This window comes from Paenibacillus sp. J22R67 (genome assembly GCF_059692175.1).
The window spans coordinates 516,741-978,113 of sequence record NZ_JCAUAX010000001.1 but is presented as its reverse complement, the minus strand read 5'-3'; the positions used below and the strand labels follow the sequence as shown (position 1 = coordinate 978,113).

At 46.1% G+C, this 461,373-nt stretch carries 413 protein-coding genes, 1 tRNA gene, 3 pseudogenes, 1 riboswitch and 2 other annotated features (2 of these 420 running past the window's edge); of the genes and pseudogenes, 336 read left to right on the top strand and 81 right to left on the bottom strand.

What is annotated here, in order from left to right:
• Together AC58VC_RS04530 and AC58VC_RS04525 are read right to left on the bottom strand one after the other, a co-directional pair.
• Nucleotides 1–262, bottom strand: the start of a protein-coding gene (locus tag AC58VC_RS04530) for a hypothetical protein (protein ID WP_497367620.1). The gene continues 1,679 nt to the left of window position 1, outside the view; 262 of the gene's 1,941 nt are visible here — the first part of the coding sequence; its start codon is at nucleotides 260–262; the stop codon falls past the left edge of the window.
• Between the two features lie 21 nt (nucleotides 263–283).
• Nucleotides 284–967 (bottom strand): hypothetical protein, encoded by a 684-nt coding sequence (locus AC58VC_RS04525; RefSeq protein ID WP_497367619.1) that lies wholly within the window; start codon nucleotides 965–967, stop codon nucleotides 284–286.
• Between the two features lie 349 nt (nucleotides 968–1,316).
• On the opposite strand from AC58VC_RS04525, the gene AC58VC_RS04520 reads away from it, so the two are divergent.
• Nucleotides 1,317–4,016, top strand: coding sequence for a family 78 glycoside hydrolase catalytic domain (locus AC58VC_RS04520; RefSeq protein WP_497367618.1), 2,700 nt, complete (start codon nucleotides 1,317–1,319; stop codon nucleotides 4,014–4,016).
• 37 nt (nucleotides 4,017–4,053) lie between these two features.
• A complete protein-coding gene (locus AC58VC_RS04515) occupies nucleotides 4,054–5,343 on the top strand; it encodes a Gfo/Idh/MocA family protein (RefSeq protein ID WP_497367617.1) in 1,290 nt (429 codons plus the stop codon).
• Between the two features lie 168 nt (nucleotides 5,344–5,511).
• Here AC58VC_RS04515 and AC58VC_RS04510 read toward each other — a convergent pair whose 3' ends face one another.
• Nucleotides 5,512–6,381, bottom strand: a complete 870-nt coding sequence (locus AC58VC_RS04510) for a helix-turn-helix transcriptional regulator (RefSeq protein ID WP_497367616.1) — start codon at nucleotides 6,379–6,381, stop codon at nucleotides 5,512–5,514.
• Nucleotides 6,382–6,497: 116 nt separating this feature from the next.
• Between AC58VC_RS04510 and AC58VC_RS04505 the strand changes: the two genes are divergently transcribed.
• The 11 genes from AC58VC_RS04505 (at nucleotide 6,498) to AC58VC_RS04455 (ending at nucleotide 18,850) form a co-directional block, all read left to right on the top strand.
• Nucleotides 6,498–7,604 carry a glycoside hydrolase family 172 protein gene (locus AC58VC_RS04505; protein WP_497367615.1) on the top strand — a complete coding sequence of 369 codons (1,107 nt, stop codon included), beginning with the start codon at nucleotides 6,498–6,500 and terminating at the stop codon, nucleotides 7,602–7,604.
• 285 nt (nucleotides 7,605–7,889) lie between these two features.
• Complete coding sequence (locus AC58VC_RS04500) at nucleotides 7,890–9,482, top strand: ATP-binding protein (RefSeq protein ID WP_497367614.1); 1,593 nt, start codon at nucleotides 7,890–7,892, stop codon at nucleotides 9,480–9,482.
• 192 nt (nucleotides 9,483–9,674) lie between these two features.
• Nucleotides 9,675–11,981: a helix-turn-helix domain-containing protein gene (locus AC58VC_RS04495; protein ID WP_497367613.1), complete on the top strand. Its 2,307-nt coding sequence runs from the start codon at nucleotides 9,675–9,677 to the stop codon at nucleotides 11,979–11,981.
• A 63-nt stretch (nucleotides 11,982–12,044) separates the two neighbouring features.
• Nucleotides 12,045–12,176, top strand: a complete 132-nt coding sequence (locus tag AC58VC_RS04490; RefSeq protein ID WP_497367612.1) for a hypothetical protein — start codon at nucleotides 12,045–12,047, stop codon at nucleotides 12,174–12,176.
• Between the two features lie 438 nt (nucleotides 12,177–12,614).
• Nucleotides 12,615–13,511 carry an ABC transporter permease gene (locus AC58VC_RS04485; RefSeq protein ID WP_497367611.1) on the top strand — a complete coding sequence of 299 codons (897 nt, stop codon included), beginning with the start codon at nucleotides 12,615–12,617 and terminating at the stop codon, nucleotides 13,509–13,511.
• An 18-nt stretch (nucleotides 13,512–13,529) separates the two neighbouring features.
• Nucleotides 13,530–14,426 carry a carbohydrate ABC transporter permease gene (locus AC58VC_RS04480; protein WP_497367610.1) on the top strand — a complete coding sequence of 299 codons (897 nt, stop codon included), beginning with the start codon at nucleotides 13,530–13,532 and terminating at the stop codon, nucleotides 14,424–14,426.
• A 117-nt stretch (nucleotides 14,427–14,543) separates the two neighbouring features.
• Entirely contained in the window at nucleotides 14,544–16,226 is a 1,683-nt protein-coding gene (locus tag AC58VC_RS04475; RefSeq protein ID WP_497367609.1) for an extracellular solute-binding protein, read from the top strand.
• A 90-nt stretch (nucleotides 16,227–16,316) separates the two neighbouring features.
• Entirely contained in the window at nucleotides 16,317–17,207 is an 891-nt protein-coding gene (locus AC58VC_RS04470; protein WP_497367608.1) for an SGNH/GDSL hydrolase family protein, read from the top strand.
• 108 nt (nucleotides 17,208–17,315) lie between these two features.
• Nucleotides 17,316–17,729, top strand: a complete 414-nt coding sequence (locus AC58VC_RS04465; protein WP_497367607.1) for a DoxX family protein — start codon at nucleotides 17,316–17,318, stop codon at nucleotides 17,727–17,729.
• 75 nt (nucleotides 17,730–17,804) lie between these two features.
• Nucleotides 17,805–18,503 carry a pirin family protein gene (locus AC58VC_RS04460; protein WP_497367606.1) on the top strand — a complete coding sequence of 233 codons (699 nt, stop codon included), beginning with the start codon at nucleotides 17,805–17,807 and terminating at the stop codon, nucleotides 18,501–18,503.
• A 20-nt stretch (nucleotides 18,504–18,523) separates the two neighbouring features.
• Complete coding sequence (locus AC58VC_RS04455) at nucleotides 18,524–18,850, top strand: hypothetical protein (protein ID WP_497367605.1); 327 nt, start codon at nucleotides 18,524–18,526, stop codon at nucleotides 18,848–18,850.
• Nucleotides 18,851–18,940: 90 nt separating this feature from the next.
• Here the strand turns inward: AC58VC_RS04455 and AC58VC_RS04450 are convergent, their stop codons facing one another.
• From AC58VC_RS04450 to AC58VC_RS04440, 3 genes are all read right to left on the bottom strand, one after another.
• A complete protein-coding gene (locus tag AC58VC_RS04450) occupies nucleotides 18,941–20,182 on the bottom strand; it encodes an MFS transporter (RefSeq protein ID WP_497367604.1) in 1,242 nt (413 codons plus the stop codon).
• Between the two features lie 152 nt (nucleotides 20,183–20,334).
• Complete coding sequence (locus AC58VC_RS04445; RefSeq protein WP_497367603.1) at nucleotides 20,335–20,808, bottom strand: MarR family transcriptional regulator; 474 nt, start codon at nucleotides 20,806–20,808, stop codon at nucleotides 20,335–20,337.
• A 27-nt stretch (nucleotides 20,809–20,835) separates the two neighbouring features.
• Nucleotides 20,836–21,735, bottom strand: a complete 900-nt coding sequence (locus tag AC58VC_RS04440; protein ID WP_497367602.1) for a helix-turn-helix domain-containing protein — start codon at nucleotides 21,733–21,735, stop codon at nucleotides 20,836–20,838.
• Nucleotides 21,736–21,856: 121 nt separating this feature from the next.
• Between AC58VC_RS04440 and AC58VC_RS04435 the strand changes: the two genes are divergently transcribed.
• The 14 genes and pseudogenes from AC58VC_RS04435 (at nucleotide 21,857) to AC58VC_RS04370 (ending at nucleotide 36,842) form a co-directional block, all read left to right on the top strand.
• A complete protein-coding gene (locus AC58VC_RS04435; RefSeq protein WP_497367601.1) occupies nucleotides 21,857–24,379 on the top strand; it encodes a glycoside hydrolase family 2 TIM barrel-domain containing protein in 2,523 nt (840 codons plus the stop codon).
• Nucleotides 24,380–24,391: 12 nt separating this feature from the next.
• The gene (locus AC58VC_RS04430; protein WP_497367600.1) at nucleotides 24,392–25,543 is read left to right on the top strand and encodes a glycoside hydrolase family 88 protein; all 1,152 of its coding nucleotides are present in this window, start codon (nucleotides 24,392–24,394) and stop codon (nucleotides 25,541–25,543) included.
• A gap of 183 nt (nucleotides 25,544–25,726) precedes the next feature.
• Nucleotides 25,727–26,896, top strand: a complete 1,170-nt coding sequence (locus AC58VC_RS04425; RefSeq protein WP_497367599.1) for a YbfB/YjiJ family MFS transporter — start codon at nucleotides 25,727–25,729, stop codon at nucleotides 26,894–26,896.
• Between the two features lie 184 nt (nucleotides 26,897–27,080).
• Nucleotides 27,081–27,824: an SDR family NAD(P)-dependent oxidoreductase gene (locus AC58VC_RS04420; RefSeq protein ID WP_497367598.1), complete on the top strand. Its 744-nt coding sequence runs from the start codon at nucleotides 27,081–27,083 to the stop codon at nucleotides 27,822–27,824.
• Nucleotides 27,825–27,883: 59 nt separating this feature from the next.
• Entirely contained in the window at nucleotides 27,884–28,201 is a 318-nt protein-coding gene (locus AC58VC_RS04415; protein ID WP_497367597.1) for an NIPSNAP family protein, read from the top strand.
• A gap of 196 nt (nucleotides 28,202–28,397) precedes the next feature.
• Nucleotides 28,398–28,556: pseudogene (locus AC58VC_RS04410) on the top strand (Ger(x)C family spore germination C-terminal domain-containing protein); the annotation flags it as partial.
• A gap of 262 nt (nucleotides 28,557–28,818) precedes the next feature.
• On the top strand, nucleotides 28,819–29,109 hold the full coding sequence (locus AC58VC_RS04405; protein ID WP_161407345.1) for a hypothetical protein: 291 nt from the start codon (nucleotides 28,819–28,821) through the stop codon (nucleotides 29,107–29,109).
• A 49-nt stretch (nucleotides 29,110–29,158) separates the two neighbouring features.
• Nucleotides 29,159–30,901 carry an AAA family ATPase gene (locus AC58VC_RS04400; RefSeq protein ID WP_497367596.1) on the top strand — a complete coding sequence of 581 codons (1,743 nt, stop codon included), beginning with the start codon at nucleotides 29,159–29,161 and terminating at the stop codon, nucleotides 30,899–30,901.
• Nucleotides 30,902–31,657: 756 nt separating this feature from the next.
• Entirely contained in the window at nucleotides 31,658–32,617 is a 960-nt protein-coding gene (locus tag AC58VC_RS04395; RefSeq protein ID WP_497367595.1) for an acetylxylan esterase, read from the top strand.
• A gap of 29 nt (nucleotides 32,618–32,646) precedes the next feature.
• Nucleotides 32,647–33,507 carry a sugar phosphate isomerase/epimerase family protein gene (locus AC58VC_RS04390; RefSeq protein ID WP_497367594.1) on the top strand — a complete coding sequence of 287 codons (861 nt, stop codon included), beginning with the start codon at nucleotides 32,647–32,649 and terminating at the stop codon, nucleotides 33,505–33,507.
• Nucleotides 33,488–33,961, top strand: a complete 474-nt coding sequence (locus AC58VC_RS04385; RefSeq protein WP_497367593.1) for an SRPBCC family protein — start codon at nucleotides 33,488–33,490, stop codon at nucleotides 33,959–33,961. Before AC58VC_RS04390 ends, AC58VC_RS04385 begins: the two co-directional genes overlap by 20 nt.
• Before the next feature lie 190 nt (nucleotides 33,962–34,151).
• A complete protein-coding gene (locus AC58VC_RS04380) occupies nucleotides 34,152–34,853 on the top strand; it encodes a hypothetical protein (protein ID WP_497367592.1) in 702 nt (233 codons plus the stop codon).
• 16 nt (nucleotides 34,854–34,869) lie between these two features.
• Nucleotides 34,870–35,703 (top strand): hypothetical protein, encoded by an 834-nt coding sequence (locus AC58VC_RS04375; protein WP_497367591.1) that lies wholly within the window; start codon nucleotides 34,870–34,872, stop codon nucleotides 35,701–35,703.
• A 20-nt stretch (nucleotides 35,704–35,723) separates the two neighbouring features.
• Nucleotides 35,724–36,842, top strand: a complete 1,119-nt coding sequence (locus AC58VC_RS04370; protein ID WP_497367590.1) for a PepSY-associated TM helix domain-containing protein — start codon at nucleotides 35,724–35,726, stop codon at nucleotides 36,840–36,842.
• 58 nt (nucleotides 36,843–36,900) lie between these two features.
• Here AC58VC_RS04370 and AC58VC_RS04365 read toward each other — a convergent pair whose 3' ends face one another.
• Nucleotides 36,901–37,821, bottom strand: a complete 921-nt coding sequence (locus AC58VC_RS04365; RefSeq protein ID WP_497367589.1) for a helix-turn-helix domain-containing protein — start codon at nucleotides 37,819–37,821, stop codon at nucleotides 36,901–36,903.
• Nucleotides 37,822–37,968: 147 nt separating this feature from the next.
• Between AC58VC_RS04365 and AC58VC_RS04360 the strand changes: the two genes are divergently transcribed.
• The 36 genes from AC58VC_RS04360 to AC58VC_RS04185 all read left to right on the top strand — a co-directional run bounded on the left by AC58VC_RS04360 (nucleotide 37,969) and on the right by AC58VC_RS04185 (nucleotide 111,751).
• Nucleotides 37,969–39,102 (top strand): glycosyltransferase WbsX family protein, encoded by a 1,134-nt coding sequence (locus AC58VC_RS04360; protein WP_497367588.1) that lies wholly within the window; start codon nucleotides 37,969–37,971, stop codon nucleotides 39,100–39,102.
• A gap of 81 nt (nucleotides 39,103–39,183) precedes the next feature.
• Nucleotides 39,184–40,407 (top strand): MFS transporter, encoded by a 1,224-nt coding sequence (locus AC58VC_RS04355; RefSeq protein ID WP_497367906.1) that lies wholly within the window; start codon nucleotides 39,184–39,186, stop codon nucleotides 40,405–40,407.
• Nucleotides 40,408–41,021: 614 nt separating this feature from the next.
• Nucleotides 41,022–46,340, top strand: a complete 5,319-nt coding sequence (locus AC58VC_RS04350) for a GH116 family glycosyl-hydrolase (protein WP_497367587.1) — start codon at nucleotides 41,022–41,024, stop codon at nucleotides 46,338–46,340.
• Nucleotides 46,341–46,530: 190 nt separating this feature from the next.
• Nucleotides 46,531–48,060 (top strand): sugar ABC transporter ATP-binding protein, encoded by a 1,530-nt coding sequence (locus tag AC58VC_RS04345; RefSeq protein ID WP_497367586.1) that lies wholly within the window; start codon nucleotides 46,531–46,533, stop codon nucleotides 48,058–48,060.
• Complete coding sequence (locus AC58VC_RS04340; protein ID WP_497367585.1) at nucleotides 48,035–49,057, top strand: ABC transporter permease; 1,023 nt, start codon at nucleotides 48,035–48,037, stop codon at nucleotides 49,055–49,057. Before AC58VC_RS04345 ends, AC58VC_RS04340 begins: the two co-directional genes overlap by 26 nt.
• Before the next feature lie 32 nt (nucleotides 49,058–49,089).
• The gene (locus AC58VC_RS04335; protein ID WP_497367584.1) at nucleotides 49,090–50,142 is read left to right on the top strand and encodes a substrate-binding domain-containing protein; all 1,053 of its coding nucleotides are present in this window, start codon (nucleotides 49,090–49,092) and stop codon (nucleotides 50,140–50,142) included.
• 53 nt (nucleotides 50,143–50,195) lie between these two features.
• Nucleotides 50,196–52,037 (top strand): sensor histidine kinase, encoded by a 1,842-nt coding sequence (locus AC58VC_RS04330; RefSeq protein ID WP_497367583.1) that lies wholly within the window; start codon nucleotides 50,196–50,198, stop codon nucleotides 52,035–52,037.
• On the top strand, nucleotides 52,034–53,257 hold the full coding sequence (locus AC58VC_RS04325; protein WP_497367582.1) for a response regulator: 1,224 nt from the start codon (nucleotides 52,034–52,036) through the stop codon (nucleotides 53,255–53,257). The genes AC58VC_RS04330 and AC58VC_RS04325 overlap by 4 nt, the downstream gene beginning before the upstream one ends.
• A complete protein-coding gene (locus AC58VC_RS04320) occupies nucleotides 53,244–54,179 on the top strand; it encodes a substrate-binding domain-containing protein (protein WP_497367581.1) in 936 nt (311 codons plus the stop codon). The genes AC58VC_RS04325 and AC58VC_RS04320 overlap by 14 nt, the downstream gene beginning before the upstream one ends.
• Nucleotides 54,180–54,444: 265 nt before the next feature.
• Nucleotides 54,445–56,061 (top strand): response regulator, encoded by a 1,617-nt coding sequence (locus AC58VC_RS04315; protein WP_497367580.1) that lies wholly within the window; start codon nucleotides 54,445–54,447, stop codon nucleotides 56,059–56,061.
• Between the two features lie 2 nt (nucleotides 56,062–56,063).
• Nucleotides 56,064–57,860 (top strand): cache domain-containing sensor histidine kinase, encoded by a 1,797-nt coding sequence (locus tag AC58VC_RS04310; protein WP_497367579.1) that lies wholly within the window; start codon nucleotides 56,064–56,066, stop codon nucleotides 57,858–57,860.
• The gene (locus AC58VC_RS04305; RefSeq protein ID WP_497367578.1) at nucleotides 57,850–58,839 is read left to right on the top strand and encodes a substrate-binding domain-containing protein; all 990 of its coding nucleotides are present in this window, start codon (nucleotides 57,850–57,852) and stop codon (nucleotides 58,837–58,839) included. Before AC58VC_RS04310 ends, AC58VC_RS04305 begins: the two co-directional genes overlap by 11 nt.
• A 26-nt stretch (nucleotides 58,840–58,865) precedes the next feature.
• Entirely contained in the window at nucleotides 58,866–60,140 is a 1,275-nt protein-coding gene (locus tag AC58VC_RS04300; RefSeq protein ID WP_497367577.1) for an extracellular solute-binding protein, read from the top strand.
• Between the two features lie 222 nt (nucleotides 60,141–60,362).
• Nucleotides 60,363–61,754, top strand: a complete 1,392-nt coding sequence (locus AC58VC_RS04295) for an ABC transporter substrate-binding protein (protein ID WP_497367576.1) — start codon at nucleotides 60,363–60,365, stop codon at nucleotides 61,752–61,754.
• Between the two features lie 81 nt (nucleotides 61,755–61,835).
• The gene (locus AC58VC_RS04290; RefSeq protein WP_497367575.1) at nucleotides 61,836–62,789 is read left to right on the top strand and encodes a carbohydrate ABC transporter permease; all 954 of its coding nucleotides are present in this window, start codon (nucleotides 61,836–61,838) and stop codon (nucleotides 62,787–62,789) included.
• 13 nt (nucleotides 62,790–62,802) lie between these two features.
• The gene (locus tag AC58VC_RS04285; protein WP_497367574.1) at nucleotides 62,803–63,651 is read left to right on the top strand and encodes a carbohydrate ABC transporter permease; all 849 of its coding nucleotides are present in this window, start codon (nucleotides 62,803–62,805) and stop codon (nucleotides 63,649–63,651) included.
• Between the two features lie 32 nt (nucleotides 63,652–63,683).
• Entirely contained in the window at nucleotides 63,684–68,843 is a 5,160-nt protein-coding gene (locus AC58VC_RS04280; RefSeq protein WP_497367573.1) for a discoidin domain-containing protein, read from the top strand.
• 83 nt (nucleotides 68,844–68,926) lie between these two features.
• A complete protein-coding gene (locus tag AC58VC_RS04275; RefSeq protein ID WP_497367572.1) occupies nucleotides 68,927–73,600 on the top strand; it encodes a family 20 glycosylhydrolase in 4,674 nt (1,557 codons plus the stop codon).
• 86 nt (nucleotides 73,601–73,686) lie between these two features.
• Nucleotides 73,687–76,947 (top strand): family 20 glycosylhydrolase, encoded by a 3,261-nt coding sequence (locus tag AC58VC_RS04270; RefSeq protein ID WP_497367571.1) that lies wholly within the window; start codon nucleotides 73,687–73,689, stop codon nucleotides 76,945–76,947.
• Nucleotides 76,948–77,060: 113 nt separating this feature from the next.
• Nucleotides 77,061–80,240 (top strand): beta-N-acetylglucosaminidase domain-containing protein, encoded by a 3,180-nt coding sequence (locus AC58VC_RS04265; RefSeq protein WP_497367570.1) that lies wholly within the window; start codon nucleotides 77,061–77,063, stop codon nucleotides 80,238–80,240.
• 402 nt (nucleotides 80,241–80,642) lie between these two features.
• Nucleotides 80,643–84,158, top strand: a complete 3,516-nt coding sequence (locus AC58VC_RS04260) for a LamG-like jellyroll fold domain-containing protein (RefSeq protein ID WP_497367569.1) — start codon at nucleotides 80,643–80,645, stop codon at nucleotides 84,156–84,158.
• Between the two features lie 270 nt (nucleotides 84,159–84,428).
• Nucleotides 84,429–89,465 (top strand): Ig-like domain-containing protein, encoded by a 5,037-nt coding sequence (locus tag AC58VC_RS04255; protein WP_497367568.1) that lies wholly within the window; start codon nucleotides 84,429–84,431, stop codon nucleotides 89,463–89,465.
• A gap of 100 nt (nucleotides 89,466–89,565) precedes the next feature.
• Nucleotides 89,566–93,381: a polysaccharide lyase family 8 super-sandwich domain-containing protein gene (locus AC58VC_RS04250; protein WP_497367567.1), complete on the top strand. Its 3,816-nt coding sequence runs from the start codon at nucleotides 89,566–89,568 to the stop codon at nucleotides 93,379–93,381.
• A 20-nt stretch (nucleotides 93,382–93,401) separates the two neighbouring features.
• Nucleotides 93,402–94,424: an S-layer homology domain-containing protein gene (locus AC58VC_RS04245; RefSeq protein ID WP_497367566.1), complete on the top strand. Its 1,023-nt coding sequence runs from the start codon at nucleotides 93,402–93,404 to the stop codon at nucleotides 94,422–94,424.
• A gap of 474 nt (nucleotides 94,425–94,898) precedes the next feature.
• Entirely contained in the window at nucleotides 94,899–95,846 is a 948-nt protein-coding gene (locus AC58VC_RS04240; protein ID WP_497367565.1) for a carbohydrate ABC transporter permease, read from the top strand.
• Between the two features lie 67 nt (nucleotides 95,847–95,913).
• Complete coding sequence (locus tag AC58VC_RS04235) at nucleotides 95,914–96,705, top strand: carbohydrate ABC transporter permease (RefSeq protein WP_497367905.1); 792 nt, start codon at nucleotides 95,914–95,916, stop codon at nucleotides 96,703–96,705.
• 123 nt (nucleotides 96,706–96,828) lie between these two features.
• Nucleotides 96,829–98,202: an ABC transporter substrate-binding protein gene (locus AC58VC_RS04230; RefSeq protein WP_497367564.1), complete on the top strand. Its 1,374-nt coding sequence runs from the start codon at nucleotides 96,829–96,831 to the stop codon at nucleotides 98,200–98,202.
• 96 nt (nucleotides 98,203–98,298) lie between these two features.
• Nucleotides 98,299–100,083: a sensor histidine kinase gene (locus AC58VC_RS04225; protein ID WP_497367563.1), complete on the top strand. Its 1,785-nt coding sequence runs from the start codon at nucleotides 98,299–98,301 to the stop codon at nucleotides 100,081–100,083.
• Nucleotides 100,077–101,648, top strand: coding sequence for a response regulator (locus AC58VC_RS04220; RefSeq protein WP_497367562.1), 1,572 nt, complete (start codon nucleotides 100,077–100,079; stop codon nucleotides 101,646–101,648). Before AC58VC_RS04225 ends, AC58VC_RS04220 begins: the two co-directional genes overlap by 7 nt.
• A gap of 145 nt (nucleotides 101,649–101,793) precedes the next feature.
• Nucleotides 101,794–104,016 carry a helix-turn-helix domain-containing protein gene (locus AC58VC_RS04215; protein ID WP_497367561.1) on the top strand — a complete coding sequence of 741 codons (2,223 nt, stop codon included), beginning with the start codon at nucleotides 101,794–101,796 and terminating at the stop codon, nucleotides 104,014–104,016.
• Nucleotides 104,017–104,245: 229 nt separating this feature from the next.
• Nucleotides 104,246–105,172, top strand: coding sequence for an ABC transporter permease (locus tag AC58VC_RS04210; protein ID WP_497367904.1), 927 nt, complete (start codon nucleotides 104,246–104,248; stop codon nucleotides 105,170–105,172).
• Between the two features lie 37 nt (nucleotides 105,173–105,209).
• Nucleotides 105,210–106,109 carry a carbohydrate ABC transporter permease gene (locus tag AC58VC_RS04205; RefSeq protein WP_497367560.1) on the top strand — a complete coding sequence of 300 codons (900 nt, stop codon included), beginning with the start codon at nucleotides 105,210–105,212 and terminating at the stop codon, nucleotides 106,107–106,109.
• A 37-nt stretch (nucleotides 106,110–106,146) separates the two neighbouring features.
• The gene (locus AC58VC_RS04200) at nucleotides 106,147–107,841 is read left to right on the top strand and encodes an ABC transporter substrate-binding protein (RefSeq protein ID WP_497367559.1); all 1,695 of its coding nucleotides are present in this window, start codon (nucleotides 106,147–106,149) and stop codon (nucleotides 107,839–107,841) included.
• A 28-nt stretch (nucleotides 107,842–107,869) separates the two neighbouring features.
• Nucleotides 107,870–109,606 (top strand): DUF4091 domain-containing protein, encoded by a 1,737-nt coding sequence (locus tag AC58VC_RS04195; protein ID WP_497367558.1) that lies wholly within the window; start codon nucleotides 107,870–107,872, stop codon nucleotides 109,604–109,606.
• Nucleotides 109,603–110,874 (top strand): alpha-L-fucosidase, encoded by a 1,272-nt coding sequence (locus AC58VC_RS04190; RefSeq protein ID WP_497367557.1) that lies wholly within the window; start codon nucleotides 109,603–109,605, stop codon nucleotides 110,872–110,874. Before AC58VC_RS04195 ends, AC58VC_RS04190 begins: the two co-directional genes overlap by 4 nt.
• Before the next feature lie 4 nt (nucleotides 110,875–110,878).
• A complete protein-coding gene (locus AC58VC_RS04185) occupies nucleotides 110,879–111,751 on the top strand; it encodes a sugar phosphate isomerase/epimerase family protein (RefSeq protein WP_497367556.1) in 873 nt (290 codons plus the stop codon).
• Nucleotides 111,752–112,223: 472 nt separating this feature from the next.
• Here the strand turns inward: AC58VC_RS04185 and AC58VC_RS04180 are convergent.
• Both AC58VC_RS04180 and AC58VC_RS04175 read right to left on the bottom strand, forming a co-directional pair.
• Nucleotides 112,224–112,757 (bottom strand): annotated as a pseudogene (locus AC58VC_RS04180) (sulfatase family protein); the annotation flags it as partial.
• A 143-nt stretch (nucleotides 112,758–112,900) separates the two neighbouring features.
• On the bottom strand, nucleotides 112,901–113,704 hold the full coding sequence (locus AC58VC_RS04175; RefSeq protein ID WP_497367555.1) for an AraC family transcriptional regulator: 804 nt from the start codon (nucleotides 113,702–113,704) through the stop codon (nucleotides 112,901–112,903).
• Between the two features lie 174 nt (nucleotides 113,705–113,878).
• Here AC58VC_RS04175 and AC58VC_RS04170 point away from each other — a divergent pair, with 174 nt between their 5' ends.
• Nucleotides 113,879–114,703, top strand: coding sequence for a phytanoyl-CoA dioxygenase family protein (locus tag AC58VC_RS04170; RefSeq protein ID WP_497367554.1), 825 nt, complete (start codon nucleotides 113,879–113,881; stop codon nucleotides 114,701–114,703).
• Nucleotides 114,704–114,785: 82 nt separating this feature from the next.
• Here AC58VC_RS04170 and AC58VC_RS04165 read toward each other — a convergent pair whose 3' ends face one another.
• Entirely contained in the window at nucleotides 114,786–115,628 is an 843-nt protein-coding gene (locus tag AC58VC_RS04165) for a GNAT family N-acetyltransferase (protein WP_497367553.1), read from the bottom strand.
• 133 nt (nucleotides 115,629–115,761) lie between these two features.
• Between AC58VC_RS04165 and AC58VC_RS04160 the strand changes: the two genes are divergently transcribed.
• Both AC58VC_RS04160 and AC58VC_RS04155 read left to right on the top strand, forming a co-directional pair.
• Nucleotides 115,762–115,983: a hypothetical protein gene (locus AC58VC_RS04160; protein ID WP_497367552.1), complete on the top strand. Its 222-nt coding sequence runs from the start codon at nucleotides 115,762–115,764 to the stop codon at nucleotides 115,981–115,983.
• Between the two features lie 82 nt (nucleotides 115,984–116,065).
• Nucleotides 116,066–117,205, top strand: a complete 1,140-nt coding sequence (locus AC58VC_RS04155; RefSeq protein ID WP_497367551.1) for a stalk domain-containing protein — start codon at nucleotides 116,066–116,068, stop codon at nucleotides 117,203–117,205.
• 65 nt (nucleotides 117,206–117,270) lie between these two features.
• Here the strand turns inward: AC58VC_RS04155 and AC58VC_RS04150 are convergent, their stop codons facing one another.
• Nucleotides 117,271–117,726 carry a DinB family protein gene (locus AC58VC_RS04150; RefSeq protein WP_497367550.1) on the bottom strand — a complete coding sequence of 152 codons (456 nt, stop codon included), beginning with the start codon at nucleotides 117,724–117,726 and terminating at the stop codon, nucleotides 117,271–117,273.
• Nucleotides 117,727–117,806: 80 nt separating this feature from the next.
• Complete coding sequence (locus AC58VC_RS04145; RefSeq protein WP_497367549.1) at nucleotides 117,807–118,685, bottom strand: helix-turn-helix domain-containing protein; 879 nt, start codon at nucleotides 118,683–118,685, stop codon at nucleotides 117,807–117,809.
• A gap of 129 nt (nucleotides 118,686–118,814) precedes the next feature.
• On the opposite strand from AC58VC_RS04145, the gene AC58VC_RS04140 reads away from it, so the two are divergent.
• The 8 genes from AC58VC_RS04140 to AC58VC_RS04105 all read left to right on the top strand — a co-directional run bounded on the left by AC58VC_RS04140 (nucleotide 118,815) and on the right by AC58VC_RS04105 (nucleotide 129,058).
• Complete coding sequence (locus AC58VC_RS04140; protein WP_497367548.1) at nucleotides 118,815–119,792, top strand: Gfo/Idh/MocA family protein; 978 nt, start codon at nucleotides 118,815–118,817, stop codon at nucleotides 119,790–119,792.
• A gap of 31 nt (nucleotides 119,793–119,823) precedes the next feature.
• Nucleotides 119,824–120,810, top strand: a complete 987-nt coding sequence (locus AC58VC_RS04135; RefSeq protein ID WP_497367547.1) for a Gfo/Idh/MocA family protein — start codon at nucleotides 119,824–119,826, stop codon at nucleotides 120,808–120,810.
• 286 nt (nucleotides 120,811–121,096) lie between these two features.
• The gene (locus tag AC58VC_RS04130; protein WP_497367546.1) at nucleotides 121,097–122,116 is read left to right on the top strand and encodes an S-layer homology domain-containing protein; all 1,020 of its coding nucleotides are present in this window, start codon (nucleotides 121,097–121,099) and stop codon (nucleotides 122,114–122,116) included.
• 149 nt (nucleotides 122,117–122,265) lie between these two features.
• Nucleotides 122,266–124,044 (top strand): sensor histidine kinase, encoded by a 1,779-nt coding sequence (locus AC58VC_RS04125; RefSeq protein WP_497367545.1) that lies wholly within the window; start codon nucleotides 122,266–122,268, stop codon nucleotides 124,042–124,044.
• Between the two features lie 116 nt (nucleotides 124,045–124,160).
• On the top strand, nucleotides 124,161–125,480 hold the full coding sequence (locus AC58VC_RS04120; protein ID WP_497367544.1) for an ABC transporter substrate-binding protein: 1,320 nt from the start codon (nucleotides 124,161–124,163) through the stop codon (nucleotides 125,478–125,480).
• 67 nt (nucleotides 125,481–125,547) lie between these two features.
• Nucleotides 125,548–126,429, top strand: coding sequence for a carbohydrate ABC transporter permease (locus AC58VC_RS04115; RefSeq protein ID WP_497367543.1), 882 nt, complete (start codon nucleotides 125,548–125,550; stop codon nucleotides 126,427–126,429).
• Nucleotide 126,430: 1 nt separating this feature from the next.
• Complete coding sequence (locus AC58VC_RS04110; protein ID WP_497367542.1) at nucleotides 126,431–127,327, top strand: carbohydrate ABC transporter permease; 897 nt, start codon at nucleotides 126,431–126,433, stop codon at nucleotides 127,325–127,327.
• Nucleotides 127,328–127,357: 30 nt separating this feature from the next.
• Nucleotides 127,358–129,058, top strand: a complete 1,701-nt coding sequence (locus tag AC58VC_RS04105; protein ID WP_497367541.1) for a response regulator transcription factor — start codon at nucleotides 127,358–127,360, stop codon at nucleotides 129,056–129,058.
• A gap of 32 nt (nucleotides 129,059–129,090) precedes the next feature.
• Here AC58VC_RS04105 and AC58VC_RS04100 read toward each other — a convergent pair whose 3' ends face one another.
• Entirely contained in the window at nucleotides 129,091–129,222 is a 132-nt protein-coding gene (locus AC58VC_RS04100; RefSeq protein ID WP_497367540.1) for a hypothetical protein, read from the bottom strand.
• A gap of 341 nt (nucleotides 129,223–129,563) precedes the next feature.
• On the opposite strand from AC58VC_RS04100, the gene AC58VC_RS04095 reads away from it, so the two are divergent.
• From AC58VC_RS04095 to ppdK, 5 genes are all read left to right on the top strand, one after another.
• Complete coding sequence (locus tag AC58VC_RS04095) at nucleotides 129,564–134,321, top strand: DUF4073 domain-containing protein (RefSeq protein WP_497367539.1); 4,758 nt, start codon at nucleotides 129,564–129,566, stop codon at nucleotides 134,319–134,321.
• A 228-nt stretch (nucleotides 134,322–134,549) separates the two neighbouring features.
• A complete protein-coding gene (locus AC58VC_RS04090) occupies nucleotides 134,550–138,998 on the top strand; it encodes an endo-alpha-N-acetylgalactosaminidase family protein (protein ID WP_497367538.1) in 4,449 nt (1,482 codons plus the stop codon).
• Nucleotides 138,999–139,014: 16 nt separating this feature from the next.
• The gene (locus AC58VC_RS04085; RefSeq protein ID WP_497367537.1) at nucleotides 139,015–139,197 is read left to right on the top strand and encodes a hypothetical protein; all 183 of its coding nucleotides are present in this window, start codon (nucleotides 139,015–139,017) and stop codon (nucleotides 139,195–139,197) included.
• A 1,142-nt stretch (nucleotides 139,198–140,339) separates the two neighbouring features.
• Nucleotides 140,340–141,395, top strand: coding sequence for a type I glyceraldehyde-3-phosphate dehydrogenase (gene gap, locus AC58VC_RS04080; protein WP_497367536.1), 1,056 nt, complete (start codon nucleotides 140,340–140,342; stop codon nucleotides 141,393–141,395).
• 160 nt (nucleotides 141,396–141,555) lie between these two features.
• Nucleotides 141,556–144,240 carry a pyruvate, phosphate dikinase gene (gene ppdK, locus AC58VC_RS04075; protein WP_497367535.1) on the top strand — a complete coding sequence of 895 codons (2,685 nt, stop codon included), beginning with the start codon at nucleotides 141,556–141,558 and terminating at the stop codon, nucleotides 144,238–144,240.
• 83 nt (nucleotides 144,241–144,323) lie between these two features.
• Here the strand turns inward: ppdK and AC58VC_RS04070 are convergent, their stop codons facing one another.
• On the bottom strand, nucleotides 144,324–144,758 hold the full coding sequence (locus AC58VC_RS04070; protein WP_497367534.1) for a hypothetical protein: 435 nt from the start codon (nucleotides 144,756–144,758) through the stop codon (nucleotides 144,324–144,326).
• A 200-nt stretch (nucleotides 144,759–144,958) separates the two neighbouring features.
• Between AC58VC_RS04070 and rfbG the strand changes: the two genes are divergently transcribed.
• Genes rfbG through AC58VC_RS04045 form a run of 5 tightly spaced genes read left to right on the top strand, consistent with a single transcriptional unit; the run spans nucleotide 144,959 to nucleotide 149,454 of the window.
• The gene (gene rfbG / locus AC58VC_RS04065) at nucleotides 144,959–146,074 is read left to right on the top strand and encodes a CDP-glucose 4,6-dehydratase (protein WP_497367533.1); all 1,116 of its coding nucleotides are present in this window, start codon (nucleotides 144,959–144,961) and stop codon (nucleotides 146,072–146,074) included.
• Entirely contained in the window at nucleotides 146,064–146,609 is a 546-nt protein-coding gene (rfbC, locus tag AC58VC_RS04060; RefSeq protein WP_497367532.1) for a dTDP-4-dehydrorhamnose 3,5-epimerase, read from the top strand. Before rfbG ends, rfbC begins: the two co-directional genes overlap by 11 nt.
• A gap of 1 nt (nucleotide 146,610) precedes the next feature.
• Nucleotides 146,611–147,621 (top strand): glycosyltransferase family 2 protein, encoded by a 1,011-nt coding sequence (locus AC58VC_RS04055; RefSeq protein WP_497367531.1) that lies wholly within the window; start codon nucleotides 146,611–146,613, stop codon nucleotides 147,619–147,621.
• A gap of 7 nt (nucleotides 147,622–147,628) precedes the next feature.
• A complete protein-coding gene (locus tag AC58VC_RS04050) occupies nucleotides 147,629–148,333 on the top strand; it encodes a GNAT family N-acetyltransferase (protein WP_497367530.1) in 705 nt (234 codons plus the stop codon).
• Nucleotides 148,324–149,454: a DegT/DnrJ/EryC1/StrS family aminotransferase gene (locus AC58VC_RS04045; RefSeq protein ID WP_497367529.1), complete on the top strand. Its 1,131-nt coding sequence runs from the start codon at nucleotides 148,324–148,326 to the stop codon at nucleotides 149,452–149,454. Before AC58VC_RS04050 ends, AC58VC_RS04045 begins: the two co-directional genes overlap by 10 nt.
• A 191-nt stretch (nucleotides 149,455–149,645) precedes the next feature.
• Here AC58VC_RS04045 and AC58VC_RS04040 read toward each other — a convergent pair whose 3' ends face one another.
• The gene (locus AC58VC_RS04040; protein WP_497367528.1) at nucleotides 149,646–150,638 is read right to left on the bottom strand and encodes a glycosyltransferase family 2 protein; all 993 of its coding nucleotides are present in this window, start codon (nucleotides 150,636–150,638) and stop codon (nucleotides 149,646–149,648) included.
• 44 nt (nucleotides 150,639–150,682) lie between these two features.
• Nucleotides 150,683–151,453: a glucose-1-phosphate cytidylyltransferase gene (rfbF, locus tag AC58VC_RS04035; RefSeq protein WP_497367527.1), complete on the bottom strand. Its 771-nt coding sequence runs from the start codon at nucleotides 151,451–151,453 to the stop codon at nucleotides 150,683–150,685.
• Between the two features lie 229 nt (nucleotides 151,454–151,682).
• Here rfbF and AC58VC_RS04030 point away from each other — a divergent pair, with 229 nt between their 5' ends.
• Complete coding sequence (locus tag AC58VC_RS04030) at nucleotides 151,683–151,901, top strand: hypothetical protein (protein ID WP_161408274.1); 219 nt, start codon at nucleotides 151,683–151,685, stop codon at nucleotides 151,899–151,901.
• A gap of 70 nt (nucleotides 151,902–151,971) precedes the next feature.
• Here the strand turns inward: AC58VC_RS04030 and pdxR are convergent, their stop codons facing one another.
• Nucleotides 151,972–153,411 (bottom strand): MocR-like pyridoxine biosynthesis transcription factor PdxR, encoded by a 1,440-nt coding sequence (gene pdxR, locus AC58VC_RS04025; RefSeq protein WP_497367526.1) that lies wholly within the window; start codon nucleotides 153,409–153,411, stop codon nucleotides 151,972–151,974.
• 234 nt (nucleotides 153,412–153,645) lie between these two features.
• Here pdxR and AC58VC_RS04020 point away from each other — a divergent pair, with 234 nt between their 5' ends.
• The 4 genes from AC58VC_RS04020 (at nucleotide 153,646) to AC58VC_RS04005 (ending at nucleotide 157,791) form a co-directional block, all read left to right on the top strand.
• Nucleotides 153,646–154,302: a GntR family transcriptional regulator gene (locus tag AC58VC_RS04020; protein WP_497367903.1), complete on the top strand. Its 657-nt coding sequence runs from the start codon at nucleotides 153,646–153,648 to the stop codon at nucleotides 154,300–154,302.
• Nucleotides 154,303–154,326: 24 nt separating this feature from the next.
• Nucleotides 154,327–155,409, top strand: coding sequence for a mannonate dehydratase (uxuA, locus tag AC58VC_RS04015; protein ID WP_497367525.1), 1,083 nt, complete (start codon nucleotides 154,327–154,329; stop codon nucleotides 155,407–155,409).
• Nucleotides 155,410–155,411: 2 nt separating this feature from the next.
• Nucleotides 155,412–156,266: an SDR family oxidoreductase gene (locus AC58VC_RS04010; protein ID WP_497367524.1), complete on the top strand. Its 855-nt coding sequence runs from the start codon at nucleotides 155,412–155,414 to the stop codon at nucleotides 156,264–156,266.
• A gap of 619 nt (nucleotides 156,267–156,885) precedes the next feature.
• Nucleotides 156,886–157,791 (top strand): S-layer homology domain-containing protein, encoded by a 906-nt coding sequence (locus tag AC58VC_RS04005; protein ID WP_497367523.1) that lies wholly within the window; start codon nucleotides 156,886–156,888, stop codon nucleotides 157,789–157,791.
• Between the two features lie 41 nt (nucleotides 157,792–157,832).
• Here AC58VC_RS04005 and AC58VC_RS04000 read toward each other — a convergent pair whose 3' ends face one another.
• Nucleotides 157,833–158,684, bottom strand: a complete 852-nt coding sequence (locus AC58VC_RS04000) for an AraC family transcriptional regulator (protein ID WP_497367522.1) — start codon at nucleotides 158,682–158,684, stop codon at nucleotides 157,833–157,835.
• Nucleotides 158,685–158,801: 117 nt separating this feature from the next.
• Here AC58VC_RS04000 and AC58VC_RS03995 point away from each other — a divergent pair, with 117 nt between their 5' ends.
• Entirely contained in the window at nucleotides 158,802–159,581 is a 780-nt protein-coding gene (locus tag AC58VC_RS03995; RefSeq protein ID WP_497367521.1) for a phytanoyl-CoA dioxygenase family protein, read from the top strand.
• A 103-nt stretch (nucleotides 159,582–159,684) separates the two neighbouring features.
• Here AC58VC_RS03995 and AC58VC_RS03990 read toward each other — a convergent pair whose 3' ends face one another.
• Nucleotides 159,685–159,843, bottom strand: coding sequence for an asparagine synthase (locus tag AC58VC_RS03990; protein ID WP_145655641.1), 159 nt, complete (start codon nucleotides 159,841–159,843; stop codon nucleotides 159,685–159,687).
• A gap of 210 nt (nucleotides 159,844–160,053) precedes the next feature.
• Here AC58VC_RS03990 and AC58VC_RS03985 point away from each other — a divergent pair, with 210 nt between their 5' ends.
• Together AC58VC_RS03985 and AC58VC_RS03980 are read left to right on the top strand one after the other, a co-directional pair.
• Nucleotides 160,054–161,547 (top strand): alpha-N-arabinofuranosidase, encoded by a 1,494-nt coding sequence (locus AC58VC_RS03985; protein WP_497367520.1) that lies wholly within the window; start codon nucleotides 160,054–160,056, stop codon nucleotides 161,545–161,547.
• A gap of 6 nt (nucleotides 161,548–161,553) precedes the next feature.
• The gene (locus AC58VC_RS03980) at nucleotides 161,554–161,832 is read left to right on the top strand and encodes a hypothetical protein (protein WP_497367519.1); all 279 of its coding nucleotides are present in this window, start codon (nucleotides 161,554–161,556) and stop codon (nucleotides 161,830–161,832) included.
• Nucleotides 161,833–162,071: 239 nt separating this feature from the next.
• Here the strand turns inward: AC58VC_RS03980 and AC58VC_RS03975 are convergent, their stop codons facing one another.
• On the bottom strand, nucleotides 162,072–162,230 hold the full coding sequence (locus AC58VC_RS03975) for a hypothetical protein (RefSeq protein WP_164819394.1): 159 nt from the start codon (nucleotides 162,228–162,230) through the stop codon (nucleotides 162,072–162,074).
• Nucleotides 162,231–162,254: 24 nt separating this feature from the next.
• Entirely contained in the window at nucleotides 162,255–162,578 is a 324-nt protein-coding gene (locus tag AC58VC_RS03970) for a winged helix-turn-helix transcriptional regulator (RefSeq protein WP_477499255.1), read from the bottom strand.
• A gap of 172 nt (nucleotides 162,579–162,750) precedes the next feature.
• Between AC58VC_RS03970 and AC58VC_RS03965 the strand changes: the two genes are divergently transcribed.
• On the top strand, nucleotides 162,751–163,971 hold the full coding sequence (locus AC58VC_RS03965) for an MFS transporter (protein ID WP_497367518.1): 1,221 nt from the start codon (nucleotides 162,751–162,753) through the stop codon (nucleotides 163,969–163,971).
• A 67-nt stretch (nucleotides 163,972–164,038) separates the two neighbouring features.
• Entirely contained in the window at nucleotides 164,039–164,392 is a 354-nt protein-coding gene (locus tag AC58VC_RS03960) for a group I truncated hemoglobin (RefSeq protein ID WP_497367902.1), read from the top strand.
• Nucleotides 164,393–164,850: 458 nt separating this feature from the next.
• On the opposite strand, the gene AC58VC_RS03955 is transcribed toward AC58VC_RS03960, so the two are convergent.
• A complete protein-coding gene (locus tag AC58VC_RS03955) occupies nucleotides 164,851–167,229 on the bottom strand; it encodes an immune inhibitor A domain-containing protein (RefSeq protein WP_497367517.1) in 2,379 nt (792 codons plus the stop codon).
• A 381-nt stretch (nucleotides 167,230–167,610) separates the two neighbouring features.
• Between AC58VC_RS03955 and AC58VC_RS03950 the strand changes: the two genes are divergently transcribed.
• Genes AC58VC_RS03950 through AC58VC_RS03940 form a run of 3 tightly spaced genes read left to right on the top strand, consistent with a single transcriptional unit; the run spans nucleotide 167,611 to nucleotide 171,134 of the window.
• Nucleotides 167,611–168,723 carry a low temperature requirement protein A gene (locus AC58VC_RS03950; protein WP_497367516.1) on the top strand — a complete coding sequence of 371 codons (1,113 nt, stop codon included), beginning with the start codon at nucleotides 167,611–167,613 and terminating at the stop codon, nucleotides 168,721–168,723.
• Between the two features lie 39 nt (nucleotides 168,724–168,762).
• Nucleotides 168,763–169,680: a nucleoside hydrolase gene (locus tag AC58VC_RS03945; RefSeq protein ID WP_497367515.1), complete on the top strand. Its 918-nt coding sequence runs from the start codon at nucleotides 168,763–168,765 to the stop codon at nucleotides 169,678–169,680.
• A gap of 38 nt (nucleotides 169,681–169,718) precedes the next feature.
• Complete coding sequence (locus tag AC58VC_RS03940; protein ID WP_497367514.1) at nucleotides 169,719–171,134, top strand: sedoheptulokinase; 1,416 nt, start codon at nucleotides 169,719–169,721, stop codon at nucleotides 171,132–171,134.
• A 31-nt stretch (nucleotides 171,135–171,165) separates the two neighbouring features.
• Here the strand turns inward: AC58VC_RS03940 and AC58VC_RS03935 are convergent, their stop codons facing one another.
• Genes AC58VC_RS03935 through AC58VC_RS03925 form a run of 3 tightly spaced genes read right to left on the bottom strand, consistent with a single transcriptional unit; the run spans nucleotide 171,166 to nucleotide 174,918 of the window.
• A complete protein-coding gene (locus AC58VC_RS03935) occupies nucleotides 171,166–172,266 on the bottom strand; it encodes a GerAB/ArcD/ProY family transporter (protein ID WP_497367513.1) in 1,101 nt (366 codons plus the stop codon).
• 33 nt (nucleotides 172,267–172,299) lie between these two features.
• Nucleotides 172,300–173,421 (bottom strand): Ger(x)C family spore germination protein, encoded by a 1,122-nt coding sequence (locus AC58VC_RS03930; protein WP_497367512.1) that lies wholly within the window; start codon nucleotides 173,419–173,421, stop codon nucleotides 172,300–172,302.
• The gene (locus AC58VC_RS03925) at nucleotides 173,422–174,918 is read right to left on the bottom strand and encodes a spore germination protein (RefSeq protein WP_497367901.1); all 1,497 of its coding nucleotides are present in this window, start codon (nucleotides 174,916–174,918) and stop codon (nucleotides 173,422–173,424) included.
• Between the two features lie 181 nt (nucleotides 174,919–175,099).
• Between AC58VC_RS03925 and AC58VC_RS03920 the strand changes: the two genes are divergently transcribed.
• From AC58VC_RS03920 to AC58VC_RS03910, 3 genes are all read left to right on the top strand, one after another.
• A complete protein-coding gene (locus tag AC58VC_RS03920; protein WP_497367511.1) occupies nucleotides 175,100–175,831 on the top strand; it encodes a phytanoyl-CoA dioxygenase family protein in 732 nt (243 codons plus the stop codon).
• Nucleotides 175,832–175,861: 30 nt separating this feature from the next.
• Entirely contained in the window at nucleotides 175,862–176,716 is an 855-nt protein-coding gene (locus AC58VC_RS03915) for a helix-turn-helix domain-containing protein (protein WP_497367510.1), read from the top strand.
• Between the two features lie 113 nt (nucleotides 176,717–176,829).
• Nucleotides 176,830–177,462 carry an SGNH/GDSL hydrolase family protein gene (locus tag AC58VC_RS03910; RefSeq protein WP_497367509.1) on the top strand — a complete coding sequence of 211 codons (633 nt, stop codon included), beginning with the start codon at nucleotides 176,830–176,832 and terminating at the stop codon, nucleotides 177,460–177,462.
• An 8-nt stretch (nucleotides 177,463–177,470) separates the two neighbouring features.
• Here the strand turns inward: AC58VC_RS03910 and AC58VC_RS03905 are convergent, their stop codons facing one another.
• Both AC58VC_RS03905 and AC58VC_RS03900 read right to left on the bottom strand, forming a co-directional pair.
• A complete protein-coding gene (locus tag AC58VC_RS03905; protein ID WP_497367508.1) occupies nucleotides 177,471–178,301 on the bottom strand; it encodes an AraC family transcriptional regulator in 831 nt (276 codons plus the stop codon).
• 89 nt (nucleotides 178,302–178,390) lie between these two features.
• Nucleotides 178,391–179,155 (bottom strand): phytanoyl-CoA dioxygenase family protein, encoded by a 765-nt coding sequence (locus AC58VC_RS03900; RefSeq protein WP_497367507.1) that lies wholly within the window; start codon nucleotides 179,153–179,155, stop codon nucleotides 178,391–178,393.
• 239 nt (nucleotides 179,156–179,394) lie between these two features.
• Between AC58VC_RS03900 and AC58VC_RS03895 the strand changes: the two genes are divergently transcribed.
• The 4 genes from AC58VC_RS03895 (at nucleotide 179,395) to AC58VC_RS03880 (ending at nucleotide 185,833) form a co-directional block, all read left to right on the top strand.
• Nucleotides 179,395–181,119 carry a putative bifunctional diguanylate cyclase/phosphodiesterase gene (locus tag AC58VC_RS03895; RefSeq protein ID WP_497367506.1) on the top strand — a complete coding sequence of 575 codons (1,725 nt, stop codon included), beginning with the start codon at nucleotides 179,395–179,397 and terminating at the stop codon, nucleotides 181,117–181,119.
• A 799-nt stretch (nucleotides 181,120–181,918) separates the two neighbouring features.
• Nucleotides 181,919–184,213, top strand: coding sequence for a chondroitinase-B domain-containing protein (locus AC58VC_RS03890; RefSeq protein WP_497367505.1), 2,295 nt, complete (start codon nucleotides 181,919–181,921; stop codon nucleotides 184,211–184,213).
• A 118-nt stretch (nucleotides 184,214–184,331) separates the two neighbouring features.
• Nucleotides 184,332–184,754, top strand: a complete 423-nt coding sequence (locus tag AC58VC_RS03885) for a VOC family protein (RefSeq protein ID WP_497367504.1) — start codon at nucleotides 184,332–184,334, stop codon at nucleotides 184,752–184,754.
• A gap of 110 nt (nucleotides 184,755–184,864) precedes the next feature.
• Complete coding sequence (locus AC58VC_RS03880; protein ID WP_497367503.1) at nucleotides 184,865–185,833, top strand: quinone oxidoreductase family protein; 969 nt, start codon at nucleotides 184,865–184,867, stop codon at nucleotides 185,831–185,833.
• 82 nt (nucleotides 185,834–185,915) lie between these two features.
• Here the strand turns inward: AC58VC_RS03880 and AC58VC_RS03875 are convergent, their stop codons facing one another.
• Nucleotides 185,916–186,683 (bottom strand): DeoR/GlpR family DNA-binding transcription regulator, encoded by a 768-nt coding sequence (locus AC58VC_RS03875; RefSeq protein WP_497367502.1) that lies wholly within the window; start codon nucleotides 186,681–186,683, stop codon nucleotides 185,916–185,918.
• A 220-nt stretch (nucleotides 186,684–186,903) separates the two neighbouring features.
• Between AC58VC_RS03875 and AC58VC_RS03870 the strand changes: the two genes are divergently transcribed.
• The 6 genes from AC58VC_RS03870 to AC58VC_RS03845 all read left to right on the top strand — a co-directional run bounded on the left by AC58VC_RS03870 (nucleotide 186,904) and on the right by AC58VC_RS03845 (nucleotide 194,055).
• Complete coding sequence (locus AC58VC_RS03870) at nucleotides 186,904–188,112, top strand: MFS transporter (RefSeq protein ID WP_497367501.1); 1,209 nt, start codon at nucleotides 186,904–186,906, stop codon at nucleotides 188,110–188,112.
• A 162-nt stretch (nucleotides 188,113–188,274) separates the two neighbouring features.
• Entirely contained in the window at nucleotides 188,275–189,333 is a 1,059-nt protein-coding gene (locus tag AC58VC_RS03865; RefSeq protein WP_497367900.1) for a Gfo/Idh/MocA family protein, read from the top strand.
• Between the two features lie 30 nt (nucleotides 189,334–189,363).
• Nucleotides 189,364–190,224 (top strand): sugar phosphate isomerase/epimerase family protein, encoded by an 861-nt coding sequence (locus tag AC58VC_RS03860; protein WP_497367500.1) that lies wholly within the window; start codon nucleotides 189,364–189,366, stop codon nucleotides 190,222–190,224.
• A gap of 28 nt (nucleotides 190,225–190,252) precedes the next feature.
• Complete coding sequence (locus AC58VC_RS03855; protein ID WP_497367899.1) at nucleotides 190,253–191,134, top strand: sugar phosphate isomerase/epimerase family protein; 882 nt, start codon at nucleotides 190,253–190,255, stop codon at nucleotides 191,132–191,134.
• Nucleotides 191,135–191,306: 172 nt separating this feature from the next.
• Nucleotides 191,307–192,362 carry a glycoside hydrolase family 88/105 protein gene (locus tag AC58VC_RS03850; protein WP_497367499.1) on the top strand — a complete coding sequence of 352 codons (1,056 nt, stop codon included), beginning with the start codon at nucleotides 191,307–191,309 and terminating at the stop codon, nucleotides 192,360–192,362.
• Nucleotides 192,355–194,055 (top strand): DUF8769 domain-containing protein, encoded by a 1,701-nt coding sequence (locus tag AC58VC_RS03845; protein WP_497367498.1) that lies wholly within the window; start codon nucleotides 192,355–192,357, stop codon nucleotides 194,053–194,055. The genes AC58VC_RS03850 and AC58VC_RS03845 overlap by 8 nt, the downstream gene beginning before the upstream one ends.
• Before the next feature lie 67 nt (nucleotides 194,056–194,122).
• Here AC58VC_RS03845 and AC58VC_RS03840 read toward each other — a convergent pair whose 3' ends face one another.
• The 4 genes from AC58VC_RS03840 to AC58VC_RS03825 form a co-directional block, all read right to left on the bottom strand.
• Complete coding sequence (locus AC58VC_RS03840; RefSeq protein WP_497367497.1) at nucleotides 194,123–195,031, bottom strand: helix-turn-helix domain-containing protein; 909 nt, start codon at nucleotides 195,029–195,031, stop codon at nucleotides 194,123–194,125.
• 496 nt (nucleotides 195,032–195,527) lie between these two features.
• Nucleotides 195,528–195,746: a hypothetical protein gene (locus AC58VC_RS03835; RefSeq protein ID WP_497367496.1), complete on the bottom strand. Its 219-nt coding sequence runs from the start codon at nucleotides 195,744–195,746 to the stop codon at nucleotides 195,528–195,530.
• On the bottom strand, nucleotides 195,712–196,146 hold the full coding sequence (locus AC58VC_RS03830; RefSeq protein WP_497367495.1) for a DoxX family protein: 435 nt from the start codon (nucleotides 196,144–196,146) through the stop codon (nucleotides 195,712–195,714). The genes AC58VC_RS03835 and AC58VC_RS03830 overlap by 35 nt, the downstream gene beginning before the upstream one ends.
• Nucleotides 196,147–196,159: 13 nt before the next feature.
• Nucleotides 196,160–196,750: a TetR/AcrR family transcriptional regulator gene (locus tag AC58VC_RS03825; protein ID WP_497367494.1), complete on the bottom strand. Its 591-nt coding sequence runs from the start codon at nucleotides 196,748–196,750 to the stop codon at nucleotides 196,160–196,162.
• 182 nt (nucleotides 196,751–196,932) lie between these two features.
• Here AC58VC_RS03825 and AC58VC_RS03820 point away from each other — a divergent pair, with 182 nt between their 5' ends.
• Together AC58VC_RS03820 and AC58VC_RS03815 are read left to right on the top strand one after the other, a co-directional pair.
• Nucleotides 196,933–197,121: a hypothetical protein gene (locus tag AC58VC_RS03820; RefSeq protein WP_497367493.1), complete on the top strand. Its 189-nt coding sequence runs from the start codon at nucleotides 196,933–196,935 to the stop codon at nucleotides 197,119–197,121.
• A gap of 61 nt (nucleotides 197,122–197,182) precedes the next feature.
• On the top strand, nucleotides 197,183–197,392 hold the full coding sequence (locus tag AC58VC_RS03815) for a YodN-related protein (RefSeq protein ID WP_477503025.1): 210 nt from the start codon (nucleotides 197,183–197,185) through the stop codon (nucleotides 197,390–197,392).
• Between the two features lie 71 nt (nucleotides 197,393–197,463).
• Here AC58VC_RS03815 and AC58VC_RS03810 read toward each other — a convergent pair whose 3' ends face one another.
• Complete coding sequence (locus AC58VC_RS03810; RefSeq protein WP_497367492.1) at nucleotides 197,464–198,051, bottom strand: 50S ribosomal protein L25; 588 nt, start codon at nucleotides 198,049–198,051, stop codon at nucleotides 197,464–197,466.
• A 168-nt stretch (nucleotides 198,052–198,219) separates the two neighbouring features.
• Here AC58VC_RS03810 and AC58VC_RS03805 point away from each other — a divergent pair, with 168 nt between their 5' ends.
• Nucleotides 198,220–198,510 carry a hypothetical protein gene (locus tag AC58VC_RS03805; RefSeq protein ID WP_497367491.1) on the top strand — a complete coding sequence of 97 codons (291 nt, stop codon included), beginning with the start codon at nucleotides 198,220–198,222 and terminating at the stop codon, nucleotides 198,508–198,510.
• A gap of 49 nt (nucleotides 198,511–198,559) precedes the next feature.
• Here the strand turns inward: AC58VC_RS03805 and AC58VC_RS03800 are convergent, their stop codons facing one another.
• A complete protein-coding gene (locus tag AC58VC_RS03800) occupies nucleotides 198,560–199,414 on the bottom strand; it encodes a helix-turn-helix domain-containing protein (RefSeq protein WP_497367490.1) in 855 nt (284 codons plus the stop codon).
• Between the two features lie 132 nt (nucleotides 199,415–199,546).
• Between AC58VC_RS03800 and lacZ the strand changes: the two genes are divergently transcribed.
• Nucleotides 199,547–202,690, top strand: a complete 3,144-nt coding sequence (gene lacZ / locus AC58VC_RS03795; protein ID WP_497367489.1) for a beta-galactosidase, LacZ type — start codon at nucleotides 199,547–199,549, stop codon at nucleotides 202,688–202,690.
• A gap of 361 nt (nucleotides 202,691–203,051) precedes the next feature.
• Here lacZ and AC58VC_RS03790 read toward each other — a convergent pair whose 3' ends face one another.
• The 3 genes from AC58VC_RS03790 to AC58VC_RS03780 are packed head-to-tail and all read right to left on the bottom strand — an operon-like array spanning nucleotide 203,052 to nucleotide 205,668.
• Nucleotides 203,052–204,578, bottom strand: a complete 1,527-nt coding sequence (locus AC58VC_RS03790) for an MDR family MFS transporter (protein WP_497367488.1) — start codon at nucleotides 204,576–204,578, stop codon at nucleotides 203,052–203,054.
• A gap of 26 nt (nucleotides 204,579–204,604) precedes the next feature.
• Nucleotides 204,605–205,321 (bottom strand): pentapeptide repeat-containing protein, encoded by a 717-nt coding sequence (locus AC58VC_RS03785; protein ID WP_497367487.1) that lies wholly within the window; start codon nucleotides 205,319–205,321, stop codon nucleotides 204,605–204,607.
• Between the two features lie 17 nt (nucleotides 205,322–205,338).
• Entirely contained in the window at nucleotides 205,339–205,668 is a 330-nt protein-coding gene (locus AC58VC_RS03780; protein ID WP_497367898.1) for a PadR family transcriptional regulator, read from the bottom strand.
• 188 nt (nucleotides 205,669–205,856) lie between these two features.
• Here AC58VC_RS03780 and AC58VC_RS03775 point away from each other — a divergent pair, with 188 nt between their 5' ends.
• Nucleotides 205,857–206,735 (top strand): NAD(P)-dependent oxidoreductase, encoded by an 879-nt coding sequence (locus tag AC58VC_RS03775; RefSeq protein ID WP_497367897.1) that lies wholly within the window; start codon nucleotides 205,857–205,859, stop codon nucleotides 206,733–206,735.
• A 34-nt stretch (nucleotides 206,736–206,769) separates the two neighbouring features.
• On the top strand, nucleotides 206,770–207,906 hold the full coding sequence (locus AC58VC_RS03770) for a glycerate kinase (RefSeq protein ID WP_497367486.1): 1,137 nt from the start codon (nucleotides 206,770–206,772) through the stop codon (nucleotides 207,904–207,906).
• A 236-nt stretch (nucleotides 207,907–208,142) separates the two neighbouring features.
• Here AC58VC_RS03770 and AC58VC_RS03765 read toward each other — a convergent pair whose 3' ends face one another.
• The 3 genes from AC58VC_RS03765 to AC58VC_RS03755 all read right to left on the bottom strand — a co-directional run bounded on the left by AC58VC_RS03765 (nucleotide 208,143) and on the right by AC58VC_RS03755 (nucleotide 209,765).
• Nucleotides 208,143–208,607: a DUF8821 family protein gene (locus AC58VC_RS03765; RefSeq protein WP_497367485.1), complete on the bottom strand. Its 465-nt coding sequence runs from the start codon at nucleotides 208,605–208,607 to the stop codon at nucleotides 208,143–208,145.
• A 55-nt stretch (nucleotides 208,608–208,662) separates the two neighbouring features.
• Nucleotides 208,663–209,085: a DoxX family protein gene (locus AC58VC_RS03760; protein ID WP_497367484.1), complete on the bottom strand. Its 423-nt coding sequence runs from the start codon at nucleotides 209,083–209,085 to the stop codon at nucleotides 208,663–208,665.
• 533 nt (nucleotides 209,086–209,618) lie between these two features.
• Nucleotides 209,619–209,765, bottom strand: coding sequence for a hypothetical protein (locus AC58VC_RS03755; RefSeq protein WP_497367483.1), 147 nt, complete (start codon nucleotides 209,763–209,765; stop codon nucleotides 209,619–209,621).
• Between the two features lie 507 nt (nucleotides 209,766–210,272).
• Here AC58VC_RS03755 and AC58VC_RS03750 point away from each other — a divergent pair.
• From AC58VC_RS03750 to AC58VC_RS03730, 5 genes are all read left to right on the top strand, one after another.
• Complete coding sequence (locus tag AC58VC_RS03750) at nucleotides 210,273–213,401, top strand: rhamnogalacturonan lyase family protein (protein WP_497367482.1); 3,129 nt, start codon at nucleotides 210,273–210,275, stop codon at nucleotides 213,399–213,401.
• Nucleotides 213,402–213,492: 91 nt separating this feature from the next.
• Nucleotides 213,493–214,533, top strand: a complete 1,041-nt coding sequence (locus AC58VC_RS03745; protein WP_497367481.1) for an S-layer homology domain-containing protein — start codon at nucleotides 213,493–213,495, stop codon at nucleotides 214,531–214,533.
• A 25-nt stretch (nucleotides 214,534–214,558) separates the two neighbouring features.
• Nucleotides 214,559–218,263 carry a rhamnogalacturonan lyase family protein gene (locus AC58VC_RS03740; RefSeq protein WP_497367480.1) on the top strand — a complete coding sequence of 1,235 codons (3,705 nt, stop codon included), beginning with the start codon at nucleotides 214,559–214,561 and terminating at the stop codon, nucleotides 218,261–218,263.
• A 185-nt stretch (nucleotides 218,264–218,448) separates the two neighbouring features.
• Entirely contained in the window at nucleotides 218,449–219,900 is a 1,452-nt protein-coding gene (katA, locus tag AC58VC_RS03735; RefSeq protein ID WP_497367479.1) for a catalase KatA, read from the top strand.
• A 105-nt stretch (nucleotides 219,901–220,005) separates the two neighbouring features.
• Nucleotides 220,006–220,497 (top strand): hypothetical protein, encoded by a 492-nt coding sequence (locus tag AC58VC_RS03730; RefSeq protein ID WP_497367478.1) that lies wholly within the window; start codon nucleotides 220,006–220,008, stop codon nucleotides 220,495–220,497.
• Between the two features lie 9 nt (nucleotides 220,498–220,506).
• On the opposite strand, the gene AC58VC_RS03725 is transcribed toward AC58VC_RS03730, so the two are convergent.
• Together AC58VC_RS03725 and AC58VC_RS03720 are read right to left on the bottom strand one after the other, a co-directional pair.
• Nucleotides 220,507–220,722, bottom strand: coding sequence for a hypothetical protein (locus AC58VC_RS03725; protein WP_497367477.1), 216 nt, complete (start codon nucleotides 220,720–220,722; stop codon nucleotides 220,507–220,509).
• Between the two features lie 12 nt (nucleotides 220,723–220,734).
• Nucleotides 220,735–221,946 carry a threonine synthase gene (locus AC58VC_RS03720; protein ID WP_497367476.1) on the bottom strand — a complete coding sequence of 404 codons (1,212 nt, stop codon included), beginning with the start codon at nucleotides 221,944–221,946 and terminating at the stop codon, nucleotides 220,735–220,737.
• 242 nt (nucleotides 221,947–222,188) lie between these two features.
• Here AC58VC_RS03720 and AC58VC_RS03715 point away from each other — a divergent pair, with 242 nt between their 5' ends.
• Entirely contained in the window at nucleotides 222,189–223,127 is a 939-nt protein-coding gene (locus AC58VC_RS03715) for a DMT family transporter (RefSeq protein ID WP_497367475.1), read from the top strand.
• 46 nt (nucleotides 223,128–223,173) lie between these two features.
• On the opposite strand, the gene AC58VC_RS03710 is transcribed toward AC58VC_RS03715, so the two are convergent.
• Nucleotides 223,174–223,542 carry a hypothetical protein gene (locus tag AC58VC_RS03710; RefSeq protein WP_497367474.1) on the bottom strand — a complete coding sequence of 123 codons (369 nt, stop codon included), beginning with the start codon at nucleotides 223,540–223,542 and terminating at the stop codon, nucleotides 223,174–223,176.
• 240 nt (nucleotides 223,543–223,782) lie between these two features.
• Between AC58VC_RS03710 and AC58VC_RS03705 the strand changes: the two genes are divergently transcribed.
• From AC58VC_RS03705 to AC58VC_RS03625, 17 genes are all read left to right on the top strand, one after another.
• A complete protein-coding gene (locus AC58VC_RS03705; protein WP_497367473.1) occupies nucleotides 223,783–224,427 on the top strand; it encodes a chromate transporter in 645 nt (214 codons plus the stop codon).
• A gap of 16 nt (nucleotides 224,428–224,443) precedes the next feature.
• Nucleotides 224,444–224,986: a chromate transporter gene (locus AC58VC_RS03700; protein WP_497367472.1), complete on the top strand. Its 543-nt coding sequence runs from the start codon at nucleotides 224,444–224,446 to the stop codon at nucleotides 224,984–224,986.
• A gap of 239 nt (nucleotides 224,987–225,225) precedes the next feature.
• Complete coding sequence (locus AC58VC_RS03695) at nucleotides 225,226–225,840, top strand: helix-turn-helix transcriptional regulator (protein ID WP_497367471.1); 615 nt, start codon at nucleotides 225,226–225,228, stop codon at nucleotides 225,838–225,840.
• A gap of 27 nt (nucleotides 225,841–225,867) precedes the next feature.
• On the top strand, nucleotides 225,868–226,659 hold the full coding sequence (locus tag AC58VC_RS03690; RefSeq protein ID WP_497367896.1) for a pyruvate, water dikinase regulatory protein: 792 nt from the start codon (nucleotides 225,868–225,870) through the stop codon (nucleotides 226,657–226,659).
• 48 nt (nucleotides 226,660–226,707) lie between these two features.
• Complete coding sequence (glpX, locus tag AC58VC_RS03685) at nucleotides 226,708–227,670, top strand: class II fructose-bisphosphatase (protein ID WP_497367470.1); 963 nt, start codon at nucleotides 226,708–226,710, stop codon at nucleotides 227,668–227,670.
• Nucleotides 227,671–227,806: 136 nt separating this feature from the next.
• Nucleotides 227,807–228,490 carry a hypothetical protein gene (locus tag AC58VC_RS03680; RefSeq protein WP_497367469.1) on the top strand — a complete coding sequence of 228 codons (684 nt, stop codon included), beginning with the start codon at nucleotides 227,807–227,809 and terminating at the stop codon, nucleotides 228,488–228,490.
• 755 nt (nucleotides 228,491–229,245) lie between these two features.
• On the top strand, nucleotides 229,246–230,328 hold the full coding sequence (locus AC58VC_RS03675; RefSeq protein WP_497367468.1) for a Gfo/Idh/MocA family protein: 1,083 nt from the start codon (nucleotides 229,246–229,248) through the stop codon (nucleotides 230,326–230,328).
• Nucleotides 230,329–230,364: 36 nt separating this feature from the next.
• A complete protein-coding gene (locus AC58VC_RS03670) occupies nucleotides 230,365–231,450 on the top strand; it encodes a Gfo/Idh/MocA family protein (RefSeq protein ID WP_497367467.1) in 1,086 nt (361 codons plus the stop codon).
• A gap of 114 nt (nucleotides 231,451–231,564) precedes the next feature.
• The gene (locus AC58VC_RS03665) at nucleotides 231,565–232,347 is read left to right on the top strand and encodes an SDR family NAD(P)-dependent oxidoreductase (protein WP_497367466.1); all 783 of its coding nucleotides are present in this window, start codon (nucleotides 231,565–231,567) and stop codon (nucleotides 232,345–232,347) included.
• A 101-nt stretch (nucleotides 232,348–232,448) separates the two neighbouring features.
• On the top strand, nucleotides 232,449–233,354 hold the full coding sequence (locus AC58VC_RS03660; protein WP_497367465.1) for an LLM class flavin-dependent oxidoreductase: 906 nt from the start codon (nucleotides 232,449–232,451) through the stop codon (nucleotides 233,352–233,354).
• 534 nt (nucleotides 233,355–233,888) lie between these two features.
• On the top strand, nucleotides 233,889–235,232 hold the full coding sequence (locus tag AC58VC_RS03655; protein ID WP_497367464.1) for an ABC transporter substrate-binding protein: 1,344 nt from the start codon (nucleotides 233,889–233,891) through the stop codon (nucleotides 235,230–235,232).
• A gap of 123 nt (nucleotides 235,233–235,355) precedes the next feature.
• Nucleotides 235,356–236,375: a LacI family DNA-binding transcriptional regulator gene (locus AC58VC_RS03650; protein ID WP_497367463.1), complete on the top strand. Its 1,020-nt coding sequence runs from the start codon at nucleotides 235,356–235,358 to the stop codon at nucleotides 236,373–236,375.
• A gap of 16 nt (nucleotides 236,376–236,391) precedes the next feature.
• Nucleotides 236,392–237,513, top strand: coding sequence for a glycoside hydrolase family 88 protein (locus AC58VC_RS03645; RefSeq protein ID WP_497367462.1), 1,122 nt, complete (start codon nucleotides 236,392–236,394; stop codon nucleotides 237,511–237,513).
• A complete protein-coding gene (locus tag AC58VC_RS03640; protein ID WP_497367461.1) occupies nucleotides 237,506–238,657 on the top strand; it encodes a DUF2264 domain-containing protein in 1,152 nt (383 codons plus the stop codon). Before AC58VC_RS03645 ends, AC58VC_RS03640 begins: the two co-directional genes overlap by 8 nt.
• Before the next feature lie 140 nt (nucleotides 238,658–238,797).
• Nucleotides 238,798–240,465 (top strand): PucR family transcriptional regulator, encoded by a 1,668-nt coding sequence (locus AC58VC_RS03635; RefSeq protein ID WP_497367460.1) that lies wholly within the window; start codon nucleotides 238,798–238,800, stop codon nucleotides 240,463–240,465.
• Between the two features lie 123 nt (nucleotides 240,466–240,588).
• Complete coding sequence (gene ald / locus AC58VC_RS03630) at nucleotides 240,589–241,704, top strand: alanine dehydrogenase (protein ID WP_497367459.1); 1,116 nt, start codon at nucleotides 240,589–240,591, stop codon at nucleotides 241,702–241,704.
• 103 nt (nucleotides 241,705–241,807) lie between these two features.
• Nucleotides 241,808–242,650 carry a YitT family protein gene (locus AC58VC_RS03625; RefSeq protein WP_497367458.1) on the top strand — a complete coding sequence of 281 codons (843 nt, stop codon included), beginning with the start codon at nucleotides 241,808–241,810 and terminating at the stop codon, nucleotides 242,648–242,650.
• A gap of 221 nt (nucleotides 242,651–242,871) precedes the next feature.
• Here the strand turns inward: AC58VC_RS03625 and AC58VC_RS03620 are convergent, their stop codons facing one another.
• The 3 genes from AC58VC_RS03620 to AC58VC_RS03610 are packed head-to-tail and all read right to left on the bottom strand — an operon-like array spanning nucleotide 242,872 to nucleotide 245,447.
• Complete coding sequence (locus tag AC58VC_RS03620) at nucleotides 242,872–243,729, bottom strand: MetQ/NlpA family ABC transporter substrate-binding protein (RefSeq protein WP_497367457.1); 858 nt, start codon at nucleotides 243,727–243,729, stop codon at nucleotides 242,872–242,874.
• A gap of 30 nt (nucleotides 243,730–243,759) precedes the next feature.
• A complete protein-coding gene (locus tag AC58VC_RS03615; protein WP_497367456.1) occupies nucleotides 243,760–244,422 on the bottom strand; it encodes a methionine ABC transporter permease in 663 nt (220 codons plus the stop codon).
• Nucleotides 244,419–245,447, bottom strand: coding sequence for a methionine ABC transporter ATP-binding protein (locus tag AC58VC_RS03610; protein WP_497367895.1), 1,029 nt, complete (start codon nucleotides 245,445–245,447; stop codon nucleotides 244,419–244,421). Before AC58VC_RS03610 ends, AC58VC_RS03615 begins: the two co-directional genes overlap by 4 nt.
• A 234-nt stretch (nucleotides 245,448–245,681) precedes the next feature.
• Between AC58VC_RS03610 and AC58VC_RS03605 the strand changes: the two genes are divergently transcribed.
• Complete coding sequence (locus AC58VC_RS03605) at nucleotides 245,682–247,352, top strand: hypothetical protein (RefSeq protein WP_497367455.1); 1,671 nt, start codon at nucleotides 245,682–245,684, stop codon at nucleotides 247,350–247,352.
• A 23-nt stretch (nucleotides 247,353–247,375) separates the two neighbouring features.
• Complete coding sequence (locus AC58VC_RS03600) at nucleotides 247,376–248,335, top strand: acetylxylan esterase (protein ID WP_497367454.1); 960 nt, start codon at nucleotides 247,376–247,378, stop codon at nucleotides 248,333–248,335.
• A 53-nt stretch (nucleotides 248,336–248,388) separates the two neighbouring features.
• Here AC58VC_RS03600 and AC58VC_RS03595 read toward each other — a convergent pair whose 3' ends face one another.
• Nucleotides 248,389–248,592, bottom strand: a complete 204-nt coding sequence (locus tag AC58VC_RS03595) for a YrzA family protein (protein ID WP_161408336.1) — start codon at nucleotides 248,590–248,592, stop codon at nucleotides 248,389–248,391.
• Nucleotides 248,593–248,774: 182 nt separating this feature from the next.
• On the opposite strand from AC58VC_RS03595, the gene AC58VC_RS03590 reads away from it, so the two are divergent.
• From AC58VC_RS03590 to AC58VC_RS03535, 12 genes are all read left to right on the top strand, one after another.
• Nucleotides 248,775–250,526 (top strand): ABC transporter ATP-binding protein, encoded by a 1,752-nt coding sequence (locus tag AC58VC_RS03590; RefSeq protein WP_497367453.1) that lies wholly within the window; start codon nucleotides 248,775–248,777, stop codon nucleotides 250,524–250,526.
• The gene (locus AC58VC_RS03585) at nucleotides 250,513–252,315 is read left to right on the top strand and encodes an ABC transporter ATP-binding protein (RefSeq protein WP_497367452.1); all 1,803 of its coding nucleotides are present in this window, start codon (nucleotides 250,513–250,515) and stop codon (nucleotides 252,313–252,315) included. The genes AC58VC_RS03590 and AC58VC_RS03585 overlap by 14 nt, the downstream gene beginning before the upstream one ends.
• A gap of 289 nt (nucleotides 252,316–252,604) precedes the next feature.
• Complete coding sequence (locus AC58VC_RS03580; RefSeq protein ID WP_497367451.1) at nucleotides 252,605–254,275, top strand: pyridoxal phosphate-dependent decarboxylase family protein; 1,671 nt, start codon at nucleotides 252,605–252,607, stop codon at nucleotides 254,273–254,275.
• Between the two features lie 5 nt (nucleotides 254,276–254,280).
• Nucleotides 254,281–256,047 (top strand): methyl-accepting chemotaxis protein, encoded by a 1,767-nt coding sequence (locus AC58VC_RS03575; protein ID WP_497367450.1) that lies wholly within the window; start codon nucleotides 254,281–254,283, stop codon nucleotides 256,045–256,047.
• Nucleotides 256,048–256,268: 221 nt separating this feature from the next.
• Nucleotides 256,269–256,961: a response regulator transcription factor gene (locus AC58VC_RS03570; RefSeq protein WP_497367449.1), complete on the top strand. Its 693-nt coding sequence runs from the start codon at nucleotides 256,269–256,271 to the stop codon at nucleotides 256,959–256,961.
• Nucleotides 256,954–258,510: a sensor histidine kinase gene (locus AC58VC_RS03565; protein WP_497367448.1), complete on the top strand. Its 1,557-nt coding sequence runs from the start codon at nucleotides 256,954–256,956 to the stop codon at nucleotides 258,508–258,510. The genes AC58VC_RS03570 and AC58VC_RS03565 overlap by 8 nt, the downstream gene beginning before the upstream one ends.
• A 28-nt stretch (nucleotides 258,511–258,538) precedes the next feature.
• Nucleotides 258,539–258,910: a hypothetical protein gene (locus AC58VC_RS03560; RefSeq protein WP_497367447.1), complete on the top strand. Its 372-nt coding sequence runs from the start codon at nucleotides 258,539–258,541 to the stop codon at nucleotides 258,908–258,910.
• A gap of 102 nt (nucleotides 258,911–259,012) precedes the next feature.
• Nucleotides 259,013–262,045, top strand: a complete 3,033-nt coding sequence (locus AC58VC_RS03555; protein WP_497367446.1) for an efflux RND transporter permease subunit — start codon at nucleotides 259,013–259,015, stop codon at nucleotides 262,043–262,045.
• 126 nt (nucleotides 262,046–262,171) lie between these two features.
• Nucleotides 262,172–264,406, top strand: a complete 2,235-nt coding sequence (locus AC58VC_RS03550; protein WP_497367445.1) for a GDYXXLXY domain-containing protein — start codon at nucleotides 262,172–262,174, stop codon at nucleotides 264,404–264,406.
• A 59-nt stretch (nucleotides 264,407–264,465) separates the two neighbouring features.
• Entirely contained in the window at nucleotides 264,466–265,341 is an 876-nt protein-coding gene (locus tag AC58VC_RS03545; protein WP_497367444.1) for an EamA family transporter, read from the top strand.
• Between the two features lie 48 nt (nucleotides 265,342–265,389).
• Nucleotides 265,390–265,610: a binding site (T-box leader), on the top strand.
• Between the two features lie 54 nt (nucleotides 265,611–265,664).
• Nucleotides 265,665–267,551, top strand: coding sequence for an arginine--tRNA ligase (locus AC58VC_RS03540; protein ID WP_497367443.1), 1,887 nt, complete (start codon nucleotides 265,665–265,667; stop codon nucleotides 267,549–267,551).
• Between the two features lie 178 nt (nucleotides 267,552–267,729).
• Entirely contained in the window at nucleotides 267,730–268,362 is a 633-nt protein-coding gene (locus AC58VC_RS03535) for a hypothetical protein (RefSeq protein ID WP_497367442.1), read from the top strand.
• Nucleotides 268,363–268,641: 279 nt separating this feature from the next.
• Here AC58VC_RS03535 and AC58VC_RS03530 read toward each other — a convergent pair whose 3' ends face one another.
• From AC58VC_RS03530 to panD, 3 genes are all read right to left on the bottom strand, one after another.
• Nucleotides 268,642–269,853, bottom strand: a complete 1,212-nt coding sequence (locus tag AC58VC_RS03530) for a threonine synthase (RefSeq protein WP_497367441.1) — start codon at nucleotides 269,851–269,853, stop codon at nucleotides 268,642–268,644.
• A gap of 129 nt (nucleotides 269,854–269,982) precedes the next feature.
• On the bottom strand, nucleotides 269,983–270,717 hold the full coding sequence (locus AC58VC_RS03525) for a YheC/YheD family protein (RefSeq protein ID WP_497367440.1): 735 nt from the start codon (nucleotides 270,715–270,717) through the stop codon (nucleotides 269,983–269,985).
• Nucleotides 270,710–271,111, bottom strand: a complete 402-nt coding sequence (gene panD / locus AC58VC_RS03520) for an aspartate 1-decarboxylase (protein WP_497367439.1) — start codon at nucleotides 271,109–271,111, stop codon at nucleotides 270,710–270,712. The genes AC58VC_RS03525 and panD overlap by 8 nt, the downstream gene beginning before the upstream one ends.
• Before the next feature lie 258 nt (nucleotides 271,112–271,369).
• Between panD and AC58VC_RS03515 the strand changes: the two genes are divergently transcribed.
• Together AC58VC_RS03515 and AC58VC_RS03510 are read left to right on the top strand one after the other, a co-directional pair.
• On the top strand, nucleotides 271,370–271,999 hold the full coding sequence (locus AC58VC_RS03515; protein WP_497367438.1) for an ABC transporter ATP-binding protein: 630 nt from the start codon (nucleotides 271,370–271,372) through the stop codon (nucleotides 271,997–271,999).
• Nucleotide 272,000: 1 nt separating this feature from the next.
• Nucleotides 272,001–272,744, top strand: coding sequence for an ABC transporter permease (locus AC58VC_RS03510; RefSeq protein ID WP_497367437.1), 744 nt, complete (start codon nucleotides 272,001–272,003; stop codon nucleotides 272,742–272,744).
• Between the two features lie 80 nt (nucleotides 272,745–272,824).
• On the opposite strand, the gene AC58VC_RS03505 is transcribed toward AC58VC_RS03510, so the two are convergent.
• A complete protein-coding gene (locus tag AC58VC_RS03505; RefSeq protein ID WP_497367436.1) occupies nucleotides 272,825–273,589 on the bottom strand; it encodes a sulfite exporter TauE/SafE family protein in 765 nt (254 codons plus the stop codon).
• Between the two features lie 199 nt (nucleotides 273,590–273,788).
• On the opposite strand from AC58VC_RS03505, the gene AC58VC_RS03500 reads away from it, so the two are divergent.
• Nucleotides 273,789–275,120, top strand: a complete 1,332-nt coding sequence (locus AC58VC_RS03500; RefSeq protein WP_497367435.1) for an MFS transporter — start codon at nucleotides 273,789–273,791, stop codon at nucleotides 275,118–275,120.
• A 70-nt stretch (nucleotides 275,121–275,190) separates the two neighbouring features.
• On the opposite strand, the gene AC58VC_RS03495 is transcribed toward AC58VC_RS03500, so the two are convergent.
• Nucleotides 275,191–276,300 carry an MHYT domain-containing protein gene (locus AC58VC_RS03495; RefSeq protein ID WP_497367434.1) on the bottom strand — a complete coding sequence of 370 codons (1,110 nt, stop codon included), beginning with the start codon at nucleotides 276,298–276,300 and terminating at the stop codon, nucleotides 275,191–275,193.
• Nucleotides 276,301–276,447: 147 nt separating this feature from the next.
• Between AC58VC_RS03495 and AC58VC_RS03490 the strand changes: the two genes are divergently transcribed.
• From AC58VC_RS03490 to AC58VC_RS03455, 8 genes are all read left to right on the top strand, one after another.
• Nucleotides 276,448–277,101, top strand: coding sequence for an HAD family hydrolase (locus tag AC58VC_RS03490; protein WP_497367433.1), 654 nt, complete (start codon nucleotides 276,448–276,450; stop codon nucleotides 277,099–277,101).
• A gap of 34 nt (nucleotides 277,102–277,135) precedes the next feature.
• Nucleotides 277,136–277,567, top strand: coding sequence for a GNAT family N-acetyltransferase (locus AC58VC_RS03485; RefSeq protein ID WP_497367432.1), 432 nt, complete (start codon nucleotides 277,136–277,138; stop codon nucleotides 277,565–277,567).
• A gap of 501 nt (nucleotides 277,568–278,068) precedes the next feature.
• Nucleotides 278,069–278,902 (top strand): electron transfer flavoprotein subunit beta/FixA family protein, encoded by an 834-nt coding sequence (locus AC58VC_RS03480; protein WP_497367431.1) that lies wholly within the window; start codon nucleotides 278,069–278,071, stop codon nucleotides 278,900–278,902.
• 60 nt (nucleotides 278,903–278,962) lie between these two features.
• On the top strand, nucleotides 278,963–280,075 hold the full coding sequence (locus AC58VC_RS03475; RefSeq protein WP_497367430.1) for an electron transfer flavoprotein subunit alpha/FixB family protein: 1,113 nt from the start codon (nucleotides 278,963–278,965) through the stop codon (nucleotides 280,073–280,075).
• Entirely contained in the window at nucleotides 280,072–281,382 is a 1,311-nt protein-coding gene (locus tag AC58VC_RS03470; RefSeq protein WP_497367429.1) for an FAD-dependent oxidoreductase, read from the top strand. The genes AC58VC_RS03475 and AC58VC_RS03470 overlap by 4 nt, the downstream gene beginning before the upstream one ends.
• On the top strand, nucleotides 281,379–281,666 hold the full coding sequence (locus AC58VC_RS03465; RefSeq protein ID WP_477499023.1) for a ferredoxin family protein: 288 nt from the start codon (nucleotides 281,379–281,381) through the stop codon (nucleotides 281,664–281,666). Before AC58VC_RS03470 ends, AC58VC_RS03465 begins: the two co-directional genes overlap by 4 nt.
• Before the next feature lie 162 nt (nucleotides 281,667–281,828).
• Entirely contained in the window at nucleotides 281,829–284,024 is a 2,196-nt protein-coding gene (locus AC58VC_RS03460) for an alpha-galactosidase (RefSeq protein WP_497367428.1), read from the top strand.
• A 67-nt stretch (nucleotides 284,025–284,091) separates the two neighbouring features.
• The gene (locus AC58VC_RS03455; RefSeq protein ID WP_497367427.1) at nucleotides 284,092–284,604 is read left to right on the top strand and encodes a DinB family protein; all 513 of its coding nucleotides are present in this window, start codon (nucleotides 284,092–284,094) and stop codon (nucleotides 284,602–284,604) included.
• 43 nt (nucleotides 284,605–284,647) lie between these two features.
• Here the strand turns inward: AC58VC_RS03455 and AC58VC_RS03450 are convergent, their stop codons facing one another.
• Nucleotides 284,648–284,875, bottom strand: a complete 228-nt coding sequence (locus AC58VC_RS03450) for a hypothetical protein (RefSeq protein WP_029198041.1) — start codon at nucleotides 284,873–284,875, stop codon at nucleotides 284,648–284,650.
• Between the two features lie 250 nt (nucleotides 284,876–285,125).
• On the bottom strand, nucleotides 285,126–285,926 hold the full coding sequence (locus tag AC58VC_RS03445) for an AraC family transcriptional regulator (protein ID WP_497367426.1): 801 nt from the start codon (nucleotides 285,924–285,926) through the stop codon (nucleotides 285,126–285,128).
• Between the two features lie 135 nt (nucleotides 285,927–286,061).
• Here AC58VC_RS03445 and AC58VC_RS03440 point away from each other — a divergent pair, with 135 nt between their 5' ends.
• Together AC58VC_RS03440 and AC58VC_RS03435 are read left to right on the top strand one after the other, a co-directional pair.
• On the top strand, nucleotides 286,062–286,832 hold the full coding sequence (locus AC58VC_RS03440) for a sugar phosphate isomerase/epimerase family protein (protein WP_497367425.1): 771 nt from the start codon (nucleotides 286,062–286,064) through the stop codon (nucleotides 286,830–286,832).
• A gap of 35 nt (nucleotides 286,833–286,867) precedes the next feature.
• Nucleotides 286,868–287,887: a Gfo/Idh/MocA family protein gene (locus tag AC58VC_RS03435; protein ID WP_497367424.1), complete on the top strand. Its 1,020-nt coding sequence runs from the start codon at nucleotides 286,868–286,870 to the stop codon at nucleotides 287,885–287,887.
• A gap of 95 nt (nucleotides 287,888–287,982) precedes the next feature.
• On the opposite strand, the gene AC58VC_RS03430 is transcribed toward AC58VC_RS03435, so the two are convergent.
• A complete protein-coding gene (locus AC58VC_RS03430) occupies nucleotides 287,983–290,091 on the bottom strand; it encodes an LTA synthase family protein (protein WP_497367423.1) in 2,109 nt (702 codons plus the stop codon).
• A gap of 263 nt (nucleotides 290,092–290,354) precedes the next feature.
• Between AC58VC_RS03430 and AC58VC_RS03425 the strand changes: the two genes are divergently transcribed.
• A complete protein-coding gene (locus tag AC58VC_RS03425; RefSeq protein ID WP_235960079.1) occupies nucleotides 290,355–291,200 on the top strand; it encodes a YitT family protein in 846 nt (281 codons plus the stop codon).
• Here AC58VC_RS03425 and AC58VC_RS03420 read toward each other — a convergent pair.
• Together AC58VC_RS03420 and AC58VC_RS03415 are read right to left on the bottom strand one after the other, a co-directional pair.
• Nucleotides 291,197–291,901, bottom strand: coding sequence for a LuxR C-terminal-related transcriptional regulator (locus AC58VC_RS03420; protein WP_497367422.1), 705 nt, complete (start codon nucleotides 291,899–291,901; stop codon nucleotides 291,197–291,199). The genes AC58VC_RS03425 and AC58VC_RS03420 overlap by 4 nt on opposite strands.
• Nucleotides 291,902–291,913: 12 nt before the next feature.
• Nucleotides 291,914–293,371: a sensor histidine kinase gene (locus AC58VC_RS03415; protein ID WP_497367421.1), complete on the bottom strand. Its 1,458-nt coding sequence runs from the start codon at nucleotides 293,369–293,371 to the stop codon at nucleotides 291,914–291,916.
• A gap of 56 nt (nucleotides 293,372–293,427) precedes the next feature.
• On the opposite strand from AC58VC_RS03415, the gene AC58VC_RS03410 reads away from it, so the two are divergent.
• Together AC58VC_RS03410 and AC58VC_RS03405 are read left to right on the top strand one after the other, a co-directional pair.
• The gene (locus AC58VC_RS03410; RefSeq protein WP_497367420.1) at nucleotides 293,428–294,324 is read left to right on the top strand and encodes a CPBP family intramembrane glutamic endopeptidase; all 897 of its coding nucleotides are present in this window, start codon (nucleotides 293,428–293,430) and stop codon (nucleotides 294,322–294,324) included.
• Between the two features lie 23 nt (nucleotides 294,325–294,347).
• Nucleotides 294,348–295,328 (top strand): aldose 1-epimerase, encoded by a 981-nt coding sequence (locus AC58VC_RS03405; protein ID WP_497367419.1) that lies wholly within the window; start codon nucleotides 294,348–294,350, stop codon nucleotides 295,326–295,328.
• A gap of 55 nt (nucleotides 295,329–295,383) precedes the next feature.
• On the opposite strand, the gene AC58VC_RS03400 is transcribed toward AC58VC_RS03405, so the two are convergent.
• Nucleotides 295,384–295,767 carry a YmaF family protein gene (locus tag AC58VC_RS03400; RefSeq protein WP_497367418.1) on the bottom strand — a complete coding sequence of 128 codons (384 nt, stop codon included), beginning with the start codon at nucleotides 295,765–295,767 and terminating at the stop codon, nucleotides 295,384–295,386.
• Nucleotides 295,768–295,823: 56 nt separating this feature from the next.
• The gene (locus AC58VC_RS03395) at nucleotides 295,824–297,923 is read right to left on the bottom strand and encodes an LTA synthase family protein (RefSeq protein ID WP_497367417.1); all 2,100 of its coding nucleotides are present in this window, start codon (nucleotides 297,921–297,923) and stop codon (nucleotides 295,824–295,826) included.
• A 165-nt stretch (nucleotides 297,924–298,088) separates the two neighbouring features.
• Here AC58VC_RS03395 and AC58VC_RS03390 point away from each other — a divergent pair, with 165 nt between their 5' ends.
• Nucleotides 298,089–299,501: an MFS transporter gene (locus tag AC58VC_RS03390; protein WP_497367416.1), complete on the top strand. Its 1,413-nt coding sequence runs from the start codon at nucleotides 298,089–298,091 to the stop codon at nucleotides 299,499–299,501.
• Nucleotides 299,502–299,561: 60 nt separating this feature from the next.
• Here the strand turns inward: AC58VC_RS03390 and AC58VC_RS03385 are convergent, their stop codons facing one another.
• Nucleotides 299,562–300,188 (bottom strand): DsbA family oxidoreductase, encoded by a 627-nt coding sequence (locus AC58VC_RS03385; protein WP_497367415.1) that lies wholly within the window; start codon nucleotides 300,186–300,188, stop codon nucleotides 299,562–299,564.
• 65 nt (nucleotides 300,189–300,253) lie between these two features.
• Nucleotides 300,254–301,075 carry an AraC family transcriptional regulator gene (locus tag AC58VC_RS03380; RefSeq protein ID WP_497367414.1) on the bottom strand — a complete coding sequence of 274 codons (822 nt, stop codon included), beginning with the start codon at nucleotides 301,073–301,075 and terminating at the stop codon, nucleotides 300,254–300,256.
• Between the two features lie 124 nt (nucleotides 301,076–301,199).
• On the opposite strand from AC58VC_RS03380, the gene AC58VC_RS03375 reads away from it, so the two are divergent.
• The 10 genes from AC58VC_RS03375 to AC58VC_RS03330 all read left to right on the top strand — a co-directional run bounded on the left by AC58VC_RS03375 (nucleotide 301,200) and on the right by AC58VC_RS03330 (nucleotide 312,253).
• Nucleotides 301,200–303,227 (top strand): beta-galactosidase, encoded by a 2,028-nt coding sequence (locus AC58VC_RS03375; protein WP_497367413.1) that lies wholly within the window; start codon nucleotides 301,200–301,202, stop codon nucleotides 303,225–303,227.
• A 97-nt stretch (nucleotides 303,228–303,324) separates the two neighbouring features.
• The gene (locus tag AC58VC_RS03370) at nucleotides 303,325–304,131 is read left to right on the top strand and encodes a pyruvate, water dikinase regulatory protein (RefSeq protein WP_497367412.1); all 807 of its coding nucleotides are present in this window, start codon (nucleotides 303,325–303,327) and stop codon (nucleotides 304,129–304,131) included.
• A gap of 785 nt (nucleotides 304,132–304,916) precedes the next feature.
• The gene (locus AC58VC_RS03365; protein WP_497367411.1) at nucleotides 304,917–305,624 is read left to right on the top strand and encodes a transposase; all 708 of its coding nucleotides are present in this window, start codon (nucleotides 304,917–304,919) and stop codon (nucleotides 305,622–305,624) included.
• A gap of 91 nt (nucleotides 305,625–305,715) precedes the next feature.
• Complete coding sequence (yidD, locus tag AC58VC_RS03360; protein WP_497367410.1) at nucleotides 305,716–305,964, top strand: membrane protein insertion efficiency factor YidD; 249 nt, start codon at nucleotides 305,716–305,718, stop codon at nucleotides 305,962–305,964.
• Nucleotides 305,965–306,336: 372 nt separating this feature from the next.
• The gene (gene metG, locus AC58VC_RS03355; RefSeq protein WP_497367409.1) at nucleotides 306,337–308,334 is read left to right on the top strand and encodes a methionine--tRNA ligase; all 1,998 of its coding nucleotides are present in this window, start codon (nucleotides 306,337–306,339) and stop codon (nucleotides 308,332–308,334) included.
• A gap of 150 nt (nucleotides 308,335–308,484) precedes the next feature.
• Nucleotides 308,485–308,844, top strand: coding sequence for a hypothetical protein (locus AC58VC_RS03350; RefSeq protein ID WP_497367408.1), 360 nt, complete (start codon nucleotides 308,485–308,487; stop codon nucleotides 308,842–308,844).
• A gap of 182 nt (nucleotides 308,845–309,026) precedes the next feature.
• The gene (locus AC58VC_RS03345; RefSeq protein ID WP_497367407.1) at nucleotides 309,027–309,911 is read left to right on the top strand and encodes a metal ABC transporter solute-binding protein, Zn/Mn family; all 885 of its coding nucleotides are present in this window, start codon (nucleotides 309,027–309,029) and stop codon (nucleotides 309,909–309,911) included.
• Nucleotides 309,912–309,945: 34 nt separating this feature from the next.
• Entirely contained in the window at nucleotides 309,946–310,725 is a 780-nt protein-coding gene (locus tag AC58VC_RS03340; RefSeq protein ID WP_161408383.1) for a metal ABC transporter ATP-binding protein, read from the top strand.
• Between the two features lie 12 nt (nucleotides 310,726–310,737).
• Complete coding sequence (locus tag AC58VC_RS03335) at nucleotides 310,738–311,538, top strand: metal ABC transporter permease (RefSeq protein ID WP_315949128.1); 801 nt, start codon at nucleotides 310,738–310,740, stop codon at nucleotides 311,536–311,538.
• A gap of 1 nt (nucleotide 311,539) precedes the next feature.
• Complete coding sequence (locus AC58VC_RS03330) at nucleotides 311,540–312,253, top strand: cytochrome c biogenesis CcdA family protein (RefSeq protein ID WP_497367406.1); 714 nt, start codon at nucleotides 311,540–311,542, stop codon at nucleotides 312,251–312,253.
• Between the two features lie 18 nt (nucleotides 312,254–312,271).
• On the opposite strand, the gene splB is transcribed toward AC58VC_RS03330, so the two are convergent.
• Nucleotides 312,272–313,333, bottom strand: coding sequence for a spore photoproduct lyase (gene splB, locus AC58VC_RS03325; RefSeq protein ID WP_497367405.1), 1,062 nt, complete (start codon nucleotides 313,331–313,333; stop codon nucleotides 312,272–312,274).
• 163 nt (nucleotides 313,334–313,496) lie between these two features.
• Here splB and mntR point away from each other — a divergent pair, with 163 nt between their 5' ends.
• Both mntR and AC58VC_RS03315 read left to right on the top strand, forming a co-directional pair.
• Nucleotides 313,497–313,922 (top strand): transcriptional regulator MntR, encoded by a 426-nt coding sequence (gene mntR / locus AC58VC_RS03320; RefSeq protein WP_127449606.1) that lies wholly within the window; start codon nucleotides 313,497–313,499, stop codon nucleotides 313,920–313,922.
• Between the two features lie 112 nt (nucleotides 313,923–314,034).
• The gene (locus AC58VC_RS03315; RefSeq protein ID WP_497367404.1) at nucleotides 314,035–315,003 is read left to right on the top strand and encodes a patatin-like phospholipase family protein; all 969 of its coding nucleotides are present in this window, start codon (nucleotides 314,035–314,037) and stop codon (nucleotides 315,001–315,003) included.
• 9 nt (nucleotides 315,004–315,012) lie between these two features.
• Here AC58VC_RS03315 and AC58VC_RS03310 read toward each other — a convergent pair whose 3' ends face one another.
• Nucleotides 315,013–315,270 carry a hypothetical protein gene (locus AC58VC_RS03310; protein ID WP_497367403.1) on the bottom strand — a complete coding sequence of 86 codons (258 nt, stop codon included), beginning with the start codon at nucleotides 315,268–315,270 and terminating at the stop codon, nucleotides 315,013–315,015.
• The gene (locus tag AC58VC_RS03305; protein WP_497367402.1) at nucleotides 315,267–316,208 is read right to left on the bottom strand and encodes a DUF1385 domain-containing protein; all 942 of its coding nucleotides are present in this window, start codon (nucleotides 316,206–316,208) and stop codon (nucleotides 315,267–315,269) included. Before AC58VC_RS03305 ends, AC58VC_RS03310 begins: the two co-directional genes overlap by 4 nt.
• A 152-nt stretch (nucleotides 316,209–316,360) precedes the next feature.
• On the opposite strand from AC58VC_RS03305, the gene AC58VC_RS03300 reads away from it, so the two are divergent.
• The 5 genes from AC58VC_RS03300 (at nucleotide 316,361) to AC58VC_RS03280 (ending at nucleotide 320,428) form a co-directional block, all read left to right on the top strand.
• Entirely contained in the window at nucleotides 316,361–316,849 is a 489-nt protein-coding gene (locus AC58VC_RS03300) for a YqhR family membrane protein (protein WP_497367401.1), read from the top strand.
• Between the two features lie 75 nt (nucleotides 316,850–316,924).
• Nucleotides 316,925–317,359 carry a type II 3-dehydroquinate dehydratase gene (gene aroQ / locus AC58VC_RS03295; protein ID WP_161408390.1) on the top strand — a complete coding sequence of 145 codons (435 nt, stop codon included), beginning with the start codon at nucleotides 316,925–316,927 and terminating at the stop codon, nucleotides 317,357–317,359.
• A 23-nt stretch (nucleotides 317,360–317,382) separates the two neighbouring features.
• Entirely contained in the window at nucleotides 317,383–318,456 is a 1,074-nt protein-coding gene (locus AC58VC_RS03290; protein WP_497367400.1) for a M24 family metallopeptidase, read from the top strand.
• A gap of 15 nt (nucleotides 318,457–318,471) precedes the next feature.
• Complete coding sequence (gene efp / locus AC58VC_RS03285; protein WP_161408391.1) at nucleotides 318,472–319,029, top strand: elongation factor P; 558 nt, start codon at nucleotides 318,472–318,474, stop codon at nucleotides 319,027–319,029.
• Between the two features lie 142 nt (nucleotides 319,030–319,171).
• Nucleotides 319,172–320,428 carry an aspartate kinase gene (locus AC58VC_RS03280; protein ID WP_497367399.1) on the top strand — a complete coding sequence of 419 codons (1,257 nt, stop codon included), beginning with the start codon at nucleotides 319,172–319,174 and terminating at the stop codon, nucleotides 320,426–320,428.
• A gap of 8 nt (nucleotides 320,429–320,436) precedes the next feature.
• Here the strand turns inward: AC58VC_RS03280 and AC58VC_RS03275 are convergent, their stop codons facing one another.
• The 3 genes from AC58VC_RS03275 to comA are packed head-to-tail and all read right to left on the bottom strand — an operon-like array spanning nucleotide 320,437 to nucleotide 322,506.
• Nucleotides 320,437–320,901, bottom strand: coding sequence for a DUF441 domain-containing protein (locus AC58VC_RS03275; protein ID WP_497367398.1), 465 nt, complete (start codon nucleotides 320,899–320,901; stop codon nucleotides 320,437–320,439).
• A 57-nt stretch (nucleotides 320,902–320,958) separates the two neighbouring features.
• Nucleotides 320,959–321,699 (bottom strand): 2-phosphosulfolactate phosphatase, encoded by a 741-nt coding sequence (locus tag AC58VC_RS03270; protein WP_497367397.1) that lies wholly within the window; start codon nucleotides 321,697–321,699, stop codon nucleotides 320,959–320,961.
• 3 nt (nucleotides 321,700–321,702) lie between these two features.
• Nucleotides 321,703–322,506: a phosphosulfolactate synthase gene (gene comA, locus AC58VC_RS03265; RefSeq protein ID WP_497367396.1), complete on the bottom strand. Its 804-nt coding sequence runs from the start codon at nucleotides 322,504–322,506 to the stop codon at nucleotides 321,703–321,705.
• A gap of 349 nt (nucleotides 322,507–322,855) precedes the next feature.
• Here comA and AC58VC_RS03260 point away from each other — a divergent pair, with 349 nt between their 5' ends.
• The 27 genes from AC58VC_RS03260 (at nucleotide 322,856) to AC58VC_RS03130 (ending at nucleotide 344,751) form a co-directional block, all read left to right on the top strand.
• Entirely contained in the window at nucleotides 322,856–323,119 is a 264-nt protein-coding gene (locus AC58VC_RS03260) for a YqhV family protein (protein WP_161408395.1), read from the top strand.
• A gap of 72 nt (nucleotides 323,120–323,191) precedes the next feature.
• Nucleotides 323,192–324,175, top strand: a complete 984-nt coding sequence (gene spoIIIAA / locus AC58VC_RS03255) for a stage III sporulation protein AA (protein WP_497367395.1) — start codon at nucleotides 323,192–323,194, stop codon at nucleotides 324,173–324,175.
• Between the two features lie 6 nt (nucleotides 324,176–324,181).
• The gene (gene spoIIIAB / locus AC58VC_RS03250) at nucleotides 324,182–324,700 is read left to right on the top strand and encodes a stage III sporulation protein SpoIIIAB (protein ID WP_497367394.1); all 519 of its coding nucleotides are present in this window, start codon (nucleotides 324,182–324,184) and stop codon (nucleotides 324,698–324,700) included.
• Between the two features lie 60 nt (nucleotides 324,701–324,760).
• Nucleotides 324,761–324,964, top strand: coding sequence for a stage III sporulation protein AC (gene spoIIIAC / locus AC58VC_RS03245; protein ID WP_029197158.1), 204 nt, complete (start codon nucleotides 324,761–324,763; stop codon nucleotides 324,962–324,964).
• A 10-nt stretch (nucleotides 324,965–324,974) separates the two neighbouring features.
• Nucleotides 324,975–325,364 carry a stage III sporulation protein AD gene (gene spoIIIAD / locus AC58VC_RS03240; protein ID WP_127449633.1) on the top strand — a complete coding sequence of 130 codons (390 nt, stop codon included), beginning with the start codon at nucleotides 324,975–324,977 and terminating at the stop codon, nucleotides 325,362–325,364.
• Between the two features lie 24 nt (nucleotides 325,365–325,388).
• Nucleotides 325,389–326,588, top strand: a complete 1,200-nt coding sequence (gene spoIIIAE / locus AC58VC_RS03235; protein ID WP_497367393.1) for a stage III sporulation protein AE — start codon at nucleotides 325,389–325,391, stop codon at nucleotides 326,586–326,588.
• Between the two features lie 13 nt (nucleotides 326,589–326,601).
• The gene (spoIIIAF, locus tag AC58VC_RS03230; protein WP_497367392.1) at nucleotides 326,602–327,324 is read left to right on the top strand and encodes a stage III sporulation protein AF; all 723 of its coding nucleotides are present in this window, start codon (nucleotides 326,602–326,604) and stop codon (nucleotides 327,322–327,324) included.
• On the top strand, nucleotides 327,305–327,967 hold the full coding sequence (gene spoIIIAG / locus AC58VC_RS03225; RefSeq protein ID WP_497367391.1) for a stage III sporulation protein AG: 663 nt from the start codon (nucleotides 327,305–327,307) through the stop codon (nucleotides 327,965–327,967). Before spoIIIAF ends, spoIIIAG begins: the two co-directional genes overlap by 20 nt.
• A gap of 44 nt (nucleotides 327,968–328,011) precedes the next feature.
• A complete protein-coding gene (locus tag AC58VC_RS03220; RefSeq protein WP_497367390.1) occupies nucleotides 328,012–328,779 on the top strand; it encodes a SpoIIIAH-like family protein in 768 nt (255 codons plus the stop codon).
• A 156-nt stretch (nucleotides 328,780–328,935) separates the two neighbouring features.
• Nucleotides 328,936–329,433 (top strand): acetyl-CoA carboxylase biotin carboxyl carrier protein, encoded by a 498-nt coding sequence (accB, locus tag AC58VC_RS03215; protein ID WP_497367389.1) that lies wholly within the window; start codon nucleotides 328,936–328,938, stop codon nucleotides 329,431–329,433.
• A 40-nt stretch (nucleotides 329,434–329,473) separates the two neighbouring features.
• Nucleotides 329,474–330,832: an acetyl-CoA carboxylase biotin carboxylase subunit gene (accC, locus tag AC58VC_RS03210; RefSeq protein ID WP_497367388.1), complete on the top strand. Its 1,359-nt coding sequence runs from the start codon at nucleotides 329,474–329,476 to the stop codon at nucleotides 330,830–330,832.
• An 83-nt stretch (nucleotides 330,833–330,915) separates the two neighbouring features.
• Nucleotides 330,916–331,329 carry an Asp23/Gls24 family envelope stress response protein gene (locus tag AC58VC_RS03205; RefSeq protein WP_127449647.1) on the top strand — a complete coding sequence of 138 codons (414 nt, stop codon included), beginning with the start codon at nucleotides 330,916–330,918 and terminating at the stop codon, nucleotides 331,327–331,329.
• Nucleotides 331,330–331,417: 88 nt separating this feature from the next.
• Nucleotides 331,418–331,978 (top strand): alkaline shock response membrane anchor protein AmaP, encoded by a 561-nt coding sequence (amaP, locus tag AC58VC_RS03200; protein ID WP_497367387.1) that lies wholly within the window; start codon nucleotides 331,418–331,420, stop codon nucleotides 331,976–331,978.
• A 14-nt stretch (nucleotides 331,979–331,992) separates the two neighbouring features.
• Nucleotides 331,993–332,220: a DUF2273 domain-containing protein gene (locus AC58VC_RS03195; RefSeq protein ID WP_497367386.1), complete on the top strand. Its 228-nt coding sequence runs from the start codon at nucleotides 331,993–331,995 to the stop codon at nucleotides 332,218–332,220.
• 164 nt (nucleotides 332,221–332,384) lie between these two features.
• Complete coding sequence (gene nusB, locus AC58VC_RS03190) at nucleotides 332,385–332,843, top strand: transcription antitermination factor NusB (RefSeq protein WP_497367385.1); 459 nt, start codon at nucleotides 332,385–332,387, stop codon at nucleotides 332,841–332,843.
• Between the two features lie 49 nt (nucleotides 332,844–332,892).
• Nucleotides 332,893–333,759 carry a bifunctional methylenetetrahydrofolate dehydrogenase/methenyltetrahydrofolate cyclohydrolase FolD gene (folD, locus tag AC58VC_RS03185; RefSeq protein ID WP_497367384.1) on the top strand — a complete coding sequence of 289 codons (867 nt, stop codon included), beginning with the start codon at nucleotides 332,893–332,895 and terminating at the stop codon, nucleotides 333,757–333,759.
• 8 nt (nucleotides 333,760–333,767) lie between these two features.
• Nucleotides 333,768–335,138 (top strand): exodeoxyribonuclease VII large subunit, encoded by a 1,371-nt coding sequence (xseA, locus tag AC58VC_RS03180; protein WP_497367383.1) that lies wholly within the window; start codon nucleotides 333,768–333,770, stop codon nucleotides 335,136–335,138.
• Nucleotides 335,125–335,379 (top strand): exodeoxyribonuclease VII small subunit, encoded by a 255-nt coding sequence (gene xseB, locus AC58VC_RS03175; protein WP_497367382.1) that lies wholly within the window; start codon nucleotides 335,125–335,127, stop codon nucleotides 335,377–335,379. The genes xseA and xseB overlap by 14 nt, the downstream gene beginning before the upstream one ends.
• Nucleotides 335,380–335,389: 10 nt before the next feature.
• Nucleotides 335,390–336,286 carry a polyprenyl synthetase family protein gene (locus AC58VC_RS03170; protein ID WP_497367894.1) on the top strand — a complete coding sequence of 299 codons (897 nt, stop codon included), beginning with the start codon at nucleotides 335,390–335,392 and terminating at the stop codon, nucleotides 336,284–336,286.
• Between the two features lie 117 nt (nucleotides 336,287–336,403).
• A complete protein-coding gene (gene dxs / locus AC58VC_RS03165) occupies nucleotides 336,404–338,290 on the top strand; it encodes a 1-deoxy-D-xylulose-5-phosphate synthase (RefSeq protein WP_497367381.1) in 1,887 nt (628 codons plus the stop codon).
• 38 nt (nucleotides 338,291–338,328) lie between these two features.
• Nucleotides 338,329–339,162, top strand: coding sequence for a TlyA family RNA methyltransferase (locus AC58VC_RS03160; protein ID WP_497367380.1), 834 nt, complete (start codon nucleotides 338,329–338,331; stop codon nucleotides 339,160–339,162).
• A gap of 103 nt (nucleotides 339,163–339,265) precedes the next feature.
• Nucleotides 339,266–339,718 carry a hypothetical protein gene (locus tag AC58VC_RS03155; RefSeq protein ID WP_497367379.1) on the top strand — a complete coding sequence of 151 codons (453 nt, stop codon included), beginning with the start codon at nucleotides 339,266–339,268 and terminating at the stop codon, nucleotides 339,716–339,718.
• Between the two features lie 2 nt (nucleotides 339,719–339,720).
• Nucleotides 339,721–340,170, top strand: a complete 450-nt coding sequence (gene ahrC / locus AC58VC_RS03150; RefSeq protein ID WP_145655440.1) for a transcriptional regulator AhrC/ArgR — start codon at nucleotides 339,721–339,723, stop codon at nucleotides 340,168–340,170.
• 15 nt (nucleotides 340,171–340,185) lie between these two features.
• On the top strand, nucleotides 340,186–341,916 hold the full coding sequence (gene recN / locus AC58VC_RS03145; protein ID WP_497367378.1) for a DNA repair protein RecN: 1,731 nt from the start codon (nucleotides 340,186–340,188) through the stop codon (nucleotides 341,914–341,916).
• 118 nt (nucleotides 341,917–342,034) lie between these two features.
• On the top strand, nucleotides 342,035–343,375 hold the full coding sequence (gene spoIVB / locus AC58VC_RS03140) for a SpoIVB peptidase (RefSeq protein ID WP_186456210.1): 1,341 nt from the start codon (nucleotides 342,035–342,037) through the stop codon (nucleotides 343,373–343,375).
• A gap of 233 nt (nucleotides 343,376–343,608) precedes the next feature.
• Nucleotides 343,609–344,412, top strand: coding sequence for a sporulation transcription factor Spo0A (spo0A, locus tag AC58VC_RS03135; protein WP_497367377.1), 804 nt, complete (start codon nucleotides 343,609–343,611; stop codon nucleotides 344,410–344,412).
• Between the two features lie 45 nt (nucleotides 344,413–344,457).
• Nucleotides 344,458–344,751: a helix-turn-helix domain-containing protein gene (locus tag AC58VC_RS03130; protein ID WP_497367376.1), complete on the top strand. Its 294-nt coding sequence runs from the start codon at nucleotides 344,458–344,460 to the stop codon at nucleotides 344,749–344,751.
• A gap of 73 nt (nucleotides 344,752–344,824) precedes the next feature.
• Here the strand turns inward: AC58VC_RS03130 and AC58VC_RS03125 are convergent, their stop codons facing one another.
• Entirely contained in the window at nucleotides 344,825–344,917 is a 93-nt protein-coding gene (locus tag AC58VC_RS03125) for a YjcZ family sporulation protein (RefSeq protein WP_167053606.1), read from the bottom strand.
• 202 nt (nucleotides 344,918–345,119) lie between these two features.
• On the opposite strand from AC58VC_RS03125, the gene AC58VC_RS03120 reads away from it, so the two are divergent.
• The 4 genes from AC58VC_RS03120 to AC58VC_RS03105 all read left to right on the top strand — a co-directional run bounded on the left by AC58VC_RS03120 (nucleotide 345,120) and on the right by AC58VC_RS03105 (nucleotide 348,468).
• On the top strand, nucleotides 345,120–346,214 hold the full coding sequence (locus AC58VC_RS03120) for an MBL fold metallo-hydrolase (protein ID WP_497367375.1): 1,095 nt from the start codon (nucleotides 345,120–345,122) through the stop codon (nucleotides 346,212–346,214).
• Between the two features lie 91 nt (nucleotides 346,215–346,305).
• Nucleotides 346,306–346,731 (top strand): hypothetical protein, encoded by a 426-nt coding sequence (locus AC58VC_RS03115; RefSeq protein WP_497367374.1) that lies wholly within the window; start codon nucleotides 346,306–346,308, stop codon nucleotides 346,729–346,731.
• 119 nt (nucleotides 346,732–346,850) lie between these two features.
• Nucleotides 346,851–347,081 carry a hypothetical protein gene (locus AC58VC_RS03110; RefSeq protein WP_497367373.1) on the top strand — a complete coding sequence of 77 codons (231 nt, stop codon included), beginning with the start codon at nucleotides 346,851–346,853 and terminating at the stop codon, nucleotides 347,079–347,081.
• Nucleotides 347,074–348,468, top strand: coding sequence for a cobyrinic acid a,c-diamide synthase CobB (locus tag AC58VC_RS03105; protein ID WP_497367372.1), 1,395 nt, complete (start codon nucleotides 347,074–347,076; stop codon nucleotides 348,466–348,468). Before AC58VC_RS03110 ends, AC58VC_RS03105 begins: the two co-directional genes overlap by 8 nt.
• Before the next feature lie 54 nt (nucleotides 348,469–348,522).
• On the opposite strand, the gene AC58VC_RS03100 is transcribed toward AC58VC_RS03105, so the two are convergent.
• On the bottom strand, nucleotides 348,523–348,789 hold the full coding sequence (locus tag AC58VC_RS03100; RefSeq protein ID WP_145655423.1) for a hypothetical protein: 267 nt from the start codon (nucleotides 348,787–348,789) through the stop codon (nucleotides 348,523–348,525).
• 103 nt (nucleotides 348,790–348,892) lie between these two features.
• Between AC58VC_RS03100 and AC58VC_RS03095 the strand changes: the two genes are divergently transcribed.
• The gene (locus AC58VC_RS03095; RefSeq protein ID WP_497367371.1) at nucleotides 348,893–349,132 is read left to right on the top strand and encodes a hypothetical protein; all 240 of its coding nucleotides are present in this window, start codon (nucleotides 348,893–348,895) and stop codon (nucleotides 349,130–349,132) included.
• On the opposite strand, the gene brfA is transcribed toward AC58VC_RS03095, so the two are convergent.
• Nucleotides 349,099–349,332: a ribosome rescue factor BrfA gene (brfA, locus tag AC58VC_RS03090; protein WP_497367370.1), complete on the bottom strand. Its 234-nt coding sequence runs from the start codon at nucleotides 349,330–349,332 to the stop codon at nucleotides 349,099–349,101. The genes AC58VC_RS03095 and brfA overlap by 34 nt on opposite strands.
• A gap of 116 nt (nucleotides 349,333–349,448) precedes the next feature.
• Here brfA and AC58VC_RS03085 point away from each other — a divergent pair, with 116 nt between their 5' ends.
• Nucleotides 349,449–349,640: a hypothetical protein gene (locus tag AC58VC_RS03085; RefSeq protein ID WP_235960102.1), complete on the top strand. Its 192-nt coding sequence runs from the start codon at nucleotides 349,449–349,451 to the stop codon at nucleotides 349,638–349,640.
• Between the two features lie 66 nt (nucleotides 349,641–349,706).
• Here AC58VC_RS03085 and AC58VC_RS03080 read toward each other — a convergent pair whose 3' ends face one another.
• Nucleotides 349,707–349,892, bottom strand: a complete 186-nt coding sequence (locus tag AC58VC_RS03080; protein WP_161408422.1) for a hypothetical protein — start codon at nucleotides 349,890–349,892, stop codon at nucleotides 349,707–349,709.
• A 123-nt stretch (nucleotides 349,893–350,015) separates the two neighbouring features.
• Between AC58VC_RS03080 and steA the strand changes: the two genes are divergently transcribed.
• The 3 genes from steA to AC58VC_RS03065 are packed head-to-tail and all read left to right on the top strand — an operon-like array spanning nucleotide 350,016 to nucleotide 352,770.
• Entirely contained in the window at nucleotides 350,016–351,176 is a 1,161-nt protein-coding gene (steA, locus tag AC58VC_RS03075) for a putative cytokinetic ring protein SteA (RefSeq protein ID WP_497367369.1), read from the top strand.
• Nucleotides 351,173–351,904: a glycosyltransferase family 2 protein gene (locus tag AC58VC_RS03070; protein ID WP_497367368.1), complete on the top strand. Its 732-nt coding sequence runs from the start codon at nucleotides 351,173–351,175 to the stop codon at nucleotides 351,902–351,904. The genes steA and AC58VC_RS03070 overlap by 4 nt, the downstream gene beginning before the upstream one ends.
• The gene (locus AC58VC_RS03065; protein ID WP_497367367.1) at nucleotides 351,790–352,770 is read left to right on the top strand and encodes an MraY family glycosyltransferase; all 981 of its coding nucleotides are present in this window, start codon (nucleotides 351,790–351,792) and stop codon (nucleotides 352,768–352,770) included. Before AC58VC_RS03070 ends, AC58VC_RS03065 begins: the two co-directional genes overlap by 115 nt.
• Before the next feature lie 17 nt (nucleotides 352,771–352,787).
• Here AC58VC_RS03065 and AC58VC_RS03060 read toward each other — a convergent pair whose 3' ends face one another.
• On the bottom strand, nucleotides 352,788–353,045 hold the full coding sequence (locus AC58VC_RS03060; RefSeq protein WP_497367366.1) for a DUF2627 domain-containing protein: 258 nt from the start codon (nucleotides 353,043–353,045) through the stop codon (nucleotides 352,788–352,790).
• Nucleotides 353,046–353,213: 168 nt separating this feature from the next.
• Between AC58VC_RS03060 and lpdA the strand changes: the two genes are divergently transcribed.
• The 4 genes from lpdA (at nucleotide 353,214) to AC58VC_RS03040 (ending at nucleotide 358,167) form a co-directional block, all read left to right on the top strand.
• Entirely contained in the window at nucleotides 353,214–354,638 is a 1,425-nt protein-coding gene (gene lpdA / locus AC58VC_RS03055) for a dihydrolipoyl dehydrogenase (RefSeq protein ID WP_497367365.1), read from the top strand.
• A 108-nt stretch (nucleotides 354,639–354,746) separates the two neighbouring features.
• Complete coding sequence (locus AC58VC_RS03050; protein ID WP_497367364.1) at nucleotides 354,747–355,757, top strand: thiamine pyrophosphate-dependent dehydrogenase E1 component subunit alpha; 1,011 nt, start codon at nucleotides 354,747–354,749, stop codon at nucleotides 355,755–355,757.
• Between the two features lie 3 nt (nucleotides 355,758–355,760).
• The gene (locus AC58VC_RS03045; RefSeq protein WP_161408429.1) at nucleotides 355,761–356,741 is read left to right on the top strand and encodes an alpha-ketoacid dehydrogenase subunit beta; all 981 of its coding nucleotides are present in this window, start codon (nucleotides 355,761–355,763) and stop codon (nucleotides 356,739–356,741) included.
• Between the two features lie 67 nt (nucleotides 356,742–356,808).
• A complete protein-coding gene (locus AC58VC_RS03040; RefSeq protein WP_497367363.1) occupies nucleotides 356,809–358,167 on the top strand; it encodes a dihydrolipoamide acetyltransferase family protein in 1,359 nt (452 codons plus the stop codon).
• A 1-nt stretch (nucleotide 358,168) separates the two neighbouring features.
• Here the strand turns inward: AC58VC_RS03040 and prli42 are convergent, their stop codons facing one another.
• The gene (gene prli42 / locus AC58VC_RS03035) at nucleotides 358,169–358,273 is read right to left on the bottom strand and encodes a stressosome-associated protein Prli42 (protein ID WP_307719957.1); all 105 of its coding nucleotides are present in this window, start codon (nucleotides 358,271–358,273) and stop codon (nucleotides 358,169–358,171) included.
• Between the two features lie 73 nt (nucleotides 358,274–358,346).
• On the opposite strand from prli42, the gene AC58VC_RS03030 reads away from it, so the two are divergent.
• Both AC58VC_RS03030 and AC58VC_RS03025 read left to right on the top strand, forming a co-directional pair.
• Nucleotides 358,347–359,477, top strand: a complete 1,131-nt coding sequence (locus AC58VC_RS03030; protein ID WP_497367362.1) for a M20/M25/M40 family metallo-hydrolase — start codon at nucleotides 358,347–358,349, stop codon at nucleotides 359,475–359,477.
• Between the two features lie 127 nt (nucleotides 359,478–359,604).
• Entirely contained in the window at nucleotides 359,605–360,726 is a 1,122-nt protein-coding gene (locus AC58VC_RS03025; RefSeq protein ID WP_497367361.1) for a DUF3866 family protein, read from the top strand.
• A 34-nt stretch (nucleotides 360,727–360,760) separates the two neighbouring features.
• Here AC58VC_RS03025 and mciZ read toward each other — a convergent pair.
• Nucleotides 360,761–360,826, bottom strand: a pseudogene (gene mciZ / locus AC58VC_RS03020) (Z-ring formation inhibitor MciZ); the annotation flags it as partial.
• A 96-nt stretch (nucleotides 360,827–360,922) separates the two neighbouring features.
• On the opposite strand from mciZ, the gene AC58VC_RS03015 reads away from it, so the two are divergent.
• From AC58VC_RS03015 to AC58VC_RS02930, 18 genes are all read left to right on the top strand, one after another.
• The gene (locus tag AC58VC_RS03015; RefSeq protein WP_497367360.1) at nucleotides 360,923–361,477 is read left to right on the top strand and encodes an NUDIX hydrolase; all 555 of its coding nucleotides are present in this window, start codon (nucleotides 360,923–360,925) and stop codon (nucleotides 361,475–361,477) included.
• 1 nt (nucleotide 361,478) lies between these two features.
• On the top strand, nucleotides 361,479–362,657 hold the full coding sequence (locus tag AC58VC_RS03010) for an endonuclease Q family protein (RefSeq protein ID WP_497367359.1): 1,179 nt from the start codon (nucleotides 361,479–361,481) through the stop codon (nucleotides 362,655–362,657).
• A 63-nt stretch (nucleotides 362,658–362,720) separates the two neighbouring features.
• Nucleotides 362,721–363,362 carry a stage II sporulation protein M gene (gene spoIIM / locus AC58VC_RS03005; protein ID WP_497367358.1) on the top strand — a complete coding sequence of 214 codons (642 nt, stop codon included), beginning with the start codon at nucleotides 362,721–362,723 and terminating at the stop codon, nucleotides 363,360–363,362.
• A gap of 105 nt (nucleotides 363,363–363,467) precedes the next feature.
• The gene (fur, locus tag AC58VC_RS03000; protein ID WP_145655390.1) at nucleotides 363,468–363,953 is read left to right on the top strand and encodes a ferric iron uptake transcriptional regulator; all 486 of its coding nucleotides are present in this window, start codon (nucleotides 363,468–363,470) and stop codon (nucleotides 363,951–363,953) included.
• 181 nt (nucleotides 363,954–364,134) lie between these two features.
• Nucleotides 364,135–365,250, top strand: coding sequence for an alanine dehydrogenase (gene ald / locus AC58VC_RS02995; RefSeq protein ID WP_497367893.1), 1,116 nt, complete (start codon nucleotides 364,135–364,137; stop codon nucleotides 365,248–365,250).
• Nucleotides 365,251–365,309: 59 nt separating this feature from the next.
• The gene (locus AC58VC_RS02990) at nucleotides 365,310–365,549 is read left to right on the top strand and encodes a DUF4227 family protein (RefSeq protein WP_497367357.1); all 240 of its coding nucleotides are present in this window, start codon (nucleotides 365,310–365,312) and stop codon (nucleotides 365,547–365,549) included.
• Nucleotides 365,550–365,626: 77 nt separating this feature from the next.
• Nucleotides 365,627–366,523: a site-specific tyrosine recombinase XerD gene (xerD, locus tag AC58VC_RS02985; RefSeq protein WP_497367892.1), complete on the top strand. Its 897-nt coding sequence runs from the start codon at nucleotides 365,627–365,629 to the stop codon at nucleotides 366,521–366,523.
• 109 nt (nucleotides 366,524–366,632) lie between these two features.
• Nucleotides 366,633–367,805 (top strand): phosphopentomutase, encoded by a 1,173-nt coding sequence (gene deoB / locus AC58VC_RS02980; protein ID WP_497367356.1) that lies wholly within the window; start codon nucleotides 366,633–366,635, stop codon nucleotides 367,803–367,805.
• 39 nt (nucleotides 367,806–367,844) lie between these two features.
• Nucleotides 367,845–368,672, top strand: a complete 828-nt coding sequence (locus AC58VC_RS02975; protein ID WP_497367355.1) for a purine-nucleoside phosphorylase — start codon at nucleotides 367,845–367,847, stop codon at nucleotides 368,670–368,672.
• Nucleotides 368,673–368,710: 38 nt separating this feature from the next.
• Nucleotides 368,711–369,565, top strand: coding sequence for a purine-nucleoside phosphorylase (locus AC58VC_RS02970; RefSeq protein ID WP_497367354.1), 855 nt, complete (start codon nucleotides 368,711–368,713; stop codon nucleotides 369,563–369,565).
• Between the two features lie 147 nt (nucleotides 369,566–369,712).
• Nucleotides 369,713–370,150 (top strand): flagellar protein, encoded by a 438-nt coding sequence (locus tag AC58VC_RS02965; RefSeq protein ID WP_497367353.1) that lies wholly within the window; start codon nucleotides 369,713–369,715, stop codon nucleotides 370,148–370,150.
• A gap of 178 nt (nucleotides 370,151–370,328) precedes the next feature.
• Nucleotides 370,329–370,712 (top strand): cupredoxin domain-containing protein, encoded by a 384-nt coding sequence (locus AC58VC_RS02960; protein WP_145655378.1) that lies wholly within the window; start codon nucleotides 370,329–370,331, stop codon nucleotides 370,710–370,712.
• 71 nt (nucleotides 370,713–370,783) lie between these two features.
• Nucleotides 370,784–372,085, top strand: coding sequence for a pyrimidine-nucleoside phosphorylase (locus AC58VC_RS02955; RefSeq protein WP_497367352.1), 1,302 nt, complete (start codon nucleotides 370,784–370,786; stop codon nucleotides 372,083–372,085).
• Nucleotides 372,086–372,549: 464 nt separating this feature from the next.
• Nucleotides 372,550–373,728 carry a D-alanyl-D-alanine carboxypeptidase family protein gene (locus tag AC58VC_RS02950; protein WP_497367351.1) on the top strand — a complete coding sequence of 393 codons (1,179 nt, stop codon included), beginning with the start codon at nucleotides 372,550–372,552 and terminating at the stop codon, nucleotides 373,726–373,728.
• A gap of 169 nt (nucleotides 373,729–373,897) precedes the next feature.
• Nucleotides 373,898–374,251, top strand: coding sequence for an anti-sigma F factor antagonist (gene spoIIAA, locus AC58VC_RS02945; protein WP_127458238.1), 354 nt, complete (start codon nucleotides 373,898–373,900; stop codon nucleotides 374,249–374,251).
• Nucleotides 374,248–374,694, top strand: coding sequence for an anti-sigma F factor (spoIIAB, locus tag AC58VC_RS02940; RefSeq protein ID WP_497367350.1), 447 nt, complete (start codon nucleotides 374,248–374,250; stop codon nucleotides 374,692–374,694). The genes spoIIAA and spoIIAB overlap by 4 nt, the downstream gene beginning before the upstream one ends.
• A gap of 11 nt (nucleotides 374,695–374,705) precedes the next feature.
• On the top strand, nucleotides 374,706–375,461 hold the full coding sequence (sigF, locus tag AC58VC_RS02935; protein ID WP_029192952.1) for an RNA polymerase sporulation sigma factor SigF: 756 nt from the start codon (nucleotides 374,706–374,708) through the stop codon (nucleotides 375,459–375,461).
• A 162-nt stretch (nucleotides 375,462–375,623) separates the two neighbouring features.
• Entirely contained in the window at nucleotides 375,624–377,057 is a 1,434-nt protein-coding gene (locus AC58VC_RS02930) for a SulP family inorganic anion transporter (protein WP_497367891.1), read from the top strand.
• A gap of 96 nt (nucleotides 377,058–377,153) precedes the next feature.
• Here the strand turns inward: AC58VC_RS02930 and AC58VC_RS02925 are convergent, their stop codons facing one another.
• Complete coding sequence (locus tag AC58VC_RS02925; RefSeq protein WP_497367349.1) at nucleotides 377,154–377,363, bottom strand: DUF378 domain-containing protein; 210 nt, start codon at nucleotides 377,361–377,363, stop codon at nucleotides 377,154–377,156.
• Nucleotides 377,364–377,540: 177 nt separating this feature from the next.
• Between AC58VC_RS02925 and AC58VC_RS02920 the strand changes: the two genes are divergently transcribed.
• The 5 genes from AC58VC_RS02920 to AC58VC_RS02900 all read left to right on the top strand — a co-directional run bounded on the left by AC58VC_RS02920 (nucleotide 377,541) and on the right by AC58VC_RS02900 (nucleotide 382,535).
• Nucleotides 377,541–378,173 (top strand): stage V sporulation protein AA, encoded by a 633-nt coding sequence (locus AC58VC_RS02920; RefSeq protein WP_497367348.1) that lies wholly within the window; start codon nucleotides 377,541–377,543, stop codon nucleotides 378,171–378,173.
• Nucleotides 378,173–378,592: a stage V sporulation protein AB gene (locus AC58VC_RS02915; RefSeq protein ID WP_497367347.1), complete on the top strand. Its 420-nt coding sequence runs from the start codon at nucleotides 378,173–378,175 to the stop codon at nucleotides 378,590–378,592. The genes AC58VC_RS02920 and AC58VC_RS02915 overlap by 1 nt, the downstream gene beginning before the upstream one ends.
• A 21-nt stretch (nucleotides 378,593–378,613) precedes the next feature.
• The gene (locus AC58VC_RS02910) at nucleotides 378,614–380,233 is read left to right on the top strand and encodes a spore germination protein (RefSeq protein WP_497367346.1); all 1,620 of its coding nucleotides are present in this window, start codon (nucleotides 378,614–378,616) and stop codon (nucleotides 380,231–380,233) included.
• Between the two features lie 166 nt (nucleotides 380,234–380,399).
• A complete protein-coding gene (lysA, locus tag AC58VC_RS02905; protein WP_497367345.1) occupies nucleotides 380,400–381,731 on the top strand; it encodes a diaminopimelate decarboxylase in 1,332 nt (443 codons plus the stop codon).
• A 372-nt stretch (nucleotides 381,732–382,103) separates the two neighbouring features.
• Nucleotides 382,104–382,535 (top strand): peptidylprolyl isomerase, encoded by a 432-nt coding sequence (locus tag AC58VC_RS02900; protein WP_161408448.1) that lies wholly within the window; start codon nucleotides 382,104–382,106, stop codon nucleotides 382,533–382,535.
• Between the two features lie 218 nt (nucleotides 382,536–382,753).
• Here the strand turns inward: AC58VC_RS02900 and AC58VC_RS02895 are convergent, their stop codons facing one another.
• On the bottom strand, nucleotides 382,754–382,903 hold the full coding sequence (locus AC58VC_RS02895; RefSeq protein WP_497367344.1) for a hypothetical protein: 150 nt from the start codon (nucleotides 382,901–382,903) through the stop codon (nucleotides 382,754–382,756).
• 364 nt (nucleotides 382,904–383,267) lie between these two features.
• Nucleotides 383,268–383,390 (bottom strand): hypothetical protein, encoded by a 123-nt coding sequence (locus AC58VC_RS02890; RefSeq protein WP_497367343.1) that lies wholly within the window; start codon nucleotides 383,388–383,390, stop codon nucleotides 383,268–383,270.
• A gap of 572 nt (nucleotides 383,391–383,962) precedes the next feature.
• Nucleotides 383,963–384,144: riboswitch (FMN riboswitch) on the top strand.
• Nucleotides 384,145–384,378: 234 nt separating this feature from the next.
• Between AC58VC_RS02890 and ribD the strand changes: the two genes are divergently transcribed.
• The 9 genes from ribD (at nucleotide 384,379) to ytfJ (ending at nucleotide 391,408) form a co-directional block, all read left to right on the top strand.
• Nucleotides 384,379–385,488, top strand: a complete 1,110-nt coding sequence (gene ribD / locus AC58VC_RS02885) for a bifunctional diaminohydroxyphosphoribosylaminopyrimidine deaminase/5-amino-6-(5-phosphoribosylamino)uracil reductase RibD (RefSeq protein WP_497367342.1) — start codon at nucleotides 384,379–384,381, stop codon at nucleotides 385,486–385,488.
• Between the two features lie 16 nt (nucleotides 385,489–385,504).
• Nucleotides 385,505–386,176, top strand: a complete 672-nt coding sequence (gene ribE, locus AC58VC_RS02880) for a riboflavin synthase (protein WP_497367341.1) — start codon at nucleotides 385,505–385,507, stop codon at nucleotides 386,174–386,176.
• A 43-nt stretch (nucleotides 386,177–386,219) separates the two neighbouring features.
• Nucleotides 386,220–387,446: a bifunctional 3,4-dihydroxy-2-butanone-4-phosphate synthase/GTP cyclohydrolase II gene (locus tag AC58VC_RS02875; protein WP_497367340.1), complete on the top strand. Its 1,227-nt coding sequence runs from the start codon at nucleotides 386,220–386,222 to the stop codon at nucleotides 387,444–387,446.
• 47 nt (nucleotides 387,447–387,493) lie between these two features.
• A complete protein-coding gene (gene ribH / locus AC58VC_RS02870; RefSeq protein ID WP_161408453.1) occupies nucleotides 387,494–387,964 on the top strand; it encodes a 6,7-dimethyl-8-ribityllumazine synthase in 471 nt (156 codons plus the stop codon).
• Complete coding sequence (locus tag AC58VC_RS02865; protein ID WP_497367339.1) at nucleotides 387,964–388,602, top strand: site-2 protease family protein; 639 nt, start codon at nucleotides 387,964–387,966, stop codon at nucleotides 388,600–388,602. The genes ribH and AC58VC_RS02865 overlap by 1 nt, the downstream gene beginning before the upstream one ends.
• Before the next feature lie 15 nt (nucleotides 388,603–388,617).
• Complete coding sequence (locus tag AC58VC_RS02860) at nucleotides 388,618–389,409, top strand: segregation and condensation protein A (protein WP_497367338.1); 792 nt, start codon at nucleotides 388,618–388,620, stop codon at nucleotides 389,407–389,409.
• Nucleotides 389,393–389,995 (top strand): SMC-Scp complex subunit ScpB, encoded by a 603-nt coding sequence (gene scpB / locus AC58VC_RS02855; protein WP_145656000.1) that lies wholly within the window; start codon nucleotides 389,393–389,395, stop codon nucleotides 389,993–389,995. The genes AC58VC_RS02860 and scpB overlap by 17 nt, the downstream gene beginning before the upstream one ends.
• A 100-nt stretch (nucleotides 389,996–390,095) precedes the next feature.
• The gene (locus tag AC58VC_RS02850; RefSeq protein WP_497367337.1) at nucleotides 390,096–390,797 is read left to right on the top strand and encodes a DUF2953 domain-containing protein; all 702 of its coding nucleotides are present in this window, start codon (nucleotides 390,096–390,098) and stop codon (nucleotides 390,795–390,797) included.
• A gap of 116 nt (nucleotides 390,798–390,913) precedes the next feature.
• A complete protein-coding gene (gene ytfJ, locus AC58VC_RS02845) occupies nucleotides 390,914–391,408 on the top strand; it encodes a GerW family sporulation protein (RefSeq protein ID WP_497367336.1) in 495 nt (164 codons plus the stop codon).
• 53 nt (nucleotides 391,409–391,461) lie between these two features.
• Here ytfJ and AC58VC_RS02840 read toward each other — a convergent pair whose 3' ends face one another.
• The gene (locus tag AC58VC_RS02840; RefSeq protein ID WP_497367335.1) at nucleotides 391,462–392,757 is read right to left on the bottom strand and encodes an ArsB/NhaD family transporter; all 1,296 of its coding nucleotides are present in this window, start codon (nucleotides 392,755–392,757) and stop codon (nucleotides 391,462–391,464) included.
• 258 nt (nucleotides 392,758–393,015) lie between these two features.
• Here AC58VC_RS02840 and AC58VC_RS02835 point away from each other — a divergent pair, with 258 nt between their 5' ends.
• The 9 genes from AC58VC_RS02835 (at nucleotide 393,016) to AC58VC_RS02795 (ending at nucleotide 402,404) form a co-directional block, all read left to right on the top strand.
• A complete protein-coding gene (locus AC58VC_RS02835; protein WP_497367334.1) occupies nucleotides 393,016–394,209 on the top strand; it encodes a D-alanyl-D-alanine carboxypeptidase family protein in 1,194 nt (397 codons plus the stop codon).
• 24 nt (nucleotides 394,210–394,233) lie between these two features.
• Nucleotides 394,234–394,833, top strand: coding sequence for a nucleoside recognition domain-containing protein (locus tag AC58VC_RS02830; RefSeq protein ID WP_497367333.1), 600 nt, complete (start codon nucleotides 394,234–394,236; stop codon nucleotides 394,831–394,833).
• 6 nt (nucleotides 394,834–394,839) lie between these two features.
• Nucleotides 394,840–395,373, top strand: a complete 534-nt coding sequence (locus AC58VC_RS02825) for a spore maturation protein (RefSeq protein ID WP_497367332.1) — start codon at nucleotides 394,840–394,842, stop codon at nucleotides 395,371–395,373.
• 61 nt (nucleotides 395,374–395,434) lie between these two features.
• A complete protein-coding gene (locus AC58VC_RS02820; RefSeq protein WP_477499512.1) occupies nucleotides 395,435–396,181 on the top strand; it encodes a pseudouridine synthase in 747 nt (248 codons plus the stop codon).
• 86 nt (nucleotides 396,182–396,267) lie between these two features.
• Complete coding sequence (locus AC58VC_RS02815; protein ID WP_497367331.1) at nucleotides 396,268–396,801, top strand: redoxin domain-containing protein; 534 nt, start codon at nucleotides 396,268–396,270, stop codon at nucleotides 396,799–396,801.
• Between the two features lie 35 nt (nucleotides 396,802–396,836).
• Nucleotides 396,837–398,498, top strand: coding sequence for a cytochrome c biogenesis protein ResB (gene resB / locus AC58VC_RS02810; protein ID WP_497367330.1), 1,662 nt, complete (start codon nucleotides 396,837–396,839; stop codon nucleotides 398,496–398,498).
• Entirely contained in the window at nucleotides 398,495–399,754 is a 1,260-nt protein-coding gene (ccsA, locus tag AC58VC_RS02805; RefSeq protein WP_497367329.1) for a cytochrome c biogenesis protein CcsA, read from the top strand. The genes resB and ccsA overlap by 4 nt, the downstream gene beginning before the upstream one ends.
• 39 nt (nucleotides 399,755–399,793) lie before the next feature.
• The gene (locus AC58VC_RS02800) at nucleotides 399,794–400,507 is read left to right on the top strand and encodes a response regulator transcription factor (protein ID WP_127451191.1); all 714 of its coding nucleotides are present in this window, start codon (nucleotides 399,794–399,796) and stop codon (nucleotides 400,505–400,507) included.
• Between the two features lies 1 nt (nucleotide 400,508).
• A complete protein-coding gene (locus tag AC58VC_RS02795; RefSeq protein WP_497367328.1) occupies nucleotides 400,509–402,404 on the top strand; it encodes an ATP-binding protein in 1,896 nt (631 codons plus the stop codon).
• Nucleotides 402,405–402,529: 125 nt separating this feature from the next.
• Here the strand turns inward: AC58VC_RS02795 and serA are convergent, their stop codons facing one another.
• A complete protein-coding gene (gene serA, locus AC58VC_RS02790; protein WP_497367327.1) occupies nucleotides 402,530–404,110 on the bottom strand; it encodes a phosphoglycerate dehydrogenase in 1,581 nt (526 codons plus the stop codon).
• Between the two features lie 73 nt (nucleotides 404,111–404,183).
• Nucleotides 404,184–404,416 (bottom strand) — a binding site (T-box leader).
• 238 nt (nucleotides 404,417–404,654) lie between these two features.
• Here serA and AC58VC_RS02785 point away from each other — a divergent pair.
• A complete protein-coding gene (locus AC58VC_RS02785; RefSeq protein WP_497367326.1) occupies nucleotides 404,655–404,978 on the top strand; it encodes a rhodanese-like domain-containing protein in 324 nt (107 codons plus the stop codon).
• Between the two features lie 78 nt (nucleotides 404,979–405,056).
• On the opposite strand, the gene AC58VC_RS02780 is transcribed toward AC58VC_RS02785, so the two are convergent.
• Nucleotides 405,057–405,977 (bottom strand): hypothetical protein, encoded by a 921-nt coding sequence (locus tag AC58VC_RS02780; RefSeq protein ID WP_497367325.1) that lies wholly within the window; start codon nucleotides 405,975–405,977, stop codon nucleotides 405,057–405,059.
• Between the two features lie 89 nt (nucleotides 405,978–406,066).
• On the opposite strand from AC58VC_RS02780, the gene AC58VC_RS02775 reads away from it, so the two are divergent.
• Together AC58VC_RS02775 and AC58VC_RS02770 are read left to right on the top strand one after the other, a co-directional pair.
• Nucleotides 406,067–406,678: a CPBP family intramembrane glutamic endopeptidase gene (locus tag AC58VC_RS02775; protein ID WP_497367324.1), complete on the top strand. Its 612-nt coding sequence runs from the start codon at nucleotides 406,067–406,069 to the stop codon at nucleotides 406,676–406,678.
• Nucleotides 406,679–406,983: 305 nt separating this feature from the next.
• A complete protein-coding gene (locus AC58VC_RS02770) occupies nucleotides 406,984–408,642 on the top strand; it encodes a stalk domain-containing protein (RefSeq protein WP_497367323.1) in 1,659 nt (552 codons plus the stop codon).
• A 59-nt stretch (nucleotides 408,643–408,701) separates the two neighbouring features.
• Here the strand turns inward: AC58VC_RS02770 and AC58VC_RS02765 are convergent, their stop codons facing one another.
• Nucleotides 408,702–409,559: a polysaccharide deacetylase family protein gene (locus AC58VC_RS02765; RefSeq protein WP_497367322.1), complete on the bottom strand. Its 858-nt coding sequence runs from the start codon at nucleotides 409,557–409,559 to the stop codon at nucleotides 408,702–408,704.
• A 165-nt stretch (nucleotides 409,560–409,724) separates the two neighbouring features.
• On the opposite strand from AC58VC_RS02765, the gene AC58VC_RS02760 reads away from it, so the two are divergent.
• The 63 genes from AC58VC_RS02760 to AC58VC_RS02450 all read left to right on the top strand — a co-directional run.
• Nucleotides 409,725–410,057: a hypothetical protein gene (locus AC58VC_RS02760; RefSeq protein ID WP_497367321.1), complete on the top strand. Its 333-nt coding sequence runs from the start codon at nucleotides 409,725–409,727 to the stop codon at nucleotides 410,055–410,057.
• Between the two features lie 247 nt (nucleotides 410,058–410,304).
• Nucleotides 410,305–410,910, top strand: a complete 606-nt coding sequence (locus AC58VC_RS02755; RefSeq protein ID WP_127451207.1) for a genetic competence negative regulator — start codon at nucleotides 410,305–410,307, stop codon at nucleotides 410,908–410,910.
• A 131-nt stretch (nucleotides 410,911–411,041) separates the two neighbouring features.
• Entirely contained in the window at nucleotides 411,042–412,544 is a 1,503-nt protein-coding gene (locus tag AC58VC_RS02750) for a DnaB-like helicase C-terminal domain-containing protein (protein WP_497367320.1), read from the top strand.
• Between the two features lie 95 nt (nucleotides 412,545–412,639).
• Nucleotides 412,640–413,335, top strand: coding sequence for a glutamic-type intramembrane protease PrsW (gene prsW, locus AC58VC_RS02745; protein WP_497367319.1), 696 nt, complete (start codon nucleotides 412,640–412,642; stop codon nucleotides 413,333–413,335).
• 71 nt (nucleotides 413,336–413,406) lie between these two features.
• Complete coding sequence (locus AC58VC_RS02740; protein ID WP_186456150.1) at nucleotides 413,407–413,562, top strand: hypothetical protein; 156 nt, start codon at nucleotides 413,407–413,409, stop codon at nucleotides 413,560–413,562.
• A 108-nt stretch (nucleotides 413,563–413,670) separates the two neighbouring features.
• Nucleotides 413,671–415,044, top strand: a complete 1,374-nt coding sequence (gene ypeB / locus AC58VC_RS02735; protein WP_497367318.1) for a germination protein YpeB — start codon at nucleotides 413,671–413,673, stop codon at nucleotides 415,042–415,044.
• Between the two features lie 104 nt (nucleotides 415,045–415,148).
• Nucleotides 415,149–415,802 carry a flagellar brake protein gene (locus AC58VC_RS02730; RefSeq protein ID WP_497367317.1) on the top strand — a complete coding sequence of 218 codons (654 nt, stop codon included), beginning with the start codon at nucleotides 415,149–415,151 and terminating at the stop codon, nucleotides 415,800–415,802.
• Between the two features lie 68 nt (nucleotides 415,803–415,870).
• Entirely contained in the window at nucleotides 415,871–416,095 is a 225-nt protein-coding gene (locus AC58VC_RS02725) for a hypothetical protein (protein WP_497367316.1), read from the top strand.
• Nucleotides 416,096–416,234: 139 nt separating this feature from the next.
• A complete protein-coding gene (cmk, locus tag AC58VC_RS02720; protein WP_497367315.1) occupies nucleotides 416,235–416,918 on the top strand; it encodes a (d)CMP kinase in 684 nt (227 codons plus the stop codon).
• A 1-nt stretch (nucleotide 416,919) separates the two neighbouring features.
• Entirely contained in the window at nucleotides 416,920–417,501 is a 582-nt protein-coding gene (locus AC58VC_RS02715) for a lysophospholipid acyltransferase family protein (protein WP_497367314.1), read from the top strand.
• 151 nt (nucleotides 417,502–417,652) lie between these two features.
• A complete protein-coding gene (gene rpsA, locus AC58VC_RS02710) occupies nucleotides 417,653–418,963 on the top strand; it encodes a 30S ribosomal protein S1 (protein WP_497367313.1) in 1,311 nt (436 codons plus the stop codon).
• A 31-nt stretch (nucleotides 418,964–418,994) separates the two neighbouring features.
• Nucleotides 418,995–420,053, top strand: a complete 1,059-nt coding sequence (gene fni / locus AC58VC_RS02705) for a type 2 isopentenyl-diphosphate Delta-isomerase (RefSeq protein ID WP_497367312.1) — start codon at nucleotides 418,995–418,997, stop codon at nucleotides 420,051–420,053.
• A 128-nt stretch (nucleotides 420,054–420,181) separates the two neighbouring features.
• Nucleotides 420,182–420,808, top strand: coding sequence for a YphA family membrane protein (locus AC58VC_RS02700; RefSeq protein ID WP_497367311.1), 627 nt, complete (start codon nucleotides 420,182–420,184; stop codon nucleotides 420,806–420,808).
• Complete coding sequence (locus tag AC58VC_RS02695; protein ID WP_497367310.1) at nucleotides 420,808–421,713, top strand: YIEGIA family protein; 906 nt, start codon at nucleotides 420,808–420,810, stop codon at nucleotides 421,711–421,713. The genes AC58VC_RS02700 and AC58VC_RS02695 overlap by 1 nt, the downstream gene beginning before the upstream one ends.
• Nucleotides 421,714–421,719: 6 nt before the next feature.
• Entirely contained in the window at nucleotides 421,720–421,899 is a 180-nt protein-coding gene (locus tag AC58VC_RS02690) for a capping complex subunit for YIEGIA (protein WP_497367309.1), read from the top strand.
• 129 nt (nucleotides 421,900–422,028) lie between these two features.
• Nucleotides 422,029–423,354: a ribosome biogenesis GTPase Der gene (der, locus tag AC58VC_RS02685; RefSeq protein WP_497367308.1), complete on the top strand. Its 1,326-nt coding sequence runs from the start codon at nucleotides 422,029–422,031 to the stop codon at nucleotides 423,352–423,354.
• 14 nt (nucleotides 423,355–423,368) lie between these two features.
• Nucleotides 423,369–423,977, top strand: a complete 609-nt coding sequence (gene plsY, locus AC58VC_RS02680) for a glycerol-3-phosphate 1-O-acyltransferase PlsY (RefSeq protein ID WP_497367307.1) — start codon at nucleotides 423,369–423,371, stop codon at nucleotides 423,975–423,977.
• Between the two features lie 54 nt (nucleotides 423,978–424,031).
• On the top strand, nucleotides 424,032–425,075 hold the full coding sequence (locus tag AC58VC_RS02675; protein ID WP_497367306.1) for an NAD(P)H-dependent glycerol-3-phosphate dehydrogenase: 1,044 nt from the start codon (nucleotides 424,032–424,034) through the stop codon (nucleotides 425,073–425,075).
• Between the two features lie 93 nt (nucleotides 425,076–425,168).
• Nucleotides 425,169–425,435: a stage VI sporulation protein F gene (locus AC58VC_RS02670; RefSeq protein ID WP_497367890.1), complete on the top strand. Its 267-nt coding sequence runs from the start codon at nucleotides 425,169–425,171 to the stop codon at nucleotides 425,433–425,435.
• A 100-nt stretch (nucleotides 425,436–425,535) separates the two neighbouring features.
• The gene (locus tag AC58VC_RS02665) at nucleotides 425,536–425,715 is read left to right on the top strand and encodes a DUF2768 family protein (protein ID WP_497367305.1); all 180 of its coding nucleotides are present in this window, start codon (nucleotides 425,536–425,538) and stop codon (nucleotides 425,713–425,715) included.
• A gap of 18 nt (nucleotides 425,716–425,733) precedes the next feature.
• A complete protein-coding gene (locus AC58VC_RS02660; protein WP_497367304.1) occupies nucleotides 425,734–426,027 on the top strand; it encodes a 2Fe-2S iron-sulfur cluster-binding protein in 294 nt (97 codons plus the stop codon).
• Nucleotides 426,028–426,048: 21 nt separating this feature from the next.
• The gene (locus tag AC58VC_RS02655; protein ID WP_497367303.1) at nucleotides 426,049–426,633 is read left to right on the top strand and encodes a nucleotidyltransferase domain-containing protein; all 585 of its coding nucleotides are present in this window, start codon (nucleotides 426,049–426,051) and stop codon (nucleotides 426,631–426,633) included.
• Between the two features lie 35 nt (nucleotides 426,634–426,668).
• A complete protein-coding gene (locus AC58VC_RS02650) occupies nucleotides 426,669–427,022 on the top strand; it encodes a 2Fe-2S iron-sulfur cluster-binding protein (protein ID WP_497367302.1) in 354 nt (117 codons plus the stop codon).
• A gap of 25 nt (nucleotides 427,023–427,047) precedes the next feature.
• Complete coding sequence (locus AC58VC_RS02645) at nucleotides 427,048–427,797, top strand: YphF family lipoprotein (RefSeq protein ID WP_497367301.1); 750 nt, start codon at nucleotides 427,048–427,050, stop codon at nucleotides 427,795–427,797.
• A gap of 266 nt (nucleotides 427,798–428,063) precedes the next feature.
• Nucleotides 428,064–429,542 (top strand): stage IV sporulation protein A, encoded by a 1,479-nt coding sequence (gene spoIVA / locus AC58VC_RS02640; protein WP_145655311.1) that lies wholly within the window; start codon nucleotides 428,064–428,066, stop codon nucleotides 429,540–429,542.
• A 247-nt stretch (nucleotides 429,543–429,789) separates the two neighbouring features.
• Nucleotides 429,790–430,062, top strand: coding sequence for an HU family DNA-binding protein (locus AC58VC_RS02635; protein ID WP_145655310.1), 273 nt, complete (start codon nucleotides 429,790–429,792; stop codon nucleotides 430,060–430,062).
• 155 nt (nucleotides 430,063–430,217) lie between these two features.
• A tRNA-Pro gene (locus AC58VC_RS02630) sits at nucleotides 430,218–430,291 on the top strand.
• Between the two features lie 96 nt (nucleotides 430,292–430,387).
• Nucleotides 430,388–431,314, top strand: a complete 927-nt coding sequence (locus tag AC58VC_RS02625; protein WP_497367300.1) for a phosphatase PAP2 family protein — start codon at nucleotides 430,388–430,390, stop codon at nucleotides 431,312–431,314.
• A 76-nt stretch (nucleotides 431,315–431,390) separates the two neighbouring features.
• Nucleotides 431,391–431,639: a trp RNA-binding attenuation protein MtrB gene (mtrB, locus tag AC58VC_RS02620; protein WP_235960061.1), complete on the top strand. Its 249-nt coding sequence runs from the start codon at nucleotides 431,391–431,393 to the stop codon at nucleotides 431,637–431,639.
• A 126-nt stretch (nucleotides 431,640–431,765) separates the two neighbouring features.
• Nucleotides 431,766–432,299 carry a hypothetical protein gene (locus tag AC58VC_RS02615; protein ID WP_497367299.1) on the top strand — a complete coding sequence of 178 codons (534 nt, stop codon included), beginning with the start codon at nucleotides 431,766–431,768 and terminating at the stop codon, nucleotides 432,297–432,299.
• Nucleotides 432,300–432,396: 97 nt separating this feature from the next.
• The gene (locus AC58VC_RS02610; protein WP_497367298.1) at nucleotides 432,397–433,263 is read left to right on the top strand and encodes a heptaprenyl diphosphate synthase component 1; all 867 of its coding nucleotides are present in this window, start codon (nucleotides 432,397–432,399) and stop codon (nucleotides 433,261–433,263) included.
• Nucleotides 433,264–433,282: 19 nt separating this feature from the next.
• Nucleotides 433,283–434,032: a demethylmenaquinone methyltransferase gene (locus AC58VC_RS02605; protein WP_497367889.1), complete on the top strand. Its 750-nt coding sequence runs from the start codon at nucleotides 433,283–433,285 to the stop codon at nucleotides 434,030–434,032.
• Nucleotides 434,033–434,039: 7 nt separating this feature from the next.
• Nucleotides 434,040–434,915 carry a UbiA-like polyprenyltransferase gene (locus AC58VC_RS02600; RefSeq protein ID WP_497367297.1) on the top strand — a complete coding sequence of 292 codons (876 nt, stop codon included), beginning with the start codon at nucleotides 434,040–434,042 and terminating at the stop codon, nucleotides 434,913–434,915.
• Nucleotides 434,912–435,514, top strand: coding sequence for a UbiX family flavin prenyltransferase (locus tag AC58VC_RS02595; RefSeq protein WP_497367296.1), 603 nt, complete (start codon nucleotides 434,912–434,914; stop codon nucleotides 435,512–435,514). Before AC58VC_RS02600 ends, AC58VC_RS02595 begins: the two co-directional genes overlap by 4 nt.
• Nucleotides 435,507–436,370 carry a menaquinone biosynthetic enzyme MqnA/MqnD family protein gene (locus tag AC58VC_RS02590; protein ID WP_497367295.1) on the top strand — a complete coding sequence of 288 codons (864 nt, stop codon included), beginning with the start codon at nucleotides 435,507–435,509 and terminating at the stop codon, nucleotides 436,368–436,370. The genes AC58VC_RS02595 and AC58VC_RS02590 overlap by 8 nt, the downstream gene beginning before the upstream one ends.
• Nucleotides 436,367–437,344 carry a polyprenyl synthetase family protein gene (locus AC58VC_RS02585; RefSeq protein WP_497367294.1) on the top strand — a complete coding sequence of 326 codons (978 nt, stop codon included), beginning with the start codon at nucleotides 436,367–436,369 and terminating at the stop codon, nucleotides 437,342–437,344. The genes AC58VC_RS02590 and AC58VC_RS02585 overlap by 4 nt, the downstream gene beginning before the upstream one ends.
• Nucleotides 437,345–437,518: 174 nt before the next feature.
• A complete protein-coding gene (ndk, locus tag AC58VC_RS02580; protein WP_161408495.1) occupies nucleotides 437,519–437,962 on the top strand; it encodes a nucleoside-diphosphate kinase in 444 nt (147 codons plus the stop codon).
• Nucleotides 437,963–438,089: 127 nt separating this feature from the next.
• Nucleotides 438,090–438,875: a CheR family methyltransferase gene (locus AC58VC_RS02575; RefSeq protein ID WP_497367293.1), complete on the top strand. Its 786-nt coding sequence runs from the start codon at nucleotides 438,090–438,092 to the stop codon at nucleotides 438,873–438,875.
• 94 nt (nucleotides 438,876–438,969) lie between these two features.
• The gene (locus AC58VC_RS02570) at nucleotides 438,970–439,134 is read left to right on the top strand and encodes a hypothetical protein (protein WP_202556524.1); all 165 of its coding nucleotides are present in this window, start codon (nucleotides 438,970–438,972) and stop codon (nucleotides 439,132–439,134) included.
• A 239-nt stretch (nucleotides 439,135–439,373) separates the two neighbouring features.
• Nucleotides 439,374–440,537: a chorismate synthase gene (gene aroC / locus AC58VC_RS02565; protein WP_127451384.1), complete on the top strand. Its 1,164-nt coding sequence runs from the start codon at nucleotides 439,374–439,376 to the stop codon at nucleotides 440,535–440,537.
• A 1-nt stretch (nucleotide 440,538) separates the two neighbouring features.
• The gene (gene aroB / locus AC58VC_RS02560; RefSeq protein WP_497367292.1) at nucleotides 440,539–441,633 is read left to right on the top strand and encodes a 3-dehydroquinate synthase; all 1,095 of its coding nucleotides are present in this window, start codon (nucleotides 440,539–440,541) and stop codon (nucleotides 441,631–441,633) included.
• 3 nt (nucleotides 441,634–441,636) lie between these two features.
• Nucleotides 441,637–442,023 carry a chorismate mutase gene (gene aroH, locus AC58VC_RS02555; RefSeq protein ID WP_497367291.1) on the top strand — a complete coding sequence of 129 codons (387 nt, stop codon included), beginning with the start codon at nucleotides 441,637–441,639 and terminating at the stop codon, nucleotides 442,021–442,023.
• A 290-nt stretch (nucleotides 442,024–442,313) separates the two neighbouring features.
• Nucleotides 442,314–443,861 carry an anthranilate synthase component I gene (trpE, locus tag AC58VC_RS02550; protein WP_497367290.1) on the top strand — a complete coding sequence of 516 codons (1,548 nt, stop codon included), beginning with the start codon at nucleotides 442,314–442,316 and terminating at the stop codon, nucleotides 443,859–443,861.
• 27 nt (nucleotides 443,862–443,888) lie between these two features.
• Nucleotides 443,889–444,929, top strand: a complete 1,041-nt coding sequence (trpD, locus tag AC58VC_RS02545; RefSeq protein WP_497367289.1) for an anthranilate phosphoribosyltransferase — start codon at nucleotides 443,889–443,891, stop codon at nucleotides 444,927–444,929.
• On the top strand, nucleotides 444,919–445,725 hold the full coding sequence (gene trpC / locus AC58VC_RS02540) for an indole-3-glycerol phosphate synthase TrpC (protein ID WP_497367288.1): 807 nt from the start codon (nucleotides 444,919–444,921) through the stop codon (nucleotides 445,723–445,725). Before trpD ends, trpC begins: the two co-directional genes overlap by 11 nt.
• A gap of 15 nt (nucleotides 445,726–445,740) precedes the next feature.
• Nucleotides 445,741–446,439 carry a phosphoribosylanthranilate isomerase gene (locus tag AC58VC_RS02535; protein WP_497367287.1) on the top strand — a complete coding sequence of 233 codons (699 nt, stop codon included), beginning with the start codon at nucleotides 445,741–445,743 and terminating at the stop codon, nucleotides 446,437–446,439.
• Nucleotides 446,436–447,632: a tryptophan synthase subunit beta gene (trpB, locus tag AC58VC_RS02530; protein ID WP_497367286.1), complete on the top strand. Its 1,197-nt coding sequence runs from the start codon at nucleotides 446,436–446,438 to the stop codon at nucleotides 447,630–447,632. The genes AC58VC_RS02535 and trpB overlap by 4 nt, the downstream gene beginning before the upstream one ends.
• A gap of 3 nt (nucleotides 447,633–447,635) precedes the next feature.
• Entirely contained in the window at nucleotides 447,636–448,445 is an 810-nt protein-coding gene (gene trpA / locus AC58VC_RS02525) for a tryptophan synthase subunit alpha (protein WP_497367285.1), read from the top strand.
• 224 nt (nucleotides 448,446–448,669) lie between these two features.
• Complete coding sequence (gene hisC / locus AC58VC_RS02520; protein ID WP_497367284.1) at nucleotides 448,670–449,770, top strand: histidinol-phosphate transaminase; 1,101 nt, start codon at nucleotides 448,670–448,672, stop codon at nucleotides 449,768–449,770.
• 23 nt (nucleotides 449,771–449,793) lie between these two features.
• A complete protein-coding gene (locus tag AC58VC_RS02515; RefSeq protein WP_497367283.1) occupies nucleotides 449,794–450,882 on the top strand; it encodes a prephenate dehydrogenase in 1,089 nt (362 codons plus the stop codon).
• A gap of 170 nt (nucleotides 450,883–451,052) precedes the next feature.
• Nucleotides 451,053–451,922, top strand: coding sequence for a polysaccharide deacetylase family protein (locus tag AC58VC_RS02510; RefSeq protein WP_497367282.1), 870 nt, complete (start codon nucleotides 451,053–451,055; stop codon nucleotides 451,920–451,922).
• Nucleotides 451,923–452,346: 424 nt separating this feature from the next.
• Nucleotides 452,347–452,928 (top strand): RNA polymerase sigma factor, encoded by a 582-nt coding sequence (locus AC58VC_RS02505; RefSeq protein ID WP_145655289.1) that lies wholly within the window; start codon nucleotides 452,347–452,349, stop codon nucleotides 452,926–452,928.
• A gap of 7 nt (nucleotides 452,929–452,935) precedes the next feature.
• The gene (locus AC58VC_RS02500) at nucleotides 452,936–453,565 is read left to right on the top strand and encodes an anti-sigma factor family protein (protein WP_497367281.1); all 630 of its coding nucleotides are present in this window, start codon (nucleotides 452,936–452,938) and stop codon (nucleotides 453,563–453,565) included.
• Between the two features lie 50 nt (nucleotides 453,566–453,615).
• Entirely contained in the window at nucleotides 453,616–454,197 is a 582-nt protein-coding gene (locus AC58VC_RS02495; protein ID WP_497367280.1) for a histidine phosphatase family protein, read from the top strand.
• A gap of 139 nt (nucleotides 454,198–454,336) precedes the next feature.
• A complete protein-coding gene (locus tag AC58VC_RS02490; protein ID WP_497367888.1) occupies nucleotides 454,337–455,491 on the top strand; it encodes a hypothetical protein in 1,155 nt (384 codons plus the stop codon).
• Nucleotides 455,492–455,665: 174 nt separating this feature from the next.
• Nucleotides 455,666–455,854: an IDEAL domain-containing protein gene (locus AC58VC_RS02485; protein WP_127451411.1), complete on the top strand. Its 189-nt coding sequence runs from the start codon at nucleotides 455,666–455,668 to the stop codon at nucleotides 455,852–455,854.
• 149 nt (nucleotides 455,855–456,003) lie between these two features.
• Nucleotides 456,004–457,056 (top strand): LCP family protein, encoded by a 1,053-nt coding sequence (locus tag AC58VC_RS02480; protein WP_497367279.1) that lies wholly within the window; start codon nucleotides 456,004–456,006, stop codon nucleotides 457,054–457,056.
• A 72-nt stretch (nucleotides 457,057–457,128) separates the two neighbouring features.
• Nucleotides 457,129–457,560: a DUF2487 family protein gene (locus tag AC58VC_RS02475; protein ID WP_145655285.1), complete on the top strand. Its 432-nt coding sequence runs from the start codon at nucleotides 457,129–457,131 to the stop codon at nucleotides 457,558–457,560.
• A 281-nt stretch (nucleotides 457,561–457,841) separates the two neighbouring features.
• Entirely contained in the window at nucleotides 457,842–458,387 is a 546-nt protein-coding gene (locus AC58VC_RS02470; RefSeq protein ID WP_497367278.1) for a QcrA and Rieske domain-containing protein, read from the top strand.
• 17 nt (nucleotides 458,388–458,404) lie between these two features.
• Nucleotides 458,405–459,076 carry a menaquinol-cytochrome c reductase cytochrome b subunit gene (qcrB, locus tag AC58VC_RS02465; protein ID WP_497367277.1) on the top strand — a complete coding sequence of 224 codons (672 nt, stop codon included), beginning with the start codon at nucleotides 458,405–458,407 and terminating at the stop codon, nucleotides 459,074–459,076.
• A 20-nt stretch (nucleotides 459,077–459,096) separates the two neighbouring features.
• The gene (locus AC58VC_RS02460; protein WP_497367276.1) at nucleotides 459,097–459,987 is read left to right on the top strand and encodes a c-type cytochrome; all 891 of its coding nucleotides are present in this window, start codon (nucleotides 459,097–459,099) and stop codon (nucleotides 459,985–459,987) included.
• A 62-nt stretch (nucleotides 459,988–460,049) separates the two neighbouring features.
• The gene (locus AC58VC_RS02455; RefSeq protein WP_497367275.1) at nucleotides 460,050–460,712 is read left to right on the top strand and encodes a DUF1405 domain-containing protein; all 663 of its coding nucleotides are present in this window, start codon (nucleotides 460,050–460,052) and stop codon (nucleotides 460,710–460,712) included.
• Between the two features lie 66 nt (nucleotides 460,713–460,778).
• A protein-coding gene (locus AC58VC_RS02450) for a sporulation protein YpjB (RefSeq protein ID WP_497367274.1) crosses the window boundary here: on the top strand, nucleotides 460,779–461,373 show its 5' portion. Its footprint extends 296 nt past the window's final position; only the first 595 of its 891 coding nucleotides appear in the window; it begins with the start codon at nucleotides 460,779–460,781; its stop codon lies off the right edge, out of view.

Genomic DNA, 461,373 nt, shown 5'->3' with positions numbered 1-461,373 from the left:
TGGCTACATAAGCGTCACCTTTAAGGCCGCCTGTGTTCCCTTCCTCGAGCATAGGCTTGTACACAACATAACCTTGATCTTCTGCTTTTGTCCCGACCGAATCGTTCTCGAAATTGTCGTCAACGAGCACTTGCCATCCATCACTAGCTGGAGTTTCTGCAGCCAGCGCCCTTGTATCAGAAGGATAACCTCCATAAACCGCGCTGACTAACATAAAAGCGAGAACGAGGCGGCGTATAATCTGTCTAGACTTCTTATTCAAAATAACACCTCCGAAAGATCATTACTTATTTTTGCCGGATTGGTCGTGAGGCACGGTTACCGTTGCGGTAGCCACCGAGCGGTTTCCGGCTTTATCGGTTGCCGTGTAAGTGATCGTATACACCCGCTGAGAATGATCTTTTGATTTCTCCGCACGAAGCGCGAACGTCTTGTCCAATGTGCCGAACTGCGCATCTTGAATGTCATCTGGCTGGATAGGATCATTACAAGTAATGGAAGTAAGAACAATGCGGTCGATTTGCGAAAAAGGGTCAGATACATACACATCGGCCGTCACTGTGACCATTTTCTTATTTGGTGGCCAGATGGTGTCCGGGTTCAAAGTTACTTGAATAGAAGACAGGGAATTCACGGTAAATGAAGTCTGGGAGACGTTGATATCTGCTTCACCAGCAACAGAAACGGAATAGGTGCCAGCGACATTATTGTTGACTGTAAAATGAAATAGGTAATCTCCGTTTACGCTGCTTTTACCCTGGTCCAAATAGGCAAGACGATTGTGCGGATCACGGACCTGCACAGTTATGAGATGTTCTCCCGGCAAACCCGAATTGCCAGCAATAGTTACAATTCCGGTAGCCATGTCTAGCGATGCTGTTACCCCCGCAGGGGATGCTGATGCGATCCTCAGCGATATACTGAAGAACATCAGGAGCGACAGCAGGAATAATGTCCATTTTCTCAAGCTAATTCCTCCTATGGTTCGTTATGAAGAGCTGGATATGCCTAAGTCATTCCTCCCCTTTCCGTCTTTTCGTTCAAAAGTGAAATCGTTTTCAATAACGCTGGTGACAAATATAGCGTGAAATAGCTATGTAATTTAACTTTAATACATATTCATCCTGGCACATTAGGGCAATGAGTTCATTTTATAGGTTATTTATTTCAATTATTGATGAAATGAGGCAGGCGCGACCATCACATTTCAAGGTTAATGTCTTTGCCCTATAAACTGTTATCGAACCCCCCATATCTGAGCAGGCTTCTCCTTTTATAATACAAACTAGTACGATCTTAGCTTAAGGGGGATAACAGTGAGCCTAACCATTGTTGAATGTTTAACGGAATATGCGAATAACCCGCTTGGGATTGATGTTAGTCGGCCGCGTTTATTTTGGAGGCTGGAGTCGAGCGAGCGGTCTGCTGCTCAAGCTTTTTATCAGGTGATGGTTGCTTCGTCTCAAGAGCTGCTGGAGCAAGGTGTGGCTGATCGGTGGGACAGTGGCCGAGTGGCGTCCGATCAATCGATTCACATTGCATATGCGGGAGAGACTCTGCGTTCTGAGCAAACTTATTATTGGAGAGTACGGGTTTGGGATACTCATGGAGAAGCGTCTGCCTGGAGTCAAACGGCTTATTGGTCAATGGGGCTGCTGTCGCGTGCAGATTGGAAGGCCAAGTGGATCGGTCGCAAGTCGGAAAAAGGCATTGACATGCAACCTCCTCCTTATTTGCGTAAAAGTTTTCAGCTTACGAAGGATGTGAAACGGGCTTTTGTTTATGCGACTGCGCTTGGTTTGTATGATCTTCGGCTTAACGGCAGTAGAATTGGAGCTCTTTTTGCGCCGGGATGGACGGATTACGAGACACGTGTACAGGTGCAAGCATATGAGATTACGGACCAATTACATGTTGGCGAAAATGTTTTTGGAGCCATTCTAGGCGACGGCTGGTACGCAGGTACGGTTGGTTTTCTTGGGAAAAATGTGTATGGAGAAAGGCCGTTTTTACTGCTCCAGGCACGGGTTGAATACTTCGACGGCACGAGCGAATTGATCATTTCTGACTCATCTTGGCAGGCAGCTAAAGGTGCTATTCTTTATTCGGATCTGATAAAAGGTGAAGCGTATGATGCCCGGCTTGAGCCGACTGGCTGGGATCAATCTGGGTATCAAGCAGGAGTCACTTGGGAAGTTCCTGATGTTCGAACAGGGTACAATGGTTTGCTCGTGGGAACGGTAGAACCCCCGGTTCGCATCATGCAAGTACTGAGACCCGTCTCTTTCCGCCGCACGGAAGAAGGAACTTTCATTTATGATATGGGACAAAATATGGTGGGTTGGACAGAGCTAAAGGTTAGCGGGGCAGCAGGCCACCAAGTAACTGTTAGCCATGCCGAGATGTTGAACCCAGATGGCAGCTTATATTTGGATAACTTGCGGGTAGCCGTGCAGCAGGATCATTATGTGCTAAAAGGGACGGGCGAAGAAAAGTACGAACCGCATTTCACATTTCATGGGTTCCGTTACGTTGAATTGATTGGCTATCCTGGCGAACCTGACTTGGATACGATTGCAGGCAAAGTTGTGCACTCCGATATGGCGGAGACGGGGCGGCTGGAAACGAATGATTCGATGGTGAACCGTCTGCATGCCAACATTACATGGGGACAAAGGGGGAACTTCCTTTCCGTGCCGACGGATTGTCCGCAGCGCGACGAGCGGCTCGGTTGGACCGGTGATGCGCAAATTTTTGCCCGCACAGCAGCTTACAATATGAATGTGTCACGCTTTTTCTCCAAATATATGCAGGATATTCTCGACTGCCAGCAGCCATCGGGGGCTTTCACCGATGTGGCGCCTGACGCCGGCTGGATCCGGCACAAAATGTGGAATGCGAATCTGAACTGGTTCGCACCCGATAATGCGGGATGGGGTGATGCCGGGGTTATCATTCCATGGACTTTGTATGTGATGTATGGGGATACGCGCATATTGGAAACGAACTACAAAGCGATGGCTGATTGGGTGAACTACCTTCGGGCTAACAGTGAAGATTACGTGCGTCCCGATTATGCCAACTATGGCGATTGGTTATCGATTGATGCGGATACACCGAAGGAAGTGTTAGCAACGGCTTACTTTGCCTATAGCACACAGTTGTTGGCAAAAATCGCTGGTGTTCTGGGTCGCAAAGACGATCAGAACCAATATGAATCTTTGTTTGAGGCGATTGCTCAAGCATTTCGGGATGCATTTGTGGGCAGTGATGGCCGAATTCACGGGGAAACGCAGGCTGTGTACGTGCTTGGGCTGCAATTCAACCTGCTGACCGATGAGCAGAACAAGATGGCTGCCCAGCATCTGACGACAGATATCCACACACGCGGTGACCGTTTGTCAACGGGCTTTCTCGGAGTTGGATACCTGCTGCCTGCACTAACCGAGCATCGGAAATTGGATGTTGCTTATACGCTGCTTACTCAGGAGGAATTCCCTTCCTGGATGTATTCCATTAAGCATGGTGCAACGACCATTTGGGAACGGTGGGATGGCTGGACCGAACACAAGGGCTTCCAGACGCCTTCCATGAACTCCTTTAACCACTATTCCCTTGGCTCAGTTGGGGAGTGGATGTTCCGATATATGGCTGGCATCGAGGCTGATCCTGCTGCGCCAGGCTTTAAGCACACGATCATACGGCCAAGGCCTGGTGGAAGCTTAGACCGGGTCAAAGCAAGTTATGACTCTTTGTATGGAACGATTGAGGTGGCTTGGCATTTATCCGCGTCCAAAGCCTTCCAGATCGAAGTGACGATTCCCGCCAATTCGACAGCTACGATCTATATACCTGGCCAGGTGTACGCCATCGATGGCGTGAGAAGTACATCAGGAACTTGGGAGATCGAAGGCTGCGAGCCTCTTGGCCGTATGGAAGACGAAAGTTGTTTCAAACTTGGAGCGGGTCGTTACATTTTTGAAAGTGATTTGATGGCCGTTCAGGCTTCTGTTTAAGGTTGGTTTAACTATTCTTATAAAAAGGGTGAAGGGCATGACAACGAGGAAAAAGTACGTATTAGTTGGAGCCGGCGGGCGAGCACGGTTCTTTTATTCCGCGATTGCGGGAGACTTTCGGGAAACGACGGAGCTGCTGGCATTCTGTGACATCAACCAGACCCGTATGGATTATGCGAACCAGCAATTGCAGCAGAAATTTGATTACCCAGAGGTGCGAACCTATCAACCGGATGCTTTCGACCAGATGATCGAAAGAGAGAAACCGGATGCTGTCATCGTCACAAGTGTTGATCGAACCCACCATACCTATATCATTCGTGCGATGGAATTAGGCTGCGATGTGATAACAGAGAAGCCGATGACGATTGACGAGGACAAGTGCCGTCAAATTCTTGAAACGGTAGAGAAGACCGGACGTAACGTGCGTGTTACGTTCAATTATCGCTATGCGCCACATCATACGAAAGTGCGAGAACTGATCGAAGGAGGCGTAATTGGACAGGTTAACTCTGTCCATTTCGAGTGGCTGTTGAATACCAAACACGGCGCTGATTATTTCCGCAGATGGCATCGTAACAAGAATAACAGTGGAGGGCTGCTCGTACACAAATCGACGCATCACTTCGATCTTGTCAGCTTCTGGATCGGGTCCGAGCCGGATACCGTGTTTGCTCTTGGGGATCTGCTCTTTTATGGACGTGAAAACGCTGAAAAACGGGGTGTGACTCAGTTCTATGATAGAGCAACGGGCAATCCGCTTGCTGAGGATGACCCTTTTGCTCTCCACTTGGACCGCAATGGGCGGTTGAAGGCGATGTATTTAGATGCTGAGCACGAGGATGGTTACCATCGCGATCAAAATGTCTTCGGAGACGGCATCAGCATTGAGGATACGATGGGTGTCATGGTTCGCTATAAAAACAAAGCGATATTGACATACTCGTTAAATGCCTATTCGCCATGGGAAGGGTATCGGATCGCTTTTAATGGGACGAAAGGCCGTATTGAGATGACGATTATGGAACAATCCTATGTCAATTCAGGTGGAGACAAAGCACTTGAAGGAGCGATAAAAAATAAGGAAATACGCGTCTTCCCTATGTTTGACCGCCCCTATGAGGTGAACGTAGAAACGGGTGTTGGCGGGCACGGTGGAGGAGATCCTGTGCTGCTGAACGACATCTTTGGTGAACCGGCAGAGGATCGCTTTAAGAGGGCTGCGACTCATGTGGACGGTGCCCGCTCCATCCTGGTTGGCATTGCCGCGAATCGTGCGATACGGACAGGGCAACCCGTCAAAGTTGCTGATTTGTTAAAAGCATAAGCGAAAATAGTGGTAGGGATCGCCCCCCTGTAGGGGGGCGGCAGGCTGCGGTGGGTTGGGAACTACAGGCCACTATTTCAAGGGAAACTGCTCTAAAGCTGGATGAACGGGAACTATGGTCCGTTATATGCTAACCCATCATTTTCACGGAATAGCGGCCTGTAGTTCCTATCGGTTTACCCGAAAGTGCGAGGGGCTTTTACCCATAACGGTTTTAAACGCCCGGCTGAATGTATGGATATTAGCAAACCCCAACTGCTCAGCAATCTGACTCAAGGGAGTGTTAGAAAATTGAATCCTATTTTTGGCTCTTTCCATGCGAATGTGCTGATGGTACTGGATGGGAGTCATTTGAAACATCGTTTTGAATAGATGAATGAGATGAAATTTACTCACATGAAACTTCTCCGATAACTCCTCGAGTGTCACATTCTGATTAACATGGCGATCAATATAGGTGCGGATTTCGGATAGAAATTCGACCTGCCCCTCTTTGTTTGTTTTGCCGCCATAATATTGTTCGCGTAATAAAATAGCCAGCAGATCAAGCATGGCGCTTTTGACACGAAGCTCATAATAGGGAGGTTTGGTTTCATGCTCACGGATGAGATCGAGCAGCACCCGTTCCAAGTGGGTGGAATCCCGTGGCCGAAAATGATTCGGGATGAAATAAGGAGGTGACGAAAGCAAGTCCTTTCGCAACCATCCTTTTTCTTTCTCGTTCATCTGATCGATGGATTTAAACGAAACCGTAACCTCTTGGCTATCCGGCAGAGCGTTAAGGTCGAAATGGACATGAGGCTGCCGAATCGTTTGCTTCCCTAATGACTTTATAGCGTGTCTTTGGCCTGGCTTAAAAAAGAATACATCCCCTGGACGCCCTTCGTAAATTTGCTCTTCCACCCTCACTTCCAGATGACCTTCCATCAGAAACAGCAGCTCATAATCCCAAATCACACGTTCTTCAATAGTCCATGGAGTCTCGATAACACTGTCCATCGCGACACGGATATAAGGCGAAACTTGATCCAATTCCATCACAACACCTCAGCAATATATGGTAAGTAAATCGGCAATCTATGCTAAATAAATGTAGATAAAACGCTTTATAATGTAAATAGGTACAACAATATATGATACAAGAGGTGATGGACATGCTGCAACTGCATGGTTTGGGAAATGGCTTATCTACGGCTCCTCTCGTGACAAACGGGCGGACACGTTCCATTACAGCGGAGAATCCGACGGGAGAGAAAGGGCAAGGAGGCCAAGCTGCTAGCAACTTGGGAATGGCTAGAAAAGGTCGTCCTTGCATCGATTTAAAACAAGGTGAGACGGTTACGCTTGCACATATACAGGGTGCTGGTGTCCTTCAGCACTTTTGGATCACCGTTACCGATAAAACAGGTGCCAAAGGACATCATGCACAGTTTGTACTCCGTGACCTGGTGCTCAGAATGTATTGGGATGACGAAGAAACGCCATCCGTTGAAGTGCCTCTTGGCGATTTCTTCTGCAATGGCTTCGCCAGACGAACTAACGTCAATTCGCTGCCGATTTCCGTTAACCCTACAGGCGGGATGAATTGCTATTTCGCCATGCCGTTTCGGAACTCAGCGAAAATTACAATTGAAAATCAACACGCCTATGACATTGGCGGATTTTTCTATACATTTAACTACACGCTTGTTGATGAGCTGCCCGAAAATGCGGCTTATTTCCATGCGCAATGGCGGAGAGAGCGCCTGACCGAGATCGGCAAGGATTACACACTACTAGACAATGTCAAAGGTGCCGGTCAATTTGTAGGTACATACCTGGCGTGGGCAGCGCTTGAAAGGAACTGGTGGGGAGAAGGCGAGATGAAATTCTATATGGATGGCGATGACGAGTGGCCGACCATTTGCGGAACAGGGACCGAAGATTATGTGGGGGGCGCTTGGTGTTTCTCCAATTTGAAAACGAACGAGCCTGAGTCCTATTCAACGCCTTATTTGGGATATACGTACTACAAAGAAACGACCGACATTGATCCATGGTATGGACACCAGGTGCCTATGCATGGGATGTATCGCTGGCATTTGCCCGATCCCATCCGGTTTGAAAGCGATCTGAAAGTAACGATTCAGCAAATTGGCCATGATCATTCGCAATTATTTGAGAGATCCGATGATATTTCTTCGGTTGCTTACTGGTATCAGATGGAGCCTCATGCGGATTTCCCGGTTCTGCTTCCGGTAGAGCAGAGATGGCCAAGATAATTGCCATGTGCGTATTTCTATTCCGCGGTGCTTGAAAGCTAGTTTTTATGCAATTTAACCATATAGGGGTTGTCTCTAGAGGTCTTCATGGCCAAGGGGATAACCTCTTTTTTGCGCCTTTAAGCTTAATAGAAATTGCGTAATTGAGAGAGAAAGAGCACAATATAGTACATTGGTTTTATATTTATTGGGTAGAGGACTATGGTATAATTTACTAAAACAGGATTGAAATCAAGATCTGAGTCGATATCGTACCGAATGATGAGCAAAAATGAGGAGAATCATATGGAACTATGGATCGAAGAATCCCGCCAAAGGTGCTTGCAGCAAGGTTTGGACCCCACCAAAATACCTGTACCAGGTTTAAAGCTGACGGCCAAACAGCTGCAAGAAGAGAAGCATAAGTATCGGAAGATTCTAGTGGTAACTAATTATTTTGCAGAGAAATTATTAGCTTTCTTGTCAGGGACACCTCATCTCATCGTCGTAACGAATGATACAGGTTATATACTAGATAATTATGGCGATGAGACGATGAAATCGACAATCAATAGGTTGGGCATTCAAGAAGGCATCAAGTGTGATGAAGAATTTATGGGGACCAATGTGGTAGCGCTTGCTCTACTTGAGCAGAAACCGATTCAGATCGTCGGTAAGGAGCATTATCATATGATGCTGGAGGAGAGCGCCTGTTATTGTGTTCCCTTCCATTTCTCTAATTTCCACAACTTATCAGGTGCCATCTCAATCATGACGTCAGTCGAGCATCATCATCCTACTTATCTAGCTCTGCTTGCTAATATGGTAGATTCTATTGAGCGTGAGTTGTCTCTGCGCCTCGCTAATCATAATCAGAGCCTGATCCAGCAGCTTGTGGTGAACAATATGCGCAATGGGATCATTATGACGGATGAACGAGGGATCATAACCGAATTTAATGCCTATGCGGAGAAAATTACGGGAAGAAACAGGAAAAGTGTGACAGGCACACCGGTATTCCCGTTTGAACATTTTGGCAGCTATTTTTATCAAGCTCTGAAATATCGCAAACAAAGCGAAAATATCGAGCTTACCTTTCGCTATTCCTTGGATCAAGAAAATGTGTGTCTCTTTGATGTGCTGCCCATTCTCAACGAACATGGTGAACTGCTGGGTGCCTTCGCTCAGTTTCGCGATATTACAGATCGTGTGATCTTGGAGCGGCAGTGGATTAATTCGGAGAAGTTTTCGGCTATTGGCAAATTGGCGGCGGGGTTAGCACACGAGATCAGGAATCCGCTTACAGCCATCATTGGTTTTTTTCAGCTGAGCAAGCAATCTAACGATCCTACCAAATTATGGAGTTACGTTCATTTAATCGAAACAGAGCTTCAAAGTATGAAGCAGCTTGTATCCGATTTTGTCGTTATGGCCAAGCCAAGCACACCGGAACGAAAAGCCGTGAACATGCAAGAGTTTCTAAAGGATACCGTACGATTCATGGATAGTCAGGCTATTTTAAAAAACACCTCAATCACGGCGATAACGGATAACGCCTTAACAGTTGCGATGATTGACCCTTCTCAAATTAAACAGGTCCTCATTAATCTTCTCCAGAATGCGATCGAATCGATTGGGAAAAATGGGACCATTCAGCTCTGCGCAGAGCTCTCGCCTGATCATCATAGCTTTAAAATCAGCATTGAAGATAACGGCATCGGCATGACCAAGGAAGAATTGGATCAAATTCTGAACCCCTTTTTTACAACCAAAGAGAATGGAATAGGATTGGGCTTATCGATTTGTTATCGAATTATCGAAAATCATAAAGGTACAATAACAGCAACCTCTAGTAAAGGCTACGGGACGCGGTTCGAGGTTACGTTACCGTTAGATTGATTCGTTGATAAATGGGATAAACACTTGCTCACTTCAGTTGAAGTGAGTTTTTTGTTTCAGCGAAAATTACGTATATTTGCTCTAAAATGGAAATTTGTATGGTAGTCAGCCTAATTGTACCCTAGGCGATGATGCCCTAATTCTATATAATGAGTTGGGGAGTAAGCGCTATCATAGAAAGGGGGGTTACTAGTGCCCAAGTTCTCAGGCGTGTTTCGAAAGTTTCTTTTTTCGTACATCCTTATTTTAATCATTCCAAGCATTGCGGGGTATATGTCTTACCGTACCTCCATTGCTGTCACGCAGTCTATTTCGATTGAAAACAATGTGACGCAACTGCAGAAGAGTCAGGAAATTTTGGAGCGCAGAATGGCTGAGGTGGAGAGCTTCACCAGACAGCTGGCTTTGAATCAAGATTTAAGCGTACTTTTGAATGAAAGCGTAATAGATCAGAAAACCAATGTGTATGGGATTTGGAAAATATCCAAGGATATTATGGCTTATAGTCAGACTAATGACTTTTTGAAGCACTTTTTTATTTATTTCACCAAGGTTAACGTACTTGTGACGCCTGGGAATGCTTATTTTCGACCGGAGCATTATTATCAGACATCGCACTACAACAATCTTTCATTAGATGAATGGAAAAAAAACATTTTAGAAAAAACGCACAGCAGTGAAATCATGCCGCTGAGTCCTTTCATTACTGGTGGGGCACAAACTTCCGTTATTACGTTCATGCAATCGCTTCCATTGGACAGTTTTAATGACTCTTCACCAGCTACGGTTGTTACGATTATTGATGAAAAAACGATAAACAGCGTATTATCGGGTTTGCGAAATGAAACGGGCAGTTGGATGTACATTAGTGACGCACAAGGACATACCATTAGTTCTCAGGGAATTACCCAGTCGGAGATTGAGCAGCTTTCTGCGGATCCGCAGTTCAATAAAGAGTCGGTTAGCCAATTTTATAAAGATGATCTCGTGATCAAAATTCGTTCGAAATCAACAGGCTGGGTTTATAGTACGGGGATTCCAAGACATGTTTTAATGGAAAATGCGAATAAAATCAAATACATCACCTGGTCGGTGACGGGTGCTGCCCTGCTGATTGGTCTTCTTGTAGGCTACTTGCTTTCGTACCGTAATGCACTTCCAATCAATAGGCTGCTTCAGGTCATGAAAGAGCACTTTGGCAAGGAAGCGGCGCTAGCGCGCAATGAATATGATTTCATACAGGGCAACATTTCGAATATTCTGATGAACAGCAAGCACTTAGAATCCGAGCTCAAACGGCAGCTTCCATTGATTCGAGATGCTTTCTATAAGCGCTTAATTGCAGGCGAGTTTCAAACCAGGGAAGAGATCATGTCTGCGGCTGCTCAGGCGGATACCGGTGTCAGCTTCAATTCCGGATACACAGGTATTTTGCAAATCAATGGGTACTCCGATATGGAAAGCGTTGAAATTCTTAATGAACTAAGCGCAGCCAGGTTGATTCTGAAACAAATTTTGCTGGAAGATGAAAGTCGCGTGCTTGTTCATATGACCGATTTGGGTTCGGATCGATTGGTTCTCCTCTTTACATCTAGAGATCAAGAAGCTGTGGAGGAAGTTAGCAAAGATGATATCGAGCAGCTCTTGAACAGGCTAGTCGATCTTGCTTTTGGTGAATATCGCATTACGATAACGGCTGGGTTAAGCGACCCTTTTACCTCCGTTATGGAGGTTAGTCGATCGTATGAGCAAGCAAGGCAAGCATTAGAAAATGCTATCTATATGAACAAAAAAGGAATCGTATGGTTAGGCGATACACGAATTGAGAGCAATACGTACTATTATCCCATCGATTTGGAGCTGCGATTGATTAGCACAATTAGAGCAGGTGATGAAGAGGAAGCAGGGCGAATCGTCAAGTCGATGATCGAGCAAAACACGGAAAATCGCGAGCTTTCCATGGAGATGAAGCACCAGTTCATCGGGGAATTAAAAGGAACGCTGCTCAAGCTGCTTGACCAGAAGGCGATTATGGAATCCCACACGTTCGAGAAAATCAAAAATCGCATCATAGCCATTGTGACGAGTGAATCCATTGAACTTATTTCCCGAGAAATAAATGAGATTATTGCGGACATGTGCGGCCTTATCACGAGTAAAAAGAATGATGCGCACTCTCGAACGGTGAAACAAATTAATGAATTTATCGCAGCCAGGTATGCAGATCCAGATCTTAATTTATACCGAATTGCGGAACATGTCGAGCGGCCAGAGAAATACATCTCTCAGCTGTATAAAGAGGTGACGGGGACGAATTTATCCGACCATCTCGAGAAAGTACGAATGGATCACGCGGCGAGCCTTCTTAAAAGGAACCAGTACAACGTCGACGAAATTGCTTCGCATGTCGGCTATAACAGTTCACATTCTTTCCGTCGGGCATTCAAGCGAGTGATGGGCGTTTCGCCAAGCTCGTTCAGACAATCTGTCGAGGAATGAAGAAGTGGTTGTCCTATAAGTACATTAGTGCAGTCGAAGCTCCGCTTTTTACGAGCTTTAACGATGAGAAACATCGTTAAAGTGAGGTCAAGCGCCTGCCGAGACAGCTTTAAAGATGTAAAACATCGTTATAAGCTGCGAAGTGCAGTCGAAGCTCCGCTTTTTACGAGCTGTAACGATGAGAAACATCGTTAAAGTGAGGTCAAGCTCCTGCTGAGACAGCTATAACGATGTAAAACATCGTTATAAGCTGCGAAGTGCAGTCGAAGCTCTGCTTATACCAACTGTAGCGATGAGAAACATCGTTACAAGCCTTGAGGTCTGATGGCCTTCCCTTGCCCACATTTTGCTTAAGAAAGCAACAGTAGATACCAGAACTAAAGGAGCTAAGCGGTTACAAACCGCTTAGCTTCTTTTCATTCACACATACCCATTCCTTATGGGACTGCCTTTAATGCTCTGTACAGGCTAAAACCGACGAAATGGACGTTCGCTAAAGCAAATGGCCTGCTTTATTCGGGCTTTATGTTCGTAATTTGACTCAAATGTACCTATACGATAGCCGTAGCAGCCACCTATAATCAGCCATATAGAAAGCGCTATCACACTTTATCGGATTGTAGGAGGGAGCATGTGAAAAAGAGTCTTATCAAACATTGGCAGCTGTATCTGATCGTGATTCCACCATCTTTGTTTTTTCTTATTTTCAAATATTATCCAATGCTCAATGCCGTCCTTGCCTTTAAGGATTACAACGTGACCAAGGGGATTTGGGGAAGCCCATGGGTAGGCTTTAAGCATTTTGAGCTGTTTTTTGAGAATCCGCTCTTCTGGACTTTAATCAAAAACACGCTGCTCATTAGCGGCTATTTACTTCTCGCCGGCTTCCCAATTCCTATTTTATTAGCGCTGGCGCTTAATGAAATACGTAATGGCAAGTTTAAACGGTTTGTGCAATTAGTTTCATTTGCACCGTATTTTATTTCCACCGTTGTCATGGTTTCCATCATCATGCTGTTTCTAGCTCCTCGGCTAGGTTTCGTGAATGTGGCCATGAATTATCTGGGGATGGATGCCATCAATTTTCTCGGGCAACCGGGGATGTTTCGCTCGATCTACGTTTGGTCGGATATTTGGCAGACAGCCGGTTATTCCGCTGTTATCTTTCTGGCTGCGCTGGCTGGTGTCGATCCTTCGCTTTATGAAGCAGCCAAAGTAGACGGAGCATCACGGTTTCAGAAGATCCGCCATATTGATCTGCCGGGCATTCTGCCGACGATCACGATCATTTTTATATTGAATGTTGGCAGTGTTATGTCATTAGGATTCGAGAAAATTTATTTGCTGCAAAACCCGCTGAACAAAATAAATTCAGAAATCATTGCTACTTACGTGTATCAAATCGGTCTCTTAAACGCGAACTATAGCTTTGCGACGGCTGTCGGCTTATTTAATTCCTGTATCAACTTAATGCTGCTCGTAGTCGTTAATCGCATAGCGAAGCGGCTCTCGAATACGAGTATTTGGTGAGAATGGAGGAACCATGCAATGAATACCGTGAAAACAACGATCCGAGAGTCAGCGGGCGATAGGATATTTGTCATTAGTGTCTATGTGATCCTGAGTCTCCTCTTGGTGATCGTTTTGTATCCGCTGATTTATATTTTTAGCTCCTCATTCAGTTCACCAGCGGCCGTGACGTCGGGACGTGTGTGGTTATGGCCAGTGGAATTTTCTCTTAAAGGATACGCGCAGCTCGTGGATAATCCGAAAATCATTATGGGTTATGCGAATTCCTTGTTTTATACAGCAGTTGGCACGCTGATATCGGTAGCGCTTACGATCATGATTGCTTACCCGCTATCACGCAAAACATTCAAGGGACGAAACGTCCTCATGATGTTAGTCACATTCACGCTGTTATTTACCGGCGGACTAATTCCTACTTATTTAGTCGTGAAGCAGATGGGACTTATTGATACGAGATGGGCTTTATTAATTCCCAATGCGATCTGGGTCTGGCAGGTCATCATCGCTCGAACGTTCTTTCAAACCTCGATTCCCGATGAACTCATTGACTCAAGTGAGATTGACGGCTGTAGTGACCTCCGATTTATGTGGAGCGTCGTGATCCCGTTGTCCAAACCGATTATCGCTGTTTTATTCCTTATGTACGCAGTGGGCCAGTGGAATGCCTATTTTGATGCGCTTATTTATCTTAAAACCGCTCAGCTGTTCCCGCTTCAACTCATTTTGCGCAGCATTATTATTCTGAACAACAGTTCGAATGCGACGGATGCTTTGAAATTGGTTGAAAGACAGCAGCTAGCGGAGCTCCTCAAATATTCGCTGATTGTTGTTGCAACGATTCCGGTGCTTATCATTTACCCGTTTGTGCAGCGTTATTTTGTGCAAGGGATGTTAGTTGGATCTGTTAAAGGTTAGCAGAAAGAGGGATAAGGCGATGCTTTGAAGAATTGAAAGGGGTGATCGACGACAACTTACAGGCTAAGGATGAACCTATAAGTTAGCTTTTCAAATCAGTAAAGGGAGCGGATTTCATTGAAAAGAAGATCGGTCAGCGCATTGATTTTTATCATAATGTTCAGTATGGTTCTTGCCGCATGTACGAGTACACAAGAGGCATCGCCTTCCCCATCGTCGAAGCCTTCTACAGATACAGCCTCGCCGAGCGCCGCTCAAGCAAGCAAACCTGTACAAATTAGCGTTTTTGCTCAACAGGCGAACGATATTGATTTGAACACGAACCTGTTCACGAAGCATTTGGAAAGTAAATTTAATGCGAAGTTTAAGTTCGATGTTATTCCCTACGACGGTGCGAAAGAAAAGCGCCAAATCTCGTTAGCAAGCGGCGATTATCCAGAAGCGTATATGTTAACTGCTTATATCGATCAGTTCTCACAAGCGGATCTTTTGAAATTCGGTAAACAAGGTGTCTTGCTGCCGCTTAATGATTTAATTAACCAATATGCTCCAACAATTAAAGCGGCAATGGAGAAGGATGCAACGTTCAAAAGCTTTATTACAGCACCAGACGGCAAAATTTATGGTCTTGGCTCGTACACGCAATGCTTCCACTGCTCTTATCCGAACAAAATGTGGATCAACACAAGCTGGTTGAAGAAGTTGAACCTTGAGGTGCCGAAAACGACGGAGGATTTCAAAAAGGTACTCCAAGCCTTCAAAAAGAATGACCCGAATGGCAACGGCAAGGCCGATGAAGTTCCTCTTAGCGGTTCTACCGAAGATTTCGGCGTGCGTGTTATCCCATTCCTGATGAACGGTTTCATCTATGATGACGACCGCAATTATTTGAACTTAGTTAATGGGAAAGCGGATACAGTGGCTAATAAGCCGGAATGGAAAGAAGGCCTGACTTATATTAAATCCTTATACGACGAAGGTTTGATCGATCCCGGTGCGTTCACTCAAAATGCCGAGGCTTTCAAGAAAATCGGAGAGAACGGGTCCGGTCAAATTCTTGGTGCAGGCGCAGGCATGCATCCAGCTATCTTCGTTAATATTGATAAAGGCAATAAAAACTCAGCTGACTATAACCCAGTTCCGCCGCTTACAGGGCCACACGGTTCACTGTCCACGCATGATGGAGGCGGCTTGATTCCAGGTGCGAAATTCGTCATCACGAATAAAGCGAGCAAAGAAGCGCAGGTTGCATTAATCAAAATGGTCGATTACATGTTCACCATGGAAGGCCAAACGAATGCAGCATCCGGTATGGAAGGCATTGATTGGAGAAAGCCGAAGGAAGGCGAAGTAGCGCTGGGCAAAGGGGTTACGCCGCAAATCGCGACGATTCCTGCGGTTGACGGGCAGCCGCCTCGTAACGCGGGATGGAGCGGCATGGGGCATTTCTACCAACCGCAAGAATATCGCGACAGCATCGTACAAGGCACGGATGTTTACGATTCCGCCAATTACGAACGGAGATTGTATGATGCGACGCTGCTGTACCAGGGGCATGAACCGAAAGAACTGTTCCCGATGTGGGCGATCTGGATTGATCCCGCGCTGACGGACGAAGCGAGTATTCTTCAAACGAACATCAAGAACTATATCGAGCAAAGCGCGCTCCAGTTTATTACAGGGAACAAAGATTTGAACAAAGATTGGGACGCTTATGTGAAAGGTCTCGACAACCTGAAGCTCGGCAGATATCTTGAAATTCTCCAAAAAGCTTACGATACGGCAGCGATTAAAAAATAAGGTATGGCATGGGGCTGTCGTGATGGGTCAGGAATGACCTGCTCGATAGCCTCATTTTCCGCTTGTGATACGAACTCGGGGGTATCTTAGATGACTGAAGAAAAGAGAATCCTTTTCCTAGGGGACAGCATAACAGCTGAGGGAACGTTTATTGCCTATTTAGAAACATGCCTGCTTCGGCGCTTCCCAGATCAGCAGTTCACACTGATTAACCTTGGTGTGCCTAGTGAGACAGCTTCGGGTTTAACAGAGGAAGATCATCCATTTCCGCGGCCTTGTGTCCATGAACGGATCGAGCGTGCAGTAATGGCATGTCAACCCGATTGGGTCGTGTTAGGTTATGGGATGAACGATGGGATCTATTCGCCTTTTTCCAAAGAACGGTTTCGAGCTTATCAAAATGGGCTGCTTGAAGCTATCCGACTCGTCTGTTCAAGCGGTGCCAAGGCTATCGTTATGACGCCTCCGCCATTTGATTCATCAGCTATTAGGCCAGAAACTCTTCTGGCTGATGGTTATGATGTAAAAGCATACAGCTACTTGACGCCATATGAACATTACAATGATGTTCTTAGATCGTATGCATGTTGGCTGCTTTCACTGGACGGGAGCGCTGCGGAGGTTGTGAATATCTATGATCCGCTGCTGCAAGCGAGGGAACAGGCACGACATAACGATCCAGACTACCGATCTGGAGATGGGATTCATCCTCTCGCTGACGGCCATTGGTTAATCGCCGAAACGCTGCTCCGTCATTTGTTTCAGATGAGCTGTGAGGTCCGTCCACCGTTCGTCGATCAACCAGAGAGTTCGCCTTTCTTTCAGCTCGTTTTGCAGCGCCAGATAGTGTTAAGTGCAGCTTGGAAAGAACATATCGGTCATTCCAATCCGAATAAAGCGTTAGCGTTACCTCTGGAAGAAGCATTGCGAGAAAGTGAGCAGCTAGCGAAGCAAATAAAAAACCATTCTTCTATTCATTAGGGGGTGGTTTTATTTAGTTGCTTGACAAAAGTAAGCGCATGACGTTATTATACGAACATAAAGTTCAATACTTTAAAAAAGTTAGCTTTGGAAGGGGAAGTCAATAAAGTGAAGAGTTATCAACAAATGGGCGCATTGTTATTAAGAGTGGTGCTCGGAATCATCTTTTTGTCACATGGTGTTGCAAAGTTTCAAGGAGGAATCGGCAATATTGCAGGTTGGTTCGAAAGCATTGGCATTCCCGGATCCATGGCATATGTAGTGGCAACGATCGAATTGGTAGGTGGGATTGCCCTGATTCTAGGACTAGGTACACGTATTGTGTCCGCAATATTGGCAATTATCCTGCTCATAGCGACATTCAAAGTGAAGCTGGCTGTCGGTTTTCTTGGAAATGGCCAAATGGCAGGATATGAGCTTGATCTCGCTTTGATCGGTATGGCTGTATATCTGCTATTCAACGGAAGCCATAAGCTTGCGATAGACTCGCTTTTTAAAAAAGGTCAATCTACAGCGCTATAAGCGTTCAAGTATAAGGTATAGGCGTTTCTTTCTTGTAAATAATAGGTCGGTGGAGTTTGAAACGGAGGGGTTCCTATGATTCAGATTTATGCGGCAGAGAACCGTCACCAAGTCAATTTAGGATGGCTTCAAAGCCGATTAAGTTTCTCGTTCGGGGAATATTATGATCCGAATAATACCGACTTTGGGATAATGCGTGTTTGTAACGATGATGTGGTAGCGCCGGGTAGAGGATTTGGTGCTCATCCTCATAGCGATATGGAAATTGTGACGATTGTGCTTGAAGGAGCTGTTCAGCATTCGGATAATCTAGGCAATTCGGAGATAACTTCTGCGGGAGAAGTACAGCGGATGAGCGCTGGCACTGGGGTCGTACATGCTGAATTTAATGCTTCCAAAACAGAACCAACCCGATTTCTGCAGCTTTGGTTTGAGCCGCGTGAGCTGGGGCTGTTCCCAACGTATGAAACTCGTCCCTACGATTCTGAGCAATTGCGTAATGCTCTGTTACCCGTGGTGACACCAGAGGGATCTGAGCAAGCGGCTATGATCAATCAGGACGTGACGCTTTATTTGAGTCGAATTGATCAAGGGAAGTCGCTGCCTTTTGAGCAAGAAGAAGGGCGTCGAGTGTTTATGTTTGTCATTGAAGGGCAAGTTACCGTAAATGGGAAACAGCTCAAAGAAGGGGATACGGCTCGCATTGAGTCCGAATCTCATCTGATTGTTGAGGCAGAGAAAGACGCATTTATGATGCTGATTGACCTTCCATAACGGAACCAAGGAGGTATGTAATGAAAGAAGTACTCATTGTTAAACATGCCGTCGGAGGCCGTACATTTATTCACTCGGGAACAGAGGCACTAAGTTATGCTGTACATCCAGAAGGTGAGGGCTGGCGTATCACGATTTCCACGCCTAAGAACGCGGCTATCGAGGAACTGCTTAAGTGGAAACATGAGCTTAATGTTTTTCTCTTTCAGGAGTTTGATGATCAGCCAACTCGTAAGATTTGGTTCTACGTCAAAGAAGGTCCGGTTATGTACGAAGATCAATTACAGCAACTGTTGATCAAGGCTCAGTCCCGGATCGATTATGTGCCGGATGAATTTGACATGTGAAACCCATATATATAGAAGAAAGCTGTCACCTAGTAGAATTTTCTACGTATGTGACAGCTTTTTATTTTACCGCGGAGCAGGTTGTTTGGTCTATACGCTCCTCTTTTGCCTAGTCCCCTTATACAGAACTAGCGCTGCTGCAGTTATAAGGATCATACCCATAAAAGCCGGGGCGGCATGACCAAGCGATACATAGATTTGACCTCCAATGATGGGTCCAATCATTCTTGCTAAAGCCTGGATCGATTGGCTGCCTCCCTGAATCCTGCCTTGTTCACTAGCATCGACAGACTTGGAAAGCATACCATTGAATGAAGGCCCAAAGATCGAATCACCAAAACCAAATATAAACATGCCAGCGATAAAAAGAGGATAGAATGAGAGCAAAGCAGATAACGCAATAAGACTGTAGCCTATAATCTCCGAAACCATTCCCAGAATGGCTATCTGTGCATCACTAAGCTTCAGCAAAAGTTTGGGCATTATGAAACCTTGTGAAAGGATATCTTGGAAACCCATAATTGAGAACATAAGTCCGATTAGTGCAGGCTTCCAACTGAAAGTATCCATTGTAAATTGGGAGAAAACGGCCTGTAAAGATCCGTTGGGAATCCAAAGAAAGAAAGCTGAGATCAGCAGTCTTTGTAAGCTTTTCATAGAAAGTATGTTTGCAAGCTGTGTAAAAGGGTTCAGCCTTGCCAAGGGAATATCTTTCAGTCTATTAGTCTTGCTAAGGCTTTCAGGCATGTATAAGAATCCATAAAGAACATTCAATAAAGTGATTATAGCTCCAAAATACATCGGGGCAGAATAACTGAACTTGGCAAGTAATCCGCCTAGCGTTGGGCCAATGATAGTTCCTGCACCTACAACCGCACTCACCCAACCAAAGTATTTGGTTCTCTGTTCTGGAGGAATGATGTCTGCAAAATAAGCGAAGATCGTGCTTATGCTGCCGCCAGTTATCCCTTCAATGATGCGCCCAACAAATAGAATCCATAGAGCTCCTCCTATCCCAAAAATGAAGTAGCCGATTGCGGACCCCAAAAAGCATAGGAAGAGCAATGGACGACGGCCATATTTGTCGCTCAAAGCCCCAAGTACGGGGGCCGCAAAAAACACGCAGAGTGCATAAACAGAGGTTAGCAGAGTAACAACGATCGCTTGTTCACCTGGACTACTTATATATGGCTGGACTAAGAATGGGACGATAGGTGCTATGATACTGAAGCCTATTCCGCAAAGAAATACAGAGATAAGACCGAATACTAAAGCGTGTTTATCTACGGCTTGTTCGGTGTTCTGTTCATGGTGTGATCTTAAACTTGACAATTGCATTCTCCTCTTAGTAGTTGGTATTTTGCTTCCTCGGAAACAAAAATATCACGATATTCCTTCCTTGTCAACAAAAATAGGGCAACAAAAAGACAGCCTGCTCTCATAAGAGCCCGGCTGCCGGTGGTTTCCTTTTACATGATTCCAATCTATTCCGATTTCATATCTATCTCCTGCTTCTTTATTTCTGCATCCAAATGCCTGCTATACGTTTCCAAAAAACGAAGCATACCGTCAAATTGCTTCTCGGTTACCTGTTCGAATACAGCTTTATCCCGTTCTTGAAACTCTCTGTGCAGGTCCTCATGGATTTTGTCAATTACTTTCCCTTGCTCAGTAAGCCTAAAATAGATTTCTTTCTTGTTATCCGGCTTCTGGTAGCTTTTGATAAGGCCTTTATTAATGAGTTTCTTAGTTAGTTTGCTTATGGCACCGCTTGTCATGTAAAAAGACTCCGCCAGTTTCGTCACGTTGGAATCTACATTTCTTCCAATGTATTCGATGCAATGTACCTCAGACGACGTATACCCCTTAAGGCTGTCTTCCATTTTAAACTTATTAAGCCAAACCATCTTGTTGAAAACGTCCCTGAAACCACTTATGACCTGATCTTCTTTGTTCATGGCCTGTCCTCCTGTATGCCTGACTTATTAGGTGAGCTCCTCATAACGATGCATCCCTTTAAATGTGTATGGCGTGTAGCCGACGTGTTTTTTGAATAGTTGGCAAAAGTATGAAAAATTGCCGAGCCCAACGGCTTCCCCAATGTCTTGAACCGACATGTCGGTTGTTTTGAGCAGCCAACATGCCTGACGAATGCGTCTGGCGGTCAAATATTCGGTAATTGTACTGCCGATCGATTGCCTGAAGGTAGCAGACACATGGTTCGGAGTGAGATGAACCGCTTGGGCGAGGTCTTCCAGCTTGAACGGCTTACTATAATTCTCTTCAATCCAGGAAAGCATCCGCTCAGCCGTTGTTGAGCTTTTGCGCGGATGCACTTGCGTAAGGTCTGTCTGAGAGGTAACTGTCGTTTCAAAACCTGTGCGCACTTGGTGGAGAAAGGCAGTTAGGAAAAGCAGCTGCTCTTCAAGCAGCCTTTCTGTGCCTTGATTGATAGCAGCCTCAATCCTAGGTGCATAAAGACGGAATAATTGCTCGAGCTCCGTAAGATCTGATCGATGGAAAGATTGTGGAGATAACGGATCTTTCCACAGTTTATGTAAGAATTCTTGCAGCGACGGAAAGGCAGCGAGAGCAGCCTCCAGGACCGCGGGTTCGAGAACGAAAAGCGAGCGAACATAACTTTCCTGCGGAAGGTTATACATACGAAGACGATGCAGCTGAAAAGGTCGAAAGCAAAAAATCGCCCCCGGTGTCATTTCAATGATTTGTTGCTCAATTATGGCGATGCCTCTACCTTCATGGACGATGAGAAGTTCCATCCCCTGGTGGGCGTGGAAGATTTCCTCGAACTCTTGCGTTCTATTTTTGAAAAACGATAATTGCACAGGATGAACATTTAAATTCATATAGTTCATTAGCTTCATAACGAAAACTCCTCATCGTAATCTAACAACATTTTATCATAAGAGGGCTAAACATTATTCGCTTTTTTTTTGGTACGATGAGGGTAGGTTATTGAGCAGCTAGAGGAGGAACGACTGGTTCATGAAAAAGCGCAGGTTAAACGAAAATTGGGAGCATTATCGCGGATCCTTAGGCGGTGCTTGGGAGGTTTGGCGGGCAGATAAACTGCAAAACCACTATAACGTGCCGTGGGAAACGGTCACGCTTCCCCACACTTACAATGGGCTTGATGTCATGGACCCGGATAGCAAGTACTATCAAGGACAAGGCTGGTACCGAAGCCGGCTTGCGGTCGATAATCCGTATCCGAAGGGAAGAACACTGCTGCATTTTGAAGGTGCAGGACAGCGAACGGATGTGTATGTTTACACCGAGAAGGTAGATTCGCATCTTGGCGGTTACGATGAATTTACGGTTGACATCACGGAAGCCACTCAGCGGGCTAAGGGAATAGAGCGTTACGCCGGACAGGTTCCGGTTGCAATTGCCTGCGATAACAGCAGGGAGCTAGAGACCATTCCTTCTGATGCAAGCGATTTCAATCTGTATGGCGGAGTGTACCGCTATTTGAACCTTGTTTATGTACCGCAAATCTCATTGTCCAGTGTGCATGTGCAGACTGATTTGGATGAGGTGATGGCTGGAAAAGCGGAGAATGGGAAAGTCAAAGTGCGTGCTAAGCTATACAACCCGGAAGCGATTGCCGCAAATGTGACTTTGACAATCACAGTAAAGCAGCAGGATGGCGTGGTTATCGGCCAATCTGAAGTCACTTTACCTGCTTGGCAGGGGGAGAAAGAGCTTGCTGCTTTGGAAGTGCCTAGGCCACATCTATGGTCGGTGACAGAACCGAACTTATATGATTGCTCCGTGGCGCTGGTTTGTGAAGATGGCGAAACTGTGGTGACAGAGCGCTTTGGTTTTCGTCGTTTTGAATTTGTAAAGCAGGGACCATTTAAGCTCAATGGAGAACGTCTTCTGCTCCGCGGAACGCATCGCCATGAGGATCATGCAGGTGTAGGAGCAGCGATGAGCGAGGATTTGATTCGTGAAGAAATGCAGTTGATCAAAGACATGGGCGCTAATTTCATTCGCCTTGGCCACTATCAACAGTCACGAATCGTGCTTGACTTATGCGATGAGCTTGGGCTTCTCGTCTGGGAAGAAATTCCTTGGTGCCGTGGGGGCCTTGGCGGACCCGCTTATCGCGAGCAGTGTATCGACATGCTCACGGCGATGATTGAACAGCATTACAATCATCCCTCGGTCATCCTATGGGGATTAGGGAATGAGAACGACTGGGAATGCGATTTTGATTACTTCGATCAGCAGGAAATCCGTGCATTCATGAAAGAACTGCATGAGCTCTCTCATCAGCTGGACCCTAGCCGATTAACATCGATTCGCCGCTGTGAATTTTGCAAGGACATCATTGATGTGTATTCGCCTTCGATTTGGGCAGGTTGGTATCGCGGTGTCTATACAGACTATGAGTCGAGCAGTAAAGCTGCCTTCGAGAATGTGGATTCTTTCTTCCACATGGAATGGGGCGCAGATAATTTGCCGACGCGGCATGTCGAGGAAACCTATACGGGCTTCACATTTATGAAGCAAACCGAAGGTGCAACTGACGAGCGCGATGGGGACTACTTGTTGACTGGCGGCGAACCACGCGTGTCTCGTGACGGCGATTGGTCAGAGACCTATTTCTGTGAAATGATCGATTGGTACTTGAAATCGCAAGAGAATATGAGCTGGTTGACGGGAGCAGCGCAGTGGTCGTTTAAGGATTTCTCCACGCCAGTGCGGCCGGATTCGCCAATTCCTTATTTGAATATGAAAGGGATCGTCGAACGGGATCTGACGCCGAAAGAAGCTTATTATGTTTTCCAATCCTATTGGTCTGAGAAACCGATGGTGCGCTTATATGGTCATTCCATGCCGGTTCGCTGGGGGGCTCAAGGTGAGCGGAAGATGATCAAAATGTATTCTAATGCTGAGGAAGTGGAACTGTTCCTCAATGGCGAAAGCCTTGGCGTGAAGCGCCGCGACTCGCAAGATTTCCCGTGCGCAGGCTTGCGTTGGGAGACGGAACTGCGTGCAGGAGAGAACCATTTGCGCGCGGAAGCGGTTCGTAACGGTGTTGTTGTGAGCGACGAGCTGAGCTTCCGTTATCAAACAGAGTCTTGGGGAGAGCCGGTACAGCTGGAGCTGACGACAGAAACGTTGGAAGACGGGCGTGTATACGCAGAAGTACTCGCGTATGATGCGGCAGGTGTATTTTGTCCAGATGCGGCGGCTTTTGTGCGTTTTGGACTAGCTGGTGACGGGAAGCTGCTGGATAACCTCGGCACGATCCGCGGTTCGAGGCTTACACAACTTGCGTCAGGGCGGGCAGGTATTTATGTGGATCCGTTTGGCGGTTTTCCGGCTGGCATTACGGTGACGGATTTTGTGAGTGCAGGAGGCCCGGCATCATCTCTGGTGTCGAAGTCAGATAGCAGCCGTAATGAGCGTCAGTATACATCTGTCATCAGTGCAGCTTGTGAGGGAATGCCTACCGTTACTAAGGTAGTTGTAATAAAGGGTTCAAATCATGAATAGGAGGTCATTACGATGAGTGTGAATCAAACAGCAACATGGACTAGTGCTCAGAAATTTGAAGAAATCATGCCCCAGGTCTGGGAAGCGCTGCAGGTGAAAGTTGATCGGATGATCGAGCAGCTTGGAGAGAAGTCTCCTCATGTAGCCAAAGAAGATGGACTCTACGATGACATGCGAATTGATTGGTGGACATCAGGTTTCTGGCCGGGCATTCTTTGGATTCTTTATGATATGACAGGTAAAGAGCATTATAAGGAAGCCGCTTGGAAATGGGATGAAAAGCTGGAGCAAGCCAGCGTACGGACCAACAACTTTCATCACGATGTTGGTTTTCAATATTTGCCTACAGCCGTCATTAAGCATAAATTGACAGGTGACAGCGATGGATTGCGCCGCGGACTGCAGGCAGCTAATTTCTTAGCTGGCCGATTTAATCTGGCCGGCAGCTTCCTTCGTGCATGGAATCAGGAGAAAATTGGCTGGGCCATTGTCGACTCCACGATGAACCTGTCCATTCTGTTCTGGGCAGCGGAAATGACTGGCGATCCGCGCTTCGAGCAAATCGGCAGAGCACATGCGGATACCGTCGTTGACAAATTTGTCCGCGAAGACGGATCGGTGAATCATATCCTGAGCTTCGATCCGAAGACCGGCGAGCTCATTGAATCATTAGGCGGTCAGGGTGCTGGACCGCTGTCCGCTTGGAGCCGCGGAGCCGCATGGGCGCTGCATGGTCTGGCGAACGTCTACCGTTTCACGGGAGAAGTGCGTTACTTGCGTGCGGCGCAGCGTGTAGCGAACTATTTCCTGGCGTGCCTGCCGGAGGACAACGTGGCGCATTGGGATTTCCGTGCTGCGGAATCGCTGGAGGGTGAGCCTAGGGACACATCGGCGGCTACTTGCGCCGCATCCGGGTTGATTGAACTGGCGGAGTTCTTGCCGGCCATCGAAGGCAATGTATACCGCCGCGCCGCGGAGCGCATGCTGCTGTCGCTGACGCAGAAGTACGGTACGTGGGATCAGCCGGAGCATCAGGCTATTTTGCTGGAAGGCACCGGAAACAAACCGGCTGGGCAGAACGTGAACGTGTCGCTTATTTACGGCGACTACTATTATGTGGAGTCTATTGCTAAACTGCTGGGTTGGAAGCAGCGTATTTTCTAGGATGGCGCCATTCCCCCCCACAGACATGAATACAAGCACCGTCAGGGAAGTTCCCTGACGGTTTTTCTAATTTTAGCTATCTGAATTCACGATAAATAACATCATCATTCTGTATTATGCAGGAGGACAACAATCAAAGTATCATGAGTAGGCCGTCCAAAAATAATCAAGGGAGGAACGCGTATGAAAAGAAACACGGTTATTGTTCTGCTCGGAGGCATTGGGGCGTTGATGGTAGCTATGGGAATCGGAAGATTCGCTTTTACACCGATCCTGCCGATGATGATGGATAACCATCTCTTCTCTCCAGCCGGTGCGGGTTATCTGGCTTCAGGCAATTATTTGGGGTATTTGATCGGAGCGTTTATCCTGACCCTAGTTCAAGTGAATAACCGATCCAGACTCCTGCTTGCCGGGTTAATCGGCAGTATAGTAACGACCTGGGGGATGGGGGAGTTCCACAGTCTTGAGATCTGGCTCTTGCTTCGATTTTTGTCCGGCCTAGCCAGCGCGGTTGTGTTCGTGATCGCCTCCAGCATGGTCATGGAGCGTATAACTTCAAAGCAAGCTGGTATATTTTATGGCGGGGTAGGAGCGGGCATTCTTCTGACCGGATTTTCAGTTCCGCTACTGGCCAAGAGCGGGGATTGGATCGACGTATGGAAGGGATTGGGTCTGATCAGTCTGATCATTGGTCTGGCAGCCTGGTATTTGTTGCGGGACAAGCAGTCTGGTACGAATGCGGCAATACCGCCAAGTAACCAGCAAGCTTCGGGCGTTCGTCGTCGGATTTTGATCTGGTTGATGATTGCCTATGGGTTAGAAGGCTTGGGCTACATTGTTACCGGGACCTATCTTGTTGCGTACGCGAAGACGGTCTCAAACCTTCCGAATATCGCGTCGTTAAGTTGGATATTGGTTGGTATCGCCGCGGCTCCTTCGTGCATCGTATGGTCGATGCTTGCCTCTCGGTGGGGCAAAAAGTGGACGCTTACCGTCTCTATGCTTTTACAATCCATTAGCATCGCGATTCCAGTTCTTATTCATTCTTCAGCCGCCGTATTCGTAGGCGCCTTCCTGTTCGGGGCAACGTTTATGGGGATTACGATGCTGACCGTTTCTTTTGCCAAGGATTTGTATCCGCACAATAACCGAAAAACGATTGGTTTGCTGACCACCTTCTTTGGCTTGGGGCAAATCATTGGACCGCTTATTGCGGGTCATCTGATCTCGGGAAATGGCAGCTATCTCACAGCTTTAATTGGAGCTGCACTCATTGTTCTCTTGGGTGCGCTGAGCTTCCCGCTGGGCATTGGCCGTGCTGACCGAAAACAGCTGAAACCAGTTTCTTAAGTAGTGATCCCCTTGCATAAGGGACTCTCAATCTAGATATACGAAATCGAGATACTGAATATCTCGATTCTGTATTATACAGGATAACCAAGTTCGTATATGATGAATGAGTAGATCAGCAAATCACATTTTTTTAAACAAAAAACCTACCTTTTAATAGGTATACAAAAAGGAGATTATACAAATGAATTTTCAAAATAAAGTCGTAGTCATCACAGGTGGAAGCAGCGGTATTGGGAAAGCAGCAGCCATAGAGCTAGTTAAAAGAGGGGCTAAAGTAGTTATCAATGGCCGCCGCGAACATGAATTAGCAGAGGCTGCAAGAGAGATCGATCCAACAGGTGCACAGATCGGATATGTTGCAGGTGACATTTCAGATCCCCAAACGGCTCAACGTTTAATCAGCGAGACACTTTCACGCTTTGGACGCATCGACACATTAGTTAATAATGCAGGTATTTTTATTGCAAAGCCATTCACGGAGATTACTGAAGCCGAATTTGAATCGGTCCTATCGACCAATGTGAAAGGATTCTACCATGTTACCCAAAGGGCGGTGTCCGAGATGCTGAAAGCAGGTTCCGGTCACATCGTGAATATTACGGCAAGCGGAGCTGCTGACCAGCCCATTAAAGCCGTGCCATCTGTACTTACTGCGCTTGGCAAAGGAGGCCTGAACGCGGCAACAAAATCGCTGGCGATTGAGTATGCGGACAAGGGGATCCGCGTAAATGCTGTCGCACCAGGGGTTACGAAAACGCCGATGCATGCGGTTGAGACACATGAATATTTAGCTCAATTGCACCCAGTGGGCCGAATGGGCGAGGTTCAGGATATTGTTGACGCCATTCTATATCTGGAATCAGCACAATTCGTGACCGGTGAGATTCTTCATGTCGATGGCGGTCAAAATGCAGGTCAGTGGTAAGCTGTAAATAATCTTCTGAATCAGGACAAATACTGAAATTCAAAAGGAGGATGGCGTTTATGCTATACGAGCTGCGGATATACGATGTAACTCCCGGGCGCATGGAAGCCATATTGAATCGGTTTCGGGATGGTACGATAAGTATTTTTGCTAAACATAATATGAAGGTAACGAATTTCTGGGTAGACGCTGACGAGTCTAAGGAGCGGTTGTATTATGTCCTTGAACATTCGGACGCGGCAGCCCGTGAACGAAACTTCCAAGCCTTTTTGGAAGATCCAGAGTGGTTGGAACTAAAGGAAAGAACGGAACTAGACGGTCCATTACATGAGAAAATCGATGTCATTTATATGAAAAACGCATCATTTTTCGAGTGAAATTGTTCGGATTAATCCGAACCGTTGATGGCAGCCATACTGAATGACCTAATCCTTTATTTGGTTGACATGAAACGGAATATAAATACCTTTTTTCAGTATTCACAACAATGCATGGAAATCTGTATAAAATGACCACGCCGACGAATACTAAAAATAGGTTGCTTCACTTAGGGGATAGGTCCAAAGCGTTTATAGAACGGACGTCTTCGGTTTTGGAGAAGCTGTTCATCGGCAGCATTTTTACCAGTGGAAAAAGATAAAAGACTGGGTACAATTGTTCCCAGAGGCAAAAGTAACCGTAGAGGTTGCTCTTAAAATTGAACGCTTTAGCGCAGAAGGCAAAAGAACCTAGCTCATGAAGCAGGCGCTTTTGCTTTTTGTTGTTGTAAAAGCATAACCGCATTTGCTGTCATTCCCATGTCAAATTTCCAATTCTTGCATCCGTGTAACCATAAATGGGTAGCTCTTAACATTATGCTTGATTTTGAACCGCACTCGGTCTTAATATGAAATAAATAGAATATATTGGTTTTAATCTAGTTGCGAACTGAATCTCACATCATTTTCACCTGTCAGTATTCCTAGCATACGATGTAGGAAGGTGGTGGTGAAAAGTGATATTAACAGTTGCGGGCTGGATGATTTATACATTATGGGCCATATTTGGATTAATGATCATCCATTTTCTGATTTCCTTCTTCAAAATGTTCTGGGAAGGAGCTTTCGATGTTACATTCGTATTAGGTTACTTAAAAGATGTCCTCTATTATGTTTTACCTTTGAATGTGCTTGTAAATTTGGTTTCAATCGATCCCACAGGTTGGATTCTTGTGATCTTCTATTTCATCTGTGGGGTCGCTGTCATTCTCAAATATTTATTGGATATTAAAAGAATTTTCCAATAAATAACTAGCGGGCCTTCTTTAAGTTGGTCCCAGGAAAGGAAGTGATGCCATGAGGAGATATCAGTGGATTAGGTGGCGAAAATTCATCCTCTGGCTAGCAGCCCTCGTTATTATCGGTTTAATTTTGTTCGTAGGAGGGCCGACCTATTGGAATGCCGCGTTAACCATCGCCAGCTTGTTATTCCAGTTGTTATTCGCAGTACTATTCATGATCATCCAGTTCGTAGCACTCTTCTGGTTTCTTGCCAGGGGACGCACCTACTGGATACTGCCTGGCGAGACCGGCGCAACCTGGGACGATTATCGGGGGAATCCCGAAATTGTTGAGAATGCGAAGCGAATTGTGACCCTGCTCAAAGGGGTCAAGGAGTTCAAGGAGATGGGCGGGGAGGCAATCCGAGGATTGTTGCTGTGCGGACCTCCCGGCACTGGGAAATCTTACTTAGCTCAAGTTATTGCCAACGAAGCGCAAGTACCTTTCGCTTACGCTTCAGCTCCGAGCTTTCAGAACATGTTCTTCGGTGTAGGTAACCTGAAAGTCATGGGTATCTTCCGGAAGGCGCGGAAGCTCGCGAGAGTATACGGAGCCTGTATTATCTTCATTGACGAGATCGATGCGATCGGCATGAGTCGTCAAGGAGGCGCAGGCGCAGGGATGATGGGGATGATGGGCATGGGCGGAGGCTCCGGCCTGCTCAATGAGCTCCTCTTGCAGATGGACCCGCCGAATATCGACACATCCAAAATTGCCAAGATGCTTCGTTCGTTGGGGCTGCGCCGCAAAAAGGCGGAGCGTCCAGCGGTACTGACCGTCGCGGCAACGAATTTGCCTGATGTGCTTGACTCTGCTTTACTCCGTCCAGGTCGTTTCGACCGGCAGCTATGGGTGGATGTTCCCGACTATGACGGACGGGTAGACATCTTCCAGTACTATTTGAAAAAAGTGAAAAAGGACGCTACACTCACTCCAGAAGCGGCAGGACTCGATTCCATCGGGTACAGCCCGGCGCAAATCAAGCACATCGTTAACGAAGCCGTAGTCATCGCGCATCAGCGCGGTGCTCAACTGGCTAGTTACGAAGACTTCCGAGCTGCGATGGAGACCTATGAGTGGGGACTCAAACAACCGCTTCGCTCGATGAGAGACGATGAGAAGCGGAATGTGGCTTACCACGAGGCGGGCCATGCGGTGGCGCAGTTCCTGCTCAAGCCGCATGAACGCGTGTGGAAGGTGACGATTATTCGCCGGGGCGGTGCGCTCGGACTCGCAGCCACCAAACCGACGCATGAGCGTTATAACCGAAGCGACAGCGAGATTTTGGCGGAAATCCAAGTCTGTCTGGCCGCTCGTGCTGTGGAAGAGGAATTCCTGAACAAGAAATTAAACGGTGTAACCTCGGATCTCCAGCAGGCAACGTTGCTGGCAGGATCATACTTGGGCATGGTTGGGATGGGCGATGAACTGTTCAGTTTTCTCGCTATCGGCTCCCAGGCTGAAGGTTTGAAGGCACTACGGCCTAAGATTAATGAACTGCTGAAAGATCAGATGTTGGAAGTGAAGAAGCTCGTTCGGGAATATGACGGGTTCGTTCATACCATTGCAGAGGAGCTGCTGAAGCGTGGGGATCTGACCGGAGACGAGATTGAAGAAATCTTCGTGCAGCTGTATGGGCAGAGTCGGCCTGTGCTGCCTGAGGTGAAGCCGCCAGTGTTCGATGCGCCGAGCAAAGAAGCACCGGCAAAGCAACTTGATGTGATTGAGAACGAGGATGAATCCAAGGATTCCGAGTGAAAGTGCTGTCCCAGCGGAGGGTTGATGCCGCTGGGGCATTTTTTTGTTTGATATAGGTTGTGCCCATAATCGTACCGATATAGCTCCTTAAATTGCAGTTTCATTGGAATTCGTCCAACGAGGCTTGTAGTGACGGGGGAGGAGTTATAGAAGGGGCGTTTCTACCTCGAAACCTGTCGAGCACTGTTCTATGTTGCACAAAGTGCAACATAGAAAGGGCATAAACAGCACAAACCTTACTCTCATTGCATAAAGTACAATCATTTCACCTAGAGTGGCCTCTGGAGTTGTCCTTTCTAGCGAAATTGTTGCACAAAGTGCAGCATAGAGTGGACAAGGTGCGCGCAAGCAGCCTTTTTGTTGCACAAAGTGCAATATAGGATGGTCTAGGTGCGTGTAGTTTGTGGGGGGATTGGTGGGGCGCGTCAGTAGGGGATGCAAGTTTACGAGTTCGTATGTCCGTTTAATCCTCATTGGATGGTATCCAACGTAAAGGCGGTTAGTGGTGCTTTTACACACGTTTCATTGTAATTCATCCAACGATCTGTGCAATTTAGGTACGTCGTTGGTGTTTTCATTGATTTCGTCCAATGAGACTGCACGGCTCCAATCGCGGCAACCGATGTTCCCTTATTTGGCGCGGGTATCCTTTGTGCTCGTCTTAACACAATTATGCCTTATCCCACCTATATGCATTATAATTCAAGAGAGGTAACATAAAGAGGAAATCTGGCGATCTGGAGAGGATGTCACGATATGAATGCTTTCACGAAACGCAAAAGAGAACTGGAGCAATACGCTCCAGCACCAACACTGGATAGGAACAGCATCGATACCTTTTGGAACAACACGCTCGAAGCAGCAGCTCAGCAGCCGTTATCAGTCAGAAGGGAGCAGCAATCCCCGCTTTTTTCTTCGGTGCGGATGGATAAGCTGACTTATCTCGGCCATGACGGTACGCCAATTAACGCGTGGTTTCTCGTCCCTGATAAACCGAGCGGGAACCAGAAACCGCCTTGTGTCGTGATGTTCCCAGGTTATGGCGGAGACAGAGGCCTTCCAGAGCGTTATGCCGTTTGGCTGCTGCTCGGATATGCCGTTCTCGCCGTTGATGCCAGAGGACAAGCTGGGGAAACGGGCAATCTCCTTCAAGATGATGCCGGCTCTTCGAAGGGCTGGGTAACACAGAACCTGCTGAGCAAGGAACGCAGCTATTATTTGGCGCTTGCGCTGGATGTAGTTAGAGCTGTGAAAGCCGCCTGTCAGCAGCCTGAAATCGATGTTAGCCGAATAGCTGCCGTTGGCGCAAGCCAAGGCGGCGGGATGGCGCTGCTCGCTGGAGCGCTCAGCCCTCAAGTCACGGCTGTCGTTGCCGACATTCCGAATCTGTGCCATTTAGATTATGGCATACTTCATTCCACAGGTTCCCTCTCAGAGATAGCGACTTACTTGAAGCGCCATCCGGATAAGTTGGGAAAGGCTTTAGAATCATTGGCCTATTTTGACATTGTGAACCTCGCTCATCGTATTCAGGCGCCTGTGCTGATGTCGGTCGGTTGGAAGGACACTGTCTGTATGCCAGAAACGATATATGCCGCTTATAACCGGCTCAATTGCTCTAAGATCATCTACGATTATCCCTTCTCTGGGCATGAAACCAGTGAAGAGCACCACAGAAAGGTCATTCGTTTTTTGCAAGAAAGCTTTGGTGAGTGAAATCGAGTTTGTACGGGAGGCTGACAATGATGGCGGTTAAAGGAAATTTACGATTAGATGTTCAACAATCCTGGTGGGCGATGTCTGGACTGGGAGACGGTGAGACCGAATGGTCGATGGAACAGAAATTTGAAAAGCTGGCGGAAACCGGATTTACCGGTATTTTGGGAAGATTGCCGCAAGGGGAAGAAGCAGATAAATGGCATCGTTTGCTGCAGGAATACAGCTTTAGTTTTGGGGTGCAAATGGCTCCCTTCCCGCGTGCAGGAGACGATATCACCTCTTTCCTAATGGCGGCGAAGCAATTCGGAGCTCGGTATATCAACGCCCAAGTGCTAGATCAATATACAGTAAGTACGGAAGCTATTTCGGGGTTAAAAGGTCTAATCCAGCAAGCGGAGGAAGTAGGCGTCCCGTTTTTTGTTGAGACGCATCGAGGGCGTGTGACCCAAGATCTGCTCAGAACAGCAGAATATGTACAAGCCCTTCCGAAGCTACGGCTAACGAACGATTTATCTCACTACATCGTCGGGTCTGCCATCGGGGAAGAGGGTGCTGATGCCGTGACCGAAGAGTTATTCGCCAAACTGCTGCAGCGGACCTCCAGCATTCATGCGCGCGTATCGAACGGCAACCAAGTTCAGGTGGATATCGGGGAGCATGGCGAGCATCCAATGGTGAAACATTTTGCCAGGTGGTGGCGTGAAGGGATGAGCTGCTGGGCACAAACGGCTGGTGAAGGAGACTCTTTCCCATTTGTATGCGAGCTGGGACCGGCTTCTTATGCGGTGGTCAGACAGGATGGGAAGGAAATCTCCAATCGCTGGGAGCAAGCGCTTGTTTTCAAAAAAATCGCAGAGGAACTTTGGCATGCCGTCCATTCGCATTGAACTACTCATTAACTCGCCCGCGGAAGTGATCTTTGACTTGGCAAGAAGCATCGACATCCATGCAAAGTCCACCGCTCAAACCAAGGAAAGACCGATTGGTGGCCGGACAAGCGGCCTCATCGAATTGGGGGAGACCGTGACATGGGAAGCGATTCATTTTGGGATCAAGCAGAAGCTGACCGCGAAAATAACGGAGATGGAACGTCCTTATTATTTTGTGGATGAACAGGTTCGTGGAGCTTTCAAGAATTTCAAGCACTCCCACGAGTTTGTCCCTGCCGAAGGTGGAACGCGAATGATTGATCTCTTCGTGTATACTTCGCCTATGGGCGTTCTGGGGAAATTAGCAGATAAATGGTTTCTGGAAGCCTATATGCGTAACTTTTTGATGCAGAGGAATCTGTATATTAAGTTTGCGGCTGAAGAAGCAATGAGAAATAATACAAGCATTTGATGCCGATTGTGAGAAATAATAGGGAATCCCTAAGGCCACGTTAAGAGGCTGGGGATTCCCTTTTACTTTTTTTTGCAGATGACTTGACAGTTGTATTGAGAAACATTATCATTTGATTTATTAAGTGAAATTGAAAATCATTATCAATTAGTTTAAGCCATCAACCACATCACGGGGGTGTCCCATACATATGATCAACGAAAATGAAGTCGGAACGGGCATGGGAACCATGCAAGTTCTTACTGATTATCAACTAGAGCGTTGGATTCGAAGCCATACGCAAGTTATCAGTAAGAGCCAGCAGGATGAACCGGATTGGAAACAACTTACGCAGTATGCCGCTTATCATGCAATTAACGAATGGTATTCGCTCCCAATGAAATCTAGAACATTCATGACCTTAACGAATTTATTTGAACGTCGCTGGACGAATAAATTTCGCAAGTTTGATTCACTTGGATTCTATATAGATGTTAAGCGAAGCGTGCTTAAGCATCTATATAAAGCACTTACTGGGGAAAACTCTGTGGAATGTCCGCTTATGCTCTTTGAGAGCAGCAACGTGTGGGTTGAAGAGCTAAATTTGGGTTTGTCTATGATCATGCAAGTTATGGAGCCAACAAAGGATTCGTTCGTGATCCATAAATATATGATGGAAGAAAACGAGACAGCGGTGCAGATGTTTTTCCATATGACCGTCGTTTATTGCTATAAAGCATTCGGAAAAATGCCGGAACGTTTGCAGGTATGGAATATGATGAACGGTAAGAAGTACCGGGTAAACCTGGAGGATATGGATGTAAGCAGCTCCATGGACTATTTAAAGCTAGTTTCAGAAGTATATATGCAAAATGATAACTGCCCGTGCTGCTCAGGCCGGTTAGTCATGTAAAAGTAGGGGGAGCATCATGGAAAGTAATCGATTCTGGCAGTCTAGCAATGACTTACTGCCGCTGCGTTTCACAACATTAACAACTTCAAATGAGGGTGTTCTATACGCCGGAACGGATGGAAAAGGTGTATTTCAATTCACTCCTCTGCGCTCTTGGGAGAATGCTTCTCAAGGGTTACCTGATCATTTGCGTATTAACCGCTTGGACTGGGTGGATACGCAATTATATGCCTCAACCAATCTTGGCTTATACGTGTTAGAGGATGATGTTTGGAAGCAAACTTCTGTCAGCGATCCCTGCTACCGGGTAATTGGTTGGGGGGATCGTTTTGTGCTGACCTCCAAAGGACTTCTTTGCGGAAGCGATGGAGAGTGGCAGCCACTTGCCTATCGCGACAAGAAAACGTTCGATATGCTGGTAACTCCGCATTTTCTATTTCTTGGATATGAGGATGGCGTCGCGTTCTATGATTTATTGACAGGCGATTGGTGCGACCTTCCTCTCAATCAAGCGGTGACAAGTATGGCTGTCTTCAACCAAATGTTGATAGGCACAACCTCGCGCGGAGGTTTGGTGATGGGCAATAAGATGGGCGGTTTCCATCAAATACGGTTTGAAGGGATGCATTTGAACCGGTTAGTCTCTCATCAAGGAGACGTGTACGTATGTGCCAATACAGGGATCTATAAGTTGATAGACTTAAAAGGGCGCATCCTGCTGCATTCCTATAATGTGCAAGCTGAGGTGACCGATTTGCTTATTTGGAGGGATATCATGCTGATCTCCACACTGCAATCCGGGATTAAATATAAAAATGAGCATAAATCGTCATTTCAGACCATTTTATGATGAGATAGGGGAGTACAGTGATGCGCAAGGCGGTTTTATCGATTCATATGATTCTTAGTTTAGTATTGGGGCTTTTCATTGTTACAACGTGCACGACAGGCAGTCTGATCATGATTGAACCTGAGGTGGAAAGCTGGATGTATCCAATCGGCCAATCGCCTACACCAGGTGATGTCGGAGTCGCGGAGATTCAGAAGCACGCGGATGCCTTAAATCCAGCTTTCAAAACGGATTGGATTGACATGACGAAAAACGATGGCTTTTATCATGTTCATCTTTCCAAGGAAGGCAAGGACGGGCGCTTGATTTATGCGGATCCGGGTACAGGCGAAGCTTTCGGAAAAGTGTTGGAGGAGCGTAAGGAGCCTTTTGCAACGATCTATAATTTGCACCGTTATTTCTTGCTAACATCGGTCATCGGTAAAGCGAATGCGGCTTCTGTTGTAGGATATTTAGGAGTTGGACTGATTCTCATTTTGCTGACGGGCGCTTATCTATGGTGGCCGGGCATTCGTAGAATGGCCACTGGCTTTAAGATTATTAGAAATCGAAGCAAGCTGCTTCACAACATGAGCTTGCATAAGGTGATAGGAATTATTTCCATCCCAGTTCTGCTGTTTGCAGCGCTTACGGGTGTTGTCAACGCTTTTGAGAAATCCATTCCAGGCATAGTCGGATTCAAAGCGAAGGAAGAAATCCCAGCGGGCGCGTTGCAGTCCAAAAGCAAGGATGGGACTCCGCTTCCTGTCAGCCGTATTGTAGACTTGATTAACCAAGCCTACCCAAGCAGTAAGCTGATCAAAATTACGTTCCCTCAGAAACCCGGCCAATCCTATCAAGTCGGATTAAAAGAAGGCATTGGAGCTTCTAACGGTAGTAATAGTACGATCTATATGGATGCATCGAATGGTTCTGTTTTGTACAAAACGAACCCTCATTTGCTCATCAATATCTATAATACTTGGCGGAAAGGTCTTCATTTTGCTACTTTTGGTGGAGAAACGACGAAGCTGATTGCTTTTGTTTTTGGCATGATGCCCCTTTTCCTTATGATTACAGGCATCGTAATTTGGCGGCTTAAGTCACGCGGACGTAAACGCAACAAAAAGGAGCATCCGGCGGCTACGGCAGCGGCATAGCACATACATAAAATCCCCCTCTCAACGATCTAGTTGGCAGGGGGATTCCTCTTGTCTATTACTTATTAAGGAGCAGTTTACGATAGGCGCTTGGGGTAAGGCCGGTATGCCTTTTGAACAGCCGATTAAAATAATCGGGATTCTGGAAGCCTGAAGCATGCATCACTTCATAGATTTTGAGATGCGAAGACGCTAGAAGACGGCAGCTATACGTAATTCTTTGCTTTTGAACGAAACGCATGTAACTGGTACCAAGGTGTCGATGGCATATTCGCAGAATCTGGCGTTCGCTCAGGTGGAATTTCTCAGTTAACATCGGTAACGTATAATCATCGGGCAGCGCATGGGTAAGGAAGTCAAGGAGTTGTTCAACGTTGCGGCTTGAGCTTCTAGTTGGAGGAAGGGGCACTGATTGCGCCATGATTGGGACAAACCGCCATTCGGTGCTGCGAAATAACAATACGAGCAATTCGGCAACCAAGGCCATGGCCTGAGTTAAATAAGCAGTGTCTCGCTTGGCAAGAATGTCCTGCATGCTTTCACTGATCCTACGAATAGCGCCTAAGTGATCGGATGCCTTGGCCCAGCGCTGCTGCTGCGAATCTCTGCAATCGTTCTTGCCAATCAGCCAATCGATCAATTGCTTGATGGCTAGGTCGGGAAGGCAAACCTTCAGATGCTCAAGCCATTCCGAGCGAATGATGATATTGCGCACAATCAGTGGAGCAGCACTCTTGGCCGGGGAAGGACGAAAAACGTGAGAGACACCAATGGGCAAGGCGAAGACATCCCCCTCCTGGACGTGCATAGGCTCACCATCGATATATTGGATGCCTTTGCCATCAAGTACAACGACGATCTCTATAAAATCGTGAACATGCTCTAGCAGCCACTCCGTTTCTTTTACTTCATTCACATACAGAAAACCGTTGTCTTCGATGTATTCGGCAGCAGAATAGGAACCTAGCTTTCTTGGCATGGTAACTGCGCTCCCTCACTTCTTAGGACGATGTCCGAAATGGTGGTAAGTAGGTCTGATTTGTAAGTGGTTACATGGTTACTTCAATTATACAATATAGACAGGTTTTAAAACTATTGAACTTGTATAAGAGGTGAGATGGCGGAGATGGCAACCTACCAAGCTGCAGCCTATTATTTTCCCAATTACCATCGCGACAAACGAAATGATGCGTGGCACGGTGAAGGATGGACGGAGTGGGAGCTTGTAAAGCGTGCGGAGCCTAAATTCCACGGTCATCAGCAGCCCAAAGTGCCCTTATGGGGTTATGAGGATGAAGCGAATCCGGCTGTCATGGCTCGTAAAATAGCAGCGGCGGCCGATCATGGCTTAACGGCATTCATCTTTGACTGGTATTGGTATGAAGATGGTCCATTCTTACAGCGCGCACTGGATGAAGGGTTCCTGCATGCTCCGAATAACGATCGACTGAAATTTGCCATCATGTGGGCGAATCATGATTGGATCGACATTCATCCTGCTCAGCGCAGCAGACCTTTCAACACGCAAGCCGAAGGCCAGATCAGCGAGAAAGGCTTCGTGGAAGCTACGGATCATATGAGTCAGAACTACTTTTCACATCCATCCTATTGGCGTGTAAATGAAGGACTTTATGTCTCGTTCTACGAGATTCACAGCCTGATTCGCGGTTTAGGCGGAATTGAGGAAACGGCGCGAGTTCTAGAAGAGTTCCGTGAGAGAGTGCGAGCGGCCGGATTAGGGGAGCTACATTTAAATGTTGTCGTTTGGGGTCTGCAAATCCTTCCAACGGAGCAAAAGATAGCGAATATCGACGAGGTGCTGGAGCAGCTTGGTCTGGATAGTATTTCTTCGTATGTTTGGATTCATCATCAGCCGCTGGAACAGTTCCCGGAGACTGATTATGCGGCCATTCGAGAGAAGTCGCTGCTTGATTACGAGAAGTTCACGGCTGCTTATAAGCTGCCTTATTATCCGAATGTAACGATGGGCTGGGACTCCTCTCCGCGAACCGTGCAATCGGAAACTTTCGAAGATTTGGGGTATCCGTACATGGCCACTCTCGCAGGGAATACACCTCAGGAGTTTAAGCTTGCTTTGGAGGGTGTCAAAGAATTCCTGGATCGCGGCATGACGAAACCGCCAATTTTCACCATCAATGCGTGGAACGAATGGACGGAGGGCAGCTATTTGGAGCCGGATACGATCAACGGAATGGCCTATTTGGAAGCGATTCGACATGTATTCGGAAGCAAGCCATAAGAGGGAGAATGAGCCTCTACGAAAAAAACACTTGAACGCTAAGTGTACTTGTCGTACAGTTTTAATAACCTTAAGTCGGAGCTGGCCCTTCATCTTGGAGGGCTGGCTATTCATATTTCTAGAAGGAAGAAGGGGCTTACAACGAGACTCTACGCATTTATGTTGTTTTACGCAGTCATTTATATGGGGAATGCGGTTTACGGCACATTTTTACCTGTCTACCTGTATAACGTCAAATTCTCACAGGAACAAATCGGCATGCTGCTTAGCCTAGGTCCACTTATTGCCATGTTAGGTCAACCGATCTGGGGAGCGCTGGGTGATCGTGCCAAGACCAAAAATAGCGTGCTTGCTTTTCTTTTGATGGGGAGCGGTATTTCAATTATGTTCTTCCCGCTTTCACAGCAGTTCATTTATTTACTTGTATTAATTTGTGTGTTTATGTTTTTTCAAACGTCTATTTTTGCGTTAAGCGATGCGATTACATTGGAAGAATTGGATCGCCGCCCCAAATGGAATTTTGGCTGGATTCGTCTTGGAGGCACCATCGGTTTCGCCACGATGTCGCTTGTGTTCGGTATCGTCGCCAAATCGCACATTAATTCCATGTTTCCTGTTTATGCAGGAACGATGATTGCCGGTTTGCTATTACTCTGGTGCTTTCCGCCAGCGGCGAGCCGTCAGGCGAACGTAACCGGCAAACGATTCCGGGAGCTCTTCCGCAACGGGAAGCTGATGTTTTATTTGGGCATTAACTTTATTGTACAAGTTACACTTGGCTATTATTATGCTTTTTTCCCCATTTACTTCAAGGAAATGGGTGCCGATAGCTTGCTGCTTGGCTGGTCGATGGTCATTTCGTCGATGAGCGAGCTACCGTTCCTGCTGTTTTCCGGTTGGATCTTTAAGCGCATTTCGATTTCGATGCTTTTGATCATTGCCGCACTCGGCTCAGCCGTTCGGTGGTTCTTGTTTTCCATCATTGACCAGCCGTATTGGATTCTACCCGTGCAGATGCTGCATGGTATTATTTTTATCGTATTGTCTGTCACCCTGGCGACATTCATTAATCGTGAAGTGCCTGCAGAGTGGAAAGCCAGCGGTCAAACGCTGAACGGCTTACTCAGCCTTGGAGCAGCGCGCATTATTGGCAGCTTCTTTGGTGGAATCATGAGTGCCGCATACGGTATGAGACAAGTTTTTCTGTATAGCTCATGGGTGTCGATGGCTACTGTAGTTGTATTTGGACTCGTCATTTGGCTGCGCAGGAAACAGAATGTGTCGAGTACATCGCTAACGAAGTGAGTTTAAGGTTGGATGGAACAATGGGCCGCTGAACAGGTAGTTCCGACAAATAAGCAGAATTTATATGATTTTAGAGAAAGGACCGTCAGGATTTCCCTGACGGTTTTTCTTATTAAGGATTAAGAGGATGTTCCGAAAAAAGTGCCGACCGAAGGAAATGACTTTTTTGAAAATAAAGCATTTACAGAATTTAGGGCATTTGTTAAGATGAGTACGTTCACGTGCACGATAAATCTTATTGGGAGTTTTTTTATTAAATCCGTGCACGTGAACGGTGGTGGACTACGATTAGGAGTTAGCCGTTTGTTTTTTGATATTTCCTGTAATGAGTGTAGAAAATTGAAAGACAGTACGTGTTATTGTAAATACAATAACAACGGATCTTACTACAATAGATATATAGTCCTTATCAAGGAGGGGGGCGGAAACCGCGATATTTTAGTGCTTGAAGATTCTAGAAGTGTTCCAGAAGTCCGAAAGTAACAGATTGACCTCATCAATGGCTTTTAGCAGAGTGAACGGCATTGGAATAGGTTCTCAACCGAGATTGTCCAGAACGTAATGCAACCGCTTACTTTTTTTCTATTGTCATTAAATCTGTAGGAGGAATTCCTTTGAGGCTCAGAAAGAGGCTTGTTAGTTTTTGTTTATCTTGTTCTGTTTTATTATCTACGATGAGTGCCGTTGTCCTTCCCCAAGGGTTGGTTCAAGCTGCTGCTGCAGCTGACTCGCCAAGCGCAATTTTTAGTGATGACTTTAACGCAGGAACGTTGACGAATTGGAGTACGGTCAAAGGAACATGGACGAATGCGGGAACGGCGGCACAAGGAGTTTCTACAGGTGATGGATTGACCCTTAGACAGGGGAATACAGGAAGTGACTTCACTTATGAAGCGGATCTCAAGCTAGTGACAGCTAAATCGGCAGGACATTTATATTTTAGAAGCAACAGCTCAGGAACGAATACATATGCGGTAACACTCGATACAACGGGCACTACGAATGTGGTTAAATTATTAAAGTTCACGAATTCCGTGTATGCGCCCATACAGAGTGTCAATCAATCGTTGACCATGGGGCAGACCTATCATGTAAAAGTTGTAACTTCCGGCAGCAACATCAAAATATATGTAAACAATGCAGCAACACCGATTATTGATGTCAACGATACATCGTTCACATCCGGTCAATTCGGACTTGGTACATACGGGGGCACTGTTCAATTCGATAATGTAGTCGCTTTTGATAATACCCCTCCTGCAACGAGAGTGAATTTCAGCTTGAATGGCAATGACACGGCCGTGCGAAGCGTTTCGACAGTTGCAACAGCGATCGGTGTGGATACATCGACGTTGAACTATCAATGGTCGAAGAACAGCACGGCGCCTGATGGAGCGACCTGGACCTCCTTTACTAATGGCGAACTAATTTCTCAAAGCGGTGTTGACGGTGACTGGTATCTTTATATTCGATTCAAGGATACAACAGGCCAGGAACAAACGGTGAAATCCAATGTGTTTCATTTGGACAATTCAATTGTTACTGCCGGGGCCCAGGTCGGACAAAATGGTACCCACTGGGGTTTTGAAAGCGGAACACTTGAAGGTTGGAACGTGGCATCCAACCCATCGAATATCCCGATACTTGCAAGCAATGCGTTTTTTCATAACGCGAAAGACACCCCGTACAATAAAGAAGGCAAGTTTTTTCTTTCTACGCTTGAAGGCAGTGGTACTGCGTATGGCGACTCCTATAATGCGGTAGTTGTATCCCCGCAAGTTACGCTAACACGTCCGCAAGTTTCGATGCTTGTCGGTGGCGGGAACGGGGCTAACACTTACGTTGCAGCTTGTACCGTAGATGCGTCACAATCCAACAGTTGCCGTGAAGTTGGCAAGTTGACTGGCAGCAACGCTGAGATTATGCAACTGCGTACACTTGATTTGTCAGCGTATCTCGGTCAAAAGATTTTCTTCAAGATGGTCGATAGTGCCAATTCGAGCTGGGGGCACATTACGCTAGATGACGTATTTGTCAATATTCCGGCTGCGTCAAAAGAGTTGAAAGTTACACGAAACAGTTCCGCTGATTATGTGTTATCTTGGCAGCCGGTTACGGAATCCGGAATAACGGGTTACAACATATACCGATCTACCGATTCTGATGAAAATTTCATCAAGCTGAATAATACTTTGTTTACGGAAACTTCATTCGACGACACAACAGTGCCGACTGAGGCGACATATTACTACCGTGTTACGACCGTAGGAGCCGATGGTTCGGAGTCAAGCCCTGCCTCCGCAATCGCCTTTTACCGTCCTGCTCAAGATATTTACGCACGAGGAAATACGGTAACCTATTCCGGGACACAGCTTACAGCTATTGAATTCCCGGTTGGACCGATCGGTGCCGGCGGTATCCGGCACTTCGGTACGGGAGAGCGAAGCGAAGCATGGATTTTTAATAGTGACGATACGTTCCGCAGTCGCACAACAGGTATTGTTCCTAACAGTTTCTTTGCCGTACGTGCCCAGTCGCAGGGAGGCCAGCCAATCGTACGTGCTCTTCAAACGACAGCAGTTGGAACGTTTAATGCGATGAAATCGCTTACGTTCCAAGGCGAATATCCAATGGGGCGTTATAACTTCCAAGACGATCAGATGCCTATTGAAATCACGCAAGACGTGTTCAATCCGATGATTCCCGGAAATATGAAGGATTCGGCAATTCCAACGGCGATTTATACGATGACATTTAAGAATCCGTCTTCAAGTGAAGTGAACGTGTCTCTTCTGGCATCGCAGCAGAATGCCGTCGGCTTCGATGGCACAGGCTCGATCGCGGGGACGAACAAACGTGACTTCAGTGGCTATGGCAGCAATAGCAATACGCTACAAATCGGCAGCGATGCCTCACATCTACAAATGAATGGCAGTAAAGGAAGTATGACATTGTCTGTCCTGGGACCGCAAACCGGCGGAACGGCTTCCTGGAATACGCTTGAAGCGCTGCAAACTGCGTTTGCAAGCGGCAGTGTGACAGGTACTAACAATGCTTCCAGCCCGCAAGCTGGAACGACGGTGGACGGTGCTTTGACGTCCAGCTTAACGCTGGCGCCAGGTGAAACCAAACAGGTGAAGGTGCTTTTGAGCTGGTATTTCCCGCAGAACCCAACGCGAGGTTTCGGTGGGGAAGGCATGCAGTACACGAATTGGTGGAGTAATGCGTCTGATGTTGATCAGTACGTTACTGCCAATCTAACAAATCTGCAATCACAGACAGAACTTTACCATGATACGATGTACAGCTCGAATATTCCGCAATACGTACTTGATCGCCTTACTTCCGCAACGGCTTTGCTTCACACGCCGACGGTGTTCTGGGCCAAAAACGGCTTCTTCGGCGGATGGGAAGGCTACGGCTGCTGTACCAATATGCCTAACCACGTATGGCACTATGCACAGGCGCATGCGAGACTTTGGCCGCAGCTTGGGCAAATGTTCGACCAACAGTGGTTAGATGCGGAAAAACAGGATGGCCTGCTGCCGTATCGTTATAATAACGATACATTCGCTTTTGATGGCCAAACTGGCGTTATTCTTTCGGCTTACCGTGATTATCTGCAATCTCCAGATACAAGCTGGCTAAACACATACTGGCCCAAAATTAAGGGAGCCATGGAATACGTCATTACCCACCATGATCCTAACGGAAACGGAATCCTGAAAGGCGGAGCTTTGACTACGCTCGATGCCGGTTCGCCAGCAATGAACTCTTGGCTAGGCTCAATGTATTTGGCTGCGGTTAATGCTTCTGCGCATCTGGCAAAAGCCGCAGGTGACACAGCAGCAGCGGACAAATACGACGCTATCTATAGCCAAGGGAAGACGAATCAAGAAAATATGCTGTGGAATGGTCAGTATTATGTTGAAAAAGCTCAAAGTGGAGGAGGAGCCACCAACTTTATTGGCAATGGGTCGGAAATCGATATGCTCCTGGGCCAGTGGTGGTCCACGCAATTGGGGCTAGGCGACATATACGATTCGGAACATATGACACTAGCGCTCAAAAACCTTTTTAAAAATAATTACTATGATAATTTCATTGATTTTACCCATCAATATCGCACATACGTCGAACCGGGTGACGCAGGATTGGTGATGGCAACATGGCCAGGCAATGACAGACCTTCGAATAGCATCCATTACTTCGATGAAGTCATGTCAGGATTTGAGTATTCAGCAGCAGCGACTATGATTCAACGCGGATTGCTTGACGAAGGGCTTACGGTTGTGAACGCTGCATCCAATCGCTACGACGGCAGGCTCAGAAACCAACCGTACATGACTTTTGGCGGATGCGGAATCGGCGACGGCACCGGAAACCCTTTTGGCGATGACGAATGTGGTCAGTGGTATGGGCGTACGTTATCTTCCTGGTCTTTGCTGCTCGCTCTGCAAGGTTTCAATTATGATGCTCCGCATCAAGCTATCGGCTTCGCACCAACGTGGCAACCGAACGATCATAAATCGTTCTTCACAGCAGCAAACGGATACGGCACATTCAGTCAGAAGTTGGAAAATGGGGCACAGACGGATACGATCAACATTGCTTCTGGAACACTTGACCTGAAGACTATCTCAGTTGCCGTTCCTGCGGATACAGCAACTTCAGGTTGGTCAGTTCTCGTTAACGGTCAACACGTTGCAGATGCTTCTGTGACCTTGAGCGGGACTACAGCTACTGCGACCCTGCCTCAAACCGTGACCTTATCCGCAGGTGAAGAGATCACGCTGCAATCCGGTACTGGGGTAACAGGAGTCACGGTAACTGGAGAAAATGGCGCAACAACGATCACGACGGATGGTGGCACCTTGCAAATGCACGCTACAATCGAGCCGGCTGATGCGGCTGACAAGTCCGTTACTTGGGCAGTTTACGGGCTCAATAACGCACCGACAGACTTGGCTGTCATCAACGCAGACGGTGTACTGACTGCACAAAAGGATGGCACCGTTAAAGTGGTGGCAACGGCAAATGGCGGCTCCGGGGTGCATGGAGAAGCGATGATTGTCATAAGCGGACAGACGGCAATACCTGCGGGTCCAGGGGCAACTTTGACCGGCATGAATTCTGTGCAGGCAGGGCAATCTTTTACAGAGACTTATGGATTGAGGGGCTTGACGCAACATGTATTTGCCCAGGATCTGACAATAACCTATGATCCGGATAAACTGGAATTTGTGTCTGTAGAATCTTTGAAAGATGGATTCATGATTGTGAAACAAGCGGATAAATCGGGTCAAGTCCGAATCGTTGCGGCAAGTGTAGGGGAAACCGCTGCAAATGCGAACGGTGAGTTAATGGTCATTCACTGGAAAGCTAAACCGATGCTGCAGTCAACAACAGCGACTTTAACAATATCTAATGTAACTGTTGCTGACGGGCAGGGTGTGGAAACGAATTTGTCAGGTGACACTCGACTTGTACAAATTAATATGGCGGTTTCTGTAGACAAAACAGCACTTAGCGCTTTGATTGCAGATGCGCAAACGAAACATGATGCGGCTGTTGAAGGCACAAATGCCGGTCAATATCCAGTTGGATCCAAGGCAACGCTGCAGGCTGCAATCGATAGAGCCAATGCTGTAGTTAACGACTCTGAAGCTACACAAATACAAGTAGATCAAGCAACATCTGATTTAGACGCAGCACTTCAAGCATTCATCGCTTCCGCTATTCTGCCAATGCAGGGAGATCTGAATGGTGACAACAAAGTAAGTATCGGCGATTTGGCTATGGTAGCTGCTAACTATGGTAAATCGAAGGCTAGCAGTGAGGATTGGGATCAAATCAAAGCCGCAGACGTGAACTGTGATGACAGAATTGATCTTACTGACCTCGCAGCTATTGCTCTGAGAATTCTAGAGTAAGTATTCATTGAAACGCAGGACACGAGCTTAAATGAACGTTGTTTAAGTTCGTGTCACTCTCAAAATAATTGTGTGTAAAATTGTAAACTATTACAGTTTATTCTAAATACTTCATACCTCCCTGCATGGTATTTTTTTAATAGAGCATGAGCGAGGGGGGAGTAACATACGAAGAACAACCATTTTACAGATGAATCGAATTTCGAAAACGTTTGGCATGGTCAAAGCGCTTAAAGAGGTAGACATGGAGCTTCACCAAGGAGAAGTTATGGCTTTATTAGGCGAAAACGGTGCGGGGAAATCCACATTAATGAACATCTTATGCGGAGCAACATCCGCGTACGACGGTGAGATACGGATAGACGGCCAACCTGTTCAAATTAATTCGCCAACAGATGCCAGCAAGCATGGCGTTGTGAAAATTCACCAGGAACTACAACTAGTGCCGGAATTAACGGTAGCCGAGAACATCTTCTTGGGCAGAGAGCAGCGAAATCAATTCGGCTTCATTGACTACAATAGGATGAATGCAAAAGCGCAAACCTACATGAATATTCTAGATCTCACCGTTACGCCTCAGCAGCAGGTCAAACGACTACGAATTGGCGAACAGCAGCTTGTGGAAATTGCTAAAGCTTTATCGCTTGATGCAAAAATTCTCATCATGGACGAACCGACAACAGCGCTTAGCAAACATGAAACCGAGAAATTGTTTCAGGTTGTGAAGCAGCTTTCTGCCAAAGGGGTATCCATCATTTACATCACCCACCGAATGGAAGAAATTTTTGAGCTTTCCGATAGAGTGGTTGTGTTGAGAGATGGGAGTTTGGTAGGGGCGGTTGCTACTGACGAAACGAATCACAATGAGTTGGTGCGCATGATGGTAGGCAGATCGTTCGCTGAGCTTTTCCCGTGTAGAGATTTTCGTAAGGGGAAAGAAGTGCTCCGGGTAGAGAACCTATCCTTTCATCCACCTATTACAAATGGTAAAAGGAAGTTGAAAGAGGTATCCCTCACTTTACATCAAGGTGAAATATTAGGCATTTCCGGGTTGTTGGGAGCGGGTCGATCCGAACTGTTTGAATGCTTGTTCGGCCTGCATGTAAGAAGATGCACCGGCAAGGTGTACATCCATAATCAACAAGTGATGATTAAAAATCCAAGGGATGCCATTGATAAAGGCATGGCTTTCTTGACAGAAGATCGTAAAGGTCAGGGGCTGGTGCTAAGCCGATCGATTGGGGAAAATATGTCACTACCCTTACTCGATACATTTAGCCGGTGGACTTTTATGAAGACGAAGCAAGAAAAAGTCGTCTGGGACGAACAAATTCGTTCGTTAAGTATTAAAGCGCCCAGCTACGCGACACAGGCTAAACAGCTGAGCGGAGGAAATCAACAGAAAGTTATCATTGGTAAATGGCTGCTTTCGAAGCCGATTATCCTGCTCCTGGATGAACCTACCCGGGGAATAGATGTCAATGCAAAAGCAGAAATTTACGAAGTCATTCACCAATTAGCTCGCAGTGGATTGGGGATTCTCCTCATTTCCTCGGATATGCCGGAGATACTCGGTTTATCGGATCGTATTCTCACGATTTGCGAAGGTAGAATCACTGGCGAATTTATGCGGGCGGAGGCAACGGAAGAGAAGTTGCTGAAAGCGGCAACGGAAAGGGAGGTAACGTCTTCTCATGACAGCGCCCAAGACATTATTTAAATCACATGTATTCAGACAAGCTGAGCATTTGCAGAAAAATCAAATCTTCAGCTTTCTCATTCGATTTCAAAGCTTATTTGGACTCCTATTAGTACTTGGTGTAGCATCAATCATCTGCACGAGAGATGGAGAGAATTTATTTCTTGCGCCAACGAATCTGGCTAATGTTGTTCGCTCGATTTCTGAGAACGGCATTATGGCCATCGGTATGACGCTGGTCATTCTGATAGGCGGTATTGATCTATCCGTTGGCGCGATTCTTGGTTTAACCGCAACTGCCGCCGCTGATCTGATGATGCATCGCTCCATGGGCATGTTGGAGACGATCATCATTGTGCTGGCGCTGGGCGCAGCCTTTGGAGCTTTTAACGGTATGGTTTCTACAAAGCTAGGTATTCAAGCGTTCATTGTTACGCTAGCTTCAATGAGTATCGCGCGCGGTCTTGCACGATTCTGGTCAGGAGGCATCGGGATTCCGATTGCTTATGGTGATGGTGCAGAGTCTGCCCCTAGTACTTTCAACGTCCTTGGAGAAAGGATAGGAGGTATTCCGGTGCCCGCCATTTGTTTCCTTCTCTTGGGCATCATTTTCATCATCATGCTGAAATTTACGAAGTTCGGAAGGCATGTATACGCAATTGGCGGCAACGAAACGGCGGCACATCTATCCGGTATTAAAATAAACCGTATTAAAATCCTGATTTATGTTCTTGCAGGCATACTGTCTGCTGTTGCTGGAACGATTCATGCTGCACAAGTCAGTCAAGGCAGCCCCAATGACGGGATTGGTTATGAGCTCAATGCTATCGCTGCTGTCGCTATTGGCGGCACGAGTTTGGCCGGCGGGAAAGGAACCATTATTGGAACGATCATAGGCGCCTTGATCCTTGGAGTTCTCGATAACATGCTTGGATTAAAGAATGTGAACACGAATCTCCAACTCGTTGTGAAAGGACTTATTATCATTATTGCTGTGGTCCTACAGAAACAGAAATAATCTAACTACTATAAGAGGGAAGGTTATGTAAAATGAAAAAATTAGTTTTAGCTTCCGTTCTAACACTCATGATGACTTCGCTATTCACGGCATGCGGCAGCAGCACAACGACTTCGAGTACATCCAGTCCTACGGCTAAGGAAACAGCAGCAGCGTCTACAGCAGCTCCTAGCGCAGCACCCGTTGCATCAGAAGCGTCTAAACCGAAGAAATCCAGCTACTTAATTGGGATGTCTCAAGCGAACCTGGGAGAACCATGGCGTGTAACGATGAATGCTCAAATCGCTGAAGCAGCAAAGAAATATCCTGATTTCAAAGTTGTTTATGCCGATGCGGCGCAAGACAACTCCAAACAAATTGCCGATGTTGAAAATTTCATTCAACAGAAAGTTGATCTTTTGATCATCTCACCAAATGAAGCCAAGCCTTTAACAGCCGTTGTGAAAAAAGCCTACGATGCCGGTATTCCGGTTATCACACTCGACCGCAGGGTAGAAGGTGATTCCTTCACGCAGCATATCGGAGCTGATAACGTCATCATCGGCAAAGGGATTGGTGAATGGGTAGCCAAAACGTTAGGCGATAAAGGTGGTAACGTCGTTGAAATCAAAGGTCTTGAAGGCACGTCAGGGCAAAAGGAAAGACATGATGGCTTCATGGAAGGCATCAAGAGCAATCCCAATATTAAAATTATTGCCGCTCAAAATGCAGATTGGCTAAGAGATAAAGCGATCAGTGTCATGGAAGGCATTCTGCAAGCGAATAAGAAGATCGATGTTGTTTTTGGACATAATGATCCGATGGCTGAAGGCGCTTACACCGCGGCGAAGAATGCAGGAAGAGAGAAAGAAATGTTGTTCGTTGGCGCAGATGGTTTACCAACTCCGGACGGCAGTATCAAAAGTATTATGGCCGGCCGTTTAAATGCCACTTATGTTTATCCGACGGGCGGGCAAGAAGCCATTGATAATGCGCACAAACTGCTAACAGAAGGAGCTAAACTTGAAAAGCAAGTTATTTTGGGTACCCAAGAAATTAATAAAGATAATGCGGCCGAAATGCTCAAAAAGTACGGCGGGCAATAAATAATCTTATAGTTACGCATAAGATCCTAACAGCCTCGTGCTGTTAGGATAATGTGTTTTTATTTAAATCCGATACGGCTAAGAGAAGGCAGGTGCTCATATTGGGATTGTGGCGTAAAGCTTTTCAACAAAAAGGAATACGCTTCAAATTATTAGTTTATTTTCTTTCCCTCATTTTGCTGCCTATTCTTACAATCGGTTTGCTTAGTGACATTATATATACCAACTCGATTGAACGGGAAACGAATCTGCACGCGCAAGAAATTATCGAGCAAATTCAAAAAAATGTAGAGTTCTATATTAGTGATATGGACCACATTGAGCACTATATTTCACAAGATCCAAGTATGCTGGCTTTTTTTCAAATCGGCAATACACTTCAACCGAACCGTGTAAGTATTGAAACCGATGTACGCAGACTCCTAAGGACGTATACGGAGGTTCATCCGGAAATCGCCGGGGTTGTCGTCGTGAACAATAGCGACCTGTATATAAGCAATGAGCAATACCGCATCTCACGGGATCCGTTAACGCGAGAAGATTGGTACCAAAGGGCCGTAGCCTCCAAAGGCGAGCTGCTTCTTCTATCAAGGCCGATTGGAAGGAATCTGACTTCGGGTAATCAAGTAAACGCGGAAGAAGTCTTATCTGTCGTTAAAGCCATTCAAAATCCAACAACGCATGAGTTCGAAGGCGTAATTTCCATCGACTTCAAGCTCGATACGATTGAGAAAATGATTCAGAAAATCACGTTAGGCAAAACTGGCTTTGTTTATATGATGGATGCCGCAGGTGAAGTCGTCTATTCTCCTGATAATCCCGTTGTCTATCGGATTAATGCGCAGTGGTTGGAAGACAGTTCACACAGGCAATTCACGCAGACAATTAATCATAATCAGTACCAAATCATTTATACGAAATCAGATTTTACGAAGTGGAAAATAATTGGGGTGTTCTCATTCAAGGAAACATTTAAAGAAGCATCGAAAATTCGATTGTATACACTTATTATTGCGATCCTAACCGTCATTCTTGCAGTTATTTTGGCTTTCTTTTATACATCCTCTATCGCCAGTCCCTTAAATAAATTGAAAAATTTGATGAGAAAAGTACAGAATGGTGATTTGAATGTACACTTTGACAATCAGTATCATGACGAAATAGGGCAGGTAGGCAACGGTTTCAATAATATGCTGGAAGAGATTCGAAACTTAATCGAACTGGTCTATAAAGAACAGCAGGGAAAACGAGAATCAGAAATTAAGATTTTACAGGCACAAATTAAGCCGCATTTTCTATACAACACCTTAGATGCCATACAATGGATGGCGCATGAGCGGGGAGCCACGGATTTGGTCGAAATGATCGACGCGTTGACCAATTTCTTCCGAATTGGACTCAGTAAAGGCAAAGAAACGTTAACGGTGAGCGATGAAATTGCCCACGTGAGAAGCTACTTAATTATTCAGAAGATCAGATACGAGGAAAAGCTGGAGTTTGAAATTGAGTGTGAAGAGGGGCTCGATCATCTACTCGTTTTGAAATTAACACTGCAGCCTTTAGTAGAAAATGCAATTTATCATGGAATTAAGGCAAGGAGAGGCGTGGGCAAGGTGTCCGTTCAAGCCAAAGTTGTAGAGGGGATGCTTTATTGCAGTGTCTCAGACAATGGCATTGGCATCCAGCCAGAGAAACTTCAGGAGATTCGTCATATGCTTGAGAAATCAGGTAAAGATACGAGCGCACTGCAAGGATTTGGCATCTATAACGTAAGCGAACGCATCAAGCTTAATTATGGCAGTGAATATGGTCTGACTTTTCATAGTGAATATGGCGTAGGGACAACGGTTGAAGTGTGGCATCCACTTTTAGAAAAGTTGGTGGTTCTGAAGTGATAAACTTATTAATTGTTGATGATGAGCCAAAAATCAGACGGAAAATACGTCAATTACTCGATTGGGAGTCGCTTGGCATGGCCATTGTCGGGGAAGCCGAGGATGGCGAGCTGGCGCTGGAATTAGCTCAAACGCTTCGTCCTGATCTGTTATTGGTCGATATCTGCATCCCGATTATGAATGGATTGGAGCTTGTAGAGAAAGTAAACCAAATATTGCCACATAGTGTGGTGATATTAATTACCGGTCATGATGAGTTTACTTTTGCCCATCAAGCGGTGAAATTGAATGTATTTGATTATTTATTAAAGCCAGTCAAGCAAGATGAGCTGGAGGAGGTCGTTCTGCGAGCTAAAAAGCAGCTGGAACAGTTCAGCTTTCAGAATAAATACATGAATTGGGCAAATAACCATTTAACCAAAAATTTCACATCGATTCGAGATCGTTTCCTGAATGAATGGGTGAATGGACAGCTTTCTGAGATTGAAGTGGTGGAACAGCTTGATTTTTTCAACATAAAAGTTCCAGCTCAATTGGGCATGATGCTCATTAAAATAACGGATCGCATATCAATCGGCCAAGGGTTTAAAGAATGGGATCGTCAACTGCTCTTGTTCGCTGTTCAGAATGTAACAGAAGAGATTGTAGCAGGCAGCGGTCCATCGCTCTTATTTCGTGATGCGAAAGATCATATTGTAGCGCTAATCCATCTCCATGATGAATCGAATCTTGAAGCTCTAACAGAGCAGGTGACGATGAGTGTTGAGCAGTACTTGAAGTGTAACGTTCATATTATTGCTCAGCAAAGAGATCAATGGTGCGGTATACCAGACCTTTATGAGCTGCTTCTTCAGGGTATGATGGTTGAGGAGCATTGGTCGCCTATTGTGTTGTTAAGCAAGAGATATATCGAAACCCACTACCACCTGGAGACATTTTCTTTGCAAGATCTTGCGAAACAGTTTCAGATTAGTCCAGCCTATATAAGCCGTCTGCTTCGCCAGGAACTTGGCGCTACTTTTATAGATTACTTGACGAAAACAAGGATCAAGCGAGCTATTCTGTTGATGAACGATCCATCCTGCAAAATGTATGAAGTGGCCGAAAAGGTAGGCTATTCGTCACAGCACTATTTCAGCACAGCATTTAAGAAAATCGTCGGGATATCACCAACAGAATATCGGAGAAGCGGGGCGAATAAAATCGATGTTCTTATCTAGTTGGAAAAGATGGATCGTATCCTGTGTGTTACTGCTTGTAAGTACCTGTTGTGTAACAGGCTGCGTAAGGTCGGATGCCCAGACACCTAGATCAACCCAATTCTTGATTGGGATGTCGCAAGCAAATTTGGTTGAGCCTTGGCGAATTGAAATGAATAGGGAAATTAAGGCTGAAATTCAAAAGTATAAAGATGTGAAAGTCATTTTTGCAGATGCTGCCCAAAGCAGTGAAAAGCAAGTAAGCGACGTTGAACGGTTGCTGCGCCTTGGCATCGATTTATTAATCATTTCACCGAATGAGGTCGAATTACTCGCACCTGTTGTAAATAAAGTGTATAAAACAATACCTGTCATTGTATTGGACCGGGATGATCCGGATTTTAACCATACCCTCTATATTGGACCGGATAATGAGTTGATCGGGAAGCAAGCTGGACAGTTCGTTGTCGATTTATTAGCCGGCAAGGAAGGGAACGTTGTGCAGGTCGAGGGGCTTTCCGAATCTCCACCAGTCATTGGTAGGAGCAGAGGCTTTCTCCAAGTCATTTCGAAGCATCCCAACATTCATGTTGTGGATACGATTGTCGCAGACTGGCTGCGAGATAAAGCAGAGGATCAACTCAAGCAAAGATTCGTGACTTATCCACAAATTGATGTCATTTTCGCTCATAATGACGATATGGCATTAGGTGCTTATCTAGCGGCATCCAAACTAAGAATTAAAGATGTGAAATTTTTGGGGATTGATGGGCTTCCAGGCTCTGAGGGAGGGGTCCAATTGGTGAACGACGGGATCTTGGCAGGTACTTACACTTATCCGACCGGAGGAAAAGATGCGATTCAATATGCGATGAAAATTTTGAAGAAAGAAGATAATATTCCGAAACAGGTTACTCTCCAAAGCCGCATTATTACAAGGTAAAATTAGGATAAATGGGATTTCATTTCTTGTGTTCTCTTGCTTCCGCTTGGACATTCAACGATGAAACGTGCTTATTCGACAAAAGCATACAAATTAGACTCCTTCCCGATGTGAATAAAGACTTGTATAATATTAGGAAATGAAACATGGAAGCCTATTCCACGTATGAAGTGGTTTTTGAACGTTGCCATGCATCCAAGCTGTAACCGGATTCCTGACATTAGCGGAAATCCGTTTTTTTTATGTAGAAACAGGGGTGTACGCCATGTACAGAATCGTGATCGTTGATGATGAAATCGAAGTGAGAGAAGGCATCATAGAGAGCATCGAGTGGGAACGGCATGGATTTGAATGTATTGGGGATTACAGAAATGGCAGCGAAGCTTTGGAAGCAATTTCTGAGCTTAGGCCGGATCTAGTTTTGTCTGATATATGCATGCCCTTTATGGATGGGATTGAATTGACTAGACAAATCCAATTGAATTATCCGTACATTAAGGTCATTATCCTGACCGGTCATGATGAGTTTGATTATGCCCAGAAAGCACTGCGTTTGAAAGTGCACGATTTTATTGTAAAACCGATTACGGCGAATGAACTTCGCAATCTGCTCGACAAAGTGAAATTAGAAATGGACAAGGAAGCTGAAAATCGCGAGAACCTCTCGCTGCTGAAGATGCAGCTTCATCAAAGCTTGCCTTTATTAAGAGAGCGGTTCCTTGAGCAGTTAGTGGGCGGCACCTTGCGAGACTTCCGAATACAAGAGAGATTTGAATACTTCAGTCTTCCTTGGATTGCCCCGCCTTATCTGGTTGTAGCAATTGACATCGACGATTTCGACGACATAAAGAAAGAAAAATGGCAAAACGATCCGGAGCTTTTCCGATCCGCTGCCTTCAATATTGTACAAGAAGTAATGGAAGGAAAAGAAGCGATCGTTTTTCGAACGAGGGAAGAACGCATGATTGTCATCTTTTCCGGGGAAGCAGAAGAAGGGACCTATGAAGCTGCGCTGAGCGCATCTGAGGTGATCCGCTTTTGCATGGAGAAATATTTGAAATTCACCGTTACCGTGGGGGTCGGCACGTTGTGCAGAACCTTACACGAGCTCCCGCTTTCGTACAACGGGGCGATCTCCGCACTGGATTACCGTTTTTTGCATGGAAAAAATAAGGTTATCTCTATCCTTGATATGGAAGGCACCAATAAACCCGTTCAGCAGTTGGACATCGAATGGAATCGCAGATTTGCTACCCTCATCAAAACGGGAACACAAAGTGAAGCGCAAGTTCTCATCGCTCAACTGATAAGCAACTTAAAAGCTTCGCTCATGCCAATGGGAGCTTGTTATTTTCACATTCAGTCGATTATTATTGCCGTTATGAATACGATTCACGAATTCGCAGGCAATGACGCTGTTCATTTTAAGGGACATGAAATCGTTCTCAAAGATATCAATCGCTTTCAAACGTTGGATGAAATCGAGTTATGGCTCCTAGTGATTTGTAAAGAAGCGATATTATATATGTCAGAGCAAAGAAGCGACCTAACGAAGATGCAGGTGTTGAGTGTAATTGTTTACATTGAAAAGCATTATTCCAACGAGAACCTGACGGTTGATGAACTTTGCCGCCATGTACATTTGAGCAAGAGCTATTTCAGCGCCGTATTCAAGCAGAATAAAGAACAAACCATTATGGAATATGTCACACGGGTGCGGATTGATAAAGCAAAAGATTTATTGCAACAGACTCCTATGAAATCCTATGAAGTAGCGGCAAAGGTCGGTTATAGCGACCCTCAGTACTTTAGTGTGTTATTTAAAAAACATACAGGGACAACCCCTACGGAATACCGAGAAAAGTTATTGAGGGAGAAATAAGGATGAGAAGAGAATGGGATGTTGGATCATTTCTTTTCAAATTTCGGAGCATACAATCGAGTATTTCCGTCGTCTTCTCGTGCTTGATTTTATTTCTGATCGTGATCACAAGCTACATCTCTTATCATCTGTCGGCTCAAGCGGTGGAAATGAATTCAAAGCACTATATTTCCGAAATTGTCCAACAGGTTAATATCAATATTCAATCGTACATAACCAATATGGAAGACATCTCCATGCTTGCATCGACGAACAAGGACGTGAAATATTACATTACTGAGACGAGCTTTATCAGTGATGAAGAACGTAGACCGTATGAGAAACGAATATCCGATTTATTTCAATCCATCTTGATTACCCGTAAAGACATTGCTTCGATTATGGTTTTTGGCTACAATAATCGATTTGTTTCAGACCGTCGAATTACAAGCCTGAATATGAACGCCAACGTCCAGGAACAGCCATGGTACAAACATGCAAAGGCAGAAGGAGGCAAATCCGTTATTTCTGCTCCCCACATTCAGAACATTATCCAGAATGAGTACCGTTGGGTCGTTTCCTTAAGCAGGGAACTGAAAAGTGCAGACGGCATTACGGGAGAGGGTATTTTCCTGGTCGATTTGAATTTAAATGTCCTTGGCGAGATTTGCAATCATATTAATCTGGGAAAGAGAGGGTATGTATTCATCCTCGACAAAGATGGAAGCATCGTGTATCACCCGCAGCAGAAGCTGATTAACAGCAATTTAAAGGAAGAGATGATTGAAGAGGTCAAACAGTCGGGAAGCGGAAGCTTCACAACAGGGGATGGGAACAAAAAACGGATCTATACGATCCAAGAAACGCACTTTGGTTGGAAAATCGTCGGGGTTGCCTACGCCAATGAGCTCATTGCGAATCAGTATCAAATTAACATCTCGTATTTTTTATGGACGATTCTAGCCTTAGTCATCGCGTTGTACCTCTCCTTCTTTATTTCCCGCCATCTATCAAGACCCATCAAAATACTGCAAAGCAGCATGAAACAAGTGGAAAAAGGCGATTTCAGCATCCGATCGGACTTTCGCAGCGAGAATGAAATTGGACAATTGGGCCAAACCTTCAATATCATGGTCAGCCGAATCAAAGAGTTAATGAATCAAATTATTCAGAATGAGGAGAGCAAGCGAAAGAGTGAAATGAAGCTGCTTCAAGCGCAAATTAATCCTCATTTCTTGTATAATACGTTGGATTCCATCATCTGGATGGCGGAACGTAAAAAACATGATGAGGTCGTCCAGATGACCTCTTCGCTCGCCAAGCTGTTTCGCGCAATTATTAATAAAAATAATGAAACCGTTCCCGTTCGGGTGGAAATCGAGCACATCACCAACTATTTGCTCATTCAATCGATGAGATATAAGGATAAGCTGGATTTTCAAATTGATGTTGATCCTGGGATTCTAGAGGTCCATATTCCGAAGATTATTTTGCAGCCCATTGTTGAAAATGCGATTTATCATGGGATCAAAAACAGTTTGGAGCCTGGTTTAGTAAAAATAACGGGACAAGAAGACGGAGATAACATTGTGTTTGTCGTAGCGGATAACGGAGTTGGCATGGAACCGGAGAAGTTGGAGCACATTTTGAAAATGAAAGATGGCATCATCAAGGGCATTGGGGTCAGCAATGTGAATGAACGCATTAAGCTGTTCGGTAATGAATTTGGTCTTACTTTTAAAAGCGAAAAGTGGGAAGGTACGGAGGTTAGGATTGTACTCCCCAAAAGTGGACAGAAAGGAGTCATCGATGACCGTTAAAAAGCCGGTTTTCCTGGCTGTACTGTTCGTGATTGTGATTGGTTTTGTCCTAATAACCATCATGGAAATGCTGCGTATTACGAATCCTAGAAAGCTTGAAATCGCTGTTGTCTTAAAAACGAACAATATTCGCTCGGATTATTGGCAAATGGTTAGTACGGGCATAAAAGCGGCTGCTAAAGAGTTCGCTGTAAACATCGATATTACTGGACCCATATCAGAGACGGATACCGAAGGGCAAATTCGGAATGTGAATGAAGCACTTGTGAAGAAGCCTGACGCTATCATTCTTGCAGCCACCGATTACGAGAAGCTCGGGCCAACTGCCTTGAAAATAAAGGATTCTGGAACGAAACTCATTCTGATCGATTCACCGATTCAAACGCGTGCAGAAGCAAGTCTTATTGCAACCGACAATATCGAAGCGGGGAGAAAAGCCGGAATGATATTGGCGGGCGGACAGAATGGTAAATTATTTCGGGTGATGACACTTAGGGGCAATAAACAGACGATCGCCGAGAAGGAGCGTGAGAGCGGATTTAAGGAGGCTATAGCCGATTTTCCTGGCGTAGAATTCGCGGGGAGTTATGGATTTGACGGGACGGAGGATGCGGCCTATGAACAGGTAAAACATCTGTTGGCTATGTATCCGAACATTCAGGGTATTTCAGCATTAAATGAGACGGCTACGTTAGGGGCAGCCAGGGCAATCAAAGAGAAAAAAGGGGAGGATCAAATTAGAATTGTCGGATTTGATAGTTCTATTTATGAGATTAAGCTCTTGGAAGAAGGGGCTATTAAAGCCACAATCGTGCAAAAGCCATTTAATATGGGGTATTTATCCGTTGAAACAGCGGTGCAAGCTTTATCTGGTATTAAGGTGGACCCAAAAGTAAATATAGACGCCCATGTCATAACCAAGGAAAACATGTACACCCAAGAAAATCAGGAGCTTCTCTTTCCTTTGGTGGAAAAGTAGTGATATGACGGAAGGGGGATCAAAAAATGAGCGGAATAGATAAAAGAAAAGTGGGTTCGTCGCTTATGCTGCTGCAGCTTACGGGTATTTTACTCACCGGATGCATGAACGAGGAGGCTCACCATCCAGCTTCTGCCGATCCTGACGCGAAAGCGACGATTACATTTGTGGCAGCTGAATACAGCACATCTACGAAGCCATATTTTGAAAATCTAGTGAAAGAATTCGAAACGAAGTATCCGGCTATCAAGGTGGAATTGCAGGTCATTAACTGGGACATTCTGGATAGTGCTTACAATACCATGATCAGCCGCAATCAACCTCCGGATTTGCTGCTCACGAACATTTACGCCCATTTCGCAAAAGATGGATTGCTCAACCGCATGGAGGACCTTCTTTCCCCGGAATTGAAGAATAAGTTTTATCCATATCTAATGGAAAGCAGTAAGATGCATGACATACAGTATACGATACCTTACGTTACGACCATCCGCGAATTATATTATAACAAAGATATTTTCAATGAGGTTGGACTTACAGAACCGCCAAAAACATGGAGTGATTTAGAGGAGGATGCGCGCAAAATAAAAAACACCAATCAAGTGGATGGCTTCGGCGTCGATTTGACGGATAATGAGATTTGGGCGTATCTCTCTTATTTTTTCTATGGTGCCGGCGGTGGTTGGATGAAAGATGGCGAATGGGCGATTAATTCACCTGAGAATGTGGAGGGCATCACCTTTCTAAAAAAACTATATGAAGAAGGTCTAACGGATCCAGAACCAACGGTGACAACACGCGATGAAAAACAGCGAATTCTAGGAAACGGCAAGTTAGGTATGCTGATCTCAGGCAACTATTTTGAGGCCGTCGTCCCGCTTGAGTACCCAGGGCTGAAATGGGCGAAAGGGCCGATCCCGGTTAAAGAGGGGCAGACACCTCTCGTGCTGGGTGTGCAGGACGTTTGGATGTCTTTCAAAACGGATCATACGAACAGAGAGGCGTTGTCCAAATTTCTCGATTTTATTTATGAAGATGGACGTTACGAGGAATTCGTTCTTCGGGAAGGTTTTCTTCCAACCATTCGTACGGTAGGCAATAAATTGGCGGCTAATGATCCATCCATGAAGCAAAATCTGGACTCTATTAAAAATGCAAAGTTTTACCCGATCAATAATCCCGCATGGTCTGCTGTTCTGAACGCGACCAGAAATATGGGGCAAACGGTTTTGCTCGGCCAGATGTCGCCCAAACAAGCGCTTGACCGGCTGCAGCAAATCGCCATTGACAAAAGTCACTAAGCTAAATTTAGGCAAAGGCCAGGAATGGATTCCTGGCCTTGTTTGTTTTGACAATAACGCACCAAAAGACAATACTTTTTTAACTATTTACAGTCATTTAATCAATGGTTGAAAGCGGTGAAAATTACTATGATTAAGGTGTACAAAGGAGTTGGAAATTAGTAGAAGCGGATGCTTTCAATAAGGACGGTTGCACCGCAAAATTCTAGGGAGGTCTTGACGATGATGAAGCCAAAAAATGCAATGGCATGGGGTATGTTGGTATCGACTGTTGTACTTACGTTAACGGGCTGTGGAAGCAACAATGCGAGTACGACTACTGCGTCAGTAAAGCCTGCTGACAGTGTAAAACCGATGGAGAGCGCCAAACCGGCTGATAGCGCAAGTCCTGCGGGAACAAAACTTACGGGCGACTTTGAAATTCAATATTTTGTCGGCGGATATGGCGACGCATGGTGGAAACAGGCCATTGCTGAGTTCCAAAAGCAGAATCCGGATTTGAAGATTAAAGAATCCGCAGGAGCGAAAATTAACGATCAAATGAAACCGCGTTGGATTCAAGGGAATCCGCCTGATTTTGTTTACATCGATGGAGCTGGCTCCAATACAAGACAGATGGTAACCGATGATCAACTGATGGATATTACGGACTGGCTGAAGGAGGCCAAAAATGTAGATGGGAAGAAGATTCTTGATCTCTTGATCGCTCAGCCTGAAGAGTACAAACCGGGCAGAGAGTTCGCTGTCCCGCTCGTTTTCGGCTCTTGGGGAACGTTCTACGATAAAGCATTATTCAAAAGCAAAGGCTGGGAAGCGCCTGTAGACTTCCAAAGTTTCATGGATTTAGGCGAGAAAATTAAAGCCGATGGGAAAATGAGCGATTATATCCATACAGGGGTTTACCCGTACTACATCAACGGTGGATTGCTAGACCCAACGATTATTTCGATGAACAACTATGATACATCCATTTTCAAGAAAATTAATTCCCTCGAAAAGGGTGTTTGGAAGAGCGAACCTGTAATGAAATCTCTCGACAGAATTGTGCAAATGAGAGACAAAGGTCTCATCGACAAAGGATCACCTGCGCTGAATCACACGGATTCCCAAACGCAGTGGCTGCAGCACAAAGCCGCTCTCATACCGACAGGCATTTGGGTTGAAAGTGAAATGGCCAAAGATATTCCAGCTGGATTTGAATTTGGATTCTTGCCTTCCATCGGCCAAGACAAAGGTGGTAAGTTCGTAGCGAACCCTTACACATCCACAGTTGCCATCGCCAAGAAAGCGAAAAATCCAGAGGCAGCCAAAGCTTTCATGCAATTCATTTTCACCGAAAAAGAGAGTAAATTATGGGCAGAGCTTTCCAAAGCCCCTGCGAACATCAAGGCAGATCTCGAAGGAACCAACGCGCCAGCGCTTACGAAAGAAGCAGCCAAATTCTACAATTCACCAAACACCGTTGTTGCGCCTGAGGTTGTTATCCCTGAAGAACTTGTAACAGCAAGAAACAATGCAACGCTCGCTCTTACGAAAGGTGAAATTACACCGCAGCAGTGGTCAGACCGTATGGAAGAGGCTACGGATAAAATTCGCGCTAAAGAAAAAAAATAAGCCATAGCAAGTTGTGAGCGATAATAAGGGAATGCTTCGGATTCCCTTATTGTCATTCAGAAGCTTAGATTGGAGGAAAGCATGAAAGTGAGCAAGACAACCGCAACGGCCAACACAGAGCGGAAAACAAGTGAGAGAATCGGCACCGCAAAGATGAAGCGGAATATGTTCATTCTTTCCTTTATCCTTCCAACTTTGCTTCTATATCTTGTGTTTACCGTTTATCCGATGTTTAAAGGGATATATCTCAGCTTATTTGATTGGTCAGGAGGGTCCGAAACCTATAATTTTATCGGCCTTGGAAATTTCAAGGAGATGATGGATGACAGTGTGATTCTGAAGACAATTCGCAACGACTATATTCTGGTCATAGGGAAAGTCATTGGATTTATGGTATTGTCTATGGTATTCGCACTAGCGCTAACTCGGTTGGGCATCAGAGGTTCAGGTTTTTACCGTATTATTTTCTTTCTGCCTAATGTGCTTTCCGTTGTTGTCGTCGGGGTTCTCTGGCGCTATGTGTACAATCCGAACCTTGGATTTTTGAATTCTTTCATCTCCTTATTTTCCGATAAGAAGTTTGATTTCGCCTGGCTAGGCGATAAATGGTCGATATTCGCGCTGCTGCCGCCTTCGATCTGGGCAGGTATTGGCTTTACGATCATTTTGCTGGTCGCCGGAATTCTCAGTATTCCATCGTCATTATTTGAATCAGCTGACATTGACGGAGCATCACAGTGGGATCAATTTTGGTTGATTACCCTTCCTCTTTCGTGGGAACAAATCAAGACTTCCGTGGTATGGATTGTGATGACGACACTCAATGGGTCGTTCGTCATCGTAACGATTATGACCTTTGAGGGCGGAGTGGACAATGCCACACAGGTCATGGGCTCCTATTTGTACCTCAATGCATTCAAATTCGGCAAGTTCAGTTATGCGTCTGCGATTGGCGTCCTCATTCTGGTTCTCTCATTAATTACGACAGCAACCCTTCAGAGGCTGATGAAGAGAGAGACAATTGAATTAACGTAGAGGAGTTTTTCATATGAGTCAAGGTATAGTCAATCCTGTATTCCGGCTGTTTTTCAAATGCATTCTCATCGCTTGGGCGATATGCGTCCTTTATCCACTCATCTGGACAATCCTCAGCGCCTTGAAGGATAACCAGCAGTTCTTCTTGGGAAGACCTTGGGATCTGCCGAAGTTGCCTTTGCTCTGGTCCAATTTTTCGTACGTGTGGGGAAAATATAACTTTGGCCATAATTTTATGAATTCACTGGTAGTTACAGTAGTAAGCACGATATTTGGAGTGTTCTTATCGGCCACAACGGCCTACGTGATTGCGCGATTTACATTTAGAGGAAACGGCTTATTGTACTATTCGTATCTTTCCTACATGATGATTCCAACATTTCTTGGCATCATCCCCCTATTTTTTTTACTGAATGATCTTCATCTAACGAACAATTTAATTGGCCTTATTTTAGTCTACATGGTCACAGCCGTGCCGTTTGCCGTATTCGTCTTGGTCAGCTTTTTCAAATCACTGCCAAGTGAACTCGAAGAGGCCGCCTCCATGGATGGCGCTTCTCATTATGGCATTTTTTTTCGAATTATGCTTCCACTTGCCAAGCCGGGATTGATGTCTGTGGCAATCATTACCGTGCTGAATATTTGGAATGAATATGTATTTGCGCTTGTGCTGATCAATGACCCCACGAAATATACGATACCGGTAGCCATTGCAGTTATGCAGGGTGAAATGCAGTACAGAACGGAATGGGGACCACTCTTCGCTGCCCTGATTATATCTATGGGTCCGACGATTGTGTTTTATAGTATTTTCCAAAAACAAATTACAGGAGGGATAACGGCTGGTGCATTAAAAGGGTAAAATGGTTGATTTTGAAGAGGAGAGTGTAAGAGGTGAAGACGCTTAAACATGCTTTTGGTTTTGTTTTTTGCCTGGTGTTCGTCGTAGCGATCCTATGCTTAGGCGGGACAACGACACATGCAGCAGCGGTTGGCGACATCACGAATTTCGAGAAAACAGATGCGAAGACATTTACGATTACATCAGGCACCGATAAGGTAAAAGTAATTTTTAATCGCGACGATATGGTGCGGATCTGGCTTGGCGTAGGCGGTAATTTTCAAACGCTGGCTGGTAAAAGCTCCCCGACGCCTAAAGAGCCGATCGTCGTGAAGGAGGACTTCGGTTCGGTAGCTGTGAATTGGTCAGATGAGGGCAGCTACTACAAAATGGTAACAGGGAAGTTCGTTTTACGTGCATACAAAAGCCCGTTCAAATTCGCGATGTACAAGAGCGATAACGCAACGGTCGTATGGCAAGAGGAGTCACCATTAAACTATAGCTCTTCCTCGACAACTCAGAAGCTCGTTAGAGGAGCCGACGAATATTACTACGGCGGTGGCATGCAAAATGGATTTTTCTCTCACCGTGACAAAACGATTAAGATTTCCAAAAACTTTGGCGACTGGGGCAGCGGTACCGTCTCCAATCCATCTCCGTTCTATCTGAGCACGGCTGGATATGGCGTACTGCGGAACACGTTCCAAGACGGTACATACGATTTCGGCAGTCCTGCACAATTGACACACAACGAGAATCGTTTTGACGCGTATTACTTTTACGGCGATACGATGAAGGAAATTCTGAACGGCTACACCGATTTGACAGGCAAGCCTTCGCTAATTCCCAGATGGGGGATGAGCATGGGGGATGCGGATTGTTATAACACAAGCAACACTGGCGCTAACAAGCCGAATAAGTTGACGACGCCAGATGTTCTGAAAGTGGCTCAAGGCTTCCGGGATAATGATATGCCTGGCGGATGGCTGCTGCCGAATGATGGCTACGGCTGTGGTTATGTACAGCTGCCAAGTACCGTGGCACAGCTGCATGATTTAGGCTTTTACACCGGATTATGGACGCAGAACGGGCTTGCAAACATCGCGACCGAAGTAGGCGTGGCTGGTACTCGTCTGAATAAGCTGGATGTCGCTTGGGTCGGACCCGGCTATGATTTCGCTCTCGATGCAACAAAACAGGCTCATGATGGCGTTGAAAACAACTCGAACGATCGCGGGTTCGTATGGTCTGTCGGCGGATGGGCTGGAACGCAGCGCTACTCGACAGTTTGGTCGGGAGACCAATCTGGGAACTGGGAATATATCCGATTCCATATCCCTTCGATGATTGGCGCCGGTCTGTCAGGTATGACATACGCTACTGGTGACGTGGACGGGATCTTCGGTGGCAGCGCCCAGACGTATGTGCGCGATTTACAATGGAAAGCGTTTACACCGATTCTTATGAGTATGTCCGGTTGGGCATCCGTAGATAAGCAGCCATGGCGTTATGGTGAGCCTTATACAAGTTATAACCGGGATATTTTGAAGCTGAGACAGCGTTTGACGCCATATTTCTATACCTATTTGAATGAAGCTTACGAATCGGGAGCACCATTCACAAGAGGGATGGTTTACGAATTCCCGAACGATCCGAATACGAAGAACACGTTGACACAGTACCAATTCATGTCCGGGCAGTCCTTGCTTGTTGCTCCGGTTTACAAAGATACGTCAGTAAGAAACGGTATTTACTTGCCGAAAGGCAAATGGATCGACTACTGGACGGGTACAGAGCATTACGGCTCCAAAATGCTGGACGAATACAGCGCTCCGCTTAGCCGTGTGCCGCTTCTCGTCAAAGCTGGCGCCATTATTCCGATGTATCCGGAAACGCTTTATGACGGTCAAGTGCCGCCGAATCCGATTACGTATGATATCTATCCTTACCAAACATCCTCCTTCACGATGTACGAGGACGATGGGGTGTCAAGAGAGCACCGCAACGGCAAATTTGCGAAAACATTAATTACCTCTATGGCTCCAGAGACCGGAACAGGTGACTTGAAGATTCAAGTAGGAGCAAGCGTTGGCGATTACAATGGCAAGCTGGCAACGCGAACGAATCAATTCCAAATTCATATGCATGCGAAACCGGCAAGCGTTGCAGTTGGTGGCTCCGCTTATACGGAGTATGCAAGCCAAACAGAACTGGTGGCAGCGGCAAGCGGCTGGTACTTTGATAGCGCGGATAAAGGCGGAATCGTCTACGTGAAAACGCCGGATATGCCGTCTGACCAAGGTTTCGAAGTGAAAGTAGCCGGTTTTGCAGCGGATACGACGCCATTGATAGACGCAACCGTCATTTCTTTGCCAGAACCGGATAACGATCCAACCAAAATCGTGCAAGGGGACATCGTGGCAACGGCGACAAGTACGGATGCGACTTCTCCTTTAGCTAATGCGCTGGATGGCAGCACGGAGACTGTCTGGAGTACGAAGTTGGATGGCAGTACGCCTCTGCCACAGTCAATTACACTGAATTTGGGCACGAAGTTTTCCGTGAACAAACTGAAGTACTTGCCAAGACAATATTTAGGCACAGACGGCATTATTACAGCTTACAACATCTACGTGAGCACAGATGGAACCAATTTTACCAAGGTTACCAGTGGCACGTGGGCAGCAGATAAGCAGGAAAAAACAGTGACGTTCCCTACCGCAGAAGCGCAGTATGTGAAACTGGAAGCAACAGCTGGTGTGAATGGCTTTGCGGCTGCGGCTGAACTCAACGTGTACCGTGACGGTTCGGTGCCAACGCCTCTGGCGATTCCGAAAAATCAAATGACAGCTACGGCATTCAGCGCGCAACCGGGCAGCGAAGCTTCCAAAGCGATCGACGGGGATCCGAACTCTGTCTGGCACACGAAATGGGACGGTTCTGACAAATTGCCGCAATCGATTATTATTAATCTCGGCAAAATTCGCAATATTAGCCAATTCCGTTATGCACCGCGTACAGATGCCGGGAACGGTACGATTCAGACTTATAATTTATATGTTAGTACCGACGGCACGAACTATACGAAAATCAGTACAGGTACTTGGACCCGCAACAATATTAAAAAGTATGTCCAATTTACACCTGCTGACGCTCGCTATGTGAAGCTCGAGGCGGTAGTAGCAGTCGGCAATTTCGCATCTGCTTCCGAAATCGATGTATACGAAACGCCTCAAGCGCCTCCAGTCTTTGGCGATATTTTGAAAGGCAAGCCGGCATCGGCAGATAGCGTGGATCCGTCATTCCCTGCATCTAATGCCAACGATGGGGACTCAGCTACCATGTGGTCGGCAAATGATACAAATGCGGGTCATGTTTGGTCCGCCGATTTGGGTAAAATGCATGCGATTCAAGGATTAGAGATTTCATTTGGGCAGAGCGATAAAGTGTACAAATACAAGCTGGAAGTCCGCGAAGCGGGCAGCAGCAACTGGATTCAAGTATTAAACCGCATGAATAATACGGAGGCTGCTACAGTACTCAAAGATACTTTCGGCAGTCAAGGACGTTATGTCAGAATCACGATTACGGGACTTCCTGATGCCAATACGAAGGCTAGCATCGCAGATGTGAAGCTGATCGGCTTGCCAATTATCGGAACAGCCCCAGTTACGGGCGTAACGCTCGATCGTTCAGCGTTAACGATGAACGTGCTCGATGCGCCGGTTGCTTTGGAGGCTACTGTCATGCCGCTGAATGCAGCTAACACCTCCGTTGTTTGGAGCTCAAGTAATCCTGCTATTGTGATGGTGAACGAGAACGGCGTCGTATCTCCGAAGGGTGCAGGAACGGCTACCATTACGGCAACTACGGCGGACGGGGGCTTTAAAGCTGCTGTAGATGTCACGGTAACGGCACAATCCGGTTTGGTGAAAATCCCGCAAACACAAATGACGGCGATGGCTGCAAGCTTCCAGGCCGGTAACGAGCCGGGCTTGGCCATTGACGGAGATCCGAGCACTTGGTGGCACATCAAATGGTTCAATGTTGACCCGCTGCCGCAATCAATCGTTTTGAATTTAGGAGGAACGTACAAAATCAGCAAGCTGGAATACACGCCTCGTAAAGATGCCGGTAACGGCACAATAACTGGCTACAATGTATACGTCAGCCAAGACGGTGAGCAGTACACGAAAGTAGCGAGCGGAGCGTGGCAGCAAAACAACGTGATGAAAGAAGTGAATTTTGCTCCGGTACATGCTGCTTTCATCAAGCTCGAAGCGACAGCTGGTGCAGGTAACTTTGCTTCCGCATCAGAATTGAACGTGTATAAGTTGGATGTAGTGACTACCTTGCAAACTATCGTCTTTGACGCTGCAAGCTATGAACTGCAACAAGGGCAGTCCATACCTGTAAAGGTAACTGCACAGTATTCGGATGGAACGAATCAGGATGTGACATCGGCCTCTATATTTGAGATCGCAAATCCACTGTTTGCCACGGTTGTGAACGGTACAATCACGGGTGTTTCTCAAGGCGAAACCGTTGTTACGGCAACGTACGGAGGAAAGCAAACGACTGCAGCGGTTGTGGTGAAAGTAGTTGCGCCACAAAGCCCGTATACAACGTTAACGGGAAGCTCCAGCGTTGAAAGCGGACAGCCGATAACGATTACTTATGGGCTGAACAGCGTACTGCAGCAGGTGTATGCAGAAGATATTACGCTAAGCTATGATCCGAACGTAATGGCATTTGTGTCGGCGGATTCACTGCTTCCGAACCTCACCATTGTGACGACAGTGAACGATGTGCCAGGTAAACTTCGCCTGATTGCCGCCAGCCAAGGGGCTGGGCACGCTGTAACAGGAAATGCCCAGCTGTTCAAGCTGACATTTAACTCGAAAGCGCTGACTGTGGCTACGACATCCACGATTGAAGTAACGGATACCACGCTGGGGAATGAGCAAGGTAACGAGTTCAAAGCGTTAAATTCCTCCCTAAGCGTTCAAGTTACACCGGTTCCTGTTGGCACTCCTGGCGATTTGAACCATGATGGAAAAGTATCGATTGGCGATTTGGGCATGGTGGCCGCTAATTACGGTAAAAACTCCTCAAGTCCAGATTGGGCGAGCATTAAACACTTAGATTTCAACAACGACGGACAAATTGAGATCGCAGATCTGGCCTTCATTGCTTCGAAAATTATGGAATAAGGCAGAGAAGAGAGACCCTTTGACGATTCGTTCAAGGGTCTCCTCTGATTTATGGCTCAAAAAACATGCAAAGAGGTGTAAAGATGAGAAAGAAAGTAAGTACGGTTTGTCTGCTTGCTTTACTCGTGTTCTCGCTGCCGCTCCAACCCGCTCAAGCAGCCGCTGCGGAGCCTAACCAGAAGCCAATCGTGATCCCTAGCTTGCAAGAGTGGACGGGGGATACAGGGACATTTACAATGGGCGATCATGCAAGGATTGTCATTCCGCCATCCAGTTCTTTGCAAAGCACGGCTGCTGTATTTCAAGAAGATTTGAAGGAAATCACGGGTCGCAATGTTTCCATTGTGCAATCGAATTCACCAGCCAAAGGGGATTTCTTCCTAACGTTGAACGAGCAAAACGACGATGCGATAGGAACGGAAGGTTACTATTTTGAAGTTGGCGATACGGTTAATATACACGCCAATACGACTACCGGTGTATTCTACGGCACAAGATCAGCACTTCAAATCTTGCAGCAGGATACGGCGAAGTCGAGCATTGTCAAAGGTATCGCGAAAGATTATCCCAAGTACAAAGAGCGCGGTTTCATGCTCGATGTAGGGCGCAAGTTTTTTACAATGGATTATTTGAAGGATTATGTGAAGTTCATGTCCTGGTACAAAATGAACGATTTTCAAATACATTTAAACGATAATGAAATTTTTAAAGACAACAGCAGAACGCATTGGGATAAATATTCGGCTTTCCGACTGGAAAGCACCAAATATCCTGAACTGACAGCCAAAGACGGTCATTACACGAAACAGGAATTCCGAGAGCTGCAGGATCTAGCCAAGGACAGAGGAATGACGATTACTCCCGAGCTCGATACGCCCAGCCATGCACTTTCCTTCACCAAAGTTAGACCTGATTTGGTCAAAGACACTCTTCCTGTTGACCATCTGGATATTACACGTCCGGAGGCGGTTGAGTTTGTCAAAGACGTGTGGAGCGAATATTTGGACGGAAATTGGTTTGATGCCAAAGAGATTCACTTCGGAGGAGATGAATTTGATCGGAACGATAAAACAACTGTAGAGGCGTACCGCCAGTATTTAAACGAGATCAATGCTTTTTTCAAAAGCAAAGGCAAAACGGCAAGAATGTGGGGCAGTTTGACATTCTTCCCGGGTACGACACCGGTGGACAAAGATATTACATTAAATGGCTGGAACAACGGCTGGCAGAATCCGATTGATGCCATCAACGAAGGCCGTAAAATCATTAACACGACGGACGGCTTGCTCTATATCGTGCCAAAAGCGGGTTATTACTACGATTATTTGAACACGAAGTGGCTGTATGAAAACTGGGAGCCTACTTATTTCAGTGGTTCCATGCAATTAAATGCCAACAATCCCAACTTGCTTGGCGGTATGTTCGCGGTATGGAACGATATGCTTGGCAAAAAAGTGAGCGCAATGGATGTGCACGATCGCGTAAAAGATGCGCTGCCAACTATGGCCGAGAAAATGTGGAGAGGCCAGTCCAGTGATGCGACCTATGACAAATTTCGCCAGTCTAGCGGTGTGATCGGGGATGCGCCTAATACGAACTTGCTGCATAAAGTCTTAACGCAGTCAGAAGCGGTCCTCAGCTATCCGTTTGAAGAAGGTAGCGGCCAATCGGCTGGCGATATGTCCGGCAATGGCTATAACGGTACTTTAAACGGTGTTCAGTGGACGAATGGAGTGACAGGGCAAGCGGCGCTGTTCAGCAAGCCTAGTGATCACATCACGACTGGGTTGACGTCAAAGGGGTTTCCTTGGACGGTATCGGCTTGGGTGAATATGACGGACAGCACGCAGCCGGAAGCCATTCTGCTCGAATCCGCAGATGCTTCGATTAAATTAAAGCAGAAGGAAACGGGCAAAGTCGGCTTCTCCCGTGAGGGCTTTGATTTCAGCTTCAATACGGCGATTCCGACAGGACGATTTGTGCATGTTGCTTTGAAAGGAGATTTAAGCGGGACGTCGCTGTTTATTGACGGGGAGCTGAAAGATAAACTGACGGAGACGACGCTGCTTCCTGCGGCTGTCGTAGGTAGTGCGACGCAGGCTTTCCAAGGTGCGCTGGACGATCTGAAAATCGTAGATCGCGCGTTGACAGGGAAGGAAATCGCGGTTGCTGCCGGCTCGCCGCCATGGACAATTAACATTGCGGCACGCCAGCCGGCAGTGGCTTCATCAGAGGAAGTTAATTATTTAACGGCAAACCTGGCTTTTGATGAGGATGAGTCGAAAAATTCCCGCTGGGCGTCCAAATATACCGATAACGAATGGATTTATGTGGATCTTGGTAAAAACTACGACCTTAACAAGGTCATTCTGAAATGGGAACCCGCATACGCCAAAGGGTATAAAATTCAAGTTTCGAACGACGCGCAGACTTGGAAAGATGCCTATACCACGAACGCAGGCGTCGGCGGTACGGAAGTCATTAAATTCCCTACAGAAAATGCCCGTTATATGAAAATGCAAGGCGTAAAAAGGGCTGGTACGTATGGCTATTCCTTGTATGAGTTCGAAGTCTATCAGCCGAATCCGAACGATACACCGATAACTGTACCGGTTCCCATTCGCTACGAGCAAACATTTGAGACGAATCAACTGGGCGGATGGCAGCACGTGATTGGGGCAGGAACAGGCAGCATGACGATTGTTGGCGATTCGTCCCAAGCAAGTCAGTATGCGCTGCAGCTGACTGCTAACAATACGAGCAATGTCTTTATTGATAAGAATTCACCGGACATCAAAGACGGTGAAATTGAATTTCAAGTTACGCCGACAAACACGGGTAATATTCGCTCAGGCCTCATATTCCGTTACACGAACAATGATTCGTGGGCATCGGTCGGTTACGATAACGGCAGTTGGTATTGGGTGAACGCCCAAGACAGCTATGGGCTGCTGACGAACAATGCGGCAGCTAAGCTAAGTAAAGGTGTCACTTCAACGGTTAAAGTCAAATTCGAAGGATCGCTAGTGACCTTGTTCGTGAATGGCACACAATATTTCGAAGGGAGCTTAGCCTCAATTCCGAATGTGGAAGGCAAGATGGGGGCTAGAGTGTTTGGGCCTACAATCGCTCAGTACGACAACTTTAAATATCGCAATAATGTGGCGGATTCGGTAGTAGCTGTAACCAGCGTTCAGCTGGATAAGTCAGCGCTTACGCTGAAGGAAGGCGAGACAACTGAAATTGCGGCTACGGTGCTGCCGAATAATGCGACCAATAAGCTTGTAACTTGGTCGAGCAGCGACGAAACCGTTGCGACGGTAGCGGCGATTGGTGGGAAAATTGTAGTTACTGCGCTGAAGGCGGGAATCGCGAAAATCAAGGCAACAACGACGGATGGCGCTTTTACAGCGGAGAGTACGATTACCGTAGAGGCCTTGTCGGGTCCTGGATTACGTGTCTTGACTTACAACATTCATCATGGAGCAGGGAAAGATAACATTGTAAATTTACCTCGTATTGCGGACGTAATTAAGAGTTTGAATCCGGATATCGTTGCTTTGCAAGAGGTGGATAAAAATGTCCCAAGAAGCGGCAATGTCGATCAGGCTGAGAAATTAGCTGAGATGACGGGTATGCATGCAACTTTTGGTAAGGCAATCGATCTGTCTGGTGGCGAATACGGAGTGGCGCTCCTCTCCCGTTACCCGATTACCTCAACGGAGAAAACATTGCTGCCGAATGCAAGCGGAGGCGAGCAGCGTGTTGTGTTAACGGCGAAAATTACACCAACCAACGGATTGCCTGAGTTTACGTTCACCGGCACACATCTGGAGTGGAACCCGAAAAGCATTCAGGCCGATCAAGTGAATAAAATTTTTGAACTTTACGGTTCGACTTCTCCTTACATTTTGGCTGGTGATTTGAATGCAACTCCGGAGTCAGACACGATCAAATCTTTAACGAGCAAGTGGACAGACGCTACGGCGCGTATTACGGATTGGACCAATGAAGAGGACGGTAAGATTGACTATATTATGTACGGACAAAAAAACCAATGGCGTGTTGTTAACGCTCAGGCCATTCAGGATGATGTCGCTTCTGATCATAGACCCGTTCTATCTGTTCTGGAATGGCTTGATTCACCGGTTGGTCCGGCAGCTCCCGGAACTACGCTTAGCGGTACGAACTCCGTTGTTGCAGGCAGTGAGTTCAAGGTTCGTTTCGGACTGCAGAATGTCACGCAAAGCGTGTACGGTCAAGATATCAACCTGAGCTATGACACGAACGTCATGGAATTTGTTTCAGCCAAGCCTATGAAAGATGGCATTAGCATCGTTCAATCGAAGGATCACGCAGGGACGCTTCGCCTTATCATCGCAAGCCAAGGAGCCGGCAATGCCGTAACAGGTACGGCTGAAATTGCCGAAATCGTCTTCAAGGCCAAGAATGTGAAGCAACCAGCTTCGGGTACGATCTCGGTAACAGAAGCTACACTCGGCGATGACAAGGGCATTGAAACGAAAGCGGACGCATCGTCAATCAGCATCGCTGTAACGACCGTACCGACAGGTATTCCTGGCGATGTGAATAACGATGGCAAAGTGAGCATCGGCGATCTAGGCTTTGCAGCGGCGAACTATGGCAAGAACGCAGAAAGTTCAGATTGGCATCAAATCAAACGCGCAGATATAAACAATGACAACAAGATTGACATAAGCGATCTTGCAGCCATTGCGAGCAAAATTACGCAATAAAAAGTAAATAGGGGGGGATGTACGTGGGCATCCTCCCGTTTTTCAACAATTTTAAATAAGGGGGAAATCGAGTGAGGTATTCTTTTTTGAAAAGAAGATCAATTATAGCGTTAGTCATTATCTCTCTACTATTTTCAATGTTTCAAATATCTTCCGTATCTTACGCAGCAAATGCGGCTCCTAATGTGGTGCCAAGCTTACGGGAATGGACGGGAGGAACAGGTGCATTTCAATTAAAAGATACATCGAGAATCGTTGTAGATGCCTCATATAGCGCAGAATTAGCGAGTACGGCGGCAGCTTTTAAAGAAGATTTGACGATAGTTACCGGAAAAGCAGTGGGCATTGTAAATGCGAATACCGCAAATGCAGGCGACTTTTTCTTGTCATTGAAGACGGACGACACGGGGATCGGCAATGAAGGATATGTGCTGGAAGCGGCAGCCTTCGTATCTATTAAAGCGCATACGTCCGGCGGCGTATTTTACGGAACTCGGACTGTGCTGCAAATCTTGCAGCAGGACGCTGCGCGATCCTCTATGCCTCAAGGGATAGCCCGCGATTATCCGCAGTATCCGCAGCGTGGCATCATGCTTGATGTCGGCCGCAGATATTATTCGATGACGTATCTGGAAGACACAATCAAAAGACTTGCCTGGATGAAGATGAATACCTTTACCCTTCACTTCAGTGAGTGGAACGGATTTCGCTTGAAAAGTGAAACGTATCCAGGCCTAGCTTCTCCCAAATCGTACAGCAGAGCTGATATCCAAAGGTTGACCGAAATCGCTGACCGCTATCACGTTCTGATCATACCGGAATTAGAAATGCCCGGTCATGCAGCGATCCTAAATAAATTCAACCCGGCGTTGAAATTCAGCTGCTCCTCCATGGATAAAGATACGACGGGCTGGAGCATTCCTCAGTTTACAGTCGATTATACGAAAAGCGAAACTCGCGCATGGATTAAATCGTTGCTCGATGAGTTTGTTCCTTTGTTTAAAGGGCCGTTTTTCCATATCGGCTCGGATGAAATTCAAACCGAAGCGAAGATGAATGCTTGTCCCGAGCTTGTTGCTTACAAAACGAATAACGGCTTGCCGAAAATCGGAGACAGCTTTATTGAATTTATTAATGAAATGAGTCAACATGTGAAGCAGCTCGGCAAAACACCGATGAATTGGAATGGCTTTGAAGACTATCATCCTAGCATCAGCTTGAATAAGGATAACGTCATTACCGTTTGGAGTGATGAAGGCAGCTCCTCGAAGCAAGCGATTGATTTCGCCAAAGAAGGTTATAAGGTTTACGCTTCTCCCGGGAACGTGATGTATGTAACCGCAGGACGCTCTCTTTTGCCGAATACAACATCCATGTACGAGACTTGGAATCCTTCTGTACATCCGAATATCATAGGTTACTTTCTATCGATCTGGTCGGATTACTGGGATCAAGTAAAGACACCGGATGGCAGGATCGGGTATGAAAGCGGAAGCTCGTTTAAAGGTGTAGAGGTTGGAGAAGGAGACTACGTGATTCCAGAAAGCAATTTCGAAGATGCAGCTAGAAAACCGCGCCAGGTACTCGCCGAAAGATTATGGGGAGGCCCTCGTTCCGCCAAGGTTGCCGATTTCTTCAACCGAGTAAATCTGATCGGAGATGAGCCAGCGGTTAGCAGCCCGGCGCCAACGGATCCACTTGGAGTAACTTCAATCAAAAATAATGAGCAGGGTACGGGTATTAACCAATTCTCTTATTCGAAAATTGGATCGGGTAACGGAAGCAATGGCTGGGTCGTTTCATCAGACAGTTATTCTGGTTTGACCGATAGCAATTTCCAGATGAAATTCGTTGGAACTCAGATCAACATATTTGGGGCTAAAGATCCGGGGCACGGCATTGCCGCTGTATCCGTAGATGGGGGGAGTGAAGTCGATGCGGATCTATATGCAACTTCCCGGCAAAACGGTTTTAACTGGTATTATTCACCTGTCTTACCGTTTGGCGAGCATACGATTAAAGTAAGAGTTTCGGGAAGAAAAAACAGCTCTGCATCCAATTTTTTTCTCTCACTTGAACGTGCAGAAGTCAATACGCGTGCGATCATTGAGAATGGAGTTGTCGGTGTAGACAACAACCAATTTAATTATACGGGTACATGGAATGGTGGCAATGAAAGTGCAAGCGCAACGACGGATGATTCCTACCAGATGAAATTTAACGGTAAGCAAATAATCCTGATCGGAACTAAAGCGCCCGGAGAAGGCATTGCAGGCATTTCCATTGATGGAGGTACAGAACGGATGATAGATCTGTATGCTTCTTCAACACAAACCGGAGCTACCTTATTCGCTTCCCCAGTCCTATCTTCCGGTCAACATGTAATAAAGGTTAGGGTAACTGGGGCCAAAAATATATCATCAACAGGTACTGTCGTTACTATTGACCGTGCAGAAATCGTCCCTGTAGATCAAATTGCTGTCAACGGCGTGCAGATGAACATGACGCAATTACTATTACGTGCAGGGCAATCAGGCGAGATTGAAGCGGTCATATCGCCGGTCAATGCAACGAACAAAAACGTGACGTGGAAAAGCAGCGACGAAACAGTAGCGACAGTCGCAGAGGGCGGAAACAGCAAAGCTGTGGTGACGGGACTTAAAGCGGGAAGAGCGGAGATCACGGCAACTACGGCAGAGGGCAACTTCACGGCTGTTAGTGAGGTAACGGTAGAAGCAGTTATTCCGGCAGCGCCTGGAACGACCCTTAGCGGAGCGGACTCCGCTGCCGCAGGCAGCGAGTTCACGGTCCGTTTCGGACTGAAGAACGTGACGCAAAACGTCTATGCGCAGGACATCCAGCTGAACTATGATGCCAATGTCATGGAGTTTGTATCGGCGAAGTCAACACAAGAAGGTATTAGCATCGTTCAGTCCAAGGATCAAGCAGGAACGCTCCGCGTTATTCTGGCGAGTCAAGGGGCTGGCCATGCCATTACCGGTACGGCTGAATTCGCAGACATCGTCTTCAAGGCGAAGAACGTGCAGGATGCGGCAGCTGGAGTGATTACGATCGCGGACGCAACGTTAGGTGATGACCAAGGGAACGAAACGAAAGCGGACGTATCTTCGATCACCGTCCGAGTTACGCCGATACCAGTTGGAACTCCGGGAGATGTGAACGGGGATGGTAAAGTGAGTATCGGGGATCTAGGTTTTGCTGCAGCTAACTATGGTAAAAACTCCTCAAGTCTGGACTGGAACCTAGTTAAACTCGCAGATATAAACCATGATAACGTGATTGACATCAACGATCTTGCGGCAATCGCGAGCAAAATTATTCAATAAGTTCAGCACGGTGTGAGCTTAGGGAGCTTCTCTCTAAGCTCGCTCCAATGCTTGGTTTTGATTGTTGAAGGAAAACGCCAGGAATCCCAATTTTATTGAAAGGGTGGCTTCATATGAATGTTAAAAAAGTGATTTTCAATGCTGGCCTATGGAGAAAAACAACAACTTTGTTTCTAGCAGCTGCCATTGCCGTTCCTTTGCTCAACGTACCGCTATCGCAAGCGGCAGAGACTGAGCCTGTTAGCAGCATTCCTGCGATTTCCCCTATCCCGCAGTCCGTTACAGCGAGAGGGCAAGGTTTCGCTATCCCTGCGGAAGTAGGTCTCATCACAGGCACCGGCACCGATCCAGCAGCCGTTCAAGCTGTGGAACGTATTTTGCAAAATGCGGGGGTTCAGAACATCAAGCGAGCAAGTGATAGCAGCGCCGTTCCTGATGCTCAGGTAAACGTCTGGGTTGGCGGACCTTCAGAGAATACGGCTTCCGGCTCCGTTCTGCAAAGTTTGGGGACGACAGGACCTGAAGATTTACAAGATGACGGATACGTGCTGGCTTCAGGCATTGATCAAACGGGTCACAAAAACATCGTTCTTGCAGGTAAAAATCAAACTGGCACTTTCTACGCCGCCCAAACACTGCGGCAGGTCATTGCTTCGAAGGATTCCAGTTATTCGATCCCGGGACTTACAGTCAGAGATTGGCCGAAAATGAGTTGGCGCGGATCGATTGAAGGATTCTATGGCGATCCATGGTCGCATGAAGATCGTCTCAATCAGCTGGCCTTTTACGGGGAGCAGAAAATGAATATGTACATCTATGCTCCGAAAGATGATCCGTATCACCGCGATAAATGGCGCGATCCTTATCCAGCTGATAAAGTAGCTCAGATTGGCGAGTTAATCGACAAAGCGAAGCAGGAGCACGTGGAGTTCGTATTCGCCATTTCGCCGGGTAACTCCGTCTGCTTTTCGGACAACACGGATTTCCAGGCTTTGACGGCCAAAGCGCAAGTGATGTGGGAGAAAGGTGTGCGTTCTTATGCGTTGTTCCTCGATGATATTAATAAAACATTGACTTGCAATGCGGATAGAACCAAGTTTAACAGCGATGCCAATCCGCCAGCAGCTGCGCAAGCTTTTCTGCTCAATCGGTTCAAAACAGAATTTATCGATACTCATCCGGGGGCTCACCGCTTGATCACAGTTCCGACGGATTACGCCAATATTACGACAACGACGTATATCAACCGTTTTTCAGCGCTTGTTAATCCGAGTATCATCGTACAATGGACGGGGTCGGCGGTCGTGCCAGCAGGCATTTCCGCAGCAGATGCCGATAAAGCCAAAGCGATCTACAAACACGACCTGTTGATCTGGGATAACTACCCGGTTAATGATTATGCACGGGATAAAATTTACTTAGGTCCGCTGTATAATCGCGATGCCGGATTAGCCGACCATGGCATTATCGGCCTAACAGCGAATCCGATGAATGAAGCGGAAGCCTCCAAAATTGCGCTGTTCTCCATTGCGGATTATTTGTGGAACCCACAAGCATACAATCCTGATAACTCTTGGCAGCTCAGCATAAAGAGATTAGGCGGTTCGGCTGCAGAAGCGTTAAAAACGTTTGCCGAGAATCACTATTCGTCGCCTCTAAATGCGAAGGAATCGCTAACTTTGCATCCGCTAATCGATAATCTTTGGACGGCATTTACGGGTAGTGGAAATATAACGGAAACCGTGAATCAATTAGTTTCCGAATTCACGAAGCTGCAGCAAACTCCCGGAATTCTACGCAGCACATTAGGGAACGCGAACTTTATCTCCGAGACGAATCTTTATTTGAATAAGGACGAATTGTATGGAAAAGCAGGCGCAGAAGCTGCTCAAATGCTGCTTTCCCAGAAGCGTAACAATAAGCAGCAGGCGGCAGCGCACAGAACGGCTCTGAATACGCTCAGAACGCAGATCAATGCCATTACCTTGGTTAAGGCAAATCAAGTTTTTGAAGACTTTTTCGCACGCGCTATCCGGGAAAATGACAATTGGCTAGGCGTTGTTCCCGCAACTCCTTTCCCGATTACGACAATGGGGACGTACCAGACGAATACGCCTGACAAAATGCTAGACGGAAATCTCAATACTTATTTCTGGAGCAATAGTAATCCGGCTGTAGGCGACGTGTTAGGTGTGGACTTAAATGAAGTGCGTAAAGTGACCAACGTGCAGGTATCGATGGGCAAGTCCAGCAGTTTGTCCGACTATATTCATCACGGGATACTTGAATATTCCGCAGACGGTGCGAATTGGACGCAGCTTGCCACTTTGGAAGAGCAATCGGAGATCAACGTTCCGGTTGATAGTCAAAAGGCACGCTTCGTTCGCATCAGAGTAACAGACACGCAAAATTTCTGGGTCATTGTCAGAGAATTCAAAGTAACATCTGAGGCGATACCCAAGGATCCTGCTGTCGTATTGGGGGGGAAAGATACCGCTGAGCCAGGGGAAACGTTTACGCTTCAGCTCGGGCTGGATCATGTGACACAAAGCGTATATGCGCAGGACATCTCTATGGCATACGACCCGAACGTAATGGAATTCGTCTCAGCGGAAACCATTCAGGACGGAGTTCAGCTGCTGGGAACTGTGAAGAGTCCAACTGGTAAAGTTCGTATGATCACGGCAAGCGAAGGCGCCGCACATGGTATTACGGGCAGCGCGCAGCTGCTGAAACTCACTTTCAAAGCGAAACTTGTGACGCAAGCGACGGAAGGGTTGATCACAGTTTCTGAAACGACTTTGGCCGATAGCCAGGGAATGGAAACAAAACTGGCATCATCCGCGATAGGCATACAAATCACACTACCTCCTGTTGATAAGTCGGATTTGAACGATCTTGTTCGTGAAGCTCAGACGGCACACGATGCGGCTATAGAAGGCACGCAAATCGGTCAATATCCGAGTGGTGCGAAACAGCTGCTTCAAGCAGCAATTGATGCGGCTAAGCTTGTGGCGAACAATAGCAATGCGACACAAGAACAAGTAGCTGCAGCTGTCGCTGACTTGCAACAAGCTTTCGATGCCTTTAAAGCTTCCGTCATAACGCGAGACAACAGTGATATCAACAGCGATGGAAAAGTGAGCATAGGGGATCTTGCAATCGTGGCATCCTTTTACGGCACAACATCGAACAGTCCGAATTGGGCGCAAGCGAAGAAAGCCGACATCAATGGTGACAATGTAATTGACATCGACGACTTGGCTGCACTTGCGACGAAAATCATAGAGTAAGAGTAGATTAAAATCTTCACTGAAGGGGCACGAACTTAAAGGCTTATGATTAAGTTCGTGTCTTCTTCTGGTTCTATTTTCACAAAAAAAATATAAAAAATGATTCCTCATACTCACTCATTCAAGCATAAGAAGATGAATAAAAACACATTGTGGGAGCTTTTGTCGAAAGCCTTGTCATCATATGTTTTCTCTAATAAAATAGCATATTAACTAGTTGTTATTTTGTGTATTTACATTGTTTTCTTTTGTAAATTCTTATTGAAAGCCTTGTTAATTCTTGTTCTCTCGAATAAGATCACAGTATAAATAGTTGCTATTATGTGCATTTATATTGTTTTGGTTTCGTAAATGTGTTGGCAAGCAGCAAAAACAATTCTTTTATTTCGGGAGGATGTCCAAGTGAAAGTAACGATTAAGCAGGTTTTCATGTCCACTTTAACAGCTACGCTTTTAGCAACTTCTAGTTTGTCGGTTACGCTGCCCTTTATGGCGCAAACCGCCTATGCTGCAGTCGCTGCTTCGGACTTTGCGCTTCAATTGAAGTTTGAGGACAATGCTGTCGACAGCTCCACAAACGCAACCAATGTCACAGCAGCAGGGAATCCGACCTATGTGTCGGGACGTGAGGGGAGGGCACTCAATCTCAACTCAACGAATGCGAACAGGCAATATCTGAATTTGGGCAAGCTAGCCAATCTACAATTCGGCACGAGCACTAACTTCACATTGGCCTTCTGGGTGAAATCACCTGGTGTGTCAAGCGATCCGCCGGTTATTGCTAACAAAAACTGGGCAAGCGGGAGCAATGTAGGTTATGCCTTATCTTTACAGCCAAACAATAGTTTGAAATGGAACTATAACACACAGGGCAGCTCGCGCGCGGATGCTGAGATTCCGAATGTAGCTGACGGGAAATGGCATCATATCGTTGTCTCTCATGATCGAACGACAGGACGTGCAGATTTCTATAAAGACGGAATACCTGTAGCGATTTCGGTGAAAACCGGCACGTTATATCAAAGTATATCGAGCAGTATGAATATTGCCGGCAGAGCGGGGACGATTGATTCGGGACTGTCCACGATGATCGGCAACGACGGTACAGGAGCTTACGAGGTAAGTACGTTTGATATGCAAGTAGACGAAATGCAGGTTATTAAAAGAGCTGTAACTGCACAGGAAGTCGGGGAAATGTTTAACAGTGCACCTCCGGTAGAGGTGAATGAGAAATTTAATGGCTCGCTGAACTTAATTGGCGCTGAACATGCTGTACAGGGGAGTACTTTCCGAGTCAATTTGGATCTTCGTACGCCAACGATGAGCACGGCGGTGGATAAATCAGTTATTGAGCTCGCTTATGACAACAACTTGTTCGAGTTTGTAAGCGCAACGAACGCGATATCGGCAGATACATCCACCCCGGGTATCGTAAAGCTGGCCATTCCGGGAGGCATCGTATACGGCCAGACCAATCCGCTGGAATACAGCAAGTCGAGAATTTCTGAAGTGTTTTTCAAGACAAAAGCTGAATCTGGACAAGGACAAATTCAAGTAAGCAAAGCAGAGTTTTATGCCGGAGCTACCAAATTAGTCAATGAAACCTTTAATTCGCAACCAGAAACGGTTCAAATCCATCCGAAAGCGACAGAGGATTTGAATAAGGACGGCGTCGTTACTGTAGGTGACCTGGCACTTGTACAAGGCAACTCCGCAGAATTGCAAAACGCAATTGCCGCCAATGCGCAGTATGTTCCTTATAAAAGGGTTGTCGTTATCGGCATGGATGGCGGCGGTTTGTCCGTGATGCCAAACGCGCCTTATTGGGAGACACCTAGCTCCTTGAAGGAGCAGGTCGGTAATAGGCAGATCGCACCTAATCTGCGGAGTCTAATTGAAAAAGGCGCTGCCAGCTACACGGCCAAAACGACACTGCCATCAAGCTCATCCCCCAATTGGGGCGCTATGTTGAATGGCGTTGACTTCAGCAAACATCAAATCAACAATACTGAAAGCGGACTCTTCTATTATTCCGAAACATCTCCTTATCCATCCGTCTTCAAAAAGGTACGTGAAGCACTGCCGGGCAAGAAAATGGTTGCTTTCGCGCAGTGGAAAAACATTTTGGACGGACATATCGAGCCTTCTGTTGGTGTTGAAGTTGGTACAGGAAACGATGAAGCAGATGCAGCTGCTTTCGCACAATATGTGGCTAGTGGAAAAGCGCTCGATACGTCGCTTATGTTCATCCAATTTGACGATATGGATCATGCGGGACATGGAATTGGCTTCTACACCAAGCAATATTATGAGCAGTTGACGAAAACGGATCTGAATGTAGGAACAGTTGTAAACTCTCTGCGTGATAAAAACTTACTAGACGATACGTTGATTGTCATGCTTCCTGATCATGGTGGGGGTACAGAGAACGCCAATACGACGCTGGGAAGCGCGACTTCACACGGTCAAGATTCACCACTGGCGACAACGATTTTCTTTGCGGCAAACGGAAGAACGGTTGCAACCGATACAGGCAAGGAGAAAATCTTGCAAGGTGGAACGACCAAAGATCTGGCAGCCACGGTATTAAAGGCATTAGGCATTAACGGAACAATCGGAGATTCGCAAGGGATTAACGGTATGTTCGTGGCACAGAAAGATCAGAACAAAGCGGATGCGCCAAATCTACAGTTGATGAAAGTGGTAGCTCAAACAACGCAGCAGCTTAAGTATTATGAGCTCGCTATTAGTAATACGACGTCCGCTGCCAAAGCAATGGACATCGTTGTAGCGACGAACGGGCTGAACGTAACTGCGGTAGAATCCGTTCAAGAGGGCGTGAAGGTGCTCAGAAGTGAATCGGCTAACGGACGTACGAGAGTTGTGCTCAGCGTAGACAACGGCATTACACCGGATGCAGCTTTGCTGAAACTCCAAGCGACACAGCAAGATGAGTTTGCCTCTGCCTCGTTGGAAACAGCTGTAGTTGCCAATGCTCAAGGCCAGGAAGCACTGCCGAATTTGAAGAGTGCGGTGCGTGAGGATACAACGGTGCAAATTCCAGTCACGGGATTGCAGCTCGATAAATCATCTGTCACGGTCAAACAAGGGCTGACGACAGAGTTGACTGCTACTGTATTGCCAGTGAATGCGAGCAACAAGAACGTAACTTGGAGCAGCAGTGATGCTTCTGTAGCGAATGTAGAGAATTTAGCAGGCAAAGGGATTGTAACCGGCATAAAGCCAGGGACGGTTACGATTACAGCCACGAGCGTTGACGGCGGCCTTAAGGCGACAAGCCAAGTGACGGTAGAAGCAGGCGTGCCTTCAAGCGCGGAGACGACGCTGAGCAGTGTTTCTTCTGTCACTCCGGGAAGTGAATTCGTTGTTCATTTAGGGCTGAAGAATGTAACGAGTCAAGTTTATGCCGAGGATTTTGTGCTGAATTATGATGCGAGCCTAATGGACTTCGTGTCGGTCAAATCAGTGAAAGATAAAGTAAGCCTCGTTGAATCCAAGAATACGTCAGGTCATTTACGTCTTATTTTAGCTAGCCAAGGACCAGGGAACGCTATTACTGGCGATACACCATTGCTTGAATTAACGTTCCGAGCGAAGTCGATCTCGCAGTCGGCGTCAGCAGCGATCGCTGTGGCAAGCGCTACGTTGGCTGACGGCACAGGCGCAGAAGCAACTGCAGCAGTGTCGACGGTAGGGGTGAATATTACGGTTGGCACCTCAGGCGATATCAACCATGACGGTAAAGTAAGCATTGGTGACCTTGCTTTTGCAGCTGCACATTATGGTAAAACAACAACAAGTGCAGATTGGCAGGAAGTGAAGGCAGCCGATGTAAACGGCGATGGCAGCATTAATATTGATGACCTCGCAGCGATGGCGACAAAAATCTTAGAATAACTGAATAGTGTGGAGATCGGAGAAGATCGTTTCTCTGGTCTCCTTTTAACTCCAGTTCTGAAATGTGCTAAAGTGTATGGCGGGTGATACAAAATGTGTCATTTTTCTACACGAGTGTAAGGTTATCGAAAATTTTGTCGAATCTCTAATGGGAAACAAGTAAAGAATTTAAACGAAAAAGTAAAGATATTGCACATGATTTGGACAATACGTACTGTATCATATGGAGAAGACTATAGCTTCTCATACGATACAAAGGAGCCGTGAATCATGCACTTTATAAAAACGTTTAAACGCACTGTTTCTTTCGGTGTTGTTTCGCTTTTGGCTGTCAATGTGGTGAATTTACCTCTTGGCATCAACAGCCCTACAGCCTATGCGGCAGTTATTCCGTCGCCATCGGCAATACCCACGGTAGTGAGTACCTACGTGGTGGCTGACAAAGCGCAGATTGCAACGCTTGGCGAGCAAGTTCAGCTTAAGGTAATGGCACACATGAGCAATGGAACGGAAGTAGAGCTGAAGAAGAAGGCTGCCTCTAATTCAACAGATCCTGAGCTCAATAGTGTTCATTACACCTCAATCGTTCAAGGTGTAACGATCGATGATGCCACAGGCATTTTGACGTACGATGGCTCTGCGGGCAATGTGCCTGTGGATGTCAAAGCTGACATTAAGTACTTGGATGTGAAATATTTTGAGGGGTTTGAAAGCGGTAACATCGGCAGCTTTACCTATGATCCTAGTGCCACGACAACGACATCAACTGCGGTAGTGGCTAAAACAGGGGCTGGCATCCCAGCGCATAGCGGGACGTATAGTGCTAATCGCACAGGACCAACAACGAATACCGTAAGAGTTGACATGGGCGCACCCCTGAATGGCGTTGTGACGGCATGGTTTTATAATGGGTCCGCAGGGGCAACTTCCCCTTCTGATCAGTCTAGAAACAATATTTACGTAGGTACAAAAACCACATCAGGAGCCGTAAATGTCTCAGCAGGACTGCTCATGGGAGAACATTGGGATGGCGCCACAGGTTCGGGGACTAAATTTACTACGAGATTGATGAGCTCAGCTTTCTCCCCTTCATCTGTGAATCGTGGAATAACGCCAGCCTGGCATGAGTTCAAATGGGACCTCACTTCAGGGACTGATGCCAAAATGTACATAGATGGAACTCTGGTTGGTACGACAACAGCAGAAACGAAATACCAATACGTCGCTTTGCTCGGCAATTGGTTACCTAACAATGCCGTTACTTATTATGACGATATTAAAACGACACAGCTTGGGACGAGTCTCTCCACGACACTCACGATCCCTGTTACGACTGCTGATTTGGAAGGTTTAACAGTCGCAGGTCAAGGCGGGGTGGCAGCTATTACTGATGATGCAGGTTCTCTGCAAATGACAGCGGCTGTAAATCCTGCTGGCGCACCTTCCATGGTGACATGGAAAGTAGAAAATGCAGACGGTACACCAACGAACAACGCTGAGATAACAGCATCAGGCTTATTGTCTGCGAAGGGGAATGGAACCGTCAAAGTAACGGCTACTTCCACGGTTAAGCCGGAAATATCGGGCAGCGCATTAATAACGATCACTGGACAGACGATTAAAGCAGCAGCTATCACGATTCAAGCGCCAGCGGGAGCAACAAGTTTCACAACGCTTGATCCTGTAGCGCTTAGCGCTTCGGTTATACCGGTCGATGCGGCAGATCTATCCGTTAGTTGGGCTGTCCTGCAAGGTGCGGATGTCGCAACGATTTCGAACACGGGTGTTCTTACGCCAATCAAGGCCGGCACTGTGCAAGTTCAAGCAACAGCTAATGATCCAAGCGGTGTTAAAAGTAATGTTTTGCAGCTAACATTCGATGTCAAAATGACCTCTCTAACGGTAACAGGAGCAGGCGGAGCTACAGAGATCACTTCGCGTGCAGGACAGCTGCAGATGGGAGCGACCGCTCTGCCAGGAGGAGCGCCAACCACCAACGTAGCTTGGACGGTAGAGAATGGGACAGGAAGTGCTTCGATTAGCAGCACCGGTTTGTTGACAGCGCTTGACAATGGCTCCGTGACTGTCAAAGCAACAGCACAAGACGGCAGCGGTGTCGTCGGTCAAACGAATATTCAAATTTCGGGTCAAGGAAGCCATACCTTCTATGTCAGTTCCTCCATAGGCGATGACGCGAATGATGGATTAAGCGCAGCTGCGCCATGGAAAACATTGAATAAAGTCAGCGGCACGACATTTATTCCCGGTGACAAGATTTTGCTCAAAGCAGGTGATTCATGGAATGGTCAATTATGGCCGAAAGGTTCGGGAGCGGAAGGTAGTCCGATTATCATCGACCAATATGGCACAGGCAACAGACCTCTTATTAATGGGCAGGGGAATAATTTCGATCAAACGATTTACAACTCAACGACGACTTACAACTCAGGGGCTGTGTTTCTGAAAAATCAGGAATACTGGGAGCTTAACAATTTAGAAGTAACGAATGATGACAATTTTACGATCGAGAACAACGATTCAACTGCACTTAGAGCGGGCATTTTCTTCACCATCGATGCGAATGAAAGTGATCGGGTGTACAACCACATTTATATCCGAAACTGTTATGTACACGATATTGATGGCAACAACAACGCGGGTCCCAAAGAAAATGGGGGCATAATCGGTGTTGTCAAAGGATTAGCCCCAACAAGCCAAGTCACATCGGCTAGATTCAATGATGTGAAGGTTGAAAATAATACGATTCGCAAAGTCGATCGCGTTGCCATTCGTGTTGCGGCTCATACGAACTATGTCGGCGACGATTCCTTCTCAACGACAGCCACATTCAAATATGGCAATTGGAACACGGGTTTCTACATTGCACACAACACCATGGAAGATGTGGGCGGCGACGGCATTATTTTAAGGGATACGGATGGGGCAGTACTGGAATATAACTACTTAAACAAATTCGGTACACGTGTTGCGAGCAGTAATGCCATTGCAGGCATTTGGCTGGCAGTCGCCAAGAATACCCTCATTCAGTATAACGAGGTAACGGGAGGACCTGCTAATAATCAGGATGGATGCGCTTTTGACTTCGACGAATTCCTGATTAATACGGTTTACCAATACAATTATAGCCATGACAATCCAATGGGCTTCATGCTTCTGATGGGAACCAATGAGAACGATGTATTGCGCTACAACGTCAGTCAGAACGATGGCATTATTTTCAGACACTTTGCTTTTGACGAGAAGACAACAGGCTCCATCTACAACAATGTGTTTTATTATGATGCCAGTAAAAACCAAATTATGGGTTCAGGCAACACGGTAAAGGGTGGTTATAGCTTCTATAACAATATTTTCTATAACATGAATACGACGACACCTACAAACTGGCTGAACAATAGTTGGAGCAATGCTTTATTCAGCAACAATGTGTTCTATGAAGCGGGAGGCGTTCATCCTGCCAATGAGCCTAACGATGCTAACAAGGTGACAGCTGAACCTAAATTTGTGAATCCAGGCGGTGCAGGATCAGGTTTGGCAACGGCAAGTGCTTATGAACTGCAATCGGATTCGCCTGCTATTAATGCGGGAATTGCGATGAATAATAACGGCGGTAAAGATTATGAAGGCAATCCGTTATACAAAGGGTTCGCGGATATCGGAGCGTTCGAATACCAAGGGGATACAACGGGAGTGAATCATCGTCCATTGATTTCGAATGCGAAATACAACGTAAAAATAGACCGTCCTGTAACAGGTAGGCTCACTGCAAGTGACCCTGATGGCGATCAGCTTCAATTTTCAATCGTGAGTAACGGGTCTTTAGGTACTGTTCAACTGTTGGATAGCACGACAGGCGACTTCATTTACACACCTAATTCCGGTGCGACAGGGAACGATAGCTTTACGTTCAAGGCATCTGATGGTTTGCTCGATTCTAATGTAGGAACAGTTACGGTAGCCATTGCGCAGTCGAACCTGCTCCAAAACGGCGGATTCGAAGCCAGCACAACAGCGCCGCCGCCTGGCTGGACTTCCTTCTATGGTACGGGAGCCACAATCATTAGCGATCCGGCTCATGTACATTCCGGCAGCAATGCCGTGAAGTTTATGAGCAATAATTCAGGTGCTGAACAAGTGGTAAGCGGATTGACACCGAATACGAACTATGTAGCTAGAGGCTGGATTAAAGTGATGGATGCCGGAAATACGCAAAGCATCGGTGTCAAAAATTATGGCGGCAGCCAGATTTCCAAATCAATAAGCACACTGGACTATTCAGAAGGTAAAATCATTTTCAAAACAGGCGCTGCGAATACATCTGCCAACATTTATTCATGGAAAAATACAAATGCGAGCAACGATGGAAAAGTAGCGTATCTAGACGATTTCTCCCTCTCTTTATATGAGAGTCCTACTGCAGTTAGCTCAGACGTGAGCACCGTGCAAGACGCTGTCTATAACGGTAATTTGTCGGTCAGCCGTTATGATGGGGATGGACTCACGTATACAATTGTCGTGGGTGGTACGAAAGGGACAGCAGAGATTACGAATCCGGCAACTGGAGCATTCACGTATACACCGAACCCAGGCGCAACCGGAACAGATACGTTTACTTTCAGAGCAAATGATGGTATATCGGATTCAGATGAGGCTGTTATCACAATTCACATAGCGGCTTCTCCGATGCTTCTCTCGACAGAACTTACGGGGGGCAGCACCGTGCAATCCGGCGAGTCTTTCAAAGTTACCTACGGTTTAAAAAACATAGCACAAGCAGCATTGGCACAAGATGTGACTATTGATTATGATGCAAATGTATTGGAGTTCGTATCTGCAAAATCCGTGATTGGCGGCGTCACCATTATAGAGCCAATTACGCAATCAGCAGGTAAGCTGAGAATGATCATTGTAAGCGAGGGCACAGCTCATGCGGTTAGCGGTAATGCACAAGTTGTAGAGCTAACTTTCCGAGCAAAAGTTGTTACGCAAAATACAACAGGTACCATCACGGTGTCGAAGGCAGTTCTGGGTGATGCGCAGGGCGGAGAAGCGCAAGCAGCAGCTTCTAGCTACAGCGTAGCCATTATTGCACCGATTCCAGGCCTTCCAGGCGACCTCACGAACGACATGAAAGTGACGATCGGGGATCTGGCAATTGTGGCAGCGAACTATGGCAAAGATACAAACAGCCCTGATTGGCAGCAAGCGAAAAAAGCAGACGTTGTAGTCGATGGTAAAATCGATATTGACGACCTAGCATTTGTGGCATCAAAAATGATGGAGTAATAAATAACGGGGGAGTGAAGTATGCTCCCCTCTTTTTTAGCTTTTAGCCTAAGTAATGTCTAGCTTTATTAACCTAAGGTATCCGTTGAAGGAGGTACGAATGAAACCAAAGATAACATGTCAACTCATTCTTACGTTGCTCGTTCTCATGTATGTCATCCCATTTACGCCACATGCAGCAGCAGCATCCAATCCTACAGATGAATTCGACGCGTTACGTGCTAATATGTTTACTTATTTCACGGGAGGAAACGGCTATGATCCGAATGACCCGGATATCTCCGTGAACATCAAATTTAAGAGTGATGCCGTAAGCAATGAGAATTTGACCGGCTACTGGGACACGATGAATAAAGCAGCGAACAGAACCTACTTATGGACTGATTTGAAAAGTACGACGAAATCAAGCGAAGTTTCATCACACTATACGCGATTAAATCAAATGGCAATTGCTTATTCGACGATCGGTTCACCGCTCTATCACCTTCCAAGTCTCAAAAATGATATCATCAGCGGGTTGGACTGGGCTTATGCCAATCGCTATAAGGAATCCAAAAGTGAATATGACAATTGGTGGGACTGGGAAATTGGCACACCTCAGCTCGTCAATAGCACGCTTGTGCTGATGTATGAAGATTTGACACAAACTCAGATTGATAATTACATGCGGGCCATTGACCGATTTGTCCCTAATCCGAGCAAACGAACAGCTAGTTCAGTCGTCGAAACAGGCGCGAACTTACTGGACAAAGCATATGTGGTGTCTCTACGCGGCGTTATCGGCAAATCGAGCGCTAAAATTACGCAAGGCAGGGATTCAATGAGTCCCGCATTTCTATATGTAAAAAGCGGAGACGGTTTTTACGAGGATGGATCGTTTATTCAGCATACTTATGTTGCCTACACAGGCGGATATGGGGACGTGCTGCTCGGAAGAATGGCGGATCTGATGTACTTATTGAGCGGATCTTCCTGGCGTATCACAGATCCGAATGTAGCTAATGTGTACAAATGGGTCGAAGAATCTTATAAGCCGCTTATTTATATGGGAGCTAGCATGGATAACCTGAAAGGACGGGGAATCTCACGGCAAAACGGTAATGATCATACAACGGGTCGCTCCATTATCTTGAGTATGCTTCGTTTGGCAGAAGGAGCACCGCCTGAACAAGCGCTGAAAATCAAGCGGATGGTCAAGGAATGGATCTCAACCGATACTACCTTCGCGAATTATTACACGGGGGCAAGTATGTTTGACATGATTCTCGGCAAAAGGTTGATGAGTGATTCAGCGATCGCTCCTCAAGGCAAGCTGGTGGGTCAATTCCAATTCCCGGGAATGGACCGTGTTTCCCAGCTTCGCGAACATTTTGGATTGGGCATCAGCATGTTCTCGCCTCGTGTTTCCGCTTTTGAATATGGCAATGGTGAAAATATCAAGGGGTGGTTTACGGGCGTTGGCATGACGACTCTGTACAACAACGATTTGAAGCAGTACAGCGATAATTACTGGGCTACTATCAATATGTATCGTCTTCCTGGTACAACAACAGACGGTTATGGCAGTGGAACGCCTGTTGACTGGAAAAACTATGCGAACCCGAACACATGGGTAGGCGGTTCTTCGGTCGATCAACTCTACGGTTCATCCGGGATGCAGTTCTCGCTTTCTCAAAATACGGGAAGTCCTTTGCAAGGCAAAAAATCATGGTTTATGCTGGGTGATCAAATCGTTGCATTAGGTTCAGGAATAACAAGTACCGATACCGCACGCACGGTTGAAACCATCGTCGAGAACCGTAAGTTAAATGAAAGTGCCGATAATACGTTCATTGTAGACGGTGTCACCAAGCCAAGCGGACTCGGATGGTCGGAGTCAATGAATAACGCGCATTGGGCGCATCTGGCAGGGAATGTGCCAGGTTCCGATATCGGTTATTATTTTCCAGGAAGTGCATCCATAGCTGGACTACGTGAATCTAGATCAGGTACATGGAAGCAGATAAATACAGGAGGAAACACGGATCAAGTGACGAATTCTTATCTTAGCCTGGTTTTCAATCATGGCAAATCACCTGCAAATGCCTCTTACGCTTATGTTGTGCTGCCAAGCAAGGATGCGGCTGCAACGGCGATCTATGCGGCTAACCCAGATATTCAAATTCTGGAGAATTCTGCTGATGCCCATGCCGTGATGGACACGTCTCTGCATGCCGTTGGAGCTAATTTCTGGAGCGATGTAACGAAGACGGTTTATGCGAACGATGAACCACTTATCACAAGCGACAGAAAAGCGTCTGTTACAACGCTTGAAACAAATGGGGAAATCCACATCGGGATTTCTGATCCGACGAAAGCAAACACAGGAACGATTCAAGTGGAAATTAATCGCAGCGCAGCTGGAGTCGTTTCCCTCGATCCTGGTATCACGGTTACCCAATTCAGTCCAACGATCAAAATGGTCGTTCAAACCAACGGGGCTTTCGGTAAGACATTCGCAGCCAAGTTCAGTAGGAAGACGCCTTCCAGTACGGAAACGCCTGTTTTGGTAAGTGCAGAAGGCGGCGCTTCGCAAGTTGTGTTGTCTTGGACAGGCGTGCAAGGAGCAGCTGGATACCGAGTGAAGTATGGCACAGCTCCAGGTGTTTATACCCGAACGCTCGATGTCACTTCGGTAAGTTCCTCCAATCAAGTTGCCGTCACTGGCTTGGAAACGGGGAAGACCTACTATTTTGCCGTAGTGGCCTATCAGGCAGTGGGTGAAAGCAACCTTTCAAATGAGTTGTCCGCCACACCGGTTCCAATCCTTACGATTTTACCTGAAGCCGATGTTTATGTACGCGACGGCACTTATGCCAGTACGAACTATGGGACAGCAGATAGTCTGGTAACCAAGCAGGATGCTGCAGGATATGCCCGGCAATCGTACTTGCGATTCGATCTTGCCTCCATTTCTGACACAATTGCAAGCGCTAAGGTTACGCTCATTCCAGTTGGTGTCAGCATGTCCGGTACAACGAATCAGGCTCAGATTGTGACGGATAATAGCTGGGGAGAGACGACAGTTAACTGGAATAATAAGCCAGCCGGAGGGACGGCATTCGCGACTTGGGCACTTACAACGGCCTATACGCCTGCCCAATTTGATGTCACAGATCAAGTAAATGGCGCGCTGGCCGCTGACAAGAAAATGTCGCTGTTGATTGCGTCCACGTCGAATCAGGGAGCCAAAGGGGACGTAAGTTACGCTTCCAGAGAGCATGCCAATGCTTCTTATCGACCTGTTCTTGTGGTTACGTTAAGTACGCCACCTGCGTCGTTATCGACAGAACTAACAGGTGGCAGCACGGTGGCAACGGGAGAAACATTCAAGGTCACATTCGGATTGAAAAACCTGACATTAGCAGCATTTGCGCAAGATGTCACGCTGAATTACGACGCGAATGCGATTGAATTCGTGTCTGCTAGATCGGTGATGGATGGCGTCTCCATTCTGGAGCCGATTAGGCAATCAACGGGTAAGCTGCGGCTCATCATGGCTAGTCAAGGCGCAGCTCATGGAATTAGCAATGACGCGCAAGTTGTGGAACTGACTTTTAGAGCCAAAGTATTCACGGAAAATAAGACGGGGACAATGACGATTTCGAAGGCGGTACTGGGCGATGCAGAGGGGGGCGAAGCGGAAGCGGCAGCTTCTAGCTACAGCGTTGCGATTACGGCTCCGATCCCTGGCGTTCCTGGTGATCTTACGAACGATATGAAAGTAACGATCGGCGATTTGGCCATCGTAGCAGCCCATTACGGCAAAGATACAAGCAACCCGGATTGGGAGCAAGCTAAGCAAGCGGACGTTATCAGTGATGGACATATCGATATTGACGACCTTGCTTTTGTAGCGGCAAAAATAATCCAATAAAGCGTAAAGGATGGCTCATAATGAGACGTAAAATCATACTTGCCACATTAGTCTGCAATCTTGGTTGTTCCTTAGCCTTACTTGGTCCGGCCTATGCGGAGGACGCATCTCAATTTGTGATGAAGACTTCGGATCCCGAGTCTACAGGCGAATTTACCGTTACGTTGCAAGGGGAGAATATTCAGGATTTATACGCGTATGAAGCGAAATTCTCCTTTGATGCCAGCAAGCTCGAAGTCGTCAAAGCGGATACCAAGATAGAGGGTTTCTCCGTTTCGCCCATTGTGAAGAACAACGAAGTGACATTCGCGCACACCAAAGTGGGGAAAGTGGATGGCGAGAAGGGGAATGTAGACATCGGAACCATCACCTTTAAAGCTAAGAAGGTTGGGTCTTCCCAAATCACATGGACCTCTATGAAAATCGTGGATCACAATTTGAAAAATCAATCCATCGCTCTTAGTAAATCCGCCGATTTTACCAAAATCTTCAGCGATCTTACCGATCACTGGGCCAAGTCGGATATTATGCTGATGGTCAACAAACAGATTGTGGAAGGTATGGATGACGATCATTTTGCACCGGATACGAATGTAACCAGAGCGCAGTTCGCAACCTTAATTGCCAAAGCATTGAACCTAAAGGAAAGCGCGGGGCTTAATCCTTTTGCTGACGTCGCAGCAGGCTCCTGGTATGAGGACACCGTGAAGAAAGCCTATGCAGCAGGGTTGATCAACGGAGTTGCTGATGATGCTTTTGCCCCGGAGAAGAACATTACGCGCGAAGAAATGACCGCCATGCTCATGAGAGCGAAGGCTCAGGTGACTGGGACGAAAGTAGAAGATATGACGGCAAGTACCTCGATCCTATTCAGCGATGAGAACGCAGTCAGTGATTGGGCCAAACACGTCGTGGAACTTGCTGTGGACGCTGGCTTAATGAATGGCCGAACAGAGCAAGAATTTGCCCCGCAGGAACATGCCACTCGAGCAGAATCGGTGGTTGTGCTGAAAAGGCTTTTAGCTGGAATCAGCGCGAAATAAAGCATGATCTCGAAGAGATTGCTTTCTACCAGACCATTTAGGTCAGGTGGTTGGCAATCTTTTTCTTTGCATCTACCTTGGATGACGAAGTCGGTTATCCTTGGTAGGGAACTACACGACGTTATTTCAATAAAAACCGACATAATCCATGCTTAAGGGGATCTACGTTCCGCTATTTTGCTAATTTCTCCTGAAAAACGTGCTATTGTGGACAAATTAGAGCCTGTAGTTCCGCATAGAGTAGAAATCGCTTATTTTATCTCAAATAGAGGTCTGTAGTTCCCCTTAGTAAAGCCCATGTCGGAATTCCGCTGGGCTTTTGGAGTTTTCATAGGACGACGAAGTCGTTTATCCTTGTCTGGTACAAAAAGTAAAAATAATACACAAATCAGTAAAATATCAGATTCATAGGTGAAAATGAAAAGGCTTTATAGTAGATCTATACGATGACACTTATTTAGAGAGGTGAACGGCATGTTGATCAATAATTCAGAAAGGGTTGCTTTAACTTCGTCTGCATCATCGCCAAGAGCTTTCTGGAACCAATCAAGAAAAGAAGCACTCGCGGGATGGTTATTTCTATCGCCCGTCTATCTATGTATGCTAATTCTAGGTGTATTTCCAGTCTTATTCTCCTTATTTTTAAGTTTTTGCCAATGGAACTTAGTTGGGGGACTTTCAAGTATTAAGGTAATCGGACTCGATAATTTTAGGCTGCTATTCGAGGACGATAAGTTCTATATGGCCTTAAAAAACAACTTAACGTATACGGCAATAACAGTGCCCATTGGACTTGTACTGGCCTTGATACTATCGGTCCTCATACATGCGAGAGTGTTTGGGCAAAGCTACTTTAAGATCGCTTTTTTCATTCCGTATATCTCTTCCATAACGGCTCTTGGCGCGATTTGGAGCGCTTTGTATCATCCATCCCTAGGTCCGATTAATCAGTTCATGCTCCGCCTAGGGATCAACAATCCTCCAAAATGGTTAGCAGATACCCACTACTCGTTAACATCCATCATGATTATTGCGATATGGGCTGCACTGGGCTATCAAATCATTATTTTTATTGCTGGATTGACGAATATCCCGGATGAGCTTTATGAAGCGGCCAATATGGATGGCGCTTCTTCTTTCCAGCAATTCTTCCGGATTACTCTACCCTTGCTTGCACCGACAACGTCCTTCTTGTTTATTACGACGTTAATGTCATCCTTTAAAGTGTTTGATTTAATTGCTTTTCTTACGGGAGGGGGGCCAAATGATTCATCAACTGTGCTTGTCTACCGGATTTATGAGGAAGGTTTCCAGAACTTCAGGATGGGTTACGCTTCGGCAATTTCATGGGTCTTGTTCCTTGTCATTGGTGTCGTAACATTGATTGCTTATCGATTGCAGAAGCATTCCGCTTACGAATAGCAGAAAGGAGAGGGCTTGCTTGTTATTGAAAAAGATAGATATACCGAAGTGGATCACTACGCTATTGATGGGATTATTTTCGCTGCTATTCCTTCTGCCTTTGCTTTGGATGCTCTCGGCGGCTGCGAAGTATGAGAAGGATGTCATGGTATTCCCGATTCAGTGGATCCCAACCAAGTGGAACTTGATTAACAACTTCCAGGAAGTTTGGCTAAGCAGCGTCCCATTCCCTTTGTTTTATTATAATTCACTAAAGTTAGCGCTCACGATAACCCTTGCAACATTGCTCTTCTCTTCCATGGCGGCATTTGCCTTTACGAAGCTGCAATTTCGTGGGCGCAACACGGCATTTGGCATTTTGCTTTCTTTGATGATTATCCCTGCCGAATCTACGCTGGTGCCTCGTTATCTGCTGCTCAAGTGGCTTCACTTGTACAACACGCATGCGGGATTAATGCTCATGGGGATGTTCTCGACGATCTATTTTACCTTCTTGCTGCGGCAGTTCATGGTCTCCATTCATAGTGAATATCTGGAAGCGGCGAAAATAGATGGAGCCGGATATGTTAGAATGTATGTGCAAATTATCCTGCCGTTATCCAAGCCGATTCTGGCAACGGTAGCGATTATTAAATTTATTTGGGTCTGGAACGATTATCAGAATCCGCTGATTTTCCTTATATCGAAGCAATTGTATCCCATTCCGCTTGGGTTGCAGCTTTTTAAAAATGAATTTGCCGACAATTACGCCGTACTGATGATGGCCTCTGTTGCTGCAATTTTGCCACTATTAATTATCTTTATCATCCTGCAAAAGCAAGTGATCAAAGGCATCGCCCTTGGCGGAGTGAAAGGTTGATAGCGACAGATAAGATGGTAAAGATATCACACAAAGAGCGCAAAATATTATACCATTTTGGGGTAATAATCCGTGTAAAATACGGGATATCAACAATAAAATCGACCAATTGGGGGACGTCACATGACAAATAGAAAGGCTATTTTGCTGAGCAGCGCCTTATTAACGATGTCAATTTTGAGCGCATGCAGCACGGGTTCTGATAAAGGCAATGCAGAATCTTCCGCAGCTGCGACAAGCGCAGCACCTGCTGCAACACAAGCGGTTGCAAAGCCGGTGAATCTCAAATTTTACACATGGGATAATGAAACGAATCAGGTTGCACGCCAGAAGATGATCGATGCTTTTCAAGCCAAATATCCGAATATTAAGGTACAGAATATTTCTTTAGTTCCCGGAAATTCCGTGGAAAGCATGAAGAAAATGGATGTCTTAATGTCTTCCGGTGAAGAGGTCGACGTCCTTGAATATGGGAACATCGATGAAACGCTGGCCAGAGCGGCTGCAGGCGTCCTTGCTCCGCTAGATGAGTTGTACGCAACAGGAAATGTAAAGCCGGAAGAAGATTATTACATGAATCCGAAAGTGAATGGGAAATATTACGCGACGATGCTGACATCCAGTCCTTATTTTGTACTCATCAATGAGGAGGCGCTAAAGGAAGCCAATCTTCCGCTGCCGTCCTTCGATTGGACATGGGACGACTTTCGGGAGTATGCCAAAAAACTTTCGAAAGGCGAAGGGAACGATAAACGATACGGCGCTTATTTCCATACATGGGGCGAGTATACGAATCTAATTGCGTATTCCGATCTTAAAAGTCCTTATCTGACAAGTGACCTTAAGCCTGGCTTTAACGATCCTTCGTTTGCGTATTTCTTCAATCTGCGTCGCTCCATGGAGAAAGACGATAAATCCGTTAAACCTTTGGCCGATGTTGTTGGCGCGAAGCTAAGCTATATTACGGAATATTTGAACGGCAAAGCGGCTATGCTGGCAACGGCGCCATTCATGCTCGACAATGTGATGAACAAAGAGAAGTATCCGCACACATTCAAATCGGTTATTGCTCCGCTGCCTCGTGCATCCAAAAGCGGTGAACAAGGCATTACGAACATAGGTGGATCTTACGTTTCGGTTGCCTCCAACTCTAAGCATAAGCAAGAAGCTTACGATTTCATTCGTTATATGACGACGGAGCAAGAGGCAAGGCTTGAATTATCCGGGTATAAAAAGGCTGACCCCAAAGCGATTGTAGATCGCCTATATGGCAAAGCGGCGGATATTATCGATGTAACGTCGCTGCAAGCAACCATTTTTGATAAGAAAATAAAAACGAATTTTGATCCTGCCATCTCCGTTTCTTACGGTAACCAATTGAAGGGCATTCTGGAAAAAGGCTTTAGCAAATTTATGCTCGACAATACGACAGCTGAGGAAGCTCAGAAGTGGATGATGGATGAATCGGATAAAATCGTCAAACAAAATGCGAAATAGGGTCCTTATGGACACACTGGATAGAGGGCGTAACAACGTCCTCTATGTTTTTCGTTCATAGGATAACAGGCGTTATGCTATGATAGGGGGAGTTGAATGTTAAGCATCCAGAAGGCAGAAGGAGTTCCTATGAGAATAAACTCACTATTTCGATTTTCTTTTTATCGACGCATTCAAATCTCATTTCTCTGCTTTATTTTGCTGCCGACTGTCGTTGCTGCATTTCTTAATTATTCGATTACGCATCAAAATGTGAGGGAGAAAATCTTCCTCAGCAATCAAACTGTGCTTACCGTCATTGCCAAGGATATATCCAAAACGGTTGATGATATGACGTATGCTTCGAACTTTTTTGTTCAGGATGAAAATGTGAAAAAACAGCTGCGCAATTTTATGGCTATGAAGCGGATTGAAAGCTTCCATGATTTTGAGACCTATTTGCAAATCAAAGACTTTTTCAGTCTGGTTGATGTGAAAACGATGAATCCGGATATTCTCATGTACGTGTCCAATCAATCGGGATTTATCGTTCAGTCCAGCGAGATTCAAGGAGCAGATCCAGAGATGACGAGGCAGCAGTACGAAGCCGTCAAATGGCGTGTGGATCTGTCAAAGCCCAATATTTTGCAATGGCTTGGAACCGTGCCAACGCAGGGGGCAAACTCATTTACCACCAAGGCCTACTTGCTTGCAAGGGTAATCAAATCACCAAGTGATACACAGCAGCTGGGTACATTGTTTATTTCCATACCTGAGCGCTACTTTATGAAAGCGTTCACTCAGTTAAGTACTTCGAAGTTGGCTTTGTTTGATGCCGAGGGCAAAATGATTGCCGGGAATCCGGATGTTTCTTATGGCATGGACGCTACCGCAAAAAACAGCATTAGAAATGAAAGTTTAATCCAATATTCAGGCTGGAAGCTCATTAGTGAAACGCCGGACGAGCAAGCTACCGGTGAAATTACGAGAACATTTTTCATTACGCTGCTGCTGATCATTCCTTTTTTTCTAATCTTTTTCGTCGTCTCCATGTATGTAGCGAAGCGGCTTCATCGGCCCATACGGCAGCTTCAAGCTGGCGTTAAGCAATTTGGAAATGGCAATCGCCGGATTCGGTTTGAAGAAGATGGCAAGGATGAAATTTCGGATTTGGGCCGAACACTGAATATTATGCTGGAACAAATCAACCAGCTTATCGTGGAAAACGAGCAGGAGCAAGAGCATAAGCGTGAATTAGAGCTTCAAGCGCTTTATTCGCAGATTCGCCCTCATTTCCTGATGAATACGCTGAATTCAATTAAGTGCAATTTAGCTTTAGACAACGAGATGGTTCATAGTCAAAAGATTAATTCTTTAATGAGCTTATTAAGGGCATATATGAAGTTCAATGAACCCTCTAGCCTTGGGAATGAATGCAAATTGTTGTTTCATTATGTGGACATCATGCAGATGCGCAGTGATCTTGTGGTTCAGTTGGATATTGAGCTTCCTCCAGAGCTTGCTACCCTAGAATTCCCGAAGCTTCTGCTTCAACCTGTCGTGGAGAATGCTTTTGTACATGGCTTTAAGAAAGCCGTCGATCAGCCTCGAATCGTCATTCGCGCTGCGCAAAGTGATAATAGCATGGAAATTGTTATCTCCGATAACGGGTTGGGACTGAGTGCGGAGCAAATAGATCATCTCAATGCCGAGCTGCAAAGCTCGCACGATACAGAAGCCTGGCAATCGGATAAACGGGTGGGGCTGTGGAATGTTTATCAACGTCTGAAAATGACATATGGCAGAGGCTCATCCATGTCATGCACACAGAGTGAGCTCGGCGGCTTGACCGTTAGACTCGGATTTACAGAGAAATTAGATACAGGGGGATCTGCATGTTGAATGTCATGTTGGTAGATGATGATGTGCCGATGATCAAATATTTGACGAAACTGATACCTTGGGAATCGTTGGGGCTGAGGATTGCTGCGACGGCACATTCTGGAGAAAGTGCCTTGCAGACCTTCCAAGAAACGCAGCTCGATTTGGTCATTACGGATATTGGGATGCCGCAAATGGATGGTTTGGAACTGGTAGCTCAGCTGAAAGTACTAAAGCCTGAGCTTCAGGTTGTCTTTTTAACCTGTCATGAAGAATTTCATTATGCCAGAAAAGCTGTGCAATTAGATGCAGTCGACTATTTGATTAAGGATGAATTAACCTCTGAACAGCTGGGTGAGAGTCTACGCAAAGCCATTCAACTGCTAACGGAGGCCAAGAATCAAGTAGAGGACATCGTGTATAAACAAGATTTGATCAAAAATAAGGATTTACTCAAAATGACGTACTTTCAGCAGCTTCTAACAACATCATCTGCCACGGAGATGCTTAGTTATGGGAAGCGGTTAGGCATCAACTGGGGACATTCGCACTTTCTTATGGCGATAGGTTCCTTTCACAGGGCTTCCGTCTATAAGCAGTATAGATTTGAAGATATGAATTTGCTGTTGTATGCGGCGGGGAACATAGCTAATGACTTGTCCTTGCAGTCGCAGCAGCAGGTCACGTTATTTTCAGATTCTGACGGTGAATTGATATGTATTTATAATTATCAGCCGAACCTAAGCCTGAATACGACAACGCTGTTTAAGGATTATTTACTGTCTTTACGTGAACTGATTAAACAGTATTTGAAGATGGATGTGTTCCTTCATTATGGGATTCCTTTTAAAGGCGTGGAGGGAATAAGAGCTAATTATAAGACGATGAAGATGTGGCAGAAGTCATCTTTTTATGAAGACGATACGTTTGGGGCGATCAAATTGTTGGAAGTTCCCTTGTGGAATGTCAATCACTCGCTGGAGGAACAGTGGGATCGGATCACAGAAGCCGTCAAAGTCAAAGATGCCAATATCGATGGGATTACGAAATCCCTGTGTGCCTTAGAAGCTTTCGCTCGTGAAGAGCGAATTGAGTCGGGGATGTTCCTGGCAGCATGCTCGCATCGAATTCGTCTGATCGAACTGGAAGTTAAACATAAAAGCGAAGAAACGTTTCATAGCTGCTTGCTGAGGTGCAGGCGGTTAAAAGAGAGTCTTGAACTAATCAGCTGCAAATTAGAAGAGCTGCACACAGCATCCATCCATATGGCGATAGACAAAAAGCCGAAGCTGCAGCAAATCGACCGGTATATAACGGATCATTTGGCTGAAAATATTTCGATGGTGGATATTGCCGATTATTTATTTCTGAATCCGAGCTATTTTTCACGGTATTTCAAGCAAGAAACCGGCGTGAATTTCGTTGATTACTACCATCAATTCAAAATGAAAATTGCCTGCGGCTTGTTAAAAGAAAAACAATACAACATTGAGATGATTGCACTAAAGCTAGGTTATATGGAACGCACGTATTTTTCGAGGATTTTTAAAAAGTATGTAGGGGTCAGTCCTAAGCATTACAAATAAGGCCGATAGGTGTGACTTCGTGTGGACGATATCAGATGTAAGCGTGTACACTGGTAGGAAGACGCAAAAAAGGCAGAGCCATCCATGCGATCCATGCTCCGGTTTGCTCACCGTCGTTATTCCGTTTGAACAATGGAGGCTGAACATGAGGAAAACGTTATTTAATCGGCTGCTGCTTTCCTATATGCCGATCTTTATTATCGTGGTCACGTTTACGTTTTTCGTGTTTTTTCAGGTGCTGAGTGAACAAAGCCGCAAAGAAGCGCTAAATGCCAATAAAATGTTGTCTTTACAGGCGATGCGCCTGATCGACACTTCGCTGAAGGCGATTGACAACATGGTCATGATGGAAACGATCAATAATAAGGAATTGATCAATTTCTTTAATAATGAAGACAAAAGTAATGTTTTCATCCATATTAGCGCGGTCAAAAAAATGCAGGATATGATCTCCTCGTACCCCATGATTGATTCGATCTATTTGGTGCGGTTTGATGACAACTTTGTGCTCAGTAATGCAACAAGCGATCAGTTAAGCAGCTACAAGGACGAGCCGTTTATTCAGAGGGCTAAGGATCCGTTAGCAAGTAAAAAATGGTCAGGCGTAAGAAATTTTGAGCAATTTTCTGTAAAAGGGAGCAAACCTGTAGTCAGCTTGGTGCGGGGCGCACCCTTCATCACTGGCGAGAAAGGAATGATCGTCGTCAATGTGGCGACGGATTCTTTACGGACCAGCATCGCCGATCTGTACGATTCGAAGACAAGCTATATCGGCCTGCGGGACGCCGTGGGCAACGATTTGTTTCGTGATTCCAGTTCAAACGAACAGACAAGGATTTTCTCGAATTATGTATCGAGCTATACGGGATGGTCTTATCAAAGCGGGCTTGTTAACGGCAAGGTGTTTCATGTTATGTCCTCGCTATATAACGTTTGGTTTATTATCGGAATCGCGATGATTGTGGTTGGATTTGTGTGGCTGCTTTATGTGACCCGGCGCAATTCGAGGCCACTAGAGCAGATTGTGGCGCGAATTCGTGGTTACCGCCTCCCGTTGTCCAAGGAGGGGGGAGATGAGTTTTCGTTCATCGAATCGGCTTTGTCCAATATTATTGAGCAATCGAATCAGTATCAGCAAAAGCATGAAGAAGACAGGCATCTCCGAACGAGGTACTTATTCCATCAGCTCATCGAAGGCGACACGGGGCTAACGCATGATGAATGGGTGGAGGAAACAAGCAGTCTGGAGCTTCCCTACACTGCCGATCGACAAGTGGTACTGGTGATCGAAATGGATAAATACAGTGATTTCTGCTGTCAATATGCACGCAAAGATCAGAATCTTCTCAAATTTGCGCTGCGCAGCGTCATTCAGGAGCTCGCTCCGAAATACGAGCTCGTGCTTTGGGCAGAGTGGACTTCCGCTTATCAGCTTAGCGTCATGGTGTTCAGCGATAGCGAAGAGGAGGCCAGCAGTTCTTCGATACTACAGCTTTTTGATAACGTTCGTGTGTGGGCTCAGGAGAACCTGAAGTTTACGGTAACGATTGGAATTGGTGAGCAGGTTGTAGAGCTTTCCAGCGTTGCAAATTCGTATAAAGAAGCGCTAAGGGCGCTTACCTATAAAATTGTGCTTGGCGAAAACAGGCTAATCACAAGTGAGCATATCGCCAATCACGGTCAAGCCGAAGTTTTTTCACATCTCAATGCAATTCGCTCCATCCTTCAGTCGTTCAGACTTCTCGAAGATGAATGGAAGGCGAAGTATGACGAGCTTTTTGGCGAAATGAAGCTTGGTCTATTAACCAAAGATGAAATTACGAATCTGATGAACTATTTAATCTATTATTTGGGGCGGGAAATGGCAGGGATGACCAAAGAGTCTCAAGAAATATGGGTGCAGGAGGGTCTGCCGAGGCTTAGTAAAGTCATGGACGACTGCCATTCCCTCGAACAAATGCGGGAAGAATCTTTGAGCGTATTGAACAGTTTGTACACGGCTCTGCTGGAAGCGCAGGACAAGCGTCTGCATGCAGCTACGATTCGTGATATGCGGAAGTTCATTGAAGAAGAGTACGCCAATCCGAATATGTCGCTTGATTACCTCAGTTCAACCTTTAACATTAATAGTAAATATGTGAGCAAGCTGTTTAAAGAGGAAACGGGACAGAAGTTCGTCGACTTCCTGATTGATATCCGCATACAGGTGGCGCAGCGACTGCTCGCGGAATCGCAAGCACCGATGCAGGAGGTGGCTGAGCAGATCGGTTATACAAGCGCAATCTCTTTCAGCCGTGTGTTTAAAAAAGTGGTTGGCTGTTCACCCAGCGAATTCCGCGAAGATGCGGTGCGCAAACAGATTGGGTGAATTTGGTTAAACCGTAGAAAATAGTTTGTTTCGCTGATTTACCTAGTCCTTATAACCAGATAATCAAGCAGCAGCTCCGGAGAAACTCCGGGGCTACGCGCTTTTTCAGTAGATGCGAAAACGGTTAAGCGTACGATTCTTGTTTCTTGCAGCAGTCTGCGTTCGCCTTTACGATGAAGGTGTGAAAGCGCAAAGCTATCCAGACGAAAGGAGAAAGGAGAAGGAGCCTATGTTAAGCATGCAGAAGGAATTAGGAACGTCTATGAAAAAGATGAAGCGTCATTGGCAGTTATATCTAGTTGTCTGTTTACCGCTGCTGTATTTGGTCATATTCAAGTACATTCCTATGGCTGGTGTTGTTATCGCTTTCAAAGACTACAACGTCATCAAAGGCATATGGGGCAGCCCATGGGTGGGTCTGAAATACTTCGAACAGTTTTTCGAATCACCGAATTTCTGGCTTTATTTGAAGAACACGCTGGGCATCAGTATGTACGGTTTGCTTGTGGGCTTTCCAGCTCCGATCCTATTGGCGCTTGCTTTGAATGAGATTCGTAACGGCTTTTTCAAAAGCAGCGTGCAAATGATTACATACGCGCCTTACTTTATTTCGACGGTGATCATGGTGTCTATCCTCATTGTCACCTTGTCGCCAAACGTTGGAATTATCAGCAAGTTTCTACACACGCTTGGTGTGGATAATACCAACTTCATGGGAATTCCCAGCTTGTTCAAATCGATCTACGTTTGGTCGGATGTTTGGCAGCATACGGGTTACGGTGCCATCATCTACATTGCGGCTTTGTCAGGAGTTAACCCTGAACTTTATGAATCGGCCAAAGTGGACGGCGCGTCCCGCATGCAGAAAATTTTAAACATTGATATTCCGAGCTTGATTCCGGTTTCCGTCATCCTGCTTATTCTGAATTTAGGCAACATCATGAAACTTGGCTTCGAAAAAATATATTTGATGCAAAATCCGCTCAACGTCAGCACGTCAGAAGTTATTTCGACCTATGTGTACAAAGTGGGGCTGCTCAGTTCCAGCTTCAGCTTCTCGGCAGCGATTGGTTTCTTCAACTCGATTGTCAATCTGATTCTACTTGTTGGGGTCAATTACATAGCCAAAAAGTTGTCCAGTTCGAGTTTATGGTAACCGCTGGCGCTGTAGTCCGTAATAAGGAGGATCCTCTATGATAAAAACGTCAAGAATTCGCGAATCGCAGGGCGACCGATTGTTTCTGCTCGGTATTTATATCTTTCTGATCGCGGTGTTAATTGTCGTCCTGTTTCCGCTTATTTTCATCATCAGCTCATCGTTTAGCTCACCGCAAGCCGTCGTCTCCGGCAAAGTGTGGCTGCTTCCCGTTGATGTTACGCTGGAGGGCTACAAGGCGGTGTTCCGCAATCCGCAAATCGTAACCGGTTACATGAATTCGTTTTTTTACGCAGTAGTCGGCACCATCGTCAACGTTGCATTAACCGTCATGCTGGCCTATCCCATCGCCAAAAAAACGTTCTACGGCCGCAATGTCATCATGGTGCTGCTTGTGATCACGATGATGTTCGAGGGTGGACTTATCCCGTTCTATCTCGTGGTCAAAAACCTACATCTACTCGACACGCGCTGGGCGATGATTTTGCCGGGAGCTATGGCGGTATTTCAAGTAATTATTGCCCGCACCTTCTTTCAAACCTCAATACCTGATGAAATTGCAGAAGCGGCGGAACTCGACGGGTGCAGCGACATCCGATTCATTACGAGTATCGTACTTCCGCTCTCCAAGCCGATTCTGGCGGTGCTGACACTGATGTATGCTGTCGGCCATTGGAACGCTTACTTCGATGCTTTAATTTTCCTGAAATCACCGAATTTGTTCCCGCTGCAGATCGTTCTGCGCAACATTCTTATTCTCAATACGATAGATCCGACCATGGTGTCCAAAGTCGACCAGATGTTGGCCCAGCAAGGTCTGAAGGACCTGCTTAAATATTCGCTCATTGTTGTGGCAAGCGCGCCAGTCCTCATTATTTATCCGTTTGTGCAGAAGCATTTTGTTAAAGGTGTCATGATTGGCTCATTAAAAGGTTGAATTTACATTGTTTGTTAAAATGGGAGGAGTTGTCACTATGAGAAAATGGATAAAATCATACACTGGCGCCGTAGGAGCAGCACTTTGTTTCTCGCTCATCTTGAGCGCTTGCAGCACGGATTCCGGTACATCTGCGGAAAATTCCCCTTCAGGCAGCGCGCCAGCCGCAAGCGAAGAGTTCACACCAGTTGGACAATATCCGATTGTGAAGAAGCCGATGACGATCCGAATGTTCGCGCCGCAGCTGGCCAGTATCGAAAATATGGAGACCAACTCGTTTACCAAATATCTTCAGGACAAGACAAACCTTCAAATTAAATGGGATCTCGTACCTGACAAAGCGCTGAATGACCGTAAACAGCTGATGCTCGCGAGCGGCGACTACCCCGAAGTGATTTTGCAAGGCGCTTTAACCAAAGATGAGCAGATGAAGTACGGTAAACAAGGCGTGTTTATTCCGCTGAACGATTTGATAGATAAATATGCGCCTAACTTCAAGAAAGCCATGGCTGATCTGCCTTACTTGAAAAGTTCAATCACATCGCCGGACGGCAATATCTATGCCCTTCCGCAAGTGAACGAGTGCTACCATTGTAATTATGCTCAAAAGCTGTGGATTAATCAGGCTTGGCTGGATAAGCTTGGACTGAAAATGCCAACGACGACAGATGAGTTTTATGAAGTATTGAAGGCATTTAAGGAAAAAGATCCGAATGGCAATGGGAAAAAAGATGAAATACCACTGACGGGTTCGGATGACATGTGGGCAGGCAATATCGCCTCTTTCTTGATGAACGCTTTCATCATCGACGATCAGATCGATAAAGACAGCGGTACGTTCCTCCAGTTAAAGGACGGCAAGGTAGATTTGACTGCTAATAAACTGGAATGGAAGCAAGGTTTGTTGTACCTGAACAAGTTGTACAAGGAAGGACTGATCGATCCCGCATCTTTTACACAAAATTCCGATGCGATTCAGCAGTTGGGTAACCGCCAGGACGCAAATGCGATGGGCGGCATAACGACCGCATTGATCAGTTACGCGCACTCGCCGGACGAGAAGCATCCGCGTCACAAAGATTATGTTACCGTACCTCCGCTCAAAGGACCTAACGGTGTGCAGCAAGCCGGATATTTTGCGGGAGTGGGCAGCTCGCAAATGGCGATTACCAATAAAGCAACCAAAGAGCAGCAGATTGCAGCGATCCGCTTGGCAGACTATTTGTACACAGAAGAAGCGATTGTACTCGAAGAACGCGGCACGGAAAACGTTGGATGGCGCAAAGCGAAGGACGGCGAGCTTGATATGAACGGCAAGCCGGCGAAGTATGCAGTTATTCCTAAGGTTGACAACAAACCTACGCACAATGATGGTTGGGAACAAATCGGGCCGTCGCTCCGTACGTTCCAATATCGCGATTCATGGGCAGCTCTGCAAGATCCGCTTGCAGAAGGGGCGTATGAAGTACGTTTGAAGCGTGAATCAGCGAAATATGAACCCTTCCAGTCGAAAGTTATGTATCCACCCAGCGTATTCATCGCACTGGAAGATGCGGAGGTTGCAGCGCAATTGAAAACAACTATACGCGATTACATCAAGTCCAACATGGCACAGTTCATTACGGGCAGCAAAGACATCGAGAAGGAATGGGATAGCTATGTAAAAGGCTTTGATGGCCTGCAGATTGGTAAATATGTGGAAATTTATCAGAAGGCCGTTGCCAAAAAGTAATCTGGAAAGCTAGGAGGTGACGGATGAAATGAACTTCGGTTTGCAAAACATGTTCTACAAGTATGTATGGTCAGCCAATTGGTGGAAGCAGGGGCGTGAAGATACGCAGGTGAAGCACTTAGAGCTTGCTTGCTGCAAAAATGACAGTGCTGCCTTTCAGGTATTGATCAGTTCCGATCAAGAAGATTTGCTTGTTACACATAGTCGGGATGCGCTGTTAGGGAAAAGTGGACCGATTCCAATTGTCCGCATCGAGGGTGAGACGGATGCTCCTTATCAAGTTGACTTTCAGCTTATCGGGTTGATTGAGGGCGATAATCGCGCCATGATAGCTGATATCCTGCTGGATGAAACCTGTCAATTAGTTCGGAAGCGCCAAATTCAGCCGATCTGGGTGGAGCTTCATGCCGATGAATTGGCTGCTGCTGGTCAATATGAAGGAAAGGTAAAGTTCTACACACATAAGATGTTCGAAGATGAGGTTATGGAGAGCGAATTGACGTTTCGCCTGACGATCCGTGAAGAAGCGCTGCCGAGGCCTCAAGACTATTCTTTTTATTTGGACTTATGGCAGCATAACTGCAATATAGCCAGAAAATATGATGTCTCCTATTGGTCGGATGACCACTTCCAACACCTGGACTCATACCTTCATAGCTTGGCTCAGCTCGGGCAAAAGGCATTGACGCTCGTTGTTTCCGAGGAACCGTGGAGCGGTCAACGATCTTTTATCGATGCCGAGCCATCCGATTTGAATGAATACAGTATCATTCCGATTGTAAGGAGGAAAGAGGGGCGTTTTGACTATGATTTTGCCCACTTGGATCGATATGTTGAGCTAGGGACAAAGCATGGCATTTCCGCAGAATTGGAAGTGTTCGGTTTAATCAACATTTGGAAGCACGATGATGAGGGTTACGGCGGGGTTGTGGCGGATTACCCAGATGCCATCCGCGTTCGCTTTTTGGATGAAGCAACGGGCTGTTATGCCTTTATTCGGGATAAAAAGGATCTCAAAGATTATGTCGTGGCATTAGAGCAGCACTTTATCACAAGAGGGTGGATCGACCGTGTTCGTGTTGTTGCTGATGAACCTGAGGATATCGACTTATTTGAGGAAAGCTTAGTCTGCTTACGCGATATGGCGCCCTCGCTGAGGTATAAAGCGGCCATCAATCATACAGCATTTATTCGTAAAAACATCGAAGGAATTGTTGATTATGTGCCAGTTCTTGACTGCGCGGCCGAGGAAGTTGAACAGCTTGCGCAGCTTAGAAAGGACGCGAAGGGGACATTCGCGTACTATGTCTGCTGCTCGCCGGAGAAACCGAACACGTTCCTTAGTTCGCCTTCGATCGAGTCGCGAGTCATCCCTTGGCTCGTGGAAAAGCTGAAATTAGACGGCTTTCTGCGCTGGAATTATACCGTGTGGCCAGACAAACCGCTGGAGCAGCTATCCTATCGTCCGCTGATCTGGAAGGCAGGCGATACGAATTTCGTGTATCCGGGGAAAAGCGGCAAACCGCTGCTTTCACTGCGTTACAAATGGCTGCAGCGCGGCATTCGTGATTACGAATACATGCAGCTGCTGAAAAGGAATGGACAGGAAGCGGTTGTTGAAGAGATCCTTCAACACGTATTTCGATTCGAGCATCCGCGAGAACTTGCGTCCTCTTCTGGCAAAACGGCCAAGCAGTTATACAGTTTTAAGGTAGATGACTATGACCAATTATACCAATGGAATGAGAAAGGGCGGATGATATGAATACGGTACAGAAGTTAACCCCAACAGCCAGACAATTAGCTTATCAAAATTGGGAGTTTGGATTGTTTCTTCATTTTGGGCTGCGCACGTTCTACGAAGGTTACGTTGATTTCGATGAAAGGCGGATGGATCCAGCTGCTTTCAACCCCGTTCGTTTGGATTGTGAGCAGTGGATTCGAACGGCCAAAGAGGCTGGAATGAACTACGCAGTTCTAACGGCGAAGCATCATGATGGGTTTTCCAACTGGCCTTCCCGTTACAGTCAATTTAGTGTAGCAGCCTCCCCGTGGAAGGAAGGGAAAGGGGATGTCATTCGCGAATTTGTTGATGCATGCCGCAAATATGATGTGAAGCCGGGGCTGTATTATTCACCATATGACGGTTCAGCGGATTTCTACACCCAGGATTCGAAAGCCTATGATGATTATTTCGTCAATCAAATAACCGAACTGCTCAGCGACTATGGTGAAATTGACATCCTTTGGTTTGATGGTTGCGGCTCTGAAGGGCATTCGTATGATTGGAATCGCATTATTGGTGAAATTCGCCGGATGCAGCCTCAAATTTTAATTTTTAACATGGGTGATCCCGATTTTCGGTGGGTAGGAAACGAGGACGGCATTGCGCCTGTGCCCTGCTTCAATGTCGTTGACGCTACGGAGTTTTCCATCTTGACGGAGAAAAAAGAGCAGTTAGGCGATCGATTGTGGCTGCCTGCGGAGTGCGATGTCCAGATGCGGGGGAACTGGTTTTATAGTGACAGCGACGAACATACCCTGAAAAGTGTGGAAGAACTAATGGGCATTTATTTGCACTCGGTTGGCAGGGGCGCAAATTTACTTCTCAATATCGGGCCGGATCGAAGTGGCCTGCTTCCTGAGAAGGACGTGGATAGACTGCTTGATTTCGGTTCGGAAATTCGCAGACAGGTAGGAAGTCCATTCGCAACACTGGCGCAATGCGATAAACGGGGCCATACATGGGTTTACGAGACAGAGCAAGCGCACATGCTTGATCTTGTTGTCCTTGCAGAAGATTTGACTGACGGCGAACAGGTAAGAAGTTTTAGGATTAGTATCATCACTCAAAAATCGAGACGACCTGTCACCATTTATGAGGGACAACATATTGGTCACAAAGCCATTATTCGAGTCCCAGCCATAAAAGTCCGTGGCGTCATTGTTGAGATTACGGAGAGTGATCAGGATGCGAATCTTCTAGAACTAAGTTTTCATCATGTTGGTAATGGAAACGAATACGGGAGGTAAGAAGATGAAAGTCGGACTAAGTTCGTATAGTTTACTGCAGGCATTGAAATCAGGGAAAATGACAATTTTGGATGCTGTTGACTGGGTGAAAGAGAACGGCGGCGAGCATCTGGAGCTTGTTCCTTACGGCTACACGCTGGTGGATAATCTGGAACTCGCAGATCAGCTTAGGGATAAGGCGAAGGCGGTCGGCATCGACCTTTCCAACTATTCCATTCCCGCTAATTTCGTACAGGAAACGGAGTCGGAATTCGCAGCGGAAATGGATCGCGTCAAGCAGCACGTTGATCTTGTACATCGATTGGGTATTAAGCATATGCGACATGATGTCACCGCTTTCACTTTGCCTCCTGAGAAAATGACCATCCAATACTTTGAAGATAGCTTACCGCTGATTGTTCGCGGCAGCCAGATCATTGCTGACTATGCGGCAGAATATTGCATTACGACGACGATCGAAAATCACGGCTTTTCCGTGCAAGCAAGCGACCGTGTACAGCGAGTGCTGCTCGAAGTAAATCGACCTAATTTCAAAACAACATTGGATGTAGGCAATTTTATGTGTGTAGATGAAGCCCCGTTGGTCGGTGTGCGCAAGAATTTGCCGTATGCTTCCTTAATTCACTTTAAGGATTTTTACTTCAGACCGTATTTCCAAGACCCGGGAGAAGGCAATTGGTTCCGGACGTCCAATGGGAACTATTTAAGAGGCGCAATCGTTGGCCAAGGAGATATTGAAATCCGGGAAGTCGTCAAGCTGATCAAAAGCTCAGGTTATGATGGCTATGTCACGGTGGAATTCGAGGGAATGGAAGATTGCGAGTTGGGGTCAAGGCTCGGCATGAACAACTTGAGACGATTGTGGAACGAAAATTAAGATGAAACGACTGGCTGCCATCGCTTGATACGAGCGATTGGCAGCTTTATTTAACACGCCAGAATTTATATGTTTTTGGGGTAAGCAAAGCTTACCCATATTTATGTTTCTCTGGATGAGGAACACTGGTTAGGTTTAGCTTAGCGAAGTCTAAAAGACGCTTTCATTGGATGAAATCCAATGGGATGGCCGATATGACGGCTAGGATATCAATTTCATTGGACGAAATGCAATGTGATGATCGAAATTGGCGCTAAATGGGTTGCTTTTTAGGGGGTTCATTGGATTTCATCCAATGAGAGTAGGATATATAACTAAAAAGGGCACCTTCATTGGATTTTATCCAATGAAGGGCAAGGATGCTAGTTAAAAGCGAAGTAGAAGTAACAGAGCAGTATCAAGAGAAGCTGAGGTAGGAGTAGAGTTAGATCGGTAGTTAAAGAAGCGAATGTAGAAGTAACAAAGCAAGTTTATAATACACCGTGATTTTGTATCGCTCGCCGACATACGTTTTCTGATGAATGGTCGTTGGCTCATGGCGGAATTCACAGATGGCGTAATCGCGAGCCATGCTGGCCTTTCCAGTCCACACTCGGCTTTGATCAACCCCTGTCATATGGGGAGGAATTGGAATTTCCGCCATGGATAGGAAGGTGGGAGCTAAATCGACGAGCGATTGGATGGCAGGAGATGTTTGATACGCAGGCACATGTCCAGGATATCGAACGATAAATGGGAGCTTGATAAGATCCTCATAATGAAAGCCGCCTTTATACTGCAGGCCATGCTGTCCAAAGAAGTGACCATGATCGGTGGTAAACACCACGATGGTATTGTCGGCAAGGCCAAGCTCATCCAGCCGGTCTAAGATACGGCCAATGTATTTATCCATACAGCTAATCATGCCGTAGTAGGTTGCAACTAATTGCTTGCGCTCGCTTTCAGGCAGCTTCGTATGAGAATGATACCTCCTACTGAGGGAGACAGCTTTATCCGTGACAGAAATTGCTTTATCTCTCGGATAACCGGAGCTTTATTCATTTACCCGCTCGTTTACCAAATACTTTGGTATGTCACCTACCTCTTATAGGGGGAGGGGGAAGATGGTGGAACTGTCATCGTTTGAAATAAGCGATTTGGCAGCCTTTGTCAGGTTAGACGGCGAAAAGCACTAGGCGACAAACCGAACTTCCTTTTAAACAACTTGGAAAAGTGGAATTCATCATAAAATTGCAAATGGGCGGCAATTTCTTTGATGGATAAGCTCGTTGTCTCCAGCGATATTTTGGCTGATTCGAGCTTTAAATTCAACATATACTCGCTGGGAGATAGGCCTGTTATAGAACGAAAGCGAGAGAAAAAAGTAGTCCGAGACATGCCGCTTTGGGTAACAAGCTCATCAACCCGAATCACTTTGTCCAAATTTCGATGGATATAAATCATAATTTTATTGAGCTCTGTATGGCGGGTGGCAGGGGCTGCAGAGTGCTCTCTAGCGAAGAGTAGCATGACTTCCTGCAGGAGGATATTGGCTGAATGAGCATATCCAAAAGGCTCAGCAATCAATAGATCGATGATTCGTTCACACAGTTGAATAGCTTCAGCTATTTTCCCTGTCGAAACCACTTCGTTTACGGGCAGCAGCAGAGATTGCATGGCATCCAGAGAGCTGAAATCAAGAAAATAAAACTTCCAGTCATTGCCCTGACATCTGTAAGAGGTAGGTTTCCCATCCGGAACGATAAAATAAGTGCCTGCATGCAAGTCATAGTGCTGATCCCCTTGAGAAAGCAGCCCTTTGCCTTCATAGGTAATAAATAGGCCGGGAACTTCAAACCCATTCCCTTTGATATTCGTGTAGGTATCATTGGCTTGGACTTTCCAAATCGAAATAAAGGATGCGAGAGGGATAGGCGTATTTCCTACACCGTAAGGGATATTCATGAAGGACATGAAACAACGTCTCCTTGGAAATCGTTCTGATGTACATTTAAATGGGGAATAATAGCTGAATTTACTGATATATATGTACAATTATACATGGAATTAAACTTTCAATCCATGGATGGAAACAGGTGAATCCTCTACACTTAAATCAGAAACCACAAGTAGAGGAGTGTATGTGTAATGATGGTGAAGGTAGGAAATCGCGAATTAGAGATGGATGGCGAGCAATTAACGGAGCTTCGAAGCTCCAATGATATTTTGTATGATAAGCAGGCACTGCGTGAACGAATGGAGGAAGATGGCTATTTATTAATCCGTGGATTTCATGATAGAGATAAGGTGCTGGAAGCTCGGACGAGTATTTTGGAAAAAATGGCTCAAATGGGCAAGCTGGATCGCGACACGCAGCTAGAAGACGGCGTTATGGCTGACGGCAGCAAAACCATTTTTATGGGGGGAACGAATGAAGATCTGCCCGCTCTGTTGAATGTCTTGAATGGCGAACATATCATGCGCTTTTTCGATGAATTCATTGGGGAACAGTCGCTAACGTATCATTACAAATGGCTACGAGCCGTAGGTAAGGGGGATTTCACTGGAGCACACTACGATATTGTGTATATGGGCAGAGGAACTCAGAACGTCTACACCGTATGGTCGCCCCTTGGAGACGTATCGTACGAAATGGGTGGACTGGCTATTTGCTTAGGTTCACACCGTTTCGAGAAATTGAAGCAATCCTACGGCTCCAAAGATTCAGACCGCGATGGAATCGGACACTATACCGATGATCCGCTAGTCATCACGGAGAAGTTTGGCGGTAAGTGGGCAACAACCGAATTTCAGGCTGGGGATGTGTTGATATTCGGTATGTTCTTGATGCACTGTTCGCTTGAAAATACGACGAACCAGTATCGGATTAGTGTGGATGCGAGATATCAATCGGCCAGTGAGCAGGTTGATGAAAGATGGAGCGGCAAAAAACCGAAGGGCCATCATAAATAAGAAGCGAAGAGGCTGTCTCGAGGTCAGAAATGACTTAGGAGATAGCCTCTTATTTGATAGATTGACTTCGCAACTTATGGCGTCATTGGAATTGGATGACGATGGAATCCATAATCTCTTCGTATCCAATTTGTTTATAAACATAATTTGATGTTGGGTTGCTTTGATCTGCGTATAAGCTTGCTGTTTGATAGCCACGATCCAGCAACAGTTGCGTAAACGCAGCCACACAATCTAAGGCGTATCCTTTTTTTCTTTGATTGCTAGGTGTGTAGACATAGGTGATGGTAATATTGTGTTGAGTAGGACGAGTGGCATAGGCCATGGAAACCAATGCTCCATTCATTTCCCATGCAACTAAATTTCCTTTATTAATCAGAAAGGTGGCCTTGTTAGACGCTTCTTCTAAACTAAGGGGTTGTTTCGTTTCCAGGCAGAATTGATAGACCCACTCTTTTATTAGCGGATGGTCGCTATCTATCACTTGCCGAAGTTGTCCATTCGTATGCCGTGTATGTTTAACCTTCTCTAGCTTGTAAATGGTTTGTTCCATAAGGATCCTGGAAGGTGTCCCCTTTGCTTGTGATATATACATGGCAAGTTCGATGGTTACTTTCTTTTCGCCAATAAAACCTGGGATGGTTTGAACGGTATGCGCTAGCTTCCCTCCAAGATCGTGTATATCCTGTGAGGAAAGAGCATCGGGTTTTGATAAAATAATTTGTTTCGGATGTGTTTGAAACAAGACCAATGTGATGTCGTTATTTTTCCGTACAGCAGCCATCAAAAGGGGAGTTAGGTCTTGCTCACTCAAAGATTGCAGAACTCCCAATAATAAATTGTTGGCGGCTTCATCTTGTTCTAAGAAAGAGATCACGTCTTTTTTAAATGCGGTCAGGCTCTCATACTTGTCAATCCGTATCAATGGCACCATCCCCCTTCGAAATAAAAGCGATTACGAATAAAAGGTTAATACATCATAAGATCCTACATATACTCAAGTAATATTTTGTAAAAAGCTGGTCGCTATTGACCTATCCGAAGGTGAGGCTGTCCCCATGCAAAAGATGTTGGAGTCTGATGCGGATCTTTTTATCGCAGCTTTATCTCAATCGACGGTTTCCGTGCTGCAGACAGATGCTGATGGTGTTTACTGTGAAGTAGACCGCGGAATTATTGAAAAGTTTACTAATAAATCTGTCCGCTTAAGCACGATAATGGATGAAATTTGCTACTATTACCGAGATGATGGGACCATTTTCCGGGTGGAAACGACATAAATAGAGGGATAGCTTTCGAATACTTTAATGTTAGGCGAAAGAATCCATAATATCAATAGGTAAATGGGAGAGTGACCATAGATTGAGTAAATGGAAAGCGGGAACAGTCGGCTTCGTTTGTGGCGCCCTATTCTTCTCAGGGCTTACTTACGCGGCGACTGATGCGGTCGGAATAGACGTTTATTTTCGCAAATTACAGTATTATTTCGATGGTGAGAGCAAGCAGCCTCCGAAGGACTTACAGGGATTTATTTACAAAGATACAACCTATGTACCGCTAAGATTTCTGTCTGAATCACTAGGGAAACCGGTAGGCTGGGATGATGCAACAAGCTCTATCTATGTTGGGGACAAGCCCGTTCAGAATCCAGTACCAGAATCGGCAGCGTTGCAAGTGTTTCCAAAGGACAACCCATGGAATACCGATATTTCTAGCTACCCTGTCCATCAGAAATCGGCGCAGTTCATCTCCTCAATTGGCTTGAATACGAGTCTGCATGCTGATTTCGGCACGATGTGGGAAGGCGCCCCAATCGGTATTCCATACACGGTTGTAGGCGGGGATCAGCCGAAGGTAAATGTGACATTCACCGACTATGGTGATGAGAGCGATCCTGGTCCCTATCCGATTCCCCTGAATGCGCCAATTGAGGGCGGGCCTAACAGTGACGGCGACCGTCATGTCGTCGTTGTTGATAAAGATAATCAATACCTGTATGAATTGTACAATGCACACCCGACAGATGATGGTTGGAAAGCTTCGAACGGCGCCAAATGGGATTTGAAATCGAACGCCTTGCGGACAAAGTACTGGACATCTGCTGATGCAGCCGGTTTGCCGATTTTCCCAGGTCTTGTCCGTTATGACGAAGCATCTGCCGGGGAAATTAACCATGCCCTGCGGTTCACGGTCCGCCAAACACAAAAGGGATTCATCGCCCCAGCCACCCATTATGCTTCGAGCAGTACGGACGCCAATCTTCCTCCTATGGGGCTAAGACTGCGGTTGCGGGACGACTTTGACATTTCCGGCTACTCGCCAACGAATCAAGCTATCCTTCGTGCCATGAAGAAATATGGCATGATCGTTGCGGATAACGGCAGTGATCTCTATGTTAGCGGTGCGCCTGATCCGAAATGGGATGACGATGACTTACGTAAGCTGAGCAAGCTGAAAGGCAGCGACTTTGAGGTCGTGGATACTGGTCCGATTGAAAAATAGGGATGAATAGATAATAAAAAACAGCTGTTCAAAGTTACCTTTGAACGGCTGTTTTTTGTTCCTAATTATTTCAATACTTTCAACATAGCAGAGATAACACCCAAGTGATTGGCTTCATGCATGATATTGGTGTTGATTAGCTGTTCAATATTCGCAGCGTGCAGCATGTTCTCTTTGACTGGCACTTCCAGCTTCTCGTGCAAGGACTCGCGAATTTGAGCTGGTTGTTCCTTCAGTTGTGCGATGATTACATCCCACGCAGGCGATTCTTCTTGCCAATCCGCAGGTCTTGTCCCATTGCCGAAAAAGGATAAATAGTTCGCTGGAAGTAACGAAGGGTGTTCGGAAAGAGTGAATACGATGCGATTCGTCACCGAAAGAACGTGACCGATCTGCCAATGAATGCTGTTGTTAAACCCCTCTGGCACGACATTTCTTAGGTCTTCAGGACATCCTGCCACCAATTGCAGCAACCGATTGCGGTATTTGTCCAATGCTCCGAATAAAAAGGTATCTCTCATTATCATTAATCCTCCTGAAATTTCGAATGAAAAGCTATCGACTTCCATTGTACCATCTTGTTTCGTGTTCTACATAAAAATCAGCTATCCCGCAGCAGTTTTCTGACATATTCCTTCGGCGTGCAGCCATTGTAGCGTTTAAATAGCTCATAAAAATGGGCCATATTCTCGATCCCCACAGTCACGGCTATATCGGTGACAATGTCGGTTTTGGTAATGAGCAGCTGTTCGGCTTTGCGAATCCGCTGCCGGTTCACATAATCGGTGAACGAGACACCAACGCATTTTTTGAAAAATTTAGAGAAGTACGTATAGCTCATTCCAGCACTTCGGCTAACTTCTTCCATCTCGATTTTTTCTCCTAAATGGGCTTCTACGTAATCGAGAATAGGCCTCATGACAGCCGCATCCACGAAGCCGAAAGGCTGCAGCAGCTCGCGCCGGTCATGGCGCAGCAGCGTTAACAGCAAATGTTTGATGTGCATGCTCATGGCAATTTCATAGCCTTTGGTTTTGTCCATCATTTCGGCATGAATGTCGACGATGATTCGGCCGATTTCCTGTTTGGCGCGCTCATTTTCAAGGAACATATAGTTCAGATCTTCGAGCGGCCGCACCATTTCTGAGAAATGCCGATAATACATCATCATCGCAGGATCAAAATAAGGCTGAAGATCCACGTGGAGCACGATGTAGACAAGAGGTTCGTCTTCCGGCTTATAGCTGTGATGAAGCTGGGAAGAGCCGATCAGGACGACTTCTCCCGGCGAGAGGTGATAGAGATTGTCCGGTGTACGAATATCAAGTTTTCCTTCTTGCACGATAATGAGTTCAACCTCTTTATGGTAGTGCCATTGCTGCCCCGAATGACGACTCTTCGGACTTGTATTGGTGAACTGCCAGACCTTCATGCACAGGTGTTCATTCTGATAATGAATGGGTTCTTTGAACGTTTCCATATGTAACATCACCTAGTCCATCACGGCAAATTTGGATATAAACAAGACAAACCACGTCATTTTTGAATGGCTGTCGAATCGGTATGATTGCTTTAATTAGTATACAACATTTGAAAGGGCGAGTGAGAGATGAAAGTTGCAGTAGTCGGCTGTGGCGGTATGGGGCAGTGGCATGCGAAGAGTTATGCGAAGATGCCCGGCGTAGAACTGGTTGGCGTATGTGATATTAATGTGGAATATGCGGCGGAGGCTGCAAAAAAAGTAGGAACGACCGCGTTCGCGACGTTTGAGGAGATGCTTTCAGCTGTCGAATTTGATGTTGTCAGTATCGCAGTTCCTACCTACTTACATAAAGAGGTTGTTTTTCAAGCTGCAAAAGCAGGGAAACATGTCATCTGTGAGAAACCGGTGGCGCTGCATTTGGAAGATGCCAAAGAAATGATCGCTTGCTGTGAGGATAATGGGGTTCGCTTATTCATTGGACATGTCGTGCGCTTTTTCCCTGAATATGCGCAGATGAAGCAGCAGATTGATGCCGGTCAAATCGGCAGAGTCGGTGTTGCGAATGCACGGCGTGTGGGTGGTCATCCAGGAGAAGCTAGGCCCTGGTTTATGGACGCAGACAAAAGCGGAGGTGTGATCGTCGACTTGATGGTGCATGACATCGATTTCATGCGTTGGACACTTGGCGAGGTCAAGTCGGTTTACGCGATGAACAAATGTCAGGGTACGATGGATTATGCCCTCGTTACGCTAGTTTTTGAAAGCGGCGCAGTGGCTAATCTGGAAGCGTTCTGGGGCTATCCGGGATCCTTCCGCTATGCGGCAGAGTTTGCAGGCTCCGAGGGACTTGTTCGGACCGATAGTATGAATGCACAATCCTTACAAATACGCAAGGTTTCTCCTCCAGAGAGCGGGGGGAAAGCTGTTGAAATTCCGCAAAGCCCAAGCTTCTTTGATCCGTATTACATCGAGCTTGAACATTTTCTGACTTGCATCCGTGACGGCAGCGATCCAATCGTAACAGCGCATGATGCATGCGAAGCATTAAGAATCGCCAATGCAGCGCTTGAATCGATTCAGACTGGCAAAGCTGTACTGTTATAAAAGGAGTCAAACATTCCGGGAGGGACCTATCATGGATTCGTTGAAAATAGGCATGATTAGCTTCGCGCATGGTCATGCATTCAGTTATTTTAATAGTTTACTAGAGCTGCCTGATGTCAAAATCGTTGGGATTGCAGATGAAGTGAAAAGCCGGGTTGAAGGTATCGCGGAGCGCCACAAAGTAGCGTATTATGCCGATTACCGTGACTTGCTTGCACAGGATGTGGATGCCGTGATTATTTGCTCGGAGAATGTACATCACGCCAAGCTTGTCATCGACGCAGCCAATGCGAAAAAACATGTGCTTTGCGAGAAGCCGCTTGGCACAACAATGGTAGAGATGGAGCAAATGATTGCTGCCTGCAAGCTTAATGGCGTGCAGCTTATGACTGCTTTTCCTTGCCGCTATTTGGCGGCTGTGGTGCGGGCGAAGGAAGCCATCGAGCGTGGCGATATTGGTGACATCGTCGCAATTAAAGGGACGAATCACGGGGGTAATCCTGGCGGATGGTTCATCGACAAGAGCTTGTCCGGAGGCGGGGCAGTTCTCGACCACACCGTGCATGTGATGGACTTGATGAACTGGTTTTTACAGTCGGAAGTGAAGGAAGTGTACGCTTATGCGGCTACGCTTTTCAGAGAAGAACTTGAAGTGGAAGATGCTGGCATGCTGCACATCAAGTTCGACAACGGCGTATTCGCGGTTCTGGATACGAGTTGGTCGCGTCCCAAATCGTTCCCGACATGGGGAGATGTGACGATGGAGATTATCGGCACTCAGGGAGTCATTACAGTGGACGGGTTTGCGCAGAAGAATGACCTGTTCAGCAATGCAGCGGGTAAAGGACAATACACCTTCTGGGGAGACAATATGGACGCTTTTATGATCCGCGACTTCGTCAAGGCGCTGCGCCAAGGCGAGCAGGTACCGGTCACAGGTGAAGATGGTTTAAAAGCGGCGCAAGTAGCGCTTGCCGCCTATGAGTCTGCCAAACTTGGGCAGCCTGTAGGGGTGTAGGATGTAAGCCCGCTCATTTCGTCTCGTGGACGAAGTGAAGCGGGCTTTTTTGTGTAACGATCGGAAACACACTGCGCATGCAACCATAGCGGTCTGTAGTTCCCCAATATTCTTGTGGGAGGTCCCCCTTCGAGAGGCATAGGTACAAAAATAATCATGAATAGGACAAAAAACATCATGAGCCTGCCTTTCATGAATCGCTATAATTTACTTGAGAGCAATTTCTTATACCGATAATTGTAAGCGTTTGCAAAAACTGTCGAATGATAAGAGAGGATGAACTAAAATGAAAAATAACATGATTCTTAGTGCCGCCTTATGCACACTATGCAGCACATTAGTCTTTGCACCAGCAGTCTTTGCCGAGGACGTGTCCCAATTTACATTGTCGACGTCCGATACGGAATCAACGGGGGAATTTACCGTCACCTTGAAGGGGGAGCAGCTTGCCGATTTATATGCGTATGAGGCCAAATTCAGCATTGATGCAAGCAAGCTGGAAGTAGTCAAGGCGGAAACGAAAATAGAAGGGTTCTCCATCTCGCCAATTGTGAAAAACAATGAAGTAACCATAGCACACACAAAGGTGGGTAAGGTCAGTGGCGAAAAAGGAGATGTCGTTCTTGGTACCATCACGTTTAAAGCCAAAAAAGTAGGAACAACAAATGTGACGTGGACGTCCCTGAAAATGGTTGATCACAATTTGAAAAGCCAATCCTTATCTTTAAACCAATCTCAGGATTTCACCAAAATTTTCAGTGATCTAGTCGGGCACTGGGCCAAACCCGACATTATGGAGATGGTCAGCAAACAAATCGTGGAAGGCATGGATGACGATCATTTCGCACCAGATACGAGTGTGACAAGAGCGCAATTCGCGACACTCATTGCCAAAGTATTAAATCTGACAGATGATGCCGGTCAAATTCCGTTCGACGATGTTGCTTCAGGCTCCTGGTACGAGTCTACGGTGAAAAAGGCTTATGCTGCAGGGTTGGTTGACGGCATTTCGGTGCATGAATTTGCGCCTGAGAAAAACATTACGCGCGAGGAAATGACAGCGATGCTCATCAGAGCGAAAGCGATTGCAATTGGAACGAAAGTGGAGGATATGCAGGCGACTGGAGCGATTCCATTCGGTGATGAGGGTGCCGTCAGCGAATGGGCCAAGCCCTTCGTTCAGCTTGCTGTGGCTGCGGGCTTAATGAACGGAAGAACAGACCAAGATTTCGCCCCGCAGGAACATGCCAGCCGAGCAGAAGCCGTGGTCGTATTAAAGAGGCTTTTAAAAGAAGCTAGTCATTAAGCAGAACCGAATATAATCGGTAACTCAATCATGTCGAAATATAAGAATCTTTGTCGAATTCAAAAGGAAAAAAAGGACATTTCCTCAAAATGACCGAATGTAAGGTGAGAAAGTCATCTTTTGTATTTTGACATGGCGGGGTGCCCAGGATGAAGTTGTTAGCTAAACCGTGGACGTTTTCGGCGACGCTCCATGTCTTGTTAGTTGTAATGGTTGTGTTCCCTATCGTGATCATTTCGACCATGATTCTGCAAGTATACAAGCGCGATCTGCTGCAGCAAACGACAGAACGTTCGCTACAGACGCTGCATGCGGTCACCTATTCTGCCCAGCAGGAGATCAGCAAGATCGAGTACGTGACGGCAGCAGTCGGAGTCGATCGGGATATCTTATCGATTGCCACAGCGCTGCATCAAGCGGATGAAAGCAATCGCTATGCTTACATCAATGCGCTGGGGCTTGCGCTTAGCCGATACACCTACTCGATGTCGAGCCAGCTTCTTGCGATCCATTTTTTTTATAAAGACGGCGGCGTGTATTCGTTCCAGCAAAATCTGTCCACGGATGAGCAGGAGGTTCGTGCGATGGATTGGTATCGGAAGACGTTGCAGCAAACGGATAACGTCCAGTTCCTGGGCCTGCAGCGTATGATGCTGTTTGGCCAGACCGTACCGTTCGGATTGTCAGCAGCCATTGCACCGAGTGCTTTTCATACGTTAAGCGATGTTGAAATGGTTTGTTTTACATTGAACGAAGAGGCATTTGAACAAATTTTCCTTCAACAGCCGTATGATAAATCCGCTTTTGTCATTGTGACCGGAGAGGGTCAAGTCATTTCTTCCAGCAGCAACTGGGACGAAACGAGTGAGAGTCTTGCAAGGCTTGAGCAAATAAAATCAGGTGGCGAAGGCCATTTTATCGACAAAGCAAGTGAGACTGAGATGCTCGTCACGTATGCAGCCGTTGGCCAAACAGGGTGGAAGATCGTGCATGAAATTCCGTATAGTGAGCTTACCGCCAATTATAACCGAATTTATAAAATCGTCCTGTTAGCTACACTTGCTGTTGTTACGGTATTTTTGCTTATCTCCTTCTATTTGGTAAAAGGTCTGACGAGACCTATTCATGTGTTGGTGCGCAAAATGTCCCTGGTCATGGAGGGGGATCTGAATGCCAAAATCGGCACATCAGGAATTGCCGAAATGGCTACACTTGGCCGCACGTTCAACCATATGCTGGATCAAATTAAGCTATTGATTCGCCAGCGTGAGGAAGAGGAGCAGATGAAAAGGAAGGCGGAGTTCGCTGCTTTGCAATCGCAAATTAACCCGCATTTCCTGATTAATACGCTGAATGCGATTAAGTTGATGGCGCTCATCAGCAAGGTGGATAACATTCGAAACATGACCAATGCCTTGATGCGGCTCGTCTCTTCTTCTTTTAACAGGGGAGGCATTCTTACACGCTTTTCCGATGAAATCGAAAATTTAAAGCATTATTTGTACATCATGGAAATCCGTTATGGCCATAAATTTGAAGTAGAGTGGCAGATTGATCCGCAGGCGGAGTCGAAGTATTTGCTCAAGCTGCTGCTTCAGCCGGTTCTGGAGAACAGTATCGTACACGGGATGGCCGGTAAGGAATCGCAGGGTAGAATCGTGATAGCCGCCAATATTCATGAAGGCAGTTTATACATCGTGATAGCCGATAATGGCGAGGGGATGTCGGAGGAACAGCTGACACATTTCCGAGCGAAAAGCAGTCCGCATACGTTTACGGGGATGGGATTTGCCAATGTGCACCACCGCATTCAGCTGCATCACGGGGAGGATTACGGTTTGACACTAGCCGCCAATGAACCGGAAGGAACGAAAGTCACCATGAAAATCCCCCTCATTTTCAAAGATAAAGAAGAAAAATCATTCTGATGGTTCAAAAAAGATCAACTCTACAGCCGAAAAGATCATTTGGATGCGTTTACATCACGGGTATGATGGAAGTAGAACAAATGATTATACAATCAATCATTGGAGGGGTATCGAAGATGGGAACAAGAAAATTAGTAGGCACAGCATTAGTTAGTGGGATCATGCTGCTCAGCACCTTAACAGGTTGCGGCAAAGGCACGGCTACACAGCCGGCGGCATCCACCAAGCCTGTAGAATCCCAAGCGGCAGCAGCGCCGACACCGAAACCGGCCAATCCTGTTAAGCTGAAGTTGGCGATGTGGGATGCCAAAGGAGATTTGACATTTTGGCAGGAGAAAGTGAAAGAGTACACCAAACTAAAGCCGAACGTAACGGTTGAAGTGGAGAAAGTACCCGACAATGGCGGTCAGTACTTAAAAGTACGACTAGCTGCAAACGACTTGCCGGATCTCTTCTATTTGAAGCCAGCGCATATGCAAATTTACAAGCAGTCACTTCTGACGCTAGATGAATTAAATGGGGCTAAAAATAATAAATTCCCAGCCAAAATTGATGGAAAGATTCTGGGAGCGCCTCTCGTTTCATTCTCTGAATTCGTGTATTTCCATCCGAGTGTGTTCAAGGAACTGAACTTGGAGGTGCCGAAGACGCTGCCTGAGTTGATGTCAACGATGGAGAAAATTAAAACAAACGGCAAATACACGCCGATCGCCATAGGAGGCAAGGAAGACTGGACGTTCTATCCGTTTATGGAATTCGGCCCGCATATTTTGTCCGGCGATGAAAACTACTTGGCGACCTTGGCGAAAACGCCTGAGCCATTTGGAGACGGCAGTACGTTCGATAAAGTTGGAAAAGTCATTAAAGAAATGTCGAGCAAAAAATTAGCAGGACCGGATGCGCTCTCGATTTCCTTCGACCAATCCACGCAATTGTTTGAATCGAAGAAAGCGGCAATGATTGCTGCCGGTCAGTGGTACTACGGGGACTATGCGAATCGTGTAAAAACGGACGAAGACTTGGGTGTATTCCCGCTTCCTTTCCGAAGCTCCGAGAGCGAACCGCTAACGGCTATGACGCTGTCTGACATGAATATCGGCATTAACAAGAGCAGTAAAAACGTAGAAGAATCGAAAGCCTTCTTCGAGTGGATGTTCAGCAAAGACGTCTATCAAGGCTATATCAATAATGCCCAACAGTTCTCGACAATCAATGGCGTGAACTCGGAAATTCCTTTCTTCAATAAATGGACAGAAAAGTATCCGTTTAAACCGTTTGTTTACAATGCTACAGATGAAGCTTTTGCAAAAGTAAGCGGCGCAGCCCAATTTGATTTCAAAAAGGCGGCTCAAGAAATATACTCCGGTAAACCGATTGAAACAGTGGAAAAAGACTTAAACAACAAGTGGAAAAAAGCGGTTGAATCAAACAAATAAGTTTGGAAGAGAGGGCACTACCTAGGCGACTGGCATAGTGTCTTCTCTTATATACAGGAGTGATCATATGAATTATCGCATGCAGCAAAAAGTCGTTATTTTTTCGTTTCTATTCGTTCCGGTTTCTCTCTTGCTGTTGTTTCTAATTTATCCGACACTGCAGCTATTTCGCTACAGCTTCACAAGCTGGGATGGCTATAGCCCGAGCTTTAAGTACATTGGCTTTGACAATTATGTCCGGATGCTGTTTGATTTCCCAGAAGCTTGGCATGCAATCAAGAATAACAGCATTTATTTTCTGTTACACACAGTCGCAATCCCTCTAGAATTGATGACAGCAGTGTTACTAAATAGAGTGCTGCGTGGAAGTGGATTCTTTCGATTTTCCGTGCTAATGCCTTACATTATTAACGGCATTGCTGTCGCCTATATGTTTAGCTACATTTACAATCCAATTAATGGTCCGTTGAATGAGTTGTTGAAGGCAATCGGACTAGAGTCCTGGATTCAAAGCTGGCTGAGTGACACAAACGTCGTCAATTATTCCTTAGTGGTTGTCTCGCTTTGGCGTTACAGCGGTGTGCATGTGGTCTTGTTTCTTGCTGGGCTGCAATCGATCCCTAAGGATTTATATGAAGCGGCTGAAATTGATGGAGCTAACTTTTGGCAGCAGCAACAGTTTGTTACACTGCCGGGCATCCGGCGAGTCGTGGAAATCATTTTGTTCATGAATGTATCCGGAGCTCTCCTGCAATATGACATACCGCTTGTCATGACTAACGGTGGCCCAGGCAGCGCAAGCTCAACATTCGGTTTATATTCGCTTCAAACAGCGTTTACGTATAACAATTACGGTTTGGCCTCATCGATGGCAGTTATGCTTTTGATATTAATTATTATTTTTTCAGCGCTGCAGGCTTGGATCGTGAAAGACAGGAGTGAAGCTTGACATGGAACGTACACAGTTATTGAAGCAAACCTACAAGCCGGAAGCGCCGAGCCGGACTCGTTCGATGAGCTCACAGCGCTTAGCAGGCCATATCGTTTACTATGTACTATTTACATTAATGGCGGCGATCGTCTTCGTGCCCATTCTGCTGGTCGTGTTTGGCTCCTTTAAGACGAATTTAGAGCTTGCTGAAACGTCACCTTTTTCACTACCGAGGAGTTTTTTGCATATCGACAACTATGTTAGCGCGTTGAAAGAAGGCAACATGGTACGCGGGCTGGGCAACTCGGTGCTGCTCGTAGTGTGCAGCATGCTCGGAAATATGCTGCTCGGCACGATGACGGCCTATGTCCTTAATCGCTTTCAGTTCCGCATGAAAAAAGTGATTCTCATTATGTTTATGGCAGCGATGATTATTCCGGCTTACACGACGGAAATTGCCCGGTTTCAGCTCATTCATGCTCTTGGTGTCTATAATACACTAGGCGCGCCACTGCTGATTTATATCGGAACAGATATTATGCAGATCTACATTTACATGCAGTTTCTCGAAAAGATTTCGGTACAGCTCGACGAGAGCGCGATGCTAGATGGAGCCTCTTACGTGCGAATCTTCCGCTCCATTATTTTCCCGTTATTGCTGCCAGCAACGGCTACTCTAGCTATACTAAAAAGTGTTACAATAATGAACGATATCTTCGTCCAGCAGCTGTACATGCCAAGTGCGAAGCTCGCCACGCTGGCGACTTCATTGACGGCTTTTGTCAGTACACGCAGCTCTGATTTATCTCAGCTTTGCGCAGGGATTATCATTGTTTTGCTGCCGAGTGCCATTTTCTATATCGTGTTTCAGCGTTATATTTTCAAAGGTCTCATGGATGGGGCTGTTAAAGGATAAGGTAGATGCAGTCAACTTGGCCATTGGAGGATGAATCGGTTGCTTAAAATGATGATTGTTGACGATGAACCGCTTGTTCGCCTTGCACTTCAACATATGATTGATTGGCCAAGTATGGGAATTGCGGTCGAAGTCGAAGCCGCTGATGGAGCGGAAGCGCTTGAGATTCTGAAGCAGCGTGACGATATCGATCTCATGCTCCTTGATATCGAGATGCCGAGGCTCAGCGGAATTGAGCTGCTGAGGGCCTATCCGGCCGTTATGGAAAAGCGGAGACCCGTCACGATCATGCTAAGCGCTTATAGCGATTATAGCTATGTAAGGGAAGCTTTTGTGCTCGGTGCCATCGATTTCATCGTCAAGGCGGATATGGATGAGGAGCATCTTGTGCCTGTCGTTTTGAAGGCGATCAGTGAGCTTCATAAACAGGCGCCTCCGTTAAATCCACTGCCAACTAGTGAGGCCCAAGACGACATTGACGCGAAAAGTGAGATTCTTCGCCAGCTCATCACGTTCGATCCGAATCAGCAGGAGGATACTGCAGCCATTGCGGCGACAGGTATTCACAAGTGGCTCGGGGAATCCAATCAGTTGGTTGCTGTCATGACGATTTCACAAGGTTCGCTGGTCAGCAGGCTGGATCGCAGCTTGAACGATGCGAAAACGCAGCGGTTTATCACGCAATCGGTGCAAACGGTGCTAGGCGCCATGTCGATTCGGCATTTTATTTATCGTAAAAGCCAAACGGAATACGTGCTGTTTTGTACGCTTGCTCAGTATCGAAGTGAAAGTGTGATTCGTGAAAAAGTGCAATCTGCCTTTGCTATGATGCAAACCCGGCTTATTCAGTATGTGAATGTGTCGATATCTATCGGGGTGAGTGAGCTGGCTAGCGGAACGAAGCATTGGTACCGGCTGCATCAGCAGGCAGCGCACTTGGCAGCGATGAGTTTTTTTGCAGGATGGAACAAAGTGTTTTATCCCGAAAGCTGTATGGATCAGGGAAGAGCTGGATCTGGGTCTGGACTTGGAGCGAATGCGGGTCAGGACCATGTTCGCAAGCTGCAGCTGACGCTGAAAGCAAACGGTGCCGGGATCGCTCAGCTGCTGGAGCAGGAAAACCCGGAGCTGTGGAATAGGGAGTTCGAGCAAATGCAGCTGCTGCTCGGGCAAACGTGGGGGTGGAAACCTCAGGATGTTCAAGCTGCGCTTGAGAATTTGCTCTGGGAACTCGGTGGCTTATTGTATCGCAAAGGCATAAGTTGGGATGAGCTGGAGGAAGAGCTTCAGCATCCTTTTGAATACCTGAAAAGTTTGGAAACACTGGAAGAAACGAAGAACTGGCTGAATCGTATCTGCAGCAAATTGCACGGGCAGCTTCATGGGATGGCTAAAGCGGATGTCAACTATAGCAGTGTTGTCGCTACAGCCAAACAATTCCTTGATCTTCATTACATGGAAGACGTAAACCTGGCGTTAATCAGTGAGATGGTTGGCGTTAGCGAAAGCTATTTAAGCAAGCAGTTTACGAAGGAAGTTGGCAGTAACTTTATCCAGTACTTAACGAATTTGCGCATCGAAGAATCCAAACGACTAATGAAGAAGAAAGGCTTTAAAATAACTGACATTGCCGAGACTGTCGGTTATTTAAATGTCGAGCACTTCAGTCGGATGTTTAAGAAAACGACGGGGTACAGCCCCAAGCTGTATCGAGAGAGTTTGCTGAAGTGAAGTGGGGGGCGAAATTGGGGATCGCCAGGGCGTTATTTTGGAAATCCGTTATCGTATAACTCCCCGCCGGCACAGATCTCACTGCTGTAATGATGTTTTTCATCGCTAACGAACGTTGAACGTACCAATTGCGCGCTGTAACGATGAAAAACATCACTATTCATCGTATAACTCCCTTGCCGGCACAGATCTCACTGCTGTAATGATGTTTTTCATCGCTAACGAACGTTGAACGTACCAATTGCGCGCTGTAACGATGAAAAACATCACTATTCATCGTATAACTCCCTTGCCGGCACAGATCTCACTGCAGTAATGATGTTTTTCATCGCTAACGAATGTTGAACGTACCAATTAGGCGCTGTAACGATGAAAAACATCACTATTGATCTTGCCACCCTCTCCCGAGCTAATTCGCTACGTCTTGTTAGATACAAAATGTATCGGACGAGAAAATGCCACACATAGTATAAAAACAGAAAGGGTGATAGATTTGCGCAGATTAATGAAGACACATTTCAAAAAGAAAGTCTTATTAAGTGTCATGGTGGCAGCTTGCCTTTCTTCCGGCTTTACAGGCATTACTACCGTATTCCCGTTAAGTACGGTTCATGCGGCAACAGAAGTTACTTACACAGGATCCGCTCCGGCTCCGTCTCATAACCTGGCCATATGGTACCGGCAGCCAGCGACGGATTGGCAAACACAAGCGCTACCAATTGGAAACGGTTACATGGGTGGGATGGTTTTTGGCGGTGTCGATCAGGAACATATTCAGTTTAATGAAAAGACATTATGGACCGGGGGCCCACGTTCTAAGGCTGGCGGTGGAAGGGATGGCAATCGGGACGGTGCTGCTGATCATTTAGAGGACGTTCGTCAGAAGTTGGCGAGCGGGGATGTATCTGGAGCTACAGCAATTGCTGAACAATATTTAACAGGAACCTTAAACGATTATCCTCAGTTTGGAAATTATCAAACTTTCGGCGATATTTATTTTGATTTTGCGCTGCCAGACGCTGTAACGGTGACCGACTATCGGCGCGAGCTTGATTTGGAGGACGGCATTGCGCGTGTGACATATAAGCAGAACGGGATTGAATATACGCGCGAGTATTTTATGAGTTATCCCGATAACGTGATGGTTATGCGGCTTACGAGCAGTCAACCCAATCAATTGAACTTTGATGTCAAGGTCACAACGCCGCAAACGTCGCCATCTATCGTGGCCAATGGCCATACACTGACTCTTAGTGGTAAACTGGCCGATAATGGGATGGCATATGAATCGCAGTTTCGTGTTCAAACAGAGGATGGAACCGTAACAACAGGCAGCGGCAAGCTGACCGTTGCAGGTGCAAGCTCAGTGACCGTCCTTATGTCGGCATCGACGGATTATGCCAATCGTTATCCCGATTATATGGGAACAGATCCTCACATCACCGTAAACAACACTTTGACGGCTGCCACTTCCCAAACATATGAGACGCTGCGGACGCGGCATCTGGCGGATTACCAGTCGCTGTTTAAGCGGGTATCCCTTAATCTGAATGATCAGATTGCAACGTTACCAACGGACCAACTGCTGGCCAGTTACAGAAGCACGCGCACCAGCGCGCTGGAGTCGCTCTTTTTCCAATACGGCCGGTACCTGCTTATCGCCTCATCGCGTGAGGGTTCACTTCCCGCCAATTTGCAAGGCGTCTGGAATAACTCCAAAACACCGCCATGGGGAGCGGATTACCATACCAATATTAATCTTGAAATGAACTATTGGCCTTCGGAAGTAACCAATCTAAGCGAAACAGCGATTCCTTATGTGGAATTTATCGATTCCTTGCGGGAGCCGGGTCGGGTTACGGCCCAGAAGCATCATGGTGTAACCGGCTCAGGTTGGACGATTCATACGTTTACAAGCGTATTTGGCTATACAGCGCCAGGCTGGGATATCAGCAACTGGGGATGGCAGCCGGCAGCCGGCGCATTCCTTTCACAGCAGCTGTGGGAGAAATATTTGTATACGGGAGACAAGACATACTTACAAAATAAGCTGTACCCGATCATGAAAGAAGCGGCCGAATTTTGGACGAAAACACTCGTTACGGATACGGACGGCACCTTGGTATCTACACCGGGCGTTTCACCTGAACATGGCTCGTTAAGTATCGGAGATTCGTATGACCAAGAACTGGTTTGGCAATTGTTTACAAATTGCATAGAGGCTAGCGAGGTTCTTGGGATCGATACGGATTTCCGGAATGAACTCATTGATAAACGAAGCAGGCTCTCTATGCCGAAAATCGGGAAGTACGGCCAAGTGCAAGAATGGAAAGAAGATATCGACGATCCGAACGATACGCATCGCCATATCTCACATCTTGTAGGCTTATATCCCGGAAATTTAATCAATAAAGTGACAACGCCTGAATTGTTTAATGCAGCGAAGGTGACATTGACGCAGCGCGGAGATGAAGCTGAAGGTTGGAGCCGAGCCAACAAATTGAATATGTGGGCTCGCACGCTGGACGGAGATCACGCAGAGAAGATTCTCCGTGGACATCTTGACAGCAGTACGTACCCGAATCTATTCAATATTGGTCCGCCATTCCAAATTGATGGTAATTTCGGGGCCACATCAGGGATTGCGGAAATGCTTTTGCAAAGTCATACAGGAAGTATTGATTTGTTGCCGGCTCTACCGACGGCATGGCCCAAAGGGGATGTAAAGGGTTTGAAGGCAAGAGGGAATTTTGAAGTGGATATGAGCTGGAATGGCATGATTTTGAAGAGTGCGACGATCACTTCCTTACTGGGAAATGTCGCTAAAGTGAAGGATAAGACCTTTACACATACCGGAAAGTTTCAAGTTTTGAAGGCAGACAACACACCAGTCAGCTACACCATTAGCGAAGACATGATTACGTTCAATACCGAAGTTGGACAAAAATATGTCATTATATCCAGTGTGACACCTCCGCCACTTCCACCTACGAGTGTGGAATCGCCTGCGCATACGGACTCCAGTGTAGATCTGAAATGGACGGCTCCGAGTAGCGGTGCTAGTATTACGGGCTATGTCGTTGACGTCTATCAAGGTGCGAATAAAGTGAAAAGTATCGATGTCTCGGCTCCTAGCACTACGCTTCAGGTAACCGGACTTAGCGAGAAGCAGCTTTACCGTTTCGTTGTTTGGTCCAAAGATGCGAATGGGACGTTCTCTGCAACGAGCGGGGAAACGACGGCTTATACATTTATCGGCGACGTTTATTTGCAAAATTTTGATAACGGCGAGGTCGGAGGTTGGAAGAAGACGTCAACGACCGGAAGCGCTACGTTCAGTGTGGAAAGCAGTGTTTTGAAAGTCGCTTCTGCTCCTGTAGCAATTATGGTCGACGATAATTCGCCTGTATACAAAGATGCTGATCTGGCCATGAAGCTGAAGATTCAGACGGGAACAGGCAGAGTCGGGATGCTGTTCCGATATAATGACGTGAACAACTATGCAGGTGTCATCTATGACTTGGGCAAGTGGTTGTGGTATTACGTGAAGGATGGGACTGAGCACTATGGCGACCTAGCTTCTGTCGCGTTAACGAATGGCCAAACGTATGACGTTAAAGTGAGTTTTGTTGATTCCAACATCAAGTTATGGATGGATGGGCAACTAGTCGGCTCTGCAACTGTAGGAGATATTTTGGATGTACCAGGAAAAATTGGGCTTAGAACGTGGTTTGATAGCAAGGTGCTCTACATAGACGATATCACGTATACAAACACGAGGCCGGCCTCCGTTATCCCGGTAACAGGCATTGCATTGGAACCATCAGTTGTTGCGCTAAAAGAGAATGAAACGGCGCAATTAACCGTTACGGTCCAACCAGCGAATGCGACAAACCAGAGCGTCAGCTGGGTGAGCAGCAATCCATTGGTTGCCAAAGTTGAGGTTGTTGGCGGCAAAGCAGTGATTACAGGATTAAAAGAGGGAAGCGCCGGTATTACGGCTACAAGTGTAGACGGGGGCTTCCACGCTACCGCTCAAGTGACTGTGACGAGGACGGGCAGCGCTGTACAATCGATAAAAGTCGATGATCGCGATGCGGCTGTTGTGTACGCCGGCTCGTGGAACAATTACAGCGATGGCGGGGATTACAACGGTACGGAGAAATATAGCAGCACTGCCGACGATTCGGCGCAATTTACATTCACAGGAACCTCGATCGCTCTTATTAGTATGAAGCAGAGGAACATGGGCTACATTGACGTGTATTTGGATGGTGTGCTCGAACAAGCGGACATTGATAGTTATGCGCCTAGCACCACTAAACAGGTTGTCCTCTTCAGCAAGACTGGGCTAGAAGCTGGGCAGCATACGATAAAAGTCGTTGTCAAAGGAACAAAAAGTGCGCAAGCGGTAGATAAAATTGGCGCGATCGACGCCTTCGCTTACACGCCGGCAATAGCAGCACCGAGTGTAACGGCGGATGATGGGAACAATGTCATCGTTGGCGCAGATGAAAACATGGAATATTCTGTAGACGGCGGCCTGAGTTACACCACGTATCATGCAGCTCAGATCCCGACGTTTAGCGGAAATCAAACGGTGTTGGTACGCGTTGCGGCGAATGAAACAAACCCAGCGGGTTTGACGAAGTCACTCGCGTTTACAGCGAATCCAGTCGAGCTGGCAGCTTCTTTGACCGGCCCAGACTCAGTTGCAGCGGGAACTCCATTTACCGCTGCATTCGGACTGAATCATGCAGATGGGGTGTATGCACAGGATGTAACGATTACTTATAATCCTGACCTTGTGACTTTCCTTTCAGCAAAATCACTCAAAGAAGGATTGGTCATTGTCAAACAAGCAGAAAAACCAGGCCAAATTCGGTTGATTACAGCAAGTACCGGTGTAAATTCGGCTAATGCGAGTGGCGACTTGCTGCAGCTTCATTGGAAAACTCAAGCGATTTTACATACTCAAACCGCAAATATCACACTATCTAGCCTCAACACAGCAAATGGTGAAGGTGTGGAAACCTCCGTGCCTGGCGGCTCCCTCCATGTTCAAATTATCGTTGATTCAATAATCGGCGACTTGAACGGAGACAAGAAAGTTTCGATCGGCGATTTAGCTATGATAGCTGCTGCCTATGGAAAAACAGATGCAGATTCGGATTGGAGTCAATACCAATCAGCGGATATCAATCATGATCAAAAAGTAGACATTGATGATCTTGCGGCAGTAGCAGCCAAAATATTGGAATAACCATCAAGGCTATCCTCTCATTAGGGGGAGGGTAGCCTGGTTCAAAAAACATCAAAATTAAAGCAAAAAAGATCATTTGTATGCGTTTCCATAGAAAGTATGATTAAGACATGCCAAAAAAGCAATTCCGTGTTACATCGCGCCTCTGATGATACATGTCGTATCATGTCGGAATAACGCGAATGATTAAAGAACAGAGGAACCTAATCAGGGAGGGTGAATGGTTGTATGAAATCTAGTAGTCGCAAGTTGAAAAAAAGCGTTACGGTTTCTTTAGCCTTACTTACAGCTCTGCAAATGTATGCCGCAGTCCCAGCAGGTACAGCATTAGCTGCTGATGGAGATGCTTATTTCCAGGATTACAATAACGGACAGATTGGCGGTTGGAAGAAAACCTCAGGCAATGCGACTTTTAGCGTAGTGAGCAATATGCTCAAAATCGTTACTTCCGGGGTAACTTTGATGGTGGATGACAATTCGCCATCGTATCAGAACGCTGAACTAGAAACAAAGCTGAAAGTCGAGAGCGGGCAAGGCAGGTATGGTTTCTTATTCCGGTATGTCGATGTGAATAATTTTGCGGGTGTTGTCTATGACAATGGCAGTTGGCTCTATTATTACTGTAAAAATGGTACGGAATCCTACGGTACTATTGCCTCCAAAACGATGTCAACGAACCAAACCTATGATATTAAACTCAGATACGTTGACTCGGATATTATCCTATGGATCGACGGAGAAAAGGTTGCTGCTGCAACCGTTGGGGATATGCCTTCAGCACCAGGCAAAATCGGCATGAGAACGTGGTTCGACAGTAAAACGATGTACCTTGATGATACGAAGGTCACCCCTTATACGAAACCTACGCCTCCTCAGCCGGATCCGAATGCCGTTAACTTTGTGTCTGAATCGGGCACTCTGAAAGCTGAATTAGACAGTACGTTTCCGCGTGTAGACAACTACGTATGGAAAGCAACTGGTGCTGTCATGAACGGGCAGAAAAATTATCTATACGCTGTGAAAATCAACGGGGAAGAGTATTGGCCAAAAACAACGGTGGAAAAAGTGGGCAATAGCGTTATCTACACGCTGAATGTGGAAGAACTCTCCGTTCTTATGAAGGTGAAAATGGAAGTGGTGGACAATACGCTCGACATGAAGTTCACTGATATTCAAGAAAACGGTTCGACCAAAGTGAAAACGATTGAATTCCCGAACCATAGCTTGGTCTCCGTCTCTTCGACACAACCGAAAGCACAGGAGACAGCTGCATGGTTTACCGGCGAATGGAATAAAGTTTTTGAGGAATACAATGATTTGAAAAGCGGGGCACAGAATTTGAACCCGAGTGGACGCACCTTCGGGTTCGTCAATTCCGATAAGTTGGCGGCAACGATTGTCAATAATGTCATCAATGGCAATGATAAAGTACGCACTAGTGTATCGGATGCAGCACCTGGTGAGAAAGTTGCAGCGCTGGCTAACGGCGCTTGGACGTACCGTGAAAGCATGGTTGCGCCAGCTCCTGAAGCACTGCCATGGTCGAAAGTCATCATTACGCCGGATGCGAATAATGACGGTGTTCTCGACTGGCAGGACGGCGCCATCGTGTACCGCAGCCATTCCGATATGCCGTACGGCAGTGACATGATTAAAAATAACATTTCATGGATCAGCATGAATATCGCAACGACTGGGATGCCGTTCCTGCGCTCGCTGGACCATGGCAAGAAGATTGCTCACTTGACCGATGGCTTCGGCCAGATTGTGCTGCAGAAGGGATATCAAGCGGAAGGACACGATGACTCGCATCCCGATTATGGCGGCCATATTGGGATTCGCCAGGGCGGGAAGGATGATTTCAACTACTTTCTGACGGAAGGCAAGAAGTATAACATTAAAGGCGGCGTGCACATCAATGCCACGGAATACCATTTGGATGCCTTCCAAACCAAGATGGCCAACATGATTGCACCGCTGAGCAAAGGGTGGGGTTGGCTCGATCAGGCCTACTATGTCGATCAGCGCAAGGACATCGAGTCCGGTGAATTGAAACGGCGCCTGGATATGCTGAAAGATGACACAGGAGACAATCTCGACTTCGTATATGTTGATGTTTATACAGGAGCAGGATGGAATGCGAAGAAGCTGGCCGATTACGTTAACGGCAACGGTTGGATGCTCGGCACCGAATTCGCCGGTCCGCTGCAAGAACAAGCGGCATGGGTTCATTGGGGGACAGATCCAGGTTACCCGAACGAAGGAGACAACAGCAAAATCGTTCGTTTTATTCGCAACAGTAATGTGGACGGGTTCATGAGCGATCCGCTTTTGAAAGGCAATAAGCAGTCTGGTGTTGGTTACTGGCAGCCAAACTCTCAATTCTACAGCTATCAAGAAGTGACGAAAACGTTTTTCAACCAAAACTTGCCAACGAAGTACATGCAGTATTTCCCGATTATAAAAATGACGAACGATCGTGTGGATTTTGAAGGAAATGTATCCGTGGCACGAGCTGGGGATGGGAAAATTCATTTGACCAAAGACGGCAATGATATTGCCATTATGACGGACTCCAGCAATGTGAGTAACAGTACGGTATTCATCCCATGGGATCCGGTGAAAGAAGATAAGATTTATCACTGGAATCCGGCTGGCGGCAGTACGACATGGAAGCTCCCTGCCTCATGGAGCGGCGTACAGACTGCGAAGCTGTATAAACTTACTGATGTAGATCGTCAGTTCGTTGGGGACGTGAACGTATCAAGCGGGCAAGTGACTCTGACAGCTGAGTCCAATGTCGGTTATGTGCTGTACAAGACAGCAGCGCCGCAAGAGGCGGAAACGATCTGGGGCGGTGGCAGTCCAGTCAAAGATCCGGGCTTTGACAGCCACAAGTGGGAAACTTGGAACAAATCGTCTTCTGCTGGAACAACGGATCACATCAGCTTCAAGAAAAACAGCAACGCTGACGATTATCTGGAAGTAAAAGGGCCTGAGGATGCCAAGGTTGAGCAGGTGATCACAGGACTTGAACCAGGCAAAACCTACAGCGCATCCGTCTGGGTGAACGTATATGGAGCGGATCGCAAATCTGCCATTAGCGTGAAACAAGGCGACAATGAAGTGTCCAACTACTTGGAAGATACGAAGCTGAAATATTTCGCTCCACAGCACAAATATTACAATACGAATTTCCAACGTGTGAAAGTGGATTTTGACGCGGTAAGCGATACAGCAACCCTTGCTCTTAACGTAGTGCCAGGGGCCGCAACTGTTTCCTTCGATGATGTACGGATATGGGAGAATCCGGGGAGAACCGATGGAACGGGCACGGTTCTAAATGAAGATTTTGAGAATGTCGATGAAGCTTGGGGGCCTTTTGTTTATGCGAAGGCAGGCAATGTGCAGACACATATGGTCGAAAAAGGTGAAAATCAAGTGAAATCTTATGTGTTGGATGGCAACTTCTCGTTGAAAACAAATGAAGGTGGAGCAGGTGAGTGGCTGCGCACATTGCCGCAAACACTGCGTCTCGTCACGAATGAAAAGTACCATTTGACGATGCAGGCCAAAGCGGATGTGGCGAATCAATACACGGTTGCTGTTCGAGTGAACGATAATGGCACTGTGCGTGATTTGGCGACCAAAACGCTGCCAGCTGGCGTAAGTGCAGTTGATTTGACGTTCACGACAGACAATGCTAAAAATGCTTATCTGGCTATTGTGAAGGGCGCAGATAACAGCAGTGCCGAGCTTGGAGGCCAGCTTGTTGTTGATAACATCCGCGTGACTGATGAGACCTTACATGCGGTGACTGGCGTAGTGCTTGATAAAACGGATGTTTCTATTGCAGAAGGTGGTACCGTAGAATTGAAAGCGATGGTGCAGCCAGAGAATGCGACGAACAAGAATGTGACTTGGACCAGCAGTGATGAATCGATCGCGAAGGTTGAAGTTGTTGACGGTAAGGCGATCGTTACTGGCTTAAAAACAGGCAGTGCTGGCATTACAGCGACAACAGCTGACGGCAGTTTCTATGCGACAGCACAAGTTACAGTCACGAAACTGGTGACTGTACCAGCGACTACCTTATTTGCACCAGTTTCTGTTCAAACGGGTCAAAGCTTTACGGTAAGTGTAGGCTTATCAGACGTTACCGAAGCGGTTTACGCTCAGGATTTGACGATTGCCTACGATACTTCACTGATGGAATTTGTTTCAGCGAAGCCTGCTCAAACGGGCATCAGCTTGGTATCCAAATCGGAAACAACGCCTGGCAAAGTTCGCTTCATCGTTGCAAGCGAAGGTGCTGGTCATGCAATAAGCGGCAGCGGCGATGTACTTGAGTTGACCTTTAAAGCGAAAGACATTACGCAGGCGGCAACAGCTCGTCTAGCTGTTGAAGCAGCGGTGCTTGGGGATGCAACGGGGCACGAGACGAGCGCAACGCTTGGATCGGCAAACGTCTCGATCACAACACCTGCTCCAGGCACGCCGGGCGATATCAACGGCGACAACAAAGTGTCGATCGGCGACCTTGCCATGATCGCAGCCAACTATGGTAAAGATTCGAACAGCCCGGATTGGTTGCTTGTGAAGAAAGCCGATGTTACTGGAGATAACATCATTGATCTAGACGATCTTGTGAAAGTGGCTAGTCAGATCATCGAATAAAGCCTATACCGACAGGATGGAACTCTATCCTGTCGGTATTTTTAATTTAGATGTTTTGGGGGGGAAGCTTCGCTTACCTTTATTGATGTTTGTTGGCGGATTAACTGGAATTTCTACTGTTGAAAATGGCGCGGAGTGCGACTTTGATGAAATAACTGGAAATTGTGCAGTTATTTCAGTCGATTCGCCTCATTTCTGACGAAACTTGAGGAATTAGCGGAATAATTTCCATTTAATGGATCGATGGCAGCGGAGATGAACAAATTAGCAGTACTTTTTCCCATTAAAGTTTAAATGATGGGTGTTGGGGGGGGGATGAGAGAGGGTGATGAGTAGTAATTGGTGAGACGTGATGAGAGAGGGTAATGAGTAGTAAATGGTGAGAAGTGATGAGAGAGGGCGATGAGTGATAAATGGTGTGACGAGATGAGAGAGGGTGATGAGTAGTAAATGGTGTTGACGAGATGAGAGAGGGTGATGAGTGATAAATGGTGTGACGAGATGAGAGAGGGGGATGAGTAGTAAATGGTGTTAACGAGATGAGAGAGGGTGATGAGTGATAAATGGCGTGACGGGATGAGGTGACGAAGGGACGTCTGAGCAGCAAAGTCAAAGTCAAATTCAAATTCAAATTCAAATTCGAAGGCTTACGTTGCATTTTATACAACATATAGGCGTGGTCTGACCGCGAATGCGGTCTTTCGTTGCACAATATACAACCATTTGTTGTGAAAAGGTGGGATGTAAGCGGTTTAGTGCTTAAATGGTTGCACTAAGTACAATATAGAGGCGTACAGAAGCCCAATTACAGTCAAATGGTTGCACAAAGTACAACATAGAATGCGGTTGCTATCGCAACTTGGTGATGAGTGATAAATGGCGTGGTCTGACCTCGAATGCGGTTTTTCGTTGTGGACTAGGGAACGAGATGGCACAGGGATCAGCTATAAAGGAACCACGGGGCGCTATTTTAGCGAAAATAGTCAGCCCAGCAAGTTGGAGGGAACTGTGATCTCTTATTTTGGAACTTTAGGCAGTGTAAGGGCATGTTTCGCTGGAATAAGATCCTGTAGTTCCCATTCAGCTGGAAACATCCACTTATTACCTAAATAGCGACCTGTAGTTCCTTCAAATGTTAGTTTCCGCTACTGATCTCTGGAAAGATTCGGTCGCATTCAGGAATTGTTTCTGCTTTCTTCACTTTTTATATATGACGTCATATATAATCGTTTTTCATCAACAAATGCATCAATAGCCTCTTTTTATTTATATAAACAAATATATATTGTGTATTAAATACGTATATGTTACATTTATGACATACTAAACGAGGTGAGGGGGATGGAGATGCGAGTTGGACTCAGCGGTACTGGAAGAATTGGAAGGCTCGTCTTGAGAAAAGCTTTGACTAGTTCGCAGCAGGATTTCCACATAGCAGTACTAAACTCAACTTGTCCCATTCATGTGTTAGCCCATTTGTTGAAATACGATTCCGTGCATGGCACTTGGGATGCCGACATCGAGATTACTCCAGATAACATGCTGAAGATCAACGGACAATTGATTCGCGTTATTTGCGAAAGAGAGCCAGATTTGCTGCCGTGGAGAGAATTAGGCGTTGAAATGGTTGTCGATGCTACAGGGAAGTTTAACCATCGGCATGGAGCTGAGCGGCATTTATTCGCTGGTGCTAATAAAGTTCTAATTACGGCACCAGGAGTAAACATGGATCTGACGATGGTCATGGGGGTCAACGAAGGTAACTATGATCCATTGCAGCACCATTTAATTTCTGCTGCTTCTTGTACAACGAATTGTGTAGCACCTATCTTGCACATTCTAGATCAAGCTTTTCAAGTCAAAATGGGATGGATGACAACGGTGCATGCATTCACGAATGATCAGAACCATTTGGACAATCCGCATAAAGATTTACGCCGAGCCCGGGCGTGCACGAATGCTATTATTCCGACTTCAACTGGTGTAGGGAAAGCATTAGTCGATGTGTTGCCGCATCTAGCTGAACATATGCAAGGTGTTTCGGTTCGTGTGCCGACACAGGATGTTTCACTGCTGGATCTTCAAGTGGTGGTTGGCCGCAGCGTACAAATCGAAGAAATAAAACTAGCTCTGAAACAGGCAGTTGCCGGACCAATGGGGGTCTTTGTAGATTACAATGAACTGCCTCTTGTATCCGCAGATTACATCGGGAATGAGAAATCAGCTATTATAGACGGTCTTACGATTATGACGAAGGATGATCAAATTAAGCTTTTGGCCTGGTATGACAATGAATGGGGTTACGCTAGCCGGGTTATAGACGCAGTAGCCTATATCTCTCGTGCAGAACGCACGCTAGTAAAGGAGGGAACGTCATGTCTCATTCAATCAGTTTAACAATGGAAACAGGGATAGCTGCCCAGCGAAATGAACTTGGTCTTATTATTTGTAAATCGTGTAATGAAGTACTCGCAACGCTGCCTACTGATGGTTACAAAAAGTTTTATGTAGTGTGCCAAGCATGCGCATGTAAAGAAAACAATAAGGAGGCAACCGAATGACGACGCAGAAACAGGTGGTCCCCTTTCAGGAGGGAGACGCCTCAATGATAGCTCTTCTAGGTGGAAAGGGGGCCAATCTAGCGGAGATGACGCGTGCCGGCCTTCCCGTTCCTCCTGGCTTCACCATCACGACGGAAGCTTGTTTAGCTTTTTTTGAAAAGGGAAATCGGCTTTCGGATGCACATCTCGAGCAAATCGAAGAATCACTTAATCAGTTAGAGAAACAGAAGGATCAGACGTTTGGTGATGCCGATAATCCGCTGCTTGTTTCTGTGCGTTCCGGTTCGGTAAGCTCGATGCCGGGGATGATGGATACTATATTAAACCTGGGTCTGAATGATAAAACGGTACTAGGATTGGCTGCGCTTACAAACAACGAAAAGTTTGCATACGACTGTTACCGGCGATTGTTGCAAATGTTTGGCAGCGTCGTGCTTGGTATGGAGTCAAGTCATTTCGAGAGCTTGCTGCATCGCTTGAAAGAGAAGAAAGGCGTTCACCAGGATCAGGAGGTAACAGCTGACGGCTGGAAGGAGCTAATTGAGGCGTATAAGGCGTGTATTTTGAGCAAAACGGGCCGACCCTTCCCGCAAAATGTTTATGAGCAGTTGAAGCTGGCGATTGAAGCTGTTTTCAAATCGTGGAACAATGTTAGGGCTCAAATTTATCGTAAAATGAATCGGATTCCGGATGATCAGGGGACGGCTGTCAATGTGCAGAGTATGGTTTTTGGCAATATGGGTGGCAATTGCGGGACAGGTGTCGTTTTTACGAGAAATCCATCAACGGGAGAGAACACGTTTTTTGGTGAGTATTTAATTAATGCACAAGGGGAAGATGTGGTCGCTGGGATCAGAACACCACTGGCAATTGCCGCGCTTCAGGAGGAAATGCCCGCTATTTATGAGCAGCTTTTAGACGCCTCCAAGCAGCTTGAGAAGCATTACAAGGATATGCAGGATATCGAATTTACTGTTGAAAATAATAAGTTGTACCTGCTTCAAACGCGAAGCGGCAAAAGGAACGCCCAAGCAGCGCTTAAAATTGCTGTTGATTTGGTCCATGAAGGCGTATTGACGAAGCAGGATGCCGTCACCCGTATTGAAGTGCTGCATCTGGATCAGCTGCTCCATAGAGGGATTGATGAAGCTTCAATTGGCGAGGTGTTGGCGCTGGGACTTCCTGCTTCACCGGGCGCAGCGGTTGGACAGCTCGTTTTTGATGCCGATACAGCGGAAGAATGGGTGCGGACCGGCAGGTCAGTCATCCTTGCCAGAACGGAGACGACGCCGGAGGATATTCATGGCGTTATCGCTGCGGAGGGTGTCCTCACGAGCCGTGGCGGGATGACGAGTCATGCGGCAGTAGTCGCTAGAGGGATGGGCAAGCCTTGTGTGTGCGGCTGTGATGAGATTCGAATCGTGCCAGAAGAGAAGCGCATGTTTGTGCAGAACAGGCTCCTAGAAGAAGGGGAATGGATCACGCTGGACGGCGCCACCGGTCGCGTCATTACTGGGGCTATGCCCTTGCTTGAAGCGCGAATGACGGATGAGCTGCTCGTTATTCTGAAATGGGCGGATGAGATTCGGACGCTGAAGGTGTTCGCGAATGCGGATAATCCGCACGATGCCGGTATCGCAAGACAGCTTGGCGCAGAGGGAATTGGGTTATGCCGTACGGAGCATATGTTTTTCTCCCCGGCTCGACTGCCTGTTGTTCAGCGCATGATCCTTGCCGAAGACAAGGAAGAGCGCATGAAGGAGCTTGCCCAGCTGCTTCCCATGCAGCAGTCTGACTTTGAGGGGATTTTCGAGCAGATGGATGGTCTCCCGGTAACGATTCGCTTGCTTGATCCGCCCCTGCATGAGTTTCTGCCTAACCTTGATGATTTGCAAAAAAGGTATGCGCAGCTGACGTATGAACGTGACAGTTCCATCCAGGAAAGAGAAGAAGTCGCCAGCATGCTCCGTAAAGTGCAAGCACTGCATGAAGCGAACCCCATGCTGGGACAGCGGGGCTGCCGTCTAGGAATCGTGTATCCAGAAATCTATGATATGCAGATTGAGGCCATTTTCCGCGCAGCATCCAAAAGTATTGACGCAGGTGTCAGGGTGCATCCGGAAATCATGATCCCGCTCGTCGGCCATGCCAACGAACTGAAGATTCTAAGAGAGCTCGTTGACTTCGTTGCGCAGCAGGTACTGGGGAAAGACAAACTGCGCGAATGTCCATACAAAGTAGGGACGATGATTGAGGTGCCGCGAGCTGCATTAACGGCACGTCAGATTGCAGCCCATGCCGATTTCTTCTCATTCGGCACGAATGATTTGACACAGATGACGTTTGGTTATAGCCGTGATGATGCGGAAGGGAAGTTTCTGACCCATTATGTCAATCACAAGCTGCTGCCGCATAATCCGTTTCAGGTGCTCGACACCGAAGGCGTCGGTCAATTGATTGAACTAGCGGTGAATGTAGGTCGTCTAGTGAAGCCGTCATTAAAAACAGGCATTTGCGGGGAGCATGGCGGAGACAGGGAATCGATATTTTTCTGCCACCGGATCGGATTAGATTATGTAAGCTGCTCGCCGTACCGGATTCCTTTAGCTCGGATAGCCGCTGCTCAGGCGTTTCTCCTATATGGCGAGTCTGGAGCAAGTGGTGTCGCTCAAGCGATATGACGTAGACAGCTATTCCGCAGCGCTGAAACAAAAAAAAGACCATCCTTAGTAGATAAATCTACTTGGGAAGGTCTCTTTTTTTATTACAGTTTAATTTGTTTCAATAAGTTTGCGATTGTGTCTTGGTTCAAGTTCAATGTGCTCATTTGACCAAGCAAAATAGCTTGAATTTGAGAAGCAAGTCCACGAAGTGCTGCTAAGTTTGCAGTGATCGATTCTGGTGTTGGGTTTGTTACATCGATTTGCGCTACAAATTGACGAATGGCTTCAAGCGCTGCGGGAATGGATGCTCCTGAAAGAATGTTTTGCAAGTCTGTCATTGTGCCTTCACCTAAATTCAATTTGCCAAGTTCGGCTTGAAGCTGGCTAAGCCATTGGGAACTTGTTGGGCTATCCATGTTTGCATCCATAGCGGCTTGGACTTCGCCAAGTTTTTGTAAAACAGCACCAACAGGACCTTCCGTTACTCCACCTGGAAGTTGTTTAAGCATCTCTTCAAGTTTTTCTAAAAGACTCATCTGCTATCCCTCCTCTCTAGTATCTATCGTATGTAAGTAATTGCAGATGTGATTGGATGATAGCTTATTATTTTTATTTTCATATACTAGATTTTTGCCTCTTTCGGGTTTGCTCTAGTGAACATACGATATTTTGATATGAAAACATTCGATAGAATCTGTTTCTCTATCAAGATGACCGTATGGGAGGAGGGACAAACATGCCAGATAACCGGATTCGGATTAACGCCGATTTCTGGAAGGGCAAGAACGTATTTGTCACAGGTCATACAGGGTTCAAAGGAACTTGGTTAAGCTTATGGCTGCAAGGCATGGGAGCTAACGTGACCGGTTATTCCTTACAGCCGCCGACGGAACCGAGTTTGTTTGAGCTTTGCCGAATGAAAGAAATGGTAACGTCCTACATGGCAGATATCCGCGATATGTCGGCATTATCCCAAGCTGTCATTGAAGCAGCTCCTGACATTGTTTTTCACTTGGCAGCTCAACCTCTGGTTCGAGCTTCTTATTTGAATCCCATAGAAACCTATGAGATCAATACGATGGGAACGATTAATTTGCTAGAGGCTGTGCGTCAAGCTAAGAAAAGTAGTGTGCCAATTAAAGCCGTCATCCATGTTTCAACAGATAAGGTTTATTCCCAATTGGATGAGGAGCGAGGGTACCGTGAAACAGATCGTTTAGGCGGGGGCGATCCCTACTCGAACAGCAAAGCTTTAACGGAGTTGATCGTAACCAGCTATCGCCAAATTTATGAAAAGGAAGAAAGAGAGTGGAGCGAACCGGTTGCGCTTGCGTCGGTGAGAGCCGGCAATGTGATTGGCGGCGGAGATTGGGCCGAAGATCGGCTGATTCCCGATTGCTTTAGGGCTATTCTTAAAGGAGAGCCGGTTAAGCTGAGATATCCGCAAGCAGTTCGCCCTTGGCAGCATGTGCTTGAGCCGCTGCACGGTTACTTGCTGCTGGCACAGCACATTTATGAAGACAAGCAATATGCTGAGGCGTGGAATTTTGGCCCCAATGAGGAAGATACGATTTCAGTGGAGCAAGTAGTAAGCAGTTTGTGCAGGAAATGGGGAGATCAAGCAGCCTATCAGATCGATTCAGATGAGCATCCGCATGAGGCGCATGTATTGCGATTAGATTGCACGAAATCCCGCCATTTACTAGGGTGGTCACCTCGCTGGAATCTCGATTTGGCGATATCCAAATCGATTGAATGGGTCAAAACCTACGATCAGTTGGGAGACTGCAGGGAACTTTGCAACAAACAAATACAGGAATATGTAGAGGGAAGTGAATCACATGATCATTAAACCTGGCAATCTCCAGGGCATTTATGACATCACATTAGCTCCCAATACCGATCACCGGGGTTATTTTACCCGACTGTATGATGTAAATATCATGACGGCGCATGGTCTTCACCGCAATTGGGTGCAAGAAAACCGCTCCTTTTCCAAACAGAAAGGTACGATTCGAGGGCTTCATTTTCAACGCGAGCCTCATGCAGAAACGAAGCTTATATGGGTCAGCAGAGGATCGATTTTAGATGTGTTTGTAGATGTACGACAAGACTCCCCCACCTTTGGCTGCTATGAAAGCAGGGTGCTCACGGAGGAGAATTTCGCAATGGTTTATATATCTCCCGGTTTCGCGCATGGTTTTTGTACGCTATCGGACAATTGCGAAGTTGTCTATAAGGTAGACAATGTTTATTCACCAGCGCATGAAGGCGGGATTTTGTGGAAAGATGCTTCCCTTCAAATTCCATGGCCTGTCGAGCAGCCGATTATGTCGGCTAAGGATCAGGTGCTTCCAACGTTAGATACATTGAAAAGGAGAGATTGAGATGAATCCACTTGTTAGTATTCTAATTCCAACCTACAACAGGCCTCATTATTTCGAACAAGCGCTGAAGAGTGCGTTTAATCAGACGTATGACAATATTGAAATTATCGTTAGCGATAACAGTGATAACAATCTGACACAGCTTGTCGTCCAAAAATATCAAGTGATGCCAGGCGGTACAAAGATCAAATATTACAAAAACCCTGAAAATTTGGGTCCAATCGCAAATCAGCAGCAAAGCTTAAATTTAGCAAATGGTGAGTTTATTAATTATCTCATGGACGATGACCTGTTTCACCTGCAAAAAATAGAAAAAATGATGGCTTACTTAATCCAGTATCCCGATGTCACGATGGTCACATCGCAGCGAAGAGTGATTAACGCTGCAGGGCGTCAACTCTATGTTCCGCCATTTGGAACGTTCAAACAATTGTACATGAAAGATACGATTGTCGACGGCCGAGTGCTTACAAAGAGGATGCTTGAAGACCGAATTAATTATTTAGGCGAGCCGACAACGGTTCTGTTTCGAAGAAAAGCTCTGGCGGAGCCCTTTGGCGTGCTGCTGGGCAGACAGGCCTATTTTGCTGTGGACATGGCGAGTTGGCTGAGTTTGTTAAGTAAAGGGAAAGGCGTCTACATGGTTCAGCCGCTCAGCTATTTGCGGTACCACTCGGAGCAGTTGTCGCAGCATGAGATGGCCAAAGAAGTGGCCCAAATGGATATCGAAACATTTAAATTTTTTGCCGTCAACCAAGGCTATGCGACACCGCAACAGATCAAAGATTTTGAGAAACAGCAAGGGAAGATGAAACAGTCTAGCAATCAGAGATCGAACCAACAGACGCTTCAGCAAATCAATCAGAAACTGCTTCAAGGTCCGAGCAAGAAAACGAACCAAAAGTCGAACCAAAAGCCGATTCAAAAACCAATTCAGTCATTCAATTCGAAAGAGCTTCAAAAAACAATCAATAAATTGATCAAACAAACGAATGGGAAAAAGAAAGGGTGAATGATCGGTGAAATCGATTCTGCGGGAATATAAACAAGCACGAAGCGAGCAAATCTCGTCGTATTGTTTGCCCATCATCGTCGATGGCAAGGTGCTCGGACAACTTAAGCCGCTAACGATAGAATCCATTGAAAATGAAGAGGTCATCAAAGCGCTAATGGAATGGAGGCTTGCCGCCGGCCAGTGGTTTGCCACACAATTCCCTGCGAATGAGGAAGGCACAAGGGCATGGGCACAGCATCAGATCCTTGAAGTGGATGACCGGATTTTATTTATTTTAGAGGATGAGGAGCAGACGCCAATCGGTCAGATTGGTTTAATACACTATGATGAAGTGGCCCACACTTGTGAGTATGATAATTTGCTAAGAGGCCGTAAAGGACGTTATGGCAACATTGTTTTGCATGCGCTGCTAACTTTAGGTGCATGGAGTTTGCGCGAGTTAGGCTTACAGAAAGGGTATCTGAATGTGCTTTCGGATAATGCTCGCGCGATTCATATTTATGAGACTCTAGGAGCTGTGGAAGTGGAGCGGACACCGCTGCGCAAAGAAGTTGTAGGTGAAGTAATCCGTTGGGTGCCCGCTGAAGGTCAACTGACAGGTGAGCCTGAGAGGGAAATGGTCACTATGGTGGTTACCCGGGCAGCCTTTATGAGCAGATTCGGCAAAATGATTGAACTCGAAAATGGGGAGGGGAAATCGTGGACATAAGGTTGTTCAAGCCATCTGTTGGCAATGACGAACTGGAAAGCATTAAGCAAGTATTTAATAAAGCATGGCTTGGACTAGGTCCTCGAGTAGGCGAGTTTGAGAAAAAGTGGAGCGACTATATCGGCAGCGCGGAGTCGGTAGGGGTCAATTCCTGCACGGCAGCGCTGCACCTTGCTCTATCTGCTTTTAAATTCCCCCAAGGTAAAAAAGTGCTGGTTCCTGTCGTCACATTTGCGGCAACAGCTATGGCCGTTTTGTACAATGGGTTGGTTCCGGTGTTTGTGGATGTGGATGAAACGACCTTTGGTATCAGCATGGAGGATCTGGAGCGGAAATATGATTCAGATTGCGTAGCGGTCATTCCCGTTCATTTTATGGGTCATCCTGTCCCAATGGACCAGTTAATGCCATGGGCTAGGGCGCGTGGCTTGAAGGTTATTGAAGATACGGCACACTCAGCCGGCGGGAAATATATGGGCAAGGCCCTGGGGACTTGGGGCGATATCGGATGTTTTAGTTTTGAGGAGAAAAAATGTATGACAACCGGTGATGGCGGGATGATTTCGTCGAACGATCCTGAGCTTCTGCGGCCATTGCGCCACTCGCGCTGGGTCGGGATTAATAAAGATACATGGGAGCGTTACGAAGAAAACGCCTCGTATCATGCTGATGCTAACAGCTGGTATTATGAAATATCTGACATTGGCTACAAATACAATATGAATGATCTCATGGCCTCCATCGGGCTCGTTCAGTTGGCTAAGCTCGATACGATGAACCGCCGAAGAGAAGAAATTATTCGTCAGTACGTAGCCGGTCTTGCGGGAAGCAACCTTGCTAAGCCAGCAATTCCCTACAACTTGAACGACTCTTCGTATTGGGCATTTGTTGTTCGCGTGAAGGAGAGAGAGCAGTTTATTCTGCACATGAAGAAAAAAGGGGTGGCGACTGGTGTGCATTATATGCCGCTGACCATGCATCCGCTTTTTGTGCCTTATAAAGCAGAAACGCCGGTAGCGGATACGCTTTGGCGCGAACTTGTTACTCTCCCATTGTTCCCTGACTTAACGGATGAAGAGGTCGCTTATGTCCTTGAGAGCGTGCAATCTTATGCTCCTTAAGGGAGCGGTTGCGTGTAGGAAATGTGTCCTTGCAGCTGGATAATAACGTGAAAAAAGACCGAATGCCTTGTGCAGGATCGGTCTTTTTTTTTGCGTATTAGTTGAAATTCACCTGCCTGCGCGTAAAAAGAGCCCTGCCGATCAGATCAGCAGAGCTTAATATTCTTACATCGCATCGCAAGCCTCGTTTGTTAGGATACAGGATGATTTTCATTTTCGAGTTGTTGAGTGAGTTTCTTCAGATCCTTGGCGAGAGAGGATAGTTTTTTGGTTTTCTCACTTGCGACCGCGAGTTGACGTGCTCTTTCCAACAATTCATTCCGATATAAACCATTGGTGGCTTCATTCCATTTTGAGAAATTCGCCAGCACAGTTTTCCCCAACTTACCTACAATTTTGACATAGGTGGAAGAGTCGTCAAAGATATGCTGCTTTTTTGCCAAAAGGGTAGCATCTATCCAATCGCACTGACACCCCATTCGCGACAAAAGTGTGTTGGTTAATTGTGTAGGATGTTTGCGAAATGAGCTCAAGGGTTCTTGCAGAAATACGGCATCTTTCTTGACAAGCAAAGCGATCCAGGAGGCAACATCAACGTTGTTATGCGCTTGTTTTCCGGCAAAAGTGCCAAATGGCTCAAGCAGATCGGCTTTTCTAAATAACACCGTTGTTGGCTCGCCAATGTAGTTTTTGGTGTCGGTCAGCATACTTTGAATTAAGGATTGCCCGTTGATGGCAGGCTTTTTTATCGTAGATAGTTTAAAAGGGGGAGCATAAGAAATTCGAATGGGTTCCCCGAAATGATTAATAATTTGTTTCAACGAGGTGACGAGTCCAATTTTGGGGTTATCCATCAAGTAAGGAAGCATGAGCTCGATTTTTCTCGGATGAAACAAGTCGTCATCCATTAAGTAGTTTATATACTCGCCTTTTGCGAGTCGGAAGCACTTCTGCTGGTTGGCTATAGGCCCGATATTGGTTTTGTTTCTTACATATCTGATCTTGCTGCCGTTCGGTGAGGTCAAGTACGAATTCACCACTTGCTCAGTTGCATCATTTTGGCTATTATCGCAAATGATAATTTCAATGTGGGGATAAGTTTGGTTTAGTGCGCTGACTAATGCTTGCTCCAGAAACTGTGGACGATCAAAGGTCGGCAGCAAAATACTTACAAGTGGCGTCATCGTACTCCTCCTTTTTCACCGATAGCAGCTGGTGCTGCAGTGAATTACCACATTTTCCATGGAGCATGTCCTGAGTCCCAAAGTTTCTGCAATTGCTGTTGATCGCGGAGCGTGTCCATGGCATACCAGAAGTCATCATGCTTATACGCATGGAGCTGCCCAGAGGCAGCCAGCTGCTCTAAGGGCTCCTTTTCGAAATGGGTCGGGTCACCGTCAATATAATCGAAAATCTGAGGTTGCAAAACAAAGAATCCGCCGTTTATCCAACCGCCTTCACCTTTTGGTTTTTCTTGAAATTTGGTAATTTCTGTTCCGTTTCCGAAAATGAGCGAACCAAATCTAGCCGTAGGTTGAACCGCTGTCAGTGTAGCAAATTTGCCGTGATCCTGATGAAACTTCACGACTTCTGGAATGTTCGCGTTGGTCAGTCCGTCCCCGTACGTTAAGAGAAATGGCTCATCGCCAATATATTTCTGAATTCGCTTAATACGTCCGCCTGTCATCGTCTCATCGCCTGTGTGCACAAGTGTAATTTTCCATGGTTCTGTTGGCGAAGTAAGATACTGCGTGGTGTTTGTTTGCAAGTCAATCGTTACATCGGATGCGTGCATGGGATAGTTGGCAAAAAAGTCTTTAATGACGTGGCCCTTATATCCTAGACATATAATAAACTCATTAAAGCCATAAAATGAGTAGATTTTCATAATATGCCACAGAATGGGCTTATCACCGATGAGAATCATAGGTTTTGGCTTGGAATGGGTTTCTTCACGAAATCTGGTGCCAAGTCCGCCAGCTAGAATTACGACTTTCATCCTCATTCCTCCTTTCTATGTTTCTAAAAACTAGCTTACTATATCATATGTAAATCTCGTTGATTTGACAGAGACAACTATAAATAGATAAGTATAATTGGGTGTACATTTAACGAATAATCAAATTGGATGGTTGAAAAAGCGCCAAAGTGGAGGATGAAAGTAAGACCGCTTTTCGTTATAATGAGGACAACAGGGCATCTAATAAATATAAAATGGGGTAATTACTATGAACATGTATATCTACTATGCGATATTCTCGCTTATCTTGTTATTTGGATTGGTTACAACCTTTATGATTGGCTTTTCTCGTAAAAACAGGGAAGGCGACACCACGTACTTCCAGAAGACAGGGATAAAATGGGCGCGTCTTACTTCCTTTTATGTGGTATCGATCGTAGCAGGTTTACTAGCGTTGGTGGCTTATATTTGGTATTTAATCCAATAAGAAATGCAATAAAAAAGACCGCATCTTTGCAGCATTATGGCAAAGACGCGGTCTTTTTTATGTCTACCCATCAGGCTTTTTTATGATGCTGCAGCGCCTCGTATAGCTGAGCCAGGCCTTGTCGTATCTCGTCCTGACGCGGTCTTGCGAAGCTTACTCGCATGTGACCTTGATCAGATCCGTAAACACTTCCCGGCACAAACAGCACGCCTCGTTTGATCGCTTCATCAAGAAGCTTGAAGTCATCGACTTCACGATTGAATTTGCACCAAATATTCAGTCCACCCTGCGGTTCCATGAAGGAAACAGAGCCACCCATGATGTCATGCAAACTAGATACAAGGACATCACGTTTAAGTTTTAAGCTTTTACGCAAAAGTTGAATTTGATTTTCGAAATGGCCATCGGCAATAAAGTGGTTAGCGACCCACTGAGGGATGCGGCTTAAGCCGAAATCCATTTGCTGCCGCGCATCCGTTAAGCGGCTTACTACCGCTTGAGGAGCAATTAACCAGCCAATGCGCAAGCCGGATGCGGCAATTTTGGATAAAGAGCCAATGTATAAGACATTGCCAGTTGTATCTAGCGATTTTAAAGTCGGCGGCGGAGTCCCTTCAAAAGCTGTTAAAGTGAACGGATCATCCTCGACAATCGGGATGCCAAGCTCTGACGCAATGCTGAGCAAGCGAGTTTTGCGTTCAAGAGATAGGACGCTTCCGGTTGGATTTTGAAAGTTAGGATTAAGAAATAACATGCGGACTCGATGCTGCCGATGCAAGGCGATAATATCTTCCGGATTCATTCCCTCGTCATCGACAGGCAAACGGAACAGCCGAAGCCCCGCCGACTGAAACATCGGTAACGAATAACAGTAGGAGGGATCCTCAATGGCAACGGCATCACCGGGACTCAGCAGACATTGTGTAATGAGATAGAGAGACTGCTGCGAGCCGGAAGTAATAAGAATGGAAGATTCCGTGCTGTGGATGTGCAGCTGCGTCTCAAGAAAGCGAACGAGGGTTTCCCGGAGCGGGGAATACCCTTGCGGGTCATCATAACCGAGATCTTCTTGGAAAGACTTTGTTTGCAAAAGCTCGCGGATGATGTCATTCGGGAATAAATCGGTCGACAGCTCGCCGCTTGCAAAGTCGATAGCCCCCGGGGCTATCCGCAGCTCTTCGCGAATTCGCCGGATAAAGGGCAGATTCGGCAGGAAGGTGCCGCCTTCCACATAAGTTTTCCAATTGGGTGTTTGCTTGGGCGCAATTCCCCATTTATGTTTCGTCACCTTTGTGCCGCTTCCTTTGGCGCTTTCAATAATGCCGGAAGCGCGCAGCTCTTCATAAGCAAGGATAACGGTGCTTCGGTTCACACCCAGGCTGTCCGCTAACTTTCTTTCGGAAGGCAGCGAGCTTCCTGGCGGGAATTCTCCGAATGTTATTCTACGTTCTATATAATCGGCAATTTGCTGATAGATTGGCTTCTTAACGGATCGATCTGGCTTCCACATCGCGGTGTCAACACCTTCACTATAAGTATTTCCTTGTTGGAGAAAATATTGCAAACCAATTATAGCATCTCAGGTGTGATGAGAATCGTGCCAAGTTATCCTAGAATGTTCCAAAATGATGAACACCAAAGTGATGAATAGGAAGAACCCTCTTTCGCACTACCATACTTGTATGGTAGTATGGTAATACCATTTGGATCTAGGAGGTGAATCACAACTTTGTTTATTAAACCAATGATTAGCACGACGCGCGATGCCGTGTACCATGCTCTTAAAGAACAAATTCTTATGCTGGATTTGCTTCCGGGTACAGGTATTTCGGAGAAGGAAATCTCCGTTCAATTTGGCGTGAGCCGAACGCCGGTGCGCGAGAGCTTCGCTCAGTTATCACAAGAAGGCTTGCTTGATATTTACCCGCAGCGTGGTACTGTTGTTTCCCTTATCGATCTGGAGCGAGTGGAGGAAGCTCGCTTTATTCGGGAGCAGCTGGAGCGGGCAGTTATTTCCCTAGCTTGTGTAAGTTTCCCCGCGGATGCGATGCAGCAGCTCCGATCTAATCTTGCTTATCAACAAGTTTCTATGCGGGAGAAGGACTTTAAGAAGATGTTTGAATTGGATGAAGCTTTCCACCGGACGATCTTTGAGGGATGCAAAAAGCTGAATACATGGGCAGTCATCCAGCAAGTGAATGTTCATCTGAACCGGACACGCATGCTCAGATTGGCCGCGGATCATAGATGGGATGAGCTGTATGAACAGCATGAACAGATGGTGGATGCGATTGAGCATCACGAAGCCGGCAAGGCTGAACAAGTGATGAACACACATCTTCACCTTACGATTGCGGATCAAACTGTATTGAAGGAGAAATTTCCGACGTATTTCAAATAAGGAATGGCAGGAGGCGACAGCACGATGAAAATGGTATTTCGTTGGTTTGGCGAAGGCAACGATACAGTAACACTGGAGCAAATTAAGCAAATTCCTGGTGTAGAGGGCATTGTTTGGGCGCTCCACGATGTTCCGGCTGGTGAAGAGTGGCCGATGGATAAAATTTTGCAGGTCAAAGAAGCCGCCGATAAGGCTGGCCTTCACATGAAGGTCGTCGAAAGCGTTAACATTCATGAGGATATCAAGCTCGGGCTGCCTAGCCGCGATGTCTACATAGACAATTATAAGAAGACGATCGTGAAGCTGGCTGAGGTTGGCGTGAAAGTGATCTGTTATAACTTTATGCCCGTTTTTGACTGGGTACGTACCGATCTGCATAAGGAATTGGAAGACGGATCCACTGCGCTATTTTATGAAAAAGAAAAAGTCGCCCATCTGAACTTGGAAGATCAGGTGCAGCGGATTAACGCCAATCCGAATTTCACGATGCCGGGCTGGGAGCCGGAGCGTCTAGGTCGTTTGACTGAACTATTCGATGCCTATAAGGATGTGTCGGAAGAGCAGCTTTTTGACAACGCCAAATATTTTCTGGAAGCCATCATTCCTTTCGCAGCTAAATATGATATCCGAATGGCGATCCATCCGGATGACCCGCCTTGGCCTATTTTTGGACTGCCTCGCATTATTACGGGCCAAGCCAATATTCGTCGTTTCCTAGGACTTGTAGATAGTCCATATAATGGACTGACGATGTGCAGCGGATCGCTCGGCGCGAATCCGGCGAATGATATCGTCGCCATCGTGAATGAATTCGCTGATCGTATTCCATTTGCTCATATTCGTAATGTTCGTGTCTATGACAACGGTGATTTCATTGAAACATCGCATCGGACAACAGACGGCACGGTAGATATCGCCGGCATTGTGAATGCGCTGCATGAGAATGATTATGAAGGATTTTGCCGTCCGGATCATGGACGACATATTTGGGACGAGCAGTGCAGACCGGGTTACGGCCTGTATGATCGTGCGCTTGGCATCATGTATTTATGGGGATTATGGGACGCAAACCGCAGGAAATTACAAACAGGAAGAATGGGGGACTAGACATGAAAGGCATTACGAATTTTCCAGCATTGCAAGGTAAAGTTGTCGTTATTACAGGAGGAGCCGGCGTATTATGCCGGGTCATGGCCTTGGAACTCGCGCGTCAAGGCGGGCGAATCGCCATTCTGAACCGTACCGTGGAAAAAGGGCAGGAGGTTGTGGCTGAGATCGCCGCAGCAGGCGGTGAAGCCATCGCGATGTCCTGCGACGTAACGGATGCAGAGAGTGTAACGCAAGCGGCAGAAGCGATTATGGAGCAGCTTGGAGCGTGCGATATCTTGATCAATGGTGCTGGAGGCAATCATGCCAGCGCGAATACGACGAATGAAACGTTCAAGCTGGAAGACTTGGCGAATCCGGACATTCAGACCTTCTATGATCTGAGCGTGCCAGGCTTCCGCAATGTGCTTGACTTGAACTTTGTCGGAACGTTAATTCCGACGCAGATTTTCACGAAGCAAATGATCGGCAGGCAAGACGCTACCGTCATCAATATTTCGTCGATGAGCGCGCCTTCGCCGATGACGAAAGTTCCGGCGTATAGCGCTGCTAAAGCCGCCATTGATAATTTCACGCAGTGGTTAGCTGTGCATTTAGCGGAAAGCGGCATTCGCGTCAACGCGATCGCGCCGGGGTTCTTCTTGACGAAGCAGAACGAGAAGCTGCTGCTGAAGGAAGACGGAACACTCACTGAACGCTCGCACAAAATTATTTCCCATACGCCGATGCGTCGATTCGGGAAACCGGAGGATCTGCTCGGCACGCTGCTTTGGTTGACGGACCCTAACATGTCCGGCTTCGTAACCGGTGCCACGATTCCGGTGGATGGCGGATTCATGGCATACTCAGGCGTATAAGAATGACTGCTTATTGAATAAGCTTATTTTATAAATGGGCTGCCGTGCAAACGGCAGCTTTTTTGTGCCAGAATTTATAAAATTGCGGCGTTGGAGAGTGTTTTCCACCTGGTTTTTGTTTCAGGTGGGGTCGATGAGGGGCGGCGCCTGAGGAGAGTCAAACTCATTGGATGAATTCCAACGAACATGCGATTTCTGACGCTTAAATGCCATTCTCATTGGACAAAATCCAACGAAGAGATGAATTATGTGGTTGTTCAGGGCCATTGTAGCCGACCTGGTTGGATTTCATCCAACGAAAAGAAGAATGAAATCGTCTGCACGGCATTCTCAATGGATTTCGTCCAATGAGAGCTGGAAGCAGGCTAACTTTTAGCGTGTTTAAGTACTCAGAAAAGGTAGGGTGCAGTAGAGAGGTAAGGTGAGTGGAGCCATATAAGAGCAGGATAGAGGTGCAACTGCTCCTTCGTGACTTTAGGGAACTATGGCCTATAGTTCCTCGAATTGAGGATTTTAGAAAAAAAATTCAAACACGTGCAACCTTTTTTGAAACAGCTCCGTTTAGTAGTTAACTCGAAAGGGTAATAAAAAATAACTTGTTAAAAGGAGAATAGTTACTGTGAAAAAATTAACTACAGCAGCATTGTCGACTGTCATATTGGGAGCACTGTCATTTAATACCGCATTCGCCTTCTCGGATGTTGAAAGCGGACAAGCCGAGGCAATTAACGCACTACGTGATCGCGGAGTTGTCAGTGGTGTGGATCATGAACATTTTGCTCCAAAAGGAAAAATCAGCTATGCACAATCCGTTCAAATCATTGTAAAAGGTTTGGATCTGAACATGGACTTGCTCCGTTTCGTTAAGCAGCCACTGGCTTCTGATTTCTATACAAATGTCCAAAATGACTCGTGGTATGCTGAGGCGTTCATCATCGCTCATTACAACGGCGTAGATCTTCCGAAAGATGTGAATCCGAATGCAAGCATTACACGTGAGCAATTTGGGGCGTTGTTAATGAATGCTCTTGAGAAAAAAGGCAATTTCCCGATGATTAACATCAAACCAGCGGACGTTAAGGATGCTGACCAAATTACTCCGGAGTATCAAGGTGCTCTGCAGCGTATGCTCGCATATAAAATTGCCGCGCTCGACAACAATGGCAAGCTAAGCCCGAAAGCCGAAGTTACTCGCGGTGAAGCAGCAACTTGGGTTTATAACGCAAGCAAAGTGTTGGACGCACACACACAAGTTCCAGTACCAACAGAAACAGTTGCAGTTAATGTTGAAAAAGTTTCCGACGATGTTAACAAAGTGACATTGTCTCGTGAATCCAAACCAACTGCGGGTTACAGCATTGAAATTACTGGTATTCAATTCGGAGAGGACGGCAATGCTGTTATTTCTTACAAGCTAGTCGATCCGCAACCAGACGCCATGAACGCTGAAGTGATTTCTGAGCCAAAAGCGGTAACGTATGTCTCTTCCAAATACAAAGCGGTAGCTGAACCAGCCGCAAAATAAGATCAACAAGTGCTTCCTCGTCATGAGAGAAGCACTTTTTTTTATTCCGAATGAACTGTCGGCTGAGTTTGTCGGGGGCTAAGTTTCCGGTACGCTCCTGGGGCGTGTCCAGTCACATTTTTAAACAAATTTTGAAAAGCTGTGACGCTTTCATATCCGACTAACCCCGCGATTTGTTCCACCGAGAACTCGGTTGTGCTCAAATAACGACGGGCAGCATGAATGCGCTGGCGAATGACGAATTGAATCGGACTCTCTCCGTAGGTGTCTCGAAATAAGTGACTAAGATGCGATGGACTTAGGTAAACGTGATCGGCAATTTGTTTGATCGTAAGTGATTCATGATACCGCTCTTCCATGTATCTTCTTGCTTTCGATACTGCAGCTTGTGTGGACAAGCGTGTTAGTTTCGCCGAAGCATGTTGCTTCGTTCGGTACACTTCCAAAAGGAGCAGCTCTAGCAGCAGATCGGCGGAAGTTAACGTCTCGGACCAGCTTTCACTCACCTCCTCACAGAGGTCATGAAAGAGACGGTGTATCCGCTCATAATTTGAACTCACAGAGAACACAGGCTGTTCGTGGTCTTCCAATAGGCGATGTTCTGGCAATCCTGCCATCTGCAGAGAGTGAAATCCAGCATAATAAAAGGAAAAGGGGGCTTCCACGCGCGACCGCTCCTCATGCCAAACAAGCGGATGAAATAAGACAATATCCCCGGCTCGCGCTACATAATGCTTACCATCAATCGAGTAGTCCGCTTCTCCTTCGGCTACAAAAAGAATCTCCATGATGGCCTCATGTCGGTGAAGGGGGAAATGACAGCTTTCTCCGGCTTTGCGATGAAAAGCAATCGCGCCTTCCAAGACCGGGCGCTTTAGAAATAAAGTGCTCATTCGCCATCCCCTTTTGCAAGAATGAATAGGTTTGCAGCAGCTCTCAGGATCGATTGTTCCTTAAGATTAGCTTAGCATATAAGTATAAATTGGAACAATCACAAGGGAGGTATATGCGTGAGTCCAAACACAGCTATTCACAAGATTGAAGAGGCTTTGCTAGCATTAGGCGTTACGGACGACCTGTTAACGGCGGAGGAGAAACAGAGTCTTGACGAGAGGGGCTTCGTCTTGTTTACAGGGATGTTGGCGACAGATGAGCTTGAACGCTTACGCGCCAAGTACGAGGAGTTGATGGATAAAGAGGGGATGAACGCGGGGAAAGAGGTGCATCAGGAAGAAGGGACGCGGCGGCTTTCCGACCTTGTGAATAAAGGCGAATGTTTCGATCGTATATATACGCATCCGAAACTGCTGGCAGCAATCTATCATGTGTTGCAGCGGGAATTCATGCTTTCCTCATTGAACGCTCGTGATGCCATCCCTGGTGCCGGATTGCAGGCCTTGCACGCAGATTGGGGCGCACATAAAGAACACGAGCCGTTCCACGTGTGCAATTCAATCTGGTTGATCGATGATTTCACGCACGAGAACGGGGCTACCCGCGTCGTACCCGGAACGCATAGACTGCCCGGCTTTCCGCATGAGTACGGCATCGATCCGCTTGCGCCTCACCCGCAAGAGCAGTTGATTGTAGCGCCTGCCGGTTCAGTCGGCGTATTCAATTCGCACCTTTGGCATGGCGGCACGCTGAACCAAACTGCGATGACACGCCGGGCTCTGCATGCGTATTTCACGGCAAGAGAGCATAGGCAGCAGCTCGACCAGGCCGCGTATATTCGCAAGAGTACTTATGACCGAATAAGCCCGGCTGCACGATATATTTTGAATGTGTAAGTTGAATGTGTAAGTTCATTGTAAAGGTTCATTCAACTTCAAAAAGACCTAGCGGATTATCATCCGTTAGGTCTTTTTGACAATCTGCGGGCCTTCCCAAGTATTACCGATGTTCGATGAGGTCAATAGCCCCTAGAACGACATGAGCCAGGCCAAATCCAAGCACACCAGTAGCTGCAAGCTTATACTTGCCTCCGAGTAATGAAGCAGCAGAAGCCGTTACGACAGTTCCAAGAACAGCAGGGATTAAACCTTCACGCATGTGTATCACTCCCATTGGTTTTTTTGGAAAGACAAAGCTTATTTTAGAACAAAAGAGCAGAAATTATCCGCTTAAAAGCAAAGGCGATCCGTGAAATGGGCTGTTCAAAAAAAACGGTTGCAAAAGCAATTGGATCAACTTATGATAATAATTGAATTCATGAAATTACTTATTGATTAATAAAATTATTAATTTAAGGAGCGAATTTCTGTGACTAACCGGATAACAATTAACGCCGATCGCGCGAAAGGCACGATTAATCGCAATATTTATGGGCATTTTTCCGAGCACTTGGGACGATGCATTTATGAAGGTTTATGGGTGGGCGAAGATTCAGAAATTCCTAATACGAACGGGATTCGGAACGATGTTTCTGCCGCGTTAAAAAAGATGAAAATTCCCGTATTACGCTGGCCAGGCGGCTGTTTCGCAGACGAATATCACTGGAAAGACGGCATAGGTTCGAAAGAAAACCGGAAACGAATGATTAATACCCATTGGGGCGGCGTGGTGGAAAATAATCATTTTGGGACACATGAATTTATGATGCTCTGTGAGATGTTAGAATGCGAGCCGTATATTAACGGCAATGTAGGGAGCGGGACTGTACAGGAGATGGCCGATTGGGTCGAATATTTGACCTTTGAGGGAGTGTCACCGATGGCCGAATTGCGCGAGGCAAACGGTAGACCTGAGCCGTGGAAAGTGAAATATTTCGGCGTGGGGAATGAGAATTGGGGCTGTGGGGGGAACATGCGACCTGAATATTACGCAGATCTATACCGCCAGTTCCAGACCTATGTGCGTAATTATGGCAGTAACCGCATACATAAAATTGCTTGTGGGCCGAACACAAACGACTATCACTGGATGGAAACGCTCATGAAGCAGGCTCATCGTTTTATGGACTCCATTACACTGCATTATTACACAGTTCCCGGCGATTCCTGGCAGGAGAAAGGCGCGGCAACTGGATTCCAGGAAGAAATGTGGAACGTCACTTTGAAGAAAGCCCTGTTCATGGAAGAGCTGATTAGCAAGCATTCCGCCATTATGGATCAGTATGATCCGGATAAGCGAATCGGGCTGCTCGTTGATGAGTGGGGAACGTGGCACGATGTGGAGCCGGGAACGAATCCTGGATTTCTGTATCAGCAGAACACGATCCGCGATGCGCTCGTCGCAGGGATTTCGCTGAACATTTTTAATGAACATTGTGATCGCGTACAGATGGCGAATATCGCTCAGCTAGTGAATGTGCTGCAAGCTGTTATCCTCACGGAAGGGGAGAAAATGGTGCTTACGCCAACCTATCATGTGTTCGACATGTATAAGGTTCATCAAGACGCGCAGCTTTTGGATGTTCACCAGTCCATTGAAGAGCTTGGAGAAGGGAACCAAGCCATTCCGCAAATCTCCGTCTCGGCTTCCAAAGATGAAGAGGGCCGGGTACACATCAGTCTTTGCAATTTGGATCATCAAGCTAGTGCAAACGTGGAATTAGAGCTCCGCGGCTTAGTCAGCAAGTTTGTCTCTGTGAAAGGAACTACATTGACCTCAAACACTATCGATGGCCACAATACCTTCGAAGAGACAAACAAAGTAGCACCAACGGAGTTCACAGCGTTCAGTTTGGTCGATCATGTGATCCATGCGGAACTTCCTCCGATGTCCGTCACCGTCATGGAATTGACCGCGGAATAGAAAGTGATGTTAGGGAATCGCGAGTGCAAGGGATGCCGGGAGGATTTCAAGATTACCGCTGCCCAAATTGACAAGATGCTGCAAGCACCTATGTTTCAGTCCACAGAAGCCTGCGTCCCTGATTCGGTGTACCACGAGCGGTTAAGCAAGTGCAGTGAATGTCCCAAGCTCGTAGGCGGGCATACATGCTCGCTATGCGGATGTATTGTGCGAATTACCGCCAAGCTGCGGGACAAAAGCTGTCCGTATCCAGGTGCGGCGGGATGGCAGCGTTATAGGGCGTAGAGGAGGTGTACAACCTCTACGCTCACGAAAATAGGCATTCTGGAAGTAGATTATCTACTTCCAGAATGCCTATTCCACTTGAAGGAGCTGTGGGGGAACTACAGGGTCTTAATTCTGCTCAAATTGCTTGATTTCCGCTAAAACCGGCTATATAGGGGATCGTAGTTCCCAGAGATCTGAAGAATCGCTGTTTTTCGAACAAATAGAGGACTGTAGTTCCTTCGCTATAAAGGCGTACCTTACTTCTTAATCAACTTCAACTGGATGGCTTGCTCTTCTGTCAAAATGAATTCCTCTTTGGGCCATATTTCCTCGTTTTTATCTCTCCCGAAGAGACGCAAAATCTCATTCCATACGCCTTTCTCAATGGCTTCCGCGGCTGAAATCATGATTTTCACATCGATCGCCTCCAATTGTTGTTTCTAGACCTCTACTAATTCGTTTTGCTGTATATGCTGCTCTCCCCAAGCACACATTGCATCCAGTATAGGTTTGAATGACCAACCATACGGTGTTAATGAATAGACAACTTTAGGTGGTACTTGCTCATAACTCGTTCTTTTCACCATACCATCCTGCTCAAGCTCTCGCAGTTGCTGGGTAAGCATTTTCTGGGTAATATCAGGCATTAATCGCTTTAATTCGCTTGTTCGTTTGTCGCCTTTATCTAGATGGCATAAAATGACGACCTTCCACTTGCCGCCGATTACATCAAGCGTAGCTTCAACGGGAACATTATAGGGCATAGTCTACCTCCGTATTTAGGATAGGAACTTTTAAGTACCTATAGTACTTTGGAGTATCTATAGAACTTCAAAGTGCGTACTTATCAAATAGTCCTTGTGAACCTATAATAACACTCAGGCAACAAAAGTAAAGTGTTGCTGCAGGTCACATTCATTCAAATAGGGGGATATTATGAGTCAAACTATCGCACCAGCTGCTTCTATACAGAAAGATAAGCTGCATACTGGGAAATGGGCGCTCCTTGCGCTGGCCATCAGCGCTTTCGGTATTGGAACGACAGAATTCGTTCCTGTTGGTCTGTTGGCATCTGTCGCAGATGATTTGCACATCGGGATTACGCTTGCTGGGCTTCTGATCTCCGGTTACGCCATCGGGGTCGCGCTTGGCGCACCAATCCTAACTGCGCTCACAAATCGGATGAATCGTAAGACGTTATTAATGCTTCTCATGGTCATTTTCATTGTTGGAAATGTCGCCGCCGCATTGTCCACATCGTTCTCATTTCTGTTGGTCGCTCGTTTTATAACCGCCTTTTCACATGGCGTCTTTTTCTCGATAGGCGCGACGATCGCTGTCCAGCTTGTTCCGCCGGAGAAAAAAGCCAGTGCCATTGCCTTAATGTTCACAGGTTTGACGGTCGCAACGGTTACCGGAGTACCTCTAGGAACGTTTATCGGGCAGACATTAGGGTGGAGAGCAACGTTCTGGGGAGTTGCTTTGCTTGGTGTTATTGCAATCATCGCGAGTGCAGCGCTAATTCCCAAAAATTTAAAACAATCGCCACCCGCTAAGTTTTCGGATATGGTTCGTCTGGTTACGAACTCCCGATTGATTCTGGGATATGCCATCACGGCGCTTGGATATGGAGGTACGTTTGTTGCTTTCACTTATTTAACCCCAATTTTACAGGATGTAACAGGGCTTAATACACGTATTATTTCTATTGTTCTGCTTGTCTATGGAGTCGCTGTAGCGATCGGTAATTCAGTCGGCGGAAAATGGGCCAATCACAATCCACTTCGCGCTTTATTCTGGATGTTCATTGTTCACGCGGCTATTCTAATCGCTCTGACGTTCATGCTGCCGTTCAAAGTGGCAGGCTTGATTGGGATCTTTCTAATGGGACTGCTCGCGTTCATGAACGTGCCAGGTCTGCAGTTAAATATCGTGCAGCTCGCCGAAAAATATGTACCATCTGCTGTAGATGTTGCCTCTGCCTTGAACATCGCAGCTTTCAACATCGGGATTGCTTTAGGTTCTCTGATTGGTGGAGTGGTTGTCGATTCTATCGGACTTAAGCATACACCATGGATTGGCGGCTTGATGGTCTTGGTTGCTGTGATTCTAACAGGCGTATCAGCCAAGTTGGAGAAAAGAAAAATTCAGGAATGAATCTAATCATTCAGGGAAAAGTATCCATAGAACTTACTTGTAAAGGATGAACTCTGTGGATCAAACAATGACATTATACGAAAAAGTGGGCGGAGCGCCTGCCATCGCTAAAGTGGTCGATTATTTCTATGAACTTATTTTAGCCGATGATACTGTGAATGAGTTTTTTATAAACACCGATATGGAGAAACAACGCAAGCATCAAACCAAATTTATTTCCTTCGCTTTAGGAGGACCCAATCAATATTCGGGACTCTCGATGGCTAGAGCTCATAAGGGAATGAATCTGCAGCCTGTGCATTTTAATGCTGTTGCTAACCATCTCTCGGAGGCTCTTGCGCATTTTGATGTGCCGAAATCTGATATAGATCAAGTGATTACGCATGTTGCTTCGCTCAAAGATGATATTCTCAATAAGTAAGTTGCCTTTGTAGAAAAGAAGGGGACTTTCGCGGTACAAGTTGAATAATGAAAAAGGAGCTAAGCCGTGTATGTGCCTAGCTTCTTTTCTTTTTCATCGTTGCACGGGCACTTAGCCTGCGCATCCGAGCTGCGTAGGGCGTGTAACGATGTTATACATCGTTATCGCATCCCGCGCGAGCTGCTCTCATGTTGCAACGATGTTTTTCATCGTTGCACGGGCACTTAGCCTGCGCATCCGAGCTGCGTAGGCCGTATAACGATGTTTTACATCGTTATCGCATCCCGCGAGGGCTGCTCTCATGTTGCAACGATGTTTTTCATCGTTGCACGGACACTTAGCCTGCGCATCCGAGCTGCGACGATTTAGAGGAAAGACAAAAGGATGCCCTCGCCATTTTTTGGCTTTAGGACATCCCTGTTTCTTTTCGCAAGATTCGAATCGTGTTATTTGTGCTCTTACTTGTGAATCCAAATCAATCCAGCAGAATTGTCTTTCGCTTCACCGATTACCCGGAATTTCAAACCGAATTTCGGAACTAAACGTCCTGCATCTGGAATGAGCGTATTCGAATACAACTTGGCATCGGAGAATTCCTCAACACCCGGTAGAGATTTGTAGTTATATTCGCCTCTCGTCTCATTGTTGACGTACCAGGCTGGTGTCTTATCCAGCGAGAATGCCGCATCCGCGACTTGATAACGGGTTGTTTGAGAGATAGAATCTTGTCCATCTTTCTTGAACACCAATGCCGCAGCATGAGAGTCTACAACGCCGAGGAAGCCTTGGCCCGGATGAACACCAACCCAGTTATCCAGGTAACTGTCATCGGCATACCAAACGACGAGTCCTGTATTGTATTTGACACCGCGGCTGAAGGCTAGAGCTTTATCAGCTCCTTCGTAGTTTCTCCACTCCAGATAGTAGTAGTGCTTCTTGAATTCCATACCATTGGATTGAACGAAGCCGTCCAGTTTAAAAGCAGAAGCTCCTTCAGCATCATCAGAGAATGCTACTTTTCCATCAACCGTTAATTTGGCGTTATCCATGGCAAAACCGTTCAAAGCCAGCCCGCCATCCGTCACATAGTCGAAGTTCAGCGTCACTTTTTTACCAATGAACGGCGCTAGGTTGTAGGACTTGTCCACCCATGCTCCATTCGAGGTTTCGGCGCGCGCGTCACCGTTCGTGTCATTGTCGCCAATGACATCCAGCGTTACTTCTTGTCCATCGTAGGTAGCCGCAGTCACCGTCATATAGTCGTATTCGAATTCAACCTCGTACAAAGATTTGAAATCAAAGGTAGCGGTTTGCGCATGCGTCAAATCAAATTCAGGTGTGGATAGAGTCGTATGCAGGTTGTCGCCTTTTGTACTGTAATAGTAACGGGAGCCAAATGCGGGCTGAATGCCTTGGACGGCCTTATCCGGCAAATTGACTTTGACAATTGCAGGGTTTTTCGACTTCGTTACACTTTGATCAATGATCGCTGCCTTGCCCAATTGGTTAATGTCAGAAGAGTTGACTTCGGTGACGTTAGCCCAATTGCCGCCCATCGTTTTCTGGAAGAAATCTTTATTTTGCGGTGAAAAAGAGGTCGGTGTGGTGCCGGCGATATTTCCGTTCCAGCTGCCTCCGCTCATAATGGACCAAGAAGCAATCGGCTCGCCTTGTCCTGTGTATTGGGTGTCGTATTCATCGGGCAGACCCAAGTCATGCCCGAATTCATGAGCGAATACGCCGACTGCGCCATCTTCAGGTTGGATTGTATAATCGTAAGCGGCCATTTTGCCGCCCCAATAGCTGACAGGGGTTGATGTTCCCGCAATCGGGTACACGCCGTCTAGCGTCCACCGATGGGACCAAATGGCATTGTCGCCTAAGGCGCCGCCGCCAGCCTCTTGACCCGTACCCGCGTGGATGATCATCAAATGGTCGACTAGGCCGTCGGGTTCATTTTGATTGCCGTCACCGTCCAGGTCATACAAATCGAATTTGTCATAATCGGCTAAGTTAATGCCCTTGGCAACAGCAGCATTAAGCGCATCTTTCACGAGATCACGAGGACCAAGCGGGGCTAAGTTATCATGACCGCCAGCGGGATTATCATCTCCGTACTGAACGGCGCTGCCGGGAACCGTCAACCAGTCGGACACGTAGCCATTAACCGTATAGCTGCCACCGGATTGCTCTTCGTAGTACTGCTTAAAGGTTTGAATTTTCGATCCGTCGAACAATTTAAAATCCTTATCGCCAAACATGAGCTTACGATAATGCTCAGGACTGAAGTCTTTGGCAAACATGAAACCAGGCTCTTGTTTCACATTGTTATGTTTGACGTCCGCAAATTCTGTCAAAAGAACAAGAACTTTGTCCTCGCGAACAGGGCCATTATAGCGATCTTGCTTTGCGGATGGAATAGGGATGCCGTTTCCGTTTCCTATTTTGAGATTATCCATGCCGTGGTTCATCTGAGATAATAATTTTACCTTTTGTTTGGCCACAAAGTCTTTCGACTTTTTATCCATTTCATCATGCAGTTTGTTCTTCTGATCCGCTTTTGAGTTTACTAGTTTCTTATTTTTGACAGATAAATAGCTTTTTACTGCTTTGGATATTTGTTCAGGTGTTGCGCTTTTGGTTAAAAGCCCACGGTCCATTAGTCCTTTGGCCAGACGCTCGTCGTTCACGATCATGGCATCGATCGGCGGTGCGTCAAGTGCCTCTAGTGCTTCTGAGTAGTCGGTTTCTGCGGCGGATACCGTGGATGCAAAAAGTCCTACGGTTAAACTTGTTGCGAAAAACACATTCGTTAATTTCAAGATGCTCTTATTCAATAATCAAACCTCCTACTAGAAAATTTAATTGACCGTTGTACAGTTAAATTAAATAATAGATTCCCAATTCTAGTAAGTGCTGCTAGACCTGCACAATTTGACCTACCACATATTTCCTTATTCGACTTTTCCTGCTGTTTATAAAGGTGGATTATGTAGAATAATAGGGGATGAAAGAGGTTAATTTATCCAAAAAGGGTATTTCAGGAGGTTGTCAGTAAGTCATTCGACCCAAGAAAAGAGCGTTTACACGGTTTCCTAAATCGGTAATTGAAGGACCAACGAAGTAAGCGCTTAACCTAATGGGAGTATCCGTTCAAAAAAAATAACAATCATCCCCCGTTTGTTCGGTATAATATAGGCAGCAAGCGATTTGATTGCATGAACTGGGGGACTGATATGAACATTGCGAAGAAAGTAACGTGGTTAGAGCTTTTTTACGACTTGCTGTTTGTAGCGGCCGTTTCTAAGGCTACACATGTGCTGCTGCATGCGGACCACGGGACGATTTCACTCGAGTATATCATCAAATTTATACTCATATTTATTCCTATCTGGTGGGCATGGGTAGGGCAAACGCTGTTTAACAACAGATATGGTCAGGATGTGTTCACTCACCGCATTTACATGATCCTGCAACTCTTTTTTGTGCTTATAATGACATTTAGTTTATCTACTGATTTTGATCGGTACTACGTTCCATTTTTCATAGGATACATAGGCTCGAGGGTGTTAACAGCTATTCAGTATTTAGCGATTCAAAAAGGTGAAGTATCCCACCGGGCAGCGACAGCACAGTATCTGGGGACGCGGTTTTGGATCGGTATCGTGATTTCGAGCGCGTCGCTATTTTTCGACTCTTGGGTGAGGTATTTGATTCTTTACGCGGGAATTGCGATAGATGTTCTTCTGCCGGTCATCGGTAGACGGTTCTTGGTACATACGCCTATTAATACGCATCACTTATTGGAGCGTTTTGCGTTGTTTACCCTGATCCTTTTAGGGGAATTAGTTGTGAGCACGTTGGCCGTTTTACAGAATAGCAACGGCACTTGGGATTCGATTTTGTTTGCGGCATTAGCTTTTATACTCGTCATTGGCATTTGGTGGCAGTATTTTGAGAATATTGAGAGGAAAGTAGATAAGGCGCTGCAAACCGCCGGCCAAACGATTATTTACGGTCATTTATTCGTTTATTTATCTCTGAGTACAATCGCGGCATCGATTCAGCTGTTATTTCTGGAGGAATTGGACTACCCCTTTATTTTGACGATGGTATTTCTCTCCGTTCTGTTGTATTTCGTCTCGACGACGATCATCTTTCATCGGTACAGGCATAAGCATCTTCAGCTTAGACCGATTCATTTGGCCTTATTTTTAGGAATCCTTGGTGGTTTTTTTGTTATTGATTTGTTTGTTGTTGTACCTAACTATGTGATTATTGCTGAAATGGCGCTGTTTTTTCTGGTTTATGCAAGATTAGCAACCCGTTAGTTGTCCAAGAATGCAAGTATTCAAGGGAGGTACCGCTCAATGATTTCATTTCCGAAAATAACGCAAGAAAAGCTGCTGCAGCGACTAGCTCATCCTAGTAAAAAAGTCCGCATGGTGCTTGATACGGATACCTATAATGAAATCGACGATCAATTCGCTGTCGTCTATGCGTTGAAATCCCCTGAGCAGCTGCAAATTGAAGCTTTTTATGCGGCTCCATTTCATAATGAACTGTCAGACGGGCCAGCAGATGGCATGGAGAAAAGCTATCAAGAGCTGCAGAAAATTTCTGCACTACTGCCGGAAATGTCGGAAATCCCAATTTATCGCGGATCGACGGGATATTTATCTGGAGCGGAGTCTCCGCAAGATAGCGATGCCGCCAGAAACTTGGTGGAGCGGGCGATGGCCTCCCCTGAGGATGATCCACTTTATGTGGTGGCAATCGGCGCCATAACGAATGTTGCTTCGGCGATATTGATAGAACCACGAATCATCGAGAGAATCGTCGTCGTCTGGTTGGGCGGGCATGCTCTGCCTTGGCCTGATACCAAGGAATTCAACCTTGCACAGGATTTGCACGCTTCTCGCACCGTGCTCAATTGCGGCGTGCCGCTTGTACTAATTCCGTGTATGGGTGTCACTTCGCATCTGCTCACCACGTTGCCGGAAGTGCGAGAGCATGTGAAGGATAAGGGTGAAATTGGCAAGTATCTCTATGAAACTTACGAGAAATGTGCGAAGGACCATTTTGCCTATTCCCGTGTGATTTGGGATATTGCGACGATCGCTTATCTGGTGGATGAAAGCTGGCTGCCCAATGAGCTGGTGCACAGCCCGATTCTGTCGGAGGATTTCTGCTACAGTTTTGATGCTTCGCGGCACTTTATTCGGTATGTTCACTTTGTTCGGCGTGACCGTGTGTTTAGAGATTTCTTCAGCAAGTTGGAAGGCTGACTATCGCGAGAGAAATCGGTGGGTGCAAGTGCTCACGCATGACTTACAGGGGGAAATCGTTTGAGAGGAGCAAGCTTATGTACTTAGCGGGCATTGATATAGGCACGACATCCCTATGTCTCCTCGTTACGAACGCTGAGGATGGGCGCGTCATACGAATTGTTTCCACAAAGAATGATGCTGCGCTGCCTTCGAAAGAATCTTGGGAACATACCCAGAATGCGGACAGGATTGTCCAGTTGGTTCAATCGTTAATTGAAGAATGTCAGGATAACTGGGATGATGTGCGAGTCATTGGGATCTCCTGTCAGATGCACGGCGTGCTGTATGTGAACAAAGAAGGGCGTGCAGTCAGCCCGCTCGTGACTTGGCAGGATCGCCGAGGCGAACTGCTTTTGGAATCAGGCCGATCGTATGCCTCTGAGTTAAGTGAACTTACAGGCTATGATTTGCATACCGGATATGGTTTAGTTACCCATTTCTATCTGACGAAGCAGGGAAACCTTCCGAGCGGTGCAGCAAAGCTGTGCACGATAGGCGATTATGTGGCCATGCAGCTTTGCGATGAGAAGACGCCTCGCATCGACAGCTCCAATGCGGCAAGCATAGGTCTATTCACACTACCGAACAGGCAATTTGACAAAAATAAGTTAGTTGCGGCTGGGATGGATGACGAATTCCTGCCTGAACTTGTCCACAACAACCCTTTAGCGGGAACAGTTGATGGGAAAAAGGTGCTGTGGTCAATAGGCGATAACCAAGCCAGTTTCTTAGGTGCAGTACCTTCATTTAAGGGAACCTTGCTCGTTAATATCGGAACAGGTTCGCAAGTATCTGTCTATTCGCCAGAATATATCGAAAGTCCACATCTAGAAACACGTCCTTTCATGGATGACGGGTACTTACTTGTGGGAGCTTCGCTCAGCGGAGGGAAGTCGTATGAGTTGCTTGAGCAATTTTTTCGTGAGGTTTGCAGCACATTCGGTTTGGTAGATGATAGAAGCCTTTATGAAACTATGAATCAGCTGGCGGAAGAAGCTCTCATAGATTCAGTGCCTCCGCTTCAGGTAGGAACCCAGTTTTACGGAACTAGAGAGCATCCGCATAGGATGGGAAGCATCGAAGGGATTGGGCCGAATAATTTTAATCCTCGGCAACTGATTACCGGCTTTCTTTGTGGCATTTTGGAAGAATTAAATGAACTTACGAGATGCCTCCCGGCAGAGCACCTTGATCAGTTAACAACATTGGCGGTATCTGGTAACGGTATGCGTAAGAACAGAGCCATGCAGCAGCTGGCAAGCACCAAATGGCGATTGCCGCTTAATTTCGCAAGAGTGAAAGAGGAAGCCGCATTCGGCGCTGCTGTTCATGCCGCAGTTGGAAGCGGAATATATACCGATTATGCAGAAGCACTTCAAAAGATGCAAAAGAGCGATTCGGATGACAAGTAAGTGTGAGAGAGGAGAAGGGAGCATGAGAATGCTACTGACTCCTCTTTCCTTTTTTAAACCGAGTGATGATAAACATGAGGGGGATGAACACAGCAGTGAAATATATGCCTGTCAAACCATAGAAAGTATTCACTGACTGTAATCGGTCATGGTCTTTCACAATCAGCTGTCCGCCTATGAACAAGATTAGGATGATGATCAAGGAAATGCGTGGATTCGCGCGGATTGCAAGCTTCAAACTGCGCGTAGATGACCACAAGCTCAGCGAGATATTGGCTAGCATTTTAATAAACCAAATCGAGATTACCAGATATTCCACTCTTTGCATCAAAGGAAATTCGACGATCGATATCATGTTTAGTGTCGGCCAAATGGTGTGAATAATCTGGCCTTGGCTGTAATACATGAACGCAACAAGGCACACCAGCATGTACATACCAATTGCGGTTACAATGGCCAATTGCGTCCATTTTTGTGATTTGGACTGATGTTCGATGAATGGATACATGACCAAAAGCACTTCGAATCCTAGAAAGTGAGGAAACATCGTTTCGGTAGATTTGAGGATTTGTTCCGTCGAATGATTGAGAATAGGAAGCAAGTTTTGCGGATGCAAATAGGGAATAACCATCATTGTCAGCGGTGCAATAAAAAGAAATATGCTGCAAGTTGCCCAGAAGCTTAACCCAGTAACCGTTCGAAAACCTCCAGACACGGTATAATAAATGAGTACAAGCGCAACCAACGTGAGTGGCATCATTTGCATAAAGGGAAATATCCAAATCTGAACAACCTCTATGTAGGTTCTAAATGTACAAAAAGCGCCAAAACTGAAATATAGCGCAATGACCAGGTTAAAGCCAGTCCCAATCATTTTACCGAAATAGCGGCGGTTAAGAGACACAATCGTTGTATCAGGCTGATTATTGCTCGATAGAATCTTATACATCATCCAGACGGTGAGATGCACGACAGCAGCCGCAATTAATATAGAAAGCCAAGCGTCATACCCAGCATCTTGGACCAATTCACGCTGAAAATACATCATACCGACATCAATCACGCTGGAATAAATAATGAAAAAAAGCAGGTAAGGAGAAACCGAGAATTTTTTATTTACTTCTTGATTCATAGTTGTAGTTCCCCCCTGTTACTCATGTTGCTCTTATAATTCCCCAACACCGCTTTGCTCGACAGATAATTTAACCGTTACATGAGTTCGCAGCTGCGGATAAGCAGCATAGAATTCTTTTTCATTCCAGCTCCTTGATCGGCTTCTGACGAAATCGCCAAGTCCAATTGGATCTACCTTCTTGGACTGGCAGAGCGCAATAAAGTCCTGGACTTCTTTTTCTAAATAGTTGCCGAGCTGTTGTTCAAATTCATTCATCTGCTCCTTCGTATCGAACTTCAGCCAGGTCGGGATATCTTTGACCATCACCCTGACTTTTAGGGCAATGTCAACGACAGGATCAGGGGTAGATGTATTGTAATGATAATGTACCTTTGAAGCAATGCTTTTCATTAGCACGTAATCGTGAATTGTCGCATTGTCGTTACCGCTTTTCATAGGCATCAGCAAGTTTCCGTTTCGAGAAGAATCTGTCAATAGTTTAAGGAGGAAGGCTTCTCTAATGCTCACCATAGTCACGAATTTATCCTGTTTAAATAGCGCTAAACCATCAATTTTCACTGAACCGCTTTCGACGGTGAAATAGGGCAGGAAAATATCGCGCCCCTCTCCATAATAATTAAATAAGATATGTTTGAAATTCACTCTAGGCAGGTTGCCTGATTGGATATTTTGATCAACCATGCGCATGAGAAAGAGCGATTCCTGCGCTTTATTAGCGACAGCCATCAGTTTAGAAGCCTCCATGCCCGATACACCCATCTGAATTCTGCTTGCTATCTTCGGATCACGGCAGAAACCGCCAATTACCGGCCCGATTCCCATCTCTGCATAAGCTTTTGAGAAAATGACCATGCCCATTTGTCCGTACTGAATGGTTTTGCTCGTTTTGGTGTTTAAGCGTGGGATCATATCAAAACTGGAGTCAGAGTTGGTTAGCAGCAGCTGTGAGCTGACTTTTCCTTTTTCCGTATAGTTGGATGTGATGACCGAACAGAGTGAGCGATCGCCAATCTTGTCGTAACCGGCGGTTTGCACAAGCTGAATTTTATTGATGATCTGCTGGTTGCTGCTGCACCCAACTACAACTACACATGAGAATAGAGCCATAGCAGCTTTATAGACCATGCAGGCTAACGCTCCTTTCCAGCGCATTTATTCCTGTTCCCAATCGCTTTTCTTTTTCCTGGGTTTAGGAATGTATCGGAGTATCGTCTCCGGTTTCAGATAGGATTGTCTTTTATTTGTATATTGATAGGAAGAACGAATAAAACTGTCTCTAAGATCTTTAGGCCGCAAAGGATAGAGGGGGACTGTGTAAGGGCTGCCTAACGATGTCAATCTTGTAATATGAATAAGGATAAAACAGATACCGAAAATCAACCCGATTCCCCCCCAGAACGAGGACATAATGATGACAGGAAATCGTAGAAAGCGGATCGTATTTGACATTTTGTAAATAGGTGTTGCAAAGGAAGCCAGCGCAGATAATGACACGATGATGATCAAGATATTACTCGTGAGTGCAGCTTCAACGGCAGCTTGTCCGACAATAATACCGCCGACAATACCGAGCGTTTGTCCGATCTTGGTGGGCAGCCTGGCTCCAGCTTCTCGGAGAAATTCAATGGTGATTTCCAAAAAAAGCACCTCTAGTACCGGAGAAAACGGCACATTTTGCCTGGAGAAAATAAGCGGCTGCAGCAGATCCTTTGGAATGACCTCGTAATGGAAGGTTGTAATTGCTGTATACAAGGCAGACGCAAAAAGTGAAAATACAACACCGAAAATGCGAATGATCCTGAAAAAAGAGCCTAAGATCCAAGGTAAGTAATAATCTTCCGGCGAAATGAAGAAATCATACAGCGTAGAAGGTCCTGTAATAAAATAGGGTGACCCATCGCTCATCACGGCAACTTGGCCAGAAATTAATGAATAGATGACACGGTCTCTTCTCTCGGTTGATACAAATAACGGAAAGGGCGAGAGTGAATTGTCAGAAATGATCTGATCCAATTGCGAAGTATCGAAGACCACTTCAAAATCGATGCTTCTTAATCGCTGCTCGATGATTTCCACATTTTCTCTGCTCGTAATGCCGTCAATATAAACAATTGCGACTCTGGAATTCGATAAGCTGCCGACCGTCATTGTCTTCACGATAAGGTTAGGGATCGTGAACTGGCTGCGAAGCAGATGCAGGTTGATGTCGAGGTCCTCGACAAATCCAACCTTGGGACCCACCACACTGAATTCGTTATCCGTATCATTGCTTTTGCGCAGTCCTGCTTTACTGGTTAATGGAATTAACGCGCATAAAGCGTCATGCTCATCTTTTTGGATAATTGCATATCCCTGAAAAAGTTTAGCTTGGATTTCCGCTATTTGGTCGGTAATGTGGATACCTTCAATGGTTATCAGTTGTTTTAAATCATTCAGATGTTGAATGTCAGTTCCTGCCGCGTTGCTCTCAATCGCACGCAGCAACTGCTCTTGCAGAAGATGTTCATCAATCAGTGTCTTATAATAATGTATGATTAGCGGAGGCTGAGTGAATGAAACTGTGCTGCTGATAAAGTCGCTGGACCTTCTTGCGAGTAGGAGTAGTTGTTCTATATCTTCGGCCTTCGTATTCAGCATCGGGCATGTCATCCATTCTTCCTTTTTGTTGGTATTTTTTGTTATTTGCTGATTTTTATGCATCTTCCCCCATAATCATTTAGGTTCCGACCTTAACATACGCTAACTTCTAAGTAAGATAGGATGAGTCCTCACTCATAATCAGAAGTATAGTAAACATGTAGGCAATGTGAGGATAGGGAGGCAATATGAGATGAGCCAATTAACGAATGAAGAGGTAGCTTTTTATAAAAAGAATGGGTACTTGCTGCACCATAAGCAGCTATTCTCTGCGGAGAAACTAGCGGAATTAACCGCTATTTTTGAGGATCAACTGGCCCAGAAAGGCAGTAAGCTGTCCGATGAGTTAGATACGCCGCATTTTCGCGATGAAAGACTTCTGAAGTTCCTGCTCTCGGACGAAGCGCTTGATCTAGTTGAACCGTTGCTAGGGCCTAATATTGGACTATGGTCCAGTCATTTTATATGCAAAGATCCTTTTGTCGGCAGAGCTACGCCTTGGCATGAAGATTCCGCTTACTGGCGTGGACGTGTAGACCGGCTGGACAAAATCGTAACCATTTGGCTCGCCATCGATCCTAGCAGCAAGGAAAACGGGTGTATGCAGGTTATTCCTGGCACCCATAGTAATGGATTCTCCGAGTATGAGCCGGTTGACGGTACGAAAAATCTTTTTAATACGCAAATCAAAAATTTGGACACCTCCAAAGCCGTTCACTTTGAACTAGGCAGAGGCGAGTGCTCACTGCATGATGCACGGATTGCTCACGGAGCTGACCCGAATAGAAGCGCTGACCGACGCTGCGGATATACGATGCGCTATTTTGCAACGGATACGAAGGTCTTTCAAGAAAAAAACAATAACTTTAAGGTGTGGTTGGCTAGAGGAAAGGATTTAGCAGGAAATCATTATGCCAACGTGTAATAGAGCTTAAAACGAGAGGAGTGGGATCGGATGCGTAGAAAAGATCAGCCAGAGCGATTAACGAGCGAGAAGTTTATTCATCCGTCCAAGTCCTTTCAAATATATACACAGCATGTTGATCGACTCTGCGAGCTGCATTGGCATGAATTCTATGAGCTTTGCTTTGTGTGTGCGGGGAATGGCATAAATGTCGTCAACGGTGTTTCTTATGAGCTGCGTCCTGGCAGCTTGTTTCTGCTGACCCCGGCGGATTTTCACGAAATCGCTCCTCTTGCGAGTGAAACGCTGCATTTGTACAACCTCGTCTTCTCCGATGATTTATTTAGCGGGGAGATGAAAACGTTGTTTTTTCAGGAAGCGGGAGACTATTGGAATGCGGATATGAGGGAGAGTTTTGCAACCATTGAAGCCGAATTTCGCCTAATTTGGGAAGAGTCCCAGCATCAAAAGATGGGTCACAAACATATCGTGAAAGGCTCGCTGGAACGTATTCTCCTCTATGTAGCGAGAACGACTTCCGCTGCTAAGCGGCATGAGGATAAGATCGTACACCAGAAGCAACCTGATGTGCAAAGAGCGCTGCTCCATATCCATCATCACTTCCGTGAAGGCATATCGCTGGAAGAAGCTGCCAGACAGGCAGGTCTCGCGCCGAATTATTTCTCACACGTTTTTCGCAAAACAACAGGGATCCCGTTCCAAACTTATTTACAGGATCTCCGCTTGAAATTTGCTAAATCCCTAATTATTTCTTCCGATTATCCGATTACGGAAATCTGTTATGCTTCGGGTTTTCATACTTTAACGCATTTTGAGCGCGTATTTAAGCAGCGCTTTGGTCAGACGCCGAGGATGGTCCAGAAACAGCGCTCCACCGAATTTTAACTAGTTTATTTAGTCAAATATTACAATTGATAGCCCTAATAGCTTGTGCTATACTCTAGGCAACTTTTGGTAATTTCAAAAGGATCAAGGGATAAAGGGGAGGAAACATTCATATGTCAGCATGGATTGGTCAAGGGGATGTCGTTTTATTTCAAGGAGATAGTATTACGGATGCAGGGCGAGTTCGAGACAATGGCAATGATTTGGGAAGAGGTTATGCCCTGATGGCAGCGGCTCAATTTTCTGCCAAATATCCGGAGAAACAGGTGCAATTCCTCAATCGAGGAATATCGGGCAATCGTGTTGTCAATTTGCAGCAGCGCTGGGATCAAGACTGTTTGAATTTGAAGCCTAATTTAGTGTCTATTTATATTGGGATTAATGATACGTGGAGACGTTATGATCGTAATGATCCGACATCGACGGAGAGCTTCGAAGCGGGATACCGTGATTTGCTGACGCAAACAGCAGAAACAGGCGCAAAGCTTGTGCTTATTGAACCTTTTGTGCTGCCTGTACCCGAAGATCGCAAACAGTGGAGAGAAGACCTCGATCCCAAAATCACGGTGGTCCGTGAATTAGCCAGAGAGTTCGATGCACGTTTAGTGTGTTTAGATGGCTTATTTGCTCAAGCTTCTACGAGAGCTGAAAGCGCATTCTGGGCGCCGGACGGCGTACACCCATCTCCTGCTGGACATGCTCTTATTGCCAAAGCTTGGCTGCAGGCTGTCGGTGCTATCGAGTAGATAGGTTCTTATTCATTTAGCCATAAACCATACTGCTGACGATATTGCAGCGGAGTAAGTCCGGATTTGGCCTTGAACATCCGGGTGAAATAGTTGGCATTGTCTACGCCAAGTTCATAAGAGATTTGAGAGATCGGCTTCACGCTTGTAGCGAGGAGCCTTTTTGCTTGCTCAATTTTTAGACTATGTACAAAATGGAGCGGTGCTTGGCCAGTTTGTTTGATAAACAATTTGCGCAAGTGCGAATCGCTTAGCTGCACAAGCTCCGCAAGTTCCCTAATCTCAGGCATGCGGCTTGGATGGGAGAGCAGATAATGGATGATCGTATGAATTCGGTTATCCATATGCGTATAGGGAGAAATCGGCTGATCCGCCATCTCGCGATTCATCAATTCATAGAGAATACGCAAGAGAGAGGACTGCATGAGCAGGGAAATCACCGGTGAGTTGTCCCCGATATGGGTTAGCATATCACGAATCGGGGATTGCACATTGTGTTGTGCCTGATCGAATACGACAGGTAAATTAAGCACATGCCCCCAGCTTCGATTGCTCAGTAGAGAGATTTCAGCATCAAAATTAATGCTAGTTAGCGCAAGCTCACTGGAAATCGCATGGTAGCTAATATCCGTATGGGCGGGCAGGATGCAGATTTGACCTTCCTTACAGGTATACCGGATATGATCGACTTCAAGCAGGAAGCTGCCTTGCTGCACAATCCACAGAACGGAATGGTGCAGCGTGCGGTGACTGGCTTGCCATTTGTAGTTCAGTTCGTACTGTTTAATATGCAAGAACCGAATGTCGAGAGAGTCAATAATTAATTGATAAGAGTTCAATGTACCAGCCACCTCGCTTTGCGTTCCGCTTTGTCTTTTTTAGCCTATTGTAGCATGAGGGTTTCCATGAAAAAAGAACTATTAGCCGGTTATTTCTGCGGTATGACACCCCGAATGGCTTCATTCCGATTAGGTTTGTCTTCCCCATGTACCAGATAGGTGCGGATACGCGATGTGTCGCCGCCCCATTCCTCCATAAGAAACTTCACTTCAGGTGTTGTATAGCGCACAGAGAAAGCTACGCGAGGTATGTTCGAGTTATTTTTTTCAGAGCCATGGAAAGTTGCTTCATTAAAAAAGGCAATTTGACCAGGCGACATTTCGAGGTCAACGGCTTTCGACTCGTCAATTGCTTCTGCGGGCAAGCCTTCTGAGAAGGCGCTTTGATCCGTCCCTGTAGAGACATGCGCAACATGAGCTTTATGAGTTCCCGGAATGACCCGCAAACAGCCGTTCTCACGGATTGACCAGCCAAGGCTTACCCATGCGGTTGCATTAATCGCAGGCTCCATGGGCCAATAGTTAATGTCCTGGTGCCAGGGAATGAATTTATCATTATTAGGTTCCTTGTACCAGAAGTGCATCGCCCATAGAACCAGGTCTTCACCAAGTATTTGCTTCATTGCTGTAATAATGCTAGGGTGGGTGGCCAATTCATAAGCCCAATGATGGTTTTGATGCCATGCGGAAAGATTCATTTTGGTTGGACCGGGCTCGTACTTGGACTGATCGATAACATCAAAGAAACAATTATAGTACATATCGGCTTCTTGCAGTGATAATCCTTGCAGGGGACCACTGTAACCTTCATTGCGAAATTGTTCGATGGAGAAGGGGCTTCCTTTAGTAATCATGTACAAAACCTCCAGTAGGATTAGTTTGAAATTACTTATAACCTTATTGTAAGGTGATGACGAAAGAAACATAAGTGATGAAAACGATTATGAATAGCACAAAACGATTATTTATAGTGCCCCTGGAGAATTGTCGGCAAGCGCCAAAATGGGAGGAATACAGCCGTGTTTGGCGAATAGTATATTTTGCAATTTCAAGCTATAGATGAGGACGTTGTGATGGGTAAAGGGGTCAACGAATGAAACAATTACTAGATGCAAGCTTACTCCTACACATGCTGGATGATATTGAAGACTCGATTTACATCATGAAGGTGGATGGCGCCGATTTGAAGTACTACTACGTGAATCGGGCTGCGACACACTTTAGTGGGAGATCCATGGAAGACGTAGGACTGACATTTTTTGATACGCATGGAAGTCATATGGCCAACTATTTACATAAGAAATACATGCGAGTGGTCAAAGAGCGGCGTACGATTAAATATGAAGATGGCTTTGTGCTGCCCAATGGCATGTTAAGCGGGGAAAGCATTTTGACCCCTATTTTTGATGGAAATGATAACCTGACATATATTTTCACTGTAACGCGTGACATAACTGAGCGGAAAATTCATGAGAATTTACTCTATGACTATGCGTATCATGATGAGCTTAGCAGGCTGTACAACCGGAGATACTTGTTCGAACATGTGATACAGCCAGCTACTTTGTATTTGCTTGACTTAGATGATTTCAAAAATATCAATGATATGTTCGGACATGATGTAGGGGATACCGTTCTCGTAGAGGTTGCGAATCGTCTCATTCAACAGTTTGGCGCTAATTATATACTGGTACGTCTGGGCGGAGATGAGTTTATCGTTGTAGCCAATCAAGAATTGGAACCAGCGGAGCAGAAGGGGCAGACGGCAGATAAGACAGCAGAACGGACGGCAGAACAGACAGCAGAACAGACAGCAGAACAGACAGCAGAACAGATCATTCAGCTCTTTCAGAAACCGTTCAACGTAAATGATCGGCAAATGAAGCTGAGTGTGAGTATCGGGGTATCGCTGAGAGTGGCAGATGAGAGCATTCAGACCATGCTCAAGCAAGCGGATATTGCCTTATACAAGGCGAAAGGCGCTGGGAGAAAAAGATTTCATATTTACGAAGCCGCTTACAAATATGATCATGTTGAAAATTTTATTCACGAGCTTGCGCTCTCTCAGGCAATTGAAAAAGAAGAACTGTATGTGCAATATCAACTGATCTATCATCCGGCGAAGCAAGCAGTGATCGGGGCGGAAGCGCTTTTGCGATGGAACTGCAGCTCCAGGGGGATCGTCCAGCCCAATAGCTTTATACCAGTTGCTGAGGAAACAGGATTAATTGTCGATATTGGTTACTGGGTTATTCGGCAAGCTTGCAAGGATTGGCATCTTTTGAAAAAGGAATATGGTGCCGAGTTTAAAGTATCGGTCAACATTTCCAGAGTTCAGTTGAACGAAGAGGATTTCGTTGATCAAATGATGCAAATCGTGGAGGAAGAGGAGGTAGCTCCTCTTTCCATAGAACTTGAAATTACGGAAAGCACGACCGCACATTCCATGCAGGATGTTCAGCAAACGCTGCATCAACTGCGTGCTCATGGTTTTACCATCGCGTTGGATGATTTTGGAACGGGTTATTCCTCTCTGAGCATGTTAACCTTGCTGCCAATTGATAAATTGAAAATTGACAGATCCTTCATTGCGGATGGTAATGCTCCGTTAATCGCTGCCATGCTGGCCATGGCGAACGCGCTGCAGTTACAAGTTATCGCCGAAGGCATTGAAACTTATGAGCAGTACATGATGCTGAAGGAAATGGGATGTTGGGGCGTTCAAGGCTATTATATCAATAAGCCGACGGATCGCGCTTTGCTTCCGAAGCAGAAGGTGTTGGGGGAGAATGAGGATTGGCATAGTGTGTGTAGGTGATTTAAGCTGATCTATCGGACTATTGAATAGGAGTATTGAAAGGTCTATCCAAAAGGACTATCCAAAAGGTCAATTAAAAAGGTCAATCCAAAGGGACTATCCAAGGTCAAGTATGACCTTTGGTTAGTCCTTTTGGTGTTGAGCTACGGTGTTGAGCGCTAGGAGAAGGTAGCTCCAACGATGAAAAACATCGTTAGAGCGCATAGCGAGCCCGTCGGATGCCCTCCAACGATGAAAAACATCGTTAGAAGCCTTGCAAGTGGAGGAAGCGAGTCGTTGCCTCAGCTCCAACGATGAAAAACATCGTTAGAGCGCATAGCGAGCCCTCTGGAGGCCCCCTAACGATGAAAAACATCGTTAGAAGCCTTGCAAGTGGAGGAAGCGAGTCATTGCCTCAGCTCCAACGATGAAAAACATCGTTAGAGCGCATAGCGAGCCCTCTGGAGGCCCCCTAACGATGAAAAACATCGTTAGAAGCCTTGCAAGTGGAGGAAGCGAGTCGTTGCAGCCCATGCCCGCCCGCCTTAACACTAATTAGCTAAATAAAACACAACAGGACCTAGAATTATCCCTGTCCATCTGGAAAGGGTTGGTTATAATAAAAGTTGTTCACATTTGTTTTATATTGTCTGAATTGGTTTTATTTTAGTCGGAGTAGGATGGAGGAGTTGAGCGCAGTTATTGAAAGTAGTTCAGCAGGAAGCCGTTTTATACAACATCTAGAAAGCGCATACATAAAGTGGAGGCTCGTTTAGATATCGTCTTTTACAAATAACTTATACGTTAGGAGCATTCGATGATGAAAATGTTAAAATCGAAAAAAGTCATCCCATTTGCCTTAAGCTGTATGCTATCTTTCTCCCTGCTGCCCCTAGCTACACCTGCGTTTGCGGCTACTCTCTTAACGGATGACTTTGAGTCCTATAGCAGCTTCCCTGCTGGAGCTTGGACGAACGCTTCCGGAAATGGCTCATGGAGCATCGCAACAGACGGCAGCAAAGTGGCTGCCCAAACGTCGTCCACATCCAACACGTACATTGTTACAAACGGTACCTCCTCATGGAGTAATTACACATACGCTGCGAAAGTAAAAGTTGGCTCTACTAGCGTACGGAACGGAATTGTAGCTCGTTATACGAACGGTAATAACTACTATTTCTTAATCTTATATAATGGCAATTTACTCTTAAATAAAAAAGTAAGCGGTTCCACAACGACGATTCAGCAGGTTCCTTTTACCGCGAATACATCTACGTTTTATAATCTGCAGCTTGTGGTGAATGGAACATCCGTGCAAGGTTACGTGAATGGCACACTGATGGTCCAAGGCACGGACACCAGCTTGACGAACGGAGTGCCTGGCTTTTATGCCAATGGGGCAGTCGAGTATGATGATGTCTCCGTAACGGATAGTGCCGTCAGCGACTCGCAAGCACCGACGGTGCCCACGGGTTTGTCCGCATCAGCGACTTCGAGCTCCCAAATCAATCTGACATGGACGGCCTCAACTGATAATGTTGGCGTCACGGGCTATGATGTTTTCCGCGGCGGATCGCTAGTTGGTTCTACAGCAACTACTAGCTACAGCGACTCAGGCTTAAGCGCATCAACGACCTACAGCTACACGGTAAAATCGAAAGACGCGGCAAATAACGTGTCCGCAGCAAGCTCCCCTGCCTCAGCGACAACGCAAGCGAGCGGCGGAGGCGGAGGCACAGTGGTGAGCGTTTCCACGTCAGCCCAGCTGGCTTCGGCGATTAGCAGTGCGACAGCAGGAACGACCATTGTGCTTGCCAATGGCACCTACACGAATGGCGGTAATTTCAGTGTAAGCGGAAAAAATGGCACAGCGGCTAACCCGATTACGATCAAAGCCGCGAACACAGGACAAGCAATCATTTCCGGCGGCGCTTATTTCATCGTATCGAACTCTTCTTATGTGGTGATTGAAGGCTTGAAATTTACGAACACCGGCAATACCGCGGTAAAATTAGATCAAAGTAATAATGTGCGCGTAACGAGAAATACATTTGCCTTGACCGAAAATGGTAATTCGCTTAAATGGGTGTACATCGGCGGCGCCAACAGCCATCATAACCGGATTGACCACAACGAATTCGGACCCAAGCATGACTTGGGCAATTTCATCACAGTCGACGGTTCTTCAACGCAAATTTCGCAGTACGACACGATCGAATACAACTACTTCCATGATATCGGTCCCCGTGCAACGAATGAAATGGAAGCGATTCGGCTAGGTGTAAGTACGCTGTCGATGTCCGATGCTTTTGCGACGATTCAGTATAATTTATTTGAAAACTGCGATGGCGACCCTGAGTATATTTCGGTAAAAAGCGGTCATAACACGGTTCGCTATAACACATTCCGCAATTCCCAAGGCGTGCTGTCTTCCCGTCATGGACATGCGCAAAACTTCTACGGCAACTTCTTCCTCGGGGACGGGGTGAAATCAGGTATTGGGGGCATTCGATTGTATGCCAACGACCATAAGGTTTTCAATAATTATTTTGAAAATCTGACAGGCAGCGGTTATTCAGACGCGATTAACGTGGACGGAGGAGATTTTGACGGCGGTACGAATGGGAATACATTCACCAGTTCAGACCTCAGCAAACACTGGCGAGTTTATCGGGCACAAATTGTAAATAACACGATTGTAAACAGTGCAACGGGAATCGTAATTGGCGGTAATTACACACAAGCTCCGGTAGATAGCACGATTGCCAACAATATTGTGAAGAATGCTTCAGGAACGCTCTACAATGAAGTGAAAACAAGCAATACAACATTCTCAGGTAACATCGGCTTCGGCTCCACATTGAACAATAAATCCAGAACGAGTGCAGAAATCAACCTTGTAAATCCGTTGCTGACCACATCTGGGGGACTGCAGAAGTTAAGCTCATCCAGCCCGGCGATTAATGTATCAACTGGCTCGTACACGTTCGTAACAACAGATATGGACGGCCAATCCCGTACAGGTGTGAACGATGTCGGCGCGGATGAATATGCTACCAGCTTGGTAATGAATGTTCCGCTTACGACTTCAAATGTGGGACCGCTTGCACCATAACCATTCTCATTACGTGAAGTTAACTTAGTTACCTCGAAGTAACTCATTTTCTAACACCTGGCAATCAGTTATACTCGTGAAGGTAGGGCATGTACTGATTACAAAGGAGGCTTTTCAAGTGGGTACCAATGAGAAAATAGGCGGCGGAGGCTTTCACCACCTTGCGTTAAGGGCGAATGACTTTGAGGCGACCGTACAGTTTTATACCGAAGGCTTAGGTTTTACAGTAAAGACAAGCTGGGGCGAAGGCGATAAACGAATTATTTTGCTAGACAGCGGTGATGGTAACTATTTGGAAGTTTTTGCTGGAGGAACAGGCGAAGTGAAACCCGAAGGATCTTACTTCCACGTTGCTTTCCGCAGCAATGATGTTGACAAAGCTGTTGCTGCAGCGGTTGCCGCTGGCGCGATTGTTACTGTGGAACCGAAGGATGTTGTCTTAGGCAGCAATCCATCAACTCCGGTTAGAATTGCATTTGTTAAAGGCTTAAACGGTGAAATTCTTGAGTTTTTCCAAAGCACGGGAGAAAACCCGTTGTAACATAGAAGAGCTCTCCTTTTCAGATCAACTGAACTGGAGCGCTTTTTTTTTGCAATAAAGAGGGGGTGTGATACAATTTTGACGAAAGACGAGCCTGTTGGAGGGAAACGATGAAAGCATTAATATTTGAACAATTTGGCGGACCAGAAGTGCTTCGATATGCAGAAATCCCTGATCCTAGCTTGGCATTAGGGCATATCATAGTGAGAACCAAGGCGATTGGACTCAATTTCGCTGATGTTTATCGTAGACGCGGCAACTATCATTTGGCTGGAAAACCACCTTTTATACTCGGTTATGAGGGGGCTGGGGTCGTTGAGCAAGTTTCACCGGATGTAGAGCATATTCAAGTTGGCGATCGTATCGCCTTCTGTGACGTTCCTTTTGCGAACAGCGAGCTGGTCGCCGTGCTAGTTGACCGCGCCATACCGGTGCCATCCGATATTACGTTCGAGCAAGCCGCTGGCGTCCTTCTTCAAGGCATGACGGCGCATTACTTAATCAATGACAGCTATCCGGTTCAGGCAGGCGACGATATCGTCGTTCATGCCGCGGCAGGAGGCGTGGGACAAATATTGATTCAACTAGCCAAGAGTAAAGGGGCAAGAGTCATCGGGTTGACCTCCTCGGAAGCCAAACAGGCGGCTGCGCTGCAAGCTGGGGCGGATGTTGTTTTCGGCTACGACACGGAGTGGGTGCAAGAAGTGATTCGCTTCACGGAGGGGAAGCAAGGTGCTGACGCTATCTACGATTCCGTTGGCTCCACGTTGATGGAAAGTTTTGCGGCCGTGAGAACGAAGGGAACGGTCGTTTTCTATGGCATGGCAGGTGGAGATCCACCGCACGTAGATCCAAGAATGCTCATGGATTCTTCAAAGACGCTAACTGGCGGCGATTTGTGGAACCATGTGACCTCTTTGGCTAATCGAATTGAGCGTGCACAAGCGCTGTTTCAAGCGCTGCGTGAAGGCGTCATTCAGATGGGCGGCCTGACGAGCTTTCCTTTGAAGGATGGCGCTGAGGCGCATCGATTCATTGAAAGCAGACAGAGCACAGGGAAAATTTTGCTCATTCCATAAATACGTGGATAGGGCCATCACATCACGAAGAAAATGTTCATCTTCGCGATACGATGGCCCTATTTGATTAGGCTCCAGCAGCTTACATATAGTTCCCTCTGCGAACCTCAAGCCCTTGCTCAGAATACCTCGCTATTAACGCATCGTCAGCCTCAGCATCTGTGATTAATAGATCAATCTCCTTCAGAGAAGCAAATGAAATCAGCGCAGTCTGATCAAATTTCGTGTGATCGGTTAGAAGAATCTTCTTCTTCGAAGCTTTGATCATTCGCTTCTTCAGCTCAGCTTCATCCCGGTGAAACACGGAGATGCCCCGTTCCAAGTCGATGCCCGTGCATCCAAGGAAAGCAATATCCACATTAAGCTCATCCACCATCTGAATGGCGCTAGGCCCGATAATCGTATAAGTGCCTTTACGGCGGTAGCCGCCTAACATGCACAGCTCGATATGAGGACTTTCTGCTAGAGTAGCGGCAATTTTCGTGTCATTCGTAATCACGGTTAGGGCGCGGTGTTGGATGAGCTTCGCAAGCTCCAGCGTTGTAGAGCCTCCATCAAGTAGGATGATCTGGCCGTCCTCAATCCATTGATAAGCTTCTGCGGCGATTTGTTCTTTCTCAGCTTGCTGGCGGACTCTTCGTTTATGAATGGGCAGCATCGAATTCGAGCTTTCTACGAGAACGGCTCCTCCATGTACTCTTTTCAAAATACCGGAAGCCTCTAATTTTTCTAAATCCTCGCGAATGGTTTTTTCCGTCACCTGATAGGCTTTACTCAGCTCAGAAACCTTTATTGATCCTGCCTGATTAAGCAGTTCGATGATTTTGGAATGTCTAACCTCGGATAACATCGTTCTCCCGCCTTCTATCATTTTTCCATAAAAATAGGTGCGTGCATTTGTGTTTGTTCTTGTTTGTTTGATTGGTTATTAGAGTATAACAAAATTGACAGCAATAATATACCCAAGCGCGTACAAAGAAAGCCCATAGGCAATCGTCTCAGAATCAGGTATCGTGTTGAGATTGACAGAGATTTACACATCGGAGGGTGGAAACGAGGAGAAATGGATGATGCATCTATGGAAAAAGCTTAAAGACATTAAGCTGCCCTTTTGGGTCATGTTTATGAATACGTTCAGCATGGCGGTTGGCTTTTATATGATGATTCCGCTGCTCGCATCCTACTTGCTGAACGATTTGCTGCTGAGTGTGACGATCGTTGGCGTTATTTCTGCCATTCGCAGTCTTAGCCAGCAGGGGCTTTCAGCATTTTGCGGCACCTTGGCTGATCGGCTTGGCTATAAGCGGACGATTCTGATCGGATTGTTTATTCGTACATTTGGTTTCGGAATGTTCGGCTTCGTAGATCACGTGCCTGGCTTGATTATGGCTTGTTTTTTTTCTGGTTTGGGTGCAGCGCTGTTTCAACCCGCTAGCTACGCGTATTATGCAGCACTTTCGACACCTCACAATCGGATGACGGTGTATGCGATTCGTGAAATGCTGAGCAATATGGGGTTTATCGTGGGGCCAGTGCTGGGGGCGCTCTTAATGGGGTTTCATTTTAAATATGTGAGTTTGACGGCGACGCTGATTTTTGTCTTTTCCTTTTTCTTAAGTCTTCTTTTATTGCCGCAAATTAAAAATGAACAGAAACCGCAGGACGCCCGCATGTTGCCGCAGATGAAAAAAGTCCTTCAAAACCGTGCCTTCCGCCGATTCATGGTGTTCACTATGATAGCGTGGTCGCTCGTTGCACAACTCTATATCGCTGTTCCGTTCCGCGTGAATCAGATCGCGCCGGGAGCTAATATCGGCCTGATTTATTCGTGCGGAGCCGTCGTTATGGTGCTGCTGCAGGTTCCACTTGCCAAGCTCGGCCAATCGAAAATGCAGCCCTTCGGCGTGCTGTCACTCGCAACCTTGCTGCTTGCTGCCGGCCTCTTCACCATCGGAATGACGGGGTCCATGCTGGGGATTTATGCAGGGGTTATCGCGTTCATGATCGGGCAAGTATTTTTGCAGCCAATGATGAATACGATGGTGTCTGAATTTGCAGGGAGTGGGAGTATAGCCAGCTATTTCGGTTTCAATAGTTTTGCCTTGTCTATTGGCGCTATGCTTGGTAATGTGGGAGGCGGTTATTTGTACGATTTGGGGACAGTAATTGGCTGGCGCGCGCTTCCTTGGATTTGTTTCCTGCTGTTTGGCCTGATGAATATTTTCTTTATGCTAAAAGAGCAAGGGCGCCGGACCGACTCGAAAACGGTGTCGATATGAGTTAAGAAATGGACCTGGCGCAGCTTTCATTTGGCGCTGGGTCTTTTCTCATTTTGAACAAATAGTCCATGCACTTGCTCATCCTATACATTCAACCTAGTCAAAAACCATGGTATTCTAGGTTTATAAGACAACTAAGGGAGGCAAGAAATTGCTATGAGTATGAACAAGTTGAATATTGGTGTAATTGGAGCAGGTTCGATTTCCGAAATGCATTTCGAGTCCTACGCGAAACAGGCTAACGCTAATTTATATGCGGTGTGCGATCTTAACCGCCAAAGAGCAGAGGAAAAAGCAGCAAAGTATAACGTGGAGAACATCTATACGGACTATCATGAATTGCTCGCTAATCCAGACATAGATGCTGTTAGTATTTGTACATGGAATAACACACATGCTGAGATAAGTATTGCGGCCTTGCGCGCTGGGAAACACGTTCTCGTAGAGAAACCGCTTTGTAAAACCGTAGAGGAAGCGCTCCGCATTCAAGACGCTGTCCGTGAAACAGGCAAAACGCTGCAAGTAGGTTTTGTCCGCAGATATGATGCCAATGCTCAGTTGGTCAAGTCCTTCATCGACAACGATAATTTGGGTGAAATTTATTATGCGAAAGCGTCCTGTCTACGCCGTTTAGGCAACCCTGGTGGTTGGTTCGCAGATACGGAGCGTTCTGGCGGGGGACCTTTGATCGATATTGGCGTTCATGTCATCGACCTATGCTGGTATATGATGGGCAGACCGAAGCCGGTTTCCGTCAGTGGGAATACGTATAATAAGCTTGGAAACCGCGCGAATGTTCGTAATCTTTCCTTTTATAAAGCGGCTGATTATGATGTTGCTCACAATACGGTTGAAGATATGGCAAATGCTTTGATTCGCTTTGAAAATGGAGCATCCCTGCTGATTGATGTCAGCTTTACGCTGCATGCCAAAAAGGATGAGATCGCTGTTAAGCTTTATGGGGACAAGGGTGGCGTGGAAATTGAGCCTGAGCTTGTTTTTGTAACGGAAATGAACGATACGATTCTGAATATGTCCCCGCAAACGGATGCGAAATCGATTAACGTGCCGCAAGCTTTTCAAAATGAAATCAATCATTTCATCGAGAGCTGCCAAACGGGCCGTACACCGATAAGCCCTGTTGAAGACGGCGTTAACATGATGAAAATGTTGTGCGGTATTTATGAATCAGCTGCAAAAGGCCAAGAAATCAAATTATAGTCCGGTAGAAACTAGCATGGAGGTATTCATATGAAATTGGGCGTTAGCACGTATAGTTTATTTCAAGCGCTGAAGTCTGGCGAAATGGACATCATGGCGGTCATCGATTGGATTGCAGATCAAGGCGGTGAGCATGTTGAAATCGTGCCGCTCGGTTATGATTTGCCTGGTAATTTTGAGCTGGCGGACCGTATTCGCGAAAAGGCGGAATCCCGCGGCATCGAAATCTCCAATTATGCGATTGGCGCTAACTTTCTAACCGATTCCGATGAAGCTTACCACAAGGAAATTGAGCGGGTAAAAGGTGAAGTTGATCTTGCGGCAAGACTCGGCGTCAAAAAGATGCGGCACGATGTCGCGCAAAGCGCGGACCGTTCAATTGCAAATTTCAATAAACAGTTAGAACGAATGGCTGAAGCCTGCCGTCAAATAGCTGACTATGCCCTAACCTACGGCATTACGACAAGCGTTGAAAACCATGGTTATTTTGTTCAGCACAGTGACCGGGTTCAAGCTTTAATCCAAGCCGTAGACCGTCCGAATTTCCGGACGACACTGGATGTGGGTAATTTCATGTGCGCTGACGAGAACTCTGTAGCTGCCGTGAAAAATAACATTTCCTATGCTTCAATGGTCCATATCAAAGATTTTTATCTGCGTCCGTCTCACCAAAATCCAGGTCAAGGCTGGTTCCAAACCTTGCAGGGTAATTACTTGCGCGGCGCTATTGTGGGACACGGAGATATGGATATGAGAGAAGTGCTTCGCGTTATCAAAGACTCTGGTTATGACGGTTACATTTCCTTGGAGTTTGAAGGTATGGAAGAGTGCAAAACGGGGACGTTGATCGGGTTGCAAAACATCAAAAGATTATGGGAAGATATGAAATAGACAGCAATTCATAGCTATGCGAAAGGTGTTGACAATTCGAATGAATCCAATTGGTATCATGGTGGACAGTCTCCGACTTGGTGTGCGGGACGGTTTGAAGAAAGCGAAGGAACTTGGCGCAGACGGGGTGCAGATTTATGCAGTATCCGGCGAGATGGACCCGGCGAATTTATCACCCGGAGCACGTAAGGAGCTGAAAGACTACATTGCCTCACTTGGGCTTGAAATCTCAGCATTGTGCGGCGATTTGGGCGGTCATGGTTTCCAGGATGCTACTGTGAATGCGGAGAAAATCGAGAAGTCGAAGCGTATTCTAGACCTTGCTGTTGAGCTTGGCACCAAGGTTGTTACTACGCATATCGGTGTCGTGCCTGAGCAAGCGAACGATCCGATCTATGAAACGATGCACCGTGCATGTGAGGAATTAGGGGTATATGCCAAAAGCTTAGACGCTTATTTTGCCATCGAAACGGGTCCAGAACCTGCTGCGCACTTGAAAAGCTTCCTGGACTCCCTGTCTACCAACGGAGTTTCGGTTAACTTCGACCCTGCGAATATGGTCATGGTTACAGGCGATGATCCTGTTCAAGGTATTATCACACTTAAGGATTATATCGTCCATACGCATGTAAAAGACGGTATTCGCCTGCGTGAGGCTGATCCGCGCGAAGTGTACGGCTCTCTAGGATACAAGCCGATGAGTCATGAGCAAATCGCCGAGGCCGCGACATCCGGGCCGTATTACCGCGAGCTTGCTCTGGGTGAAGGGCATGTAGATTTTGCGCGATACTTTCAAACGCTGCGTGACATTGGCTACAAAGGCTACTTGACGATCGAGCGCGAAGTTGGGGATCAGCCGGAGAAAGATATCGCAAGCGCCATTGCATTCATACGCAAATATCAATCATAGAAGCTGGGACTGAGGAGATGATTTTATCCTCGGTCCTTTTTTTGTGCATCTCTGGACTTTTCCCCACTTTTTAAAGACAGAAGCCCAAGCGCTTTTACGTTTATAGATGGTAAAGTGGTTCTATAAACAACAAATCTTATGGGCTTGTGTATATAAAAGGAGCTGAATTTTCTTGACAATCGCAAACACTGCACAACAGATATGGCAGCAAATGATACGAGATCACAGCGGGAATTGGGGCATGGATATTGGGCATTGGGATTGGGTACCAGGTGTTGGTTTGATTGCCATGCTTGAGTATTATGAAGCTACGGGGAATCCCGAAGTGCTGTCTTATCTGCAAGATTGGGTCGAACAGAATAAAGAGAAGGCGAAAGGAACGAAGGTTATTAATTCCATTGCCCCGTTTGCCATTTTCCCTGCCCTGAACCAGCTTCAGGATGACGTATGGTACAGGGATGAGGCGATCCGGATCGCGGAGTGGATGATCAAGGAAGCACCTCGTACGCGAGAGATGGCCTTTGAGCACACGGTGACGGAAAATGCGGTGTTCTCAGAGCAGGTGTGGGCAGATACGATTTTCATGGCCGTATTATTCTTGGCCCGGACCGCTTCGCTTGTTGGGAGCACGAAATATGCTGAAGAGGCTCTGCAGCAGGTGCTCATTCATCTCAGCGTGCTTCAAGACGAGAACAGTGGTGTGCTGTTTCATGGGTGGAACTGTGACTCCGCGGACCATATGTCAGCTGCACGATGGACACGAGCGAATGCGTGGGTTGCGGCCGGTGTGCCACTAATTGTGAAAGAGCTCGCACCACTCGTTCCTATTCCAGAGGAACTTAAAGTGAGATATGAGCGTTTAGTCGCCGGTCTTATTTCATATCAACAGGCAGATGGTTTGTGGAGCACGGTTATGGATCATCCTGAATTTTACCGGGAGATTTCCGGCAGCGCAGGAATCGGCTATGGCATTCGGAAAGCGATGGACCTGGGTCTCATCGCGCGTAATGACCGAAATCAGGCAGCTACCGAGAAGGCGTTGACCGCAGTACTTTCCTCCATTTCGGAGGATGGCGTAGTATCTGGCGTATCTGGAGGCACTCCGGTGATGAAAAGCATTACAGCTTACCAAGAGATCCCTCAGTATCCGACTTTGTACGGGCAAGGACTTGTGCTCATGCTGCTAGCAGAAACATGCCGGAACCAAGGAGATACCTATCATGAGTAAAGAAACCTTGATCGAAGATTTGCAAGTATGGAATAACGCATATGTGCCTGCAAAAGGATTGGTACAGATGCCTTTGACGGCAACTTATCATACCGCTTTGAAAAGGGAGTCGCATCCACAGGTGCTGGCACTATTTCCATCCATGAGTTATGCGTTCGATTTGCTGCAGCATGGGAAGCGGGATGGAATTGAAAGAGCGGCTGATATTTTGCGAGTCCTTCTTCCTTTGCAGGATAAAGATGCATCGCGTGATACCTATGGGATTTGGCCTTATTTTTATGAAGAATCGCTTGATGAAATGGATCGTCCGGATTGGAATATGGCGGATTTCCATGGGAAAAAGCTGGTTTTAATCTTGAAATTGTATGCAGATCTGCTGCCGGCGGATGTGGTGAAGCAAGTTCGCGAGTCTGTTTTTCATGCGTGCCAAGCGATTATTAAACGGAATGTAGGACCTCATTACACCAATATTGCCATTATGGGAGCCTTCGTCACGCTAGGAGGCGGGGAAGCACTTCAGGATGAAGAGATTCGGCAGTACGGTTTGCAGCGATTAAAGCGGTTTTATGAATTCACGAATGGTATCGGTGCATTTTCCGAGTATAACAGTCCATGCTATACGCCGATTGCGATTCAGGAGCTGAATAGTATATATAAAAATACAAATACTGCTGAAGCCATTGGGATGGCAAGCGAACTGCTGGACCTTGCGTGGCGCATGATTGCACAACATTACCATGCGATCACGCAGGAGTGGGGCGGTCCATACAGCCGTACATATCATACGATGCTAACAGAACGGGATCGCAGGTTTTTAAACGAAGCGCTTAGCGATGATCAAAGCGCAGATACAAACGGCATCCGCTGCCCAAATCAGTATAAGTCGTATTTCAAAACAGATGAGGAACGTTACTTCACAGAAGCTACGATGATGGAGTCTGAGACGGGTTATCAGTGTTATGCGACAACCTATCAAAATGAGAAATTCACCTTGGGCAGCTATACCCATGGAAGTATGTGGAATCAGCGGCGGAATCTGATTGGCTTTATCGATGCCGGCAGTGGAAGAAAGGTTTCCGTCCTGCTGCAGTTCTTAAAAGACGGCAAAGATTTCTGTTCAGCAATCTTTACGGGGGTTCAGTCTCGCGATGAGATCCTGTATGGGTTCAACTTAGCCACTGATAATGGCGCTTGGCATCAGGATCTGGACATCATTAACGGGAGATTCCAAGCGAGTGACTTGCGCATCCGGATTGCCCTTGGCGGCGATGTGGAACAATTGGAGCTGCCGATCGTGCAGGATGAGAAAAAGCTGAGTACCGTGATCGGCAAGACTAGACTGAACCTGGAAGCGATTCTTGACGAATCGGATTATGGAACTTTAGAAGCGAAGGTGGAACGGGAGCCTGGCGCTTTGAACTTGGACTATGTCATTTATGCGGGGACATCGCGTGATTTTGATTTCCACGAGCTGCAAAAAGCCGTGTGGATGTTTGCACTCTCCTTAGGTGAGGCACAGAAGACGCCGCCTAAGTTCAAGCTTACGCCGCAGGAGGGAGCTATTACAGCGGAGACAGGGCATGGCGAGGATCGCATGTCGATTACGCTTCCGGTTGCACCAGGCAAGACCGACGAATTGTACCGGGGCACTGTTGCACAGCTTCCCCAATCTCTGCTGCTCACGCTGAAATAGAAGAAACAAGCCAGAAGGTCTACGATGACTTTCTGGCTTGTTCTGTTTGATGTTCTCCGTTGTAAAATCAACCCCGAGCAGCACTCATTGCTTCCTTGCGATACTGCTTGGGTGTGCGAGCGGTGCCTTTTTTGAACACGCTAAAAAAATGCGAAATATCGCCAAATCCCGTTGCCGCTGCGACCTCGGTGACTGGCAGATCCGTTTCTCCCAGCAGTCGCTTCGCTTTATTCAAACGATAGTCGGAGAGGAACTGTTTCATCGTGCTGCCAGTGGTTTCCTTAAACAAGTTAAACAACCGGGAGCGCGAAACGGGAAAAAGTTCAAGCAGGTCGTCGACATGCAAATCCTCTTGATAGTGTGCAATCAAATAGGAGAGTACATTACTGATCAACCGCTCATCCTCCGACCTGGGGGAGTCAGAATTAGCAGCCTCGTTATGCAAACCAAACAGCAGGAGGAAAAATTCTGACATGCATTTTAGCACATTTAATTCGAAATGCGGCTCTTTATTTTTGAGTGTTTGTTCTAGCTGAGCGAGCAGCATGTGAAGTTGATCCAGCTGTTGCACCGTTAAGAAGTGATGACTTGATTCAGGATGGATCGCCTTTAAGAACCTGGAGATCGACAAGTCAGTCGTTCGGCAGAGTGCATGGAGCCCCTCCATATAAGATTCATCGATGGAAAGGACGTACCTGTGGAAATCCGTGTCTAACACATGATAGGGACGATGAATGACGTTTGGCTGGATGACTGTCAGTGTGCCGGCATGCAGGGGATACAATTGATCGCCAACAATGTAAGAGCCTGTCCCTTGGAGAACAAAATAAAATTCGTAACCATTATGGGCATGCAGAAGCTGCTGATGCAGCGGCGACTTGCGCAGCTCGCAATGCACAGGATAATTCGCCAGAAAATGATTCGTAAAGTCGTCAATGGCGTAAGCACGGACTGTCGCAGGAATCGTTTTGCTCACGAATTTCGCCTCCTTGTTGTCACTAACTGCACTTACTATAAGAGATAGGCTTGTATGAAGACAAGCTTTAACACTTATTTCCCGAGAATTCGTTGGAGTATGGGATAGCTGAGTTCCAACGATGATTTTCATCGTTGCGGCACGCGGCGACCACATATGAGTGACCGCAACGATATAAAACATCGTTGGGAGCAGCAAGGGGTGTGGTAGTCAGGTTTTTTTGTAGCTCCAACGATGATTTTCATCGTTGGAGCGGGTAAAAGCGGCGCCGGAGGTACTATAACGATGTAAAACATCGTTGTATAGGATCATTGGGAGCGGTTGAAGCGGTCTTGAACAACTGCTTACGGACAGTGTAGACCTTATTGGAAGAAAACAAGGCTCCCCGAAATTCTAACGGACACAAGAGCAGCTATTCACATTAATATCTTAAAAATCGGCTGTGAATTGGACGAATAACGGCACTTGAGTCCATTAGAGTTGAGAAAAGCAGAATTTAACGTGAATAACGGCAGTGAGGTCCGTTATATAAAGACAGAGTGTGCACATCCTCATCCGGTGCCAGCACGGCTTTCCCACAGTGCTCCCGCAGTGCTCCCGCCGTGCTGCCGCGGAGGCAGTTATGGCTGGCCAGCACCTTATTAGCTTGCTGCGTTTCTCGCTGCTGGAAGCTGCCCCGCTCAGCCCGCGAAATAAATCGCAGCCAGAAAAACAAGCTGCATAACCGTACGCACCGGCAGTGTAGGCGTAGGCGCGCCGCCAATCGTTAATTTATTGCGGGCGGCACGCACATTGGCCGGGAACATCGCGACGAGCAGCACCATCAGGCAGATCGAGGCCGCACGGGATGTAATAGGAAACAGGATGCCGATCGCAGCCGCAATTTCCAACCAACCCGTGACCGTGACTATGAAGTCAGGTCTCGGGAAAGCCGGGGGAACCATGCGGATCAGGTCAGGCCTTCTTTTTCCCCAATGAGCAGAAGCAGTTAGAAGCAGCATGACGGCGACTGCTCCTTGCAGGGGCGTATGCCAACCTTGGAAATGAGACAAACCGAGCAGTCCGAGCACCCAAAATATCAAATAGGAAACAATCAAAGCATAAAAAGGAATCATCTTAAGTCCTCCTTTATCTTTTAAGTAATTGTGTCATCATACTGGCGAAATCTTCAATTTGAAACTGGGCAGCCACCTTCGGAATTGTAGAACGGACACGCAATCCGAGGGAAAGAAGAACAAACATGTCGGCTGTTTTATCCGCATCCACCGATTCCGGAATAACGCCGTGCGATTGGCCAGTGACGATCCACTCTTTAGATACTTGCACGGAACGTTCGTAATACAACCTGAGCGTTTCGGCAACGGATGGCTGATCTTCTTTTCCGAGCAAGTAAATCAATACTTTGTTGGTCACTTCCTGCGCATCATCCAGTGCTCGGAGGTTCTCTAGGATTTTCTCCATTGGTCCTTCGAATGTGGCGCCACCTTGTTGTACAACATCTTGAAAGCGTTCATTCGTTGCATCCAGCCGCTCCTGAAGCACCCAGGCGAAGATTTCATCTTTACTTTTCACATAATGGAAAATAGCACCTTTGGATAGACCAGATTGGTCCATAATATCCTTCATGGTGATCACTTCACACCCTTTTTCGCGGATGAGCTCTTTGGTTGATGCCAGCAGAACTCCCGTTGTTTGCTGTCTGCGCTCCTCTTGTTTCAACACCTACACTCCTTTTTCATATCCGTGTGATAACTCCATTATAAATACCGACCATCGGTTTGTAAATAGATTTTTTACCACAAATTGGATTGATTTAGACGGACAGAAAGGGTGCGCTATCTCCGAAGTGTATACGGTGTCAGGTCTAAACAACATACTGCAGCATATAGGGGTCATACAACTTGCAAAGACGAAAAGCAATTCGTGTTAAATTAGAAAAAATGCTGTGGTTCTGCCCTGTGCTCATTATTGCTATTGGGAGTCTTCCGAATGTTACGGAAAGTATGTGGTGGGATGCGTTCGGGGTGCTTTTATTTGTAACAATCATCATCATCTGTGGAACAGGTTTACAAAAGGAAGAAGAAAATTAATATATTTATAATAAAAAATTAATGTTTATGCTCTATCATAGACCTAAGGGAGTGATAGATTATGACATCTTCTTACTTCGATCAATGGTTGGATGAGTATAATGATTATATTAGGCTCTATGAGATTTTTGGTGATAAGGAATATTTGGATGAAGCAATAGAAATACGCAATAGTTTGCAAGTGATTGTAGCTAGGGCCGAAAAACATAAATTAATCGTTTCGAAAGTGATGAGCAGCCAGATGCACGCCTATGGCAAAGCCTATCTCTAATCGAAACGCGAACAAATAAAAACAGACTCTAGCGCAGTTAATGCGTAGAGTCTGTTTTTCATAGAGACATTTTATTCGGCCGCTGCTTCTAATTGTGTATCTGACTCCGGCGTCGTGTCCAGCTTTTGTGTGCCGAGTATCGTGACAAGAACGGTCTCAGGATCGGTGAGAACCTCAACGTTCTTGGGGGCTTTCAGGTCGGCAACGGTGAGATGCTCACCAATACTAAGATTGCTTATGTCGAGCGAAATGGATTCCGGCAACTTGTTAGGCATGCATCGTATCATGACTTCATGCGACTCCACTTGGAGAATGCCGCCTTCCTTCGTGCCCTTGGCTTCTCCAATAAAGTGAACAGCAATGGTGGTATCTAGCTTTTCCTTCATATCAATTTGCAAAAAGTCAACGTGCAGCAATTGACCTGTCAGCGTGTCCTTTTGGACGTGATGGATGATGACAGATTCCTTAGAATTCGAGGGCAAAGCTACTTTCAGAATAGCATGCGGATTGCGTTTCAGTGATGCTCGGATTTCTTTTTCCGGGACGGTGACGTGTTCGGAATCCATACGAGAGCTGTAAACTACAGCGGGAACTTGACCTTGTTCTCTCAATTTCTTCACAGGACCTGTTCGTTCAGATAGTAAAATCGTTGTACTCATGTTCTGCACCTCCGTAGCATAGTTAGAGCGGCGTTCAGCCCTATAACTGAATTACCCGCTAACGTGAGCAGTGAAACAGGAAATAAATAGGAAGATTTTTTTTATTTTGGGCTTCTTTATCTTACCAATTGAGAGTAAAATAGAGGACAAGAGGAGGATTGATAAAGGATGAGTACACTGAAAAGTTTCACTGATTCTGATCAACATATTTCGTTGGAGTTGAGAGATGATCATCTGACTGTGCTGCGTTTACACGGTGAAACGTCTATTTACCCTTTCAAAAATATTACTCTTGCCTCTGAGCCGATCCCAGAATACCCCCTGAACCGCGTGGCGCTCACGGTTATTGATTTCAACACTGGTGTAACCGATTTCAAATTTTCTTCTAGTAAAAATGATTTTGAGATTTTCGTGCAAAAATTGATTGAGGTTCATAGTGAGTTTGTACCTAATCATTAAAATCACAAATAAGTGATGTATCCTATGAGGATAGGCGAGGCGACTCGTTCTATCCTTTTTCTATTTGATTGTTATGATATTGATTTCGGAAAACGTCTGGGGTTAAACCAACGGATTTACGAAAGGTTGAAATAAAATGGGAAGCATCAAGAAAACCCGTTGTTTCCGCGATCTGCTTAACCGTCAAGTTATGCCCAGTAATGAGCAGCTCTTTGGATTTCTGAAGCCGAAGCTGCAGCAGATATTGATAGGGTGATAGGCCAAATGCTTTGCGGAAAAGCGTATTGACGTGCTGGGGACTGACGCCTAGCTCATCGGACATCCAGGCAAGTCCGACATCGGCAGAACCAAAACTTATCTCCAATTGAAATAAGAGCGGCAATAAGCGTTCATGGCTCTGGGAGAGGGAGGCGCTTTTGTTGACGTTTCCGTGCTTTTTGAGCAAAGTGAGAAATTGATAAACTTCTAGCGAGCCGTTCATGCCAGTGAAGTCATAGCTATAACGATATTTTTCGTAAAAATATTCGTGTATGCTGGCGAGTGGAGTATCCATGCCCCAGCTGACCTGGGTGGATAACGGGAACTCCAGGGCATAAGCGATGGAGGCAGCGAGTGCGCCGTCAAAGGTTAGATACCAGGTCGACCATTTGGTGGAGAGAACTTTGCACTCATGAGGAATACCCGCGGCTAGCAGCATACCTTGATTCTCACCAAGCTTAATCGATCGATTGTCGAGGATGATCTCACCGGCACCTTCAATCGTTTGCAGCCAGTGAAAGCAGGGATAACCTTCTTCCCGCTTGTAATTAAGCTGCTGACTCTCATATCCGACCGTTTCCAGGATCAAGGGCAACTTACGGTCCGTCTCGGTGATGACGAAAAATTTCCTGTAATCTATAGCCATATGAGCAGAGTCATCTCTTTCATTTTTTAATATGCCATGCGTAGTATCTTATATTTTATTAGAGAATATTGTCAGTTACAATAAAAACATCGTTGATAATAATACAACACCAATAAAGTGAGGTAATAACCAATGGCTAATAAATACGTCTACACACCACCTTTGAACGGCTTCCCAGAATGGAATAATAATCCACAGATTTTTCAGTTAAACCGTTTGGAAGCGCATGCAACTTTAGTGCCTTATCGCTCAGAAGCTGATGCGCTCGCAGGAGTTCGGGAAGCATCTGACTTCTATCAGTCTTTGAATGGAACCTGGAAGTTTCATTTTGCGGAGAATGCTGAGGGGAGACCTCAAGAGTTCTATAAACGCGACTATGATTGCAGCGGCTGGTCCGACATTCCGGTGCCATCCCACTGGCAGCTGCAGGGGTTTGATTTTCCGCAATATACGAATATCATCTATCCGTGGGTGGGTCACGAAGAGGTGAAACCTCCTTTTGCCCCTGTGAAGTACAACCCTGTTGGTTCGTACTCCCGGAGCTTTACGATTCCGGCATCTTGGGCGGAGCAGCCTGTTTACTTGAGTTTTCAAGGCGTTGAGTCAGCTTTTTATGTATGGGTGAACGGTGATTTGGTGGGCTTTAGTCAGGATTCCTTCACACCCGCGGAATTTGATATTACGCCGTACTTGGTTGAAGGCGAGAACAAGCTCGCTGTCGAGGTTTATCGGTGGAGCGATGCAAGCTGGTTGGAGGATCAGGATTTCTGGCGGTTAAGCGGGATTTTCCGCGATGTCTACCTGTACGCTACTCCTGTCGCACATATTGCGGATTTCAAAGTGCTAACGGATTTGGATGATTCTTTCGAACATGCCGAACTGCGCATTCAGGCGAAAGTTACGAATTATGATGGTCTTGGCAAGGGAACGCACCGTGTAGAAGCTATTTTATATGACAGCGAGCACAAGCCGTTATGGCATGCTCCTCTATCTGCTACAGTTGACCTAAGCGGCAATCTGAAGCAGGATGTGGAGTTATCTGTTAAGGTGGAAAGCCCGGCGCTATGGAGCGCGGAAAAGCCTAACCTCTATACGCTGGTTTTGAGCTTGAAGGACGAGCGTGGAGCCCTGTTGGAAACCGAGAGCTGCAAAGTAGGCTTCCGTAAGTTCGAAATTCACGACGGATTGATGAAAATCAACGGCGAGCGCATCGTATTCAAAGGCGTCAACCGCCATGAGTTTGACACAGACCGGGGCCGCAGCGTCGATAACGACAGCATGCTTGCAGATATTTTGCTGATGAAACGATTTAATATCAACGCCGTGCGCACGTCCCATTATCCGAACAATGCACGTTGGTATGAGTTATGTGATGAGTATGGATTATATGTAATTGATGAAACAAACCTTGAAACACACGGATCGTGGAGCTATGCCCAAGAGGAAGAAGGGGATACGGTACCGGGCAGCAAGCCTGAATGGACGGAGGCCGTTCTGGATCGCGCGAATTCCATGATGCAACGAGATAAGAACCATCCTTCGATCGTGATTTGGTCACTTGGGAATGAGTCGTGGGGCGGGGATAATTTTATTAAAATGCATGACTTCCTTCGTGAGGCGGATCCGTCCAGGGTTGTTCACTACGAGGGGGTATTCCACTGCCGGAGCTCTGAAGCGTCCTCTGACATCGAAAGTCAAATGTACACCAAAATTGAAAAGATCGAAGAGTACGCGAATAATAAACCGAAGAAACCATTTATTTTATGTGAATACAGTCATGCGATGGGGAATTCCTGCGGTAATTTATTTAAATATTGGGAACTGTTTGATAAGTACCCGATTCTCCAAGGTGGTTTTATTTGGGATTGGATCGACCAATCCATCCGTACAACAACGCCTGATGGTGTGACTTATCAAGCTTACGGCGGCGATTTCGGGGATAAGCCGAATGATGGCAATTTCTGTGGGAACGGATTGATTTTCGCCGATCGTACACCATCTCCGAAAATCCATGAAGTGAAAAAATGCTATGAAAATGTGAAAATAACAGCGGTTGATTTGGCAAAAGGTCAAGTAGCTGTAACGAATCAATTTTTGTTCACGGATCTTAACGAGTTTAAATGGACGTGGACGATCGAACATAATGGCGTTGTTACTGGCGAATCGAGGAATGGTCAATTCAATGTGAAGCCAGGTGAAACAGCGACAATTGAACTCGAATTGGATCCGTATGAAGCTGTCAGGCCGAATGATGAGTTCGTGCTCACAATCAGCCTTCAATTGAAAGAAGATACCTTATGGGCTTCACAAGGGCATGAGATCGCATGGGAGCAGTTCTTGCTGCCTGTCCGTCAGGCGTGGGCACTTACCGACTTGGTTGCACAAGCAGAATCTGCTGCAGCGGTGTCGGAGCTGAGCGGTGTGCAGATTACCACCACGGCTGAAACAATTACGCTGAAAGGAAGCCATTTCTCGCTTCAATTCGATGCTGCAACCGGCAATATCACTTCCTATCAGTACGAAGGAAGCGAGTTGTTCCTGACAGGCCCATCGCCTAATTTCTGGCGCGCTTACACGGATAACGATCGCGGCAACAAGCATCATATTCGATGCGCGCCATGGCAAGAAGCAGGCAGCGGGAGAACGCTGCAAGCTTTGCAAGTGAAGTCTTCTAGGGATGGCCGCGCAGAAGTTCACGGTTATTATGAACTTGCTACAACGCCAGCTTCAACTGTGAAACTAGTATACACGGCATCGCCGGATGGGGAAGTGGAGGTGCGGATGGAGCTTGTTCCCGGCGCTAACCTGCCTGAAATTCCAGAAATCGGCATGATGCTGGAGCTGGACCGTTCCTTCCAGCAATTAAGCTGGTATGGCCGCGGGCCGCACGAAAATCATTGGGACCGAGCAACAGGAGCGAAGTTGGCGCTGCACAGCGGAACGGTCGAGGAACAATTCGTTCCGTACTTACGCCCGCAAGAATGCGGCAATAAAACGGATGTCCGCTGGGCGACACTAACGGATAGCGCGGGCCGCGGACTCCGTATTACAGGGCTGCCGACCGTCGAATTGAATGCTCTGCCCTATTCGCCTTCGGAATTGGAAGCTCATGACCACCCTTATAAGCTGCCAGTCAGTGAGAAAGTTGTGCTGCGCGTTAATTACAAGCAAATGGGTGTTGGCGGAGATGATAGTTGGGGGGCACGAACGCATCCGGAGTTCACCCTGTTCGCCAATCGCACGTATGCCTACTCGTTCAGCTTTAAAGGGATCTAAAAAAGAGCTTTCATAGCGCGACCGAGGTGCGTGAAGTCGCGTGAGGTGCGTGTAGCGATGTTTTACATCGTTACCGCATCTCACGCGGGGCTATCTTATGCTGCAATGATGGTTTGCATCGTTGCATAAGCATCCGCCTTGCGCATCCTAGCTGAGTAGGGCGTGTAGCGATGTTTTCCATCGTTACCGCATCTCTCGCGGGGCTATCTTATGCTGCAATGATGTTTTACATCGTTGCAGTAATCACCGGTGCGAAAGCCACTCCTGATCGCTAGAAAAGTTAATTATTTGAATAAAAAAGGAGCTAAACGCTTGATCATGTTTAGCTCCTTTGCTTTTGGCGTCCATTGTTTCTAGCTGACTAATGCGATACAGCGCCTTGTTCCTGAGTTGGATCAAGTTTTTCTTTGCTCATCGCGATGGCACAAATGAAGGCGATCACTGCCGGAACAATGGTCCATGCGAATGTGAGAACGATCGAAGACGATAGAGCGCTTGAGATTTTTTCTAAAATTGGACCTGGGATGTCCAAACGTTTGGTCGGATCAAGCAGGGTATGTGGGTCGCTCGTAGCCATGCCAGCGGGCATTTCACCTTGCCCAGCGAAGGCGTCTGACAGCTTTTTAGTAAATGCGTGGCTTTGGATAATTCCAAAAACAGTAATCCCCAGGGTCATTCCTAAGGAACGAAGGAAATTCAGTGTGGAAGAAGCTGAACCACGTTGTCTCGCATCGAAGAGATGGATCGCGGCATTACTCAAAACGGAGAAGGAAGCCCCGATACCTAGACCGACGATAATCATATAGATCGTTACAAGCCAGCGTGGCGACTCAGGAGATAATGTCGTTAGTAGCGCCACTCCGCCAGCTAGAATAAGAGTTGTAGGAATCATGATGGCGCGATAGCTCACTTTGGTCATTAAGAAACCGCCGCCTGTTGCCGTTACAACAGAACCTAACATCATGGGCAGCAAAACTAAGCCTGAGTTGGTCGCTGTTCCGCCAAGCACACCTTGAACAAAGATTGGGATATACACAGAGGCTGTAATAAAAGCAGCTCCGCTAAAGATGGCTACGGCATTACTGGAAGCATACAACCGGCTTTTGAACATAGCAAAAGAGATAATCGGCTCGGCAGCACGGCGTTCTACGAAAATGAAGATGATCGTTAACACAGCGAACAGTGCAAATAATCCGAGGATAACCGATGAATCCCAAGCATATTTTTTGCCGCCTAATTCAAGCGCGAACATGATGGAGACGATGGCTCCGACAAGTGTCATTGCCCCCCACCAATCGATCTTCTGTTTCGAATGTTCAACGGATTCTCGGTAAAAGAAAGCGATAAAAATAAAGGCAATCAAACCAAGAGGCAGGTTAATATAGAAAACCCATTTCCAATTCACATAATCCGTGATATAAGCGCCAAGCAGGGGGCCGAAAATACTGGACATTCCAAAAACGGCGCCGAATAATCCGCCTAATTTGCCCCGGCTCTCAATCGGTACAGCATCGAACATAATGGTAAAAGCAATCGGTACTAGCGCACCGCCGCCAATCCCTTGGATCGCGCGATAAATGCTGAGCTCAATAATCGAATTAGCCGTTCCGCATAAAATGGAGCCAAGCATAAATACGACAATCCCGAAGATGAAAAACTTTTTGCGTCCATACATATCGGACAATTTCCCGAAAATCGGCATGCCAGCCATCTCCGCGACCATATAGGCGGAAGTGACCCACACGAATTTGTCCAATCCGCCTAATTCCCCAACGATGGTGCCCATAGCTGTCGCTACAATGGTATTATCCATTGCTGCCATCAGAATGCCGAGCAGCAGACCGGCAAGAACGATGCCTATTCCTTTATTTTTGGTTTGTGTTGACATGAAGTTGGTGTTCACCGCTTTCTACATTAAATGATGGTAACGTGAGTGAGATTTGCTTTTAAACCTTTTAATAAGGCATATGTGCCTTTATCCATCTTAGCCCCGTCAAATATTGCTTTTTTGACATCCGTTTTAAACGAACAGCTTTGAAAAACGGCATTACGGAATGAAGTCCCTTTTAAACCTGTATGATGAAACGTAGTTCCGGTAAAAGTTAGGTTATCCAAACATACCCCCATTAACTCCGAAGAGCTGAAGTCTGTTTGGTCAAACAGGCAATTCCGGAAAGTAGCTCCCTTAAGGTTGGATTTTTGAATCCTAGCATGGGTCAAATTAGCGCCATCAAAATTACAACGGTCTAAATTGCTGCATTTAAAAGAAGCATTCGTTAAGTCCGAATAGCTGAAATCTGAGTCCTGCAGGTTACTGTAATTAAACTTTCCGTCATGGACCTGAGTGGCTTTTAAATCCGACTTTTGCAAATTTTGTTTGGAAAAATCAAGGCCAACGACTTGTTGCAGTTTCGTTGTGTTGGCATGGATGCTTTCGATGAGCTCAGAGATTTCGCCAATGGAGGCGATAGTCCGCTCATAGGCAGCTTTCTCATCTAGGCCATCCTTTTGCAAATCGCTGAGTCTTTCCTCTAAATCATGATAAAGCTCTTCTTTTAACTCCCTAATGGGTTTTAAATCCTCGTAATTGGAGAAAACTTCGTCCAAATAAGCAGAAAGTTTTGTGTGCAAGGACGATTCCACCTTTCTTATAAGAATAAATCGAGTATGTTTTTTGCATGTTCCCAGTTCCGTTTGTTTGTATCAAATGTTTCCTTGCCTTTGTCGGTGAGCCGATAATACTTTCTTCTGCCGCCTTGTGTTTCGTCTCCCCAGTAGGATGTAATGTTATCTTCCTGCTCTAGGCGTTTGAGACTGGCATACATCGTAGCCTCTTTGAGCTCGTATTCTCCACCAGAAGTTACTTGTACAAGCTTTGAAATTTCATAGCCGTATTTATCACCTGACATCAAAAGTTTAAGAATGATGCTATCCGTATGTCCGCGAATAAGATCAGATGTTATTTTCAAGTCAAAGATGACCCTCACCTCCTGGTTTACATTATAATCAAGAGTACTTTGTCTGTCAATGTAGTCCTGCGAATGAGATACATCTTTCATTGACCGCACAGAACGGGGATGATAACTTAGAAGTAGACTTAAGAAAAATTGTGCAATATCCGCTTGGAAGTGCGTGTTTATTTAGAAAGGTGGTTTTCATCGTGGCAATGAATCCGGCGCAAACCGTAGTAGGGCTTGTAGGTACGGGTGTTATGGGCAAAAGTATGGCGGGACATTTTATGCAGGCGGGGTATCAAGTTCATCTGTACAATCGGACAAGATCCAAAGCACAGGAGCTCGTGGATCAAGGGGCGCATTGGCAGGAATCACCTGGTCAATTGGCTCAGCAGTGTGATGTGATTATTACGATGGTAGGTTTCCCAAGTGATGTGGAAGACATTTATTTGGGCGAAAATGGTATTTTGCAAAATGCCAAGCCAGGAAGCTATGTCATCGATATGACAACGTCCTCTCCCAAGCTTGCTGTGCAAATTGAGAATGAAGCGCGTTCTCGCGGGTTATTTTCACTTGATGCACCTGTTTCAGGCGGAGACGTTGGGGCGAAAGAAGCGAGACTGTCAATTATGGTGGGGGGCTCGCGTGATGCATTTGACGCGGTGTTGCCGCTATTTGAGAAAATCGGCACGAATATCGTCTATCAAGGGGAAGCGGGAGCAGGCCAGCATACCAAAATGTGCAACCAAATCGCGATTGCCAGCAATATGATGGGCGTGGTCGAGGCACTTGTTTATGCGGAAAAATCAGGACTAGATCCATCTACTGTGCTTAAAAGCATTGAATCAGGCGCGGCAGGCAGCTGGTCATTAAGTAATTTGGCACCGCGGATGATCGCCGGCAATTTCGCACCTGGCTTTTATGTGAAACATTTTATTAAAGATATGAAAATTGCGCTTCAGTCGGCTGAAGAAATGAATGCGAAGCTGCCAGGACTTGCTTTGGCCAAATCACTGTATGAGCAGCTGGCTGCCAGCGGTGAAGAAGACAGCGGGACACACGCGTTGTACAAGCTGATAAGCAAACTTTGATTGACCAGACTAAGATCGGGAGAGAGGGACGTCTGTGAAAATTGTCATTGCACCTGATTCTTTTAAAGGCAGTTTAAGCGCAAAAGAGGCTGCTCTTGCTATAGCGAAAGGCATTCAGAAGGCTGCTCCCTCATCGGATACCGTGCTTGTTCCAATGGCTGACGGCGGCGAAGGAACGGTAGATAGCCTCATTAGTTCGACACAGGGGAGCAAAATCGAAGTTACAGTAAGCGGTCCTTTAATGGATGATGTGACAGCTGAGTATGGTGTGCTTGGCGACAATGAAACCTGTGTCATTGAGATGGCCACGGCTTCAGGGCTTTATTTGATCTCAGAGGAACAACGAAATCCATGGCTAACAACAACCTACGGAACAGGACAGCTTATCAAACACGCCTTGGATCATGGGTATCGCAAGTTTATTTTGGCGCTTGGCGGCAGCGCAACCAATGACGGGGGAAGCGGCATGCTTCAAGCGCTCGGGTTAGCCCTTCGAGATGCTGAAGGACAACCAGTTCCGCAAGGAGCGATAGGTCTCCCGAAGATTCGCAGCATTGATGCGGCGGATTGGGATGCAAGGATAGGTCAGTCGAGTTTTACGATTGCCTCTGATGTGGTAAACCCGTTCATCGGCCCGCAAGGAGCGTCCTATGTGTTCGGCCCTCAGAAGGGGGCGACCCCTGAGATGGTGCAAGAGCTGGATGAGGTGCTCCGTCACTGGGCGGATATCATCGAGGCACATACGGGCATAGCCGTTCACCATCTGCCTAGTGCAGGGGCTGCGGGTGGGCTTGGCGGCGCGTTCCAAGCTTTCTTTCCTTCAACGGTTCAGCGCGGCGTTGAGATTGTAATGGAACAAAGCAACCTGAGCCATCACTTGGAGGGGGCTTCTCTCGTTATTACGGGAGAGGGACGAACAGATGCGCAGACGGCTTCGGGCAAAGCTCCTATGGGTATTGCTCAAGCTGCGCAGAGGCTTGGCGTTCCTGTTTTTGTGTTGAGCGGTTCCATTGGAGCTGGCGTGGAATCCCTGTATGACCATGGCATCACGAGCATACATAGCATCGTCAATGGACCTATGTCGCTGCAAGAAGCTATGGAGAGGACCGAGGAGCTGCTGACGCAAAAAGCGGAGCAGGTGATGCGGACTTATCTGGCTGCGAAGGTGTAACTTGTACAACCTTGGAGAAATGAAAAGCCTATTTACCCTCCCGTGTAGGATGGTAAATAGGCTTTTTTTTGAACAAACCATGTACCCTAACGTCATCTTATGCGCACTATTCCATCAACCTTTTCACCGCACAGCCAACTTCCGCCTCAGCTATCGCGTTTGATCTTCAACTATCCTCCCGATAGATTAATGAGGCTACCACTCGTTTTCACAGCGGTAGCCTCAATTTTTTATGCTTAATATTGTCCTTTAATTACAAAAAACGAGCCCCGAATTGTTCCAGCTAGTTTAGACTTCTGTCTGGCAAACTTAAACTTCTTCTCTTCTAGCTCTATTGGTACCTCCATCCCTTCAGAAAGCTTAAAACCAACAGCCCGTTTCTTAGGGTCATCAACCGTATACATGACATTGATACCAAGACCATCCTCATAAAAGACGTAGGTAAATTGGATATTTTCTACTTGAAAACGCGACGTTTCTAAAGGTTTGGCCGTAAACGCAATATCGCGTTCTTTCAAAATCCGGTTCACATAATCAATGTTCTCCTGACTTTCGCTAGCGGGTACGACGGTAAATTCATGTTTGTATTTGTTCATAAAGTAACGGGCTTCATTAGCACGTAAACCAGCGAGCGCTTCTGCTACAGGTGAAGACTCTAAACCAACCGAAGAAAGATTTTTGAAATCAACGATATAAGACATTATCAACACTCCTTTTTATGAATAGATTAAATAATTTGAAATGAAGGACATCCCATTAAAGCTTGCGGCTTTTCGGACGAAGCGCCCAGGAGGCGATGCTAAGCGCGGCATAGAAAAGGGGAAGAATAATATGGAAACCGTAATCACCGTAATCGTTAGCGAACGCATGAGATAGGGCCGCGCCCGTCATTAGAAAAAAGATACCACTATAGGCCCACTCCTTAAGCCGAGGAAAACCTGGAATTACGATGGCAATGACTCCAAGCAATTTCCATCCTCCAAGAATGTTCGTGATATATAGCGGGAAACCAATAGTGGTCACTAGCTCGACATTCCCCCCATATCGCATCAGTTGCCCAATACCGCTTAATGCAATTGAGAATGCGAGTATTATTGTAATACTCCAATAAGCGACCATTCTTCCAGTAGGACGGGTTACTACTTTCGCAATTTTTTCATTACCGGTAATCGTACTCATTTTCATTCCTCCAATGATCTCGTTTACTTTTTAACAACCGAAACCTTGTTCATGCCGGCATATACATGGCCTGGAGATACACTCCTTTTTTAAATTGATCAAATAATTTGTTTTCACTTGATACGTTTATACTAACTATAAAATGTATCAAAATGTGATACTGTTTAGAGGTCCCCATCACCACCGCCCAAAACTTTAGGGAACTGGAGTCCCCTATTCAGAGGAAAACGAGGGAACGCTAGTTCCCTCTGACAATGCTGCAAGGTCTCTTGCATCGGCGGAAACATACAAAGAGTCTGACGGGTTAACACGTCAGGTCACAGATAGCTACTTTCCCAATCCCGCACTATTCCGCCAACCTATTCACCGCACAGCCAACTTCCACCTCACCTACCAAAAACAAATTTTAAAGAACATAGCGAGAATTCCGCTACGGCTTCACATGAGGGAACTAGAGTCCGCTATTCCGAAGAAAACGAGTTTTTTTCTTGTTGAGCGGAACTGTGGGGTCTTATTTGGCCACCGCGGCACGTTTATCGTGGAAATGTGGCAAAATAGATGACCGTAGTTCCCCGTGTTGCTGGAAAACATGCCTTTTCAGGGGAATAGAGGCCTGTAGTTCCCCATAAGCCGTCGCTCGCGCCATCCGCCTGATCACTCGCTACTCGAGCGACCGTCACACTTGCCAAAGCATGCTCGCTTCACGAGGAATCATCGCCCTCAAAAGAGCCCGTCCCCTCATTTCAGGAATATAACTGTTTCTTGAACAAAAATAACGGTTTTTTATTTGGCAAATAAAAAATACACAATGTATCATTTGAGAGGTAGTGAGAAACATGGACGAAGCATCATCAAGTTACTTAGTTACGATGAAAGGGGCTGAGAATAGCCAAAATAATCTAGTCCACGCTGTAATTGTAAAGGAAGAGTTGGATGCGCTTCCAATAGTGTTCTACCTAATATTCTTATAAATAATGAATGTTTATATCAATATCAGTTTCAATTATAGCTAATATTGACCTAGCACTTGAAGTCCTTGCTGGAATTAAGTCTAAAGTCCCGATGGTGATCCAATTATCTCGCATCATCCGACAAAATTCAGTATAATAGAAACATAATGTATCATAAAAACATCATTTTCTGACAAATTACGCGACATATCTCCGATAAGGAAGGTGACAAAAAGCATGACGAACAGAAAATCCAGTCTCGCTAAGAAAGCGCTTACTATAACCGCTGGCTGCATGGTGATGTTTAGCAGCATGGTCGGAACAGCAGCAGCCGATGTACAAACAAACAATCAGGGGACGACATCAGGCGTTCAATTGGAATATTTGGATCGTGGCTTGGCGGCCGTTGTCAAAGGCAATGGCGTGTTTCTCAGTTGGAGACTGCTTGGTAATGAGGTAACAGGTTACTCCAGCACGGGATTAACGGGGACGAACTTTAATTTGTACAGAGATGGCACGAAGATTGCCACGATCGACGACAGTACGAATTATTTGGATAGCACAGGAACGGCTGCATCGCATTACTACGTAGCCGCAGTCGTGAACGGAAAAGAAGAGGATAAAAGCGCCTCCGTTACACCATGGGGCAGCGGTTACTACGATTTGAATTTGAAAAAGCCAGCAGATGGGGTAACACCAAAAGGCGAAAATTACACCTACAAGGCGAATGACATGAGCGTTGGCGATGTGGATGGAGATGGCCAATATGAGTATTTCGTCAAATGGGACCCGTCTAACTCCAAAGACGTCTCTCAAAAAGGTTACACAGGAAACGTATATGTAGATTGCTACAAGTTTGACGGGACGTTATTGTACCGAATTGATCTTGGCGTCAACATTCGGGCCGGCGCACATTATACGCAATTCATGGTTTATGATTTCGATGGCGACGGAAAATCAGAGATGATGTTCAAAACAGCGCCGGGTACGAAGGTCAGCAAGTACGATGCTCAAGGTAATGTAACATCCACGAATTACATTACAATGCCTGGCGAAGACATTGCCAAAGGTTACTCCAATACAGTCGATTATCGGTTGAGTGCCCAAGGTTACTACGATCATGTGGTGAACATGTTCATGAATTGGGATAAGCATCCAGAGGTGCTTAACGGTTCATGGCCTAAAACCTTGGAAGAATGCTTCGGCATCGCCAAAAAGTATTCTTACCCGCTTTCTGAAGGGGATGCCAAGCTTTTAGCGGATTATTTTATAGATGTGTATGCTCCAAGTCGAAGCACGAATAACAAATTGCGGGAATTCGAAGGATTTATTGTCGATGGTCCAGAGTATTTATCTGTGTTTGAAGGCGCGACAGGCAAAGAAATGGAGACCATCCACTATAAGCCGGGGCGTGAAGATGATGGACTTATGTGGGGGGATTACGCGCTAGGAAGAATTGAGCCGGCCAACCGTGTGGACCGATTCTTAGCAGGTGTGTCCTATCTGGATGGCCAGAATCCGTATGCGATCATTGCCAGAGGTTACTATACGAGAAGTACGATCGTGTCGTATCGCTGGAATGGTAAACATTTAGAGGAGTATTGGTTCGTAGACAGCGGATGGGTAAAAATGACGAATCCATTCAATGACACGCCTCATGGCAGAGAAGGCTCCAATCCTGCGTATGCGACACTGACAACGCAGGGAGCTCACTCCTTGACAAGCGCTGACGTAGACGGCGATGGCAAGCAAGAAATTGTTTACGGTTCCTCAACAATTGACCATGATGGCAAGTTATTGTACAGCTCCGGAGATACGATTGCTGCAGGACCGAATACAGGGAACTTTGCGTTTCTCGGCCATGGAGATGCCTTGCACGTCACGGACATTAACCCTGATCGTCCTGGTTTAGAAATCTTCATGGTTCACGAAGGTGCGACAAGCGTACCTTACGGTTACTCCTTCCGTGACGCCAAAACAGGTGAGATCATCTATGGCGCTTACACAGGGAAAGACACTGGTCGTGGTATGATCGGCGACGTTGATACAAGCAAAAGAGGTATCGAAACATGGGCTACTGCTCTACGAATGGCAGATGGTACAACATTAGGAACTTCCATGCCTGGTACCAACATGAGCATCAAATGGGCTGGCAACATGACGACACAAGTTGTGAACGGTGCGGATGGTTCAACGCCTACGATTGACGTTTGGGGTGGGGCTAGAGCACTGACGGCTTCAGGCACGACGACAAATAACTCTACGAAAGGGAACCCATCCCTTGTTGCCGATATTTTTGGTGATTGGAGAGAGGAATTGCTCGTTCGCAAGACGGACAGCTCGGCTATTCGGATTTATATGAGCACGGATGTAACGAATCACAAGATCTACACGTTGATGCATGATCCACAGTATCGAGCTGAGATTGCAAGACAGAACACAGCATACAATCAGCCAGCGTATACGAGCTTTTATTTTGCCTCAGATACGGACTGGTCGAAGGTTCCGATTCCAAACTTAAAGCCTTTCGCGGTAGGAGGCTCCTTGAGCGGTCCTGACGCTGTCGCTCCTGGGCAATCTTTCAATGTTACGTACGGACTGGAGCATGTTTCCACGGAAGTCGTGGCTGAGGATATTACCATTGATGTGGATACGACCAAGTTGGATATTAACAATACACCTCCTGTTTCATTGGACGAAGACACATTCAAAGTCGTTGATTATAAACTAACACCTGGCAAGCTTCGCATTCTTGGCGTTCACTTCGGTGACAAGCAGGCGCGTCCGAACGGTCCGCTTTTCTCCATCGGCTTGACGGCCAAATCCTCCGTTCAATCAGGCGTAGGAACTGCAGCCGTCTCAGCGCTAACAGTTGCGAACAGTGAAGGAACGGAGCAGCAATTGCAGGGCAGTTCGTACGCTGTACAAATTGGCTCTGGAGACAAAACGCAGTTGAATACTTTAATTGCTGAAGCACAAGGTGTGATTAGCAGCGCTGTTGAAGGCGGCCATGTTGGAGAGTATCCTTCCGGCTCCAAAGCGATTCTGCAAGCAGCTATTGATAAAGCGATTCTGGCTGCGAATGATCCGACTATCAGTCAAGAGCTTATTAATCAAGCGATTGCTGAGCTTTCCGCCAAACTTCAAACTTTCCGTCAATCCGTGGTTACGAAGGTTGCTGGTGACTATACGAATGATGGCAAAGCAAGTATCGGCGATTTGGCGCTTATGGTTAAAGCGTATGGCAAAACGGATCAAAGCCCAGATTGGAATGAGTGGAAACAATTTGACATCAATAACGATAAAGTAATTGATATCGAAGATCTTTCCGCACTTGCTCAACTGATTATTAACGAGGACTTTTAAGCTGGCTATTACTGAACTTAACGGGCGGGAAGGCAGGACTTACGCTGCTTTCCTCCCCGTATCCTAACACATCACAGAGAGGACGGAGGCTATGTTGAAAAAGAGAGGGCTGTTATTCGTTTTATGCTTACTTCTGTGTATCTCATTTATTCCCGTGCAAGCCATGGCGGCTGAGTCTGCCAGCTATTCCTTATCGGTAACGAGTAATCAAACCCAAGTCGGGAGTCAGGTAAGAGTCGTTGTAAAAGGCTCGCAAGTGACAGATCTTTATGGCTACGAAATTCGATTGTCCTATGATACGAAGCATTTGCGTTTTATAAAAGGAACGAGTCCGATGAACGGATTTTCTGTTCCAGCGATCGTGAAAGAGGGGCAAGTTGTTTTTGCTCATACCAAAGTTGGAAAATTACCGGGGGATTCAGGGGATGTGGAACTTGCTTCCTTTACGTTTGAGAATTTGTCTGAAGGACAAGCCGAGGTCAAGCTTATTCAGGTCAAAGAAGTGACGAGCGCGATGCAAGCAGCAACGATAACTTCCGACTCCAAGCTTGCGATGGATATTACGCCTAAGCAGGAAATGGTTATTACTTTTAGTGATATGGCTAATCATTGGGCACAAAAAGCAGTCGAGAGAGCGGCATCGCTTGGTTTTGTTAACGGTTACGATGACGGGACATTCCAACCGGACGGCAAGGTAACGCGAGCGGAGTTCACAGCTATGCTGGTACGTGCGATATCGCTTACTAGCAAGGATGCACAGGTTATGCAATTCTCTGATATCGCCGATATCCCGCAATGGGCCAAATCTTATGTTTTTGAAGCGGCATCCGCAGGTGTGGTAACAGGTTACGAGGATCACTCATTTGGTGCAGATCGGCTTATTTCACGCGCTGAGATGGCGGTTATGGTCGCACGGGCAATCGGTCTTGAGACGAACTCTGATGGGGCAGTTTCCTTCGCTGATGAGGATCAAATTCCGGACTGGGCGCTGCAAGAAATCAAAGCTTCTCGAAAAGCGGGACTGATTCAAGGCAGAGACAATAACAATTTCGTGCCTGGTGACAATGCAACACGAGCTGAAGCGGCTGTATTAATTCTCGCCGCGTACGATAGCTTCCAATCGGCCAAATGAAAGGTAGATGAACGCGAAGATGAAAATGAGAAAACTTCCGCTCTTTTTAAGCGCAACGATGGCTTTTGCCGTATTTTCAGGCTCAGCACTGCTTCCTAAGACAGGTTTTGCTGCTCAGCATGCTTATCTCTTTGATTTCGGAACAGCGACAAGTCCTGTAGCTCCCGGTTTTACACGAGTTTCCGAATCCACGTTATACAGCAGTGCTGCTGGATTTGGTCTAAGCAAAACAATCGCGAGCCGAGACCGTGGAAGCAATTTCAGTGATATTTTAAGAGATTTTGTTATTGATAAAAGCTTCTCATTTAAAGTGGATATGGAAAATGGGGATTATTTCGTTAAAGTTACCGCTGGCGATGGAACGGCGAGCAATAAGACAGCCGTTACGATTGAGGGGATAAGTCGAGGCGCTACGAATACGGCGAGCGGCAGTTTTCAGGATGTCACTGCTGTAGTCACAGTGGCAGACGGACAGATGAACGTAGACATTGGCGGTAATGATGGCCGTGTCAACGCCATTGAAATTACGCCAGCCGTTGTCATGAGCGGTGTCAAGGTTGATAGCGTGAGCGTTGCGCCAACGCCAAGCGTACAGCTTAGCTGGAATGCCGCACAAGGCGTGAGTGAATACAGCATTTACCGGAAAGATGAAGGTCAAGCTGATTATGCCAAAATCGGAACAACAAGCGCAGCGGTATATGCAGACAGTTCAGTTGAACTTGGTTTAACTTACACCTATGCAGTTACGAACACGACCGGTGGTTATGAATCGCCAAAAAGTGATCCGCTGATGGTAACCGTTGCAGACGGAACGGGGCAAAAGCCAGCTGTTCCTGCACAATTTCAAATCGCTGATGCGACAGAAAGTTCAGTTAGCTTAGACTGGGACTCCGTTTCCGGAGCTGTATACTATTATGTTTACAGATCGGCAAACGAGTCGGGGACCTACAGCAGAATTGCTGGATCGTCAGATTCCTCCTATGTAGATCAATCCGTGTCAACAAATGTTCCTTATTATTACAAAATTGCTGCTGTTAATTCAGCGGGGCTCTCTGATCTCACAGCTTCTGTCGTCTCACCGATCAAGAAAGTCTTCAAACGTCAAATGGAACGTCTGGAACGCGGAACTACAGCAATTAAAGTGAGCAATGGCGTTTATGTCGGTTGGAGATTGCTGGGGACAGAGCCAAGCAGCATCTCATTCAATCTGTATCGGGATGGCCACAAGATTAATAATACCCCGATCACTTCAAGCACTAACTTCCTTGATACGGAAGGAACACCACAATCGACTTATACGGTTCGAGCGGTGCTGAGTGGAATCGAACAAACGGCTTCGGGCAGCGCGTCTGTCCTGGAAACGAATCATTTGGATATTCCTCTAAATAAACCTACGGGCGGCACTACACCGGATGGGGTCGCCTACACGTATAATGCAAATGATGTTAGTGTCGGTGATTTGGATGGCGATGGACAATACGAGTATGTTGTGAAATGGGACCCTTCCAATTCCAAAGACAACTCGCAGTCTGGTTACACAGGCAATGTCTTTGTTGATGCGTATGAGCTTGACGGCACACAATTATGGCGGATTGATTTGGGCAAAAATATTCGGGCTGGAGCCCATTACACACAGTTCATGGTGTATGACCTGGATGGAGACGGCAAGGCGGAAGTCGCTATGAAAACGGCAGACGGAACCATCGATGGAGCTGGCGCCGTGCTTGGGAACGGGGCAGCGGATTACCGGAATTCATCCGGCTACATTTTAACCGGTCCTGAATATTTGAGCATTTTTGAAGGTGCCACAGGTAAAACGCTTACGAATACTTCCTACGAACCTCCAAGGGGAACGGTAGGGAACTGGGGAGATACGTACGGAAACAGGGTCGATCGTTTTCTGGCAGCTATTGCTTATCTGGATGGTGAGCATCCAAGTCTGATTATGGCACGAGGGTATTACACAAGAACAGTCCTTGTCGCGTACAACTGGCAAGATGGACAGTTAACAAAGGCATGGACGTTTGATTCAAACACTCCCGGAAATGGCAGCTACGCAGGCCAAGGAAATCATAACCTAAGCGTTGCTGATGTTGACGGAGACGGTAAAGATGAAATTGTTTATGGTGCAATGGCGGTTGACGACGATGGTAAAGGACTTTATACAACGGGCTTGGGACATGGAGATGCTATGCATTTAAGTGACTTGGACCCGGATCGTCCTGGCTACGAGGTCTTTCAGGTTCATGAGGAAAAGCCGAGCCGGGCAGGGTTGGAATTCCGTGATGCGAAAACGGGTGAGCTCATTTGGGGAAAACCTACGACCTATGATGTGGGCCGTGGCGTGTCCGCTGATATCGATCCTCGCTACAAAGGGGCCGAATCTTGGGCCATTGATGCGGGAGGCTGGAACAGCACTTCCGGGGGCATGTACGACGTGAAGGGCAACGAGATTGCCACACATATTCCCCCTGCGAACTTCGCCATTTGGTGGGATGGAGATCTCCAGCGTGAGCTGCTCGACCATACCTACAGCGATACAACGCTGACGGGTGTAGGGAACATTTTGAAATGGGATTATGAGAATTCGCAAGTAAAGACGCTGCTTTCAGCCGAGGGGACTTTCTCCAACAATGGGACAAAAGGAAACCCGGGCCTGCAAGCCGATTTATTCGGAGACTGGCGTGAAGAAGCGATGTGGCGGCTTGAAGACAGCAGCGCGCTGCGCATATATATGACAACCGATGTAACCGATTATCGCTTCTATACCCTCATGCAAGATCCTATTTACCGATTAGGCGTGGCCCGTGAAAATACAGGCTACAACCAGCCACCTCATGTGGGTTATTACCTTGGTGGGGGGATGACCCAGCCGCCGATACCGAGTATTACAGTGCCGGAGGGAGAACCACAAGAGCCAGGCATTACTTTAAATGGTGGAAGTACGTTAAAGCCAGGCGAGACGCTTTCGCTTACCTACGGACTGAGCGGTATTACGGAACCCATCATCGCGCAAGATGTGAGCTTTACTTATGATCCGGATTACTTCGAATATGTGTCAGCCAAAGGCTTGCAAGATGGCGTAAGTGTTGTAGGCAATGTTTACAACACACCTGGCAAGGTGCAAATCATCTTGGTTAGTTTAGGGACCGATTACGGAGTGACGGGCAATAGCGATTTGATCTCGCTTCAGCTCAGAGCCAAATCCGTAAGCAGCACAGTTGCCACTAGTGTCTATAGCTCTGCACAAGTTGCTAATGCAGCAGGTGTGGAAACCACTTTCGAAGGTGTGGAGAAACCGATTACGATTCGTTATGCCGACTTGTCCGCGTTGAATGCTCTGATTAGCACGGCAGAGACGGCATACGCACAGGCGGTAGAAGGTATTGGTCAAGGTGAATACCCTGCTGGCTCGAAAGCGGTGCTTTTAGCGGCAATTACGAAAGCCAAAGCGGTACAAGCGAATCCGAATGTCACGCAAGCTGAAATTGCGCAAGCTGTTGCTGAGCTGAACGCTGCTTTGACAGCCTTCCAAGCTTCTGTGAACACAAGCCATGGCTACGATGTTAACAATTCCGGCCAAGTGAGCGTCGGCGACTTAGCCTTCATTGCCGCTCATTATGGAGAAAGAAACACGGATCCTAACTGGAATAGCAAGGCGGACGTCCATGTTGACGGCATCATTGATATTCAGGATTTGAGTGAAGTTGCGAGCTACATTTTAAAATAATAATGGTTAATAAGAGAAGCCTTGCGGAGATCTGTGATCTTCTGCCAGGCTTTTCTTTTTCATAACAAGACAGGTTCTCGAATACATATGAAATAGGCAAAAGAAGGTTGTCACACCTATATCCTGTCAGCGATGAGAGCGCTTAAACGGGAGCTTCACAATTATACTTAAGAGGTGATTAAGCAATGAGCACGGAAAAGAATAAACTGACAACGAGCTGGGGCGCTCCCGTCGGGGATAACCAAAACTCCATAACCGCAGGAGCACGAGGACCAACTTTGATCCAGGATGTCCACCTGCTTGAGAAGTTGGCGCACTTTAACCGAGAAAGGGTGCCGGAGCGCGTTGTTCATGCCAAAGGGGCAGGGGCGCACGGTTATTTTGAAGTCACACAGGATTTAACGAAGTATACGAAAGCAAGTCTTTTTGCGGAGGTTGGTAAAAGGACGCCGCTGTTTGTGCGTTTCTCGACGGTTGCGGGTGAAAATGGCTCCTCGGACACCGTACGTGATCCACGAGGATTCGCCGTTAAGTTTTACACAGATGAAGGCAATTATGATCTTGTAGGCAATAATACACCGGTGTTTTTCATCCGCGATGCGATTAAATTTCCTGATTTCATTCATACACAGAAACGCCATCCGCAAACACATCTGAAAAACCCAAATGCCGTATGGGATTTCTGGTCATTATCGCCGGAGTCGCTGCATCAAGTGACGATTCTGATGACGGATCGCGGCATTCCTGCGACACTTCGGCACATGCATGGTTTTGGCAGCCACACGTTCAAATGGGTGAATAGCGAGGGCGCAGGCGTCTGGGTGAAGTATCATTTTAAAACAGAGCAAGGCGTTAGAAATTTAGCTCCTGATGTGGCAGCGCAGCTTGCGGCAGACAATCCGGATTATCACACGGAAGATTTGTTCAATGCGATTAAACAAGGTGATTTCCCAGCTTGGAAATTGTGTGTGCAGATCATGCCGCTTGAAGATGCGAACACGTATCGCTTTGACCCATTTGATGTGACAAAAGTATGGTCGCAGAAGGACTATCCGCTAATTGAGGTAGGCCGCATGGTGCTGGATCGTAATCCGGAGAATTATTTCGCGGAGGTTGAGCAAGCCACTTTTTCACCGGGCACGTTGGTCCCTGGCATTGATGTTTCGCCGGATAAAATGCTGCAAGGTCGCCTATTCGCCTACGGGGATGCGCATCGCTACCGGGTAGGGGCCAATCATCAGGCTTTGCCGATCAATCGGCCGCGCAGTGAAGTGAACACGTATCAGCGGGACGGGCAAATGCGCGCGGATGACAATGGCGGAAGCTCGGTCTACTACGAGCCGAACAGTGCAGGTGGACCAAAGGAATCGCCTGATAGCAAAATAGCGCCATTTGAGGTATCAGGATCAGCCGACAGCGTAGGTTATGATCATCATGATCACTATACGCAGCCTGGTGATTTGTACCGGCTTTTGAGTGAGGATGAGCGTTCGCGGCTTGTTCAGACGATTGTTGGCGCTATGAAGCCTGTGGAGTCGGACGAAATCAAGCTTAGACAAATCGCACATTTCTATAAGGCAGATCCCGAATATGGTGTCCGTATTGCAGAGGGTCTAGGATTATCGGTACCGGAATAAGATGATAAGAAAGAGACAGCAACCTTTTCGTAGCAAAAGGTTGCTGTCTTTTTTAAGTAGCATATACATGAAGACAGAGGTCAATAATCCGAAGAGGTGATCAGGGTGGGAACTCGTCTATTATCGGAGCAATTGGTGAAAAATCGTTTTCCGCATTTGAAATATGTACGGATTCATACGCCGGAAAAGCATAAAGCGACGATCTATGCATGGAACGAAGATTTGAACTTACCCGCTAAAGATGCTGAGTCCTTGCAAAGATATGCAAGCGGTTACTTATATCCGTATGTTTGCTACCAAGTGAAAGCCTATAACTTGGTGCAAACGGATAAAGTTCCACCGTCGCAGGACATTCCGGAAGCTGTTGTTCAAACGGCAAAGCGCAGGGATTTGAACCAATACGGCATTATTGAAGCCATTCATCGGCTATTTCCCTGCGGTCATTTATCGTTTGTCCACTATGATGCCGCTGAAGGTCTGATTTATTTTGATTTTCATGCTGACCGACGTCTTCAGAATCGCGAGAAGGAAGCTATGTACAAGTATTTAAATGAAATTATTCCCTTGGGGTCTTACTGTGAAATAACATTTTATTAGTGTGTTAGGTCAGTCTTCTTTAATACGAAATTCGCTTTCTTCTCGCAAATAGGATATTTCACCTATCTGTACTTCAAATGGTGTATATTTTCTAATTTTACCTACAGCTAGAAAAACGGGGATATCATCCGCCGTGCACTGTATGACGACGACATTCACTTGCGAGAGCGCCGCCGCGAATAATTGCATGTCCGTTAGAAGTGTTTTGTTCAACTCGTTGTTCACCCGCGGGTCCCCTTATCTCGTGATCCGTTCCTCTGGCTGCAAGACGGGTACCTGCACGTTTACGGTATCCGGATATTTGATGCCTGCCCCAGTGTTGAGCGCAATGACGCACTCATTCTCGGCGATCCAGCCGGATTGTTTCAGCTTCCTTGCGGCTGCGAATGTAGCCGCTCCCTCTGGGCACACGAATGCTCCTTCAAGCTCTGCGATTCGCTGTTGTTCTTGCAGCAGCTCCTCGTCATGAATGGAAACCGCGCATCCGCCGGTCGCATAGATGGCCTCTAAGACTAAGAAGTCGCCAAGCGCTTTAGGAACGTTAATGCCGAAGGCGACTGTCTTGGATTCCTGCCAAAATTCCGAGGCTTTCTCTTGATTTTCCCAAGCTTTGACGATAGGTGCGCAGCCCTCTGCTTGAACAGCAACAAGCCGCGGCAATTTCCCTTGTACCCAACCCAAGGTTTGCAGCTCCTGAAGTGCTTTATAAATACCGATCAGTCCAACGCCGCCACCTGTTGGGTACAAAATAACATCGGGCAGCTTCCAACCCAGCTGCTCAGCAATTTCAAGTCCCATCGTCTTTTTGCCTTCGATGCGGTAAGGTTCTTTGAGCGTAGAAGCATCATAGAGGCCATATGACTTGACGAGATCGGCGACAATCCGCCCGGCATCACTGATTAGACCATTAACCAGATACAAATTGGACCCGGAAATTGCACATTCATTACGGGTAATGAGTGGAGCATCTACGGGCATGATGACCGTTGACTTCATCTTAGCTCTAGCCGCATACAAAGCCCATGCTGCGCCTGCATTGCCATTTGTCGGCATGGCGAGTTCCTGCACGCCAAGCTCCTTCGCTTTGGAAATACCGACAGCAGCACCTCTGGCTTTGAAAGAGCCGGTAGGCAGCAAGCCTTCGTCTTTCATCAGCAGGCCGGGGATGTGCATATCTGCGCCGATGCTTTGCATTGGAAGCAGTGGGGTAAAGCCTTCGCCGAGTGTGACAACATGTTCGGCGTGAAGAACAGGAAGTAGTTCGCGATAACGCCAAAGCGTAGGTTCGCGGTCACGAAGCTGAGAAGGATTCATGGATAACGCCAAACGCTCTAAGTCATAGGCTACTAAAAGTGGTGAGCCGCAGAGGCACAACTGATGTTTGTCTTCGATATTGTACTGAGCCGCGCATTTCGGGCAATAAAGGTGAGAAACAAAGCTATTCTGCATGACGGAAGTCTCCTAACATATATTGAACCATTGGATAATTACTTAGCCCATCGTAAAGGAAAAGAAACCCACCTGTCAACGAATCCTGAGGATGCTGTACATTTGCACAAGGGATATAGGGTCTAGTATGCAGAGTATACCAAAGTGTTAATCATAAATAGGCTCAGAATTGCGACAAGCCTTGCAAACTCATGTCCCTGTCGATTCCGTCATATGTTATCATGTACAGGTAAGTAGCCATTATGATGATCTATGAAGGAGTACGACTGAGCATGATACGACAATCCCCCTACATACTTTTAATTCTTGCCACTTGCATATGGGGAGGCAATTTTGTGGCCGGCAAAGCGCTTGTTCTGCATATTCCCCCAGTTACTCTTGCTGCCTTGCGTTGGGGCATTGCTTTCCTGCTTCTTCTGCCGTTCTTTGGTAAACAAACGTGGCGGTTAAGAGCTGAATTTCTCCGGAACTGGAAGATGCTCTTGTTCTTATCTGCAACCGGCGTTGCCGGGTTTAACACTTTGACGTATGTTGCGGTTCAATATACGGGTTCAATCAACGCTTCACTCATGAACTCCGCTACACCGATCATTGTGGTGATTTTAACCTGGCTAGTCATGAAAGAAAGATTCGCGTGGTCGGCTTTGCCTGGTATTCTCGTTTCAATGGCTGGTGTAGGCTGGATCATTAGTCGTGGGAGTTTGTCGGCGCTGCTCCATCTGTCTTTTAATAAAGGGGACTTGCTGATGCTAACGGCAGTTCTTTGTTGGGCTTTATATTCCGTTGGCATGAAAAAGGTAGCGGGGCGATTTCCGTCCAGCCCTTTGCTGCTCGCGCAGGTTGTCGTTGCTTTGCTCATGCTGATCCCGCTATCGTTAACTGAAATAGCGGTGAAATCTCCGCACATTGTTTGGAATTCAGCGCTTATCTCAGGACTCATTTATATCGGATTATTCGCTTCAATCATCGCTTTCCTGAGCTGGAATCGAGCTATCGAAATCGTAGGCCCTCAGCGCTGCGCAGGTTTTCTGAATTTCATCCCGATGTTCAGTGCAATTTTTGCAACGGCTTTTACAGGCGAGTCGCTGAAACTGTATCATTTCTTAGGGGCAGTATGCATCGTGGCCGGAGTCTATTTAACGAATTATGCCATGAAAAAGCGGCAGACGACTGCTGCATGAAAAAAGGAGCTTGCCGATGTCGGCAAGCTCCTTTTTTATTTATACATTAGTCGTTAAATTGCTCCAAATGTCCATGGTTGCGGCGAATGATCTCAGCAGCTCCCAAATAATCAGCATCCGCGACTTTGCATGAGAGCACATAATGAAGGACTTGGGCATCCCCGTCGCTTGCATAGTTGGAAGAGTTAGCGGCTGCGTTCGGAGGCGCATCGACCATGGCAAAGCTTTTGTTAATGTTCGCGTCATTCACTAATCCTCCGCTTTCCATAAAAGGTAGCAGTAGCCGTCCACTACCGTTATATCCGCCTTCCAGCGGTCCAACCTCGAGCATTTGCGGATCGTATTTCGTTAGCAGAACTTTGGCACCCTCGGCTTGGTTTTCCGTGTGAAAATACGCTTGAATCATTCGGCTCATCATTCATCATCCTCTCGAATAGGTTAGGTGTTCCTATAGTAGGCTTACCCCAATTGTATGAAAAGTCGACCTTTATTCCAAAATAAATTAAACTTAGATTTTTAATCGGGATGATCGGGATTGATGTAAGCTAACATCCTGCATTATAAGGGAGGTTAAGGAAAGGGATTAGTAAAAATGATTGGACATTCTACTCTCTTTAGTTCAAAATAGAATTAAGTGCAGGGGAGGTCAACCAACATGCCAATAAACAACTATCGTAAATTAATAAGCATCTTCTGGACATTTCTGCGGATCAGCCCACTTACTTTTGGTGGCGGGTATGCCATGCTGCCTGCTATTCACAGAGAAGTCGTTGAGACGAATGAGTGGATGTCTGATGATGAGATGACTGAGCTTCTTGCCATATCCGGAGCAGCTCCGGGCGGTGTAGGCGTGAATGTTTCAGCCTTAGTCGGCTATCATTTGGCGGGAATTCGGGGAGCCGTAGCAGCCGTCATCGGCATTACGCTTCCTACCTTTTTGATTGTTATGATCCTTAGTATGGTTTACGCATTTCTCCAAAGTTATCCGAAAATGCAAGCTATCATGGAGGGGATTCATGCTGCAATTGTTGGACTGATCGCAGCAGCTGCCTACAAAATGGCGAAGTCATCCATTATCGATAAAATGACACTTTTTGCCGCGGTGGCTACCGTGCTCGTCCTGCTTTTCCTCCCGATATCACCAATCTTGGTGATTGGCTCCGGCTTTGTGGCCGGGATTGCTGTCGTTTTCTTGAAGCAAAAATGGGGAATGAAAGATCCATTCGCGACCAAAGAAACGAAATCGCAATCGCCAATGAGTGGCCGGGCCGCAGATTATTTCATGGCTGACGGTATATGAGGGAAGGTGATTAAGCGTGCTATTAAGTTTATTTCTTACTTTTTTTAAGATTGGGTTTATCTCCTTCGGCGGCGGGTACGCGATGATGCCGATCATCCAGCAAGAAGTGAGCAAGAACCAATGGCTTACAGATGAAGCTTTTAACCAAGTTGTGGCTTTGGCGGGGTCAGGCCCAGGACCGATTGCTACGAATTGTGCCACACTCATTGGCTTTCAGACGGCTGGCGTGATGGGCGCCATTGTGGCGACGCTTGGAATGGTGCTTCCATCTCTTTTATTGATCATCGTATTAGCGGCATTTTTGTATAAATGGCATAATAATAGGTGGTTTAAATCTTCTTTCTACGGTTTGAAACCCGTAGTTACTGGCTTGATTATTTTTGCGGCGATTCACTTTGGAATGGCAGGCTGGGGCGAAGCCAAACTGCCGATTACATGGCAGCAGATTGCTACGATTTTAATCTCCATTGGCGCTTTCGTGGGGATTGTCAAATATAAGCTTCATCCATTTATTATTATTATAGGCGCGGGCATTATGGGCATTGTTTTTTTCCAATAGGCGGTAAGTATAAAGCTCTCTTTCATTCCTTCTGGGAAGTAGAAAGGGGGCTTTTTGACATCCTAAAAAGTGAACAGAACGTGTCCAAAAATGATAAAAAATTATTTTATGTGCTATAAAACAATATTATTTTCCTTTTTTATGCTATATAATATACAATATATAATAAATAGAACACACTATATAAGTGGTTTTGAGTGATTTAGGAGGGAAACATCATCGAGCTGACATCCCGCCAGTTGGAAATTATTGATCTTGTGGGCAAGCATGCCCCGATTACGGGGGAACGCATCGCTGAGCTTTTAGGCATTAGCCGCCCGACGATCCGTTCGGATCTGGCTGTTTTGGTGATGCTGGGGCATATTGATGCCAAACCGAAAGTCGGTTATTTTCTTGGAAAAACGGCACTTGAGGTCAATTCACCATTTAAGCATGTTGAGGCGATGAAGGTCAAAGAAGTCATGGGCATTCCCGTTGTGCTTAGGGAGACGGTTACGGTCAGTGATGCTGTCGTGACACTTTTTCTGGAAAATGTAGGTAGTTTAATGATTGTCAATCAACAGGGGGCTTTAGTAGGAATCGTTTCACGAAAGGATCTGCTTAAGGTGACATTAGGGCAGTCCGCCGCGAACAGCATGCCTGTTTCACTCGTCATGACTAGACATCCGAATATTGTTACGGTACACCCGGAAGACAGTGTGTTAGAAGCTGCTCGGAAAATGATCCATCATCAAGTCGACGGATTGCCCGTCGTTAAGCCGGCAGCGCCTGATCAGGAACATGATGAAGTAATTGGCCGAATTACGAAAACGACGATGACCAAACTGCTGCTTGAAGTAGCGCTGGGGATTTAATCAGGAGGAGTGCAAGTGGGAGATAAGATGCATACGATTTTCGTTTGTTCGGATTCTGTAGGGGAAACGGCGAATACCGTCGTACAAGCAACAATCCGCCAATTTAATGCAAGCCAAGTGCAGGTCAAACGCTTCGGGTCGATCCGAACCGAAGATGAAGTTCGCTCCCTAGTGGAAGAAGCATCGAAAGTGAACGGTTTTATCGCTTACACACTGGTTCTTCCTGAACTTAGGGAGATGATGAGGCAGGAAGCAATTCGACTTAGCGTCAATGCTATTGACATTATGGGACCTATGATGCAGGCATTCATTGATACGTTCAAGGATTCGCCGAAGCGCAAAGTAGGCTTGCTCTACCAGATGGATGAGCAGTATTATCAGCGGGTTGAAGCGGTTGAGTTCACTGTAAATAGTGATGATGGCAAAGATCCGAGCGCAATGAAACACGCTAACATTGTCCTGCTCGGGCCTTCTCGTACCTCCAAAACACCGCTCAGCATTTATTTGGCGCATAAAGGGAATAAGGTGGCCAATTACCCGCTTGTTCCAGAGGTGAAGCCGCCCGCCATTATATATGAATTAGATCCTAAGAAGCTAATTGGTTTAACGATGAGTCCTGATCAGCTAGTGCGGATTCGCACAGAACGCTTGAAAGCGGTTGGGCTTCCCTTTGGCGCCAAATATGCGACCGGGGAGCGAGTTAAGGAAGAGCTGGCTTTTGCGATGAAATTGTATCGTGAGCTTGGCTGCCAAATCATCGATGTTAGTGAGAAAGCGATCGAAGAAACAGCAGGTCTTATTTTAGCCGACAGAACATAACGCACAAACAATTCAAACAATTCCAAAGTAGAAAGGGTGAATGGATGTATGCAAAGAGATTTGTCACTGGAAATTGTTCGAGTTACAGAATATGCTGCTTTGGCGTCCGCTCGGTGGACTGGAAAAGGGAACAAACATAGCGCTGACGAAGCGGCTACATCTGCCATGCGTTCTATTTTTAGCTCCATTCCATTTCGGGGAACTGTTGTAATAGGGGAAGGAGAGATGGACGAAGCTCCAATGCTCTATATTGGCGAGCCCGTGGGCAGCGGCTCTGGTCCTGAATATGATGTGGCGGTAGATCCGCTAGAAGGTACGGACATTGTCGCAAGCGGCAGAAACAATGCGCTTTCTGTGGTAGCTATTGCCGAGAAAGGGAATCTGCTGCATGCTCCAGATATGTATATGGAAAAGCTGGCCGTCGGTCCGCGATTAACCGGACATCTCCGGTTAGAGGATTCGCTCGAAGTGACGGTACGCAAAGCCGCTGAGCTGCTGCAAAAAGATGTAACCGAGCTAACCGTTTCGATCTTGGATCGCAAACGGCATGCCGACAAAATCTTAGTACTGCGTACGCTAGGTGTTAAAATTCATTTGCTCAGTGACGGCGATGTAGCGGGAGCTATGGCGACAGCTTTTCCCGAAACGGGCATCGATCTGCACGTGGGTTCGGGAGGCGCGCCGGAGGGCGTGCTCGCCGCAGCAGCGCTGCGTTGTATGGGCGGCGAATTCCAGGGACGGCTTCTGCCGGAGAATGAGGCTGAGATCGCCCGCTGCTTGGCTATGGGGATCACGGATCCCTCCAAAGTGCTGGGCATGCGTGATCTCATCGGAGAATCCGATATTTATTTCGCAGCGACAGGCGTTACCTCCGGTGATTTCCTGAGCGGTGTGAAATATCTATTCGGTGGCCGCGCAGAGACTCACTCGGTCGTAATGAGGGCTGAAACGCAAACTGTGCGTTTCATTCATTGCGTCCATCAGACGCAGGTGTATCTTGGGAGTGCCTAAAGCTTAATGAGGACCATGTAAGTCAACTCTGGTTGAGATGCATGGTCTTTTTGTTGTTCTTGCCATAAATGTTCATGGGCCAAGTCCACAACCGCATATACTTTAGTTGAATAATGATGCGAAAAGAGGGATAACCATGAGTATGAAACCCATTGATTTCCTTGCCGTCGTCCGGAGCTGTATACCTCAAGAAGCAGAAATTGTGCAGCTGCAGCAGCAGGGGAATCCCGCGGCGATTTTGTATGCGGATGTTGACGGTGACGGCTCTCCCGAAATCACGGCGATGTATAGATTTTTAGATAACCAGTACCTATTCTCAATTAAGGATTATTCCGGTAACTGGTTTCCTATTGCATCAGCAGCCACGGGAAGAATTAGGGAAGTGACGGATTTTGCCGCAGCGCCGGTTTCACGCAGAGAAGGCTGGGATGTGATCATCGGCTGGCAGCAGGAGGGTAGGGGCACAGATGCGGGCTCTGAGCTCGATATCATCCAATGGACGTCAAGCGGGTTTCAGCGGATGATTCCGCCGGGAACTACGTACAATCATTTGGAGATTGAGGATATGCCAACCCGGGAAGGTAAAGACGGCTTGTGCGAACTCGCACTTTGGGTGAAAGAGCAGAATCAAGCATACCAGGTGCAGACGTACCGCTGGGATCCATATAGGCTTGTTCCGACGCAGGACGTTCATCCTTATTATTTTCAGCGAGTCAGCCGCTACTACGAGGACTTAGTACGTGATCAACCGGATGAGCCGGCTTACAGGAGTCTTCTGGAAGATGCCAAGAAGAAGGTGGGCGGCGACGGTAGCGCATGAGCTGGAGGATTGTGGAAACAGCTGATTAAGCAGGAGGATCGTGCAAGAAGAGGAATAAGAGGTGGGCTAGAAGGCCTCCTTTTGTGTTGTCTGGGCCGTCTCGAAAGTAGAGTTATCTACTTGGGGCGGCCTTTTGTGCGTTAGGATGGATGAGCATCCGAATGTTGAATTCAAAGGTCGAGCGGGAGGAAGGGGAACTATGGTCCTCTAATTTGACCTATGAGGTCCGTTATGCCAGTATTTACTGGAATAACACCCTGTAGTTCCCCCTAAAGCATAAAATTGCCGATATTGGCCAAATAGAGGCTTGTAGTTCCCTTTATTTTGCGTAGGAGCTAGAGTGTCTGTTTTAGCCTAGGTACTTGAATGTACTGTGAAAAAACTCTTACTAGTCAAAAAAGTGGCCAGCTTATCTGTTTCATCCGTTTCATTGGACGAAATCCAAGGAATTAAGGAATTTGCTGCCTTGTAAGCAGTTTCCATTGGATGAAATCCAATGCAAGAAGCAGTTTAGTCGTTGAAATGATGTTTTCATTGGAATCCATCCAACGAAAAGAGTCATTTACAGCCTAACGAGACTGCTTCATTGGATTTCCTCCAACGAAACCAAGAAGACAAGCCGTTTTTTCGGCACAAATAGTCCATGTCGTAATTTCTTATCTTTTTTGTCCTAATGTTAGACTAAAAATCCTATTATTCCTATGCTACATTTATGTAGGATGTCTTAATATTACATGTAGCGATGAGGTAATGAGATGAGCAAAACATTGAAAATCGGCATTATTGGCGGCGGCGGTATTGCTGGCGCACATGTAAGAGCCTACCGAGAGCTGGCTGATGTAGAGATTGTAGCGGTTGCAGATGCTGTTCCAGGCAAAGCGGCGCAATTCATTGATTTTTGGCAGCTTACAACGGCCCAAGCCTTTGATGATTACCGACAGCTGCTGGAGTTAGACCTTGACGGAGTAAGTATTTGTACCCCCAACGTGGCTCACCACCGCACAACGGTAGATGCCTTGCTGGCAGGTAAAAATGTCATGCTTGAAAAGCCGATGTCCGTTACGTTGGATGAAGCGGTAGAAATGGCGCAAACTGCGAAAAAGACAGGCTTCATGCTTAATGTTGGCTTCCAACCGAGGTATGATCCGAACATGAAAACCATTCAAGATGTGGTTCAGTCCGGTCAACTTGGCAAAGTGTACTATGTGGAAACTGGCGGCGGACGTCGTAGAGGGATGCCTGGCGGTACATTTATCTCCAAGGAAATTGCCGGTGCTGGCGCAATGGCTGATATTGGCTGCTACTCGCTCGATATGGCACTTAATGCGATAGGATATCCGAAACCGCTTACCGTATCCGCTTACAGTTCTAACTTTTTTGGTACGAACCCTTTGTATCATAAAGAAGCAGCACGCTTCGATGTTGAGGATTTCGGTGTTGCGATGATCCGCTTTGAAGGCGATCTCGTACTGAATTTCAAAATCTCATGGGCGATGCACATGGATACGTTAGGACCGACCCTGTTCCTTGGAACCGATGGCGGACTTAAAGTGACGCCTGCTGGTAAAGGTCCATGGAGTGGCGTATTTGATGGATCTGTAGGATCTATCACATACTTCCATGATGTTCTTGGACATCATACCGAAAGTCAAATCCCGATCATCGAACATAGCAAGAATTTGTTTAACGAAAAAGTTCGCGATTTTGTGGAAGCGGTTCGTGACGGCAAGCCTGCGCCGATTCCAGGGGAGCAAATCGTCCGGAATCAAGCGGTTATTGACGGTATTATCCGTTCCTCTCTTTTGAAACGCGAAGTTACCATTGAACTTCCTAATTAATTCATAATAAAATTCAACCTACTTGGAGGTAATCTTATGTCACGTATTTTCCGTATTGGTATCATTGGTTGCGGTGGAATTGCAAATGGTAAGCATCTGCCAAGCTTGAGCAAGCTGAAAAATATTGAAATTGTCGCATTCTGTGACATCGTTAGCGAGCGCGCAGAAAAGGCAGCTGACAAATACGGCGCAGAAGGCGCTACAGTTTATGAAGATTACAAAGAACTGCTAACAGATGCAACGATTGATATCGTGCATGTTCTTACTCCGAATGACTCTCATGCGGAAATTGCTATTGCAGCTTTGGAAGCTGGCAAACATGTTATGTGTGAGAAGCCGATGGCGAAAACGGCAGCAGATGCCAAACGTATGGCCGAAACAGCTAAACGTACAGGCAAGAAGCTAACAATTGGCTACAACAACCGTTTCCGTGCGGATAGCCAGCATTTGAAACGCGTTTGTGAGCAAGGTGAGCTTGGCGAAATTTATTTTGCTAAAGCGCATGCGATTCGCCGACGTGCAGTTCCGACATGGGGTGTATTCCTCGATGAAGAAAAACAAGGCGGAGGCCCGCTAATTGATATCGGGACACACGCTTTGGACTTGACGCTTTGGATGATGGACAACTACAAACCGAAAGTTGTGCTCGGAACGTCCTACCACGAATTGTCCCAGAAGGAGAATGCCGCTAACGCATGGGGTCCATGGGATCCGAGCAAGTTCACGGTAGAAGATTCCGCATTCGGGATGATCGTGATGGAAAATGGAGCGACAATTATGCTGGAATCCAGCTGGGCTCTGAACACGCTTGAAGTCGACGAGGCGAAGTGCTCGCTGAGCGGAACGGAAGGCGGAGCAGACATGAAGGGCGGACTTCGTATCAATGGCGAGAAACATAGCCGTTTGTATACAACAGAAGTCGATCTGAAAGCTGGCGGAGTTGCTTTTTATGACGGGGCCAAAGAAAGTGATGCCGATCTGGAAATGCGTACTTGGATCAAAGCGATTGAAACGGACGCAGAGCCTGTCGTAACACCTGAGCAAGCCTACGTTGTTTCGCAAATTTTGGAAGCTATTTATGAATCGGCGCGTACAGGAAAAGCAGTTTACTTGAATAACTAGAAAATAGAAAAGGGGAGGCTGCCGCCTCTCTTTTTTTTGCCAACATTTGAAAAAATGCTGTAAAAAAGAGTATGCTTGAACTACTCTGGTGTCTAAGAAAGGATGGATGTAGGGATGGATTTGGGGTTGAAGGGGAAAGTAGCCTTAATTACAGGCGGGAGCAAAGGGATTGGTCTAGCGACTGCGATCACGTTATCTCGTGAGGGTGCGAAGGTTGCTATTTGTGCGAGGAATGAGGAGCAGCTGCAAGAAGCTGCCAAACATATTGCGAAATTGACCGAAAGCCGTGTGCTTACGATTCAAGCAGATGTCATGTCTGAAGAAGATTGCAAACGCGCTATCGAGCAAACGGTTGAAGCATTCGGAGGCATTGATATTCTGGTAAATAATGCCGGGACTTCCGCAGCGAAACCTTTTGAACAGGTGGAAACGGAGGTTTGGCGACAGGATTTGGAACTGAAATTGTTCGGAGCGATTCATTGCTCCCGTTATGCGATTCCTTATATGCGGCAAGCCGGAGGCGGATCCATTGTGAATCTTACGACGTCTGCTGCCAAAACACCGCCAGCTTCTTCCTTGCCCACTAGTGTCAGCCGCGCAGCGGGACTAGCTTTAACTAACGCGATGAGCAAGGATCTTGCTGGGGCTGGCATTCGTGTTAACACCGTGTGTATCGGGAAGATTCGCAGTGATCAGCTGGAAAAAGCCTGGAAACGGGAAGCGCCTGAGCTCACATGGGAGGAGTATGCAAGTGATGCAAGGCATGCCATCCCGCTAGGACGTATCGGCAATGCGGAGGAAGCAGCGAATGTGATCACCTTCCTATCCTCACAAGCCGCTTCCTATGTGACGGGAACTTCGGTCAATATTGATGGTGGCAAAGGCGAAGCTTTGTAAAACATGCTATCTTATCGGCTCTTTATTCGTTTATGAATAAGGGGCTTTTTGGCGACTATGCAAATAGAAGTGCATAATGAAAGAAAGGGGTGAACATCTGAATGAAGCTAAGTGTGTTAGATCTTGTTCCCGTTATTGCCCCTGCAGATGTGGGTACTGCTTATGAGCAAGCCGTCAAGCTGGCCAGACAAGCCGAACAATGGGGCTATTCGCGCTACTGGGCCGCTGAGCACCACGATATGCCCGTGCTTGCTTGTACATCGACTGAGGTTCTCTTGTCGCATATCGGTGCGAGAACTGAACATATTCGCATCGGTTCAGGTGCACTGCTGCTGCCACATTATAAGCCAATGAAGGTGGCAGAAAGCTTTCATATGCTAGCTGCCTTATACCCAGGCAGGATTGATCTTGGCATCGGGCGGGCACCCGGTGGTTCAGCCAATGCCGCGATCGCGCTAAGCGGCAACTTCTTGGAAAACGTTCGGCAGCTGCCAGAGACGTTGAGGTCGTTAATGGCCTTACTGGAAGGCCGGTTTCAGTGCGAGGGGCAACCGGTAACAGCAAGGCCGGTGCCTCCTATTGCGCCGGAAGTGTGGATGCTCGGTACAAACACGAAAAGCGCAGCATTAGCTGCTGAGCATGGGACTGGCTACGTATTCGGCCAGTTTATGAGCGACAGCGATGCTAATGAAGTAGTGCGAGGCTACCGGGAGCGTTTCGTGCCGTCCGCACAAGGGAAGGACCCCCGCGTCATCATCGCGGTAGGAGTAGTTTGCGCTGATTCGGTGGAGGAAGCGCGGGCACTAGCAGCTGGCATACCTTGGCTGCAGGGTGCAGAATTTCAGCCCCAGCGCAAAGTACTCATCGGCACACCGGCTAGCGTGCGCGAGCAGTTGGAGCTGATCGCACGCGAGTGTGAGGTCGACGAATTTCTTCTGGTCACGCCAGTTGCAAATTATGAGCAGAGACTGAGGTCTTATGAACTCGTGAGCTCGATCATTTCCTGACAGCTTCTTTCAGAGCAATATAACCCTGTAGTAGGAGGCTGTCGATTCATTGTGGACAGTTATAGATAGATGGAAAAACTACCGTTAATCTGTACTGCAGAGTGGCAGGGAGCGAAATAACGGTAGGAACTCCAGCTAAATGGTTAGCAAAAAAGGCTGCATCCCTAGTAGATATCCTACTGGAGATGCAGCCTTTGATACTTATTTGCGAGCCCTATAAGACATGTTACGCGCGGCGTTTTTTACGTAAATACCAGACTAACATGGAAATGGCGTCCCGGATTGAAGCGGTTTGGTAATACCTGAGTGTCAATGTCATAAGCAAGAAACCTCCCTAACCCTGAAAGTATGTCATGCATGAACAGTACTACGTAAAAAGTCTCAGGATGGTTTTATTTTTTTTTAATAATCTTTTAACACTGTTTTTTAAACAAATACCTCTACTTTCTGGATTAAACTTTCCGCTAGAAAGTTGGATAATAAACATGTAAGCGTTATCCAAAATTGATCGGCTCACTTAGGGGAGGAATAGAGATGAAAAAAGTGTTCACTTTAGCTCTGTCGCTATCCATCATGTTTACTGCGGCAGCATGCTCGTCAAGCACGAATACGCCAGCACCTGCGGCCAGCGCCGAACCATCCAAAGCAGCAGTGGCAACAACAGCACCTAGCAAAGATCCAGTTAAACTTCGCGTTGCTTGGTGGGGTGGGCAAGCGCGTCACGATTACACGTTAAAAGTTATCGAGATGTATGAGAAACAGAACCCGAACGTAAAGATTGAAGCGGAATACGCGCCATTTGACGACTACTGGAAAAAGCTTGCTCCGCAAGCCTCGGCCAATCAGCTCCCGGATGTTATTCAGATGGATATCTCCTATCTAACACAATACGGCGGCAAAAATCAGTTGGCTGATATGACGCCTTATACCAAAAACGGCCTTATCGATGTTTCCTCCATTTCCCCGAATAATATTTCCGGTGGTGAAGTAGGCGGTAAGTTAGTAGCGATGAACCTAGGGGTGAACGCCCTAGCAACAACAATTGATGTAAATACGTTCAAAAGCTTAGGCATTCCTACACCAACCAAAGAGTGGACTTGGGATGATTATGATGCAGTTGCGGCAAAAGCGAAAGCTGGCGGCAAACAAATCGGTGGTTTTGCGCTTCATCATGAGGTTTTCTTCCCGTATTACCTGCGTTCTGTCGATCAAAAAATGTATAATGCAGACGGTACAGCTCTTGGCTACACCGATGATAAGCCGTTCGTTGATTACTTCAAACGTTATCAGAAATGGTACGAAGCTGGCAATATCCTTTCCCTTGATAAAGAATCACAGAAGAAAGGTGTAGCTGAGGAAGATGAAATTTTGCTGAACAACGCCGTAACCGGCAATGGTTGGTCCAATCAATTCTTGGCTGTTGCCAACTTGGTGAAAGACCGTCCGCTTGAGTTGTTCCCACTTCCTGGACGCAACGGCAATAAAGGCTTATTCTTGAAGCCAAGTATGTACTTCTCGATTGCGAATAGTTCCAAGCAAAAAGAAGAAGCAGCGAAATTCATATCCTTCTTCGTGAACGATATTGAAGCCAATAAATTGATCAAAGGCGACCGTGGTGTGCCTGTTTCCTCCAAAGTGAAAGATGCACTCAAACCGCTGCTGTCACCGAACGAAGTGAAAATCTTTGATTATGTGGCATGGGCTGAGCAAAACAGTTCCCAAATGGATCCTCCGAACCCGGTTGGTTCCATCGAAGTCGAGAAATTGCTCAAAGCAACAAGCGAGCAAATCTTGTATAAGAAAACGAGCGTAGAAGAAGCCGCTGCGAAATTCCGCAAGGATGCTAACGCTGTTCTGGAAAAAAATAAAGCGAAGTAAAACGAAAGACCGGAATTCCCTAGAAATGAGGGGACCGGTCTTTTTTTCTCTTGACAGGTTAAACGTTTCAAATTAAGCTAATAGAGTATGTTAAACGTTTAACAAAACGGAGTTGAAATAGGGATGACCAAGCCCAAACAAGTCACCATTGTGGAAGTGGCCGAAGCAGCAGGTGTGTCGATTGCCACCGTCTCCAATGTGTTGAATCGAGGTGGTATTCGCTCGTCGAAAGAGACGATTCGCAAAGTTGAATTGGCTGCTGAACAACTGGGGTATCGACGCAACACGATGGCAGCAGGATTAAGCAGCAGCAAGACTTATGAAATCGGTCTCATTATTCCAGCACTGGGAAGTTATTATGGACAGCTTGCCGAGCATTTGCAGATTGAAGCGCATCAGGCAGGGTATCACTTATCTGTTTTTTCTTCGGGAGGTTTTGACCCGGATATTGAACGCAGGCACTTGGAAGTTTTGCTGCAGCGGAGAGTTGACGGTTTAATTTGCCACGGTTTAGCGATGGGCTTTGAAACGACGCGCTCCATTGTCAACAGCGGAACACCGTTAGTGCTGATTAATGGGTGGGGCTGGCCAGCGGACATAGCGACTGGTGCCGTTAATCTTGGATTTGCGGGAGCTTGCTTAAAGTCCGTCAAGGTGCTTGCTGAGCATGGCTGCGAAGCCATTTGCTACTTAGGCAGCAAACGCTCGAAAGTCATTGATGAACAGCGTCTAATCGGGTTTAATGCTGGTATGGCGCAATTCGGAGGAGATATATACCAAGAAATCGTGGATACGATGGGGTTGGATATCGAAGCCTATCTGCGTGATCTCATGCAGCGGCAAGCTAAGCCTGTTGGCATTGTCGCATTTGATGATCATGTGGCATTGAGAGTATTATCTGCGGCTAATAAGCTGCACATTGATATTCCTAACCGCTTACGGCTTATTGGGATTAACAACGATTATATTGCGAAAGAAAGCTATCCTGGCATTTCTAGCTGGGACATTCCTTATGACGATCAAGCACAAATGGCCATTCATAAGTTGATGCAGAAAATTGGTAATAAAGCGGAGACTGGCGAAGAACGCGAAATCGAGGTCCCTCTTACTTTTATAGAACGCGGTACAACCAAACTACAGTAAACGGAGTGAATCATTCATGTGGAAACAAGCCATTGAAGATGCTTTACAGAAAACGAAAGTGAACATTGAACGTTTTGGGGATTTATTTCCTCATGTCAGCGAAAATGATGTGTATCACCTGAATCCGAATACGGATTGGACGGACGGCTTCTGGTCCGGTATTTTGTGGCTGGGCTACCAATACAGCGGCGACACTTCTTTTCAAGAGGCTGCTCAGAAAACGGTTGCAAGCTTTAAGAAAAGATTGGAAGACAATGTCGCTCTAGATCACCATGATATCGGCTTCTTATATTCCCTTTCATCCAAAGCGCAGTGGATCATTGAAAAAGATGAGAATGCGAAACAGCTTACTCTACAGGCAGCCGACGTATTGATGAAACGCTGGAGACCGAAAGGTCAGTATATTCAAGCTTGGGGTCGTGAAGGCGATGAGCATAACGGAGGCCGCATTATCATTGACTGCATGATGAATTTGCCGCTCTTGTACTGGGCTTACGAACAAACGGGCGACGCGAAATACAAAGAAGTTGCTGTCATTCATGCTGATTTAAGCCGCCGTTATTTGGTGCGTGGAGACGATTCCTCTTTCCATACGTTCTATTTTGATCAAGAAAACGGTGAGCCGCTGCATGGTGGAACAGCGCAAGGATATAGCGACGGTTCGACATGGACTCGCGGTCAAGCATGGGGTATTTATGGGTTCGCGCTTTCGTACCACTATACGAAAAATCCGCTTTACTTAGAAACAGCGAAACGTCTGGCTCGGTATTTCTTTGACCGTCTGCCGCAGGACGATGTTGTATACTGGGATTTCAATGCGCCAGTGAACGAAGAAACGAAACGCGACAGCTCCGCTTCGGCGATTGCTTCAGCAGGAGCGCTTGAGTTGTTGGAACATTTGGCTGCTGATGATGCTGACCGTGCTTATTTGGAAAATGCGATTCAACGCTCCATGGCTGGACTTGTAAAATCTTACGCGACAATTGGTAAGCCTGATGCACAAGGTTTCATTGAGCGCGGCTCCTACAGTGTTCGTGGCGGCAACGCGCCTGACGACTTCATGATTTGGGGAGATTATTACTACCTGGAAGCGCTTGTGCGTATGGAGAAAGGAATCAAAGGTTACTGGTATGAATAATCAAGCCTCAACAAGCAGTACCCGTTCTTACTGGGTGCAAACCATGCTTCGGATTGCGGATCCCGTTCTTGCGGCATTGGCAGATAAAAAATTGCGGGCTTCCATGCCTGTTGAAAATAAAAAAGAAGAGCAGCGCCAGTACTCGCATCTGGAGGCTTTTGCCCGTACGCTCGTCGGTATCGCGCCATGGCTGGAAAATCCTGCGCAGAATGCGGAGGAGGAAAAGCTTCGGACACACTACGTAGAACTTGTGCGTGCAGGTCTGGATGCAGCGACAGATCCCGAGTCGCCTGATTTCATGAACTTTAGCCAAGGCTTTCAGCCGATTGTGGACACTGCTTTTCTATCCCATGCCATTCTCAGAGCTCCTAACACACTTTGGCATGGACTAGAAGGCCGTGTTCAGAGCAATTTGGTGCAAGCTTTGAAAGCGACGAGAACACGCAAGCCGGGGTTCAACAATTGGCTGCTGTTCGCCGCAATGACCGAAACCGCGCTCCGATTTATGGGTGAGGATTGGGATCAGATGCGTGTGGATTTTGCTCTCAAGCAGCATGAGCAGTGGTACCTCGGAGACGGCATGTACGGCGATGGCCCTCATTATCATGCGGACTACTACAACAGCTTCGTGATTCAGCCTATGCTGGTTGATATCATTGAGCATGTGGATACGCACTATGAAGATTGGGCAGTTATGCGCAAGGATATACTTGCCCGCGCGCAGCGTTATGCCGCTGTTCAGGAGCGTTCCATCTCTCCAGAGGGTACGTTCCCTGTCATTGGCAGGTCGCTTGCTTACCGGTTCGGCGCATTTCAGTCGCTAGCCCAAACAGCGCTGCGCCGCGAATTGCCGGTCGGTGTTTCTCCCGCTGGGGTTAGATGCGCATTAAGCGCCATGATCCGGCGTCTGATCGAAGCTCCGGGCACTTTCGACGAAAAGGGCTGGCTGACGATCGGTCTATGCGGTCACCAGCCTGAGCTTGGAGAGCCTTACATCTCAACGGGCAGCCTATACCTGTGCTCGGCTGTATTCCTGCCGCTCGGCTTGCCGGCAGATGATGCGTTCTGGCAAGATGCTGATGCGCCTTGGACCTCGCAGAAGGTTTGGTCCGGGCAAACCGTTGCCATTGATAAAGCGATTTAAGTTAGGATATCCAATAAGCGCCTTGTTTCCTAGTGAAACAGGCGCTTTTTTCCTGTATACTAAACTTCATTAGTTCCTTTATCCCCAAGCAGCCTGAATAGTCAATTGTGGATAACTTTGGTGAGCCAGAAGAAAGTAGCGTGACAGTCTTGAATCAAGATTATCAATTAACGGTAGAAGAAGTGCTGGGTAGACCCTTCTTTCAGCAAGCCTATATCGCTGCAGGACAAGAGGGCTTACAGCGACTAGTGCGCTGGGTACATATCATAGAAGTGATTCAGTTTGGAGAGCTGCTGCAAGGCGGAGAGATGATTCTGACAACAGGAGCCGCTTTCAAGAGCGATACCAAGCTGTTTATGCTCTATTTGGAGCAGCTTATTAATAATAAAGTATCCTGTCTCTGCATTGAGATGGGTCATTATTTGAGTTCGATTCCGCAAGATTGGATCGATGCGGCGGAAGGCTGCGGGCTTCCTCTGATCATTTTCCCTCAAGCGGTGCGCTTTATCGACATTACGCAAGATATTCATGCACACATCATCAACCAACATCATAAAGCACTCCAGGATCTGGAGAAAATTTCACGTGAGTTCCATCGCATGACCTTATCCTCACAAGGCGTATCCCACGTGCTGGGGCTGCTACAGAGCAGTACAAAAGCCCAAGTCATCTACATCCCTCAGGATGGCCAACCCAAATTTATTCCTCAGATGGGGAGTCGTGAGACAACGCAATGGCTGGAAATTCTGAATAGCCACATAGAACTTGATACAACTTCCAGAAATACAGGATCTCCCGTTGTTTTCGAATTTGAAGGCCAGACGGTTATCGTGCAGCCTGTTGGCGCGATGGGTAAGACCTGGGCTAATATTATCCTCGTTCTAGGTCGTAAACCGCAGGAGTATGAGTACTTGATTCTGGACTCTGCCTCTTTGTCAATCGCGCAGGATTTATTGCGCAAACGATATATGGAAGAGCGCAAACTATACTCGCAAACTTTATGGGTAGACGATCTGCTTCATCTGCGAATTCGTGACGAGGAACAGGTCAAAGTCTTGATTGGTCATGGTTTTAAACAACTGAATGAACTTCCTTATCATGTTATTTTAATTGAGTTTGAACATAGACAAATCGAGGATCAATCCGTTCTTGAAGACGGTGATGGCATAGAATCTGCAGGTATTCACCTTTCGTTAGCCGCACGATCCATATTTGAGCAGCACAGGTTTCATCCCTTATTAACTTTGAAAAATAACCGGCTTGTTGTTGTAGCTTTTGACAAAACGTCCAAACGGCCAGCCAAAGAGCGACTCCAGCTAGTGTTTCAGTCGCTGCAGCTCTTGAAAGCTGAGGAAGAGATGGAACTGACAATCGGAGTTGGTCAAAGCAACCGCAGCTTCTTGCAGGCGCATCAAAGCTATCAAGAAGCGCTTCAAGCAATTTCCCTTGCTCCGACGCTCCGGGGTAAGGTGCAGTTTTTTGATGAACTTGGCGTCTTTCAACTGCTCTTTCACATTACCGATAAGCAAATTCTGCAGTCCTTCGTTCGCACTTATTTAGGGCCGATCCTCGATTATGATCAAACGAAAGGCAGCGAGCTGTTGCGCACCCTTAAGGTGTATCTGGACAGCGATGGGTCTAAGCAGGTTGCTGCCCAACAGCTTTTTATCGTAAGGCAATCGCTCTATTACCGCTTAGAGAAAATAGAGGAGCTGCTTGGCGCCGACTATATGCTCCCTGAGAAACGATTGGCGCTGCAAGTTGGTATCAGGGCCTATCAGCTGCTTCATCCTGAACTTAAATTGTGAAAAAAAAGCGGACAGATTCTTTACAATTTGTCTAATGGCACAAGAACGGATCCCTCTTATACTTGGAACTATCAAGTGAAGACGGATCCTTTTTCAGGGGTCCCTAGGAGAGGTAGATGCAGAATGATTATTGGGGTTCCTAAGGAAATAAAAAATAACGAGTTTCGTGTAGGCATGACGCCTAGCTCCGTGCTTTCTTATACCAAAGCAGGGCATGAAGTTTTAGTAGAAACTATGGCAGGTCACAGCATCGGGTTCACGAATGAAGATTACGTACAAGCAGGGGCGACGATCGTAGCTGCAGCAGCGGACGTTTGGTCAGCTGAAATGGTTGTCAAAGTGAAAGAACCGCTCCCTGAGGAGTATGGTTACTTCCACGAAGGTTTGATTTTGTATACGTATCTTCACCTTGCACCTGAGGCTGAACTGACGCATGCTCTAGCGCGTAACAAAGTAACCGCAATTGCCTATGAGACTATTCAGCTCGACAATGGCAGTCTGCCACTATTGACGCCAATGAGTGAAGTAGCAGGTCGCATGTCTGTCCAAATCGGCGCGCATTTCTTGGAGAAAGCCCATGGCGGCAAAGGGATTCTGCTCGGCGGCGTACCCGGTGTTGAGCCTGGGAAAGTAGCCGTCATCGGCGGTGGAATCGTAGGAGCAAACGCAGCGAAAATGGCAATTGGATTAGGCGCCGATGTAACAATCGTTGACTTGAATCCGGATCGTTTGCGCCAATTGGATGACCTCTTCCAAGGACGTGTGAAAACGATGATGTCTAGTCCATATAACATCGCGGAAGTCGTGCGACAAGCTGATCTGGTAGTAGGCGCTGTATTGATTCCTGGCGCACGTGCACCACGTTTGGTGACCGAAGAGATGGTCAAAACGATGAGTCCAGGCAGCGTAATTGTGGACGTTGCAATCGACCAAGGCGGCTCCATTGAGACGATTGATCGCATCACAACGCATGACCAACCGACTTACGAGAAGCATGGAGTCATTCACTATGCGGTAGCGAATATGCCTGGTGCCGTAGCTCGCACATCTACATTGGCGTTAACGAATGTGACTACTCCGTATGGTTTGCAAATTGCCAGCAAAGGGTATATACGCGCAGCACTGGATAATAAAGCCATTGCCAAAGGGATTAATGTTGTAGCTGGGCATGTTACTTACAAGGCTGTCGCTGAGGCGCATGGCTACGAATATACGGATATTCATTCGCTTTTACAATAAGGGATTGACGCCTTTCCTACATGGATAGGCGTTTTTTTGTGCTAATGGGATAAGTTACATAAGGGTATGATAATCGCAAACGACTTTAACCGAGGAGATTATGATGCCTGCCAAAATCAGTTATATCAATGTAATTGCTATTATAGGCGGTTCCACAATTATTGCTTTCGGGATGAACTACTTCAATCTCGCTAATGGGCTGGCAGAAGGGGGGATTACTGGACTCGCCCTTTTGCTCAAATATGTCTTAGGCTGGAACCCGGCATGGTCAAACCTGTTGATTAACATTCCGCTCATCCTCTTGGGTTGGAAAATGCTGGGGCGCATCAGCTTCATTTATACCGTTGTAGGCATGATATCCGTTTCGCTGTTTTTGTGGCTGTTTGAGCGCTTCTCCATGCCCCTGCCGGACCCATTGCTAGCTTCTCTCTATGCTGGAGCAATTGTAGGGTTAGGTTTTGGTATTGTGTTTCGTTTTGAAGGGATGACGGAGGGAACCGATATCATCGCACGAATGATGCAAAAACATTACGGAATCGGTATAGCCAAAACGATATTCGGCATCGATTTCATCGTCCTGTTACTTTCTCTGATTTACCTGGATTTGACGCGAGCCATGTATACGCTTGTTGCAATCATAGTAGGTGCTAGAGTGATTGATTTCGTGCTGGAAGGGGCATCAGGCGCTCGATCTGCTTTTATCATTACAGATAAACCTGAGCAGACGGCAACAGCGATTATGACCGAGCTGCAGCGAGGGATCACTTTTCTCGAAGGTAAAGGCGGTTATACGGGGCTGCAGCGGGAAGTTATTTACTGTATCGTAAGCCGGAAAGAAATCATTAAGCTCAAATCGCTTGTTCATCGCATTGACGCCGCTGCATTTGTCTCCTTCAGCGATGTGAGGGAAGTGGTTGGCAATGGATTCGCCCGGCATGAGTCCTAACATATGATGGATTTAAATATGGGAACTTGAGGACGCTATATGGGGGAGTTTGGTAAAAAGAACAATTTTCTTAAGGAATAGGGTCCTGTAGTTCCCCTAAGTGGGACATAACCGCATCATCACGAAATTCACATCTCATTTGGGTTTGCCACAATAGAACCTATAACAAAAAAGCTGCACGTTCAGGATTAACCTGAAAGCGCAGCTTTTATAGATTTATTTTAGAACGCTGGAACGATAGCGCCTTTGTATTTGTCTTCAATGAACTTTTTCGTATCAGCGGAGTTCAATTCTTTAGCAAGCTTTTGCATAGCTTCGGAATCCTTGTTGTCTGGACGAGCCACGAGAATGTTCACGTAAGGGGAATTTTTGTCCTCAATGAAAAGAGCATCCTTTGTAGGATTCAAATTCGCCTGAAGCGCGTAGTTCGTGTTGATAAGCGCTAGATCGAACTCACCGATCGTACGTGGCAGCATAGCTGGGTCAAGCTCTTTAATTTGAAGCTTTTTGCTGTTTTCTACGATGTCTTTCACGGTGCCTTTAATGCCAACGCCATCTTTCAGTTTGATCAAACCGTTTTTCTCCATCAACGCTAGCGCACGGCCTGCATTGGACGGGTCATTCGGGATGGCTACAGATGCGCCATCTTTCAATTCAGCCGCGGATTTCACTTTTTGAGAGTAAGCACCGAATGGCTCAATGTGCACGCCTACAACTTTTACAAGATTTTGCTTTTTATCGGCATTATATTGATCCAGGTAAGGTTGGTGTTGGAAAAAGTTTGCGTCTAATTGTTTTTCAAACACCTGCACATTCGGTTGTACATAATCGTTGAACTCGATGACTTCTAGGTTAACGCCTTGTGCTTTCATTTTTGCTTTGATGCCGTTCAAAATTTCAGCGTGTGGAACGGAAGATGCCCCAACTTTCAGCGTAACTTCTTTGGCAGGCGTCGTTGCTGCAGGTGTTCCAGAAGCAGCAGGGGCTGATCCCGCTTGATTCTCAGCAGGTTTTTGTCCACATGCGGCAAGCGTCAGGACGAAGAATAAAGCAACAAGTGAAACAGAAAGTTTTTTCATAATAGATGACCTCCAATAATCGATGATGTCTTATTTGCGGTTGTATTTGGTGACCATACGATCTCCAAACATTTGTAAAAGCTGAACGAAAAGGACAAGAATAACGACGGTGACGATCATAATATCCGTACGGAACCGCATATAGCCGTAGCGGAGCGCTAGATCGCCGAGCCCGCCTCCGCCTACGACGCCAGACATCGCGGAGTAGGAGAGCAGAGCAACAGCCGTTACTGTAACGGCTGAGATCAAGCCAGGGCGCGCTTCCGGCAGCAGAACGCGCCAGACGATTTGCCACGGCGTTGCGCCCATCGATTGAGCGGCTTCAATTACGCCGCTCTCGATCTCACGCAGCGCAGATTCGACCAGCCGCGCTAGGAATGGCGCGGCGGCGATAACGAGAGGCGGGATCGCGCCTTTCACGCCGATGGTGGTGTGCACGAGCACTTTCGTGATCGGAAACACCGAGATCATGAGAATGACGAACGGCACGGAGCGCAGGATGTTCACAATTAATGAGAGCACGCCATAAAGAGGAACATTTTGCAACAGCTGTCCTTTGGAAGTAAGGAATAAAATAATGCCAAGGGCTAAGCCGATAACGATGGTGAATAGGAGCGACCACCCCAACATGACAAGCGTATCGCCGGTTGCTTTTGCAATCTCAGCCCAGTTAATCTCCCAAGTCATATTCATGGGGTAATCACCTCCACATCCATTCCTTCTTGCTTCAATTTAGCAATCACAGTATCTATTTCCTCTTGTGGAGCGCCGGATAATTGCACGACCAACTGGCCGTATGGCACACCTTTCATCGAAGAAATGGTGCCTTGCATAATAGCGAAAGTCACATTCGTCAATTTGACCGTCTCGAAGAGAATGGGTTCATACGTTTTGGCACCGATATACGTAATCCGAATGACAGTTCCTTGCGCATTTCCTGGGTTCACGTTTGTATCGTCTTCCGTCATGCTGGTTGCGAAATCAGAGACTTGTCCAACAAAATCCTTCGTTACTGGATGCTGCGGTTGAAGGAAAACATCGAGCACTTTCCCTGTTTCCACGATCAAACCTTTCTCCATGACAGCAACGCGGTCACAAATCGCCCGAATCACCTGCATTTCATGCGTAATGAGCAGGATCGTAATGCCAAGCTTCCGATTAATATCGAGCAGCAAGGCGAGAATCGCATTCGTAGTCTGCGGATCAAGAGCAGAAGTAGCTTCGTCGCAGAGGAGAACGTCCGGGTGATTGGCCAGTGCTCTGGCAATACCAACACGCTGCTTCTGCCCGCCGGAGAGCTGGCTGGGATATTTGCCCGCATGGTCCTGCAGTCCAACCAATTCAAGCAGTTCTTTGATTCTTGCTGCAATCTCAGCTTGTCCCATACCAGCGAGTTTCAGTGGGAAAGCGATATTATCGGCAACCGTAGAGGAGGAGAGCAGATTGAAATGTTGAAAAATCATGCCGATCTTGCGGCGCTTTACTTGCAACTGTTTGGCATTTAAACTTGTCATGTCTTCACCATCGATAGAGATGCTTCCCGAGGTTGGACGTTCAAGTAAATTTACGCATCGCAGCAAGGTACTTTTCCCTGCGCCGGAGTGTCCGATGATGCCGAAGATTTCTCCGCGATCGATATGTAAATGGATCTGCTGGATGGCCGGTACACGTCCCGGTATATCCTCGTACACTTTTTGTAAGTTCTCGATATGAATCAGGATGAATACCTCCTATCCCAAGCAAATAATGGTGATTGTATATTTTGACCGACGGTAGATTATTTTATAAGAAATTGTAAAGGGAAGCAACAGCCAAAATATGAAAAATGAATGTTTCGGCATGCATTGACGATGCATATATTTGCATATAAACTTAAGTTAAACGTTTCAACTAAGAAAGAGAGCGCTTTATAAAACAGATGAAACGCTCTCTTTTATGAAGGACTCAAGGGGATGACAAATTTGACGAATTTGCAACAAAGACAAAATGAGATCAAATCAAAGGTTGCCGCAGCGGCATATCAACTGCCACGACTAGACAGCGGCTTCTTATTTCATCAAGATGTTCGTGACAATTTCTACTATGGTTCCTATCTATTTGCTGCATCACAAGAACAAGAGATTGCATTTGACGGAGACCGCCAATTGGCGCAAACCAAAGCAGAAGCCATTCTGCAGTGCTTACTTGAACTTCAGGATCAGGATGCGCAAAGCCCAACCTACGGCCATTGGCCGTTAAATTTAAAACCAACGCCGCAGGAAGCTTCTAAAAATACACTACCTGTGGAATTAATGGGAAGTTTAATGGTTTATTTTTATGATCAATACTCGGCAGTTCTAAGTGAGCCCTTGCAAAACTCATTCGAGGAAGCGCTTCAACATATCTATAAGAGCAACTTCTATCGCAAAAAGGTTGAGCATTACAACCATCACGAAGCCAAATACACAGCTGCCAAACTTATTTTTGGACAGCGCTATGAAGATAAGGATTTGCTGGAAGATGGCATCACGAGCTTACGCCTTACACGGAAACGGATCACCTCGATTGGCATGTCCGAGTACGGGGGGCTGCCGTGGTTCTGGCACTGGGTACAGGCATTTACCTGCGCATGGCAGCTAATGAAGGATCAAGAACTGAAAGATGAGCTCGCTCAGATGCTGGATTATTTATGGCGTGTGCGCTCGACGTATTATTTGGGAGGCGCTTGGGTTGGACCGCATTCGAGAATTTGGCCTCACGATATGCCTAGGGATACGAATGTCCTGCATGATTATGTGCAGTATGGGGACTTTACGCTGCCTGAGGAAATGCCGCGAACCGAATTTGCAGGTTTTCTTGCGTATGAAGCTCCGTCTGATGCTCGCCACCTCGCCCTGGACCGCAAAGCTCCAGTTGAAGTGAAATTCCGAATTCCCAAACAAGCGGGGACGGCTGCGAGCGAAGAGGATGTATGGCATAGCTATGTATATATCTCAGAAAGTTTTGCAGTAGGCGGTATCTACGAGCGCGTGCTCGAGTTTGACAATGAGCAGCATCGCTGGGACGTTTCGCTGCCCTTGGATGCTGTGCCAGGAGTCAATCATGCTTATTTTTTTCATCCAGCTCCTGGAAATAAAGAAGGAGATTTGCGGCATCAGAGCGAATTCTCAGAAGTGTTTTTTCACCGCAATACCGTCATTGCTGATTATCAAATCCCTGAGAACCACCAGGATCAAATTATTGGCTGTTTGCCGGCAGGAGAATGGGTGGAAGATGAGCATGCTTTGTTCGGCATTTGCGGTAATGTTTACATAGCTGTTTATGTTCAGCAATCGTATCAAAGGGAAGCGCGTGCCGACCGTTCCATTATTACGAGTAGTGGCAGCAAAAATGCTGTAGTTATCGAGTGTATCGACAAACAGGAAGCGATGAATAAGGGGATTGAGGGCGTACGCCAATTCGCAGACACGATGAAACAAAGACACCCGGAACATGCTCAGTCTGCAGAGAACGGTGCCGCATTGACCTACACAACGTTAAATGATGATGTACTTGTTTTCAAAAGCGGACCTAACCGCGAACTAGGCAGATTGGTAAATGGTCAAGCTGTTGATTTCGCTGCGTACAAGGCCCCTTTAAAATAAAATAAAAGAAAAGAGGAGTTATCATGCCATTAGTGGATATGCCATTAGAGAAGTTGCTCGCCTATGAGGGGCGTAATCCCCGCCCTGAAGATTTTGATGCTTATTGGGAACGGGCGATTGCTGAAATGAAAGCTGTTGATCCACAAATTGAGCTGCATCCTAGTGAATTTCAAGTGCCGTTTGCAGAATGCTTCGATCTGTACTTTACCGGCGTGAAAGGCGCACGTATCTATGCCAAATATATTCGTCCTAAGCACTCATCCGCTCCTCATCCAGCAATCGTACAATTTCATGGTTATTCAGGCAATTCCGGCGACTGGTCGGATAAAGTGCAATATGCTGCCTTAGGGTACTCGTTCTTCTCCATGGACTGCCGTGGGCAAGGGGGCTTATCCGAAGATGTAGGGGGCATGAAAGGGACTACACTAAGAGGTCATATCGTGCGCGGTTTGGATGATCATCCTGATCAATTATTATTCAGGGATATTTTCCTGGATACGGCGCAGCTGGCTGGTATTGCAATGAACATGCCAGAAGTGGATGCACAGCGCGTAGGGGCTATGGGAGGCTCACAAGGCGGAGCTCTGACGATTGCTTGCGCCGCATTGGAGCCGCGTATTAAGCGATTGGCGCCCGTATACCCATTCCTTAGCGACTATAAGCGCGTATGGGAAATGGATTTGGCGAAGGATGCGTATCAAGAGCTGAAGGACTTTTTCCGCCGCCATGATCCACAGCATAAGCGTGAAGAGGAAGTTTTCACTAAGCTTGGCTACATCGATATTCAAAATCTAGCGGAGCGAATTCAAGGGGAAGTCATGATGGCTGTAGGCTTATCTGATACAGTGTGCCCACCTTCAACGCAATTCGCAGCGTTCAACAAAATCAAATCTCCAAAAAGCTATGAGCTGTATCCAGATTTTGGACACGAAGGACTTCCGGGCTTCAATGATAAGACGCTCCAGTTCATGCTGGGTTTATAATGCAAAAAATGACTCTCCCATCAATAGGATGGGAAGTCATTTTTTAATGTCTATTAGGATTTGAAATGTACTACCGCACTGTAGAGCATTTTACCTGCATTCGGGTCGAATGTCGTGTGATGCTGAACGGCGAAAACACTCAGCAGCAGCGCTTTGTTATTATCGACTTGCACGTTAATTTGTTTCTCAAGCGTTCGCAAGTCATAGGCTTGAAAGAACTCAATTTTATTGTCAATACGGTCCAATATAAAATCCATATCTGTAATCCTCCTAGGCAACATATGTGAAAATTAGATGACTTCTCTATTATAACGTCAATATCTGATATAGGAAGTGGCTTTGAATAGGCGTATACTGTAGTGGGACGCCTAAGAGGATACAAATGTTCCTTCGGAATACTTATTATTCCAGACAACAAGTATTAGGAAGTGATGTCGTTTTGAAGTCAACAAGGTTATTAATTGATTTCCTGAAGCTGAAATGGCCGTTGTACATCGCAGCCGCATTGTCGATCTCTGTAGGCAACATCGTACATTCGTTTTACCCCAAGTTGCTAGGCGAGTTTACCGATCAGCTTAAGCTGGGGGGCTTGAGTAGAGATTTAATTGTAACCTACAGCGTGCAGCTCCTGATGATTGGTATTACATTCGGTGTATTAACAGCAATTGGACAGTATTTGATTATGCGAAATGGAAGACGATTCGAATTCGTCGCTAGAAACCGATTGTTTGATCATTTTACACTGCTGGGGGCTACTTTTTACTCTAAAAATGGTGTCGGCAAGCTGCTGAGTTATGTGATGAACGATGTGACTGTCATCCGGGAATCCATTTCCATGGGGATTAATCAGATTGTAAACTCGGTTATTTTAATTGTTGCAGTTGTTGTATCCATGCTTTTCAGTTCAATTCCGTTGTATTTAATTGCTGTATGTATTTTGCCTTTATTGCTCATCCCGATTCTGAGTGTGAAATTTCAACCTGTTATCAAAAATCGTTCCTTACAAGTTCAAGAAGCTTTAGGCAAAATGACAGAGTCAGCCGAAGAGCAGTTTGGCGGCATCCGTGTCACGAAGAAGTTCGCGGTCGAAGAGATCATGATTGGCAGGTTCAGTGCAACGGTGGACCGGATTCGCGATAATCAACTGAGACTCGTTCGTCTGTCTTCCCTATTTGAAGCACTAATACCGTTTCTGGGCGCAATATCGCTTATTATCGCGATTGCATTTGGGGGCTATTTGACGATTCAAGGCCGGATTACGATCGGGAATTTCGTTGAATTAACGCTATACATACGCATGATGGTCAACCCGCTTCAGCAGATCGGTCGCGTTATTAATGCCATGCAGCGGTCCAAAGCATCACTTGAGCGTATCAACGAGTTACTTGATTTGAAATCTGAAGTTGTGCAATCGGAGCTGGCGCGACCTTCCCATCTCGATCAAGAGGGCATTCGAATTGAGCATTTGTCCTTTGCTTATCCCGATGACGAAGATGAGGTGCTCCATGATATCTCGCTGACCATTGAGCCTGGTAAATCGATTGGCATTATCGGCAAAACAGGCAGCGGCAAATCGACTCTGGTGAAGCTGATGTTACGGATTTATGATCCTCCTGAGGGGACAGTTTGGATTGGGGATACCGACATTCGGGATGTGACCTTGGAGAGCCTGCGCAATCAAATCGCTTATGTGCCTCAAGAGGGCTTCCTGTTTAGCACAACCATTCGGGATAACATCGCCTTTTACAAACGGGAATTACCGCTTGAGCAAGTAGAACGTGCCGCCAAGAATGCGCAAATTCTGAACAGTATTACGTCTTTTCCCGAGAAGTTTGAAACGAAACTGGGTGAACGCGGAGTGACTTTGTCAGGCGGTCAACGTCAACGAACAAGTCTCGCCAGAGGTATCATCAAGGATTCACCGCTCATGATCCTGGATGATAGCGTTAGCGCAGTTGATTCTGTAACAGAGAAGCATATCATCGACACGATTCGTAAAGAACGTTCCAACAAAACAACGATCTGGATTGCACACCGGATATCAGCCTTGAAGCATACGGATGAGATTATTGTGCTTCACGAAGGTCGAATTGTTCAGCGCGGCACACATCAAGAACTTATCGCGCAGGAAGGCTTGTACGCCGAGCTTCATGCGATACAGGAAGGGGGCAACCACGATGTCGCGGAGTAAAGAGAGCAGCACCCATGAGCCGCAAGCGATGAAAACGTCCTTCCGCGCTTTATCTGTTTATGCGAAACCGCATAAATTTACATTTGCAGCTGTTCTGCTGTGCGCATTAATGGGTATCGCTGCTGACTTGTTTCAACCGTATCTCGTCAAGATCGCTATCGACGATAACTTGATGATCGGGAAAAATGATTATCACGGACTGCTGATGATTTGTCTGTTCTATGTAGGGCTTTCAGTGAGCTCCTTATTTTTCAGCTACTTACAGAACAACTTGCTGCAATTCGCTGGCCAAAGTATTGTGGCCAAAATCCGCAAGGATCTGTTCCAACACATTTTCAAACAGTCCATGTCTTATTATGACAAGACGCCTAGCGGCAGCCTCATTACGCATGTATCCAGCGATACAGAAACACTGAACCAGTTCTTCACGCAAGTTCTGTTAAGTCTAGTGCGCGATGGAATGACCTTGATTTTCATCATTGTGCTGATGTATCATCTGGATCCAACGTTAACGTTGTACAGTATGATCGTGATTCCAATCATAGCGATTATTGCTATAAGCTTCCGTACATATATGCGCAAAACGTATCAGCTTTCCAGGACGCGGTTGTCTCAAATGGTTGCGTTTGTGGCTGAAAATTTATCGGGCATGCATCTCATTCAAGCCTTTCACCAAGAGAATGAACAAATGAAACGTTTTGTGGATCGAAACTCAAGCTACTTTCAGGCCAACTTGCGGGAAATCCGCACGAACGTGTTATTTAACCGATCCTTCGATATTTTAGGAAATTTATCGGTAGCTTTTATCACCTGGGTTGGTGGAATGGCCGTATTCGATAAAACGATTGAGTTTGGTGTCCTTTATGCGTTTATCACGTATATTCGGCAGTTTTTTCAACCGATTAATAATATCACGCAGCAGTGGAATACCCTCCAGTCTACGACGGTGTCAATGAACCGGATTTGGAACATTTTTGCTACCCAGCCGGACGTGAATGACAAGCAGAATGCGATGACGATTCCGTTGCCTAAGGTCAAGGGCGAGATCCATTTTAACCATGTGAAGTTTGGCTATTTGAAGGATATCTCTGTTCTTGACGATCTTGAGCTAAGGATTGAGCCCGGTGAAATGATCGGAATTGTCGGTACGACGGGAGCGGGCAAAAGTTCGCTTATTTCCTTGCTCTGCCGCTTCTACGATGTGCGGGAAGGAAGCATCCGGATTGATGGCACGGACATTCGGGATATACCGCAGGCTAATTTGCATCGCATCGTAGGGTTGGTCCAGCAGGAGCCCTATTTATATGCCGGCAGCATTCTCGATAATGTGCGGATGTTTGATGAAACCGTGGCACGTGAGGATGTCATCAAGGCCTGCCAATTGGTTGGCGCGGACTCTCTGATAGCGAGGCTGAAGGATGGGTATGAGACGCGCATCTCAGAAAGAGGAAGCGGTTTATCTGCGGGTGAAAGGCAATTGATTTCATTTGCACGGATCATTGTTTTCCAGCCTAAAATATTGATCCTTGATGAAGCTACAGCGAATTTGGACTCCCAAACGGAGCAGCTGATCCAGTCGGCTCTGCAGATTGTTGCAGAGGGAAGAACAACACTGGTGATTGCCCACCGGATCTCGACGATTATTCACGCGAATCGCATTCTGGTCATGAGTCAAGGGCAAATTGTTGAAGAGGGCAACCACGCGGAATTACTTTCTCTGCATGGCTATTATGAGCAATTGTATCTGCACTCCCAAGGGAGTATGGACGCGGCGCAATCCATTTCTTAAACCTTATCAAGCTTTATCACCTTCCTATTGGACATGGTGATAAAGCTTTTTTTATCCTTTTTAATCTACCGATGGTTATTAAATGTCAGTATATGAATTATATATCATAAGTACTATTTAAATAGAATAATTGGTAAATTGTGTTGTTATATTTATTTTGCTGTACTATACTAATGTATAAAAATGTAAGGATTTTTGTCGACTTATGTCGAAGTAAGGAGGTTTTTGCTGGGGCGACGTTTTTCAAGCGTATTTTCTTTAAACGATTCTATCGATAGGAGAGGAAATTATGAGAGAGAGAAGATTGCCAAACGTACAGAAATTATTTCCTAGTGAGAATGGCAACGGGCAATCACGCCAAATGATTTTGCAATTAATGGAACAAATTTTGACTGGTGTCGATGTGCTGAAAAACCCGGATGGCGTCAACCTTAGCGGAGTGAAAGACCGCACAGACAGCTTTTATAACAACCTCATCCAAAATAGCGTTATCCCGGCTGACAGTATGCCCTTGGAGGAAGTTAATTCGGAGCTGCTGGAACTGCTGCACAATCATCCTTATCATACCAAATATTTTTTAACCAACATTTTACCGATGGCCAGCATACCAGGCATTCTGGGCATGCTTGCAGCGTTTATGGTTAATGGCAACAATCTGTGGGATGTGTACGGTCCTGCAGGTGCGGAGGCGGAAGTAAAAGTCATCAGCATGATGTCGAAATTAATCGGATATGATGCCATGAAAAGCGGTGGATACACAACGTGGGGCGGTCAGGGAGCCGTATTCTCAGGACTGCGTATAGCGATTGCCAAATTTGTTCCGGAGGCTTTGCAGAAAGGCGTTCCCGACAATTTATATGCATTTTGTTCCGATGCTGCCCATTACAGCTTATTCAAATCTGTGGAGGCAACGGGAATTGGAAGCGATAAATTGATCCGTGTTCGCACCAAGGCTGACAGTTCTATGGACGTGAGCGACTTGCAGCAGAAGATGGAGGAGGTTATCGCCCGAGGCGGAATCCCGGTCTATATTGTCGCAACGACAGGCACGACGGATGCCATGGGGATTGACGATTTGGAGCAAATCCAGGCAACAGCTGGCAAAGTTGCTGCTGAGTTTGGGCTTCAGAGACCGCACATCCACGCGGACTCGGCTTTAGGCGGATTTTTTGCTTTCTTCCAAGATTACGATTTCACGTCTAATCCGCTTGATTTCAAAGACGAGGTATTGCAGGCGCTAAAAGCCATACATAGCCGGATGAGACATTTGCATTTGGCGGATTCGCTTTGCTTTGATTTTCAAAAGCTGGGGCAAACGCCCTATCTGACAAGTCTTTTTCTCTTAAAAGAGGCCGCAGATTTATCTTTGATGGATCTGCATCCGGATGAAACGCCTTATGTCGGGCATCGTGGTTATGGTCAGTATCATACCGGATATACGTTGGAATGCTCTCGTATGGCTAGCTCTATTAGCATTTACAGCGCGCTTCTTGCATTTGGCATTCAAGGGTATCAGCAGCTCTTAGCTCAATTCGTTGAGGTTAATCTCGCGTTCCGAGAAGCGCTGCGTCTGGAAATTCCAGAGGCTGTCATTGTTAATGCGGATAATCCCGGTATTATCACATTATTTCGACTCTACCCAGATGGGAGCTCGCGCTTTCAGGAAGAGATTTCGGGTGCTTGCTCGCTAAATGAGCTTGAACGAACCAACAAGTTTAATGAAATCTTGTTTGAAGTTCTGGGGGATCAGCGAGACCGTATCTTTTTTGGCGACACCAAAAAGCATTTGCTGGTACCTACGAAAGAGGGGAGTTTTACGGCCTTATATGCGACCAAAATCTTTGTTATCTCTCCCTATACGGAGGTTAAACATGTACCAGAAATCGTGCAATATTTAAAAACATTCGTCTCGCAAGTCTATGAGAAATATGCTGAAACATCTACGATAAGTAGGAGGTAACAACAGTGGCCACGCAAACGCAAGCTCGGACAGATAGAGCCAATCTTTTCGTAACTAAAGTGATTAACTGGGTACGTGAACATATTGCGGTTAAAATGACCCTCAGCATTGTTCTGCTGCTGCTGGTGGTCAGTTTGGTATTCTCCCTTTCCGGATACTGGATCACCAAGACCTTATCGACAAAGCTGGAAGATCAGTTCGTTCTGAGATTAACGACGAGTATTCAAAATGTTACTAATTACTTAGCAGTCATTCCTGAACGTCCAGAGGAAATTACAGATACCATGCAGCCCGGCTATGGACGAATTAAAAAGCAGTTTGAAGAGTTCAAGAAACAGGATACGCTGGAGAATGTCTATGTGTTGACGAAATCGCAAAATAAAGATCAAATCGTGTTGTTAACCGGGGTTGATGATGATTACGGCACGGAATATCCTTTTACACCAGACATGAATCGAGCAATAACCGAGGATCAACCAATAATCAGCCACATTTACAAAGATGAATACGGCATTCATAAATCCATATTTGCACCACTCCGAAACAAAAATGGCGATAATGTTGGCATTGTCGGTATCGATCTAGATGCGTCAGTCATACCGCAAACGAAGCAGAAATTACTATGGTCGACGCTGATCCTAACCCTACTTGTTGTAGCTTGTGGCAGTATAATCGCCTATTTGATCAGCCGCAGTGTAACACGACCGGTCGTTCAGCTCATGCATGTAACAGAGAAAGTTGCAGCTGGCTATTTGACTGAACAAGTCGTGATCCAGCGCATAGATGAAATCGGAAAGTTGGCAACTACGTTTAACCAGATGAGGAGCAATTTGGAAACTCTGATTCGCCAAATGTACAATTCATCCCATATCCTTACCCATACTACCGAGCAATTGTATCAATCTGCAGATGAATCGAGTTCGAGTGCCGGCGTAGTTGCGTCTTCCATGAACAGCATGTATGACGGCGTAAGCGAAGTAGTGAATTCAATTTCGGATAGTACCTCCTCGATCGTTGAGATCAACTCAGAACTGACGGAGGTAACGACCGAAGTCAAAGAAATGCAGGAGATGGCGCACAAAGTTGGGGCGCAATCGGTTGATGGTCAACAGCTTGTAGAGAAAACGCTGCATCAGATGAACGTGATTCAAAAAGAGATGAAATCATCGCATGAAGCTGCACTTCAATTAGGAAGTCGTTCGAAGGAAATTGGAGCGATTATCAACATTATTACAGAGATTGCGCAGCAGACGAATCTATTGGCCTTGAATGCTTCGATTGAAGCGGCTCGTGTTGGAGAACAAGGCAAAGGATTTGCCGTTGTTGCCGGCGAGGTGAAGAAGCTGGCGGAGCAATCCTCGCAAGCTGCAAGTTCGATTACGGGGCTCGTCTCAGGTACTCAAAAAGACAGCCATCTGGTCATGGAAAGTATTGTCCAGGGCAATCAAGCTGTTGAACAGGGTCAAACCTGGATTCATGATACGTATGAAAATTTCAAGGTTATTTTCAATGGTATATCCGTGTTTACTAAGCGGACAGATCATTTGCTGGATACGCTTGAAAAAGCGGTAAGATCCTTCGAGATTATCTCCAATGTGATGCAAAAAATTTCCGGAATAACGCAGGAGCAATCTGCCGGTTATGAGGAAGTAGCTGCTGCAGCTCAAGAGCAGAGCGCGTCCATTCAGGAAATTACTTCCGCGATTCGCCAGTTGGCAGAGATGGCAGTTGATCTGCAAAAGTCGGTAAAAAGCTTTAAAATATCTAACTAAATGAATATGAATTGAAATACCAGCCCTCGGCTGGTTTTTTTGATCTTGCGTGCCTCTCTTCAAGTTACTACTCCGTTAAGATAATCTTAAGAATTGTCCCTATATTCTGTTAAGATTCAGTGTCTATACTAAGTCTCATGATAGCTATCAACAATTGGATTGTATTTACAAGATTAACTTGATACGTTTATTTACATAGAAATGTGAAGGAGGTACTCGGGATGGCACAACCCAAGATACTACTTGTGGACGATGAGAAAGAAATCATAGATATGCTGGCCATATATTTGAAAAATGAAGGATATCAGTTGCTCCGCGCATTTGATGGGGCGGAAGCCCTGCGTGTTCTTCAAAAGGAAGAGATAGATCTGATCGTTCTCGACATTATGATGCCGAATATGGATGGGATCGAGGCTTGTTTTAAAATCCGCGAGCAGAAAAATATGCCGATCATCATGCTCTCTGCAAAGAGTCAAGATATGGATAAAATCTGGGGCTTAAGTTCAGGCGCCGATGATTACATGAGCAAACCATTTAATCCCTTGGAGCTAATTGCTCGAATTAAATCTCAGCTGCGTCGCTACACCAGGCTTAATGTTCCGCATATAAACAAAGACCACGAGCTTGAAGTGGATGATCTGACGATCAACACTTTGACCCATGAGGTTAAGCTGGAGGGTAAAGAAATTAGGTTGACTCCCCGGGAATTCGCCATTCTTGAGCTGCTAGTGCGTAACCGAGGGATGGTTTGGAGTTCGGAAAAGCTGTACGAAACCGTCTGGAAGGAAGCCTATTATGACTCCGACAATACGGTTATGGTGCATATCCGCAAAATCCGAGAAAAAATTGAACAAAATCCTAGAAATCCGAGATTTATAAAAACGGTTTGGGGGGTTGGCTACAAAGTTGAATAATCCATACGATTTCGATCCTTACTCCAAGTTGAACCGATTTCCATTTACTCTGTTCCCTTTTAACCTCCTTAGAAAGCTGATTATCTTGGTTAGGACGCTGTACAGGATTAGTATGGGGCATGTGAAGAGAAGTTTACGGATGCAGTTGATGTTGACCTTTGCCATCTGTTTGTTGGCGGGATCGTTGACTTATGGCTTCAGTGTTAATTTGTTTGGAGAAATGCGTCGAGAGGCTATTATTGACTATAGGTTCGGAATTGAACGAATAGATAGTGAAGCCCGCAGCTTGGTTAGTGAACTATCGTCCTTCCCAAACCAAAGCGATCTGTCTGATAACGAAAGTTTGGGAGAGAGGACAGAGTTCTTAAAAGATCATGTAAACCGAATGAATGATCAGAAGCTCAAGGTTCTCATAACCGACCAGGAAGGTAGGGTCGTATTTCGAAGTCAGAACGCACCGGAAACAAATGTTGAAATTTACAATGTGATAAATAACGCAATGAATGCCCGAACGGACCAGGAATATGGCCGAAAAGAGTTTTCCAGTTTTTACCCTGTAACCTATTTGGGGCAGAAATCATATCTGCTTGTCTCCGGCATCCCGGAACCCCACATTACCTATCAAAAGGGTGAAAGCCCGCTGTCCTTGCTGAGCGCTGTTGCTGTTTTTATCCTTTTGTTCTACTTCATGACGCAAAAGAAAATGCGCCACATTGAGGAACTGGCTGGTGGTCTGCGCATCATTGCAACGGGGAATTTGGATTACCGTGTCATTGAACGCAGTCAAGATGAGCTTGGTTCCCTAGCCCGAGATATGAACTTCATGGTGGAGGATCTGCAGAGGAGGATTGAGGAGGAAAGAAGGAACGAGCGTTTGAAGCGCGAGCTGATTACCAATGTTTCTCATGATTTACGCACGCCTCTGACGCTTATTATGGGTTATTTGCGGCTGCTGCATGATAAGAGTTACGAAACACCTGAGCAGGCGGCTGGCTATATTAGTATTGCTTATAATAAGTCCGAAAAGTTGAAGCTGCTCATTGATGACTTGTTCGAATTTACGAAGTTAGCGAATCACGATGAGCCTCTTTACAAAGAAGGGGTTGCAATCAACGAACTATTAGACCAACTGATTGAGGAGTTTGTCACACCGGCTGAGGAGCAGCAGCTTGCGATCACCCGCACGATTCCGAAGGAGAAGCTGTTGGTTCGTATCGATGTGGATAAAATGATTCGTGTCTTCGAGAATCTTCTAGGAAATGCGCTTAAGTACAGCTTGAAACCGGGGGCAATTACTGTCAGACTGCTCCATGATCATCGGTATGTCACTCTGCAAGTTAGCAATCAATCAGAACCATTTGGTGATGATGCCTTACATCAGTTATTTGATCGTTTCTATCGGGTTGACACTTCACGTTCTTCGAATACCGGAGGGTCGGGCTTGGGGCTCGCCATTGCGAAAAGCATTGTGGAGTCGCATGAAGGGGCCATTTGGGCTGAGCAAAGCGACGGACAGATTCATTTTTTCGTAAAATTGAAGCTTGTTTAATGAAATAGACGCATAAAGGGGATTTGCTATGAGACGATGGTTTGTAGGTCTGATGTTAGTCAGCGTTCTAGGATTGATAGGGTGCTCGAAGCCTATCGAATTTACCGGGAAAACGGAAGATTGGCAAGTGGAATGTTCAGTTCTTCCTTCCGATCATGAGAAATCATTTGTAATCACGTATATTGGAAAAGACAGTCAGTCTGTTGAAAATGTCAGTTACTCTTTTATGGAAAGTAAAAATTTTAATCAAAGTGGCAAGAGCGAAACGAGCTCGAAAAATTTGAAAATGAGCGGAAAGTCTACTGAAGAAACGTCTTATGTAGACGAAGATAGCTTTAAGCTTCATATCAAATGGAATGATAAGGAGGAGGACACGATTAATGTAGTAAAAAAAGATTAGCATCCCGTATATGCACACACAGCCGATTATTGCCCCTAAGGTAGAATCGGCTTTATTGTCATGCATTTTTTTAGGCAGCCCATGATGAGAGGAGTCAAAAGATTGAAGAAACTAACGGAGTTTTCGATGAAAAATGTTGCGGCTGTATGGATAGTGATAGGGCTGTTGATCGCAGGGGGGTGTTACGCTGCCACGAAACTGAAGGTAGAAAGTATGCCGGATATCTCCTATCCGAGAGTTATTATTTCGACTGATTACACGGCTCCGCCAAAGGACGTCATGGAGTTGGTTACCAAACCGCTCGAGAAAGCAGTAGCAGGAATGCAAGGGCTCAGGAATGTAAGCTCCAGTTCGCAGGATAATTACTCGCAAATTGTTATCGGGCTAGAGCAAGGCAAGAAGCCTGAGGATGTTAAAAAAGATGTGGAAAGTCTGATTGCAAATGTCCGGCTTCCGCAAGGAGCTGAGAAGCCAAAGGTGTTAACGTCAGGCTTCGCTTCCGAGCCTATCTATCACTTGGCGCTTTATGGTGAAGCGGGAACGAATCAAACGGAACTGGAGCAGGCTTTCAAGGATATGATTTTACCTGGACTAGAGGGTATTAAAGGTGTTGACCATATAGATTCATTTGGCAACCGGGAAGCGGTGCTTACCATTAAGCTGGACGGCGCTGCAATCAACCGATACGGCCTTACACCGCGAGAGGTATCCGGCTTTATTCAGGGAGGACTTGTGTCCAGTCCGGCAGGCACGGTTGATTTTAACGGCAATCGTCAGATGCTTCGGGTAAAAGGACAGTTGGACTCCATTTACAGCCTGGACAATATGAAAATAAGAACGCCTGAAGGCGACACGCTTCTGCTTAAGCAAATCGCGAGAGTGGAAGCGATCAGCGAATCCACCGTTGCGGCCAGACTAGACGACAAACCGGCGATTACCCTATTGCTTTACAAGACAAAGGATACGAATACGGTAGAATTCGCCGCAGAAGTAGATAAACAAATTGCATCCTGGCAAAAGTCATTGAAAGGAGTAAAGTTCCATCTTGTATTGAATGGAGCAACATCTGTGAAGGAATCTATTCATGGGATGGTACAGGAAGGCGGGCTGGGGGCGCTTCTTGCTTCTTTCATGATCTTGATCTTTTTACGGAATGTGCGAATGACCTTCATTGTACTGGTCTCCATACCGCTTTCCATTTTGATTACGCTGCTATTTATGAACCCGCTTGGTATTTCATTGAACATAATGACGCTCGGGGGGATGGCGATTGCTATTGGACGGGTCGTTGATGACAGCATCGTCGTGATTGAAAATATTTACAGCCAGATGCAGAAGGCGCAGGAACGCAGCGAATCGGTTATCAGGCTGGCTACGCAGCAGGTGTCCTCGGCCATCACTTCTTCGACCCTTACAACGGTTGGTGTTTTCGCACCGATTGGTTTCGTCAGCGGCGTTGTCGGCGAAGTATTCCGTCCGTTTGCACTGACTTTGATCTGTGCGCTTCTGTCTTCCTTGCTTGTTGCCCTAACGGTCATTCCGATGCTGGCGAAGCTGATGGTGCTTAAAGGAAATAACATTCCGCATCAGAATGAGAAGCAAGTGAATTCGTACATGCTTCACTATCAAAGAATGTTAGAGTGGTCTTTAAACAACCGTATAAAGACGTTGTTGTTTGCAGCGTTTTTGTTTGTTCTTTCCATTGTGCTGACGGTGCCGCATCTGGCAACTTCGTTTATGCCGGCCAACGAGTCGGAGAGACAAATGGTTTTTACGATTCAGATGCCTCGCGGCACATCGCTCGAAATGATGAATGCTCAATCCAAAGAAATCGAAACTTTATTGAAAGATGCCAAGAATGCCTCGGGTCAATCCATTTTTAGCTACAACGAAGCGATTATGGGGGCTGACTGGGCGGATATTTACACGGAATCGAGTGCGCATACAGACGCTAAGCTGGCTTTTAAACAATATAAGCAAAAAATCGTTGAGCTTCTTCCCAAAGATGCCAAAGTGAACGGTAAAGTATTCGCTTTTGGACCTGGCACGGGAAGCAGCGTAGACTTCTCCTACTTATTAACAGGAGATGATCAGCTGTATTTACAGCAGGCTGCTCGGCAGATTGAGAATAAACTGAGAGAGTTCCCTGAGCTTACGGAGATTAAAAACAGCCTAAGCGAAACAAAGACAGAAGTTGAGATTACCGTGGATGAAGGCAAGGCGATGATGTACGGCTTCACTGCGGCTCAAGTTCTGGAGGACGTGAATGGTTGGGTAAAAGAAGAAAAGTTAGGTGATCTTAAATTTAATAACATCACTTATGCGACCAAGGTAATGCTGGATAACAAATACAAAGATTCGATAGATGAGTTAGGCAGTATCAAACTTAAGTCAGCGAGTGGTAAACTTGTGCAAATTAATGAGATCGCTAAAGTTAAAGAAATTGACGCTCCAGTCTCTATTAGTCGGGAGATGCAGTCGCAGGTAATTACGGTGACGGCTCAAATCGACAGTGCCGATAAAGGCGGAATTAGTAAAAAAATATCGACGGAGCTTGCCAAGATTGAGCTGCCCTTGGGCGTAAGCCGCGAAGTAAAGGGAGTGTCGGGTGATATTAATCAAAGCTTCAGGGACATGTTCATGGCCATGGGAGCGTCTATTTTTATCGTGTACCTTGTCATGGTACTCGCATTTGGGAATGCAAGAGCACCATTCTCGATTCTTTTCTGCTTGCCGCTTGCTGCAATCGGAGGCTTATTCGGTCTCTTGGTTGCCGGAGAGTCACTAAACGTCACCAGCCTGATCGGGTTTCTTATGTTAATCGGTATCGTCGTCACCAATGCCATTGTTCTCATCGACAGGGTCCAACAGCTTGCTGAGCAGGGCCATCCGCTGCGTCAATCGTTGATTGAAGCGGGGATGACACGCCTCAGACCGATTATGATGACCGCAGGTGCGACCATTATGGCTTTGATGCCATTAGCGCTAGGTCTATCTAAAGGGACGATCGTCTCGAAAGGTTTAGCTGTCGTTGTTATTGGGGGATTAAGTACTTCGACGCTGCTCACCCTAGTCGTTGTACCTATTGTGTATGAATGGATTTATTCCATGAAAATGGGGAAGGGCCGTAAGTGAAACTTTGGAAGGAGACGGGTTGATGCGTTACTTTAGGCTAATGATCGGGTACTAGGAATAGTTAGTACTTCTCAAAACGTATATCTCAAGTACAATGAGAAGTAAGACGAGAGGAGGCCACGCATCATGAACTCGAAATGGATTACGATTCAATTAGGCTATGTGCTGGGAGCCAGTTCCCTTCTAACTGCCATTGTATATTTCTTTGCAACAAACTGGGAGCAATTAAACCGCTGGGAGAAATTCGCGCCAGCTTTTCTGCTTATTCTCGGCTTCTATGGATTATCAGTTTGGCTTTCCAATCAAGCAGGCCGGCAGTTTCTAAGTAAGCTTAGCTTGTTTGCAAGCTGCATATCCTTTGGTGTAGGGGCTGGGCTCATTGGGCAAACCTACAACTCCCATGCCGATAGCTACACGTTGTTTGCGATCTGGTTCATCCCGGCATTTCTTTTTGCCATATGGACGAGGTGGCAGCCCTTTTACATCCTATCGTATATTCTTGGGCATTTGGCTTATTGCTTTTACTTTTTCCCACAATGGGAAGGAAGATCGGATTCGGAGGCTGTCCAAATCGCGATTTGGGTAGGGTTAGCTATCGCAAACGGAATTCTCTATCTGCTAACAGAGCGTGGAAGGTTAAATTCATCGTTTTTGAAATGGATTTCATTTCAAGCAGGTATAGCCATACTGCTCATGCTTTCAAATTCGTACGCATTCGAAGATTATGGGGTGTTCATGAATCTGCCCCTGGTTGCTATTCTAACGGCAGCAGTTTGGTATTCCCATAAGACACGTAACAAAGCTTATCTGTTATTCTCAGGCTTATGGATTTCAGCCACGATTACATTCAAATACATTGAGCTTATCGTTCACCATTATAACGAGCTTTTTTTCATCGCAAGTTTGATATTTGTGATTGTGTTCATCGGTGCGAATGTGAAGTTCATGACATTTATTCGTGCCTGGCAGCCTGCCGAGAAGCCAAGGAATGGTGAACTCGAAAGCGAGGCAGGTGAGCACGATAAACCGGAAGGTGATTTTACCAAATGGATTGTGCGCGTTCTCACGGTTTCCGTTGTCATCATCGGTTCGCTGCTAGGCAGTCTGACGGTTGTTGGAATTGTTACGTTGGTGCTCGGGTTTGAGAACCCAGAGAATGTGTTAATGGGTTTTGGACTTGTTGTTGTCACTGGCATGATCTTATTGAACAAGTTAAATGCTCTAGTCCGGTACACAATACTCATCAGTGGACTGCTTCTTGGAGCGGGAGCGGCTGTGTTTGCAGAAAATGTCCCTGCTCTATTCGCTTTCTTAGCGCTTACAATCGCTGCATTTATCTACATTGCCGGGACGGTGCATCGTATCTTTTTCTTCCTTGCATCAATTTTGATTACAGCCGCGATCCTATCCAATTGGATCAATAGCAGTGTTATCATTTTGACAGTCATTGCAGGATTATTATTCCTCCTGTTTGCAGGCGGGCAGGTTATTCAGAACGCTGCAGTTAGGCAGCCAGTGCTCTATAGCAGCTACCCTTCGTTTCTATTAGCATTGTTTGCACTAACCTTCATAACCGAGTCTACCTGGTATTACATCGCCAATGCACTGTTTTTTGTTCTTGTGGTGCTTGCCTTAGTCGTTAGTAAGCAGCTGCAGATCCGCTGGATTTTCGCGTGGTCGATGGGCTTTTGGACAGCTTTCCTTGTCTACAAATACTACGATTTAGCTTGGAAGCTGCTGCATAAATCAGTTACGCTCGCTATGATTGGAATCTTGATTCTGATCTTTACTCTTTGGTATGAAAAAAGACACCGCCTTGAAGCTGCCGAACCAGAAGCTAGTGCTGGGCCAAATCATAAAGCGAACCGACTCCTTATTGCGGTGCTGGTGCTGCTGCAAATCGCGGCCATGTCGATACAAATTGGCAAAAGCGAGTACCTGCTCTCTCATGGGCAGCTCATCAAGCTCCAGCTTGAGCCGCTTGACCCGCGTTCGCTTATTCAAGGTGATTATGTACGTTTGCGCTACACGATTTCTCAGCCGCCTATCTTTGATTCCAAAAATGGTGATGTGCCATCAAAGCAAAAAATCGCTGTTGTGCTTGCTCCGAACACAGCTACAGGTGTGTATGAATTCAGCCGCGTTTATACGAAAGGCGAGCCACTTGGCCCAGGAGAAGTTCGTATTAACGGTACTCGAATGGGGTACGAGGGGATTGACTATGGGATTGAAACTTACTTCATCCCAGAAGGAACTGGCCGTAACTACGAACAACATGCGAAGTTCGCGGAAGTGAAAGTTTCTGCTGGCGGAGATGCCATTCTTGAGCGCCTTCTCCTGGAACAAAGTGTTGTTCAATAAGAATTAATGTGGTAAAATAACCCGATCTTTGCAAGCAAAAGAGAGGGGTAGCTGTTCGGATGTGGCTCATGTATTCCGTACTTGCGGCTTTCAGTTTCGGGCTGCGAGGCATTCTGTATCACTGGTCCAGCCAGCAATCATTAAATCGGAATGTGCTGCTATGCGGCACATTTTTCATGGGGGCGTTAATAAGCGCCATTTGCGCCCTTCTTTTACAACAAGCTTGGACGGTGTCTGCGCTGATTGGTGTCCAAATGGGGCTGTTTTCCTTTGGGGCTAATGCCAGTATGTTCAAGGGTTTTGCCGTAGGAAAAGCGTCATTGGTCGCCATCCTCACTGGTTTGCCATCCGTCGTTGTGGTATTCGTTGCGTATCTGATTTGGGACGAACGACTTAACATCATGCAGTTTCTAGCCTTTGTCATTATTGTTATCGGGATTTTAGTCGTGCGCTATTCCAATGATATTACGCTCAAAAATTTGCAAGGCGCAGGATGGGGAGCGCTTGCTCTGATTCTTTTTGCGGCCAATGATTTGTCCAGTAAATGGACGACTTTGGTATCGGCTCCACTCTTTCCGACATTGTTCTGTATGTTTGCAACTGGAACCATCTGTTTTGGACTTTGGTGGTTGAAGGATCAGAAGCAAGGGGACAATACACAGGTAAAAGTAGCAGCTGCTTCAGGCTGGACGGAACGACGAACATTTCTGTTCGGGATGGTCGTGGGCATTACGAATGTGGTCGGCATGATTTTCATTATTCATGGATTTGATCATGGCAAAGCAGGCTTAGTATCTGCTGTTGTCGCATTGAATGTACTAATCGTGCTTCTGTACACGCGATTTGTTTTGAAGGATAAATTTTCGATGATGGAACAGTCTGGATTGGCGTTGGCGTTCATTGGCATCCTAATGATGAAATTAGTTGCCTCTTGACAACTAGGGAATATTAAAGTAATATTCAGTCAATTCATAACTTGATATGTAACATTGATGAACAGGACAGTAGTTCTTGTCGGACAGTCGCAGCGAGCCGGGAATGGTGGGAACCGGTACGAATGTCAGGAACGAAACGGACCTGGGAAATGGTCTTCCGAACGGAGTAGTAGGGAGATCCGGCATAAGCCGTTATCGTTGGAGGGGTTAAATCTGCTGATTTAACACTTAGAGTGGTACCGCGGGAATGAACAGCTCTCGTCTCTTATTTAGAGACGGGGGCTTTTTTGTATGCAAATTATATGATTTGGGAGGAAAATACCATGATTCAGCAGCTATTAACCGTTGAAATTGAGCAGCACGTCGAGGCCATGTTCCAGGAATCCGGGACCCCGCGTCCAGCCCATTTGAAAATTCTAACCGAGCATCCAGCTCACCCGGAGCATGGAGACTACAGCTCCAACATCGCCATGCTTTTGGCCAAAATATTGCGCAAATCCCCCTTGCAGATCGCTGGGGAGCTTCAAAGCCGCATCGAACAGAACGGGCTTGTCCAAGGTTTGTTCAGCAAGGCAGCTGCTGTTGCACCTGGTTTTCTAAATTTTTATATCAACTGGGATGCATGGGCTAATGGAAAATATCAAGCTCCAACTAAGCGCGCTACTCCTAGCAATCAAACTAAAGTGTTGGTCGAACATACCTCCATTAATCCTAACAAAGCCGCGCATGTTGGTCATTTGAGAAATTCCTGTATCGGTGACTCGTTGTCGCGTATGCTTTCGCATGCTGGGTACGAAGTAGAGGTTCACAACTATATTGATGACCTTGGGAATCAATTAGCAGATACGGTGGTAGGTATTCTTCATACGCAAACCGAGGGGAGTTTCCCGCGATTTGGAGATTTTTGTTGGGAAACCTACGCCAAGGTGAACCAAGCTTATAAAGCGCAGCCAGAGCTAGCCGAGCAGCGTTCTGTGGTCCTACATGCCATTGAGAGCGGGACATCAAATCTTGCGTGGATGGGAGCACTGGTCGCAGAGCGCATTGTGCGTGAGCAGTTGGATGAAATGAAACAATTCGGTATCTCCTACGATGTGCTGGTTTGGGAAAGCAGCATTGTTCGTGCAGGGTTTTGGGATACAACCTTTGAGCTGCTGAGCAAAACGGAGATGTTTCACAAGGTGACTGAGGGGAAACTGGCAGGCTGTTGGGTATTGAAAAACCTCGATGAAGGGGGAGAAATTCCAGCAGACAACCAGGATTTTCAAGGGGATAAAGTGCTTGTTCGTTCCAATGGCATTCTCACCTACACAGCGAAGGATATCGCCTATCATCTGTGGAAATTCGGTTTGCTTCAAAATGATTTTGTGTATAAAAAATGGGAGGACGGCCTATGGTCAACGACTGCCCAAGGAAGTAAGAAAACAATTGGGCACGCAGATATGGTCATTAATGTCATTGACTATCGTCAGCAGTATCCACAAGAAATGGTGAAGCTGGCCCTAGAAGTTCTTGGTTATCAGCAGCAGGCGAGCCAGCTCAAGCATGTAAGCTACGGTGTTGTTTCATTGAGTCCCGACACAGCGGGAGGACTTGGCCTGGATACTTCCGAAGGCAAAAGTTCCTATGCGATGTCAGGGCGTCAAGGCATTGGCATTAAAGTCGCTGATCTTCTTGATCGCATGGAGAAAGTGATAGATGCCAAACGTTCAAGAAAAGCGGGAATATCGAGCAGATCCATCGCTGCGGCATCGATCCGTTACTATTTGCTGAAATATCAGCTGCAAACGGAAGTGATTTTTGATCTGGAGCAAGCTACCGAAGTGACTGGGAATACAGGTGTTTACTTGCTTTATGCCTATGCGAGAGCGAACCGTATTTTGGACAAAGCTAAGAAAGATGATCAACTCCAAACCGTCGAAGCCATTTTCAATGGAAACCTTCTGGAAGATCAGGAATATCAGCTGCTTAGGCATATCGCTTACTGGCCGGAAACGTTGGAGAATGCCACTTCACAATTGGCTCCTAGCTTGATTTGTCATTATGCGTTTGAATTGGCTTCTCTGTTCAATCATTTCTATAGCGCTTGTCCGGTTTTAAAAGGGAGCGAAGAGAGCATCTCTCACCGTTTATGGATCACTCAAACGGTAAAGGCTACCCTTCATGAAGCTCTTGAGCTGCTTGGTATGCCGACTCCTAAGCGTTTATAGAAAGTTCCTTTGAAAGAGCCTGTTGTGCTCCCCTAACTCGATCTCGGTGAACGCTTCTGAGGTTGGTGTCGTCCGCATTCGTCTTTAAAAATGCAACAATAGCTTTCTGATCTGGATCAAATGCGGTACAATAGGAATATTCGTGCCAATATGAATGATTCAGGAGGCTTTTACCACAATGACAGAAAAAGAGATCGAAACACAAACCGAAGAAAATAACGCACAAGATTTGGAACAAGAGCAGGCCCAGATCATTATGACTTGGTTTCAGCACATGAACGAAGTTATGAAAGCGCAATTTCCCGAATATGAAGTCGAGGGACAAATCGGAAATAATCCAACGTATGGCCCGATGTTTGCTTTTACACTTAAAAAAGATGAGAAGTTCACGTCATGTGGGTTTTTCTTAAATGAAATTATGAGAAATTTTCAAACAAATCCGAATGCTGGACTCTGGATTTCTTCCTTCTTTGTGGACTTGCTGCGAAGCCCGGAGAATCATCCGCTTCCTAATCCGCCGCAAACGGAAGACCAGGCGAAAGAACTTTTGGATAAACATATTGTTCCTTACTGCGCATCAGCTGTTCGTGAAGAATTTCCTGATCAAAAGATTTATGTTGATTTAGAGCTTCATGAGGAGCATGGCCCTGTATTGGAAGCCGGCTTCGTTGCTGTACAAGATGGCAATAACACTTGTGCTCTTCCTCTGCAATATTTAATGACGTTATTCTTATTGAACCGTGATCCAGCTGAGCCTCTGATTCAAGCGATGTACCGCTTGTACGAAGAAAATAATCTAGGTCAAGCCTAACTGGAACTATAGTCCGCTATTTCACTGAAAAGGCGCAATTTCCACATGTAAGGGGAACTACGTTCTGCTATGTTGCCAATTTCACCTGAAAAACGTGCATGGAGGCCAAATAAGTACCTGTAGTTCCGCTCAGAGAGAAAACAGCGTGTTTTTCAATGAATAGAGGATTCCAGTTCCCATGAATCCATGTATCCAACGTATTACTAGGGGGTTCGTGGGCTCGAATACAAACATAAAAGGACCGTCAGGAAGAATTACTTCCCTGACGGTTTTTCTTGCTCAGTGCCCAAGCGACTTATAATCCGCATAGCTCCGTATTCTTGGAACCGAGGAAATGCTTTCCAGCTGTGCATATTTCATCGCATGCGATGTGTTAAACAGCACAACTGAGTCGGTTGGGCGCAACCAGCCATTGTCACAGAGCTCAATCAGACCTGCCCAGGTCGCAGAGCCTTCTGGTGACGAAGAAATGCCTTGAGCGCCCAAAGAACGCGTAGCATCGGCGATCTGGCTCTTGGATAAGGCCAGCGCCGTACCGCCGCTTTCCTTAACAATGGACAAGATGAGAGGTAGATCAGGCGGCTGCGGCACACGCATGCCTGTCGGACTCGGCTCAACGGCTGCTCCTGCCTGGTTCATGCCAGCTTGTTGCAACAGTCCATCGACAATAGGCTGGCAGCCTTCTTCTTGCACGCAAACGAATCGCGGCATGGGTCCGTCAACAAAGCCAAGCGCTTTGAGCTCATGGTAAGCTTTCCACATGCCAATAATTCCGGAGCCTCCGCCGGTTGGATAGATGATGACGTCGGGAAACGTCCATCCAAGCTGTTCGGCGAGCTCCAGTCCCATTGTTTTTTTACCTTCTACGCGTCCAGGCTCCTTTAAGGTGCCAACATTCACCCAGCCTTGCTCCTGCTTGCCGGCTTCAATAATAGCAGCGGCGTCATGTATGAAGCCATCTACCAGGTAGGTTTCCGCCCCATAGAGAGGACACTCCTCCACGATTAGCGGAGGGCAATCTAGGGGGATGAACACCGAAGCCTTAATCCCGGCGTGGCTTGCATAGGCAGCGAGCGCGCCAGCGGCGTTGCCGTTGGAAGGAACGGCCGCTTTGGTTGCTCCCGCTTCTTTTAGCAGAGAAACGGCAACGGAAAAACCTCGTGATTTGAAGCTTCCCGTCGGGTTCTGTTCTTCGCGTTTAATCCATAGCTGCTTAATGGGCAGCTTCTGTTCCCAATTCTGTAAGCGTACTAGCGGGGTCCAGCCTTCGCCTAACGTGATGATACAATCCGGGTTGCTCACCGGAAGCAGTTCGTTGTATCTCCACATGGATGGGTAGCGAGTCTGTAATGCTTCCTTCTTGAATGTTTTGCTCAAGCGCTCCAAGTCGTAGTCGACCAATAACGTGCCGCCGCAAGTACATTTCATGTCTTGATAGCGGAATGGGAGCTTTGCCGAACATCGTGAGCAATAAAGCCCCAATTGCTTCATCTTTGGGCCTCCTCGCCGTTTTCAGCGGGAAAACGAATGGTTAGTTAGTAAGAATTCGCATATGCAAACTCTAATGTAGATTATTACAGCCGGGAGAAGTTGGAGACGGCTTGTGTCTCTTGCATTTGTTTATTTTTTGTGGAAAGTCTTGATTCTGCGGAAGATCGACTTATCCTTTAGCTTCAAAAATAGTTCCAGCATTGGTGCATAGTTGACCTCTATGATCCAAACGTGGCCCTCTTTATCAAAAGCCATATCGATCCCCATCGTTTTTACCCATCTATAGGAAGGCCCAAGCTTGGCAGCGCTCTTTAGTGCAACTTTATCGAGCTTTGCTAATAGTTCCCCTGATCGCATGGATTTAAGCTGAGAGTGTTTGAGCGCATGCTCCACTGAAACAACTTTTCCGCTGCTCATGCGGATATTCGTAACGATAAAGCCTGCACCTGCGACTTTGGCCAGTTTACCAGTTACTTGCCACTTCGAATGAGGGTGCCGCTGTACCATCACGCGTAGATCAAAGGGCCGCCCATTAACGGTAGCGAGTGGAATACGCTGCTGAACAATGTAATTTTTGCCGGTTTTCTTTTTGAGAAAGGTATTTACTTGATCTTGATCGGTAAATCGTTTCTTTTTTGCCCCGTCTTGGAGCTCGTATTCGGAAGTATTCAATTTCTTGAAGCGAATGACACCGTGACCGCCATAGCTGCCAGTGGGCTTAATAATAACCTGCTCATATTTATTTAACATTCGCCAGAAGGTGGATTCCTTCAGCCATTCGGTTTCCGGGAGGTTCACTCGAAGCTCCTCCGATTTGCGGAGTAGCTTGTATTTCGTCCACTTGCTGGTGCTGAGATTACTCATAAGATTTCACTTCTTGCTCTTGAATGACCACATCATGCTCCTCAACCCGGAGTACCTGATTCTGATCATCTACGAATACGACTTGGGGCTTCAAGGCTGAGATTTCAGCTTCATCCATCAGACCCATGCTCAGAATGATAACAAGATCCCCTGGCTTAAAAAGATGGGCTGGAGGGCCGTTCAGTCCGATTTTGCCACAGCCTTCCGGTGCCGGAATGGCGTATGTTTTCCACCTAGTCGCGTTGCGCAGGCTGGTAACCTGAACCATTTCGTAGGGTAAAATGTTCGCTTTACGCATTAACGAAGCATCTATGGTAATGCTTCCGACGTAATTCAGGTCGGCTTCCGTAACCGTTGCACGGTGGATTTTACCTTTACACATTAGTCGCTGCATATGCAGTAGCTCCTTTATCATCACATTGGGTGTTCATCACAACGTATGAATAGGGCAAGTCATCTTGTGTAGGCCAGTGCCTGTTTGTGAAAAAAATGGGTTAAAAACACCATGAGAAATGGGCTGTGATATAATTTAATCATCATAAGCGTTAGATCATCTAGGGAGTGAGAAATTCTGCAGCCTTATTTTGTTATTGAAAATGTACATAAAAACCATCCAAACGGAGGGAGCACGCCGCTTTTTAAACAAATCAGTGTGGATGTTTGTTCTAGAGATGTCATAGCGATCCAAGGGCCATCCGGGCAGGGGAAGAGTACGCTATTACGTGTTTTAGCTGCATTAGACAGCATTCACGGTGGCCGTTTATCCTTACATGGACGTCCTGTTGATAGCTGGGGACCATGCGAGTGGCGGAAACGGGTATGTTATGTGCCTCAACAACCGGCTATGCTGCCGAAGACCGTGGAAGACAATCTGGCTCTGGTGAGTAAGCTTCATCAGCGTAAATTTGATCAGCCTCTAGCTAAGAGACTCATGGATGAGGTTGGGTTGGGTGATCTTAATTGGTCTCAGAATCCAGCAGAATTGTCCGGTGGACAAAAACAACGTCTTCAGCTCGTGCGTTCGATGTTGCTCAGCTCCGATATCCTTCTACTCGATGAAGCGACCTCAGCGCTGGATGCACAGAGCAAACAAGCGGTGGAAACGATGCTAATGAGATGGAAGGATGAAATGGGGACAGCGCTTATTTGGGTGACCCATGAGCAGAAGCAAGCCGTGAGAGTGGCCAATCGGTTTTGGCATCTGGAGAGCGGGGCTTTGTTAGAAACAGTGAAAAAAGGCGACTTACCGCCTATTTCCTTTGATCAAGGGGGAGTGGTGTAAGTTGTCTCCAATAGCTTTGGGCTTTACGCTTACTTTTATCATGATTACGATGGTCTTATCCAAATGGCAGAAGCTTGGGCTTGAAAAGGATATTGCCTGGGGAACCATTCGTGGTGCTTTGCAGCTGCTGTTCATAGGATACGTGCTTCATTTTGTTTTTCAAACCGAACACTTAGGACTTATTATAGGAATCATTGCAATCATGATTATGATAGCTACACAAAACGCGGGCAAACGTGGGATAGGGTTAAAAGGGATCAATTGGCGAATAGCAGCAGCAATTGCTGTTACAGAAATGCTAACCATGGGACTTATGCTTGGTTTCCAAATTATTAAACCAACTACCCAATTCATAATCCCCATCAGCGGGATGACAATTGGAAGTTCTATGATTGTTTGCGGGTTGTTTTTGAATCAGATGAACCGTGAGGTAGGGTCGTCTCGCGAGTTAATTGATGTCCTTCTTGCGCTGGGAGCGACACCCAAACAAGCCATTCAACAAGCGCTTCAGCGCTCTGTTAAGGCAAGTATGATTCCTACCATAGACGGAATGAAGACAGTCGGATTAGTCCAACTGCCTGGCATGATGACAGGGATGATTATTGCGGGTTCGAGTCCGATCGAAGCCGTTAGGTATCAGATTTTGATTTTATTTGCTTTTACGGCTTCAGCAGCAATGACAGGTATTATTTTAAGTGTTTTGAGCTATAAATTATGGTTCACCAAGGATATGACTTTGAAATAAGAAAAAGTTATTTCCCGGGGAATCTCCGGAATTACAATATACCAAAAGCGCCCGAATAGAATCGGGCGCTTTTGGTATTCTTATATTAATTTAAGGCCACTAATTAATACTAGACTTGCAATTATCGTCCGCAGGACATTGGTCGGTGCTTTGGTGGAGAGCATGCTCCCGATCAGCACACCAGGAATCGAGCCAAGCAGAAGATTGATGACGAGCGTGTAGTTGACATTTCCCATGCTAGCGTGCAGAATACCTGCTGTCGTTGCTAGAAAAAATGCATGAGCGATATCTGTTCCGACGAGTTGTGCGGGAACCATGCGGAAGAAATAAAGCATGGCAATGGCATATAAGGAGCCAGAACCGATGGAGGTTATTCCTACTATGAATCCAAGTACCGCACCGATGGTGATAGTCAGACCGCGTTTCTCTTCCAAACTTTTGAGCTGCCAACGGTTTTCCTTGATCTTATGGCCGAAAAAAACTTTGAACAAGGTGGCGAAAGCAACCAGAATCAAGACATAGCCGAGCGCGTGTTTGATAATGACTTCTTGATTATTATAAAACGAGTTGAATGATTTCAGGAAAATTACTGCGACAATGACGCCCGGAATACTGCCCATTGCTAACATCTTGACAAGCTTAAAATCAATGGTTTTCTGCCGCCAATGCTGAATCGTGCCGAAAAGCTTCGTGATGGAATTATAAAGCAGGTCTGTTCCGACGGCAATAGAAGGATGAATACCGATTAGGATTAAGATGGGGGTGAGCAGCGAAGCTCCGCCAACACCTGTCAATCCAACCAAAAAACCAACAATTACACCCATAAACAAAATACTCAAAGTCATGTAGTCATGTCCCCATTCAATTACCCACTAATTCAATTGGATTAATTTTATTATATGGGTTAGCTATATGTAAAGAAGTTTTTTGTATGCTGTTTCGAGTCGCAGCAGCCAAATCACTAAATACGCTATTCATTAGATAACGAATCAGTTACAATATATGGATGTGATTAAGAAGACAGCATAGGAGGTACATCAAAATATGAGTAATAATCGAAGTAATCGAACAACGGTCATGGTCAGCATCGTACTGGCGATGCTAGTGGCATCTATGGATACGACCATTGCCAATACGACGATGCCGATTATTGTGAAGGAAATTGGCGGTAGTGACCTTTTTGCCTGGGCATTTACCTCGTATATGGTGCTTTCTACTGTACTTGCTCCGCTAGCAGGCCGATTATCCGATTTATTTGGTCGGAAAAAGATCTATGCTGCCGGGATTCTCTTGTTTCTAGGCGGATCTGTACTTTGCGGTCTATCCCAGAGTATGCTGCAGCTGATCCTATTTAGAGCCATCCAAGGGATTGGCGCGGGCGTGATGATGCCGTTTCCTGCGATAATCGCGGGAGACATCTATCCCGTGGAGCAGCGTGGGAAAGTGCAAGCCTTCTTCACAGCGATGTGGGGGCTAGCGGCTGTATTAGCACCGTTATTAGGGACATTTTTTGTGACATATTTGAGCTGGCGATGGATATTCTTCGTTAATATTCCGATTTGCTTGGTCTCGCTTCTAGCTTTGAAGCCGTACAAAGAAGTCTATCAAGCGAAGAAATCAGTAGTGGATTACGGCGGAGCCGTGTTATTCGCTTTGGGGATTTCGCTGCTGCTCCTAACGACAACGGTTGAGCAGTACAATTACATATACGGGGCATTAGGAGCTTTATTCATGGTTGCCTTTTTCTTCTACGAGAAGAGGCACAGCGCACCGATTGTTCCTTTGAATCTACTTAGGAACCGACCAGTTGCGATTATGATTGCTGTCTCGTTCATCTCCTGTGCAGCTCTATTCGGGACCTCAAGCTTTATTCCGCTTTATTTGCAAAATCAAGGCTATTCGCTATTTGTGAGTGGAATTGCTCTGCTCGGAACGTCGATTGGTTGGATGGTTGTTGCTGTCCCAAGCGGGAAATGGGTGCTTAAATATGGTTATAAACCGCTACTTATAATAGGGAACGGTTTGCTCGTGATTACGGCTATCATGCTTTATTTTATGGGTGAAAAAACGGCCTTCTGGTACTCTTTTGCGACGATGACGATGCTTGGCCTTGCCTTTGGACTCATCTTTACGGTTTCAACGATTGGTTCGCAGCAGCTTGTTGAAGCGCACCAGAAAGGGATATCTACTTCGTTGCAGTTGTTCGCTCGTAATATTGGCACGGCCGTGAGCGTGACCATCATGGGGGCGATTTTAACAAAAGCGACTGTATTCTATAGTGGTTTCCATGGTATGTTCGTGTTTGGCTTCATTGTCAGTTTAGTCTCCATGTTCATCCCATTTATGATTCAATCCACATCCAAACAGGCGGCTTAAGCCTGGGATCCAGAGAATGAGCAAGAACCTGAGGTGCTGCCTCAGGTTCTTTGCTCATGATAACGTATATTTAGGAAGCTGAAGCTGAATGTTTCTGATTCGTTAAGTCCCTAATCGTTGCCGCAAACATCATCTTTCCTTTAAACTGAAACCCGGTGATTGTGATCTCAGCCGGAAATTCGGAACGATCTGCACGGTAGGCGGCCATTTCAACTCGCTTGCCGAGCAAAGCAGCATCTTGCCGTGAAAGCTGCTGAAACAATGAAGCGGCCGCTTCGCCATTTCGATCAAAAGGGAATAGAAAGTCAAACATTGTTAAAGTCAAAGCTTGCTTGCGGGTATAACCAAAGGTTGCTGACACCGCCGAATTACATTCAATAATCCAGCCCCTGCTGTTAAACACCATGATGCAGTCGATACTTGTATCCAGTAGAGAGGCCTTGAGGGCAAATTGTTCAACGAGCTTCTGATCGATTTTCATGGCATAAAACAAGTTGATGGAGAGAAAAATGATCGTCCCAAAAGCAATCAACAAGGCGAGTATATAACCATCCATACTCGCAGGGTAATGCTCAGAAAGCATGCTGCGATCTGGATATGTCATTTTTCCTGCAAACATCCCTATATAATGCATGCCACTCAGGGCTAAGCTGATAACGAATCCGTTAGTAAGCACCTTTTGTTTGGTGTAGGAGGATAGGTATAAAGTAGTTATGGATGCTATGATAGCTATTAAAATAGAAATGATAAATGGCATAGGTGAATATCGAATTTCCACTTGATGTAGGGCGCTCATGCTCAAGAAGTGCATTCCGGATAACGACAATCCCATAAATGTTCCGCCAAGCAGAAATTTAGGGAATTCGAACGTGGCGAAATGCATGACAATAAAGCCAATTATGGAGCCAATTACTGCGATAGCTAAAGATGTGAATAACGTCGCAATGTCGAAGCTCTTATCGACCGGAGATGGACAGGCTAATATCGCAATGAAATGTATGGACCAGATGCCCACGGCTATGGTGGAAGCACTGCTCGTGATCCATAACTTTTGTTGCCAGGGGCTAGAATCAGCAATTCTTTGTGCCAATTTCAGACTTGTATAGGAAGCTAACAGAACAATAACGAAAGCTAGAAGGATGAGGTATAAACTATATCGATGAGTTTCTGCAAGATGCATATCCGATTCCTCTCATTGAATGATGTTGTGCCAGTCTTCGGTGGTTTTATTATAGTTGTCAGTCAATGACGTGTATATAGCGGTTAATGTTAATTAAAATCGAATGGTGTCGAAATACACTAAATCTTGATATAGGGGATGGAAGCGTTGCTGAACAAAGAGAACGCGATACGTGGCATTATTTTTGATATGGATAATACGCTTCTTCAATCCCATATTGATTTTCCAGCAATGAAGCAGGCGATTGCCCACTTTTTGATCAAAGAAGGGGTGCTATCGCGTGAGTTTTCGATAGCGTCGCACACAACATCGACAATTCTTGCCCATGTTAAAGCGGAGGGAGCAACGGATAAAGTGCTGGCTGCCGCTTTGCAGATTGCTGAGGGATATGAGCTAACAGGCATGGAGGGAGCGGGTCTTGAGCCGGGTGCGCAGGAGCTTTTGGATAAGCTTCAAGGAATCTATACACTTGCGCTGGTGACGAATAACTCCTACGCCGCCGCTGTTAGAGCCTTGGAGACCACGGGAATTAAAGACCGATTTGATTTGATAGTTGGAAGAGATCAGATGGAGGCGATGAAGCCCTCGCCCTCAGGTAATTTGTTTGTCCTGAAGCATTTTTGTGAAGTTGAAGCGAATAAATGGATTTCCGTGGGTGATTCGTGGATTGACGGCCAAGCGGCTAGGGAAGCGAAGATTCCTTTTATAAGTTATGGCAGTGGGGTACCGTTAATGGTGGAAAAAGGCGTTAAGCCAGCAGTCCACATTGACAAGCTATTAAGTCTGTTAGATTATGTATAGATGAGAGATGAACAAGAGAAAGAAGTGATCGTAAGTGTTAATCGACGTTAAATCCCGCCTTCAGGAGAACCTTATTCAGGAGCTGCTTAGTTACAGTGTCTTTCCAGATCCAGATGTATTGGAAGAGACGATTAAGCGTTACGAGACGGATTCGAATATGTGGCTTTATGGCTATGAGTCAGAGGGCATTCTTGTCGGAATTATCGGATTTCGAATCAATGATGAGCAGGAAATGACCATCCATCATCTGGCTGTTGAACCACATAGCAGAGGAGCTGGGTTCGGGCGGGGCATCATTCTCGAAATTATTGAAGAAATGCATCCTTTGAGAATCGTGGCGGAGACGGATGAGGAAACGGTTCAATTTTACCGGAACATCGGCTTCGTGATTCGCAGTCTTGGCGAGAAATACCCAAGCGTTGAGCGGTTTATGTGCACGTATGAGGTTGAGCCGGAAGAGGAATAGTCATATATAAAAAGGTTGGTCAGGAGGTATTCCTGGCTAACCTTTTTTTCTTTGCGTGGAGTAGGGTTCGAGAAAGGGGGGGACTACTTAACGCCGATTACTTCTGCTATTTTCCACGATTGAACCATTTTTAACCAATTAACTGAAATTTCTACCTACCGCTAATCCTACTGAGTCTAGCAAATTTCGGGTAGCTTTTCCATCTATTTCAGTTAAGGCGGCTTAATGGATCTTCCCCCTTGGAACTGAGAAACGGAGTCATGCGATCAGGTGAAATAGGAAGCCTTTGTCATACAAGGATAACAGTCCAAGCCAAAAGTAAGTGTCATGTTAGATAGCATTTTGCATATATTGTTGTAGGCTGTGACTTTACTAAGATTGTGATGAAAGCGATTTCTACACGTCATTTAAGTGACAATTTTCACAATGATGACAAGCATTGCGGGTGTTTTGTCAAACGGTGCAATAAAAAGTTCCCCAAGGAAACAGGAGGGTGCAGAGATGCTGCATATCGTAGTGTGTATCAAGCAGGTACCTGACTCTAGAGAAATTCGCATTGACCCGAAAAATAACACATTAATTCGTCAAGGTGTACCCAGCATTGTGAATTTTTACGATATGCATGGGCTGGAAGAAGCGCTCCGCATCAAGGATGAGACCGGGGCAAGGGTGACTGTTGTCACTATGGGGCCGCCTCCCGCGGAGAAAGGCTTGAAGGAGTGCATCTCGCTCGGCGCGGATGATGCCGTACTGGTAACGGACCGTGGTTTTGCTGGAGCGGACACACTGGCTACTTCCTATGTCGTTGCTCGGACGATTCGTAAAATCGCTGAGACGTGGGGGCCGGTGGATATTGTTTTTTGCGGGAAACAAACACTGGATGGCGACACGGGTCAAGTCGGGCCAGGGGTCGCTTGCCGATTGGATTTGGAGCAGCTCACCTATGTGAACAAAGTGGTTGATGTTGATGAACAGAATCGCAAGGTTCGCGTGCATCGTCTTTTGGAAGACGGTATCGAAGTTGTTGAGACAAGCATGCCTGTGTTGATTACAGCGCTTAAGGAGCTGAATAAGGTTCGAAGGGCGTCGATGCCAGGCATGATTCGAGCGGCGCGTTACAAGCCGACTGTGTGGACAACGGCGGATTTTCCAGATTTGGAACGGGCGAAAATCGGACTCAAAGGCTCCCCAACGATCGTTGCAAAAACGTGGGTGCCTGAAGTAAAAGCGGTTAAAACGAATATGATCACCTATGATTCGCCGGAAGCGGCAGCCGCGCAGCTTGCTGACCAACTGATGACGAAGGATATGCAGACACTGCTTGATTGGACTTAGGCATGGCACAAGACGCTAATGGAGCATGTAAGGAACATGTAACGAATGGGGGAAGTCACAATGGCTAGTGATCAAACGACGGACCAGGCCGAAGCGGCAATGCCCGATTGGTCCGCATATCGGGGAGTATTAATCGTTGTTGAGCAGCGAGACGGGGTAGCGAAAAAAGTGTCCTGGCAGCTGCTAGGCGAAGGCAAGAAGCTGGCAGCCAAGCTGGACGCGCCGCTCATGGCGCTCGTCATCGGCGAGGGTGTAGCCCACCTCGCCGACGAAGCCGTGCATTACGGCGCGGACCGGGTGTTCCTCTGCGAAGCGCCAGAGCTTCGCACGTACCGAACCCGGCCCTACAGCCGGGTCTGCTTGAAGCTAATCGAGGAGGCAAAACCCGAGATCGTGCTGTTCGGCGCGACAGCCACGGGCCGTGATCTGGCAGGCGCCATCGCGACGCACCTGCCAACGGGCTTGACGGCCGATACGACGCAGCTCGACGTGGAGCTGCCGCCGTCGCGGCTGCTGCTGGCCAGCCGGCCGGCTTTCTCCGAGAAGATGATGGCCACCATCCTCTGTAAGCAGTACCGGCCGCAGATGGCGACGGCGCGGGCCGGGGTGTTTCAGTCGCTGGTGAAGGACACGGCGCGCCAAGGTGAGATCGTCGCGATCGAAGCGGCGATGCGGGAGGAAGAGATTGCCGCGCAGGTGCTGGACTTCCTGCACGAAACCGGCAAGCTGAATCTCGAGGACGCCGAGATTATTGTGGCCGGGGGCCGCGGACTAGGCGGCCCTGAGCCCTTCGGGCTGCTCGCTGAGCTGGCGGAAGCGCTCGGCGGTGTCGTTGGCGCATCCCGCGCGGCGGTGGATGCGGGCTGGATCGGGCATGAGCACCAGGTTGGTCAAACGGGTGCCACTGTGCGGCCGAAGCTTTACTTCGCCATCGGCATCTCGGGCGCTGTGCAGCATACCGTCGGCATGAGCCATGCGGACGTTGTCGTCGCCATAAACAAAGACGAGAAAGCGCCAATTTTTCAATTTGCTCATTATGGCATGGTAGGCGATCTGTTTAAGCTGGTTCCGGCGATTACGCAAGAGGTGAAAAAGCGCCGAACGCTGTTTGGCAAGCCCGCTGCGGATACAACCGCTTCCGTGCCAACGCTGGAAAGGAGTGAGGCCAAATGAATGAAAAATTTGATGCGATCGTCGTTGGCGGAGGTCCAGCCGGTTCAGCTGCAGCTTTGACGATGGCGCGAGCTGGGTTATCTGTTGTACTCCTGGAGCGGGGGGAGTTCCCTGGTGCCAAAAACATTTTCGGCGGCGTCCTCTACCGTAAGCAAATTGAGGAACTCGTTCCCGAGTTCTGGAAAGAGAAGAACTTTCCGATGGAACGGTACATTGTGGAGCAGCGCATTTGGATGATGGGCAAAGAGTCCATGGTAACGTTCGGTCACCGCAATGAGGCGTACAAGGAGCCTTATAACTGTTTTACCGGTTTGCGTGTCAAATTTGACCAATGGTTTGCCGATAAAGCGGTTGCCGCTGGAGCCATTCCTGTGTACGAAACCGTTGCGCTGGATGTCATACGCGAAGGCGATAAGATCGTTGGCGTGAAGACGGATCGGGATGATGGCAATTTGTATGCAGACGTTGTTGTCATCGCCGACGGAGTGAATTCCTTGCTCGGAAAAGCCATGGGCATCCATAAGGAATGGACACCGGATCAAGTGTCACTTGCGGTGAAAGAAGTCATTGCACTGCCCAAGGAGAAAATCGAGGACCGCTTCGGACTGGAAGGCGACGAAGGCGTGACGATTGAATTCATGGGTGAAACTTCGCTCGGCATGGCGGGAATGGGCTTCCTTTATACGAATAAAGAAACCATTTCCTTAGGTGTCGGTGTGATGGTTAACCATTTGCGGGATAAAAAAGTCAAACCTTATGCCGTCTTAGACGCTGTGAAACAGCATCCAATGATTCGCAAGCTGATACAAGGCGGTGAAACGAAGGAATATTCCGGACATTTGATTCCCGAAGGCGGCTTTCATTCAATTCCTCCGCTTTCAGGCAATGGCTGGTGCGTCTGCGGGGATGCCGCGCAGCTCATTAACTTCGTTCATCGGGAAGGCACTAATTTGGCGATGACCTCTGGCCGTTTGGCCGGCGAAGCGATCGTGGAGGCCAAAGGGAGCGGGGACTACTCCGCCGCATCGCTGCAAGCTTACGATCAAAAAATACGCGAATCCTTTGTCCACAAAGATTTGCAAAAGTATAAGGGCATGCACCAATTCCTGAAGGAACAGGACCCTGAACTTCTGTTTGATAAGCTGCCTAGAGCGCTTAATGAAGCTGCTTATAACATGTTCCTTGTGGACGGCATTGCCAAAGCAGATAAGCAAAAAATGGCGATGAAGCTGATCAAAAACGCCGCAGGCGGCACAGTGAACTTGATGAAGCTGGGTTACAAGGGATGGAGGGCGATGAACGGATGAGTCAAAGCGACATTTCTGATAAGCTGTTTACGATTCGTTACAAATGTGATGACAAGTCACACCTCGTTATCAAAGACAAACAGACATGTATGAGTTGTGTGACCAAGGATTGCAACTATTTCTGTCCTTCCGATGTGTATGAATGGGAAAAGAAGCTCAAGATTACAACCGTCGCTTTTGAGAACTGCATTGAATGCGGAACCTGCCGAATTGCCTGCCCGTCGCATAACATCGATTGGGTTTATCCTAAAGGTGGCTACGGAATGACATATAAATTTGGCTAAATGGATAGGTTTAGGGAATGGAGCAGGGCTTTTAAGCCCTTGCTCCTTTTTTGCTGGAATTAGGGAATACTATAGTAAAACTACATTTCTCCATATGTATGTGCACAATCTCCATAGTGCAGATTCACAAAGAATAAGATAATAAGGATTAGGAGGGATATTATGCAGATAACTTTTGAACAGAAACAAGGTATTTTTCATTTACAAAACAATCAGATGAGTTATGTGATTCAGCTTGTCCAAAACGCCTATCCGGCACATGTCTACTGGGGTCGCCCCATCCGATCCGGGCAATTGGCTTCTATTTTACAATTTCATGAAAGATGCTCGTTTTCTCCTAACCCGGTTCCGGAAGATCGGAGTATCTCCTTCGATACGTTACCGCAGGAATATCCGGCATATGGAACCAGCGATTATCGGGAGCCTGCTTATCAAGTTGCGCTTTCTGATGGGTCTACGATTACTGAACTTATCTATGATAAGCATCGAATTTACGCAGGTAAACCTACGTTAGAAGGTTTGCCGGCTACGTATATAGAGCATGAGGATGAAGCGCAAACGCTTGAGTTGGAATTAGTGGATGCCTTGATTGGTTTACGGGTCATTCTTTCTTACACCATTTTTGACACGCATGCGGCAATGACGAGATCCGTGCGGTTCGTGAACGAAGGGACAGCTGATGTGAAGCTGCTTCGCGCGCTAAGTATGAGTGTTGACTATTCACACAACGAATTCGATCTGCTGCAGCTTTCAGGAAGCTGGGTGAGAGAGCGGTATATGGTCCGAAGGCCGCTTGCACCGGGTAAATTGACCGTGGAAAGCCGCCGCGGATCCAGCAGCCATCAGCATAATCCATTCATTGCCCTGCTTGCCAAGGAGGCGGGCGAGGACCATGGGGATGTATACGGGTTTAGCCTCGTGTACAGCGGGAATTTTGCGGCTCATGCGGAAGTAGAGCCGTATGGGAACACGCGCGTATCTATGGGAATTAATCCGTTTGATTTCTCTTGGCTGCTTGAACCTGGACAAGCATTCCAGACGCCTGAAGCTGTTATGGTTTACTCCAGCTCTGGCTTAGGGGAAATGTCCAGGTCTTATCACAAATTGTATCGAACACGCTTATGTCGTGGAGAATTCCGTGACCGTACTAGACCGGTGCTCGTGAATAACTGGGAAGCAACGTACTTCCAATTTAACGCGGACAAAATCGAAAGCATTGCCAGCGCAGGCAAGGAGCTTGGGATCGAGCTGTTCGTGCTTGATGATGGCTGGTTCGGTAAAAGAGACAGCGACAACAGCTCGCTAGGTGACTGGATCGTCGACAAAGCGAAGCTGCCGAATGGTTTGGAAGATTTGGTAGCCAGAGTCAATGGCATGGGGCTTCAATTCGGCCTCTGGTTTGAGCCGGAGATGGTATCACCGAACAGTGAACTGTACAAGAAGCATCCGGATTGGTGCTTACACGTGCCTAACCGTCGTCGCACAGAGGGTCGTCAACAATTGATTCTGGACTTCTCTCGTGAAGATGTATGTGAGGCGATCTTGGGAATGCTTCGTAACATTCTGAGCAGCAGCCCAATTACGTATGTCAAATGGGACATGAATCGCAATATGACGGAAATCGGCTCTGCCGCGCTGCCACCTGAAAGACAAAGGGAAACGGCACACCGTTATATCTTGGGGCTCTATCGCGTTCTCGAATCGTTAACGAAAGAATTCCCTCATATTCTGTTTGAAAGCTGCTCAGGCGGCGGAGGCCGCTTCGATCCAGGCATGCTCTATTACATGCCGCAAACGTGGACGAGCGACAACACGGATGCCGTTTCCCGCTTGAAAATTCAATACGGGACAAGCATCGTCTATCCGATTAGCTCGATGGGTGCGCACGTATCCGCAGTTCCGAATCACCAGGTGAAGCGCGAAACCTCGCTGAAGATGCGCGGTGATGTGGCGATGTCCGGCAATTTCGGTTACGAGCTGGATCTGACCCGTTTCACGGATGAGGAAAAAGAGATCGTCAAACAACAAATTGCGGATTACAAAGAAATCCGCCCGTTGGTCCAATTCGGCGATTTGTATCGTCTGCTGAGTCCCTTTGAGGGCAACGAAACGGCTTGGATGATCGTCTCCGAGGATAAAAAGCAAGCACTTGTCGGCTATTTCCGCGTGCTGGCAGAACCGAACGCGCCACTCAAATCGCTGCGGTTAAAAGGGCTTAACCCTGATCTCGATTACCGTATCGCGGGTAACGATAGTGAATATCCTGGCGATCATTTGCTTTACGCCGGTCTTCCCGTCAACGACTTGCGCGGAGATTTCCAGAGTAAAATATGGGTGCTTCAGGCATCTTCTCAATAATCTCAATTTCCGCTATGATTAGTCTATTACATAGATAGACTGATCATGGAAGGGAGATTACTACGATATGTTGAAGCGACCTGGGAAAGATGAATACGCACCTTATTATGAAACGTACATCAGCAAAGTGTCTGACGAGGATTACGAGGTGTTTTTAAAGCGTCAACTTGATGAAATCCTTGCGTTATTTGGAAATTTTGATGACGAAAAGGGACTTTATCGCTACGCATCGGGGAAATGGAGCTTGAAGGAAGTATTAGGGCATATAACGGACACGGAGCGGGTAATGAGCTACCGTATGCTGCGTATAGCCCGCGGAGATTCAACGGTACTGCCAGGGTTTGATCAGGATGTCTTTATTGCAAATACTTCGTTCGACGAAGTGTCTATCGAGGTGCTATTGCATGATTTCAAGGCGGTTCGGCAGGCTACTTTAACACTTCTACAAACAATTGCAGATTCTGCTTGGTCGCGCCAAGGTAATGTCAGCACGTTTGACATTACTGCACGAGGGCTTGCTTATGTGATTGCCGGCCATGCTGAACACCATGTGAGTGTTGTGCAGGAACGATATTTATAAAAAAAAGAGTTTGTCAGGGTACGCCCTCGACAAACTCTTTTTTTTAATATAGGGATAATGCCAATGAATCACGTTCATTGAATGAATGCAGGATCGCTTCACAGCCAACGATTTCAATGCTTATGATGGAGTCCAAGCATTTCTTAATCGTCGCTCTGCCTTTAGTAACTTTCGCTTCAAGAGCGGATTTCAATAAATTGAATTTCTTTTTATTTTTCTCATCGGAGTAGACAGGCACGGGTTTGTTGTGAATTGTAATAAACATTTTCATAGATTTTCACCATCCTAGGAATTGGATATACATCAAGCATATATGAGGATTATTAATTTAACCTTAAAATAGTTTTACAATTTTGAAACAAACTTGCATTTCATGTATTTCTTTTAAAACTATTCAAATTAATTCCTCATTTTGGAGCATCAATCTGCTAGCTTTTTCCGTTGTCAAAGAATATACGATTCAGAAGGCAAAAAAGTTCCATACTCTATAAAAAACTACATGAAAATTTTGTGAATTTTCTTTAATTTTGCGAATCCCGCTGCCGATACAGTTTTGGCGAGATCCCAAAGCGATGTTTAAAGGCACGATGGAAATACGGATAGCTGCCGAAACCGCAGCTCAAGGCGATTTGCTCCAAGGACATGGAGCTATCGTGCATCCGTTCCACTGCGCTGGATAACCGGACTTCCAAGGCGTATTGAATCATGGTTTTGCCGAAGTATTCTTTGAACAAGTGAACGGCGCGAGATACGCTGAGTCCCACGTGGTCCGCTACATCATCGACTTTGAAGGTGGCGGTTGCGTGCGCTTCAATAAATCGTTTCATTCGAGTGCCTGTAAAAGGCCGTCCTTGCAAGGAAACGGTTTCCGTTGCTGCGCGCTCAACATATAGGCAAAGGGCTTGCAGCAGGTAGCCGCTAAGCTCACGGTTTTCCTCTTCCATTCTGCGCTTCTCAAGAATAAGCTGGCGCCAAAGAGAAATGAGCCGCGCGTCAAGATCAATTCGCGTACAGGTTTGTTTGAGGCTGCGTTTCCACCATGCGTCGATCCATGTCCCTTTGCAAAATAAATAATAATCTCCGCTGGCAATTTTTCCACTTGGGTTGTCTTTTGCAGGTTCGATCCTTAGTTCGTAGGGATCACCTGGCTTATATAAAAGCAAATGGCCAGATTCGATTTGAATCATTTGCCCATCAACGAGAATTTCACATGTGCCTTCTGTTTGTAAACGGAAAAGATAAGTATTGAGCCCGGATTTCGTACTCACATTAAACGGTTCCATATGAAAAGAATAGCCGCAGGTTAACAACTCTGTATCCATTGCATTCACCTTTCATAGCCAAATAAGATATGTTTTGATTATATCGTGAATGGTCATAATAAGCTATGTTCCGCTATACTGTCTACATAGGCAAAAGAAATGCATAAATTGGAATCTAAGAAAAGAGGGAAACAAATGGGACGTTTAGGAATTGGTCTTCAATTGTATACACTTCGTGATGATATGGCAAAAGATTTGGAAGGCACACTTCGTCATGTTGCTAAGCTAGGATATGAAGGCGTGGAGTTCGCGGGTTATTTTGACAAGCCTGCGGCAGAAATGAAAGAATTGCTAGATGAGCTTGGGCTGAAAGCGATTGGAAGCCATGTAAGTCTGGAGAGATTCCGCAATAATCTGCAAGGTGAAATCGACTATCTGCACACAATTGGTGCAAAATACGCGATCTGCCCTTATGTAGGTGCTGAAGAGCGTGAAAATGCGGACCAATGGAGAACGCTAATTGCTGAATGTGAACAACTTGCGATTGAAGTTGGCAAACAAGGATTACAGTTCTTATACCATAATCATGATTTCGAATTCCATCATAAAGTAGACGGCGAGTTCGTGTTTGATGCCATGTATGCAGGCAAAGATGCGATCCAAGTGGAAATGGATGTGTGCTGGGTTAAATACGCAGGGCAAGATCCATTAGCTTATATTGCGAAGTATGCTGGACGTCTGCCACTGCTTCACTTCAAAGATTTCTCCAAGGATGCTGAAGGCAAGCTAGTTACGTTGGAGCTAGGATTAGGCGAGGTTCCACTCGAGCAAGTCATTACAGCTGCAGAGCAAGCAGGCGTGGAGTGGCTTGTTGTTGAGCAGGATCACTGCCAGAAGCCACCGCTTGTGAGCATTGAAAACAGTTTGAACTGGGTTAAAGAGCACTACATCAACGTTCATAACTAATTCATAACTAATCATTCAGAGGAGTGTACATTCAAATGAGTAAAATTAAAGTGGCCGTCGTTGGTTGCGGCTCCATCTCCAAACATAGACATATCCCGGAATACGCTTTAAATCCGAATGTTGAGTTCGTTGCTTTCGTTGATCCAATTATCGAAAGAGCTGAACATTACGCTCAGCTTCATGGCGGAAAAGCTTATAGCAGCTATGCTGAAATGTTGAAAGAAGAAAAAGTAGATGCAGTAAGCGTATGTACACCTAACTATTTGCACGCAGAAGTTTCCATTGCTGCAGCAAATGCTGGCGCGCATGTACTCGTAGAGAAGCCAATGGCTACTACAGCTGAAGAAGCGGAAGCTATGATCGAAGCTGCTAAGAAAAACGGCGTGTTCTTGATGGTTGGTCACAACCAACGTCTAATGGCGCCGCACGTGAAAGCGAAAGAAATTTTGGAATCTGGCAAGCTGGGCAAAGTGTTGACATTCCGTACATCTTTCGGTCATCCAGGACCAGAAGGCTGGAGCATTGACGGCCGCGAGAGCTGGTTCTTCCGCAAGGAAGAAGCGATTATGGGCGCAATGGGCGACCTTGGTGTGCACAAATCGGATTTGATCCGCTATTTGCTGAATGATGAAGTAGCACAAGTGGCAGCTTTCGTTGGTACCTTGCACAAAGAAGGTACTGATGTGGATGATAACTCCACTTGCTTGCTGCGCATGAAAAGCGGAGCTACAGGTTCCCTGGTTGCAAGCTGGACTTACTACAAAGGCCAAGACAACTCCACGGTTCTCTGGTGCGAGAACGGTGTTATCAAAATTGATACAGATCCAAACGATCAAGTTATCGTTGAACTTCGTAACGGCACAGTTGAACGTTACAAAGTTGGTCAAGTTGCTACGAATGAGAAGCAAACGGTCAGCGGCGTAATCGATGAGTTCGTAGCAAGCATTGTGAGCGGTACGAAACCACGTATTTCCGGCGAAGAAGGCAAACGTTCCTTGGAAGTTATCCTAGCTGCATTCGAATCCGAAGCAACTGGCAAAATTATTACGCTCTAATCGCATTTTAATACAATAAAAAAAGAGGCTGTCCCAAGTCATCCAATGACCTAGGGAGAGCCTCTTTTTGAACCTTTGAACAGCCAGTTCACATCTTATCTTCCACCGATTTCAATCGGGATCGTGTTCGATTTACCCACTACCGTTTCCTTCGAATCTTTCACATGGACTTGTATGTCCCAAATCCCGGATTTCAGTAAATTACCTTCCACCCTGGCTGTTACCATGTGCTCGTCCTGCCATGTCGTCGGAATGGCCTTACCATTCAGCGTTACAATGCTGAGCGGGGGCAAATTATTGCCGCGTATAGTGAGTGTTATACTAGTGTGCCCGGATATATCTTGTGTATCAGCCTCAACTCTATCAAGGAGTATGGGACCAAAACCTAGTATATACTTCGAATTAATAATAGGAACCTTATAATCTTTGTAAGCATGGCGGTCGCCGAACATAATGTCATATTGCAAGGTTTCATAATCCTTTAAATCCTGTTCATTAATGTGCATCGCCTCAAAATAATCTTTTGGCGGGATGACAGGGATCTTTTTCGAAAGCTGAGTTAAATAATCTGTATAATAACTGCCTTGCTGTTTAGATAATTCAATTAGATAAGGACCTAAGAAGGATGGACTAATGTTGAGCTTATCCTTGCGCTCGGTGTCGAAATTGTTCCAGACAACAAGGGGAACGCTGTACATTTTTTTCAAGAAATCCGGATCATCTTTACCGCTAATATATTTGGTGTCAATGTAAGTAGCATAGTCATCGCCCAAGGCTGGCAAGTGGTCGCCCCAGAATGCGATAATCGTTGGCTCGCCTTTTTTCTCATAGTATTCAACAAGCTCTTTCAGCATTCTATCAGAGGCATTAATGCCTTGTGCAAGCGTTTCGAGCATCCCTTGAGAAGAAGGGGACATGTCGCCTTTGACATCAAATGTATTTTTCGGAAACTTACCCGGGAAGTAATGGAAATGATTTTCCATGGTGTTCGCAAATACAAAATCGGGACCGTCACTTAGATCTGTCGCATGAATAATATTCGCAGCAACCTCACTATCCGCGATATAAGGGCCTGAATAGTTAGGCTTAAAATATTCAATCGGAATATACTTAGAGAAACCGAAGTCCTTATATATTCTATTACTGTTAAAATACCAATTATAGAAAGGACTAACAGCTGTTGATGTGTAGCCTTGTCTTGCATAAATACTAGCTAACGAGTCCACTTCATTCGTAATGAATTGGTTATAGGCAATCGATCCTTGCGGCAAGAAACGCATGGAGTTCCCCGTCAAAACCTCAAATTCCACGTTGGCAGTCCCACCGCCGTACTGCGGCGAAAGCATGGATCCGCTGGTTCCTGTCTGCTGCAACTTATGAAAAAATGGGATTGGATCCTGGCTGAATTCGACACCTTTGATAACGGTAGGATCCCAGAATGATTCACTTAATACGACAATCACGTTTGGTTTAACATTCGGATCACCGGCTTTAATCGGTGGCTTAGGCGAATTGCTGACAATGGTTTCGACGGCTTTATCATCATAACCTTCTCGTTTATCGCTGAACATCGACTTCGTATTCAGGAACGTGGCTAGGGCGTAACCGTTTGTTTGCGTATTTTCAACCTGATTCCATACGGAGGCTTTGATTCCGCACCATTTCTGAACAGGTAGTGGTAGATCGGAATAAACCGCTGCCAACATGCCGAGCGCAATAACTGCGATAATTCCCCGTTCTTTTATATGAACTTTTTTCATAAATAACTGTGTGCGGTATAACAAGAAATAGCTGGCTACTACGAACAAAGCGATAATAAGCAATATTTTGAAGGTGAAAATGTTCTTCACATATTGCACCATATCGGAAGCTTCGCCTGCTAGAACGATATCCCAAGGCGTCAAGGGGACACCTAGTATTTTGAGTTTGATCCCGCTGATGAGGCCCATAACGAGAAGTATCCCAGAGAGAACCCAATAGGCTACTCTAGTACGGCCAATGATAGCGATGAACAACAATAGTAGGCTAAAAACAATCCATTCATTATAAACCAGCTCGATAACATGCTTATAGCTCCATGTAAACATTTCTATATACTGCCCGCGGCTTAATATTTCCATGATGACCACAGGAATTAAGGCAATAAGAATAAAAGGCAGTCGCTGCCGAGATAGCTGCAGTAAACGATCTAGGTGTAGTTTCATATGTTCTCCTATGGATATGGATTGTAGATAAATTGTAAAGGACAACTGACATTATACCACGAGAATCTGCAATATTCGATGGTAGTTTATCTAATAATTTTAATGCATTTTGACGTGAAAAATGAATGGCTTTAGCAGGGAAATGATGCTTCCGACGAGAAGATAGTAAGTAGAAAAATGTAAGTGACGAGAGGGGATGAACGATGGCTAAAGAACAGATTGCATTGCAGAAGAGAGCTGCCATTAGAGCGCAGCATCGCAGAATGACCAAGAGCAGCCTACTGCGGAGAGGTTTCTTCCTATTTATCGGAGCAGCCTTAATGGCTGTCGGACTCGAAATTTTCTTGGTTCCTAACCGAATTATTGATGGTGGAATCACCGGTATTTCCATCATTTTGTCGTATTTGACCCACATTCAAGTAGGGATTTTCCTTACCTTATTGAATATTCCATTTCTATTTATCGGCTATAAAATGATTGGAAAAACATTTGCGTTATCGACATTATTCGCCATCTTGGTAATGTCTATAGGTACATGGCTGCTTCACCCGGTTCATGAGCTGACCAATGATCCTTTATTAGCTGCCGTATTTGGAGGCATTATTCTCGGGATTGGCGTGGGGATGGTTATCCGATTCGGAGGATCGCTTGACGGAACGGAAATTATTGCGATTCTAGTTTCCAAAAAGATTCCATTTTCCGTAGGCGAGATTGTCATGTTCTTCAACTTATTTATTTTAGGCAGTGCAGGCTTTGTATACAGCTGGGATCGCGCAATGTACTCATTAATTGCTTATTTTATCGCTTATAAATTGATTGATGTAACGATCGAAGGTTTTGATGAGTCCAAATCCGTTTGGATTATCAGTGATCAGTTTAGACAGATCGGAGAAGCCATTTTGGACCGACTGGGGCGTGGTGTTACGTATTTGGAGGGGGAAGGCGGGTTCTCCGGAGATAATAAGAAGGTGATATTCTGTGTTATCACGCGACTGGAGGAGGCGAAGCTGAAATCCATTGTTGATGAACTCGATCCATCGGCATTCCTCGCAGTCGGCAATATCCACGATGTCAAAGGCGGAAGATTTAAAAAGAAGGATATTCACTAGTCATTTTCGCGATCATTCGTAGTGTGCGTCGAGTTTCCTCGCTCGAACAGCCCTAATTCTCTCATTTTCTGAGCAGCATCCTTGCTGCTTGGGCTTCCTAGCTTCTTCAATATATGGCCCACATGAATTTTGACTGTCCGCAGTGAAATGAAAAATCGACTCGCAATTTCCGTTTGTGTATGGCCCTTATCGATCATTTCCAGTACCTGAAGTTCTGTCGGTGTGATCAAATCACGGGCTTCCTTGACCTTGAACTGATGTTCAAGCCGCTTGAGCCGGCGAAACTCTTCCCGCATTTGCTCGGCTACCGCGGCGTTGATGGACGCCTTCCGGGCATGCGTTGAACGTATAATTGCTGGCAGTTCCTCAAATCTGGATTTGATTTGGTAGTCGATGGCGCCAGCTTGGAAGGAACGGAAAATGAAGTCCTTCTCTTCCATTGAAGTCAGCATAATGACTTTGACACCCCATGCCAAAAGTGCCTGCTCGGCTAGACCGATGCCTGCTGGCTCATCTTGCAACATAATATCCATTAGTACAACGTCAACGTCTGATTCAGACGCCATAAAGAGCTCTCTCGCTTCTTCCGCGGTAGAGATGGTACGAATGACTTGTAGATCAGGCTGACGGTCTAAATACGCTTTCAGGCCGCGCAGCCAATCTAGGTCATCCTCAACAATTAATATGCGAATAGCTTCCAAGTTGGACCCCCCTTAAGTTTGTATTCGGCTACTTGGAAATGTAAGAAACACACTCGTGCCTTTCCCCGGTGTACTGCTTAGCTCCAAAGTTCCTCCATGTTTTTTCATGACACTGTAGCAATAGGCCAGGCCAAGGCCGAAATTGTTATGGCTTCCGCTTTTCGTCGTATAAAAAGGTTCAAGAACTTGTTTCAAGACTTCTTTCTCCATCCCTATGCCGTTATCTTTGATTTCTAGGACGATATTTTTCTTAGCTTGCATAGTCCGAATGATAAGCTCGCCACCTTGCGGCATGGCATCAATCGCATTCATCAACACATTCGTTAATGTTTCCGCTATTTGAATACGGTCAATTTGGAGAGTTAAATTGTGAGAGATGTTCAGCTGAGCAGCTATTTGCGAAAGAGAAGGCTGGAGAGGCAGAAGCACCTCCTCAAGCAGCTCACCCATAGGAACAGGAGTGACTCTCAAAGGAAGCTCCTGTGTTTGTTCATGAACCCGGGAAATCATATCGCGGATGTGTTGGGAAGCCCCCATGACAACCTCAATGTCCTGTATAAGTTCAGCTTGTTGAGTCTCTTCGGCATGCTGTTTCATTTTTTCCAGAAACAACCGCATTTTCCCGACATCATTCTTGATGGCATGGTTCAAAATAGCCGTCCCTGAGGTGATTGCACGAAGTGTAGAATCAAGTTTGCGACGTTCGATTAAAAGCCTCATACCGAGAAACCCGTATTTGAAAAAAGTGAAAACGAAAAAAGGTACGACAAAGGCAAGAATCCATACGTGGTATATCCACATCCGGTAATAACCGAAGCTTGGCATCACATAGTTTAGCACACCAACACAAAGTATAGGCGGCAAAAGCGCCAGACAAGTGAACAAATGCGTTCGTCTCAGGGCAGGAAGCCGTTCCTTTTTCATCATAATTAGCGCAGCGCCAATGAAAAAATAAGGCACCGCCCATAACGCGACGATGGGGAACGCAATCGGCATTTCCTCGGTATATCCTGGCGTGAACAGGAGACAAGCAATAGGAGGAAGCAGTAGTACGATTGGCAGCCACGTGCGTAAGACAGGTTTTTGCCAGACTGCGTTATAGCTAAGCGAGAGCATAGCGAACGAATACGGTAAGCCATAATAAGAAATTAACGAGCAAATCCCCATAAAGCGATAGAGCAGCGCGCTAATCGAAGGATTAGGCACTGTTTGCTGGATATAGGGAATGAAGGTTTCGGATAAAACGGCGGCAAGAGCGCCGAATCCTCCAGTAAAAGCGATGGCACTCATCCAGCGCATGGTGCTCGACCTGGGGTCGATCATAACAAGGCCGAGTGCGATAATCCATAGAGCAAATAGAACGAACAGCATGAGTCCTCCGTAGACAAATCCAATATTTCCTCTATTGTGGCACGGAGCCAACAATTGCACAAGAGTTCCTTTGCCACGCAATTGGCAGGATTTAGGCACTCTTTCTCGAATAAGTGGTGAGAAAGGAGTGAAGCCTCATTGATGTAAAGAAGCGAATGCCCTTATCCATTTTGACCATTTTGGGCAAAGTACTCTTGTCCCTTGTTTTCATTGTTGTCATTACGGTCATTTTATCGATTGCGGCAGCGGTTATTGCGATTTTGAAGCAGCCGGAGCTGGAGAGGAGCCTAGCCGCTGTTGCAGGCGATTCATTTTTTATTAAGGCAGCTTTGTGGGCGCAAATTATTGGTTTCGTAGGCGGCGTGTTTCTCTCGTATGGGATCTTTGAACGACGCAAAGGATGGACATTAGGCCTGCAGATTCGCCATTTTGGGAGACGATTTGGTGAAGGCTTCGCAGCGGGGGCACTCCTTATCTCGGTTTCCTGCTTAGGCATCTGGCTGCTCGGCGGTATTCGCATGCAGCTCAATTCATGGACGGAATCGATGCTGCTCGAATTAGTAAGCGGGTTCTTGTTATTCATTGGCGTAGCTGTTAATGAAGAATTATTCGCCCGTGGCTATTTGCAGGGACTAGTGAAAGAACGGTTTGGAAGATCGGTTGCCGTAACCGTATCGACACTTGTATTCGCATTCCTGCACTCGTTCAATCCCGGGATGTGGAGCACACCCATGCCGCTTTTGAACTTGATTTTGGCGGGGCTGTTATTCGGCGTTGCTCGTGAGCTTTCAAAAGGCTTGTGGATGCCGATCGGCATGCACTTGTCCTGGAACTTCATTCAAGGCTGCATCTTCGGATTTCAAGTATCTGGCACACCTATGCCTTCTATTTTCAAAACCGAAGCACAAGGTAACGTGCTTCTTTCCGGAGGCAGCTTTGGGGCTGAAGGCAGCATGGTCACTACGATAATTCTTGTAGTGGGGATCCTATTAGTGATGAACTATTACGGGCAAATAGCAAGAAAAAATACCTACAAACCTAGCTTATCTTAAGCACAAACAAGGAGGATTCAACATTGTCACGTTATGAATTAATCCATAGTGAATGGGACGGGGAGTCGACGCTTCGCCTCGTCGACCACGAAGCCCAAGCAACGGCCGAAATCATCCCGGCCGTAGGACTGCACCTGTTCCGCTTCGACGTGCGGAACCATGCCTACATCGCGAAGCCAGCCAGCGCGGCTGAGCTTCGCGTCAAGTCTTCGCGCTACGGCGTGCCCATTCTGTTCCCGCCGGGGCGCGTCAAGCAAGCGGCCTTCACCTTCGAAGGCCGCGAATACCGGCTCCCGGCTAACAGGGAGCCCGACCACTCCCACGGCGAGCTGCGCGAGCGGCCGTGGAAGGTCGTTGCCAGCGGCGCAGATACCGCTGGCGGGGCTTATGTCTCCGCGGAGTTCGACCTCGCGGAGCACCCGGACATGCTGGCGTATTTCCCACACGCCGCATGCTTTCGCTTCACGTACCGGCTGAAGGACGGTACGCTGTCACTCAGCGGTGAAATCGCCAATAAGAGCGGCAGTACGATGCCGCTGTCCCTTGGCTTTCACCCGTACTTTGCCTACGCGGACGGCGAAGCTAGCCGCGTGAAGGTTGTGATCCCCGCAGCGGCAGAATGGCCGCTCAGCGCGGACGGCTACGCCGCAGGGGAGCCTGCGCCATCGCCGCTGACTGCGGCGCTGCAGCAGGGTGAGCTCATTACGGCGCTGCCAAGCTATCCAGGGGGCTCGCAACTGCTCAGCGTCGAGCCAGGCCCGCAAACCTGCGAGATTCAGTATGAAGCTCGCGGCACGAAGCTCGTGTTCAATATGGGAGACAAGTTTCCCATCCATGTTCTTTTTACGGCGCCATGGACGAATGCCGTGTCTCTGGAGCCTTACACGAGTATTATGAACGTGTTCAACGAGTCCTTTGCACCTGAAATATCCGGTGCCCTTGGCTTAGCAGCAGGGGAGACATTCACTTTCGAGTGGTCCATTCACATTGAGACCAAAGAATAATAAACATGAAAGAGTCAAGTGGAGGCCTTAGAGCTTCCATACTTGACTCTTTTTTTCACCAAGGCTCATAGCCAAATCCAGTGGTAGAATACCCGGAGTACGTATGCTGATGCAGCTCTGTAATCAGCCCAGTTATTTTGGCGGAGATTCTTAGTGAGTTGCCTCTTGATGTGTTAAAAGCGTTAAGTTCGACAATTCCTTCTAAGTAATGAATATGAGTACCGTTCTGAAGCGCAATGGCAGGACCTGTCGTACCAAGGTAGCTATGATAATGCCCATATCTAATGCCAGTAATCCCTTGATACTGGTGAACATGCCCGTCATAGGCAGTGCCATTCACATTAAAGGTATACAGGCGTAATAAATGATTATGCTTGAGGGTGTCCGATGACATGACCTCAAAAAAATGAACATGAGCAGGCGGAACATAACTGGACAAACGCAAAACCCCCTTGGATGCAGGATATGGTTCATCCTATTCCAAGAGCGCTAACGTCATGACTGTGGGAGCGGGTATAGAGCTGATTGACCAATCTTCATCTTTTTATCGTCATAGACGCGTACTTCGACTTGATGAGGCTTATCGTTACCCAGGATAGGATTCTCCTTATCCGTCAAATCAACATACAAGGTATCTTCTCCATCAAAATTAGACTTAAACAATTTGTCATCAATGTACACATTACAGGATGAATAAAAAGGCTTGCCCACGACCTGAATTTTATTACCGCTGTGATTTATTTTAGTAATGACCGGATCTCCATAGCCTAACACATAACCTGGCTGAACGATTGTATCTTTGAAACCTTTGGCTTCGTACCCATAGCGGCCACCGAATAAATTGTCGTACTGAAGCTTCATATATTCGCTAAGATCGCTTGCTTTAATGTTATATTTATCCCACATGTCATTAGGCGGAATCACCGGAATCTTCTGCGATAAATCATACAGATAATCCGTGTAGTAACTTCCTTTAACGCCAGCCATGTGAAGAAGCTTTGGACCCAGGAACGAAGGACTCATCTTGAGATTCAACTGTTCTTGTTCTTCGGAAAGGAAATTGTTCCATATCAAGAATGGCGTATAGTGCGTTTTTGTATATAAATCAGGATCGTTTGGAAGCACATACTTCGCATCGCGGTACACTTTGTAATCATCTTCAAAAAAAGGAAAGTGGTCGCCGAAAAACAACAGAATGGTTGGCTCAGATTTCTTGGAGTAATAGTCCACCAATGACTGAAGCGCTTTGTCAGTTCCATTAATACCCTGAGCATACGTTTCCAAAATCCCCTTGGACTCTGAGGAAATATCCCCTGTCACTTCAATCGTGTTTTTGTTGAACTTCCCTGGTCTATAAGGATGATGATTTTCCATCGTGTTTGCAAAAATAAAATCAGGTCCTGCGCTTTTTTCAGTTTCCTCAATAATCTTCTTCACTACAGCCCGATCCGCATAGTTCGGTCCTTCAAAATCATTTGGGAAATACTCGCTGGAAATAAACCGCGAAAATCCAAAATCCATATACACTTTACGGCTATCAAAAAAATAGCTGAAGAAAGGGTTGATAGAAGTCGCTGTGTACCCTTGTCTAGTCATGATACTTGCTAATGAGTCAACGCCATGATTCATATACTGGATATAAGGCAGTATTTTATCAGGAGATTTCCCGAAGAATCGCATGGAGTTACCAGACAGTACCTCGAATTCTACGTTTGCCGTACTGCCGCCGAATTGGGGAGACATCATCCAACCGCTCGTGAACGTTTTTTGAAGTTGATGTAAGTTAGGGATCGGATCACGGCTAAATGTTACGTTTTTCATAAGTGTTGGATCCCAGAATGATTCGCCAAGTATGACAATGATATTTGGTTTTTTATCACTTGCTGCTGGCTTCTCTGGAATTTTAGCTAAAATGGCATCAATCGCTTTTTTATTATAATCATCTGGCTTGGCTACATTCAGAAAACCTAACATTTGTACAGAAGAAAAAAGGTACCCGTTCTCATCATAGGTTATTGTTTGATCCCAGGGGACCGTGTAAATGCCGTAAAGATTCATGAATGGAATTGGCTTGTCCGTATAAAGGCTCGTCGCCATCACGATGGCAATGACAGCATAGAGACTGCGTTCAATCCATGTAAACTGGATGCGATGGCGGCGCAGTACCAGATGAAATAACACGGCGAGCAAAACCAGAAAGATCGTAACAAATCCGAGTATTCGGAGATTGAGATACCCTTTCAAAAAAGGCATGTACGCGATAATTTGATTGTTAAAATAAAGATCCCATGGATAATAAGGAGCTCCTATTGCCTTTAATTTGCTGCCGCTTATTGCACCAAGCGGTAAAAGCACTGCGCAAAGCAACCAGAAGGACAAACGGCTTTTGCCAGTGACGGCAATTAGGAAGAGATACAGAGTTCCCACAACAAAGTAGGCAAGAACCATGGAAAGAGGATGGGTCATCGCCCATTTATGGAGCTCTTCATACGAGCCGCGTTCTAAATATTCGACCATGAACATCAGGAAAAAAGGCAAAATCACAATCATAGTACGGGAAGGCAGATGCTTGAGCCATTGAAGTAAAGTGGTCATTGAAGTAACTCCTGTTCGATTTATGCAAGTCCATTCGTTCATTATCTTATATCTTGCTGAAAGAAGGAAGATATCCCTTGACAGATTAAACTATAACAATTATTATTACAGTTAATTGTAATGAAAAAGTTTACAGATAACTAGAGAAAAGTGGAGGTGAAAACCATGCAACACGTTGCTTCTGCAACAGAAGAGGTGGCACAAGAGAAGGTTATAGATACCAAAAAGGCTGTGCCATGGATTATTTTTCTTATCTTTTTTGCTGTATTAAACGAAACAGTTTTCAACGTTTCAACACCCGAAATCGCTAAGCAGTATGGGATTACACCGACAGGAGTTAGCTGGGTGCTCACCACGTTTATCATCTTTTTCGGGATTGGCTCCGTTATTTATGGACGGTTATCCGATATTTTTTCCTTGAAAAAGCTGATCGTTGCCGGAATCCTTATATATAGTGTGGGATCTGCACTTGGCTTTGTACTTCAGGCTTGGTATCCCGCAGTTATTTTTGCACGCGCTGTGCAAGGAGCTGGGGCTTCAGCCATTCCAGCACTCGTAATGGTCGTTGTTGCACGCTACTTTTCACCAACGGATCGAGGAAAAGTTTTTGGGCTTTTAACTTCCACTGTTTCCTTTGCCATCGCCGTAGGGCCAGTAGTGGGCGGTTTTGTTTCCTCATCACTCCACTGGACGTATTTGTTCATCATTCCTTTATTCACGCTGATCTCAATCCCATTTTTCAATAAAATTTTACCAGAGGAAAAACGTAAAGAAGGCAGTGTAGACATTTTAGGCGCGGCACTTGTAGCATTTTCTGTTGCTGGTATAATCGTCTACTTATCTTTCCCTCATTGGTACTATTTGGCCGCGAGCTTAGCTCTATTCATTTGGTTTATCTCTCACATTCGTAAAGCTAAAGATCCTTTTATTGAACCGTTGTTATTCCGAAATAAACTGCTTCGGGGTGGTTTAATTGTTGGATTCCTCGTATTTTGCACGGTCATGGGGATTATGTTTGTCATTCCGCTCATGTTAGCCAAAGTGAATGATCTAGGCACGAGCACAATTGGTCTTATTCTCTTCCCAGGTGCGATGTGTGCCGTTATTTTTGGTACAATAGGCGGAAACTTAGCGGACAAAAAAGGCAATAATTTTGTTGTCTTTATCGGCCTTGGACTTCTGGTAATCAGCCTATTGGCAATTGCTTTCATGGTTGGACATTCACCATGGTTCATTGCTGCGGCACTTCTTCCTACTTATGTAGGTTTCTCCTTCGTGCAAACGGCTCTGGCCAATCGTGTCTCATTGACACTGAGTGTAAGTCAAACTGGAGTCGGAATGGGGCTATTCAACCTCATCACCTTTATTTCAGGTGCTGTAGGCACGGCTCTTGTAGCCAAATTGTTGGATGGCGGTATGATGGAGTTTTACAAGAATCCGGTTCTGAATTCCTTAGCAGCCATCCCATACAGTAATCTGCTTATCATTTTCGCGGCTGTGGTCATCATTAGTGGACTTTTTTACTTGCGAATATTCACTAAAAAAGCATCAGTAGAAGCATCAGAAGCAGCAGCCTAAATCGCAAATACAAACAAAAAACCGACAGCTTTTCATAGCGAAAAGCGAGTCGGTTTTTTGTTACTCAGCACTAATCTGCTGTAAGGCCTGCAGGAATGTTGCGGATGGCTGTGCGCCAGTAAGTGCATATTTCTTATTGATTACAAAGAAGGGAACGCCAGTGACACCAGCTTGGCTAGCGAACTCAAGATCATCTTCGACCTGTTCAAGGCCTTCCTTTGCTTCCAAAAGCGCACTTGTTTTCTCGCGGTCCATACCGATCTGTTCTGCTGTAGTCAGCAGCTCATCCAAATTGCCAATGTCTTTACCATCTTCAAAATATGCTTTAAATAACGCATCAACGAGCGGCTTTTTTAACTCCTCAGGCGCAATAGCAATAAGCTGGTGAGCTTTTAGCGTATTCGGCATTTTCTCAATTTTGGAGAAATCAAAATGTAAACCGGAGGCCTTACCTGCTTGAGTGACTTGCTGCAGCATGCCGTTTAATCGATCCTCGTCTGCACGGACTTTTTGGCGCATGACTTCGCGGAACGGAGAACCTTCCGTAGGTGTATATGGATCTAGCTGGAAGGCGCGAAAATGAATTTCCACGGGTTCATCTGTAAAATCGGCTAGCGCATCTTCCATATTCTTTTTGCCGATACGGCACCAGGGACACACAATATCTTCAAAAATCTCTATAATCATAAATAAGTCAGACTCCTTTAATGAAAAAATAGTTACTATATTTTCATTATAACTTATTCGATTAACTAATTCATCTGCCGGAACCTTTCTGGCGTTAGACCGACGTGCTTGCGGAAGCTGGCTACAAAATGACTCGTATCACGAAAACCCACGTACTTAGCCACTTCTTTGACTGTTTTCGTAGGCTTGTGAATTAGTATTTCTTTGGATTTACGGAGCCTCATGCGAATTAAATAGGAGTAAGGCGAAAGACCAAATGCATGCTGAAACAAGGTGTTCATATGCCTGGGTGTTATAGCTAAGACTTCAGCCATTTCTTCAAGACTTGTATCGGGATTATGATAATGGGTTTCAAGCCATATCAATAAAGGCTGCAAATGGGCAATTTGATTCCGAATCGAGGTGCGGTTATTGACCTGACCATGCTTTTTAAGCTGGATAAAAAAATGGTATAAATCGGCTGATGCGTCATACCCAGAGTACTCGGAGCCAGCATCCATATTTTTAATTATTTGACCAATTGCCTTCTGCATCGGACCATTCAAATCCCATTTGTAAACAGCAGAATCCAATAAATCTAAAGTGCCTAGGATAGCTTCTATACAAGCTCCGCTGAAGGTTACGTACTGCGTGCACCATAGTTCCGTAACTGCATAATAAGAGTGTGGAACTTCCGGTAACATGAAAACACCCGTTCCTTCCGGCAGTAAATATTTCTTCCCATCCAGCACGAACTCCCCTTCACCGGCATAAGTTTGAAGCCAATGATAACAAGGGAAGCCCCCCGGTCTAACCAGCTTTTCCTGATCCTCATGATGTCCAATACTCTCAATAAAGATTGGAAACGGTTGCGCAGTTGAAGGCGTTAATTCGTATCTTTTGTGCATGGGTAACTTCACCTGTTCCATTTTATTATATAAGTGTGTAAAAATATTATATTTTAAGATGAAAAATAATCCAATACAATGGACTTATTCTTATATTTTTAATCAAATTTGATGAGGTGGCAGCATGATCAATGAGAAACTCCCCAAAATTTGGTACGGCGGAGACTACAATCCCGAGCAATGGGATAAGGAAATCATAGATGAAGATCTACGCATGTTTAAACTTGCGGGAATTGATGTAGCGACCGTTAATGTTTTTTCGTGGGCCAAATTACAAAAGAATGAAGATACATACGACTTTGAGTGGTTAGATGAAATCATAGACAAGCTTTATGAGAAAGGCACTTACATTTGCTTAGCTACAAGCACGGGGGCTCATCCTGCTTGGATGGCTCGTAACTACCCGGATGTTCTTCGTGTTGATTTCGAAGGAAGGAAGCGCAAATTTGGCGGGAGACACAACTCCTGTCCAAACAGCCCTACCTATCGTAAATATTCCTCGCTCCTAGCTGAGAAGCTGGCAGAACGTTATAAGGATCACCCTGCTATTTTAATATGGCACATTTCAAATGAATATGGCGGATATTGTTACTGTGAACAATGTGCGGACGGTTTCCGCAGTTGGCTTCAAGAACGTTATACGACACTTGAAAAATTAAATAAAGTGTGGAATACAAGCTTCTGGGGCCACACCTTTTATGAGTGGGAAGAAATTGTTTCCCCAAATGCTTTGTCCGAAGAATGGGGAGTGGATAACACCAACTTCCAAGGCATTTCACTGGACTACCGCAGGTACATGTCAGATAGTATGCTAGAGTGCTACAAGCTTGAATACAACGCTATCAAAAAACATACGCCTGATCTCCCAATCACCACAAATTTAATGGGATTATACAAAGAATTAGATTACTTCAAATGGGCCAAATATTTGGATGTGATTTCATGGGATAACTACCCTTCCTTGGACACGCCAATCAGCTTAACAGCTATGACACATGACCTGATGAGGGGGCTAAAACAAGGCCAACCCTTTATGCTGATGGAACAAACGCCAAGCCAGCAGAATTGGCAGCCCTACAACTCACTTAAGCGTCCAGGTGTTATGAAGCTTTGGAGCTATCAAGCCGTGGCCCGCGGCGCAGACACAGTCATGTTCTTTCAGCTTCGCAGGTCGGTCGGAGCATGTGAGAAATACCACGGAGCCGTCATCGAGCATGTCGGTCATGAGAATACACGAGTATTCCGTGAGTGCGCAGAACTGGGTGCTGAATTACTATTACTTTCAGATAAGCTGCTAGATGCCAGAGTCGAAGCGAAAGTCGCCATCGTATTTGATTGGGAAAACCGTTGGGCAGTCGAACTTTCCAGCGGGCCAACCATAGCACTTAAATATGTAAATGAAATCCACAAATATTATGACGCACTCTTCCAGCAAAACATTCAAGTAGATATGATAGGTGTTGAAACCGATCTATCTAACTATGACATCGTCATTGCACCAGTTCTCTACATGGTTAAAAAGGGGTATGCAAAACGGGTTGAAGACTTTGTTCATGCAGGTGGGACATTCCTCACCACCTTCTTCAGTGGCATCGTCAATGAGAATGATATCGTCACCTTAGGCGGTTATCCTGGTGAGTTACGTAAAGTACTTGGGATTTGGGCCGAAGAAATCGATGCCTTGTTCCCTGACCAATCCAACCAAATCATCATGGCTGAACAGTGGGGAGAACTGAATGGTGACTATCAGTGTGGTGTACTTTGTGACCTAATCCATTCAGAAGGCGCAGAGATCAAAGCCGTGTATGGCAGTGACTTTTATTCAGGAATGCCTTCCCTTACCGTAAACAAATATGGCCAAGGCCAAGCCTGGTATGTAGCGACTAGTCCTGAGCCATCTTTCTTACAAGGACTCATTCGCAATTTGTGCCAAGACAAGGGAATTATTGCTCCAATAGCACCTGTTCCAGGTGTCGAGGTATCCATTAGGACTCAAAATACGGACGCCTATATATTCCTTCTGAATCACAATGATCATGAGGCAACAGTTGATTTAGGTGCTCTCAAAACTACAAATGTTATAACCAATCTACCGATAGAAAAAACCATCACACTCCCAGCTAAAGCAGTTAAAATTCTAAAAAAACATTAACAATCAATTGAAAAACCTCTGTCGCTTTATAGGATAGAGGTTTTTTTGCATTTTTGGTATAATTTCACGTATAGTAGGTTCAAAGGGGAGGTGCAGAGTGACCGAACAACAGCAGCTGTTTATTTGCTCAGATTCTATTGGAGAAACCGCCGATGCCGTTGCCAGAGCCACCGTTCGTCAATTCAATTCCGAACAAATGAGAATTAAACGTTATGGTCATATCAGCCAACAGAGTGAAATCGTTCAAATGTTGCAGGAAGCAGCTGCAGCCGGAGGCTTTGTTGCCTATACATTCGTGCAACCCGAGCTTCGTGAAACCATGAAAAATGAAGCACATCGTCTAGGTGTGCGAACCGTTGATATAATGGGACCGATGTTGGAAGCATTTTCAGAAACGTATGGACACCTACCGAAGCGCAAACCTGGCTTATTGCATGAAATGGACGCCGATTACTTCCGCAGAGTAGATGCTATTGAATTCGCCGTCAAATACGACGATGGCAAAGACAACCGCGGCATGCTTCAAGCTGAAGTTGTCCTTATTGGAGTCTCGCGCACTTCCAAGACACCACTAAGTATTTACCTAGCACACAAAGGGATCAAATCTGCCAATCTTCCTATCATCCCAGAAATAAAGCTACCACCTGAGCTTTTCAAAATCCCAAGCAAACGCATCATCGGCCTCACTATGGACGCCAACCAAATCCTGCAAATTCGCCTCGAACGTCTCAAAGCTGTCGGCCTCCCGGATGGTTCCCAATACGCCACATTTCGCCGCATCCAAGAAGAACTCGACTATGCTGAGTCCATCATGAAGCAGCTCGACTGCCCCATCATCAACGTCACCAACAAAGCGATCGAAGAAACAGCTGGAATTATCCTAGATCTTGTTTCATTCAGATAAATAGAATCCTTCTCAATAAACGATGCCCTATGAACTCTACTAGTTCAGCGGCATCTTTTTTTACATTTATCCTCGTCAATCCACCCATGCCGCCTAAGCGAACCAAGTGCTGTAACACCACCAATCGTTACATCGCAACTACTACCTATCAACAGCAACCCACACCCACACCCACACCCAGATCTACACCCGAGCCTCATATCGAACCAACCCGAGCCACATCTAGACCTATACCACCCCAACCGCCCCAACCTATCGCGCCGCACCCACATTCACATCTAGACCCGAGCCCCCAACCGCCCCAACCTACTGATCCTCATTAAACCCATCCACATCTACAGATAGCCGTAACCAACGGCACTAACCAATCGATCACCACCGCATCTCATCAACATCTAGACCCGCGCTACACTGAACCTGACCAACCTAGCGATCAGTTCACACATCCATACTCGCACCACACGCATACCTCGCCAGCCTACTGACCTGCACCACACCAGTCATAGAACTGTAACCCTCTCATTGGCAACTAAATATAACTTGAATTAGCAAAATCTGTCGTATCTACAAAATCGTAATATTGTCTTCATCATCCTATCAATGGTAATGGATCTGGGCACCAGCAAAATTGGATTTTTTAGTCCAGTTGCATATACCACAGAAATTGTGTTTATCCGACATATCCACCTAGAACCGGGCAGGGACCGCAGAAAAAAAGCTTTCAATTAGAACGTATGTTTGGTATAATCAAAATAGGAACAAACGTTCTTTTGTGAGGTGGGAATATGGAGCAGCAATTTATGGATATGAGCTCGTACACATTTCGTACGGAAGAGGAATGTGAGGAGTTTTTATTGAAAATGCGTTGGGCAAATGGTTTTTGTTGTCCGCGTTGCGATCATAATGAGGCATTCAAGATTCGAACTCGTAAATTGTTCGAATGCAAAGAGTGTAGAATGCAGGTTTCTTTAACTGCTGGGACAATCATGCACAAATCGAAGTTACCATTATTACTATGGTTTCAAGCCATTCAATTTTTAATTAAAGAGGGAGTAGAGTGCACAGCAAGCGTACTGTCTCTTGTTCTTGAAATTAATTATAGAAGCGCGCAATTATTGTTGAAGAAAATTCAGTTTGCATCCGAATATACGCAAAATAGAACTAATTTACTTAATAAACCTGAGATCTTTGCCCCCGATTCACCAAAACCTGATAAATTTCTACCCACTGAAGACTCTCACCAATGTGGACAAACTCCAAAAAAATCTTTAACTTGGGATCTAAATGCGTATCTTGAATCTAAATTAAACAGACTTAACACTAAGTTAACGATTTATAATAATCGTTTAAATAATTCTCCATTAAATGGTTGTATTAAAGATCAGTTCAACGGCAAGCATGATTGTGTAAGTTTTTTTATCAAGTGGGTCAAAATGGCGATATCCACTTATTTTTATCCTACATTTCTGAAGTGTTTTCAAATTCCTGAATAAGAATACCTGCGATTTGACCCCAATCTTTTTTTCAGGCATGATGGTAGAGTATCATGTTCAGTTAATTTTGATTGAGGGAGAGAGACATATCATGAAAAGGACGCTGCAAGCTCCTATTCATTTCTATCGGAAATTCATTTCGCCGCTGAAGCCGCCAACCTGCCGATTCTATCCGACATGTTCGCAGTATGCACTTGAAGCTATTGATGTCCATGGTGCCTTGAAAGGGTCTTGGTTATCTATGAAGCGGATTTGTAAATGCCATCCATTTCATCCAGGTGGAATTGATCATGTACCGCCGCGGGCGGAAAAATTAATTCATAACGATCAGTCAGCTTGACAGGTTGCTCTTTTTTTCGATATATTTGCCTTATGATGTTATATATGGTTTCGATGAACGGATAAGTACAGACGGAGGCCTATGAACAGAGAGCCGGGGAAGGTGAAAGCCGGTATAGGAGTAAGTTTGGAAGATGGTCCCGGAGAATAAGCCTTCGAGCGGCTCAGACTGCGTATTAGAAGTGATAATACGTGTGAATGGGAGTAAGCTGGCTTCGTGTCCCAGCGTTAATGGGCAAGTCGTTATAGACTTACTGAGCCCCGGGCTTGTGAAAGGCGGGGGAAACTGGGTGGTACCGCGTGAGTTCAGCTCTCGTCCCAAGATGGATGAGGGTTTTTTGTGTTTTCTACTTTTAGCTAGGAGGAATTTTGGATGACAACGAAATCAAAAACGTTTTACATCACGACGCCCATCTATTATCCAAGTGATAAGCTGCACATCGGTCATGCCTACTCAACGGTGGCAGGCGACGCTATGGCGCGCTACAAAAGACTTCGCGGCTTTGATGTAAGGTACTTAACGGGTACAGACGAACATGGTCAAAAGATTGAACGAAAAGCGCAAGAGAAAGGAACAACACCACAGGAGTTTGTAGATGGTATTGTTGCTGGAATTAAGGATCTATGGAGCAAACTCGACATTTCGTATGATGATTTCATACGTACTACGGAAACTCGTCATAAGGATGCGGTAGGAAAGATTTTTCAAAGACTGCTTGACCAAGGTGATATTTACTTAGGGGAATATGAAGGTTGGTATTGTATTCCGGATGAGTCATTTTTCCCAGAGAGCAAGCTAGTTGATGGAAAATGTCCAGACTGTGGGCGTCCAGTGGAGAAAATGAAGGAGCAAACCTATTTCTTCCGGATGAGCAAGTATGCTGACCGATTGGTGCAGTATTATGAAGAAAATCCGGATTTTATTCAGCCAGAGTCTCGTAAGAATGAGATGCTTAATAATTTCATTAAGCCAGGACTTGAGGATTTGGCTGTTTCTCGGACGACATTTGATTGGGGAATTAAGGTGCCAGGCGATCCTAAGCATGTGATTTATGTATGGATTGATGCACTTTCAAACTATATTACTGCACTTGGTTATGGTTCGGATGATGCGAGTAATTTTGAAAAGTACTGGCCAGCTGATGTTCACTTGATGAGCAAGGAGATCGTTCGTTTCCATACGATCTATTGGCCAATTATGTTAATGGCGCTTGACCTGCCGCTGCCGAAGAAAGTATTTGCTCATGGCTGGCTACTAATGAAAGATGGCAAAATGTCGAAGTCCAAAGGGAATGTTGTTGATCCTGTGACATTGATCGATCGTTATGGCTTGGACGCGCTTCGTTATTATTTGATGCGCGAAGTGCCTTTCGGGGCTGACGGAACGTTCACACCGGAAAGCTTTGTGGAGCGAGTCAATCATGATCTCGCTAATGATCTGGGGAATCTGCTTAACCGTACGATCGTAATGATCGATAAGTATTTTGCTGGCACGATTCCCGCGTATGTGGCGGGGGCTACCGAATTCGACGACAGTCTCTTGGAGACTGTTCAAACGACGGTAGCGAAGTATGAAGAAGCAATGGAAAAAATGGAGTTTTCCATTGCGCTTTCCGCCGTGTGGCAGCTGATTAGCCGCACGAACAAATACATCGACGAGACTCAGCCGTGGTCGATGGTGAAAGATGAAGCCAAGCGCGAAACTCTTGGCTCCGTCATGTATGTGCTGGCTGAATCCCAGCGCATCTCGTCTGTCCTGCTGCGTCCGTTCATGACGAAGACGCCGCAACTGATTTGGCAGCAGCTAGGATTAGCTGCTGAGGATCTGCCGCGCTTAACCGCATGGGAAAGCGTGCAATCATTCGGGCATCTCCGAGCGGGTACTACCGTTCAAAAGGGAGATCCTATGTTTCCAAGATTGGACGCCCCGGCAGAGGTTGCGTACATTGTTGAAGCTATGGGCGGAGGAGCAGCAAACACCGCCGATGAAGTGAAAGAAGCAGCACCTGCCGTGGCTGCATCAGCAGTACCCGCGCCAGAGCCTAAGGAAGAAATCGGGATTGACGATTTCGCCAAAGTGGAGCTGCGGGTGGCTCAAGTAATTTCGGCGGAGCCTGTGAAAGGTGCCGACAAGCTTCTAAAGCTGCAGCTCGATCTAGGATACGAGCAGCGTCAAGTTGTTTCGGGTATCGCGAAGTTCTATACGCCAGAGGAACTGGCTGGACGCAAGGTCATTTGCGTCACCAACCTCAAGCCGGTCAAGCTTCGCGGCGAGCTGTCTCAAGGCATGATTCTCGCGGCTTCGCACGAGGACCAGTTGACGCTGGCCACGGTTCCGGATTCTATGCCTAACGGCGCGATTGTGAAATAATCAAGGCAACACCCTTTCCCTATTTTTTCATAGGGCAAGGGTGTTTTTTTATCGTATGAGGGTTCATATAAGTGGGGTACTCTAAAGGAAACTAACCACGGAGTGATAAAGATGAGAGCGAGATATTTGTTGAAGTTGATCTGTATTTCGGTGATGGTTCTTGTTTTAACATCTTGTTCTATTTTCGGCGGAGGTTCGGATAAAAAGAAAGAGGAAGAGAAAGCAAAGAAAGAGTCTAAATCGAAGGCCTCAAGCACGAAAAAAGAAGATGATAGTATTATTAATCAGGAGTTAAAAAAACAATATAAGATGTACGATGAGATTATTCAATATAAGGTGAAGCAAGAGAACAAGCTTTTTAAGCAATCAGAAGAGCGATATAAGAAGATGAAAGAGCAAAGCGACAAAGCAGCGGGTTCCAAGTCTGATGAGGGAGCCGATAAGGAAGATAAGAGTTCATCTAAAGATGATTCTGACAGTTCAAAGAAGAAAGAAGAGCAAGAGCAGTAGTAATTGAATTAAGGCCATGCTGTGACAATTCACAGCGGGTCTTTTTATTTTGCCAACAAGATGTATTGACTTCAAGTAGGGGGACTCGTATAATCAATTCGTTAATAAAAATTATTACGATTTAGAACACGGGTGGAGTGGTTATTATGATACGTTCGAAATGGTTCATGTCCATAACCGTCATGGTTATTTTAAGTGTTATATTGGCTGGATGCGGTACTGCTGCAAGTTCAAAAGCTAAGCTTGTTCAAGGAAAGGTCAATGTAGTTACTAGTTTTTATCCCTTATATGAGTTTACTAAGGCAATTGGCGGAGATTATGTGAATGCAATTAACTTGGTTCCAGCTGGAGTAGAACCCCATGATTGGTCGCCAAAGAGCAGAGACATCAAAAATATGACGCAAGCACAGATTTTCGTCTATCAGGGCGCTGGATTTGAGGGATGGGTGAAGGATTTTCTAGGAAGTCTATCACCGGATTCAACTTTAAGAGTAGTAGAAGCAAGCAATGGGGCAGCTTTAATAAAAACTTCCGAAAATAAAGAGGAATTCGACCCTCATGCATGGCTTAGCCCGTTAAATGCTGTGAAAATGGCTAATAATATTAAAACGGCACTCATTAGTGCAGACCCGGCCCATAAAGATGCGTACGAGCAAAATTATGCGAACTATGCTGCGAAATTAACTGATTTAGACGCTCGATATAAAAAAGAACTGGGGCAAACTTCGAAAAAGGAAATCGCCGTGTCTCATCAGGCTTTTGCTTATTTATGCAGAGATTATGGCTTGACGCAATTGTCCATTATGGGACTATCTCCTGACGCCGAGCCAACCGCTCAGGATCTTAAGAATATGAATGAATACATCAAAGTGCATAACTTGAAATATATATTCTTTGAAGAGCTTGTATCCGATAAGTTGGCAAAGACGTTAGCCAAGGATGCTAAGGTAGAAACGATGGTATTGAATCCTCTTGAAGGATTAACGGAAGAGCAAGCTAAAGCAGGCGAAGATTATATTTCGATTATGGACAAAAATTTGAAAAATTTAGTGACTGCCTTACAATAGAAGGGTAGTTCATTACGAGTCAGGGGTTATAAAAATGGAGATAAGCCATAAAGATTTCTGTCACAAAAGTATCGTGTCTATTGATGAGGTTTCCTTTTCTTACGAACATAAAAAGGTCATTGATAAGCTTCGTTTTAACGTGCTTGAACGAGATTTTGTTGGTGTTATTGGCTCTAATGGTGCCGGTAAAACAACACTGCTCAAAATGCTTGTAGGACTTCTTAAGCCTACAAGCGGAGAGATCAGGTTGTTTGATAGTCCACTAAGCCAATTCAAGGATTGGGAACGCATTGGCTATGTTCCGCAAAAAAATGCATTCAATCCGTTATTCCCGGCTACTGTGAGGGAAATTGTTTTGTCAGGGATGTATTCGAAGAAGCGGATCTACCGCAGGTTATCCAAAGCTGACCTGCAAAAAGCGGAAGACGCGATGCTTGCCATGCGCATCGAGGACTTAGCTGACCGCAAAATCGGCCAGCTGTCAGGCGGACAACAGCAGCGCGCTTTCCTCGCGCGCGCGATCGTGAACAATCCCGAGCTGCTCATATTGGATGAGCCTACGGTAGGGATTGATGCTGAGTCGCAGCTCGGATTTTTCAGGATGATTCGTCACATGCACCAGCATCATCATATGACGTTCATCATGGTGTCCCATGACATGGATATGATGCAGTCTTATTTAGGTACAGAGCCGCAGCAAGTTAGCGGCGGCATAAAGTTTCATGTGAAGCATACTCATGATCCCGAGGATTGCCGAGAAACGAATTTGACACATTCGATCGGCCAGATTCGCGAGATGATCGGAGTTCAGTAAGGAGCGGGCATTTTGGACATATTCACGGAGTATTTTTTTCAACGCGCTTTAATTGGCGGTATATTGATTGGCCTGACAGCGCCATTAATGGGCGTTTTTCTTGTCCTTCGGCGATTGTCGATGATCGGGGATACACTCGCACACGTATCTATTGCTGGGGTCGCCCTTGGATTTCTCATTAACGTGTACCCGCTCGGTGTAGGGCTTGTCTTTGCCTTGTTAGCTTCGTTCGCTATTGAACGTCTGCGGAAAGCCTACAAAACGTATGCAGAGCTCTCTATCGCCATCATTATGTCTGGCGGCGTTGCGCTGGCTACGATTCTTTTTACCCTAGGCAAGGGCTTCAATATGAATGTCATGAGTTATTTGTTCGGAAGCATCTATACGCTGGATCGTCAGGATCTATGGGTTGTTCTCGGTGTATCCGTTCTTGTTGTCGGAGTTATTGCGGTTCATTTTAAAGAGTTCTTTCTTATGTTTTTTGATGAGGATGCAGCTAGTGTAAGTGGACTTCCGCTTAAATATTATAATATGATGATTACGATGCTTACTGCGCTTGTTATTTCGGTTGCCATCAAGATTGTAGGCGCACTACTTGTTTCGTCCTTGTTGACGATTCCGGTTGCGTGTAGTTTGCTAATAGCAAGAAGCTTCAAACACTCCGTTATTTTGGCTGTTATTTTTTCAGAAATTGCGGTTGTTATTGGCCTAGTTGTTGCTGGCGTTTGGGATCTCGCTCCGGGTGGGACTGTTGTGCTTACACTCATTGCAATGTTGATCGGGATCATTTTAAAAAGAGGATTGAGGATTTAACATGGACTCTGTTAATTTATGGATTGCTTTATGGGCGGGGATTGCATCTTTCATTTCGCCTTGCTGTTTGCCATTATATCCTTCTTATCTATCCTACATAACGGGAATCTCAGTAAGTGAATTGAAATCCGGTGAAACATCCGCTCAGGTGCGCAGACAAACAATGCTGCATACACTAAGTTTTATCGTTGGATTTTCAATCATTTTTTATGCGTTAGGCTTAACGGCAGGATTTTTAGGCAATTTTTTCATCGATTATCGAGATTTGCTTAGGCAAATAGCTGCGCTGTTGATTTTTATCATGGGTTTATTCCTGCTTGGTGTATTCCAACCGCAGTGGTTAATGAGAGAACGCAAGCTTCAAATCAAGTTTCGTCCCGCGGGATATATCGGTTCGGTATTGATCGGGATGGGATTTGCCGCAGGGTGGTCTCCTTGTGTAGGGCCAATCTTATCGGCTATTCTTGCTCTGGCTACAACGGAGCCTGGTACGTGGTTTCAACTAACAACTGCCTACTCGTTAGGCTTTGCGATTCCGTTTTTTGTACTTTCCTTTTTTATCGGCTCGACCAAATGGATTTTGCGTTATTCCAACCTGATCATGAAAATTGGAGGGGGTTTAATGGTCGTGATTGCGGTTTTACTTTATACAGGTAAAATGACGCAGATCACACTTTGGTTAAACACCATAACCCCGGAGTGGTTGAAGTTTTAATGATGAATGAGCATATGGTTAAGTAAAATACTCAATTTTGGCTTGAGGGAATTTATCAAAGATTTGTTCTGTGATAAATTCCCTTAGTGCGTTTGCTTGTTCATCTGGATATACGTATTTACCCTGTCCCCAACGGCCCCATTTATATTTGCGTTTTTCTTCGTCCATTTCAAGTTTCGTTTTCGGATATCTTTTTTCGATGACGTTTTTGGCCGTTCTAGTAAATCGATGTTGAATCATTTCAAAGGTTAAATCTATTGTTGCTTCGGGTGGAAGCTCCTTGTGAAGCCGTTCCAAAAGCGTGGCATAACCTTCTTCCCAGCCTTCGTGCCAAATGATGGGGGCAATGATAAAACCGAGTGGATATCCAGCTTTGGCCACTTTACCAGCAGCTTCAATTCTTTCGAGAAATTTGGAAGTACCTGGTTCAAAATTTTTAATCACATAATCCGCGTTCACACTAAAGCGAAAACGGGTATGTTTATTGTGTTTGGCATCTAAAAGTGGCTCTACATGATGGTATTTCGTAACAAACCGCAGTCGCCCGTGCTCTTGCTGCCCCATGAATTCGATGAGCTGTTTTAAGGAGCCAGAGATATGCTCCAAACCAACAGGATCTGAGGTACATGCGGCTTCAAAACGGGTGATTTCGGGTACCCGCTCGTCGATATATTTTTGAGCGGCGCCTAGAATATCATCCATATTGACGTAAACACGAATGTAGGGCTTTGCCCCTAAAGTAGTTTGGAGATAGCAGTAGTGGCAGTGCCCCATACAGCCTGTAGCGATAGGAATCGCATATTCGGCAGATGGCTTTGAAGTATCGAATTTAAGTGTCTTGCGAATGCCGACAACCAATGTTCGTTTGGCAATGCGGTATTTTTCAAGCTCAGTATCACCAGGAAGATCGCGTATTTGATTATGTGAGGTTGTCATCTGAATCTCTAACCCTTGCTGCTTGGCCCATTCATAGATCTGCCTGCCCTTGGTATAATTCATCGCGTCAGGCTCAAAATAAACAAGCTCTGGCACGAAGACTGTCGTGCTAGGTACAGGTCTAGTGAGTATTTCTGTAGTCATGGAAATCTCCTTTCAGCCAATCGGGATGAAGTTCGTTGCTGACATTTAGTGTGCCAATGCGCGGAGTGGATGAACCATGGGATATTTGACCGCATCTAGGTTGATGGATTATGATAGGTAAGCAAGTGGCAGGAAATAAAGGAAAGCAGGGGGAAATAAAGCAATGGCTACGCCTAGCATGGAAGACTATCTGGAGAGAATATATAAACTCATAGACGAGAAAGGTTACGCTCGTGTCTCCGACATTGCTGAAGGGCTTGAAGTGCATCCCTCCTCCGTGACGAAAATGATTCAAAAGCTGGATAAAGATAATTATCTGATCTATGAGAAGTACCGCGGACTTATGTTAACTCCAAAAGGTAAGAAAATGGGTAAGCGATTAGTTGAACGTCATCAACTGCTCGAAAATTTCTTAACAATCATTGGTGTCCAAGAGGACAATATATATAAGGATGTTGAGGGAATCGAGCATCATCTAAGCTGGGATTCCATCACATGTATCGAGACTTTGGTCGAATATTTCCGCAGGGATCCAGGTAGGACAGATGAACTCTTGAATGTTCGTAAAGAATTAGAAGCTGATAACTAAGGCAGAGGCCGCAACCCGCGGCACTCTGTCTTTTTATTGTGCATAGAAACAAACTGCCCCCGCATACATAACATAGTAAGCCCTTTTGTATGATTTGGGGGAGGGGTGTCGAATGTTAATCAATGGCGTGTTTGAAGGTGGTGGCGTAAAGGGCATTGCACTCGCCGGCGGTGTCAGTGCAGCAATGAAGCAGGGGTATGTATTCCATCAAGTCGCAGGTACAAGCTCTGGAGCGATCGTAGCGGCTTTACTGGCGGCAGGCTATACCGGAGAAGAGATGAGAGAAATAATCCTCAGGACTCCGTTCAAATCGTTTATGAAGCGATCACCGATTTTTAATACCAAAATCATCGGGCCGGCAGCGCGGCTGCTGATCAAGAAAGGCCTATATTCCGGTGAAGCAGTGGAGCAGTGGGTGTCGGGGCTGCTTGCTGCCAAGGGCATCCGCAATTTTGGTGATTTGAAGCCCAATCAGCTGCGAATTATTGCATCGGATATCACGCAAGGCAAGCTGCTTGTTTTGCCTGAGGATATTGCGCAATATGGGATTGATCCGCGGAAGTTCTCAATCGCCAAAGCGGTGCGGATGAGCACGAGTATTCCCTACTTTTTTGATCCGGTCATGATCCGCCGGCAAATAAAAAGCTCTGCGAAGGCAGCGCCATTCGCAGAGCAGTTTTATTATATCGTAGATGGTGGGTTGTTAAGCAATTATCCCTTATGGGTGTTCGACCGGGATACCGATCGTGAAGATATCATTCCCGTTATCGGGTTCCAATTGGTAGGTAAAAGCGAAACGCCCACGCACACAATTAAAGGGCCGATCACTATGCTCGAAGCCTTGTTTGGAACGATGCTCAGTGCTCATGATGAGCGGTACATTGAGATGAAAAACCGCTTCCGTACGGTTAAAATTCCTACGCTCGGTGTAGGGAACACACAATTTAATTTATCCAAGGAATTGAGTCTAGCGCTTTATGATTCGGGCTATCAAGCTTCCCAAGACTACTTTACTAAATGGTCCGCCCAAACCTATGAAGAGAATTATCTGAAGTACGTACTGCGCGTTCCGACCAAATGACGAGTTTGATTAATGATATTTCGGAAAATCATCCGAGTCTGACTCTTTTGTTCCATTGATTACGCGAAACTTTGCGTTTTTCCTTTTTGGCTTGGATGGCCCGCGGCCAAAGGAAGGTTTTTTCCAACGAGATGGCGGAAATTTGTATAGAAGAAATATAAGCCCTAATACGAGAATTGGAATGAAAAAAGATGGCAGATTTACCAACAATCCAATCGCAATCAAAACACCGATAGCGATCTCGACCGGCGAAAATCTTCTTCTCATGCCCGTCCCTCCATTATTCTTTTTTCTGCTTCACGCATCCGGTTAAAAGAAGCGATGGAAACCTCAACTTGGCTGTCTTCAGGTTCTTTGGTAGTCAGCAGTTGAAGCCACAGTCCCGGGTACCCCAAGTAACGGAGAACCGGTACTTCACGAAGGGAGTTCGTGAATCTTAGTACTTCATAAGAAACCCCGATAACAACTGGGAGCAGCACTAAGCGCTGCAAAATACGCTCAACATACCCATCATAGTGCAGGAATGAGTAGATAACGACGCCGATCAATACGGTAAAAACAATGAAGCTGCTGCCGCAACGATAGTGCAGCGTGTTGAACTTCTGTACATTGCTGACGGTAAGCTCGACGCCAGCTTCATAGGCGCTGATTACTTTGTGCTCAGCTCCATGATACTGAAAAAGTCTACGAATCATAGGTGTTAAGGATATGAAGTAAATATATCCTACAAGCAAGATGATTTTGATAACACCTTCTATAAGATTATGAAGAATTTGATTGCTAAATACATTCCCAAACAAAAACTGTTCAATGATTGCCGGGACTAGTGTAAATACAAATTTCCCAAAAAGGAACGATAATACACCCACAACCGCCACGCCAAGAATCATGGAAATGTTGGAGAAGAAGCCAGGTTTCTCATCTTTGGCCGCGGACTTGTCCTCACCTTCTTGTTCAGCGAAGGATTCTGCTGAGAAATTAAGATGCTGAGCACCTTTGGCGCTGGATTCTATAATGCCGACAATCCCTCTAATTAACGGGATTTTCTTGAGCGCTTGTACCCAAGGGATATCTTTCCTAGGGACTTCTAAGAAATCAAGTGAGCCATCTTTCTTGCGCACGGCGGTTACATGCACATTTTTTCCTGCGAACATGACGCCCTCAATGACGGCTTGTCCTCCGTATATACTGTTTTGTTCTGCCATGAGATCCACCTTCTTATCCTTCTCGAATTCGGTTTTTCGTACTTTCCTATTGTAACGGATTCAGGGTTTGAATGCTACCGATAACGGTAGAACATACTATTCTTACCTGTGAATGACGTGCAATATCTGTAGAGAAAGGAAGATAACGACTGATGAATGAGAAAAATGTGGGGGAAATGAAAACAAATCGTTGGCTTTTCGTCATCTACATTGGCTTTTTCGCTGGATTCATTTGGGGAGCCATGAAAATAATTGAACACTATTTTAAATTTACGACTATCGTGGTGGGCTTTCTTGTTGAGCCTTTTTTCAAACATGATTTTCTTATGACTTGGCAGGGAGTGCTCATTGGGTGGGGCTTTTTTACGGTATTTTCCATTATCGCTGCCTTCATCTATATGGTCACTATGTGGAGGTTGCAATCTGCTTGGTGGGGAATAGGGTATGGTGCGCTCTGGTGGGCGGCGATTTATTTATTGATTGGGCCACTGGCGGGGATGACATACTGGATTACGGATCTGGACCTCAATAGCATTCTGACTGATCTATGTTTATTCTTGGTCTGGGGAATGTTTATTGGATATTCAATTGCGATCGAGTACACAGATACAAGAACAAGACAACCTATACACAAGACATGAAAGTTATGGTAAAATATCAAAGGTTAAATAGGCGATAAAGTCTGTGGACTGAAAAATGCTGGGGAGTGATTCCTGTTGAAAAAGGTTCTTGTCATTAACGGCCCCAACCTAAATATGTTGGGCATACGTGAACCTGGTGTGTACGGAACGGTGTCTCTATCCGTCATTATTCAAGGCTTGACTGAATTAGCCGAAGTTCTTTCGGTTGAGATTGAGAGCTTCCAATCGAATCATGAAGGCCATATTATTGATAAAATTCATGAAGCCTTTGGTACGAAAGATGGTATTCTCATTAATCCCGGCGCATTTACGCACTATAGTTACGCTATTCGCGATGCGCTGTCTTCCGTTCAATTGCCTACCGTTGAAGTTCATCTATCGAACATTCATAAGCGCGAGGAGTTTCGTCATCACTCCGTCACCGCGCCGGTTGTTATCGGTCAGATTAGTGGATTCGGTGTGCAGAGCTATGAGCTAGGTTTAAGAGCACTACTAACCCATATGCAATAAAAGAAGAAGGAATGGTGATTTCGATGCAGGAGAAACGTATTGAGCGTCTTCGCAAGGTTATGCAAGAGCAAAATTTACCGGCTGTACTCATCACGAACGCATATAACCGTACATATGTATCTGGATTCACCGGTTCTTCCGGCTATGTTCTTATAACGCTTGAGCGTGCAATACTTTTAACAGATTTTCGTTATATGACACAAGCCCCTCAGCAAGCGAAGCTTTTTGAAGTGGTTGAGCATAAGGCTAACGTAATGGAAGCTGTCAAAGAACTTTTGAATCAACAAGGGATTACGCAGCTTGGCTTCGAACAAGGGGATGTGTCCTATGGTGACTTCCTAAGTTATCAAGCAGCATTACCGGGCATCGAGCTATTGCCGACTGCGAAACTCGTCGAAGGCATCCGCATGGTCAAAGACGATGCTGAACTCCAAATCATGCAGGAAGCTGCAGATCTGGCAGACCAAACTTTTTCGCACATTTTGTCCTACATCAAGCCAGGCGTGAAGGAACTCGATATTGCGCTTGAGATTGAAATGTTTATCCGCAAAAATGGCGGCACATCGACTTCGTTCGAAACGATTGTGGCTTCCGGCGAACGCTCCGCTCTGCCTCATGGCAAAGCAAGTGATCGCGTGCTCCAAATAAACGAATTTGTCAAATTTGATTTTGGAGCGTATTATAAAGGGTATTGCTCTGACATCACAAGAACAGTTATGCTAGGAAAGCCGACAGACAAGCATAAAGAAATCTATGATATTGTTCTGGAAGCTCAACTCCATTGTTTAGCCAATCTCAAACCTGGTATTGCAGGCAGAGAAGGCGACGCATTCGCACGAGATGTCATCGTGAAGCATGGCTATGGCGATTACTTCGGTCACGGTACCGGACATGGTTTAGGCATGGAGGTTCATGAATCTCCTCGCTTGTCGAAAACCGAGGATACAATTTTAACTCCTGGTATGGTGGTTACGGTGGAACCTGGCATTTATCTTCCTGGTTTTGGGGGAGTTCGAATTGAAGATGACGCAGTAATTACTGACACCGGCATTAAAATACTTACAAATTCTACAAAAGATTTTCTTATTATTGACTAGCGGAGGGATTCACAAGTGATATCAGTAAATGATTTCAAAACAGGACTTACCATTGAAGTAGAACATGATATTTTTACAGTTCTAGATTTCCAACACGTTAAACCAGGTAAAGGCGCTGCATTCGTGCGCTCCAAGCTGAAAAACCTGCGCAACGGCAACACCGTTGAGCGTACTTTCCGTGCGGGTGAGAACGTGGGCCGTGCACATATCGAAAACCGTGAAATGCAGTACCTGTACGCTAGCGGCGACGAGTTCACGTTCATGGATACAGAAACGTATGATCAGTTCAGCCTTTCCCGTGAGCAATTGAAATGGGAATTGAACTTCCTTCTTGAGAACATGAACATCAAAATTTTGAGCTACCAAGGTGAAATTCTTGGGATCAATCTGCCGAAAAGCGTTGATTTGAAAGTTGTAGAAACAGAGCCGGGCGTTAAAGGTAATACAGCTCAAGGCGCGCTTAAAGGTGCAAAAGTGGAAACAGGTCTTGTTGTACAAGTTCCACTGTTTATCAACGAAGGCGACGTGCTGACAGTTGATACCGAAGATGGCCGTTATATCTCCCGTGCCTAGTTTCAACTAGGACAAGCCTCTCTGACTTTTGACAAGTCAGGGAGTTTTTTTGTTTTGTGTGTGCAATTTTTCACACAAAACCACATTTTATGCTATAATATTGAATTGTTATGCACTAGTATGCGTTAGGAGTGGGTCAGCTTTGTCTCTAATAGTGATGAAATTTGGCGGTAGCTCTGTCGGTGATGCGGAGCGAATGAAACGTGTTGCAAAAAGAATCGTTGAGCGAAAGCAAGCAGGTCACAGCTGCGTTGTTGTCGTATCTGCGATGGGTGATACAACGGACGATCTAATCGACCTGTCTAAGCAAATTTACGATGGAGCCCCACCGGCTCGTGAAATGGATATGCTCTTAACGACAGGAGAGCAGGTTTCTGTAGCCCTCTTATCGATGGCGATACATAGTTTAGGGGAACAAGCGGTTTCTTACACCGGTTGGCAGAGCGGGATTTTCACGGAAGATGTTCACGGAAAAGCGAGAATTACCGATATTCAGCCAGGGCGCGTTCTGAATGCGCTCAAAGAAGGCAACGTCGTAATTGTAGCTGGTTTCCAAGGGATGAGCGAAGCCGGAGAAATTACAACGCTTGGCCGCGGCGGTTCTGATACGACGGCTGTTGCTCTTGCTGCTGCGATCAAAGCAGATCTTTGTGAGATTTATACCGACGTAGATGGTATTTACTCAACAGATCCGCGCATTGTGAAAGTAGCGAGAAAGCTGAGTGAAATTTCCTACGATGAAATGCTGGAGCTTGCTAATCTGGGAGCTGCGGTTCTTCATCCAAGAGCAGTGGAATATGCCAAAAACTATAACGTTACCTTGGTGGTACGTTCCAGCTTTACTAACAATGAAGGTACCAACGTGAAGGAGGAAGCAGTGATGGAGCAAGGAATCGTTGTCCGTGGCATCGCCTATGACAAGAATGTGGCAAGAGTTAGTATTCTAGGTGTACCTGAGAAACCGGGTCAACTGGCAAAAGTATTCATGGCGCTTGCCGAGGTTCAAGTCGATGTAGATATCATTGTACAGAGCGGTGTTCTCAATGGATCAGCGGATTTCTCTTTCACAACAACGCTTGCTGACCGTGAAAAAGCGCTGGATGCAATTGAATCCATCCGCGGTGAAATCGGCTTCCGTGAAGTAACTTTCGAAGTGAACATGGTGAAAGTGTCCATCGTTGGCGCAGGCATGGTTAGTACGCCTGGCGTTGCTGCTACGATGTTTAAAGTGATTTCTGACTTAGGTATCTCCATCTCTCTGGTTAGCACGTCCGAAATTAAAGTGTCTTGCGTCATCGAGAACACGAACTTGACAGAAGTGATCCAATCTTTGCACACAGCTTACGGCTTGGACACAACAGAGCAAGCATTTGTTGGCGGACCTCAAGATCGCAGATAATCTCGGATTTAACTGAATTTGTCCGATATAAAATAAGCAACTTTTAATAAAAAAGCTGTAATTCCGGCTGCCATTAAAGGGCCCACCGGAATTCCGCGCATAAAGATAATGCCAAATATGGAACCAATGACAAGACCCACAATTAATTGTGGGTCTATTTTTAATAGCTCCAACCCTTTTCCGTTCATATACGTTGCAATCGCTCCGCCTAGAAGCGCAATAATTCCTGGCCAAGAGGTAAATACCGACAAGATGTCTTTCACAGTGATGCGTTCGCTGGCAAACGGCACAAGGACACCAATCGTCAGAAAGAGTAGCCCAAGCTCTAAGCCTCTTCGTTCCATGGCCGGAAAGTACCGCATTAATCCGACTAGCTTCAAGGCAAGCAGCATGCAAGAAGCTGTTGTAATAATTGGCGAACGGCCAATGAGTCCAATAACAATGAGTGTAACTAAGATTATATTGCCATTCATAATCAAAACCCCTCGCCCTCATAACTTTCCATCTTAGTTTATGAGAGGGGCTTGTATTTAGAACGCAGGACGTCCTGAACTACGTTGCAGCAGCACCATTTGATCACGTTCAAGGATAGGGACTTGATCCGTAATATTTGTTTTCGCGCAGGCTTCGATATCCGTCATGAATCCAGACTTGCACATCTTTTTCCCATTACTGGAGGATAGCAGTGTATCGTATAACGTGTTTTGAGCTTGCAAATAGCATCCACGCATAGCTAAACCGAAATCATTGGTTGCTACCTGCTTCTCTCCTAAAGCCAAGACCAGCTCCTCAAGAATATGCCCGGCACAAAGTCCATCCTCTAAGGAGAAGACGTCCTGAGTCCCTGCACATAGAATGACAGTGTCCCTTTTGAAGGCAATCGCTGCCGCTGCGCAAGCTTTGCTATTTAAGAAAGAGCCTGCTAACACTTGATCGGCTTTTAACGCTTTTTGGATGCCTCTAGTGCCGTTCGTTGTAGTTAGAATCACGCGTTTGCCTTGTACAGCTTCCTTGGTATATTCCAATGGTGAATTACCGAAATCGAAACCGGGGATTTTCTTGCAAAAGCGTTCCCCTCCAAGCAGATCACCCTCTTGTTGCAGTTCTTTGGCTCTCAGCACGGTATCCACTGGAACAATGGCTTTGCAACCGTTAATCAATGCGGTGATGATCGTGCTAGTTGCACGGATAACATCAACGACTATGACGGTTTTATGAAGAAAATCGTCACTTCTTGCTTCGCCGATGTTGGCGACAACCTCGATATGCATCTTTTATTCCTTTCTGGTACCTAAGGACAACGTATCGGAACGCAGTCCTCTGCGCAATGCTTCCAAAGCGATAAGCTCATCCGGTGAGATATTGCCCAAATGGATATCTGATCCAAGCATGCTAATCAAATGCACCTGTTGACTTTTAAGCGGCGCTTCCCATAGAAGCTGCTGCCCGGAAACGGCGGAGAGCACTTGACCCACTTCCTCATCCTTACATTTCCCCTGTGAATCAAAAATCCCAACACCCATACCAGATTCACGAGCTTCAATGGTTACTAGTGAAGCTCCGAATTCTGTGTCTAACATGACGGTTTCAATCAATTCCTCTAATTCGATGGCGGAACCCCAGCCCTTTTTACCATATTCCGTTATGACCTCTAATCCTTCGTCTAGCCCGCGCGCTATCAACTCATTTCTGAGCTTACGGTCGAAATCAATGGTTCCATTGGATATTTCAACTCCGTTAAATCCGAGTGCAATAATCATATTGAAATAGGAATTCACTGCTTGCTGTGTGATAGCAACTTCGAGAAACGTTCCTCCTGGATAGATGCAAATTCCATGCTCCTTGGCAGAGTTAATTTTGCTTTTCAGCACGTGCTGCGGATACAGAGGAGATGTGCCGAAGCCGAGTTTGATCATATCCAGATGACTGCTGCCCACGGCAAGCAAATCTTCAAATGCATGTGGCCCTAAGCCTTTATCCATGACCATTGTTTTACCCAGCGTTCTAGGTTTGGCCTGCCTTTGTCCTGTGGGGTCGGCCAGAACGGGATTCCAGTTCAAATAAGAGGTAACTTCCATCGGTATTTCTCCTCACTGTCCTTTGAAGGTTCAATTATGTGTACAGCATATGCATCTGGGCAAATGGTGGTGCCCATCATGCCTAAAATCAGACGAGCCCGCATAAGGTAGGGTAAAAAGAGTGAGCTGCCGTTGAACCTTGGCTGAGCGTTAAAGTTACGCTAGTGTGCTCCGCAATTTTATAAAAACCTCCAGGCTCCATTGCAAATCTGTTCCTTCTTGAATTTATTTGGTTGGTTGGAACAGATTTGCAAAAGTCGCTCTTCCGGCTTTTTATAAAATCGCTTCGCAGAGTTACTTTGCCAAGGTTCAAAAGAGCTCTTCTTTTTAAGAAAGGAGTAGAAAGCACATGAACAAAATTGTCCTAACCATGGCGTCGCTAAGGATGATGTCAGGGAGCATGGAGATCATCGCAGCCATCGTCATGCTGAGACTGGCAACGGTGGAGAAAGCGCTGCTAGTGAACTCTACGCTCGCTCTAGTAGGTCCTCTAGTACTACTAGCTACTACGACGATAGGTTTGGTAGGGATAGCAGAGAAACTTTCCTACGGCAAGATGCTCTGGGTCATTGCGGGAGTAAGCTGTCTATTCATTGGTATTTTAAAAAAGTAATCGGTCATATTTCTTTCTATTAAGCATAGAAATGAATATAGAAGACTGGACAACTTGGAGGGATGTCTCTCTATGCACGATACGATCATGCACATTCTTCCTCAGACGCTTCGGATTCTACTCTCCGGTTTGCCTCCGGACGTACAAGCTAGCGTTGAGGAAATTAGGGTGAGAGAATCACGGCCCTTCGAGCTAATCTGGGGTGACGGATACGCTTTTGTTGATGAGAGAGGTCAATTGGTAACTGGGGAAGAACGGGCGTACAAGCCAACTCGTCAAGACTGTCTGACCTTGCTGGAGATGTTAACGAACCATTCCATGTACACCCATGAAGAAGAACTGCGAAGAGGCTATATCACGATTGTCGGCGGCCATCGAGTAGGACTAGCTGGGCGTACGGTGTTAGATCAAGGGGATGTCAAGCAGATTCGCGATGTTAGCTCTTTCAACATTCGGATTGCTCGCGAGATTCAAGGGGTGGGCAGGCAGGTGCTGCCACATCTCTACGACCCGATTCTGAGAAGCATACATCATACGCTTGTCATATCACCGCCGCAGCAAGGGAAGACAACCCTGATTCGTGACATGGCCAGGCTCATCAGCCGCGGAGAGTGGGGAGTAAGCGGTCTGGGGACGGCAGGCAAGAAGGTAGGTGTAGTTGATGAACGCTCGGAATTGGCGGCATGTGTCAAAGGTGTGCCTAGATTCGATCTAGGGCCGAGAACAGATGTAATGGATGGCTGTCCCAAAGCGGAAGGCATGATGATGATGATCCGCTCCTTATCGCCAGATGTGCTGGTCGTCGATGAAATCGGCCGTCCAGAAGACGCAGCAGCGATCCACGAGGCTATCCACACGGGGATTCGCGTCGTTGCAACCGCGCATGGTGCCGATTATGAGGATGTTCGCATGAGGCCTGTACTGAAGCAGCTTTTGGAAGAGGGTGTATTTACGAGATATGTCATTCTCCACCGAAGAAAAGGCGAGCCTGCTGCATTTCGCATATTGGATCGACTGGGGAAACCATTGGAACTCTATCCTGCACGTAAAGGATGATGAAAGATGCTGAAATTCGTTGGCGGAGTGCTCATTATCAGTGCCGCCACCTTGTATGGCTTTCTGCAAGCTGCTCATTATGTTAGGCGCCCTAAACAAATCCGGATGCTGATCTCTGCGCTTGGACGCATGGAGACAGAGATCACATACGCCCTTACACCACTGCCTGAAGCATTCTCCTCTCTTGGCAAGCAAGTTGCTGAACCTCTTTCCTCTTTGTTTCGATTAACATCGGAGCGGTTGTTAGCGAATGATGGGACATCAACTCGTGATATTTGGCATAGAAGCGTTAAGGATGTATGGGGAAGAACATCGATGAAACAAGCCGAGCAAGAGGTCGTACTGCAGCTTGGGTCTGTACTAGGCGTGACGGATCGCAGTGATCAAATCAAGCATTTGCGGCTCGCTATCTCCCAGCTTCAGGCAGAAGAAACAGAGTCCAGGGAAGATCAAAGGCGTTACGAAAAAATGTGGAAAAGCCTAGGTGTCCTTATCGGAGCACTAATCGTAATTTTGATGTATTAAGGGAAGCAGGGGACTTGCCCTATGGCAGTAGTTCCTTGTCAACAGAGTGAGGTGCCTGGAATGAACGTAGATGTGAATGCCATTTTCCAGATTGCCGGCATCGGCATCATCATCGCGATGATCCATTCGGTGCTCAAGCAAATGGGGAAAGAGGATATGGCACACTGGGTCACGGTCATTGGCTTCGTGGTCGTGCTCTTCATGGTTGTCAGCATGCTCGATCATTTGTTTAAAGAAATCAAAACGATCTTCCTATTCCAATGAGGTGCGCCGTATGGAAATCATCCAGATTGTAGGCCTGGGGCTCATCGTTACAATACTTACGCTCATCATCAAAGAGCAGAAACCCATGTTTGCGTTCTTGCTGGCCGCCTTTACAGGCATCATGATTTTCTTGTTTCTGATCGGCAAAATCTCCAGTGTCATCCAGGTGCTTGAAGATTTAGCGCAAAAATCAAATATCAATATGGTGTTTCTCAAAACGATCCTGAAAATTATCGGTGTCGCCTACATTGCTGAGTTCGGCGCACAAATCGTGCGAGATGCCGGACAAGAATCCATTGCCTCCAAGATCGAACTCTCTGGGAAAGTGCTCATTATGGTGATGGCGATCCCGATCATTACCGTCATCATTGAGACTGTCGTTAAGCTGCTCCCTGCTTAGATGATCCATTTAGGAGTGACTCAAATGAACCTACTTTATTCGCACCAGAAGCTGAACAACCGCTGGATCATCTTGTTCATCATGACAATGGCATTGTGGCTCGGCATGTCGAACTTCACGACAGCTGAATCCCCGACAGAAGCTATTATCAAGGAACAAGCCGAGCACTTGAATACGGAGCCAGTCGAGCAATATTGGGATAAGCTCATGAAAGATTACGGCGGCTACTTTCCCGAAAGCAAGACGCCAACCTTCATGGAACTGCTCTTGGGTACCAAAGGCATTAGCATGAAAAGCATTTTCAAAGGACTTTTACGCTACGTGTTCCATGAAATCATCATTAACGGCAAGCTGCTCGCTTCAATCGTGATTCTGACGATTTTCAGTATGATTCTTGAAACGCTGCAGAGTTCTTTTGAGAGAAATACGGTAAGCAGGCTCGGCTACTCCATTACGTACATGGTCTTGATTATTATCGCAATCAATTCCTTCAGTGTGGCCATAGGGTATGCCAAAACCGCAATTACATCGATGATCGAGTTCATGATTGCAATCATGCCATTGCTGCTAACGCTGCTAGCTTCTATGGGAAATGTAACCTCAGTAGCCATCTTGCACCCACTCATTGTTTTCATGATTCATTCGGTGGGCACGGCAATTTATGTGTTTGTCTTCCCGCTGTTGTTCTTTTCGGCTGTTCTGCACATTGTGAGCTCGCTAAGTGAGAAATACAAGGTCACCCAGCTGGCGAACCTGCTTCGAACGATCAGTCTTAGCATGCTTGGGGTCTTCGTCACTGTTTTCCTCGGCGTCATTTCAATACAAGGGAGTGCCGGTGCTGTGCGAGATGGCGTAGCCATCCGAACAGCCAAATACATCACAGGGAACTTCGTCCCCGTGGTAGGGCGATTATTCTCCGATGCAACGGAGACGGTCATAGGCGCGTCGTTGCTCGTGAAAAATGCGATCGGTCTTGTCGGAGTTGTCATTCTCATCATGCTGTGCGCGTTCCCAGCGATCAAGATTTTGACTTTAGCTTTTATCTACAACTTATCTGCAGCGGTTATGCAGCCCTTAGGAGACAGCCCGATCATTGCTTGCTTGCAGACGATTGGAAAAAGCTTGATTTACGTTTTCGCTGCTCTGGCTGCTGTCAGTTTAATGTTCTTTCTAGCTTTAACGATCATGATTACGATTAGTAATGTCTCGGTGATGATGCGATGAAAGGAGTATCGCTATGGATTGGTTAGGCGGATGGCTGAGGACGGTCATCATGGTCATCATGCTGGCCACTTTCGTTGATCTTCTACTTCCCAGCAACACCATGCAGCGCTATGTAAAAACGGTCATGAGCTTATTCATCCTGTTAACTCTTTTAACACCTGTCTTGCAGTTGTTTCAGAAAGATTGGGATGTAGATCAGTTGTTAACTCAAGCGGAACAGCAGCAAAACGAAAAGACGATGCTGGCTAGCGGGAGCGGAGGAAGTCCATGGATGAAATCACTCGATGTGATTACGAAGGATGCTCAGAAGCTCCAAGCAGCGGGTCAAGAGCAGTCACAGCAGATGATCCAGGCGCAGCTCGCTGGACTGATGAAAGAGGATATTCAGAAACAGACAGATCTAACTGTCCAAGACGTTCAGGTAGTCGCACAGATTGACAATAATGGGAAGCCTGCCATAACGAAAGTCAGGGTCACCCTTGATGATATAGAAGTCAAAAGCAAGTCAAGTCCTGCTCCTGGGACCAAAAGTATCGCTGTCATGGAACCGGTTAAGCCCATTGATCCGATAAGAATTAAAGCGAATGAGAAAGACACAACAGCATCGGCTCAGGCTGCAGTACCTTACGAGCAGGAAGTTGAACGGCTGAAACAAGGCATTACGCGCAATTGGTTGGTTGAACCTGCACGCATTGATATCCAAGTTGAACAAGGGAATGGAAGGATTGCGAGGTGAATCGATGGGAACATTGCTGCAATGGATGGAGAACAAATTCGGCGGAGGTCCGGGAGGACCGAAACGTAAGAATACACTCCTATGGGTCATAATGATCGGACTCATGGGAGCGGCGCTGATGATTATGAATGCATTTATGACTGTAAAAGAAGTTGATCCCATCACTGCGGGCAGAGCCTCTCCGCCTCCCAGTAAAGAAACATTTCTCAATAATACATCCAAGGAAAACTCGACCTTTCACGAATATGAACTGGCGTATCAGTCGCAGCTCAAAGAAATTTTACAAAAAATCGTTGGTGTTGGCGATGTTGAAGTACTGGTCACAATTGAGTCAACGGAGGAAATGACCGTCGACAAAAATTACAATGATAACCAGCAAATGACGACAGAACGCGACAATGGCGGGGCGACTAGGAATATATCCCAGGTCACGCGAAGCGGTGAAGTGGTTATCTATCAAGTGTCAGGCGACCAGAAACCGCTTGTGCTCAAATATATCAAACCAAAGATCAGAGGCGTCATCGTAGTCGCGAAAGGCGCTGAAAATTTGACGGTGAAGAAAATGATTTCGGAAGCCGTCGAGCGTGGACTTGATGTCCCAGTGAATCGTATCTCCATTTTACCCCGGAAAACTGGGGAATAAATCAATAAATCCAATTGGTAATCAAAATTGAGGAGGAATATAAAATGAACGCAAAAAGACAAACAATTTGGCTCGTATCAATGCTTAGCTTGATGGTGGTGTTATCCGCGTATTACTTGTTCACTGAGGATGTGAATAAACTCGATCTGGCATCGACGGAAACGACGAAACAGAGCCAAGAAGTGAAGATTGATATGGCACAGGTCGACACTGCAAATGCTGCAAAAACAGATGTAAAAGCAACAACTGGCACGGATGCAAAAGTCGACACGAAAGCAGTCACGCCGCAAGATTCAACAAAAACAGACGTGAAAACTGACGTGAAAACTGACGCGAAAACAGATGTTAAAACGGATGTTAAAACGGATGCTAAAACAGACGTGAAAGTAGACGCAAAAACAGAAGTGAAAACAGACGATCAAGTACTGAAACAAATGGAAGAGCAAGCCAAAACAACATCAGCCAGCGACTTCTTCACGAGTGAGCAAATGAAACAAAGTGAATATTTCGCCAAAGCCTCCTCCGATTTGATGGAAATTATCATCGATACGAAAAAGTCACCTGAAGCTGTCGCTAAAGCAACGAATGATTTATCCAAATTGACAGATGTTCAAGATAAAGTTGAAAATCTGCAAGATGTGCTGATGAAAGACTTCCCTCAAGCGATCGTTAATCAAGAAGGAAACAAATGGAAAGTGACGGTTCAAAGCGATAAATTGGAGAAAAGCCAAGGGGTTACAATCGTTGATATGGTTGTCAAAGAGCTTGGTGCGACTCCAGAAAATATCAAAATTCAATACGTTCGTCCATAGTTTAAAAGAGCTGTCAACCCTGCAAGGGAGGGCACAGGAAAGGGTCCAGGCAAAACTGGACTCTTTCCATTTCTTGCGTTTATGGGTATAATACATACGTTGCGGCTATGAAACCGCATTTTTTACTGGTTCACCAACTTTGAAGGAGTGACATGAATGTTCAAATTGAGTGAAATCAAAGAGTTAATAAAACTCGTCGATCAATCCTCTTTACAAGAACTTGAAATTGAAAATGAAGGTGCTCGCCTGTCTATTCGCAAGCCGAATAAATCAGAGCCTGTATACGTAACAGCACCAGTTCAACACACATATGCTCCGATCGGTCAAGCAAGTGTTCCTCATGCAGTAACAACTGCAGCTTTGGAAACTTCTGTACCTGCGACTACTGGACATGCTAAGCAAGAGGACTCATCTTTACATAAGATCGTCTCACCGATGGTAGGAACTTTCTATCAGTCTGCTTCTCCTGGCGCTGCTCCTTTCGCAAGTGTTGGTCAAAAAGTAGGCGATAAAACTGTTGTGTGTATTGTTGAAGCTATGAAATTGATGAATGAGATTGAAGCTGAAATCAAAGGTGAAATCGTTGAAGTACTCGTTGAAAACGGTCAACTTGTTGAGTACGGACAACCTTTATTTTTGGTGAGACCGGAGTAAGTTAGTATTTGCTAACGGAAAACTCTTAGGAGGAAAATTAATGAAATTTCATAAAATCCTAATAGCGAACCGAGGAGAAATAGCTGTTCGTATTATCAGAGCTTGCCGTGAGATGGGCATCTATACAGTGGCTGTTTATTCGGAAGCAGATCGTGAAGCGCTGCATGTGCGACTTGCTGATGAAGCCTATTGTATTGGTCCGACTGCGTCCAAGGACAGCTACTTGAACTTCACGAACCTGATGAGTGTTGCCACACTAACAGAATGTGATGCCATTCATCCCGGTTATGGATTTTTAGCGGAAAACGCCGACTTCGCAGAAATTTGCGAAAGCTGCAATATTACGTTCATCGGTCCATCACCTGACGCCATTAGCCGTATGGGTGACAAGGCGGTTGCCAAACAAACGATGAAAGATGCGCGAGTACCAATCATTCCAGGATCTGACGGGTTGGTTGAAAACGTAGACGACGCAATCGTCATCGCTAGGGATATTGGCTACCCAGTTATCATTAAGGCGACAGCTGGCGGCGGTGGTAAAGGGATTCGTATTGCGGAGAACGAAGATACGCTTGTCTCCCAAATTACGGCTGCACAACAAGAAGCCCAAAATGCTTTCGGGAATGCTGGTATTTATTTGGAAAAATTTTTGACTGGCATGAAGCATGTTGAGATTCAAATTTTAGCGGACAAACATGGCAACGTTGTTCACTTGGGTGAACGTGATTGCTCCGTTCAGCGCCGCAGACAAAAGCTCGTAGAAGAAGCACCTTGTCCGATCTTAACGCCTGAAACGCGTGCTGCGATGGGGCAGGCAGCCGTTCGTGCAGCCAAAGCAGTTGATTATTCAGGTGCTGGCACATTAGAGTTCCTACTAGGACCTGACGGTAACTTCTACTTCATGGAAATGAACACGAGAATTCAAGTTGAGCATCCCGTAACAGAAATGATTACAGGTATCGACATTATCCAAGAGATGATTCGCGTTGCTGAAGGCAATCCGTTATCCTTCTCACAAGACGATGTTCGTATCAACGGATGGGCAATTGAATGCCGTGTGAACGCTGAAGATCCGAACCGGAACTTCATGCCTTCAGCAGGTCAAGTGAAATTCTACTTGCCGCCAGGCGGTTTCGGTGTTCGTGTGGACAGCGCCGTTTATCCGGGTTACACGATTCCTCCACACTATGATTCTATGATCGCCAAACTTATCGTCTGGGGAAGTACGCGCGAAGAAGCGATTGCCCGCATGAAAAGAGCGCTCACGGAGTTTGCGGTTGATGGTGTCAACACAACGATTCCGTTTCATCTGAAGCTGCTCGAACACAAGAAGTTTATCAAGGGCGACCATGATATTAAATTCTTGGAAGAGCATGATGTGAACGATGCAGACTCGTAGATAATCATTTGTCATATTTTTGGCAAAATGCTATAGTAATAAATTAAGGATGGCTTATCCAAAAATTCTTAGGAGGTGCCACAATGAGCACAATCGCTCCGGATTACGTCAAAACAGACATGGGCAGCATCCAAATTGCCCCCGAGGTTATTGAAATCATTGCCGGTTTGGCAACGGTGGAAGTGCAAGGAGTAGCGGGGATGAGTGGTGGACTTGCTGGCGGCATTGCTGAATTGCTTGGACGCAAGAACTTGTCCAAAGGCGTAAAGGTAGAAGTCGGACAACGTGAAGCTGCCATTGACGTCTCCATCATTATTGAATATGGTAATCGCATTCCGGAAGTTGCTAGCGCCATTCAACAGAATGTGAAGCACGCAATTGAATCAATGACAGGACTTAGCGTCGTTGAGGTTAATGTTCATATTCATGATGTTCATTTTAAACAGGCAGAAAAACCGGTTGAAGAAGAAACAGCAGCTGCTGGTCGAGTGAAATAAGGCGGAATTGCTGCATCCATATGGATCATTGAAACCCCCTACAGCATGCAGGGGGTTTCCTCTAACTATAGGAAGGGGACAAGCTTACGTGGGTAAAATTGTGGACAGGCTCTTGCTGCTACTCTATAGCCTAATTATTTTCGTTGCATCTATCCTTGTATTGTTCACAGCATCAAGCTGGATCCCTCTAGAACAAGCAGGTCAAACGTTACATAATTTCTATTTCGAGAAGAACTATGCATATCCGGCCATCATTATTAGCTTGATCATGCTATTGATTTCTATTCGGTTCCTCATTCTAACGCTTCGCCGCGGCCGCGCTCAAGCGCCATCGATTGACCAACGCACGGATTTTGGTGATATTCGTATTTCCATGGAAACCGTCGAGAATTTATCGTTGAAAGCTGCTGGTCGTACGAAAGGTGCCAAAGACCTGCGCGCACGTGTAAGAGTGAATCAATCAGGTCTTGAAATTACGCTCAGAACCGTTGTGGATGGGGAAAGTTCGATTCCTGAGCTCACGGAAGAGATGCAAAGTACTGTGAAAAGTTACATAGAGGACATTACCGGCATTCCTGTAGCTTCCGTAACCGTATTCGTAGCAAATATCGTGCAATCAGCCCCAACGTTTAAAAGCCGAGTCGAATAGAGGTGAACCCACTCATGTGGAATGAATTGTGGGAGTCCCATAGGGGCAAAGTGATCGGAGTGGCAGCAGGCATTTTCTTCGGCTTCATTTATTTGTTTTTTGGATTTTGGGATATGTTGATCTTTGGATTCATTGTTATGGTCGGTTTTTACATTGGGAATAAATTGGATCGCAAGGAAAATTTCGTCACGCTTGAAGACATTTGGCGCTATCTCACGCAAAAATGGAGAATGTTTCGCTAAAATCCCTGGTACATCCATGGATTTTTTTGTTTGGATTGGCTCCATTATGACGTATACTAACAAAAAGAGCTTAAAAGGACGAAGTCAGTTTTGCTAAAGCAAAACTCAAATGTTTATGCTTACGAAGACAGTTTTGCTAAAGCAAAACTCTTAGGAGGAACAAAATGAAACGCAGGGTTGCACGAGAAATTGCCGTACAAAGTTTATACCAAATCCAGATGAATGAGGCTACCCCTCAGGAAGCTGTCCAAATCTCCGTTCACGAAGCGGAAAATGACAATGAAACAGAATTGGATATCAAAGGGGAAAAAATTAATTCAGCTTATATTATTGAGCTGGTCGAGGGCACATATAGCAATAAAGTTAGAATTGATGAGCTGCTTGAAGAATATTTAAAAGGCTGGGCAATGGACAGGCTGTCACGCATTGATCGTGAAGTGCTGCGTTTGGCTGTTTACGAAATGCTGTACAGAGACGATGTTCCACCGAAAGTTGTCGTGAATGAAGCGATCGATTTGGCTAAGCACTATGGCACGGATGAGTCCGGAAAATTCGTCAACGGTGTTCTTGGTAAAATGATCAAAGAAGTCGAAGAATTGAAAAGCAAGGTCACACCAACTTAATTAACAGCTTACGAAGATGATGTTCACAACATTTTTAGGGGGAAAAAACATGTCTGCACAAGTTATTAATGGAAAAGAATTGGTAAGTTCTATTCGTGAGGAAATTCGGGCAGATGCTGCAGCGCTTACAGCGAATGGCCATCAACCAGGTCTTGTGGTTGTTATCGTGGGGGAAGACCCGGCTTCGCAAGTTTATGTCAGAAATAAAGCTAAAGCATGCGACGACGTAGGCATATATTCAGAAGTCCACCGTCTGCCTGAAGCTACGACTCAGCAAGAATTAATCGCACTCATTCACAAATTTAATAGCGACAACAAAATTAATGGCATTCTTGTGCAATCACCCCTGCCTAAACATATTGATGAAGAAGCTGTTGTTGATGAGATCGACCCATTGAAAGACGTGGATTGCTTTCACCCAGTGAATGTTGGTAATTTAATGATCGGTAAAGACGGTATGAAGCCTTGTACACCTCATGGGGTTATCGAAATTTTGAAACGTACAGGGGTAGAGATCGCTGGCAAACATGCTGTTGTCGTTGGAAGAAGCAATATTGTTGGAAAACCAATGGCGATGTTATTGCTCCGTGAGCATGCAACTGTTTCTATTGTTCATTCACGCACTCCGAATATGGAAGAAATCACGAAGCAAGCCGATATTCTCGTTGTTGCCGTAGGTAAAGCGCATTTAATTAAAGCACATCACGTAAAACCAGGCGCAGTTGTCATTGATGTGGGCATGAATCGTCCTGCAGACGGCAAGTTGACCGGAGATGTCGATTTCGAAGCGGTAAAAGAAATAGCAAGCGCAATTACACCGGTTCCGGGTTGTGTAGGGCCGATGACAATTACGATGCTGCTTCGCAATACGGTGGATGCTGCAAGTCGCGCCGCTAAAGTGAATGTGAGTGTTTAACTGAGCTTATGGGTAAAAACGAGACGAAGATTTTTTCTGTCAAGGATTTAAACCGTTATATCAAAATGCTGCTTGAAGGCGACAATCGCCTTCAGGATGTATGGGTGCGAGGGGAAATTTCTAACTTTACTCATCATTCCAGCGGCCATATGTATTTTACGCTGAAGGATGCCGACGGCAGACTGAAGAGCATCATGTTCGCCTCTCATAACCAGAGGCTAGGATTTATTCCAAAAGAGGGCACCAAGGTAATTGCCCGAGGTAATATATCCGTGTATGAACGTGACGGAGCCTACCAGTTCTATGTGACGGCGATGCAGCCGGATGGCATCGGCAGTTTGTATTTGGCTTTCGAGCAGCTGAAAAAAAAGCTCGAAACGGAAGGGCTGTTCGCGGCGGAGCGCAAAAAACCGATTCCTCGGTTTCCACGCGCGATCGGCGTGATCACCTCCCCGACGGGGGCCGCTATCCGTGATGTCATCATCACGCTTCAGCGGCGCTTTCCGTCGGTGCAAATCCTCCTGTACCCCGTACTGGTACAGGGGACAGGGGCAGCTCCTTCGATCGTCAAAGCGATCGAAGCGATGAACAGGCTCGGTGAAGCCGACGTGCTCATCGTGGGCCGCGGAGGCGGCTCACTGGAGGAGCTGTGGGCGTTCAACGAGGAAGTCGTGGCGCGGGCTATTGCAGCCTCCGCGATTCCTGTCATCTCGGCCGTCGGCCACGAGACGGACTTCACGATCGCGGACTTCGTCGCCGATCTGAGAGCGCCGACGCCTACGGCGGCGGCAGAGCTCGCCGTCCCTAGCCGCGCCGAGCTGAAGCAGCAGCTATCGCAGCAGGCGCAGCGCCTGCATTACGGGCTGCTGCAGCAGCTGCGCCGCAAGCAGGAACGGCTGGAGCGCGCGAAGCGCTCGCCGTTCCTAACGAACCCTCGCAGGCAGCTGCTGATGCAGCCTGCGGAAAGGCTCGACCGGCTGGCGGAGCAGCTCGGTTACCGGATGCGCCAGCGCGTTCAGCGGCTGGCGGAACGGCACATGAAGCTGGAGCGCACGCTCAGCAGCTTCAACCCCAAAGAGCAGGCCGTGTTCGCAAGGCGGCGCCTCGATACCTCGGGGCGGCAGATGCTCACGGCCATGCAGACCCTCCTGCGTGCGAAGAAGCAGGAGTGGCAAGCCAGCGTCCGTCATCTGGACGCCCTCAGCCCGCTGAAGGTCATGCAGCGCGGTTACAGCTTGGCGTATGACGAGGAGGACCAGGTCCTCATTCGATCTGTTACCCAAGTGAAGGTTGGGGACCATGTGAAGATTCGCCTCAAGGATGGCAGATTGGACTGCCAAGTATCGGGGATGGAGGAGAACCATAATGTCAACGAATGAAACGGAAGTAAGCTTTGAACTGGCAATTGAGCAGTTAGAGCGCATTGTGGCGCAATTGGAAAGCGGTGACGTGCCTCTGGAGAAAGCGATTGAGCTTTATCAAGAAGGCGTGAGGCTCTCTCACTTGTGCGGTGTGAAACTCGAGCAAGTCGAGAAGAAAATTGAGATGCTGGTTGAAGGGGAAACAGGCACTGTAAGCAGAAAGCCTTTCCAACCTGTCTTGGAAGATAAGGGGAATTAGGTTGAAGACAATGTCCACGATTCGTGAATATATTGCTTCGAATGCTGAAATGGTCGAAGCAGCATTAATACAAGCACTCCCAGCGCAGTGGAATGTTCCAGCTTCACTGCGTGAGTCTATGAACTATTCCCTGATGGCTGGCGGCAAACGGCTGCGGCCTATTCTGGTGCTTGCAGCAGCTGAGGCACTCGGGGGATCTCAAGCAGCGGCAATGCCCGTAGCACTAGCAATCGAGATGGTACATACGTACTCATTGATTCATGATGATCTCCCTGCGATGGATGATGATGATTACCGCAGAGGTAAACTGACGAATCACAAAGTATATGGGGAAGCCATGGCGATCCTGGCAGGAGATGCACTGCTGACACATTCCTTCTACAGCATCACGCAAGCTCACAAAGTTCACGGCATTCCAGCGGAACGAGTGCTGGCAATCACAGAAGAGCTTGCTTCATATGCTGGTGCAAGGGGAATGGTTGGCGGTCAGGCAGCTGACATGCTTGGAGAACAAGGCTTAACGAAACTTGAGGAATTAGAGTTCATCCATCTACATAAAACGAGTGATCTCATCGTATTTTCATTAAGAGCGGGCGCGCATATTGCCGGCGCTACAACGGGGCAGTTAGCTGCATTAAGTGAATTCGGGAATGCGATCGGACTTGCTTTTCAAATTCAGGATGATATTTTGGATATTATCGGGGATGAGACCAAGCTTGGCAAACCGGTGAAGAGTGATGAGAAACAACAAAAGGTGACTTACCCTTATTTTATAGGGCTCGAAGCTTCGGAGATGAAGGTTAAGGAATTGACCGAGCAAGCCAAAAAAGCGCTTCTGCAAGGCGGATTTGCGAATCCGGAGAGGCTGTTCCAGCTTGCTGATTATTTAATGCAAAGAGATCATTAAAGGTTAATTTTACATATTTTGTTGTTACCCGGGGTGGATTTTCACGATTTGCCCAAAACTATGATATAATGGTGAAATGAATCTCAGTATTTTCACATTGAAAGTGAGGAAACAAGCGTGCTGCTCGAACAAATCAATCGACCTGAGGATTTGAAACGGTTATCCATGGCGGAGCTTGAGGTATTGGCTGGTGAAATCCGTCAATTTCTGATCGAAAAGTTATCCGTTACAGGTGGACATCTGTCCTCGAACTTAGGTGTGGTTGAGCTCACCATCGCACTACATACCTTGTTCCACAGCCCCTATGATAAATTGCTATTTGATGTGGGTCATCAGGCGTATGTACACAAGATTTTGACAGGCCGCAAGGATAAGTTTGATACATTGCGTAAGTACAAAGGCTTGTGTGGGTTTATCAAGCGATCTGAAAGTGAACATGATGTCTGGGAAGCCGGACACAGCAGTACCTCTTTATCCGCAGCGATGGGTATGGCCATGGCGCGCGATTTGAAAGGCGAACACAACAAAGTCGTTGCCATTATCGGTGACGGTGCTATTACAGGCGGCATGGCGCTGGAAGCCATGAATCATATTGGTCATGAGAAGAAAAATATTATGGTCATTCTGAATGACAATGAAATGTCCATTGCGCCCAACGTCGGGGCGATTCATAATTATTTGAGCAAGATCCGTTCGGATCGTCATTATTTGAAGGCGAAAGAAGAAGTTGAACATTTACTTAAGAAAATACCTGCCATTGGCGGCACGTTGGCAAAAACAGCGGAGAAGCTGAAGGACAGTCTCAAATATTTTGTTTTGAACGGAGTTTGGTTTGAAGAGTTAGGCTTTACCTATATCGGTCCAGTAGATGGACATAACTTGCCTGTTTTATTGGATACCTTGAAGCAAGCAGAGAAAGTCGTTGGACCTGTTTTGGTGCACGTCGTCACAACAAAAGGGAAGGGTTACACGCCCGCTGAGCAAGACTCCCACAGCTGGCACGGCCCAGGCCCTTACAAGATTGAGTCTGGCCAAGTGCTTAAATCAGTTGGACCTCCGATGTATACAGAGGTTTTTGGTAACACATTGATTCAGCTGGCTGAACAGGATGCCCGTATCGTGGCGGTTACGCCTGCGATGCCAGGGGGATCAGGCTTGCTTAAGTTCGCGAAGCAATTCCCAAGCCGCATGATCGACGTTGGGATTGCGGAGCAGCATGCGGCTACTTTATGCGCAGGCTTAGCTAGTGAAGGATTAAAGCCGGTATTTGCCGTCTATTCCACCTTCCTACAAAGAGCATACGATCAAGTTGTCCATGATATTTGCCGTCCGAAGCTGAATGTGGCTTTTGCCATTGACCGTGCCGGTTTTGTAGGACCTGATGGTGAAACTCATCAAGGCGTATACGATATTGCCTTCTTGCGCTCGTTGCCTAACATGGTGTTGATGATGCCGAAGGATGAGAAGGAATTACAAGATATGATGCAGACGGCGCTTGAATATGATGAAGGCCCAATCGCGTATCGTTATCCTCGGAATAGCGGAGTCGGGGCAAACCTTGATGAGGCGCCAAAAGCAATTCCGATTGGAACTTGGGAAACGCTGCGTGATGGCGATTATGCCGTTGTATTGGCGGTTGGCCCTATGGTCCAGGTTGCTGAAGAAGCTTCCGAGCAATTAGCAAAAGAAGGCATCAAACTTCGCGTTGTGAACGCTCGCTTCATTAAACCGCTGGATGAAGTGTATTTGCGCCAATTGGCGAATGAATCGATTCCGATCATCACGATGGAAGAAGGCGCGATTCAAGGCGGTTTTGGCAGTGCTGTCATGGAGTTTTTTGCAGCTAATCACTTCACAGGATTACATGTTAATGTGATGGGGATTCCTGATTACTTTGTTGAGCATGGATCGGTGAAGGAACAACGTGAAGAGGTCGGACTTACTGCACACAATTTAATTGCCGAAGTGAAGAAGCTCGTACCTCGCAAAAGACAACGAGCCTAAACGCTGCAACGCTACGAATAGGAGTAAAGACAAACACAATGTCATCGGATAAAGAACGATTGGATTTATTACTTTTGGAACAAGGCTATTTTGAAAGCAGGGAAAAAGCAAAGGCCGCCATTATGGCAGGCCTTGTTTTTGCTGATGAAGAACCCGCAGATAAAGCGGGGATGAAGATCAGTCGGAAAGCTGTGCTGAAAGTGAAAGGAGCGCTTCATCCTTATGTGAGCAGAGGCGGTCTTAAGCTGGAAAAAGCGTTAAAGCAATTCGAAATCAATCTAACTGGCGCAGTGATGGTGGATATTGGCGCATCAACAGGCGGGTTTACAGATTGTGCGCTGCAGAACGGGGCAGCTAAGGTTTACGCTGTTGATGTAGGATACAATCAATTGGACTGGTCGCTTCGCAATGATGAGCGCGTTCAAGTGATGGAGAGAACGAACTTCCGTTATACCACAATGGAGGATTTGAACGGCCCGCGGCCTACATTTGCCAGTATTGATGTCTCTTTTATTTCTTTGCGCATTATTTTACCTCCCCTTAAAGAAATCTTATTGAACGAGGGAGCCGTTGTTGCACTTATTAAACCCCAGTTTGAAGCGGGCCGAGAGAAAGTGGGCAAATCTGGCGTTGTACGTGATCCTGACGTACATATTGAAGTGTTGACCACGGTGCTGACTTTTGCTGAAGAACTTGGTTTTCGTTTGAAAGGTTTAACGTACTCACCTATTACGGGTGGGGAAGGAAATATTGAATTTCTAGCTTACTGGTCAAGCGATTCGAAGGATGATGCCACGCTTGCAGACGCTGCTTCGCTGAAAGACCTCATTGCCCTTACTGTCAAAGAAGCACAAAAATTGCATGGCAAATAAACTCATCTTTGAGCACCCTTTTTGCGGCCCAGAGATGGGTTTTTTCACTTCATAAAAAGGATTTCCGGTCAATATCCGCGAATACTATGGCGAGGTGAGGGACATGGAGAGAGGCGATGTCACAGTCATTTTGTTGATCCTGATTGTAGGTATAGGCTTTCTTTTTTTTCGATTTCAGAGGTGGTTAGACGGGCCAACGAAAAAACGAATCAGAATTCCAAAACATTCAGAAATTCCTCAGGATGAAGTTGTTGAGCTGCTGGAAGGCGCCGGCTTTGACGTGTTGGCTGGTAAAACCAAAATTCCAATCTCTATGACCTTGAACGATAAAGAGCAGCTGGAAAGCAGGCTATTTATTGACTATTTTGTCCAGAAGGATGAACGCATTTACCTGGTTAAAGTAGCCAAGGAACGCAAACCGCTTGAAATGACAGGCAGCTCTATTCGCGATATGCTGCTGGCTTACAGTCTTATTTACCCGGAGGCTGACGGGGTGCTTTATGTCGATATGGCCATGAATAAAATCAAAAAAATCACATTCCATATAGAGGTGTAGGCATGAAAGGTCAAAGGCATGTAAAAATTAGGGAAATCATTACGAATCACGAAATTGAGACGCAAGATGAGTTAGTGGAGTCCCTGCGGGCAGCTGGTTTTCACGTTACACAGGCGACGGTTTCCCGAGATATTAAGGAGCTTCACCTCATTAAAATCCCGTTAGATGACGGGAGATATAAATATTCCATGCCGGCAGATCAACGTTTTAACCCTATGCAAAGGCTGCGTAGAGCGCTCAGCGACCATTTTGTGAGTATTGATAGTACGGATAATCTTGTTGTCATGAAGTGTCTGCCGGGCACTGCAAACACAATCTGTGCACTAATTGATAATCTGGAGTGGGAAGGTGTCATGGGAACCATTTGCGGTGATGATACGATTCTAGTGATTTGCCGCGGCAAAGAGAAAAGCGTTACTTTTGTAAACGAAGTTATGTCCTTATTATCTTAAAGCCAGGAGGAATACATGCTTACAGAATTATCGATTCGTAATTTGGCGGTTATTGAACATGTGCATATCCGTTTTAAAATGGGGTTTCATGTCCTTACGGGGGAAACAGGCGCAGGGAAATCAATCATCATTGATGCGTTAACGCTTATTGTTGGCGGTAGAGGCTCTTCCGACTTGGTCCGTTATGGAGCAGACAAAGCAGAGATTGAAGCGATGTTTGAGCTCCCGAGCAACCATCCGGTTTGGGCCACGCTGACAGAGCTCGGTATTCAAGCGGATCCCAGCGAGCATCTGCTTATCCGCCGGGAAATTACGGCTACTGGGAAGAGCTCCAGCCGCATTAACGGGCAGCTTGTGAACCTAACGATGCTTCGTCAAACGGGCGAATGGCTCGTTAATATTCATGGACAGCATGAGCATCAATCGCTGCTCAACGATGAAGAGCACATCCATTCACTTGATTTGTTCGGAGATGCGGAAATTGCAGCAGCAAAAAAAATCTATCAATCTACTTATGACGAATATATGAAGTTACATAAAGATTTACGGGAGCTTCAGGAAACGAGTAAACAAGCGCTTCAGATGTTGGATTTATATCGTTTCCAAATCGATGAGATATCAGCCGCGAAGCTGAAGACGGGCGAGGACGAAACGCTGGCCGAAGAGAAGCGCAAGCTGGCAAACGCGGAAAGACTGTACCAAAGTACTTCAGATGCTTATGATTTTCTTTACGCAACGAACCGCGGTTTAGATGCTGCTGGTAAAGCAGTTTCCAAAATTCAAGATATCGTCCAATTGGATCCTGCTAATCTAACGCCATTGCTTGAACAAGCGCAATCTGCCTACTATCAGCTTGAGGATGCCGCCTACCAACTCCGCGATTATCGAGAAGGTATTGAGTTCAACCCTTCACGTTTGGATTTTATTGAACAAAGATTGGATACAATCACGTCTCTTCGCCGAAAATATGGAGAGAATATAAAAGAGATCCTTACCTACTTGGAGAAAATAAAAACGGAAGTCGATACCATCGAAAATAAGGACGAGCATATTCGCAAAATTGAAGAGAAGCTGGCTGCCTTGGAAAAGCAATTGGGTGTCGCTGCGCTTGATCTCTCCAATTTGCGCCGCGGAATTGCTCAGCAGTTGGCCGTTCAGATTGAGCATGAGCTTCGAGATCTGCAGATGGAGCGTACGCAGTTCCGCGTCCAAGTCGAGCAAGTGCTTGACGAGCGTAACGGGATTGAAGTCGAAGGAAAGAAAGTGAAATTTTCCCGTCAGGGGATTGATCATATCGAATTCCTAATGGCGCCCAATCCAGGCGAACCGCTTCGCGGGCTAAGCAAGATCGCTTCAGGCGGGGAATTGTCGCGGATCATGCTCGCCATGAAAACTATTTTTGCGCGTATTGATCAGATTCCTGTACTCGTCTTCGATGAAGTTGATACAGGGGTGAGCGGGCGAGCGGCTCAAGCGATAGCAGAGAAAATGTCTAATTTGTCAGACAGCTGTCAAGTCTTCTCGATTACCCATTTACCGCAGGTCGCCAGCTTCGCTGATGTGCATTTCTATATCCGCAAAGAAGTAGATCAGGACAGGACGTTTACACGGGTGCAAGATATGCCGGATTCTGGACGAATTGAAGAATTGGCGCGGATGCTCGGAGGGGTCGAAGTCACGGAAACGACGCTGCATCACGCAGGGGAAATGCTTACCATGGCAAGAAATAAGAAAGCAAGGGTATGAAAGTATAGATAGTCATCATTTTCAGTTATAAAACAGGGGGAGTGGGGTTAACTTATAGGTACGCATTTGACGACGCAGTTCGTCAGGGCCTAAGGATGTGTGAGGGAGCGTGAAGATATTGCAATCCAGCAAAAGGAAAAGATTGTTCGGACTCCTGCTCGTCTTCTTCGTTTGTATGGTAAGTTTGTCTCCGCCTTTTCAAAGTTTTGCCTCCTTCCCCCAGGAACTCCGCTTATTTAGCGGCCAAGGGAAGCAGCTACAATTAACGATGCCCGTTAGCGCTCAAGTGACTGTCAAAGACACGGACATTGTGAAAGTAAATGGCAATGCTCAGCACTCATTTCAAGTTAATCTGAACGAACCCATTTCACTACAATCCGATCACTCTGGGCAAACAGAAATGAAGCTCAAGCTATTCGGCGCAATTCCCATTAAAACGGTGAAAGTGAATGTCGTGCCTGATTTAAAAGTCATTCCAGGTGGCCAAACCATCGGTGTGAAGATTAAGTCAGCCGGCATTCTGGTGGTAGGTCATCACTTGGTAACTGTTGCCCCAGACCAAAAAGTTTCACCTGGTGAAGAAGCAAAGATTCAAGTTGGTGATCTGATTACCAAAATCAATGGGAAGGATTCGAAGGATGTCAGTAAGGTTGCAGACCTGGTTGCCAAATCTGGCGAAAGCAAAACGCCTCTGGATCTCAAAATCCTTCGCAACAACGAAGAGATCTCAGTTAAACTTCAACCTGTTTATGATGTTGTAGACAAGTCTTATCGTTTAGGGTTATATATTCGCGACTCAGCGGCGGGCGTTGGCACTCTGACCTTCTATGCGCCTGATCAGGGTGTATATGGTGCTCTAGGGCATGTCATTACGGATATGGATACTCAGACGCCAATTATCGTAGGTGACGGGGATATTGTGTACTCAAATGTGACCTCGATATCCAAAAGCCACAACGGTGATCCCGGTGAAAAGCATGCTACTCTTTACAAAGACAGTAAAGTGATTGGCAATATCGAACGAAACACAGCTTTCGGTATCTTCGGCAAAATGTACGCTGCTCCCGACCACAGCTTGGACAAAGAAGCGATTCCTGTTGCTTTCGCTGAAGAAGTGAAGGAAGGTCCAGCACAAATTTATACCGTAGTCGAAGGCCAGAAAGTTGAGAAGTTCGATATCCAAGTTGTTCACGTATCTAAACAGGACACGCCTGGAACAAAAGGTATGGTCATCAAAATCACAGATCCTCGTTTGTTAGATAAAACAGGCGGGATTGTGCAAGGGATGAGCGGCAGCCCAATTATTCAAAATGGGAAACTCATAGGCGCTGTAACGCATGTGTTTGTTAATGATCCTACAAGCGGCTATGGCTGTTTTATCGAGTGGATGCTGCAAGACTCAGGGATTATCCTTAGACCCTCTAACGGAGCGACTTTCAAAGAATCAAAGGCGAGCTAACAGCCTTTGGTTCTTTGTTTTATTTTTACTGGATTCTACAAAGGAATATCCGTTTTACTTTGAATTTGTCGAAAAATGTAGTATGCAGAAGATAAATATATTATTATATAAGAAAGTGAAATAAAAGAAAAGAAAAATAATATTCGACAGAAGGAATTTAAGTTGGGGTGTCGAATACCTTTCTTAAGAGAGAAATAACCAAACCTGCCCAGTAGCTAAAGGAGGATTTTACGTTGCAAAAAATTCAAGTATTACTAGCCGACGATAACCGAGAGTTTACCCATTTATTATCCGAGTTCATTGGTGAGCAAGAGGATATGGAAATTGTAGGGGTCGCGTATAACGGTAATGAAGTCCTTCGCTTTCTCGAACAACAACGTGAATTACCAGACGTACTCATTTTAGATATTATTATGCCTCATTTGGACGGTTTGGGCGTTCTCGAAAAAATGAGGGAAATGAATCTACCTGCACAACCTAAAATTATTATGCTTACAGCTTTCGGTCAGGAGAACATCACGCAAAAAGCTGTACAACATGGAGCTTCTTATTACATACTAAAGCCTTTTGACATGGAAACATTGACGAATCGAATTCGTCAACTGGTTGGCAACAATCAAACAAATGCGACAACCTCTTCCTCTTCATCGTCACGAGCAAATGTCGTGCATATGCCAAAAGGAAAAAATTTGGACGCGAATATCACAAGCATCATACATGAAATCGGCGTTCCAGCGCATATTAAAGGTTATCAATATCTCCGCGAAGCGATTACGATGGTATACAATAACATCGAAATTTTAGGCGCGATCACCAAGACGCTTTACCCAGCTATCGCTGAGAAGTACAAAACAACGCCTAGCCGCGTTGAGCGCGCAATTCGTCACGCGATTGAAGTCGCTTGGACGCGCGGCAACATCGACAGCATTTCCTTTATTTTTGGCTACACGATTAATATCTCGAAATCTAAGCCGACAAACTCGGAATTTATCGCGATGGTGGCAGATAAGCTCAGAATTGAGCATAAGGTTTCTTGAGACAGTTAGAATCTTTATAAATCTTAATAACCACATAAAGGCCCAATGAACCATTTTGGTTTATTGGGTTTTATTGTTTATTACAACGATGTGGAGTGGAGGACTTTAGCAATGAAATATGAACTCGGTAGATGTCTGCTTAGTGAGCGTTTGCAAGATTCGGGAATGTCGATGGAGGACTTAGCACAGGCCTTGCACTATAAGCCGGAGAAACTCTCTGATTTCGTGGAAAACAAACGTATCATGCCACTGAAGTCGGCAATTTCTATTGCTGATACTTTGGGTTGTGAAGTAAATGATCTATATGAATTAATCACCAGCGAGCCCGCTGTGAATTAGATTATTAGTGAAAGTTAGAGGTGGAATGCCAGAAAGACTACCTATCAGGTAGGTAGCCTTTCCGTAATGTTAATTACCAAACAAATGCGCTAGTGATGATTACCAGCAAAATGAAAAGTACCAAGATTGCTGCTGAAGAAGTATACCCACCAGTTCCACAACTCATCCGAATCAACCTCCAACTGAGATTTGGTTTGTGTTTCGAGATAGCTTATGACTATTTTTAAAATAATGCTTGGGCGATAAGACGGATTGTGCTAATGTCCCGAATCGCAAAAAAAGTTGGAACCAAACTTGCAAATTTACGTTATACATCTAAGTCAAAACATACTAATCACCGTAAGGTAAAGCTGGAGGCTGCGAAGAAGTTGTTATTAACATTAGCGATTGTTGTGGGGCTTATTGTTGTCATTGTTCTATTTATGTACGGATATCCGGTATTTGGGCGACAACCTTCCCAAGAGAAAGCACAGAAATTATCACGCTCTCCCCAATATGTGCAAGGAAAATTCCAAAATCCGGTTCCGACGATGATGGAGATGAACTTAAAAACGACGTTGGGCATTTTGCGTGAGTTTACCAAAAGTGCTCCTAATCGTCGACCTGCCACACCCTTAGTCATGGATGTCCCTCTTCTGCAAAAGGATGCCGAAACGAAAGTTACCTGGTTCGGCCATTCAGCGTCCTTGCTGACAATCGATGGTAAGGCGCTTTTGCTGGATCCTATGTTTGGCAGAGCACCTTCGCCTTTTCCTTGGTTCGGAAAAGGGAGATACAGCGGCGGTTTGCCTTTTGAAGTCGCGGAGCTGCCCGTCATTGATGCTGTCGTGTTATCTCATGATCATTACGATCATTTGGATTACGGATCAATTCTGAAAATTAAGCACAAAGTAAATAAGTTTCTGGTCCCGCTTGGGGTCGGAGGCCATCTGGAAAGATGGGGTGTGCCGCCAGAAAAAATCGCGGAATACGACTGGTGGGATGAGTTCACCTATGATGGACTGACATTTGCATGTACACCGGCTACGCATTTTTCAGGAAGAAGCATGACAGACCGCGGTGCTACTCTATGGTGCTCATGGGTGATCAAAGGAGAGCAGGCTAACGTCTTTTTCAGCGGGGACAGCGGGTATTCCGCTCACTTCAAAGCGATTGGCCAAAAGTATGGACCTTTCGATGTAACGTTAATGGAATGTGGTCAATACGACGAACGTTGGGGTGATATTCACATGCTGCCGGAAGAGACCGTACAAGCCCATATGGATGTGAAAGGAAAGCTGCTCATTCCCATTCATTGGGGGGCTTTCACCTTAGCGTTGCATGATTGGTTTGATCCAGTGGAGCGAGCAGTTAGGGCGGCAGCTCAACAACACGTTCGTATCGCGACGCCGAAAATTGGTCAAACCGTTAGCCTACATGCGGAAGAAATACCGACCACTGCCTGGTGGAAGATGCGGAGTTAGTCGCTAGAGATGGTAAGAAACTGGATAGTAGGCTTTCAGCATGGTATGATGGGTAGGATTTAGACAAGTAATCAGGAGAGTAGAATAATCTATGGTTGAGCAAAAAAGTGAAAGAAAATTTCATTTCTTGGGCGTCCTGCTAGGAATTGCGGTTGATAATTTGGGGACATTGGTATCAACTGCATTGATTGGCAGCCTATACTTTGGGAGTAGCCCAGTGAATGAGCAGGCTGTAAGCACATTTTATTCGAATGTCATGCTTTTACTATTGTTTTTAGTAATTGGCCTGTTCTGGTCGTTTCTTGGCGGGTATGTCGCAGCTAGGGTGGCCAAACGTGCGGAATATTTTAATGCTGCATGTATTGGTGTGATAGGGGCGGCTATCGGGTTCGATTCGATGTTAAGCAACAACGGTATCCCATTATGGTATGAGCTAATTGGCTTCTTTGCTATTGTGCCGGTTTCCCTTTTAGGCGGTTATTTGGCTTTAAAGAGGAAAAAGGCGCCATTAAAATGATATGGGTAGTTCAAAAGAGACTCGGTGCTTCACCGGGTCTTTTGGTATTTGGATTTTTCATCAAGAAATACGTTATACTAGTAAGCATTACTTTATCAGTTTGAGAGGAACATGCAACCATGCCTAAATATGCGAATGCAAGTGCGGAAGCTACTGAGTTTTTACGTCAAAAAACAGGAAGCAGTCAGCTTGAATGCTATACATATATTGACCCGGATCGGGCGGAAGACAGCTTCTTCATTGTCAAAACGAGCAACAAAGTCATCCATGTCTCATTTTCGGAAATGACCTATGAAGCGAACAGCTATCAAAGTTTACTAGAAGGGCTTTATCGGGCCATCTATGAATAAACGCCTGACACGGAGAATTGTTATTGCGGGAACGGGCAGTGGTGTAGGCAAAACGACCCTATCCATTGGCATCATGGCCGCCTTGCAAAAAAGGGGGCTATCCGTTCAAGGCTTTAAATGCGGCCCTGACTACATAGATCCGACCTATCATACAGCCGTTACTGGTAGACCGTCCCGTAACCTGGATTCGTGGATGGTAGGCCGTGAAGGTGTTAAGGAACTGTTTGTTCGGGGAAGCAGCGGTTCCGATATTTCGGTTATCGAAGGAGTCATGGGGATGTTTGATGGCAAAGATTCATCAACAGACGAAGGGAGTACGGCTGATATTGGACGTATTCTAGACGCTCCGGTCATTCTTATTGTAAACATTGCGAGTATGGCAAGAAGCGCGGCAGCCATTGTCAAAGGTTTTCAGCAATTTGGGCAAGGCGACAACATTGTCGGAATCATTGCTAATCGTGCCGGGAGTGAAGGCCATTACAATTTGGTGAAGCAAGCAATCGAGCAGGAATGTGGCGTTCCTGTTCTGGGCTACCTGCCGCGTGATGCGAATATTGAGCTCCCGGAAAGGCATCTAGGGCTTGTCCCTTCGATCGAGAGAGGCGAGCTGGGTCCTTTTTTTGACAAGTTGGCTGAACAGGTAGCTGCTTATGTGAATTTGGAGCAGTTGCTTGAAGTGGCGGTGGCCCCGCCTGTAGAAAGTCGCCCGCATCTGTTTACTGGATCCGATGCTATTTCGCCGAAACGTGTCAAAATTGCAGTAGCCAAGGACGCCGCATTTCACTTTTATTATCCTGAAAACCTCGAACTCCTGGAAGCGGGAGGCGCTGAGTGCGTATACTTCTCACCTCTGGCAGGGGAGGAGGTTCCCTCGGAAGCGGATGGCTTATACATCGGAGGAGGGTTTCCAGAAGAGTTTGCTGAGCGCTTAAGTACTGACGAGCAGGTGAAAGCGTCTTTCCGCAAGCGAATTGCGGAGGGCCTCCCAACCTTTGCGGAATGCGGGGGTTTCATGTATTTAACGGAGCAAATTGTAGATACAACAGGAAACGCTTATAACATGGTAGGGATTGTTCCTGGGAAGGTTACCATGCAAAAGAAGTTAGCCGCATTAGGCTACCGTGAAATAACGGGCATGCATGAAGACAACTTCCTACTCTCATCGGAGGAAAAGGCACGAGGACATGAGTTTCACTATTCCACTTTTGAAGCGGCGGAGGAAGCAGTGATACCGGCTGCGTTTCAATCGAGTGGACGTATGGGGATTAAAACAGAAGGGTATGCCAAAGACAACCTAGTAGCCGGCTACACACATGTGCATTTCGCTTCAAATCCGGGTATTGTGACAGATTGGATACGTGCCTGCGAGCAATATAAAGCGAAATAAAGCAAAATGGTTGGTCAGGATATGCTCCTGTCCAACCATTTTTAGCTTCAAGTATTATTTTATGAGTGTTAAAGCTTGATCTGCGATGGAATCTTTATAACGGTCTAGGCAGTTGCAAAGGTAATCTTTGCGGCAGATCGGGCAAGGTTCTTTCATCAATCTATTCAAATCGGTAACTCTGCCGATTCCGGTTTCGGAATCTCTTTCAAAGAATAAACGGCATTTGTTCCGGTCTTTCAATGAAACGACCACTTCGAAAAGACCATTTTTTTTATTATCACTAACGATTGTTGCGTCTACTACTTGCGGATCATAAGCCATAAGTAATTCCTCCTACTAGCATGCCCTTATCTTTATTAGCTTGGGCGCATTAGTATATTATATAAATAAAAAAGTTTTATTTCAATAGGAGGCCCTGGCGCTTGTGATAATCGATTATTGTGAACAGGAAATAGTGGAAGGCAAGGTGCAGCTCCATATCGGTCTGCAATTCGAAGATGAGCCTGATTCCTTATATGTAGCCGAGTTGGCGGTGGATGATCACGGCGTCGTTACGGAGTGGAAGTTGTTTTTTAATGGGTTTGATTGCAAGTATACGTTTCGTCCTGATGAGAAAGAAGCTTTCATCCACTATGCGGCTGAACAAGGCCTTTCGATTACATGAAAAAAGGAATCATCCCCATGTTGATGGTTCAAATTCCTTGATTTGTGCTTATGCAGTTGTTTGGCTTGCAATTCTTTTAGGCTTGGGGTCTTTTTGGATACGGGATTCACGCCGTTCCAGTGTAGACGATGAATGGCGGGATCGAGTTTACCTTCTCGTAAATTGCGCTGCCGCAGCTTCTGTGCTTGCGATTTGGACATAGGACGTTCCTCTTTTCATGGTGGAATGTTTCTTGCACTTCTTCATTGTAAATATCAACGGATCCAGTCGCAATGGAAAGTTTTTATGTAATTAAATTATAGGTGAGTCGAAGAGGGTGAGTGAATTGCGTATCAGCATTCAATTGGCTGTGGCAGGCGATATGGTGAAGCAAGATGTGCTTGAAATAGCTGAACATAAGCTTGGGGAAATGACGGAGGAAGAAATAGAGAGTGCGATTGAAATTAAGATTCGGACTTGGGTGGATCGTATGATCCAGGTGGAATGGGAAGTTATTGAAGAGGAATAATGTAAAAAAATAGCTCCGAGGGCGGCAACCGCCTTTCGGAGCTTTTATATGTGTGACTATGTATGTTTAGTGAACGATATTGCCCACTCCTGTTTTTTGCAAGGCGTGTTCCCAGCTTGGGTAGTAATACAGGGCGTTTTTCATTAGATCAGGATGCAGCTTCTTCACATTTTTCTTGGCTAGTGATTCCCCTGTGCTGTGAAGCTGCACAATATGGCCTAGCACTTCATCTGCACTCATGTTTAGCTCCATGGATTATTTTCTCTCCTTTCCTCAAGAATATAACCTCAATGCTTGCCATTAACTGGGCATAATATACATAGAATTTCATGGCAGAGGACAAAATAGAGGTATCTATAGACGAAAGGAAAGTCGGTGTCTATTTTGAATTGGTCCTCGCTGTCATTGTTTTCTTCTAAGCCGCTGCCGCATTGCAAAGGGAGAATTAGCGTAGGCGCGATCACGAAAGTATTGCTTCGTGACTTACCCCCTGGGCGCATCGTTGTACTCCAGCATCGTGACCTCGATGAAGTAGCTGCTCAAGAACTTATCGACCAGAAAGTAAAGGCAGTCATTAATTGCGAGCTGACAATGAGCGGCAGGTACCCGACTCATGGTCCGCTTATGTTGCTTCAAGAGCAAATTCCGATATGGGAAGCGGATAGCGCTGTATTCGAAGCCTTTAAGACAAACTCAGAAGTTACGGTCTATGAGGATCGAATCCTTTTGGAGGATCAGGAGATTTCTTGCAGCCTTTTTACGCGTGAAAAGTGGCTCAGCATGCAGCAGCAAGCGAATGAACGGACGACGCAGCTAATGGAGCATTTCATTGACAATACGTTAACCTATGCCATGCGAGACATTCATGCCGTTATGGAGCCGCTGCCGGAGATTGTTATCCAAACGAATTTGGAAGATAGACATGTGTTGATTGTTTCTAGAGGGAAAGGGTATAAAAAGGATTTGCTTGCAGCAAAAGCTTATATTGCCGAGGTCAAACCGGTGCTAATCGGGGTAGACGGCGGAGCCGATGCTCTTCTGGAATGTGGCTACATGCCTCATCTAATTGTTGGGGACATGGATAGCGTTACAGACAGGGCGCTTTCCTGCGGTGCTGAGCTCGTTGTTCATGCCTATGCCGATGGAACGGCGCCGGGGCTGTCGCGAGTAGATGCGCTTGGATTGTCTGCCCATGTGCTTCCATGTTTTGGTACAAGCGAGGATATGGCCCTGCTATTAGCCTTTGAGAAAAGGTGTGAGGTGTTAGTCACGGTAGGCGCACGCACGCATATGATTGATTTTCTGGAAAAAGGAAGAGCAGGCATGGGCAGTACGCTCCTGGTAAGAATGAAGGTCGGAGCGCGACTGGTGGATATCAAGAGCATCGGCATCCTATATAAGTCTCGTGGTTGGACGAAAGAAGCTAGTTCAACTTTGTTTCTTTCGCTCTTTTTTATCGCATTGGGTCTATGTCAACTGCATTGGATCGTGAAGCGGGTAGCCCATGTCGTTTGGAAACTCGGAGGTGAAGGATGAAACCATACATATCCATTATCATCCCGGCTTGGAATGAAGAAGGAAGCATTGAGCACACGCTTCGACATCTGCAGGACCAAGCCGATTTGATGTACAATCCAGCAATGAGAGTTGAAATTATTGTGGTGGATGATGGCAGCTGCGATAAGACTTACGAAGCCGCTTGGCCGTGGGCGGACAAGCTGATTAAACATAAACGCCGCTGTGGCAAGGGAGCGGCTATGCAGTCAGGAGTCGCTGAGGCCAGAGGCGATCTATTGCTCTTTCTGGACGCCGACCTGCGGGCTACGGCCGGGCAGGCGCTCGTACTCATCGAGCCGCTGCTGCGGCACGAAGCGGATATGGCAATCGCGAAGCTGCCGCCGCCCCGCACCAAAGCCGGCTTCGGCTTGGTGAAGGGCTTAGCCCGCCGCGGCATCCGCCGGCTCAGCGGCTATGAAACCGAAGCTCCCTTGTCCGGCCAGCGCGCTGTGCGCGCGGATCGGCTGCGGGAGCTTGGGGAACTTCGACGTGGCTTCGGCGTGGAAGTCGCGCTAACCATCGATGCGGCGCGGCGCGGCCTGCGCATCGTTGAGCTGGACGTGCCAATCGCGCATCGGGAGACGGGGCGAGATTGGCACGGGTTCGTGCACCGCGGCAAGCAATTCGCCGCGGTCAGCTTGGCGCTGCTTTCTCGCTGGAAGGAGAGAAAGCGTGTATGGTACTCATCGGATCGATCCTCGATCTGATTGTGATTGCTGCGGCAGGGCGATGGCTGCTGCCGCACGTCCAGAGGTTCCTGGAGGGCCACAGACAAGTCGAGACTAACTATGCTGGACAGGTAATCCCCAGAGGCCTGGGAGCGCTTCTGTGGTTGCTTCTATGGCTGCAGGAGCTAATTTTACGAGTGGTTGAGTGGGGAATTGAACAAATGCAGATAGACTCGCTCACGATGATTGAATATGTTGCTACGAACTCGAACCATCTGGTATTTACTTTTGCTGCTACCCTCATTTTCTTGCTTGGGTGGACGGATGATTTAATCGGCAGCAAAGCTGTGAAAGGTTTGAAAGGTCATTATCGCTACTGGCAAGAAACAAGAACTTTTTCCATGGGCGCTGTCAAGGTGCTCGGAATCGCCACGGCTGCGGGATGGCTGGTGTTGTCAGTCCGCAACGAACAAACCCCTATCTGGTGGATAGGGGGGCAAATGGTTTTGCTTATGTTGATGACGAATGCTTTGAACCTGCTTGATGTTCGTCCGGGGCGCTCGTTGAAGTTTTTTTTCACAGGTGTATTGACGGTTGTGCTTGTAAGCATAATGATAGCGGGTGATAGCATCCCGAAGTTATTTCCTATATGGCCAGTGTGCTTAGGAGGATATTGGGTATATCGCATGGATGTTCGAGGCAGGGGCATGTTGGGGGATGCCGGAGCGAACCTGCTTGGTTTTACGCTTGGATATACCGTCATCATGACCCTTCCATGGCAGCTTCAATGTCTGATTGCTATCATCCTCATCTTGCTGCATAAACAGGCTGAAGTGAGTTCCATTACCGCACTCATCGAGCGGAACCGATTCTTAAATTGGCTAGACCGTCTAGGCCGGACTTGAGAAATTGAGGGTCCGGTTTATTTGCGCCGTTTGGCTTTAAACTTAGGAGCTAAGTAATTGCGTTTGCGGTCACGGAAGAAGGTCCATCCACCAATAAAGGCAACACCCAATAGAAAAAGAATAAAGCCGAGAAAAAATTTTCCCCACAACATGTGGCCGTCCGTGTCGAATTGAGCGAAAAAAGCGTCTTTCATGGAGAGAAATCCATAAGTTGCTGTCAAACCGGGAATAACGAGTAGAAGAATGGCGATAAATCGGTAAAATGGTGCTTTCATAGCTGCTCCTTACATCTAGGTATCATGGTATTTCTATCATCATACTCTGAAACGGTTTGCCTGTCTAATTCACAAATAAGACTATGATTTCCCATCCAAAAAAGGGTAATATAGTAGAGACTAGCGTATACATATGATGGTACTGAGGGCTATAGGAGGAATTATATAATGAGTGAACATAGATATGATGTTGTAGTTCTAGGCGGTGGGATCGGCGGTTACACGGCTGCTATCCGAGCTGCTCAGCTTGGCAAAACGGTCGCTGTTGTTGAAAGAGAGAAACTCGGAGGAACTTGCTTGCACCAAGGCTGTATTCCAAGCAAAGCATTGCTTCGAAGCGCTGAAGTGTATGCAACAATGAAAAAAAGTGAGGAATACGGCATCACGGCAGGCTCCCTTGAACTGAAGTTCGAGAATGTGCTAGCGCGCAAGCAGCGAATCGTTGATCAACTGCACCAAGGGCTGCAATTCCTTATGAAGAAAAATAAAATTACTGTTCATTACGGAAATGGACGTATTATCGGTCCTTCGATTTTCTCTCCGCGCAGCGGTGCTGTATCTGTTGAGAAAGAAGACGGTGATATCGAAACCTTGCTTTCGAGCAATCTAGTTATCGCTACCGGCTCCAAACCGCGCAGCTTACCGGGACTTGAGATTGATGGTACACATATAATGACAAGCGAAGATGCACTGCGGATGGAAGAGCTTCCGAAGTCGATCATCATCATTGGAGGCGGCGTAATTGGTGTTGAGTGGGCTTCCATGCTGCGTGATTTCGGGGTTGAAGTGACTGTGGTTGAGTATGAGAAACGGTTGGTAAGCCTGGAAGATGGCGATATATCCAAGGAACTGGAGCGCTTGTTCAAAAAGCGTGGCATTAACCTAGTGACTGGCGCAAAAGTGCTGTCTGAGTCTGTGAAGATAGCTGAAGGTACGGTCACTCTGCAAGCGGACAAGCAAGGCGAGATGATTGAACTGCAAGCGGAAAAAGTGCTTGTTTCTGTCGGTCGAGCAGCCAATGTAGAAGGCATCGGACTTGAAAATACGGATATCAGAATTGATAAAGGTGTCATTCGTGTAAATCGTTTTATGCAAACAACGGAATCCCACATTTATGCAGTCGGCGATGTGATTGGCGGATTGATGCTGGCACATATGGCTGGACATGAAGGGATTTTAGCTTCCGAACATATTGCAGGGCAAACGCCGCATGAGCTTGAGGCACATCTGGTCCCAAAATGTACGTACACGAGACCTGAAATTGCTAGCGTAGGGTATACGGAACAGCAGGCAATCGATCTTGGTCGTCAAGTAAAAGTGGGCAAATTCAGCTTTAAAGGGATCGGGAAAGCACTTGTTTACGGCGATACGGACGGATTCGTGAAAGTGATCGCTGACAGTGAGACCAATGACATTCTAGGTGTGCACATGATCGGACCGCACGTAACAAATTTGATTTCCGAAGCGGCTTTGGCTCAGGTGCTGAACGCAACGCCTTGGGAAGTCGGACAAACGATTCATCCACATCCTACGTTATCTGAAGCTTTAGGCGAAGCTATGCTTGCTGTGGATGGAATCGCCATTAGCGGATAAAAAATTGTAATCATACGCATTTGCGTTTATAATAAGCTTATAGAGTCAAGTCTTAGGACCAGGTAATAAAAAAACTGCATGTAAAACTATTTTAAGGAGGCAACCTCCATGTCCATTGGTCAGCTTTATAAGCATAGAACATTAGGGTTATCTGACGAAGTCGTTATTCGTATGTATAGAGTCATGAGTCTTGCGGCTAAATATGATGAACGTGCCTTTATGCTTCAGCGTGCGGGCAAAATTCCTTTCCACGTTTCCGGTATGGGGCAATATGCAGGTCAAGTAGGGATGGCTTTCGCAATGGAAGCTCAGAAAGATTATTTCCTGCCTTATTATCGTGATTATGCGTTTGTTCTTGCGGTTGGTATGACCGTGAAGGACCTTATGCTTGCCGTATTCTGTAAAGCAGAGGACGTTAACAGCGGCGGCAGACAGATGGCAGGGCATTTCGGTGATCGGAAAAATCATATCGTAACAGCATCTTCTCCTGTAACGACACAAGTCCCTCATGCTGCAGGTATCGCACTTGCCGCAAAAATGAAAAAGCAAGATTTGGTTACTTATGTATCTTTCGGTGAAGGCTCCAGCAACCAGGGGGATTTCCACGAGGGGTGCAACTTTGCTGGTGTACATAAACTGCCTGTTATTTTTGTATGTGAAAATAATCAATACGCAATTTCGGTACCACTTCATAAGCAAGTAGCTGGCAAAATTTCAGATCGCGCGCTGGGGTATGGCTTCCCAGGCGTGCAAGTCGACGGCAGCGATGTTTTGGAAATGTACCGTGTTACCAAGGAAGCCAGAGATCGTGCAGCTCGCGGAGAAGGCCCAACATTGATCGAAATGATGTCCTATCGTCTAATGCCGCACTCCACTTCCGATGATGATATGCTGTATCGCACGAAAGAGGAAGTTGAGGAAAATCGTCAAAAAGACGGTATCGTCAAGTTCAAAGAATACTTAATGGAGTGCGGTCTGTGGAGCGATGAGCAGGAACGTGTGCTTCTGGAAGAACTCAAGCAAGAGATTAACGAAGCTACGAAGTATGCGGATCAGGCACCATTTCCGAAGCCGGAAGATACGCTTCGCCACGTTTACGCAGAAGGAGATGACCTCTAATTTATGGCAGTCATTACTTATTTGGAAGCTATCCGATCTGCGATGCAGGAGGAAATGCAAGGGGACGACAATGTTTTCGTCCTCGGTGAAGACGTTGGTAAAGGCGGTGTCTTGAACACCACCAAAGGGCTTCGCGATCTGTTTGGAGAAGATCGCGTGCTCGATACGCCGCTAGCGGAATCCGCTATCGTCGGTGTAGCCATCGGTGCCGCCATGTACGGCATGAAGCCGATTGCCGAAATTCAGTTCGCCGATTTCATCTTCCCGGCAACAAATCAAATTCTAAGCGAAGCAGCGAAAATTCGCTATCGCTCCAATAATGATTGGTCTTGCCCAATTGTAATTCGTGCACCTTATGGAGCTACCGGCGCAGGTGCCTTGTACCATTCCCAGTGTCCGGAATCCGTATTCTTCGGTACGCCGGGCTTGAAAATCGTAGCGCCTTCTAATCCATATGATGCGAAGGGATTGCTTAAGGCGGCGATCCGAGATGCGGATCCCGTGCTGTTCTTCGAGCACAAGAAGGCTTATCTCGCGCTGTCTGCTGATGTGCCGGAAGAGGACTACATCGTGCCTATCGGCAAAGCTGACGTGAAGCGTCAGGGCACGGACATTACGGTCATCGCCTATGGGATGGTCGTGAACTTTGCGCTGCAAGCGGCTGAGGAACTTGCGAAGGAAGGTATTTCTTGCCACGTGCTAGACTTGCGTACTCTGCAGCCTTTGGACAAAGAAGCGATACTTGAAGCCGTGAGAAAGACGGGCAAGGTACTCATCACGCATGAAGATAACAAAACAGGCGGCGTTGGCGCCGAAGTGTCTGCCATCATCGCTGAAGAACTGCTATTTGAACTCGATGCACCGATCGCTCGACTTTGCGGTCCGGACGTACCGGCTGTGGGCAGCAATCCTCCCATGGAGAAGTTCTTCTTGCTCAATAGCGATAAGCTGAAGGAAGCTATGCGCCAGCTTGCGATGTTCTAATTGATTCACAATTCCTTTGGTCTGATTACATGCCATTGATCATTTCCTGAACTTAGGAGGTACACCCATGAACCAAACGAACGGTCGACTAACAGAGGTAACGGTTCCGCATTTAGCGGAAAGCCTCGTTTCGGCTACAATCGGCAAATGGCTGAAAAAGCCAGGCGATTATATCGAACAATATGACGTACTCTGTGAGCTTTTCACAGAGAAGGTGAATACAGAAATGCCTTCACCGATTGAAGGCAGACTTGTGAAAATCATTGTCGGCGATGGAGAAACAGCGGCTGTCGGAGAGGCAATTTGTTTGATCGAGGAGTCAGCAGGAGATTCGGCTGGTTCGCCAGCAGCAGTGGAATTGGCTGGAAGCGCGGGAGTGTCGGTGCCGGAAGACAGCGACCAAAGCATGCGCGGCCGCTTCTCACCGGCCGTTCATCGTCTTGCCCAAGAGAACAACGTAGATTTATCACGCGTGCCTGGCACGGGGCTTGGCGGAAGAATTACACGCAAGGATGTCGAGCAGTTCGTCGCAGGTGGCGGCTCCAAGTCAGCTCCTGCAGCTGCGGCTGTGCAAACGAGCCAACAAGCAGCGCCAGCTGCAAGCAGTACGCCAGCTCCACAGGCAGAGGCGCAGCCTGCCAATCTGCCCGTGCGCAGCTCTGGCATCCATCTGTCTGCGAATCCTCAAACACCGCTGATTGAAGCGGAAGGACACTCGCTGGACTCGCGCAATGAGCACTTCATCGACGTAACGCCAATTCGTAATGCTATTGCTACCCGTATGCGTCAAAGTGTAACGGAAATCCCGCACGCATGGACGATGATTGAAGTGGACGTTACGAATCTCGTAGTTCTGCGGAATAAAGTGAAAGACGAGTTTATGCGCCGCGAGGGCATTAACTTAACGTATTTGGCTTTCATGATGAAGGCAGTCGTCAACGCGATCAAAGATTATCCGATTATCAACTCGGTATGGGCGGTAGATAAAATTATCGTGAAACGCGATATTAATATTTCCCTATCTGTAGGTACGGAAGATTCGGTTATGACACCAGTAATCAAGAAGGCGGATCAGAAGAATATCGCTGGACTAGCTAGAGAAATTGATGAATTGACGAAGAAGACGCGTGCCGGCAAGTTGTCATTGAATGATATGGTTGGCGGAACGTTCACGGTTAACAACACAGGCTCCTTCGGTTCGATTCTGTCTTACCCGATCATCAACTACCCGCAAGCAGCTATTGTGACCTTCGAATCGATTGTGAAGAAGCCTGTCGTTATTCAAGATATGATCGCAGTCCGCTCTATGGTTAACCTGTGTTTGTCGCTTGATCACCGCATTCTGGATGGTGTTATCTGCGGTAGGTTCCTACAGAGGGTCAAAGAAAATTTGGAAAGTTATAATGCCGATACAAAAATTTATTAAACTAGGAATCAAAAAATAATCCGGCTGTAAACAATATGCTGGATAGCAGCATGGTGATGAGCATTACGTAAATTACGACTTTAAACCATCGTCTATTCTGCAACATGAAGAGTCACCCCTTTATCGTAAAAGCTTGTACACTTTTATTGTAACCCATAGTGAGTATCGGAGGAAAGTACATGATTCAGCAAAACCGTTTAGTGGAAGAATTCATTTCGCTCGTACAAGTAGATAGCGAAACCCGCTTTGAGCAAGAAATTTGTGTCGTATTGAAAGAGAAATTTAGTCGTTTAGGCTTAACTGTCGTTGAAGATGATTCGATGGCAAAAAGCGGTCACGGATCAGGCAATTTGATTTGCACGCTGGAAGCAACGGACAGCAATGCCGCTATCCCGACGATTTTCTTTACATCGCATATGGATACAGTAGCTCCTGGTAATGGCATCAAGCCACAAATTGGTGAAGATGGCTACATCCGCAGTGACGGAACTACGATTCTGGGCAGTGACGACAAAGCTGGCATCGCAGCTATGCTCGAAGGTATTCAAGTGCTCAAGGAGCACAACATTCCTCATGGCCGCATTCAATTCGTAATTACGGCAGGAGAAGAAAGCGGTCTGAAAGGCGCTCGTGCCATGGATCGCAAAATGATGGAAGCCGAATTCGGCTTCGCGCTGGATTCCAATGGCAGCATCGGTGATATTGCTACTGCAGCGCCTGGTCGTGCGGAAATTGAAATTATTTTCCATGGCAAATCGGCACACGCAGGCGTTAACCCGGAAGATGGCATCAGTGCGATCCAAGTTGCCTCCAAGGCTGTTTCACGCATGTCGCTTGGTCGGATTGACAACGAAACAACAGCGAATATCGGCAGTTTCTCTGGTGTAGGTCCACTTAACGTTGTATGCGATAAAGTGAAGATGGAAGCGGAAGCTCGCAGCATCGTACAGCACAAGCTGGAAGCGCAAATCGCTGCGATGAAAGAAGCATGTGAATCCGCAGCGGCAGATGCAGGGACGACTTGCGAGTTTAATGCAGACATCGTATATGCTTCTTACATGCATGACGATTCTGCGCCGATTGTGCAGCTCACATCCAGAGCGTTGTCAACGCTTGGTCTAACTGCTCGCACATTCCACTCCGGTGGCGGCAGCGATGCGAACATTTTTAATGGCATGGGGATTCCAACAGTGAACCTTGCTGTGGGTTATCACGAAATTCACACAACGAAAGAACATATCGCCATTAGCGATCTGGTCAAAACGGCTGAATTGGTCGTTGCTCTTGTGAAGGAAGCTGCAAAAGTATAAAACGATAGAAACCGATTAGTCGATGCCAAATTTTGGCCGCTAGTCGGTTTTTTTGTTTCACGGAGTTGGAGTAATTCAGCTCTTTTTCACATATCCTTCCTGTAGCGGCTCTGGAAGGGGGAACGGCATGATGAAGAGGGAAGAAGGCCGGGTCAGCAGTGTTATTTCCGTTAGGGAAGGGCTGCAGGTCGTCAGTGTTATTATGCGGCGTAGTGGTGAGGAGAAACGCGCTGTGCATTATACCGATAACTCACCGCTGCTGCTTCCTGGTGATGTGGTTGTTCTGAATGTAACGGCTGAGGAACTTGGATTAGGTTCGGGAGGATATCACATTGTCCTGCCTGCTGACACGATGAACAGTGATTATCCTGCTGCTGATCTAGCGGGTGGACATATTATGAAACTCAAATACACCCCGTTACAGCGGAGTGTGCTTGCTGTGGAGGAAGAGAACAGCAGATTTCATGCTATTTTTCAAGGTGAAAAGCATCTGGAGGGTATGCCTGTATTACTTGGGGAATTACACAGTATGCTGCCTGTGGCGTTGTGTTGGCTTCGATACCGCGAGCAGCAGTCGAATCAGGTGTTTAAAACGGCGAGGAACGTGTCCTACATCATGACGGACGGGGGAGCACTTCCGCTTGCTTGGAGTCAGCATGCCGCACAACTCGAAGCCATGGGGTGGCTTCAAAGCACGATAACCTATGGTCAAGCCTATGGTGGCAAGCTGGAAGCCGTAAATAAATTTAGCGCTTTGATTACTGCTAAACATGTGGCTAAAGCGGATCTTTGCCTAGTCATGATGGGTCCAGGAATTGTTGGTACAGGTACACGGTACGGTTATTCCGGTATTGAAGTCGGCGAACTTGTTAATGCCGTATACGCCCTAGGTGGCACTCCGATCGTGATTCCGCGCCTTTCATTTGCAGATGAGCGACCACGGCATCGAGGGATTAGCCACCATACGCTAACTGCTCTGGAGCTTGCAGTGAGATGTCCAGCGGTCGTACCTTTACCGATTTTAACGGGAGAGGAACACGCGATCATTGAAGAACAATCGAACCGTTTGGAGCCGCATCGGATACGAATGATGCCATCTGCGCGGGTGGAGCAAATCGCAGAGTCGTTCTGTTCTTACCCGCTGCCGATTACCTCGATGGGAAGGGGATTATGGCAGGACCCTGTTTTTTTCCAAGGTGTTTGTGCTGCTGTGGATTGTGCAATCCTGCTGCATAGTCCATCAAAGTGATGTTCGGTCCGCCTTGCTGCAGCATGAGCTGAAGCTGACGTTTGATTTCCCAAGCTTTTCCCACCAGACGAATTTGTCTTTCCGCTACATAGCTCTTCATATCGATCTTCCTCTTTTCCGGTTGAAATTTGATATAATGATCGATATGCAAAAGTAGGACAAGTTATTCCAATTTAGAAAATGATGAGGTGTTCAGATGACCGTGCATAAGAAGTTTGAAGAAGTCACTGTTAAAACAGAGTCCATTTATAAAGGCCGGATTATCTCGCTTCAGGTAGATACCGTTACACTGCCAAACGGAGAGACAGCAACAAGAGAAATCGTTAAGCACCCTGGAGCGGTGGCTGTCATTCCATTGATTGGGGATAAAATGATCGTCGTGGAGCAGTATCGCAAACCATTGGAGAAAAGCCAAGTTGAAATCCCTGCGGGCAAGCTGGATGCTGGCGAAGAACCTTTGAAAGCAGCTTTGCGCGAGTTGGAGGAAGAAACCGGATATCGGTCTGACAACGTGAAATTGGTTAGTTCCTTCTATACGTCCCCAGGATTTGCTGATGAAATTATCCATCTGTATATCGCGGAAGATTTGGTCAAAGGAAACGCCAACCCAGATGAGGATGAATTTCTAGAGTGTGAAGCTATTACGCTGGAACAAGCTCAGCAATACATGCGCGAAGGCCGTATAAGCGATGCCAAAACCATTATGGCTGTCTACGCTTGGCAGTTATACAAGCTAACGGGCCAAATCTAGAATGAAGTCTTACTACGTAGACCTTCATATTCATATTGGACGAACTGAGAGTGGCCAAGCTGTAAAGATTAGTGCCGCGAATAACCTTACTTTTTTCAATATTGCCCACGAGGCGGCCGTCCGCAAAGGGATGGAAATCATCGGCATTATTGACTGCCATTCGCCATCCGTGCAAGACGATATCATGACGTACTTAGAACGTGGTGAGATGGTAGAGCTGGAGGGCGGAGGCATTGGGTATCGGGATACAACTGTTTTGCTAGGATGTGAGATTGAAGTCAGGGAACCTGGCATGGGGCCAGCACATTTGTTAGCGTATATGCCCAATCTTGAAGTGATGCAGGGATTTACAAAGTGGATGAAGGGGCATATGAAAAATGTAGAGCTTAGCTCACAGCGTATTTATGTCCCTGCGCGAGTTCTGCAGGAAGAGGTGCTCGGAAGAGGAGGGATTCTTATTCCCGCTCACATTTTCACGCCTCACAAAAGTATATATGGAAGCGCAACGAGCAGGATGGAAAATCTGCTTGATTTGGAAGGTATCTCAGCTGTTGAGCTTGGACTGAGCGCTGATTCGGAAATGGCTGGACTCATTTCTGAGCTGGATCCTTTTACTTTCGTAACCAATTCTGATGCGCATTCGCTGGGTAAAATCGGTCGCGAGTATAATGAGATCCAGTTAGCTGCACCTACCTATGATGAACTCGTTAAAGCACTGCATCGCCTAGAAGGGCGTGGCGTGGTTGCAAACTACGGGCTGAATCCTCGCTTGGGCAAGTATCACCGAACCTATTGCTCCCTCTGTGAAGCGGTTCTGGATGAGCAAGAGGGCACCGTAGAGCGCTGCGCTGATTGCGGCAGCAACAAAATCGTTCGAGGCGTTATGGATCGCATTATGGATTTGGCGGATCGAGAAAAGCCGTATCTGCCTCCCTACAGGCCGGCTTATCATTTTCAAATTCCGTTAGAATTCATCCCTGGGCTTGGGCCTAAGAAGTTAAATCAATTGCTTCACCGTTTTGGAACGGAGATGAATGTGCTGCATCGCACGACGCAGGAAGAACTAGTGAGTGAAGTCGGAGAAGAAATAGCCGCCTACCTTGTCGGCGCGCGTGAAGGCACGCTTTCGCTTGAGGTTGGCGGAGGCGGAAGGTATGGCAAAGTGAAAAATCGTTCATAGTTTCTAGCTCTCGCTCATAAGCTTGTCTTTGTAGAGGTTGTACACACGGGAGGAGCTGCGAGAGTGAATAGGAACCTAACGATGAAACAATATATGAAGGACAATTTGCCGCTGTTTATATTCGTCTCCGTGCTCTTTCTCATTGGTGTTGTGTTCGGCGCCGTGATGGTTAATGCGCTTTCCTTGGAACAAAAGCAGGAAATGACACGTCATTTGGGAAGTTTCTTCCATGAAGTTAATGATGGCGCCGAGTTTGACAGCAGGCAGTCGTTCGTTCAATCTTTTGGCATGCACATGAAGTGGATTTTACTGATCTGGTTGTTTGGGCTCTCCGTGATTGGCCTCCCGCTCATCCTTGTGCTGGATTTTCTCAAGGGCGTGCTAATTGGTTTTACTGTTGGCTATCTGGTCGGTCAAATGTCTTGGAAAGGCATGTTGTTCGCGCTGGTTTCTGTAGCTCCGCAAAATTTGATCGTCATACCGGCGATTCTCTTCTGCAGTGTTGCAGCGATGTCCTTTTCCATTTATATGATTAAAAATCGATTTATGAGCCGCAATGGAAACATGTACCAACCCTTCATGCGTTTTACAACATTAACACTTCTAATGGGTTTTTTCCTTCTTGGAGCAGCACTTTGGGAAGGTTATGTAGCGCAATTGATGATGAAATGGGTCACGCCGATGCTCGTTCCGCTCTATGGATGACAGAAAACAACATGTTTCTGTTTGACTTTGTCAGTAAGCTCCCCCTATAATGAAAAGAGTGGCTAAAATTGGGCTTGGATGCCCACCTTTCTGAGGGGGAGGCATATGGAAGCAAGGATTGAGAAAATTAAGCAGCAGTTGCAATCCCAAGGGTACAAGCTTACCCCTCAACGGGAAGCGACTGTGCGTGTACTTTTAGAAAATGAACAAGATCATCTTAGTGCCGAAGACGTGTTTATGCTTGTGAAGGATAAAGCTCCGGAAATCGGTCTGGCAACCGTGTACCGAACATTAGAGCTGCTGAGTGAGCTGCATGTCTTGGAGAAAATGAATTTTGGCGATGGCGTAGCTCGTTATGATTTGCGCGATGACAGCACTCGTCACCATCACCATCACCTAATCTGCGTCCAATGCGGGACTGTGGATGAAATTATGGAAGACTGGCTAGGGCCTTTAGAAGAAAGGCTGGATACGGATTTTCATTTTCAAGTATTAGATCATCGACTTGATTTCCAAGGTATATGCTATCGCTGTAACGAACGAGGGAAACCGGACTCATTGGACAAATCCAAGAATAACAGCTCGGAATAGAGCTGTTCATACAAAGAAAATGCCTGTAAGCACATGTTGTGCGTACAGGCATTTTTGCATCTTTCTCATATACTGGATATTAGGAAATAGAATCTCCTTCCACATAATTGGACTGGAAGCATGGGTACATTATGACTAACGTTCATGAGAAAGAAGGTAGACGCGAGTGACAGAGCAATCGATTGTGATCGGCGTCCCAAAGGAAATAAAAAATAATGAAAACCGCGTCGCACTGACCCCTGGCGGAGCAACGATGCTTATGATGGCAGGACATCAAGTGCTCGTTGAAGCAGGGGCAGGAGCGGGAAGCGGGTTTAGTGACGAGGATTATGCCATGGAAGGCGCCATACTTATTGCGGATGCCGCGGAAGTATGGGCTCGCAGTGACATGATCATGAAAGTGAAAGAGCCGCTTCCTGCCGAGTATGGCTATTTTCGTGAGGGTCAACTGCTTTTCACGTATTTGCACTTGGCTGCAGCTGGGGATTTGGCAGACAACCTGCTTAACAAGAAGGTGACAGGGATTGCTTATGAAACCATTCAGCTCCCCAATGGATCGCTTCCTCTGCTAACGCCAATGAGTGAAGTTGCAGGACGTATGTCTGTCCAGATTGGCGCTCATTTTCTAGAGAAGTTTTATGGCGGGCGCGGGATTCTTCTAGGCGGTGTGCCAGGCGTACCATCAGCTAATGTGGTCATACTCGGAGGTGGGATCGTTGGAACCAATGCAGCCAAGATGGCGCTTGGGCTAGGAGCTAACGTCGCCATTATTGAACGGAGCGCGGATCGGATGCGTGCTTTGGATGATATTTTCGGCGGACAGCTCAATACCTTAATGTCGAATCCGTTTAATATAGCACGCGCCGTTGCCAAAGCAGATCTCTTGATCGGGGCTGTACTTATTCCGGGGGCGAGAGCGCCAAGATTAGTGACAGAGGCGATGGTCAAAACGATGAAGCCAGGCGCTGTCATTGTGGATGTCGCCGTGGATCAAGGCGGCTCGATCGAAACAATCGACCGGGTGACCACACATAGCAGCCCTACTTATGAGACACATGGCGTGCTGCATTATGCGGTAGCGAATATGCCTGGGGCAGTTCCGCGGACATCGACGCTTGCGCTAACGAATGTAACGCTGCCTTATGCATTGGAGCTTGCCAATAAAGGATTAACAGAGGCAATTACAGCTAATTATGCTCTGCAATTGGGAGTTAATACGTACAAAGGCAGTGTAACCCATCCAGCTGTTGCAGAAGCGCTAGGCATGCCTTATGTGAAGTTGTCCGATCTGTCATAATCAGGGCCTGAGTCTCATATCCTGTCCTAAAGAAAGGGACAGAAATGGGGACCTGGCCTATGATTTTTTCCTATCGAAAATTACTTGTACGTTTGCGCTTTATGCTGCTTTTTATGACATTAACGGTTGTTTTGTATCAAGTGATGTTAGTGCTCTCCAGTTGGATAGAGCCTGTGAATCGCTACCGAACGCCTGCAGGGAACTCTGTCAAGGTGTTTGGACAGCATGAGCATGCAGCGCTTCCAGAGTCAGGCAGAATGAGCGACAGGCTGCGTTTATTTTATTGGTATGGTGAATAAAAGAGGAGTTCCTAGGTCTATCGTTGAATGCTATCAGTTAGAAATATGGCATGTTAACGAAGGAGCTTAATAACATGATGATGGTTGATTTGCAATCCTTCATCCGATTTTTGTCTGTAGAACGCGGATTATCTAAGAATACGCTGGAATCTTACGAAAGAGACCTGCAGCAATTTGTTGACTATTTACACCGGCAGGGGATCACAGCTTGGAAAGAAACAAGTAAAACCAACATTGCGGGTTTCATGTCTCAGTTGAAATTGCTAGGCAGAGCTGCAGCAACCTTGTCACGGAATCTTGTTTCAATACGTGCCTTCTATCAGTATCTCGTGAGAGAACGTTTGGTGGATGCAGATCCATCCCTTTTCATTGAAGCGCCTAAGCTCGAAAAGAAGCTGCCCAAGGTGCTTTCCGTCGAAGAGGTTGGAAAATTGCTGGATGCACCTCATCTAGAACTTGTAAGCGGCGTACGCGATAAAGCGATGCTTGAACTGCTGTATGCAACGGGGATTCGCGTCTCAGAACTTATCTCGATGAACGTTGATGATGTTCATTTGCAGCTGGGCTTCATTCGCTGTATGGGGAAAGGAAATAAAGAACGCAATATCCCGCTTAGTTCAATTGCTATCCGCTGCTTAACCGCCTATATACATAAAGATCGAAAGAAAATGTTGAAGAAGTCGGCGGATGAAGAAGCTTTATTTATTGGACACTTAGGGACTCGGATGACGAGACAGGGGTTTTGGAAAATTTTGAAAAGGTATGCAAGTGAGATGAATATTGAGAGTGATATTACGCCTCATGCCTTGCGGCATTCATTTGCTGCCCACCTGATTGAAAACGGCGCGGATTTAAGATCCGTTCAAGAAATGCTCGGGCATTCCGATATTTCGTCGACGCAGCTGTATGTTCAAGTCACCAAGCTCAAAATGAAGGATGTTTACAATCGCGCTCATCCGAGAGCGAATATGTAAGTGAAGGCAGCGGCGTTTTCCTTGAGGAAAAGCTGCTGTTTTGCATTCATAGAGTGGAAATGCGATAATTAAGGGTGGATAACATTGTGAACAATTTGGAGGGACAAGAGTGCGCTTTGAACGAATCGGTTTAATCGTATTGGATAGCGTAGGCATCGGCGAATTACCGGATGCTAAAGAGTTTGGCGACACAGGCAGTCACACACTTGGACATATTGCTGAGAGGGTGAGCGGATTCTCGCTTCCTAATTTACAGCGTATGGGTCTAGGCAGTATTGCTGAGATAAAAGGCATACCGGCAGCTGAAGCGCCAGAAGCTTATTATGGCAAAATGGCTGAGGTATCGGTTGGAAAAGACACGATGACAGGGCACTGGGAATTGATGGGGCTTCGTATTTCTACGCCGTTTAACGTATATCCGGATGGATTTCCGGAAGCATTGATTTCGCAGTTTGAGCAGGAAACAGGACGCAAGGTTATTGGCAATAAACCGGCCTCAGGGACAGAGATTCTCGATGAGCTTGGCGAAGAACAGATGAAAACAGGAGCATGGATCGTCTACACGTCAGCTGACAGTGTATTTCAATTAGCGGCTCACGAAGATGTAATTCCACTGGAAGAGCTATACCGCGCTTGTGAAATTGCCAGACGATTGACGCAAGGTGAATTTGCAGTAGGGCGAGTCATTGCAAGACCTTATATTGGCGAGCCTGGCGCTTTCAAGCGTACGCCGAATCGGCATGATTATGCGGTGAAGCCGCCGGAGCCGACGGTGATGAATCATTTGAAGGACGCAGGATATGATGTGATTGCCATCGGTAAGATCAATGATATTTTTGACGGAGAAGGTGTCACCAAAACGACATCCACCAAAAGTAATTTAGATGGCATTCAGAAGACCATCGAAGTGCTTGGCGAGCCGTTCAAAGGGTTGGCTTTTACAAACCTTGTTGATTTTGACTCATTATACGGTCATCGTCGCGATCCTGAGGGCTATGGCCGAGCGCTGGAGGAATTCGACAGCTTCGTACCACAGCTTAAAGAGAAGCTAGGGCCTAAAGACCTGCTGATCCTAACAGCAGACCACGGTAATGATCCCGTGCACCCTGGTACAGATCATACCCGCGAGTATGTGCCTATTTTGTTATACAGCCCGAGTTTTGAGGCGCCTGTTTCCCTAGGAATTCGCGGAACATTTGCCGATCTTGGGGCTACAATTGCCGATAATTTCGGGGTAAAGGCGACAGATCAAGGCGAGAGTTTCCTGCATCTACTCAAATAAAGCGACTGTTGAACTGAAAAAGCCAAGGAGGAATATAACATGTCAGAAACATCCATGATTCAAAAGATTCAAGAAGCTGCTGCTTTTATTTCGAAGGAAACGAATATTAAACCGCAAATCGGACTTATTTTAGGTTCAGGGCTCGGCGTACTTGCCGACTTAATCGAGCAGCCGATTGTCGTTGACTACTCGCGCATTCCACACTTCCCAGTATCAACAGTAGAAGGTCATGCGGGAGAGTTGGTCGTTGGTACGATTAAAGGTAAGCAAGTATTAGTTATGAAAGGCCGCTTCCATGCCTATGAAGGTTATGGCGCTGAAACCGTCTCATTCCCTGTTCGTGTTATGAAAGAGCTGGGTGTGGAAACGCTGATCGTAACGAATGCAGCTGGAGGCATTAACGAGTCTTATCAAGTCGGTGATTTGATGGTGATCAGCGACCACTTGAATTTGACGTACCGCAATCCTTTGATTGGGCCCAATGATGCTGCGCTTGGTGTTCGTTTCCCAGATATGTCGGAGGCGTACAGCAAACGTCTGCGTAAAGTGGCGCATGATGTAGCGGCATCGCAAGATTTTAAACTGCAAGAAGGTGTGTATGTTGGACTTCTTGGTCCTAACTATGAAACCCCTGCTGAGATCCGGATGTTCCGTACACTAGGCGGTGACTCCGTAGGTATGTCTACAGTGCCTGAAGTTATCGTTGCCCGTCATGCTGGCATTGAGGTGCTTGGCTTCTCTTGTATTTCCAATATGGCTTCCGGAATTTTGGATCAACCGCTTTCCCACGCAGAAGTAATGGAAACAACGGAGAAAGTTAAACCTAAGTTTTTGAAATTAGTACTGGGCATTATTGAGGCTATTTAATTAGAAATTGAGGCTATTTATCAGATAAGGAGATCAACATGGAATTGACGTACATAGAGAAAATTAATGAGGCAGCAGCGTTTATTAAGCAAAAATTAGGTGGTGTCGCTCCTGTCATCGGTTTAGTACTGGGTTCAGGGCTTGGCGATATGGCGAATCAAGTGGAGAATCCGATTGCTATTGATTACAGTGAAGTGCCGCATTTCCCCGTTTCAACGGTTGAAGGGCATGAGGGACGTTTTGTCGCAGGCACACTTGAAGGTAAGCAAGTCATCGTGATGCAGGGTCGTTTTCATTATTACGAAGGTTATGATATGAAAAAGGTTGTCTTCCCTGTGTATGTGATGAAAGCGATTGGCGTTCATTCCGTTGTTATGACGAACGCGGCGGGGGGCATGAACCGCGGCTTCAAAGCCGGCGATCTTATGGTGATTAGCGACCATCTCAACATGACAGGCGACAACCCGTTAATTGGACCTAACCACAGCGAGCTGGGTGTTCGGTTCCCGGATATGTCCGAAGCGTACAGCCGCGATTATCGGGCGCTTGCGCACAAGCTTGCACAAACGGTAGTTGGAGAAGATGGCGTGCCTCTGAAGCTTCAGGAAGGCGTTTACGCAGGGATTACAGGACCTACCTACTGTACACCAGCTGAGCTGATGATGCTGGCTCGTATTGGCGGCGATGCGATCGGTATGTCAACCGTAGGTGAAGTCATCGCGGCCCGTCATGCAGGACTTAAGGTGCTAGGCATTTCCTGCATCACTGACATGGCGGTTGGCGAGGAGCTAGAGCCACTAACGCATGAGCAGGTTGTAGCGGTAGCTAATCGGACGAAACCGAAGTTCATCGCTTTGGTCAAAGCCTTTGTGCGTGACGTGCAATTGGGATAAAATGGCTCGTTATTTAATTCAATTTTTATATGAATACACATCTTAGGACCTATCCTTCTGAGGGAACTCATGTTAATATATAGTTAATTAGAACTATATATGAGGGTGATCTGGTTAAGGTTACCCGTTCCGGGGATGTGATGGAGCATGTCAGTCCAACAATTAATGGTAGCCAACTGTCCGCGCTGCGGAAGAGTGTTTCAGAAAAACTTGCGAAACCAATGTGCAGATTGCAGCAGGAGTTTGGATGGGAAGCTTCAGGGCTGTCTAGATTACTTGCGCCGAAATTATCGCTCTACCAATGAGCAACTAAACGCGGCTGTTGGTATAACAAGCGAGCAGATGTATGCGTGGATCAAAGAAGGAAAGCTGCTGCTCACGGATTATCCGAATTTGAACTATCCATGTGGCTCTTGCATGAAGCCGATTCGGCAGCATAAGCTTTGTCAGGATTGTACGTACCGAATCAGCCGAGATATTAAAGAGCTTCATGAAAAGCAACAAATCTTACAGCCTATAGCGCGAACAAAACAAACAACAATGTCTGGCGGTTTCCAAATTCGCGACAGACTAAGTGGTGTGTAATTTACTTCAGTGTGGGAAATAGTAAGGGTAATGTCCTCCGATAAGGGGGACGTTTTTACGAAGACTCATTCACAATTCCGTCACAAAATATTCAAGGATTTGCCACTAAACCTGTATGGGATTGTCTCGCGATGTTAGGTAGAATAGATGAAGTGAACACATTATGAGGGGGATATGCATGCAAAAGTGGATTTTCTTTGTGTTATTTATACTTGCGGGCGCACTGGGGCTGGGAGTCCTTTTTCAAGATATCTCTGATCGCCAAGAGGCGAAAGCAGCAGAGGAAGCCGGCAGCAAAATTCAACAGCTTAAGATTGCAGCTTCTAACTGGCAATTTGACGCTACGGACTACACGATCAAAAAGGGTGAACCTACGAAAGTTTCCTTGTCTCTAAAAGAAGGCGTACATGCGATTGAAATCAAAGGTTTGGATATCAAGCTGGATAAAGAAAACCCTTCAAAAGAAATTACGTTCGACAAACCGGGAACTTATGAGATTGAATGCGTACTTCCTTGTGGTGAAGGACATGCCAAAATGAAATCCAAATTAGTTGTACAATAAAAGAGAATACTAGTACAAAGGGGGCTCCTGCAGCTCCCTTTTTTCGATTTATCATTGAAGGAGGAACAAATATGAGAATGGTTGATTTAATACATAAGAAACGGTCCGGTGAGGTATTAACCGAACAAGAAATCACATTTATCGTTCATGGGTACACCAAAGGAGATATCCCGGACTACCAAATGTCAGCGCTATTGATGGCGATTTACTTCAATGGCATGATAAGCGAGGAGATTTCTGCGTTAACAATGGCTATGGCGGGATCAGGCGAAATGATTGATCTGTCGGAGATTGCCGGAATTAAAGTAGATAAGCACTCGACAGGCGGAGTAGGGGACAAAATCAGTCTGATTGTTGGGCCGATCGTCGCTTCCTTAGGAGTACCCGTGGCCAAGATGTCTGGGAGAGGTCTCGGCCATACTGGCGGAACCGTAGATAAGCTGGAATCGATTCCGGGCTTCCAAATTGAATTATCGAAGGAAGATTTTATTACGGCAGTGAATACGAATAAAATTGCCATTGTAGGTCAGAGCGGCAACTTGGCTCCTGCCGATAAGAAGATGTACGCGCTCAGGGATGTAACCGCGACGGTTGATTCGATCCCGCTGATTGCCAGCTCCATCATGAGCAAGAAGATAGCATCAGGCGCAGATGCGATCGTTCTTGATGTGAAAATCGGTTCAGGCGCATTCATGAAAACCGTTGATGACGCAAGAGTGCTTGCCCGGACAATGGTTGATATTGGGGTCAAACTGAATCGCAATACGATTGCGATGATCACCGACATGGAGCAGCCGCTTGGCCGCGAAATCGGCAATGCCAACGAAATTCGCGAATCCATCGAAGTGCTGCGCGGCACTGGCGACAAGGAGCTGACCGAGGTCGCGATTTCCGTAGCGGCATATATGTCGCTGCTGGGTAAGGTGTTTGAGAGCTTTGAACAGGCGCAGGAGGCTGTTCGCGACATTGTGATGAACGGGAAGGCGCTGGACACGTTCAAACGCTTTGTAGCGAGCCAAGGAGGAGATCCGAGGGTGGTGGATCAACCAGAGCTGCTGCCGACAGCGAGTTATCACTTTGAGGTACTTGCCGAGCTGGATGGCTATGTGAATCAAATCGATGCCGAACAAATCGGGATCGCCGCCATGTTGCTTGGGGCAGGACGTGCCAAGAAAGAAGATCAGATCGACTATGCCGTGGGTCTCACGTTGAATAAGAAGATCGGTGACGCCGTTCAGGCAGGGGAGTCGATTTGCACCATTCACGCGAATCGCGAGGACGTGAAGGAAGTCACGGCGATGATTCAAGGGGCTTATCGTATCGCTCCTACTCAGCCAGCACCTGTTCAGTTGATTTATGATGTAATTGTGTAACATACCGTCACGTAATGGGCTATTTCTTAGGTTTTCCAAACCTTTGAGATAGCTTTTTTTTATAGAGACCTGATCGATGGTAAAGGGCATTATGGCATAGGTGAGATTTTGATGTAAAAGATGCAGGTAATTTGGTGCAAACAGGTCGTTTGGAAGCACTTTGATGTAAAAAGTACAGCAAACATCCGCAAGATCGCGTATTTCAGGTAGCGTCAAGCAAATTTGATGTAGGTTTTGCAGGTAAAGTTCCGGCTGAAGGTCAACCCCACAAAATAGCTGTACAATTTACATTTTCCTTGCCGACTGCGAGGGTTTGGATATCGAGCGGGCAGGTATTTTTGTTTATGCTTATTTTCCTCCCGTTGGAATATTTTGATGGAAAATCGTCAAGACTGATTAGCAGTCATTCAAGCTGCAAGTGTCTGGTTTTCACTTCATAATCTCACAGGAGGGGTACAAAGGCTATGCGAAAAAAAGGGCTAATAAGTTTAATCTGTTTACAGTTATGTGTGATGCTAATCTTACCGGTTGCTTTTGCGGAAGAGAAGAAAGCGCCTACGGTCGATTTAACGCCGAATGCGCAATCCGCGGTATTGATGGATGCAGACACGGGCACAGTCATTGCGGAGAAAAACAAAGACACCAAACTTCCGCCAGCTAGTATTACGAAAATCATGACGATGCTTCTCATCATGGAAGCCATTGACAAAGGCAATATTAAAATGGATGAGAAAGTCCGGGTCAGTGAGTACGCAGCCTCTATGGGAGGTTCACAAATCTTTCTGGAGCCAGGCGAAGAAATGACCGTTCAGGAAATGCTGAAGGGCATTGCTATGGCGTCTGGTAATGATGCTTCGGTGGCTATGGCAGAGAAAATCGCAGGATCCGAAGAGAATTTTGTGCAAATGATGAACGAGCGCGCGCAGCAGCTAGGCATGCAAAACACGCATTTTTCAAACTGCAACGGTCTGCCAGTCGCTAATCACTATACAACAGCCAATGATATTGCTGTCATGTCCAGAGAACTGCTTAAGCATGAAGGAATTACGAAATTCACAGGTGCTTATCAGGATTATCTGCGGAAAGAATCACCAAACCCTTTCTGGTTGGTAAATACCAATAAGCTTGTACGCTTCTATAGCGGAGCAGACGGTCTCAAAACCGGTTACACAAGCGAAGCGAAATTCTGCTTATCAGCAACGGCCAAACGGGATAATTTGCGTGTCGTGGCTGTGGTGCTGGGTGAACCCAACACCAAAACGCGGAACGCTGAGGTCACGAAGCTGTTTGATTACGCTTTTGCGCAATATACCAACTATCCTTTATTCAAATCAGGCGATAGTCTGGGGAATTTTACGGTAAACAAAGGGCAAGTTTCGACAGTACCGTTAGTTGCGAAGCAAAATTATAGCATTTTAATGAAAAAGGGAACCGCTACAGATAACATTCGACATGAGCTGCAGTTGGAGCCAAACTTGAGAGCGCCAATTACGATGGGCCAGCCGATTGGTAAAATTGTCGTATACAGCGGGGATAATGTGCTGACCGAGTACCCTCTGGAGTCACCAGTTGCTGTGGATAAAGCGTCCTGGTGGAAGCTGTTCAAGCGTACGACCTCACACATGTTCCACACAGATAATTGATGAGATTTCGCGAATAAACAGGCTTTTCTTCTAGTTTTAGCGGTTTTCTTCTAGTTTTGTCGGGGGTGCAGGAGTTCCTAACTCAGTTGTAGAAACTTAAGTTTCATGACTTAATATAGGGATCTTTGAGTGTAGCTCAAAGTCTCTCAGCTGAGAGGAGTGAACATGGTTGAGCCTGCAAATTGAATTCGAGCAAGGCCGAAGAGCGCTGATTGTTAGATTAAAAGGCGAGCTTGATCACCATACTGCCGATGTTGTAAAGGCCAGGATGGAGGAAGCGATTGCCAAAGAGCATACGCATCACTTAATCCTGAGTTTGAAAGATCTTACTTTCATGGACAGTTCAGGTCTAGGCGTCATTCTCGGTCGCTACAAGCAGATTACGAGTAAAGGCGGCAAGATGGTCGTATGTGATGTTTCGCCTGCCGTCTACCGCTTGTTCGAGCTCTCCGGAATGTTCAAAATCGTATCGATCCAGGATAACGAACGTAATGCAATGTCCAGTCTGGAGGTTGCACTATGAGCGAACGGAATTTTATGACGCTGCAGTTTGCCAGTCGTTCTGAGAATGAAGCTTTTGCACGTGTTGCTGTTGCTGCTTTCGTTTCGCAATTGGACCCAACCTTGAATGAGCTAACCGATATCAAAACGGTTGTTTCTGAAGCTGTGACGAATTCGATTATTCATGGGTATAACAATAAACCAGATGGTGTAATTACCATTACAACGGAAATTGATGATGACATGGTCCGAATTACGATTGAGGACAAAGGTTCAGGCATTGACGATTTGGAACAAGCGAAACAGCCTCTCTACACATCCAAACCAGAACTCGAACGTTCCGGAATGGGCTTCACGATTATGGAAAATTTCATGGACGAAGTGGAAGTTGTGACGGCCGTCGGAATCGGAACCAAAATAAACATGTTGAAGCGAATAGAATCTAAAAAAGCTTTATACAATTAGGGGTTTGATCTATGGATGTCGATCTGAAGCATGCTTCTCACAGTTATTTAGACGATTCGGAAGTCAAACGGTTAATCGCCCTCAGCCAATCCGGAGATGGACTCGCCAGAGAAACACTCGTCAGCTGCAATATCCGCTTGGTCTGGTCTGTGGTTCAACGCTTTTTGAACCGGGGATACGAAGCCGAAGATTTGTTCCAGATCGGTTGCATCGGACTGCTCAAGTCCGTTGATAAATTCGATCTGTCCTATGATGTGAAGTTTTCAACCTATGCGGTGCCGATGATTATCGGCGAAATTCAGCGCTTCCTTCGGGATGACGGAACACTCAAAGTTAGCCGTTCGCTCAAAGAACTGGCTAATAAGATTCGCAAGACGAAGGACGAGTTATCTAAAAGGCTTGGCAGGCTTCCTACGATTAAAGAGGTGGCAGAAGAGCTTATGATCACGGCGGAGGAAGTTGTGTTCGCGCAAGAAGCGAATAAGCCGCTTTCATCGATTCATGAGACCGTTTTTGAAAACGACGGGGACCCCATTACGCTAATGGATCAAATCTCCGATGAAAGCGGTGAAAAGTGGTTCGAAAAGCTTGCGCTCAACGAAGCAATTGGGACGCTCTCCGAGCGGGAGCGGCTTATTGTCTACCTCCGCTATTTCAGGGATCAAACACAGTCGGAGGTTGCTAGCAGACTGGGTATTTCCCAAGTGCAAGTATCGCGATTGGAAAAGAAGATTTTGCAGTCGATCAAAGATCAGATTGCTCAATAACGAGTGTAATAGCAATAACCGTTCTCCATCTGGAGGACGGTTATTTTTTGTGGGTAGAGACATTTGCAAGATTTATGTATAATAAGTACTGCCAATAACGGTAAGGATTTTTCTGAAAGAGGAGAATCAATCCATGCATTTATCAGTTGGGGAGTGGGAAACTTGTTGTACGAGAAGTGGAAGGATTCGTGGTTTTTTAATGTACGAAAGGATGTTTTGTCCGGAATAACGGTGGCTTTAGCTTTAATTCCCGAGGCCATTGCTTTCTCCATTTTGGCTGGCGTAGACCCGATGGTTGGCTTATATGCCTCATTTATCATTGCACTTGTGATTTCATTTACCGGTGGACGGATGGGGATGATTTCCGCAGCAACAGGCGCGATGGCTTCTCTGATGGGGCCTTTGGTAGCGAAGTATGGCATAGAATATCTATTTGCAGCCACTATTTTAACAGGTGTCATTCAATACCTCATGGGCGTGTTTAAATTCGGCAAATTTATCACCTTCATTCCGCATTCTGTTGTCATTGGGTTTGTAAATGCACTTGCCATTATTATTTTCATGGCTCAACTACCCAGCTTCGAAGGTGCTAACTGGCAGATGTACGCCATGGTAGCAGGCACTCTGGTCATTGTGTACGGGCTGCCGCGGATTACCAAAGCCGTGCCTTCTGCACTAGTCGCGATTATTGTGATGACGATTATTTCAATCAATATGCATCTGGACGTGCGTACAGTAGGAGATATGGGAGAAATCACACAGACGCTGCCTTTCTTCCATGTCCCTGACTTCCATCTGTCCCTACAAGCGATCGGTGTCATTCTTCCAATATCCTTGGCTCTGGCTGTTGTCGGTATTACCGAATCCTTGATGACGGCTACAATCGTGGATGAGATGACGGAAACAAAAAGTGATAAAAACAAAGAGGTTCGCGGGCAAGGGATTGCCAACGTGTTCTCCGGTTTTTTTGGCGGGATGGCAGGTTGTGCGATGATTGGACAAACGGTGATTAATGTGAAATCAGGAGGCAGATCGCGTCTATCCACCTTTGTGTCTGGCGTATTTTTACTATTCTTGATCATGGTGCTTGGCAACGTCGTTAAGCAAATCCCGATGGGGGCATTAGTCGGTGTCATGTTCATGGTGTCCATCGGCACTTTCGATTGGAAATCCCTAAGAACGATAGCCAAAATTCCAAGAAGCGACGCGTTGGTCATGGTGATTACTGTTGCGATCGTAGTTGCAACTTCTAATTTAGCAATTGGGGTTTTGTCAGGGGTTACACTAAGTGCTCTCATCTTTGGATGGAGATCGGCAAAGATCAAGGCCTTCACTTCGCTAGATTCTAATGGGGCCAAAACGTACCGTGTTTCCGGTCAATTATTTTTTGGTACAATGACCTACTTTATTGATTTATTTGATTATAGAAATGACCCGGATACGATAACGATTGATTTCAGCAGCTCACACGTATGGGATCACTCCGCTGTTACGGCCATCGCTAAAACCATTGCAAAGTATGAGCAGCTGGGTAAGACGGTCATCTGCATTGGTTTAAATGAGGAAAGCAAGCTATTGGTGAAGCAAGCAAGCTAAACATATTAAGTATGCAAATATCATGAAAAATGAAAAAGAGCCGCTATTTACCCGACGATCAACTGGGTATGGCGGCTTTTTTTTATTCACCTACGCCTATCGTGCAGAATATCTGGTGTCAGAATAAAATCTTACGCAGTAAATTCCACATATACCAACGATGGTATAGATGATTCGACTTAACGCCGAAGATTCCCGATGGGAATCCCCACCCAGTATAGCTGAAACTAAATCCCATTCGAAGAGCCCAACTAAAAGCCAATTCAGCGCACCAATAATCACTAGTGTTAACGCTAGTTTTGCCATGTTATCACCTTCTTTGTATGGAATAAGTTATCGTTATTCATTTCTTACTATGCCAAGTAGAGAGAAGCTTTATTCCTGGAGAATTTACCATTGAAGCGGGCGATTATGGGTAGGAAACATTTTGCATACTACTCCTATACATGGATGATACCCGTAAGTATTGAAGGGAGTGAGACCATGGTTATGACTGGAGCTCCATATCTGTATATTCGGCTCAGGCGTAGAGCGAATGTTCGCAAAGGAAGTGTCGTACAACTGCGGCATATCGCTCAAATTATCGTGGAACCTGACTATGAAACGGCTTTAAACGAGCTGATTATTCATAAGCCGCAGCAGGAGGATGGCAACCGCGTCCTGATTGATATGATGCTGATTGTTCGAAAAGTGAAAGAGCGGTACCCGGAGCTGCAAATTGAGCATTTCGGGGAACCGCATGTGCTTCTTGAGATTTTTTCTGATAATAAAAAAGCAAGTCCAGTGCTAATCGGATTGGTATGGCTTCTGTTGTTCATTGGATCAGGTTTGGCCATTATGAATTTCCATGCAGATGTCTCCATGCTTGAGGTTCACCAAAGGATTTACGAGCTGATGACGGGGAAAAAGGTAGAGCACCCGCTCATTCTGCAAATTCCGTATTCCCTTGGCATAGGTGTTGGGATGGTTATTTTCTTCAACCATTTGTTTAAAAAGAAATTCAATGAGGAACCTAGTCCGCTAGAAGTCGAAATGTTCATGTATCAGGAGAATATCAACCATTATGTGATCACCGAAGAGTATATGAAAATTCATGAGGAAGGGGAGTCGAAGTGATGACTCTTCTTGGGGAAGTCCTTCTGATTGCTTTTATCGGTTTAGCAGGAGGAATTGCCGTTGGAAGCGGTATGGTGGCATTCCTTGTGGTTCTGGACATTATCCCGAGGCTAGCGCAGATCACACGATCATTTTCCAAAATACACGCTTATGAAGCTGCGGTTGTTCTGGGTTCCCTTTTGTTTACCTGGGTAGATTTTAGCGATTTGAAGGTGCACCTATTTCCAATTGGTACTGCGCTCGTTGGGCTATTTGCTGGTTGCTTTGTTGGTATGCTGGCAGCAGCGCTAACTGAAATTATTAATGTGCTGCCGATCCTTGCTAAGAGGGTGGGCATGGGTTCCTATATGATTTTGCTGCTCATGGCGATGATTTTCGGCAAAGTATTTGGATCCTTGTTTGAGTGGTTGTTTTATTAAGGATTAAAGGAGGCGCTCGGCGTGAAGGTAATTGTCAAAACAGGACATGACAACGAACATGAACACGAGAATGGCAATGAATCTAAAGAAAAATTAGACAAATTAGCGATTGATGAGGAAGGGAATTTATCCGAGTATAATCCGATTACGAATATGACCCCTGAGGAAAAAGAACTCAAAATTCAGGAGGACATTCCAGATAATTTGAAGGATGTAACACGAGTTCTCGAGGAGCGCGTTGGCCTAAACCGCAGCTTCGATCTTGTGCTTAGAGAAATGGTGTTCGGTTCTAAAAGAGTAGGGATCTTCTACTGTAATGGGTTCGTCAAGGATACCGTTCTGACTGATATTCTGACACGTCTATCCTATGCCGGTGAAGAGAGCGTTTCGCACCATACCCTAGAAACCTTCATGGATAAGCTAATCCCGCATAATCAAGTTAAGTCCTATAAGAAAATGTCCGAAATCGTCGGGCAGGTGTTAATGGGTGGGACCGCATTCTTCATTGAAGGAGAAACAGCTGCTATCGCCGTCGATGTCAAGAGTTATCCCGTGCGTTCGATTGGCGAACCGGATCTGGAGCGGGTAGTCAGAGGTTCACGGGACGGATTCGTAGAAACCTTATTAATGAACGTGACACTCGTTAGACGAAGAGTACGCGATGAGCGGCTGAAGCTGGAAATTATGCAAATTGGCAAGCGAACCAAAACGGATGTCTGCATCGGTTATATCAATGACATTGCCAATTCGGATTTGGTCGATGCTGTGAAAGATAAAATCAGCCAAGTGCAGATTGATGGTCTTCCACTTGCTGAAAAGCAGTTGGAGGAAGCTATCGTTAGTAAAGGCTGGAACCCCTATCCGATGGTGCGTTACTCAGAACGACCTGATGTCGTATCCGCCCATTTGCTGGAAGGTCATGTCTGCTTGTTTGTAGATACATCACCAAGCGTCATGATATTGCCGACGACCTTCTTTCACCATGTACAGCATGCAGAAGAATATAGACAAACGCCGTTTATCGGCACCTATTTAAGGTGGGTACGGTTTGCCGGGATTATGTCCTCGATCTTCCTGCTTCCGCTTTGGTTTATGATGGTGATGGATCCTTCTTTAAAACCTGCCGGTTTGGAGTTTCTTGGGCCACAGAAAGAAGGAACACTGCCGCTGATTGTGCAGTTCCTAATAGCTGATATTGGGATCGATCTGATGCGGATGGCCGCGGTGCATACCCCATCTCCGCTCGCTACTGCGATGGGCTTGGTGGCGGCCATTCTGGTCGGCGATATTGCCGTTAAGACGGGCTTGTTCATCAATGAAGTGATTCTGTATCTGGCTCTTGCATCCATTGGGATGTTTGCTACACCAAGCTACGAGTTGGGGCTTGCCAACAGGATCGTCAGGCTGGGCCTGCTAATTGCCGTGGCTATCTTCCATGTCCCGGGTTTTGTTGTGGGATCGACCTTGTGGCTGATCTGGCTTGCTACAAGAAAGTCCTACAATGCCCCTTACATGTGGCCGCTCATTCCATTTAATGCGAAAAGCTTTTTTACGATTCTTCTTCGCCGTCCTTTGCTGGCAGCCAAAACGCGTTTAAGCATTACAAAACCGATCGACGGCACACGTCAACCTAAACCTTAATAAACTAAAAGGACAAGGGATTTTCATCTTGTCCTTTTTACGATTTAGGGCAGGAAGGATATTGTCAAATGCGCTTTTCCTATGTTACCTTAAATAGTAATGCGCATTCGGCCGTTTGAACGGAATATGAGTAGCAGCAGGTTCAGGGTGAGGGGGAAATGAAGCTATGTATTTGCATGGTACAAGTAAAATTAACGGTCAAGGTCACCTTGAAATCGGTGGTGTCGATGCAACGAAGCTGGTTGCTGAATATGGTACACCTTTATATGTGTTTGACGAAACTCTTGTGCGTGAACGTTGCCGCGAGTTTGTAGAGGCTTTCAAAGCGTCTGGTCTTAAATTCCAAGTGGCTTACGCAAGTAAAGCTTTCTGTGTGATGGCAATGTGCCGCATTGTTGAAGAAGAAGGAATGTCCCTTGACGTTGTTTCCGATGGTGAGTTGTATACGGCTCTTCAAGCTGGTTTCCCAGCTGAGCGGATACATTTTCATGGCAATAACAAGACGATTGATGAAATCGAAATGGCGATTGATGCGAAAATCGGCTGTTTCGTCGTAGATAACTTTATTGAGCTCCAAATGCTGAACGCCATTGCTGGTGAGAAGCGTCAGAAAGTGAAAATTTTACTGCGTATTACGCCAGGTGTTGAAGCTCATACGCATGAATATATTTCGACAGGCCAAACGGATTCCAAGTTCGGTTTCGACTTAGGCAACGGTTCCGCATACAGTGCGGTAGAAGAGGCCTCTAAGCTTAGCCATTTGGAACTGCTCGGTATTCATTCTCACATTGGCTCGCAGATTTTTGAAGTGGAAGGTTTCCGCATGGCTGCTGAGAAAATGGCAAGCTTTGCTGTTCAAGTTCGTCAAGAAATTGGCGTTACGTTCAAAGTCATTAATCTTGGCGGAGGTTTTGGCATCCGTTATGTGAATGAAGATACTCCGCTTCCGGTTGCTGTATATGTGAAAGCTATTACGGATGCGATTAAAGATAATTTCGGGCGCAACGAATATCCGCTTCCCGAAATCTGGGTAGAGCCAGGTCGCAGCATCGTGGGAGATGCAGGAACGACCTTATACACCGTTGGAACAACGAAAGATATTCCTGGTGTTCGTAAATATGTATCTGTTGACGGCGGCATGACAGATAATCCGCGTCCTGCCTTGTATGAGGCTGTGTATGAGGCAATGCTGGCGAACCGTGCTACAGAGGAGCCTACAGAGGTCGTCTCGATTGCTGGCAAATGCTGTGAAAGCGGCGATATGCTTATTTGGGATTTGAACCTCCCAAAAGTGAACACAGGTGACGTGCTTGCAGTCTCTTGCACAGGCGCATATAACTATGCCATGGCAAGCAACTACAATCGTATCCGCCGTCCAGGCGTTGTTTTCGTAAGCGAGGGGCAAAGTGATCTCGTCGTGAAACGTGAGACGTTCGACAACATTGTCGGGAACGATCTAATTCCTGCGAGAATGAAGCAAGTGAGTAAAACAGTTTAGAATAGAAAATAGCCTGGATTTCCAAGCTGATTAAGGGCTATCCCTCAGGTCATTCGCGACCGGAGGGGTGGTTTTTTTGACTTTCAGGGAACTGTGGTTCGCTATTTTTCTGTAAAGCAACAATTTCCGTGTGTAAGGGGAACTATACTCCACTATTTTATCGATTTCACCTAAAAAACGCGCCATGGAGGACTAATAGGACCCTAGCTGGATTTTCGCCCCACTTAAGCTACGTAGCATGAGAGATGTACATTTTCTCAGCTAAAATAGGCATAGATAGAGAGCCGATTTATTCTCGTGAAATAGCTATGTTTGTGAAATGCATCTTTTCATAGTAGAATAAGATATTATTGTCTAAAGGAGTGGACCACAATGGCCAAACAAGCAAAAATTAAACTAGCAGGCGGTGGCGAGGTTCTAATCGATCTATTCGAGAATGACGCGCCAAATACCGTTGCCAACTTTGAAAAATTAGCAAACTCCGGTTTCTACAACGGACTTGTTTTTCATCGCGTAATTCCAGGATTCGTCGCACAAGGCGGTTGTCCATCCGGCACAGGAACTGGTGGCCCAGGCTACCAAATCAACTGTGAAATCAACCCTAACAAACATGAGCGCGGCTCCTTGGCTATGGCTCATGCTGGCAGAAATACAGGTGGAAGCCAGTTCTACATCGCTTACCAACCACAGCCGCACCTTGATGGACAACATACTGTTTTCGGTAAAGTGTCCAAAGGTATGGAACTAGTCGATGCTTTCAAAGGCAAAGATTTGATGGAAAAAGTGGAAGTTGTAGAAGTTTAATTCAAATAGGTAAAAATTGCGAAGAACCTGCTGATAATCGTCAGTAGGTTCTTTTTTTCGTCGGTTATTTCTAAGGGAAGGGAAATTTTCAGTAGCGTTGGGGAACTGTAGGCAGCTAACGGACAGCAGAGCCGCTATTCACGATAATAGCGTGAAAAATGGTCATGAATTAACCGAATAACGCCTCTGGAGTCCGTCAGAGCTGAGAAATGAGGGATTTAACGGGAATAACGGCTGCGAGGTCCGTTAAATGGGGCAGAGTTTGCATACGCTAGTCTGGCACCGGCAAGTAGCTGAGCTCCAACGATGATTTTTATCGTTGTGGTACGCGTTGACCACGCATGAGCAGCCGCAACGATGTAAAACATCGTTGGAAGCAACAGGTGGTGCAGAACTAAGGTTATATAGTAGTTACAACGATGAATTTCATCGTTGTAGTACGCGTTGACCGCGTATGAGCAACTGCAACGATGTAAAACATCGTTGGAAGCTGAGGAGCTGAGGAGCTGGGGGCTGGAGGGCTGCAGAGGAACAGAGCTGTTGGACTTCAGCTAACGGACAGAGCTGACCTTATCGCGAGGAAATAGGGCTCTGTGAACTTCTAACGGACAGCAGAGCCGCTATTCACGATAATAGCGTGAAAAATGGTCGTGAATTGACCGAATAACGCCTCTGGAGTCCGTCAGAGCTGAGAAATGAGGGATTTAACGGGAATAACGGCAGTAAAGTCCGTTAAATGAGGGCACAGTATGCCCACGCTAGTCTGGCGCCGGCAAGTAGCTGTGCTACAACGATGAATTTCATCGTTGTGGTACGCGTTGATCGCGCACGAGCAGCCGCAACGATGTAAAACATCGTTCGAAGCCGCAGGTGGTGCAGAACTAAGGTTATATAGTAGTTACAACGATGAATTTCATCGTTGTAGTACGCGTTGACCGCGTATGAGCAACTGCAACGATGTAAAACATCGTTGGAAGCTGAGGAGCTGAGGAGCTGGGGGCTGGAGGGCTGCAGAGGAACAGAGCTGTTGGACGTCAGGTTACGGACAGAGCTGACCTTATCGCGAGGAAATAGGGCTCTGTGAACTTCTAACGGACACCAGAGCCGCTATTCACGATAATAGCGTGAACAATGTCCGTGAATTGACCGAATAACGCCTCTGGAGTCCGTCAGAGCTGAGAAATGTGCCAATTAACGGGAATAACGGCAGCGAGGTCCCTTAAAAGAGGGCCGAGTCTGCACACGCAAGTAAGTTCAGTTCAGCAGGGAGCATAGCGTTTTCCCAAAAATAGCGCGGCAATAAATTTAAGTCGCAACCGGGTTGAAGAGGTGCAAAAAGAGTCGCTTTTTGTAGGGTGAGTTAAAAAAGACCTTGCTTTTTCGATGAGTGAGTGATAAATTTTTCATAAGTTACTTTTCATATGTGTGCAAACCTTCGGGGCGTGGTGAAATTCCACACCGGCGGTGATTCGACTGCAGGCTGTTTTATCTGCTATCGATTAGTCCGTGACCCGTTTTGAAGCTAGCGGTACCTGATATACAGCTTCGCTACGGCTGACCCGGTGAGAATCCGGGACCGACAGTATAGTCTGGATGGGAGAAGGAATACGCGAATATTAGATTCGCTATGCATGCTTGTACATTTTTTCACGAGAACAAAAATTCGGCAGGTCTGTGCTTTCGCATGGAAACGTCGTGCTTGTTTGATTTGATCAAAAATGCAGCAAGTGTGGATGGATGAAGCTTCTTCGTGTTACCTAAACAATCTCTGGCCCCTATCCGATATACGGAGGGGCCTTTTTGCATTCTATTTCAAAATAGCTTGGAAAGGCAGTGAACACACATGCATGTCATGAATGATGAAGCTTATATGAGGCTGGCTCTGCAAATGGCCGAGAGTGCTCTTGGTCAAACAGGGATTAATCCCGTTGTCGGATGCGTTCTGGTGAAAGAGGGACGTATCGTGGGGATGGGGGCGCATCTGAAGCGCGGACATGGCCATGCTGAGGTTCTTGCTTTGCAGATGGCAGGCGAGGAAGCGAAGGGCAGTACGGCGTATGTCACACTTGAACCGTGCAGTCACTTCGGTAAGACACCGCCGTGCAGCGACCGTCTCATTGAAGCGGGTGTTACCCGCGTTGTCGTTGCGGGCACAGACCCGAACCCGCAGGTTGCTGGCACAGGAATCGCCAAACTGCGTGCCCATGGCATCGACGTGTCCGTTGGGCTGCTGGGAGAGGAAGCCTCAGCAATGAATGAGGCTTTCAACAAATACATCGTCACGCGGATGCCCTTCGTGACATTGAAAACGGCCAGCACGCTCGATGGCCGCATTGCCTCCAAGACAGGCGACAGCAAGTGGATCACGTCGCCTGCATCACGCGCATTCGTGCATAGCCTGCGCCATCGGCACCAGGGTATCATGGTCGGCGTCGATACTGTCATCGCTGACGACCCGCGCTTAAGCGCGCGCGGCGACGTACCGGCTGTGCAGCCGGTGCGGATCATCGCGGACTCGCGCTTGCGAGTCCCGCTGGGCGCCCAGGTGCTCACCGAGCAGGATCGTCAGCCGACGATTCTGCTCGCGACCGCACAGGCGCCCGCAGAGCGGCGTGCCGCGCTGGAAGCGCGCGGCATCACAATCCTCACCTGCGGAGATGGACCGCAGGTGGACTTGGCGCTCGCCATGCGGCAGCTCGGCGAGCGAGAGATCGGCTCCATCCTCCTCGAGGGTGGAGGCAAGCTTAGCGGCGCCATGCTGGAGCGGCGCCTGCTGGATAAGCTGGTGCTGATGTTTGCGCCGAAAATTATCGGCGGCGGGCAGGCAGCACCCATGAACATCTCCTTCGAAGGCTTCGCGAAGATGGATGATGCAATTACGCTCGACCGGTTAAAGGTCGAGCAGTTCGGACCGGATGTATGCCTAACTGGGTATCCGGTTTATAAGAGCTAACGAATGGAGGGCTGTCATGTTTACCGGCATTATTGAAGAAATCGGCCACATGCGCCGCATTCATAGCGTAGGTCAAGCTATGGTATTAACGATTGGTGCGAGAAAGATCCTTGAGGATGTTCATCTGGGGGACAGTATTTCGGTGAATGGTGTTTGTCTGACGGTCATTTCGTTTGATAATGATTCTTTCTCCGTAGACGTGATGCCAGAAACTTACCGGAAGACGAATTTACGCAAGCTGCAGGCTGGCACACGCGTGAATTTGGAGCGAGCGATGGCGGCAAATGGCCGCTTCGGCGGTCACATCGTGCAAGGACATGTGGATTCAACAGCAACGATTATTTCGCGTATTCCAGAAGAAAATGCGGTTGTTTATCGGTTCGAACCAGAGGATAAACACATTTTCAGATATATTATAGCTGGCGGTTCGATCACCATTGACGGGATCTCCTTAACGGTGGTTGATGTCACTGAGCGCGACCTGGCGGTTTCGATTATTCCGCATACACTGGCTCAAACCGTTCTGCATGATAAAAAAGCAGGAGATACTATTAACATGGAATGCGATGTTCTGGGCAAATATATGGAACGACTGCTAAAGTTCGGTCCTGCTGATGCCTCAGGAGGCAGCGCTAAAAAGCAAAGTACGCTTTCCGCAAGTTTTCTGGCGGATCATGGCTTTATGTAAGAGAGACTAACTTACAACGATAGTTTGGTTAGGAGAGGTGAATATGACAGAAATAAAATTCAGTACAATCGAAGAGGCACTGAAGGATCTTAGTTTAGGGAAAGTAATCATCGCTGTGGATGATGAAGATCGTGAGAACGAAGGAGACTTTATCGCACTGGCGGATAAAACGACCCCGGAAGTGATTAATTTCATGATCAAAGAAGGTCGCGGGCTTGTCTGCACGCCGATTACGGAAGAGCGGGCTCAAGAGCTTGATTTGCCGCCGATGGTCGCTAGAAATACCGATTATCATGGTACAGCCTTCACGGTCTCTGTAGACCATGTAGAGACAAGTACGGGAATTTCCGCACATGAGCGTTCAAGAACGGTTATGGGCTTGATTAATCCAGATACTAAACCACAGGATTTCCGTAGACCAGGTCATATTTTCCCGCTAATCGCCAAAAAAGGCGGCGTACTCCGTAGAGCTGGGCATACAGAAGCAGCGGTTGATCTGGCTGTTTTATGCGGGTCTTATCCTGCAGCGGTTATTTGTGAAGTCATCAAGGAAGACGGGACAATGGCTCGGGTTCCGGATCTTATGGAACTTGCCCAGAAACATGATTTGCGTATTATCACGATTCAAGATCTGATACACTATCGCAATCAACAGGAAAAATTAGTTGAGCGTGAGGTCGAAATTAAGCTTCCTACGGATTTCGGTACATTTAAAGCGATCGCCTATACGAATCAACTGGATAACAAAGAGCATGTTGCCCTTGTCAAAGGTACAATTGACCCTTCCAAACCCACATTGGTACGTGTACATTCCGAGTGCTTAACTGGAGATGTTTTCCATTCTCATCGCTGCGATTGCGGTCCTCAACTTGACGCTGCATTAAAACAGATTGATGAAGAGGGCAATGGTGTATTATTATATATGCGACAGGAAGGTCGCGGCATCGGTCTAATCAATAAATTAAAAGCTTATGCTTTGCAAGAGCAGGGATTAGACACCGTAGAAGCGAATATTAAGCTTGGCTTCGCTCCAGATCTTCGTGATTATGGAATTGGCGCGCAGATCCTTAAAGATCTTGGGATTACGCAACTGCGTTTGTTAACGAACAACCCTCGCAAAATTAAGGGGCTGGAAGGCTACGGTCTTGAAGTCGTTGAACGCGTTCCGATTCAAATGGCAAGCAAAGAGGACAACGTGAATTATTTGCGGACGAAAAAGCAAAAGCTTGGCCACATCCTGAGTTTTCATGATTCCGGCAGCGGGATCTAACCTAACTTACAAATAACGGTTTTTATATAGAAAAGGAGAATTTAATCATGGCTACAATTTATGAAGGACATTTAATCTCGCAGAATTTGAAATATGGTATTGTCGTAGGTCGTTTCAATGAATTTATTACTTCCAAATTGCTTGGTGGCGCGCAAGATGCGTTGAAACGTCATGGCGTGTTGGAAAGTGAAGTTGATATTGCATGGGTACCAGGCGCTTTCGAACTTCCTCTTATTGCTCAAAAAATGGCCGAGAGCGGGAAATACGATGCTGTTATTACCCTTGGTGCTGTCATTCGTGGGTCAACGCCTCACTTTGATTATGTGTGCAGCGAAGTTGCGAAAGGTGTATCCGCAATTAACCTGAAAACTGGTGTACCAACGATCTTCGGTGTTTTAACTACGGATTCAATCGAGCAAGCCGTTGAGCGCGCGGGAACGAAAGCCGGCAACAAAGGTTGGGAAGCGGCAGTAACGGCAATTGAGATGGCCAACTTGACGAAGCAATTCACTTCCTAATGCTTTCTTATTATCATCTGGAATCACTGCTTCCCAGGCTGCTTGCCTTCCTGATTGCTATGACGCTCCATGATGCTGCGCATGCAGGAGTTGCTTGGCTGCTCGGTGATCGGACAGCGCGGGACAGCAAACGCTTATCGCTTAACCCCTTGGTACATTTAGATGCCTTGGGGTTGGCGATGATTGTTTTTGGTCCATATGGCTGGTCGAAGAAAATGCCGGTTGAGGCTTTGCAGTTTAAAAGGCCAAAACTTTATCATACAATCGTGTATGCAGTAGGTCCTTTTACTAATTTGCTGCTCGCTTTGTTCTTCTGGTGGCTCTATTTCTTTCTTCCATCATTTCTTGGAGGAGCATCCGAGTCGATCGTTGTGGAACAGTGGCGAGTCTATTTGCAGTACGGCGTCATCGTCAATCTCATGATTTCTTTCATACATATGTTACCGCTTTATCCGCTAGATGGTTGGTATATACTGAAAGGCCTTATTCCTCCGAAAAATCAAAGATGGATGGATCGCAATCGGCGATACGCACTTATTCTTGTCATCGTTTTGATGATTACACCGACAGGGCAATGGGCACTAGAACATATTTATCCGTTTGCCGCGCAGTTTGTTATGAATATATTTTCACTATGACAAGGGGGAGATTACATGAAAGTTACCTATAAGTTAGAAGCTTTTGAAGGCCCCCTTGATCTTTTGCTGCACCTTATCGATAAAGATGAACTTGACATTTATAATATTCCAATCAAAGAAATTACAGATCAGTATCTAGCTTATGTACAAGCCATGCAAGAGTTGGAGTTGGAGATTACAAGTGAGTTTCTTGTGATGGCCGCTACACTTCTCTCTATCAAAAGCAAAATGCTGCTGCCTAAGCCGCCTGTTATTGAATTTGACGAATATTTTGACGATATGGACGATGAGCTTGATCCACGCGCAGAGTTGGTCGCTAAACTTATTGAATACAGAAAGTACAAGTCTATCGCTGATATGCTCAGAGACAAAGAAGTAGAGCGGAGCTTGGTGTATACGCGTGAGCCAGAAGACTTGACGCCATTCCTTCCTCATGTGCAGGAGAACCCAGTTGAGGGGCTGGACGTTGCTGATTTGCTATTCGCTTTTCAGCGGACACTTCGCAAGCTGGTGAACCGTAATATAGTTACTAGAATTCGAAGAGATGAGATTTCCGTCAAAGAACGGATTAGAGAGGTTATGGATTTGCTAAAAGTAAAAGGCGGCAAGCTGCTTTTCTCGAAGTTGTTCGATTACGAAATGACCCGGGAAGAGATCGTCGTTACCTTTTTAGCCATTCTTGAATTGATGAAAATGAAAAAAGTCGTATGCTATCAATATCAATTATTTGAAGATATCGTTATTCAAGCCAAAGAGGAGGTCTCCGACATTGACACTCAGTTTTCCACAGATGAAATCAATTATTGAAGGACTGCTCTTTGCCTCTGGTGACGAAGGATTGGATGCCAAGCAGTTAGCTGAGGTCATGGAGCTAGATTTATACATCGTTCGTGATTTGCTCAAGGATATGCGAACGGAATTTAAACGTAAGGGAAGAGGAGTTCAGATCGTCGAAGTGGCTGGTGCTTATCAGTTAACCACTTTGGCCGAGCATGCGCCTTATTTTGAACGTCTGGCTTATACACCCTCTCGTTCATCTTTATCGCAAGCAGCGCTTGAGACCTTATCCATCGTTGCTTATAAACAGCCAATTACAAGAGTCGAAATCGAAGAAATACGCGGTGTGAAATGTGATCGCGCTTTGGCTACCCTGGTAGGAAAAGATCTTATTTTAGAAGTCGGACGAGCAGATGCTGTAGGGAAACCGATCTTGTATGGGACATCCAAGCAATTTCTGGAGTACTTCGGGCTCAGTTCCATCCAAGAACTGCCGGATTCAGGCAGCTTCCAAGGCAATTTTGATTTGGAGGAAGAAACTCGCATGTTGTTTGATCGGATGGGCGGGGATCAGAAACAGATTACGCTCGATGATGTTTCGGAGGAAACCGAGTAACGATAAATGCATTTCATTTCCTAAATTAGCTCATACTAACTCTACTTGCCAGAAGATATCTTCTAGCTGTAGAGTTTTTTTGTTAAGGGGGAGAATGGGTTTGTTGTGGGTAGGATTCGTGCTTCTAGTCGTCATCCTTGCCATTATCATTGTGCTGCTCAGTTTCATTCGGGGAGAGTTTTATTTCTCTAGGGTGAAAGATAATGACACACTTTCTTTGGAGATGCGTGCGTTATTTGGGTTAATTCGCTATCGCTACGTCATCCCCATTATACAATTTAAAGGATTCACGAAAGGGATCCTTATTAAATCTGAAATCGTGAGTAAAACATACGCAAAGCTGAAGGATGAGAGTAAGGATCATATTACGAAGGACAAAGTGATTCAATTTTATAAAGAGACAAAAGACGTTCTGGTTCATACCCTTAATCTGTATGATTGGACGAAACAGACCTTAGCTAAAGTGGAATGTACGGAGCTCAAATGGATTACACGCGTAGGTGTCGGAGATGCACCGGAAACGGCTATTACGACGGGAGCGATTTGGGGAATCAAATCATCGCTTCTAGGGTTTACCATGCGCTTTGTTCAGGTAAAAGCAACGCCGCGGGTAGATGTGATACCGCAATTTAATGAGAAACACTTCTCAACGGAAGTAAGGGTTGCAGCCCGAATCCGCGTCTGGCATATGGTTTATGCAGGCGTCAGGTTGATGGCAAGAGCCGCTAAAGTAAAAGGCGGCATACGGAAGTGGATTCAATTAGCTCTCAAAGCAAAGTCAAGGCTTAAAACAGCTTCGTGATGTACATAACGATATTCCTCTAAGGGTACTCTAAAAAAGAACCAATATTGGTCTTAGACGCTTAAGCTTCCGATGCCAGTTTTTAATGGCGAAAAACGCTAAGGAGGAATATTATCATGTCAGAACACCCGATTCAAGGACTCATGAAAGTCGCCATGGAAAATATCAAAGAAATGGTCGACGTGAACACGATTGTGGGAGACCCGGTTGAAACCCCGGATGGTAGTGTCATTATGCCAATATCCAAAGTCGGATTTGGTTTTGCAGCGGGCGGCAGCGAGTTCGTGACCGATTCCGAAATTGAGATTGATGGCGGTTCGATGGGCAAAAGCGATGCGCTGAATGCAAAGGTTTCCCTTCCATTCGGAGGAGGCAGCGGCGGCGGGGTTTCCATTACACCTATTGCCTTCCTCGTTGTTGGCAAAAATGGCGTTAAGGTTGTTCCTCTCGACAACCAGACGCATATTCTGGAGCGCCTCATAGATTCTGCGCCGCAAGTCGTAGACCGGATTCAAAGTATGATCAAGGGCTTCAACACGAAGCCAGGCACAGTGGGAACAAACAGCGCGAACAACGTAACGAATATCGAAAATCAAAACTTCATCGTATAAGTGATCTGTTATCGTCTGGGCTGTCCTTTGTGACAGCTTTTTTTCATTTGTGCTCACAACAAGTAACGAAGATAAATATATACATGTGCAAGAAGTAAAGAAACCAACGTAATAGGAACGCCGACTTTTAAAAACTCCAAATAGCTAAAACCTTTCCCCTCTTTGGCCGCGAGGCCTGCCACGATGACATTCGCTGACGCACCGATAATGGTGCCATTTCCACCTAAACAAGCCCCCAAAGCAAGTGACCACCATAGCGTGTTAATTGGCGCTGAATCTACGGCAAGGCCGAGTCCGTCAGCCATATCTTTGATAAGAGGAATCATGGTTGCGACAAACGGAATGTTGTCAATGGTTGCCGAAGCCAGACCGGAGCCCCAAAGAATGAGCAAGGAGGCGCTTTGAATATTGCCTTCTGTCACATCCAGCGCAAGCATTGCCAGCTTTTTAATCAGTCCAACCTCTTGAAGTCCCCCGACTAGGCTAAATAATCCTGCAAAGAAGAAAATCGTCACCCACTCAATCGAGGCCAAGGCTTTTTCGACATCGTGCTCCTTTAATCCGAAAAGCATCAGTAAAACCGCACCCGTAATCGCAACAACTGCCGCGTCTACATGGATGACCGCATGAAGCATAAACCCGATAAGGGTCAGCGCTAAGATGATAAGAGATTTGACCATAAGCCGCTGATCTTGGATAACCTCTCGCTCATTCATCTCCATCAATTTGGCTTGGCGTTCAGGATTGGGATGCATCTGCTTTCGGAACATAAGGTAAAGCAGGACAAGGGATACAATCAATATGATTAGAGCAATCGGTCCAAGATGGATCAGAAAGGCATTAAACGTTAAATGCGGATTCGCAGATCCGATCATGATGTTAGGCGGATCGCCTATTAACGTAGCGGTTCCCCCAATATTAGAGGCAATGATTTCAGCCATAAGAAAAGGGACAGGGTTTATGTCCAATATGCGCGTGATCGCGATCGTAACAGGGACAACAAGCAAAACTGTCGTTACATTGTCCAAAAGGGCAGAACCAAGCGCTGTTAACGTGGATAGAACAAGCAATATCCTCATAGGATCACCTTTTACAGCTTTGGCTGCGCGTATGGCAACAAACTGAAATACACCTGTCTGGTTTGTGATACCCACAAGGATCATCATCCCGATTAACAAGGTGATGGTTTCCCATTCGATGTATTGCTCGAATACTTTGTGAACATCCAGGATACCCGCGAAAACCATGATCACTGCACCGAGTAAGGCGATCACAGCACGATTGATTTTTTCCGAAATAATGAATGCATAAGTGACTAAAAAAATAATTAAAGCAATCCAAGTAAGCATGGTTGACCTCCACCTTCTTCCATTTAGTTATGACACAAGCGAGTGGCTGCTAAACCTTATTTCCCGGGAGTACCCGAAAAATGGCAAAAAGGAGCCTGCAATGACAGGCTCCTCCGGTGATCTCGTTATTCATTTTGAACTCATTATACCGATCGATTCTCGTTTTGTAAATAACAGGACTTGGACATATCCCCATTTCAAAAGCATATACTTGTACAAAGTTTTTGTCTTGTCTATCTGGTAAGTAGGGGGATAACGATGAAGAAAAGAGTCAGGTTCATCATCTTGTGCAGCGCACTGATCAGTCTATTGCTCGCACCTTGGGCGCAAGTGGAAGCAGCGCCTCCGGGCATTCGTACCAATGCGGTTGGCGCCTCGCTAATTGACGTGGAGTCTGGACGCATCCTTTATAGTGAAAAAGGGGACACGCCTATGCGGATTGCCTCCTTGACCAAAATCATGACCGCGATTATTGCGATTGAACAAGGGAAGCTGAACGATACAGTGAAGGTCACCAAAACGGCCTTTGGCAAAGAAGGCTCATCGATTTACTTGAAGCTCGGCGAAGAGATGAGACTGCATGATATGCTCTATGGCTTAATGCTTCGATCAGGGAATGACGCTGCTACGGCCATTGCGGAAAATGTAGGGGGAAGCGTAGAAGGTTTTGTCTACCTAATGAACGAGAAAGCGCGCTCGCTTGGCATGGATCATTCGCATTTTACGAATCCTTCCGGGCTTGATGAAGGTGAAGGTCACCGCTCTAGTCCTAACGATATGGCCAAGCTTACCGCATATGCGCTCAAAAATCCGGTGTTCAAGGAAATTGTCTCGACGAAGCTGAAAAAGGTGCCAAACCCGAATGAAGCTTGGGACTATTCATGGTTGAACAAAAACAAGATGCTCTCCCTCTTCGAAGGAGCAGATGGTGTGAAAACAGGTTACACGAAGCTGGCTAAACGTTGTCTTGTTTCCTCGGCGACCAGGAACGGCCAACAGCTAGCCGTTGTTACGCTCAATGATGGCGATGATTGGGCCGATCACGCAAGGCTGCTGCAATATGGCTTTAATTATTACCCATTGCAAACGATCGTGAACAAAGGCGGTGCCGTCGAAGGGACACCTTGGGTAGCGGGCAGAACGTTCTCTTATCCGCTAGCGGAAGGCGAAGCGGCACAGTTGACGCATCAAGTGAAGCTGGTTGATCCTGCTTCAACATCGTATCGATTAGCTGAGCGGGGGACGATACAGTTTTCACTTCAGCAGAAACTGATTCAAACGGTGCCCATATACGATAAGGCGAGTCCGTTATTGCAAGCGCAGAGCCAGTCTACCTTCTCTTTTCAAGAGAGTAAACCTTATCAAGAAACGCTGCTTACACATTATAGTTTAATTTGCCGGATGTTAATTCAGGAGTTGTTTTCGATCTCTAGATCAGAGTGGGCGGACTAGAAAGTTCACAAGGAGGCCATCGATATGGTGAACTGGATTTGGTTGTTTTTTATCGTCATCGGCTTCGTTGTTGCTGCGTTGAATGGGAATATTGAAGCCGTTACGCAAGCTGCTTTCGATGGTGCGAAGAGCGGCGTGACAGTCTGCTTCGGACTCATTAGCGTGCTTGTTTTTTGGATGGGCATGATGCGGATTGCCGAGGATGGCGGCCTTTTGAGCAAGCTTGCCAGATTACTGCAGCCAGCAGTTCGTTTTTTGTTCCCGAGCGTCCCCAAAAATCATCCGGCTATCGGGTACATTATGTCGAACATGAGCGCAAACATTCTTGGTCTGGGCAATGCGGCAACACCGATGGGGATTAAAGCCATGCAAGAACTGCAAAAGCTGAATGCAGATAAAGATACAGCAAGTACTGCGATGTGCACACTGCTCGCGTTGAATACGTCAAGCATTACCTTAATTCCTACTACGTTAATTGCTATACGAATGAATTATAATTCCGTCAACCCCGCGGAGATCGTGGGTACGACGCTGATTGCTACGATAATTTCGACGGCTGTTGCTATTTTTGTGGATCGATGGTACCGAAGGTCTCGCTCTCCCATCCCTCCTCTGAAAGGATGATTACGCATGTATGCCTTCGTTTCGCTCATCTCTGCATGGGCCATCCCCATCATGATCGTGTTCATCCCTTTATATGCGGCTTATCGCAAGGTGCCTGTCTATGAATCGTTCGTTGACGGCGCCAAGGAGGGCTTCGACACGGCGATCAAAATCATTCCACATCTGGTCGGCATGATGGTAGCCATTTCCGTATTCCGCGCGTCGGGTGCGATGGATTTCTTAATTGGCTGGATGCGGCCTTTCTTTGAGAGCATCGGCGTTCCTACCGAGGTGCTGCCGCTGGCAATTTTACGCCCGATTACAGGAGCGGGTTCCCTCGCTTTTACGACCGATTTAATCGAGCAATTCGGTCCTGACTCTATGATTGGCCGAATTGCTTCAACCGTACAGGGAAGCACAGATACAACCTTGTATGTGATCACGGTGTATTTTGGAGCGATTGGCATTCGAAAGGCAGGGTATGCCTTGAAGGTAGGACTGATTTCAGATCTTGTCGGCTTTGTTGCATCGATTGTCATCTGCTATTTAGTGTTTAGCTGAGCCTGTGCTCTTGTGATTTGTAGTCAACTCCGTTATCATTAGCTTGAGGTGAAAGCGGATAATGGAAAGACTGCAAAAGGTATTAGCCGAAGCGGGGGTCGCATCCCGTCGGAAATGTGAAGAAATCATCACTGCGGGGCGTGTACAAGTGAACGGTGAAGTTGTCACGACGCTTGGCGTTAAGGTGAACCCGGCTGAGGATGAAATCAGAGTCGATGGACGAGCTATCGGCCAACAAAAGAAGATATATGTGATTTTACATAAACCAAAGGGTGTCATTACAAGCGCGACAGACCCTGAGGGACGTAAAGTAGTTACAGACTTCTTGCCAGGCATAAGAGAACGCGTGTATCCAGTCGGTCGATTGGATTATGATACGGAAGGCTTGCTCATTTTAACGAATGACGGAGAATTTGCTCATCTACTCACGCATCCTAAGCATCATGTGCCGAAGACGTATCAAGCAACCGTCAAAGGGGTGCCGCACGGAACGTTATTAGATAAGCTAAAAACGGGCATACAGTTAGAAGACGGGATGACAGCGCCTGCAGAGGTTGAGTATGCGGATGTGAATTTAGAGAAGAATGAGTCCGTCATTCAGATAACGATCTACGAAGGCAGGAATCGACAAGTCAGACGGATGTTCGAGGCGATTTCCTTCCCAGTGATCCGGTTGAAACGGATTAAATTCGGTCCAATCTTTCTTACAGGCCTGCCAAGAGCGAAGTATCGCCACTTGACGCCCAAAGAGGTTGAGGAGCTTAGGAACGAGGCTCTCAAGACACATAACGTTCAAAAAGGCCAATAAGAATTGGCCTTCTTTTCGTTATAATAAAGGTATTACCCTATGTGAAAAAACTAACATAGCTAAAGAAAAAGCGAAGGTGATCAATCGTGGGTGCAAGAAAGAAATGGGTACAGATCGGGATCTTCGCGATCGTGCTTATTATTGGCGTGTTTACCATTATTACGAATTTGTCGGCTTCTGACAGTAAAAAATATCCCCAAGTTGGCGACAAAGCGACGAACTTCTCATTAGTCGGCTTAGATGGCAAGACACATGAGCTATCGGAATACAAGGGAAAGCCGGTATTGATTAATTTCTGGGGCACTTTTTGTCCGCCGTGCAAGGAAGAAATGCCTGCTCTGCAAAAGCAGTATGACAAATGGAGCAAAGAAGGCGTCGTGTTCTTAGAAGTAAACGTCGACAAGAATAAAGTGACCGTTCAAGGCTTCATGGATCAATATAGCTTGAACATGCCTGTGTTGCTGGATGCGAAGGAAGTTGTGCGCAAGCAATATGGCGTAATGGACTATCCAACGACTTTCTTTATTGGTGCAGACGGCAAAGTAGCCGTAAAAAAAATCGGGCAAATGACAGAAGCTTTTGTCGATGAAACACTTACGAAGCTTGCCGTTAAGTCTTAATAGGATTAAATGCTTAGAGTTTTCAGGAGGTCATCATGTTCTACAACACCAAATGCGATTGTGGGCATCAGAATCCCACAGGAACAACGCTCTGTGAATCCTGCGGGAATCCGCTGATCGATACGGATGGCAGAGATATACTCGAAATGCGCTATGACGGTATGGCCCGCCGCTCGCAGAAATCTAACCCCTCTATTTTGGATAAAGTCTGGAATTTCTTCTCCTCGGTTAAAATAGCGGTATGGATTATTTTCGTCACCTTGCTGGCTTCTGCCGTTGGCACGATCTATCCACAAGAGAACACGTTTTTGGATATGGATCCTGCGCAGTATTATTCGGAAACGTATGGTAAATTGGGGACGATTTATCACTTTCTCGGTCTCTCTCACACATTTAACTCATGGTGGTTCATCACCTTGCTGTTTATGATCGGAACATCACTTGTTATCTGTAGTTTGGATCGAGTTTTGCCGCTCTACCGCGCTTTATCCAAGCAGCAAATCCGCAAGCATCTTAATTTCTTGACTCGTCAAAAGGTGACCCTGGTGACAGATTTGCCACAAGGAACAGATGAAGCAGCGTGGACGGATAAGCTTGGCGTGCTTTTACGCAAAAAAAATTACCGCATACATAAGGATGGGACAGCACTTCTGGCCGAGAAATACCGTTTCAGCCGTTGGGGCCCTTATATTAACCACATTGGTCTTATTATTTTTCTGATCGGTGTCTTGATGAGAAGCATCCCAGGTTGGCATATGGATGAGTATATGGGCATTCTTGAAGGTGAAACCAAAGCCATCCCCCATTCATCTTATTTTATAAAAAACGAAAAATTTACGTTAGAGCTTTACGACGAAAAGGATTTACCTGAAAGCATAAAGTCCAAGGGACAAGTCGTACCCAAAACGTATGAAACGCAGGCTGTCTTGTATCATTGCACAGCGAATTGCGATGATTCTACGAAAGAGCCGGTCTTGGAAGAAGTGCATAAAGCGAATATTTTGGTGAATCATCCTCTAGATTATAAAGGCTTGCAAGCGTATCAATTTGATTACAAAGCGACACCTCTCCTGATCTCGGTCAAACCAACATTGAGCAATCCTACAACAGGTGAAACGTATGGCAGCTTCGACTTGCCGATGAATAACCCGAAGGATGTTTATCAAGTCGGGCCTTACAAGCTGACATTAAAAGGGTTCTTTCCTGAGTTTGGATTAGAGAAAGGACAACCTATCTCCAAGTCAAACGAGCCGAAAGCTCCGGCATTTATTTTTAGTATTACTGGCCCTGGACTTTCAGCTAATGGTGAACCGTATTTGTATTTCCCAAGACAAATTGACAAAGAAGCGTTCTCCCAAGACACGATTAACGGAGCGATTAGCCAGAAGTTGAAGATTGCCGTCGGAACTATGGAAGGCGTACAGTTTGCTAACTATACCACTTACCTGAACATTCGTGTTGACAAAGCCATGCCTTATATCTGGGTAGGTTCCGCGATCTTCATGATTGGGGTCATTATGGGCTTCTACTGGCAGCACCGCCGTATCTGGATTCGCATCGACGATGGTAAGCTTACGCTCGGCGGACATACGAACAAGAACTGGTTCGGCTTACGTAATGAGGTTGCAGCAGCCTTAAAGAAAAATAACATGGAAGTACTGCCGAAATCATTAGACAATGGAGGGAACCAGGGGTGAATGTCAATTCAGTCAGCAGCACCTTTTTACTTATAGCGTTTTTCGTATACCTGGCAGCATTTTTGCTTTTCGTCCTCTCGATTACCGGTAGAAAGTGGAGTAATCGTGATCCAGAACAGCATCAGAAGCAATGGGGGTTCGTAGCCTTCCTAACTTCAGTTGTCGGCTTCGCCTGCCAAGTGACGTTCTTCTTTACAAGATGGGCGGAAGGGAACCACATTCCGACTTCGAATATGTACGAATTCATGACCTTCCTAGGGATGATGATCATGTTTGCGTTCTTGATCGTATATCTCATTTATCGTACACCTGTACTTGGTGTTTTCGCATTGCCGATCGGATTTATTATCATTGCTTATGCCTCTGTCTTTCCGAGCGAGGTTCAACCGCTAATTCCAGCTTTGCAAAGTTACTGGCTGAAGATCCATGTAACGACAGCTGCAACCGGTGAAGCATTCTTCGGCGTCGGTTTCGCTGGCGGACTTATGTATCTACTGCGTGCAGTAGATTTTAAAGGCAAGACCCAAACAGATAAGCGTGAACAAAGAGGCGTAGAGCTAACGCTCTTTTTTATCTTAATGCTAATCGCCTTTATTGCTTCTATTTTTACATTTAACGGTTCAGGCTATAAAGCTGTATTCTCCAAAGAGGTTACCGTTATGGATGCGCAAGGCCAGCAGCAAACAAACATTCAAAACGAGACTTACGTACTTCCTCCAATCGTGAAGCCTTACAATACGAAGGTTGTTGAAATGAAGCCATTCTTGGGTGTAACGGAACCGTTATTTACAGCACCATCTTGGATGGAAGGCGCGAGTGCGGGGCGTAAATTGAACACGGTGATTTGGTCTATTCTCGGGGGTCTTGTGCTTTATTGGCTTGCCCGACTGGTTGCTCGCAAACCTTTGGGGGCTGCTATTGGTCCTATCGTCAAAGGCATGGATCCTGAGGATCTCGATGAAATCAGCTATCGTGCTATTGCAATCGGCTATCCGATTTTTACTCTGGGCGCATTGATTTTTGCGATGATTTGGGCTCAGGAAGCCTGGGGACGATTCTGGGGCTGGGATCCCAAAGAAGTGTGGGCACTGATTACTTGGTTATTCTACGCCGTATTTTTACACCTTCGCTTATCCAAAGGCTGGCAAGGCAAGAAATCAGCTTGGTTAACCGTTGTCGGTTTTATTGTGGTTATGTTTACGTTAGTTGGGGTAAACCTTGTTATCGCGGGGCTGCACTCCTATGCAGGTGTATAAAACAAATCGAACTTAATTTAGATAAGGATGTGAAGCTCCATGGAAATGAAAGCTAGCATACTCGTTGTTGATGATGAAGAACGTATTCGGAGATTGCTCCGTATGTATTTAGAAAAAGAGGGCTATATCATTGAAGAAGCAGAAGATGGGGAGAATGCCCTGCGCATGGCGACAGAAACGGATTATGACCTAGTGCTGCTCGATGTCATGCTCCCTGGCATTGACGGGATTGAAGTGTGTGCACGACTTCGCCAGGTGAAGTCTACACCCGTCATCATGCTGACAGCCAAAGGTGAGGAGACGAACCGAGTCAGCGGTTTTGAAGTTGGGGCAGATGACTATGTCGTGAAGCCGTTCTCTCCACGTGAAGTTATTTACCGTGTTAAAGCGATTTTGCGCCGTTCCTCAGCTACAGCGTATCTGTCTAAGGATGCGAGCTCGAGCAACAATATTGTGTTTCCAAACCTGATCATTGAACATGATGCGCATCGCGTAACAGCAGGCGGTCAGGAAGTGGCGTTAACGCCAAAAGAATACGAATTGCTGCATTACTTAGCTGTATCACCGGATAAGGTATTCTCACGTGAGGAGCTCTTGAAGGATGTTTGGAACTATGAGTTTTTTGGAGATTTGCGGACTGTCGATACTCATGTCAAAAGACTCCGTGAAAAATTAAACAAAGTTTCCCCGGATGCTGCTGCGATGATTACGACCGTATGGGGAGTAGGCTATAAGCTAGAGGTGCCTAAATAACGTGTTTATATTCAGAACCGTCGTAGGTAAGCTTTGGTTGACAATCATTGGCCTAGTTGGGGTAGTACTGCTCATACTAGGTCTTTTTCTTGTGAATTATATGGAAAATTATTTCTCCCAAGCCAAGGATCAAACCGCTAATATTGAGAAGCTAGCTCGGAACTTTTCAGAAGAAGCCTCTCATCATATGTATAATGAACAGTTTTATCAGTTAAGCAACGAACTTTTAGGCTTTCAGGATGCGAAACTGCTGGTTATTTCCAGAGAAATGAAGGAAATGGCCATGCCATCCACACTTGGAAGTACATTAGGCGGTTTCCATTCTACGGACCTTTATACAGATGCTGAACTTCAACGTGTATTTGCCGGTGAAACCATCGATAAATCGATTAATAAGTCTAAAATTGGTCGTTTGAAAGCTGGCGAAGAGTATTTGGTTGTAGCCGTTCCGCTGAGAAACTTGCAAGGCAGCATTGCCGGGGCGACAATTATTTATCAATCCCTGCAATCGCTTGAAGCAACACAGTCCTACATGCTCAGATTGTTTATCTATGTGTCCATTGTTGGTTTTCTGATGACAACTTTTTTTGCTTTCTTCCTTTTTGCGAAAATCACAAGGCCGCTTCAGCAGTTGAAAAAAGCTGCGGATTTCATAACCAGGGGAGAATACGGGACTAGAGTACCTATTATATCTAAGGATGAAATCGGTGAATTGGCTAAGACATTTAACCATATGGGAGAGAAGATGCAGGAAAGTATCCGAGCACTATCCCAGGAGAAAGAGCACTTATCGAGTATATTGCACAGTATGACCGATGCAGTAATCACGTTGGATGCGAGTGGTTCTGTTATGCTCACCAATCCGCAAGGGGAGAAGATCGTGCAGGAGTGGAGCACGATCGAATGGTCGGAGGATGATGAGGAGACCAAGCGATACCGGAAGCCGGATACAGCGCTCGGTGATTGGGGTTTAACGAGCTACAGCAATCCGTTTTTGGTTCCGATACCCGTTCCGCTGATACCGCTCTTTGAAGCGGTGGTGGACGAATCAACGGAAGCCGCAACCAAGCTGCATGTGCAGAACTTCGTATGGTCTGTTGCCATGACGCCATTATACATGAGCGAACAAAGTGAAGAAGTGCGCGGCGCGGTAGCGGTTCTCCGTAATGTTACGGAGGAAGAGCTCCTCGACAAGCTGCGCAAAGATTTTGTGGCGAACGTCTCGCATGAGCTGCGTACGCCGATCTCGATGCTGCAGGGCTATAGCGAAGCCCTGCTGGATGACATTCCCTCCACGCCGGAGGAGCGCGTGGAGCTTGTGCAGGTCATCCACGACGAGTCGCTCCGCATGGGGCGCCTCGTCCGTGACCTGCTCGATCTGGCGCGGATGGAAGCCGGCCATCTCGAGCTTGCCATCAGTGAGGTCGATGTCGACTCACTGATCAAGCGTATGCACCGCAAGTTTTCGGTGCTGGCCAAAGAGCGCGGCATCGCGCTAAGCGTAGCGCTGCCCGATAAGCCCCTCATCCTCGGGCGAGGGGATGAGGACAGACTGGAGCAGGTGCTGACGAACCTGCTTGATAATGCTTTCCGGCATACGGCCTCGGGGGCCAGTATTGCCATGAAAGCGGAGCCGGCCACGTACAAGAATAAGCCGGCGATTCGCATTGAGGTCTCCGACCAGGGGCAGGGGATACCTGCCAATGACTTACCGTTCATCTTTGAACGGTTCTACAAAGCGGATAAAGCCCGTACGCGCGGTTCATCGGGAGGCACGGGGTTGGGTCTTGCGATCGTGAGAAATATTGTAGAATCACATTTCGGGATAGTCACAGCGCAAAGTGTGCTGGGGCAAGGGACAACATTCACGATATTACTACCTTGCGAACCCAATTAATGTCACAATTTCGACACAAAAGAGGCGTTTGCTGTGAAAACTCACAGCAAACGCCTTTCATTTTGTAGAATATTCAGACAAAATCTTGTTGTTCGTGAAACACTTTGTACCTTTTGGTGAGCGGATTATACCGTAAGTGCACGAACATTCACGATTTCGGCTTGTGTCGACAGGTCAGCTAACACTTCAGATGGAGCTGGTTTGTCGATTGTCAGAACCATGATGGCGGATCCGCCGATCACTTTACGACCTACTTGCATCGTTGCAATGTTCACGTTGTTGCTTCCTAGCAGTGTTCCTACACGACCGATGATACCTGGTTTATCATTGTGGGAAATAAGCAGCAAGTTGCCTTCAGCAGAGAAGTCAACTGGATATTGATCGATACGTACGATACGTTCGCCGTAACCAGAAAGTAAAGTTCCGGCAAGCGTTTTTTCTTCTTGTTTTGTTTTAACGGTAACTGTTACAAGGTTTGTGAAGGAGCTTGATGTACTCGACGTTTGAACAACGATGTTCACATCGCGTGATTTAGCCAAGTGCATCGCGTTAACGATGTTAATACCTTCCAATTGATTCTGGAAAACACCTTTAACAATGTAACGAGTTAATTGGCTTGTATCGACATCAATCAAATCACCAGCATAATTGACAACAATTTCATAGACAGCGCCTTGTGCGATTTGACCAAGAATGGAACCGATTTTTTCGCCAAGTCCGAAGTAAGGTTGAAGTTTGTTCAATACATTTGCTGGTACTGGCGGCAAGTTAACCGCATTTTTGAATGGTTCATTGCGCAGAATATGAAGTACTTCTTCAGATACGTCAATCGCAACGTTTTCTTGCGCTTCAATTGTAGAAGCACCAAGGTGAGGAGTTACGATAACTTTCGGATTGTTCAAGAATGGGTGATCCTTTTGTGGAGGCTCTACTTCGAACACGTCAAAAGCGGCGCCAGCTACGATACCTTGATCAATTGCTTCAACCATCGCCATTTCATCAATAATACCGCCGCGTGCACAGTTGATCAGGCGCATGCCGGGTTTCATAATTTCGAATTGCGGCTTGGAGATCAAGTGACGTGTTTCAGGTGTAAGTGGTGTGTGGACGGTGATGAAGTCGGCTTTCGCAACGATCTCATTAACAGTCCCAAGCTTAACGCCTAGTTTCTCTGCACGCTCTTCTGTCAAGAATGGGTCGTACCCGATAACCTCCATGCCGAATACTTTCGCGCGTTTGGCTACTTCGCTTCCGATACGTCCCATACCGAGGATACCAAGTGTTTTGTAACGAAGCTCAACACCGATGAATTTACGGTCCCATTCACCGCCGACTGTTTTCTTATACGCTTGCGGGATCATACGAGCAGTGGACATCATCATGGCAAAAGTAAGCTCGCAAGTTGCGATTGTATTACCGTCTGGTGCATTAATAACAATAATACCGCGTTTTGTTGCTGCTTCCAGATCAATGTTGTCTACGCCAACGCCAGCGCGGCCAATTACTTTTAGTTTAGCTGCCGCAGTCATAATTTTCTCTGTAACTTTCGTTTGGCTGCGAACCAGGAGCGCATCATATTCACCAATGATGGAAACGAGCTCATCTTCGGATAGACCAGTTTGTTTTACCACTTCAACATCAGCTGCATCATAAAGCATTTGAATTCCCATGTCACTAATTGGATCGGATACTAGAACTTTGAACATCATTCGAACCTCCTTAGAATATGAACATAAAAAAAACTCCCAACCCTCCGGAACAGACACGGATGTCTATATCCAAAGGGACGAGAGATTGCTTTCGTGGTACCACCCTAGTTCGCTCCCCATTCGCATGAGAAGCCTCAATCGGTCTTATGACCTGGAACTGTAACGTGTTCCTGTTCCGACTGCATCTACTAAACTTCAATGCAATAACTCTGGAGTGCTCCGCAAAATGTTCGTTACCGATTCTCACCAACCATCGGCTCTCTGAAAACTACTTTACTTGCTTGGCTCCGTCAACGCTTTACTGTGATAGAATTTTCATTAGATTACCATGCTGTTGAAATCGTGTCAATACATGTCGAATCATTTTCATCAAATTCACATGAAAGCCATGTTTGACATCAGTACGATAGCATTTTTGTTTATTTTAAAGCAACGAACCTTAGAAAGCAATGCTATTTTTGCTTGTATTTTGTCACGATTTTCGCTAATGTACTGATAAATAGGAATTGTATTTGCAGCAGGCTAGGAAGGAAGTGCCATAGTGGACATAACAAGTATTCACCCGCAGAAATTTGTTGAAGCACTCGATCAACAGACATTGCAAGATAGCATCATTATTGACGTGAGGGAACCACATGAATGGGAATTTTATCATCTAGATGAAGCTAAGTTGATCCCCATGGGGCAGATTCCTCATCGTTTAGGAGAGCTGCCGGAAGATCAGGATATTTATCTCGTATGTGCACACGGCGTGCGCAGTTATCGGGTTGCTGAGTATTTGCAAGAGAATGGGATAGACCGCGTTATTAATGTAGATGGTGGAATGGCCGCAGTTGCCATGCTTCGCGGTTTTCAATACGACTGAGTACATATCTTTTGGCACCAAAAAGGAGTTAAGCACCTTGAGGCCGCTTAACTCCTTTTGACTATCATAATCGATATGTTAATTGACATCCGAGAAGAAAGGCAGCTGTGGCAGCTGTTCGTTCGTATACCATTTGGCTTTGCCCTTCACAAAATCGCCGGATCGAACGGCATTCGTACTAAGCAGAAGATCCATCGTTTGATTGACGTCATTAACGTTCAGTTTCTTGGCTTGCCCAGAAGCGATAAACTCATCAATGCGGATCGTCAAATCTTGCGGGTAAAAGGGTGCAAATGATTTGTTTTTCAGAAGCTTTGCTGTTATGTACAAATTTTTGACATTTAGGTTCATTGCACGCCACTGATCCAAATTAGCATTATTATTAGGATCGAAATTTTCAATGTCAGGATCAATTGTTCCATTCCAAGCAACAATAGAGTCGAAGTAGTTTTTCTGAGCCGTCAGTGCCTGGGTTTTCGCTTCTACAAAATAAGCATCTTTTTGAATGGCATCGAGCAGCTGTGGTCCGCTCAGCCCATTGGCTTTGCTTTGATAACTTTTCAGCGTGTCCGCAAAAAGCTTCAAGCTTTTGAGATACCCTTGATGCGATTGAACGAGAAGCGGTGAGGTTGCCGGCATATTCTTACTCTGGAGGGCCGCATATTTCTCATCAGCTAGCTTGTTTAATTCTTTCAGCACGGCGGAGGCGTCAACGGTTGAATTGCCAGCTTCGATTTGACTCATCAATTCAAACCATTTATTCTGAAATTCCCTAAAGGGCAAAAAGATGGTATGGTAATAAGAAACGAGTACTTGCTGGTCGTAGGCTCCATATTCTTGCACAACCGTCTTGTCAGCGTGCAATATTTTCTCGTATTTCTGATCCGATTTTTCCTGCCCGATTTTCAATCCGTAGAAGAAGGCGCCGAGGATACAAACAAGCATAAAGATAAACATGAGGGCAAATAAATAATCAGTGCGGGTAAGACGCTTATCCATAATCAAGCTCCTTATTCTCTCTTTTTCTTTTAACTTAGTATAGGTGAAATAGGTATAAAAGGGAATATGTGAGGAAAGAGGCTGCATCTATGAAAAAATTCGATTTTAAGAATATCCGCTTCGGAAAAGTCGATGTGAATGATCTCAATGACCGAACTTTACTGCTCAATCTGTACATAACCCAACTACTTACGCTTATTATCGGAATCATAATCATTTTTTTTCAGAGCAATCATAATTTTATTTCAATGTTCACGATTCAGGGCGGTTGGAAAATCCCGATTTGGGGGAGTTTATTTGCAATAGCTGTCCTTGGGATCGATATGTTAATCTCAAGGTGGGTGCCTAAGGAAGTGTCTGACGACGGCGGAATCAATGAGATGATTTTCGGACAACGTCCGATCTGGCACATCGCGCTCATTTCATTCATTGTTGCTATATGCGAAGAAGTGTTATTTCGTGGAGCCATTCAGCATGCCTGGGGACCTTATTGGACCAGTATATTGTTCGCGGCGATCCATATCCGTTATTTGCAGCATTGGCTCATGACAGGGATGGTATTTAGTATAAGCTACGGTCTCGGCTGGATTTATCTCCAAACCGGGAGCCTCTGGGCGCCAATTATTGCCCACTTCATCATTGACTTTGTCATGGGATGCATACTTCGTTTTGGTAAGGAGGAGGAAGAACAGAGCACATGAATGCAGAGGGAAAGATGCCTTCTCGTTCTCAACGAAGGCCAATTGAAATGGAGGAAGATGACACCTATTTACCGCCGCGGAAAGCGGTGCATCCCTCTGAACGGGGAAAATGGACCCAAATCTTTTACGTGACATTACTTTGGTTATTTGTCATTCTTGTCATTAGTTTAACGGTATGGGGGATTAGGTATTATTCATAAGATCTCCCAGTTGAGTAAAGTTGTGTAAATTCAATAGAGAAGCTATGATAGATTCATAGCTTCTTTTTTTATGGGCTCACTTTGTCATGGGAGGATTTTATTGCAATGAATGTGATTCAAATAAGAAGAAAATGGACTACTTCGGTAAAAATAATAGCTGCACTGTTTGTTTTGTTATCTAGTTTGATTTGGTCGTCAAAGCCGTCTTACGCATTTTCCTACGGTTATTTGACCTATCCGCAAGGTAATGTAGGACTATCACGACCGGATATTGGGGTGGATTTAGAGCTAAGTGAAGGGAAAACGCCAGAAAGCTATCATTTTTATCTCAATGATCAGGAAGTGAAGGCTACTTACGATCCTGTTTCTGTTAAATATGTGTATCAACCAAAGGAAGATTTGACACCTGGCACATATTCAGCTCGTATATCCTTTAAATTCAACGGTTATGAGCCTGTTCAAATGAATTGGAACTTTACGGTGGTACAAGGAGCAGGCACAATCTCTTCGGAGACAAGCCAGGAGCAGCAAGCAGGTTTACAAGCGATTAATGATTATCGTGTGAAAATGGGCTTAAATAAAGTGAAGTTTAGCGATGCCCTGAATATAGCGGCTCAGAAGCATGCACAATATTTGTCGCAAAACCAAATCGACCCGATTAAAACGGCAGTTTCCCTTCATGATGAGGATCCGGCGCTGCCTGGGTATATCGGTAAGTCGTTAAAAGAACGCTCACAATATATCGGATACCGTCATTCGAGCAGCGAGGATGTTGCTTACAATAGGGTCTCGCTGGTTGAAGCAATAGATAGTTTGTTTGATGCTCCTTATCATCGAACACCATTCATGGTACCTGGACTCGTCGAAATTGGGGTATATAAAGATGGACCCTATCATGTCATAGAATTCGGATTTTCGGAGGGGGGATCACCTGAACTTGTTGTTTCTCCAGGAAGTAACGATGTATATGTCCCGACGATGTTTGATGGCCATGAAACACCGGATCCGATCCGTAATCATACTGCAGCGGCATATCCGGTCGGGTATCCGATCATGGCTTCCATATATGGGCCAGGCGTGAAGAAAGTTAGTTTGGATGAGGCTGAATTAAAGGATGAAGCCGGGAAAGCTGTCAATTTGTTGAAGAATGAGCCTGGCTCGGACGATCATCTGGATACAGAAGTTATTATCATGCCATCGAAACCGTTAGAGTTGGATACGACCTATAAAGCGAAAGTCAAACTAACGGCAACTATGGAGGATGGCACCACCAAGACTTATAGCAAGGAGTGGATGTTCCGCACAGAGCCTCGTGAGGGTTTAGGTGTACTCAAGCTTCATAATGATGCGGTTTCTTACACACTGCAAATGGGCAATTTCGGACTAAATCGAAATCATCTTGTTTCCTTTGCTTTAGCTGGCGACAAATACGTTCTCGATCTCATTCCATACCCTATGAAACAAAAGCCATATATTCAAGAGGGGACCTCCTTTCTGTATATCCGAGATCTCGCCGAGGCCCTTGGTGCAACGGTAGAGTGGGATGATAAGCAGAAGGCTGCGGTATACAAGAAAAAAGACAAGACGATCATTTTCTACACAAACCGGGATGCTTATAGCTTGAATGGCGTGGAGCATCAAACGGAGTCCGCGGCAAAATTAGTTAATGAAACAACGATGATCCCGGTTCGTTTGCTGTCAGAAGCTCTCGGAGCCAAGGTAACCTATGTGGAAAGCACGAAAACAGTCAATATTAACTATTAAAAGATAAAGCTTTGCAAGCCCCTGAATGGTGCGAGAGGGGGCTGCAAAGCTTCTTTTTGTTATCTCATTTCAAGCTCAATGGCATTCGGATCCACAAACGAATACCCTTTTTCCTCTAACTGTGTGAGGAGAGTGTCTAATATTTTGACCGTCCATGGGAGTTCATGCATCAGAATATTGCTGCCTCCGTGCAGCTGTTTCATGACATTCTCGATAACTTTGTTGGGATCATTTTTTTGATTGGTCATTTCCCAATCCAATGATCCATTTGACCATGTCATATAAAGCATTTTATTTTCTTTGATTTTGGCTTTCAAGTAATCGTTGCCCGAACCAAATGGAGGACGGAAAAACTGCGGGGCTTCCCCCGTTAATTCTTTAATCATTTTTTGAACATCATCTACTTGCTGATCAATTTTGGCATTTGGCATGTCTTTCAAATTGTCATGGTCCCATGCATGATTGCCAATGATATTGCCGCTGTCGTGAATCAGCTTAACGAGCTCAGGTTTTTGTTTGATCCGGTAGCCGTTCAAAAAGAAAATCGCCTTAGCGTTATGTTTTTTGAGAGTATCGATTAGCGACTGATTCATCTCTTGCTCTTTGGGTCCATCATCAAAAGTTAAGAGGATAATTTTCTTGTTTCCGTTAGGGTCGTTGGGGACAATATCATAATTTTTGTTCATATGATAGTCCTTCTTTACTTCTTGTGGAACTGGTTTAGCTGGCTCAGGTGTAGGTGTGGGAACCGGCGTTTGGGTTGGTGCCGCCGTAGGAGTTGGGCTAGCAGCTGTCGTAACTGCCGTTGTTGGTGTCGCACTCGTTGTGGAAACTGGGCTTTTGGCCGGTTGGCTTTCACTGCAGGCAGCTAGGAATATCATCATGCTGATCAACAGGACACTGGCTTTGTTATTCATTTCTCGTTCTCCTCAGGCAAATTAACTTCTATCGTCTCACCTTATAGTACCACATTTCGCTTAGATCATATCTCCTTTGTTTTCCTATTGTTTGAACGTATGCCCTCTCTACAACTCGCGCAACCTATGAAGGATTCATACTAAATTAACATGGAGGGAGACCCAATGAAGATAGGTACTTTCTTGTTAGGTGGTATTGCCGGAGCTGCAGCGGTCGTCTATCTGAATCGCAAAAGTAAATCAATGTTGTTCTCCGCGTTCAGCTCATCCAGTGAGTCGATGGGGAAAGTAGTGGATAAAGCGAAAGATACTTTTGCGAGCAAATCATTCAGCGATACGCCGGTCCGGAATTTCTCAAGTACAAGCACAAATGCAGGCACGAGCACAAGCGGCGGGCTCGGCACGGTGGGAAAAATCGTCAAGGAAGACCCGCACTTGAGTGTGACCGTCAACGAAATTTTGCAAGCCAACAAAGAAAATACGTCGACCATTCAATAAATGCTCACGGCAGGCACAGTCAGGCATACCCACGGGGCCGGCTGTGCTTTTTCTTTTTATACATAACTTGCGCGTGCAATTGGAATCAAATAGTGTTAACATGGTAGGTGAAAACGATAAAAGAATACTTGTCCAAATCTTGCTTCAAGGTTCACATTTTTGTTTTTTTATCATATTCTGTTTTAATAAGATGACCATGCTTTCGATGCAAGCTTTCCAATCGGGAGGCTCAAAGGAGGATCCTATCATGAAAATAGAACGCTTAAGTCAGGATAAGATACGGATTTTCCTAACATTCGATGACTTAACTGAACGCGGAATTCAAAAGGACGACATGTGGAGAGAAATCCCCAAAGTACACGAATTATTCAGTGAAATGATGGATCAAGCCTATTCAGAGCTCGGATTTGACCCGTCCGGACCTCTAGCTGTTGAGGTGTTTGCACTGCCAGCCCAGGGAATGGTTGTCATTGTAACAAGAGGCAAGCTTGATTTGTATGCGAATTCAGATTCGTATGATGATCATGAAGCTGAAGAAGTGTATGAGATGGAAGTAACGCTTGAACAAAGCGATTTAGTCTCCTATGCGTTCCGTGACTTTGAAGATCTGCTACGTGTCTCCAAAGTAATCAATCCGCTTCTCATTGAAGGCGGCACCCTTTATTCCTACAAAGGGAAATATATTTTACAACTAGAACCTGTTGACCTTGAAGATACGAAGTACCAAGCGTTAATCGCGGTCCTGTCCGAATTCGGGGAAGCTGCTTCCGTAACACAAGCGGTGCTTGAAGAGTATGGGAAGACGATTATTGCCGATGACGCCGTGAAGGTGCTTTGTCAGCACTTTAAATAAAGGCCATCCTCTTTTCTTTTGTTGTTGAATGAAACAAGCATCTTCAAAAACAACCGTTTTTGTTGATGCTTTTTTTAATTGGATAGAAAATGGTTTTGCATCCTTGCGAAGAGACGATGGGGGAGAAAATCATGACGAACTTAGAACATAAGCGCCTGGCGCCAACGTTGGCAGCGGTTGATTTGGACAGTTTACTGAGCTACTACCAGAAACAGATGCGAGAAGAAGCCTATTTGTATTTGCAAAAAAGAGGGATTACCGAGGAAACTGCGCAATTATTTCGGATTGGTTTTGAAATCGGGAAAATCGGGTTCTACGTCGATCAAAATCAACTGGGCGATTATTTTGAGCACAGAGTGATCCTGCCAATTCGTAATTACGACGGCGATATTGTCGACTTAATCGGACGCTCCATTGATAATAAGGAGCCGAAATATAAGGCCTTGTATGGGGTTGACCAATACCTTTTTAATTACGCTGCCATGGAAGATTCCGATGAAGTCATTTTGTGTAGTGGTATTTTCGATGTGCTTTCTCTCGCGCAGGCCAAAGTCCCGGCTGTTTGTGTACCAGATTATGGCATATTCAAAGAGCACCATCTCTCGCTCTTTACTGGGAAACGCGTCTATATTTGTATGGGGAACGATGAGTATGGACGTAGAGAGTCTACACGGATTGAATCCGTTTTGCGTGAACAGGGGAACGAAACGTATATTATCTCCTTGCCTGAGACCATTCGCGACATCAATGATCTATTCGTAAGAGCTAAAAATCCGGTTGAGACCTTCCTTGCACTGGTTAATCAGTCTGTTGAAGAGGCTATGTTAGCTCCTGTAGCGCCGGATATCAAGAACAGCACAGTATATTTGGAAGAATATATGAAGAGATTCCGCGGGCAGGTAGCCTCTATTCGTACGGGCTTTGACAAGCTGGACACGCTCCTATTCGGTGGGTTTGGGAATGGCTTGTATCTTCTTGCGGGATCTGGATCTATAGGCAAAAGTATGCTGCTGAAGCAAATGGCTGATCATATCGCACTTGAAGAAACACCGGTCATATTTGTCTCCTGGGACATGACGAATTTTGAATTGTGGTCTCGCAGCATCGCGCGGATTATTGGTGTAGCGCCGCAGAAGGTGCTGGGCGGCAAAATAGATCCCGAACAAGTGGCTGAGGCCAATAAACAGTATGCCAAAATTAGCAAGATGCTGTGGATGCTTGAGTGTACGATGAGTACAACGCTGGATCAAGTCGCCGCTAACATAGAACGAATTGCCGTCATCGTAGGCAAAGAACCCGTTATTTTCATTGATCATTTGCAACGTATTCCGATGGGCGAAGGTGCGGCGACTCTGACTTGGCAACAGCAACAGGCTGCCATAGCGTTTACGCTTAAGCAGTGGTCCCGGGAATGGGATTGCCCGATTATCGCAGCAACTGCTCTGGAGTTAGGCCAAGATAACGTACCAGATCGTGTGCAGGCGTCTGCTGATGTCGTGATGATTATGCAACCTGTGAAATCGGATGTGGATGGTCAACAGGCGATATCGCTGGCATTAACGAAGAACAGAAATGGCACAATAGGGAATATCCCTCTCGTTTTCCATAATGATTGTGCACTTTTTACGGAATAAAACATAGAAAAGTCGTTCCAAAATGACTATAATGTAATATGACATGACTGTACGGAGGGTACTTCATAACTTCTAGCATAAGGGGGAAGCCGCATTTGCAAATATTACCGATTGTTCTTGCAGCCGTAGCCCCAGGTCTCTCACTGCTTGCATACTTTTATCTAAAAGATCGTTACGAAACGGAACCTATCCATTTGGTTATCCGCATGTTCTTATTTGGTGTGCTGCTCGTATATCCAACGATGGTGCTTCAGAATGCTCTGATTCAAGAAGTGGGCGAAGGTACCTTTATTTCGTCATTTCTCCTATCTGGAGGCATTGAAGAGTTTATGAAATGGTTCGTTCTGTATCATTTGATCTTCAGGCATGAAGCATTTGATGAACCTTATGACGGAATTGTATACGCGGTTGCGGTAAGCTTGGGTTACGCTACTTTAGAAAATATCATTTACGCTTTCTTAAATGCAGCATCTTTCTCTGCGCTAATGATCCGCGCTCTGCTGCCCGTTTCAGCGCATGCACTTTTCGGAGTCATGATGGGTTACTACATGGGAAAGGCCAAGTTCGTTCCTCACAAAGCCCAAAAGTATCTGTGGTTCTCGCTCCTTCTGCCGATTCTCTGGCATGGACTGTTTGACTACATTTTGCTCTTCTTCAAATCCAACTGGATCTGGGTCATGATACCTGTTATGACATTTCTATGGATTCGTACAATATGGCGGGTAGACCGAGCAAATGCTCATTCGCCGCTGCGCGTCGCATCAGCAGATGAGAAGATTAAAATGAGTTAAATTGGTCAATACTGGACACTATAGAAGGCGATTCCTGGCTCAAAGAGCTAGGAACTACCGGGAGGGTGTACATGTCCATAACACGAGTGAAAGTAAAGATCCGCTGCAGACAATGCGGGGAAAAGTTCGTGCTGAAAGGTAAAAGAGAAAAAGGTAAGATCGAAACGGGTTTTAGGCAATGTATTTGCAGCAATGAGCATGATTTCGAAGTGGAGACGGATGAGTGATGAGAGGCCATTCTTTTGAATAGGCCTCTTTTTGTTGTCAATCTTGTATAAACCTGTCTATCCGCGCAAAAACTAAGCGCAAGTTTAGGGGATGAAAGGGGTATTCACGTGTATAAAAGATTGAGCATTGTCATGTTTCCATTCCTATTGATTGCTTTAATCGGTGCATCCGTTTGGGGGTACCTAGAGCATCAGGAGAAAAATACGATTTTGATTAAAGCCGAGAACCAATATCAGCGTGCATTTCATGATCTCTCCTTCCATATGGACAAACTGCATACGGAGCTAGGAAACACGCTTGCTGTTAACTCGACGGCTGAGCCTTCTTACCGCAAAGGGCTTGTGAATGTATGGCGGTTGACCAGCCAGGCGCAAAGCGATATCACACAGCTTCCGCTAACACTGCTGCCTTTTAACAAAACCGAGGATTTCTTGGCGAATATGGCTAATTACTCTTACCGAATGTCAGTTCGCGATATGACCAAGCAGCCATTAACAGAGACGGAAATAAAAACGCTAAGTTCGCTTTACGATCATTCCGCTGAGATTACGAAAGAAATACGCGGAGTTCAGGACAAAGTAATGACGAACAATTTGCGTTGGATGGACGTGGAACTGGCTCTAGCTTCGGAGAATGAAGTACATGATAATGCGATTATTGACGGTTTTTCCATCGTGGACAAAAAAGTAGGCGCTTATGAGGAGTTGAACTGGGGGCCAGGCAGTATGGGCGTGCTTTCCCAGAAAAAGATAAGCATGCTGTCTGGTAGCGACATGACGGCGGATCAGATTAAGCAAAAAGCGGCTCAATTTCTTGGGCAATCCGACACAGCTAATATGCAAGTCGTAGAAAACGGTGCAAATTCCCCCGAGAATCAAAGTTTCAGCGTTGTGATCCCGAGCGGGACTAGCGGCGCTGATAGTGTTCAGATGGATTTCACGAAAAAAGGCGGTCAATTGATTTATTTCATGAAGCCGCGAGACGTCAAGGAGTCGAAGTTTGACCTTCGGCAAGCTCGTGATATCTCGAATGAGTTTTTGGATCAACATGAATATAAAGATATGAGTGCAGTAAGCTATGATCAATATCAAAACATTGCGAATATTATTTTCGCTAAGCGTGAGAAAGATGTTACGATTTATCCCCAGCAAATTAGTGTTAAGGTAGCACTGGACACGCTCGAAGTGATCGGACTTCAGGCTACGGATTATATTTATGGACAGGTCGAGCGTAATATTGGACAACCCAAAATTACAGCGGCTGAAGCGCGGAAACAACTTAGTCCGAATATGAAAGTGACGGCAGAATCCCTTGCTATCATCAAAAATGATCTGGATGAGGAAGTTCTCTGTCATGAATTTATCGGGAAAATGAACAATAATCTTTATCGTGTCTATATCAATGGTGATTTGGGAATGGAAGAAAAAATAGAGACGATTCGTCCAGATCAAGCACAAGCGGCTGCAGAAAAAGCAACATAAAGTCGAAAAAAAGAAGCGGGTTCGAGCCCAGCTTCTTTTTTTTGCTATTCAAATAAGAGCAGCGTGGTATAATTGTGTCATAATATGTTTCGGAGGTGCAGGGATTGCTGCCCAAGGTCAACCAAATTTTACATATACAAGTAAACAGTATTGATGATGAAGAGTCTAGGATCGAATACAAATCTAGAATTGCCGATGTAACGGATCGCTCAATCGTCATAGAAATTCCAATGAATGAGCAATCGGGTCGACTCAAGAAGCTGTATTATGGCGATGAGTTGAACACCTTTTATATTGGACAAGGCGGTGTCAAACATTACTTCACAACATCGGTTATCGGTTTTCGTGAAGATGTGATTCGTCTAGTTGAACTTCATAAGCCCGAACCGGAAGCAATTACGCAAGTGCAGCGCCGAAGCTTTCTAAGGGTACCAGCTGAACTGGAAATTGCGGTCAAAGTATCAGACCAATTTCAATTTATTGGCGTGACCGACGATGTAGGCGGAGGCGGCATTTCAGTGGTTTATGATGGCCAGATTCCGCTTGGAATCAACACAATTATTTCTTGTTGGCTGCTTGTCCCTTACAAAAATGGCAACATTGAGCATATCCCTTTTAGCGGCGAAGTAGTGCGCGTCAAACAATTGGAAACCGGCAAGCAACTCGCCATGGTCAGATTTGTTGAGATTTTGGATAGGGAGCGCCAGAAACTGATTCGTTTTTGTTTTGAACGGCAGATGGATTTCCGGAAAAGATAATTGCATGAGAGTTAGCTCGCATGGGTATACTACCAGACAATATGCCTATTCGAGCAGGTGAAAAGCTCATGTCAAGCGATCGGGAAACGAAGTCCTATGAGCAGTTGTTTATCCTCTTCTCTGCGAAAGTAGAAAAGGTGATTATTCGGACAACGCTCATATGTTTTATCGTGCTTATTTGTGTCCAGTTGTTACTCCAAATCCCTTATATACGCAAGCATTTTACGAGGGTTGAACCGTTAGAAGGAAAGCCTTATATCATGCCTCAAAATGGGAAGGGAGAGCGCTCTTAAGCACATCAGGGTACAATCTATTATGCGTCCAAGTTTTGCATATACCTAGGTAGTGTGATATAATTTGAATCAATTAGCAGGCAGTGCCTGCTTTTTTGTTCGTAAGGTATTGTTGAGTATCGTTGGGAGGAACAGCAGCTTGGATAAGTTCAATATTGCCATTGATGGACCTGCTGGAGCCGGTAAAAGTACCATCGCTCGGCTTGTCGCCGGGGCGCTTGGATTCGTTTACGTGGATACAGGAGCCATGTATCGGGCAGTAACATGGAAAGTACAGCAAGAAGGGCTGCTACCTGATCAAGAGACAGAAGTGGCTGCTTTGGCCAATCGCATGAAGATTGAGCTCATTCCTGGAGATGAAGGTCAACAAGTATTTGTCGATGGCGCCGATGTGACGAAAGCAATCCGTACGACTGCCATTACAGATCATGTTTCCCAAATTGCCAGTTATGGCGCGATACGTGAACTGCTGGTCACCCTGCAGAAACAAATGGCGATTTCCAGAGGCGTGGTCATGGATGGCCGGGATATCGGCACTCATGTCATGCCGGATGCAGAAATCAAGGTATTTCTAACAGCCAGCGTAAAGGAACGCGCAGAGCGACGCTTCAAAGAGATGCAAAGCAGCGGTACTTGTACACTGACGCTCTCCGAACTTGAACAGGACATCGCTCGTAGGGACCAATTGGACCAAGATCGAGAGATTTCTCCGCTCAGACGTGCTCATGATGCTGTATTGATGGACAGTACCTCAATGACGATTGAAGAAGTTGTGGACGAGATACTTGGGCTTTGTAAAGACAAAGTCGGAGGTGGCAAATAAGATGCTATATCGCATCGGAAGAGCCTTGTTTCGCTGCTTTTTCACCTTGTTCTTTCGGTTACGTGCCATTGGCATGGAAAATGTCCCTAAACATGGTGCAGTAGTGCTTTGCGGCAATCATACAAGTGTATTAGATCCTCCATTATTAGGAACACCGCTGAAACGTATGGTGCATTTTATGGCGAAAGCCGAACTATTCGATATTCCTGTGTTGGGCGCAGCCATCTCCAAAGTCGGCGCTTTTCCAGTTAAACGCGGTGGTGTAAGCAGAGAATCGATCCGTCTTGCGGTGCAATTGCTCCGTGATGGTAATATGTTAGGCGTTTTCCCGGAAGGTTCGCGTAATAATGCTGGGGGAATGGGCAAGAAGGGCGCTGCCTCACTTGCTTTGAAATCTGGTGCTGCTGTCGTTCCTGTGGCAATTGTTGGTACTTATTCATTATTCCGCCGCATGACCATCGTATACGGTAAACCGCTTGATTTGAGTGCTTACGCGGGAGCTAGCTCAGAAGATCTGGAGCTGGCGACTGAAGCCATTATGAAAGAAATTCGCCGCTTACACAGTACATATAGCAAGGCATAGGCCACATGTATGGAAATGAAAGCTTGGAATTATACTATCTTCAAAAGCGAATGATTAAGATTGTTTTGTTTGAAACAGAGTAGAAGCTTACATACTGCTTTGTGACTTATAAATTATTTTTTGTTGGTTGTAATTAGAGGAGGCTAATCTCATGTCAGATGAAGTAAAAGTTCAAGATCAAACGCAAGAAGCTCAAGAAACAGCCGTATCGCAAGCAGAAGCGGAGCATGCCATGAACAATGTTGCTGTGCTGAAGAAAGGCGCTACCGTGAAAGGCAAAATCGTTAAGGTAGACGCAGATCAAGCCTTCGTGGATATCGGTTACAAATACGATGGTGTTATTCCGGTTCGCGAACTATCTTCCGTAAGTTTGGAAGATGCGGGTCAAGCGGTACAGCTTGGACAAGAAGTAGAATTGAAAGTTGTTTCTATCAACGATGCGAAAGAAACTTTGGTTCTTTCCAAACGTGTAGTAGACAGCGAAAAAGCTTGGGAAACACTGCAAGGCCAACTGGAAAGCAAAGAAATTATCGAAGCTTCCGTTGCTGAAGTTGTAAAAGGCGGTTTGGTTGTGGATATCGGCGTACGCGGTTTCGTACCTGCTTCCATGGTTGAGCGTCAATTCGTTGAAGATTTCTCCTCCTACAAAGGCCGCACATTGCGTCTTCGTGTGAAAGAAATCGACCGTGAGAAAAACAAAGTCATCCTTTCACAAAAAGATGTCTTGGATGAAGAATTCGAAGCAAACAAAAAGAAAATCATCGAAGGATTGCAAGTAGGACAAGTCCTAGACGGAACTGTTCAACGCTTGACTCAATTCGGTGCATTTATCGATATCGGTGGCATCGACGGTTTGGTGCACATTTCCGAGCTAGCTTGGCACCACGTAGAGCAAGCTTCTGATGTTGTAAAAGAAGGCGATAAAGTTAAAGTGCAAATCCTTAAACTTGATCCGTCCAACGACAAAATCAGCCTTAGCATCAAAGCTACACAAGCAGGACCATGGTCCAATGTGGAGAATGATTTCAAAGCTGGCGATATCGTAACAGGTACTGTAAAACGTCTTGCTGCTTTTGGCGCATTCGTTGAAGTGGCTCCTGGTGTTGAAGGTCTTGTGCATATTTCCCAAATTGCTCACCGTCACATCGGAACGCCTCATGAAGTATTGAAAGAAGGCCAAGAAGTTCAAGTGAAAATTTTGGAAATCAATGCCTCTGAGAAACGTGTTAGCCTAAGCATCAAAGAAACAGAAGAAGCTCCTGAAGCTCCTGCTGGCGCAGCTGCTCCGTCTGCTGCTAAACCAGAAAGAGAAAGACAACCTAGAGGCGACCGTGACCGCGGCAACAGCGCTAGTCATCAAAAAGAAATCGCTGGTAACGAGAACGTATCTTTAAGCAACCAAGGTCTTTCCATGACACTTGGCGAGCGTTTCGGCGACAAACTTTCCAAATTTAAAAAATAAGTGATACTTGATTTTTAGGAGGACCAAAGGAATGCGCATCTCACGCAAAATGGAGCATGTCCATTACGCGCTGGAGCTTGGTCAATCCAGACAGCAAGGGCTGTCGGATATCAAGCTTGTGCATAACTGTCTACCTGAGACTTCAACGGATCACATTGCATTAACGACTGAAATCGGCGATCTCATTATGAGTTCGCCGATTTTAATTAATGCGATGACCGGAGGCGCCCAGGAGACAGAGAGCATCAACCGCGAACTAGCCATCATGGCAAGGGAGAAGGGGATGGCCATGGCCGTCGGCTCCCAGATGTCAGCGCTGAAGAACAGCGAGGTAGCGTCCAGCTACCAAGTCGTGCGGCGCGAAAACCCGAAGGGTGTCGTGTTTGCGAATTTGGGCAGCGAGGCTACCGTTGACCAAGCAGTTAGAGCTATCGATATGATTGAAGCGAATGCTCTGCAAATTCATTTGAACGTCATGCAGGAGCTGATCATGCCTGAAGGGGATCGCAGCTTTGTAGGTATGCTGAAGCGCATTGAGGCGATCGTTCGGCAAGTGCAGGTGCCAGTCATTGTCAAGGAAGTCGGCTTCGGCATCCTGAAGGATAACGCCAAACAATTGCAAGAGATTGGTGTCCGTGTCTTGGATGTTGGTGGTTCGGGTGGCACGAATTTCGCTGCCATAGAGAATGCCAGACGTCCAGCAGCAATCGAGTGGCTGAACGACTGGGGTACCCCGACAAGCATCTCGCTTTTGGAGGCGCTGTCTATTTACCCAAGAGGCGCTGTTATTGCCTCAGGGGGGATTACGAACGCTTTGGAAGCTGCCAAAGCGCTTGCACTTGGCGCCTCAGCTGTCGGCATGGCTGGAGCATTCCTGAAGGTGCTGCGTGAGCAAGGCACCCAAAGCCTGCATCGTTTTGCAGACGAACTGCATCAAGGACTTATTTTAATTATGACGGCGCTTGGCGCCCCTACGATTAAGGATTTGGGGCAGTGCCCCGTTGTCATTATGGGAGAAACGGCAGAATGGTGCCGCACCCGCGGGATTGATTTAACCTCATACGCAGATAAAACCAATCGGAGTAAATAATCGAAAGATTGCCATACTAAGGATCAAGATGTGCTTCCCTCTATATAAGAAGAGTGGAAGCCGTAGATCCGCAGGCAAGCGGTGATAGTTATCATCGGTTCGCCTATGCCTTGTAGGGTGGTCAGATTATGAACTCCGGTTATTTGTCTCTCATTCTCCTTTGCATCACGCTGATTTTGTTTGCCAGCGGGTGGAAGGAGTTGTACATCAGAAGTATATCGCATAAGGGCATGCTTCTTTTTTTTGCCCTGTGGATTGTAGGTTCGTGTTTCTCTGTGACGATTAAGCAAGTACATATTCAACTCGTCTATATGTTGGTTTTTGCCATTAGCATAGCTATTCTCTTCGTGATTCAAGGCTTCATACATAAGCTTCATTTGCTTTCTATCGGGCTTCTGCTGGGTTCGCTTCATTTCTTGCTGCAGCAGTTGCTGGAGATGGATCCGATCCTCATTGTGCGAAATTCAGACTGGGATATTGCCTTATTGCTCGCTTTGATAGCGGTTGTTTTACAGCGTAGCGCGCTGGAGCAAATTGCCGCTCTCTCGATGGGCTACTTGCTCGGTGATATGTATCAGGCGGGCATTCATCCCGTTGGGGGTTACCATCAAGTCGGTCATTCGACATTTCAAGACCAATGGTGGCTTTCTGTCTTTACTGCGCGAACAATGACGATTATTCTGCAAGCGGCCTACACGGGCTGTCGAAGTATGATAAGAAGCTGGATAGAGCGAAGAGGAGGCTGGAGAAAGTAATGGACTGGTTTTATGCACATCGATATACGATAGGCATCGTTGTAGGTGTTATTTTTGGGATTTTAGCTAGGCTCAATATGCTTAGAACAGATTATAGGCAATACCCGACATATCCGCATGGAAAAATCATACATATCTCCCTTGGCGTTATCGCGGCAGGTTTAGGAGCTGTAGCAGTACCTGCCTTGCTGGACAAAAACTATACGGCGGTTACTTTTCTTTCTTTAGCCGCGCAGCAGTTCAGGGATGTTCGTAATATGGAAAGACAAAGTTTAACGAAGGTAGATGAATTGGAGTTAGTTCCAAGAGGGGCTGCCTATATCGAGGGCATCGCCATGGTATTCGAGGGAAGAAATTATCTGGTCATTTTCTCAGCTTTTCTGGCGTCCCTCTTCAGTATTTTGTTTGCTTGGTACTGGGGAGTCCTAGCCGGTATTTTGTCGATCTGGATTTCTCACTATTTTAAATCGGGTAAAAAGTTAGGTGAGATAGCGGATATAGAAGCCGTTCCGATCCGGATGGATGGACCTGATTTGTTTGTTGGCTCCATTTATATAATGAATGTGGGGCTGGAGGATAGCCGAAATAAGATTAAAGAACATGGGGTAGGCTTTCTGATTAAACCCAAAAATCGCAATTCACGCGTGACCTTGGCGAATCTGGGCCAAAGACAAGCGATTCTCCATGATATTTCTACCTTGTTTGGTGTTTACCGGGATGAGGGGGAACCCTCTTTGCGGCCTATGGCCAAGCTGGATATGAATACTGGTACTGTAGGAGTGCTGCTGCTGCCACAGGAGAAAGATGAGCACAAGACATTTATTGCTCTGCATCGGGTTCCCGTGCTGGAGAGCGCTGTGCGTATGCCGTCTGAGGCCGGTGTAAACAAAAATAAGGGGGCATGAAGCGCCATGTCGCAAATTCTTGCTGTTGTGACATTAACGAAGGATCGGGTTGGCGGAGGTGCGCCAATCTTTGTGGTAGAGCAAGAGGATGATCTGCAGAAAATCTCTTTCTCACTGGAAAAAATTTTGGATGCGAATGCGCATGATTTGAAAAATGGCACGATGATTCTGGTCAAGCATACCTAAGATGCTGGTGTCCCATGATCAATTTGGCGAAGTCTCAAAAGAGATTAGCCAATCCGTGTCTTTTTTGTTATGATGTAAGTTGCGTATTTTTCCATGGCTGATCATGGAATCAGGAGGAGTGAATGAGAATTGGCTAGACCAGTACTTGCAATTGTCGGCCGACCGAATGTCGGAAAATCCACCATTTTCAATCGGATCGTAGGCGATCGTCTTGCGATTGTGGAAGATAAACCGGGTGTAACACGTGATCGACTCTATGGTGTGGGCGAATGGCTGAATACGTCATTCAGCGTGATTGATACAGGCGGTATTGAAATTGATGGCGAGGATGCGATCCTCAAATCTGTTCGTGTGCAGGCTGAGCTTGCGATTGAAGAAGCGGATGTTATTGTGTTCATGGTAGATGCTAAAGCGGGTGTAACCCCATCGGATGAAGAAGTAGCCCAACTGCTATTCCGTTCCAAAAAACCGGTCGTACTTGCGGTTAACAAGGTCGATAACCTTGCGCGCCAAGATGACATCTATGAATTCTATTCTCTAGGATTTGGTGATCCTGTTGGGATTTCGGGTTCACACGGTATTGGTATCGGTGACTTACTCGAAGTTGTCTGTGGGCTTTTCCCTGACAAGAAGGACGACGAGTATGGAGACGAAGTAATTAAGTTTGCTCTGATTGGTCGCCCGAACGTCGGCAAGTCGTCCATGACGAATGCCATTCTCGGCGAAGAACGGGTTATTGTCAGCGATGTTGCCGGCACGACGCGCGATGCAATCGATACGCCATTTGAGCGGGATAATCAGAAGTTTGTTATTATTGATACCGCTGGTATGCGCAAAAGAGGCAAGGTTTACGAGAATACTGAGAAATATAGCGTTATGAGAGCCATGAAAGCGATCGAACGCGCTGACGTTGTGCTCGTTGTTATTGATGGTCAAGATGGCATCATTGATCAGGACAAGCACATTGCTGGATATGCGCATGAAGCAGGAAAAGCGATTATCATTGTCGTAAATAAATGGGATATCGTTGAAAAAGATGATAAAACCATGCAGCATTTTACACAAACGATCCGCGACCATTTCTTGTTCTTGAGCTATGCTCCGATTGTCTTTGTATCAGCCAAAACAACGCAACGCTTGCATAAGTTGTTGCCGGTTGTTATGCAAGTGGCGGAAAATCATGCCCTGCGTGTTCAGACTCATTTATTGAACGATGTCGTTTCTGATGCCGTAGCGTATAACCCTCCTCCGACGGATAAAGGCAAACGTCTGCGGATTAACTATGTGACACAAGTTGCCGTTAAGCCTCCTGTCTTTGTGCTCTTTGTGAATGAGCCTGAGCTCATGCACTTTTCATATGAACGGTATTTGGATAACAAAATTCGTGCAGCCTTTGGTTTTGAAGGAACACCGATTCGTATCCTAAGCCGTAGAAAGACTTCGGACAAAGAATAAGGAGATGTTGCAGCTTGCTTTTAATTTCCATAATAACAATCGTAGCAGGGTATTTATTAGGGGCTATAAGCTTTAGTTATTTATTTGGGAAATGGTTTAAAGGCATCGATATCCGCAAGCATGGGAGCGGCAATGCGGGCGCAACCAATACACTACGCGTATTGGGCAAGGGACCAGCAATCATGGTATTGATCTTGGACGGTTTGAAGGGAGTTGCTGCCGTTTGCCTTGGCATATGGGCAGCTCCTGGACCCGACGATATGTGGGTTCGCGTATTGTGCGGACTTGCTGCCATCGTTGGACACAACTGGCCGGTATATTACGGGTTCCGTGGCGGCAAAGGTATTGCCACTACAATCGGCGTAATGGCTACGCTTTGCTTCATTCCTACGTTAATTGCAGGTTTAACGGCTATCGTCATTATTGCGATAACTAGATTCGTATCGCTCGGTTCACTAATTCTAACCGCACTTTTACCTTTTCTTATTTGGGGAATGGATCGACCATTAGAAGTTTTGTGGATCAGCATATTGCTATGCGCGTTTGCCTTCTTGCGCCATCGTACCAATATTGTGAAGCTCGTTCAGGGTAAAGAGAATAAATTGGGCCAGAAAAGAGCATAGTGTTGGCGAACATCATCCAATAATTCCAATGCATAACGTTTAGGAGGGGTAACCATGTCAAACAAAGTATCGGTTCTGGTAGCAGGCAGCTGGGGAACAGCTCTTGCCACGGTACTGGCGGATAATGGACATCAGGTGTTGTTATGGTCTCGTAATGAGGAGCAAGTGCGAGAGATCAATGAGCAAAACCGGAATAGCCGTTTTCTCCAAGATGTGGAGTTATCACCGCTTATCGTAGCGACAAATTCGCTGCAGGAAGCGGTAGAAGGGGCGGATGCGATCATTATGGTCGTCCCTTCATCCGGAATGCGTGAGGTTGCATCCAACATGCGTCCCTTTTTGAATAAAGATGCTTTGTTGATCCACGCGACCAAAGGATTTGAAACAGGCTCCCTCAAGCGAATGACCGAAGTAATCGCAGATGAGCTGCCCGAAGTCAATCCGAATCAGCTTGTGGTACTTTCGGGTCCCAGTCACGCAGAAGAAGTCATTCGGAAATGTCCGACGACTGTCGTTGTCGCGGCGCAAGACCTGGAATCGGCTGAAGCCGCGCAGGATCTATTGATTAACGCCTATTTCCGCGTCTATACGAATCCGGATGTTGCAGGCGTTGAAGTTGGCGGAGCTCTTAAGAACATCATTGCACTAGGTGCAGGGCTGACAGATGGCTTGGGTTTTGGTGACAATGCCAAAGCTGCGCTAATGACCCGAGGATTGGCTGAAATCGCTCGCTTAGGCACCGCGATGGGGGCTAACCCGCTTACTTTTGCCGGATTAGCTGGAATCGGTGATTTGATTGTGACTTGTACTAGTCAACACAGCCGAAATTGGCGCGCCGGAAATAAACTCGCGAAGGGTATTCCTCTAGATGAGGTGCTTCAAGAGATGGGAATGGTCGTCGAAGGCGTGAAGACAACGAAAGCAGCTTACGAATTATCTCGCAGGTACGATGTAACGATGCCTATTACTGATGAGCTGTACAAAGTACTATTCGATGGGAAATCACCACAGTTAGCCGCACAGGACCTTATGGGCCGCGTTAGGACGCATGAAATAGAAGAAGTAGCTACGGATGTCATTACAAATGTATTGAAGTAGCCTACACCACATTCTTCCCGCACTCATACTATACCGTATAAGTATTTAGTTCTTATCAGGTATAGGGAGGCGGCACATTTGGCAAACAAAGATATGTCTAAAGACGTATTGAGCGTGGTGAAGAAGAAAACGGGGAAATCCGTTACACCCAAAGATATCGAGAGAATTGCAAGCGGTGTGAAACCTTCAACACTTCAAAGTGAGACTCAGCTGCGTCAGTTGATCAAGCAAGTCTCTGGCCTTGTAAATGTCAAAGTATCCGAAGAGACGATCAATGATATCATTCAGGCTGTGAAAAGCTCCAAGCTCGACAGCAACAATATGCAACAGCTAATGAACATGATGATGGGTAAAAAATAAAAGCATGAAGGGGAGCTTGCTGCCCTTTATGCTTTTTTTCTCATCCTATGCTATACTTACTGGTGATAATTTTAAAGATTATACATAAGGAGTTAAAAATATGTCAAGTTTGGACAAAATGTGGGCGTCTTTTGTAGCCATTGGACTAATGGTTGTCGCATCATTATTGATTTCGTACGCAAGAACGCGTACACAAGGATGGATTCGTGTCGTTCTTTCGACCGTTGCCTTTATTTTATTCATTCCAATTTTACTCTATATGCTGCTATCATTGTTCTAACTGGGAGGCGATACATACATGCTGGAATTAAAAACGCGCAAAATGCAAAAAACGATGGAGCCGGAAATTGGTTTAAGCATCTTGGATCATGCGCTCAAAAATGACGTGGAATGGGGTTTCTCGTGCACGCGAGGTACGTGCGCCAGATGCCGTTGTTATGTAGCTGCTGGACGCGAGCTGCTCTCACTCCCTTCCGATGAAGAAGAGAGTCGACTAGAGCCCGAAGAAATAGAACAAGGCTATCGACTTGCTTGTCAATGCCTGATTAAACAAGCAGGCACCATTTCCGTTACACATAAGCCATATTTTTAAAATCTGAAAGGTGTGGGCATCTTGGTCCTGCTGGAACCGTTAGTACCAACGATTACTACCATTCATACACAATTAATGCAAGCACCTGGCGTACGATGGCTCATCGGTGGCAGCTGCGGACTGCTTATGCAAAACGTAGATATTGGAAGAAGTCCAAGAGATCTGGATATTTATGTGGATAAGAACGACGTATCCGCCATTCATTCTTCTCTTCAAGATTATTCAGTTGATACACCTGTGTATAGTCAAACAAGCATATATGCCTCGATCCTCAGCCATTATCAGATTCATGGTGATGCAGTTGAAGTAGTAGGTGATTTCAAGGTTCAAGCACTGGATTCCTTCTATCAAGTGGAGGCTGCGTACCTATGGGAGGACCATAGCTATACAGCTGTGATTGGGAACCATGAAGTGAAGGTTATGCCGTTAGCTCATGAACTTCTCTTTAATCTATTGCGGAATCGGCCTGATCGTTATGAGGCTATCTATCATACAATGATTGCTGCTCCAGAGCTGCACATGCCGACATTAAATGCGTTATTGCAAAGAAATAGTTGGGGACTAGCGTTTGAGAAAAGGCTTGGAGAATTAATAGATTCGTGCTGATGATTGGGAAGTTGACAGATAAGTAGGTGGATCTTATGAGTGGGATTGAAGTGCATTTCTGGCCAGACGACAAGAAAATAAGTGTTCGGGCAGGCACAACTTTACTGGATGCTGGAAGGAAGGCTAAGGTTCAAATTCGCACACGCTGCGGAGCCAAAGCCGCTTGTCTGATGTGTAAAGTGAAGGTGAATGACGCTAGCAGCAAGGGGCTCGCCCCTATGAATGTGAATGAACGATTGAAGCTTGGATCACAAGCGGAGGAAGGCTACCGCCTTGCCTGTCAGGCTCGTGTGATTGGCCCTGTGCAGGTGACGATCCCAGAGGACCCTCTGAAGGCTGCTATACGTGCTCAGCTTGCCAGACAAGCTGAAGAGGATGATTTATTTTAGAGAATAAAGATAGGATGATGGATGCGTGAAAATAGCTCGAGGTGTTGTATATGGCAGATGGATAGGCATAATCCTTAGTTTAGTTCTGTTGTTAAGCGGATGCGCTTATCCTAAAGAACTGCGTAAGGAGAATCAAATTAACCCTGCGGAGTTTATTACCGTCGTTCAGCAAGCCGTTGATGTTTTCCATGAGAAAAGCGGTGTTCTGCCTATAAAAAATAGTGATATGACGACGCCGCTCTATGAGAAATATGTCATTGATTTTGCGAAATTGAAAAAGTCGAACTATTTAAGCACTGTACCTGCCAACGCTTTTGAAAGCGGAGGTATTTTCATCTATGTACTTGTAGATGTGGAAACGAAACCTACTGTAAAACTGATGGATTTATCGGCTTACCAAAGCGTGGAAGATGTCCAGAAGAAAATAAATGATTATAAAGCAAGTCATGATGGAAAGTTACCTGCTGGAATTGCTATCAATGAAGCGTTCGAGTATGTGGATTTCAATAACTTGGGGATGAAAGCCCCCGAAATCAAGTCGGTGTATAACCGCCAGACCCTCGTAACCTACTTGGTGAATAAGCAAACAGGCGAAGTTGCTATCGATTATGCCATGGATATTATGAAGTTTATTCAAGATCAGGCTTTAGCTAGCTCACTAAAACCGGATCAGGATTTACGAGAGATTCTCGTGAACAAATCATACTTCGTGCCGATTCGCAGTTTTGAATATCATTGGCAGAATAATCAGCCACTTCCCCAAGTGACGCCATAAATAGTGATACCTCTTACAGTAATCTGTAGGAGGTTTTTTTCATTTTTCAGAATATCGCCGTCGATGCAATCATATATTTTTTCAATGTGGTGAGGAAAGCCCTATATGTGCTTCATAAAATATGAGCGGTAAAAAAAAGATATGGCACATCTATCATATTTCTATCGAAAGTACATATATTTCTTACTAGTCCAAATGAATGTACGAGTAGTCAATTGTTAACGTCTCAAAAGTCAGTTGACGACCAAACTGTAGGAGGGATTCTCTTGGAGAAAGTGGATATCTTTAAGGACATTGCAGAACGAACGGGAGGGGACATTTACCTGGGGGTTGTTGGAGCAGTCCGTACAGGAAAATCAACCTTTATTAAGCGTTTTGTGGAATCTGTAGTGCTGCCGAACATTCAAAGCGAAGCGGATAGGATCCGGGCTACCGATGAACTCCCGCAGAGCGCTGCTGGCCGCACGATTATGACAACGGAGCCAAAGTTCGTGCCGAATACGGCGGTCCAAATTTCCGTGGCCGAAGGGCTGAATGTGAATGTGCGCCTTGTTGATTGTGTAGGTTATGCAGTTGATGGCGCCAAAGGCTATGAAGACGAAAACGGACCACGAATGATCAACACGCCTTGGTTCGATGAACCGATTCCATTCCAGGAAGCGGCAGAAATCGGAACTCGCAAGGTGATTCAGGAGCATTCAACACTAGGTGTTGTGGTGACAACCGATGGCACAATCTCGGATATCCCACGGTCATCTTATGTGCTGGCTGAAGAAAGAGTGATTAATGAGCTGAAAGAAGTGGGCAAACCTTTCATCGTTATTATTAACTCTCAGAAGCCAAATAGCGAACCAGCACTTGAGCTGCGCAGCGAGCTGCAAAGCCGTTATGATGTACCCGTTGTAACGATGAGTGTAGCTAGTGCAGGCGAAGAAGAAATGGTCTCCGTCCTGCGTGAAGTGCTCTACGAGTTCCCTGTTCATGAAGTGAATGTGAATTTGCCAAGCTGGGTCATGGTTCTAGACGAGAATCATTGGCTGCGTACTCAATTCGAAAATTCCGTACGTGATACGGTTCAAGATATTAGACGCTTGCGCGACGTAGATCGAGTCGTCAGCCAGTTTGCTGAATATGAATTTATTGATAGGGCGGCACTCGCCGGACTAAGTATGGGGCAGGGCGTTGCCGAGATTGACCTTTTTGCTCCTGATGAGCTTTATGATCGCATCTTGGTGGAAGTGGTTGGTGTTGAAATTCGCGGCAAAGATCACCTTCTGCAATTGATGCAGGACTTCACTCATGCCAAGCGAGAGTACGATCAATTCGCAGAGGCCCTGGAGATGGTCAAAACAACCGGTTATGGCATCGCACCACCAACGCTCGCAGAGATGGCGCTGGATGAGCCAGAATTGATTCGTCAAGGCTCTAGGTTCGGTGTCCGTTTACGGGCAACCGCGCCATCGATTCATATGATTCGGGTAGATGTCGAGTCCGAATTCTCCCCGATTATTGGAACTGAGAAGCAAAGTGAAGAGCTTGTCCGCTATTTGATGCAGGATTTTGAAGATAACCCGCTCAAAATCTGGGAGTCCGATATTTTTGGAAGATCCCTGCATTCGATTGTGCGTGAAGGTATTCAAGGCAAGCTTGCTCAAATGCCGGACAACGCGCGGTACAAATTGCAAGAAACACTTGGACGTATTATTAACGAGGGATCCGGCGGTTTAATTGCCATAATTTTGTAAGAAAGTAGACAAAAATACACTCGCAAGAGTGTTTTTTGTCGTTTTATAGCAAAAATACCCACATAAAATGGAAAGCGATACTTGAAATTGATGTCGTAGTATATTACTATGAATTTATTCGTCTGCTTTCGATGTTCATTTTTACTAAGAAAATCAACGTTTTTTCATGGAATCATGTATATTTTCTGACGAAACGGTGAAAACAGGAAGTAACGGAAGTAAGAAATCTTGGGGGGAGGTGAATGGCATGAATAAATCTGAATTGATTAACAAGGTTGCTGAAACCTCTGAGCTTTCCAAGAAAGATGCAACGAAAGCAGTTGATGCTGTTTTTGAAGCAATTTCCGAAGCGCTACAAGGCGGGGATAAAGTACAATTAGTTGGGTTTGGTAACTTTGAAGTTCGTGAACGTTCCGCTCGTAAAGGACGTAATCCACAGACTGGTGATGAAATCGAAATCCCAGCAAGCAAAATTCCAGCTTTCAAACCTGGTAAAGCACTTAAAGATGGCATTCAATAATTGCGTATTACATACTATTGAACGTTATATAACAACGAAGCCGTGACTGCATTTTGCTGTCACGGTTTTATTCATTTATAGGCAGAAAATGCCTTTACAATTCGAAAATCTCCTAATATAATTACAAAGTGAATAAATGAGCCTGGGGCTACAGACGGGGTATGGCGCAGCCTGGTAGCGCGCACCCTTGGGGTGGGTGAGGTCGCACGTTCGAATCGTGTTACTCCGATTATGAAAAAGACATCGAAAGTCCGATGTCTTTTTCTCTTGAAGAGGCTTGTTCCAAGTTATAAGTACTTTCTTAGATGATTTAGGGGGAACAGTCTTGAATAAGGGGAAACTCAGCGAGCTAGTAAAGTCGCAAGATTGGACAATGTTCGGTATTATTGCTTCGATTTACTTGGTTTGGCGAATTGGTGTCGTTGGGAACTGGAGTAAACAATGTTGGATCTTGCTGTTAGTTTGCTTGTTAGGCGTACGTAAAGATCAAATTGATGTGGATTGGAAGCGATTTTTTCTTTTCGGCATCCCGCTGCTAGGCGTATTTTATTATTTCTATGGATCCGGCAACGGATTTTGGTGGAAAATCGCTAATTGGATGTTTGAAAATAACCGCCATCCCTGGCACTGGGATGATTATATGAATGCGATTCCTCTGAACACTGGCGGATGGGCGAGGTGGATCGCTACTCCTAGACTAGATAAAGCCATGGTTTGGATTTATAATTACGGTTTCGTTTTATCTTTATGGATTTGTATTGTGAGAAGTTTCTGGACACGTAGTATTAAGAAAATGCTTTCGTACGCATTATCCGGTCACATGCTGCAATTTCCGCTGATTTTGCCATTCTACAACCTGATTTTGTTGCACGAGGTGTGGTATGTGAATAAGCAGCCGGATTTGTTAAATCGTGTATTTGCGGATCAAAACTCATTGCTTGTAGCTGTAATGAACTGTTTCCCGAGTATGCACACCTCGATTTCATTTGCCATGCTTCTTCTGGCCTTACGAGAAAAAGATCGTATTTTCAAAACGATGATGGTGACTTATTGCGCTTCGATCATTTTCTCAACGCTGTATCTGCAAATTCATTGGTTAATTGATGTGTTTGCCGGCATGCTATTTGCATATGGAACGGTTAAATTATCGGATTTCCTCATTCGATTGGGTTCTACTCGCGTACTGCCAGCCAGATTCAAGAAATATTACCGCAATGGCCTGCAAACGACTTCGAAAGAAGTTTCAATCTAGGCTAGTTGACTTAGGGATGCTTTTTTTGGCATCATTAGGTAAGGACATGAAGCGAAGGTAAGAACGGAGGATGGAAATGGACGACACGAGCAAAATGAATCAACCGAATACGAACGGCAATGAATATTTCGTTATTAAAGCCAAAGACAACGGTGTTCATGTAATTGGATTAACACGCGGTCAAGATACACGCTTTCATCATACGGAGAAACTGGACAAGGGCGAGGTTATGATTGCCCAGTTTACGGAGCACACTTCCGCAGTTAAAGTCAGAGGAAAAGCGCTTATCATTACGAAGTACGGCACTGTAGATACCGAAGAATAATTTATTATTGATAAAGCAGGCATAGCCTGCTTTTTTTCTTTGTACAATGGTGTATAGAGCTTGTAACAGAAGCAACTTTTATAGTCCGATTTGCTCTTGCTGATTAGCCAGGAGGTGCAATATGATATGAGATGGTCGATGCGCATCGTTATGACGTTAGCGGTATCTATTGTCATAGTCGTTTGTTTGTCTTTACTGCCCAAGATGGATAGTTCATTGGGATTAAGCTCCCCTTACCGATGGCCAAGCAACCGAGTTGGGCAGGTTACGGACAATAATTTACCGGACTTACTCGTACAAGTACCTCTGCAAATGCGGATTCGCAAAGTCGAGTTGACGAACACCCGAATGTCGCTTGATTTGAGTTTACCTAAAAATGCGGACTCAGCAGCCGTCTACCGGGATTTATACACGATCGCTCAGACCATGCTGTTGAAAACAAAAAATGTGAATCAAGTGTGGGTTCGGGTCATTGATTATTCCAACGTGTCTGACAATGCATCAACGCAGCTTGTACTCGCCATGGTTGCCGAGCGTGAATCTGGGAAGGATATGGAGAAGAGCGCAAATGACCTCAGCCTTATCCAACTTGAACAGGAGTTGCAGAATCGGTTTCGCATTACTTACACCTCGAAATGGCAGCAAAGATATCCCTTATAATTAATTGTGCTTCTCTTTACGTGTTATGATATAATGATTTGAATTGAAACTTGACCAACATTAATGAGATTTGGCACACGGTTACGGAGGCTTTTGCATGAATTCTTATCGGATCCCAGAGATCGCCAAGCAGTACACGGAGTATGATATGATCCAAATTCACACAGACTTGCCCGATTTCCCGGAGCTGCGCACGCGTCTGTTGTTTGCATTCTTGAACGGAAATAGTAAACTGAGCTCCTCTAGTGAGTTGTACACGCTAGCAACCTCGCTTGTGCAGCTTGCGCTTGACACGCATGAATTGGTTACAGCTTCGAATGACATCAAAGAGAAAAAGGCCGCAAGATCCAGACAGCTTAAGGTTCTTGCTGGGGATTATTTCAGTTCTCGCTTCTATCATCTCCTTGCCGGTGCCGGCCAAATTGACATGATTAAGCAATTGTCGAATGCCATTTGTGATGTCAACAGGTTAAAGATGAATACGTACATGAAAATGAAGCAATTGAAATTATCAGCAGAAGATTACATTCACCAAACGGTGGAGATTAAATCTCAGCTTTTTTTGTCATTCTCGGAATTCATGTCTGAGGTGTATGACCAAGCTTGGCCGGAGATTCTGAGAAGTTATACGAAATGTGAAGTGCTTTTTGAAGAGATTTTCCGACTAGAATCTGCTGCGGATTTCAAGGGCAGCTGGGGCTTCTGGCACATTTTGCAGCATGGTACGAAGGATGAGCGGAAACAGCTTCAAACGGAGGAATCGGATCAAGCTAAAGTCCGTACACTGATGCACAAATATCATATAACTTCGCAACTGTATCAAATGCTGGATTCTCAGACAAAGCTGCTGCAAGCCAAAGTGAAGCAGCTTGAATCGGACAAACTAATAAGTGAACTGTTTCACATAGGCGAGCCGTTCCTGCGATTTTTAGCCAAGCAGCCCAAAGTGCTGGAAGAAATTTGAGGTGATCTGACAGATGAATATGACAAAAACGAAAACACCCGTTAAAAACTCGAAAACTAAAGAAGAATTCGTCCACTCCGTCTTCGAAAGCATTGCGCCAAAATATGATTTAATGAACAATATTTTAAGCTTCAACAGGCACAAAGCTTGGCGTAAATTTACGATGAAGAAGATGAATGTTCAGCCTGGTGAGACAGCGATCGATTTATGCTGCGGAACTTGTGATTGGACCATCTCACTTGCTAAGGCAAGTGGCACTGGTAAGATGGTGGGGCTTGATTTCAGCCAAAATATGCTGGACTATGGTGCAGAGAAAATTAAACAGCTGCACTTGGACAAGCAGATTGAGTTAATTCAAGGCAATGCAATGAGTCTTCCATTTGACGATAACACGTTTGATTATGCAACGATTGGATTTGCCCTCCGTAATGTACCCGATTTGGAGCAAGTCATTCGTGAAATGCAGCGTGTCGTTAAGCCAGGAGGGCTAGTTGTGTCTCTAGAATTGTCCAAACCGACATGGCAGCCGTTTAAGTCAATCTACTATTTTTATTTCCAACGCGTCCTGCCTTTCTTAGGTAAGATGATTGCTCAGAAGTATGAACAGTACAAATGGCTGCCGGAATCATTAATTCATTTTCCCGACCACAAACAATTAGCAGCCATATTTACCAACCTAGGATTGAAGAGTGTGCAGGCTTACCCGTTAACAGGTGGGGTTGCGGCCTTGCATATTGGCACCAAGGGGAATACGAAATCAGGAGAGTAATGCGCATATGTTTACTAAACTAAAAATCTTTCTGGAAATGATTAAATTTGAACACAGTGTATTTGCACTGCCTTTTGCATTCATGGGAGCGATTCTGGGCTCCGTAGTATTAACTGGACATTTGCCAAGCTGGGCTCAAATCGGCTGGATTACATTAGCGATGGTGGGAGCAAGAACCGCTGCGATGGCACTTAATCGTGTGATTGATAAAGCGATTGATAAGAAAAATCCGCGCACCGAAAATCGCGCAATACCCGCTGGTTTAATTTCTATTCCGCAGGTCATTATTTATATTATTATTTCATTTGCTGTACTTTTCTGGGCAACTTCCAATCTAAGTTCGTTATCGATGAAACTGCTGCCTATCGCAGTGTTTTTTCTTGTCTTTTACTCTTATACCAAAAGATTTACATGGACATGTCATTTTGTGCTTGGATTGACTTTAGGACTCGCCCCGCTTGGTGGCTGGATTGCTGTAACGGGTCAATTCACATGGGCATCCATTATATTTTATTTAACAGTAGTTTGCTGGAGTGCTGGGTTTGATCTCATCTATGCTTGTCAGGATGCTGAATTTGACCGCAATGAAGGACTTCATTCTTTGCCAAGCCGCTTTGGTATTAAGGCAGCACTGAACACAGCCCGTATCTTGCACGTACTGACAGCGGTTGGTCTTGTAACCTTATTTTTCATGACACATCTAAGCTGGTTTTATTTAGTAGGACTTGTCATTGCTTATTTCATTTTGTACAAAGAACACAGACTGGTTTCACCTCAGGACTTATCCAAGCTGAATACAGCCTTTTTTACAATGAACGGTGTGCTTAGTCTTGTGATGTTTGCTTTTACACTGCTTGATGTGCTTGTGAGAGAGTACTTATGAGCGGCGGCAATTGGGTGGTAGGGATTACTGGGGCAAGCGGTGCTATTTATGGTGTTCGTTTGTGCCAGGTCATGCTGGATCAAGGCTTGGATGTGCATTTGATCATCACAGAGGCTGGCTGGAGAGTGCTGCATGATGAGCTCGACTGGCAGGTAAGCAAGCGCAAAGAAATGCTGCAAGAGCATTTTGGCGGCCGTACAGGCTCGTTCGAGCACCATCCAATTGCTGATATTGGAGCAACTGTTGCCAGTGGATCCTTTCGGACAAAAGGGATGGTAGTCGTCCCTTGCTCGATGGGTACGTTATCTGGTATCGCGCATGGCTCATCCGATAATTTATTAGAGCGTACAGCAGATGTCATGCTGAAAGAAGGAAGAAAATTAATTCTGGTTCCAAGGGAAACGCCATTGCATGCTATACATTTGGAAAACATGCTGACCTTGTCTAGAATGGGCGTACGTATGCTTCCGGCTATGCCAGCCTTTTATAATCGTCCGCGCTCCATTGAGGAGATGGTCGATTTTTTAGTAGGCAAAGTGCTGGACAGCATGGACATTGAGCATTCCTTGTACCGAAGATGGGGTGATATCCATGAGTAGTTCTGACCCAAAAATTCGTATTGGCCGTATCAATTATACAAATGTTTGGCCGATCTATTACTATTTTCCTGAACTTATGAACACATCCGAGGTAGACATTATTGAGCAGGTTCCGACCTCGCTCAATAAAGCTATGGCTGCTGGAGACATTGATATGGGGCCTATTTCCTCCTTTGCTTATGGAGAGTCCTTTGAGAATTACTTGTTGTATCCAGATCTTTCAGTTAGCGCATATGGTGAAGTCAATTCCATCCTATTGTTTCATGAGAAACCGCTCCGCGAGATTGCGAACGGGCATATTTTGCTGCCTACAACCTCAGCTACATCGGTAAATTTGCTCAAGATCATACTTGAGAAATTTTATGAGGGGAAACCCACGTATGAATATGCAACTCCGAATGTCGAGCAGATGATGGCACTTGGGGATGGAGCGCTGCTCATCGGAGATGATGCGATCAAAGAGAGTTGGCGCAATAAAACGTATATGATTACGGATCTTGGGCAAGAATGGGCGAAATGGACAGGACAATGGATTTCTTTTGCCGTATGGGCAATACGTAAGGAGACGGCAGACTTGTATCCGGAGCTTGTGACAGATGTTTTTAATGCGTTCATGGCTAGTAAAGCCAAGGCCCACAGTAATCCGGAAGAAATGATTGAGGAGGCGCAAGCTTCCGTTGGCGGTACGGCTACCTATTGGCATCATTATTTTCATACGTTATGTTATGATTTTGGCCCGGAACAGTGGGATGGACTCGCTTCCTATTACAAGTATTGTTATGAACTTGGTTTCCTGCCGAAGCCGGTAGATATCGCTTTATGGTCTGAGAATAAAGTGGCACGGGTGACAGAATGAAAAATTTATTGGATATTTATTCAAGAAAGAAAAAAGATATAGCCGCTATTGAAAAGGCGCTCGAGGAAAGCGTATATTCCGATCACGCTATGCTGAGAGAAACATCGAGTCATTTATTGAAAGCCGGCGGGAAACGAATTCGTCCTGTTTTTGTACTCCTTTCAGGTGAATTCGGAAACTATCAATTAGAAACGATGAAGCACGTAGCGGTGCCGCTGGAGCTCATACATATGGCTTCGCTCGTTCACGATGATGTCATTGATGATGCGAATACAAGGCGCGGGCAGTTAACGGTCCGATCGAAGTGGGATAATCGGATAGCGATGTATACAGGAGATTACATATTTGCTAAGGCGTTAGGGGTTATCACGCAAATCCACAAGCCAGCGGTGCATCAGATCTTGTCTAAGGCAATTGTAGAAATGTCCATTGGTGAAATGGAGCAAATTCGGTTCTTTTTTCACTCCGAGCAGACGGTTCGCGATTATTTATTGAGGATTAGACGCAAAACAGCACTTCTTATCGCTATTTCCTGTCAATTAGGGGCAATGGCTGCAGGAGCACCGGATTGGATCAGCAATAAACTATATGGATTTGGTTATAACGTTGGCATGACGTTCCAAATCAGGGACGACATTCTAGATCTTATTGGGACCGAGAAGCAGATCGGGAAGCCGCCAGGGTCCGATGTGAAGCAAGGCAATATTACGATTCCTGTCCTGTTTGCTATGCAGGATCCTGTACTTAAACCTCTTATTATGGCTGAATTAGATCGCATACATAAATTAGATGGCCAAACAGACGTTAGCCGCTTCTTGGAAATAATTCGTCACAGCGAAGGCATTGCTATGGCAGATTCGCTGTCGCAGAAATACATTGACAAGGCGATTGCTTCCTTGGATCAGCTGCCGAATGTGCAAGCAAAAAAAGATTTGATTGAGGTTGCACACTTCATAGGCAATCGATCGTATTAAGGGAATTTTGCAATTTGAGAAAAGCTGCCAGAAAGTGTAAACTAAGAGGGAATACATAAGATTTAACCCTGTTGGGCGTATAGGCCTACGATGGAAGTCAGTTTTCTAACGAAAACTCAGTAGATGCTTACGAAGCAAGTTTTCTAAAGAAAACGCTAAGGAGGATATCGTTATATGGAAAAAACATTCTTGATGGTGAAACCGGATGGCGTACAGCGCGGCCTGATCGGTGAAATTGTAAAGCGCTTTGAACAAAAGGGCTTTCAATTAATTGGCAGCAAATTAACGATGGTATCGAGAGAACAAGCCGCATTTCATTATGCCGAGCATGAAGGCAAGGATTTTTATGAAAGGCTCGTTAATTTCATTACGTCCGGACCTGTGTTTGCAATGGTGTGGCAGGGTGATCAAGTTATTCCTTTATCACGCACGTTGATCGGAAAAACGAATTCACTGGAAGCAGCGCCAGGTACAATCCGTGGCGATTATGCGGTACATACGAATTTTAACCTCATTCATGGTTCTGACTCGCCGGAAAGCGCTGAACGTGAGATCGGCAATTTCTTTAAAGCGGACGAGCTCCTTGAATATACAAAAGTCATTCAGCAGTGGATTTAGCTTTATAGAAACTTTAAGAACCTGTCATCTTACCGGATGCAGGTTCTTTTTTGTCGTGATTTGAAGGATTTTGGCAAGGAATGAAAGAATGTATGTTACTTAGACAATGACCAAGGTGGGTGGCAGCATGGAAGAAGATCAGGATTTTTTGTTATTTATAAAAAAAGTAAAAGAACATACGTCCATTGATCTTGCTCTTTATAAAGAGGCACAAATGAAAAGACGTCTGACAACACTTCGAATGAAACGTGGTTATCAAACGTTTGTTTCCTTTTTTGATGCCATGATGAAAAATAAAGAACTCTTTTATGAATTTCTGGATCGGATGACAATCAATGTTTCGGAGTTTTGGCGGAACCCGAATCGATGGGAACTGGTGGAATCAAGATTCATTCCCGAGATACTCAAAAAGAATCGCCGGCTCAAGGTTTGGAGCGCTGCCTGTTCTACAGGGGAGGAGCCTTATACATTAGCCATGATTTTGGCGGAGCAAGGGGCTTTGAGCGATGTCCATTTGCTTGCAACGGATATCGATGAAGGCGCCCTGGATAAGGCGCGTAAAGGAGCCTATCTCGACCGTTCCTTACGAGATGTGCCTGAGAAGTATGTCACGAAATATTTCCGGCAAGATCAACTTATGTATCATGTTTCTGATGAGCTAAGAAAGCCAATTAAGTTTCAAAAGCAAAACCTGCTTGTCGATACGTTTGACACCGGATTTGATTTGATTGTTTGCCGAAATGTGATTATTTACTTTACTGAAGAGGCGAAGCATGTGCTATATCAGAAATTTTCAAAAGCACTGAAGCCTGGGGGATTGCTGTTCGTAGGGTCCACCGAACAAATCTTTTCACCAGGGCAATATGATTTAGAACCGGCAGATACTTTCTTTTATCGGAAAAAAGGCGTATAAGATCTTCCATAAATTCCAATACTAAGATGTAGCAAACTCAGTGAACGTTAATGAGGTACAGTAGATAAAACTGATGCACTCTTAGGGGGCTCTTATGGACAAACGCAAAGTGATAACCGCTTATCGCAGGGGAATGATTTCCATTCAGGAATGTGCACAAATTTTGGGCGTAGATTCGTCGCAAATCATGGGTTTGATGAATGACCCGCAATTGGCAGAACTTCCAAGAGTTGTCCAAAAGCAGCCTATGCACGGGTAATCTTTGCTCCTGAGCAGATGTTAACACGCTTGCGCTTAAGGGAATACCCCTTATAAGCGAAGCGTGTTTTTGCGTTTGTGCTGTTGCCAAACCAGAGTACCTATACTATAATGACTAAAAGATAATCGCGCGTCAAAGCGCTAAAGCGTTTGAAACAATTTCAAGGTGAAACGGCAGAAACTTCATCTTGACAGCACTTATAAGTGATGGCTTCACCAAATTTTAGGGGGTAACGGATTGTGAGATATTTAACGGCTGGCGAAACACATGGACCGCAGCTCACTGCGATTATTGAAGGGTTTCCAAGTAATGTAACCCTTAACTTTGAGGATTTGAATTTTCAATTACATAGACGTCAGAAAGGGTATGGCCGTGGTCGTCGGATGCAAATTGAGAAAGATACGGCTACGATTGCAGGCGGTGTTCGTCATGGCAAAACAACGGGGGCTCCGATTGCGCTAGTTGTTGTCAACAATGACTGGAAACACTGGACCACTGTAATGGGCATTGAGCCAGTCGAAGAGGATAACGAAGGCAAACGCCGCGTGAACCGTCCTCGTCCTGGACATGCTGATCTGAATGGCGGTCTCAAATATAATCAAAAAGATCTGCGCAACATCTTGGAGCGCTCAAGTGCCCGCGAAACGACAATGCGCGTAGCGACTGGGGCTGTAGCACGCCAGTTGTTGGCAGAGTTCGGAATCAAGGTTGCTGGACAAGTGATTCGCATCGGGGATGTAGAAGCACAGCGTCAAGAGCTTCCGATTGATGAACTGATTGCAATTACCGAGGAATCACCTGTACGTGTCGTTGATAAAGAAGCAGAAGCCAAGATGATCGCGGCTATTGACGCTGCCAAAGAGGATGGCGACACACTCGGCGGTATCGTTGAAGTCATCATTGAAGGCGTGCCGGTAGGACTTGGCAGCCACGTGCAATGGGATCGCAAATTGGACGGTAAAATTGCGCAAGCGGTACTTTCTATTCAAGCATTCAAAGGCGTGGAATTCGGAATTGGGTTTGAAGCTGCTGAGCGCAGAGGTTCGAATGTCCACGATGAAATTTTATACACAGAAGAAAGTGGCTTTAGACGCAGAACGAATCGTGCAGGCGGATTCGAAGGCGGGATGACGACTGGCGAGCAAATCATCGTGCGCGGTGTTATGAAGCCAATCTCGACACTCTACAAACCGCTGCAAAGCGTTGATATTGATACGAAGGAAGTATTCACAGCGCAGGTTGAGCGCTCCGATACTTGCGCAGTCCCAGCTGCGGGCGTCATCATGGAAAACGTCATTGCATGGGAAGTTGCGAATGCCTTCTTGGATAAATTCGGCGGGGATTCCATTGAGGAAATTCGTGCGAATCTCAACAACTTTTTGAAACAAGTGGAGAACTACTAATATGAGAGAGCTCACGGTAGAGCTTGGCGAACGTTCTTATCCGATCTACATTGGTCAAGGTGTCCTGAACGATATCACGGCTTTGTTCGACCGCGCGAAGCTCAGCCGTAAGTCACCGCTGCTCGTTGTTACAGATAGCGAGGTGGCTCCACGGCACCTCGAGCGCGTCATGGCGCTGCTGCGCGCAGGCGGCTTCAGCGCAACCGCCTGCGTCGTTCCCGCAGGCGAAACATCCAAATCCCTCGCGCAGCTCGAGGGAATTGTCACCTCCGCCCTCCAGGCGGGCCTTGATCGCAGTTCTGCGATCGTCGCCCTTGGAGGAGGCGTGGTCGGCGATCTCGCCGGCTTCGCGGCGGCGAGCTTCATGCGCGGGATCCGCTTCGTGCAGATCCCGACGACGATCCTTGCCCACGACAGCTCTGTCGGCGGCAAGGTAGCTGTTAACCATCCGATGGCGAAGAACATCATCGGGGCGTTCCACCAGCCCGAGCTCGTTCTCTTCGACATCGACTTGCTTCTGACCTTGCCGCCGCGCCAAGTGAAGGCGGGCCTCTCTGAAGTGATCAAGCATGGCTTGATCTGGGATGCTGCCTTCACGCAGTGGTGTGACGACAATGCGGAGAAGCTATTGTCTCTTGATCCGGAAGCGCTAAGCTATGCGCTCTATGTAGGCTGTAAAGTGAAGTCTATTGTCGTCTCACAGGATGAACGTGAGAACGATTTGCGGGCAATTTTAAATTTGGGGCATACGATCGGTCATGCTCTGGAAGCTGTAGCTGGCTATGGCGAGCTATTGCATGGAGAAGCAATCTCAATCGGAATGGTTGGTGCTTCTAAGCTTGCTCAGCAGTTCGGTTATTCCGAGGAAATCCATGAAGTAACCAAGGGCCTGTTCCTGAAATACGGCCTGCCTATTAGCATTCCTCCGCATTTGGATACGGATAGCATTATGAGCGCAATGATGTACGATAAGAAATTTAAAGAAGGCACAATGGTCTTCATTATTCCTATGGAAATTGGTAAAGTTGAAATCCGTAAGGATGTTACAGTGGAGCAAGTTAGACAAATTGTCGAGCTTCTAAAAGGGAGAGGATAGCCGATGTTCTGTAGGGGAATTCGTGGCGCAACGACAGTTGAACACAATGAAGCGGAAGAAATTCTAACCGCAACTGGAGAGTTGCTTCGTGCCATCGTAGAGGCGAATGATTTTCGCCCAGAAGATATTTGTTCGGTTTTTATTACAGTGACAGAAGACATTACAGCAACGTTCCCTGCACGGGCCATTCGTACAATGGTTGGATGGGAACTGGTGCCGCTGATGTGCTCATTAGAAGTTCCGGTTGAAAATTCATTGCTGAAATGCATCCGTCTTATGGTTCAGGTGAACACAACGAAGAGCCAATCGGAAATCAATCATATTTATTTGAAAGAAGCAAAAGCACTTCGCCCTGATATTGTTAAATTGACAAATGAAGCTGCACGGTAGTATAGTGGAGTTAGATGAGATTAGGTAAGTAGAGCAGAGTTTAGTTGAGTAGAGCAGAGCCCAGATGAGATGAGAAAAGATAACTGAAGTTTGTATGAAGATGGACACGACTCATTCGGAGACGTCTGTTTCGTCATACATTCAACGTTTATTTTTCACATTCTTCTTAATCTTCTACATTTAACTAAAAGCCAGCCTCTACTTCGGTAGAGGCTTTTTTGTTATTCAATTAGAGTTTGGAGCACCTCGGAAGACGACGGAAGGCTCACAAGCTGAGAGGGGATGTTACCATGTATACACCTGAAATTCAAGAAGTGATTCGACTATCCAAAGACTATAACCTCATTCCTGTGGTACGTCATCTATTAGCTGATACAGAAACCCCAATTCGTGTTTTTCAACACTTGTACCAAGAAAAGCGTGCGTTCCTGTTAGAAAGCGTTGAGGGCGGCGTGAAATGGGCTCGATATTCCTTCATTGGAAGCGATCCTTTCCTGATGATTAAGGCCAAACATGGGAAGACGGTCATTGAGACACAAACCGAAAATAAGGTTACGGATGAGAAACCAATCGATGTGTTGAAGGCGTACCTAAGATCCTACTCCAGTCCTCAGCTTGCGGATCTGCCGAGGTTCACGGGTGGGGCTGTCGGATTCTTTGGATACGATCTTCTGCAATACTATGAGAAGCTGCCTGCTCATCAAATTGATGATTTGCAAATGAACGACATTCAATTCATGTTTTGTGATCAAGTGATCGTTTTCGATCATTTCAAACAGCAGATCAAAGTGATTGCTAACGTGCATGTACAGCCTTTTGCCACAGATGCAGATATCGCTAAGGCGTATCAAGCTACTTGTGAGAAAATCGATGCGACGATCGAGAAGATTAAGCGACCACTCGGTACGGAAACGATGACACATAATCCGATTGTATTGGAGCCGGATTTAGGTGATATTCGCTCTAATGTCACGAAGGAAAAGTACATTGCCAACGTGAATAAAGCGAAGGAATACATTCGTGCCGGTGACATTTTCCAGGTTGTGCTGTCACAGCGCTTTGAAATGGAAACAACCGTCTCACCACTGCAAGTGTACCGGGTTCTTCGGACAATGAATCCATCCCCCTACATGTATGTGCTCAAAATGGATGATGAAGTCGTCGTTGGCACATCACCGGAATTACTTGTAAGGGTTGAAGAGGAAAAAGTGGAAACGCGCCCGATTGCCGGAACAAGACCTCGCGGTAAGACGCCGGAAGAAGATTTAGCTCTAGAAAAAGAGCTGCTAGCGGATGAGAAAGAACGCGCAGAGCACTTGATGTTAGTAGATTTAGGCCGTAATGACATTGGCCGAGTATCGGAGTTTGGAACAGTGAAGTGTGATACATTCATGGATGTTGAGCGTTACTCACACGTCATGCATATCGTTTCCAACGTATCCGGAAAAATTGCGAAAGACAAAGATTTCTTCGATGCTTTTCTTTCCTGCATGCCAGCAGGGACGGTGTCTGGAGCGCCGAAACTGCGAGCTATGGAGATTATTGCTGAGCTGGAGCCAGAAGCGCGGGGGACTTATGCAGGGGCTATTGGTTATCTAGGCTTCTCAGGGAACTTGGACACATGTATCACGATTCGTACGATTGTTTTCAAGCATGGCAAAGCCTATGTGCAAGCAGGCGCAGGCATTGTTTGGGACTCAGTACCGGAAAGCGAGTACCAGGAGACAGTGAACAAAGCGACAGCTTTGCTCAAATCGATTCGGATGGCAGAAGCCATGTTCAGTCCAGAGCCGAGACCGGTAAGCGATATTAACAAAGACTACTTTGTTAACTCTTAAGGGAAGAAGTAGAGGAGGATGAATGTCATGAGTGGACTTATTCAGATACAGCAAGCGCTTGGCAAAGTGATTAGCGGCAGCGATCTTTCCCGGGAGGAAGCGCGCGGCGTAATGTCGGAAATTATGGAAGGGCTGGCGTCACCTGCCCAAATCGGCAGTCTGCTAACGGCTCTTCGCATTAAAGGGGAGACGCTGGAAGAGATTACGGGATTCGCTGAATCGATGCGGAACAAGGCGATGCAGGTGAATGTGCTGCAGCATGATCTACTGGACACATGCGGTACAGGCGGTGACGGTGCAGAGACGTTCAATATCTCGACGACAGCAGCAATTGTTGCGGCTGCGGGAGGCATTCGAGTAGCGAAGCATGGCAATAGGGCGATGTCGTCCAAAAGCGGCAGTGCGGATGTGCTGGAAGCCCTAGGCGTGAAGATTACGCTAAGCGGCGAGCAAGCGGCACAATGCTTAGACAAAACGGGCATTTGTTTTATGTTCGCGCAAGCGTATCATCAATCCATGAAGCATGTTGCGGCACCGCGCCGGGAGTTGGGTTTCCGCACGGTATTCAATTTGCTAGGCCCGCTTACCAATCCTGCGGGAGCGGATCGTCAAGTGTTGGGCGTTTTCGACCGCACGAAGACGGAGTTAGTCGCGCAAGCACTGCAAGCGCTAGGGCTGAAGCGGGCTTTGGTGGTAGCAAGTGAAGATGGATTAGATGAATTCAGTATTTCAGCGCCAACTAAAGTAACGGAGTTGAAAACAGATCGGATTAGCACATATACCATTACGCCTGATGATCTTGGCTTACGGGCTCACAGTATTAAGGATGTAGGCGGCGGGGATGCGATACTGAATGCAGAGATCATCCGTCATATCTTTGCTGGCGACAGAGGGCCTCATCGCGATATCGTACTCGCGAATGCAGCCGCGTGCTTCTACGTGACGGGTCATGTTGGAAGCCTTCAGCAAGGGGTTAAATTTGCGGCTGACGTTATTGATTCGGGCCGTGCGGAACAAAAGTTGAACGACTTAATCCATTTCACAGGAGAATTATGCCATGTTTCTTGATAAAATTGTTGCCACTAAACGAGCGGAAGTTGAAGCAATGAGCAGCTTTTCCATTGCACAAGCGGAGAAAGTTATTTCGGAGATGTCGCCTTGCTTAGGTTTTGAAAAAGCTTTGACGACACGTAAAAATCGTTCGATAGGTTTGATTGCCGAAGTTAAAAAAGCATCCCCGTCCAAAGGTTTGATCCGTGAAGATTTTGATCCGGTATTGTTGGCAAGTTCCTATCAACGAGCAGGTGCTGATTGCATCTCGGTGCTTACGGATGTGGATTACTTCCAAGGGAGCAACGAGTACTTGAAGGCTGTACGACAAGCAGTAGGTGTGCCTTTGCTGCGCAAAGATTTCACCATCGATCCCAAGCAAATCTATGAAGCACGTTTGATTGGCGCAGATGCGATCTTACTCATCGCAGCGATATTGACCACTGACCAGATGAAGCAGTATCTGTCACTTGCGAGTGATCTAGGTTTGGATGCTTTGGTTGAAGTACATGACCGTGAAGAGCTGGAGAGCGCGCTTGAGTTAGATACCCAAATGATTGGCATCAACAACAGGAACTTGAAGACTTTTGTTACCGATTTGAAAACAACGGAAGAGTTGATTCAATTCATTCCGGCAGGCAAAACCATCGTCAGCGAGAGTGGAATCTCCACGGTTCAAGATATGGCCTATTTGCAGCAAATCGGCTCACAAGCCGTGTTGATCGGTGAACATTTTATGCGTCAGCCCGGTATTGAGCAAGCGGTTCATGATCTGATGGGTCCGATTGTGAAAACAACGAGTCAGATGGCTTAGAAAGAGGCGAACAGGATGCCTGCAGACACGATTCCAACGGTTAAAATTTGTGGACTTCAAAGCGTTGAAGTGTTAAAATCAATCATACATTTGCCAATTAATCATCTCGGTTTTGTTTTTGCTCCAAGCAAGCGTCAAGTCAAGCCAGACAGGGCTGGGGAGCTTATTTCATACCTGAAAAATGAAGCGGATAATGGTGTTTCCGTGCCGCTAACAGTCGGCGTATTCGTGAATCCGAGCAAGGAACAGCTGACTGAAATCATGGCTGCTGCTCCACTCGATGTCGTTCAGTTACACAGCCAGGAAACTCCGGAATTTTGCAAATGGGTGCGTGAACATTTCCAAGTTCAGGTGTTTAAGTCTGTATCCATTTCCAGATCGGAGAATAAGATTCCTTCAAGCGCAGAAGTAGCTGCTCAACTAGATCCGTATATCGGATCGGTTGATGCTGTATTACTAGATACTTTTGATCCCGTGTATGGGGGAGGATCTGGGAAAACCTTTGCTTGGGACTGCATTCCCGCATATCAGGAGTGGGCTCGTTTGGCAGGCGTCAAATTGTTAGTAGCAGGCGGATTGCAGCCTGACAATGTGGATCAATTAGTGGAAGCCTATCGTCCTGACGGCGTGGATGTGTCCAGCGGTGTAGAGACAGATGGTGTCAAAGATATTGCGAAAATTACCGCATTTGTGGAAAGGGTGACCGGAAAGTGACGCAAGTACCTGATAAACACGGCAGATTCGGCAAATTCGGCGGCCGTTACGTACCAGAAACATTGATGAACGCCTTGACTGAGCTGGAAGAAGCGTATAACCAATATAAAGATGACCCGGAATTTATTGCTGAAGTTCGTTATTTGCAAAAGCAATACTCCGGTAGACCCACTCCCCTATATTACGCAGAGCGACTTTCTGAACAGTTAGGTGGAGCCAAAATTTACTTAAAGCGAGAAGACCTGAATCATACAGGTGCTCATAAGATTAATAACACCATCGGACAAGCCGTTCTTGCAAAAAGGATGGGGAAAAAGAAAATCATCGCTGAGACTGGTGCAGGTCAGCACGGTGTTGCATCGGCAACGGTTGCTGCTTTGATGGGCTTTGAATGCAAAGTATTCATGGGCGAAGAAGATACGAAGAGACAGCAATTGAACGTTTTTCGTATGAAATTGCTTGGTTCTGAAGTCATTCCGGTTACTTCAGGTACTCGTACGCTGAAAGATGCGTGTAACGAAACGCTGCGTTACTGGGTCAGTAATGTGCAGGATACTTACTATATCCTCGGTTCCGTTACAGGACCTCACCCTTATCCGATGATGGTACGTGATTTTCAGCGCATTATCGGCGACGAGTCACGCGAGCAAATGCTAGAAACCGAAGGCAGATTGCCGGATGCCGTTGTCGCTTGCGTAGGCGGAGGCAGTAACGCCATGGGGATCTTCTACCCGTTTGTTCAGGATGAAACAGTTAAACTTATCGGCGTAGAAGCTGCTGGGCGCGGTATCCATACGGAAGAGCACGCCGCGACGATGACCAAAGGTTCACCTGGTGTGTTCCAGGGCTCGCTGAGCTACCTGCTGCAGGATGAATACGGGCAAGTGCTGCCAGCTCATTCCATCTCTGCTGGATTGGATTACCCTGGTATCGGGCCTGAGCACTCCTATCTCAAAGATATCGAGCGCGCGACCTATTTTCCAATCACTGACCAAGAAGCACTTGATGCACTTCAGCTGTTGAGTCGTACGGAAGGTATCATTCCAGCTTTAGAGAGCGCTCATGCGATTGCACATACCGTAAAACTAGCTCCAACGATGTCCAAGGATCAAATTATTGTCGTTAACCTATCCGGACGCGGCGATAAAGATGTGGAATCTATAATGAGCTATCTTGGAACAGGGAGGGAATAAGTCATGAACCTAATTGATAAGCGTTTTGCTGAGCTTAAAGAGCGGGGGGAAACAGCAATGATCCCTTTCCTAACCATTGGTGATCCATCGATTGAAGCTTCATTAGAGCTTATTCTTGAAATGGAGCGGGCTGGAGCTGATTTGATCGAGCTTGGTGTGCCTTATTCGGACCCACTAGCTGATGGTCCTGTCATCCAACGCTCATCTGAACGTGCGCTGCTTCGTAAAATTACGATATTTGACGTAATTGATGTTGCGCGTGAGGCGCGGAGCAGAGGCTCTAAACTGCCATTCATTCTATTCACTTACTACAACCCTGTCCTGCAGATCGGTCTAGAACGCATATTCAAGACAATGCAAGAAAATGAAATTAGTGGAATCATCATTCCAGATCTTCCACTAGAAGAAGATAGTGAGACTAGAGCGATTGCAGAAACCTATGGTGTCCATTTGATTCCATTAGTTGCACCGACATCGAATGAACGTGTTAAGCGCATCGCAGCTGGAGCTCGAGGATTCGTTTACTGTGTCTCTTCACTAGGCGTAACTGGTGAGCGGGCTGAATTCTTCGGCGGGATCGAGGAATTTCTATCCACGGTGCGGGAAGCGGCGAATGTACCGATTGTCGTTGGATTCGGTATTTCGAACCGGGAGCAAGTTCAGCGGTTTGAGAAGCTGTGCGACGGTGTTGTTGTAGGGAGTGCCATTGTTCGCTCGATTGAAAGCGTACTGCATCATTTTAAAGAAGATACTGCTCATCCAGAAGGGCTGATGCAAATTGGCGGCTTTGTTGGCCAGCTAAAAGGCAAATAATGAAATCCCTCTAGACAATTGTCTAGGGGGATTTTTTAAAAATTACCTATTTACTGTTAAGCGTTAAAGCAGTACACTATAATGTGTTGATCATCGAGACTTTTGTCTCAAATGAGTGGCTAAAGCAATATTCCTTCTACATAAAAGGAACCACATTTTACAACGCTACTAGTTTTGTGGGACAATTACAAAATTCGGACAACTAATTGATGAGGTGGCTACCAATGAAACCGAAACAAACGATTGTACATTTGCCGGTCTATCAACCGGGTAAACCTATTGAAGAAGTAAAAAGAGAGCTAGGATTAACGGAAGTGATTAAACTCGCATCCAACGAAAATCCATTTGGCTCCTCGCCAAAAGTAAAAGCAGCAATTGAAGCGGAAATCGCTAACATCAGCTTGTATCCGGACGGCGGAGCCGTTCAATTGACAGAAGAAGTGGCTGAGTACCTTGGAGTCGCGACGAACCAAGTCATTTTCGGTGCAGGTTCCGATGAGGTTATTCTAATGCTAGCACGCGCTTTCCTCGTACAAGGCGATGAAACAGTGATGGCTACTCACACCTTCCCGCAATATAAGCACAATTGTGAGATTGAGGGAGCAGTGTCCATCGAGATCCCATTGAAAGATGGCACTCACGATCTGGACGGCATGCTGGCAGCTATTACAGACCGTACGAAAATCGTCTGGATCTGTAACCCGAACAATCCAACCGGAACAATGAATACGGACACGGAAATTAAAGCATTTTTAGCCAAAGTTCCTGAGCATGTATTGGTCGTTCTGGATGAGGCGTATTGTGAGTACAATACGACGGGAGAATTCCCGGATAGTATCGAGCTGATTGGTCAGTACCGCAATGTCATTGCACTGCGTACTTTTTCGAAAATATACGGACTGGCTTCATTGCGAATCGGTTATGGCGTTGGGCACCCAGATGTAATTCGATCCATTAATCAAGTTCGTGAGCCGTTCAACACGACTAGATTTGCGCAAGCTGCTGCTTTAGCGGCAATTAAGGACCAAGAATTCATCGCAAGCTGCCGCGAGGCGAATACAGCTGGTTTGAATTATTTAACGGAACAGTTTAACGAAATGGGATTACAGGCTTTCCCAGCACATGGTAACTTCGTTATGGTTAATGTCGGACGCCCAGCGGCTGAAGTATTTAACGGTTTGCTGCGTAGAGGAATTATTGTTCGTGGCGGGCATATGCTTGGCTTCCCGACATCCCTTCGAGTTACAATCGGCTCACGCGAACAAAATGAGAAATTCATTGCAGCTTTGCAGCAAGTGCTGGCTGAGGTTGCCGTTCAAGCCTAATACAAATTAAAGGTTGATCTCTTATGACAAAAATTGCGATATTTGGTGTAGGGCTTATCGGCGGTTCACTGGCCTTATGTTACAAAGGAAAACCGGGTTTTACCGTTGTCGGCCATTCTCCGAATCCGAAATCCGTGGATAAACTGCTCAAACGAAACGTGGTTGATATGGCAACAACGAACATGGCTGAGGCGGTAGAAGGAGCTGACTACATCTTCCTATGCGTGCCGGTTGGGATGCTAGAGGAGTATGTTCAGCAGTTGATGAATCTCCCGCTCAAGAAGGGTTGCATCATCACTGATGTGGGCAGCACGAAGGCAACCATTACGGAAAGTGCTGAAACCATGGTGAAAGATGGCGTTTTCTTTATTGGCGGCCATCCAATGGCTGGATCCGAACGTCATGGCGTTGAGGCAGCATCTTCGCATCTTTTTGAAAATGCCTTCTACGTGTTGACCCCAGCAGAGGGTACACCGCAGGCGGAGGTTGACCGCTTAACCGAGCTGCTCAGGATGACGAAAGCCCAGATCGTGCAAGTCGGTGCACGAGAGCATGATGATATCGTTGGGGCTATCAGTCACCTACCGCACATTATTGCGGTTGCGCTGGTTAACCAAGTCAGAGGGTATAACGAAACCAACCCTTTATATCAGAATCTGGCTGCTGGCGGCTTCAGAGACATTACGCGCATTGCATCAAGCGAGCCGATGATTTGGCGGGATATTTTAGTGAACAATCGGCAGGTGCTGCTCAAGTTGCTTTCGGATTGGAATCTTGAAATTTCCCGTTTCATTGAACTCATTGAGAATAGTGATGGCGAGGGAATCGTTGAACAATTCCGCATTGCTGGCGAGTTCAGAAGTCAACTGCCTGAGCGCAGAAAAGGGATGATCACATCCTTGTTTGATATTTATGTCGATATTCCAGATCATCCTGGTATTATTGGACAAATTACAACACTATTAGGTAATGCTAGAATTAACTTAAGCAATATCCAAATTATTGAGAGTCGTGAAGATGTGCCTGGCGTTTTGCGTTTATCTTTCCGTAATCAGGAAGACGCAGATCGTGCAGCAGAGCTGCTTAGCGGGCCTTATGCGGTACATGTTTAAAAAAAATGTGTACATCAACAAGCTGGTTTCTCCTCTTTTAGGACGTCCCAAAAGAGGAGAAACCAGCTTGTCTTTTATTCTATTGAAATTGATTCTCAAATGAAAAACTTCGTGCTATAATGACATCGTTCATATAAATATTACAAACTTCTATGTGTGGGGCGAACGAGATGAAGCTGTGGATGTTGTTAAAAAGCACGTTAATTATTATTGTTATTTTTGTAAATTTTTTTCCCTCATTTGTAAGTGCGAGCAATGTTATTTACTCGAAAGAGGTTGCCGTTCTCGTGTATCATCACGTTGATGATCAGGTGGAGGGCTCTGTGACGATTTCGACTAAATTATTTGAGCGACAGTTAGGTGCGTTGCAGCGGCAAGGATACAATTTCATCTCGATGGATCAGTTCAAGAGTTTCATGAAAGATGGAGCGAAAATTCCTGATAATGCAGTTCTAATTACTTTTGACGATGGGTATGAAAGTTTCTATACGAATGCATATCCGATTCTCAAAAAAATGCGTGTACCGGCTGTAAATTTTGTGATTACCAAAGATTTGGATAACCCGACAGCGACATTGCTGCCTTCCTTGTCCAGGGATCAAATTAGGAAAATGAGAAAAGAATTTTCAAATATTGACTTTCAGCTTCATTCCGATCAATTGCACGCAATGAAAGATGGCAAGCCTATGTTGAACAACAAAATCACGAATAATGGAGTAATTGAGACGCAAGAAGACCTCAGACAAAGGGTTATTTCGGATACGAAAACATGTATGTCCAAGCTTCGAGAATTAAATGGTGCAAAGTCTATTGATTCCTATGCTTACCCATTTGGCAGCTATGATGATTTTACGATCTCCTATCTCAATGAAGCCGGGGTTAAATATGCATTCACGACCAAAGCGGGATTAACTTCCATACAAACAGATCCCATGCAAATACCACGTATTAATGCAGGAAGTCCTTATATTCGTCCTCATTCCATCAATAATTTAATCAATCAATCCAAAAGGCATCAACTACAACAGAACAATTCTTAAGGCAAAAAGGACAAGGTAAACGTTTTCAAAAAAGTGTTGACAGAATGAAACCGTATACATATAATAAAAGTACAGTATGGTTTCTCTCCACTCCTATCCGATAATCGCACCATAAGTGCAGCCGCCAATATGGCGGTTTTTTTTTTTGCTCATTGATACCATATTTTTCTGAAATTAATATATAATGGATAGGGTGGGTTGTTGTTTTCAACAGACAAGCTTGGAATGTGAATTTTTTTCAACAATTTGTCGAATGGAGCAGGAATATCGCATTTTATCGAGAATCTTTTAATAGGTCGTATTTTACATATGGATCCTTTCACATTTATTTTACAAATGAACGCAACTTTTCACTCTAACCGCAGTACAACATGTATGAGCAGTTGGAGTGGTACCCGGGAACCGTTAGGAGGGTCGCCACGTAATGACCGATTCCCAATTGATCAGAGAAATCAAGGATGGAAATGTTCAGCTTTATGACGAGCTTATGCGTCGTTACGAGCGTAAAATCCTTGCATTCATCTTTCATATGCTCAAAAGTACACAGATGGAAGCCATTGCTGAAGATTTGTGTAACGAAACGTTCTATAAAGCGTATCGCAGTCTGCACTCCTTTAGAGAGATTGAAGCATCCTTTTCTACCTGGTTGTATACAATTGCTCGGAATACCGTTTTGAGTGAGCTGCGCAAAAATAAAAGTGTTCAAGTTTCGTTAGAGCAAAGCGGATTGACGCCACATGCATCATTTGATGCTATGCCGGAGCAAGCTATGCTGCGAAACGAGAAAGTATCAATGGTTCGAGATGCGATTAATAGTTTGCCTGAGAAACAACGATCTGCTCTGATATTAAGAGAGTATGATCAGATGGATTATCAGGAAATCGCCAATATTTTAGGTCAAACCGTAAGTTCAGTGAAGTCTCTATTATTCAGGGCTAGAGCATCTGTCAAGCTACAGTTGGACCCTTACTTCAGTGAACCGATATTCGAAGAATCGAAGGGATGAAACAGCGATGAAGTGTAGCGAGATCCAGGAATTATTTGGGGTGTATTGGGACTTGCCGAATGATGACCTGCGACGTACCGCGGTGGATGAGCATATTGCTACATGTGCCGAATGTGCAGAAGAATTTCTAATTTGGGAGGAAAGTACGATCCTTATACGTACTGCTGCAATCGAGAGCGAGCTTCCCGATTATGAACCGATGGTCTCAGGCAAGGTCATGAGTCGAATTTATGAGGATGAATCATGGCGTATTCCGGTTTCCGAGCGCATGTATACGATCTCTTACAAGCTTCGCCGCAACCTTACGGCAGTTATTGCTTTTTGTTTAGCGTTATTCGTATTCAGCTTTTTATTCGCAATTGTCTATGACGGTACTCCAAAATCGTCGATGGCTGCTGCTGATAATACGTTATTCGATCTGCAAGCGCCGCAAGCCATGAAGGCGTCAGGCACTGAAACGATGAATGGTCATAAGATGGTAGATGCCGTAGCAAGTCTAAACCCTAGCTTTATGGAGCCATTACGATTCCATGTTGGGCCGATTCATTCGTATCCGCATTATTTACTTGTTGTATCGATTTTGGGTTTGATTGCAACAATCATCATAATGAACTGGTTATCACGAACCAAAGCCTAGTGCTCCGGAAGGAGCATTTTTCATTTTATTGACTGATGGAGGAATACTTAATGACAACGATTGGCTTTATCCGGCATGGAAGCACGGAATGGAATCGCTTAGGTAAGCTGCAAGGGCAGTTGGATACGGATTTAACCGATGAGGGTAGAGAACAAGCCAGGTTGCTTGGAAACCGATTAGCCAATGAATCGTGGGATGGGATCATCTCCAGTGATTTGAAACGAGCAAAGGAAACAGCTCAAATCATGTCTAAGCTTTCGGGAATCCCGATTATCGGTACGGATAACAGACTTCGCGAGCGAAGATATGGTCAGGTCGAAGGAACTACTGTAGCGGAAAGAGAAGAACGCTGGGGGCCAGAGTGGAAGCTCCAGGACTTAGGCCAGGAATCCGATGATGATCTATGGAAACGTTGGTCCGAGCTTGAGGGTGAGCTGCTTGAGGCCTATCCGAACAAGAAGATATTATTGGTGTCTCACGGCGGATTCATTGTGCAGGTGCTCAGAGTATTGCGCATGGATAGCGAGCAATTCCTGCAAAATACGTCTCTAACCATCCTGCTGCGTCAAGAAAAAGGTTGGGAGCTGCAGCTGTACAATTGTTTATCTCACTTGGAAATCGTACACGAATAAATGCGTGACAAGAAGCATGACTCAGTTATAGAGTCATGCTTTTTTTACGTGGCTTGGAATATTTTCGGGAAAAAATCCCATAATGGTTACTAGAAACCACGGAGCTGGAAGCTTCGCCAAATGGGGGATGTAGATGGAAATGAACCTAGCGGACATGCTCAGCTACGCCGATATTCACGAGCTAGGCCGAATCGCTAACACTTATGAGTGTGAGTGCAATGGCCATTCAAAGAACGAGTTGATTCAATCGATTTTGAGTACAGCCCTGCGCAGAGAGATTTTCGAAAAGCATATTCAAAGCTTGAACTTGGAGGACATCCGATTTCTGAATTCTCTCCTCTTCGATCCTCGCAACGCATTCAGTATTGAAGAACTGATCGCTAGAGTTCAACAATCACGGTTTCAGAAGGATGAATCGGTGGAATGGAATCCCCGCGACATGGTCATTAAATTTAAGAAACTCGGCTGGCTGTTTAATGGGTATTCCCAGCAAACCAAATTTTTGTTTCATGTTCCTAATGATTTGAAGCGAAAATTTAGCGATGTGCTTACTGGAATATTCAAACAAAGCTTGAACCTGACCAATGAGCCTAGCGTTTACCGGGACGAACAATTACTCATTATTGATGATATCTTTCATTTCTTGACGTTCATTTCTCATGTGCAGGAATTACCTCTCACAACGGAAGGATCCATCTATAAGAGGCAGCTTCAGCAAATTCTTGATCGTTTGTCTGTGCAGGAGGAAATGGTGTCGAAAGGCTCTTGGCGCTTCGGATATGGCCGTATGTTTAAAGACTATCCGAACCGGTTTTCGTTCATCTATGATTATTGCTATTACCGGCAGCTAATCAGTGAACAAGGTCAAGTGCTGACTTTAACGGAAGAAGGAACAGCACGCTTGCTAGAAGGTAAGAAAGAGAACCTGGCAGAGGTGTATAGGTTCTGGCTTAGGTTATATAAGAATCCGATCCCCAATGTTCAAAGCCTCGCGGGCTGGGTCGACCGTCTAAGCGGTCAGTGGGTCACTTTAGCCTCTCTAAGTGACGTGTTATGTAAATTGGTTAAACCATTTTATTATGACAGCTCGGAATCCATCGTAGAACAGCGCATTTTACAAATGATGATGCATTTAGGGCTCATACGTATAGGAGAAGATCACGAGAACGGTATGGTCGTTCAGGTTACTAAGATGGGTTCTAAAGTGATTCAGGGTACTTTTGTTGCAGAAGAAGACAAGGTTGTCCTCTTTCTGGATCAGGAGAGTGCTCGTTTTAAAGGGGACAGCAAGTAGTAGGTAAAGGCACATTCCTGATCAATCGGGCTTTTGAACGAAGCGCTATTGTATGGAGTGAATATGATAAAAGTAGGAGCACACAGGGGTTGGCAGACACCTAGGAACGGACTTTCATGTTTTTGCGAATAAGAAGCTCCTGACAAACCGCGTACACATTTGGAGGTAGGTCTCATGGGAAAAATGAATGTATCTAACAACGCGCTGCTGGCACTTTTCGCGGAAATGGTTTGGGATGATGCCATTCGCAAATATAAAGAACAGAATCTCTACAAAGAGATTGATCTTGCGTTAGCAAAAGGGGATCAACCGACATTCCTTGCTCTTACATCTGAGCTTAAAATGCTGCAATCTTCAGGATAATGATCGTGGTGGCAGCCACAATAGGGACGAAAGACATGTGAAACCATTTCACATGTCTTTTTTTGCTGGAAAGAGGACAAAAAAGAACTATTTTGTAACTCCATACGTCGATTAGTTAGACCATATTGCGACGCAAAAGGAGAATACAAATGAGAAAGCTCTTGAAAACCATGCGGAAACGGAAAGTCTTGTCATCGTTTCTTCTATTAACATTACTCGTTGTCGGGGCAGCATCCGGCTACGCCGCTTTTCTGATGAATAAATGGAATCATGCCTTGGATCAAATAGCAGCTCCGAGCGTGCCTGCAACAAATGACATTCAAACAAGCAATTACCCCGTTTCACAGACGTCACATACCTCAAATGCACCCAATACGACTGAGAATGAGGAGAAACCGCTTACCTTGCTGCTTACGGCCATTGATGAGCGCTCAGGAAGCGAAGGATCGCTAAATACGGATGTCATGATGCTTTTTCGTGTGGATCCAGTGACTCATCAAGGGACAGTAGTTTCAATCCCAAGAGATCTTGAGGTATCTGCAGAAAAGTCCGGCTTAGAAACCTCGCATAAAGCTAACTATTTCTATGCTTATAACTATAATAAGAACAAAGAAACGGCTCTTGATGAAACGAAGCAGCTGTTTAGCAGAGTATATCAAGTTCCAATTGATCATATGGCTGTCATTAATTTTGATGGTTTCCGCAAGCTTATTGATCAATTAGGCGGCATGATGGTAGATGTCGATATGGATATGAAATACCAGGATGAGAGTGACGGAACAAATATTAATCTCAGAAAAGGCACGCAGCGCCTAAATGGCAAACAAGTACTTGATTATATTCGCTATCGCAAATCGAATTTGGGTACAGCGGAATCGTCTGATATGGAGCGGAACCAGCGTGAGCAATTTGTCCTTAATGAATTACTAGATAAATTAACTTCAATTAATGGTGTTACGGCGTGGGGAAAGGTGCTTGATATTATGGGAAGCTCCATTAAGACGGACATTCCTGCAGATGAACTTCGCACTTTAACCAAATCATACCGTGATTATAAGCCTGCTAATGTGCAGTATATTCATCTGGATGGGACATGGGAGAGTCCTTACCTGGTCGTGAAGCAGCAGGATTTAGAGGAAGCGCTGGAAGCGTTGCGCGGTGAAACGGACAGTTCAATTGACAGCCATTTGCAGACAGATTAAAGTGTACAAGAAGCGATGGCTATTGCTACATAGCAAACGCATTTTTGGTAAAAGATAGAGGGGGAAGCACGGTTGAAGTTTAATGAAATTTCTGCGCAAGAATGGCACGATTTAAAACCATACTTGGACACATGTTTGCTGCCAGTAACGGGGTTGACCGGATTCGAAGACCCCGCACAAGTGACTTTGGCGCTGGAGCAGCTCCGAGATGCACTGGAAACCATCGAAATTCCATACAAGGGTAGGGTAGTGACGTACCCAGCGCTTCATTATATGACGGCGGTGAGCATGAGGGACCAGCTAGAAGCCCTTTCCCTTCATTTAAAAAGGATGGGATTCCGCTATGTCATCGTACTAACCATACATACGGAAGGTGCAAGCTGGAAAGCGGATCAAACCGATTTGTTGATTGCTGTCGATATGGAGCAGTGGGAAAGCAAATCCGAACAGATCAAATCAAGTATTTCTAAGCAAGTCCAGCACTTATGGCAGCATAGTGATTAACTTTAGCTGTTAAGCGTATTATTGGAAAAAAAATTGTGCAGGATAAGGGGAGTAATGGCGTACATTGGCTGCCAAAAAGTTGTGACAATTTCGTTAAAATTTGTCCGAACGCCAAGTTTTCAATGGCTCAAAAGGAGTTCTGGATTCTTGACGACCTAGTAGTCGTAGGATATTATTAGTAATGTCCTAGTTATGTAGTGTAATGTCGAACGACACGTGATAGAGGTAACTGACGTCCGAGAGGGTTGGACATCGGCCAATGTAGGAGGGTAGACCTGAGAATGAGTGATCATAACAATCACAATGAAGAACAGCATGGGAAGAAGCCCGGGACAAAACGCGAAATGTCTCGTCGACAATTTCTATCCTATACCCTAGGTGGCGCTGGAGGATTCATGGGGGCCGGCATCATTATTCCGATGATTCGGTTTGCGGTAGATCCTGTACTTCAGAAAAAGGCAGAATCAGATTGGGTTAAAGTTGTCGAAGAAAGTAAAATTACAAATGTACCACAATCATTTACGTTCCAAGTGCATCAAGTAGATGGTTGGTACGAAAGTGACGCTGAATTGGTTGCGTGGATTTCCAAAGACAGCAGCGGCAAACTCTTTGCACTAAATCCTACTTGTAAGCACCTTGGATGTACGGTTAACTGGAACGATAACCCGGCTTACAAAGATCAGTATTTCTGTCCTTGTCATGGTGCTCACTATACGCAAGATGGTAAAAACCTTGCTGTAGCACCAAAACCATTGGATGAATACACAACCAAAGTTGAGAATGGGTTCGTTTATGTGGGACAACTGCATGCTAACACAAGAGTATAAGGAGGCGTCACAGTCAGATGTTTAAAAACGTATACAACTGGATTGACGAACGTCTTGATATTACGCCTATGTGGAGGGATGTAGCAGATCATGAGGTTCCAGAACACGTAAACCCTGCTCATCATTTTTCCGCTTTCGTGTATTGCTTCGGCGGATTGACGTTTTTCATTACAGTCATTCAAATCCTGTCAGGTATGTTCTTAACAATGTATTACACACCTGATATCATCAATGCTTATGCAAGCGTTGACTACTTACAACATAAAGTAGCTTTCGGTGTTATCGTCAGAGGTATGCACCACTGGGGAGCTAGTTTAGTTATCGTAATGATGTTCTTACATACCCTGCGCGTGTTCTTCACAGGTTCTTACAAAGCGCCACGTGAAATGAACTGGGTAGTAGGCATGCTCATTTTCTTCGTTATGTTAGGTCTAGGTTTTACGGGATACCTGCTTCCATGGGATAACAAAGCATACTTTGCTACACAAGTAGGTATGAAAATTGCAGCGTCCGTACCTTTAGCGGGTCCGTACATTGAAACGTTGCTGCAAGGCGGAAACATCGTTGGTGCGCAAACACTAACTCGTTTCTTTGCCATTCACGTGTTCTTCCTGCCTGGCGTTCTGCTCGCTTTGCTTGCTGGACACTTCTTCATGATTCGCAAACAAGGTATTTCCGGACCGCTATAAATTAGGGAGGGGCGAATAGCGTGGCGCATGGTCATAAGTCAGACGAGAAAATCGTTTACGTAGGGGATTCCCGCGTAATTAAGAAAACAGAAGAACAAAGATTAATTCCTCGCGATTACTCTGCGTATCCGGGAAAATCGGAAGCCTTTATTCCAAACTTCTTGTTAAAAGAGTGGATGGTAGGGGTCGTTGTATTAGTCGGTATGTTAGTGTTGGTAATGTCCGATCCAGCTCCGTTAGGCTATCCTGCGGATCCTAAAAATACAGCGTTTATTCCGATGCCTGACTGGTACTTCTTGTTCATGTATCAATTATTGAAATATCCGTATACATCTGGGGATTACGTAGTACTTGGAGCGGTTGTCGTACCTGGTTTGCTGTTCGGCGGTTTGTTGCTGGCTCCTTTCTTGGATACAGGCAAAGAGCGTCGCTTCTACAGAAGACCAATCGCTTCTAGCTTGATGATTTTATCTCTAATCGCTTGTACATACTTAACCTACACATCTTGGGATCACTACCAATTTGAGTTGAAAGAGAAAAACATCATTCCTGAGCACATTAAGCGTGAAGAAGAAATGCACGCTAACAAAGGCGCAGCTGCTGGCGGCGGTGCTGCTAAGGATACGAAGAAAGCTCCAGCTATCGTAGCTGCAGATGATCCGGGTGCTGAAATCTACAAAAAAGCAACTTGCTTGTCTTGTCATGGTGCAGGACTTAAAGGGATGCCGGCTTCAGGCGTACCGGCGCTGCTTGGCGTAGGTGACAAACATCCGCAAGATGAGATTTTGAACATCATCAAGAACGGTAAGGGCAACATGGGTAAACAATACCAAGCCAACATTGATAAAGGTTTAACAGATGCCGATATCACGAAACTTGCTGAGTGGTTATCCAAACAAAAGGCCCAATAAAATAGGGAAACCTGATCGCGAAAGCGGTCAGGTTTTTTTAAATCACTGGAGGAGGAGCTTCCTTGCATCAAGGCGTGTCCATTTCTTATTTTTGGAGTAAGGATTTCTTGTTAAGCAAAAAGATGCTGTGGCTGTTTTTCATTACGAATCTGCTTGGTACCGTGTATGGTTATGAGTGGTATTGGCTTCAAATGGTGGACACGATAGCTGAATACCCGTCATGGTATGTTATTTTTGTGCCCGATAGTCCGACAGCTAGCTTATTCTTCACTTTGTCGGTCGGTTACTTAATTATAGACCGTTCATGGGGCAGATCATCCGGGAAAGTTTACCAAGCTATTAGAGCCTTTGTGGAAGCCTTTGCTCTTATCACATCATTTAAATATGGCATTTGGGCAGTTACCATGATCTGGGCAGGCGCTTGGCAAGGAGTTCCTGTTGGCTGGGATGGTTGGATGCTTACGTGCTCGCATTTGGCAATGGCAGTGGAAGCGCTATTATTTGTTAGATGGTATTCTTACCGGATTCCTGCCATCCTACTTGTTACATGCTGGACGCTGTGGAATGACTTCATGGATTACGAACGAGGAGTATTCCCTAGATTGCCCGAAGTGCTTGTAAACAACTACTATAGAACCATAGAAGGGTTTACAATCAGCTTGAGCCTTATAGGTATTTTGATTGCTTTTATCTGTTTGGGTTTGCGTCAGAAGAAACAACGATAATCACATAACCGATGGTCTAAATTGGGACGAACCTCCATATGATGATGGTGAAGGAGGGGATGTCCCATGTTTATTTTTACCGGAGGAATTAAACGACTGACGGTCACACTTTTGCTGGCAGCAGTCGTAAGTATAAGCTCTGCATGCGCAGCTAGCACCAGTACGATTGGACAAGCCGCTAAACCAATAGATCCGGAACAATTGAAGCGGGTAGAGTTTTTGAATCAAATTGCCGACGAGATGTACAAGCAAACGATGGACGGCCAAGTGCTTGAGGCACGGAATAAGCTGATGCAAATGTCAGATCAAATTCCAAAGATACAATTTGAAGGAATTACATCCGTAGAGGGGCTTAATGCTTTAACGGAAACGATTACACAGGCCAAGAGAGTCTATAACGCCGCGAGCTACTCACCAGAAGAAGCTCAAATGGCTGTAGCCAAAATAAGACTTGCAACGGATGCCCTTACCCATAAAAATCAACCCATGTGGCTGCAATATTATAAAGTACTGCAAAATGACACAGCTGCATTGACACAAGTTGTAAAAGCAGGTAAACAACAAGAGAGCATTGCAAGCTTCGGGAAGCTATCGCAGCATATTGCCATTATTCATCCTTCTTTATTGATTAGCCGGGATGCTTCCTCTGTCGAGAAGCTTG

Excerpts from the sequence above, each read along its gene's own strand:
- AC58VC_RS04515 (WP_497367617.1), top strand. The coding sequence starts at position 4,054 with ATGACAACGAGGAAAAAGTACGTATTAGTTGGAGCCGGCGGGCGAGCA.
- AC58VC_RS04510 (WP_497367616.1), bottom strand. The coding sequence starts at position 6,381 with ATGGAATTGGATCAAGTTTCGCCTTATATCCGTGTCGCGATGGACAGT.
- AC58VC_RS04505 (WP_497367615.1), top strand. The coding sequence starts at position 6,498 with ATGCTGCAACTGCATGGTTTGGGAAATGGCTTATCTACGGCTCCTCTC.
- AC58VC_RS04500 (WP_497367614.1), top strand. The coding sequence starts at position 7,890 with ATGGAACTATGGATCGAAGAATCCCGCCAAAGGTGCTTGCAGCAAGGT.
- AC58VC_RS04490 (WP_497367612.1), top strand. The coding sequence starts at position 12,045 with ATGAGAAACATCGTTAAAGTGAGGTCAAGCGCCTGCCGAGACAGCTTT.
- AC58VC_RS04480 (WP_497367610.1), top strand. The coding sequence starts at position 13,530 with ATGAATACCGTGAAAACAACGATCCGAGAGTCAGCGGGCGATAGGATA.
- AC58VC_RS04470 (WP_497367608.1), top strand. The coding sequence starts at position 16,317 with ATGACTGAAGAAAAGAGAATCCTTTTCCTAGGGGACAGCATAACAGCT.
- AC58VC_RS04460 (WP_497367606.1), top strand. The coding sequence starts at position 17,805 with ATGATTCAGATTTATGCGGCAGAGAACCGTCACCAAGTCAATTTAGGA.
- AC58VC_RS04455 (WP_497367605.1), top strand. The coding sequence starts at position 18,524 with ATGAAAGAAGTACTCATTGTTAAACATGCCGTCGGAGGCCGTACATTT.
- AC58VC_RS04445 (WP_497367603.1), bottom strand. The coding sequence starts at position 20,808 with ATGAACAAAGAAGATCAGGTCATAAGTGGTTTCAGGGACGTTTTCAAC.
- AC58VC_RS04440 (WP_497367602.1), bottom strand. The coding sequence starts at position 21,735 with ATGAAGCTAATGAACTATATGAATTTAAATGTTCATCCTGTGCAATTA.
- AC58VC_RS04435 (WP_497367601.1), top strand. The coding sequence starts at position 21,857 with ATGAAAAAGCGCAGGTTAAACGAAAATTGGGAGCATTATCGCGGATCC.
- AC58VC_RS04430 (WP_497367600.1), top strand. The coding sequence starts at position 24,392 with ATGAGTGTGAATCAAACAGCAACATGGACTAGTGCTCAGAAATTTGAA.
- AC58VC_RS04425 (WP_497367599.1), top strand. The coding sequence starts at position 25,727 with ATGAAAAGAAACACGGTTATTGTTCTGCTCGGAGGCATTGGGGCGTTG.
- AC58VC_RS04420 (WP_497367598.1), top strand. The coding sequence starts at position 27,081 with ATGAATTTTCAAAATAAAGTCGTAGTCATCACAGGTGGAAGCAGCGGT.
- AC58VC_RS04415 (WP_497367597.1), top strand. The coding sequence starts at position 27,884 with ATGCTATACGAGCTGCGGATATACGATGTAACTCCCGGGCGCATGGAA.
- AC58VC_RS04400 (WP_497367596.1), top strand. The coding sequence starts at position 29,159 with ATGAGGAGATATCAGTGGATTAGGTGGCGAAAATTCATCCTCTGGCTA.
- AC58VC_RS04395 (WP_497367595.1), top strand. The coding sequence starts at position 31,658 with ATGAATGCTTTCACGAAACGCAAAAGAGAACTGGAGCAATACGCTCCA.
- AC58VC_RS04390 (WP_497367594.1), top strand. The coding sequence starts at position 32,647 with ATGGCGGTTAAAGGAAATTTACGATTAGATGTTCAACAATCCTGGTGG.
- AC58VC_RS04385 (WP_497367593.1), top strand. The coding sequence starts at position 33,488 with ATGCCGTCCATTCGCATTGAACTACTCATTAACTCGCCCGCGGAAGTG.
- AC58VC_RS04380 (WP_497367592.1), top strand. The coding sequence starts at position 34,152 with ATGATCAACGAAAATGAAGTCGGAACGGGCATGGGAACCATGCAAGTT.
- AC58VC_RS04375 (WP_497367591.1), top strand. The coding sequence starts at position 34,870 with ATGGAAAGTAATCGATTCTGGCAGTCTAGCAATGACTTACTGCCGCTG.
- AC58VC_RS04370 (WP_497367590.1), top strand. The coding sequence starts at position 35,724 with ATGCGCAAGGCGGTTTTATCGATTCATATGATTCTTAGTTTAGTATTG.
- AC58VC_RS04365 (WP_497367589.1), bottom strand. The coding sequence starts at position 37,821 with ATGCCAAGAAAGCTAGGTTCCTATTCTGCTGCCGAATACATCGAAGAC.
- AC58VC_RS04360 (WP_497367588.1), top strand. The coding sequence starts at position 37,969 with ATGGCAACCTACCAAGCTGCAGCCTATTATTTTCCCAATTACCATCGC.
- AC58VC_RS04345 (WP_497367586.1), top strand. The coding sequence starts at position 46,531 with ATGAATCGAATTTCGAAAACGTTTGGCATGGTCAAAGCGCTTAAAGAG.
- AC58VC_RS04340 (WP_497367585.1), top strand. The coding sequence starts at position 48,035 with ATGACAGCGCCCAAGACATTATTTAAATCACATGTATTCAGACAAGCT.
- AC58VC_RS04335 (WP_497367584.1), top strand. The coding sequence starts at position 49,090 with ATGAAAAAATTAGTTTTAGCTTCCGTTCTAACACTCATGATGACTTCG.
- AC58VC_RS04320 (WP_497367581.1), top strand. The coding sequence starts at position 53,244 with ATGTTCTTATCTAGTTGGAAAAGATGGATCGTATCCTGTGTGTTACTG.
- AC58VC_RS04315 (WP_497367580.1), top strand. The coding sequence starts at position 54,445 with ATGTACAGAATCGTGATCGTTGATGATGAAATCGAAGTGAGAGAAGGC.
- AC58VC_RS04310 (WP_497367579.1), top strand. The coding sequence starts at position 56,064 with ATGAGAAGAGAATGGGATGTTGGATCATTTCTTTTCAAATTTCGGAGC.
- AC58VC_RS04305 (WP_497367578.1), top strand. The coding sequence starts at position 57,850 with ATGACCGTTAAAAAGCCGGTTTTCCTGGCTGTACTGTTCGTGATTGTG.
- AC58VC_RS04300 (WP_497367577.1), top strand. The coding sequence starts at position 58,866 with ATGAGCGGAATAGATAAAAGAAAAGTGGGTTCGTCGCTTATGCTGCTG.
- AC58VC_RS04295 (WP_497367576.1), top strand. The coding sequence starts at position 60,363 with ATGATGAAGCCAAAAAATGCAATGGCATGGGGTATGTTGGTATCGACT.
- AC58VC_RS04290 (WP_497367575.1), top strand. The coding sequence starts at position 61,836 with ATGAAAGTGAGCAAGACAACCGCAACGGCCAACACAGAGCGGAAAACA.
- AC58VC_RS04285 (WP_497367574.1), top strand. The coding sequence starts at position 62,803 with ATGAGTCAAGGTATAGTCAATCCTGTATTCCGGCTGTTTTTCAAATGC.
- AC58VC_RS04275 (WP_497367572.1), top strand. The coding sequence starts at position 68,927 with ATGAGAAAGAAAGTAAGTACGGTTTGTCTGCTTGCTTTACTCGTGTTC.
- AC58VC_RS04265 (WP_497367570.1), top strand. The coding sequence starts at position 77,061 with ATGAATGTTAAAAAAGTGATTTTCAATGCTGGCCTATGGAGAAAAACA.
- AC58VC_RS04255 (WP_497367568.1), top strand. The coding sequence starts at position 84,429 with ATGCACTTTATAAAAACGTTTAAACGCACTGTTTCTTTCGGTGTTGTT.
- AC58VC_RS04250 (WP_497367567.1), top strand. The coding sequence starts at position 89,566 with ATGAAACCAAAGATAACATGTCAACTCATTCTTACGTTGCTCGTTCTC.
- AC58VC_RS04245 (WP_497367566.1), top strand. The coding sequence starts at position 93,402 with ATGAGACGTAAAATCATACTTGCCACATTAGTCTGCAATCTTGGTTGT.
- AC58VC_RS04240 (WP_497367565.1), top strand. The coding sequence starts at position 94,899 with ATGTTGATCAATAATTCAGAAAGGGTTGCTTTAACTTCGTCTGCATCA.
- AC58VC_RS04235 (WP_497367905.1), top strand. The coding sequence starts at position 95,914 with ATGGGATTATTTTCGCTGCTATTCCTTCTGCCTTTGCTTTGGATGCTC.
- AC58VC_RS04230 (WP_497367564.1), top strand. The coding sequence starts at position 96,829 with ATGACAAATAGAAAGGCTATTTTGCTGAGCAGCGCCTTATTAACGATG.
- AC58VC_RS04225 (WP_497367563.1), top strand. The coding sequence starts at position 98,299 with ATGTTAAGCATCCAGAAGGCAGAAGGAGTTCCTATGAGAATAAACTCA.
- AC58VC_RS04220 (WP_497367562.1), top strand. The coding sequence starts at position 100,077 with ATGTTGAATGTCATGTTGGTAGATGATGATGTGCCGATGATCAAATAT.
- AC58VC_RS04215 (WP_497367561.1), top strand. The coding sequence starts at position 101,794 with ATGAGGAAAACGTTATTTAATCGGCTGCTGCTTTCCTATATGCCGATC.
- AC58VC_RS04210 (WP_497367904.1), top strand. The coding sequence starts at position 104,246 with ATGTTAAGCATGCAGAAGGAATTAGGAACGTCTATGAAAAAGATGAAG.
- AC58VC_RS04205 (WP_497367560.1), top strand. The coding sequence starts at position 105,210 with ATGATAAAAACGTCAAGAATTCGCGAATCGCAGGGCGACCGATTGTTT.
- AC58VC_RS04200 (WP_497367559.1), top strand. The coding sequence starts at position 106,147 with ATGAGAAAATGGATAAAATCATACACTGGCGCCGTAGGAGCAGCACTT.
- AC58VC_RS04195 (WP_497367558.1), top strand. The coding sequence starts at position 107,870 with ATGAACTTCGGTTTGCAAAACATGTTCTACAAGTATGTATGGTCAGCC.
- AC58VC_RS04190 (WP_497367557.1), top strand. The coding sequence starts at position 109,603 with ATGAATACGGTACAGAAGTTAACCCCAACAGCCAGACAATTAGCTTAT.
- AC58VC_RS04185 (WP_497367556.1), top strand. The coding sequence starts at position 110,879 with ATGAAAGTCGGACTAAGTTCGTATAGTTTACTGCAGGCATTGAAATCA.
- AC58VC_RS04175 (WP_497367555.1), bottom strand. The coding sequence starts at position 113,704 with ATGTCCTTCATGAATATCCCTTACGGTGTAGGAAATACGCCTATCCCT.
- AC58VC_RS04170 (WP_497367554.1), top strand. The coding sequence starts at position 113,879 with ATGATGGTGAAGGTAGGAAATCGCGAATTAGAGATGGATGGCGAGCAA.
- AC58VC_RS04160 (WP_497367552.1), top strand. The coding sequence starts at position 115,762 with ATGCAAAAGATGTTGGAGTCTGATGCGGATCTTTTTATCGCAGCTTTA.
- AC58VC_RS04150 (WP_497367550.1), bottom strand. The coding sequence starts at position 117,726 with ATGAGAGATACCTTTTTATTCGGAGCATTGGACAAATACCGCAATCGG.
- AC58VC_RS04145 (WP_497367549.1), bottom strand. The coding sequence starts at position 118,685 with ATGGAAACGTTCAAAGAACCCATTCATTATCAGAATGAACACCTGTGC.
- AC58VC_RS04140 (WP_497367548.1), top strand. The coding sequence starts at position 118,815 with ATGAAAGTTGCAGTAGTCGGCTGTGGCGGTATGGGGCAGTGGCATGCG.
- AC58VC_RS04135 (WP_497367547.1), top strand. The coding sequence starts at position 119,824 with ATGGATTCGTTGAAAATAGGCATGATTAGCTTCGCGCATGGTCATGCA.
- AC58VC_RS04130 (WP_497367546.1), top strand. The coding sequence starts at position 121,097 with ATGAAAAATAACATGATTCTTAGTGCCGCCTTATGCACACTATGCAGC.
- AC58VC_RS04125 (WP_497367545.1), top strand. The coding sequence starts at position 122,266 with ATGAAGTTGTTAGCTAAACCGTGGACGTTTTCGGCGACGCTCCATGTC.
- AC58VC_RS04120 (WP_497367544.1), top strand. The coding sequence starts at position 124,161 with ATGGGAACAAGAAAATTAGTAGGCACAGCATTAGTTAGTGGGATCATG.
- AC58VC_RS04115 (WP_497367543.1), top strand. The coding sequence starts at position 125,548 with ATGAATTATCGCATGCAGCAAAAAGTCGTTATTTTTTCGTTTCTATTC.
- AC58VC_RS04110 (WP_497367542.1), top strand. The coding sequence starts at position 126,431 with ATGGAACGTACACAGTTATTGAAGCAAACCTACAAGCCGGAAGCGCCG.
- AC58VC_RS04105 (WP_497367541.1), top strand. The coding sequence starts at position 127,358 with ATGAATCGGTTGCTTAAAATGATGATTGTTGACGATGAACCGCTTGTT.
- AC58VC_RS04100 (WP_497367540.1), bottom strand. The coding sequence starts at position 129,222 with ATGAATAGTGATGTTTTTCATCGTTACAGCGCGCAATTGGTACGTTCA.
- AC58VC_RS04095 (WP_497367539.1), top strand. The coding sequence starts at position 129,564 with ATGAAGACACATTTCAAAAAGAAAGTCTTATTAAGTGTCATGGTGGCA.
- AC58VC_RS04090 (WP_497367538.1), top strand. The coding sequence starts at position 134,550 with ATGAAATCTAGTAGTCGCAAGTTGAAAAAAAGCGTTACGGTTTCTTTA.
- AC58VC_RS04085 (WP_497367537.1), top strand. The coding sequence starts at position 139,015 with ATGGAACTCTATCCTGTCGGTATTTTTAATTTAGATGTTTTGGGGGGG.
- gap (WP_497367536.1), top strand. The coding sequence starts at position 140,340 with ATGGAGATGCGAGTTGGACTCAGCGGTACTGGAAGAATTGGAAGGCTC.
- ppdK (WP_497367535.1), top strand. The coding sequence starts at position 141,556 with ATGACGACGCAGAAACAGGTGGTCCCCTTTCAGGAGGGAGACGCCTCA.
- AC58VC_RS04070 (WP_497367534.1), bottom strand. The coding sequence starts at position 144,758 with ATGAGTCTTTTAGAAAAACTTGAAGAGATGCTTAAACAACTTCCAGGT.
- rfbG (WP_497367533.1), top strand. The coding sequence starts at position 144,959 with ATGCCAGATAACCGGATTCGGATTAACGCCGATTTCTGGAAGGGCAAG.
- rfbC (WP_497367532.1), top strand. The coding sequence starts at position 146,064 with ATGATCATTAAACCTGGCAATCTCCAGGGCATTTATGACATCACATTA.
- AC58VC_RS04055 (WP_497367531.1), top strand. The coding sequence starts at position 146,611 with ATGAATCCACTTGTTAGTATTCTAATTCCAACCTACAACAGGCCTCAT.
- AC58VC_RS04040 (WP_497367528.1), bottom strand. The coding sequence starts at position 150,638 with ATGACGCCACTTGTAAGTATTTTGCTGCCGACCTTTGATCGTCCACAG.
- rfbF (WP_497367527.1), bottom strand. The coding sequence starts at position 151,453 with ATGAAAGTCGTAATTCTAGCTGGCGGACTTGGCACCAGATTTCGTGAA.
- AC58VC_RS04030 (WP_161408274.1), top strand. The coding sequence starts at position 151,683 with ATGAACATGTATATCTACTATGCGATATTCTCGCTTATCTTGTTATTT.
- pdxR (WP_497367526.1), bottom strand. The coding sequence starts at position 153,411 with ATGTGGAAGCCAGATCGATCCGTTAAGAAGCCAATCTATCAGCAAATT.
- AC58VC_RS04020 (WP_497367903.1), top strand. The coding sequence starts at position 153,646 with ATGATTAGCACGACGCGCGATGCCGTGTACCATGCTCTTAAAGAACAA.
- uxuA (WP_497367525.1), top strand. The coding sequence starts at position 154,327 with ATGAAAATGGTATTTCGTTGGTTTGGCGAAGGCAACGATACAGTAACA.
- AC58VC_RS04010 (WP_497367524.1), top strand. The coding sequence starts at position 155,412 with ATGAAAGGCATTACGAATTTTCCAGCATTGCAAGGTAAAGTTGTCGTT.
- AC58VC_RS04000 (WP_497367522.1), bottom strand. The coding sequence starts at position 158,684 with ATGAGCACTTTATTTCTAAAGCGCCCGGTCTTGGAAGGCGCGATTGCT.
- AC58VC_RS03990 (WP_145655641.1), bottom strand. The coding sequence starts at position 159,843 with ATGCGTGAAGGTTTAATCCCTGCTGTTCTTGGAACTGTCGTAACGGCT.
- AC58VC_RS03980 (WP_497367519.1), top strand. The coding sequence starts at position 161,554 with ATGTTAGGGAATCGCGAGTGCAAGGGATGCCGGGAGGATTTCAAGATT.
- AC58VC_RS03970 (WP_477499255.1), bottom strand. The coding sequence starts at position 162,578 with ATGCCCTATAATGTTCCCGTTGAAGCTACGCTTGATGTAATCGGCGGC.
- AC58VC_RS03965 (WP_497367518.1), top strand. The coding sequence starts at position 162,751 with ATGAGTCAAACTATCGCACCAGCTGCTTCTATACAGAAAGATAAGCTG.
- AC58VC_RS03960 (WP_497367902.1), top strand. The coding sequence starts at position 164,039 with ATGACATTATACGAAAAAGTGGGCGGAGCGCCTGCCATCGCTAAAGTG.
- AC58VC_RS03950 (WP_497367516.1), top strand. The coding sequence starts at position 167,611 with ATGAACTGGGGGACTGATATGAACATTGCGAAGAAAGTAACGTGGTTA.
- AC58VC_RS03945 (WP_497367515.1), top strand. The coding sequence starts at position 168,763 with ATGATTTCATTTCCGAAAATAACGCAAGAAAAGCTGCTGCAGCGACTA.
- AC58VC_RS03940 (WP_497367514.1), top strand. The coding sequence starts at position 169,719 with ATGACTTACAGGGGGAAATCGTTTGAGAGGAGCAAGCTTATGTACTTA.
- AC58VC_RS03935 (WP_497367513.1), bottom strand. The coding sequence starts at position 172,266 with ATGAATCAAGAAGTAAATAAAAAATTCTCGGTTTCTCCTTACCTGCTT.
- AC58VC_RS03930 (WP_497367512.1), bottom strand. The coding sequence starts at position 173,421 with ATGCGCTGGAAAGGAGCGTTAGCCTGCATGGTCTATAAAGCTGCTATG.
- AC58VC_RS03925 (WP_497367901.1), bottom strand. The coding sequence starts at position 174,918 with ATGACATGCCCGATGCTGAATACGAAGGCCGAAGATATAGAACAACTA.
- AC58VC_RS03920 (WP_497367511.1), top strand. The coding sequence starts at position 175,100 with ATGAGCCAATTAACGAATGAAGAGGTAGCTTTTTATAAAAAGAATGGG.
- AC58VC_RS03915 (WP_497367510.1), top strand. The coding sequence starts at position 175,862 with ATGCGTAGAAAAGATCAGCCAGAGCGATTAACGAGCGAGAAGTTTATT.
- AC58VC_RS03910 (WP_497367509.1), top strand. The coding sequence starts at position 176,830 with ATGTCAGCATGGATTGGTCAAGGGGATGTCGTTTTATTTCAAGGAGAT.
- AC58VC_RS03900 (WP_497367507.1), bottom strand. The coding sequence starts at position 179,155 with ATGATTACTAAAGGAAGCCCCTTCTCCATCGAACAATTTCGCAATGAA.
- AC58VC_RS03895 (WP_497367506.1), top strand. The coding sequence starts at position 179,395 with ATGAAACAATTACTAGATGCAAGCTTACTCCTACACATGCTGGATGAT.
- AC58VC_RS03890 (WP_497367505.1), top strand. The coding sequence starts at position 181,919 with ATGAAAATGTTAAAATCGAAAAAAGTCATCCCATTTGCCTTAAGCTGT.
- AC58VC_RS03880 (WP_497367503.1), top strand. The coding sequence starts at position 184,865 with ATGAAAGCATTAATATTTGAACAATTTGGCGGACCAGAAGTGCTTCGA.
- AC58VC_RS03875 (WP_497367502.1), bottom strand. The coding sequence starts at position 186,683 with ATGTTATCCGAGGTTAGACATTCCAAAATCATCGAACTGCTTAATCAG.
- AC58VC_RS03870 (WP_497367501.1), top strand. The coding sequence starts at position 186,904 with ATGCATCTATGGAAAAAGCTTAAAGACATTAAGCTGCCCTTTTGGGTC.
- AC58VC_RS03865 (WP_497367900.1), top strand. The coding sequence starts at position 188,275 with ATGAACAAGTTGAATATTGGTGTAATTGGAGCAGGTTCGATTTCCGAA.
- AC58VC_RS03860 (WP_497367500.1), top strand. The coding sequence starts at position 189,364 with ATGAAATTGGGCGTTAGCACGTATAGTTTATTTCAAGCGCTGAAGTCT.
- AC58VC_RS03845 (WP_497367498.1), top strand. The coding sequence starts at position 192,355 with ATGAGTAAAGAAACCTTGATCGAAGATTTGCAAGTATGGAATAACGCA.
- AC58VC_RS03830 (WP_497367495.1), bottom strand. The coding sequence starts at position 196,146 with ATGATTCCTTTTTATGCTTTGATTGTTTCCTATTTGATATTTTGGGTG.
- AC58VC_RS03815 (WP_477503025.1), top strand. The coding sequence starts at position 197,183 with ATGACATCTTCTTACTTCGATCAATGGTTGGATGAGTATAATGATTAT.
- AC58VC_RS03810 (WP_497367492.1), bottom strand. The coding sequence starts at position 198,051 with ATGAGTACAACGATTTTACTATCTGAACGAACAGGTCCTGTGAAGAAA.
- AC58VC_RS03805 (WP_497367491.1), top strand. The coding sequence starts at position 198,220 with ATGAGTACACTGAAAAGTTTCACTGATTCTGATCAACATATTTCGTTG.
- AC58VC_RS03800 (WP_497367490.1), bottom strand. The coding sequence starts at position 199,414 with ATGGCTATAGATTACAGGAAATTTTTCGTCATCACCGAGACGGACCGT.
- lacZ (WP_497367489.1), top strand. The coding sequence starts at position 199,547 with ATGGCTAATAAATACGTCTACACACCACCTTTGAACGGCTTCCCAGAA.
- AC58VC_RS03790 (WP_497367488.1), bottom strand. The coding sequence starts at position 204,578 with ATGTCAACACAAACCAAAAATAAAGGAATAGGCATCGTTCTTGCCGGT.
- AC58VC_RS03775 (WP_497367897.1), top strand. The coding sequence starts at position 205,857 with ATGAATCCGGCGCAAACCGTAGTAGGGCTTGTAGGTACGGGTGTTATG.
- AC58VC_RS03765 (WP_497367485.1), bottom strand. The coding sequence starts at position 208,607 with ATGTCTTATATCGTTGATTTCAAAAATCTTTCTTCGGTTGGTTTAGAG.
- AC58VC_RS03760 (WP_497367484.1), bottom strand. The coding sequence starts at position 209,085 with ATGAGTACGATTACCGGTAATGAAAAAATTGCGAAAGTAGTAACCCGT.
- AC58VC_RS03750 (WP_497367482.1), top strand. The coding sequence starts at position 210,273 with ATGACGAACAGAAAATCCAGTCTCGCTAAGAAAGCGCTTACTATAACC.
- AC58VC_RS03745 (WP_497367481.1), top strand. The coding sequence starts at position 213,493 with ATGTTGAAAAAGAGAGGGCTGTTATTCGTTTTATGCTTACTTCTGTGT.
- AC58VC_RS03740 (WP_497367480.1), top strand. The coding sequence starts at position 214,559 with ATGAGAAAACTTCCGCTCTTTTTAAGCGCAACGATGGCTTTTGCCGTA.
- katA (WP_497367479.1), top strand. The coding sequence starts at position 218,449 with ATGAGCACGGAAAAGAATAAACTGACAACGAGCTGGGGCGCTCCCGTC.
- AC58VC_RS03720 (WP_497367476.1), bottom strand. The coding sequence starts at position 221,946 with ATGCAGAATAGCTTTGTTTCTCACCTTTATTGCCCGAAATGCGCGGCT.
- AC58VC_RS03715 (WP_497367475.1), top strand. The coding sequence starts at position 222,189 with ATGATGATCTATGAAGGAGTACGACTGAGCATGATACGACAATCCCCC.
- AC58VC_RS03710 (WP_497367474.1), bottom strand. The coding sequence starts at position 223,542 with ATGAGCCGAATGATTCAAGCGTATTTTCACACGGAAAACCAAGCCGAG.
- AC58VC_RS03705 (WP_497367473.1), top strand. The coding sequence starts at position 223,783 with ATGCCAATAAACAACTATCGTAAATTAATAAGCATCTTCTGGACATTT.
- AC58VC_RS03690 (WP_497367896.1), top strand. The coding sequence starts at position 225,868 with ATGCATACGATTTTCGTTTGTTCGGATTCTGTAGGGGAAACGGCGAAT.
- glpX (WP_497367470.1), top strand. The coding sequence starts at position 226,708 with ATGCAAAGAGATTTGTCACTGGAAATTGTTCGAGTTACAGAATATGCT.
- AC58VC_RS03680 (WP_497367469.1), top strand. The coding sequence starts at position 227,807 with ATGAGTATGAAACCCATTGATTTCCTTGCCGTCGTCCGGAGCTGTATA.
- AC58VC_RS03675 (WP_497367468.1), top strand. The coding sequence starts at position 229,246 with ATGAGCAAAACATTGAAAATCGGCATTATTGGCGGCGGCGGTATTGCT.
- AC58VC_RS03670 (WP_497367467.1), top strand. The coding sequence starts at position 230,365 with ATGTCACGTATTTTCCGTATTGGTATCATTGGTTGCGGTGGAATTGCA.
- AC58VC_RS03665 (WP_497367466.1), top strand. The coding sequence starts at position 231,565 with ATGGATTTGGGGTTGAAGGGGAAAGTAGCCTTAATTACAGGCGGGAGC.
- AC58VC_RS03660 (WP_497367465.1), top strand. The coding sequence starts at position 232,449 with ATGAAGCTAAGTGTGTTAGATCTTGTTCCCGTTATTGCCCCTGCAGAT.
- AC58VC_RS03655 (WP_497367464.1), top strand. The coding sequence starts at position 233,889 with ATGAAAAAAGTGTTCACTTTAGCTCTGTCGCTATCCATCATGTTTACT.
- AC58VC_RS03650 (WP_497367463.1), top strand. The coding sequence starts at position 235,356 with ATGACCAAGCCCAAACAAGTCACCATTGTGGAAGTGGCCGAAGCAGCA.
- AC58VC_RS03645 (WP_497367462.1), top strand. The coding sequence starts at position 236,392 with ATGTGGAAACAAGCCATTGAAGATGCTTTACAGAAAACGAAAGTGAAC.
- AC58VC_RS03640 (WP_497367461.1), top strand. The coding sequence starts at position 237,506 with ATGAATAATCAAGCCTCAACAAGCAGTACCCGTTCTTACTGGGTGCAA.
- ald (WP_497367459.1), top strand. The coding sequence starts at position 240,589 with ATGATTATTGGGGTTCCTAAGGAAATAAAAAATAACGAGTTTCGTGTA.
- AC58VC_RS03625 (WP_497367458.1), top strand. The coding sequence starts at position 241,808 with ATGCCTGCCAAAATCAGTTATATCAATGTAATTGCTATTATAGGCGGT.
- AC58VC_RS03620 (WP_497367457.1), bottom strand. The coding sequence starts at position 243,729 with ATGAAAAAACTTTCTGTTTCACTTGTTGCTTTATTCTTCGTCCTGACG.
- AC58VC_RS03615 (WP_497367456.1), bottom strand. The coding sequence starts at position 244,422 with ATGAATATGACTTGGGAGATTAACTGGGCTGAGATTGCAAAAGCAACC.
- AC58VC_RS03605 (WP_497367455.1), top strand. The coding sequence starts at position 245,682 with ATGACAAATTTGACGAATTTGCAACAAAGACAAAATGAGATCAAATCA.
- AC58VC_RS03600 (WP_497367454.1), top strand. The coding sequence starts at position 247,376 with ATGCCATTAGTGGATATGCCATTAGAGAAGTTGCTCGCCTATGAGGGG.
- AC58VC_RS03595 (WP_161408336.1), bottom strand. The coding sequence starts at position 248,592 with ATGGATTTTATATTGGACCGTATTGACAATAAAATTGAGTTCTTTCAA.
- AC58VC_RS03585 (WP_497367452.1), top strand. The coding sequence starts at position 250,513 with ATGTCGCGGAGTAAAGAGAGCAGCACCCATGAGCCGCAAGCGATGAAA.
- AC58VC_RS03580 (WP_497367451.1), top strand. The coding sequence starts at position 252,605 with ATGAGAGAGAGAAGATTGCCAAACGTACAGAAATTATTTCCTAGTGAG.
- AC58VC_RS03570 (WP_497367449.1), top strand. The coding sequence starts at position 256,269 with ATGGCACAACCCAAGATACTACTTGTGGACGATGAGAAAGAAATCATA.
- AC58VC_RS03560 (WP_497367447.1), top strand. The coding sequence starts at position 258,539 with ATGAGACGATGGTTTGTAGGTCTGATGTTAGTCAGCGTTCTAGGATTG.
- AC58VC_RS03550 (WP_497367445.1), top strand. The coding sequence starts at position 262,172 with ATGAACTCGAAATGGATTACGATTCAATTAGGCTATGTGCTGGGAGCC.
- AC58VC_RS03545 (WP_497367444.1), top strand. The coding sequence starts at position 264,466 with ATGTGGCTCATGTATTCCGTACTTGCGGCTTTCAGTTTCGGGCTGCGA.
- AC58VC_RS03540 (WP_497367443.1), top strand. The coding sequence starts at position 265,665 with ATGATTCAGCAGCTATTAACCGTTGAAATTGAGCAGCACGTCGAGGCC.
- AC58VC_RS03535 (WP_497367442.1), top strand. The coding sequence starts at position 267,730 with ATGACAGAAAAAGAGATCGAAACACAAACCGAAGAAAATAACGCACAA.
- AC58VC_RS03530 (WP_497367441.1), bottom strand. The coding sequence starts at position 269,853 with ATGAAGCAATTGGGGCTTTATTGCTCACGATGTTCGGCAAAGCTCCCA.
- AC58VC_RS03525 (WP_497367440.1), bottom strand. The coding sequence starts at position 270,717 with ATGAGTAATCTCAGCACCAGCAAGTGGACGAAATACAAGCTACTCCGC.
- panD (WP_497367439.1), bottom strand. The coding sequence starts at position 271,111 with ATGCAGCGACTAATGTGTAAAGGTAAAATCCACCGTGCAACGGTTACG.
- AC58VC_RS03505 (WP_497367436.1), bottom strand. The coding sequence starts at position 273,589 with ATGACTTTGAGTATTTTGTTTATGGGTGTAATTGTTGGTTTTTTGGTT.
- AC58VC_RS03500 (WP_497367435.1), top strand. The coding sequence starts at position 273,789 with ATGAGTAATAATCGAAGTAATCGAACAACGGTCATGGTCAGCATCGTA.
- AC58VC_RS03495 (WP_497367434.1), bottom strand. The coding sequence starts at position 276,300 with ATGCATCTTGCAGAAACTCATCGATATAGTTTATACCTCATCCTTCTA.
- AC58VC_RS03480 (WP_497367431.1), top strand. The coding sequence starts at position 278,069 with ATGCTGCATATCGTAGTGTGTATCAAGCAGGTACCTGACTCTAGAGAA.
- AC58VC_RS03475 (WP_497367430.1), top strand. The coding sequence starts at position 278,963 with ATGGCTAGTGATCAAACGACGGACCAGGCCGAAGCGGCAATGCCCGAT.
- AC58VC_RS03470 (WP_497367429.1), top strand. The coding sequence starts at position 280,072 with ATGAATGAAAAATTTGATGCGATCGTCGTTGGCGGAGGTCCAGCCGGT.
- AC58VC_RS03465 (WP_477499023.1), top strand. The coding sequence starts at position 281,379 with ATGAGTCAAAGCGACATTTCTGATAAGCTGTTTACGATTCGTTACAAA.
- AC58VC_RS03460 (WP_497367428.1), top strand. The coding sequence starts at position 281,829 with ATGCAGATAACTTTTGAACAGAAACAAGGTATTTTTCATTTACAAAAC.
- AC58VC_RS03455 (WP_497367427.1), top strand. The coding sequence starts at position 284,092 with ATGTTGAAGCGACCTGGGAAAGATGAATACGCACCTTATTATGAAACG.
- AC58VC_RS03450 (WP_029198041.1), bottom strand. The coding sequence starts at position 284,875 with ATGAAAATGTTTATTACAATTCACAACAAACCCGTGCCTGTCTACTCC.
- AC58VC_RS03445 (WP_497367426.1), bottom strand. The coding sequence starts at position 285,926 with ATGGATACAGAGTTGTTAACCTGCGGCTATTCTTTTCATATGGAACCG.
- AC58VC_RS03440 (WP_497367425.1), top strand. The coding sequence starts at position 286,062 with ATGGGACGTTTAGGAATTGGTCTTCAATTGTATACACTTCGTGATGAT.
- AC58VC_RS03435 (WP_497367424.1), top strand. The coding sequence starts at position 286,868 with ATGAGTAAAATTAAAGTGGCCGTCGTTGGTTGCGGCTCCATCTCCAAA.
- AC58VC_RS03430 (WP_497367423.1), bottom strand. The coding sequence starts at position 290,091 with ATGAAACTACACCTAGATCGTTTACTGCAGCTATCTCGGCAGCGACTG.
- AC58VC_RS03425 (WP_235960079.1), top strand. The coding sequence starts at position 290,355 with ATGACCAAGAGCAGCCTACTGCGGAGAGGTTTCTTCCTATTTATCGGA.
- AC58VC_RS03410 (WP_497367420.1), top strand. The coding sequence starts at position 293,428 with ATGCCCTTATCCATTTTGACCATTTTGGGCAAAGTACTCTTGTCCCTT.
- AC58VC_RS03395 (WP_497367417.1), bottom strand. The coding sequence starts at position 297,923 with ATGACCACTTTACTTCAATGGCTCAAGCATCTGCCTTCCCGTACTATG.
- AC58VC_RS03390 (WP_497367416.1), top strand. The coding sequence starts at position 298,089 with ATGCAACACGTTGCTTCTGCAACAGAAGAGGTGGCACAAGAGAAGGTT.
- AC58VC_RS03385 (WP_497367415.1), bottom strand. The coding sequence starts at position 300,188 with ATGATTATAGAGATTTTTGAAGATATTGTGTGTCCCTGGTGCCGTATC.
- AC58VC_RS03380 (WP_497367414.1), bottom strand. The coding sequence starts at position 301,075 with ATGCACAAAAGATACGAATTAACGCCTTCAACTGCGCAACCGTTTCCA.
- AC58VC_RS03375 (WP_497367413.1), top strand. The coding sequence starts at position 301,200 with ATGATCAATGAGAAACTCCCCAAAATTTGGTACGGCGGAGACTACAAT.
- AC58VC_RS03365 (WP_497367411.1), top strand. The coding sequence starts at position 304,917 with ATGGAGCAGCAATTTATGGATATGAGCTCGTACACATTTCGTACGGAA.
- yidD (WP_497367410.1), top strand. The coding sequence starts at position 305,716 with ATGAAAAGGACGCTGCAAGCTCCTATTCATTTCTATCGGAAATTCATT.
- metG (WP_497367409.1), top strand. The coding sequence starts at position 306,337 with ATGACAACGAAATCAAAAACGTTTTACATCACGACGCCCATCTATTAT.
- AC58VC_RS03345 (WP_497367407.1), top strand. The coding sequence starts at position 309,027 with ATGGTTATTTTAAGTGTTATATTGGCTGGATGCGGTACTGCTGCAAGT.
- AC58VC_RS03340 (WP_161408383.1), top strand. The coding sequence starts at position 309,946 with ATGGAGATAAGCCATAAAGATTTCTGTCACAAAAGTATCGTGTCTATT.
- AC58VC_RS03330 (WP_497367406.1), top strand. The coding sequence starts at position 311,540 with ATGGACTCTGTTAATTTATGGATTGCTTTATGGGCGGGGATTGCATCT.
- splB (WP_497367405.1), bottom strand. The coding sequence starts at position 313,333 with ATGACTACAGAAATACTCACTAGACCTGTACCTAGCACGACAGTCTTC.
- mntR (WP_127449606.1), top strand. The coding sequence starts at position 313,497 with ATGGCTACGCCTAGCATGGAAGACTATCTGGAGAGAATATATAAACTC.
- AC58VC_RS03315 (WP_497367404.1), top strand. The coding sequence starts at position 314,035 with ATGTTAATCAATGGCGTGTTTGAAGGTGGTGGCGTAAAGGGCATTGCA.
- AC58VC_RS03310 (WP_497367403.1), bottom strand. The coding sequence starts at position 315,270 with ATGAGAAGAAGATTTTCGCCGGTCGAGATCGCTATCGGTGTTTTGATT.
- AC58VC_RS03305 (WP_497367402.1), bottom strand. The coding sequence starts at position 316,208 with ATGGCAGAACAAAACAGTATATACGGAGGACAAGCCGTCATTGAGGGC.
- AC58VC_RS03300 (WP_497367401.1), top strand. The coding sequence starts at position 316,361 with ATGAATGAGAAAAATGTGGGGGAAATGAAAACAAATCGTTGGCTTTTC.
- AC58VC_RS03290 (WP_497367400.1), top strand. The coding sequence starts at position 317,383 with ATGCAGGAGAAACGTATTGAGCGTCTTCGCAAGGTTATGCAAGAGCAA.
- AC58VC_RS03275 (WP_497367398.1), bottom strand. The coding sequence starts at position 320,901 with ATGAATGGCAATATAATCTTAGTTACACTCATTGTTATTGGACTCATT.
- AC58VC_RS03270 (WP_497367397.1), bottom strand. The coding sequence starts at position 321,699 with ATGCATATCGAGGTTGTCGCCAACATCGGCGAAGCAAGAAGTGACGAT.
- comA (WP_497367396.1), bottom strand. The coding sequence starts at position 322,506 with ATGGAAGTTACCTCTTATTTGAACTGGAATCCCGTTCTGGCCGACCCC.
- AC58VC_RS03260 (WP_161408395.1), top strand. The coding sequence starts at position 322,856 with ATGAACAAAATTGTCCTAACCATGGCGTCGCTAAGGATGATGTCAGGG.
- spoIIIAA (WP_497367395.1), top strand. The coding sequence starts at position 323,192 with ATGCACGATACGATCATGCACATTCTTCCTCAGACGCTTCGGATTCTA.
- spoIIIAB (WP_497367394.1), top strand. The coding sequence starts at position 324,182 with ATGCTGAAATTCGTTGGCGGAGTGCTCATTATCAGTGCCGCCACCTTG.
- spoIIIAC (WP_029197158.1), top strand. The coding sequence starts at position 324,761 with ATGAACGTAGATGTGAATGCCATTTTCCAGATTGCCGGCATCGGCATC.
- spoIIIAD (WP_127449633.1), top strand. The coding sequence starts at position 324,975 with ATGGAAATCATCCAGATTGTAGGCCTGGGGCTCATCGTTACAATACTT.
- spoIIIAE (WP_497367393.1), top strand. The coding sequence starts at position 325,389 with ATGAACCTACTTTATTCGCACCAGAAGCTGAACAACCGCTGGATCATC.
- spoIIIAF (WP_497367392.1), top strand. The coding sequence starts at position 326,602 with ATGGATTGGTTAGGCGGATGGCTGAGGACGGTCATCATGGTCATCATG.
- spoIIIAG (WP_497367391.1), top strand. The coding sequence starts at position 327,305 with ATGGAAGGATTGCGAGGTGAATCGATGGGAACATTGCTGCAATGGATG.
- AC58VC_RS03220 (WP_497367390.1), top strand. The coding sequence starts at position 328,012 with ATGAACGCAAAAAGACAAACAATTTGGCTCGTATCAATGCTTAGCTTG.
- accB (WP_497367389.1), top strand. The coding sequence starts at position 328,936 with ATGTTCAAATTGAGTGAAATCAAAGAGTTAATAAAACTCGTCGATCAA.
- accC (WP_497367388.1), top strand. The coding sequence starts at position 329,474 with ATGAAATTTCATAAAATCCTAATAGCGAACCGAGGAGAAATAGCTGTT.
- AC58VC_RS03205 (WP_127449647.1), top strand. The coding sequence starts at position 330,916 with ATGAGCACAATCGCTCCGGATTACGTCAAAACAGACATGGGCAGCATC.
- AC58VC_RS03195 (WP_497367386.1), top strand. The coding sequence starts at position 331,993 with ATGTGGAATGAATTGTGGGAGTCCCATAGGGGCAAAGTGATCGGAGTG.
- nusB (WP_497367385.1), top strand. The coding sequence starts at position 332,385 with ATGAAACGCAGGGTTGCACGAGAAATTGCCGTACAAAGTTTATACCAA.
- folD (WP_497367384.1), top strand. The coding sequence starts at position 332,893 with ATGTCTGCACAAGTTATTAATGGAAAAGAATTGGTAAGTTCTATTCGT.
- xseA (WP_497367383.1), top strand. The coding sequence starts at position 333,768 with ATGGGTAAAAACGAGACGAAGATTTTTTCTGTCAAGGATTTAAACCGT.
- xseB (WP_497367382.1), top strand. The coding sequence starts at position 335,125 with ATGTCAACGAATGAAACGGAAGTAAGCTTTGAACTGGCAATTGAGCAG.
- AC58VC_RS03170 (WP_497367894.1), top strand. The coding sequence starts at position 335,390 with ATGTCCACGATTCGTGAATATATTGCTTCGAATGCTGAAATGGTCGAA.
- AC58VC_RS03160 (WP_497367380.1), top strand. The coding sequence starts at position 338,329 with ATGTCATCGGATAAAGAACGATTGGATTTATTACTTTTGGAACAAGGC.
- AC58VC_RS03155 (WP_497367379.1), top strand. The coding sequence starts at position 339,266 with ATGGAGAGAGGCGATGTCACAGTCATTTTGTTGATCCTGATTGTAGGT.
- ahrC (WP_145655440.1), top strand. The coding sequence starts at position 339,721 with ATGAAAGGTCAAAGGCATGTAAAAATTAGGGAAATCATTACGAATCAC.
- recN (WP_497367378.1), top strand. The coding sequence starts at position 340,186 with ATGCTTACAGAATTATCGATTCGTAATTTGGCGGTTATTGAACATGTG.
- AC58VC_RS03130 (WP_497367376.1), top strand. The coding sequence starts at position 344,458 with ATGAACCATTTTGGTTTATTGGGTTTTATTGTTTATTACAACGATGTG.
- AC58VC_RS03125 (WP_167053606.1), bottom strand. The coding sequence starts at position 344,917 with ATGAGTTGTGGAACTGGTGGGTATACTTCTTCAGCAGCAATCTTGGTA.
- AC58VC_RS03115 (WP_497367374.1), top strand. The coding sequence starts at position 346,306 with ATGGTTGAGCAAAAAAGTGAAAGAAAATTTCATTTCTTGGGCGTCCTG.
- AC58VC_RS03110 (WP_497367373.1), top strand. The coding sequence starts at position 346,851 with ATGCCTAAATATGCGAATGCAAGTGCGGAAGCTACTGAGTTTTTACGT.
- AC58VC_RS03105 (WP_497367372.1), top strand. The coding sequence starts at position 347,074 with ATGAATAAACGCCTGACACGGAGAATTGTTATTGCGGGAACGGGCAGT.
- AC58VC_RS03100 (WP_145655423.1), bottom strand. The coding sequence starts at position 348,789 with ATGGCTTATGATCCGCAAGTAGTAGACGCAACAATCGTTAGTGATAAT.
- brfA (WP_497367370.1), bottom strand. The coding sequence starts at position 349,332 with ATGTCCAAATCGCAAGCACAGAAGCTGCGGCAGCGCAATTTACGAGAA.
- AC58VC_RS03080 (WP_161408422.1), bottom strand. The coding sequence starts at position 349,892 with ATGGAGCTAAACATGAGTGCAGATGAAGTGCTAGGCCATATTGTGCAG.
- AC58VC_RS03070 (WP_497367368.1), top strand. The coding sequence starts at position 351,173 with ATGAAACCATACATATCCATTATCATCCCGGCTTGGAATGAAGAAGGA.
- AC58VC_RS03060 (WP_497367366.1), bottom strand. The coding sequence starts at position 353,045 with ATGAAAGCACCATTTTACCGATTTATCGCCATTCTTCTACTCGTTATT.
- lpdA (WP_497367365.1), top strand. The coding sequence starts at position 353,214 with ATGAGTGAACATAGATATGATGTTGTAGTTCTAGGCGGTGGGATCGGC.
- AC58VC_RS03050 (WP_497367364.1), top strand. The coding sequence starts at position 354,747 with ATGTCCATTGGTCAGCTTTATAAGCATAGAACATTAGGGTTATCTGAC.
- AC58VC_RS03045 (WP_161408429.1), top strand. The coding sequence starts at position 355,761 with ATGGCAGTCATTACTTATTTGGAAGCTATCCGATCTGCGATGCAGGAG.
- AC58VC_RS03040 (WP_497367363.1), top strand. The coding sequence starts at position 356,809 with ATGAACCAAACGAACGGTCGACTAACAGAGGTAACGGTTCCGCATTTA.
- prli42 (WP_307719957.1), bottom strand. The coding sequence starts at position 358,273 with ATGTTGCAGAATAGACGATGGTTTAAAGTCGTAATTTACGTAATGCTC.
- AC58VC_RS03030 (WP_497367362.1), top strand. The coding sequence starts at position 358,347 with ATGATTCAGCAAAACCGTTTAGTGGAAGAATTCATTTCGCTCGTACAA.
- AC58VC_RS03025 (WP_497367361.1), top strand. The coding sequence starts at position 359,605 with ATGATGAAGAGGGAAGAAGGCCGGGTCAGCAGTGTTATTTCCGTTAGG.
- AC58VC_RS03015 (WP_497367360.1), top strand. The coding sequence starts at position 360,923 with ATGACCGTGCATAAGAAGTTTGAAGAAGTCACTGTTAAAACAGAGTCC.
- AC58VC_RS03010 (WP_497367359.1), top strand. The coding sequence starts at position 361,479 with ATGAAGTCTTACTACGTAGACCTTCATATTCATATTGGACGAACTGAG.
- fur (WP_145655390.1), top strand. The coding sequence starts at position 363,468 with ATGGAAGCAAGGATTGAGAAAATTAAGCAGCAGTTGCAATCCCAAGGG.
- AC58VC_RS02990 (WP_497367357.1), top strand. The coding sequence starts at position 365,310 with ATGATTTTTTCCTATCGAAAATTACTTGTACGTTTGCGCTTTATGCTG.
- xerD (WP_497367892.1), top strand. The coding sequence starts at position 365,627 with ATGATGGTTGATTTGCAATCCTTCATCCGATTTTTGTCTGTAGAACGC.
- AC58VC_RS02975 (WP_497367355.1), top strand. The coding sequence starts at position 367,845 with ATGTCAGAAACATCCATGATTCAAAAGATTCAAGAAGCTGCTGCTTTT.
- AC58VC_RS02970 (WP_497367354.1), top strand. The coding sequence starts at position 368,711 with ATGGAATTGACGTACATAGAGAAAATTAATGAGGCAGCAGCGTTTATT.
- AC58VC_RS02965 (WP_497367353.1), top strand. The coding sequence starts at position 369,713 with ATGTCAGTCCAACAATTAATGGTAGCCAACTGTCCGCGCTGCGGAAGA.
- AC58VC_RS02960 (WP_145655378.1), top strand. The coding sequence starts at position 370,329 with ATGCAAAAGTGGATTTTCTTTGTGTTATTTATACTTGCGGGCGCACTG.
- AC58VC_RS02955 (WP_497367352.1), top strand. The coding sequence starts at position 370,784 with ATGAGAATGGTTGATTTAATACATAAGAAACGGTCCGGTGAGGTATTA.
- AC58VC_RS02950 (WP_497367351.1), top strand. The coding sequence starts at position 372,550 with ATGCGAAAAAAAGGGCTAATAAGTTTAATCTGTTTACAGTTATGTGTG.
- spoIIAB (WP_497367350.1), top strand. The coding sequence starts at position 374,248 with ATGAGCGAACGGAATTTTATGACGCTGCAGTTTGCCAGTCGTTCTGAG.
- sigF (WP_029192952.1), top strand. The coding sequence starts at position 374,706 with ATGGATGTCGATCTGAAGCATGCTTCTCACAGTTATTTAGACGATTCG.
- AC58VC_RS02925 (WP_497367349.1), bottom strand. The coding sequence starts at position 377,363 with ATGGCAAAACTAGCGTTAACACTAGTGATTATTGGTGCGCTGAATTGG.
- AC58VC_RS02920 (WP_497367348.1), top strand. The coding sequence starts at position 377,541 with ATGGTTATGACTGGAGCTCCATATCTGTATATTCGGCTCAGGCGTAGA.
- AC58VC_RS02915 (WP_497367347.1), top strand. The coding sequence starts at position 378,173 with ATGACTCTTCTTGGGGAAGTCCTTCTGATTGCTTTTATCGGTTTAGCA.
- lysA (WP_497367345.1), top strand. The coding sequence starts at position 380,400 with ATGTATTTGCATGGTACAAGTAAAATTAACGGTCAAGGTCACCTTGAA.
- AC58VC_RS02900 (WP_161408448.1), top strand. The coding sequence starts at position 382,104 with ATGGCCAAACAAGCAAAAATTAAACTAGCAGGCGGTGGCGAGGTTCTA.
- AC58VC_RS02895 (WP_497367344.1), bottom strand. The coding sequence starts at position 382,903 with ATGTTTTACATCGTTGCGGCTGCTCATGCGTGGTCAACGCGTACCACA.
- AC58VC_RS02890 (WP_497367343.1), bottom strand. The coding sequence starts at position 383,390 with ATGTTTTACATCGTTGCGGCTGCTCGTGCGCGATCAACGCGTACCACA.
- ribD (WP_497367342.1), top strand. The coding sequence starts at position 384,379 with ATGCATGTCATGAATGATGAAGCTTATATGAGGCTGGCTCTGCAAATG.
- ribE (WP_497367341.1), top strand. The coding sequence starts at position 385,505 with ATGTTTACCGGCATTATTGAAGAAATCGGCCACATGCGCCGCATTCAT.
- AC58VC_RS02875 (WP_497367340.1), top strand. The coding sequence starts at position 386,220 with ATGACAGAAATAAAATTCAGTACAATCGAAGAGGCACTGAAGGATCTT.
- ribH (WP_161408453.1), top strand. The coding sequence starts at position 387,494 with ATGGCTACAATTTATGAAGGACATTTAATCTCGCAGAATTTGAAATAT.
- AC58VC_RS02865 (WP_497367339.1), top strand. The coding sequence starts at position 387,964 with ATGCTTTCTTATTATCATCTGGAATCACTGCTTCCCAGGCTGCTTGCC.
- AC58VC_RS02860 (WP_497367338.1), top strand. The coding sequence starts at position 388,618 with ATGAAAGTTACCTATAAGTTAGAAGCTTTTGAAGGCCCCCTTGATCTT.
- scpB (WP_145656000.1), top strand. The coding sequence starts at position 389,393 with ATGAAATCAATTATTGAAGGACTGCTCTTTGCCTCTGGTGACGAAGGA.
- ytfJ (WP_497367336.1), top strand. The coding sequence starts at position 390,914 with ATGTCAGAACACCCGATTCAAGGACTCATGAAAGTCGCCATGGAAAAT.
- AC58VC_RS02840 (WP_497367335.1), bottom strand. The coding sequence starts at position 392,757 with ATGCTTACTTGGATTGCTTTAATTATTTTTTTAGTCACTTATGCATTC.
- AC58VC_RS02835 (WP_497367334.1), top strand. The coding sequence starts at position 393,016 with ATGAAGAAAAGAGTCAGGTTCATCATCTTGTGCAGCGCACTGATCAGT.
- AC58VC_RS02830 (WP_497367333.1), top strand. The coding sequence starts at position 394,234 with ATGGTGAACTGGATTTGGTTGTTTTTTATCGTCATCGGCTTCGTTGTT.
- AC58VC_RS02825 (WP_497367332.1), top strand. The coding sequence starts at position 394,840 with ATGTATGCCTTCGTTTCGCTCATCTCTGCATGGGCCATCCCCATCATG.
- AC58VC_RS02820 (WP_477499512.1), top strand. The coding sequence starts at position 395,435 with ATGGAAAGACTGCAAAAGGTATTAGCCGAAGCGGGGGTCGCATCCCGT.
- resB (WP_497367330.1), top strand. The coding sequence starts at position 396,837 with ATGTTCTACAACACCAAATGCGATTGTGGGCATCAGAATCCCACAGGA.
- AC58VC_RS02800 (WP_127451191.1), top strand. The coding sequence starts at position 399,794 with ATGGAAATGAAAGCTAGCATACTCGTTGTTGATGATGAAGAACGTATT.
- serA (WP_497367327.1), bottom strand. The coding sequence starts at position 404,110 with ATGTTCAAAGTTCTAGTATCCGATCCAATTAGTGACATGGGAATTCAA.
- AC58VC_RS02780 (WP_497367325.1), bottom strand. The coding sequence starts at position 405,977 with ATGGATAAGCGTCTTACCCGCACTGATTATTTATTTGCCCTCATGTTT.
- AC58VC_RS02775 (WP_497367324.1), top strand. The coding sequence starts at position 406,067 with ATGAAAAAATTCGATTTTAAGAATATCCGCTTCGGAAAAGTCGATGTG.
- AC58VC_RS02770 (WP_497367323.1), top strand. The coding sequence starts at position 406,984 with ATGAATGTGATTCAAATAAGAAGAAAATGGACTACTTCGGTAAAAATA.
- AC58VC_RS02765 (WP_497367322.1), bottom strand. The coding sequence starts at position 409,559 with ATGAATAACAAAGCCAGTGTCCTGTTGATCAGCATGATGATATTCCTA.
- AC58VC_RS02760 (WP_497367321.1), top strand. The coding sequence starts at position 409,725 with ATGAAGATAGGTACTTTCTTGTTAGGTGGTATTGCCGGAGCTGCAGCG.
- AC58VC_RS02755 (WP_127451207.1), top strand. The coding sequence starts at position 410,305 with ATGAAAATAGAACGCTTAAGTCAGGATAAGATACGGATTTTCCTAACA.
- AC58VC_RS02750 (WP_497367320.1), top strand. The coding sequence starts at position 411,042 with ATGACGAACTTAGAACATAAGCGCCTGGCGCCAACGTTGGCAGCGGTT.
- AC58VC_RS02740 (WP_186456150.1), top strand. The coding sequence starts at position 413,407 with ATGTCCATAACACGAGTGAAAGTAAAGATCCGCTGCAGACAATGCGGG.
- AC58VC_RS02725 (WP_497367316.1), top strand. The coding sequence starts at position 415,871 with ATGTCAAGCGATCGGGAAACGAAGTCCTATGAGCAGTTGTTTATCCTC.
- AC58VC_RS02715 (WP_497367314.1), top strand. The coding sequence starts at position 416,920 with ATGCTATATCGCATCGGAAGAGCCTTGTTTCGCTGCTTTTTCACCTTG.
- rpsA (WP_497367313.1), top strand. The coding sequence starts at position 417,653 with ATGTCAGATGAAGTAAAAGTTCAAGATCAAACGCAAGAAGCTCAAGAA.
- fni (WP_497367312.1), top strand. The coding sequence starts at position 418,995 with ATGCGCATCTCACGCAAAATGGAGCATGTCCATTACGCGCTGGAGCTT.
- AC58VC_RS02700 (WP_497367311.1), top strand. The coding sequence starts at position 420,182 with ATGAACTCCGGTTATTTGTCTCTCATTCTCCTTTGCATCACGCTGATT.
- AC58VC_RS02695 (WP_497367310.1), top strand. The coding sequence starts at position 420,808 with ATGGACTGGTTTTATGCACATCGATATACGATAGGCATCGTTGTAGGT.
- AC58VC_RS02690 (WP_497367309.1), top strand. The coding sequence starts at position 421,720 with ATGTCGCAAATTCTTGCTGTTGTGACATTAACGAAGGATCGGGTTGGC.
- AC58VC_RS02675 (WP_497367306.1), top strand. The coding sequence starts at position 424,032 with ATGTCAAACAAAGTATCGGTTCTGGTAGCAGGCAGCTGGGGAACAGCT.
- AC58VC_RS02670 (WP_497367890.1), top strand. The coding sequence starts at position 425,169 with ATGTCTAAAGACGTATTGAGCGTGGTGAAGAAGAAAACGGGGAAATCC.
- AC58VC_RS02665 (WP_497367305.1), top strand. The coding sequence starts at position 425,536 with ATGTCAAGTTTGGACAAAATGTGGGCGTCTTTTGTAGCCATTGGACTA.
- AC58VC_RS02660 (WP_497367304.1), top strand. The coding sequence starts at position 425,734 with ATGCTGGAATTAAAAACGCGCAAAATGCAAAAAACGATGGAGCCGGAA.
- AC58VC_RS02650 (WP_497367302.1), top strand. The coding sequence starts at position 426,669 with ATGAGTGGGATTGAAGTGCATTTCTGGCCAGACGACAAGAAAATAAGT.
- AC58VC_RS02635 (WP_145655310.1), top strand. The coding sequence starts at position 429,790 with ATGAATAAATCTGAATTGATTAACAAGGTTGCTGAAACCTCTGAGCTT.
- mtrB (WP_235960061.1), top strand. The coding sequence starts at position 431,391 with ATGGACGACACGAGCAAAATGAATCAACCGAATACGAACGGCAATGAA.
- AC58VC_RS02615 (WP_497367299.1), top strand. The coding sequence starts at position 431,766 with ATGAGATGGTCGATGCGCATCGTTATGACGTTAGCGGTATCTATTGTC.
- AC58VC_RS02610 (WP_497367298.1), top strand. The coding sequence starts at position 432,397 with ATGAATTCTTATCGGATCCCAGAGATCGCCAAGCAGTACACGGAGTAT.
- AC58VC_RS02605 (WP_497367889.1), top strand. The coding sequence starts at position 433,283 with ATGACAAAAACGAAAACACCCGTTAAAAACTCGAAAACTAAAGAAGAA.
- AC58VC_RS02600 (WP_497367297.1), top strand. The coding sequence starts at position 434,040 with ATGTTTACTAAACTAAAAATCTTTCTGGAAATGATTAAATTTGAACAC.
- AC58VC_RS02595 (WP_497367296.1), top strand. The coding sequence starts at position 434,912 with ATGAGCGGCGGCAATTGGGTGGTAGGGATTACTGGGGCAAGCGGTGCT.
- AC58VC_RS02590 (WP_497367295.1), top strand. The coding sequence starts at position 435,507 with ATGAGTAGTTCTGACCCAAAAATTCGTATTGGCCGTATCAATTATACA.
- AC58VC_RS02585 (WP_497367294.1), top strand. The coding sequence starts at position 436,367 with ATGAAAAATTTATTGGATATTTATTCAAGAAAGAAAAAAGATATAGCC.
- ndk (WP_161408495.1), top strand. The coding sequence starts at position 437,519 with ATGGAAAAAACATTCTTGATGGTGAAACCGGATGGCGTACAGCGCGGC.
- AC58VC_RS02575 (WP_497367293.1), top strand. The coding sequence starts at position 438,090 with ATGGAAGAAGATCAGGATTTTTTGTTATTTATAAAAAAAGTAAAAGAA.
- AC58VC_RS02570 (WP_202556524.1), top strand. The coding sequence starts at position 438,970 with ATGGACAAACGCAAAGTGATAACCGCTTATCGCAGGGGAATGATTTCC.
- aroB (WP_497367292.1), top strand. The coding sequence starts at position 440,539 with ATGAGAGAGCTCACGGTAGAGCTTGGCGAACGTTCTTATCCGATCTAC.
- aroH (WP_497367291.1), top strand. The coding sequence starts at position 441,637 with ATGTTCTGTAGGGGAATTCGTGGCGCAACGACAGTTGAACACAATGAA.
- trpE (WP_497367290.1), top strand. The coding sequence starts at position 442,314 with ATGTATACACCTGAAATTCAAGAAGTGATTCGACTATCCAAAGACTAT.
- trpD (WP_497367289.1), top strand. The coding sequence starts at position 443,889 with ATGAGTGGACTTATTCAGATACAGCAAGCGCTTGGCAAAGTGATTAGC.
- trpC (WP_497367288.1), top strand. The coding sequence starts at position 444,919 with ATGTTTCTTGATAAAATTGTTGCCACTAAACGAGCGGAAGTTGAAGCA.
- AC58VC_RS02535 (WP_497367287.1), top strand. The coding sequence starts at position 445,741 with ATGCCTGCAGACACGATTCCAACGGTTAAAATTTGTGGACTTCAAAGC.
- trpA (WP_497367285.1), top strand. The coding sequence starts at position 447,636 with ATGAACCTAATTGATAAGCGTTTTGCTGAGCTTAAAGAGCGGGGGGAA.
- hisC (WP_497367284.1), top strand. The coding sequence starts at position 448,670 with ATGAAACCGAAACAAACGATTGTACATTTGCCGGTCTATCAACCGGGT.
- AC58VC_RS02515 (WP_497367283.1), top strand. The coding sequence starts at position 449,794 with ATGACAAAAATTGCGATATTTGGTGTAGGGCTTATCGGCGGTTCACTG.
- AC58VC_RS02510 (WP_497367282.1), top strand. The coding sequence starts at position 451,053 with ATGAAGCTGTGGATGTTGTTAAAAAGCACGTTAATTATTATTGTTATT.
- AC58VC_RS02505 (WP_145655289.1), top strand. The coding sequence starts at position 452,347 with ATGACCGATTCCCAATTGATCAGAGAAATCAAGGATGGAAATGTTCAG.
- AC58VC_RS02500 (WP_497367281.1), top strand. The coding sequence starts at position 452,936 with ATGAAGTGTAGCGAGATCCAGGAATTATTTGGGGTGTATTGGGACTTG.
- AC58VC_RS02495 (WP_497367280.1), top strand. The coding sequence starts at position 453,616 with ATGACAACGATTGGCTTTATCCGGCATGGAAGCACGGAATGGAATCGC.
- AC58VC_RS02490 (WP_497367888.1), top strand. The coding sequence starts at position 454,337 with ATGAACCTAGCGGACATGCTCAGCTACGCCGATATTCACGAGCTAGGC.
- AC58VC_RS02485 (WP_127451411.1), top strand. The coding sequence starts at position 455,666 with ATGGGAAAAATGAATGTATCTAACAACGCGCTGCTGGCACTTTTCGCG.
- AC58VC_RS02480 (WP_497367279.1), top strand. The coding sequence starts at position 456,004 with ATGAGAAAGCTCTTGAAAACCATGCGGAAACGGAAAGTCTTGTCATCG.
- AC58VC_RS02470 (WP_497367278.1), top strand. The coding sequence starts at position 457,842 with ATGAGTGATCATAACAATCACAATGAAGAACAGCATGGGAAGAAGCCC.
- qcrB (WP_497367277.1), top strand. The coding sequence starts at position 458,405 with ATGTTTAAAAACGTATACAACTGGATTGACGAACGTCTTGATATTACG.